Annotated in this window: 339 protein-coding genes, 4 tRNA genes, 2 pseudogenes and 1 riboswitch; of the genes and pseudogenes, 187 read left to right on the top strand and 158 right to left on the bottom strand. The window is 73.5% G+C overall.

Going from position 1 to position 365,443, the window contains the following annotated elements; all coding sequences use genetic code 11:
• Both ACFVQZ_RS05965 and ACFVQZ_RS05960 read right to left on the bottom strand, forming a co-directional pair.
• A partial coding sequence (locus ACFVQZ_RS05965; protein WP_383619963.1) for a GNAT family N-acetyltransferase occupies window positions 1–441 on the bottom strand: 441 nt, incomplete at its 3' end.
• Between the two features lie 14 nt (window positions 442–455).
• The gene (locus tag ACFVQZ_RS05960; RefSeq protein ID WP_383619961.1) at window positions 456–1,328 is read right to left on the bottom strand and encodes a DUF6597 domain-containing transcriptional factor; all 873 of its coding nucleotides are present in this window, start codon (window positions 1,326–1,328) and stop codon (window positions 456–458) included.
• A gap of 164 nt (window positions 1,329–1,492) precedes the next feature.
• Between ACFVQZ_RS05960 and ACFVQZ_RS05955 the strand changes: the two genes are divergently transcribed.
• Window positions 1,493–2,122 (top strand): TIGR03086 family metal-binding protein, encoded by a 630-nt coding sequence (locus tag ACFVQZ_RS05955; protein ID WP_081959105.1) that lies wholly within the window; start codon window positions 1,493–1,495, stop codon window positions 2,120–2,122.
• 76 nt (window positions 2,123–2,198) lie between these two features.
• On the opposite strand, the gene ACFVQZ_RS05950 is transcribed toward ACFVQZ_RS05955, so the two are convergent.
• Window positions 2,199–2,441, bottom strand: coding sequence for a hypothetical protein (locus ACFVQZ_RS05950; RefSeq protein ID WP_030495169.1), 243 nt, complete (start codon window positions 2,439–2,441; stop codon window positions 2,199–2,201).
• A 267-nt stretch (window positions 2,442–2,708) separates the two neighbouring features.
• Between ACFVQZ_RS05950 and ACFVQZ_RS05945 the strand changes: the two genes are divergently transcribed.
• The gene (locus tag ACFVQZ_RS05945; RefSeq protein ID WP_030495170.1) at window positions 2,709–3,563 is read left to right on the top strand and encodes an ABC transporter substrate-binding protein; all 855 of its coding nucleotides are present in this window, start codon (window positions 2,709–2,711) and stop codon (window positions 3,561–3,563) included.
• 152 nt (window positions 3,564–3,715) lie between these two features.
• Here ACFVQZ_RS05945 and ACFVQZ_RS05940 read toward each other — a convergent pair whose 3' ends face one another.
• Window positions 3,716–4,138, bottom strand: coding sequence for a MerR family transcriptional regulator (locus ACFVQZ_RS05940; protein WP_383620006.1), 423 nt, complete (start codon window positions 4,136–4,138; stop codon window positions 3,716–3,718).
• 164 nt (window positions 4,139–4,302) lie between these two features.
• Window positions 4,303–4,902 carry a hypothetical protein gene (locus ACFVQZ_RS05935; RefSeq protein WP_383619959.1) on the bottom strand — a complete coding sequence of 200 codons (600 nt, stop codon included), beginning with the start codon at window positions 4,900–4,902 and terminating at the stop codon, window positions 4,303–4,305.
• A 267-nt stretch (window positions 4,903–5,169) separates the two neighbouring features.
• Between ACFVQZ_RS05935 and hemL the strand changes: the two genes are divergently transcribed.
• The 8 genes from hemL to ACFVQZ_RS05895 all read left to right on the top strand — a co-directional run bounded on the left by hemL (window position 5,170) and on the right by ACFVQZ_RS05895 (window position 13,578).
• Window positions 5,170–6,477, top strand: coding sequence for a glutamate-1-semialdehyde 2,1-aminomutase (gene hemL, locus ACFVQZ_RS05930; protein ID WP_081959108.1), 1,308 nt, complete (start codon window positions 5,170–5,172; stop codon window positions 6,475–6,477).
• Window positions 6,474–7,169: a histidine phosphatase family protein gene (locus tag ACFVQZ_RS05925; protein WP_383619957.1), complete on the top strand. Its 696-nt coding sequence runs from the start codon at window positions 6,474–6,476 to the stop codon at window positions 7,167–7,169. The genes hemL and ACFVQZ_RS05925 overlap by 4 nt, the downstream gene beginning before the upstream one ends.
• A 213-nt stretch (window positions 7,170–7,382) precedes the next feature.
• Complete coding sequence (locus tag ACFVQZ_RS05920; protein WP_383619955.1) at window positions 7,383–8,639, top strand: hypothetical protein; 1,257 nt, start codon at window positions 7,383–7,385, stop codon at window positions 8,637–8,639.
• 157 nt (window positions 8,640–8,796) lie between these two features.
• On the top strand, window positions 8,797–9,411 hold the full coding sequence (locus ACFVQZ_RS05915; protein ID WP_383619953.1) for a TlpA family protein disulfide reductase: 615 nt from the start codon (window positions 8,797–8,799) through the stop codon (window positions 9,409–9,411).
• Between the two features lie 6 nt (window positions 9,412–9,417).
• The gene (locus ACFVQZ_RS05910; protein WP_030495177.1) at window positions 9,418–10,155 is read left to right on the top strand and encodes a cytochrome c biogenesis protein CcdA; all 738 of its coding nucleotides are present in this window, start codon (window positions 9,418–9,420) and stop codon (window positions 10,153–10,155) included.
• Window positions 10,156–10,158: 3 nt separating this feature from the next.
• On the top strand, window positions 10,159–11,937 hold the full coding sequence (locus ACFVQZ_RS05905) for a cytochrome c biogenesis protein ResB (protein ID WP_383619950.1): 1,779 nt from the start codon (window positions 10,159–10,161) through the stop codon (window positions 11,935–11,937).
• Window positions 11,934–13,013: a c-type cytochrome biogenesis protein CcsB gene (gene ccsB / locus ACFVQZ_RS05900; protein ID WP_030495179.1), complete on the top strand. Its 1,080-nt coding sequence runs from the start codon at window positions 11,934–11,936 to the stop codon at window positions 13,011–13,013. The genes ACFVQZ_RS05905 and ccsB overlap by 4 nt, the downstream gene beginning before the upstream one ends.
• 37 nt (window positions 13,014–13,050) lie before the next feature.
• Window positions 13,051–13,578 carry an SRPBCC domain-containing protein gene (locus ACFVQZ_RS05895; protein WP_030495180.1) on the top strand — a complete coding sequence of 176 codons (528 nt, stop codon included), beginning with the start codon at window positions 13,051–13,053 and terminating at the stop codon, window positions 13,576–13,578.
• Window positions 13,579–13,586: 8 nt separating this feature from the next.
• Here ACFVQZ_RS05895 and ACFVQZ_RS05890 read toward each other — a convergent pair whose 3' ends face one another.
• The 5 genes from ACFVQZ_RS05890 to ACFVQZ_RS05870 all read right to left on the bottom strand — a co-directional run bounded on the left by ACFVQZ_RS05890 (window position 13,587) and on the right by ACFVQZ_RS05870 (window position 20,868).
• On the bottom strand, window positions 13,587–15,062 hold the full coding sequence (locus ACFVQZ_RS05890; protein WP_383619948.1) for an MFS transporter: 1,476 nt from the start codon (window positions 15,060–15,062) through the stop codon (window positions 13,587–13,589).
• Window positions 15,063–15,138: 76 nt separating this feature from the next.
• Window positions 15,139–16,329, bottom strand: coding sequence for an aromatic acid exporter family protein (locus tag ACFVQZ_RS05885; RefSeq protein ID WP_036414997.1), 1,191 nt, complete (start codon window positions 16,327–16,329; stop codon window positions 15,139–15,141).
• Between the two features lie 151 nt (window positions 16,330–16,480).
• Window positions 16,481–18,013: a hypothetical protein gene (locus ACFVQZ_RS05880; protein ID WP_030495183.1), complete on the bottom strand. Its 1,533-nt coding sequence runs from the start codon at window positions 18,011–18,013 to the stop codon at window positions 16,481–16,483.
• A gap of 4 nt (window positions 18,014–18,017) precedes the next feature.
• Complete coding sequence (locus ACFVQZ_RS05875; protein ID WP_383619945.1) at window positions 18,018–20,078, bottom strand: hypothetical protein; 2,061 nt, start codon at window positions 20,076–20,078, stop codon at window positions 18,018–18,020.
• A 160-nt stretch (window positions 20,079–20,238) separates the two neighbouring features.
• A complete protein-coding gene (locus tag ACFVQZ_RS05870; protein WP_383620005.1) occupies window positions 20,239–20,868 on the bottom strand; it encodes a flavodoxin family protein in 630 nt (209 codons plus the stop codon).
• Between the two features lie 170 nt (window positions 20,869–21,038).
• On the opposite strand from ACFVQZ_RS05870, the gene ACFVQZ_RS05865 reads away from it, so the two are divergent.
• Window positions 21,039–21,959: a DMT family transporter gene (locus ACFVQZ_RS05865; RefSeq protein ID WP_383619943.1), complete on the top strand. Its 921-nt coding sequence runs from the start codon at window positions 21,039–21,041 to the stop codon at window positions 21,957–21,959.
• Here the strand turns inward: ACFVQZ_RS05865 and ACFVQZ_RS05860 are convergent.
• Window positions 21,871–22,752, bottom strand: coding sequence for a LysR family transcriptional regulator (locus ACFVQZ_RS05860; RefSeq protein WP_383619941.1), 882 nt, complete (start codon window positions 22,750–22,752; stop codon window positions 21,871–21,873). The two genes, ACFVQZ_RS05865 and ACFVQZ_RS05860, sit on opposite strands and share 89 nt — an antisense overlap.
• Window positions 22,752–23,147 (bottom strand): PLD nuclease N-terminal domain-containing protein, encoded by a 396-nt coding sequence (locus ACFVQZ_RS05855; RefSeq protein ID WP_030495188.1) that lies wholly within the window; start codon window positions 23,145–23,147, stop codon window positions 22,752–22,754. The genes ACFVQZ_RS05860 and ACFVQZ_RS05855 overlap by 1 nt, the downstream gene beginning before the upstream one ends.
• A 90-nt stretch (window positions 23,148–23,237) precedes the next feature.
• Here ACFVQZ_RS05855 and ACFVQZ_RS05850 point away from each other — a divergent pair, with 90 nt between their 5' ends.
• The 3 genes from ACFVQZ_RS05850 to ACFVQZ_RS05840 are packed head-to-tail and all read left to right on the top strand — an operon-like array spanning window position 23,238 to window position 26,294.
• A complete protein-coding gene (locus ACFVQZ_RS05850; RefSeq protein WP_030495189.1) occupies window positions 23,238–24,695 on the top strand; it encodes a menaquinone biosynthesis decarboxylase in 1,458 nt (485 codons plus the stop codon).
• Window positions 24,692–25,594 (top strand): menaquinone biosynthesis prenyltransferase MqnP, encoded by a 903-nt coding sequence (gene mqnP / locus ACFVQZ_RS05845; protein WP_383619938.1) that lies wholly within the window; start codon window positions 24,692–24,694, stop codon window positions 25,592–25,594. The genes ACFVQZ_RS05850 and mqnP overlap by 4 nt, the downstream gene beginning before the upstream one ends.
• A gap of 10 nt (window positions 25,595–25,604) precedes the next feature.
• The gene (locus ACFVQZ_RS05840) at window positions 25,605–26,294 is read left to right on the top strand and encodes a UbiX family flavin prenyltransferase (RefSeq protein WP_030495191.1); all 690 of its coding nucleotides are present in this window, start codon (window positions 25,605–25,607) and stop codon (window positions 26,292–26,294) included.
• On the opposite strand, the gene ACFVQZ_RS05835 is transcribed toward ACFVQZ_RS05840, so the two are convergent.
• Complete coding sequence (locus ACFVQZ_RS05835) at window positions 26,291–26,416, bottom strand: hypothetical protein (RefSeq protein ID WP_267883599.1); 126 nt, start codon at window positions 26,414–26,416, stop codon at window positions 26,291–26,293. The genes ACFVQZ_RS05840 and ACFVQZ_RS05835 overlap by 4 nt on opposite strands.
• 135 nt (window positions 26,417–26,551) lie before the next feature.
• On the opposite strand from ACFVQZ_RS05835, the gene ACFVQZ_RS05830 reads away from it, so the two are divergent.
• Both ACFVQZ_RS05830 and mqnE read left to right on the top strand, forming a co-directional pair.
• Window positions 26,552–27,007 carry an Lrp/AsnC family transcriptional regulator gene (locus tag ACFVQZ_RS05830; RefSeq protein WP_030495192.1) on the top strand — a complete coding sequence of 152 codons (456 nt, stop codon included), beginning with the start codon at window positions 26,552–26,554 and terminating at the stop codon, window positions 27,005–27,007.
• A 51-nt stretch (window positions 27,008–27,058) separates the two neighbouring features.
• Entirely contained in the window at window positions 27,059–28,222 is a 1,164-nt protein-coding gene (mqnE, locus tag ACFVQZ_RS05825) for an aminofutalosine synthase MqnE (RefSeq protein WP_030495193.1), read from the top strand.
• Between the two features lie 57 nt (window positions 28,223–28,279).
• Here the strand turns inward: mqnE and ACFVQZ_RS05820 are convergent, their stop codons facing one another.
• Window positions 28,280–29,143 carry a helix-turn-helix domain-containing protein gene (locus ACFVQZ_RS05820; RefSeq protein ID WP_383619935.1) on the bottom strand — a complete coding sequence of 288 codons (864 nt, stop codon included), beginning with the start codon at window positions 29,141–29,143 and terminating at the stop codon, window positions 28,280–28,282.
• A 78-nt stretch (window positions 29,144–29,221) separates the two neighbouring features.
• Window positions 29,222–29,755, bottom strand: a complete 534-nt coding sequence (locus ACFVQZ_RS05815; RefSeq protein ID WP_383619933.1) for a GNAT family N-acetyltransferase — start codon at window positions 29,753–29,755, stop codon at window positions 29,222–29,224.
• Between the two features lie 175 nt (window positions 29,756–29,930).
• Between ACFVQZ_RS05815 and ACFVQZ_RS05810 the strand changes: the two genes are divergently transcribed.
• The 5 genes from ACFVQZ_RS05810 (at window position 29,931) to ACFVQZ_RS05790 (ending at window position 35,259) form a co-directional block, all read left to right on the top strand.
• Entirely contained in the window at window positions 29,931–30,194 is a 264-nt protein-coding gene (locus tag ACFVQZ_RS05810; RefSeq protein ID WP_030495196.1) for a DUF4229 domain-containing protein, read from the top strand.
• A 20-nt stretch (window positions 30,195–30,214) separates the two neighbouring features.
• Window positions 30,215–30,766 carry a UTRA domain-containing protein gene (locus ACFVQZ_RS05805; RefSeq protein ID WP_030495197.1) on the top strand — a complete coding sequence of 184 codons (552 nt, stop codon included), beginning with the start codon at window positions 30,215–30,217 and terminating at the stop codon, window positions 30,764–30,766.
• 395 nt (window positions 30,767–31,161) lie between these two features.
• Window positions 31,162–32,499 (top strand): dicarboxylate/amino acid:cation symporter, encoded by a 1,338-nt coding sequence (locus ACFVQZ_RS05800; protein ID WP_383619931.1) that lies wholly within the window; start codon window positions 31,162–31,164, stop codon window positions 32,497–32,499.
• A 156-nt stretch (window positions 32,500–32,655) separates the two neighbouring features.
• Window positions 32,656–33,246, top strand: a complete 591-nt coding sequence (locus tag ACFVQZ_RS05795) for a TetR/AcrR family transcriptional regulator (protein WP_383620003.1) — start codon at window positions 32,656–32,658, stop codon at window positions 33,244–33,246.
• Between the two features lie 165 nt (window positions 33,247–33,411).
• On the top strand, window positions 33,412–35,259 hold the full coding sequence (locus ACFVQZ_RS05790) for an AMP-dependent synthetase/ligase (RefSeq protein WP_383619929.1): 1,848 nt from the start codon (window positions 33,412–33,414) through the stop codon (window positions 35,257–35,259).
• 37 nt (window positions 35,260–35,296) lie between these two features.
• On the opposite strand, the gene ACFVQZ_RS05785 is transcribed toward ACFVQZ_RS05790, so the two are convergent.
• Window positions 35,297–35,959, bottom strand: a complete 663-nt coding sequence (locus tag ACFVQZ_RS05785) for a pyridoxal 5'-phosphate synthase (RefSeq protein WP_030495201.1) — start codon at window positions 35,957–35,959, stop codon at window positions 35,297–35,299.
• Window positions 35,960–36,009: 50 nt separating this feature from the next.
• A complete protein-coding gene (locus ACFVQZ_RS05780; RefSeq protein WP_383619927.1) occupies window positions 36,010–37,185 on the bottom strand; it encodes an acetyl-CoA acetyltransferase in 1,176 nt (391 codons plus the stop codon).
• Window positions 37,186–37,292: 107 nt separating this feature from the next.
• Between ACFVQZ_RS05780 and ACFVQZ_RS05775 the strand changes: the two genes are divergently transcribed.
• Entirely contained in the window at window positions 37,293–38,450 is a 1,158-nt protein-coding gene (locus ACFVQZ_RS05775; RefSeq protein WP_383619925.1) for an acyl-CoA dehydrogenase family protein, read from the top strand.
• Window positions 38,450–38,923, top strand: a complete 474-nt coding sequence (locus tag ACFVQZ_RS05770) for a nitroreductase family deazaflavin-dependent oxidoreductase (RefSeq protein ID WP_383619923.1) — start codon at window positions 38,450–38,452, stop codon at window positions 38,921–38,923. Before ACFVQZ_RS05775 ends, ACFVQZ_RS05770 begins: the two co-directional genes overlap by 1 nt.
• A gap of 127 nt (window positions 38,924–39,050) precedes the next feature.
• Here the strand turns inward: ACFVQZ_RS05770 and ACFVQZ_RS05765 are convergent, their stop codons facing one another.
• A complete protein-coding gene (locus ACFVQZ_RS05765; protein ID WP_036414991.1) occupies window positions 39,051–39,698 on the bottom strand; it encodes a TetR/AcrR family transcriptional regulator in 648 nt (215 codons plus the stop codon).
• A gap of 304 nt (window positions 39,699–40,002) precedes the next feature.
• Here ACFVQZ_RS05765 and ACFVQZ_RS05760 point away from each other — a divergent pair, with 304 nt between their 5' ends.
• Entirely contained in the window at window positions 40,003–40,893 is an 891-nt protein-coding gene (locus ACFVQZ_RS05760) for a VOC family protein (RefSeq protein WP_383619921.1), read from the top strand.
• 125 nt (window positions 40,894–41,018) lie between these two features.
• Window positions 41,019–43,385 (top strand): PQQ-binding-like beta-propeller repeat protein, encoded by a 2,367-nt coding sequence (locus tag ACFVQZ_RS05755; RefSeq protein ID WP_030495207.1) that lies wholly within the window; start codon window positions 41,019–41,021, stop codon window positions 43,383–43,385.
• Here ACFVQZ_RS05755 and ACFVQZ_RS05750 read toward each other — a convergent pair.
• Window positions 43,382–44,020, bottom strand: a complete 639-nt coding sequence (locus tag ACFVQZ_RS05750) for a hypothetical protein (RefSeq protein ID WP_383619919.1) — start codon at window positions 44,018–44,020, stop codon at window positions 43,382–43,384. The genes ACFVQZ_RS05755 and ACFVQZ_RS05750 overlap by 4 nt on opposite strands.
• A 139-nt stretch (window positions 44,021–44,159) precedes the next feature.
• On the opposite strand from ACFVQZ_RS05750, the gene ACFVQZ_RS05745 reads away from it, so the two are divergent.
• Complete coding sequence (locus ACFVQZ_RS05745; protein ID WP_383619917.1) at window positions 44,160–44,711, top strand: hypothetical protein; 552 nt, start codon at window positions 44,160–44,162, stop codon at window positions 44,709–44,711.
• A 30-nt stretch (window positions 44,712–44,741) separates the two neighbouring features.
• On the opposite strand, the gene ACFVQZ_RS05740 is transcribed toward ACFVQZ_RS05745, so the two are convergent.
• The 3 genes from ACFVQZ_RS05740 to ACFVQZ_RS05730 are packed head-to-tail and all read right to left on the bottom strand — an operon-like array spanning window position 44,742 to window position 47,104.
• Window positions 44,742–45,530, bottom strand: coding sequence for an enoyl-CoA hydratase/isomerase family protein (locus ACFVQZ_RS05740; protein WP_383619915.1), 789 nt, complete (start codon window positions 45,528–45,530; stop codon window positions 44,742–44,744).
• Complete coding sequence (locus ACFVQZ_RS05735) at window positions 45,527–45,958, bottom strand: Zn-ribbon domain-containing OB-fold protein (protein ID WP_383619913.1); 432 nt, start codon at window positions 45,956–45,958, stop codon at window positions 45,527–45,529. The genes ACFVQZ_RS05740 and ACFVQZ_RS05735 overlap by 4 nt, the downstream gene beginning before the upstream one ends.
• Before the next feature lie 3 nt (window positions 45,959–45,961).
• Window positions 45,962–47,104 carry a lipid-transfer protein gene (locus ACFVQZ_RS05730; protein ID WP_030495212.1) on the bottom strand — a complete coding sequence of 381 codons (1,143 nt, stop codon included), beginning with the start codon at window positions 47,102–47,104 and terminating at the stop codon, window positions 45,962–45,964.
• Window positions 47,105–47,204: 100 nt separating this feature from the next.
• On the opposite strand from ACFVQZ_RS05730, the gene ACFVQZ_RS05725 reads away from it, so the two are divergent.
• Together ACFVQZ_RS05725 and ACFVQZ_RS05720 are read left to right on the top strand one after the other, a co-directional pair.
• Window positions 47,205–48,755 (top strand): FadD3 family acyl-CoA ligase, encoded by a 1,551-nt coding sequence (locus tag ACFVQZ_RS05725; protein WP_383620001.1) that lies wholly within the window; start codon window positions 47,205–47,207, stop codon window positions 48,753–48,755.
• Window positions 48,756–48,865: 110 nt separating this feature from the next.
• Window positions 48,866–49,543: a hypothetical protein gene (locus tag ACFVQZ_RS05720; RefSeq protein WP_030495214.1), complete on the top strand. Its 678-nt coding sequence runs from the start codon at window positions 48,866–48,868 to the stop codon at window positions 49,541–49,543.
• A 4-nt stretch (window positions 49,544–49,547) separates the two neighbouring features.
• Here the strand turns inward: ACFVQZ_RS05720 and ACFVQZ_RS05715 are convergent, their stop codons facing one another.
• Window positions 49,548–50,942 (bottom strand): DUF2079 domain-containing protein, encoded by a 1,395-nt coding sequence (locus tag ACFVQZ_RS05715; RefSeq protein ID WP_383619911.1) that lies wholly within the window; start codon window positions 50,940–50,942, stop codon window positions 49,548–49,550.
• 93 nt (window positions 50,943–51,035) lie between these two features.
• On the opposite strand from ACFVQZ_RS05715, the gene ACFVQZ_RS05710 reads away from it, so the two are divergent.
• Both ACFVQZ_RS05710 and ACFVQZ_RS05705 read left to right on the top strand, forming a co-directional pair.
• The gene (locus ACFVQZ_RS05710; RefSeq protein ID WP_383619909.1) at window positions 51,036–51,710 is read left to right on the top strand and encodes a response regulator transcription factor; all 675 of its coding nucleotides are present in this window, start codon (window positions 51,036–51,038) and stop codon (window positions 51,708–51,710) included.
• Window positions 51,703–53,217, top strand: a complete 1,515-nt coding sequence (locus tag ACFVQZ_RS05705; protein ID WP_383619907.1) for a sensor histidine kinase — start codon at window positions 51,703–51,705, stop codon at window positions 53,215–53,217. Before ACFVQZ_RS05710 ends, ACFVQZ_RS05705 begins: the two co-directional genes overlap by 8 nt.
• Here the strand turns inward: ACFVQZ_RS05705 and ACFVQZ_RS05700 are convergent.
• The 3 genes from ACFVQZ_RS05700 to ACFVQZ_RS05690 form a co-directional block, all read right to left on the bottom strand.
• Window positions 53,193–53,321 (bottom strand): hypothetical protein, encoded by a 129-nt coding sequence (locus ACFVQZ_RS05700; RefSeq protein WP_321192810.1) that lies wholly within the window; start codon window positions 53,319–53,321, stop codon window positions 53,193–53,195. The two genes, ACFVQZ_RS05705 and ACFVQZ_RS05700, sit on opposite strands and share 25 nt — an antisense overlap.
• Before the next feature lie 305 nt (window positions 53,322–53,626).
• Window positions 53,627–53,821, bottom strand: a complete 195-nt coding sequence (locus ACFVQZ_RS05695; RefSeq protein WP_383619905.1) for a hypothetical protein — start codon at window positions 53,819–53,821, stop codon at window positions 53,627–53,629.
• A gap of 222 nt (window positions 53,822–54,043) precedes the next feature.
• On the bottom strand, window positions 54,044–57,130 hold the full coding sequence (locus tag ACFVQZ_RS05690; protein WP_383619903.1) for a BTAD domain-containing putative transcriptional regulator: 3,087 nt from the start codon (window positions 57,128–57,130) through the stop codon (window positions 54,044–54,046).
• Between the two features lie 157 nt (window positions 57,131–57,287).
• Between ACFVQZ_RS05690 and ACFVQZ_RS05685 the strand changes: the two genes are divergently transcribed.
• Entirely contained in the window at window positions 57,288–58,514 is a 1,227-nt protein-coding gene (locus tag ACFVQZ_RS05685) for an amidohydrolase family protein (protein WP_030495220.1), read from the top strand.
• Between the two features lie 53 nt (window positions 58,515–58,567).
• Here the strand turns inward: ACFVQZ_RS05685 and ACFVQZ_RS05680 are convergent, their stop codons facing one another.
• Together ACFVQZ_RS05680 and ACFVQZ_RS05675 are read right to left on the bottom strand one after the other, a co-directional pair.
• Complete coding sequence (locus tag ACFVQZ_RS05680; protein WP_383619900.1) at window positions 58,568–58,981, bottom strand: PIN domain-containing protein; 414 nt, start codon at window positions 58,979–58,981, stop codon at window positions 58,568–58,570.
• Window positions 58,978–59,199, bottom strand: coding sequence for a type II toxin-antitoxin system VapB family antitoxin (locus tag ACFVQZ_RS05675; RefSeq protein ID WP_030495222.1), 222 nt, complete (start codon window positions 59,197–59,199; stop codon window positions 58,978–58,980). Before ACFVQZ_RS05675 ends, ACFVQZ_RS05680 begins: the two co-directional genes overlap by 4 nt.
• Before the next feature lie 157 nt (window positions 59,200–59,356).
• Between ACFVQZ_RS05675 and ACFVQZ_RS05670 the strand changes: the two genes are divergently transcribed.
• The 6 genes from ACFVQZ_RS05670 (at window position 59,357) to ACFVQZ_RS05645 (ending at window position 67,440) form a co-directional block, all read left to right on the top strand.
• Window positions 59,357–60,274: a TIGR03619 family F420-dependent LLM class oxidoreductase gene (locus tag ACFVQZ_RS05670; RefSeq protein WP_383619898.1), complete on the top strand. Its 918-nt coding sequence runs from the start codon at window positions 59,357–59,359 to the stop codon at window positions 60,272–60,274.
• 11 nt (window positions 60,275–60,285) lie between these two features.
• The gene (locus tag ACFVQZ_RS05665) at window positions 60,286–61,047 is read left to right on the top strand and encodes a glucose 1-dehydrogenase (protein ID WP_030495224.1); all 762 of its coding nucleotides are present in this window, start codon (window positions 60,286–60,288) and stop codon (window positions 61,045–61,047) included.
• Between the two features lie 90 nt (window positions 61,048–61,137).
• The gene (locus tag ACFVQZ_RS05660; RefSeq protein ID WP_030495225.1) at window positions 61,138–62,262 is read left to right on the top strand and encodes an LLM class flavin-dependent oxidoreductase; all 1,125 of its coding nucleotides are present in this window, start codon (window positions 61,138–61,140) and stop codon (window positions 62,260–62,262) included.
• A 141-nt stretch (window positions 62,263–62,403) separates the two neighbouring features.
• Entirely contained in the window at window positions 62,404–64,131 is a 1,728-nt protein-coding gene (locus ACFVQZ_RS05655; RefSeq protein WP_030495226.1) for a D-aminoacylase, read from the top strand.
• Window positions 64,128–65,582: an aldehyde dehydrogenase family protein gene (locus tag ACFVQZ_RS05650; protein ID WP_383619894.1), complete on the top strand. Its 1,455-nt coding sequence runs from the start codon at window positions 64,128–64,130 to the stop codon at window positions 65,580–65,582. Before ACFVQZ_RS05655 ends, ACFVQZ_RS05650 begins: the two co-directional genes overlap by 4 nt.
• Window positions 65,583–65,874: 292 nt before the next feature.
• Window positions 65,875–67,440, top strand: a complete 1,566-nt coding sequence (locus ACFVQZ_RS05645) for an APC family permease (protein WP_030495228.1) — start codon at window positions 65,875–65,877, stop codon at window positions 67,438–67,440.
• A gap of 99 nt (window positions 67,441–67,539) precedes the next feature.
• On the opposite strand, the gene ACFVQZ_RS05640 is transcribed toward ACFVQZ_RS05645, so the two are convergent.
• Window positions 67,540–67,755 (bottom strand): hypothetical protein, encoded by a 216-nt coding sequence (locus tag ACFVQZ_RS05640; RefSeq protein WP_030495229.1) that lies wholly within the window; start codon window positions 67,753–67,755, stop codon window positions 67,540–67,542.
• Window positions 67,756–67,786: 31 nt separating this feature from the next.
• Window positions 67,787–68,554: a GNAT family N-acetyltransferase gene (locus ACFVQZ_RS05635; RefSeq protein ID WP_383619892.1), complete on the bottom strand. Its 768-nt coding sequence runs from the start codon at window positions 68,552–68,554 to the stop codon at window positions 67,787–67,789.
• A 98-nt stretch (window positions 68,555–68,652) separates the two neighbouring features.
• On the opposite strand from ACFVQZ_RS05635, the gene ACFVQZ_RS05630 reads away from it, so the two are divergent.
• The 3 genes from ACFVQZ_RS05630 (at window position 68,653) to ACFVQZ_RS05620 (ending at window position 73,420) form a co-directional block, all read left to right on the top strand.
• Window positions 68,653–69,486, top strand: a complete 834-nt coding sequence (locus ACFVQZ_RS05630) for a TIGR03619 family F420-dependent LLM class oxidoreductase (protein ID WP_030495231.1) — start codon at window positions 68,653–68,655, stop codon at window positions 69,484–69,486.
• 64 nt (window positions 69,487–69,550) lie between these two features.
• On the top strand, window positions 69,551–72,157 hold the full coding sequence (locus ACFVQZ_RS05625) for a bifunctional FO biosynthesis protein CofGH (protein WP_383619890.1): 2,607 nt from the start codon (window positions 69,551–69,553) through the stop codon (window positions 72,155–72,157).
• A gap of 168 nt (window positions 72,158–72,325) precedes the next feature.
• On the top strand, window positions 72,326–73,420 hold the full coding sequence (locus ACFVQZ_RS05620) for an ADP-ribosylglycohydrolase family protein (RefSeq protein ID WP_030495233.1): 1,095 nt from the start codon (window positions 72,326–72,328) through the stop codon (window positions 73,418–73,420).
• A gap of 27 nt (window positions 73,421–73,447) precedes the next feature.
• On the opposite strand, the gene ACFVQZ_RS05615 is transcribed toward ACFVQZ_RS05620, so the two are convergent.
• Window positions 73,448–74,233: an SDR family oxidoreductase gene (locus tag ACFVQZ_RS05615; RefSeq protein WP_030495234.1), complete on the bottom strand. Its 786-nt coding sequence runs from the start codon at window positions 74,231–74,233 to the stop codon at window positions 73,448–73,450.
• An 85-nt stretch (window positions 74,234–74,318) separates the two neighbouring features.
• Here ACFVQZ_RS05615 and ACFVQZ_RS05610 point away from each other — a divergent pair, with 85 nt between their 5' ends.
• Entirely contained in the window at window positions 74,319–75,143 is an 825-nt protein-coding gene (locus tag ACFVQZ_RS05610) for a hypothetical protein (protein WP_030495235.1), read from the top strand.
• A 91-nt stretch (window positions 75,144–75,234) separates the two neighbouring features.
• Here ACFVQZ_RS05610 and ACFVQZ_RS05605 read toward each other — a convergent pair whose 3' ends face one another.
• The 3 genes from ACFVQZ_RS05605 to ACFVQZ_RS05595 form a co-directional block, all read right to left on the bottom strand.
• A complete protein-coding gene (locus tag ACFVQZ_RS05605; RefSeq protein WP_030495236.1) occupies window positions 75,235–75,435 on the bottom strand; it encodes a DUF397 domain-containing protein in 201 nt (66 codons plus the stop codon).
• A 273-nt stretch (window positions 75,436–75,708) separates the two neighbouring features.
• Window positions 75,709–76,569: a helix-turn-helix transcriptional regulator gene (locus tag ACFVQZ_RS05600; protein ID WP_030495237.1), complete on the bottom strand. Its 861-nt coding sequence runs from the start codon at window positions 76,567–76,569 to the stop codon at window positions 75,709–75,711.
• 312 nt (window positions 76,570–76,881) lie between these two features.
• Window positions 76,882–77,580 carry a GPP34 family phosphoprotein gene (locus tag ACFVQZ_RS05595; RefSeq protein WP_030495238.1) on the bottom strand — a complete coding sequence of 233 codons (699 nt, stop codon included), beginning with the start codon at window positions 77,578–77,580 and terminating at the stop codon, window positions 76,882–76,884.
• A 288-nt stretch (window positions 77,581–77,868) separates the two neighbouring features.
• Here ACFVQZ_RS05595 and ACFVQZ_RS05590 point away from each other — a divergent pair, with 288 nt between their 5' ends.
• From ACFVQZ_RS05590 to ACFVQZ_RS05575, 4 genes are all read left to right on the top strand, one after another.
• The gene (locus ACFVQZ_RS05590; protein ID WP_383619886.1) at window positions 77,869–79,995 is read left to right on the top strand and encodes a D-alanyl-D-alanine carboxypeptidase family protein; all 2,127 of its coding nucleotides are present in this window, start codon (window positions 77,869–77,871) and stop codon (window positions 79,993–79,995) included.
• 559 nt (window positions 79,996–80,554) lie between these two features.
• On the top strand, window positions 80,555–82,243 hold the full coding sequence (locus tag ACFVQZ_RS05585; protein WP_383620000.1) for an MFS transporter: 1,689 nt from the start codon (window positions 80,555–80,557) through the stop codon (window positions 82,241–82,243).
• 154 nt (window positions 82,244–82,397) lie between these two features.
• Entirely contained in the window at window positions 82,398–83,147 is a 750-nt protein-coding gene (lepB, locus tag ACFVQZ_RS05580; protein WP_321192819.1) for a signal peptidase I, read from the top strand.
• A 24-nt stretch (window positions 83,148–83,171) separates the two neighbouring features.
• Window positions 83,172–83,465, top strand: a complete 294-nt coding sequence (locus ACFVQZ_RS05575; RefSeq protein ID WP_383619883.1) for a hypothetical protein — start codon at window positions 83,172–83,174, stop codon at window positions 83,463–83,465.
• 816 nt (window positions 83,466–84,281) lie between these two features.
• Here the strand turns inward: ACFVQZ_RS05575 and ACFVQZ_RS05570 are convergent.
• A tRNA-Arg gene (locus ACFVQZ_RS05570) sits at window positions 84,282–84,354 on the bottom strand.
• Between ACFVQZ_RS05570 and ACFVQZ_RS05565 the strand changes: the two genes are divergently transcribed.
• Window positions 84,328–86,052 (top strand): class I adenylate-forming enzyme family protein, encoded by a 1,725-nt coding sequence (locus tag ACFVQZ_RS05565; RefSeq protein WP_383619881.1) that lies wholly within the window; start codon window positions 84,328–84,330, stop codon window positions 86,050–86,052. The two genes, ACFVQZ_RS05570 and ACFVQZ_RS05565, sit on opposite strands and share 27 nt — an antisense overlap.
• Window positions 86,053–86,096: 44 nt before the next feature.
• On the opposite strand, the gene ACFVQZ_RS05560 is transcribed toward ACFVQZ_RS05565, so the two are convergent.
• Window positions 86,097–87,368: a M6 family metalloprotease domain-containing protein gene (locus ACFVQZ_RS05560; RefSeq protein ID WP_030494784.1), complete on the bottom strand. Its 1,272-nt coding sequence runs from the start codon at window positions 87,366–87,368 to the stop codon at window positions 86,097–86,099.
• A 256-nt stretch (window positions 87,369–87,624) separates the two neighbouring features.
• Here ACFVQZ_RS05560 and ACFVQZ_RS05555 point away from each other — a divergent pair, with 256 nt between their 5' ends.
• On the top strand, window positions 87,625–88,308 hold the full coding sequence (locus tag ACFVQZ_RS05555; RefSeq protein WP_383619879.1) for a TetR/AcrR family transcriptional regulator: 684 nt from the start codon (window positions 87,625–87,627) through the stop codon (window positions 88,306–88,308).
• 150 nt (window positions 88,309–88,458) lie between these two features.
• Window positions 88,459–90,000: an MFS transporter gene (locus ACFVQZ_RS05550; RefSeq protein WP_383619877.1), complete on the top strand. Its 1,542-nt coding sequence runs from the start codon at window positions 88,459–88,461 to the stop codon at window positions 89,998–90,000.
• A 42-nt stretch (window positions 90,001–90,042) separates the two neighbouring features.
• Here ACFVQZ_RS05550 and ACFVQZ_RS05545 read toward each other — a convergent pair whose 3' ends face one another.
• The gene (locus tag ACFVQZ_RS05545) at window positions 90,043–90,549 is read right to left on the bottom strand and encodes a MarR family transcriptional regulator (protein ID WP_107645435.1); all 507 of its coding nucleotides are present in this window, start codon (window positions 90,547–90,549) and stop codon (window positions 90,043–90,045) included.
• 140 nt (window positions 90,550–90,689) lie between these two features.
• Here ACFVQZ_RS05545 and ACFVQZ_RS05540 point away from each other — a divergent pair, with 140 nt between their 5' ends.
• A complete protein-coding gene (locus tag ACFVQZ_RS05540) occupies window positions 90,690–91,481 on the top strand; it encodes a class III extradiol ring-cleavage dioxygenase (RefSeq protein ID WP_030494780.1) in 792 nt (263 codons plus the stop codon).
• Window positions 91,482–91,501: 20 nt separating this feature from the next.
• Here ACFVQZ_RS05540 and ACFVQZ_RS05535 read toward each other — a convergent pair whose 3' ends face one another.
• On the bottom strand, window positions 91,502–92,509 hold the full coding sequence (locus ACFVQZ_RS05535) for a questin oxidase family protein (protein ID WP_383619875.1): 1,008 nt from the start codon (window positions 92,507–92,509) through the stop codon (window positions 91,502–91,504).
• 498 nt (window positions 92,510–93,007) lie between these two features.
• Here ACFVQZ_RS05535 and ACFVQZ_RS05530 point away from each other — a divergent pair, with 498 nt between their 5' ends.
• Window positions 93,008–94,012: a sigma-70 family RNA polymerase sigma factor gene (locus tag ACFVQZ_RS05530; protein ID WP_030494778.1), complete on the top strand. Its 1,005-nt coding sequence runs from the start codon at window positions 93,008–93,010 to the stop codon at window positions 94,010–94,012.
• Between the two features lie 281 nt (window positions 94,013–94,293).
• Here ACFVQZ_RS05530 and ACFVQZ_RS05525 read toward each other — a convergent pair whose 3' ends face one another.
• Complete coding sequence (locus ACFVQZ_RS05525; RefSeq protein ID WP_383619872.1) at window positions 94,294–95,250, bottom strand: helix-turn-helix transcriptional regulator; 957 nt, start codon at window positions 95,248–95,250, stop codon at window positions 94,294–94,296.
• Between the two features lie 62 nt (window positions 95,251–95,312).
• Here ACFVQZ_RS05525 and ACFVQZ_RS05520 point away from each other — a divergent pair, with 62 nt between their 5' ends.
• From ACFVQZ_RS05520 to ACFVQZ_RS05505, 4 genes are all read left to right on the top strand, one after another.
• Entirely contained in the window at window positions 95,313–96,875 is a 1,563-nt protein-coding gene (locus ACFVQZ_RS05520) for an MFS transporter (protein WP_030494776.1), read from the top strand.
• 215 nt (window positions 96,876–97,090) lie between these two features.
• Entirely contained in the window at window positions 97,091–97,852 is a 762-nt protein-coding gene (locus ACFVQZ_RS05515) for a DeoR/GlpR family DNA-binding transcription regulator (RefSeq protein ID WP_383619870.1), read from the top strand.
• The gene (gene pfkB / locus ACFVQZ_RS05510) at window positions 97,849–98,802 is read left to right on the top strand and encodes a 1-phosphofructokinase (RefSeq protein WP_030494774.1); all 954 of its coding nucleotides are present in this window, start codon (window positions 97,849–97,851) and stop codon (window positions 98,800–98,802) included. Before ACFVQZ_RS05515 ends, pfkB begins: the two co-directional genes overlap by 4 nt.
• The gene (locus tag ACFVQZ_RS05505; protein WP_383619868.1) at window positions 98,799–100,778 is read left to right on the top strand and encodes a fructose-specific PTS transporter subunit EIIC; all 1,980 of its coding nucleotides are present in this window, start codon (window positions 98,799–98,801) and stop codon (window positions 100,776–100,778) included. Before pfkB ends, ACFVQZ_RS05505 begins: the two co-directional genes overlap by 4 nt.
• 75 nt (window positions 100,779–100,853) lie before the next feature.
• Here ACFVQZ_RS05505 and ACFVQZ_RS05500 read toward each other — a convergent pair whose 3' ends face one another.
• The gene (locus tag ACFVQZ_RS05500) at window positions 100,854–101,612 is read right to left on the bottom strand and encodes a hypothetical protein (RefSeq protein WP_383619866.1); all 759 of its coding nucleotides are present in this window, start codon (window positions 101,610–101,612) and stop codon (window positions 100,854–100,856) included.
• Between the two features lie 530 nt (window positions 101,613–102,142).
• Between ACFVQZ_RS05500 and ACFVQZ_RS05495 the strand changes: the two genes are divergently transcribed.
• Window positions 102,143–103,222 carry a glycosyltransferase gene (locus tag ACFVQZ_RS05495; RefSeq protein WP_383619864.1) on the top strand — a complete coding sequence of 360 codons (1,080 nt, stop codon included), beginning with the start codon at window positions 102,143–102,145 and terminating at the stop codon, window positions 103,220–103,222.
• A gap of 33 nt (window positions 103,223–103,255) precedes the next feature.
• Here the strand turns inward: ACFVQZ_RS05495 and ACFVQZ_RS05490 are convergent, their stop codons facing one another.
• The 4 genes from ACFVQZ_RS05490 to ACFVQZ_RS05475 all read right to left on the bottom strand — a co-directional run bounded on the left by ACFVQZ_RS05490 (window position 103,256) and on the right by ACFVQZ_RS05475 (window position 107,352).
• Window positions 103,256–104,032 (bottom strand): DUF6227 family protein, encoded by a 777-nt coding sequence (locus tag ACFVQZ_RS05490; protein WP_383619863.1) that lies wholly within the window; start codon window positions 104,030–104,032, stop codon window positions 103,256–103,258.
• 151 nt (window positions 104,033–104,183) lie between these two features.
• Window positions 104,184–105,305 carry a P1 family peptidase gene (locus tag ACFVQZ_RS05485; RefSeq protein WP_383619861.1) on the bottom strand — a complete coding sequence of 374 codons (1,122 nt, stop codon included), beginning with the start codon at window positions 105,303–105,305 and terminating at the stop codon, window positions 104,184–104,186.
• Window positions 105,306–105,431: 126 nt separating this feature from the next.
• Window positions 105,432–106,610 (bottom strand): low temperature requirement protein A, encoded by a 1,179-nt coding sequence (locus tag ACFVQZ_RS05480; RefSeq protein WP_383619859.1) that lies wholly within the window; start codon window positions 106,608–106,610, stop codon window positions 105,432–105,434.
• A 46-nt stretch (window positions 106,611–106,656) separates the two neighbouring features.
• Window positions 106,657–107,352 carry a sirohydrochlorin chelatase gene (locus tag ACFVQZ_RS05475; protein ID WP_383619857.1) on the bottom strand — a complete coding sequence of 232 codons (696 nt, stop codon included), beginning with the start codon at window positions 107,350–107,352 and terminating at the stop codon, window positions 106,657–106,659.
• A 255-nt stretch (window positions 107,353–107,607) separates the two neighbouring features.
• On the opposite strand from ACFVQZ_RS05475, the gene nirB reads away from it, so the two are divergent.
• The 10 genes from nirB to ACFVQZ_RS05425 all read left to right on the top strand — a co-directional run bounded on the left by nirB (window position 107,608) and on the right by ACFVQZ_RS05425 (window position 120,834).
• On the top strand, window positions 107,608–110,370 hold the full coding sequence (gene nirB, locus ACFVQZ_RS05470; protein ID WP_383619855.1) for a nitrite reductase large subunit NirB: 2,763 nt from the start codon (window positions 107,608–107,610) through the stop codon (window positions 110,368–110,370).
• 293 nt (window positions 110,371–110,663) lie between these two features.
• Window positions 110,664–112,085 (top strand): NarK family nitrate/nitrite MFS transporter, encoded by a 1,422-nt coding sequence (locus ACFVQZ_RS05465; protein WP_383619853.1) that lies wholly within the window; start codon window positions 110,664–110,666, stop codon window positions 112,083–112,085.
• 169 nt (window positions 112,086–112,254) lie between these two features.
• On the top strand, window positions 112,255–114,534 hold the full coding sequence (gene pflB, locus ACFVQZ_RS05460) for a formate C-acetyltransferase (RefSeq protein ID WP_030494766.1): 2,280 nt from the start codon (window positions 112,255–112,257) through the stop codon (window positions 114,532–114,534).
• A gap of 79 nt (window positions 114,535–114,613) precedes the next feature.
• Window positions 114,614–115,399 (top strand): pyruvate formate-lyase-activating protein, encoded by a 786-nt coding sequence (pflA, locus tag ACFVQZ_RS05455; RefSeq protein ID WP_030494765.1) that lies wholly within the window; start codon window positions 114,614–114,616, stop codon window positions 115,397–115,399.
• A gap of 88 nt (window positions 115,400–115,487) precedes the next feature.
• The gene (locus ACFVQZ_RS05450) at window positions 115,488–116,606 is read left to right on the top strand and encodes an MFS transporter (RefSeq protein ID WP_383619850.1); all 1,119 of its coding nucleotides are present in this window, start codon (window positions 115,488–115,490) and stop codon (window positions 116,604–116,606) included.
• Window positions 116,607–118,919, top strand: coding sequence for a molybdopterin oxidoreductase family protein (locus ACFVQZ_RS05445; protein ID WP_030494763.1), 2,313 nt, complete (start codon window positions 116,607–116,609; stop codon window positions 118,917–118,919).
• Window positions 118,920–118,925: 6 nt separating this feature from the next.
• On the top strand, window positions 118,926–119,525 hold the full coding sequence (locus ACFVQZ_RS05440) for a 4Fe-4S dicluster domain-containing protein (protein ID WP_030494762.1): 600 nt from the start codon (window positions 118,926–118,928) through the stop codon (window positions 119,523–119,525).
• On the top strand, window positions 119,522–120,157 hold the full coding sequence (locus ACFVQZ_RS05435; protein ID WP_030494761.1) for a Rieske (2Fe-2S) protein: 636 nt from the start codon (window positions 119,522–119,524) through the stop codon (window positions 120,155–120,157). The genes ACFVQZ_RS05440 and ACFVQZ_RS05435 overlap by 4 nt, the downstream gene beginning before the upstream one ends.
• Entirely contained in the window at window positions 120,154–120,549 is a 396-nt protein-coding gene (locus ACFVQZ_RS05430; RefSeq protein ID WP_030494760.1) for a hypothetical protein, read from the top strand. The genes ACFVQZ_RS05435 and ACFVQZ_RS05430 overlap by 4 nt, the downstream gene beginning before the upstream one ends.
• A gap of 66 nt (window positions 120,550–120,615) precedes the next feature.
• The gene (locus ACFVQZ_RS05425) at window positions 120,616–120,834 is read left to right on the top strand and encodes a hypothetical protein (RefSeq protein WP_030494759.1); all 219 of its coding nucleotides are present in this window, start codon (window positions 120,616–120,618) and stop codon (window positions 120,832–120,834) included.
• Between the two features lie 19 nt (window positions 120,835–120,853).
• Here ACFVQZ_RS05425 and mscL read toward each other — a convergent pair whose 3' ends face one another.
• The 5 genes from mscL to ACFVQZ_RS05400 all read right to left on the bottom strand — a co-directional run bounded on the left by mscL (window position 120,854) and on the right by ACFVQZ_RS05400 (window position 125,792).
• Complete coding sequence (gene mscL / locus ACFVQZ_RS05420; protein ID WP_383619848.1) at window positions 120,854–121,411, bottom strand: large conductance mechanosensitive channel protein MscL; 558 nt, start codon at window positions 121,409–121,411, stop codon at window positions 120,854–120,856.
• Between the two features lie 72 nt (window positions 121,412–121,483).
• Complete coding sequence (locus ACFVQZ_RS05415; protein ID WP_383619847.1) at window positions 121,484–122,077, bottom strand: hypothetical protein; 594 nt, start codon at window positions 122,075–122,077, stop codon at window positions 121,484–121,486.
• A gap of 200 nt (window positions 122,078–122,277) precedes the next feature.
• Window positions 122,278–122,583, bottom strand: a complete 306-nt coding sequence (locus ACFVQZ_RS05410) for an FmdB family zinc ribbon protein (RefSeq protein ID WP_383619845.1) — start codon at window positions 122,581–122,583, stop codon at window positions 122,278–122,280.
• A 68-nt stretch (window positions 122,584–122,651) separates the two neighbouring features.
• Window positions 122,652–123,929 carry an MFS transporter gene (locus tag ACFVQZ_RS05405; RefSeq protein ID WP_383619843.1) on the bottom strand — a complete coding sequence of 426 codons (1,278 nt, stop codon included), beginning with the start codon at window positions 123,927–123,929 and terminating at the stop codon, window positions 122,652–122,654.
• A gap of 315 nt (window positions 123,930–124,244) precedes the next feature.
• A complete protein-coding gene (locus tag ACFVQZ_RS05400; RefSeq protein WP_383619841.1) occupies window positions 124,245–125,792 on the bottom strand; it encodes a potassium/proton antiporter in 1,548 nt (515 codons plus the stop codon).
• Window positions 125,793–126,072: 280 nt separating this feature from the next.
• On the opposite strand from ACFVQZ_RS05400, the gene ACFVQZ_RS05395 reads away from it, so the two are divergent.
• Window positions 126,073–128,808 carry a penicillin acylase family protein gene (locus ACFVQZ_RS05395; protein ID WP_383619839.1) on the top strand — a complete coding sequence of 912 codons (2,736 nt, stop codon included), beginning with the start codon at window positions 126,073–126,075 and terminating at the stop codon, window positions 128,806–128,808.
• Here the strand turns inward: ACFVQZ_RS05395 and ACFVQZ_RS05390 are convergent, their stop codons facing one another.
• Entirely contained in the window at window positions 128,809–129,393 is a 585-nt protein-coding gene (locus tag ACFVQZ_RS05390) for a 5-formyltetrahydrofolate cyclo-ligase (protein WP_030494752.1), read from the bottom strand. It lies immediately after the preceding gene.
• 117 nt (window positions 129,394–129,510) lie between these two features.
• Here ACFVQZ_RS05390 and galU point away from each other — a divergent pair, with 117 nt between their 5' ends.
• The 7 genes from galU (at window position 129,511) to ACFVQZ_RS05355 (ending at window position 134,852) form a co-directional block, all read left to right on the top strand.
• A complete protein-coding gene (galU, locus tag ACFVQZ_RS05385) occupies window positions 129,511–130,422 on the top strand; it encodes a UTP--glucose-1-phosphate uridylyltransferase GalU (protein ID WP_030494751.1) in 912 nt (303 codons plus the stop codon).
• A gap of 4 nt (window positions 130,423–130,426) precedes the next feature.
• The gene (gene glp / locus ACFVQZ_RS05380) at window positions 130,427–131,803 is read left to right on the top strand and encodes a gephyrin-like molybdotransferase Glp (RefSeq protein ID WP_383619837.1); all 1,377 of its coding nucleotides are present in this window, start codon (window positions 130,427–130,429) and stop codon (window positions 131,801–131,803) included.
• 59 nt (window positions 131,804–131,862) lie between these two features.
• A complete protein-coding gene (moaC, locus tag ACFVQZ_RS05375) occupies window positions 131,863–132,348 on the top strand; it encodes a cyclic pyranopterin monophosphate synthase MoaC (RefSeq protein ID WP_383619835.1) in 486 nt (161 codons plus the stop codon).
• The gene (locus ACFVQZ_RS05370) at window positions 132,345–132,890 is read left to right on the top strand and encodes a molybdenum cofactor biosynthesis protein B (protein WP_383619833.1); all 546 of its coding nucleotides are present in this window, start codon (window positions 132,345–132,347) and stop codon (window positions 132,888–132,890) included. Before moaC ends, ACFVQZ_RS05370 begins: the two co-directional genes overlap by 4 nt.
• Window positions 132,887–133,507, top strand: a complete 621-nt coding sequence (locus ACFVQZ_RS05365) for a GNAT family N-acetyltransferase (protein WP_030494747.1) — start codon at window positions 132,887–132,889, stop codon at window positions 133,505–133,507. Before ACFVQZ_RS05370 ends, ACFVQZ_RS05365 begins: the two co-directional genes overlap by 4 nt.
• 166 nt (window positions 133,508–133,673) lie before the next feature.
• Entirely contained in the window at window positions 133,674–134,690 is a 1,017-nt protein-coding gene (glpR, locus tag ACFVQZ_RS05360; RefSeq protein ID WP_030494746.1) for a gephyrin-like molybdotransferase receptor GlpR, read from the top strand.
• Window positions 134,691–134,775: 85 nt separating this feature from the next.
• Window positions 134,776–134,852, top strand: a tRNA-Ala gene (locus ACFVQZ_RS05355).
• Window positions 134,853–134,987: 135 nt separating this feature from the next.
• Here ACFVQZ_RS05355 and ACFVQZ_RS05350 read toward each other — a convergent pair.
• Window positions 134,988–135,470, bottom strand: a complete 483-nt coding sequence (locus ACFVQZ_RS05350; protein ID WP_383619830.1) for a GNAT family N-acetyltransferase — start codon at window positions 135,468–135,470, stop codon at window positions 134,988–134,990.
• 50 nt (window positions 135,471–135,520) lie between these two features.
• On the opposite strand from ACFVQZ_RS05350, the gene xth reads away from it, so the two are divergent.
• Window positions 135,521–136,324, top strand: coding sequence for an exodeoxyribonuclease III (gene xth / locus ACFVQZ_RS05345; RefSeq protein ID WP_383619828.1), 804 nt, complete (start codon window positions 135,521–135,523; stop codon window positions 136,322–136,324).
• Window positions 136,325–136,345: 21 nt separating this feature from the next.
• Here xth and ACFVQZ_RS05340 read toward each other — a convergent pair whose 3' ends face one another.
• Window positions 136,346–136,969 (bottom strand): MerR family transcriptional regulator, encoded by a 624-nt coding sequence (locus tag ACFVQZ_RS05340; protein WP_030494743.1) that lies wholly within the window; start codon window positions 136,967–136,969, stop codon window positions 136,346–136,348.
• A 199-nt stretch (window positions 136,970–137,168) separates the two neighbouring features.
• Between ACFVQZ_RS05340 and ACFVQZ_RS05335 the strand changes: the two genes are divergently transcribed.
• From ACFVQZ_RS05335 to ACFVQZ_RS05315, 5 genes are all read left to right on the top strand, one after another.
• On the top strand, window positions 137,169–138,692 hold the full coding sequence (locus ACFVQZ_RS05335; RefSeq protein ID WP_030494742.1) for an NAD(P)/FAD-dependent oxidoreductase: 1,524 nt from the start codon (window positions 137,169–137,171) through the stop codon (window positions 138,690–138,692).
• Window positions 138,689–139,597 (top strand): alpha/beta fold hydrolase, encoded by a 909-nt coding sequence (locus ACFVQZ_RS05330; protein ID WP_051787793.1) that lies wholly within the window; start codon window positions 138,689–138,691, stop codon window positions 139,595–139,597. The genes ACFVQZ_RS05335 and ACFVQZ_RS05330 overlap by 4 nt, the downstream gene beginning before the upstream one ends.
• Window positions 139,594–140,475, top strand: a complete 882-nt coding sequence (locus ACFVQZ_RS05325) for an SDR family oxidoreductase (RefSeq protein WP_030494740.1) — start codon at window positions 139,594–139,596, stop codon at window positions 140,473–140,475. The genes ACFVQZ_RS05330 and ACFVQZ_RS05325 overlap by 4 nt, the downstream gene beginning before the upstream one ends.
• Window positions 140,476–140,596: 121 nt before the next feature.
• Window positions 140,597–140,782, top strand: a complete 186-nt coding sequence (locus ACFVQZ_RS05320; protein WP_030494739.1) for a hypothetical protein — start codon at window positions 140,597–140,599, stop codon at window positions 140,780–140,782.
• Between the two features lie 135 nt (window positions 140,783–140,917).
• Window positions 140,918–141,472 (top strand): GNAT family N-acetyltransferase, encoded by a 555-nt coding sequence (locus tag ACFVQZ_RS05315; RefSeq protein ID WP_383619825.1) that lies wholly within the window; start codon window positions 140,918–140,920, stop codon window positions 141,470–141,472.
• Here the strand turns inward: ACFVQZ_RS05315 and ACFVQZ_RS05310 are convergent.
• Window positions 141,415–144,705 carry a S41 family peptidase gene (locus ACFVQZ_RS05310; RefSeq protein ID WP_383619823.1) on the bottom strand — a complete coding sequence of 1,097 codons (3,291 nt, stop codon included), beginning with the start codon at window positions 144,703–144,705 and terminating at the stop codon, window positions 141,415–141,417. The two genes, ACFVQZ_RS05315 and ACFVQZ_RS05310, sit on opposite strands and share 58 nt — an antisense overlap.
• Window positions 144,706–144,905: 200 nt before the next feature.
• Here ACFVQZ_RS05310 and ACFVQZ_RS05305 point away from each other — a divergent pair, with 200 nt between their 5' ends.
• Both ACFVQZ_RS05305 and ACFVQZ_RS05300 read left to right on the top strand, forming a co-directional pair.
• Entirely contained in the window at window positions 144,906–145,478 is a 573-nt protein-coding gene (locus ACFVQZ_RS05305; RefSeq protein ID WP_030494736.1) for a TetR/AcrR family transcriptional regulator, read from the top strand.
• A 109-nt stretch (window positions 145,479–145,587) separates the two neighbouring features.
• Window positions 145,588–147,750, top strand: a complete 2,163-nt coding sequence (locus ACFVQZ_RS05300; RefSeq protein ID WP_383619820.1) for an MMPL family transporter — start codon at window positions 145,588–145,590, stop codon at window positions 147,748–147,750.
• Window positions 147,751–147,843: 93 nt separating this feature from the next.
• On the opposite strand, the gene ACFVQZ_RS05295 is transcribed toward ACFVQZ_RS05300, so the two are convergent.
• On the bottom strand, window positions 147,844–148,191 hold the full coding sequence (locus ACFVQZ_RS05295) for an SsgA family sporulation/cell division regulator (RefSeq protein WP_030494734.1): 348 nt from the start codon (window positions 148,189–148,191) through the stop codon (window positions 147,844–147,846).
• Between the two features lie 230 nt (window positions 148,192–148,421).
• Here ACFVQZ_RS05295 and ACFVQZ_RS05290 point away from each other — a divergent pair, with 230 nt between their 5' ends.
• From ACFVQZ_RS05290 to ACFVQZ_RS05275, 4 genes are read left to right on the top strand one after another with little or no spacing between them, the layout of a single operon-like run.
• Window positions 148,422–149,495 (top strand): energy-coupling factor ABC transporter permease, encoded by a 1,074-nt coding sequence (locus tag ACFVQZ_RS05290; protein ID WP_383619818.1) that lies wholly within the window; start codon window positions 148,422–148,424, stop codon window positions 149,493–149,495.
• Between the two features lie 3 nt (window positions 149,496–149,498).
• Window positions 149,499–150,260 carry a cobalt ECF transporter T component CbiQ gene (gene cbiQ / locus ACFVQZ_RS05285; RefSeq protein ID WP_383619816.1) on the top strand — a complete coding sequence of 254 codons (762 nt, stop codon included), beginning with the start codon at window positions 149,499–149,501 and terminating at the stop codon, window positions 150,258–150,260.
• Complete coding sequence (locus ACFVQZ_RS05280; protein WP_383619814.1) at window positions 150,257–151,072, top strand: energy-coupling factor ABC transporter ATP-binding protein; 816 nt, start codon at window positions 150,257–150,259, stop codon at window positions 151,070–151,072. Before cbiQ ends, ACFVQZ_RS05280 begins: the two co-directional genes overlap by 4 nt.
• 40 nt (window positions 151,073–151,112) lie before the next feature.
• Complete coding sequence (locus tag ACFVQZ_RS05275; protein ID WP_030494730.1) at window positions 151,113–152,273, top strand: serine hydrolase domain-containing protein; 1,161 nt, start codon at window positions 151,113–151,115, stop codon at window positions 152,271–152,273.
• Here the strand turns inward: ACFVQZ_RS05275 and ACFVQZ_RS05270 are convergent.
• Window positions 152,270–152,740 (bottom strand): hypothetical protein, encoded by a 471-nt coding sequence (locus ACFVQZ_RS05270; RefSeq protein WP_030494729.1) that lies wholly within the window; start codon window positions 152,738–152,740, stop codon window positions 152,270–152,272. The two genes, ACFVQZ_RS05275 and ACFVQZ_RS05270, sit on opposite strands and share 4 nt — an antisense overlap.
• Window positions 152,741–152,836: 96 nt before the next feature.
• Here ACFVQZ_RS05270 and ACFVQZ_RS05265 point away from each other — a divergent pair, with 96 nt between their 5' ends.
• The gene (locus tag ACFVQZ_RS05265; protein ID WP_383619812.1) at window positions 152,837–153,583 is read left to right on the top strand and encodes an SDR family NAD(P)-dependent oxidoreductase; all 747 of its coding nucleotides are present in this window, start codon (window positions 152,837–152,839) and stop codon (window positions 153,581–153,583) included.
• A gap of 7 nt (window positions 153,584–153,590) precedes the next feature.
• Here ACFVQZ_RS05265 and ACFVQZ_RS05260 read toward each other — a convergent pair whose 3' ends face one another.
• The 4 genes from ACFVQZ_RS05260 to ACFVQZ_RS05245 form a co-directional block, all read right to left on the bottom strand.
• Window positions 153,591–154,439, bottom strand: a complete 849-nt coding sequence (locus ACFVQZ_RS05260; RefSeq protein ID WP_383619810.1) for an EamA family transporter — start codon at window positions 154,437–154,439, stop codon at window positions 153,591–153,593.
• On the bottom strand, window positions 154,436–154,924 hold the full coding sequence (locus tag ACFVQZ_RS05255; RefSeq protein ID WP_030494726.1) for a YbaK/EbsC family protein: 489 nt from the start codon (window positions 154,922–154,924) through the stop codon (window positions 154,436–154,438). Before ACFVQZ_RS05255 ends, ACFVQZ_RS05260 begins: the two co-directional genes overlap by 4 nt.
• Window positions 154,925–155,029: 105 nt before the next feature.
• Window positions 155,030–156,661 (bottom strand): penicillin-binding transpeptidase domain-containing protein, encoded by a 1,632-nt coding sequence (locus tag ACFVQZ_RS05250; protein WP_383619808.1) that lies wholly within the window; start codon window positions 156,659–156,661, stop codon window positions 155,030–155,032.
• A 92-nt stretch (window positions 156,662–156,753) separates the two neighbouring features.
• Window positions 156,754–158,511 (bottom strand): dolichyl-phosphate-mannose--protein mannosyltransferase, encoded by a 1,758-nt coding sequence (locus ACFVQZ_RS05245; RefSeq protein WP_383619806.1) that lies wholly within the window; start codon window positions 158,509–158,511, stop codon window positions 156,754–156,756.
• Window positions 158,512–158,601: 90 nt separating this feature from the next.
• Between ACFVQZ_RS05245 and rsmI the strand changes: the two genes are divergently transcribed.
• From rsmI to ACFVQZ_RS05195, 10 genes are all read left to right on the top strand, one after another.
• Window positions 158,602–159,447 carry a 16S rRNA (cytidine(1402)-2'-O)-methyltransferase gene (rsmI, locus tag ACFVQZ_RS05240; RefSeq protein ID WP_030494723.1) on the top strand — a complete coding sequence of 282 codons (846 nt, stop codon included), beginning with the start codon at window positions 158,602–158,604 and terminating at the stop codon, window positions 159,445–159,447.
• Between the two features lie 252 nt (window positions 159,448–159,699).
• Window positions 159,700–160,122: a hypothetical protein gene (locus ACFVQZ_RS05235; RefSeq protein WP_030494722.1), complete on the top strand. Its 423-nt coding sequence runs from the start codon at window positions 159,700–159,702 to the stop codon at window positions 160,120–160,122.
• 79 nt (window positions 160,123–160,201) lie between these two features.
• Window positions 160,202–161,071, top strand: a complete 870-nt coding sequence (locus ACFVQZ_RS05230) for a TatD family hydrolase (protein WP_030494721.1) — start codon at window positions 160,202–160,204, stop codon at window positions 161,069–161,071.
• A gap of 99 nt (window positions 161,072–161,170) precedes the next feature.
• Window positions 161,171–162,466, top strand: coding sequence for a resuscitation-promoting factor (locus tag ACFVQZ_RS05225; protein WP_030494720.1), 1,296 nt, complete (start codon window positions 161,171–161,173; stop codon window positions 162,464–162,466).
• Between the two features lie 28 nt (window positions 162,467–162,494).
• Window positions 162,495–163,430 carry a 16S rRNA (adenine(1518)-N(6)/adenine(1519)-N(6))-dimethyltransferase RsmA gene (gene rsmA / locus ACFVQZ_RS05220; RefSeq protein WP_051787787.1) on the top strand — a complete coding sequence of 312 codons (936 nt, stop codon included), beginning with the start codon at window positions 162,495–162,497 and terminating at the stop codon, window positions 163,428–163,430.
• Window positions 163,427–164,326 (top strand): 4-(cytidine 5'-diphospho)-2-C-methyl-D-erythritol kinase, encoded by a 900-nt coding sequence (locus ACFVQZ_RS05215; protein ID WP_383619802.1) that lies wholly within the window; start codon window positions 163,427–163,429, stop codon window positions 164,324–164,326. The genes rsmA and ACFVQZ_RS05215 overlap by 4 nt, the downstream gene beginning before the upstream one ends.
• A 95-nt stretch (window positions 164,327–164,421) precedes the next feature.
• The gene (locus ACFVQZ_RS05210; RefSeq protein WP_383619800.1) at window positions 164,422–165,708 is read left to right on the top strand and encodes an acyltransferase family protein; all 1,287 of its coding nucleotides are present in this window, start codon (window positions 164,422–164,424) and stop codon (window positions 165,706–165,708) included.
• A 64-nt stretch (window positions 165,709–165,772) separates the two neighbouring features.
• Window positions 165,773–167,578: an ABC-F family ATP-binding cassette domain-containing protein gene (locus ACFVQZ_RS05205; protein WP_030494716.1), complete on the top strand. Its 1,806-nt coding sequence runs from the start codon at window positions 165,773–165,775 to the stop codon at window positions 167,576–167,578.
• Window positions 167,579–167,690: 112 nt separating this feature from the next.
• Window positions 167,691–169,568 carry a PQQ-binding-like beta-propeller repeat protein gene (locus tag ACFVQZ_RS05200; protein WP_383619798.1) on the top strand — a complete coding sequence of 626 codons (1,878 nt, stop codon included), beginning with the start codon at window positions 167,691–167,693 and terminating at the stop codon, window positions 169,566–169,568.
• A 13-nt stretch (window positions 169,569–169,581) separates the two neighbouring features.
• Complete coding sequence (locus tag ACFVQZ_RS05195; RefSeq protein ID WP_383619796.1) at window positions 169,582–171,423, top strand: PQQ-binding-like beta-propeller repeat protein; 1,842 nt, start codon at window positions 169,582–169,584, stop codon at window positions 171,421–171,423.
• 73 nt (window positions 171,424–171,496) lie between these two features.
• Here the strand turns inward: ACFVQZ_RS05195 and ACFVQZ_RS05190 are convergent, their stop codons facing one another.
• On the bottom strand, window positions 171,497–171,946 hold the full coding sequence (locus ACFVQZ_RS05190; RefSeq protein ID WP_030494713.1) for a hypothetical protein: 450 nt from the start codon (window positions 171,944–171,946) through the stop codon (window positions 171,497–171,499).
• A 148-nt stretch (window positions 171,947–172,094) separates the two neighbouring features.
• Here ACFVQZ_RS05190 and ACFVQZ_RS05185 point away from each other — a divergent pair, with 148 nt between their 5' ends.
• From ACFVQZ_RS05185 to ACFVQZ_RS05165, 5 genes are all read left to right on the top strand, one after another.
• Window positions 172,095–172,778, top strand: coding sequence for a response regulator transcription factor (locus ACFVQZ_RS05185; protein ID WP_030494712.1), 684 nt, complete (start codon window positions 172,095–172,097; stop codon window positions 172,776–172,778).
• Between the two features lie 99 nt (window positions 172,779–172,877).
• Window positions 172,878–173,921, top strand: a complete 1,044-nt coding sequence (gene galT / locus ACFVQZ_RS05180) for a galactose-1-phosphate uridylyltransferase (RefSeq protein ID WP_383619793.1) — start codon at window positions 172,878–172,880, stop codon at window positions 173,919–173,921.
• Window positions 173,918–174,898 carry a UDP-glucose 4-epimerase GalE gene (galE, locus tag ACFVQZ_RS05175; RefSeq protein WP_383619791.1) on the top strand — a complete coding sequence of 327 codons (981 nt, stop codon included), beginning with the start codon at window positions 173,918–173,920 and terminating at the stop codon, window positions 174,896–174,898. Before galT ends, galE begins: the two co-directional genes overlap by 4 nt.
• A complete protein-coding gene (galK, locus tag ACFVQZ_RS05170) occupies window positions 174,895–176,034 on the top strand; it encodes a galactokinase (RefSeq protein WP_383619789.1) in 1,140 nt (379 codons plus the stop codon). Before galE ends, galK begins: the two co-directional genes overlap by 4 nt.
• A gap of 277 nt (window positions 176,035–176,311) precedes the next feature.
• Window positions 176,312–177,073 (top strand): LuxR C-terminal-related transcriptional regulator, encoded by a 762-nt coding sequence (locus ACFVQZ_RS05165; protein ID WP_383619787.1) that lies wholly within the window; start codon window positions 176,312–176,314, stop codon window positions 177,071–177,073.
• Here the strand turns inward: ACFVQZ_RS05165 and ACFVQZ_RS05160 are convergent.
• The gene (locus tag ACFVQZ_RS05160; protein ID WP_383619785.1) at window positions 177,032–177,529 is read right to left on the bottom strand and encodes a MarR family winged helix-turn-helix transcriptional regulator; all 498 of its coding nucleotides are present in this window, start codon (window positions 177,527–177,529) and stop codon (window positions 177,032–177,034) included. The two genes, ACFVQZ_RS05165 and ACFVQZ_RS05160, sit on opposite strands and share 42 nt — an antisense overlap.
• A gap of 161 nt (window positions 177,530–177,690) precedes the next feature.
• On the opposite strand from ACFVQZ_RS05160, the gene ACFVQZ_RS05155 reads away from it, so the two are divergent.
• On the top strand, window positions 177,691–178,527 hold the full coding sequence (locus ACFVQZ_RS05155) for a trans-aconitate 2-methyltransferase (protein ID WP_383619783.1): 837 nt from the start codon (window positions 177,691–177,693) through the stop codon (window positions 178,525–178,527).
• A 230-nt stretch (window positions 178,528–178,757) separates the two neighbouring features.
• Here ACFVQZ_RS05155 and ACFVQZ_RS05150 read toward each other — a convergent pair.
• A pseudogene (locus ACFVQZ_RS05150) lies at window positions 178,758–180,212 on the bottom strand (FG-GAP repeat domain-containing protein); the annotation flags it as partial.
• 374 nt (window positions 180,213–180,586) lie between these two features.
• Window positions 180,587–180,904 carry a hypothetical protein gene (locus ACFVQZ_RS05145; RefSeq protein WP_383619781.1) on the bottom strand — a complete coding sequence of 106 codons (318 nt, stop codon included), beginning with the start codon at window positions 180,902–180,904 and terminating at the stop codon, window positions 180,587–180,589.
• A 559-nt stretch (window positions 180,905–181,463) separates the two neighbouring features.
• Between ACFVQZ_RS05145 and ACFVQZ_RS05140 the strand changes: the two genes are divergently transcribed.
• Entirely contained in the window at window positions 181,464–183,125 is a 1,662-nt protein-coding gene (locus tag ACFVQZ_RS05140) for a phospholipase A2 (protein ID WP_383619779.1), read from the top strand.
• Window positions 183,126–183,352: 227 nt separating this feature from the next.
• The gene (locus ACFVQZ_RS05135; RefSeq protein ID WP_383619777.1) at window positions 183,353–185,449 is read left to right on the top strand and encodes a S8 family serine peptidase; all 2,097 of its coding nucleotides are present in this window, start codon (window positions 183,353–183,355) and stop codon (window positions 185,447–185,449) included.
• Between the two features lie 151 nt (window positions 185,450–185,600).
• On the opposite strand, the gene ACFVQZ_RS05130 is transcribed toward ACFVQZ_RS05135, so the two are convergent.
• Window positions 185,601–186,281 carry a TetR/AcrR family transcriptional regulator gene (locus ACFVQZ_RS05130; protein ID WP_081959022.1) on the bottom strand — a complete coding sequence of 227 codons (681 nt, stop codon included), beginning with the start codon at window positions 186,279–186,281 and terminating at the stop codon, window positions 185,601–185,603.
• Window positions 186,278–187,261, bottom strand: coding sequence for a fatty acid desaturase (locus ACFVQZ_RS05125; protein ID WP_030494700.1), 984 nt, complete (start codon window positions 187,259–187,261; stop codon window positions 186,278–186,280). The genes ACFVQZ_RS05130 and ACFVQZ_RS05125 overlap by 4 nt, the downstream gene beginning before the upstream one ends.
• Before the next feature lie 235 nt (window positions 187,262–187,496).
• Between ACFVQZ_RS05125 and ppc the strand changes: the two genes are divergently transcribed.
• Entirely contained in the window at window positions 187,497–190,226 is a 2,730-nt protein-coding gene (gene ppc, locus ACFVQZ_RS05120) for a phosphoenolpyruvate carboxylase (RefSeq protein WP_383619775.1), read from the top strand.
• A gap of 74 nt (window positions 190,227–190,300) precedes the next feature.
• Here ppc and ACFVQZ_RS05115 read toward each other — a convergent pair whose 3' ends face one another.
• The 8 genes from ACFVQZ_RS05115 to ACFVQZ_RS05080 form a co-directional block, all read right to left on the bottom strand.
• On the bottom strand, window positions 190,301–191,260 hold the full coding sequence (locus ACFVQZ_RS05115; RefSeq protein WP_383619773.1) for an LPXTG cell wall anchor domain-containing protein: 960 nt from the start codon (window positions 191,258–191,260) through the stop codon (window positions 190,301–190,303).
• Window positions 191,261–191,402: 142 nt separating this feature from the next.
• Window positions 191,403–191,846: a hypothetical protein gene (locus tag ACFVQZ_RS05110; RefSeq protein WP_383619771.1), complete on the bottom strand. Its 444-nt coding sequence runs from the start codon at window positions 191,844–191,846 to the stop codon at window positions 191,403–191,405.
• Window positions 191,847–191,885: 39 nt separating this feature from the next.
• Window positions 191,886–192,482, bottom strand: coding sequence for an aminoacyl-tRNA hydrolase (gene pth / locus ACFVQZ_RS05105; RefSeq protein ID WP_030494697.1), 597 nt, complete (start codon window positions 192,480–192,482; stop codon window positions 191,886–191,888).
• Between the two features lie 96 nt (window positions 192,483–192,578).
• Window positions 192,579–193,169, bottom strand: a complete 591-nt coding sequence (locus tag ACFVQZ_RS05100; protein WP_030494696.1) for a 50S ribosomal protein L25/general stress protein Ctc — start codon at window positions 193,167–193,169, stop codon at window positions 192,579–192,581.
• Window positions 193,170–193,416: 247 nt separating this feature from the next.
• Window positions 193,417–194,391, bottom strand: coding sequence for a ribose-phosphate diphosphokinase (locus ACFVQZ_RS05095; protein WP_030494695.1), 975 nt, complete (start codon window positions 194,389–194,391; stop codon window positions 193,417–193,419).
• 121 nt (window positions 194,392–194,512) lie between these two features.
• Entirely contained in the window at window positions 194,513–195,961 is a 1,449-nt protein-coding gene (gene glmU / locus ACFVQZ_RS05090) for a bifunctional UDP-N-acetylglucosamine diphosphorylase/glucosamine-1-phosphate N-acetyltransferase GlmU (protein WP_030494694.1), read from the bottom strand.
• 119 nt (window positions 195,962–196,080) lie between these two features.
• Window positions 196,081–196,155, bottom strand: a tRNA-Gln gene (locus tag ACFVQZ_RS05085).
• Window positions 196,156–196,161: 6 nt separating this feature from the next.
• Window positions 196,162–197,043: a hypothetical protein gene (locus ACFVQZ_RS05080; protein ID WP_030494693.1), complete on the bottom strand. Its 882-nt coding sequence runs from the start codon at window positions 197,041–197,043 to the stop codon at window positions 196,162–196,164.
• A 128-nt stretch (window positions 197,044–197,171) separates the two neighbouring features.
• On the opposite strand from ACFVQZ_RS05080, the gene ACFVQZ_RS05075 reads away from it, so the two are divergent.
• Complete coding sequence (locus ACFVQZ_RS05075) at window positions 197,172–198,482, top strand: histidine kinase (protein ID WP_030494692.1); 1,311 nt, start codon at window positions 197,172–197,174, stop codon at window positions 198,480–198,482.
• Between the two features lie 43 nt (window positions 198,483–198,525).
• Here the strand turns inward: ACFVQZ_RS05075 and ACFVQZ_RS05070 are convergent, their stop codons facing one another.
• Together ACFVQZ_RS05070 and ACFVQZ_RS05065 are read right to left on the bottom strand one after the other, a co-directional pair.
• On the bottom strand, window positions 198,526–199,008 hold the full coding sequence (locus ACFVQZ_RS05070) for an SUKH-3 domain-containing protein (protein WP_030494691.1): 483 nt from the start codon (window positions 199,006–199,008) through the stop codon (window positions 198,526–198,528).
• 8 nt (window positions 199,009–199,016) lie between these two features.
• The gene (locus ACFVQZ_RS05065) at window positions 199,017–199,520 is read right to left on the bottom strand and encodes a YwqJ-related putative deaminase (protein WP_030494690.1); all 504 of its coding nucleotides are present in this window, start codon (window positions 199,518–199,520) and stop codon (window positions 199,017–199,019) included.
• A 306-nt stretch (window positions 199,521–199,826) separates the two neighbouring features.
• Between ACFVQZ_RS05065 and ACFVQZ_RS05060 the strand changes: the two genes are divergently transcribed.
• The 5 genes from ACFVQZ_RS05060 (at window position 199,827) to ACFVQZ_RS05040 (ending at window position 207,161) form a co-directional block, all read left to right on the top strand.
• Window positions 199,827–200,822 carry an SMI1/KNR4 family protein gene (locus ACFVQZ_RS05060; protein ID WP_030494689.1) on the top strand — a complete coding sequence of 332 codons (996 nt, stop codon included), beginning with the start codon at window positions 199,827–199,829 and terminating at the stop codon, window positions 200,820–200,822.
• Window positions 200,823–200,828: 6 nt separating this feature from the next.
• Window positions 200,829–203,303 carry an SUKH-4 family immunity protein gene (locus ACFVQZ_RS05055; RefSeq protein ID WP_383619766.1) on the top strand — a complete coding sequence of 825 codons (2,475 nt, stop codon included), beginning with the start codon at window positions 200,829–200,831 and terminating at the stop codon, window positions 203,301–203,303.
• A 124-nt stretch (window positions 203,304–203,427) separates the two neighbouring features.
• Complete coding sequence (locus ACFVQZ_RS05050) at window positions 203,428–204,480, top strand: cellulose-binding protein (RefSeq protein WP_383619764.1); 1,053 nt, start codon at window positions 203,428–203,430, stop codon at window positions 204,478–204,480.
• 9 nt (window positions 204,481–204,489) lie between these two features.
• Window positions 204,490–204,867: a VOC family protein gene (locus tag ACFVQZ_RS05045; RefSeq protein ID WP_030494686.1), complete on the top strand. Its 378-nt coding sequence runs from the start codon at window positions 204,490–204,492 to the stop codon at window positions 204,865–204,867.
• Between the two features lie 53 nt (window positions 204,868–204,920).
• Window positions 204,921–207,161: an FG-GAP repeat domain-containing protein gene (locus tag ACFVQZ_RS05040; protein WP_383619762.1), complete on the top strand. Its 2,241-nt coding sequence runs from the start codon at window positions 204,921–204,923 to the stop codon at window positions 207,159–207,161.
• A gap of 19 nt (window positions 207,162–207,180) precedes the next feature.
• Here ACFVQZ_RS05040 and ACFVQZ_RS05035 read toward each other — a convergent pair whose 3' ends face one another.
• Together ACFVQZ_RS05035 and ACFVQZ_RS05030 are read right to left on the bottom strand one after the other, a co-directional pair.
• Window positions 207,181–207,738, bottom strand: a complete 558-nt coding sequence (locus ACFVQZ_RS05035) for a nitroreductase family protein (protein ID WP_383619760.1) — start codon at window positions 207,736–207,738, stop codon at window positions 207,181–207,183.
• A gap of 45 nt (window positions 207,739–207,783) precedes the next feature.
• On the bottom strand, window positions 207,784–208,257 hold the full coding sequence (locus ACFVQZ_RS05030) for an ATP-binding protein (RefSeq protein ID WP_383619758.1): 474 nt from the start codon (window positions 208,255–208,257) through the stop codon (window positions 207,784–207,786).
• Window positions 208,258–208,360: 103 nt separating this feature from the next.
• Between ACFVQZ_RS05030 and ACFVQZ_RS05025 the strand changes: the two genes are divergently transcribed.
• From ACFVQZ_RS05025 to ACFVQZ_RS05015, 3 genes are all read left to right on the top strand, one after another.
• Complete coding sequence (locus ACFVQZ_RS05025) at window positions 208,361–209,188, top strand: Scr1 family TA system antitoxin-like transcriptional regulator (RefSeq protein WP_383619756.1); 828 nt, start codon at window positions 208,361–208,363, stop codon at window positions 209,186–209,188.
• The gene (locus ACFVQZ_RS05020) at window positions 209,185–209,433 is read left to right on the top strand and encodes a DUF397 domain-containing protein (protein WP_383619754.1); all 249 of its coding nucleotides are present in this window, start codon (window positions 209,185–209,187) and stop codon (window positions 209,431–209,433) included. Before ACFVQZ_RS05025 ends, ACFVQZ_RS05020 begins: the two co-directional genes overlap by 4 nt.
• Before the next feature lie 117 nt (window positions 209,434–209,550).
• Window positions 209,551–210,030, top strand: coding sequence for a nuclear transport factor 2 family protein (locus ACFVQZ_RS05015; protein WP_030494680.1), 480 nt, complete (start codon window positions 209,551–209,553; stop codon window positions 210,028–210,030).
• Here the strand turns inward: ACFVQZ_RS05015 and ACFVQZ_RS05010 are convergent.
• Complete coding sequence (locus ACFVQZ_RS05010; protein WP_036414734.1) at window positions 210,020–211,459, bottom strand: MFS transporter; 1,440 nt, start codon at window positions 211,457–211,459, stop codon at window positions 210,020–210,022. The two genes, ACFVQZ_RS05015 and ACFVQZ_RS05010, sit on opposite strands and share 11 nt — an antisense overlap.
• Before the next feature lie 288 nt (window positions 211,460–211,747).
• Between ACFVQZ_RS05010 and ACFVQZ_RS05005 the strand changes: the two genes are divergently transcribed.
• Together ACFVQZ_RS05005 and ACFVQZ_RS05000 are read left to right on the top strand one after the other, a co-directional pair.
• Entirely contained in the window at window positions 211,748–212,536 is a 789-nt protein-coding gene (locus tag ACFVQZ_RS05005; protein ID WP_030494678.1) for an ABC transporter ATP-binding protein, read from the top strand.
• Window positions 212,533–215,106, top strand: a complete 2,574-nt coding sequence (locus ACFVQZ_RS05000) for an ABC transporter permease (RefSeq protein ID WP_383619751.1) — start codon at window positions 212,533–212,535, stop codon at window positions 215,104–215,106. The genes ACFVQZ_RS05005 and ACFVQZ_RS05000 overlap by 4 nt, the downstream gene beginning before the upstream one ends.
• Before the next feature lie 61 nt (window positions 215,107–215,167).
• Here the strand turns inward: ACFVQZ_RS05000 and ACFVQZ_RS04995 are convergent, their stop codons facing one another.
• The gene (locus ACFVQZ_RS04995; protein WP_030494676.1) at window positions 215,168–215,542 is read right to left on the bottom strand and encodes a type II toxin-antitoxin system VapC family toxin; all 375 of its coding nucleotides are present in this window, start codon (window positions 215,540–215,542) and stop codon (window positions 215,168–215,170) included.
• Entirely contained in the window at window positions 215,539–215,808 is a 270-nt protein-coding gene (locus ACFVQZ_RS04990; RefSeq protein ID WP_030494675.1) for a type II toxin-antitoxin system prevent-host-death family antitoxin, read from the bottom strand. Before ACFVQZ_RS04990 ends, ACFVQZ_RS04995 begins: the two co-directional genes overlap by 4 nt.
• Before the next feature lie 264 nt (window positions 215,809–216,072).
• Between ACFVQZ_RS04990 and mfd the strand changes: the two genes are divergently transcribed.
• A complete protein-coding gene (gene mfd / locus ACFVQZ_RS04985; RefSeq protein WP_030494674.1) occupies window positions 216,073–219,600 on the top strand; it encodes a transcription-repair coupling factor in 3,528 nt (1,175 codons plus the stop codon).
• Here mfd and ACFVQZ_RS04980 read toward each other — a convergent pair.
• Entirely contained in the window at window positions 219,581–220,240 is a 660-nt protein-coding gene (locus tag ACFVQZ_RS04980; RefSeq protein ID WP_383619749.1) for a TetR/AcrR family transcriptional regulator, read from the bottom strand. The two genes, mfd and ACFVQZ_RS04980, sit on opposite strands and share 20 nt — an antisense overlap.
• A 114-nt stretch (window positions 220,241–220,354) precedes the next feature.
• On the opposite strand from ACFVQZ_RS04980, the gene ACFVQZ_RS04975 reads away from it, so the two are divergent.
• The 3 genes from ACFVQZ_RS04975 to ACFVQZ_RS04965 are packed head-to-tail and all read left to right on the top strand — an operon-like array spanning window position 220,355 to window position 222,856.
• Entirely contained in the window at window positions 220,355–221,203 is an 849-nt protein-coding gene (locus ACFVQZ_RS04975) for a hypothetical protein (protein ID WP_383619747.1), read from the top strand.
• Window positions 221,204–221,245: 42 nt separating this feature from the next.
• Window positions 221,246–222,037, top strand: coding sequence for an HNH endonuclease family protein (locus tag ACFVQZ_RS04970; protein ID WP_383619745.1), 792 nt, complete (start codon window positions 221,246–221,248; stop codon window positions 222,035–222,037).
• Between the two features lie 57 nt (window positions 222,038–222,094).
• Entirely contained in the window at window positions 222,095–222,856 is a 762-nt protein-coding gene (locus ACFVQZ_RS04965; protein ID WP_030494670.1) for a hypothetical protein, read from the top strand.
• A 39-nt stretch (window positions 222,857–222,895) separates the two neighbouring features.
• On the opposite strand, the gene ACFVQZ_RS04960 is transcribed toward ACFVQZ_RS04965, so the two are convergent.
• Window positions 222,896–223,606 carry a hypothetical protein gene (locus ACFVQZ_RS04960; RefSeq protein ID WP_030494669.1) on the bottom strand — a complete coding sequence of 237 codons (711 nt, stop codon included), beginning with the start codon at window positions 223,604–223,606 and terminating at the stop codon, window positions 222,896–222,898.
• 205 nt (window positions 223,607–223,811) lie between these two features.
• On the opposite strand from ACFVQZ_RS04960, the gene ACFVQZ_RS04955 reads away from it, so the two are divergent.
• From ACFVQZ_RS04955 to ACFVQZ_RS04945, 3 genes are read left to right on the top strand one after another with little or no spacing between them, the layout of a single operon-like run.
• Window positions 223,812–225,869 carry an N-6 DNA methylase gene (locus ACFVQZ_RS04955; protein ID WP_383619743.1) on the top strand — a complete coding sequence of 686 codons (2,058 nt, stop codon included), beginning with the start codon at window positions 223,812–223,814 and terminating at the stop codon, window positions 225,867–225,869.
• Between the two features lie 50 nt (window positions 225,870–225,919).
• Complete coding sequence (locus ACFVQZ_RS04950) at window positions 225,920–226,537, top strand: hypothetical protein (protein ID WP_030494667.1); 618 nt, start codon at window positions 225,920–225,922, stop codon at window positions 226,535–226,537.
• Window positions 226,534–228,111: a protein kinase gene (locus ACFVQZ_RS04945; protein ID WP_383619740.1), complete on the top strand. Its 1,578-nt coding sequence runs from the start codon at window positions 226,534–226,536 to the stop codon at window positions 228,109–228,111. Before ACFVQZ_RS04950 ends, ACFVQZ_RS04945 begins: the two co-directional genes overlap by 4 nt.
• Here the strand turns inward: ACFVQZ_RS04945 and ACFVQZ_RS04940 are convergent.
• The gene (locus ACFVQZ_RS04940; RefSeq protein WP_383619738.1) at window positions 228,042–230,477 is read right to left on the bottom strand and encodes a YfhO family protein; all 2,436 of its coding nucleotides are present in this window, start codon (window positions 230,475–230,477) and stop codon (window positions 228,042–228,044) included. The genes ACFVQZ_RS04945 and ACFVQZ_RS04940 overlap by 70 nt on opposite strands.
• Before the next feature lie 126 nt (window positions 230,478–230,603).
• On the opposite strand from ACFVQZ_RS04940, the gene ACFVQZ_RS04935 reads away from it, so the two are divergent.
• The 4 genes from ACFVQZ_RS04935 to ACFVQZ_RS04920 all read left to right on the top strand — a co-directional run bounded on the left by ACFVQZ_RS04935 (window position 230,604) and on the right by ACFVQZ_RS04920 (window position 233,934).
• The gene (locus tag ACFVQZ_RS04935) at window positions 230,604–231,599 is read left to right on the top strand and encodes a glycosyltransferase family 2 protein (protein WP_036415975.1); all 996 of its coding nucleotides are present in this window, start codon (window positions 230,604–230,606) and stop codon (window positions 231,597–231,599) included.
• A gap of 122 nt (window positions 231,600–231,721) precedes the next feature.
• Window positions 231,722–232,414, top strand: coding sequence for a SurA N-terminal domain-containing protein (locus ACFVQZ_RS04930; RefSeq protein WP_383619736.1), 693 nt, complete (start codon window positions 231,722–231,724; stop codon window positions 232,412–232,414).
• 26 nt (window positions 232,415–232,440) lie between these two features.
• Entirely contained in the window at window positions 232,441–233,400 is a 960-nt protein-coding gene (locus tag ACFVQZ_RS04925; protein ID WP_383619734.1) for a nucleoside triphosphate pyrophosphohydrolase, read from the top strand.
• Window positions 233,401–233,454: 54 nt separating this feature from the next.
• Window positions 233,455–233,934 carry an RrF2 family transcriptional regulator gene (locus ACFVQZ_RS04920; RefSeq protein WP_383619732.1) on the top strand — a complete coding sequence of 160 codons (480 nt, stop codon included), beginning with the start codon at window positions 233,455–233,457 and terminating at the stop codon, window positions 233,932–233,934.
• 5 nt (window positions 233,935–233,939) lie between these two features.
• On the opposite strand, the gene ACFVQZ_RS04915 is transcribed toward ACFVQZ_RS04920, so the two are convergent.
• Window positions 233,940–235,151 (bottom strand): globin domain-containing protein, encoded by a 1,212-nt coding sequence (locus ACFVQZ_RS04915; protein ID WP_383619730.1) that lies wholly within the window; start codon window positions 235,149–235,151, stop codon window positions 233,940–233,942.
• 101 nt (window positions 235,152–235,252) lie between these two features.
• On the opposite strand from ACFVQZ_RS04915, the gene ACFVQZ_RS04910 reads away from it, so the two are divergent.
• From ACFVQZ_RS04910 to ACFVQZ_RS04870, 9 genes are all read left to right on the top strand, one after another.
• Window positions 235,253–236,665 (top strand): cytochrome P450, encoded by a 1,413-nt coding sequence (locus ACFVQZ_RS04910; protein WP_383619728.1) that lies wholly within the window; start codon window positions 235,253–235,255, stop codon window positions 236,663–236,665.
• Window positions 236,666–236,862: 197 nt separating this feature from the next.
• A complete protein-coding gene (locus ACFVQZ_RS04905; RefSeq protein WP_383619726.1) occupies window positions 236,863–237,963 on the top strand; it encodes a transglycosylase family protein in 1,101 nt (366 codons plus the stop codon).
• A gap of 264 nt (window positions 237,964–238,227) precedes the next feature.
• A riboswitch (cyclic di-AMP (ydaO/yuaA leader) is annotated at window positions 238,228–238,403 on the top strand.
• 4 nt (window positions 238,404–238,407) lie between these two features.
• Window positions 238,408–239,160: a transglycosylase family protein gene (locus ACFVQZ_RS04900; RefSeq protein WP_383619724.1), complete on the top strand. Its 753-nt coding sequence runs from the start codon at window positions 238,408–238,410 to the stop codon at window positions 239,158–239,160.
• Window positions 239,161–239,450: 290 nt separating this feature from the next.
• Window positions 239,451–240,737: a phosphopyruvate hydratase gene (gene eno, locus ACFVQZ_RS04895; protein ID WP_030496705.1), complete on the top strand. Its 1,287-nt coding sequence runs from the start codon at window positions 239,451–239,453 to the stop codon at window positions 240,735–240,737.
• Window positions 240,738–240,839: 102 nt separating this feature from the next.
• Window positions 240,840–241,310 (top strand): septum formation initiator family protein, encoded by a 471-nt coding sequence (locus ACFVQZ_RS04890; protein WP_030496706.1) that lies wholly within the window; start codon window positions 240,840–240,842, stop codon window positions 241,308–241,310.
• A 23-nt stretch (window positions 241,311–241,333) separates the two neighbouring features.
• Window positions 241,334–241,873 carry a DUF501 domain-containing protein gene (locus ACFVQZ_RS04885; protein ID WP_030496707.1) on the top strand — a complete coding sequence of 180 codons (540 nt, stop codon included), beginning with the start codon at window positions 241,334–241,336 and terminating at the stop codon, window positions 241,871–241,873.
• Window positions 241,870–242,784, top strand: coding sequence for a Ppx/GppA phosphatase family protein (locus ACFVQZ_RS04880; RefSeq protein ID WP_030496708.1), 915 nt, complete (start codon window positions 241,870–241,872; stop codon window positions 242,782–242,784). Before ACFVQZ_RS04885 ends, ACFVQZ_RS04880 begins: the two co-directional genes overlap by 4 nt.
• A gap of 370 nt (window positions 242,785–243,154) precedes the next feature.
• Window positions 243,155–244,543, top strand: a complete 1,389-nt coding sequence (locus tag ACFVQZ_RS04875; RefSeq protein ID WP_030496709.1) for an NAD(P)/FAD-dependent oxidoreductase — start codon at window positions 243,155–243,157, stop codon at window positions 244,541–244,543.
• 182 nt (window positions 244,544–244,725) lie between these two features.
• Window positions 244,726–246,024 (top strand): class I SAM-dependent methyltransferase, encoded by a 1,299-nt coding sequence (locus tag ACFVQZ_RS04870; RefSeq protein ID WP_383619721.1) that lies wholly within the window; start codon window positions 244,726–244,728, stop codon window positions 246,022–246,024.
• A 55-nt stretch (window positions 246,025–246,079) separates the two neighbouring features.
• On the opposite strand, the gene ACFVQZ_RS04865 is transcribed toward ACFVQZ_RS04870, so the two are convergent.
• Together ACFVQZ_RS04865 and ACFVQZ_RS04860 are read right to left on the bottom strand one after the other, a co-directional pair.
• Complete coding sequence (locus ACFVQZ_RS04865; RefSeq protein WP_383619719.1) at window positions 246,080–248,611, bottom strand: ABC transporter permease; 2,532 nt, start codon at window positions 248,609–248,611, stop codon at window positions 246,080–246,082.
• A gap of 82 nt (window positions 248,612–248,693) precedes the next feature.
• Window positions 248,694–249,464: an ABC transporter ATP-binding protein gene (locus ACFVQZ_RS04860; protein ID WP_030496712.1), complete on the bottom strand. Its 771-nt coding sequence runs from the start codon at window positions 249,462–249,464 to the stop codon at window positions 248,694–248,696.
• Window positions 249,465–249,854: 390 nt separating this feature from the next.
• On the opposite strand from ACFVQZ_RS04860, the gene ACFVQZ_RS04855 reads away from it, so the two are divergent.
• Window positions 249,855–249,940 (top strand) — tRNA-Leu (locus tag ACFVQZ_RS04855).
• Between the two features lie 99 nt (window positions 249,941–250,039).
• Complete coding sequence (locus tag ACFVQZ_RS04850; protein ID WP_383619716.1) at window positions 250,040–251,329, top strand: tyrosine-type recombinase/integrase; 1,290 nt, start codon at window positions 250,040–250,042, stop codon at window positions 251,327–251,329.
• A gap of 79 nt (window positions 251,330–251,408) precedes the next feature.
• Here the strand turns inward: ACFVQZ_RS04850 and ACFVQZ_RS04845 are convergent, their stop codons facing one another.
• Entirely contained in the window at window positions 251,409–251,681 is a 273-nt protein-coding gene (locus tag ACFVQZ_RS04845) for a hypothetical protein (RefSeq protein WP_383619715.1), read from the bottom strand.
• Window positions 251,682–251,798: 117 nt separating this feature from the next.
• Entirely contained in the window at window positions 251,799–251,930 is a 132-nt protein-coding gene (locus ACFVQZ_RS04840) for a hypothetical protein (RefSeq protein WP_383619713.1), read from the bottom strand.
• Between the two features lie 288 nt (window positions 251,931–252,218).
• On the opposite strand from ACFVQZ_RS04840, the gene ACFVQZ_RS04835 reads away from it, so the two are divergent.
• Window positions 252,219–253,085 (top strand): LuxR C-terminal-related transcriptional regulator, encoded by an 867-nt coding sequence (locus ACFVQZ_RS04835; RefSeq protein WP_383619711.1) that lies wholly within the window; start codon window positions 252,219–252,221, stop codon window positions 253,083–253,085.
• Window positions 253,086–253,195: 110 nt separating this feature from the next.
• Entirely contained in the window at window positions 253,196–253,444 is a 249-nt protein-coding gene (locus ACFVQZ_RS04830; RefSeq protein WP_383619709.1) for a helix-turn-helix domain-containing protein, read from the top strand.
• Between the two features lie 81 nt (window positions 253,445–253,525).
• Here the strand turns inward: ACFVQZ_RS04830 and ACFVQZ_RS04825 are convergent, their stop codons facing one another.
• From ACFVQZ_RS04825 to ACFVQZ_RS04815, 3 genes are all read right to left on the bottom strand, one after another.
• Window positions 253,526–253,672 carry a hypothetical protein gene (locus ACFVQZ_RS04825; protein ID WP_383619707.1) on the bottom strand — a complete coding sequence of 49 codons (147 nt, stop codon included), beginning with the start codon at window positions 253,670–253,672 and terminating at the stop codon, window positions 253,526–253,528.
• 74 nt (window positions 253,673–253,746) lie between these two features.
• Window positions 253,747–254,154 (bottom strand): hypothetical protein, encoded by a 408-nt coding sequence (locus ACFVQZ_RS04820; protein ID WP_383619705.1) that lies wholly within the window; start codon window positions 254,152–254,154, stop codon window positions 253,747–253,749.
• Window positions 254,155–254,300: 146 nt separating this feature from the next.
• A complete protein-coding gene (locus tag ACFVQZ_RS04815; protein ID WP_383619703.1) occupies window positions 254,301–254,489 on the bottom strand; it encodes a hypothetical protein in 189 nt (62 codons plus the stop codon).
• A 451-nt stretch (window positions 254,490–254,940) separates the two neighbouring features.
• Here ACFVQZ_RS04815 and ACFVQZ_RS04810 point away from each other — a divergent pair, with 451 nt between their 5' ends.
• The 3 genes from ACFVQZ_RS04810 to ACFVQZ_RS04800 are packed head-to-tail and all read left to right on the top strand — an operon-like array spanning window position 254,941 to window position 256,587.
• On the top strand, window positions 254,941–255,201 hold the full coding sequence (locus ACFVQZ_RS04810; protein ID WP_383619701.1) for a hypothetical protein: 261 nt from the start codon (window positions 254,941–254,943) through the stop codon (window positions 255,199–255,201).
• Entirely contained in the window at window positions 255,173–255,706 is a 534-nt protein-coding gene (locus ACFVQZ_RS04805) for a DUF6879 family protein (protein WP_383619699.1), read from the top strand. The genes ACFVQZ_RS04810 and ACFVQZ_RS04805 overlap by 29 nt, the downstream gene beginning before the upstream one ends.
• A gap of 11 nt (window positions 255,707–255,717) precedes the next feature.
• Complete coding sequence (locus ACFVQZ_RS04800; RefSeq protein WP_383619697.1) at window positions 255,718–256,587, top strand: helix-turn-helix domain-containing protein; 870 nt, start codon at window positions 255,718–255,720, stop codon at window positions 256,585–256,587.
• A 54-nt stretch (window positions 256,588–256,641) separates the two neighbouring features.
• On the opposite strand, the gene ACFVQZ_RS04795 is transcribed toward ACFVQZ_RS04800, so the two are convergent.
• The 40 genes from ACFVQZ_RS04795 to ACFVQZ_RS04600 all read right to left on the bottom strand — a co-directional run bounded on the left by ACFVQZ_RS04795 (window position 256,642) and on the right by ACFVQZ_RS04600 (window position 284,469).
• Complete coding sequence (locus tag ACFVQZ_RS04795) at window positions 256,642–256,887, bottom strand: hypothetical protein (RefSeq protein ID WP_383619695.1); 246 nt, start codon at window positions 256,885–256,887, stop codon at window positions 256,642–256,644.
• Complete coding sequence (locus tag ACFVQZ_RS04790) at window positions 256,884–257,222, bottom strand: hypothetical protein (protein ID WP_383619693.1); 339 nt, start codon at window positions 257,220–257,222, stop codon at window positions 256,884–256,886. Before ACFVQZ_RS04790 ends, ACFVQZ_RS04795 begins: the two co-directional genes overlap by 4 nt.
• Before the next feature lie 11 nt (window positions 257,223–257,233).
• Window positions 257,234–258,151, bottom strand: a complete 918-nt coding sequence (locus ACFVQZ_RS04785) for a peptidoglycan-binding protein (protein WP_383619691.1) — start codon at window positions 258,149–258,151, stop codon at window positions 257,234–257,236.
• Window positions 258,152–258,215: 64 nt separating this feature from the next.
• On the bottom strand, window positions 258,216–258,653 hold the full coding sequence (locus ACFVQZ_RS04780) for a hypothetical protein (RefSeq protein ID WP_383619689.1): 438 nt from the start codon (window positions 258,651–258,653) through the stop codon (window positions 258,216–258,218).
• 8 nt (window positions 258,654–258,661) lie between these two features.
• A complete protein-coding gene (locus ACFVQZ_RS04775; protein ID WP_383619687.1) occupies window positions 258,662–262,057 on the bottom strand; it encodes a hypothetical protein in 3,396 nt (1,131 codons plus the stop codon).
• Window positions 262,058–262,062: 5 nt separating this feature from the next.
• Window positions 262,063–264,255, bottom strand: coding sequence for a phage tail tape measure protein (locus ACFVQZ_RS04770; protein WP_383619686.1), 2,193 nt, complete (start codon window positions 264,253–264,255; stop codon window positions 262,063–262,065).
• Window positions 264,252–264,548: a hypothetical protein gene (locus ACFVQZ_RS04765; RefSeq protein ID WP_383619684.1), complete on the bottom strand. Its 297-nt coding sequence runs from the start codon at window positions 264,546–264,548 to the stop codon at window positions 264,252–264,254. The genes ACFVQZ_RS04770 and ACFVQZ_RS04765 overlap by 4 nt, the downstream gene beginning before the upstream one ends.
• 14 nt (window positions 264,549–264,562) lie before the next feature.
• Entirely contained in the window at window positions 264,563–264,964 is a 402-nt protein-coding gene (locus ACFVQZ_RS04760; protein ID WP_383619682.1) for a hypothetical protein, read from the bottom strand.
• A gap of 15 nt (window positions 264,965–264,979) precedes the next feature.
• Window positions 264,980–265,396: a phage tail tube protein gene (locus tag ACFVQZ_RS04755; RefSeq protein ID WP_383619680.1), complete on the bottom strand. Its 417-nt coding sequence runs from the start codon at window positions 265,394–265,396 to the stop codon at window positions 264,980–264,982.
• 9 nt (window positions 265,397–265,405) lie between these two features.
• A complete protein-coding gene (locus tag ACFVQZ_RS04750) occupies window positions 265,406–265,822 on the bottom strand; it encodes a DUF3168 domain-containing protein (protein ID WP_383619678.1) in 417 nt (138 codons plus the stop codon).
• Window positions 265,819–266,172: an HK97 gp10 family phage protein gene (locus tag ACFVQZ_RS04745; protein WP_383619676.1), complete on the bottom strand. Its 354-nt coding sequence runs from the start codon at window positions 266,170–266,172 to the stop codon at window positions 265,819–265,821. The genes ACFVQZ_RS04750 and ACFVQZ_RS04745 overlap by 4 nt, the downstream gene beginning before the upstream one ends.
• Window positions 266,173–266,204: 32 nt before the next feature.
• On the bottom strand, window positions 266,205–266,543 hold the full coding sequence (locus ACFVQZ_RS04740; RefSeq protein ID WP_383619674.1) for a hypothetical protein: 339 nt from the start codon (window positions 266,541–266,543) through the stop codon (window positions 266,205–266,207).
• 2 nt (window positions 266,544–266,545) lie between these two features.
• The gene (locus ACFVQZ_RS04735) at window positions 266,546–266,893 is read right to left on the bottom strand and encodes a head-tail adaptor protein (RefSeq protein WP_383619672.1); all 348 of its coding nucleotides are present in this window, start codon (window positions 266,891–266,893) and stop codon (window positions 266,546–266,548) included.
• Window positions 266,890–267,483 carry a hypothetical protein gene (locus ACFVQZ_RS04730; RefSeq protein ID WP_383619670.1) on the bottom strand — a complete coding sequence of 198 codons (594 nt, stop codon included), beginning with the start codon at window positions 267,481–267,483 and terminating at the stop codon, window positions 266,890–266,892. Before ACFVQZ_RS04730 ends, ACFVQZ_RS04735 begins: the two co-directional genes overlap by 4 nt.
• Window positions 267,484–267,497: 14 nt before the next feature.
• Window positions 267,498–267,854, bottom strand: coding sequence for a hypothetical protein (locus ACFVQZ_RS04725; protein ID WP_383619668.1), 357 nt, complete (start codon window positions 267,852–267,854; stop codon window positions 267,498–267,500).
• On the bottom strand, window positions 267,854–268,705 hold the full coding sequence (locus tag ACFVQZ_RS04720) for a N4-gp56 family major capsid protein (RefSeq protein WP_383619666.1): 852 nt from the start codon (window positions 268,703–268,705) through the stop codon (window positions 267,854–267,856). The genes ACFVQZ_RS04725 and ACFVQZ_RS04720 overlap by 1 nt, the downstream gene beginning before the upstream one ends.
• Window positions 268,706–268,727: 22 nt before the next feature.
• Window positions 268,728–269,462 (bottom strand): hypothetical protein, encoded by a 735-nt coding sequence (locus ACFVQZ_RS04715; protein WP_383619665.1) that lies wholly within the window; start codon window positions 269,460–269,462, stop codon window positions 268,728–268,730.
• A 49-nt stretch (window positions 269,463–269,511) separates the two neighbouring features.
• On the bottom strand, window positions 269,512–270,501 hold the full coding sequence (locus ACFVQZ_RS04710; RefSeq protein WP_383619663.1) for a hypothetical protein: 990 nt from the start codon (window positions 270,499–270,501) through the stop codon (window positions 269,512–269,514).
• A complete protein-coding gene (locus ACFVQZ_RS04705) occupies window positions 270,498–271,985 on the bottom strand; it encodes a phage portal protein (RefSeq protein WP_383619661.1) in 1,488 nt (495 codons plus the stop codon). Before ACFVQZ_RS04705 ends, ACFVQZ_RS04710 begins: the two co-directional genes overlap by 4 nt.
• A 10-nt stretch (window positions 271,986–271,995) precedes the next feature.
• On the bottom strand, window positions 271,996–273,624 hold the full coding sequence (locus ACFVQZ_RS04700) for a hypothetical protein (RefSeq protein WP_383619659.1): 1,629 nt from the start codon (window positions 273,622–273,624) through the stop codon (window positions 271,996–271,998).
• Entirely contained in the window at window positions 273,614–274,087 is a 474-nt protein-coding gene (locus ACFVQZ_RS04695) for a hypothetical protein (protein WP_383619657.1), read from the bottom strand. The genes ACFVQZ_RS04700 and ACFVQZ_RS04695 overlap by 11 nt, the downstream gene beginning before the upstream one ends.
• Before the next feature lie 169 nt (window positions 274,088–274,256).
• Window positions 274,257–274,613: a hypothetical protein gene (locus ACFVQZ_RS04690; RefSeq protein WP_383619655.1), complete on the bottom strand. Its 357-nt coding sequence runs from the start codon at window positions 274,611–274,613 to the stop codon at window positions 274,257–274,259.
• Between the two features lie 278 nt (window positions 274,614–274,891).
• The gene (locus ACFVQZ_RS04685; protein WP_383619653.1) at window positions 274,892–275,344 is read right to left on the bottom strand and encodes a hypothetical protein; all 453 of its coding nucleotides are present in this window, start codon (window positions 275,342–275,344) and stop codon (window positions 274,892–274,894) included.
• A 104-nt stretch (window positions 275,345–275,448) separates the two neighbouring features.
• Window positions 275,449–276,171, bottom strand: coding sequence for a DNA-methyltransferase (locus ACFVQZ_RS04680; protein WP_383619651.1), 723 nt, complete (start codon window positions 276,169–276,171; stop codon window positions 275,449–275,451).
• Window positions 276,172–276,248: 77 nt separating this feature from the next.
• A complete protein-coding gene (locus tag ACFVQZ_RS04675; RefSeq protein ID WP_383619649.1) occupies window positions 276,249–276,506 on the bottom strand; it encodes a MerR family transcriptional regulator in 258 nt (85 codons plus the stop codon).
• Window positions 276,507–276,598: 92 nt separating this feature from the next.
• Window positions 276,599–277,186 (bottom strand): hypothetical protein, encoded by a 588-nt coding sequence (locus ACFVQZ_RS04670; RefSeq protein ID WP_383619647.1) that lies wholly within the window; start codon window positions 277,184–277,186, stop codon window positions 276,599–276,601.
• Entirely contained in the window at window positions 277,183–277,878 is a 696-nt protein-coding gene (locus ACFVQZ_RS04665) for a hypothetical protein (RefSeq protein ID WP_383619645.1), read from the bottom strand. Before ACFVQZ_RS04665 ends, ACFVQZ_RS04670 begins: the two co-directional genes overlap by 4 nt.
• A complete protein-coding gene (locus ACFVQZ_RS04660) occupies window positions 277,875–278,342 on the bottom strand; it encodes a hypothetical protein (RefSeq protein WP_383619643.1) in 468 nt (155 codons plus the stop codon). The genes ACFVQZ_RS04665 and ACFVQZ_RS04660 overlap by 4 nt, the downstream gene beginning before the upstream one ends.
• Window positions 278,339–279,034 carry a hypothetical protein gene (locus ACFVQZ_RS04655; RefSeq protein WP_383619641.1) on the bottom strand — a complete coding sequence of 232 codons (696 nt, stop codon included), beginning with the start codon at window positions 279,032–279,034 and terminating at the stop codon, window positions 278,339–278,341. The genes ACFVQZ_RS04660 and ACFVQZ_RS04655 overlap by 4 nt, the downstream gene beginning before the upstream one ends.
• A 74-nt stretch (window positions 279,035–279,108) precedes the next feature.
• Window positions 279,109–279,846, bottom strand: coding sequence for a response regulator transcription factor (locus tag ACFVQZ_RS04650; RefSeq protein WP_383619640.1), 738 nt, complete (start codon window positions 279,844–279,846; stop codon window positions 279,109–279,111).
• Window positions 279,843–280,160, bottom strand: coding sequence for a hypothetical protein (locus ACFVQZ_RS04645; protein WP_383619638.1), 318 nt, complete (start codon window positions 280,158–280,160; stop codon window positions 279,843–279,845). Before ACFVQZ_RS04645 ends, ACFVQZ_RS04650 begins: the two co-directional genes overlap by 4 nt.
• 31 nt (window positions 280,161–280,191) lie before the next feature.
• On the bottom strand, window positions 280,192–281,214 hold the full coding sequence (locus tag ACFVQZ_RS04640; protein ID WP_383619636.1) for a hypothetical protein: 1,023 nt from the start codon (window positions 281,212–281,214) through the stop codon (window positions 280,192–280,194).
• Between the two features lie 73 nt (window positions 281,215–281,287).
• Window positions 281,288–281,725: a hypothetical protein gene (locus tag ACFVQZ_RS04635; RefSeq protein WP_383619634.1), complete on the bottom strand. Its 438-nt coding sequence runs from the start codon at window positions 281,723–281,725 to the stop codon at window positions 281,288–281,290.
• A 211-nt stretch (window positions 281,726–281,936) separates the two neighbouring features.
• Complete coding sequence (locus tag ACFVQZ_RS04630; protein WP_383619633.1) at window positions 281,937–282,251, bottom strand: hypothetical protein; 315 nt, start codon at window positions 282,249–282,251, stop codon at window positions 281,937–281,939.
• Window positions 282,244–282,639, bottom strand: a complete 396-nt coding sequence (locus tag ACFVQZ_RS04625; RefSeq protein WP_383619631.1) for a hypothetical protein — start codon at window positions 282,637–282,639, stop codon at window positions 282,244–282,246. The genes ACFVQZ_RS04630 and ACFVQZ_RS04625 overlap by 8 nt, the downstream gene beginning before the upstream one ends.
• Window positions 282,636–283,139 carry a hypothetical protein gene (locus ACFVQZ_RS04620; RefSeq protein WP_383619629.1) on the bottom strand — a complete coding sequence of 168 codons (504 nt, stop codon included), beginning with the start codon at window positions 283,137–283,139 and terminating at the stop codon, window positions 282,636–282,638. The genes ACFVQZ_RS04625 and ACFVQZ_RS04620 overlap by 4 nt, the downstream gene beginning before the upstream one ends.
• Complete coding sequence (locus ACFVQZ_RS04615) at window positions 283,136–283,606, bottom strand: hypothetical protein (protein WP_383619627.1); 471 nt, start codon at window positions 283,604–283,606, stop codon at window positions 283,136–283,138. Before ACFVQZ_RS04615 ends, ACFVQZ_RS04620 begins: the two co-directional genes overlap by 4 nt.
• 106 nt (window positions 283,607–283,712) lie before the next feature.
• Entirely contained in the window at window positions 283,713–283,943 is a 231-nt protein-coding gene (locus tag ACFVQZ_RS04610; protein WP_383619625.1) for a hypothetical protein, read from the bottom strand.
• Window positions 283,944–284,011: 68 nt separating this feature from the next.
• A complete protein-coding gene (locus ACFVQZ_RS04605) occupies window positions 284,012–284,257 on the bottom strand; it encodes a hypothetical protein (protein ID WP_383619623.1) in 246 nt (81 codons plus the stop codon).
• Window positions 284,254–284,469, bottom strand: a complete 216-nt coding sequence (locus tag ACFVQZ_RS04600; protein WP_383619621.1) for a helix-turn-helix domain-containing protein — start codon at window positions 284,467–284,469, stop codon at window positions 284,254–284,256. The genes ACFVQZ_RS04605 and ACFVQZ_RS04600 overlap by 4 nt, the downstream gene beginning before the upstream one ends.
• A 181-nt stretch (window positions 284,470–284,650) precedes the next feature.
• Between ACFVQZ_RS04600 and ACFVQZ_RS04595 the strand changes: the two genes are divergently transcribed.
• The 3 genes from ACFVQZ_RS04595 to ACFVQZ_RS04585 all read left to right on the top strand — a co-directional run bounded on the left by ACFVQZ_RS04595 (window position 284,651) and on the right by ACFVQZ_RS04585 (window position 286,825).
• The gene (locus tag ACFVQZ_RS04595; protein ID WP_383619619.1) at window positions 284,651–285,052 is read left to right on the top strand and encodes a helix-turn-helix domain-containing protein; all 402 of its coding nucleotides are present in this window, start codon (window positions 284,651–284,653) and stop codon (window positions 285,050–285,052) included.
• 460 nt (window positions 285,053–285,512) lie between these two features.
• Window positions 285,513–286,415: a Bax inhibitor-1/YccA family protein gene (locus ACFVQZ_RS04590; RefSeq protein WP_383619617.1), complete on the top strand. Its 903-nt coding sequence runs from the start codon at window positions 285,513–285,515 to the stop codon at window positions 286,413–286,415.
• Between the two features lie 80 nt (window positions 286,416–286,495).
• Window positions 286,496–286,825, top strand: a complete 330-nt coding sequence (locus tag ACFVQZ_RS04585; RefSeq protein WP_030496714.1) for a hypothetical protein — start codon at window positions 286,496–286,498, stop codon at window positions 286,823–286,825.
• Window positions 286,826–286,906: 81 nt separating this feature from the next.
• Here ACFVQZ_RS04585 and ACFVQZ_RS04580 read toward each other — a convergent pair whose 3' ends face one another.
• From ACFVQZ_RS04580 to ACFVQZ_RS04570, 3 genes are all read right to left on the bottom strand, one after another.
• A complete protein-coding gene (locus ACFVQZ_RS04580; protein ID WP_030496715.1) occupies window positions 286,907–287,743 on the bottom strand; it encodes a hypothetical protein in 837 nt (278 codons plus the stop codon).
• A gap of 259 nt (window positions 287,744–288,002) precedes the next feature.
• Window positions 288,003–289,223: an acetyl-CoA C-acetyltransferase gene (locus tag ACFVQZ_RS04575; RefSeq protein WP_383619614.1), complete on the bottom strand. Its 1,221-nt coding sequence runs from the start codon at window positions 289,221–289,223 to the stop codon at window positions 288,003–288,005.
• A gap of 111 nt (window positions 289,224–289,334) precedes the next feature.
• Complete coding sequence (locus ACFVQZ_RS04570) at window positions 289,335–290,405, bottom strand: SGNH/GDSL hydrolase family protein (RefSeq protein WP_383619612.1); 1,071 nt, start codon at window positions 290,403–290,405, stop codon at window positions 289,335–289,337.
• A gap of 122 nt (window positions 290,406–290,527) precedes the next feature.
• Here ACFVQZ_RS04570 and ACFVQZ_RS04565 point away from each other — a divergent pair, with 122 nt between their 5' ends.
• Entirely contained in the window at window positions 290,528–291,913 is a 1,386-nt protein-coding gene (locus ACFVQZ_RS04565) for a cystathionine beta-synthase (RefSeq protein WP_030496718.1), read from the top strand.
• Between the two features lie 258 nt (window positions 291,914–292,171).
• Here the strand turns inward: ACFVQZ_RS04565 and ACFVQZ_RS04560 are convergent, their stop codons facing one another.
• On the bottom strand, window positions 292,172–292,945 hold the full coding sequence (locus ACFVQZ_RS04560; protein ID WP_383619610.1) for a DUF4232 domain-containing protein: 774 nt from the start codon (window positions 292,943–292,945) through the stop codon (window positions 292,172–292,174).
• Between the two features lie 238 nt (window positions 292,946–293,183).
• Between ACFVQZ_RS04560 and ACFVQZ_RS04555 the strand changes: the two genes are divergently transcribed.
• Window positions 293,184–294,029 (top strand): MurR/RpiR family transcriptional regulator, encoded by an 846-nt coding sequence (locus ACFVQZ_RS04555; RefSeq protein ID WP_030496720.1) that lies wholly within the window; start codon window positions 293,184–293,186, stop codon window positions 294,027–294,029.
• 37 nt (window positions 294,030–294,066) lie between these two features.
• On the opposite strand, the gene ACFVQZ_RS04550 is transcribed toward ACFVQZ_RS04555, so the two are convergent.
• The 6 genes and pseudogenes from ACFVQZ_RS04550 to ACFVQZ_RS04525 form a co-directional block, all read right to left on the bottom strand.
• On the bottom strand, window positions 294,067–294,438 hold the full coding sequence (locus tag ACFVQZ_RS04550; RefSeq protein ID WP_030496721.1) for a hypothetical protein: 372 nt from the start codon (window positions 294,436–294,438) through the stop codon (window positions 294,067–294,069).
• Between the two features lie 46 nt (window positions 294,439–294,484).
• Window positions 294,485–294,865: a roadblock/LC7 domain-containing protein gene (locus ACFVQZ_RS04545; RefSeq protein ID WP_030496722.1), complete on the bottom strand. Its 381-nt coding sequence runs from the start codon at window positions 294,863–294,865 to the stop codon at window positions 294,485–294,487.
• Between the two features lie 41 nt (window positions 294,866–294,906).
• The gene (locus ACFVQZ_RS04540) at window positions 294,907–295,674 is read right to left on the bottom strand and encodes a hypothetical protein (protein WP_030496723.1); all 768 of its coding nucleotides are present in this window, start codon (window positions 295,672–295,674) and stop codon (window positions 294,907–294,909) included.
• A complete protein-coding gene (locus ACFVQZ_RS04535) occupies window positions 295,671–296,084 on the bottom strand; it encodes a hypothetical protein (RefSeq protein WP_030496724.1) in 414 nt (137 codons plus the stop codon). The genes ACFVQZ_RS04540 and ACFVQZ_RS04535 overlap by 4 nt, the downstream gene beginning before the upstream one ends.
• A gap of 140 nt (window positions 296,085–296,224) precedes the next feature.
• The gene (locus ACFVQZ_RS04530) at window positions 296,225–296,737 is read right to left on the bottom strand and encodes an SRPBCC family protein (RefSeq protein WP_030496725.1); all 513 of its coding nucleotides are present in this window, start codon (window positions 296,735–296,737) and stop codon (window positions 296,225–296,227) included.
• A 32-nt stretch (window positions 296,738–296,769) separates the two neighbouring features.
• Window positions 296,770–298,094, bottom strand: a pseudogene (locus ACFVQZ_RS04525) (diaminopimelate decarboxylase).
• A gap of 161 nt (window positions 298,095–298,255) precedes the next feature.
• Here ACFVQZ_RS04525 and hutU point away from each other — a divergent pair.
• The 5 genes from hutU to ACFVQZ_RS04500 all read left to right on the top strand — a co-directional run bounded on the left by hutU (window position 298,256) and on the right by ACFVQZ_RS04500 (window position 304,488).
• Entirely contained in the window at window positions 298,256–299,932 is a 1,677-nt protein-coding gene (hutU, locus tag ACFVQZ_RS04520) for a urocanate hydratase (RefSeq protein ID WP_030496727.1), read from the top strand.
• Window positions 299,933–299,949: 17 nt separating this feature from the next.
• A complete protein-coding gene (locus tag ACFVQZ_RS04515; protein ID WP_383619997.1) occupies window positions 299,950–301,140 on the top strand; it encodes an allantoate amidohydrolase in 1,191 nt (396 codons plus the stop codon).
• Window positions 301,131–302,471, top strand: coding sequence for a formimidoylglutamate deiminase (locus ACFVQZ_RS04510; RefSeq protein WP_383619606.1), 1,341 nt, complete (start codon window positions 301,131–301,133; stop codon window positions 302,469–302,471). Before ACFVQZ_RS04515 ends, ACFVQZ_RS04510 begins: the two co-directional genes overlap by 10 nt.
• A 43-nt stretch (window positions 302,472–302,514) precedes the next feature.
• Window positions 302,515–303,684 carry an imidazolonepropionase gene (hutI, locus tag ACFVQZ_RS04505; protein ID WP_383619604.1) on the top strand — a complete coding sequence of 390 codons (1,170 nt, stop codon included), beginning with the start codon at window positions 302,515–302,517 and terminating at the stop codon, window positions 303,682–303,684.
• Between the two features lie 84 nt (window positions 303,685–303,768).
• A complete protein-coding gene (locus ACFVQZ_RS04500) occupies window positions 303,769–304,488 on the top strand; it encodes a hypothetical protein (RefSeq protein ID WP_383619602.1) in 720 nt (239 codons plus the stop codon).
• 6 nt (window positions 304,489–304,494) lie between these two features.
• Here ACFVQZ_RS04500 and ACFVQZ_RS04495 read toward each other — a convergent pair whose 3' ends face one another.
• Complete coding sequence (locus tag ACFVQZ_RS04495; RefSeq protein ID WP_383619600.1) at window positions 304,495–305,130, bottom strand: phosphotransferase; 636 nt, start codon at window positions 305,128–305,130, stop codon at window positions 304,495–304,497.
• 109 nt (window positions 305,131–305,239) lie between these two features.
• Here ACFVQZ_RS04495 and ACFVQZ_RS04490 point away from each other — a divergent pair, with 109 nt between their 5' ends.
• The 6 genes from ACFVQZ_RS04490 (at window position 305,240) to ACFVQZ_RS04465 (ending at window position 312,024) form a co-directional block, all read left to right on the top strand.
• The gene (locus tag ACFVQZ_RS04490; RefSeq protein ID WP_383619598.1) at window positions 305,240–306,331 is read left to right on the top strand and encodes a GNAT family N-acetyltransferase; all 1,092 of its coding nucleotides are present in this window, start codon (window positions 305,240–305,242) and stop codon (window positions 306,329–306,331) included.
• Between the two features lie 23 nt (window positions 306,332–306,354).
• Entirely contained in the window at window positions 306,355–307,659 is a 1,305-nt protein-coding gene (locus ACFVQZ_RS04485; RefSeq protein WP_383619597.1) for a glycosyltransferase, read from the top strand.
• On the top strand, window positions 307,656–308,465 hold the full coding sequence (locus tag ACFVQZ_RS04480; RefSeq protein WP_030496734.1) for a polysaccharide deacetylase family protein: 810 nt from the start codon (window positions 307,656–307,658) through the stop codon (window positions 308,463–308,465). Before ACFVQZ_RS04485 ends, ACFVQZ_RS04480 begins: the two co-directional genes overlap by 4 nt.
• Before the next feature lie 153 nt (window positions 308,466–308,618).
• Window positions 308,619–310,547, top strand: a complete 1,929-nt coding sequence (locus ACFVQZ_RS04475) for a collagen-like protein (protein WP_383619595.1) — start codon at window positions 308,619–308,621, stop codon at window positions 310,545–310,547.
• Window positions 310,544–310,966, top strand: coding sequence for a hypothetical protein (locus ACFVQZ_RS04470; RefSeq protein WP_030496736.1), 423 nt, complete (start codon window positions 310,544–310,546; stop codon window positions 310,964–310,966). The genes ACFVQZ_RS04475 and ACFVQZ_RS04470 overlap by 4 nt, the downstream gene beginning before the upstream one ends.
• Window positions 310,963–312,024, top strand: coding sequence for a glycoside hydrolase family 26 protein (locus ACFVQZ_RS04465; protein ID WP_383619593.1), 1,062 nt, complete (start codon window positions 310,963–310,965; stop codon window positions 312,022–312,024). Before ACFVQZ_RS04470 ends, ACFVQZ_RS04465 begins: the two co-directional genes overlap by 4 nt.
• Window positions 312,025–312,030: 6 nt before the next feature.
• Here the strand turns inward: ACFVQZ_RS04465 and ACFVQZ_RS04460 are convergent, their stop codons facing one another.
• From ACFVQZ_RS04460 to ACFVQZ_RS04450, 3 genes are all read right to left on the bottom strand, one after another.
• On the bottom strand, window positions 312,031–314,127 hold the full coding sequence (locus tag ACFVQZ_RS04460) for a hypothetical protein (protein ID WP_036415983.1): 2,097 nt from the start codon (window positions 314,125–314,127) through the stop codon (window positions 312,031–312,033).
• Entirely contained in the window at window positions 314,124–315,290 is a 1,167-nt protein-coding gene (locus ACFVQZ_RS04455; RefSeq protein WP_383619995.1) for a DegT/DnrJ/EryC1/StrS family aminotransferase, read from the bottom strand. The genes ACFVQZ_RS04460 and ACFVQZ_RS04455 overlap by 4 nt, the downstream gene beginning before the upstream one ends.
• A gap of 231 nt (window positions 315,291–315,521) precedes the next feature.
• Complete coding sequence (locus ACFVQZ_RS04450) at window positions 315,522–316,415, bottom strand: RNA polymerase sigma factor SigF (protein ID WP_383619591.1); 894 nt, start codon at window positions 316,413–316,415, stop codon at window positions 315,522–315,524.
• 207 nt (window positions 316,416–316,622) lie between these two features.
• Between ACFVQZ_RS04450 and ACFVQZ_RS04445 the strand changes: the two genes are divergently transcribed.
• The 6 genes from ACFVQZ_RS04445 to ACFVQZ_RS04420 all read left to right on the top strand — a co-directional run bounded on the left by ACFVQZ_RS04445 (window position 316,623) and on the right by ACFVQZ_RS04420 (window position 321,504).
• Window positions 316,623–316,991 (top strand): STAS domain-containing protein, encoded by a 369-nt coding sequence (locus ACFVQZ_RS04445; RefSeq protein WP_030496741.1) that lies wholly within the window; start codon window positions 316,623–316,625, stop codon window positions 316,989–316,991.
• 83 nt (window positions 316,992–317,074) lie between these two features.
• Window positions 317,075–317,494, top strand: a complete 420-nt coding sequence (locus ACFVQZ_RS04440) for an ATP-binding protein (protein WP_030496742.1) — start codon at window positions 317,075–317,077, stop codon at window positions 317,492–317,494.
• A 170-nt stretch (window positions 317,495–317,664) separates the two neighbouring features.
• Entirely contained in the window at window positions 317,665–318,327 is a 663-nt protein-coding gene (locus ACFVQZ_RS04435; RefSeq protein WP_383619588.1) for an LPXTG cell wall anchor domain-containing protein, read from the top strand.
• Complete coding sequence (locus ACFVQZ_RS04430; RefSeq protein WP_030496744.1) at window positions 318,324–319,124, top strand: hypothetical protein; 801 nt, start codon at window positions 318,324–318,326, stop codon at window positions 319,122–319,124. Before ACFVQZ_RS04435 ends, ACFVQZ_RS04430 begins: the two co-directional genes overlap by 4 nt.
• Window positions 319,121–320,131, top strand: coding sequence for a hypothetical protein (locus tag ACFVQZ_RS04425; RefSeq protein WP_030496745.1), 1,011 nt, complete (start codon window positions 319,121–319,123; stop codon window positions 320,129–320,131). The genes ACFVQZ_RS04430 and ACFVQZ_RS04425 overlap by 4 nt, the downstream gene beginning before the upstream one ends.
• Complete coding sequence (locus ACFVQZ_RS04420; protein ID WP_383619586.1) at window positions 320,128–321,504, top strand: hypothetical protein; 1,377 nt, start codon at window positions 320,128–320,130, stop codon at window positions 321,502–321,504. Before ACFVQZ_RS04425 ends, ACFVQZ_RS04420 begins: the two co-directional genes overlap by 4 nt.
• Before the next feature lie 81 nt (window positions 321,505–321,585).
• On the opposite strand, the gene ACFVQZ_RS04415 is transcribed toward ACFVQZ_RS04420, so the two are convergent.
• Entirely contained in the window at window positions 321,586–323,106 is a 1,521-nt protein-coding gene (locus tag ACFVQZ_RS04415; RefSeq protein WP_030496747.1) for an oligopeptide:H+ symporter, read from the bottom strand.
• 429 nt (window positions 323,107–323,535) lie between these two features.
• Between ACFVQZ_RS04415 and ACFVQZ_RS04410 the strand changes: the two genes are divergently transcribed.
• Both ACFVQZ_RS04410 and ACFVQZ_RS04405 read left to right on the top strand, forming a co-directional pair.
• Window positions 323,536–324,213, top strand: a complete 678-nt coding sequence (locus ACFVQZ_RS04410; RefSeq protein ID WP_051788141.1) for a response regulator transcription factor — start codon at window positions 323,536–323,538, stop codon at window positions 324,211–324,213.
• A 178-nt stretch (window positions 324,214–324,391) separates the two neighbouring features.
• Entirely contained in the window at window positions 324,392–325,663 is a 1,272-nt protein-coding gene (locus ACFVQZ_RS04405; protein ID WP_030496749.1) for a HAMP domain-containing sensor histidine kinase, read from the top strand.
• A gap of 49 nt (window positions 325,664–325,712) precedes the next feature.
• On the opposite strand, the gene ACFVQZ_RS04400 is transcribed toward ACFVQZ_RS04405, so the two are convergent.
• On the bottom strand, window positions 325,713–326,240 hold the full coding sequence (locus ACFVQZ_RS04400; RefSeq protein WP_383619584.1) for a GtrA family protein: 528 nt from the start codon (window positions 326,238–326,240) through the stop codon (window positions 325,713–325,715).
• A gap of 182 nt (window positions 326,241–326,422) precedes the next feature.
• On the opposite strand from ACFVQZ_RS04400, the gene ACFVQZ_RS04395 reads away from it, so the two are divergent.
• The 4 genes from ACFVQZ_RS04395 to ACFVQZ_RS04380 all read left to right on the top strand — a co-directional run bounded on the left by ACFVQZ_RS04395 (window position 326,423) and on the right by ACFVQZ_RS04380 (window position 330,336).
• Complete coding sequence (locus ACFVQZ_RS04395) at window positions 326,423–327,562, top strand: 5-(carboxyamino)imidazole ribonucleotide synthase (protein ID WP_081959439.1); 1,140 nt, start codon at window positions 326,423–326,425, stop codon at window positions 327,560–327,562.
• 31 nt (window positions 327,563–327,593) lie between these two features.
• The gene (gene purE, locus ACFVQZ_RS04390) at window positions 327,594–328,091 is read left to right on the top strand and encodes a 5-(carboxyamino)imidazole ribonucleotide mutase (protein ID WP_051788143.1); all 498 of its coding nucleotides are present in this window, start codon (window positions 327,594–327,596) and stop codon (window positions 328,089–328,091) included.
• Complete coding sequence (locus ACFVQZ_RS04385; protein ID WP_030496753.1) at window positions 328,088–329,284, top strand: dipeptidase; 1,197 nt, start codon at window positions 328,088–328,090, stop codon at window positions 329,282–329,284. Before purE ends, ACFVQZ_RS04385 begins: the two co-directional genes overlap by 4 nt.
• Window positions 329,285–329,415: 131 nt before the next feature.
• Window positions 329,416–330,336, top strand: a complete 921-nt coding sequence (locus ACFVQZ_RS04380; RefSeq protein WP_030496754.1) for a membrane dipeptidase — start codon at window positions 329,416–329,418, stop codon at window positions 330,334–330,336.
• A 59-nt stretch (window positions 330,337–330,395) separates the two neighbouring features.
• Here the strand turns inward: ACFVQZ_RS04380 and ACFVQZ_RS04375 are convergent, their stop codons facing one another.
• Complete coding sequence (locus ACFVQZ_RS04375; RefSeq protein ID WP_030496755.1) at window positions 330,396–331,727, bottom strand: UDP-glucose/GDP-mannose dehydrogenase family protein; 1,332 nt, start codon at window positions 331,725–331,727, stop codon at window positions 330,396–330,398.
• Between the two features lie 126 nt (window positions 331,728–331,853).
• Between ACFVQZ_RS04375 and ACFVQZ_RS04370 the strand changes: the two genes are divergently transcribed.
• The gene (locus ACFVQZ_RS04370; protein WP_383619581.1) at window positions 331,854–333,005 is read left to right on the top strand and encodes an acyl-CoA dehydrogenase; all 1,152 of its coding nucleotides are present in this window, start codon (window positions 331,854–331,856) and stop codon (window positions 333,003–333,005) included.
• Between the two features lie 36 nt (window positions 333,006–333,041).
• Here ACFVQZ_RS04370 and ACFVQZ_RS04365 read toward each other — a convergent pair whose 3' ends face one another.
• Window positions 333,042–334,289, bottom strand: a complete 1,248-nt coding sequence (locus ACFVQZ_RS04365) for an LCP family protein (protein ID WP_107645554.1) — start codon at window positions 334,287–334,289, stop codon at window positions 333,042–333,044.
• Window positions 334,290–334,408: 119 nt separating this feature from the next.
• On the opposite strand from ACFVQZ_RS04365, the gene ACFVQZ_RS04360 reads away from it, so the two are divergent.
• Complete coding sequence (locus tag ACFVQZ_RS04360) at window positions 334,409–334,942, top strand: acyl-CoA thioesterase (protein ID WP_030497935.1); 534 nt, start codon at window positions 334,409–334,411, stop codon at window positions 334,940–334,942.
• A gap of 46 nt (window positions 334,943–334,988) precedes the next feature.
• On the opposite strand, the gene ACFVQZ_RS04355 is transcribed toward ACFVQZ_RS04360, so the two are convergent.
• From ACFVQZ_RS04355 to ACFVQZ_RS04335, 5 genes are all read right to left on the bottom strand, one after another.
• Window positions 334,989–336,371, bottom strand: coding sequence for an LCP family protein (locus tag ACFVQZ_RS04355; RefSeq protein WP_030497936.1), 1,383 nt, complete (start codon window positions 336,369–336,371; stop codon window positions 334,989–334,991).
• A gap of 317 nt (window positions 336,372–336,688) precedes the next feature.
• Window positions 336,689–338,461 (bottom strand): LCP family protein, encoded by a 1,773-nt coding sequence (locus ACFVQZ_RS04350; protein WP_383619578.1) that lies wholly within the window; start codon window positions 338,459–338,461, stop codon window positions 336,689–336,691.
• 49 nt (window positions 338,462–338,510) lie between these two features.
• Window positions 338,511–340,289 (bottom strand): LCP family protein, encoded by a 1,779-nt coding sequence (locus tag ACFVQZ_RS04345; protein WP_383619576.1) that lies wholly within the window; start codon window positions 340,287–340,289, stop codon window positions 338,511–338,513.
• A gap of 247 nt (window positions 340,290–340,536) precedes the next feature.
• Window positions 340,537–341,814 (bottom strand): LCP family protein, encoded by a 1,278-nt coding sequence (locus ACFVQZ_RS04340; RefSeq protein WP_383619574.1) that lies wholly within the window; start codon window positions 341,812–341,814, stop codon window positions 340,537–340,539.
• Between the two features lie 233 nt (window positions 341,815–342,047).
• Window positions 342,048–342,800, bottom strand: coding sequence for a TIGR03089 family protein (locus ACFVQZ_RS04335; protein WP_383619572.1), 753 nt, complete (start codon window positions 342,798–342,800; stop codon window positions 342,048–342,050).
• A 126-nt stretch (window positions 342,801–342,926) separates the two neighbouring features.
• Between ACFVQZ_RS04335 and ACFVQZ_RS04330 the strand changes: the two genes are divergently transcribed.
• The 3 genes from ACFVQZ_RS04330 (at window position 342,927) to ACFVQZ_RS04320 (ending at window position 346,691) form a co-directional block, all read left to right on the top strand.
• Window positions 342,927–344,504: an N-acetylmuramoyl-L-alanine amidase gene (locus ACFVQZ_RS04330; protein WP_383619570.1), complete on the top strand. Its 1,578-nt coding sequence runs from the start codon at window positions 342,927–342,929 to the stop codon at window positions 344,502–344,504.
• Window positions 344,505–344,607: 103 nt separating this feature from the next.
• Window positions 344,608–345,690 (top strand): NDP-sugar synthase, encoded by a 1,083-nt coding sequence (locus tag ACFVQZ_RS04325; RefSeq protein WP_030497942.1) that lies wholly within the window; start codon window positions 344,608–344,610, stop codon window positions 345,688–345,690.
• Window positions 345,691–345,743: 53 nt separating this feature from the next.
• Window positions 345,744–346,691 (top strand): DNA-3-methyladenine glycosylase, encoded by a 948-nt coding sequence (locus ACFVQZ_RS04320; RefSeq protein ID WP_030497943.1) that lies wholly within the window; start codon window positions 345,744–345,746, stop codon window positions 346,689–346,691.
• A gap of 15 nt (window positions 346,692–346,706) precedes the next feature.
• Here ACFVQZ_RS04320 and ACFVQZ_RS04315 read toward each other — a convergent pair whose 3' ends face one another.
• The 3 genes from ACFVQZ_RS04315 to ACFVQZ_RS04305 are packed head-to-tail and all read right to left on the bottom strand — an operon-like array spanning window position 346,707 to window position 349,481.
• A complete protein-coding gene (locus ACFVQZ_RS04315) occupies window positions 346,707–348,011 on the bottom strand; it encodes a coenzyme F420-0:L-glutamate ligase (RefSeq protein ID WP_383619567.1) in 1,305 nt (434 codons plus the stop codon).
• Complete coding sequence (cofD, locus tag ACFVQZ_RS04310) at window positions 348,008–348,964, bottom strand: 2-phospho-L-lactate transferase (RefSeq protein WP_383619565.1); 957 nt, start codon at window positions 348,962–348,964, stop codon at window positions 348,008–348,010. Before cofD ends, ACFVQZ_RS04315 begins: the two co-directional genes overlap by 4 nt.
• Window positions 348,965–348,977: 13 nt before the next feature.
• Window positions 348,978–349,481, bottom strand: coding sequence for a cupin domain-containing protein (locus ACFVQZ_RS04305; RefSeq protein WP_030497946.1), 504 nt, complete (start codon window positions 349,479–349,481; stop codon window positions 348,978–348,980).
• A gap of 682 nt (window positions 349,482–350,163) precedes the next feature.
• Here ACFVQZ_RS04305 and ACFVQZ_RS04300 point away from each other — a divergent pair.
• The 3 genes from ACFVQZ_RS04300 (at window position 350,164) to ACFVQZ_RS04290 (ending at window position 355,959) form a co-directional block, all read left to right on the top strand.
• Complete coding sequence (locus tag ACFVQZ_RS04300; RefSeq protein ID WP_030497947.1) at window positions 350,164–350,430, top strand: WhiB family transcriptional regulator; 267 nt, start codon at window positions 350,164–350,166, stop codon at window positions 350,428–350,430.
• Between the two features lie 265 nt (window positions 350,431–350,695).
• A complete protein-coding gene (locus ACFVQZ_RS04295; protein ID WP_383619563.1) occupies window positions 350,696–354,436 on the top strand; it encodes a glycosyltransferase in 3,741 nt (1,246 codons plus the stop codon).
• The gene (locus ACFVQZ_RS04290; protein ID WP_383619561.1) at window positions 354,433–355,959 is read left to right on the top strand and encodes a DUF5719 family protein; all 1,527 of its coding nucleotides are present in this window, start codon (window positions 354,433–354,435) and stop codon (window positions 355,957–355,959) included. Before ACFVQZ_RS04295 ends, ACFVQZ_RS04290 begins: the two co-directional genes overlap by 4 nt.
• Window positions 355,960–355,977: 18 nt before the next feature.
• On the opposite strand, the gene ACFVQZ_RS04285 is transcribed toward ACFVQZ_RS04290, so the two are convergent.
• Complete coding sequence (locus tag ACFVQZ_RS04285; RefSeq protein WP_030497950.1) at window positions 355,978–356,445, bottom strand: metallopeptidase family protein; 468 nt, start codon at window positions 356,443–356,445, stop codon at window positions 355,978–355,980.
• 310 nt (window positions 356,446–356,755) lie between these two features.
• Between ACFVQZ_RS04285 and ACFVQZ_RS04280 the strand changes: the two genes are divergently transcribed.
• The 8 genes from ACFVQZ_RS04280 (at window position 356,756) to ACFVQZ_RS04245 (ending at window position 364,997) form a co-directional block, all read left to right on the top strand.
• Complete coding sequence (locus ACFVQZ_RS04280; RefSeq protein WP_081959668.1) at window positions 356,756–357,184, top strand: DUF3499 domain-containing protein; 429 nt, start codon at window positions 356,756–356,758, stop codon at window positions 357,182–357,184.
• Window positions 357,185–357,310: 126 nt separating this feature from the next.
• Window positions 357,311–358,672 carry a phosphomannomutase/phosphoglucomutase gene (locus ACFVQZ_RS04275; RefSeq protein ID WP_383619559.1) on the top strand — a complete coding sequence of 454 codons (1,362 nt, stop codon included), beginning with the start codon at window positions 357,311–357,313 and terminating at the stop codon, window positions 358,670–358,672.
• 102 nt (window positions 358,673–358,774) lie between these two features.
• Window positions 358,775–358,957, top strand: a complete 183-nt coding sequence (locus ACFVQZ_RS04270; RefSeq protein WP_030497953.1) for a Trm112 family protein — start codon at window positions 358,775–358,777, stop codon at window positions 358,955–358,957.
• A 107-nt stretch (window positions 358,958–359,064) separates the two neighbouring features.
• Window positions 359,065–360,210 (top strand): SIS domain-containing protein, encoded by a 1,146-nt coding sequence (locus ACFVQZ_RS04265; protein WP_383619557.1) that lies wholly within the window; start codon window positions 359,065–359,067, stop codon window positions 360,208–360,210.
• A 119-nt stretch (window positions 360,211–360,329) separates the two neighbouring features.
• Complete coding sequence (gene manA, locus ACFVQZ_RS04260) at window positions 360,330–361,481, top strand: mannose-6-phosphate isomerase, class I (RefSeq protein WP_383619555.1); 1,152 nt, start codon at window positions 360,330–360,332, stop codon at window positions 361,479–361,481.
• 66 nt (window positions 361,482–361,547) lie between these two features.
• Window positions 361,548–362,513, top strand: a complete 966-nt coding sequence (locus ACFVQZ_RS04255) for a cation diffusion facilitator family transporter (RefSeq protein ID WP_030497956.1) — start codon at window positions 361,548–361,550, stop codon at window positions 362,511–362,513.
• 299 nt (window positions 362,514–362,812) lie between these two features.
• Window positions 362,813–364,267: an adenosylhomocysteinase gene (gene ahcY, locus ACFVQZ_RS04250; RefSeq protein ID WP_383619553.1), complete on the top strand. Its 1,455-nt coding sequence runs from the start codon at window positions 362,813–362,815 to the stop codon at window positions 364,265–364,267.
• Between the two features lie 112 nt (window positions 364,268–364,379).
• On the top strand, window positions 364,380–364,997 hold the full coding sequence (locus ACFVQZ_RS04245; RefSeq protein ID WP_383619551.1) for a hypothetical protein: 618 nt from the start codon (window positions 364,380–364,382) through the stop codon (window positions 364,995–364,997).
• Window positions 364,998–365,443: the final 446 nt, after the last annotated feature.

The raw sequence follows: 365,443 nt of genomic DNA, 5'->3' as shown, positions 1-365,443 counted from the left end.
CTTCGCCTGCGTCCACCGGCCGTCCGCCCACGGTTTCGCCCGCGCCTTCTGGGTGTTCGGGGGGGGGGTGCTCACCGACCCCCGCCCCGACCCCGCCACCGCGCGCGTGGCCAGCGTCGCGACGCCGCGCCCCTGGAAGCCCGGCAGGACCGCCCAGCCCGTCTCGTACACCGGCTCGCCGTGCGCCGTGCTCGTCCAGTAGCCGATGCTGCCCGCGACGCGCTCCTCCGGCAGCAGCACGATCCGGAACATGCGGCCCCGGCCGGTGGCGTCGGCGCTCAGGTCCACGTACCGCCGGTGCCGGCGGTCCAGCTGCTCCTCGGTCTCCGGGCCGCCGAGGTGCTCCATCAGCTCCGGCGCGTTCAGCGCGCGCAGCAGCCCGGCGTCCTCCTCGGACCAGGGTTCGAGGCGTACGGCGGTGGTCTCGCGCTGCTCGTCCATGCGGGCACCGTACGTCACGGCACCGACAGTCCCCGGGCGTACGCGGTGGGGGACAGGCCCAGGGTGCCGGTGAAGTCCCGGACGAGGTGGGCCTGGTCGCTGTAGCCGAGTTCGGCGGCGAGCCCCGCCCAGTCCGGTGCGGCGCCCTCCTCGGCCCGCTCCAGGGCCTCGTGCAGGCGGTAGCGGAGGATCACCCACTTCGGGCCGACGCCGACGTGGGAGGCGAAGAGGCGCTGGAGGGAGCGGGGAGAGAGGCCGGAGAGCCGGGCGAGCCGGGCCACCCGCAGGACCGTCCGGTCGGCGCGGACCAGCTCCACCAGCGCCATCGCCTGGTCAACTACCGGGTCCGGATCGGGGCCGTGGGCGAGGAGGAACGCGTCGAGCGCCGCCACGCGCGCGTGGTCGTCCTCCGGGGACAGGACGGCGGTCACCGCGGCCTCGCCGGCGGCTCCCGCCGTGTCCGGGAACGCCTCGGGCAGCGGGACCCGGCGGCCCGTCCACACCGAGACCGGCCACGCCGGTGCGAAAGGCCGGAAGCCGCCGGGCCGGAACTGCACCCCGCAGACCCGGCCCTCCCCTTCGAGCCGTTGCGTGAAGAGCCCGAGCCCGATCCCCGCGACCTCCGCCGCCGAGCGGGCGGGCGGGGACCCGGCGCCGGTCGGGCCGTGCACCTGGACGCCATACCGCTGGAAGACGACGTTCACCGACGGGTGCGGGACGACGTGGGTGGTGTACGGCTCCGGCAGCGCCCAGTCGATCAGCCAGTAGTGCTCCAGGTACGGGCGCAGTTCCGGCGCGGGGAGGTGGCGGCGGAAGCGGACCCGGGAGAGGAGTTCGGCCGGGGCGACGATGCCCCGGGTGTCCCGGCGTGGGGCGGGGTCGGGCATGGTCCCGATCCTAGGCACCAAAATCCGCCTGGGCAGTCGGACCCGTCCGGGCAGCCGGACGACCTTTGGCCTGAGCGTCACGTAGGGGTCGGGATCAGGGGCGGGTCGGGGTCGTGGCGCGTTTTTTCAAGACCGGTCCGGGGATTTTTCCTAGCGTCGGGACCATGACGTACCACGACACGAACCTTGCCTTCGAGAACAGTGACGTGCCCGCGAAGGGCGACGCACCGATCGGCGTTCTGCTCCGCGCTGCGGCGGAGCGGGCCGTCCCGCTGGTCGCGGGCACGGACGACGCCGCGCTCGGCGCGTCCACGCCCTGCGCGGAGTACGACGTGCGCGATCTGCTGAACCACCTGTTCGCGGTGGTCGTGCAGTTCCAGGCGCTGGCGGACAAGCGGGACGCCGACTTCTCCACGACCCCGGACCGGCTGGCGGAGCCGGGCTGGCGGGAGCGGTTCGCGGTGGAGACCGGGAAGCTGGTCGAGGCGTGGTCGGCGCCGGGGGCCGAGGAGGGGACCTCGGGGGCGATGGGGTTGCCGGCCCGGACGGTCGGCTCGATGGCGCTGCTCGATCTCACCGTGCACGCGTGGGATCTGGCGCGGGCGACCGGGCGGGAGTTCGAGCCCGACCCGGAGGTGGTGGCGGGGCTGGTGGAGGAGGTGGAGGGGATGGCGCCGATGGCGCGGAAGGCGAACGTGTTCGGGGACGCGGTCGAGCCGCCGGCCGGGGCGAGCGTCTTCGAGCGGCTGCTCGCGACGACGGGCCGCGACCCGCGGGTCCGGCCGGCGGGCTGAGGCCCGCCCCTCGGGCCCACGGGGCCGGCCGGCGGGCTGAGGCTCGGTTTCGCTCCCGCTGACTCCTGTCCGGCCGTCAGCGCAGGCGGCCGGTGGAGGTCAGGGAGAGACGGGAGACGACCTGGCCGAAGGCGAGCTCCTCCGCCGGGGTCAGCGGCACCGACTCCTGCGGGTGCCAGACACGCTCCATGGGCGTCAGGGAGCGGATCCGGCGGGCGCGGGCGCGCAGGCCCGCCGCCAGCCACACGCCCGTCGCGACGGCGAGCACCGCGAAGAGGGTGAGGACACGGGGGTCGGAGAACTGGCCGGGAACGGACATGGCGTCACTCCAGGGCGACAGGGCCGGCGCGCGGCGCACGCACCGGCAGGCGGCGTGCGGGCACGGGGGCACGGACGATTCCTACTGCTTCCTCCCGACCCATTCAGTTAACACCACCCTGGGGGACTTTCGGCAGGGGGGTCCGGGGCCGAAGTCCCGGGCGGCGGGGTGCGGGCGGTGAGGGCGGCAGGCCCTCTTGTGCCGGACGGGGAACCGTCCGAAGGTGGCGGCGGAGGCGGAAACTTGGGCCGGGGAGGGAGCAGCCACATGTCCGGATCGGGTGCGCGCGGATGGGGATTCACGGACGACAGGGGGGTGGAGCTGGGGGCGCCGGAGCGGCCGGCGCGGGTGGTCGCCTACATACGGGCGGGGGCCGCCCTGCTGGACCTGGGGGTGACGCCGGTCGCGGTGTACGGCTCGGCGCACGACGGACCGGAGCCGGATCCGGCGAAGGACGGCGGGCTGACGGCGGCCGGGGTGCCGTATCTGGGGCCGGGGCGGGCGCTGGACGAGGAGCGGCTGCGGGCGCTGGACCCGGAGCTGGTGGTGGACGTCACGTACGACGGGAAGAGCCCGTACGCCGTGGACGAGGAGACGGCCGGGCGGCTGGGGGTGCCGCTGGCGGCGCTGGCGGTCGGTAACGAGCTGAGCCTGCCGGCGATCATCGGCCGCTTCGGGGAGCTGGGGGCGGCGCTCGGCGCCCCGGACCCGGGGCCGGACGGCGGGGGGCTCGCGGCGGCGGAGGCGGCGGTGCGGGCGGCGGCCGTGACGGCGGGGGCGGGGTTCGGGGTGCTCGCGCTCTCCGGGGCCGGCGACGACCAGGTGCACCTGGCGCGGCCGGGGGCCTGGCCGGAGCTGGCGCGGCTGGCCGGTCTGGGGGTCCGGCTCCTCGACCCGGGACCGGGGCCGGGCGCGAGCTGGCTGACGACCGGGTGGGAGCGGGCCCTGGAGCTCGCGCCCGCGCTCGTGCTCTACGACAGCAGGGCCCACGCGACCCGGCCCGCGGGGCCGGAGCGGCTGCCGGCGGGCGCCCGACTGGTGCCGTGGAACCCGGAACTCCCGCCGAGCCCGTCCGCGTACGCCCGCTTCTTCCGCGAGCTCGCCGCCGCCCTCGCCCCCTGAGGAAATGGCCCTGTCTCCGGCCGGCCCCTGTCTCCGGCGCCGGACGGTCACCGCCCTCGCTCCCGCCGGCACCTGCCCGCCGCCCGGCTCCTCGGCGGACGGCCGCCGGCTGCGCCCTCCGGCGCCCTGGGTCCTCGCCCGCCCGGGCGGTGTCAGGTGAGGTGGGAGCGGAGGGAGGCGGCGAACTCCTCGGCCCGGGCGAGTTGGGCGCGGAGGTCGGCCACGCGGGCGGTGGCGGCCTCCTCGTAGCGGCGGACGCGGGCGACGAGCGCGGCGCGGTCGGCCGGGTCGAGTTCGCCGTCGGTGCCGGGGAGGTCGGCGGCGAGGCGGTCCATCGAGGTGAGGAGCTCGCGGGTCTCGTCGAGGCCGAAGCCGAGCGGGCGCATGCGGCGGATCACCATCAGGCGGGCCACGTCGGCGTCCGTGTACAGCGGGAAGCCGCCCGGCGAGGAGGCCGAGGGGACGACGAGCCCGGAGTCCTCGTACTGGCGGATGGTGCGCAGGGGGAGGTCGGTGCGGGCGGCGACCTCGGAGATCTGCATGGGTTCGCCGGCGGCGGCGCGGGCCGCGGGCATCCGGGCTGCTGCCGTCCGCGTTCCAGTGGTGCCAGTCGCTCCGGTCACGTCAGGTCCTCCTCGTTCGGCGTCGGCGCCTCTGTAGAACCAACCTCCGTGCATTACATCCGATTCGTCCGAATTTCATGCGCTATGACGGTCGGAAACGCGGAGAGAGCCAGCCGTCAGGGCCAGACCAGGCAGTACGGCTGGTGGCCGGCCTCGTGGAGGCGGACGGAGAAGTCCTGCCACTCGTGGAGGAGCTGGTAGACGTCGAACGCGTCGCGCGGGCCGCCGCGGTCGGGGACGGTCGACCAGATGAACGCGGCGGCGCCCACCGACTCCTCGCCGATCGCCCGCAGCGGGTCCACCACGGTCGTGGGGAGCTTCACCACGGCGTAGTCGGGGTGCAGGACGACCAGTTCCAGCGGGGGGACCTTGTGCAGCGGCAGGCCCTGGATGCCGGTGAGGACCATCGCCGCTATGGTCTCCGGCTTGATCTTGGAGAACATGCCGCCCATGCCCAGCTCGTCGCCGCCGAGCTCCTCCGGGCGCATCGAGATCGGGACGCGGGCCGCCGTGGCGCCGTCGGGCGCGCCGAAGTACTTGTAGGTCACCGCCAAGCCGCGACCCCCGAGCGGGGGATCCGCCGACGGCTGCTCGGGGGATTGCCGATGGTCCGGCGCGGACGGGTCCTCGGCCCGTCGCCGCCGGTGCCTCCCCCGCCGGACAGGCTCCGGACCCAGGTCGTCCGTCCCCTCGCCCGGTCCGCCACCGCGATGCATATCTCCACCCGACTGCTTTTTCTCGGCAACACGACCCCGCCGCGCAACCCGATCATCGTGTCAGTGACCTCCCCCGCCGTCCTGCGGTGAAACACCTGTCCGCAAGAATCGCCGCGGCCTCTGACACCATGGATCGCGTGAGCCAACCCCATGAGGTCCCTGCCGCCACAGTTTCGCAGACGCGGAGGCAGGCCGCCCCGGCGTGATGCACAGGGTGCCCACACCGTCCCTCCGTACCAGACGTCGTACTCGCAGGTCAGGATCACTGTGTCGTATTCATACGAAGCCCCAGTCTCACAGACGCTTTTCGACCGCGCGTCCCTTGTGACGCCCGGCGGCGTGAACTCACCGGTGCGGGCCTTCCGGGCTGTGGGCGGTACGCCCCGGTTCATGGTGTCCGGTACCGGTCCGTACCTCACCGATGCGGACGGTCGCGAGTACGTCGACCTCGTCTGCTCCTGGGGACCGATGATTCTCGGCCACGCTCACCCCGAGGTGACCGCCGCCGTGCAGGCCGCGGTGGCCCGCGGCACCTCCTTCGGCACGCCCGGCGAGGGCGAGGTGGCGCTCGCCGAGGAGATCGTGGCCCGGGTCGAGCCGGTCGAGCAGGTGCGCCTGGTCTCCTCCGGCACCGAGGCGACGATGTCGGCGATCCGGCTCGCCCGCGGCTTCACCGGGCGCGCAAAGGTCGTCAAGTTCGCCGGCTGCTACCACGGGCACGTGGACGCGCTGCTCGCCGCCGCCGGCTCCGGCGTCGCCACGTTCGGCCTGCCCGACACGCCCGGGGTGACCGGCGCGCAGGCCGGCGACACGATCGTGCTGCCGTACAACGACCTGGAGGCGGTGCGGGCCGCGTTCGCCGCGCACCCGGGCGAGATCGCCTGTGTGATCACCGAGGCGTCGCCGGGCAACATGGGCGTCGTCCCGCCGCTGCCGGGCTTCAACCAGGGGCTCGCGGACGTGTGCCGGGAGAACGGCGCGCTGTACATCTCCGACGAGGTCATGACCGGCTTCCGTACCAGCCGGGCCGGCTGGTACGGCGTGGACGGCGTGAAGCCCGACCTGATGACCTTCGGCAAGGTCATGGGCGGCGGCTTCCCGGCCGCGGCCTTCGGTGGCCGGGCCGACGTCATGGGCCACCTGGCCCCGGCCGGCCCGGTCTACCAGGCGGGCACCCTGTCCGGGAACCCGATCGCCACCGCCGCCGGCCTCGCGCAGCTGCGGCTGCTGGACGACGCCGCGTACGAGAAGGTGAACGCGGTCTCGAAGGAGATCCAGGGCCTGGTCACCGGCGCGCTGGCCAAGGAGGGCGTGGCGCACCGGCTGCAGACCGCCTCCAACATGTTCTCGGTCTTCTTCACCGCCGACGAGGTGCGGAACTACGACGAGGCGAAGCGGCAGGAAGCGTTCCGCTTCAACGCGTTCTTCCACTCGATGCTCGCGGACGGCGTCTACCTCCCGCCGTCGGCCTTCGAGTCGTGGTTCGTCTCCGCCGCCCACGACGAGCGCGCGGTCGAGCGGATCGCCGCCGCGCTGCCGGCCGCCGCCCGCGCCGCCGCGGAGGCGACGGCATGAGCGACGGCACGAAGAAGCCCGGTGACATCACCGTCGTGCACCTGATGCGCCACGGCGAGGTGCACAACCCGGACGGCGTGCTGTACGGGCGGCGGCCCGGCTACCACCTCTCCGAGCTGGGCCGGCGGATGGCGGACCGGGTGGCGGAGTCGCTGGCCGAGCGGGACATCACGTACGTCGTCGCCTCCCCGCTGGAGCGGGCGCAGGAGACGGCCGCGCCGATCGCCAAGTCGCACGGGCTCGACCTGGCCACCGACCCGCGGCTGATCGAGGCGGCGAACGTCTTCGAGGGCAAGACCTTCGGCGTCGGCGACGGGGCGCTGCGCCGCCCGGCGAACTGGCGGCACCTCACCAACCCGTTCCAGCCCTCGTGGGGCGAGCCGTACATCGAGCAGGTCGTGCGGATGATGGCGGCGCTGGACGCGGCGAAGGACGCGGCGCGCGGCCACGAGGCGGTGCTGGTGAGCCACCAGCTGCCGATCTGGATCGTCCGGTCCTTCGTGGAGCGGCGCCGGCTGTGGCACGACCCGCGGCGCCGGCAGTGCACGCTCGCCTCGCTGACCTCGTTCACGTACAAGGGCGACAAGATCGTCTCGGTGGGGTACAGCGAGCCGGCGATCGACCTGGTGCCGCCGCATCTGCGGGCCGGTGCCAAGCCGGTGAAGGGCCGGCAGAAGGCGTTCGGCGCGTAGGTCCCCGGCCCGTCGTCCCGCCCCCCTGGACAGGAGGCGGCTTGACGGGACATCGTCAGGGCGACCGGAGTGGCAGGTTCCTGGAACGGTTCCTTTCCGGTCGCCCTGAGATTTTTGTGCGAATGACCGGAACCTCCGTGTTCCTCCCTGCATCTCACTCATTGTCGGTTTGGATGATGTTTCGGGTCATACAGCAGCGCGAATGGGGATGACATGCGCGGGATCAGTCGAAGGGGTCTTCTCGGGGCGGGCGTCGGAGCGGCGGCCGCTCTCGGGATCGCCGGGTGCAGCGACAAGGGCGAGGGCGGCACGGGCAGTTCCGGGCCGGACAAGGGAGGCGCCCCGTCGGCCGGCGGCGACCCCGCCACGCCCGCCCCGACCAAGGACGACGTCCGGCTGATCGGCGACGGTTCCACGGCGGACACCGGCAAGCAGCCGCACCAGCCCGACACCCCCGTCCCGCTCGAACCGGGCCAGACCCCGCCGCAGTTCGTGGTCTTCTCCTGGGACGGCGCCGGCGAGGTCGGCAACGGCCTCTTCCCCCGCTTCCTCGAACTGGCCCGCAACCACGACGCGGCCATGACCTTCTTCCTCTCCGGCATCTACCTGCTGCCCGAGTCGAAGAAGAACCTCTACCGCCCGCCGAACAACCGCGTCGGCGCCTCCGACATCGGCTACCTCACCGACGCGCACATCAAGGACACCCTGAAGTACGTCCGCCAGGCGTGGCTCGACGGGCACGAGATCGGCACCCACTTCAACGGGCACTTCTGCGGCGGCTCCGGCTCCGTCGGCAACTGGACCCCCGCCCAGTGGCAGAGCGAGATCGACCAGGCGGTGAAGTTCGTCACCGAGTGGAAGACCAACAGCGGCTGGACCGACCTCGACCCGCTGCCGTTCGACTACAGCAAGGAGCTCGTCGGCGGCCGCACCCCCTGCCTCCTCGGCCAGGACAACCTGTTGCCGACCGCCAAGCGGCTCGGCTGGCGCTACGACGCCAGCTCGCCCGGAGGCCGCCAGACCTGGCCCGTCAAGCGCAAGGGGATCTGGGACTTCCCGCTCCAGGCCGTGCCCTTCCCCGGGCACTCCTTCGAGGTCCTGTCCATGGACTACAACATGCTCGCGAACCAGTCGAAGAACTCGACCCAGGGCATGCCCTCCCGCTATCCCGGCTGGCGCAAGCAGGCCACCGACGCGCTGATCGCCGGCTTCACGCGCGCGTACGAGTCGAACCGCGCCCCCTTCTTCGTCGGCAACCACTTCGAGCAGTGGAACGGCGGCATCTACATGGACGCCGTCGAGGACGCGCTCAAGGCGATGGCCGGGAAGAAGGACGTCCGGCTGGTCTCGTTCCGCCAGTTCACCGACTGGATGGACGTCCAGGACCCCCGTATCCTCGACCGCCTCCGCGGCCTCGACGTCGGCCAGAAGCCGGCCGGCGGCTGGAACGCGTACCTCAAGACCGCCTGAACCGGCGAAGGCCGCGGCCGGCCGGCCGGAACCGGCCGAGGCCGCGCCCGGGGGAACCCGAACCGGCGAAAGCCGCTTAGCCGATCTTGACAAGGGGCGTTCCGGGCACGTAGGGGGGTGCCCAAGATCCCCCAAACGCCCATGCGAAACTTTTCACATGAGCCTTAGCCGTGGCCTCCACCGTGCCCCCCGACGCGCCCTCGCCGCCGTCGGCGTGCTGTCCGCCGCCCTCGCGCTCTCCGCCTGCGGCGGCGACGGCAACGGCACCTCCAGCAGCGCCAACGCCAACTACGTCTCCAGCAAGGGCGGCATCTCCACCGTCCCCAAGGGGCAGCGCGCCGACATCAACACGATCGCCGGCGAGACGCTGGAGGGCGAGAAGCTCGACGTCGCCGACCTCAAGGGCAAGGTCGTCGTCCTCAACGCCTGGGGCTCCTGGTGCGGCCCCTGCCGCGCCGAGGCCCCCCACTTCGCGAAGGCCGCCAACGACCTGAAGGGCGAGGACGTCGCCTTCGTCGGCCTCAACACCCGCGACGCCAACAAGCAGCAGGCGCTCGCCTTCGAGGCCGACTACAAGGTCCCGTACCCGAGCCTCTACGACCCCAAGGGCAAGCTCATCCTCTTCGGCTTCCCCAAGGGCACCCTGAGCCTCCAGGGCATCCCCTCCACCGTCGTCCTCGACAAGGAGGGCAAGATCGCCGCCCGCGCGCTCATGGCCGTCGACGAGACCAAGCTGCGGTCCATGATCGACCCGCTCCTCAAGGAGAAGTGACAGCCGGTGAACGAGACCGTCACCAGCGGAGCCCTCCTCCTCGCCGTCCCCGTCGCCCTCCTGGCCGGCCTGGTCTCCTTCTTCTCCCCCTGCGTGCTCCCGCTCGTCCCCGGCTACCTGTCGTACGTCACCGGCGTCTCCGGCACCGACCTCGCCGACAGCCGCCGCGGCCGGATGACCGCCGGCGCCGCCCTCTTCGTCGCCGGCTTCACCGCCGTCTTCGTCTCCGGCGGCGCCCTCTTCGGGTACTTCGGCGCCACGCTCCAGGAGTACAGCTCCACCCTGAGCACGATCCTCGGCGTCTTCATGATCGTCATGGGGCTCTTCTTCGCCGGCCTGATGCCCTGGTTCACCCAGCGCGAGTTCCGCTTCCACAAGAAGCCGGTCGCCGGCCTGCTCGGCGCGCCCGTCCTCGGCGCGCTGTTCGGCATCGGCTGGACCCCGTGCATCGGCCCGACGCTCGCCTCGGTCAACGCGCTCGCGATCGACCAGGCCAGCGCCGGACGCGGGGCCCTCCTGGCCCTCGCGTACTGCCTCGGCCTCGGCGTCCCCTTCGTCCTCGCCGCCATCGCCTTCCGCAAGGCCCTCGGAGCGTTCGGCTGGGTCAAGAAGCACTATGTGTGGGTGATGCGGATCGGCGGCGGCATGATGATCGTCACCGGCGTCCTCCTCCTCACAGGCGTCTGGGACAGCATGGTCTCCACGATGCAGGGCTGGTCCAGCGGCTTCACGGTGGGAATCTGATCCATGAGTAGTACGACCGACACGACCGACGCGCACCGCGCCGCCGACGACGAGGCCGCCGGCGCGGACCTCTCCACCGCGCCCCGGGAGGAGGCCGCCGGCGGCCCCACCCTCGGGATCGTCGGCTGGATCCGCTGGTTCTGGCGCCAGCTCACCTCCATGCGGGTGGCGCTGATCCTGCTCTTCCTGCTCTCCCTCGGCGCCGTCCCCGGCTCCCTCATCCCGCAGACCAGCGCGGACGAGCTGAAGGTCGCCGACTTCAAGAAGGCGCACGAGACCCTCGCCCCGGTCTACGAGAAGCTCCAGCTCTTCGACGTCTACAGCTCGGTGTGGTTCTCCGCGATCTACATCCTGCTGTTCGTCTCGCTGATCGGCTGCATCGTCCCGCGCACCTGGCAGTTCGTCGGCCAGCTCCGCGGCCTGCCGCCCGGTGCGCCCAAGCGGCTCACCCGCCTCCCCGCGTACACGACCTGGCGCACCGAGGCCGGTCCGGAGGAGGTCCGCGCGGCGGCCCTCGGCGTCCTCAAGGGCCGGCGCTTCCGCGCCCGGGCGTCCGGCGACGCCGTCGCCGCCGAGAAGGGCTACCTCCGCGAGGCCGGCAACCTCCTCTTCCACCTCGCGCTCATCGTGATGCTGGTCGCCTTCGCCTGGGGCCAGCTCTTCAAGTCCGAGGGCGGCAAGCTGATCGTCGAGGGCGACGGCTTCTCCAACACGCTCACCCAGTACGACGACTTCAAGTCCGGCTCCCAGTTCGGCGTCGACGAGCTCGAACCGTTCAGCTTCACCCTGGACAGGTTCACGGGCACGTACGAGACGAGCGGCCCGCAGGTGGGCACTCCCCGCACCTTCGAGGCGGGCGTCACCTACACCGAGGCCGACGGCAAGGACAAGAAGGCGGTCATCCGGGTCAACGAGCCGCTGGAGATCGGCGACTCCAAGGTCTACCTGATCGCCCACGGCTACGCGCCCGTCGTCACCGTCAAGGACGGCCGGGGCAAGGTCGTCTTCCAGGGCGCCGTCCCGCTGCTGCCGATCGACAACAACATCACCTCCACCGGCGCGATCAAGGTGATGGACGGCTACCGCGACAAGAACGGCGACAAGCGGCAGCTGGGCTTCAAGGCGTTCTTCGTGCCCACCTTCGCGGGCGCCGGCAAGGGCAGCATGTTCTCCCAGTTCCCGGCCCTCGTCGACCCCGTCATGGCCCTCACCGCCTACCACGGCAGCCTCGGCGTCGACTCCGGCCTGCCGCAGAACGTGTACCAGCTCGACACCTCCAAGATGGAGCAGTTCAAGGTCGACGGAGGCACCGGGGTCGCCAAGCGGCTGGCGCCCGGCGAGACGATGACCCTGCCCGACGGCGCCGGCTCGATCACCTTCGAGAAGGAGATCAAGGAGTGGGCGTCCTTCCAGGTCTCGCAGCAGCCGGGCAACGGCCTCGCCCTCGCCGGCGCGATCGCCGCGATCGCCGGTCTCACCGGCTCGCTCTTCATCCAGCGCCGCCGGGTCTGGGTCCGCGCCGTCCGCGGTGAGGACGGCACGACCGTCGTCGAGATGGCGGGCCTCGGCCGCAGCGAGTCCGCCAAGCTGCCCGAGGAGCTCGCCGAGCTCGCGGTCGCGCTCACCGCCCAGGCGCCCCCGGCGCCCGAACCCGCCGACCCCGAACCCGCCGACCCGGGAACCGACCCGGAACCCGCCGGCGCGGGAACCGCCGCACCGGAACCTGCCGCACCGGAACCTGCCGAAGCCGAGGCAGACGCATCAGAAGGGGCCGAGAAGTGATCCTCGCCGCCGAGACCAACGAGAGCCTGGCGACGCTCAGCAACGAGTTCGTCTACGCCTCGATGGCCGTCTACACCCTGGCCTTCCTGGCCCACATCGCCGAGTGGGTCTTCGGCAGCCGCAGCAAGGTCGGCCGCACCGCCGCCGCGCTGACCCGGCCCGCCGCCGACGCGGCGAAGGTGACCGTCCAGGTCAAGCAGGCCGGCGGCACCGCCGTCCTGGACCGGCCCAAGGTCGTCACCCGCGCCGCCGCCGGCGCCCGCGACGTCCCCGACGGCCCCGGCGCCGCCGGCGGCACCGTCAAGGGCGACCTCTACGGCCGGATCGCCGTCTCGCTGACCGTCGTCGCCTTCGCCCTGGAGGCGGCCGGCGTGGTCATGCGGGCGATCTCCGTGCAGCGCGCCCCCTGGGGCAACATGTACGAGTTCTCCACCACCTTCTCCACGGTGGCGGTCGGCGTGTACCTGGCGTTCCTGCTGGCCAAGAAGAACGTCCGCTGGATCGGCCTCCCCCTGGTCACCACGGTCCTGCTCGACCTCGGCGTCGCCACCACCCTGCTGTACACCGAGAGCGACCAGCTGGTCCCCGCCCTCGACTCGTACTGGCTGTGGATCCACGTCTCCACCGCGATCTTCTGCGGCGCCGTGCTCTACCTCGGCGCCGTCGCCACCCTGCTGTACCTGTTCCGCGACGCGTACGAGAACAAGCTCGCGAACGGCGGCACGCCGGGTGCCTTCGCCCGCTCCGTCCTGGAGCGGCTGCCGGCCGCCGCGACCCTCGACAAGTTCGCGTACCGGGTCAACGCGGCGATCTTCCCGCTGTGGACCTTCACGATCATCGCGGGCGCCATCTGGGCCGGCGACGCGTGGGGCCGCTACTGGGGCTGGGACGCCAAGGAGGTCTGGTCCTTCATCACGTGGGTCGGGTACGCCGCGTACCTGCACGCCCGCGCGACCGCCGGCTGGAAGGGCCGCAAGGCCGCGTACATCGCGCTCATCGCCTTCGGCTGCTTCCTCTTCAACTACTACGGCGTGAACATCTTCGTCACCAGCAAGCACTCCTACGCCGGCGTCTGAGCTGGCACGGCCCCCCTCGGGGGGCCACGCTGGAGGTATGAGCGAGATACCCCGCGGCAGGAGCGAGACCCACGACGGCGACGCGCACCTGCTGCGGTACACGATCGAGCTGCCGCACCGGCAGGAGGCGGTCTGGGAGAAGATCGCCTCGCCGGAGGGACTGCCGTCCTGGCTGTGCGCGGCGGACCCGCTGGAGCCCCGGCTCGGCGGGAAGGTCACGCTCCGCTGGCTGAACGGCGACACGGAGGTCTCCGGGCGGGTCACCGCCTGGGACCCGGACCACGTCGCCGAGTACACGGTCGACGCCCCGCACGGACGGATCCGGTTCCACCTGGAACCGGCCGCCGGCGGGGCGTCGACCGTGCTGCGCTTCACCAACGAGATGCGCGGCGACCGGGAGCTGCTGCTCGACTGCCTGGCCGGCTGGCACGACCACTTCGAGCGGCTGCGGGACGCGCTGGACGGCCGCCCGACCGACTGGCGGCAGTGGACCACCGACCGCTGGAGCCGGCTGCGCGAGCTGTACGCCCAGGACACCGCGCCCTGGCCCAAGTGGGTCCCTTAGGGCACCCCTCAGGGGGCCCCGTCCGGCCGGACCGCCGAGAGCGGTTCGGCGATGTCCTCCAGCGAGCGGCGCTCCGCGTTCACCGCCAGGAAGGCCGCCACCAGGCCCGCCGCGCACATCAGGCCGGCCCCGATCTGGAAGGCGAGCACCGTGTCGCCGACCACCCCGGACTCCGTCAGCCCGGCGAAGATCAGCGGGCCGCTGATGCCGCCGGCCGCCGTGCCGAGGGCGTAGAAGAAGGCGATGGCCATGGCGCGGGTCTCCATGGGGAAGATCTCGGAGACGGTCAGATAGGCGCTGGACGCCCCGGCCGAGGCGAAGAACAGCACCACGCACCAGCAGGCCGTCAGGGTCGTCGCCGACAGCGAGCCCCGGTCGAAGAGCCACGCCGTGCCGAACAGCAGCAGGCCCGAGAGCAGGTACGTGCCCGAGATCATGATCCGGCGGCCGACGGTGTCGAAGAGCCGGCCGAGCAGCAGCGGCCCCAGGAAGTTGCCCGCCGCGATCACCGCGAAGTAGTAGCCGGTGCTGCCGGTCGGCACGTCGAAGAAGGTGATGAGGATCGAGCCGAAGCCGAAGGTGATCGCGTTGTACAGGAACGCCTGGCCGATGAAGAGCGACAGGCCGAGGACGGCGCGCCGGGGGTAGCGGCCGAAGACGGTCTTCGCGATCGTGCCGAAGCCGATGCTCTTGCGCTGGTGGATGGTGATCTCGCCGGCCGGCGGCGGCAGCGCCGCGCCCTTCTCCGCCTCGATCTCCCGCTCGACGGAGGAGACCAGCGTCTCGGCCTCCTCGCCGTGCCCGTGGATGAACTGCCAGCGCGGACTCTCCGGGACGTGCCGGCGCACCAGCAGGATGACGAGGCCGAGGACGACGCCGAGGGCGAAGCTGAGCCGCCAGCCGAGGTCCTGCGGGAAGATGTCGGTGTCGAGCATGACCACCGACAGCAGGGCGCCGCCGACCGCGCCCAGCCAGTAGCTGCCGTTGATGATCAGGTCGACGCGTCCCCGGTAGAGGGACGGGATCAGCTCGTCGATCGCGGAGTTGATGGCCGCGTACTCGCCGCCGATGCCGAAGCCGGTGAGGAAGCGGAAGAGGAAGAACCACCAGGACTCGAAGGACAGCGCCGTCATCGCCGTGGCGCCGAGGTACACCGCCAGGGTGATCATGAAGAGCTTCTTGCGGCCGTAGCGGTCGGTCAGCCAGCCGAAGAACAGCGCGCCCGAGCAGGCGCCCGCCACGTACAGCGCGGCGGCCACCCCGGTGACCTGGGCGGCCGTGATGTCGAGGCCGCTGCCCTCCTCGGCCAGCCGGCCGGCGACGTTGCCGACGATGGTGACCTCGAGGCCGTCGAGGATCCAGACGGTCCCCAGGCCGATGACGATCATCCAGTGCCAGCGGGACCAGGGAAGGCGGTCCAGCCGGGCCGGTACGGCCGTGGTCACCGTTCCCGTCCCGGCGTCCGCGGAAGACGGCGCGCTCATGGTTCTCCTCTCGTCGTTGCCTCGCATGCCCCGCCGCGCGTTCGGGGGGGCGTCTGCACGGTCCTCTCCCGTCCGGTCAGCGTCCGGTGCGGACGCGGGCGCGGAGGGCGGCCCAGCGGTCGCGGCGGGTGAGGCGGGCCCGGCGGGCGCGGCGCTCGGCCGCCTGCCGGTCCAGCTCCTCCATCAGCCTGCGGCCCCGGTGCTCGGGGTCGAGCTCGTCGAGGATCCGGTCGAGCTCGGCGAGCATCGCCCCGTACAGCTGCCAGCCCCGCGGGTCGGCGAGCGCCTGGGCGAGGAGCCGGTCGGCGGCGTCGTCCCGGCAGGCCCGGGCCGCCCGCAGCTCGCCCGCGAGCCGGGTCTCCGCCGCCTCGGCGGCCTCGCTGCCGCGGGCGGTGACGAGGACGGCGAAGCTGACGAGGGCGTCGGCGGTGTACTGGGCGGTCTCCCGGACGGCGAGCGCGGCCCGGTCCGGCAGCAGCGCCCGCCCGTCGCGGTGTTTCGCCAGGTCGGTGAGGGTGCGGGCGAGGACCCGCAGGACGACGGCGCTGATCTCCAGGGTGTCGAGGCCGGTGCGGAGCACCACCCGGTGGAGCATGCCCTCCTTGACGCGCGGGTTGAACCGCAGGCTGTCCTCGGCGGTGCGCAGGGCGCCGTCGACGTCGGCGACGTCGTTGTCGAGGCGGCGGGCCTCGTGGAGCCGGGCGGCGGCCCGTTCGACGGGCGGCGCGCCGGTGAACTCGTCCGCCACGTCGAGGAGCAGCAGCCGCATGCGCCGGGCCAGGTCCTCGATGGACTCGCCGGCGGTGTCGACCCAGACGGGCGGGGCGAGGAACAGGTTGAAGAGCATGCCGACGACGGCGCCGATCAGGGTCTCCAGGACCCGGTCCCAGGCCGTGTCGGAGACCTGGGTGACGCCGAGGACGAGCATGGCGCTGATGGCGACCTCGGGGATGAACTCCTCGACCCGGACGAGCCGGCCGACCAGCAGCGACGCCAGGATCACCAGGGCGAGGCTCCACCAGGAGAGGCCGACGACGACGCTGAACGCGATGGCGATGAGGACGCCGACGACGACCGAGTTCACCCGCCGCAGACTGGTGGTGAGCGTGGAGTACAGCGTGACCTGGACGACCAGCAGGGCGGTGAGGGGCGCGGTGAGCGGGACCGGTTCGCTGCTGAGCCGGAGGGCGACGACGTAGCTGAGGGTGGCGGCGGCCGTGGACCGCAGGGTCTGCACGGCGAACGGGTCGCGGCGGAGTCGTGCCATCAGCCCGTCGTCCAGGACCCGTCCCGCTCCGCCGCGCGCCACGTCCCACCTCGTCCCGTCGCCTCGCCCGCCCCCTAGGGGCCCTCAGGACGACCGCCTGCCCGGCCGGCCGCGGGGTCATGCGCGGATACGGCCGGGCGGACGCGGGATGTCATCCCCGCTTCGGGGGCAGGCAGCTCGTGGCCGGCGGGTCCTTCTCGGGCCAGGCGATCTCGACGAAGCGCTGGGTGCCGTCGGGGGCCAGCTCGACGATGGGGACCGCCTTGTTGTACGGGTTGCCGTGGTTGTCGAGGCAGATCCAGCCGCTCGCGCCCTCGACCCGCAGCGAGCCCTTGACCTGCGGCCACTGGGTGCCGACGTCGGCGAGCTCCGGGTAGGGGGCGTTCGCCGGGGTGGCCTGGCGGATCGCGTGGACGGCCGTCGCCATGGCGTCGTACGCGACGATCGCCTGCCCGTCCCGCAGCGGGATCGGCTTGCGGTCGGCGCGGGCGATGTCGGTGAGGAAGGTCTCGAAGGCGACGACCGAGCCGCCGGTGGCCGGCACCGGCCGGCCGGGCGCCGGCTTCCAGGCGTCGGGGTGGGCGAGGGCCGCGTACCGGACGGTCAGCTTCTTGCCGAGGGCCGCGCGGTTCAGCTTGGGGTCGGCGCCGAGGTAGGAGCCCTCGTCGCCGGTGAGGACGGTGAAGGCGCGGTCGGAGCAGCCGCGGGAGCCGAGCGCGTTGATGAACTGGCGGAGCTGGGTGTGGCGGCCGGCGAAGAAGACGGTGTCGGCGCGGGTGTCGCAGAGCAGCAGGGTGATCTGGCGGAAGGTGTTGGCGGTGGTGCCCTCCTCGGTGTCCTTCTTCGGCGAGGTGTAGAGCTGCGGCTCGTACGGGGCGCCCTTGAGGGAGGCGGCGAAGGCGGTCCGCAGGGTGTCGATGTAGTGGTCGCCGGTGCGGGAGTCCTGGACGAGGATGGCGCGGCCCGCGTCGATCTCGCCGAAGTTCGCCAGCGCCTTCGCCTCGTCGCCGTTGGTGGGGGAGACCCGGGCGAGGCCGGGGAAGGGGTCGCGGCCGGGGCCGTTGGCGAGGTCGTCGGCGGTGATGGTGGTGCCGACGACGGCGATCCCGGCGCCGGTCAGCGCGGCGACCGCCTCCCGTACCTCGGCGGACGAGGTGGCGACGCCGGAGACGGCGCGGAGCCGGTCGGGGGCGCCGGTCATGGCGGTGAGCCGGTCGACGACGGTGCGCCAGTGGGCGTTGCGCTCGCCGGTGTTGGCGAGGACGAGCCGGATCTTGGGGGTCTCGCTGTTCGACTCGTGGTTGGCCCGGTACTGGTAGGCGTACGCGCCCTGCAGTTCGCGGAGGATCTTGTCGGCGGTGCCGGGATCGGTGGCGGTGATCGGCAGGAGGAGGGCGACGGTGGCGTACTCGCCGTCCTTCAGGGTGGCGTTCTCGCGGCCGATGGCGGCGGTGATCGCGGTGAGGGCGGGGACGCGGAAGTCGTGTCCGGTGCCGTCGACGCCGATGCACTCGGTGCTGCCGGCGGGGCGGGCGACCCCGGCGGCGCAGGAACGGTCCTCCGGTTCGAGGTACGTGGCGAGGCCCCAGCCGCCGAGTCCGGCGACGAGGGCGACGGCGACGAGGGTGCTGAGGAGCTTCTGCCGGGGTGTCCAGAAGAAGCGGCGGCGCAGCCGGTCGAGCATGGCGTCAGACTCCGTCCTCGCGCCCCGGCGGCAGCGAGAGCCGTCGCCAGGCGCGGATGTCCCGCGGCCAGTGGCCGGCCGCGTCCCACAGTGGACCGCTGCCGGTGAGGTGGCGGCCGGAGAGCCGGCGCAGTTCGTGCGCCAGCCGGTCGGCGACCTCCTCGTCGGGCAGCGCGAGCGGATCGGTGAGCAGCCATACGGCGTGCAGCAGGCGCCGTACGGCGAGGTGCAGTTCGGCGGCGTCGGGGCCGAGGCCGTCGGGGATCGCCGGGTCGGGGTCCTGGCCGAGGGCGACGGCCCGCCGCGGGTCGGGCCCGGTGCGGCCGCGCTCCCGGGGGTACGGGGCCGAGGCGACGAACCGCAGCAGGCCGAGCCAGCCGAGGACGTCCGGGCCGGGGAAGGTGAGCCGCAGGTGGGCGACGGCCTCGGCGGTGTCGCCGAGGGCGAGGTCGTGATGGAGCCGGTGCGGTCCGGGCTGCGGCCCGTAGTGGCGGCGCAGCGTCTCGTGGACGGCCCGCCAGGCCGAGTACGCCGGGTGGTCGTCGTCCTCGAAGCGGAGCCGGTGCAGCAGCAGGGCGCGCAGCAGCGGGTCGCCGACGAAGTGGCCGGGGTGGTCGGCCCAGTGTTCGGCGCGCAGCCGGTCGCGGACCCGGAGGGCGACGTCGCCGTCGAGGGATTCGGCGGGCAGCCGGGCCTGGGCGAGACGGCGGGCGGAGTCCTCGTCGTGGGCGGCGGCGAGCACCGCGTACGGACCCGGCCGGGGGACCGGGAGGAGCGCGGCGAGCAGGGCGGGGGCGACCGGCACGGGCTCGGTGTCCTCGCGGAGCTCCACGGTGAGGTCGAGCAGGCCGCCGGGGGTGAGGGCGGCGCGGACGGCGGGCGGTGCCTCGCCGGCGGCGCGGGCCAGCAGGTCGACGCCGAGCGGACGGCCGCCGGTGAGCCGGTGGACGGCCCGGGCCAGGTCGGCGGGGGCGCGGTCGGCCGGGTCGTGGCGGTCGAAGGCGGCGCGGGTCTGGGTGGGGGTGAGCGGGGTGAGCTCGACGGCGAGGAGGCCGGAGCCGACCCGGCTGGTGCGCGGGCAGGGCGCCTGGTGGGCGGTCTCGGGCAGCCGGACGCGGGTGGCGTGGCGCAGTGCCTCGTGGTCGGGGAGCCGGGAGGCGGCGAGCACCACGGTGTGGTCGCGGCGGCCGTCGGCGCGAGCCCGCAGAATCGGTTCGACCAGGGCGCGGCCGACGGGCTCGTGGGCGTTGTCGAGGAGGACGAGGGGCCGGCCGACGCGGCTGCCGAGCTTCAGTCCGGTGTAGGCGCGGTGCAGGTCCTCGGTGAGGGTGAGGGTGAGGAAGCCCTCGGCCTCGGCCCGGCGGGCGCCGCCCTGCGCGAAGTCGACGGCGAGCTGCTGGAGTCCGGCCCGGCCGCGCCCGCCGGCGTTGCGGTAGCCGCCGAACCAGTCCTCGGGCGCCTTCCTGAAGACGCCGAAGAACTCCTCGACGACGGTCTCGACGGTCGCCTCCGCGACCAGTCCGGCGAAGGGCGCGCCGGCCTCGGCGGCGGTGCCGGCCAGCTTGGCGAGGACCTTGCCGACCCAGGACGCGGCGGCGGCCCGGCCGGCGTCGACGGTGGCGAGCAGCGGCCCGAGCCGCAGCAGGTCGCGGCGGGCCCGCTCGTCGTCCTCGCGGGTCCAGCCGACCGAGGTGACGGCGACCAGGCCGAGCGACAGCCGCGGGAACGGCACGGCCTTGAACGCCTCGCCGCGCGGCGCCAGTTGGAGGGCCAGCTCGGCGAGCGCGCCGGTGACCGGGGACCAGCCGGCACCGTGGTCGGCGGGCTCCTCGACGGCGGCGCAGTCGAGGAGGGCGAGCGGGGTGAAGCCGCGGTACCGGTTGCGGATCTCCTTGAGCAGCACGGTCTTTCCCATGCCGCGCCCGCCGGTGAAGACGGTCACCGGCGGGTCCTCGCCGTGCTCGTACGCCACCCGGCCGCGGCCGTACGGCCCGAGTCCGACGAGGCGCGCCGCGAGCCCGCGCGCCTCCAGAACCGCCTCGCGGCCGTACAGCTCTCTGTCCACCCGCCACCCCCGTCGCAGTCAACTCAACCTTATCGACGGTGTGTTGGGAACTGGAGAGTCTTTTCGGGACTGTTGCCGAGGCGTTGCCGGGCCACCGGGCCCGCGCCGGGGCGGGCCCGGTGAGGGCGGCCGGGGGCGCCGGGGGCGCCCGGCGCGCGCCTCACGCCGCCGCGTCGGCCTGCGCCGTCTCCTTCTCGTAGGCGAAGAGGGCCGGCGGGGTGGGGCCCTGGAAGAAGGTCTTGGCGCGGATCAGGGCCTGCTCGTCGGCGCGGACGCGGCCGGGGCGGGAGCCGGTGCCGAGGAGGACGCCGCCGAAGAGCATGCGCATGTAGGCCGCCGAGTTGTGCAGGGCGGTCGTCAGGCCGTCCGCGACGACGTGCTCGTCGTGCGCCATGGCCGTCACGCCCCACAGGGTGCGGCCCGCCATGCGCTCCTTGAAGTCGGAGCCCGGCATGTTCAGCCAGCCCGACCAGTAGTCCAGGTAGCGCTTGGTCTGCGCGGAGAGCGTGTACCAGTACAGCGGGGAGACGATGACGACGTCCGTCGCCTCCACCGTGGCCCGCAGCAGCTCCCGCTCCACCTCGCCGGGCTCGTGGCCCGCGCTCTCGTGCCGGCCGTCCTGGAAGTCGGGCAGGTCGAGGGCGTTCAGGTCCACCCACCGCTGCCGGGTGCCGGCGGGCAGGTGGGCGGCGGCCTCGCGGGCCAGGATCTCGGAGTTGCCGTCGGAGCGGGAGCTGCCGAGGACGAAGAGGAACGAGCGGTCAGCGCCGGGCTCGGCGTCGAAGGTCATGTCTGCTGCTCCGGTCTCGTGGGTGCGCCGCGTGCGGTCGGTCACCCGTTCCCAACCCGCCCCCGCGCAGCGGTATTCCGGGCCCCATCGGCAGCGCCGATCGGGCCCATCGGAAGGACGCCGCGGCAGCGCGTGGACCCGGTGCCGCCCCCGTCCGTAGCGTCGTCGGCATGAGAAACGAGACCCGCGGAACGCTGGAACTGACCGTCGCCATGGTGCTGTCCGGCACCCTCGGCGTCTTCGTCGTCGAGTCGGGCGCCTCGCCCTTCGAGGTGGTGTTCTTCCGCTGCCTCTTCGGGGCCGTCGCGCTCGGGCTGTACAGCCTCGCCCGCGGCTACCTCACGGGGCACGGCTTCACCGCCCGCTCGTTCGGACTCGCCCTGCTCGGCGGCGTGTTCATCGTCTTCAACTGGGTGTTCCTCTTCGAGGCGTACGCCGCCGCCTCCATCTCCCTCGCCACCGTCGTCTACCACACCCAGCCGTTCTTCCTCGTGCTGCTCAGCGCGCTCTTCCTGCGCGAGCGGATCCCGGCCGGCAAGCTCGGCTGGCTCGCGGTCGCCTTCGCCGGCCTGGTGCTGGTCTCCGGGGTGCGGCCGGGCGACACCGGCTCCCTCGCCGGCCTCGGGTACGCGCTCGCCGCCGCCGTGCTGTACGCGCTCGCCACCTTCGTGACCAAGCGGATCACCGGCGTACGGCCGCACCTGATCGCCCTCGTGCAGGTGGCCGCCGGAGTGCCGCTGCTGCTGCCCTTCACCGACCTCGGCGCGGTCTCCGGGCTCGGCGCGGGCTGGGTGTGGCTGGCGGGTCTCGGCCTGATCCACACCGGGCTGATGTACGTCCTCATGTACGCGGCCTACGCCAAGCTGCCCACCCCGAAGATCGCGGTGCTCGCCTTCACCTACCCGGCGGTCGCGATGCTCGTCGACTGGGCGGTGTACGGGCACCACATCGGCCTCGTGCAGGCGCTCGGCGTCCCGCTGATCGTCCTCGCCAGCCTGAAGGTCACTCTCGGGCGAGCCGCCGCGCCTGCTCCACGAACAGGCGCACGTGCGACGGAAGCCGCTTCCCCCGTCGCCACGCGAGCTGCGTGAAGAGCGTGAAAGGCGGCTCCCAGCCGAGCTCGGCCAGCGCCCCGGACGCCAGTTCCTCCTGGACGGCGATCCGGGGCAGCAGCGCGATCCCGAGCCCGGACGCCACCGCCCGCTTGCTCGCCTCGATCGTGCCGAACTCCAGGAACTCCGCGCGGGTGCCCGCCGACGCCGCCAGCTCCGCCTCGAAGAGGTCCCGGTAGGCGCAGCCCGGCTCGGTGCCGATCAGGCCGGCGCCCGTGAGATCGGCGGTGACCAGGTCCGTACGGCCCGCGAGCGGGTGGCCGGGGGCGGCGACCAGGGCCAGCGGCTCCGGCCCCAGGACCTCCGTCTCCAGGCCCTCGTGCGCGGTCTCGGCCTCCATCAGGAACCCCAGGTCGTACGTGCCCTGCCGCAGCGCCCGCCGGGTCGCGTCGCCGAGCGTCGGGCGCAGGGACAGCCGGACGGCGGGGTGGCGGTGGTGGACGTACTCCAGGAGCGGCGGGAGCCGGTAGGTGGTGAGGGACTCCATGGTCCCGATGGCGATCGTCCCGGCGGGCTCCCCGGCGGCGACGGCGGCCCGCGCCTCCTCGGCCAGCTCGGCCATGCGGCGCGCGTACGGCAGCAGCCGCTCGCCGGCGCCGGTGAGCCGGATCCGGCCGCCGAGCCGGTCGAACAGCTCGGTGCCGAGGGCCGTCTCCAGCGCCTTGACCTGGGACGTCACGCTGGACTGGGCGTAGCCGAGTTCGGCGGCGGCGCGGGTGAAGGAGAGGACTTCGGCGACCTTCTCGAAGGTGGCGAGGAGGCGCAGTTCCATCAGCTCTCCTTGTCCTCGCCCTCTTCGCGGCGCTTCTCGGGGCGGTTCTCCGGGCGGTCCTCCCCGCGGCGCTCCGGCTCGCCCTCCGGGTCCCGGGGCCGCGACCCGCCGGTCCGCTCGTCGCCCAGCGACTTCAGGAACTCGGGGTTGTCGTCCGGGGCCACCCAGCCGCCGCCCCGGCCGCCCCAGCCGCCCCGCCCGCCCCGGGCCGGGGTGTGCCGGGCCTTGCCCGCGAAGAGCCACACCACCGGTCCGACCACCCAGAACAGCAGGATGATGATCACCCACACCACCTTGGGCAGGTGCTTGACCTCGTCCTCGGGGGTGTTCAGGCAGTCGATGAAGGCATAGATCGTCAGCGCCAGCGGCAGAAGGATCATCAGTGCCCTGAGCATGTGGAACAGCCCCCTGGAAGCGGTGGCGGGGGCGCGTCGAACCGGCCCCGGTGACGACTCCAGCCTAGCCGGTGACCGATACTTGCCCGTATGGCTTACGACGATCTCCGCTCGCTGCTCAGGGCCCTTGAGCGCGAAGGCGACCTCAAGCGCATCAAGGCCGAAGTCGACCCGTACCTGGAGGTCGGGGAGATCGTCGACCGGGTGAACAAGGCGGGAGGGCCCGCGCTGCTCTTCGAGAACGTGAAGGGCTCCTCCATGCCCCTCGCGATGAACGTCTTCGGCACGGACCGCAGGCTCCTCAAGGCGCTCGGCCTGAAGTCGTACGGGGAGATCAGCGAGAAGATCGGCGGGCTGCTCAAGCCCGAGCTGCCGCAGGGCTTCATCGGCGTCCGCGAGGCCTTCGGCAAGCTGGGCTCGATGGTCCACGTGCCGCCGAAGAAGGTGAAGTCCTCCGACGCGCCCGTGCAGGAGGTTGTCCTCACCGGCGACGACGTCGACCTCGACACGCTGCCCGCGCTGTTCACCTGGCCCAAGGACGGCGGCTCCTTCTTCAACCTGGGCCTCACCCACACCAAGCACCCCGAGACCGGCGTGCGGAACCTGGGGCTCTACCGGCTCCAGCGCCACGACAAGCGCACCATCGGCATGCACTGGCAGATCCACAAGGACAGCCGCAACCACTACGCGGTCGCCGCCGAGCGCGGCGAGCGGCTGCCGGTCGCGATCGCCTTCGGCTGCCCGCCGGCCGTCACGTACGCCTCCACCGCCCCGCTCCCCGGCGACATCGACGAGTACCTCTTCGCCGGCTTCGTGCAGGGCAAGCGGATCGAGATGGTCGACTGCAAGACCGTCCCCCTCCAGGTCCCGGCCAACGCCGAGGTCGTCATCGAGGGCTGGCTGGAGCCCGGCGAGATGCTCCCCGAGGGCCCCTTCGGCGACCACACCGGCTTCTACACCCCGCAGGAACCGTTCCCCGCGCTGACGATCGACTGCGTCACCATGCGCAAGCGCCCGCTGCTCCAGTCGATCGTGGTCGGCCGGCCGCCGACCGAGGACGGACCGCTGGGACGGGCGACGGAGCGGTTCTTCCTGCCGCTGCTCAAGATCATCGTGCCGGACATCGTCGACTACCACCTGCCGGAGTCGGGCGGCTTCCACAACTGCGCGATCGTCTCGATCGACAAGAAGTACCCGAAGCACGCGCAGAAGGTCATGCACGCCATCTGGGGCGCCCACATGATGTCGCTGACCAAGCTGATCGTCGTGGTCGACAAGGACTGCGACGTGCACGACCTGCACGAGGTGGCCTGGCGGGCCCTCGGCAACACCGACTACGCCCGCGACCTGACCGTCGTCGAGGGCCCGGTCGACCACCTGGACCACGCCTCCTACCAGCAGTTCTGGGGAGGCAAGGCGGGCATCGACGCCACGAGGAAGCTGCCGGAGGAGGGCTACACCCGGGACGGCGGCTGGCCGGACATGGTGGAGTCGGACCCGGCGACGGCCGCCCTGGTGGACCGCCGCTGGAAGGAGTACGGGCTGTGACCACGGCCGCCGTGCCCGGCGCCCAGCCCGGCCGCACCAGGGCGTTCCTGCGGCTCGTGATGATCGAGCACTCGGTCTTCGCGCTGCCCTTCGCCTACATCGCCTCGCTCACCGCGATGTTCCAGTTGGACAAGAAGATCGACTGGTGGACGCTGCTCCTCGTCACCGTCTGCATGGTGGGCCTGCGGACCTTCGCGATGGCCTGCAACCGGATCATCGACCGCGAGATCGACGCGCGTAATCCGCGCACGGCCAACCGGGAGCTGGTCACGGGCGCGGTGTCGGTGCGCTCCGCGTGGACCGGGGCCGGGATCGCGGTCGTCGTCTTCCTCGGCGCCGCCGCGCTGCTCAACCCGCTGTGCCTGGCGCTCGCGCCGCTCGCCGTCGTCCCGATGGTGGTCTACCCGTACGGCAAGCGGTTCACGAACTTCCCGCACGCGATCCTCGGCCTCGCGCAGGCCATAGGGCCCATCGGCGCCTGGCTCGCGGTGACCGGGGAGTGGTCCTGGGACGCGGTGATCCTGGGGCTCGCGGTCGGCGTGTGGATCGGCGGCTTCGACCTGATCTTCGCCTGCCAGGACGTGCAGGCGGACCGGGCGCACGGCGTGATGTCGGTGCCGGCCCGCTTCGGCATCCCGGCGGCGCTGTGGGGCGCCCGCGCCTCTGCCGTCGTCACCACGGGCCTGCTGGTCTGGTACGCGCTCGCCACCGGCGCCGGCCTGTTCTTCTGGATCGGCCTGGTGATCGTCGTCGCGGCCTTCTGCTACGAGCACTCGATCGTGAAGCCGCACGACCTGTCGCGCCTGAACCGGGCGTTCTTCACGACGAACGGGTTCATCGGCATCAGCCTCTTCGTCTGCGCCCTGCTCGACCTCCTGGTCCGCGGGCTCACCCTCTAGGCTCGGCGCCATGGACGACGGCAAGCGCACCCCGTGGGTCGTGGGGGTTTCCGGGGCGTCGGGGACGCCGTACGCGGCTTCCGTGCTGCGGGGGCTGCTCGCCGCGGGGGAGGGCGTCGACCTGGTGGTGTCGCGGGCCTCGCGGCTCACCCTGCTCGACGAGACGGGGATCGCCTTCCGGGACGCGCACTGGCGCGAGGACCTGGCGGCGTGGCTGGCGCGGGGCGCGGACGGGAAGCCGGACGCGTACGACGTGCCGGTGGACGCCCTGGGCGACGTGCGGTACTGGCCGGCCGGCGACCTGGCGGCGGGGCCGTCCTCGGGGTCGTACCCGGCGAAGGGGATGCTGATCGTGCCGGCCTCGACCGCCGCGGTGGCGGGAGTGGCGCTCGGTCTGTCGAAGGACCTGTTGCAGCGGGTGGCGAGCGTGACGCTCAAGGAGCGGCGTCCGCTGGTCGTCGCGGTGCGGGAGACCCCGCTGAGCGGGCAGACGCTGAAGCAGATGGTGGCGCTGGACGAGGCGGGCGCCGTGGTGCTGCCCGCCTCACCGGCGTTCTACGCGGGGGCGACGCACATCCAGGACCTGGTGGACTTCGTCGCGGGGCGGGTGCTCGACGCGGCGGGAGTGCCGCACGAGCTGTACCGCCGGTGGCGGGGAGAACTCGGAGGAGGAGCTCCGGGGGTTCCCCGTGCCGGTTAGCGCTTCTTCGCGGCCTTCTTCGGGGCGCGCTTCGAGGCGGAGGCGGTCTGGTGGGCACGCGAGCGGTTGGCCAGGTCCTGCAGCTCGCGCATACGGGCGTAGGCCATCTCGATCGTGTACACGGTGTTCTCACTCCTGAAAGATCGTCGTTGATCTGTCGCTGATCTGTTGAAAGATTCGCAGGGTGACGGCCCTGCATGCCTTAGATTCTACACCTAAACTTGCGGTATCGCTGGACAATGGAAGGTCGTATACCTATGGACGCCGTGGACAGGCAGCTCATCCAGGCCCTGCGCGAGAACGGCCGCGCCTCGTACGCCGAGCTGGGACGGCTCGTCGGGCTCTCCGGCCCCTCCGTCACCGACCGCATCAACCGCCTGGAGGCGGCCGGGGTCATCACCGGCTACCGCGCCACCGTCGACGCCGCCTCGCTCGGCCTCGGCGTCACCGCCCTCATCGGCATCTCGCTCTCCGACGCCGCCGACCACGAGGACGTGGCCCGCCGCCTGAAGGACCTCGCCGAGATCGAGGACTGCTGGTTCATCGCCGGCGACGACTCCTTCATGCTCAAGGTCCGCGCCAGCGACGTCGACGGCCTGGAGAAGACGATCCGCCGCCTCTCCGGCACCAAGGGCGTCTCCCGCACCCGCACCACCATCGTCCTCTCCACCAAGTGGGAGAACCGGGTCGGGGACCTGCCCGAAGAGGGCTGAGAGTACGGTGGTGAAGCCTGATTTCGTCGGATACATGGGAGGCGGCCGGAGATGGACGCTGGGCTCAAGCGGGAGCTGGAGCAGAAGGTGCTCGCCGGTGAGCGGCTGAGCCGTGAGGACGGCATCGCCCTCTACGACTCCGACGACCTCGCCTGGCTCGGCGGGCTGGCCCACGAGGTCCGGACCCGCAAGAACGGCGACGTGGTCCACTTCAATGTCAACCGGCATCTGAACATGACCAACGTCTGCACCGCCTCCTGCGCCTACTGCTCGTTCCAGCGCAAGCCGGGCGAGAAGGACGCGTACACCATGCGCATCGAGGAGGCCGTGCGCCTCGCGAAGGCCATGGAGAGCGAGAACCTCACCGAGCTGCACATCGTCAACGGCCTCCACCCCAACCTGCCGTGGCGGTACTACCCGCGCTCCCTCTCCGAGCTGAAGAAGGCGCTCCCGAACGTCTCCCTCAAGGCCTTCACCGCCACCGAGATCCACCACTTCGAGACCATCTCGGGGATGTCGGCCTCCGACATCCTCGACGAGCTCATCGAGGCCGGCCTGGAGTCGCTGACCGGCGGCGGCGCCGAGATCTTCGACTGGGAGGTCCGGCAGCACATCGTGGACCACCGCACCCACTGGGAGGACTGGTCCCGGATCCACCGGCTCGCCCACTCCAAGGGCCTGAAGACCCCCTCGACGATGCTGTACGGGCACATCGAGGAGCCGCGCCACCGCGTCGACCACGTGCTGCGGCTGCGGGAGCTCCAGGACGAGACCGGCGGTTTCCAGGTCTTCATCCCGCTGCGCTACCAGCACGACTTCGTGGACATGCAGGACGGCAAGGTCCGCAACAAGCTCCAGGCCCGCACGACCATGGCGACCGGCGCGGAGGCGCTGAAGACCTTCGCGGTCTCCCGGCTCCTCTTCGACAACGTGCCGCACGTCAAGGTCTTCTGGGTCATGCACGGTGTGCAGACCGCCCAGCTCGCGCTCCAGCACGGCGCCGACGACATGGACGGCTCGGTGGTCGAGTACAAGATCACGCACGACGCCGACAACTACGGCACGCCGAACAAGCTCACCCGCGAGGACCTGCTGGAGCTGATCCGCGACGCCGGCTTCCGGCCGGTCGAGCGGAACACCCGGTACGAGATCATCCGCGAGTACCCGGGCCCGGACCCGGACCGGCGGGAGACGCCGCAGGCGATGCGCGTCTGACGCGGCGCGCACGCGAGGGGCCCGGCGGGTGACGTACCCCGCCGGGCCCCTCGCGTCTCAGGACGCGTGCCGCACCGGGATCCACAGCTCCGCCGCCGCCGTCTTCCAGTCCTCCGACGGGCGGACGGACAGGATCTCCGGGCCGGGGCGGCTCTCGTACGGGTTCGACGGGAACCACTCGGTGAAGACGTCCCGCCACAGGTACTGCAGCGCCTGCGGGTAGGGGCCCTCGTTCTCGAAGACGTCCCAGGTGCCGGCGGGGACGTGCAGCGTCTCGTACTCCTCCGCCCCCTCCGGGCCGGTCACCGCGCCGTACCAGTGGTCGAGCTCGGCGCCCTCCTCGCGGCTGTCGGTGAGGTGCACGACCGCCGAGACCAGCCCGGCCGGCTCCCCGGCCGACAGCGCGGCCAGCGCCGCCAGGCGATCCTGTCCCAGGCCCCGGATCTGTGCGGCGATCGCCGGGTTCTCGCCCTCGTGGACGAGCGGGACCCGGGCCCTGCTGCCGGTGATCCCGAAGGCGTCCCGGGTCGTGACGCGGTACTTCATGCTGCTGTTCCCTTCGACGACGAGGCGGAAGGACATGCGCGGCTGGGCGGTGAGCGCGGCGCCGGTGCGGCGGGCCTCACCGGGCCCGATGCCGTGGACCGCGCGGAACGCCCGGGCGAACGCCTCGCCGGAGCCGTAGCCGTACCGGACGGCGATCTCCAGCAGCGTCCGCTCCCCGGCCAGCACCTCGGCGCCCGCGACGGTGAGCCGCCGGCGGCGCACGTACTCCGACAGCGGCATCCCCGCGAGGGCGGAGAAGAGCCGTCGGAAGTGGTACTCCGACGTGTGGGCGATCCGGGCCAGTTCGGCCGGGTCGAGGTCGCCGTCGAGGCGCGCCTCGACGTGGTCGAGGGCCCGGTTCAGTCCGTCCAGCACGGCTGGTCCTTCCTGTCTGGTGCGACGTCCTCACGGTAGGAACGGCTCGCGGTCCGGCACCCGACAATCCGTGCCCGGTCAGGTCAGGGTCAGCAGCATGGTGATGTCGTCGCGGTAGTCGTCGTCGGCCACGCGGATGGCGCCGGGGACGCGCCCGACCTCCTGGTAGCCGGCCTTCGCGTAGAAGGTGTCGGTGCCGGTGCCGCCCCGGACGCCGAGCCGGATCGCGTCGACGCCCTCGAAGCCGGGGGCGGTGCGGACGGCGCGCTCGACCGCCGCCATCAGGTCGCGGCCGTACCCCTTGCCCTGGTGCTTCGGGTGCACCATCACGGTGTACAGCCACACCCAGTGGGTCATGAGGCGGTGGGTGTTGAACGCGAAGACGGCGGTGGCGGCGACCGTGCCGTCCTCGTCCCGCCCGACCAGGAGCCGGTGGGTGCCCTGGGCCATGCCGACGAGGTGCTGGCGGAGCGCGGGGCGGACGTCGTCGCCGGTGACGGGTGCGACGAAGCCGACGGCGCCGCCCGCGTTGGTGACGTCGACCCAGAGGTCGAGGATGCTGTCGGTCAGGGCCTGGTCGACCGGCGGATCGACCTCGAAGGTAAGGGTCATATTGTGACCGTATCCCTTACTCGGCGATCGGATCAAGGCACTCCCGCCACCCCCTTCCGGCGCCCGCGCCACCGCGTGCTTCACTGGAGGGGCCGTCCCGTATGGGAAGGTTCGGCACGGCTCGCCACGGCTGGGAACGGCGCGCGACGGCTTCGGAAGGGAAGCGTGGACTGACATGCTCCGCTACTCGCTGATGCGGCTCGGCATCTTCGCCGGCTGCTTCTTCGCCCTGTGGGGCCTGGTGTACGTCGGCGCGCTGCCGCGCGGCCTCGGCGACTCCAACCTCCTGTGGGTCCTGCTCCTCGCCATCGTCGTCTCGGCCCCCCTGAGCTTCGTCCTGCTCCGCAAGCAGCGCGACTCCCTGAGCGCCGAGATCGTCGAGAAGGTCGACCGCGCCAAGGACCGCCTCCACGAGAACCGCACCCGCGAGGACGTCTGACCCCGGGCCGGGGCAGCCGCATGGCGGGCGACGCGTGGATCGCCGAGACCGCGCCCTACCTGACCCCGCGCGAGCCCGGGCAGAGCGACGCGTGGACCGACGAGGCCGCCCGGCGCGGCCGCCGCGGCGGCCAGCGGCTCCTCCACGCGGGCGAGGCGGACGCCCCTGAGGCGGTCCGCGCGGCCCTCGGGCTCGCCGTCGGCGCGCGCGTCGTCGTCAGGCGGCGGCTGATCCTGCTGGACGACCGGCCCGTGGAACTGGCCGACAGCTACTACCCCCTCTCCGTCGCCGGCGGCACGCCCCTCGCCGAACCGCGCAAGGTCCCCGGCGGCGCCGTCACCCTGCTCAAGGAGCTGGGGTACGTCGGCGCCGAGGTCGTCGAGGACGTGAGCGCGGACCTGGCCGGCCCGGAGGAACGCGAACACCTCGCCCTCCCGGAGGGCAGCGCCGTCCTCCGGCTGCTCCGGCTCACGCGGACCGCCGACGGGACGCCGATGGAGGCGTCGCTGATGACCATGCCGGCCGGCAGGCACCTCACGTACCGGCTGCCCGCCGAACGGCCCCCGGTGTGACGGCGGTGTGTGACGGCGGCGTGTAAGGGCTGCGTAAGGTTGCTCACAGATCACTTGCCCCTGGCGGGAGCTTTCCGGCTCTCACCAGGGGTGTTCTGTTTCGGTCACGGGCGTCCGGTTCTCGATCTCAAAGAACAGCTTTGAGGATCTCAAAGTTCAAGTGTTAACGTATCGGCCATGACGACAGCAGTGCGCCTCCACCACGCCCCGGGCATCCCGCTCGTGGCGCGCCTGCACGTCGATCTCTGCCGCTGTATGTCCGCGGCCTGTTGTCGCCGCGAGTCCTGAGGCCCCGCGCCTCCCCGGCAGCATGCAGCGGCGCCCCGTGCGAGAGAAGCACGGGCGAGTGCCGCACCCCCGTCCCGTATCCCCATACGCATCAGTGGAGTGTGTCCGTGTCCGCGTCCGCGTCCGCCACCGAGGCCAAGCCCTCGTCCCGGATACCGAAGGTCCCCTTCTGGGCCCAGATCGTCGCCGGTCTGGTGCTCGGCGTCCTGCTCGGGTGGATCGCCCGCAGCCAGGACGTCTCCTGGCTGAAGGAGACCCTCGCGCAGGTCGGCGACATCTTCGTCCAGCTGCTCAAGCTGGCCGTCGCCCCGCTCGTCTTCTTCGCCATCCTGGTGTCCATCACCAACCTGCGGAAGGTGAACAACGCCGCCCGGCTCGCCACCCGCACCCTCCTCTGGTTCATGATCACCTCGCTGATCGCGGTCGCCATCGGCCTCGCGATCGGCCTGATCACCAACCCCGGCGCCGGCACCGGCCTCACCCCGCAGGACGGCAAGCTGCCGAAGCGCGAGGGCTCCTGGATCGACTTCCTCACCGGCATCGTCCCGACCGACGTCATCACGCCCTTCACCGAGCTGAACGTCCTCCAGATCGTCTTCATGGCCGCCGTCGCCGGCATCGCCGCCCTCAAGCTCGGCGACAAGGCCCAGCCGATCCTCACCCTCTCCGAGTCGGTCCTGGAACTCCTCCAGAAGGCCCTGTGGTGGGTCATCCGCCTCGCCCCGCTCGGCACCGTCGGCCTCATCGGCTTCGCCATCGCCGACTACGGCTGGGAGCTCATCGGCAAGTACGCGACCTTCACCGCCGACGTCTACATCGGCTGCGCCCTGGTCCTCTTCGGCGTCTACCCGCTGCTGCTCGCCACCGTCGCCAAGGTCAACCCGCTCCAGTTCTTCAAGGGCGCCTGGCCCGCCATCCAGCTGGCCTTCGTCTCCCGCTCCTCGGTCGGCACCATGCCGGTCACCCAGAAGGTCACCGAGCGCCTCGGCGTCCCGAAGGAGTACGCCTCCTTCGCCGTCCCGTTCGGCGCCACCACCAAGATGGACGGCTGCGCCGCGATCTACCCGGCGCTCGCCGCGATCTTCATCGCGCAGATCTTCGACGTGCAGCTCGGCATCGGCGACTACCTGCTGATCGCCTTCGTCTCGGTGATCGGCTCCGCCGCCACCGCCGGCCTCACCGGCGCCACGGTCATGCTGACCCTGACCCTCTCCACCCTGGGCCTCCCCCTGGAGGGCGTCGGCCTCCTCATGGCGATCGACCCGATCCTGGACATGATGCGCACGGCGACGAACGTGGCCGGCCAGGCACTGGTCCCGGTGATCGTCTCCGCCCGCGAGAAGATCCTCGACGTCACCGCGTACGAGAACGCCTCCTCGTCCCCGATCGACGAGCTGGGCTCCCGGGACGCCGAGCCGAAGACGGCGGTCGCCGCCGCGGCCTGACCCCGCCCCGCGTACCCCACGTGCCCCTCGCCCCCGTCCGGGCGGGGGGCACGTAGGCTTTGGCGGGCGCGCCGGACGATCATGGGCGGGACAGCGAGGGCGGAGAGGGACGTGGCGGGGACCAAGAGGCTGCCGCGGGCCGTGCGGGAGCGGCAGATGATGGACGCCGCCGTGGCGTGTTTCGCGCGGGCGGGGTACCAGGCGGCGTCGATGGACGAGATCGCCGAGCTGGCCGGGGTGTCGAAGCCGCTGGTCTACCTGTACCTGAACTCCAAGGAGGAGCTGTTCACCGCCTGCATCCGGCGGGAGGCGGAGGCGCTGCTCGGGGCCGTCGCCGCGGTCGTGGGGGACACCGCCGCGCCGCCGGACGAGCGGTTGTGGGCGGGGCTGCTGGCGTTCTTCGGGCACGCGGCGGACCATCCGGACGCCTGGGCGGTGCTGAGCCGGCACGCGCGGACGCAGGGCGAGCCGTTCGCGACCGAGGCGGCGCGGATGCGGGAGGAGATCACGGACTTCGTGACCGGGCTGATCGGCGAGGCGGCGCGGGCGGCGCACGGGCCGGTCGACATCGGCGAGCGGGACGTGGCGGCGCTGGCGCAGGCCCTGGTCGGGTCGGCCGAGTCGCTGGCGACGTGGGCCAACGAGACGCCCGGGGTGACGGCGCGGGAGGCCGCCGCGACGCTGATGAACTTCGCCTGGTCCGGGCTCGGGAATCTCATGAAGAACGAGCGCTGGTCTCCCCGCTGAGCCTTACCGGGCAGTAAGGTTACCGGCCAGTCCCCCCGGGCGGGTCCGTGAGGGCTCCGTACGGCCGCACGTCCGCTCCACGACGCACGACGCACGCACACGCACGACGTACGCACGACGCACGACGCACCACCTTCGTCCATCGCGCAGACCGAGGAGCCGCCCGTGCCGTCCGACCTCGCCCTCCTCCGCGTCGACGGCCGGGTCCGGGAGGCCGCCGCGCCCGCCCTCGTCCCCCTCGTGGACCGCGGATCGCTCGCCGACCTGCCGTACGACAACGCCCGCCATCACCCCGACGCCGTCGTCTTCTCCCGCAAGGACGCCGACGGACGCTGGACGGACGTGACCGCCGCCCGGTTCGCCGCCGAGGTGCACGCCGTCGCCAAGGGGCTCGTCGCCCACGGGCTCCGCCCCGGCGACCGGCTCGCGCTGATGGCCCGGACGACCTACGAGTGGACGCTCCTCGACTTCGCCGCCTGGGCCGCCGGACTCGTCACCGTCCCCGTGTACCCCACCGCCTCCGCCTTCCAGACCCGCTGGATCCTCCAGGACTCCGGCGCCGTCGCCTGCGTGGTCGAGGACGCGGACCAGGGCCGGCTCGTCTCCGCCGAACGCCGGCAGCTCCCGGGCCTCGCCCACCTGTGGGTCCTCGGCGCCGGAGCCGTGCGGCAGCTGCGCGAGGCCGGCGCGCGCGTCCCCGACGAGACGGTCACCGCCCGGCGCGGACTCCTCACCCCCGACGCCCTCGCCACCCTCGTGTACACCTCCGGCACCACCGGCCGGCCCAAGGGCTGCGCCCTCACCCACGCCAACTTCTTCGCCGAGGTCGACAACGCGATCCGGCTGCTCCACCCCGTCTTCGCGCCCGAGGGCGGCGAACCGCCCGCCACCCTCCTCTTCCTGCCGCTCTCGCACGTCTTCGGGCGGATGGTCGCGGTCGGCTGCGTCCGCGCCCGGGTGCGCGTCGGGCACGCGCCGGCCGTGGAGGGCGACGCGCTCCTCGACGACCTGGCCGCCTTCCGGCCGACGTTCCTCCTCGCGATCCCGTACGTGATGGAGAAGGTGTACGACCGGGCCCGCGCCACCGCCGAACGCTCCGGCCGGGGCGCCGCCTTCGACCGCGCCGCGCGCACCGCCCGCCGCTACGGGCGGGGCGGGACGCCGCCGCTGTCGGTGCGGGCCGCCCGCGCCCTGTACGACCCGCTGGTCTACCGGCGGATCCGGGCGGCGCTCGGCGGCCGGGTGCGGTACGTGATCTGCGGCGGCGCGCCGCTGGGCGTGCGGCTCGCGGAGTTCTTCCGCGGGGCGGGCGTCGAGGTCTTCGAGGGGTACGGCCTCACGGAGACCACCGCCGCGTCCACCGTCACCCCGCCGCTCGCGCCGCGCACCGGCACGGTCGGCCTTCCGCTGCCCGGCACCGCCGTCCGGATCGCCGACGACGGCGAGGTGTGGCTGCGCGGCCCGCACGTCTTCGCCGGCTACTGGGACGCGCGGCGCGGCACCGCCGTCCCGCACACCGACGGCGGCTGGTTCCCCACCGGCGACGTCGGCGCCCTCGACGACGACGGCTACCTCACCCTCACCGGCCGCAAGAAGGACCTCCTCGTCACGACCGCCGGCAAGAACGTCGCGCCCGCGCCGCTGGAGGACCGGCTGCGCGCCCATCCGCTCGTGGCCCAGTGCATGGTGGTCGGCGACGGCCGGCCGTACGTCGCCGCGCTGATCACCCTCGACCACGAGGGCCTCGCCCACTGGCGGCGCATGCGGGGCAAGGACCACCTGGCGCTGTGGGAGCTGGCCCGCGACGACGAACTGCTCGCGGTGGTCCGGCAGGCGGTGGACGACGCCAACCGGCTGGTCTCCCGGGCCGAGTCCATCCGCGCCTTCCGGATCGTGACCACCGGGTTCTCCGAGTCGTCCGGCCACCTCACCCCGTCGCTGAAGCTCCGGCGGCGGGCGGTGCTGCGGGACTTCGCGCGGGAGGTCGAGGAGATGTACGCGGATCCCCTCTAGCGGATCCCCTCCAGGGGAGAGGTACGCGCGGATCCCTCTAGGGCCAGAGGAGTTCGCGGGTCCAGTCGCCGCCGGGACCGGTCCGGCGGTAGCGGAGGCGGAGGTGGCGGCGGCGGGCGTCGCCCTGGAAGAACTCCACCTCCTCCGGCTCGACCACGTACAGGGTCCAGGTGGGGGCGTCGGCGTCCGGCTCGGCCTCGGCGCGGCGCCAGGCCGCGTCGCTCGCGGCGGCGAGGGTGCCGGGGGAGTCGAGGGGTTCGCTCTGGCGGCCGGTGAGGGCGGCGGCGAGGGCGCCGGTGGTCCGCGCGTGCAGGTCGGCGTACGCCTCCTCCCGGCTCGCCGTCGTCACGGGCCCCCGCACCCGGACCTGGCGGCCCTGGGCCGGCCAGTAGAAGCCGAGCGCGGCCCGCGGGTTGGCGGCGAGCTGGCGGCCCTTGGCGCTGGTGGCGTGCGAGGCGAAGTGCCAGCCGCGGGCGTCCGCGTCGTGCAGCATCACCGTCCGGACGTCGGGGCGGCCGTCCGCGCCGGCCGTGGCGAGCGCGACGGTGTGCGGCTCGGGCTGGCCTGCGGCGACGGCGCCGAGGAACCAGGTGTGGAAGAGGGGCAGGGGCTCGGCCGGGGCGGCTTCCGGGTCGAAGGCGGGCAGCTCGGTGTCCCAGACCCGCAGCCCGTGCAGCGCCTGGCGAAACGCGTCACTCATGGGGCGAGGGTATGCGCACCGGGCCGCCGGCGTGCGGGTCCCGCGCGGCGTCAGGCGCTCGACAGGACGAGGGTGGCGGCGGAGCAGAACCAGCCGCCGGTGGCGGAGGCGACGGCGAGGCGGGGGAGGGAGCCGTCGGGGCGGCGGACCTGGAGGCCGGGCGCCTCGCCGCGGAGCTGGCGCACCGCCTCGACCAGGAGGAAGAGGCCCCGCATGCCGGGGTGGCAGGCGGAGAGGCCGCCGCCGTCGGTGTTGACCGGCACGGCGGCCGGGTCGGTGACGTACGCGCCGCCCTCGCCCTTGGCGCAGAAGCCGAGGTCCTCCAGGGTCACCAGGGTCATGTAGGTGAAGGCGTCGTAGATCTCGGCGACGTCGATGTCGGCGGGCGTGACGCCGGCGCGCGCGAAGGCGAGGCGTCCGCTGACGGCCGCGGGGGAGACGGTGAGGTCGTCCCACTCGGACATGGTCGTGTGGGAGGTGTGTTCGCCGGCGCCGAGGATCCAGACCGGTGCCTTGCGGGTGTCCGCGACGTACTCCTCGGCGACGAGGAGGACCGCGCAGCCGCCGTCGCTGCGGATGCAGCAGTGCAGCTTGGTGAAGGGGTCGGCGATCATCGGGCCGGACAGGACGTCGTCGACGGTGATCGGGTCGCGGAACATCGCCTCGGGGTTGTGCGCCGCGTGCGCCCGGGCCCGGACGGCGACCTCGGCGAGCTGCTCCAGCGTGGTGCCGTACCGGTGCATGTGGCGGCGGGCGGCCATCGCGTACTTGGCGACGAGGGTGTGTCCGTACGGCACCTCGAACTGGAGCGGGCCGCGGGCGCCGAAGGAGAGGTTGGCGGTGCGGCGGCGGGCCTTGATGTCGGCGCGCGCGGTGGAGCCGTACACGAGCAGCACCGCGTGGGCGCGGCCCGTCGCGATGGCGTCGGCGGCGTGGGCGGCCATGACCTCCCAGGTGGCGCCGCCGACGGTGGTGGAGTCGACCCAGGTGGGGCGCAGCCCCAGGTATTCGGCGACTTCGACGGGGGCGAGGGTGCCGAGCCCGGCGGAGGCGAGGCCGTCGACGAGGGAGCGGTCGAGGCCGCTGTCGGCGAGGGCGCGGCGGGCGGCCTGGGCGTGCAGCGCGTAGGGGGTGGCCTCGTCGACCCGGCCGCAGTCGGAGAGCGCGACGCCGGCGACGGCGACCCGGCGGCGGCCGGGGGGAGCGGTGCGCGTGGAAGCGGTCATGAATCTGACGGTACATCAGATCCGGGCGGATCGGGGGGCGCGTCGCTCTGGGCAATCCGCTTCCGCGCGGCCTAACATGACGGCCCGTCAGATACGGAGGAAGCCCCATGGACACCGCCGACGGCGCGGACCCCGATCCGCTCACCGAGGACCAGCGGCAGTTCCGCCGCACCCTGCGCACCCTGCGCGGCCTGCTCGAACGGCACGCCGGACCCCCGGCCGGCGCCCCCGAGGGGTACGACCCCGCCCTGTGGGCCCGGATGTCCGGCGAGCTCGGCCTCACCCGGCTCGCCCTCCCCGCGGAGTACGGCGGCACCGGCCGCGGCCTCCCCGCGCTCGCCCTCGCCTGCGAGGAGACCGGCCGCACCCTCGCCCCCTCCCCGCTGCTCGCCACCGCCGCCCTCACCGCCCCCCTCGTCGCCGCCCTCGGCACCCCCGCCCAGCGCGCCGCCCTGCTGCCCCGCGTCGCCGACGGCACCCTCACCTGCGCGCTCGCCGTCCCCGGCGGCTCCCTCGCCCACGCCCTCGGGCTCACCGGCGACAACACCACCGGCGCCTGGTCCGGCGACGGCCGCGCCGGCGGCGTCCAGGCCCGCCCGGCCCCCGCGCCCTCCACCGGCTGGCTGCTCTATGGCGAGGCCGACCAGGTCCTCGACGGGCACAGCGCCGGACTCCTCCTCGTCGCCGCCCACACCGGCGGCTTCGCCCGCAGCCGTACGCTCCTCTACCTGGTCCGCGCCGACGACGCAGGCCCCGGCCTCGTCCGCACCCCCCGCACCGGCCTCGACCCCACCCGCCGGCCGGCCGGCGTCCAGCTCCGCGACGTCCCGGCCGCCCTCCTCGGCGAGGACCCCGCCGACCCCGCCGACATCACCCGCGCCCTCGCCGCCGCCGGCCGCACCGCCGCCGTCCTCCTCGCCGCCGAGGCCACCGGAGCCGCCCGCGCCGCCCTGGACGGCGCCCTCCGCCACGCCACCGCCCGCGACCGGCACCGCCTCGCCGACCTGCACGCCCGGATCGAGACCGCCCGGACGCTCACCCACGGCGCCGCCCGCGCACCGGGACCCGGCCCCGAGAGCGGCCCCCTCGCGCTCGCCCAGGCCCTCGACGTCCTCCGCGCCGCCGCCGGCGAAGCCGTACCCCCGCACGACGCCGACCGCTTCGGCCGCCGCGCCGCCGCCGACGCGCTCCTCTTCGGACCCGTCGGCCGGCTCAGGGCCCGCGCGGCCGAACGCACCGGACTCCTCCGAGAGGCGGCGGCCTGATGCCCCTCGGCGTGACGCTCGTCCAGAAGGTCTCCTCGACCCGCGCCTTCGCGAAGATCGCCCCCCACGTCATCCCCGCCCTCGACCAGGCCGTGCACCGGCTCAGCGGCGGAAAAGCCCTGCTCAGCACCCGGATGCTGCCCGGAGTCGTGCTCACCGCCACCGGCGCCCGCAGCGGCCTGCCCCGCACCACCCCACTCGCCTGCATGCCCGAACCCGACCGGGGGACCTGGCTGCTGATCGGCTCCAACTTCGGCCGCCCCGGCCACCCCTCCTGGACCGCCAACCTGCTCGCCCACCCGGACGCCGAGATCAGCTGGAAGGGCGAGACCGTCCCCGTGCGCGCCGAACGGCTCACCGGCGACGAACGGGCCGCGGCCTGGGCGGCGGCGCTCGCCTTCTGGCCCCCGTACGCCGCGTACCAGGCCCGGATCGACCGCGAGATCCGGCTCTTCCGCCTCACCCGCCGGTGATCCGGCCCCGGACACGACGACGCCGACGGCGGTCCCGCCCGCGAGGGGCGGCGGCCGGCGTCGGCGTCGACGACAGGACGAGGGGAAGGAGGGGAGGCTCCGGGCGGTCGCCCGGCAGCACTCCGGGCTATCTCACCGGCTTCTTGCCGGTGATGCCCAGATGCACCAACAGGGCCAGGTTCGGCTTGAGTTCGGCCTGCTTCACACCCCAGGTGGTGAAGCCCTTCTGGTGGCCGGCGACCGCGGCCAGCATCGCCACGAGCGAGCCCGCCACCGCCGCGGCGCTGACCTCCTTGTCGATCTTGCCCTTGCCCTGGAGCTCCTTCACCGCGTCCGTCAGGGAGTTGGTGACCGAGTTCAGGATCTTCATGCGGATCTTGTAGAAGCGCTTGTCGCCCTCGGCGGCGCCGAGGTCCACGACCCGCAGGATCGCGTCGTGCTTCCGCCAGAAGTCCAGGAAGCCGTCGACGAGTTCCTCGGAGGTCTGCCAGGCCGCCTTGCCGACCCAGGAGCGCCCGGAGACCAGTTCGGTCAATCCGGCGCCCTCCTTCGCCATTTCCTCCGCGAGCTCCAGGACGGCCCCCTCGACGTCCGGGAAGTACTGATAGAACGTCGCGGGTGAAGTACCCGCCTTCCGGGCCACGTCGATCACCTTGACGTCCCGGTACGGCGAGGAGCTGAGCATCTCACCGAGGCAGTCGAGCAGCTTCTGCCGCGTCGCCTGACCGCGTCGTCCGGCCACGCGGCCGTCGACGGTGCGTACTTGTCCTGTCATGCCGTCAGCTTACCGAGGGGGGGTCGGCGCGCGATTCGGCCGACTGCAAATGGGGTGCACCCCGTTCCCCGAGGTCGGCGGGGGTCTCCCCGGCGCGTCGCACGCCACCCCGCGCCCGGCCCCCGCGCCTCCCGCCCGGCCCCGCGCCCGCCTCCGCCCGCCCGCCTCCGCCCGCTCCCTCCCGTACGACCGCGAACGGCCCCGTCCCGTACGACCGCGCTCGCCTCCGCCCCGCACGACGGCGACCGCCCCGGACGGCGCACGCCGGGGCGCGCCGGCCGGTCCGCCGTCCTAGCGTGGAGCCATGGCCGTATACACAGAGGGCACCCCGTGCTGGGTGGACGCGCAGCTCCCCGACCTGGAGGCGGGCAAGCGCTTCTACGGCGAGCTCTTCGGCTGGACCTTCGACGAGGACCGCGACGAGGCCCTGCTGGACGGCCGCCGGGTCGCCGGGCTGCTCCCCAAGCGCGACGGCCGGATGCCCACGACCTGGACCGTCTACCTCGCCACCGCCGACGCCGGCACCGTCGCCTCCCGGGTCCGGGCGGCCGGCGGGCAGATGGTCATGGAGCCGTACCCGGTCGGCCCCTTCGGCGTCCTCGCCCTCGCCGCCGACCCCGGCGGCGCCGTCGTCGGCCTGCGCCAGTCCGGCGAGGACGACGGCTTCGAGGTCGTGAACGAACCGGGCGCGTTCTGCTGGATGGAGGTGTACACCCGCCGCCCCGGGCCCGTGGACACCTTCTACGCCTCCGTCTTCGGCTGGCTCGGCCGCCAGGCCGACCCCGCCGAGGAGGGCAAGGAGCCCGGTTTCGACTACCGGGTCTGGTCCCCGCCCGGCTCCCGCGCCGGCGACGACACCGCCTTCGGCGGCCGGGCCGTCATCACCGACGCCTTCCCTGCCGAGATGCCCGGCCACGTCCTCGTCTACTTCGCCGTCCGCGACACCGACGAGGCGTGCGCCACCACCGTCCGGCTCGGCGGCCGGGTCGCCGAACCCCCCGCCGACACCCCCCACGGCCGGATCGCCGTCCTCCACGACAACCAGGGCGCCCGCTTCGCCGTCCTCGCCGACCCGGCCCCGCCCGCCCCCCTCGCGGCCGGCGAGGAGCCCGCCGCCCTCTCCACCGACACCGCCCCCCTCGCCGTCCCCGCACCCCCCGCCTCCACCCTCGCGGAGCCGCCGCCCGACCGGTGAGGCTTCCGCTCCGTATGAGGTGTGACACCCCGATCCGCCCCCGGGTTCGCAACAAGGGCTCCGGACAGGAAGAATCAGGGGCCCGGGCCGTACCGTCATGGCCCGTACGGGGAGGTGGCAGGCAAGTGGAACAGCTGACGCAGCACGACCCGAGACGCATCGGGCCCTTCGAGGTGCTGGGCCGGCTCGGCGCGGGCGGCATGGGCCTGGTCTATCTCGCGCGGTCGGCGTCCGGCCGGCGCGTGGCGATCAAGACCGTGCGCACGGAGCTCGCGGAGGACCAGCTGTTCCGGGTCCGCTTCACCCGGGAGGTGGAGGCCGCCCGGGCGGTGTCCGGGTTCTACACGGCCGCCGTCGTCGACGCCGACCCGCGCGCCGCCGTGCCGTGGCTGGCGACCGCGTACGTCCCGGCGCCGTCGCTGGAAGAGATAGTGAACGAGTGCGGGCCGCTCCCGGCCCAGGCCGTCCGCTGGCTCGCCGCCGGTGTCGCCGAGGCCCTGCAGTCCATCCACGGCGCCGGGCTCGTCCACCGCGACCTCAAGCCGTCGAACGTGCTCGTCGTCGAGGACGGGCCCCGGGTGATCGACTTCGGCATCGCGTCCGGCGTCTCCAACACACGGCTGACGATGACCAACGTCGCCGTGGGCACCCCCGCCTACATGTCGCCCGAGCAGGCCCGGGACTCGCGCAGCGTCACCGGCGCCAGCGACGTCTTCTCGCTCGGCTCCATGCTGGTGTTCGCCGCCACCGGCCACGCGCCCTTCCACGGCGCCAACCCGGTGGAGACCGTCTTCATGCTGCTCCGCGAGGGCCCCGACCTGGAGGGCCTGCCGGAGGAGCTGCGGCCGCTCATCGAGGCGTGCATGCAGATGGACGTGGCCCAGCGGCCGACGCCGGCCGACCTCCAGGCCATGCTCGCCCCGCACCTCTTCGGCCCCGGCAGCGACGACAGCGGCACCGCGTCGGCGTGGCTGCCGGAGAGCGCCGTCGCCATGATCGAGACCCGCCGCGGCGGCGGCCGGACGGTCCCGCAGCCGCCGGTGTCCCCGCCGCCGATGCCGCCGCGCCCGCCCGTCCCGTACGACGGCGGCGACCCGCGTGCGCCCGAGCCCGTCCACGCGGGCGGCCGGCACGCGGGGCCCGCGGAGGAGTCCGGCGGGCCGGTGCGGCTCGGCGGCGCCACCGTGCCGATCGGCCCCGGGCCGCGGGTCGCGGACACCCGGGCGGCGCTCGCGGTCGGCCAGGCCGCCGACCCGCACGCCACCGGCTGGCTCCGGCCGCCCGGCGGGGAGGCGGCGCCCGCGCCCGCCCCGGCGCCGGAGGCCCCGGCCGTACCGCCGCAGCCTGCGCCCGGCGGCTGGCGGCCGTGGCGCTTCCGCATGTCGAACGACGTGTGGGGGACGCCGGTCGTCGACGGCGACCTGCTGTACGTGACCTCCTTCGAGGTGCACGCGCTGGACACCGGGTCCGGCCGGCGCCAGTTCAAGACCCGGGACGTGGCCTGGTCGATGGCGGTCGCGCAGGGCCGGATCCACGCCTCGGACGGGCCCACGCTGTACGCGCTGGACGCCGTCGACGGCAGCGAGCGGTGGCGGCTGCGCACCGACGCCTGGGTGTACTCCCTCCAGGTGGACCGGGGCACCGTCGTCACCGGCACCCGGGGCGGCGGCGTGCAGGGCTGGGAGGCGTCCAACGGCGCCAAGCTGTGGGAGATCACCGGCTGCCAGACGGACTTCGAGACCCCGGAGGCGGGCCCGGCCGTGCACGGCGACACCGTGTACGTGTGGCGGGACGCCCGGCTCCAGGCGCTCGACGCCCGCACGGGCACCGAGCGCTGGTCGTACCCGATCGGCGACGCCGCGTCCTGCGGGCACGTCCCGGTGCGGGTCGCCCCTGCCGAGGACGGCTGCGTGTACGTCTCCGCCGGCACCCGCGTCCTGTCCATCGACATCGCCGCCGGGCACGTCCGCTGGCACTTCGAGGCGCCCGCCGTCTTCCTCTCGCCGCCCGCCTTCGCGCCCGGCCCGGCGGTCACCGGCGGCGGCGTGTACCTGGCCGACCACCTCGGCACGGTGTACGCGATCGACGCCACCACCGGGCAGGACCGCTGGCGGATCGCGACCGAGCAGCGCCAGTCGTCCGAGCCGGTGCTCGTCGCCGCGGGCAACGTGCACGTCGGCAGCGGCAGCGCCCTCTACACCCTGGACGCGGTCACGGGCACGCCCCGCTGGCGGTTCGCGGCCGGCTCCGAACTGGTCGGCACCCCGGTCGTCGCGGACGGGCGGGTCCACTTCGGCTCCGCCGACCACGTGCTGTACACGCTGGACGCGACCGGTGGGCAGCTGCGCTGGAAGCTCGCCACGGGCGGCGAGATCACCGGCTCGCCGGTGGTCCGCAACGGGGTCGTGTACGCGTGCAGCAAGGACCGCTGCGTGTACGCGCTCGACGCGGCGAAGGGCACGGCCACGGGCCGCGGCTCGGCGGCCCGCTAGCCCGTCGGCCGGTCGTCCCGGCCGTCCCGGTCGCGGGGCGGGTCGGCCGGCACGTCGAAGCGGCCGGGAGCGGCGTACGGCATGGACCGGGTTTCGGCGTCGTACCCGCCGCGCCCGTCGTACCCGTCGTGTCCGTCGCGCGTCTCGGCCGTGACCGGGCCCGTGTCCTGCGGCCGGGCGGGCGGCTGCTCGTCGCGCCGGGCGCGCGCCTGCCGGTGGTCCTTGCGGCGGCCCGCCATGACGAGCGCGCCGAGCAGCAGCAGGATGCCGCCGCCGACGGCGTTGGCGACGCCGTCGCCGAGGCCGCGCCCGTCGCCGGACACGACGAGGCTGCCCTCGGCCTGCCCGACCCGGACCATCCACAGGACGGTGAAGCCGAGGACGACCACGCCGGCGACGGCGACGAGCACCCGGGAACGCAGCACCACGCCGACGACGGCGAGCAGGGCGGCGACGGCGAACGGCAGCAGGATCGAGCCGATGACCCCGGCCCGGGTCTCGGTGATGCCGGAGAAGAGGTCCCCGATCCGGTAGTCGCGGCCGTGACGGCCGTCGTACCAGGCACGGAAGGGGCTCCAGACGGCGGCCGTCGCTCCGACGAGGGCGAGGACCGAGCCGACGACGTTGCGGATCATCGTGCGCCCTCCTCGGGGTGCTTCGAGGTCCTGCGCTCCCGCTTTCGACGCTACGCGCGGTGGCCGGGGCCCGCCATGCGGGGCGCCGGGGCTCGCTAGGGTGTGGCCCGCACACGACGGACGGACGGGGAGGACGGCGATGGTACGGACCCGGTGGAAGCTGGCGGCGGCGCTGACGGTGGTGGTGCTGGCGCTGACCGGCTTCGAGACCGGCTCGGGCGGCAAGGGCGGCGGCAGCGGCAAGAGCAAGAGCCGCAGCAGTGACGGCGGCGGCTGCTCCAGCGACAAGAAGGACAACGACGACTACCAGGGCTCCGGGTGGAGCGGGGACGGCGGCAGCGGCAGCGGCAGCGAGTACACCGCCGAGCCGGCGCCCTCCGCCTCCGGCACGGCGGGCCCGGACGTGACGGTCGTCGACTGCGTGGAGCCCGCGCGGAAGAAGCGCAAGGGCAAGCCCGCCCGCAAGGCGGACACGACGGCGACGCTGCGGTTCTCCAACCCCGAGTACACCCCGCTCAGCTACCGCGTGGTCCTGGAGTTCCGCAGCGACAAGGGGTCCGTGATCTCCACGGCGGAGACGACGGTGGCGCTGCAGGCGGGGGAGCGGAAGGACGTCGAGGTGCCGATGGGCAGCCCCGGGCTCGTGGACCGGGTCGCCTCGTGCACGGTCGGCACGGTGCAGCAGCTGTAGTCCGGGAGCACGGTCCGGGAGCGGGAGGCCCTACCGCGTCCGGTGTCCGGTCCGCCGCGCGGTGAACAGCTCCGCCTGCCGGTCCGCCGGCAGGTTCCCGAGCGTCACCAGCTGCGGGGCCTGGGCGAGCGCCTGGGACCTCACCGCCTCCTTGGCCGTCCACAGGGCCCGTACGGTGCCCTGCACGGCCTCCGTCGGGTAGCCGGCGATGACGGCCGCCGCCTCCCGCGCGGCGGCGAGCGCACCGCCGGGCGCGGTCACCTCGCTGACCAGGCCGGTCTCGTAGGCGCGCCGGGCGGAGAGGCGTTCGGCGGAGCCCATGAGGGCCATCCGGGCGATCTCCCCGAAGGGCGTCCGCTGCGCCATGTGGATGGTCTCGAAGGCGCTGACCATGCCGTAGGTGGTGTGCGGGTCGAAGAAGGTCGCCGTCTCGCCGGCGATCAGGAACTCGGCCTCGCCGAGCAGGTAGAAGGCGCCCCCGCAGGCCATCCCCTCGACCGCGGCGATCACCGGTTTCCACAGGTCGTTGGCCTTGGGCCCGATGGCGATCAGCGGGTCGTCGACGCTGTACGGGGACGGGGGCTGCGGCACCCGGGCGGCGTCGTCGCGGTCGACGCCGGTGCAGAAGGCGCGGCCGCCGGCGCCGGTGAGGACGATCGCGCGGACGGTGTCGTCGTACCGGAATCCCCGCCAGGCGGCGGCGAGCGCGTCCGCCATGGCGAGGGTGATCGCGTTGTGGCGGGCGGGCCGGTCGAGGGTGACGACGGCGACGCCGGTCTTCTCGTCGCGTTCCACCGCGAGGCCGGGGGCGCCGCTCATCCGCGTTCCAGGAGCCAGCGGGGGACGGCGATGCCGTCGATCTCGGTGAAGGCGACACGGACGGGGGCGCCGATCCGCAGCCGGGCGGGGTCGACGGAGTTCAGGGGGGCGTCGGGGGCGGTGACGACGTTGCCGGCGAGGCGGACGCGGGGGGCGTCGGCGAGTTCGACGAGGACCGCGTTGTAGGGGGCCTGGGCGGCGTAGTCGGGCAGCAGCGGCGGGTGCGGGAGCACGTACGACCAGATCCGGCCGCGGCCGGACATGCGCCGCCAGGTGGTGGCGAAGGACTGGCAGTGGGGGCAGCAGGGGCGGGGCGGGAAGCGGAGTTCGCCGCAGTGGTCCTCGGCGCACGCCTGGATCCGGAGTTCGCCGCGGGCGGTGAACTCCCAGAAGGGGGCGCCGTCTTCGTCGATGACGGGGTTCAGCACGGGTCAGCTCCTGAGGAGGAGGGCGGAGGTGGGGACGCCTTCGCCGGCGGTGACGAGGCAGGTGGCGGCGCCGGGGACTTGGGCGGTGGAGGTGCCGCGGAGCTGCTTGACGCCCTCGTTGACGAGGTTGAAGCCGTGGACGTACGCCTCGGAGAGGCCGCCGCCGCCGGTGTTGAGGGGGAGCCGGCCGCCGAGTTCGAGGGCGCCGCCCTCGGTGAAGGCGGCGCCCTCGCCGCGCCCGCAGAAGCCGTAGCCCTCCAGGGAGAGCGGGATCAGCGGGGTGAAGGCGTCGTAGATCTGGGCGACGTCGACGTCCTGGGGGCCGAAGTCGGCGGTCTTCCACAGGTGGCGGGCGGCGGTCCAGGCGGGTCCGGTGAGCGGGTCGTCGTTCCAGTAGTTGACCATGCCGTGGTGCTGGGCGGGCAGGCCCTGGGCGGCGGAGTGCACGTAGACGGGCCGCTGCCGGCAGTCGCGGGCGCGTTCGGCGGAGACGACGACGCAGGCGAGGGCCCCGTCGGTCTCCAGGCAGTTGTCGAAGAGGCAGAGGGGTTCGCTGATCCAGCGGGAGGTCATGTACATCTCGCGGGTCAGCGGGCGCTCGTACATGATCGCGGCGGGGTTCTGGTTGGCGCGGTTGCGGCAGGCGAGGGCGACGTTGAAGAGGTGGTCGCGGGTGGCGCCGTACTCGTGCATGTAGCGGCGGGCGAGCATGCCGATCTCGTCGGCGGGGCGGAGCAGTCCGTGCGGGCGGGTCCACTGGCCGGGGGTGGGGAGCTGGACGGCGGTGTTCTTCCAGGGGCGGGGGCCGGAGCCGCGCTTGCGGGAGCGCCAGGCTACGCCGACGCTCGCCTGGCCGGTGGCGACGGCGGCGGCGAGGTGGCCGACGGTGGCGCAGGAGCCGCCGCCGCCGTAGCCGACCCGGGAGAAGAAGGTGACGTCGCCGGCGCCGATGGCCTTGGCGACCTCGACCTCGTCGGTCTCCTCCATGGTGTAGGAGGCGAAGGCGTCGACCTCGGACGGGGCGATGCCGGCGTCGTCGAGGGCGGCGAGGATCGCCCGGCACGCGAGGGTCTTCTCGGTCTCGGGGAGCTGTTTCGCGAAGGCGGTCTGTCCTATGCCGACGATGGCGGTGGCGTCCTTGAGCACCGGACCTCCTCAGGGGGCAGCACTGCTGACAGCGCGTCAGGCTACAACTAATCTGACGGATAGTCAGCTATGGTGCGGTGCCGGGAGGTTGGGTATGGAAGTGCGCGGCGACCTGGAGTGGGGCACGATCCCGGGGCTCGTCCGGGCGGCGGGGGAGCGGTACGGAGGGCTGGAGGCGGTCGCCGACGGCCGCACCCGCGTCTCGTACGCCGAGCTCGCCGCGCGCGTCGAACGGTCCGCCGCCGCCTGCCTGGCCGCCGGGGTGCGGGCCGGGGACCGGGTCGCGGTCTGGGCGCCCAACAGCCTCGACTGGATCGTCGCCGCCCTCGGCGCGGTCACCGCCGGCGCCGTCCTCGTCCCGCTCAACACCCGCTTCAAGGGCGCCGAGGCCGCCGACCTCCTCGCCCGCTCCCGCGCCCGCCTGCTCTTCGTCACCGGCACCTTCCTCGGCACCTCGTACGTCGCCTCCCTGCGCCGCGCCGGCGTGCCCCTGCCGCACCTGGAGCGGGTCGTCGTCCTGGGCGACACGGCCCCGGACGAGGCCGGGTGGTCGACCTGGAAGGCGTTCCTCGCGGCGGGCGACGGGGTGTCCGCGGCCCGCGTCCGGGCCCGCGCCGACGCCGTCGACCCGGACGCCCCCTCCGACATCGTCTACACCTCCGGCACCACCGGCCGCCCCAAGGGCGCCGTCATCAGCCACGCCCAGAGCCTGCGCTGCTACGCGCAGTGGGCGGAGCTCGCCGGGCTCGCCGAGGGCGACCGCTACCTGGTGGTGAACCCGTTCTTCCACACCTTCGGCTACAAGGCGGGCGTCCTCGCCTGCCTCATGCGCGGCGCGGTGATCGTGCCGCAGCCGGTCTTCACCGTCGACACCGTCCTCGCCAACATCGCGGCCGAGCGGATCAGCGTGCTGCCCGGCCCGCCCACCCTCCACCAGTCGCTGCTCGACCACCCGGCCCGCGCCGCCCACGACCTGTCCAGCCTCCGGCTGGTGGTGACCGGCGCCGCCGTCGTCCCGCTGCTGCTCGTCGAACGGCTCCGCTCCGAACTGGGCGTCGGCACCGTCCTCACCGCGTACGGCCTGTCGGAGGCGAGCGGCCTCGTCACCATGTGCCGCCGCGACGACCCCGACGAGACCGTCGCCACCACCTCCGGCCGGCCCGTTCCCGGCGTCGAGGTCCGGCTCTCCGGCTCCGGCGAGGTGCTGGTCCGGGGGCACAACGTGATGCGCGGCTACTTCGAGGACGAGGAGGCGACGGCCGCCGCGATCGACCCGGACGGCTGGCTGCGCACCGGGGACGTCGGGGTCCTCGACGCGGCCGGCAACCTGCGGATCACCGACCGGCTCAAGGACATGTTCATCGTCGGCGGCTTCAACGCCTACCCCGCCGAGATCGAGCAACTGCTGGGCCTGCACCCGGACATCGCCGACGTCGCCGTCATCGGCGTGCCCGACGCCCGGCTCGGTGAGGTCGGCAAGGCGTTCGCGGTGCGCCGGCCGGGCGCGCGGATCACCGCCGACGACCTGATCGCCTGGTCGCGGCGGGAGATGGCGAACTACAAGGTGCCCCGGCACGTCGAGTTCGTGACGGAGCTGCCGCGGAACGCGGGCGGGAAGGTGGTCAAGGGGGAGCTGCGGAAGCGGAGTTGAAGCGGAAGATTGGAATCCGTTTCCAGAGAGGTGCAACCGGTCGCTCACGTGTACACGTCATAGAGGCGCGCACTCCCGTCCCCTCCGACCTCCGACCCGAGGAGCAGCAGGTGTCCACGCAGGAGATCCCCCTCACCCTCACCCCGCAGCAGGCCGCCACCGGCGTCGTCATCCCAGTCACCCTGCCCGGCGGCGGCCCCACCCAGCTGCACGTCCCGCCCTGCCGTCACGGCGACGTCATCCCCGTCCCGTTCGCCGGCACGACCGTCCTGCTCCGCATCACCGTCGCCGGCGGACCGGCCCCCGCCCGCCGCGGCTCCGGCGTCGCCGGCTGTCTCGTCCCGCTCGTCGTCCTCGCCGCGGTCATCGGCGGCGGCTACCTCCTCACCGCCAACGACGACCGGGACACGCCCGCCGCCCGCCCCACCGTCCCCACCTTCTCCGTCTCGCCCTTCCCCAGCCTCGACCTCGGCGACCTCGCCCCCAGCGCGACCGCCACCCCCACCGAGGAGGAGCCCGACCCGTACGACAAGGGCACCTGCCTCAACGGCACCCTGCCGGACTCGGAGACCGCCCAGTCCGTCAGCGGCGTCGAAGAGGTCCCCTGCTCGGCCTCGGACGCCCACTACAAGGTCATCCAGACCTTCCCCTTCACCTCCGACATGAACCGGTGCAACGCCAACCCGAAGACCGAGTACGCCTTCTCGCACCGCTACACCATGAACGGCACCACCATCAGCGAGTACGTGTACTGCCTCGTCGGCCTCGGCTCCTACGCCCGCCGCTGACCGCTCACCCCGCCCGGGTGAGGAGGACGATCCCGGCCCCGTCCCGCACCACCCGCCACGCCGGGTCCGAGGCCGCCTCCCGCAGCACCCCGGCCGTCGCCCCCGCCGGGAACCCGTCCGCGCGGTCCAGGACCAGCCACTCCACGGCCGGCTCCCGGTCGAGCAGCCCCGGCGCCGCGAGCCGCACCACCGTCCGGTCCGTGAGGTGCGGGGCGAGCGTGTTGCTCGCCGCCACCCGCACCCCGTCCGGCACCCGCTCCACCGCCGCCCGCGCCGACGCCTCGCGCGGGCTCTCCCGCCAGAAGCCGGGCGCGGCGAGCTGGGCGGTCGGCTGGAGGGGCAGGAGCAGCAGCACGGCCCCGAGCGGTACGGCCAGGGGGAGCCGCGCCCCGCGCCGCAGCGCGTCCACGAGGGCCGCGCACGCGATCGGCACGAGCACGGCCGAGTAGTGCAGCCCGGGCTCCCAGTGGGACGGCACCGAAGAGGTGAACCGCCAGGCCAGCGTGGGCAGCAGCAGCCACGCCAGCGGACTGCGCAGCACCAGGCCGCCGGTGACGGCGAGCAGCGCGAGGACGGTGAGCGCCTTCACGGACCAGCCGTCGAGGAGCCCGTACGCGCCGCCGACCTGCCCGGCGTACAGATAGCGGCCGTCGGGCGCGAAGCCCGGGACGACCACCTTGAGGACGAGCACCGTGGCGAGCACCGACCCGCCGGTCAGGAGCCACCCCGTCCGCCGGTCCCGCCCGGGGTACGCGATCAGCAGCCCGAGGACGGCGGCCGTCGCCCCCAGGTCCTCCTTCACGAGGAGCAGCCCCGCCGCCCACCCGGCCGCGGCCCGCGTCCGGCCGTCCAGATACGCCCGGCAGGCCAGCGCCAGCAGCGGCAGCGCGAACGCCACCTCGTGGAAGTCGAAGCCGACCAGCGTCTGCACGCCCCATGCGAGACCGCAGACCGCGCCGACCACCGGACCGGCGGACGACCGTGCGGGCAGATGCCGCTGCGCGGTCCGCCCCGTCACGTACACCGCCACCGCGACGAGCGCCGTCTGCGCCACCAGCAGCACCTCCACCCGCGGCACCAGCCGGTACACCGGACCGAGCAGCGCCAGCACCGGATGGAAGTGGTCCCCCAGCAGCGGCAGCGCCTCCCCGGCGAACCCCGGCGGCGCCGTCGCCGTCCGGATCTCCGACGCCGGCAGCCGCCCCTCCGCCCACGACCGCACCGCCTGCCCGAAGATCCCCAGGTCGTATCCGGTCGTCCGGAACCGGGCGTGGTTCCGCAGCGCGAACACCGTGTGCAGGACGAACAGGACACCGGCGACGACGGCCGGGCCGGTGCGGGACGGGGCCGCCGCCGGCCTGCGGAGCGGCGGCGCCTCGGGAACGGAGGTGACGAACATGCGGGCAGCTTCCGGGGCACCCCCTGAAGTGCCCCTGAAGCACCCTGAGGAATTCCTCAGGAACCGCCCGCGCCGGCGGCGATACTCGGGGCCATGCGCATCCTGGCGATCGAGGACGAGGAACGGATAGCCGCCTCCCTGCGGCGCGGGCTCACGGCCGTCGGCTACACCGTCGACGTCGCCCACGACGGCGTCACCGGACTCCACCTGGCCCGCGAACACCGCTACGCCGCCGTCCTGCTGGACCTCATGCTGCCCGGCCTCAGCGGCTACCAGGTCTGCGCCCGGCTGCGCGCCGAGGGCAACGACGTGCCGGTGCTGATGCTGACCGCGAAGAACGGCCCGTACGACGAGGCCGAGGGCCTGGACACCGGCGCCGACGACTACCTGGCGAAACCCTTCTCGTACGTGGTCCTGGAGGCCCGGCTGCGGGCCCTCCTGCGGCGCGGCGGCGCCCGCACCCCCACCCTCCTGGAGGCCGGCGACCTGTGGCTCGACCCCGCCCGCCGCACCTGCGGGCGCGGCGCCGAGCGGATCGCCCTCACCCCGAAGGAGTTCGCCGTCCTGCACTGCCTGCTCGGCCGCCTCGACGAGGTGGTGCCCGTCGTCGACGTCCTCGACGAGGTGTGGTCGGCGGACTTCACCGGCGACCCGAACATCGTGCACGTCTACATCAGCGCCGTACGCCGCAAGATCGACGTCCCCTTCGGCCGCGACACCATCGAGACCGTGCGCGGCGCCGGCTACCGGGTCAGCGGCCGTGCGTGACCCCGCCCGCGCCCCGCGCCCCGCGTGGGCGACCCGCCCCGTCTGGGCGTCCGGCCTCGCCGCCGCGCTCGTCGTCGGCTGCGCCGTCGCGCTGCTCCAGTACGCCGACCGGGCCGCCGGCCTCCGCTCCACCTGGCCCGCCGTCCACCTCAACGACGACCGGGTCGGCCCGCAGATCGAGTGGATCACCACCTGGGGCACCTGGCTGGGCGCCCTGTACGTCGCCGTCGTCTGCGCCGTCGCCGGCCGGGGCGGCCCCTGGCGGGTACGGCTCCGGGGCGCGGCCGTCGCCGCCGCCGTCACCGCCTGCCTCTACGCGGCCTACGGCAGCTGGCTCGTCCGGGAGAACGAGTTCGGCAAGGTCGACGTCGCCGAGAAGGCCCTCCGCTGGGCCGTCGCCTGCGTCGGCCCCTCCGCCGGCCTCATCACCGCCGCGGCGGTCGCGGCGGCCGTCGGCCGGGGCGGGCGGCGGATCTCCTTCCGCGGCCGGGTCGCGCTCACCGCGGCGGCGGCCACCGGGGCGTTCTTCCTCGCGGCCGTGCACACCTTCCAGACCCTGAACGACGCGCACGACACCCTCGACAAGGTGTACTGGGTCGCCCTCACCACCGGCGTCCCGCTGACGGCCCTCCTGACCGGCTTCCTCGTGCACGTCATGGTCGCGCGGGCGCTGCGGCCGGTCGAGGCGATCCGCCGCGAACTCGCCGACATCACCGGGCAGTCGCTCGACCGCCGGGTCCCCGTCCCGCCGACCGCCGACGTCATCGCGGACCTCGCCCGCACGACGAACGCGACGCTGGACCGGGTGGAGGCCGCCGCCACCCGGCAGCGCGAGTTCACCGCCGACGCGGCGCACGAACTCCGCAGCCCGCTCGCGGCCCTGCGCGCCCAGCTCGAATCGTCCCTCCGCCACCCGGAGTCCGCCGGCGACTGGCCGGAGGTCGTACGGGAGGCGGTGACGGACGTCGTCCGCCTCCAGCACCTCGCCGACGACCTGCTCCTCCTCGCCGGCCACGGCTCCGCCCCGCCGGTCCGCGAACCGGTCGACCTCGCGGCCCTCGCGGAGGACCTGGTCCGCGAGCACCAGCACCTCCCGGAGGCGGCGGCGCTCACCCTCCACTGCGAGGCCCCTGCCCCCGCGGTCCTCCCCGGCCACCCGGGCCACCTGGACCGCGTCCTGCGCAACCTCCTTGCCAACGCCTGCCGCCACGCCCGCTCCACGGTCACCGTCCGCGTCCACCGCACGGACCGGCACCTGGTCCTCTCCGTCCAGGACGACGGCCCCGGCATCCCGCCCGCCGACCGCGCCCGCGTCTTCGAGCGCTTCACCCGCCTGGACCCCACCCGCACCCGCACCACGGGGGGCGCCGGCCTGGGCCTCCCCATCGCCAGAGACCTCACCACCGCCCACGGCGGCACCCTCACGATCGAGGACACGGAGGAGGGGGGCGCCTTGTTGGTGGCCCGTTTCCCGGCGAACGCTCAGCCGGCGCGGAGGTCGCCGTAGGAGGTGGTGGTGACGTGCATGTTGGCGGAGGCGGGCGACGCCGCGCCGAAGGCCAGTGCCGCGACGACGGCCGCGAGGGCGAAGAGCCGTTTCGGTGTGCTCATGTCTCACGCTTCCTGAAGGTGTGGGTTTCGGGCGGATCGATCCTCGCGGTGAGGGCCACCGGCCGCGAAGCGGAACGTTCTACTTCGTCAGATGGCCGCACACGCGGGAGGGGCCGGGCGTCTGCCCGGCCCCTCCTGTCGGCGGCCCGATCGCGTTGCTCACGGTCCCTTCCGGACGGATCCCCCCTGGTTCCGTCCGGAGTCCCCCGGACCGTGCGCTCCCCCGTCGACCGGACCCCCTGCGGGTGGCACCGGCGGCTCCCCCGTAGGCGTCGCCGGTGCCGTCATCCCCGTGGGGAAGTGGCTTACTTGACCGGCTCCGTGGTCACGTGGAGGTTGTCGGTCGAGGCGGCGCCCTCGCCGAGGACCTTGTCCGCGATGGCGTCCGCCGGCTCCGAGGTGACGTGCAGGTTCTTGGTGCCGATCTGCTCGGTCTCGCCGCCGGTGACGTGCAGGTTCTCCGGCTTGACGGTCGGGTCGGTCGCGTCGATCTCGGCCATGGTGTTCCCCTCCTGGTGGATGGCTTGCGTGCGGTGCGGTGGGGAGCCCGTCCGGCTGTTCCCCCGTGGCCGGCCGGACGGGCTCCCAGGGCCGCTCACCCTAGTGCGTGGGTGTGACAGCCTCTGCGGCGACCCGTCTGCCCCCCGACGCGACGGATCGTTGAGGACAACTGTGGCCCGGGGCGATAAACGAACGATGAACGCCCGCCGGAAGGCCCGGTGTCAGGCCGCCGCCCGCTCGGCGAGCAGGCCCCTGACCTCGGCCGACTCCGGCGAGCCCAGCTCCTCGTAGATGTCGAGCGCCTCCTGCCAGCACACCCGGGCCCGCCCGGACTGGCCGAGGGCGTCGAGTGCCCGGCCGAGTACGGTCAGCACGTTTCCGCGCCGCCAGTCGCCGCCGATGCCCCGCAGCACGGACAGGGCCTTCTCGGCCCCGGCGGCCGCCGCGCCGTACCGGCGGGCGGCGATGTCGACCTCGGCGAGGCGGAAGAGGGTCATGCCCTCCCACAGCCGCTGCCGGCTCTCCATGAAGACGCCCAGCGCGTCCCGGAGTTGCCCGGCGGCAGCGTCGAGCTGCCCGTTCTCGGTGAGCGCGAGACCCAGCGCGTAGCGGCCGTTCGCCCCCTTGAGGGAATGCCCCATGTCGTCGTACATGGCCGCCCCCTGCTGAGCCATGCGGACGGCGTCCTCCCGTTGTCCGGCGGCCAGGCGGAGCCGGGACAGGTTGCAGAGGGCGGACGCCTCGCCCGCCCGGTCGCCGACGTTCCGGAAGTCCGCGATCGCCAGCGAGAAGTGGTGGTCGCCAGCCTGGTGCCGCCCCTGATAGAGCGCGACGGCGCCCCGCACGTTGTGCGCCCAGCACATGGGAAGGCGGTCGTCCACGGACCCGGACAGCTCGGTCACCTCCGCGGCCTCCCGGTCCGCCTGGTCGAAGCGCCCCTGGTAGTGGTGGACGTACGCCAGCGTGTTGGCCGCCCGCCCCTCCGCCCGCGTGTCCCCCGCCCTCGCCGCCGCCTCCCGCAGCACCGTCGCCACCGCCTCGTACTCCTTGGAGTTGGCGCCGGACTCCGCGAGGTCCAGGGACGCCCACAGGAGGTCGACCGCGCGGCGGAGGGTCGTGGGGGCGGCGGCGGACTGGCGGACGCAGGCGAGGAGGCAGTGGGACTCGGCGTACAGCCAGTCCTGGGCGTCGTGGCGGTCGGTGAAGGCCAGGCCCTCGTACTCGGTGGGTTCGAGGTGGTCGACCAGGCGGTCGCCGGGGCGCTCGATGGCGTACACCCGGGCCGCCGTCGACAGGTAGAAGTCGAGCAGCCGCGACAGGGCCGCCGCCTTCTCCGTCGGCGGGTGCTCGTCGCGGTCGGCGCACGCGCGCGCGTACAGCCGGACCAGGTCGTGGTAGCGGTAGCGGCCGGGAGCCGCCGACTCCAGGAGGGACGTGTCGACCAGCGCCTCCAGCAGGTCCTCGGCGTCCCACAGGGGAAGGTCCAGGACCGCCGCCGCGGCGGCGAGCGAGATGTCGGGGCCGTCCGCGAGGCCCAGCAGGCGGAAGGCGCGCGCCTGGGCCGGCTCCAGCTGCCCGTAGCCGAGCTCGAAGGTCGCCTTGACCGCGAGGTCGCCCGCCTGGAGCTCGTCCAGCCGGCGGCGCTCGTCCGCCAGCTTGGCGGCGAGGACCGACACCGTCCAGGTGCGGCGGGCCGCCAGGCGCGACGCGGCGATGCGGATCGCGAGCGGCAGGAAGCCGCAGGCCGCGACCACGTCCAGCGCGGCCTCCCGCTCCGCCCGCACCCGCTCCTCGCCGACGATCCGGGTGAAGAGCTGGAGCGCCTCCTCGGGGGACATCACGTCGAGGTCCACGAGGTGCGCGCCCGCCAGGTCGACCATGCGGATGCGGCTGGTGACGAGCGCGGCGCAGCCGGCCGTGCCGGGGAGGAGCGGGCGGATCTGGGCGGCGTCCCGGGCGTTGTCGAGGAGGATCAGGACCCGGCGGCCGTCGAGGGTCGAGCGGTAGAGGGCCGCCCGGTCCTCCAGGGAGTCGGGGATGGCGGAGTCCGGGGTGCCGAGGGCCCGCAGGAAGGAGCCGAGGACCGTCTCCGGGGCGGCGGCGCGGGAGCCGGCGCCCTGGAGGTCGACGTACAGCTGCCCGTCGGGGAAGTGCGGCCGGGCCTCGTGGGCGACGTGCACGGCGAGCGTCGTCTTGCCGACGCCGCCGATGCCGGCGAGCGCCGAGACCGCCATGACGGAGCCCTCGGCGGTGGCGAGCCGCGCGCCGAGCTCCCGCACGAAGGCGGCCCGGCCGGTGAAGTCGGCGACGGTCGCGGGGAGCTGGGCGGGCCGGGCGACGGGCGCGGCGGCGGGTGCCTGCTCCTCGACGGGGCGGGCGAGTTCGGCGTCGCCCTGGAGGATGCGCTGCTGGAGCCGGGAGAGTTCGGGCGTCGGGTCGACGCCGAGTTCGTCGGCGAGGAGCCGGCGGGTGTCGGCGTACACGGCGAGCGCCTCCGCCTGCCGGCCGCTGCGGTAGAGCGCGAGCATCAGCAGTTCGCGGAGGCGCTCGCGGAGCGGGTGGGCGGCGGTGAGCGCGGTCAGTTCGGAGACGGCCTCGGCGTGCGCGCCGATCTCCAGGTCGATGTCGACGCGGGTCTCCAGGAGGGTGAGCCGCCACTCCTCCAGGCGGGTCCGCTGGGTGTCCGCGTACGGTCCGGGCACGGACGCCAGGACTTCGCCGTCCCACAGGTCCAGGGCCTCGGCGAGCCGGGCGCGGGCGGCGGTCCGGTCGCCGGCGGCGCGCAGCTTGTCGGCGTCGGCGGCCAGTTCGCGGGCCCGGGTGAGGTCGAGCGCGGTGGTGCGGAGCGCGTAGCCGCCGGACTCGCTGACCAGCACCTCGGCGCCGAGGACCTTGCGGAGCCGGGAGGCGTACGTGCGGAGCGCGGCGAGCGCCTGGGAGGGGGGTTCGTCGCCCCACAGCGCGTCGATGAGCTCGGCGGCGGTGGCGGTGCGGCCGCCGCGCAGGAGCAGGGCGGCGAGCAGGGCTCGCTGCTGCGGGGAGCCGGTGGCCAGCGGTTCCCCGTCCCGCCACGCCCGTACGGGCCCGAGCACGCCGAACCGCAGCCCGGTGCCGTCCTCGGGTGTGCCCGCCGCCGGCGTCGCCCCGGCCCGCGTCTCCGCGCCGGCCTCCGTCTCGGCCCGCGTCTCCGTACCGGCCCGCGTCTCCGCGCCGTTCCCGGCCCGTGGCCGGGGTACGCCGGACGCCGGCCCGGCGCCGTGTCCGCCGGGGCCCTGCGCCGGGACGCGCGGCCCGTTCTCCTGCCCCATGGCTCCCCCTGCCCCTACCGGTGGTATCGCCCCGGAACAGTCTGCCTTGTCCGGAGGGAGCGCGTCAGCATCGGGGCGACCGTCGTGAAGGAGCTGTGACGGGCGGCGGCCGTCACAATAGCTGACGGTTCGTCAGATCGACGCTACCGTGAAGGACATGGAGACCCAGGAGACCTTCCCCAGGATCATCTCGGTGGACGACCACACCGTGGAGCCCGCGCACGTCTGGCGGGACCGGCTCCCGTCCCGGTACCGCGACACCGGCCCCCGGATCGTCCGGGCCCCGCTGAAGGAGATGACCTTCCTCGGCGGCAGGTTCGCGCCCGTCATGGGCGCGCAGGGCGACGACGGGCCGGTCGGCGACTGGTGGGTCTACGAGGATCTGCACAGGCCCCTCACCCGGCTCGACACCGCCGTCGGCTACGACCGCGACGAGATACGCCTCGAAGTGATCACGTACGAGCAGATGCGGCCCGGTTCCTTCTCCGTGCCGGACCGGCTCGCCGACATGGACGTCAACCACGTCCAGTCCGCGCTCTGCTTCCCGACCTTCCCGCGCTTCTGCGGCCAGACCTTCACCGAGGCGGCCGACCGCGAGCTCGGACTGCTCTGCGTCCGCGCGTACAACGACTGGATGGTCGAGGAGTGGTGCGGCCCCGAAGCACGGGGCCGGCTGATCCCGCTCACCCTCGTCCCGCTGTGGGACCCGGAGCTGGCCGCCGCCGAGGTGCGGCGGAACGCGGCCCGGGGCGTGCGGGCGGTCGCCTTCTCCGAGATCCCGCCGCACTTGGGGCTGCCGTCGGTCCACACCGACCACTGGGACCCGTTCCTGCGGGCCTGCGACGAGACCGGCACGGTCGTCGCGATGCACATCGGCTCGTCCAGCCGGATGCCGTCGACCTCCGCGGACGCCCCGCCGGCGGTCGGCTCCACGATCACCTTCGCCAACTGCTGCTTCTCGATGGTCGACTGGCTGATGAGCGGCAAGTTCGAGCGCTTCCCGAACCTGCGGATCATGTACGCCGAGGGCCAGATCGGGTGGATCCCGTACATCCTGGAGCGGGCGGACGTGGTCTGGGAGGAGAACCGCGCCTGGGGCGGGGTCGCCGACAAGGTCACCCGGCCGCCGTCGGAGCTGTTCGCCGGGCACGTCTTCGGCTGCTTCTTCGACGACGCCTTCGGGCTGCGCAACCTCGACGCGATCGGCGCGGGGAACGTCCTGTACGAGACGGACTACCCGCACTCCGACTCCACCTGGCCGAAGTCCCGGGAGGTCGGCGAGGCGCAGATGGGCCACCTGCCGCCGGACGTCGTCGAGCGGATCGTCCGCGGCAACGCCATCGACCTGCTGGGGCTGACGCCGGAGGGCCTCTGGAGGCCGTGACGCGCGGGGGCGGGGCCGCACGTCACGCGCGGAGCGGCCGGCGCCGTCCCGGCCTATGCCCGGGCGTCCCGGACGTTGTGCTCGCTCAGGTCGGGCGCATGCCGGGCGACGGTCCGGTAGTCGTCATCGTCGTGGAGGACGGTCAGTCCGTGGTGAGCGGCGGTGGCCGCGATGATCAGGTCGACGGCCGAGGCGCTCCGGTGCTCGCCGGCTTTCGCCATCCGGCGCTGTACGGAGTCGATCCAGCGGCCGGCGTTCTTGGGCACCGCGACATCGGGGTAGAGCTCGGTGAACATCTCGGCGATCTCGTCGTACTCGCGGCCGTTCCGGGCGCTGCGCAGGAATGCGGCGCGCTGGGGGTAGCACGACGCGATCGACTCGGCGTCGATGGCGTCGTACCAGGCCGACTGGAGTGCGGGGTCACCGAGCAGCCGGACGAGTCCGGACGTGTCGAGAAGGTAGATCACCCTGCGTCCTTCTCGGCCCGGTGCCGCCGCTCGGCGTCCTCGACCGCCCCCCAGTGGCGCGCCCGCTCGAAGTGGCGACCGATGCGTGCCGCGCGCTCCTGGCGGTCGGCGTAGAACCGAAGGGCCAGGTTGACGGCCTCCTTCTTGGTCCGCGCCTTGGACAGGGCCATGGCCCGCTCCAGCGCGTCCTCGTCTATGTCGATCTGGGTCACGGCCATGCCGGGCCCTCCGCTCTGTGGGTCATGTACATAGAACTGTACTCCTTCCACATGTCGCCTGCGCGGCGATGCGACGGACCCCTTGTCTGATGACCCGTCAGGCGCCAGCATGGCCCCGGCACCGTAACTGACGATGCGTCAGAAGGAGGGGGTCCCCATGGTGGTCTACGGGATGCAGCTGCCCGTCCAGTCGCAGTCCGCGCTCTACGCCGAGCCGTGGGAGGCCGCCGCCGGCCCCGCCGACCTGCTGGCCGTGGCCCGGGCGGCCGACGCGCACGGCTTCGCGTACGTCGCCTGCTGCGACCACGTGGCCGTCCCGCGCCGGCTCGCCGCCGGGATGGGCACCGTCTGGTACGACCCCGTCGCCACCCTCTCCTTCCTGGCCGCCGCCACCGAGCGGGTCCGGCTGCTGTCGCACGTCGCCGTCGTCGGGCTGCGGCACCCGCTGGTCACCGCCAAGGCGTACGCGACCGTCGACCACCTCTCCGGCGGCCGGCTGGTCCTCGGGGTGGGTGCGGGGCACGTGCGGGAGGAGTTCGACGCGGTCGGGGCGGACTTCGCGCGGCGCGGCGCGGTCCTCGACGAGACGATCGACGCGCTGCGGGCGGCGCTCGGCCCGGAGGAGTACCCGGAGCACCTGGGGGAGCGGTTCGCCTTCAAGGACCTCGGGCAGCGGCCCCGGCCCGCGCAGGAGCGGGTTCCCGTCTGGGTGGGCGGCTCGTCGCCTGCGGCGGTGCGGCGGGCCGCGCTGAAGGGCGACGGCTGGCTGCCGCAGGGCGACCCGCGGGACGTGCTGGCACGCCGGATCGAGCGGATCCGGCGGCTGCGCGAGGAGGCCGGGCTCACCGGGCCCTTCACGTGCGGGGCGATCGCCGAGCCGCTGTACGTGGGCGCCCCCGGCTGGGACGTCGGGCGCCGCACGCTGGCCGGTCCGCCGGAGGAGCTGGCGGCCTCGCTCCGGGAGTACGGGGCGATGGGCGTCGGCCAGGTCCAGGTGCGGTTCCGCAGCCGGAGCCGTACCGAACTCGTCGACCAGATGGCGGCCTTCGCCGAGGGGGTCGCCCCGCACCTGTAGGGAGTGGGCGCATGGGCAAGCTGGACGGGCGGGTCGCGATCGTCACGGGGGCCGCGCGCGGGCAGGGCGCGCAGGAGGCGCGGCTGTTCGCCGCCGAGGGGGCGAGGGTCGTCCTGGCCGACGTGCTCGACGGCCCGGGGGAGGCCCTGGCGAAGGAGCTGGGGGAGGAGCGGGCCGCGTACGTCCACCTGGACGTGACCCGCGAGGAGGAGTGGACGGCGGCCGTGGCGGCGGCGAAGGAACGGTTCGGGCGGATCGACGCCCTGGTCAACAACGCCGGCGTGCTCCGCTTCAACGACCTGCTCGCCACCCCGCTGGAGGAGTTCCAGGCGGTCGTCTCGGTCAACCAGACCGGCTGCTTCCTGGGCATCCGGACGGTGGCCCCGGAGATCGCGGCGGCCGGCGGCGGCACGATCGTCAACACCGCCTCGTACACGGGCCTGACCGGGATGGCCGGGGTCGGCGCCTACGCGGCCTCCAAGCACGCCGTGCTCGGCCTGACCCGGGTGGCGGCGCTGGAGCTGGCCCCGCGGGGCATCCGGGTCAACGCGGTCTGCCCCGGCGCGATCGACACCGCGATGAGCAACCCGGAGGGCGTCGACCCGGCCGCCACCGGCGAGCTGTACCGCAGGCTGGTGCCGCTCGGCCGGATCGGCCGCCCGGAGGAGGTGGCGGCCCTCGCCCTCTTCCTGACCTCGGACGACTCCTCGTACGTGACCGGCCAGCCGTTCGTGATCGACGGCGGCTGGCTGGCCGGCGTCTCCCTGTTCTGAGCGTATCTGACGAGCCGTCAGGTATTGACACCGTGCGGCGCGTCCAAGAATCTGACGGAACGTCAGAAACTCACGAGGACGGTGACTTCCGTGGAATTCGGGATCTTCGTACAGGGATACGTCGGCAAGCGCGCCGAGACCGATCCCGAAGCCGAGCACAAGGCCCTCATGGAGGAGACCGAGTACGTCATCCAGGCCGACAGGTCGAACTTCAAGTACGCCTGGGCCTCCGAACACCACTTCCTGGAGGAGTACTCGCACCTCTCGGCCAACGACGTCTACCTGGGCTACCTCGCCCACGCCACCGAGCGCATCCACCTCGGCTCCGGGATCTTCAACCCGCTCGCCCCGGTCAACCACCCGGTCAAGGTCGCCGAGAAGGTCGCCATGCTCGACCACCTCTCCGCCGGCCGCTTCGAGTTCGGCTCCGGCCGCGGCGCCGGCTCCCACGAGATCCTCGGCTTCTTCCCGGGCATCACCGACATGAACCACACCAAGGAACTCTGGGAGGAGACCATCGCCGAGTTCCCCAAGATGTGGCTCCAGGACGAGTACCAGGGCTTCCAGGGCAAGCACTGGTCCCTCCCGCCCCGCAAGATCCTCCCCAAGCCGTACGGCGCCTCCCACCCCGCCATGTGGTACGCCGCCGGCTCCCCGTCCTCCTACGCCATGGCCGGGAGGTTGGGCCTCGGCGTCCTCGGCTTCAGCGTCCAGAAGGTCTCCGACATGGAATGGGTCGTCGAGTCCTACAAGAACGCGATCAAGGAGGCCAGGGCGGTCGGCGACTTCGTCAACGACAACGTCATGGTGACGTCGACGGCGATCTGCGCCGAGACCCACGACAAGGCCGTCGAGATCGCCGTCGGCGGCGGACTGAACTACCTCCAGTCGCTGCTCTTCCGCTACCACGACACCTTCCCCCGGCCCGAGGGCGTCCCCGAGTGGCCCGAACTCCTCCCCGAGTACTCCGCCGAGATCATCGAACTCCTCATCGCCGAGGAGCTGATGATCTGCGGCGACCCCTCGGAGGTCCTCGCCCAGTGCCGCCGCTGGGAGCAGGCCGGCGCCGACCAGCTCTCCTTCGGGCTCCCGATCGGGATCTCCTACGAGGACACGATGAACACGATCAAGCTGATCGGCGAACACGTGATCCCCCAGATCGACACGGACCCCGTCCACCGCACCACCCGCTTCCGCCACGCCGCCTCCGCCTAGGCGCCTGGCCCCACGACGGCGCCCAGAAGCGCGAGGCGTTCGGCTTCCCGGGCCGGCGTCTCGTCACCCGCCCCGGCCGGCGGCCGTTCCGCGGCGGCTCCGGCCGGGGCCCACGCGTGGCCCAGGACAGAAAGGGACGTCATGCTCGACCACCTCATCAGGGGCGCCACCGTCGTGGACGGCACCGGCGCCCCCGCCCGCGTCGCCGACGTCGGCATCCGCGACGGCCGCATCGTGCTCCCGCCCCCCGGGGCGGAAGCCCGTACCACCGAGGACGCCACCGGACTCGTCCTCGCGCCCGGCTTCGTCGACCCCCACACCCACTACGACGCCCAGCTGTTCTGGGACCCGTACGCCACCCCCTCCATGAACCACGGCGTCACCACCGTCGCCGGCGGCAACTGCGGCTTCACCCTCGCCCCGCTCCACCCCGACCGGCCGGAGGACGCCGACTACACCCGCCGCATGATGGCCAAGGTCGAGGGCATGGCCCTCAAGGCCCTGGAGGAGGGCGTCGACTGGAGCTGGTCGAGCTTCGGCGAGTACCTCGACGCGCTGGAGGGACGGATCGCCGTCAACGCCGGCTTCATGGTCGGCCACTGCGCCCTGCGCCGCTACGTGATGGGCGAGGCCGCCGTCGGCGGGCCCGCCACCCCCGAGCAGCTGGAACGGATGACCGCCCTCCTCAAGGACGCCATGGCGGCCGGCGCCTGGGGCCTGTCCACCACCCAGTCGTCCACCCACTCCGACGGCGACGGCGTCCCCGTCGCCTCCCGGCACGCGAGCCCCGCCGAGCTGATCGCCCTCGCGAAGGCCGTCGGCGAACACGAGGGCACCCAGCTGGAGGCGATCCTCGCGGGCTGCCTCGACCAGTTCACCGACGACGAGATCGACCTCTTCGTCGAGATGACCGCCGCCGCCGGCCGGCCCCTCAACTGGAACGTCCTCACCATCGACGCCGCCGTCCCCGAACGCGTCCCCCGCCAGCTCACCGCCTCCGAACGGGCCCGCAAGTCCGGCGGCCGGATCGTCGCCCTCACCATGCCGATCCTCACCCCCATGAACATGTCCCTCGGCACCTTCTGCGCCCTCAACCTCATCCCCGGCTGGGGCGAGATCCTGGGCCTGCCCGTCCCCGAGCGGATCGCGAAGCTCCGCGACCCGGAGGTGCGCGCCGGGATGCTGCGCCGCGCCGACTCCCGGGAGGCCGGCGTCTTCCGCCGGCTCGCGGACTTCGGCCGGTACGTCATCGGCGACACGTACAGCCCCGAGAACGACGGCCTGACCGGCCGGATCGTGCGGGACGTCGCCGCCGAACGCGGCCAGGACCCCTTCCAGTGCCTCGTCGAGATCTGCGCCGAGGACGACCTGCGGACCGTCCTGTGGCCGATGCCCACCGACAACGACCCGGCCTCCTGGGCGCTGCGCGCCGAGACCTGGCAGCACGAGGACGTGATGCTCGGCGGCTCCGACGCCGGCGCCCACCTGGACCGCATGTGCGGAGCCCCGTACACGACCCGCTTCCTCGGCGACTGCCTGCGCGGCCGGAAGCTGGTGCCGCTGGAGCGGGCCGTGCGGATGCTCAGCGACGACCCGGCCCGGCTCTTCGGGCTCCGCGAGCGCGGCCGGATCGCCGACGGCCACCACGCCGACCTGGTCCTCTTCGACCCCGAGCGGATCGACGCCGGCCCGGCGACCCTCGTCCACGACCTGCCCGGCGGCAGCCCGCGCCTGGACTCCCGGGCCGTCGGAATCGTCTCCGTCCGCGTCAACGGCGTGGAGACCGTCCGCGACGACCGGGTGACCGGCGCCGTTCCCGGCCGGGTGCTGCGCTCCGGCCGCGACACGAGGACGGTGAGCACCCGGTGAGGACCGAGCGCCTCTTCATCGGCGGCACGTGGACCGAGCCCGACGGCGGCCACTACGCGGTGATCGACCCGGCGACGGAGGAGACCGTCGGGCTGGCCCCCGAGGCGTCCCGGGCCCAGGTGTACGAGGCGGCCGCCGCCGCCCGCGACGCCTTCGCGTCCTGGTCGCGGACCCGGCCCGAGGAGCGGGCCGCGCTCCTCGACCGGGCCGCGGCGATCATGGCCAGGGACGCCGAGGCGCACACCGCCCTCGCCCGCGCCGAGACCGGCGCCACCACCGCCACCGCCCGCTCGATGCAGGTCGCCGTCGGCGCCGCCCGCTTCCGGCGGTACGCGCGGGGGGCGCTGGAACCGGTCGAGGAGGCCCTGCCGCCGCAGATCAACGAGGCCGGGCCGATGGGACGGGCCGGTGTCTTCGGCGCGGTCGCGGTGCGCCGCCCGGTCGGCGTCGTCACCTGCATCACCTCGTACAACAACCCCTGGGCCAACCCGGCCGGCAAGATCGCGCCGGCGCTGGCCATGGGCAACACGGTGGTGGTGAAGCCGGCCCCGCAGGATCCGCTGTCCGTCGTCGCGCTGGTCCGCGCCCTGGAGGAGGCGGGCGTGCCGCCCGGGGTGGTCAACCTGGTCACCGGCTCCGCGCCCGCCGTCGGCGAGGCGGCCGTCGACTCCCCGGACGTCGACATGGTCTCCTTCACCGGCTCCACGGCGGTCGGCCGGGCCATCGGCGAGGTGTGCGGCCGGGACGTGAAGCGGCAGCTGATGGAGCTGGGCGGCAAGGGCGCGGCGCTCGTCTTCGACGACGCCGACCTGGACGCGGCGACGGCCGGCATCGGCACCACCTTCGCCTTCTACAGCGGCCAGATCTGCACCGCCCCCACCCGGGTGCTGGCCCAGCGCGGGATCTACCGGCGGCTGGTCGAGAAGCTGACCGCCCACGTCGCCCTCATGAAGGTCGGCCACCCCGCGGAGCGGGGCACGGTCGTCGGCCCGGTGATCTCGGCGGCCCACCGCGACCGGGTGGAGGCGTACGTGGAGCTGGGGCGGAAGGAGGGCGCCACGGTCGTCGCGGGCGGCGAGCGCCCGCCCTTCGACCGCGGCTTCTACGTGGCGCCGACGCTGCTCGCGGACTGCACCCCCGGGATGCGGGTGGTACGGGAGGAGATCTTCGGCCCGGTCGTCGTGGTCGTCCCCTTCGACGACGAGGAGGAGGGCGTCGCGCTCGCCAACGACAGCGACTACGGGCTGCTCGACTACGTGTGGTCCGGCGACGTGGCCCGCGCCTTCCGGGTGGCCGCCCGGCTGCGGGCCGGCGGGGTCGGCATCAACACCGTCGGCCGGAACATGGAGGCGCCCTTCGGCGGCTTCAAGAAGAGCGGGGTCGGACGGGACGTGGGCTCGTACGCCCTCCACGCCTACAGCGAGCTCCAGGCCGTGGTCTGGCCGGGCTGACCGGTCGGTACAAAGGCCGGAACCCAGTCCTCCCAAGGGTTCCGGCCCTCCGGGCGGACGCCGGGAAAATTCCTCGGGAAAATTTGAAAACGGACATTACGGGCTTCGCTGCGGTTCCCGCATATCGGACGGCGCCCGGTCGACCTACCGGTTGGTCGGTCCGGCGGGGTGGTCGATCTTTCAATCATCGGCGGATGTCCGGATCTGACCTCGCAATGCAAGGCATTGATCGATCAGGCGAGCGGAGTCTGATCCTCCGGATAAGGAAACCGCAGCACTTAACGTCCTGTTCATGACTCAGGTGGAAGCGCGGCCCCAGGCCGGAGACACGGTAAGGGGCGTCAACGCCCCGGGCGACACTCAGGACATGCGCAAGAAGGGCCTCGGCGGCAACTCCGTCGGCCTCCTCGGCAACGCCGTCATCGGCATCTCCACCGTCGCCCCGGTGTACTGCCTGACGTCGACCCTCGGCTCCACCGCCGGCGAGGTCGGCCTCCAGATGCCCGCCGTCTTCCTCGCGGGCTTCCTCCCGATGCTCCTCGTCGCCTTCGCGTACCGGGAGCTCAACAAGGCCATGCCGGACTGCGGCACCTCCTTCACCTGGACCGTGAAGGCCTTCGGCCCCAAGATCGGCTGGATGTGCGGCTGGGGCCTGGTGATCGCCACGATCATCGTCCTCTCCAACCTGGCCGGCGTCGCCACCTCGTACTTCTGGCTCCTCGCCGGCGAGATCACCGGCAGCGAGTCGGTCGCCGCCCTGGACGACAACAAGGCCGTCCACATCGTCACCTGCCTCGCCCTGATCGCCGTCGCCACCGCGATCAGCTACCGCGGCATGACGGCCACCAAGGGCGTCCAGTACGCCCTCGTCGGCCTCCAGCTCGTCGTCCTCGCCGTCTTCGTCGCCCTGGCCCTGTCCAAGGCCGGCTCCTTCGAGACCTCGGTCGACTTCTCCTGGTCCTGGATGAACCCCTTCGCGGTCCAGTCCTTCGCCGCCTTCACCGCCGGCCTCTCCCTCTCGATCTTCATGTACTGGGGCTGGGACGCCTGCATGGCGACCAACGAGGAGACCACCGGCAGCGACAAGACCCCCGGCCGCGCCGCGCTCATCGCGATGGTCGTCCTGGTCGGCTCCTACCTGGCCACCGGCATCGCCGCGCAGATGGCCGTCGGCTCCGGCGACCAGGGCCTCGGCCTCGCCAACCCGGAGACCTCCGACAACGTCTTCGCCGCCCTCGCCGGCCCGGTCATGGGCCCGGTCCTCGGCGTCTTCCTCTTCGTCGCCGTCCTGGCCTCCGCCGCCGCGAGCCTCCAGACCACCTTCATCCCGGTCGCCCGCACGGTCCTCGCCATGTCCACCTACGAGGCCCTGCCGAAGTCCTTCACCAAGGTCCACCCGGTCTTCAAGACCCCCGGCAAGGCCACCGTCGTCGCGGGTGTCGCCACCGGCGCCTTCTACACCGTGATGACCCTGGTCAGCGAGCACGTCCTGGTCGACACCATCTACGCGCTCGGCCTCATGATCTGCTTCTACTACGGCATCACGGCCTTCGCCTGCGTCTGGTACTTCCGCGCGGAGCTCTTCCGCTCCTTCCGCGACCTCGCCTTCAAGGGCCTGATGCCCGCCCTCGGCGGCCTGATGCTCACGGCCGTCTTCGGCAAGACGCTCTACGACATGTGGGACCCGGCCTACGGCTCCGGCTCCGCCGTCTTCGGCGTCGGCTCCGTCTTCGTCATCGCCGTCGGCCTGCTCCTCCTCGGCGCGGTGATCATGCTGGTCATGCAGCGCCGCAGCCCGGCCTTCTTCCGCGGCGAGGTCCTCACCAAGGAGACCCCGTCCCTGGTGGTCGCCGACTGACGTCCGGCGCGGCCACCTGAGTCATCCCGAAACGCGAAAGCGGCGGTCCCGTGGGGGGTACCGCCGCTTTCGTCCGTCTTCCCGCCTGCTCCTCCCGGCTCAGCGCCGCCCGGGCAGCAGGCCGTTCACCGCCTGGTTGGCCGGCGGGAGGTCGGCGGCCTCGGGCGGGAGCGGCTTCGGGTCGAGGACGCCGCTCAGGGGGACGACCGACGGCAGGTTCAGGCCACCCGCGTCGGCGGCGGCGGTGCCGGCGGAGGCGAGGGCGCCGGCGGTGGCGGCGGCGGTCAGGGCGGCTGCGGTGAGGATCCTCTTCATGACCGCTCCAACGGACACCCGCCGGGCCGGGTTACGACCCGCCACCCTCCGGTGCCGGCTCCGCGATGAGGGCCGTCGCGACCGTACGGAAGCCGAGGCGGGCGTACAGCCGCTCCACGTCCCCGTCCGAGGCCGTCAGGAAGACCGTCCCGGCCCCCGCCGCCCGGGCCCGCGCGACCAGCGCCGCCGTCACCGCCAGACCCAGGCCCCGGCGGCGGGCCTCCGGCCGGGTGCCGACGCCCACCACCTCCGCCACGTCCCCGACCGGCTGGACCTGCCCGCCCGCCAGCGCCTGGCCGTCCGCCGCGTCGAAGGCGGCGACCAGGACCGTCAGGCCGGCGGCGATCCGCCCCGCCACCCGCTCCGCGTCACCCGGGCCCGGCGCCGCGCCGAACGCCGCGTACGGGGCGGCGACGGCCGCCGCCAGCTCGGGATCGTCCGCGCCGACCTCCCGCACGGCCGCCCCCGCCGGCTCCGGCACGGCGAGCGGCGCGCCGTCCAGCACCATCAGCGGGTGCGCGTGCACGGTGAGGCCGCTCGCCTCCACGGCCGCCCGCAGCCCCGGCGTCGTCTCCGCCACCCACTCGAACGCCTCCGGCACCCCCAGCTCCCGCTGCCGGGCCCGCACCTTCTCCACGTCCCCCACCGACACCGGCCCGGGACGCCCGAGCGCGGGCCGCGCGTAGAAGGGCCACCCGCCGGCCCCCTCGCGCACGAACAGGGTCAGCGGCCCGAAGTCCTCGGCGCGGGCGGAGGAGCGGGGAACGGCGTCGTAGTACGTCTCGATTCGCTTCAGCACCCCGCCACGCTAGGCCCCCCGCGAGAGCGCGGCACCCGGATTGCGCCGCACCCGTCCGCCCCCTCGGAATCCGCCGCCCCAGCCCCTACCGTGCCGTCATGCGGATCTCGACCACGATCTTCCTGACCGACGAGACCATCACGCCCGTGCGGCTCGCCCGCGAGCTGGAGGCGCGCGGCTTCGCCGGGCTCTACCTGCCCGAGCACACCCACCTCCCCGTCTCCCGGGACACCGAGCACCCGGCGGGCGGTCCCGCCGCCCGCGAGTACGGCCGGACCCTCGACCCGTACGTCGCCCTCGCCCAGGCCGCGGCCGTCACCGAACGGCTCGCGCTCGGCACCGGCATCACGCTGCTCGCCCAGCACGACCCCATCGCCCTCGCCAAGCAGGCCGCCACCCTCGACCACCTCTCCGGCGGACGCCTCACCCTCGGCGTCGGCTACGGCTGGAACCGCGAGGAGGCCGCCGACCACAACGTCGCCTGGGCCACCCGCCGCGACCTCGTCCACGACCGCCTCGCCCTCATGAAGGCCCTGTGGGCCCCCGAACCGACCGCGTACGAAGGCGCCTTCGGCTACTCGGTCCGCGCCTCCGAAGCCTGGCCGAAACCGCCCGCCGGCGCCCCCCGCGTCCTCCTCGGCGGCGCCGCCGGCCCCAAGCTGTTCCGCGCGATCGCCGCCCACACGGACGGCTGGCTGCCCATCGGGGGCCGCGGCCTCACCGACTCCCTCCCGCTGCTGCGCCGCGCCTGGGAGGAGGCGGGCCGCGACCCGAAGACCCTCCAGGTCGTCCCGTACGCCGTCCTCCCCACCCCCGGCAAGCTCGCCCACTACGCCGACCTCGGCTGCGAGGAGACCGTCCTCCAGCTGCCGCCGGCGCCCGAGGCGGAGGTCCTGCGCGTCCTGGACGGGTACGCGGAGTACCTGGGCTGACGGGCGGGCGGCGGGCTGCGGGGACCCCGGTCCGGCGCCGCCGCCGCGCTCGTATGCTCGGGGCATGACGGACCAGCAGACCGGGCCTCGGGCCGAGCAGGGGGGCGCGGCCCCCACCAGGAACGCGATGCGGAGGGCCCTGCGGCGGGCGCGGGACGGGGTGGCGCTGGACGTGGCCGAGGCGGCGGTGCTGCTGCGGGCGCGCGGGGGGGACCTGGCGGAGCTGGTGGCGGTCGCGGGGCGGGTGCGGGACGCGGGTCTGGAGGCGGCGGGGCGGCCGGGGGTGATCACGTACTCGAAGAGCGTGTTCATACCGCTGACGCGGCTGTGCCGGGACACGTGTCACTACTGCACGTTCGTCACCGTGCCGGGCAAGCTGCGGCGGGCGGGGCACGGGATGTTCCTGTCGCCGGACGAGGTCCTGGACATCGCGCGCAAGGGCGCCGCACTCGGCTGCAAGGAGGCGCTGATCACCCTCGGTGACAAGCCGGAGGAGCGGTGGCCGGAGGCGCGGGAGTGGCTGGACGCGCACGGCTACGACGACACCCTCGCCTATGTGCGGGCGATGTCGGTGCGGATCCTGGAGGAGACCGGGCTGCTGCCGCACCTGAACCCGGGGGTGCTGTCGTGGACGGACTTCCAGCGGCTGAAGCCGGTGGCGCCGTCGATGGGGATGATGCTGGAGACGACCGCGACCCGTCTGTGGTCGGAGCCCGGTGGCCCGCACCACGGCTCGCCGGACAAGGAGCCGGCGGTGCGGCTGCGGGTCCTGGAGGACGCCGGCCGGTCCTCCGTCCCCTTCACGTCGGGGCTGCTGCTGGGGATCGGGGAGACGTACGAGGAGCGGGCCGAGTCGCTGTTCGCGCTGCGGCGGGTGGCGCGGGCCTATCACGGCGTGCAGGAGCTGATCATCCAGAACTTCCGGGCCAAGCCGGACACGGCGATGCGGTCGATGCCCGACGCAGAACTGGACGACCTGGTCGCGGCGGTGGCCGTCGCCCGGCTGATCATGGGTCCGTCGGCGAACATCCAGGCACCGCCGAACCTGGTCGACGCCGAGTACGAGCGGCTGATCGCGGCCGGCATCGACGACTGGGGCGGCGTGTCCCCGCTCACCATCGACCACGTCAACCCCGAACGGCCCTGGCCGAAGATCGAGGAACTGGCCGCGCGCTCCCGTGCCGCCGGTTTCGAGCTGCGCGAACGGCTCTGCGTCTACCCGGAGTTCGTCCAGCGGGGTGAGCCGTGGCTGGACCCGCGGATCGTCCCGCACGTCCGTGCGCTCGCCGACCCGCAGACGGGCCTGGCGAACCCGGACGCCGTGGTGCGCGGCCTGCCCTGGCAGGAGCCCGACGAGGCGTTCACCGCTTCGGGCCGTACCGATCTGCACACCGCCGTCGACACCGAGGGCCGCACCGGTGACCGGCGCACCGATTTCGACGCCGTCTACGGCGACTGGGAGGCGCTGCGGGAGGCCGCAGCGCCCGGTATGCGGCCGGAGCGGATCGACGCCGACGTCCGCGAAGCCCTCGCCGTCGCCGCCGACGACCCGACGCGGCTGACCGACCCGCAGGCCCTCGCCCTCCTGCACGCCGACGGCCCCGCGCTGGACGCCCTGACCCGCGTCGCCGACGACGTGCGCAAGTCGGTGGCCGGCGACGAGGTGACGTACATCGTCACGCGGAACATCAACTTCACCAACGTCTGCTACACCGGCTGCCGTTTCTGCGCCTTCGCGCAGCGCCGCACCGACGCCGACGCCTACACCCTCTCCCTCGGTCAGGTCGCCGACCGCGCCCAGCAGGCGTGGGACGTCGGCGCGGTCGAGGTGTGCATGCAGGGCGGCATCCACCCCGACCTGCCCGGCACCGCCTACTTCGACATCGCCAGGGCCGTGAAGGAACGGGTGCCGGGCCTGCACGTGCACGCCTTCTCGCCCATGGAGGTCGTCAACGGCGCCTCCCGCACCGGCCTGTCGATCCGCGAATGGCTCCAGGCGGCGAAGGAGGCCGGACTCGACTCGATCCCCGGCACCGCGGCCGAGATCCTGGACGACGAGGTCCGCTGGGTCCTCACCAAGGGCAAACTGCCCACCGCCACCTGGATCGAGGTCGTCACCACCGCGCACGAGCTGGGCATCCGCTCGTCCTCGACCATGATGTACGGGCACGTCGACCAGCCCCGCCACTGGCTCGGCCACCTCCGCACCCTCGCCGGGATCCAGCAGCGCACCGGCGGCTTCACCGAGTTCGTCACCCTCCCCTTCATCCACACCAACGCGCCCGTCTACCTGGCCGGCATCGCCCGCCCCGGCCCGACCGTCCGCGACAACCGCGCCGTGACCGCCATGGCCCGCCTCCTGCTCCACCCCCACATCCCCAACATCCAGACCAGCTGGGTAAAACTGGGCGCGGAAGGCGCCGCCCAGATGCTCCGCTCCGGCGCCAACGACCTCGGCGGCACCCTGATGGAGGAAACCATCTCCCGCATGGCCGGATCGAGTTACGGCTCCTACCGCTCCATCCGCGACCTGGAGGCGATCGCCCAGGCCGCCGGACGCCCCGCCCGCCCGCGCACCACCCTCTACGGCGAGGTCCCCGCCGAACGCCAGACAGCCGCCCGCGCCTCCGACGGCCACCTCCCCGCACTCCTCCCGGTGGTGGAGGGCTGACGGAGGCGGGTCCCTCTCCCCCCGGGACCTCGGGTGAACTGGGGTCAAAAGCGGCCTGAAGGGCGTCCGATCACATAAGGTTCCGCACCCCGAACGGACACACCCGGTCGATTAGAGTGCTGCGGAGACCGGTGAGAGAACGGGACCTCGGACGGGGGAGGGCACGTCGTGACCACCACTGCCGCGGCCGTGTGGGGCCGCACCGAACAGCAGGACTTCCGTTCGCGCGTCCGCGGCTGCCTGCTCGGCGCCGCCGTCGGCGACGCCTTCGGCGCCGGCGCGCACGACCGGACGCTGGACGAGCTCCGTACCGCGCACGGCGACGCCGGCCTCACCGAACCCCCCGACGGCACCCTGCCGGTCACCGCCGCCACCCAGATGAGCCTCTTCACCGTCGACGGCCTCATCCGCGCCCACGTCCGCCGCGACAGCGGCGTCTGGCACCCGCCCACCGAGGTGCACCGCGCCGCCCTGCGCTGGGCGGCCACCCAGCGCGACTGGGGCCCCGACGAGCGCCGCCGCGACAACGGCTGGCTCGGCCGCCAGGAGTGGCTGTACGCCCGCCGCCGGCCGCCCCGCGCCTGCCTCACCGGCCTCGGCGACGACCGGCTCGGCACCCTCGACCAGCCCAAGAACCCCGACGCCGGCGACTCCGGCGCCCTCGCCCGCTCCGCCCCTTTCGGCCTCCTCGTCGGCTGGGAGCCGCAGCTCGTCTGCCAGCTCGCCGTCGAGTGCGCCGCCCAGACCCACGGCGCCCCCGCCGCCACCCTCGCCGCCGGCGCGCTCGCCGTGACCGTGCACGGCACCGCCCGCGGCGCCTCCGTCGAGGCCGCCGCCGGCACGGCCCTGGCGCTGCTGGCCGGCCGCCCCGGCCACGAACCCGTCACCGAGGCCCTGACCCGCGCCCTCGGAGCCGTACGCGAGGGCGTCCCCGACGCGGACCGCGTCACCGCCCTCGGGGCGGCCGAGGACACCGCGGAGGGCCAGCTGGCGGCGGCCGTCTACTGCGCCCTCGTCGGCGAGGACGTCCGCCACGGGCTGCGCCTCGCCGCCAACCACGACGGCCCGTCCGCCGTCACCGCCGCCGTCACCGGCGCCCTCCTCGGCGCCCAGCACGGCGAGACGGCCCTCCCGGCGGCCTGGCTGGCGGCGCTGGAGGGCCGGGGCACGGTCCTCGAACTCGCCGACGACCTGTCCATGGAGCTCACCCAGGCCGCCACCCTCCACACCCCCACCTGGCACGCCCGCTACCCGACGCCGTGACCCCCGCGGGTCCGCGGGACGGGCGGCTCACCGCATCACCTCCCCGGCGTTCACCAGCAGCGACTGCCCCGTGATCGACCGGGCCCGGGGCGACGCCAGGAAGACGACCGCGTCCGCGACGTCCGCGTCGGTGGCCAGGTCCGGGAGGGCGACCCGGGAGGCGAGCCGGGCCAGGACGTCCGCCTCCGCCACCCCCTCCGCCTGCGCCGTGAAGCGCACGAACGCCTCCACCGGCGGCCCCCACATCCACCCCGGCAGCACCGTGTTGACCCGGATCCGGTCGGGCCCCAGCTCCCGCGCCAGCGAGTACATCGCCGACGTCAGCGCCCCCTTCGACGCGGCGTACGCGGCCTGCCGGACCTCGGTCGGCGCGGCGACGGCCGACTGCGTGCCGATGAGGACGACCGCCCCGCCCCCGGCCGCCCGCAGCGCCGGCAGGCACGCGCGCGTCATCCGCAGCGTCCCGAGCAGGTTGACGTCGAGGACGCCCTGCCAGGTGGCGAAGTCGGCGTCGGCGAGGCCGCCGAAGTACCCGTCCCAGGCCGCGACCTGCACGACCGCGTCGATCCCGCCGAAGCGTTCCACCGCGAGCGCGGCCAGCGCCTCGCACTGCCGCTCGTCGGTGATGTCGGTGGCGAGGTGCGCGGTGCGCCCGCCCGGCGGGTCGATCGCGGCGGCCACCCCGGCGAGGTGCGCGCCGGTGCGGGCGCCGAGGACCGCGTTGCCCCCGTCGCGCACCACCGCCTCCGCCACCCGGCGACCGAGCCCGGTCCCGACGCCCGACACGACGACCGTCTTCCCCTGGAGCAGCATCCGGGTCACTCCCGCCTCTGGCCAGCTATCTGACGGTCCGTCAGAGTAGGTGTCCCGAGCCGCGCAGGGAAGGGAGACGACGGCGATGGACGACACCGAGAGGTACGCCGAGCTGGCCGCCACCGGGCCGTACGGGGTCCGCCCCGGTCACGCCCTGATCACCATGGTGGAGCCGCACCCGGGCCACGAGTACGCGTACAACCGCTGGTACGAGGACGACCACTACTACGCCGGCGCGATGGCGATGCCGTGGATGTTCGCGGGCCGCCGCTGGGTCGCCACCCGCGACCTCCAGGAGCTCCGGACGCCGGAGAAGTCCGCCGTCGCGCAGCCGGTCACCGCCGGCTGCTACCTCTCCACGTACTGGATCACCGAGGGCCGCTACGACGCGCACATGAAGTGGACCGTCGCCATCAACAAGCGCCTCCACCGCGACGCCCGCGTCCACCACGGCCGCACCCACGTCTTCACGTCGTTCCAGGACCACGAGGCGACGGTGTACCGGGACGGGGCGGCCGGCCCGCGCGACGTCCACGCCCTCGACCACCCCTACGCGGGCCTGGTCCTCCAGGTCGTGGACTGCGCCGGCCCGGGGGAGCGGGCGGCGCTGCTGGAGCGGCTGTGCTCGCGGGAACTGCCGCGCCGGCTCGCCGGTTCACCGGCGGCGATGGTCACCGTCTTCCGCCCGACGCCGCTGCCCGGCGACCGCATGGCGTACGTGAAGCAGGTGGAGGGCGTCGGCACCCGGCTCACCCTGCTGTGGTTCCTGGAGCGGGATCCGCGCGACTGCTGGGCGGAGCACTTCGCGGACCTGGACGGCCTCGCGGCGGACGCGGGCCGGGTGGAACTGGTGGCGCCGTTCGTCCCGACCGTCCCCGGGACCGACCGGTACGTGGACCGGCTGAGGTGACGGACTCCGCCCGGCGGCAGGAGCTTTCCGGGCATGAGAGAGCCCTCTCGGCCAGGACGGCGGACCGGACGAGAGGGCGGCTCCGCGAGGCTCAGAGGGCCCCGTTGCTCACCTGGCCGACGAAGGCGTTCCACGAGCCCGGTCCGAAAGAGAGGGACGGGCCCTCGGGGGCCTTGGAGTCGCGGACGTCGATGGAGGCGACGGCCGGCGACTTCACCTCGACGCAGGCGCCGTTGCCGCCGGAGTAGGAGGACTTGGTCCAGTTGTCGGTGGCACCCTGGATGATGGCCATGATGTGCTCAGCTCCGGTTCTGCCCGAAGGGCGTGAGAGTCGGTGCCGGCGTGGTCTTCACCGGCCTGATCGACGCTACTCGCCGGTCCCGAGCGGCGGGACCGGCGTTCACACGACCGGGTGACATATGCCAACTGAGCTTCCGGCGCGCTGAGTCGGCGGTGTACCGTATCCGCCCCCGCGCTCTGGGCCGCGCCTCGCGTTCCCCGACCCGCTTCCCGACCCGCCTCCCTGACCCGCTTCCCCGGCCCGCTTCCCCGGCCCGCGGGAACCTCAGCCGTCGGCGTACCGCTTCGCGATGTCGGCGACGAAGTCCCGCGTCTGCTCCACACCCAACGCCTGCGCCCGCAGGTGCTCGTACATGAAGCTGTACTTCGCCACGTCCGGCCCCTTCTCCAGGTACAGGTCGCTCGTCACGCCCTCGATGTAGACGACGCTGGAGTCGGAGGCGTCCGGGAACTCCAGGATGGAGTACTGGCCGCTGATGCCCGGGTGCGCACCCGTGTCGAACGGCAGCACCTGCACGGTCACGTGCGGCAGGTGCGACTGCTCCACCAGGTGCTCCAGCTGCTCGGCCATCACCCGCCGGTTGCCGACGACCCGGCGCAGCGCCGCCTCGTCGATGACCGCCCACAGGCGCAGCGGGTTCTCCTCCTTGTTGATCCGCTCCTGGCGGCGGGTGCGGACGCTGGTCCGCTTCTCGATGTCCGCCGGCGTCGACTCGGGGAGCGCGCCGGAGATAACGGCGGTGGCGTACGCGCGGGTCTGGAGCAGACCGGGGATGATCTGCGGCTCGTACACGCGCAGGCTCTGCGCGTCCGTCTCCAGACCGATGTAGACGCTGTACGGGATGTCGCCGAAGGCGTGCCACCAGCCCTGCTGGCGCGAGTCCTTGGCCATCTGCATCAGCGAGTTGACCATGGCCTCGTCCTCGACCTCGTACACCCCGCACAGGTCGCGCACGTCGCGCTGGCTGATGGAGCGGCGGCCGTTCTCGAGGCGGCTGATCTTGGACTGGGAGACGAGGAGGCGCTCGGCGACCTGTTCGGCCGTCATGCCCTTGCCCTCGCGGAGCTTGCGCAGCTCCTGCCCCAATCGGCGTCGCCTGACGGTGGGGTTGACACTGGACGCCACGGAAACTGCACCTCCGGCTGCTGTCTGCGATGCGTAGCTGTGAGTATCTACTGCTTGGCAGACTGCCACCAAAGGTGTGGCGTGCGCTGGGAAAACGCGACAACGCCCGTGCGGGTGCTCGGATTCGACGCGGATGTGCGGGACGCCCGGAGGCGCCCCGCACATCCGCGTGCGGCTCCCGGAGGGGTTCGTGCGCGTGGTGCGGTGAAGTGCGCGCGTACGGCGGTGCCGGTGCCGGCCGCGCCGTGAACGCGCGTGGTGCGTCATGCGTGGTGCGTCGTGCGTGAGGTGGCGTCGCGGTGCGCGGCCGCCTCAGTGGGCGGCGGCGCGGGCCATGCCGCCCCGCGGCTGGGCGGGTACGCCCTGGCCGCTCCGGCGCGGCTGCGCGGCCGCGCCGTTCTGGACGTCCATCACAGCGTGCGCCACGAGGCCGCCCATGGGGTCGTGCCGGATCAGGTCGCGCAGCCGGGACCGCGACGACCGTCCTTCGTTGCCGGGATACAGGTGCTTGCCGAGACCGACCGCGTGGGCCAGTGCGGCGAGCGCCGCGGTCCGCGGGTCCGGCGGTACGCCGGTGCGGATCGCACTGTCCAGCCGGGCCCTGATCTCCCGGCTGATCGCCGTGTCCGTCGCCTGGTAGCGAGTCGTCGGCAGCACCCCGCACATCTGGCCCTCCACGGCATGCACCATGCCGCATCGCTCCAGATGCGAGAGATACGTCTGGCGGAGCCCCAGCCGGGGCCCGCCGATCCAGTGGACGGCCCGGACCGGACTGCCGCGCCTGCGCAGCAGTTCCAGTGCGGAGTCCAGAGTCGGATCTCCGGTCGGCCGTGGCATCACCACGGCGATACGATCCCCGTCAGGGGCTATCCGTCCTGCCAGAGCCAGCTCCACTAGCTGTGCTCCGGCCAGGCCCAGGTCGAGCGACTGCGGCTGCGCTGTGGTACCCGTGGCCGGGTCCAGAGCGAGCAGCAGAAGCTCCTCCGGAATGGTTCTGCGGCTCCTGCCCATCCATGCCTCCCCGCGTGGATGAATGACAGGGTGACCCCTCTCACATTCATCTGTCGAGAGTGCCTGGGTGGTTCGTCCGGGAACCAGTAGGTATGTCGTTCTCGTCTAGCACGGGAGCCAAGGGGTTCACACAGGACACTGGTAGACGGTTCGGACGTACGTATGACGCATGGAGGAGGCACGGTGGCGGGCGAGTCCCCCGACAGAGCGGAGCAGCAGGGGTCGTCGGAGGGGAAGACGACATCGGCGTCGCCGACGGTTGCGCCCTCGGAGACCCCGGCGTCCGCGGTGTCCGCGCCGGACCGGGTGGACCAGCCGACGGCGGTGTTCAAGACCCTGGCCCCGCGCACCCCGGAGGACGACGAGCCCGCGGCGGAGTCGGCGGACGGCGGCGACCGCCTGAAGCAGGCCGTGGCGGCGTGGGTCGCGACGGCGGCGGACGAGGACGAGCGCGAGAGCCGTCCGTCGGAGGCCGAGACCTCCGAGACCGAGGGCGAGGCCGAAGACGAGGCTCCTGAGGCCTCTGCAGCCCCTGAGGCTCCTGAGGCTCCTGAGGCCGTTGTGGCGGCCGAGGAGCCCGCCTCCGCGGCCGAGGAGCCCTCGGAGGCCCCCGAGGACGCCCGTGACGCCGACGACGACTCCGACGAGGCGCCGAAGGCGGCCGAGCCGTCCTGGTTCGCCGCGAAGAAGGCGGCGGAGGCGGCGGAGCCGGCGAAGGCCGAGGCGCCGAAGGCCGAGGAGAAGCCGAAGGCCGAGGAGCCGGTCGACCAGCCGACCACCATGTTCCGGGCGGTACGCCCTCCGGCCGCGCCCGCCGTCGACCAGCCGACGACCGCCCTCAAGCTCCCGCGCGACGCGTCCGCCTCCGGCCCCGAGTCCGACAGCGAGCGGACGAGCACCTTCGTACCGCTCCGCCCGGACATCCCGGCCGACCAGAAGCCCCAGCAGCAGCCCCAGCCGCAGCAGAAGGCGGCCGGCCCCGCCGTCACCCCGCCGCGCCCGGCCACCGCCGACAAGCCGGCCGCGCCCGCCCCGGCGCAGCCGTCCGCGTCCGCGCCCGCGCAGGCCGCCGCCCCCACCCCGGCGGCCCTCGCCGGACCCGAGCGCACCCGGCAGCAGCCGCTGCCGCCGCTGCCCCCGCTCGACCTGCTGGCCGAGCTGACGAACACGCCGCCCCCGCCGCCGAACGCCTGGCGCACGACCCTGCGCCGGATCCGGATCTGGACCCCGCTGGTCCTGCTGCTCCTGATCGTCTTTGCGATCGTGCAGATGGTCCGGCCGCTGCCGGCGCCCGCGCTGAAGCTGTCCGCGGCCCCGACGTACACCTTCGCGGGCGGCCCGCTCCAGATGCCGTGGCCCGGCGAGGGCCAGGGCGCGGTGGAGGTCGAGGGCGTCGGCTCCATGGGCACGTGGGGGGCGCAGAAGCCGGCCCCGATCGCGTCCGTGACGAAGACGATGACCGCGTACGTGATCCTCCGCGACCACCCGATCAAGGGGAAGCAGCAGGGCCCCGAGATCACCGTCGACAAGAAGGCCGCCGACCAGGCGAAGGCGGTCCACGAGTCGACGGCGGCGGTCAAGGAGGGCCAGACCTACACGGAGAAGGAGCTCCTCCAGCTCCTGATGATCCCGTCGGCCAACAACGTGGCCCGGCTGCTCGCCCGCTGGGACGCCGGCTCGGAGCAGGCGTTCGTCGACAAGATGAACGCCGCCGCCAAGGACCTGGGCATGACCCAGTCCCGGTACACCGACCCGTCCGGCCTGCTCGACTCCACCGTCTCGACCCCGAAGGACCAGCTGAAGCTGGCGAAGGCGGTCATGGAGTTCGACGTGTTCCGCGAGATCGTGGACATGCCGAACGCCACCATCGAGGGCGTCGGCTACATCGAGAACAACAACAGCCGGCTGCTGCTCAAGCCCGGCGTCAACGGCATCAAGACCGGCTCCTCCACCCCCGCGGGCGGCAACCTGCTCTGGTCGGCGAACACGGTCGTCGACGGCAGGGTCCACCGGGTGCTGGGCATCGTGATGGGCGCGCAGAACGCCGAACGGCTCAACGACAAGCTGGAGCTGTCGCTGGACTACAGCTACGAGCTGATCAAGAAGGCCCAGGAGGACGTCACCTCCGCGGTCGTCGTCAAGAAGGGCCAGGTCGTCGGCTACGTGGACGACGGCCTCGGCGGCCGGACCCCGGTCGCGGCGACCAAGGACATCAAGGCGGTCGGCTGGCCCGGCCTCAAGGTCGACCTGGACCTGACCGACGGCGGCAAGGCCGTCCCGCACTCCGGCAGGGCCGGGGACGTCGTCGGCACCGTCTCGATCGGCGAGGGCGCCGGGAAGGTCAGCGCCCCGGTGGCGCTCCAGACCGACCTGGTGGAGCCCGGCTTCGACAAGAAGCTGACCCGGGTGGGCTGACGGGCGGGCCGCACGGCCGGCTGACCTGATCGGGTGGGCGCCCCGGACGACCGGGGCGCCCTGCTGTTAGCGTTTTCGGGCAGCCGAGACGCGACACGCGGAGCCGCGCGGGACGCGAGACGGGCAGAGGGCAAGAGCAGCACGGGAAAGGGCCGCAGTGACCACCGCCGAGCCGACACGCGCGGGCCGCAGCACGGCCGCCGCGCCCCTTTCCGCACGGGAGACCGGTGCCGCGCCGGAGTCCGGCCAGGACACCGCCCGGGAGGCGGGCCCCGCGGCGGACCGGCCGTCCGGACGGCGTCCGGACCCGGCGTCCGGAGAGGCGCCCGAGCCGGCACCGGGGCAGGATTCCGGCAGGGACCCCGACGAGGGCCCCCGCCAGGAACCCCCCGCCACGGCGCCCGCCTCCACCACTGCCACCCTCCCCACCACCCCCACCGGTTCACCCCCGCGAATAGTGCTCCCGAACCAGCGCTCCGCCCCCGAGCGGACCACGCCCCCCGCGCCGACGCCGCAGGCACCGCCCGCGGCGCGCCGGCGCAAGCGCCGCTACCCGGTGATGGTGGCGACGGGCGTCGCCGCGCTCCTCCACATCCTGTGGTTCTTCTACTTCGCGAACAGCGGCGGCGACCTCGCCGCCCAGGACGCCTGGGCCGAGTTCGTCGGACGGCACCCGGACTCCGCGTACAACCTGGCCTGGTACGGGGGCATGCACCCGGTCTCGTACAGCGTCGTCTCGCCGTACGTGATGTCGGTGCTCGGCGTCCGGTCCACGATGATGATCGCGGGGACGCTCTCCGCGGCCCTGACCGCGCTGATCCTCGTGCGGGTCCCGGCCGTGCGGAACCCGATGGCCTGCTCCCTCGCGGGCGTCTTCGCCTTCCTCTGCAACGCGCTGTCGGGCCGGGTGACCTTCGGGCTCGGCATGATGTTCGCGCTCGGCGCGGTCGCCGCCGTCTTCTGCTGGCCGCACCGCTGGCGCCGCAAGCGCTGGGCGAAGGCGGCCGTGGCGGTGCCGCTGTCCGGGCTCGCGACGGCGTGCAGCCCGGTCGCGGGCCTGTTCCTCGGGGTCGTGGCCGCGGCGCTGTTCCTCAACAAGCGGCGCCCCGGCGCGTACGCGATCGGCATCGCCCCCGTGGTGATCGTCGCGCTCTCGTCCTGGCTGTTCCCCTTCTCCGGCACCCAGCCGATGGCGTTCGCCTCGGCGATACTGCCGCTGGCCTTCGGGATCCTCGTCCTCGTCCTCGTACCGGGGGACTGGCGCACGGTCCGCACCGCCGCCGCCTGCTACACCGTCGGCACGTTCCTGACCTGGCTGATCGACTCGCAGATCGGCACGAACATCTCGCGGCTGCCGATGCTCTTCGCGGGCGTGGCGCTGCTGGCGGCGCTGCCGTACGCGCGTCCGCGCTCACGCCGCTGGTACGCCCTGGCCGTCGCCTTCCTCGGCCTGAACTTCTGGATCGGCTTCAAGGGCGTCGACGACGTGATCCGCACCCGCCCCGACGCCTCCTGGGCCTTCGAGGTGGCGCCGCTGATCAACCAGCTCCAGGTGCGGGACGCCCGCAAGGCCCGCGTCGAGGTCGTGCCGGCCTCCAGCCACCGCGAGTCCTCGGCGCTCAGCCCGTACATCAACCTGGCGCGCGGCTGGAACCGCCAGGCGGACATGGAGCGCAACCCGCTCTTCTACGACGACACCCTCAACGCCGTGAACTACCGCGAGTGGCTCCACCGCTGGTCGGTCCGGTACGTCGTCCTCCCGACGGGCGCCCCCGACTCGGGCGCGGAGCGGGAGGCGGAGCTGGTCGCGAAGGGCCTGCCGTACCTGAGCCAGGTGTGGGCGGACGCGAACTGGCGGCTGTACGAGGTCGCCGACGCCACGCCGCTCGCCGACGCCCCCGCCCAGGTCGAGCGCGCCGCCGAGAACGAGGTCGTCCTCCGCCTCGACCGCCCCGCCCGGGTCACCATCCGCGTCCCGTACTCGCCGTGGCTGGCGCTCATGGACGAGAACGGCGGCAAGCTGGAGCCGCCGCAGGAGACGGAGGAGTCGAAGCTGGCCCGCGAGGAGTCCGACAAGGAACTCCCGAAGGTCTTCGCCAACGAGCACGGCTGCCTGCTGAAGGCGGAACCGGACGAGCAGGGCGACGAGTGGACGGAGCTGATCGCCCCCAAGGCCGGCACGTACCGCCTGGCGGCCCCGTACAAGCTCTTCCCGCGCGGCACGGCCTGCCCGGAGGAACTGCGCTGAGGCCCGCTCAAGCGGCGGGTCACTCATGCCGCGGTCACTCATGCCGCGGTCACTCATAAGGAGGGTGAAGGCGGAGGAAGTCTGCCGTCCACCCCGCTCCGGCCCTAGGGTCGTCCCCATGCGGCAGGAACGAACTGAATCGGGGACGGCGCACGTGACGGACACGGGAGACACGGCGACCGCCGCGGCGACGGACGTGCGGACCGAACCCGAGGCGCCGCCCGCCGGCGGCCGGCCGCCGAAGCGCCGCCGCCTCTCCCCGTGGGTGGAGTACCCGCTGCTGGCGGCGGTCGCGCTGGTCCTCGCCTTCCTGATCAAGACCTTCCTGGTGCAGGCGTTCCTGATCCCCTCGGGCTCCATGCAGAACACGCTCCAGGAGGACGACCGGGTCCTGGTCGACAAGCTCACCCCCTGGTTCGGCTCGGAGGCCGAACGCGGCGAGGTCGTCGTCTTCCGCGACCCCGCCGACTGGCTGGCCGGCCACGAACTGAAGCCGCCGAGCACCACCCAGAAGGTCCTCGGCTTCGTCGGCCTGATGCCCGCGGCCGGCGAGCAGCACCTCATCAAGCGCGTCATCGGCGTCGCCGGCGACACGGTCGAATGCCAGGGCACGGGCCCGGTCAAGCTCAACGGCACGCCGCTGGACGAGCCGTACGTCCACGAGGGCAACACGCCGTGCAGCACGGACGCGGGCGGCCAGTTCAAGGTCACGGTCCCCGCCGGGCACGTCTGGGTGATGGGCGACCACCGGCAGCACTCGCAGGACTCCCGCTACCACCAGAACGACGGCCGCGGCGGCATGGTCCCCCTCACGGACGTCGTCGGCCGCGCGATCGTCGTCGCCTGGCCGCTCACGAACTGGTCGACGCTGCCGGTCCCGGACACCTTCGACACCCAGAACTGACGACACCTCCGAAGAGAGACACCCATGGCCATCATCGTCACCTTCGACCTCCCCGGCGCCGACCAGGCCGTCTACGACACGGTCATCGACCGCGTCACGGCCGGCCGGGGCTTCACCACCTTCGCCGACGTCCGGAACCCGGGCCTCATCTCCCACGCGGCGGGCCCGGTGGACGGCGGCTTCCGCGTGACGGAGGTCTGGGAGAGCGCGGAGGCCCTGGACAACCACGCCAAGACCTTCGGCCCCGTCCTGGCCGACCTCGGCTACGCCGACGCCCGGCCCACGATCACCCCGGCCCACAACGTGGTGGTCAGCTGACGCACCCGCGGTCTACCCGCCCACGGACGCATCACCGACCTCCCCCTCGACGTCGTCGACGGAGAACACCATGCCCATGCCGCCCCCGGCACACGGATGATCGACGTCCCGGCGTGAGAACCCGCCCCCCAGGCTCACCCTGTCCCCGACGCGCGCGAAGACCTCTCCGCGCGCGTCACGGACGACGACCCGCCCACCCTCGATCCGGGCCGCCCACCCGCACCCCCACCGCAGCCGCCCCACCGAGCCGCCGCCTCCGAGCGCCGAACTGGTCCGCCATCGCACCCCGCTTGATCCACCGGGCGCCCGCCGCCCGCACGCTCCGTCCGCGATGGGACGCCACGGCCCCCGCAGGGGTTCCGTACGACGAGGAAGGGCTTGGTACGGGCGCAAGCAGAGGGGAACTCCCGGTGACCCCCTACCCGATCGCCCGTCTGTGCAGCACCGGGATCGCAGCCGCGAGGGACCCTAACCGACCTGGCCCTGCTCGGGGGCGGCACGGTGCCGGCACCGACCGCGCGCACCCTGAACGGCCTCTACCGACTGAGCGACTCGGCGAGCCCCAGGAACACCCACACCCCGAACACGCCGACGGCGACGACCCCGCCCACCAACAGCGTCCCGACCAACGCGACCACCATCGTGCCCCGCGCCCGCCGCACAGCCGACCTGTACGCACTGTCGTCGTCCCAGTCCCGCTCCCGCATGGCACCCCCCGTGGCAGGCCACCGTACAAGAGCCGGCAGACGACCCGGCCACAGGCATGCGAAAGGGCCGGCCCCGGGAGTAGTCCCTGTGAGCCGGCCCTGCGTCGCGTGCCCCCGGCAGGATTCGAACCTGCGACACCCGCTTTAGGAGAGCGGTGCTCTATCCCCTGAGCTACGGAGGCGGGGTCGGGGACAGCGTAGCGGATGGGGGGTTGGGGGGTGGGGTTGTGGGTCAGACTGGGGGGTCGGTCGGAGGAGGGAGTGTGGGGTTGAGCGGGAAGTCGGGGCGGCTGGTCGCGGGTGGGGGGCCGTTCGAGGTGCGGGACGGGGTGTATGTGCGGGGGCCCCGGACGTTGCGGGAGTTCGTCGAGGTGGTGTGGGGGTTCGGGGACGCCCCTTTTTTGGTGGGGGACGGGCGGGTCGTCTCGTATCGGGGGTTCTTCGACGAGGCCTGTGGGCTGGCTCGGCGGATGGTGGGGGAGTACGGGCTGCGGCGCGGGGACCGGGTCGTCGTCGCCATGCGGAACCTTCCCGAGTGGCAGGTCGCCTTCTGGGCGGTGCAGCTCGCCGGGCTCGTCGCCGTGCCGTTGAACGCCTGGTGGACGGAGGACGAGTTCGCGTACGCGCTGGACGACTGCGCGCCCGGGCTGCTGCTCGTCGACGGGGAGCGGGTGCCGCGGGTGCGGGCGTGGGCGCGGCGGGCCGGGGTGCCGGGGATCGTGTTCCAGGGGGAGGCGGAGGACGGGTTCGTCGCGTACGAGGCCGACGACGATCCGCTGACCGGGCCGCCCGACGTGGAGGTGACCGGCGAGGACGACGCGACGATCTTCTACACCTCGGGGACCACCGGGCGGCCCAAGGGCGCCGTCGCCACGCACCTCGCGCAGGCCGGCGCCGCCATGCATCCGCGGTACTTCGCCGCCGTCGCCGCGCTCGCCCGCGGGGAGCGGCCGGGCGGGGGCGCGCCGGTCGTGTCGCTGACGACGTTCCCCTTCTTCCACGTCGCCGCCTTCACCTCGCTGTACGCCGTCATGGCCGGCGGCGGCACCCTCGTCATGATGCGGAAGTGGGACCCCGCCCGGGCGCTGGAGCTGATGCGCGAGCACCGGGTCACCCACTACGCGGGCGTGCCCACCACCGCGCTCCAGCTGCTGGCGCTCGCCCGCGAGATGGGTGATCCGCTGGAGTCGCTGGTGCTGCTGAGCACCGGCGGGGCCGCCGCGCCGCCCGGGGTGACCGGCGGGCTCGCCGCCGGGTACGGGGAACGGATCGATCCCCGGAACGGGTACGGGCTCACCGAGACCTGCGGCGGTGTCCTCGCCAACGTCGGGGCCGAGTACCGCGCCCATCCCGGCAGCGTCGGGCGGCCCTCGCCGGCCACCCAGGTGCGGATCGAGGGCGCCGGCGACGACGGCGTCGGCGAGCTGTGGCTGCGCGGGCAGTCCCTCTTCCGCGGGTACTGGCGGAATCCCGGGGCGACCCGCGCCGCCTTCGCGCCCGGCGGATGGTTCCGTACCGGCGATCTCGCGCGGGTCGACGCCGACGGGCGGGTCACCGTCGTCGACCGGCTCACCGACCTGGTGATCCGGGGCGGCGAGAACGTGTACTGCGTCGAGGTGGAGCGGGTGCTCCAGACGCACCCCGACGTGCTCGACGCCGCCGTCGTCGGCGTGCCGCACCCGCTGCTGGGCGAGGAGGTCGGCGCGGTCGTACGGCTCCGGCCGGGGGCGGCGGCGGACGCGGAGGCGCTGCGGGCGCACGTCGCCGCGCGCCTCGCCGCCTTCAAGGTGCCCGTCCACGTCCTCGTACGGGACGCGGAGCTGCCCCGGAATCCGGCCGGGAAGCTGCTGAAGGGGGAGCTTCGGCGGCTGTGGGGGTGAGGGGGGCCGCGGGTCTTCTTGAACCTGCCGCTCCCGCTCCCGTCTCAGTTCCTGCTCACCCTGACGCGGAAGCTGCCGTCCGTGCCCTCGTCCACCACGCCTATCCGGACGCCGTGGGTGCGGTCCGTGAAGGTCTCGCCCGGGCGGTAGGGCGCGTCGGAGAGTTCCGCGTGGACGTTGGGGCGGCGGGTGCAGCCGCCGCTGGCGCGGTCGCTGTCGGCGACGGTCACCGGGCCGTGGCCGGTGTCCACGTCGGACTCGACGCGGTAGACGAGCACGCCGGGTTCGCAGACGGCCTCGTCGTTGCCCTCGCGGGTGCGGACCTCGACGGCGTATCCGGACGTGTCGGAGAGCGGGACGAAGACGAGCTTGGGGCCGCCGGCCACGGCCAGCGGGGTGAGCAGGTGCTCGCTGGTGCCGGTGGTGGACGCGCAGCGGACCTGGTCGTCGTCGAGCCAGCCGAGCTTCCACTTGTGCCAGCCGAGCAGGTCGTTGTTGGCGCCCCAGTCCTCGGACATGATGTCCCAGTGGCCGACCGTGCCGCCGCCGTCGGCGGTGTAGAGGTCGGGGAGGCCGAAGACGTGCCCGTTCTCGTGGGGGAGGACGCGGTAGCCGGTCTCCGGGTAGCTCCCGGAGCCGTCGTCCTGGCGGCTGTAGACGAAGGACGTGTTGGCGAGCGGCACGCCGTCGGCGTACGGCGCGTCGTCGTTGCCGGAGAACGTCACGGACAGGACGGTGTCCAGGGCGGACGGGCCGGCGTTCGGCGTGACCAGGACGTTGACCAGGTCGTAGGCGCTGAAGTCGACCTTCGGGTCGGCCGCCTTCACGATGTCCTCGACGAAGGAGCGGTAGCCCGGTTCGTACGGGGCGCCGCGCTCGATCCCGTACGAGGTGAACGGCCGCGGCATCCGCAGCCAGTCGGGTATCGGGGTCTCGGCGCGGTACTGGAGCCGGCCGTACGAGCTGACGTGGAACCAGTCGGACGTCTGCGGGAAGAACTCGCGGAAGCGCGCCATGGCGGTGCCCTCGCCGCGCGCGTCGGGGAAGTCGACCATGAGGGTCAGGGCCCGGACCTGGCCGGTGGAGCGCGCGAAACCGGGGGCGGTCGGCAGTCCCTCCGACATCTGCACGTCCAGTGCGGTGGCGATGCGGCACGGCCCCAGCCGGGTGGTGTCGGGCACGGTGGCCACCGGGCCCGCCGACGCGGGGGCGGGGCCGGGGAGTGTGGTGCTCGCCGAGACGAGCACGGTGAGCAGGAGGGCCGAGGTCGCCGCGAGGGCGACCGGTCTGCGTATCCGCCGGCGGGTGTGCTGCATGCGGTCGCCTCTCCGGTCGGGGCCAGGTCAGCGGCGTGGTGCCGTGCGATCAGCCTGTGCGGAGCGGTGCGGGGGCGCGCGCCGGGTGGACCGATCGTGGGTATCCGGGGGCGGAGAGTGACGGAGGGGTGGGATGTGAGCCAGGTCACAGAGGGCCGCGAAATATCCGGGGATTCCTTCCCCGTTTAGGAGAGAGTTCGAGGAAGTGGGGACGGAGTCCCCGGATCGTGATCGTCAGCTGTGGTGGAGGTGCCCGGTGCCGGAGGATGTGACGGAAGCAGGCGGTGGTCTCGCCGCGCCCGCGCGGCGCGTGCCGCGTCCCCGCGCCGACGCCCTGCGCAACCGCGAGCGGCTGGTGACGGCCGCCCGCGAGATGTTCGTGGAGTTCGGGCCCCTCGTGCCGTACGACGAGATCGCCCGCCGGGCCGGCGTCGGCAACGCCACCCTCTACCGGAACTTCCCCGAGCGCGCCGACCTCGTCCGCGAGGTCGTCCTCTCGCTGACCGCCCGGGTCGCCGGGCTCGCCGAGCGGGCCGCCGCGTCCGTCACCGGCGGCGAGGCGGACGCCTTCGAGGCGGTACGGGGCTTCGTGCACGGCGCCGCCGACGAGAAGGTCGGCGCGCTCTGCCCGATGCTCGACGCGGGCTTCGACCACGACCACCCCGACCTCGTCGCCGAACGCGACCGGCTGGAGGAGTCCGTCGAGGAACTCCTCGGCCTGGCGCGCGCGGCGGGCCGGCTCCGGCCGGACGTCGGCGCCGGCGACGTGCTGGTCGGCGTCTCGCAGCTCACCCGGCCGCTGCCCGGCACCGGCTGCGCCGCGTTCGAGCCCTTCGTCCACCGGCACCTCCAGGTCTTCCTCGACGGCCTGGAAGCCCCCGCCCGCTCCGCGCTCCCCGGCTCGGCCGCGACCCTGGAGGACCTGCGACGCGACGCGTGACGGCGGGCTGCTTCCGCGCCTGAAGCCGGAGAGCCCCAGAGCCGTAGAGCCGTAGAGCCGTGGCGCCGTAGACCTCGGACCAGCGGCGGCCCTCAGATTTTCTCAGTACGTCCTTTTTCTTCGCTTACGCACCAAGAGGTGGCTACCCCCATGCCCGAAACCGCCGAGACCGCCCGGTCGACGGCCGGCCTCCAGCCCGACCCCGGCCGCTGGAAGGCGCTCGTCTTCATCGCCCTCGCCCAGCTGATGGTCGTGCTCGACGCGACCATCGTGAACATCGCCCTCCCCTCCGCCCAGCAGGACCTCGGCATATCGGACGGCAACCGGCAGTGGGTCATCACCGCCTACGCCCTCGCCTTCGGCGGACTGCTGCTCTTCGGCGGCCGGATCGCCGACCTCTGGGGCCGCAAGCGCGCCTTCGTCGTCGGTCTGATCGGCTTCGCCGCCGCGTCCGCCCTCGGCGGTGCCGCGACCGGCGAGGCCATGATGCTCGGGGCCCGCGCCCTCCAGGGCGCCTTCGGCGCGCTGCTCGCGCCCGCCGCGCTGTCGCTGCTCGCGGTGACGTTCACCGACGCCAAGGAGCGCGCGAAGGCGTTCGGCATCTACGGTGCGATCGCCGGCGGCGGCGGCGCCGTGGGCCTGATCCTCGGCGGTGTCCTCACCGAGTACCTGAACTGGCGCTGGACCTTCTTCGTCAACATCCCGTTCGCCGTCGTCGCCGCCGTCGGCGCGTACCTGGTGGTCCGCGAGCCGGCCGGCGGCCGGAACCGCTCCGCGCTCGACATCCCCGGCGTGATCCTGTCCACCCTGGGCCTGGTCGCGCTCGTGTACGGCTTCACCCGCGCCGAGTCCGAGGGCTGGAGCGACACCGGCACGATCGGCATGTTCGTCGGCTCGGTGGTGCTGCTCGGCGCGTTCGTGCTGGTCGAGGCGAAGGTCCGGAACCCGCTGCTGCCGCTGCGCGTCCTCACCGACCGCAACCGCGGCGGCGTCTACCTCTCGCTCGGCCTCGCCGTCATCGCGATGTTCGGCCTCTTCCTCTTCCTGACCTACTACCTCCAGGTCGTGAAGGGCTACTCGCCGGTCATGACAGGCTTCGCGTTCCTGCCCATGATCGCGGGCATGATCATCGGCTCGACGCAGATCGGTACGCGGCTGATGACCCGGGTCCCGCCGCGGCTGCTCATGGCCCCCGGCTTCCTGACCGCCGCGGTCGGCATGCTGCTGCTGACGCAGCTGGAGGTCGGCAGCTCGTACGCCGGTCTGATCCTGCCCGCGCAGCTGCTGCTGGGCCTCGGCATGGGTACGGCGTTCATGCCGGCCATGTCGCTGGCGACGCACGGCGTGGAAGCGAAGGACGCCGGTGTGGCCTCCGCGATGGTCAACACCTCGCAGCAGGTCGGCGGCGCCATCGGTACGGCCCTGCTGAACACGATCGCCGCCTCCGCGACGACCGCGTACCTCACCGACCACGCGGCCGGCGCGACCACCCCGGCCGCCCAGAAGCTGCTCCAGCTCCAGGGCATGGTCGAGGGCTACACCGCCGCGATCTGGTGGGCGGTCGGCATCCTGGCCGTGTCCGCGGCGATCGCCGCCGTGCTGATCACCACCGGGAAGCCGGACACGGGCGTGGTCGCCGGCTCCGGCGACGGCGCCGACGACGAGCTGAAGGTGCCGGTCATCGCGCACTGACCTCCCGCACCCCCTTCCCCCGGCCGCCTGCCCTGGTTCCGCTCAGCGGAGCCAGGGCAGGTCCGCGTCCGGGCCCGCCGGCTCCAGGCCCTCCGCCATGACGCGCATGATGGCGCCGAGCTGCGCGACCTGCTCGGGGCTGAGCCGGTCGAACATCGCCTGCCGCACCGCCGCCACGTGCCCGGGCGCGGTGCGCCGCAGCACCTCCATGCCCTCGTCCGTGAGCTGGGCGAACTGGCCGCGCTTGTCGGACGGGCAGTCCTCGCGCCGCACCCAGCCGTTCTTCTCCAGGCGGGCGACGGCGTGCGAGAGGCGGGAACGGGTGATCTTGGCGCTCCTGGCGAGCTCGGTCATGCGGAGCCGCCGGCGCGGGGCCTGGGAGAGCTGGACCAGCAGGCCGTAGTAGACGTGCGGCATGCCCGCGTCCCGCTGCAACTGGCGGTCGAGGTGGTCCTCCAGGAGCGTGGTGGCGTGGAGGTACGAGCGCCAGACGCGCTGTTCGTCGTCGCTGAGCCAGCGCGGTCCGGTCCTGTCTTCGGTGGCACCCATGCGGTCCATCGTACGACCCGTTCTTGAAAGTTGAACTATGTAGGTTTACGCTGCATCCATAGAGCTTGAAACTTCAAGCGTTCGCCCCATGACCGTTCGCCCCCTCACCGGGTGACCCGGCTCAGGAACGGAGGCCCGCCATGGACGCCGCCCTCGACGCGCGGATGCCCGCGCTCTACCTCTCCCACGGCGCGCCCCCGCTCGCCGACGACCCCGTCTGGCCCGGCGAACTCGCCGCCTGGTCCGCCGGCCTGCCCCGCCCCACGGCGATCCTCATGGTCTCCGCCCACTGGGAGGAGGCCCCGCTGGCGCTCGGCGCCACCGAGACCGTCCCCCTGGTCTACGACTTCTGGGGCTTCCCGGAGCACTACTACACCGTGCGGTACGCCGCCCCCGGCGCGCCCGCGCTCGCCGAGTCCGTCCGCAAGCTGCTGCGCGGGCCCGGCACGCCCGTCCAGGACATCCCCGACCGGGGCCTCGACCACGGCGCGTACGTGCCGCTCGTCGAGATGTACCCGGACGCGGACGTCCCCGTCCTCCAGATCTCCCTGCCGACCCTGGACCCGCGCCGGCTCATGGACGTCGGCCGCAAGCTGGCCCCGCTGCGCGACGAGGGCGTGCTCATCGTCGGCAGCGGCTTCTTCACCCACAACCTCGCCGCCCTCCGGCACCCTGGCGGCGGCGTGCCGGGCTGGTCGGCCGAGTTCGACGCGTGGGGGAGCGAGGCCCTCGCCGCCCACGACGTGGACGCCCTGCTCGACTTCGCGCACAAGTCCCCGGCCGGACGCCTCGCCCACCCCCGTACGGAGCACTTCGCGCCGCTCTTCGTCGCCCTGGGCGCGGCGGACGCGGCCGGCGACCTCGACGCCGGACGGTCGGTCATCGACGGCTTCTGGATGGGGCTTGCGAAGCGGTCCGTCCAGTTCGGCTGACCGTCCCCCGCCGGCCGTCCTCAGAAGACCGGCGGGTTCAGTTCCACCGAGCGGACGGCGGCGGCCAGGGCGAGCGGGCCGCCGACGTCCAGCGCCGTGTCCGCGAACTTGATCGTGTGGTCGTCGCCGTGCGCCGCCGCCCGCGCGAAGACCTCCTCCGCCGTGAGGCCGGCCGGCGCGTACGGAGCGGCCTCCCGGGGCGTGTACGCGGCCGTCACCGCCGCCGACGCCGCCCAGGCCGCCGCCAGGCTCGGCGCCCACAGGGCGCGGGGGAGCGCCGGCAGGGTCCGCAGCACCGCGTTGGGCGCGGTCGCCGCGTGCACCAGCATGATCGGTTCGCCGTGCCCGTGCGTCGCGTACCGGTGCACGGCCGCCGTCACCAGCTCGGCCAGCCGCTCCCGCGCCGCCTCCGGCTCCGTCTCCGCGCCCCACGCGGGGAAGGCGGTGAGCTGCGCGAGCCGCTGCCGGATCCCGCCCTCCTGCTCCGGGACGGGCGGTACGGCGGCGAGCGCGGCAGCGGCGTCCGGCGCGGCGGCCAGCGCGGTGAGCGGCGGCAGCGGCTGGTGGCGCGCCGCCCAGTAGCCGAGCGCGTGCGCCAGCTCCGCCCGCCGGGGTTCCGTCTCCCCGCCGGGCGCCAGCAGGGTCCGTACGGCGTGCCCGGTGCGGATCACCGGGTGGGTGGCGCCGCCCGCGATGCCGGGCAGCAGCCGGGGCCACCACTCCGCCAGCACCTCCCGCCACGGCCGGTCGGCCAGCTCGCGGGCGAAGTGGCGGGTCCAGTCGGTGATGCGGGCCGGATCGCCCAGCGCCTCGCGCCAGTTCCCGGCGGTGACCGGGGTGTGCGGGGCGGGCGCGTCCTCCAGCTTCGGGGCGTACGCGTCGAGCCAGCGGTGCACGGCGGCGGCGTGCCCGTGCCGGGCCAGCGCCTCCACGGCCATCGGCGCGTGGTTGGTGAGCCAGCCGTTCCGCTCGGGTCCGGTGGTGTGGAGCCGTTCGAGGGCCTCGTCGAGGATGCCGGTGGTGTCCATGGCCGGGACGGTAGGCCGCGGGTCCGGGGGCGCGTAACGGGCTGGGGACCTACAGCGGGGGGCGGAGCCGGGCCTCGGCCGATGGCCGGGGGTTTGCCCGGGAGGCAACTCCGCGGGACGTTCCGGCGTCGTAGAGGGAGAGAAGGCGGGAAGGCGAGAAGGCGCGAAGGCTCGAAGGCCGGAGACTCGAAGGCCGGAGACTCGAAGGCCGGAGACTCGAAGGCCAGAGGCGAGAAGGTGGCCGGGGTCGGTCCGGTCGTGTGACGGCCGTCTCACCGACAGTGTGGTCGGAGAACGGCCGGGGGGCCGTACCGGGGGCTCTGACCTGCGGATCCGTGCCGGCGGCGGACCGGCGGGCGGGGCGGTGGCCGCGCAGGATACTGCATGATCGCGAAAATCCTGAGTCTCCTGGGAATTCTGTCCCGATTCCGGTCGTTGTTTCCGTCGGATGCAGGGCACCCGCAAGGGTGTCGCGACCTACTCAGCAAGGGAGCACGCATGGCAACCCGTGCCGTCGCCCGTCGTCAGTCCGCCGCCAAGAGCGGGGACAGCCGGGCCAGCAGCGTTCGCGCCGTGGGCGGGGAGATCGCCGACCGCGACCTGGTCGGCATGTACCTCGACGAGATCGCGCGCACGCCCCTGCTCGACGCCGCCAAGGAGGTCGAGCTCTCCCAGACCATCGAGGCGGGCGTCTACGCCCAGCAGATCCTCGACGGCGAGGTGGAGGACACCGAGGCGGGCGGGGCGACCCGCGAGGAGCTCGAGGCGCTGGCCGCCGAGGGCGAGCGTGCCAAGGACCTCTTCATCAAGTCCAACCTGCGGCTCGTCGTCGCGGTCGCCCGCCGGTACCCGCGCAGCGGCCTGCCCCTGCTCGACCTGATCCAGGAGGGGAACGCGGGCCTGGTGCGCGCGGTCGAGAAGTTCGACTACGCGAAGGGCTTCAAGTTCTCCACGTACGCCACGTGGTGGATCCGCCAGGCCATCACCCGGTCCATCGCCGACCAGTCCCGCACCATCCGGCTCCCCGTCCACCTCGTGGAGGAACTGGGCCGGATCCGCCGGGTCCAGCGCGAGTTCAACCGCGAGCACGGCCGCGAGCCGGAGCCCGCGGAGGTCGCGGAGGAGCTCGGCTCCACCCCGGAGCGGATCACGGACGTCCTGGACTGGGCGCGCGACCCGGTCTCGCTCAACATGTCGGTCGACGACGAGGGCGAGACGCAGTTCGGCGACCTGCTGGAGGACACGTCGGCGGTCTCGCCGGAGCAGTCCGTCCTCACGCTGCTGCGCAGCGAGGAGCTCGACGACCTGATCGACAAGCTCGACCACCGGACGGCGTCCATCATCCGGATGCGGTACGGCATCGAGGACGGGCGCGAGCGGACGCTGACGGAGGTCGGCAAGGAGCACGGGCTGACGCGCGAGCGGATCCGCCAGATCGAGAAGCACGCGCTGCTGGAACTGAAGAAGATGGCGCGGGACACGGGCTTCGACGCGGTGGCCTAGAGCGGCCGGCGCCCCCCCGTGTGGGCAGGCGTTCCGCAGGGCGGAACGGGTGGGCACACGGGACGGCGCCGCGTGCCGCGCCGAGGCTACTGCGCCTGAACCCGCACCCGGTGTGCGGCGCCCGTTCGGTGCGGGTCCAGGCCCGGGAGCGGAGGCACCCGCAACGGTGCCGTTCCGTTGTGCCCACCCTCCCCCAAGGACTTCGTCCAGGGGGGACCCCCAGCCCTAGCGGAACGTATGCCCACAGCGGAACGGCGGGACGCCCGGAACGGCCGGCGGCGTCAGGTGAGGGCGGCTGTCAGGCGGGTCGTCAGGGTTTCCAGGTACGTGCGGAGGGACGTCGGCGCGTGGACGCGGAAAGGCGCGTCCATGATCGCGAAGCGGATCGCGAGCCACTCCACGGAGTCCGTGACCCGCGCCCGCAGCCGGCACGTGTCCGGCCCCGTCGCGACCGGCGCCAGGTGCGCGGGCAGGCGCGCGACGACGAACTCCGCCGGCGCGTCGAACTCGACGTCCAGGTCCACCTCCCCCTGCGCCCGCGTCATGGACCGCGCCAGGTACGCCGCCTCGTCGCCCTCCGGCAGCTCCCGCGGCGTGAAGCGCGCCCCGGTCGCGAGCGGGTCGGTGACGCGGTCGACGCGGAAGGTCCGCCAGTCCTCGCGCCCGAGGTCGTACGCGACGAGGTACCACCGCCGGCCCGTCGACACCAGCCGGTACGGCTCGACGAGCCGCTTGCTCTCCGTCCCGTCGCCCGCGCGGTAGCTGAAGCGGAGCCGTTCGCGGCCGGTGACCGCGCCCGCGAGGGCGGTGAGGGTGGAGGGCGCGACGGTCGCGCCGTCGCCGCGGGTCAGCGGGAGCGTCGCGTTCTGCAGCGTGGAGACCCGGTGCCGCAGCCGCGCCGGCAGCACCTGCTCCAGCTTGGCCAGGGCCCGTACGGACGCCTCGTCGACGCCCTCGATGGCGTGCCCGGCGCCGGCCCGGAGGCCGACGGCGATGGCGACGGCCTCCTCGTCGTCGAGGAGCAGCGGCGGCATCGCCGTCCCGGCGACGAGCCGGTAGCCGCCGACGGCGCCGCGGGTCGCCTCGACGGGATAGCCGAGGTCCCGCAGCCGGTCGATGTCGCGGCGGATGGTGCGCGAGGAGACCGCGAGGCGTTCGGCGAGCTCGCTGCCGGGCCACTCGCGCGGGGTCTGGAGGAGCGAGAGCAGATTCAGGAGTCGTGCCGGGGTGTCCGTCATGCCGACCATCATGCGGGGGAAATAGGACGCGGGCTGGCCTATACGACTCCTATGGTCCTCCTATGAGCGCACACGAGACCGAAGCCGCCACGGGGGCGGACAGCACCACCGCGGGGGACAGCAGACGCTGGATCGCCCTCGCCATCGTCATGACGGCCGCCTTCATGGACCTGGTCGACGCCACGATCGTCAACATCGCGATCCCCAGCATCGAGCACGACCTCGGCACCACGACCACCGCGATCCAGTGGATCACCGCCGGCTACGCGCTGGCCTTCGCGGCCGGTCTGATCACCGGCGGCCGGCTCGGCGACATCTACGGCCGCAAGCGGCTCTTCCTGCTCGGCACGGCCGGCTTCACCCTCGCGTCCGCGCTGTGCGGCTTCGCCGCCAGCCCGGAGATGCTGGTGGCCTCCCGCCTCCTCCAGGGTGCGGCGGCGGCGATGATGGTGCCGCAGGTGCTGTCGATCGTCCACGTCACCTTCCCGCCGCACGAGCGCGGCAAGGTCTTCGGTCTCTTCGGCGCGATCGTCGGTCTCGGCGCGGTCTCCGGACCGCTGCTCGGCGCGCTGCTCACCGAGTGGAACATCGCGGGCCTGGAGTGGCGGCCGATCTTCCTCATCAACCTGCCGGTGGGCGTGGCGGCGCTGCTCCTCGGCCGGGCGTTCATCACCGAGTCGAAGGCGCCCAAGGCGCTCCGTCTCGACCTGGTCGGCGTCGTGCTGGTGACGGCCGCGCTGCTCCTGCTGATCTACCCGCTGACCCGGGGCCGCGAGCTGGACTGGCCGCTGTGGGGCCACCTGATGATGGCGTCCAGCCCGGTCGTGTTCGGCGTCCTCGTGGCGTACGAGCGGTACAAGACGCGCAAGGACGGGTCGCCGCTGATCGAGCTGGCGCTGTTCCGCGTGCGGTCCTTCGCGGCCGGCATCGCCGTGCAGCTGTCGTTCGGCATCGTGCTCGGCATCTTCTTCCTGGTGTGGACGCTGTACATGCAGCTCGGCCTCGGCTGGAGCGCGCTGCGGGCCGGTCTGACCGGGGTGCCGTTCTCGATCGCCGTCTCCCTGGCGGCGGGCCTGTCGGTGCAGCTGCTGGTGCCGCGCTTCGGCCGCAAGGTGCTGCAGGGCGGCGCGCTGACGATGGTCGCGGGCATCCTGCTGTACTTCTTCGTGGCCGGGCGGTACGGCGCGGAGATCACGTCCTGGCAGATGGTCCCGGCGCTGGTCGTGATGGGGCTCGGCATGGGCCTGATCGTGGCGCCGCTGACCGACGCGGTGCTGTCGGAGGTCCCGAAGGAGCACGCGGGCTCGGCCTCCGGTCTCATCAACATGACCGGGCAGATGGGCAACGCGATCGGACTCGGCCTGGTGTCGGTCGTCTTCTTCGGCACCTTCGACGAGGAGCGGCTGAAGCAGGCCCCGCAGGAGATCACGACGGCGTTCACGGACGCCTTCCGCAACTCGCTCGGCTGGGCGGCGGTCGTCCTCACCGCCATCTTCCTGGTGATGTTCGCGCTCCCGGCGCGGCCGAAGCAGCACCTGGAGGGCGGCGCGGACGACGCCGTCCCGGCGGCCGGGTCGCCGTCCGGGGAGGCGGCGGGGGAGAAGGAGCCGGCGCTCACCTCCTGAAACAGTTCCTGAGACAGTCCCACCGCGCCCAGCGCATGCCCCCGAAGGGCCCCGGTCGCCGACCGGGGCCCTTCGGCGTACATCCGACGGGACCTTGGACCTCGATGCCCGTTCGTGCCCGTTTCAGTGTCCGACTGCGTTTACTTCGCGGAATCCCCGGCGTAACCTGACACTGAAACCACAGGTTCGGGCATCGAAACGGACACAGACTCACCATGTACGCACCCGAGCGACAGCAAGAGATCCTCCGGCTGGCCCGTGAGAGCGGGCGGGTCGACGTGCTCTCCCTCGCCGAGGAGTTCCAGGTCACCGCCGAGACCGTACGGCGCGACCTGAAGGCCCTCGACCGGGCCGGGCTCGTCCGGCGGGTGCACGGCGGCGCCATCCCCGCCGGCCGGCTGGACTTCGAGCCCGACCTCGCCGAGCGCGAGGGGGTGGCCGCCGACGAGAAGGACCGCATCGTCGCCGCCGCCCTGGCCGAACTGCCCGCCGAAGGCAGCGTCGTCCTCGACGCCGGCTCGACCGTCGCCCGGCTGGCCGCTGCCTTCCCGCTCGACAGCGCGCTGACCGTCGTCACCCACGCGCTGCCCGCCGCCGCCCGGCTCGCCGACCACCCCGGCATCGACCTGCACCTGGTCGGCGGGCGCGTCCGGCACCGCACCCGGGCCGCCGTCGACGCCTGGGCGCTGCGCGCGTACGGCGAGATCCGCGCCGACGTCGCCTTCGTCGGCGCGAACGGCTTCTCCGCCGCCCACGGCCTCACCACCCCCGACCTCGCCGAGGCGGCCGTGAAGCGGGCCGTCCTCGCCTCCGCCCGCCGGGTCGTCCTGCTCGCCGACTCCGCCAAGCACGGCGAGGAGCACTTCGCCCGCTTCGGCGCCCTCGCCGACGTCGACCTGCTGATCACCGACAGCGGCCTCGCCCCCGAGACCGCCGCGGCCATCGAGGCCGCCGGAACGGAAGTCGTCCGCGCATGATCCTCACCGTCACCCCGAACCCCTCCCTGGACCGCACGTACGAGGTCCCCGGCCTTGAACGCGGCGAGGTCCTGCGGGCCACCGCCGAGCGCGTCGACCCCGGCGGCAAGGGCGTCAACGTCTCCCGGGCGGTCGCCGCCGCCGGCCACCGCACCGTCGCCGTCGTGCCGCTCGGCGGCGCCCCCGGCGCCCTCGTCGCCCAGCTCCTCGCCGGGCAGGGCATCGAGGTCGCCCCGGTGCCGCTGGCCGGCCAGACCCGCTCCAACATCGCCCTCGCCGAGCCCGACGGCACCCTCACCAAGATCAACGCGCCCGGCCCGGAACTCACCGCCGAGGAGTCCGAGACGCTGCTCGCCACCGTCGGCGCCCACTCCCCGGCCGCCGCCTGGATCGCCTGCTGCGGCAGCCTCCCGCGCGGCCTCGCCCCCGAGTGGTACGCCCGGCTGGTCGCCCGCGCCCACGGCGCCGGCGCCCGGATCGCCCTCGACACCTCGGGGCCCTCGCTGCTCGCCGCCCTCACCGCCCGGCCGGACGTCGTGAAGCCCAACGCCGACGAGCTCGCCGAGGCCGTCGGCCGCCCGCTGCGGACCGTCGGCGACGCCGTGAAGGCCGCCGAGGAGGTGCGCGAGCGGGGCGCGGGCTCGGTCCTCGCCAGCCTCGGCGCCGACGGGCAGCTCCTCGTCACCGCCGCCGGCACCTGGTTCGGCTCCGCGTCCGTCCCCGCCGTCCGCTCCGACGTCGGCGCGGGCGACGCCTCCCTCGCCGGCTTCCTGGCCGCGGGCGGCGACGGACCGGAGGCGCTGGCCGCCGCCGTCGCGCACGGCGCCGCCGCCGTCCAGCTGCCCGGCAGCCAGATGCCCACCCCGGCGGACCTCGACCCGGCCGCCGTGACCGTCACCTCCGACGTACCCCTGGACACCGTCCTCAGCGAGCAAGGGAGCCCGCGATGAGCACCATGATCACCGCGGACCTGGTCGACCTCGACCTGGCCGCCGGCACCAAGGAGGCGGCGGCCCGCTCGCTCGCCGAGCGCATGGCCGCGCGGGGCCGGGTGACCGACCTGGACGGCTTCCTCGCCGACGTCGCCGCCCGCGAGGCCCAGATGCCGACCGGCCTCGACGGCGGCATCGGCATCCCGCACTGCCGCAGCGCCCACGTCACCGAGCCGACCCTCGCGTTCGGCCGCTCGGCCGCCGGCATCGACTTCGGCGCCCCCGACGGCCCGGCGGACCTCATCTTCCTGATCGCCGCCCCGGCCGGCGCCGACGACGCCCATCTGACGATCCTGTCGTCGCTCGCCCGACAGCTGATGGACGAGGGCTTCACCGGCGCGCTGCGGGCCGTGGCCTCCCCGGCGGAGGCGGCGGCGCTGATCGCGGGGGAGGAGCCGCCGCAGGCCCCCGCGGAGCCGGAGGCTCCGGAGCCGGTCGCGACCCCGGCCCCGGAGGCGCGTCCCTTCCGGATCGTCGCCGTCACCTCCTGCCCCACCGGCATCGCGCACACCTACATGGCCGCCGAGGCGCTGGAGAAGGCCGGCCGGGAGGCCGGGGTCGAGCTGGTCGTGGAGACCCAGGGCTCGGCCGGGTTCACCCGGCTCGACCCGGCGGCCGTCGCCGCGGCCGACGGCGTGATCTTCGCCCATGACGTGCCCGTACGGGAGAAGGAACGGTTCGCCGGGAAGGCGGTCGTCGACGTCGGCGTCAAGGCCGGCATCAACCGCCCCGCCGAGCTGATCGCCGAGGTGCGCGGCCGGGCCGAGCGCGGCGAGACCACCGCCCCCGCCGCGCCCACCCCCGTGGAGAAGGCCGGGGAGCCCGCCGAGGGGTACGGCACCAAGCTGCGCAAGTGGCTGATGTCCGGCGTCAGTTACATGGTGCCGTTCGTCGCCGCCGGCGGTCTGCTGATCGCCCTGGGCTTCGCGCTCGGCGGCTACGACATCGACAAGGCGCCGTCCGTCGCCGAGCACTTCGCGTGGGGGCAGCTCGACAGCTGGGCCGCGCTGCTGTTCCAGATCGGCGGGCTCGCGTTCGCCTTCCTGGTCCCGGTCCTCGCCGGCTACATCGCGTACGGCATGGCGGACCGGCCCGGTCTCGTGCCCGGCTTCGTCGGCGGCTCCATCGCGCTGACCATCGACGCGGGCTTCCTCGGCGGCCTCGCCGCCGGCCTCCTCGCGGGCGGCGCCGTCCTGGCGGTCCAGCGGGTGCGGGTGCCCGCCGCGCTGCGCGGCATCATGCCGGTGGTGGTGATCCCGCTGCTGTCGTCGATCGCCGTCGGCTTCCTGATGTTCCTGGTGATCGGCAAGCCGATCGCGGAGCTCCAGTCCGCGCTGACCGACTGGCTCTCCGGCCTCTCCGGCGCCAACGCGGTCGTCCTGGGCGTCGTCCTCGGCCTGATGATGTGCTTCGACCTCGGCGGCCCGCTGAACAAGGTGGCGTACGCCTTCGCCGTCGGCGGACTCGCCACCCCCAACGAGGGCTCCCTCAAGGTGATGGCCGCGGTGATGGCCGCCGGCATGGTCCCGCCGCTCGCGATGGCGCTCGCCACCGCCGTCCGCGGCCGGCTCTTCACGAAGACCGAGCGGGAGAACGGCAAGGCCGCGTGGGTGCTGGGCGCCTCCTTCATCACGGAGGGCGCGATCCCCTTCGCCGCCGCCGACCCGCTGCGGGTCATCCCGGCCGCGATGGCGGGCGGCGCGGTCACCGGAGCCCTGTCGATGGCCTTCGAGTGCACCCTGCGGGCCCCGCACGGCGGCGTGTTCGTCGTCCCGCTGATCGGCAACCCGTTCCTGTACCTGCTGGCGATCGTGGCGGGCGTGCTGGTGAGCGCGGCGCTGGTGATCCTGCTGAAGAGCCTGCGGAGGACCGCCCCGGAGGGCGCCGGGACCACCGCCCCGGCCGCCGACCCGACGGTGACCGTGGCCGCCTGACCGGCCCCTGGACAGGAGGGGCCGGACCGCGAGGGGCGGTGCGCACGTGCGCACCGCCCCTCGGCGTCGCTCAGGTCACTTCGGCGGGGCGCCGAGGAACCGGCCGGCGTTGTTCAGCGGCGGGGCGCCGGGGGTGGTGAGCTGGGTCCACGGCCCGAGCTCGTCCGTGGGGGTGCCGACGCAGTCGAGCTCGTCCGGCGTGCCGGGATCGATGGCGCACAGGGTCTCCCAGACCTCGCCGCCGGTGGTCAGCACCTGGACGGAGACGTTGTTCGCCTGGGAGGCGACGGAGACGGCGCACGCCGTCGCCGGGTAGCCGGGGTGCAGCACCGGGTCCGTGAGGTCGGTCCACACGAACGGGGTGACGTTCGGTTCGAGGTCCCGGATGCCGACGTAGGTGGTACCGGCGCTGAGCACGGCCTTGACCTCGCGGCTCTCGGCGGGGTTGTACGCGTCGACGTCGACGCACGGCCCGGCGGGACCGGTCGCACCCGTCGGTCCCGTGGGGCCCGTCGCACCCGTGGCTCCGGTGGCACCCGTGGCTCCCGTCGCTCCCGTGGCACCGGTCGCGCCCGTGGCTCCGGTCGCGCCCGTCGCGCCCTGGGGGCCCGTCGCGCCCGTGGGGCCCTTCGGGCCGGCCGGGCCGGTGGGGCCCTTGGGCCCGGTGGGGCCGGTGTTGCCCTTCGGGCCCTTCGGGCCGGTCGGGCCCTTGGGGCCCCTGGGTCCGGTGGGCCCGGTCGGGCCCTTGCAGCCGGTCGTCGGCACCGACGCCGTGCGCGGGTCGCCGGTGGCGGCCTCCTGCCCCGGGGACTCCGCGGCCGGGGCGTCCGGCACGCCCGGGACGGCCCGGTGCTTGCAGCCCGTCAGCGGGTTCGACGACGCCGAGTCGGCGGCCGGGGTCCGCGGCGCGCCCCACGCCGAGGCGGTCGGCGCGAAGCCGGCGAGGACGAGCGCGACCGAGGCGAGCGCGCCGCCGCCGAGCCAGACGCGCCGCCGGGGCAGCGGACCGAGCGGGGACCGGGTCTCGGATCAGGACGCATGAGGGTGCTCCTTCCTCCGCGGCGCCGCGCGGCGCCCGCCGGAGTGCCGGTGGAGGGATCCGTACGGGACCAGCGCCCGGAACCGGATCAAGGGATGAACTTCTGATCGGTTCATCGGATCGCGGCGGGTCGGGCTTGACGGCGCCGGCGCACGCTCAGCGCCCTGGCCTAGCGGCACCAGCCGAATGGACGCGTACGGGGCAGGGAACGCACCGCCCCCCGTCGGCGCGCCGCCGCCGGGCCCCCGCCGGGCCGTGCCTACCGTCGCCCTCCGACCGAACCGCGAGAAGTGGTGTTGCCATGCGGCCGTCCCTCTGCTTGTGCATGATCGTCAAGAACGAGTCCTCGGTCATCGAGCGGTGCCTCGCCTCCGTCCGCGACCTCGTGGACACCTGGGTCATCTCCGACACCGGCTCCACCGACGGCACCCAGGACCTCGTCAGGAAGGCGCTCGCGGGCATCCCGGGGGAGCTGGTGGAGGAGCCCTGGGTGGACTTCGGGCACAACCGCAGCCGGAACATCGCCCGCGCCCGCGCCCGGCTCGGCGCCGCGGGCCGGGACGCGTACCTGCTGCTCCTCGACGCCGACCACGTGCTCCGCCAGGACGGGCCGCTGCCGGAGCTGACGGCCGACGCGTACATGCTGCGCCACGAGGGCGAGGTGGAGTACCGGATCAAGCGCCTGGTGCGGGCGGACCTGCCGTGGCGGTACGAGGGCGTCACCCACGAGTACCTGACCGCCGACACCGACGACGAGCAGCGGAACCTGGACGCGCTGGTTGTCGAGGACCACGCCGACGGCGGCTCCCGGCACGACAAGTTCGAGCGGGACGCCCGGCTGCTCGGCGCCGAGCTGGTCCGCGACCCGGGCAATCCGCGGACGGTCTTCTACCTCGCCCAGACCATGCGGGACATGGGCCGCACCGGGGAGGCGATCGGGCTGTACGAGCGGCGCGCGGCCATGGGCGGCTGGGCCGAGGAGGTGTACTACGCGCTGCTCCAGGCTGGCGTGCTGGCCGCCGACGCGGGGGACTGGCCGGCCGGGCAGGACGCCCTCGTCCGCGCCCGCGAGGCGCGCCCGGAACGCCTGGAGGCGGTGTACGAACTGGCCTCGCGGCTGCGGCTGGCCGGCCGCCACCACACCGCGCACGCGCTGCTCGCGGACGCCGTCGACCGGCCGGCGCCCGCCGACGACCTGCTGTTCGTGCAGCCGTGGGTGTACCGCTGGGGGCTGCTCTTCGAGTACTCGATCACCGCCTACTGGGTCGGCGACCCCACGGCCTCGCTCGCCGCCTGCGACCGGCTCCTCGCCCTGCCCGACCTGCCCGCGCCGTACCGCGAGCAGACCCTGGCCAACCGGGAGTTCGCGGTGCGGGCGCTGGGCGGCGTGCCGGCCCAGGTCTGAACCCGGGCCGGGGGGCCGGCCGTGGGGCGGGGCTCAGACGACGCGGGAGCGGGCCTCCATCGCCCCGCGGGCCGCGGCCTCCGACTCGTACACCTCGCACATGTGCCGGCCGTCCGGGGTGGCCGTGTGCTCGACCTCCCAGAGGCTCAGCTCGGTGCCGTCGAGCAGCAGGAACTGGTGCTCGTAGAGGGTGAAGCCGGCGTCCCGGCCGCCCTCCACGGGGCAGTGGCGGCCGAAGACCTGGGTGATGTGGTGGGCGAAGGCGATCCGCAGCCGGCGGGCGGTCCGCTCACCGGGCCGGTCCTCGTTCTCCGCGCGGCGCAGGACGCGGCGGGCGTGGTCCGCCGAGTTGTCCGGCACGTACATCCGGGGCTGGGCGGGTATCGGGCGGGCCAGCAGCGCGCTCAGCGCCGTCAGGTCGTCGTCCTCGCCGAGCGGGCCGCCGTCCGCCCGCTCCACCGTCCACTCCGGCAGCGGGCCGACGGGCAGCCGGGAGGCCGCCAGCCGGGCCTCCGCCTCCTCCGCGTACAGCTCGTACTGCTCGGTGCCGTCCCGGCCCGCGTTGTGCGCGAGCTCCCACAGTACGAGCGCGCTGCCGTCGGCGAGCAGATAGGTGTGGCGGTAGGTGGAGCGGTGCAGCGAGGAGCTGTGGTGCGAGGAGTGCAGGGCGGTGGAGTGGGCGAGCGCCGTCTCCAGGCGCTCCACCGTCGTGTCGGGCAGGTCGAAGGAGTTGAGCGCCCGGCCGAGAAGCCGCTCGACGTGCGTCTCGGTCGTCTCGTACGGATCGAGGTGATCCCGCGGATCGTTCAAGAGGGTCTCCAGGCCGTCGCCGCATGTCACTTGGTGCTTGCTTAACGTAGTCCCTGGGTCCGACAACGGGGTCGGGGTTACGGAAAACGAGGGGCCGGCGGCGGAAGTTCCCGGTGTCGCGGAAGCTTCAACTCCCTTGCGGTTACCGGGATTACGGGCCGCTTGGGGGGTCGTGCGGAGCGCCGTCCGGGGGTCCGTCCGGGAGGCCGTACAGCTCCCCGTACGACGGGAAGTCGCCGCCCGGGCCGCGCAGGCCCCCGGGCGCGGCCAGCACCGCGCGGACGATCGCCCGCGTCACCAGGTCGGCGCCGGCCGCCAGGACCTCGTTCAGGGCGAGCGGCCCGGGCGCGGCCGGCAGCTCCCGGGCCCCCGTGGCGAGCGCGAAGACCGTGTCGCCGTCGTTCATCAGGTGCACCGGCCGGATCGCGCGGGCGATCCCGTCGTGCGCCGTCCCCGCCACCTTCTGCGCCTGTGGCCGCGTCAGCGCCGCGTCCGTCGCGACCACCGCCAGCGTGGTGTTCAGCGGCGGCCGGACCGACGCCGCGCGGGCCTCCGCCAGCCGCCGCGCCGCCGCCTCGTGCACCGCCCGCGACGGCCGCGCCGCCGCGCCGCCCGCGCCGCCGTCCGCGCCGTCAGGCTCGAAGAGGCCGCCGTACAGGACGCCGGTCGCCGGATCGACCGCCGCGCCGACCGCGTTCACCACCACCAGCGCCGCCACCGTGATCCCCGACGCCAGCCGCAGGCTCGCCGTCCCGACGCCGCCGCGCATCCCGCCCACGACCGCGCCCGTCCCCGCGCCCACCGCCCCCGTCGCCACGCGCGCGTGGTCGCCGGACGCGTGCGCCGCCTCCACCGCGGCCCGGCCCGTCGACGCGTCCGGCCGTGCCGTGAAGTCACCGCCCCGGCCCAGGTCGAAGACGCACGCCGCCGGCACCACCGGCACCACGTGCGTCGGATCCGGGCCCACCCGCACCCCGCGCCGGTGCTCCTCCAGCCAGGCCATCACCCCGGCCGCCGACTCCAGGCCGTACGCGCTGCCGCCCGTCAGCACGACGGCGTCGATCCGCTGCACCACGTTCCTCGGGTCCAGCGCGTCCGTCTCCCGGGTGCCCGGACCGCCGCCGCGCACGTCGACGGCCGCCACCGCGCCGCCCTCCGGCGCCAGCACCACCGTCGTCCCCGACAGCGCCCCCGGACCCGCCACGCGCGCGTGCCCCACCCGGATGCCGGGCACGTCCGTCAGACCGTCCGGAGAGAACCGCGCTGCTGTCATGTCCCCTTCCTACCGCAGAAGCCCCGCCCCGGCAGTCCCACCCCGGCAGTCCCACCCCGGCAGTCCCGCCCGGGCAGTCCCGCCCCGGCAGTCCCGCCCGGGCAGTCCCGCCCCGGCAGTCCCGCCTCAGGACCCGGCGGCCGTCCGGGTCGCCGGGTTCCGCGCCGTCAGCGTCACTCCCACCGCGACCGCCACCGCCGCCACCACCCCCGCCGCGAGCACCGCCCAGCGGCCCGCGAACGAACACAGCAGGATCGCCAGCGACGCCCCCGGCAGCACCGCCTGCTGCGCCGCCCCCACCTTGAAGTAGCGGGCGTGCATGAGCCACACCGACATCAGGAACACCGCCGTCGGGATCGTCACCGACGCCGACGCCGCCAGGGTGCCGATGTGCGCCTTGCCGACCGCCTGCTCGACCGCGATCTCCAGGCCCGCCCCGATCGCCGCCGCCGACATGAAGATCAGGAAGTGCCCGTACCCCCACAGGAAGCCCTGCCGGCTGTCCGTCAGCCGGTCGTGCGCCGGCACCACGAAGTAGACCCACCAGGCCGCGAACACGATCAGCAGCCCGCCCGCCGCGATCGGCAGCAGCTCGTTCAGGGCGTCGTTCTCCGCCACGCCCGACTTCACCGCCACCGTCGCCGCCGCCACCGACTCGCCCAGCACGATGATCGTGAACAGGCCGTACCGCTCCGCGATGTGATGCGGATGCCACGTGCTCGGCGCGTCCTTCTCCGCGAACACCGGCACCGCCAGCTCCGCCAGCGCCATCACCAGGAAGACCCACGGCACCGCCCCCTCCGGCACGAGCAGCAGCGCCAGCCAGCCCACCTGCACCGCCAGCACCCCGCCCGCGTACCGGCGGCACATCGTCCGCTCCTGCGCCGACGCCGCGTGCCGCGCCGCCCGCAGCCACTGCGACGCCAGCGCCACCCGCATCACCAGATAGCCCAGGTACACGACCAGGAAGTCGTGCTCCTCGAACGCCCGCGACACCCCCGCCGCCAGGATCAGCACGCCCGCGATCTGCACCAGCGTGACCACCCGGTACAGCACGTCGTCGTTGTCGTACGCCGACGCGAACCAGGAGAAGTTCATCCACGCCCACCAGATCGCGAAGAACACCATCGCGTAGCTCACGACACCCTCGCCCGCGTGCCCCTCCGCGACCGCGTGCACGAGCCCCACGCCCGCCTGGGCGACGGCGACCACGAAACACAGGTCGAAGAACAGCTCCAGCGGCGTGGCGGTCCGGTGCGACTCCTCGCGGGAGCGCGCGGTCAACGGCAGGAAAGGTCGCGTCATGCGCCCAGCACAGCAGAGCCGTGGCGCCGGGGCCAGGCGGGGGTCCTCACGCCACGCGGAGCGATCCGCCCTCCGGCCGCACCGCCGCCTCGTAACGGTCCGCCACCAGCCGCGCCACCGCCGGATGGTCCGCCAGCGGCGCCGCCACCGCGTACGCGCCCAGCTCCTCCAGGGAGCGGCTGAACCGGCCCGGCGCCAGCAGGTGCGCCGCGACCGCCACCCGCCGGAAACCGTCCGCACGCGCGCGTGCCACCGCGTCCGCCGGCCCCGGAGAGGAGGCCGAGCAGTACGCGACGGACACCGGCACCCGCAGCAGGCGCCGCAGCTCCTCCGCCGCCGCCAGGGTCCCGCCGTCGCCGCCCGGCCGCGACGAGCCCGCGCCCGCGACGACGACCGCGTCCGCCGGCGCGCCCGCCGCCCGCTCCGCGTCCCGCAGCCGGTCGTACAGCGCCCGCGCCACCGCCGGTTCGCCGCTCAGCCCCGGCGTCACCGGGCAGCCGTACCGCGCGGCGACCGCGGGCAGGTCCACCGACCGGTGGTACCCGTCGCCCAGCAGCAGCGGCACCACGACGGCGCCCGGACGCGCCCGGAGGACGTCCGCGAGGGACGGGGCCTGGTGGTCCAGGTGCCCGACGGTCACCGGTACGCCGGTCAGCCGCCGCACCTGCGCGGCGAGCCGCCCCGTCACGGCCCGCGCCCCCGCCACCCCGCTCCCGTGCACCCCCACCACGACCTCGCCCACCGGCCACCTCCGCTGCTCCGCGGCCCCGTGCGGGGTCCCGCCGAAGGGTGCCGGCGGCGGTGTCGTGGCGCCGCCGGCTCCTCGGGTCAGCCTACGGAGCGCCGCGCCGCGCGGACCGCGCCGTTCGGCCCCGGCCGGAGGGCCACAAGTCCCGTGCGGTCGGGCCCTTCTCGGGGCCGGCGGCCGGATCCGCGCGCCTACGGTCGAAGGCGAAGGTGCCGGGACCGGACCGGCCCCCCAGCCCCGGAGCGCCCGATGCCCCCCTCCCCGCGCCCGTCCCTCGTCCTCGTCGGCCACGGCATGGTCGGCCAGCGGCTCCTGGAGGCGCTGGCCGAGCGCGGCGCGCTGTCCGACGGCACGGCGCCCGGCTGGCGGGTCACCGTCCTCGCCGAGGAGGACGTGCCCGCGTACGACCGCGTCCACCTCTCCTCCGTCTTCACCGGCACCGCCCCCGGCGACCTCGCCCTGCCCGCCCCCGGCTTCCTCGACGCGCACGGCGTCGACCTGCGCCTCGGCGACCCGGCCGAGCAGGTCGACACCGCCGCCAGGACGGTGACGACCGCGTCCGGCGCCGTCGTCCCGTACGACGCGCTGGTGCTCGCCACCGGCTCGTACCCGTTCGTGCCGCCGATCCCCGCCGCCGACGCGCCGGGCTGCTTCACGTACCGCACCCTGGACGACGTCGCCGCGCTCACCGCGTACGCCGAACGCGCGGCGGCCGGCGTCGTGATCGGCGGCGGCCTGCTCGGCCTGGAGGCCGCGGGTGCGCTGCGTACCCTCGGACTCGCCACGCACGTCGTCGAGTTCGCGCCCCGGCTGATGCCGCTCCAGGTGGACGACGGCGGCGCGGCGGCGCTGCGGGCCACCATCGAGTCGATGGGCGTCGCCGTGCACACCGGCGTCGGCGCCACCGAGGTGGAGACCGGCCCGGACGGCCGCGTCACCGCCCTCGCCCTGTCGGACGGCACCCGGATCCCCGCCGGCCTCGTCGTCTTCTCGGCCGGCGTCCGCCCCCGGGACCAGCTGGCCCGCGAGGCGGGGCTCGCGGTCGGCGACCGCGGCGGCGTGGCCGTCGACCCGCACTGCCGCACCACCGATCCGTACGTGTACGCCGTCGGCGAGTGCGCGCAGACGGCCGACGGGCGCGTCTACGGCCTGGTCGCCCCCGGCTACCAGATGGCGGAGGCCGTCGCCGACCGGCTCGCGGGCGCCGGCACCACCGTGTTCACCGGCGCCGACACCTCCACCAAGCTGAAGCTGATGGGCGCCGACGTCGCCTCCTTCGGCGACCCGTTCGCGGAGGGCGCGGACGCCACCGAGATCGTCTTCTCGGACGGCCGCGACGGCGTCTACAAGAAGCTCCTCCTCGGCCCCGACGGGCGGCTGCTCGGCGGCATCCTCGTCGGCGACGCCGAGGCGTACGGCTCGCTGAAGCCGCACGCGGGGCGCCCGCTGCCCGCCCCGCCCGAGGCGTTCCTCCTGCCGGCCGCCGCCGGCACCACCGGCCTCCCCGGCGCCGCCGCGCTCCCCGACGACGCCGTCGTCTGCTCCTGCCACAACGTCACCAAGGGCGCGGTGAGCGCCGCGATCGCCGAGCACGGCCTCACCGACCTCGGCGGCGTCAAGCGCTGCACCAAGGCCGGCACGGGCTGCGGCGGCTGCGCCGGCACCCTCCAGGCGGTCCTCGACGCGGCCGGCGCCGAGAAGCGGCGCGGGCTGTGCGAGCACTTCCCCGACCTGACCCGCCCCGAGCTGTACGACCGGATCCGCACCGAACGCATCCGTTCCTTCACCGAGCTGATGGAACGGTACGGCGCCGGCCCCGACGCCACCGTGGCCTCCGGCTGCGCCGTCTGCAAGCCCGTCGTCGCCAACGTCCTCGGCACCCTCGCGCCCGAACTCGGCCTCCGGCACGTCCTGGACGGCGAACAGGCCGCGCTCCAGGACTCCAACGACCTCTACCTCGCCAACCTCCAGAAGGACGGCACCTACTCCGTCGTCCCCCGCGTCCCCGGCGGCGAGATCACCGCCGGACAGCTCATCGCCCTCGGCGAGGTGGCCCGCGACCACGGCCTCTACACCAAGATCACCGGCGGTCAGCGGATCGACCTCTTCGGCGCCCGCAAGGAGGACCTCCCGGCGATCTGGCGGCGCCTCCTCGCCGCCGGCCTCGAATCCGGCCAGGCGTACGGCAAGTCCCTGCGCACCGTGAAGTCGTGCGTCGGCGCCCGCTTCTGCCGCTTCGGCCAGGGCGACTCCGTGCGGCTCGCGATCGACCTGGAGCTGCGCTACCGGGGTCTGCGCGCCCCGCACAAGATCAAGGGCGGCGTCTCCGGCTGCCTGCGCGAGTGCGCCGAGGCCCGCGGCAAGGACATCGGCGTCATCGCCACCGCCGGCGGCTGGAACCTGTACGTCTGCGGCAACGGCGGCGCCACCCCCCGCCACGCCGACCTGCTCGCCCCCGACCTGTCCGCCGCCGAACTCTTCGCGCTGCTGGACCGGTTCCTCATGTACTACCTGCGGACCGGCGAGCGCCTGGAGCGCACCTCGGCCTGGCTGGAACGGCTCGGTGGCTCCGGCGCCGGCATCGCCCATCTGCGGGAGGTGCTGATCGAGGACGCGCTGGGCATCGGCGCCGAACTGGAGGCGCAGATGGAGCGGCACGTGGCCGCCTACCGCGACGAGTGGCGGGCCGTCCTCGACGACCCGGCGGCGCTGGCCCGCTTCGCGCCGCACGTGACCGGCGTGGAGTTCCTGGAGCCGGGGCGGGGCCGGGCGGCGGTGCTGCCGGACGGCACGGAGGCGGCGCTGTTCAAGGACGCGGAGGGCGCCGTGTACGCGGTCGGCAACCGGGACCCGTACTCGGGCGCCGGCGTCATCGCCGACGGCATCATGGGCCGCCGCGACGGCGTCCCCGTCGTGGCCTCCCCGATGCACAAGCAGGAGTTCGACCTGCGGACGGGCGCGTGCCTGGACGACCCGGAGGTGTCGCTCCCGCTGCTGCCGCCGTCTGCGTGACCGTAGCCGTTCTCTCTCCCCGAGCTGCCCCCGGCCCGCGCCCCCGCCGGTCCCACACCCCTTCCAGGGGCCGGCGCCGCGGCCCGGGGGCACCCCCTTCCCGCCGGCCGGCGCTCGCCGGAGGCCGACGGCCCCCGGGGCCGGGACCTAGGGCCGCCGCGGGAGCCGCCCTAGGCCCGCCCCGGGTCGCGACCATCGGCACTGACGCCACCCCGGACCCGAGGCGGAGCCTGGAAAGGCAAGGAAGAAGCCTCCAAAGGGCTCGCAAACGTCAGGGAAGTCAGGGAAGCGCCATGAGTTCCGTAGTCCACGGCAGCAGAACCACGGGCGGGTCCCCCGCCTCGTACGACACGGAGCAGTACCGCCCCGGCCGGACCGTCACGGACTGGGAGCCCGAGAACGAGCTCTTCTGGAAGTCGATCGGCCACAAGGTCGCGAACCGGAACCTGTGGATCGCCGTCCCCGCCCTCCTTGTCGCCTTCGTCGTCTGGCAGGTCTGGTCGGTCACGGCGACCAACCTGAAGGACGTCGGCTTCGGCTTTTCGACCTCGCAGCTGTTCTGGCTGACGGCGATCCCCGGCCTCACCGGCGGCACGGCCCGCATCCTCTACACCTTCCTCGGCCCGATGATCGGCCAGCGGCGGTTCACCGCCCTGTCGACGGCCGTCCTCGTCGTCCCGCTGATCTGGCTGGGCGTCGCGATCCAGGACCCGGCGACCCCGTACGGCGTGATGGTCGTCATCGCCGCCCTGTGCGGCATCGGCGGCGCCAACTTCGCGTCCTCCCTCGCCAACATCGGCTTCTTCTTCCCGAAGGCGAAGAAGGGCAGCGCGACCGGCATCAACGGCGGGCTCGGCAACCTCGGCGTCTCCGTCGTGCAGCTGCTCACCCCGATCGTCATCACCTGGTCGACGATCGCGATCGGCTCCGCCCAGCACAAGGCCGACGGCACCCCCGTGTACCTCCAGAACGCCGCCTTCCTCTGGGTCCCCGTCCTCCTCGTCCTCGCCGCCGTCGCCTGGTTCGGGCAGAACGACCTGAAGGTGGCGTCCACCCCCTTCAAGCAGCAGAAGGTCATCTTCAAGCGCAAGCACAACTGGCTGATGACCTGGCTGTACGTCGGCACCTTCGGCTCCTTCATCGGCTTCGCCGCCGCCCTGCCGATGCTGATCAAGACCACCTTCCCGGACTACTCCGTCGCCACCTACGCCTGGATGGGCCCCGCCGTGGGCGCCCTCGCCCGCTGGGGCGGCGGCTGGATCGCCGACAAGTGGGGCGGCGCCCGCGTCACCCTCCTGTCCTTCGCGGGCATGGCGCTCTCGATCGCCGGCGTCATCGCGTTCCTCCCGTCGGGCGGCGACGGCGGCGACTTCTACGGGTTCTTCCTCTGCTTCCTCGCCGCGTTCTTCTTCTCCGGGATCGGCAACGGCTCGACCTTCCGCCAGATCCCGGTGATCTTCCGCAGTACCCATCTGAAGGGCCTCACGGAAGGCACCCCGGAACACGCCGCGGCGCTTCGGCAGGCCGAAATGGAGTCGGGCGCGGTCACCGGTTTCACCTCCGCGATCGCCGCCTACGGATTCTTCTTCATCCCGGCGCTCTTCGGCTCGGTCGCCGTCACCAGCGCGATGTGGGGCTTCATCGCCTTCTACGTCAGCTGCATGATCGTGACCTGGTGGTTCTACGCCCGCAAGGGCGCCGGGGCACCCAGCTGAGACCCCGCCGGGAACCCTCCCGGAAAGGCCCCGCCGAGGCGGGGCCTTTCCGCATGCCCCGACCGGGACCTTGGGCCATGGAGAGGTGACCATTGCCGCCCGAGACGATCGATCGGAAGGAGTGCAATGGAGGTAAGCGAAAAGGCTGATTCGAGCGATCGAGAAGGCGGTGCGGGCAGTGACTGCGACCCCTGCTGAGGCAACGGTGAACGACGGCGCCTGGAAGGGCTTCAAGGGCGGGCTCTGGCGCGACGCCATCGACGTCCGCGACTTCATCCAGCAGAACTACACCCCGTACGAGGGCGACGACTCCTTCCTCGCCGGCCCCACCGAGCGGACCACCGCCGTGTGGAAGGCGATCACGGACAGGTTCCCGGAGGAGCGCGCCAAGGGCGTGTACGACGTCGCGTACGACGTCCCCTCCACCATCACCGCCCACGCCCCCGGCTGGATCGACCGCGACAAGGACCTGATCGTCGGCCTCCAGACCGACGCCCCGCTGAAGCGGGCGATCATGCCGTACGGCGGCTGGCGGATGGTCGCCGGCGCCCTGGAGACGTACGGCTACCCGGTCTCGCCGGAGCTGGAGAAGGTCTTCACCGAGTACCGCAAGACCCACAACGCCGGCGTCTTCGACGCCTACACCCCCGAGATCCGCGCCGCCCGCAAGGCCGGTGTCGTCACCGGCCTCCCCGACGCCTACGGCCGCGGCCGGATCATCGGCGACTACCGCCGCGTCGCCCTCTACGGCGTCGACCGCCTCCTCCAGGTCAAGAAGGAGGAGAAGGCCGAGCTCGACGTCCTCCCCGCCGGCGGCCGCTCCCTGGAGGAGACCATCCGGCTCCGCGAGGAACTGGCCGAGCAGATGCGGGCCCTCGGCGAACTGAAGGCCATGGCCGCCTCGTACGGCTACGACATCTCCGGCCCCGCCACCACCGGCCGCGAGGCCATCCAGTGGCTGTACTTCGCCTACCTGGCCGCCGTGAAGGAGCAGAACGGCGCCGCGATGTCGCTCGGCCGCACCTCCACCTTCGTCGACGTCTATCTCCAGCGGGACCTCGACGCCGGCCTCCTCACCGAGGAGCAGGCCCAGGAGCTCGTCGACGACTTCATCATCAAGCTCCGCATCGTCCGCTTCCTGCGCACCCCCGAGTACGACGAGCTGTTCTCCGGAGACCCGACGTGGGTCACCGAGTCGATCGCCGGCATGGGCGAGGACGGCCGCCCGCTCGTCACCAGGACGTCCTTCCGCTACCTCCAGACCCTCTACAACCTCGGCCCGGCGCCCGAGCCGAACATGACCGTCTTCTGGTCGCCGCGCCTGCCGCGGGGCTTCAAGGAGTTCTGCGCGAAGGTCTCCATCGACACCTCGTCGGTGCAGTACGAGTCCGACGAGCTGATGCGGCCGCGCTTCGGCGACGACACCGCCATCGCCTGCTGCGTCTCGGCGATGCCGGTCGGCAAGCAGATGCAGTTCTTCGGCGCCCGCGTGAACCTCGCCAAGACCCTCCTGTACGCCATCAACGGCGGCCGGGACGAGAAGTCCGGCGCCCAGGTCGGCCCCGACACCGGCGCCCTCACCTCCGAGGTCCTCGACTACGACGAGGTCATGGCGAAGTTCGACGAGCAGATGGAATGGCTCGCGAGCGTGTACGTCCACGCCCTGAACGTCATCCACTACATGCACGACAAGTACGCGTACGAGCGCCTGGAGATGGCGCTCCACGACCGCGACGTGCGCCGCACCATGGCCTGCGGCATCGCCGGCCTGTCCGTCGCCGCCGACTCGCTCGCCGCCGTCAAGTACGCGAAGGTCACCCCCGTCCGCGACGAGACCGGCCTCGCCGTCGACTACCGCGTGGAGGGCGACTACCCGGCCTACGGCAACAACGACGAGCGGGCCGACGAGATCGCCGTCTGGCTGGTCGAGGAGTTCATGCGGAAGGTCCGCAAGCACCCGACGTACCGGAACGCCGAGCACACCCAGTCCGTCCTCACCATCACCTCGAACGTCGTGTACGGCAAGAAGACCGGCAACACCCCCGACGGGCGCCGGGCCGGCGAACCGTTCTCCCCGGGCGCCAACCCGATGAACGGCCGCGACACCCACGGCTACGTCGCCTCCGCCCTGTCGGTCGCCAAGCTCCCGTACGAGGACGCCGAGGACGGCATCTCGCTCACCAACACCGTCACCCCCGACGGCCTGGGCCGCACCCCCGAGGAGCGGATCGCCAACCTGGCCGGCGTCCTCGACGGCTACATGGCCAGCGACGGCTTCCACATGAACGTCAACGTCCTCAACCGCGACGTCCTCCTGGACGCCATGGAACACCCGGAGAACCACCCCCAGCTCACCATCCGGGTCTCCGGCTACGCGGTCAACTTCGTCCGCCTCACCCGCGACCAGCAGCTCGACGTCCTGAACCGCACCTTCCACGGGACGCTCTAGCCCCTTCCCGCCCCCGGGGCCGGTGGCCCTCACCCCCCGGCCCCGGGGCGCGCCCGACTCCTCCGAAAGAGGCCCTGCCGTGTCCCGCCTCACCACCGCCCCCCTCACCCCGGCCGCCGCCGCGACCCACCGCGCCTCCGAGGGCTCGGTGCACTCCTGGGACCTGTCCACCGGGGTCGACGGGCCCGGCACCCGCTTCGTCACCTTCCTCTCCGGCTGCCCGCTGACCTGCCTCTACTGCCACAACCCGGACACGTGGCGGATGCGGAACGGCAAGCGGACCTCCGCCGACGACGTGATCGCCGAGGCGTCCAAGTACGTCCGCTTCATCTCCGCGTCCGGCGGCGGCGCCACCGTCTCCGGCGGCGAGCCGCTGCTCCAGCCCGTCTTCACCGGCGAACTGCTGCACCGCCTCAAGCACGAGCTCGGACTGCACACCGCCCTCGACACCTCCGGCTTCCTCGGCGTACGCGCCACCGACGCCCTGCTCCGCGACACCGACCTCGTCCTCCTCGACATCAAGTCCTGGGACCCGGAGACCTACCGGAAGGTCACCGGCCGGCCGCTGCGGCCCACCCTGGACTTCGCCCGCCGGCTCGCCGACCTCGGCCAGGACGTGCACGTGCGGTTCGTGCTCGTCCCCGGCCTGACCGACGACCCCGCCAACGTCGAGGGCGTCGCCGCCTTCGTCGGCGGCCTCGGCAACGTCTCCCGCGTCGACGTACTCCCCTTCCACAAGCTGGGCGAGGCCAAATGGCAGGCCCTGGACCTGCCGTTCACCCTCCACGACACCCCGTCGCCGACCCCGGAGCAGGTCGCGTCCGTCCGCGAGGTCTTCCGCGCCCACGGCCTGCACGCGGTCTGAGCGGACCCCGGGCCCGGCGGGGGCGACGCGTCCGCCTTTCAGTGGCGCAAAACGGGCCGAATGTGCACATACGTCCTACCGTGGCCCCGTGACCGAGCCACCGCAGACCGCCGAACCCACCCCTCCCGCCCCGGAGGCGCCCACCCCGGTCCCGGACGGCCGCGCGCGCCAGACCCCCGCCGCCGTCCGCCGCCGTGCCGCCCTCGCCGGCACCGCCGTCTCCGTCCTGCTGATCCTCGCCATCGTCCTCGGCAGCCGGCTGCTCCGCGACTTCGACTCGGCGCTGCTGCCGTACGCCGTCGCCACCGTCTTCCTGGCCTTCGGCGTCGCCTACCGCTACACCGTCTGGATCTCCGCCCCCGGCGCCCGGCGCCTCTTCCGCCGCGGCTGGGGCTCCCTCTTCTCCGCCGAGAACTTCCGCAGGGCCCCCACCGCGCTGCCGAGGATGATCGCCACCTACCTCGGCTTCCAGAAGTTCCTCGGCGCCCGCTCGCACGCCCGCTGGGCCGCCCACCAGCTCCTCTTCTGGGGCTGCGTCCTCGCCGCGCTCATCACCTTCCCGCTCACCTGGGGCTGGTTCACCTTCACCTCCGCCACCGGCGACGGACCCGGCTACGAGATGCGGATCTGGGGCTTCAAGGTCCTCGGCTTCGACTCGCTCAACCTCCTCGGCTGGCTCATGTTCCACGGTCTGGACATCGCCGCCGTCCTCGTCATCGCCGGCGCCTCCTACTTCCTGTGGCGGCGCATGAAGGACCGCGGCGCCGTCACCGGCCAGCGCTTCGCCTACGACCTGGTCCCGCTGATCGCCCTGATCGTCATCTCGGTCACCGGCCTGCTGCTCACCTTCTCGTCGATCTTCCTGCACGGCGGCGGCTACGAGTTCCTGGCGATCCTGCACATGGTCTCGGTGGTCTTCACCCTCATCTACATCCCGTTCGGGAAGTTCTTCCACATCGTCCAGCGGCCCGCCGCCGTCGGCATGCAGCTCTTCAAGTACACCTCCCGCCGCAAGGGCGGCGGGGAGCTGAAGACCTGCCGCCGCTGCCACGAGCCCATCGACACCCCCGAGTACGTCGACAACCTGCGCGGCACCATGAGGGACCTCAAGCTCGACTTCGACGAGTGGGCCGAGTACTGCCCCCGCTGCAAGCGCGTCCTCCGCGGCAACGCCTACCTCACCCACGTCAAGAAGGGCTTCCAGTAAGTGACCGCGACCGACCCCTCCCGCGCGCTGCCGCTCGATCCCTCCGTCGCCCCGCCCGGCACCCGGAACTTCCGGGACGCCGGCGGGCTGCCCGCCGACCGGTGGCACGCCGACCAGAACGGGGAGACCCTCGTCCCCACCCACTGCTGCTTCTGCGGGGTGCAGTGCGGGATGTACCTGCGGGTCGACCGCGGCGGCAAGGTCTTCGGCGTCGAACCCCGCAACCACGACATCAACCGGATGCGGCTCTGCCCCAAGGGCATCAACGCCTACCAGCAGGTCAACCACCCCGACCGGCTCACCGCCCCGCTCCTGCGCCGCAACCGCGACGAGCCGTTCCGCGAGGTCGGCTGGGAGGAGGCGCTCGACCACACGGTCGCCGAGATCCGCCGCATCCAGGCCGAGTACGGCCACGACGCCTTCGGGCTGCTCGGCGGAGCCAGCCTCTACTCCGAGAAGACCTACCTCGTCGGCAAGTTCGCCCGGGTCGCCCTGAAGACCCGGCACGTCGACTACAACGGGCGCCTCTGCATGGTGTCCGCGGCCGGCGCCAACAAGCTCGCCTTCGGCATCGACCGGGCCGGCAACCCCTTCTCCGACATCCTCCTCACCGACTGCCTCCTCATCGCCGGCTCCAACGTTGGCGAGTGCTTCCCGGTGATGACCCAGTACCTGTGGGGGGCCCGCGACCGCGGCGCCACCCTCATCGTGGTCGACCCCCGGCAGACGGCCATCGCCCGCACCGCCGACGTCCACGTCGCCCTCAAGCCCGGCACCGACTCCGCCTTCTTCAACGCCGTCCTGCACGTGATCGTCGCCGAAGGGCTCACCGACGAGGCGTACCTCGCCGCCCACACCACCGGCTGGGACGAGGTCAGGGCCACCGTCGCCGCGTACCCGCCGTCCCGCTCCGCGGAGATCTGCGGCGTCCCCGAGGAGCAGATCGTCCAGGTCGCCCGCATGTTCGCCGGCGCGGGCAAGGCCATGGCCTGGCACGCCCGCGGCGTCGAGCACCACTCGCAGGGCGTCGAGAACTGCCTCACCATCATCAACCTGTGCGTCGCCACCGGGAACATCGGCAGGCCCGGCGCCGGCTACGGCACCATCACCGGCCAGGGCAACGGCCAGGGCGGCCGCGAGCACGGCCAGAAGTCCGACCTCCTGCCCGGCGGCCGGTCCATCTCCAACCCCGAGCACCGCCGCCAGATCTGCGAGATCTGGGGCATCGACGAGGCCGAGCTCCCGCCCGCCGGCACCTCCATGATGGAGATGGTCTGGCAGATGCAGCGCGCCGAGATCCGCGGCCTCATCGGCATCTGCAACAACCCCTTCGTCTCCCTCCCGAACTACGCCACGGTCAAGGACGGCTACGACACCCTCCAGTTCCACGCCCAGTTCGACTTCTTCCTCTCCGAGACCGCCGCCAACGCCCACGTCGTCTTCCCCGTCACCGTCTGGGCCGAGGACGAGGGCGTCATGGCCAACGCCGAGGCCCGGGTCGTCAAGCACAACAAGGCCCAGGAACCCCCGGCCGGCGTCCGCACCGACACCTGGGTCATCTGCGAGCTGGCCAAGCGGCTCGGCGCCGGCGACAAGTTCGCCTTCCCCGACTCCCGCTCCGTCTTCGAGGAGCTGCGGACCGCCTCCGCCGGCACCGTCAACGACTACTACGGCATCACCTACGAGCGGCTGGAGGAGACCGGCGGCATCGCCTGGCCCTGCCCGACCACCGACCACCCCGGCACCCCCCGCCTCTTCGAGGACGGCCGCACCTACCACCCCGACGGCAAGATCCACCTCCAGGTCGTCGAATGGCACCCGCCGATGGACCCCTACAGCGAGGAGTACCCGCTCTCGCTCACCACCGGCCGGACCGTCGCCCACTTCCTCTCCGGCAACCAGACCCGCCGGCTCGGCGCCCTCGTCGAGCAGACGCCCCGCCCCTGGGTCGAGGTCCACCCCTCGCACGGCTTCCGCAACGGCGACCCCGTCCGGGTCGTCACCCGCCGCGGCAGCGAGGTCTTCCCCGCCCTGGTCACCGAGGCCATCCGCCCCGACACCGTCTTCGTCCCCTACCACTGGCCCGTCCCCACCGCCGCGAACGCCCTCACCATCGACGCCCTCGACCCCCGCTCCAAGATCCCCGAGTACAAGGTCTGCGCGGCCCGCATCGAGGCCGCCGAACGCGTCGACGACGTCCCCGCGCCGCCGACCGCCCCCGGGCAGCTCGCCTACCCCGAGACCCAGGTCTCCCGCACCGACCCCCTGCCGCCCACGTCCCCGCAGGGGCGGGGCACCGCGGAGAGGAGCTGACCGCACATGATGGGCCGCACGATCTTCATCGACCCGGGCCGCTGCATCGGCTGCCAGGCCTGCGTCTCCGCCTGCCGCGAATGCGACTCGCACCGCGGCAAGTCGATGATCCACCTCGACTACCCCGACGAAGGCCACTCCGTCGCCTCCCTTCCCACCGTCTGCATGCACTGCGAGGACCCCGTCGCCCCGTGCGCCGAGGTCTGCCCCGCCGACGCGATCCTGGTGACCGCCGACGGCGTCGTGCAGCAGGCCGACACCACCCGCTGCATCGGCTGCGCCAACTGCGTCAACGCCTGCCCCTTCGGCGTCCCGAAGATCGACCTCCAGGCGAAGCTGCAGATGAAGTGCAACCTCTGCTACGACCGCACCGCCTACGGCCTCGCCCCCATGTGCGCGACCGTCTGCCCCACCGGCGCCCTCTTCTACGGCACCCTCGACGAACTCCGCGCCGAGCGCCCGGGCGTCCAGGTCGCCGACTCCTTCACCTTCGGCAGCACGACCGTCACCACGGGGGTGGCGATGGTCGTCCCCGCCGACAAGGTCCAGTGGCCCGTGCCCGGCGGTCTCCCGGTCGTCCAGATCAACGGAAAGGACGTCCGATGAGCGTCACCGACCCGCAGCCGCCCGCGCCGGACGCCGGCGCCGACGCGGCGCAGGAGGCGCTCCGCGACCGGATCGCCGCCGACTCCCTGACGACCCGCCGCGACTACCTGCGGATCGTCGCCACCGTCTCGGGCGGCCTCGCCGTCGGCGGCGTCGCCGTCGCCTCGGGCGTCCTGCACCGGCACGGCGACAGCGACGACCCGACCGAGCCGAGGAAGATCGCCGACCGGATCCTGCCCGGCGAGTCGCTCGCCTTCCGCTACCCCGGCGCCGAGGACCGGGCCATCGCGATCCGCATGGAGGACGGCACCCTCACCGGCTACTCGGCCGTCTGCACGCATCTCGCCTGCGCCGTCCTGTGGCGCAAGGACCGGGGCAGCGAGGGCGAGCTGTACTGCCCCTGCCACGAGGGCGTCTTCGACGCCCGCACCGGAGAGGTCACGGCCGGCCCGCCGCCGCGCGGCCTGCCGAAGGTGATCCTGATCGAGCAGGCCGACGGCAGCGTCTGGGCCATCGGCACCGCCCGCTCCGGCGAGAGCCTGCGGGACGGCCTGTGCCGGCAGCACGGCGACGGGCCCGCGATGTGCCGCGACCGGCAGCAGTCCGGCCCGGAGAGGAGTGAGCGCACGTGACGGACGGCCCCTTCCCCCAGGACCCCGAGGCCCCCCGGCCCGCGCAGCCGCCGTCGTACCGCCCGGGCAGCGCGCAGCCGCGGCTGAACCGGCCGGTGCGCGAGCGGTATCCGCAGATCCGGCCCACGAGCGGGTACGGCGACCCGCGGATCCGGCACACGGGCCCGGGGCCCGGGGCGGGCACGGAGCAGGAACCGGAGCGCTCCTCGAAGCTGTCGGCGCGGCTGGCGCTGGCGCTCACGGTGGTGATCGGCCAGCTCTGGGGGCTGACCATCGTGGTGGACGAGTGGATGTCCGGCGAAACCGGCACCGCGTGGTGGGGCGCGGGGTTCCTCGTCCTGTCGTTCCTGGTGGTCCTCGGCCTGTGGGCGCTGGACCCGAAGGACCGGTGACCGGAGCGGCCGGAAGGCCGCTGATGAGGGGGGTCCTGGGCGGGGGAGCGGGCGTACCCTGAAGACATGAGCACCGCCCCCGCCCACGGTCCGCGAGACGCGAAGCCGACCGGCGTTCGGCCGCATTCCGAGAACCCTCCGAAGCCGGTGATCGTCTTCGACGATCCGCTGGACGCGCAGTCCGCGGACGACACGGACCGCGGGTGGGGCGAGCGGCCTCCCGCCGGCGGCTCCGCCGCCGACCTCGCGCGCTTCCTGGACGAGAAGCCGCCGCACCACCTCTGACGCCGGAGCGCCCCTCCGGTCAGGAGGTGGAGTGCGTCCCCGTGCCGCCCGTGCTCCCCGTGCCGCTGCCGGCGGGGCTGCTGCTGGAGCCGCGCTGGGCGACCAGGTGGTCGCGGATCTCCTTGAGCACTTCCAGCTCGCTGACCTCCATGACCTCGTCGACGCCCTCCTTCGCCTTGTCGTGCGCGGCGCGCTTGGCGAGGATCTTGGCCATCGGCAGGACCATCAGGAAGTAGACGACCGCCGCGGTGATGAGGAAGCTGAGGATCGCGCTCAGCACCAGGCCCCACTGGAGCTGGATGCCCTGCATCTCGCCGTCGACGACCCGGCAGGGGTCCTTGAGGCAGCTGGTGTAGCTCTCCAGGTCCTTCGTGCCGAAGGCGCCCACGATCGGGTTGATGATGCCCTTGACCACCGAGTTCACGATGTTGGTGAACGCGGCGCCGATGACGACCGCCACCGCGAGGTCGATCACGTTGCCGCGCATCAGGAAGGCTTTGAAGCCCGCCATCACGCTTTCCTTCTTCTCGGTCACCAAGGTGCCTTTCTGCGGGGAGGGTGCTGTGTGCGCAGCCATTAGGCCGCGCAGGGCGCAGAGCCGTCCAATCCGTACACCCGGGACGGTGACTTGACAGCGAGTCCGTGCGAATCAGCACAGTGTCACCGCCAGTTGGGACGTGACACCGGCACCCGCCAGCTCCGTCGCGGTCGCCCGGGGCACGGCCAGGACGATCAACGCCCCTCCGTCCGAACGAGTCTCACCCGGGCGCGGCACTTCGGCCACTCGGGCGTCCCGCGCCACCACCCGTGCCGCACCGGTGCCTTGGCCGAGCGCGAGGTCGGCCGCGGGCGCGGCGATGACGTCCACGCGGTCGCCGGCGCGGAGCAGGCGTACGGCCTCCGCGTCGGCGATCCGCACCGGGGCGGAGACGAGCCGCGCGGGTGCGGTCGCGGGGGAGCGGGCCGCGGGGGCGGCGGGCGCCGCGGGTGCCGCGGCGGGGCGCGGCCCGGGGTCGTACCGGCCGGGCAGGGCGGCGGTGACGGCGAGCGCGGCGGCGGCCAGGGCGAGGAGCGCGCCGGACGCGCGGCGCGGCCGGGCCCGGAAGCGGGCGCCGCGGACGCGCAGCGGCGCGAAGTCCGGTACGGCGCAGGCGGCGGGGACGGAGACGTGGACGGGGACGGAGACGGGGGCGGGGAGGCCGGCGGGCGTGGTGCCGGCGGCCGGGTTCGGGTAGGCGTTCATGCGCCCACTGTCCCGCCCGCCCCGCGATCCCGCTCCGGCCTGTGGACGATCCACCGCCTGTGGACAACTCGGTCACCCCCGAGGGTGGTTCACCCGGCGCACGGTCGGACCGCCGCACGGCCGGACCGGGGCATGCCGAGACCCCGGCCCCCGCGTGGCGGGAGTCGGGGTCGGGGCGGTGCTGCCGGGGTGGCGGCGGCTCAGGCGGCCGGGGTCGGGGACGTCGAGGTGGACGTCGTCGAGGCCGGCTTCGCGTCGGACGCGGCCGAGGAGGTGGACGTCGTGGAGGACGTCGAGCTCTTCGAGGCCGGCGAGCTGCTGGACGAGGCGCCGCGGCTGTCGTTCCGGTAGAAGCCCGAGCCCTTGAAGACGATGCCGACGGCGGAGAACACCTTCTTGAGTCGGCCGTGGCAGGCGGGGCACTCGGTCAGCGCGTCGTCCGTGAACTTCTGGACCGCCTCGAGGCCCTCGCCGCACTCGGTGCACTGGTACTGGTAGGTCGGCACTAGTCTTCCTCCTGGCACTCACACTCATCGAGTGCTAACGACGCTCCATAGTGACGTATTCCGCCGGTTCAGTCCACCGCCACCGGCACGCGGTGACCGACACCACGCGCCGCGACCCGGCTCGCCTCGCGCGGCTTGAGCCGCGAGCGCAGGGCGACGAGGGTGACGAAGGCGAGCGCGGTGCCCGCGGCGGGGACGAGGAATCCGGCGCCGGAGCCGTGGGCGTCGGCCAGCCGGCCGGCGACGGTGACGGCCAGGGCCTGGCCGAGGGCGACGGCTCCGGTGAGCCAGGTGAACGCCTCGGTGCGGGCGGAGGCCGGGATCAGGGTCTCGACGATGGTGTAGCCGGTGATGAGGGCCGGGGCGATGCACAGGCCGACGACGAGGCCGAGGGCGCCGAGCAGCAGCACCGAGTGCGCGGTCCACAGCAGGGACGCGGCGACGGTGAGGCCGGTGTAGCCGAGGATCAGGCGGCGGCGGGGGCCGGTCTTCCAGGCGATGGCGCCCATGGCGATGCCGGCGAGCATGTTGCCGGCGGCGAAGACGCCGTACAGCAGGCCGTTGGCGCCGGGGTTGCCGATCTCCTCGCTGAAGGCGGTGAGCGAGACCTGCATGCCGCCGAAGACGGCGCCGATGCCGAGGAAGGCGACGATCAGGACGCGGACGCCGGGGACGGACAGCGCGGAGCGGTGCGGTTCGGCGCCGGCGCGGCCGGCGGCGGCGAGCAGGCCGTGCGGCGGCTGGGTGGCGCGCTGGGCGGCGAAGAAGAGGCCGCCGACGAGGGTGAGGGCGGCTTCGGTGACGAGGCCGGCGGCCGGGTGGACGCCGGTGCACAGGGCGGTGGCGAGGACCGGGCCGACGACGAAGGTGAACTCGTCGGTGACGGACTCGAAGGCCGCGGCGGTCGGCATCAGAGGCGTGCCGTCCAGCTTGGCCGCCCAGCGGGCCCGGACCATCGGGCCGACCTGCGGGACGGACGCGCCGGCGGGCACGGCGGCGAGGAACAGCGCCCACAGCGGGGCGCCGGCCAGCGCGAGTGCGACCAGCGCCGTGACGGAGGCGGCGTGCACGATGACGCCGGGGAGGAGGACGGCCCGCTGGCCGAAGCGGTCGGCGAGCTTGCCGCTCTGCGGGGCGAAGAGCGCCATGGAGACGCCGGTGACGGCGGCGACGGCGCCGGCGCTGCCGTACGAGCCGGTGGTGTGCTGGACGAGCAGGACGATGCCGATGGTCAGCATCGCGAACGGCTGCCGGGCGGCGAAGCCGGGGATCAGGAAGGAGAGCGCACCGGGGGTGCGCAGCAGCTGCCCGTAGCCGGGCCGCTTGTCGGTGACCGTGGACGCCACGGTCCTGGCCTTTCTGCCGCCTGGTAGCGCGCGGGCACGGTGGTGCCGGTCTCGCCGAGAGCTGTCCTCTTGCGCGGAACTGCGGTAGATACCGGCGGGCCCCACTGCGGGAGGGGCGCCGCGGCCGCCATACGGTCGCGCCAGCTCTGCGTCAGGCAGAGTTGGTTCGATCAGGTGTGCCTTCATGGTACAGGGAGGAGCGCTCTCCCGCCTGCGATTCCTCTGGGAGAACGCTCCTGACCCCGAAATAATGCCGGGTATTAACCCGCGATTCATGTCCGGGAAGAATCCGGGAAGAATCCGGGAAGAAGAGGCTCAGTGGCCCGGCGCCCGGTCCTTCCCCGGGGGCGGCCGGTGGAGCTTCGCCGCCGCCGGCAGGTGGAAGCGGGGCGCGGTGGCCGTGCCGCCCGTCGCCTTCCCGTCCCCGGTGCCCAGCCAGCCGGCGAGCTTGCCGCCCTGGCCGACCGCGCGCAGCCGCTGCTCGGTGGCGTCGCGCACCGGGTCGGTGGCGACGACGAGCAGTTCGTCGCCCTTGCGCAGCACGGTCGCAGGACCGGGCACGAAGCTGGTGTCCTCCCGTACGACCAGGGTGACGGCGGCCCCGGTGGGCAGCCGCAGTTCGGCGACCTCGACGCCGTGCATCCGGGAGCCCTCGGGGATGGCGACGGAGAGCAGGTGGCCGCGGAGCCGTTCCAGCGGGGCGGACTCGACGCCGAGGTCGGCGGCCTCGCCGGAGTCGCCGAGCTTGAGGGCCTTGGCGAGCCAGGGGAGGGTCGGGCCCTGGACCAGGGTGTAGACGACGACCAGCACGAAGACGATGTTGAAGATCCGCTCGCTGCCCTCGATCTGCCCCACCATCGGGATGGTGGCGAGGATGATGGGGACGGCTCCGCGCAGGCCGGCCCAGGACAGCAGGGCCTGCTCCTGCCAGGGGATGCGGAAGGGCAGCAGGCTGACCAGGACCTCCAGTGGCCGGGCCACCATCGTCAGGACGAGGCCGATGACGACGGCCGGCCAGAAGTCGTTGACCAGCTCGTGCGGGGTGACGAGCAGTCCGAGCAGGACGAACATGCCGATCTGCGCGATCCAGCCGAGCCCCTCGGCGAAGCCGCGGTTGGCGGGGGCGTGCGGCAGCTTGGCGTTGCCGAGGACCATCGAGGCCAGGTAGACGGCGAGGAAGCCGGAGCCGTGGGCGATCGCGCCGGCCGCGTACGCGGTGACGGCGATGGCCATGACGGCGATCGGGTACAGGCCGGAGGCGGGCAGGGCGACGTGCCGGAGCCCGTACGCGCCGACGAAGCCGACGGCGAGGCCGATGCCGGCGCCGATGGCGAGCTCCAGGGCGATCTTCCCGACGAGCACGTACCAGTCGTCGACGGGTCCGGCGGAGGAGAAGGCGACGACGAGGATGACGACCGGGGCGTCGTTGAAGCCGGATTCGGCCTCCAGCACACCGGTGACCCGGGACGGCAGCGGCACCTTGCGCAGGACGGAGAAGACGGCGGCGGCGTCGGTGGAGGAGACGACGGCGCCGATGATCAGCGCCTGCCGCCACTCCAGGCCGACGAGGTAGTGGGCGCCGGCGGCGGTGATGCCGACGGAGACGGCGACGCCGACGGTGGAGAGGACGACCGCGGCCGGCAGGGCCGGCTGGATCTCCTTCCACTTGGTGCCGAGACCGCCCTCGGCGAGGATGACGACGAGCGCCGCGTAGCCGATGACCTGGGTGAGTTCGGCGTTGTCGAAGGCGACGTTGCCGATGCCGTCCTGCCCTATGGCGACGCCGATGCCCAGGTACAGCAGCAGGCTGGGGAGCCCGCTCCGCGACGAGATCCGGACGGCGGCGACCGCGATCAGCAGCACGAGTGAGCTGATCAGCAGGAGTTCGTTGAGCTCGTGGACAGTCAGTGCGCCGTTCCTTCCCCTCGCACGCGCCGGATCGTTCCTCCAGCCGCAGTACTTCGTTACCTTACCTAATCTTTAACGCTTTCTTGACGCCTTCTTTGTGCTCCGGGGTCCTCAATACCGTCCGCTGTGCGCGCGTCCGCGCGGTTCCTGCCTGACACCGAGTCCAGGGCGCCCAGGCGCTGCGCCTAAGGTTGCTCCCGTACTCCAGGACCACCCTGCCCCTCGAAGGACAGCGATGCCCTCCAACACGACCGCGCCCCCCGCCAAGAAGAAAGGCAGGCGCGCCCGCCTGATCGTCCTGCTCCTGGTCCTTGCGCTGGTCGGGGCCGTCGCCTTCGGCGGCTGGTGGGGAGTCGGCACCGTCCGGGCCTCGTTCCCGCAGACCACGGGCGAGATCCGGATCGACGCGCTCTCCGGCGACGTCGAGGTGAAGCGGGACGCCCTCGGCGTCCCCCAGATCTACGCGGACAACGAGACCGACCTCTTCCGCGCCCAGGGCTACGTCCAGGCGCAGGACCGCTTCTACGAGATGGACGTCCGCCGGCACCTCACCGCCGGCCGCCTCTCCGAGATGTTCGGCGAGAGCCAGGTCGAGACCGACGCCTTCCTGCGCACCCTCGGCTGGCGCCAGGTCGCGCAGCAGGAGTACGACAAGGTCCTGACGCCGGAGACGAAGAAGTACCTCCAGGCGTACGCGGAGGGCGTCAACGCCTACCTGAAGGACCGGGAACCGAAGGACGTCTCCGTCGAGTACGCGGCGCTGGCCTTCACCAACGAGTACACCATCGAACCGTGGACCCCGGTCGACTCGGTCGCCTGGCTCAAGGCCATGGCCTGGGACCTGCGCGGCAACATGCAGGACGAGATCGACCGCTCGCTGCTCACCAGCCGGCTGACCCCGGCCCAGATCCAGCAGCTCTACCCGGAGTACCCGTACGAGCTCCACCAGCCGATCCTCGACCGCGGCACCGTCGACCCGGTGACGAAGAAGTTCGACCCGAAGGCCGGCAAGGACGAGGAGACCGGCGGCGGTTCCGGTACGGACGCGGGAGCGGGCTCCGGCGGCGCGAGCGCCCAGCTCGCCGCGCTCTCCGGGCTGTCCGACGTCCTCGACACCGTCCCGGCCCTGCTCGGCCCGAACGGCAACGGCATCGGCTCCAACTCCTGGGTCGTCTCCGGCGACCTCACCACCTCCGGCAAGCCGCTCCTCGCCAACGACCCGCACCTCGCGCCGATGCTGCCGTCCCTCTGGTACCAGATGGGCCTGCACTGCCGCTCGGTCTCCGCGACCTGCCGCTACGACGTCGCCGGCTACACCTTCTCCGGCATGCCCGGCGTGATCATCGGCCACAACGACTCCATCGCCTGGGGCCTCACCAACCTCGGCGCCGACGTCACCGACCTCTACCTGGAGAAGGTCAGCCCCGAGGGCTACCTCGTCGACGGCAAGGTCAAGCCGTTCGACACCCGCGAGGAGGTCATCAAGGTCGCCGGCGGTGCCGACCGGCCCATCACCGTCCGCTCCACCGACCGAGGCCCGCTGGTCTCCGACCGCTCCTCCGAACTGGAGAAGGTCGGCCAGAAGGCCCCCGTCGGCAACTCCGCCCCCGACCGCGCCGAGGGCTACGGTGTCTCCCTCCAGTGGACCGCCCTCCAGCCCGGCAAGTCGATGGACGCGATCTTCGCGCTCAACCGCGCCCAGGACTTCCGGCAGTTCCGGGCCGCCGCGAAGAACTTCGAGGTCCCCTCGCAGAACCTTGTGTACGCCGACACCGAGGGCCACATCGGCTACCAGTCGCCCGGCAAGATCCCGCGCCGCGCCAAGGGCGACGGCACCCTGCCCGCGCCCGGCTGGGACTCCTCGTACCGCTGGAAGGGCTACATCCCCTTCGAGCAGCTGCCGTACGAGTACGACCCCGAGCGCGGCTACATCGTCACCGCCAACCAGGCCGTGATCTCCCCCGGGCAGTACCCCGACCTGCTGACGAAGGACTGGGGCTACGGCTCGCGCAGCCAGCGGATCAACGACCTCATCGAGTCGAAGACCAAGGACGGCGGCAAGATCTCGCCGGACGACATGCGGACCATGCAGACCGACAACCGCAGCGAGATCGCGGCCCTGCTCAACCCGCTGCTGCTGAAGGTCGACATCTCCGACCCGTACGTCCGCGAGGCGCAGAAGCTGCTGGAGGGCTGGGACTACACCCAGGAGCCCGACTCGGCCGCCGCCGCCTACTTCAACGCGGTCTGGCGCAACGTCCTCAAGCTCTCCTTCGGCGACAAGCTGCCCAAGGAGGTGCGCGCCGAGGGCGACTGCATCAACGTGCGCCCGGTCGACGCCACCGGCCCGGTCGACGAGCAGAACAAGCTGGTCCGCGAGTGCGGCGAGCGCGACCCGGACTCGGCGCAGCCGGACGGCGGCGACCGCTGGTACGAGGTGGTGCGCCCGCTCCTCAAGCAGGAGAAGAGCGCGTGGTGGAAGACGCCCGCCACCCGCACCGACCCGGCGACCGAGACCCGCGACCAGCTGCTCGCCCGGGCCATGAAGGACGCCCGCTGGGAGCTGACCGCCAAGCTCGGCAAGGACGTCTCCACCTGGAGCTGGGGCCGGCTGCACCAGCTGACCCTGAAGAACCAGACGCTCGGCACCGCCGGCCCCGGCGTGGTGCAGAAGATGCTCAACCGCGGCCCGTGGAACCTGGGCGGCGGCGAGGCGGCGGTCGACGCGACCGGCTGGAACGCGGCCGGCGGCTACGAGGTCATCTGGGTGCCGTCGATGCGGATGGTCGTCAACGTCGGCGACTGGGACAAGTCCCGCTGGATCAACCTGACCGGCGCCTCCGGGCACGCCTTCCACGACAACTACACGGACCAGACGGACGCCTGGGCCGAGGGCGAGCTGTACGACTGGGCCTTCGGGAAGGCGGCGGTCGACGCGGCGGCGAAGGACACGCTGACGCTGAAGCCCTGATCAGGAACGGCCGAATCGGGCCACCCCGTCCGGGGTGACCACCGCGTGCACGGGGTGGTCGTGCGGTTCCTCCGGGACCCGCGCGACCACCTCGTCCGCGTAGAGGAGCACCACCAGGGCCGGGTCCTTCCCGGCCCGCGCGAGCCGGGCGAGGACCCGGTCGTACGAGCCGCCGCCCCGGCCGAGCCGCATGCCGCGCGCGTCGACGGCGAGCCCGGGCAGCAGCACCGCGTCGGCCGTGCAGACGGCGTCCGGGCCGAGCCGCGGCCCGGTCGGTTCGAGCAGGCCGCGGCCGGCCTTCGCGAGTGCGCCGGGGCCCTCGTACGCCGCCCAGTCCAGGTCGTTGTCGGGCAGCAGGACCGGCAGCAGGACGCGCACCCCGCGCGCGTGGAGGGCGTCGAGCAGCACGCGCGTGCCGGGCTCGCGGCCGACGGAGACGTACGCGGCGACGGTGGCGGCGCCGGCCAGCTCGGGCAGTTCGAGACCGTGGCCGGCGAGCGCCCGCGCGGTCTCCGCGAGGACGTCGGGGGCGAGGGCGGCGCGGGCGTCGAGCAGTCGGCGGCGCAGGAGGTTTTTTTCGGACACGTCCGGATTCTCTTTCTGCACGGGGGATCCCTGGAAAACTCTCGTATCTGTCTTTATGGGGGGAAAGTTAATCGGAGCCACATCTTCCTCTCATTCCGTAACGGTTAAGGTGCCTGCATGAATCAGTCGTTCCCTGGCCCCGGCCGGATCAGCAAGGCCGTCATCCCGGCCGCCGGGCTCGGCACCCGCTTCCTGCCGGCGACGAAGGCGACGCCGAAGGAGATGCTGCCGGTCGTCGACAAGCCGGCGATCCAGTACGTCGTCGAGGAGGCCGTCGCCGCCGGGCTCTGCGACGTGCTCATGATCACCGGCCGGAACAAGCGTCCGCTGGAGGACCACTTCGACCGGAACTACGAGCTGGAGGAGGCGCTGAGCCGCAAGGGCGACGGCGAACGCCTCTCCAAGGTCCAGGAGTCGAACGACCTCGCCACCATGCACTACGTGCGCCAGGGCGCCCCGCGCGGCCTCGGGCACGCGGTGCTGTGCGCGGCCCCGCACGTCGGCGACCAGCCCTTCGCGGTCCTCCTCGGCGACGACCTGATCGACCCGCGCGACCCCCTCCTCGCGCGGATGGTCGAGGTCCAGGAGCGCGAGGGCGGCAGCGTCATCGCGCTGATGGAGGTCGAGCCCTCGCAGATCCACCTGTACGGCTGCGCGGCGGTCGAGCCGACCGCGGACGGCGACGTGGTGCGGGTGACGGACCTGGTGGAGAAGCCGGAACCGGCCGAGGCGCCCAGCAACTACGCGATCATCGGCCGCTATGTGCTCGACCCGGCGGTCTTCGACACGCTGCGCGAGACCGAGCCCGGCCGGGGCGGCGAGATCCAGCTGACCGACGCCCTCCAGAAGCTGGCGAGCGACGAGAAGCTGGGCGGTCCGGTGCACGGCGTGGTGTTCAAGGGGCGCCGTTATGACACCGGGGACCGCGGTGACTATCTGCGTGCCATTGTCAGACTCGCGTGCGAACGTGAAGATCTGGGACCGGACTTCCGGGCCTGGCTCCGGAGATACGTCAGCGAGGAGATGTAGGACCTTGAGCAGCGACACGGCACCGTCCCAGGACCCGCGGGAGCCCCGGGACCACGCCACCGGCCACGGTCACGGACCCGGCGACCCGTGCGCGGGACCGGACCGGGCCGGCCTGTGGTCGGTCGACGAGCACCTGGCCGACATCCTGGCGACCGTCCGCCCCCTGGACCCGATCGAGCTGCCGCTGCTCGACGCGCAGGGCTGCGTGCTGGTCGAGGACGTGACGGTGCCGGCGGCGCTGCCGCCGTTCGACAACAGCTCCATGGACGGGTACGCCGTCCGCGTCGCCGACGTCGCGGGCGCGAGCGCCGGGTTCCCGGCGGTCCTCACCGTCGTCGGCGACGTCGCCGCGGGCGCCGGCGGGCTGCCCGAGGTCGGCCCCGGTCAGGCCGCCCGGATCATGACCGGCGCCCCGCTGCCGCCGGGCGCCGAGGCCGTCGTCCCGGTCGAGTGGACCGACGGCGGCACCGGCGAGGGCGCGGCGACCGGCATGCGGGCCGCGAGTACCGCCCCGGAGGGCGCCGCGGGCGAGGTGCGGGTGCACCGCCCGGCCGAGGCCGGCGCCCACGTCCGCCGCGCGGGCAGCGACGTACGGGCCGGGGAGCTCGCGCTCGCGGCCGGCACGGTCCTCGGGCCGCCGCAGCTCGGACTGCTCGCCGCCATCGGCCGGGGCACGGTCCGGGTCCGGCCCCGCCCGCGCGTGGTCGTCCTCTCCACCGGCAGCGAACTCGTCCAGCCCGGCGAGGAACTGGGCCCGGGTCAGATCCACGACTCCAACAGCTTCGCGCTGGCCGCCGCCGCCCGGGACGCGGGCGCGCTGTCCTACCGGGTCGGCGCGGTCGCCGACGACGCCGAGTCGCTGCGCGCGACCATCGAGGACCAGCTGATCCGGGCCGACCTCCTCGTCACCACCGGCGGCGTCAGCGTCGGCGCGTACGACGTGGTGAAGGAGGCCCTGACCGCCGACGGACAGGTCGACTTCCGCAAGCTCGCCATGCAGCCGGGCAAGCCGCAGGGGTTCGGCGCGATCGGCCCCGAGCAGATCCCGCTGCTCGCCCTGCCGGGCAACCCGGTCTCCTCGTACGTCTCCTTCGAGCTGTTCGTCCGGCCGGCGATCCGCGCCCTGATGGGCCTCGGCGACCTGCACCGCCCGGTCGTCCGCGCCACCCTGAAGGCCGACGCCCCGCTCACCTCGCCGCGGGGCCGCCGCCAGTACCTCCGGGGGACGTACGACGCCGAGTCCGGCACCGTCACCCCCGTGGGCGGCGCCGGCTCCCACCTGATCGCCGCCCTCGCCCACGCGGACTGCCTGCTCGTGGTCCCGGAGGACCGCGACGGCGCCGACCCGGGCGACGAGCTGGACGTGGTCCTGCTCGGCTGAGGGGGACCCGGCGGGGGTACGGTGTGTCGTCCCACACAGCGACCGGGAGTGTCACGGCCATGAGCACGCAGCAAGGTCTCACCCACATCGACGAGGCGGGCGCCGCCCGCATGGTCGACGTATCGGCGAAGGACGTCACGTCCCGCACGGCGCGCGCCAGCGGGCGGGTCCTCGTCTCGCCGCGCGTGATCGAGCTGCTGCGCGGCGAGGGCGTGCCGAAGGGGGACGCGCTGGCGACCGCGCGGATCGCCGGGATCATGGGGGCCAAGAAGACCCCGGACCTCATCCCGCTCTGCCACCCGCTGGCCGTCTCCGGGGTGACCCTGGACCTCACCGTGGCCGACGACGCCGTGGAGATCCTGGCGACCGTGAAGACCACCGACCGCACGGGCGTCGAGATGGAGGCGCTGACCGCCGTCTCGGTGGCCGCGCTGACGGTCGTGGACATGGTGAAGGCGGTCGACAAGGGCGCGGTCATCTCCGACGTACGGGTCGAGGAGAAGACCGGCGGCAAGTCGGGCCACTGGACCCGGAGCGAGGCGTGACGCGCGGCGGCCGGGTCGCGGGCGCGCACGAGGCCCACGGCGGGTACCGGGCGCTCGTCGTCACCGCCTCCAACCGGGCCTCCGCCGGGGTCTACGAGGACAAGGGCGGGCCGCTGATCGCCGAGGGCCTGCGCGCGGCGGGCTTCGCCGTCGACGGGCCGCGGGTGGTGCCGGACGGGGCGCCGGTCGAGGAGGCGCTGCGGGCCGGGATCGCCGCCGGGTACGACGTCATCCTGACGACCGGCGGCACCGGGATCTCCCCGACCGACGAGACGCCCGAGGTCACCGCCCGGGTCCTGGACCGGCAGATCCCCGGCATCCCGGAGGCGATCCGGGCGTACGGCCGGGAGAAGGTGCCGACGGCGGCGCTCTCCCGGGGCCTCGCGGGAGTCGCCGGGAGCACGTTGATCGTGAACCTGCCGGGCTCGACCGGTGGGGTGCGGGACGGGCTCGCCGTCCTGGAGCCGCTGCTGCAGCACGCCGTGGACCAGATCCGCGGCGGCGACCACCCGAGACCGGCGGAAGCGGGCCCGGCGTCATGACCGCGGTCTGGCCGGTCGTCCTGGTCGACGGAGACGTGCTGCTCCGGCCGATAAGGATGCGCGACCAGAAGGAGTGGCGGGAGGTGAACCGCCGCAACCGCGAGTGGCTGCGCCCCTGGGAGGCGACGGTCCCGCCGCCCGCGCCGGGCATGCCGCCCGCCCAGCGCCCCACGTACCGTCAGATGGTGCGCCACCTGCGGTCGGAGGCCGCGCACGGGCGGATGCTGCCGTTCGTCGTCGAGTACCGGGGCCGGATGGCCGGGCAACTGACGGTGGCCGGGATCACCTGGGGGTCGATGTGCTCGGGGCACGTGGGCTACTGGGTGGACAGCGCGGTCGCCGGGCGCGGGGTGATGCCGACGGCGGTCGCGCTCGCCGTCGACCACTGCTTCCGGACGGTGGGGCTGCACCGCATGGAGGTGTGCATCCGGCCGGAGAACGGCCCTTCCCGCCGGGTGGTGGAGAAACTCGGCTTCCGCGAAGAGGGGATCCGGCCGCGCTATCTGCACATCGACGGGGCCTGGCGGGACCATCTGGTGTTCGCGCTGACGGCGGAGGAGATTCCGGAGGGGCTGCTGGCCCGCTGGCACCGCACCCGGCGCAGGGACGCCGCTTAGCGCGGTCGCTTCCACGGAAATTCAGATAACTGTTCGAATTCCAGCGGCATATGAACACCGATCGATCTGAACAATCACAAAAAAGTTCAGTGATATCAGCCAGATCGTGCGACACACCGGGCCAATTGGCCGATGCCCCGTCGCGAACCCCTCTACCGTGTGAGGCGTGAGCAGCAGCGGCCTCATCTACGCAGTCATCGTCGGGGCCTGGGCCGCCTACTTGGTGCCGATGTGGCTCCGCAGGCAGGACGAGCTGAACGAGGCCCGTCCGACGGAACGCTTCAGCACCGCCATCCGGCTCCTGTCCGGACGGGCGGGCATGGAGCGCCGGTACGCCAAGGAGCTTCGCGAGCGGGACCGTACGGCCCTGGAGACGGCGCCCGACGTGGACCCGGACGCGGCGACCGAGCACTTGAGCTCGGTCGACGTCCGGGCCTTCGCCGCGCCCCCGGCCAGGACCGAGGCGCGCCTCGAACTCCCCGAGCCCGAGCCGGAGCGCCGGCCCGAACCGGCGCCCGCGCCGGGCCCCCGCGGCGCCGCCGAGCGCGCCCGCCGCGGCAAGGCGCTCGCCCGCCGCCGGCGCACCACCATCGTGCTCTTCTCCGCCTTCACCCTCGGCGCCGTCGTCGCCGCCGTCGGCGGCGTCGCCTTCCTGTGGGCGCCCGGTGTCCCCGCCGTCCTGCTCAGCGCCTACATCGTCCACCTGCGCGGCCAGGAGCGTCGCCGCTTCGTGTACGTGATGGACCGGCGCCGCGCCGAGGCCGCCGCCGCCCGGCTCCGCGAGAGCAGGGCCGCCGCGCCCGAGCCGGAGCCGACGCCCGCGCCGCCGGTCTCCCCGCAGGAGGCCGACCGGCGCGCGCTCGTCGAGCAGACCGACCACGCGGAGTGGGTGGACCAGCAGCGCGAGCGCGGTCCGGCCCGCGGCGACAGCTGGGACCCGGTGCCGGTGCCGCTGCCCACGTACGTCACCGCGCCGGTCGCCCCGCGCGCCTCGCACGGCGTGGACGTCACCGACCCGGAGACCTGGAGCGCGGCCCGCTCCTCCACCGCCGAGCAGCCGCCCGCCCCCGCGCCCGCCCCGCGCCGCCGCCCCGCGCCGCCCGGCCGTGGCCGCGACCACGGCAGGACCCCGCTCTTCGACCAGTACGCGGACGAGGACCGCCCGCGCGCCGCCAACGAATGACGGCCGCGGCGGGTCCCCGCCTGACCTGCGGCGGAAGCGATTTCTCTTCTCGCCGACCGGGATGCTAATGTTTCACACGTCGCAGGGGCCTGTGGCGCAGTCCGGTAGCGCACCTCGTTCGCATCGAGGGGGTCAGGGGTTCGAATCCCCTCAGGTCCACCAGCGAAAAGACGAGATCCCGTCCGATCGAAAGATCGGGCGGGATCTCGTCGTTGACGGCCTTTCGCCTGCGGGGCGGAGCCGGCGGGAACGGCGACCGCCCGGCGCCGAGGGGCGGCCGGGCGGATCGCGGGTGGTTCAGGTCAGCGGCTTGGCGTAGCAGCGGCTGGTGTCGTAGTGGCGGTAGTGGCCGAACTTGGCGCACGGCTCGTAGCCGCTGGAGACGTAGAGGGCGATCGCCTCCGGCTGGGCGACGCCGGTCTCCAGGACCATCCGGGTCCGGCCGGCGGCGCGGGCGTCCTCCTCCAGGAGGGCCAGGAGCCGGCGGGCCAGGCCCCGGCCGCGCGCCTCGGGTATCACGTACATGCGCTTCAGCTCGGCGTCGCCGTCCGCGTACCCCTCCTCGTTCTCGTCCTGCCGGCGCCACGCCCCGCTGGCGACCGGGCGCCCTTCGGTGTCGTAAGCGAGCAGGTAGAGGCCCCGCGGCGGGACGAACATCGTCGGGTCGAGCGGTGTGGCGTCGCCCTCACCGTCCCCGTACCGGACGACGTACTCGGCCTGCACCTCGTCCTGCAGTTTCACGGCGTCGGGGTGGTCGTAGGCGATGGGCTGGATGTGCATGACGTCGATCGTACGTGTATGCGAGTGGCGGGTGTCGGTATTCTCCCGGGATGTTCACTGTGACGACCGCGAACGTCAACGGCCTCCGCGCCGCCGCCAAGAAGGGCTTCACCGGATGGCTGGCGGAGACCTCCGCCGACGCCGTCTGCCTCCAGGAGGTGCGCGCCGAGGCGGCGCAGCTGCCCGCCGAGGTCCGCGCCCCCGAGGGCTGGTTCGCCTTCCACGCACCCGCCGCCGCCAAGGGTCGCGCCGGCGTCTCCCTCTACCTGCGGCGCGAGCCCGACGCCGTCCGCGTCGGCTTCGGGTCCGCCGAGTTCGACGGCTCCGGCCGCTACATCGAGGCCGACCTCCCCGGCGTCACCGTCGCCAGCCTCTACCTCCCCTCCGGTGAGGCCGGCACCGAGAAGCAGGACGAGAAGTACCGCTTCATGGGCGAGTTCCTGCCCTACCTCAAGGAGCTCCGGGGCCGGGCCGCCGCCGACGGGCGCGAGGCCGTCGTCTGCGGCGACTGGAACATCGCCCACCGCGAGGCCGACCTCAAGAACTGGAAGGCCAACCGCAAGAGCGCCGGCTTCCTCCCCGAGGAGCGCGCCTGGCTCGACCGGGTCCTGGCGGAGAGCGACGGCGGCTACGTCGACGTCGTCCGCGCCCTCCACCCCGACCAGGACGGCCCCTACTCGTGGTGGTCCTACCGGGGCCGCGCCTTCGACAACGACTCCGGCTGGCGCATCGACTACCAGATGGCCACCCCCGGCCTCGCGGCCCGGGCCGTCAAGGCGTACGTCGAGCGGGCCGCCACCCACGCCGAGCGCTGGAGCGACCACGCGCCCGTGACCGCCGTCTACCAGCCGTAGGACCGCCGCCGGGCCCTCGGGTCAGCCGCGCGGGTCGTGCAGGCGGCGGTCGAGGGCCATGGAGAGTTCCGCGTCGACGACGCTCTTGGCGAGCGGGCGGAGCCGCTGCGGGTCGGTGTCCCCGGCGTGCGCGGCGAGCAGGTCGGCGAAGAGGCCGGCCAGGGCCTCGGCGTGTTCGCGGACGCGGGCGCCGGCCTTCAGCACCTCGGCGAGCGGGACGCCTTCGCGGACGAGGGCGGCGGAGACGTCGAGGAGCCGGCGGCTGACGTGGACGATGTCCTCGCCGTCGGTGGCGAGGTAGCCGAGGTCGAGGGCGGCGGCGAGGTTCTCGGGAGTGACCTCGCCGGCGAAGCGGTCGGCGAGCTCCTCGGGGGTGAGGCGGACCGGTTCCTCCTCGGTCGGGGGGCCGAGCTCCAGGACCTCGCCGACGTCGCGGCCGGACTCGAAGGCGCTGGTGAGGTCGGCGATGCCGGTGAGGGTGTGGCCGCGTTCCAGGAGGGCGGCGATGGTGCGGAGGCGGGCCAGGTGCCGCTCGTCGTACCAGGCGATCCGGCCCTCGCGGCGGGGCGGCGGGATGAGGCCCCGCTCGCGGTAGAACCGCAGGGTGCGCACGGTGATGCCGGCCGCCTCGGCCAGTTCGGCCATGCGGTACTCGTGCGCGGGCTCGGGGGCCCGCGCGGGCGCCGCCTGTTCTCCTGATCGTTCCGCCACGCCTGCCAGCCTATGTTGTACCGCCGGTAACTTTCCCTCGCCCGACCCCTACCGCTCGGTATGGAGCTGCTCTACAGTCCCGACTGTGCCAGTGATTGCTGGCGGAATCTTGGCCGGGCGCACGGGAGGCGGCATGGCGAAGCACGAGCACGTTCGGGTGGCGGTGATCGGATCGGGGTTCGGCGGGCTCGGCGCCGCCGTCCGGCTGCGCCGCGAGGGGATCACGGACTTCGTCGTCCTGGAGCGGGCCGACTCCGTCGGTGGCACCTGGCGCGACAACAGCTACCCCGGGTGCGCCTGTGACGTGCCCTCGCACCTCTACTCCTTCTCCTTCGCGCCCAACCCCGACTGGCCCCGCACCTTCTCCGGTCAGCGGCACATCCGCGCGTACCTGGAGCACGTCACCGACACCTTCGGCCTCCGGCCGCACCTGCGGCTGAACCACGAGGTCGAGCGGATGGAGTGGGACGCCGACACGCTGCGCTGGCGGATCACCACCAGCTCCGGGTCCTTCACCGCCGACGTCGTCGTCTCCGCCACCGGACCGCTCTCCGACCCGAAGATCCCCGACGTCCCCGGCCTCGACGGCTTCACCGGCAAGGTCTTCCACTCGGCCCGCTGGGACCACGACTACGACCTCCGCGGCAAGCGCGTCGCCATGATCGGCACCGGCGCCTCCGCCATCCAGATCGTGCCCGCCATCCAGCCCGAGGTCGGGAAGCTGACGCTCTTCCAGCGCACGCCCCCGTGGGTCATGCCCCGCATGGACCGGGCCATCAGCGGCCCCGAGCGCTGGCTGCACCGCAGGCTGCCGGTCACCGCCACCCTCCGCCGCGGCATCCTCTGGGGCATCCGCGAACTCCAGGTCGGCGCCTTCACCAAGCACCCGGGCGAGCTGGGCCTGGTCGAGAAGCTGGCCAAGGCCAACATCGCCAAGTCGATCAAGGACCCGGCGCTGCGGGCCAAGCTCACGCCCTCGTACCGCATCGGCTGCAAGCGGATCCTGCTGTCGAACACGTACTACCCGGCCCTCGCCCAGCCCAACGTGGACGTCGTCGCCGGCGGCCTCAAGGAGGTCCGCGGCAACGTCGTGGTCGGCTCCGACGGCAGCGAGACCGAGGTCGACGCCATCGTCTTCGGCACCGGCTTCCACGTCACCGACATGCCGGTCGCCGACCTCGTCTTCGGCGCCGACGGCCGCTCGCTGGCCGAGCACTGGAAGGACGGCGTCCAGTCGCTGCGCGGCGCCACCGTCGACGGCTTCCCCAACTGGATGACGATCATCGGCCCCAACACCGGCCTCGGGAACTCCTCGATGATCCTCATGATCGAGTCCCAGCTGAACTACATGGCCGACTACCTCCGCCAGCTGAACGTCCTCGGCGGCCGGGCCGCGCTCGCCGCCCGCCCCTCCGCCGTGCACGCCTGGAACCGCAAGGTCCAGAACCGCATGGAGCGGACCGTCTGGAAGTCCGGCGGCTGCGACAGCTGGTACCTCGACGCCAACGGGCGCAACACCACCCTCTGGCCCGGCACCACCGGCGAGTTCCGCCGCGAGACCCGCCAGGTCGACCTCTCCGAGTACGAGGTCGTCCGCGCCCCCGAGCCGGTGCGGGCCACCGCCCGCCCCGCGCGGAAGAAGGAGGCCGCCCAGTGATCCGCCTGCCCGAACCCCGCACCCTCACCGTCCGCTCCGCCGACGGCGCCGAGCTGCACGCCGAGGCGTACGGCCCCGAGGGCGCGCCCGCCGTCGTCCTCGCCCACGGCTGGACCTGCTCCGTGTCCTTCTGGGCCGAGCAGATCCGGGCCCTGGCCGCCGACCACCGGGTGATCGCCTACGACCAGCGCGGCCACGGCCGCTCCCCGGTCCCCGCCTCCGGCGGCTACTCCACCACCGCGCTAGCCGACGACCTGGAGGCGGTGCTCGCCGCCACCCTCGGGCCCGGCGAGCGGGCCGTGATCGCCGGCCACTCCATGGGCGGCATGACGATCATGGCCGCGGCCGGCCGCCCCGGCTTCGTCCAGCACGCCGCCGCCGTCCTGCTCTGCTCGACCGGCCCGTCCCGGCTCACCGCCGAGGCGACCGTGGTCCCGCTCGGCCCCGGCGGGCTCCGCACCCGGCTGACCGCTGCCGTCCTCGGCTCGAAGGCGCCGCTCGGCCCGGTCAACGGGATCTCGAAGAGGATCCTCAAGTACGCGACGATGGGCCCCGGTTCGGCGCCCGACCGGGTCGACGCCTGCGCCCGCATCGTGCACGCCTGCCCGCGCGCGTCCCGGTACGGCTGGTCGCAGGTGCTCGCCGGACTCGACCTGGAGGCGGGCGTCCGGGACCTCCGGGTGCCGGCCGCCGTCCTCGTCGGCACCGCCGACCGGCTCACCCCGCCCGTGCACTCCCGGGCCCTGGCCGAGGCACTGCCGCACTGCACCGGCCTCACCGAACTGGCGGGCATGGGCCACATGACGCCCGTCGAGGCCCCGGAGGCCGTCACCGCGCAGATCCGCGAACTCACGCTCACCTACCTCGGTGCGCGTCCGACCACCAGCAAGGAGGCAGGGGTATGAGCAGGGTCAGCCTGGAGGGACAGGTCGCGGTCGTCACCGGCGGCGCCCGCGGCGTCGGCGAACTGCTCGCCCGCAAGCTCTCCGCGCGCGGCGCGAAGATCGCCCTCGTCGGCCTGGAGCCCGAACTCCTCAAGGAGGTCGCCGGCCGGCTGCACACCGAGGCCGACTGGTGGGAGGCCGACGTCACCGACCACGAGGCCATGGCCCGGGTCGCGGCCGAGGTGAAGGAGCGGTTCGGCAAGGTCGACATCGTCGTCGCCAACGCGGGCGTGGCGGCCGGCGGCCCGTTCGTCGACTCCGACCCGGTCGCCTGGCGGCGGGTCGTCGAGGTGAACCTGATCGGCGGGGCGGTCACCGGCCGCGCCTTCCTGCCGGTCCTCATGGAGTCCCGCGGGTACTTCCTCCAGATCGCGTCGCTCGCCGCGATCACCCCGGCCCCGATGATGACCGCGTACTGCGCCTCCAAGTCCGGCGTCGAGGCGTTCGCGCACAGCCTGCGCGCCGAGGTCGCCTACAAGGGCGTGAAGGTCGGCGTCGGCTACCTCTCCTGGACCGACACCGACATGGTGCGGGGCGCCGACCAGGACGACGTGATGAAGGAGCTGCGGCAGCGGCTGCCGTGGCCGTCCAACCGCACGTACCCGCTCGGTCCGGCCGTCGACCGGATCGTCGAGGGCATCGAACGGCGCTCCGCCCACGTGTACGCACAGTGGTGGCTGCGCGGGATGCAGTCGATCCGCGGCTACCTGCCCGGGCTGATCGCCACCGTCGGAAAGCGCGAGGTCGCCCGCTTCGCGCCCCGGCTCTCGACGGTCTCCAAGGGCCTCGTGGGCGCGGGCGGCGCGGCCGACGAGCGGGCCCGGAAGGAGAGCGCCTGACCCCTGCGGTCACGGACGGTGACTGATCGACATGCGCGGCTTCCGGGCCCGTGCGAGGCTGGTCGAGCCCCCGGGGCGTACCGCCCCGATCCCCCCACACCCCGTCTAGGAGTGACATTTCATGGGCATCAAGGACCAGTTCCAGGACAAGGCGCAGGAGCTCCAGGACCGCGCGAAGAAGACCATGGGCAACGCCAAGGACGAGGCTTCGCAGCGCGCCCAGCAGTCCCGCGAGGGCACGCAGGACGCCAAGGAGCGCGCCGAGCGCGAGGCCCGCGAGCGCACGCAGCGCGAGCGCGGCGCCTGACGCCGTCCTGACCGAGGGGCGCACCCGGGACGCCGGGTGCGCCCCTCGCGCATGCCCGGACGCGCCCGGCGCGTGTCGCGTGGGCGTGGCGCAATTCACGTGCTGGTCGCGCGGGGATCTCCGTACCGTGTCCCCATGTCCGTACTCGAAGCGCCCGCACGCGAACCGCTCGTGCTCGAACTCATGCGCGCCGACCACGCCCCCGCCCTGCTCGCCTTCGAGCGGGAGAACCGGGCCTACTTCGCCGCCCACGTGCCCGACCGGGGGGACGCGTACTTCGCCGACTTCGACGCCCGCCACCGGGCCCTGCTCGACGAGCAGGAGAACGAGGGGACGATCCGCTTCCACGTCCTGGTCGCGGAGGACGGCGCGATCCTCGGCCGGATCAACCTGATCGACCTCGCCGACGGCGCGGCCGAACTCGGCTACCGGATCGCCGAGTCTGCCGCCGGCCGGGGCCTCGCCACCCGGGGCGTCCTGGAGGTGTGCCGGCTCGCCCTGGAGGAGTACGGGCTGCGCCGGCTGTACGCGAAGGCGTCGCCGGACAACGCCGCGTCCCGGGCGGTGCTCGCCCGGGTCGGGTTCGGCGCGGTCGGCCGCGAGACGCTGAAGACCGGGGAGACCGCGATTGCCTACGAGCTGGACCTCGGCGGCAGCTTCGGGCGGGAGCGGTCCGGCACGGACTCGTAGCCGGGCGGGTTCGCCGGCGGCTCCGACTCCAGCAGGGCGAGCGCCTTGTGGACGGCGTCGTCGAGCTGGGCGTGCCGCCCCTCGGCCCAGTCGAGGGGGGTGCGCAGCACGGCGAGGTCGGGTTCGACGCCGTGGTTCTCCACGGACCAGCCCCAGGGGGCGAACCAGGCCGCGTTCATGGGGACGGTGATCTGGGTGCCGTCGCCGAGCCGGTGCCGGCCGGTCATGCCGACGACCCCGCCCCAGGTGCGCTGCCCGACGACCGGGCCGAGGCCGAGCAGTTTGAACGCGGCGGTGATCATGTCGCCGTCGGACGAGGTGGCCTCGTCGGCGAGGGCGACGACGGGGCCGCGCGGGGCGTTGGAGGCGTAGCTGACGGGCTGCGCGTTGCGGGTGAGGTCCCAGCCGATGATCTTGCGGGTGAGGGTCTCCACGACGAGTTCGCTGATGTGGCCGCCGGCGTTGCCGCGCACGTCGACGATGAGGGCGGGCCGGGAGACCTCCATCCGCAGGTCGCGGTTGAACTGGGCCCAGCCGGAGCCGCCCATGTCGGGGATGTGGAGGTAGCCGCAGCGTCCGCCGCTGACCTCGCGGACCACGGCCCGCCGTTTGGCGACCCAGTCCTGGTAGCGCAGCGGGCGTTCGTCGATCAGCGGGACGACGGCGACCCGGCGGGAGCGGCCCTCGCCGCCGGCCGGGGTGAAGGTGAGCTCGACGGTGGTGCCGCCGGTGCCGGCGAGCAGCGGGTAGGGGCCGGTGAGGGGGTCGACGGGCCGGCCGTCGACGTGGGTGAGGGCGGCGCCCTCGCGGATGCCCGTACCGGCGAGCGGGGAGCGGGCCTTGGAGTCGGAGGACTCGCCGGGCAGGATCCGCTTGACGACCCAGCTGCCGTCGCGGCACACGAAGTTGGCGCCGAGGAGGCCCTGGGGCCGCTGGTAGTGGGCGGGGCCCTCGTTGCGCCGGGCTGGGGTGACGTAGGCGTGGGAGGTGCCCAGTTCGCCCATGACCTCGCGGAGCAGGTCGGCGAACTCGTCGGGGGAGGCGACCCGTTCGAGGAGCGGCCGGTACTGGGCGAGGATCGCGTCCCAGTCGACGCCGCCCATGCCGGGTTCCCAGAAGTAGGCGCGGACAATCCGCCCGGCCTCGTCGTAGGACTGGCGCCATTCGGCGCCGGGGTCGACCTCGTGGAGGATGCGGCGCAGGTCGAGGTAGACGGTGGAGTCGTTGTCGCCGGGTTCGGTGGCGGGGACGGCGCGCAGTTCGCCCTCGTCGGAGACGACGAGCCGGGTGCCGTCGCCGCTGACCGCGAACCAGTCGAGGTCGCGGGCGAGTTCGGTGCGGCGGGCCTTGGTGACGGAGAAGTGCTCCAGGGTGGGGCGGCCGGAGGTGTCGGCGGGGTTGGCGAAGGTCTCGCCGAGGGCGCCGGAGATGGGCCAGCGCAGCCAGACGAGGCCGCCGCCGGAGACCGGGGCGAGCGCCGAGTACTTGGAGGCGGCGACCGGGAAGGGGGTGACCCGGTCGGGCAGTCCCTCGGTCTCCACGGTGACGGTGCCGTCGCCGCTGTCGGCGCCGTCGTCGGCGGGATCGAGGCCGCCGGCGGCGGGGCGCCCGTCGGGGAGCAGCGCGAAGGGGGACGGGGTCGCGGAGGAGAGCGGCACCAGGTAGGGGCGGCAGCCGAGCGGGAACGACAGGTCGCCGGTGTGGACGTCGTACACCGGGTCGAAGCCGCGCCAGGAGAGGAAGGCGAGGTAGCGGCCGTCGCTGGTGAAGACGGGGTTCTCGTCCTCGAAGCGCCCGTTGGTGACGTCGATGACCGTGCGCGGGCCGGGGCCCGCGATGCGGACGAGCTTGATGGAGCGCAGGGAGCGGCCGATGCCGGGGTGGGACCAGGTGAGCCAGGCGCCGTCGGGGGAGAAGGCGAGGTCGCGGACCGGGCCGTTGACGGACCGGATCAGCTCGGTGACCTCTCCGTTGGAGTCCTCGGTGGCGTCGATGAGGAGCAGCCGGCCGTCGTGGGTGGCGAGGGCGAGGCGTTCGCCGTCGGGGTCGGCGACCAGTTCCTCGACGCGGCCCAGTTCTCCGGCGGCGAGCCGGCGCGGCGGCCGGTCGCCGCTGGCCCGGGGCAGGTAGGCGATCTCGACGGCGTCCTCGCCCTCGGCGTCGGTGACGTACGCGATCTGGCCGCCGCTGCCGAGCATCTCGGGGAGCCGGACGCGGACGCCGGGGGTGTCGGTGATGGCGCGGGCGGGCCCGTCGCGGTGGGTGAGCCAGTACAGGCTGCCGCGCACCCCGACGGCGCTGGCCCGGCCGGTCTCGTCGACGGAGACGGCGTCGACGTGCCGGGCGGCGGGCACCTGGTAGGGCCGCCGGCCGGCCCGCTGGCCGCCGAGCCGGACCTCCAGCCGGCGCGGTGAGGCGTCGGCGGACAGGTCCTCCACGATCCACAGCTCGCCGGCGCACTGGTAGACGACCCGGCGGCCGTCGGAGGAGGCGTGCCGGGCGTAGAAGTCGGCGTGGTCGGTGTGCCGGCGCAGGCCGGTGCCGTCGGGGCGGCAGGAGTAGAGGTTGCCGATGCCCTCGTGGTCGGAGAGGAAGGCGATCCGGCAGCCGTCCTCGCCGGGCGGGGCGGTGACGAACATCGGGTCGGCGAGGTGGCCGCCGAGGTCGGCGAGGAGCCGTTCGCCGTGCAGCCAGAGCCGGCCGGTGGCGCCGCCCCGGTACCGCTTCCAGGCGGCGGGCTCGTGCGGCGGGGTGCCGGTGAGGAGCAGGGTGCGGCGCTCGCCGTCGACGTCCCGGACGGCGATGTCGGAGACCGGGCCCCACGGCATCCGGCGGCCGGGCGAGCCGTCGGTGCCGACGGTGTAGGCCCAGGAGAAGTACGAGAAGGGCTGGCCCTGCGAGGAGACGGCGAGGATGTCCCCGTCGGGGGACCAGCCGCAGACCCGGGTGTCGGTGGAACCCCAGTAGGAGAGCTGGCGGGCGTGGCCGCCGTCGACCGGCACGAGGTGGATCTCGGGGTCGAGGCTGCGCCAGTTCGTGTACGCGATGTGCCGCCCGTCCGGCGAGAAGCGGGGGTGCCCGGCCCGGGTGCGGTCGACGGTGAGCCGCCAGGCGCGGCCGGGGGTCTGCCCGTCGGGGACGAGCGGGGCGACCCACAGGTCGTCCTCGGCCGTGAAGCACAGCAGGTCGTCGTGGAGGTGCGGGAAGCGGAGGTAGGCCACGTCGTCACTCACCTGTTCATGCTTTCCGCGCGGAGGGGGCGCGGCAACTCGTACGGGCGTACGGAAGGTGGCGGGGTGGGGTGGCGGGGTGTGGCCCAGAACACGTACGAAACGGTTTCGTTTCGCTGGCGGTCGGGGGTACCTTCGTACCGTACGCAGAGTACGAAACCGTTTCGTTCGCTCTGCCTCGTCCCCCGACCGGAGGTCCCGACATGGCCCGCAGCAGACTCACTCCCGAGCGGGAGACCGAGCTCTACGCGGCCGTGCTCGACCTCCTCCGCGAGGTCGGCTACGACGCCCTCACCATGGACGCCGTCGCCGCCCGCACCCACTCCAGCAAGGCCACCCTCTACCGCCAGTGGGGGAGCAAGCCCGAGCTGGTCGCCACGGCCCTGCGCCACAACAAGCCGTCCGGTTTCGACCAGATCGACACCGGCTCCCTGCGCGGCGACTTCCAGGCGCTCCTGGACCTCGCCGACGACTGCCAGATGGAGCGGGACACCGCGCTGATGCGGGGTCTCGCCCATGCCGTCCACACCCACCCGGACCTGCACCAGGCGCTGCGCGAGCTGCTCATCGAACCCGAGCTCAACGGTTTCGCCGAGATCCTCCGGCGCGCGGTCCGCAGGGGCGAGGTCCCGCCGGACAACCCGGCCCTCGACTTCGTCCCGCACATGCTCATCGGAGCGCTCGTCGCCCGCCCGCTGATCGACGACCAGCCGGTCGACCACGCGTTCCTCGTCCGATACGTCGACGCCGTCGTGCTCCCCTCACTCGGCGTCTGACCACCCCGCACCGCCCCGCACCACCCCTGCTCCACCTGACTGCGCACCGCTCACGCCGTCGGGCCGGCTCCCCATGCCCTGTCCCGCCCCACAATGGGAGTACGCACCCGTGGCCACCTTCCTGTACAAACTGGGCCGCACCGCCTTCCGGCGCCGACGGCTCGTCGCCCTCCTCTGGGTGGCGCTCCTGGCGATCGCCGGAATCGGCGCCGCCACCGCGCCCGCCGCGACCTCCAGCTCCTTCTCCATCCCCGGCACCGAGGCCCAGCGCGCCTTCGACCTGCTCGAAGAGCGCTTCCCGGGTGCCGGAGCCGACGGCGCCACCGCCCGGGTCGTCTTCAAGGCCCCCGACGGCGGCAAGATGACCGACGCGGCGCCCAAGGCCGTCGTCGAGGAGACCGTCGCCGCGCTGAAGTCCGGCTCCGACCAGATCGTCTCGGTCACCGACCCGTACACGGCCCAGGCCGTCTCCCGGGACGGCTCCACCGCCTACGTCTCCGTCGCCTACAAGGTCAACGCGATGGAGCTGACCGACGAGACCCGCGAAGCCCTCGAACAGGCCGGCCACGCCGCCCAGGGCAAGGGCCTCACCGTCGAGGTCGGCGGCGACGCCCTCCAGACCATGCCCGAGACCGGCACCGGCGAGATCATCGGCGTCGTCATCGCCGGCTTCGTCCTGGTGATCACCTTCGGCTCGCTCGTCGCGGCCGGACTGCCGCTGCTCACCGCGATCATCGGCGTCGGCATCGGCGTCAGCGCGATCACCGCGCTCGCCAACGTCCTCGACCTCGGCACCACCACCTCCACCCTGGCGATGATGATCGGCCTCGCCGTCGGCATCGACTACGCCCTCTTCATCGTCTCCCGCTACCGCTCCGAACTGGCCGACGGCCGGGACAAGGAGGAGGCCGCGGGCCGTGCCACCGGCACCGCCGGCTCGGCCGTCGTCTTCGCCGGGCTCACCGTCGTCATCGCCCTCGTCGGCCTCGCCGTCGTCAACATCCCGATGCTGACGAAGATGGGCTTCGCCGCCGCCGGCACCGTCGTCATCGCCGTCCTCATCGCCCTCACCCTCATCCCGGCGCTGCTCGGCTTCGCCGGCGACAAGGTGATCGGCCGCAAGCAGCGCAAGGGCCTCGCTGACGCGGAGAAGGATGGCAAGCCGAACGCCGGCACCCGTTGGGCCCGGTTCGTCCTCCGCCGCCCGCTCTTCGTCCTGCTGGCCGGCGTCCTCGGCCTCGGCGCCATCGCCGTCCCGGCCGCCTCGCTGGAGATGGGCCTGCCCGACGACGGCGTGAAGCCGGTCTCCGCGACCGAGCGCCGCGCCTACGACCTGCTGTCCGAGGGCTTCGGCCCCGGCTTCAACGGCCCGCTGCTCGTCGTCGTCGACGGCGACAAGGCCACCGCCGACCGGACCGTGTCCACCATCCAGAAGCTCGACGGCATCGCCGCCGTCACCCCGGCCACGCCCAACAAGGCCGGCGACGCCGCCATGATCACGGTGATCCCGAAGGACCGCCCGTCCTCCGGCGCCACCGAGACCCTGGTCCACGACATCCGCGACGCCACCGGCGACGACGTCCTCGTCACCGGCGCCACCGCGATGAACATCGACTTCTCGGAGAAGATGAACGACGCCCTCGTGCCCTACCTGGCACTCGTCGTCGGCCTCGCCTTCGTCCTGCTGACCGTGGTCTTCCGATCGGTCCTCGTGCCCCTCAAGGCCGCCCTCGGCTTCCTGCTGTCGGTGGTCGCCGCCCTCGGCGCCGTCGTCGCGGTCTTCCAGTGGGGCTGGCTGGGCAGCCTGTTCGGCGTCGAGCAGACCGGCCCGATCATGTCGATGATGCCGATCTTCATGGTCGGCGTGGTCTTCGGCCTCGCGATGGACTACGAGGTCTTCCTCGTGACGCGGATGCGCGAGGCGTACGTCCACGGCGAGCGGCCCGGCGAGGCGATCGTGACCGGCTTCCGGCACAGCGCCCGGGTGGTCACCGCCGCCGCGGTGATCATGATCGCGGTCTTCTCCGGCTTCATCGGCATGAGCGACCAGATGATCAAGATGATCGGCTTCGGCCTCGCCGTCGCGGTCCTCTTCGACGCCTTCGTCGTCCGCATGGCGATCGTCCCGGCCGTCCTCGCGCTCCTCGGCCACAAGGCGTGGTGGCTGCCGAAGTGGCTCGACCGCGCGCTGCCGAACGTGGACGTCGAGGGCGAGTCCCTGGCCGCCCACGACACCGCGGCCCCCGCGAAGCCGGACCTCGCGAAGGTCTGACACCCCCGGTCCCGGGGCGGCCCCTGAGCGGGGGGTGCGCCCCGGCCCGCGCCGGAACCTGTGGGGACGGGGAGCCGACGCGGCCGTGCGCCGTCAGTGCGTCGTCAGCGACGACGCGCCGGCGGCGTACGTGTGCTCCAGGAACCGGGAGAGCACCACGCTGTCGAACTGGACGACCGAGACCTCCGCGGCGCCGTGGAACTCGACCACCGTCTGCGCCCGGCCGCACGGCCAGACCGCGATGTCGCCGCGGTGGGCCGGCTCGTGGATGCCGTCCTCCAGCAGCGCGCGGGGGAAGGACCACTCGACGCCGCCGGGGAGGACGAAGCGGACGGTGGCGGGGGAGAAGCCGGGATCGTACCGGAGGGAGACCGGCACGGCCCGGGAGACCGGCGCGTCGCCGATCAGGCGGGCGCGGGCATGGTCCTCGACGGCGGCCATCACGTTCTCCTCACCTAGAGCTGCGATTTGTCACTCAATGTCGCATTCTTCCCAAGGGATCGCATGGTCACTCCCGACGTGACCGATCCGTGGCCGTACTCACACCGCGTCTTCCCGGTCCCGGGGCGGACTCACCTGTCGCCCTCCCCTCCGGCGGCCGGAGCGCGCATCCCGTTTTGTGATCTGGACGCTCTTGCAAGTCGTTTGCAGGAGCGCTCATCATTCGGGACGTGCATGTACCCGACGGATTCATCAACGCCCCCGTGTCGGCCGCCGCCGGTGTCGTCGCCGCCGGCGCCGTCGCCCTGAGCCTGCGCGGCGCGCGCCGGGAGCTCGGCGGCACCGCCGTCCCGGCCGGCGACCCCGCGGGGGAGCGGGTGGCGCCGCTGGCCGGCCTCGTCGCCGCCTTCGTCTTCGCCGTCCAGATGCTCAACTTCCCGGTCGCCGCCGGGACCAGCGGCCACCTCCTCGGCGGAGCGCTCGCCGCGATCCTCGTCGGCCCCTGGACCGGCGTCCTGTGCATCGCCGTCGTGCTGATCATGCAGGCCGTCCTCTTCGCCGACGGCGGCCTCACCGCGCTCGGCGTCAACATCACCGTCATGGGCGTCGTCACCGTCGTCACCGCCCACCTCCTCTTCCGCGGCCTGCGGCTCGTGCTGCCCCGCAGCCGCGGCGGCGTCACCGCCGCCACCTTCGTCGCCGCGCTCGTCTCCGTACCGGCCTCGGCCGCCGCCTTCACCCTGCTCTACGCGGTCGGCGGCACCACCGACGTGCCGATCGGCAAGGTCCTCACCGCCATGCTGGGCGTCCACGTCCTCATCGGCGTCGGCGAGGCCGTCATCACCGCCCTCACCGTCGGCGCGGTCCTCGCCGTCCGCCCCGACCTCGTGCACGGCGCCCGCGGCCTCACCGCGCCGCTCAAGCTGCGCGTCGACGGCGAACTCGTCGACGCCGCGCCGGTCCCGGCCGCCGCCGAGGCGCCCACCGGGAGCCCCCGGAAGGTGTGGCTCGCCGGCGCCGCCACCGCCCTCGTCCTCGCCGGCGTCGTCTCGTTCTACGCCTCCGCCAGCCCCGACGGCCTGGAGAAGGTCGCCGCCGACCAGGGCATCGACGCCAAGGTCCAGGAACACGCCGCCGCCGGCTCCCCGCTCGCCGACTACGGCGTCCAGGGCGTCGACTCCGCCCGCCTCTCCGGCGGCCTCGCCGGCGTGATCGGCGTCGGCCTCACCCTCGCCGCCGGCACCGGCGTCTTCTGGACCGTCCGCCGCCGCCGGCGCGCCGCCGGGACCGGCGCCCAGGTCTGACGGATGGGAGCGGGGCACGCGCACCGGCTGTACCGGCGGGGGGACTCGCCGGTCCACGCCCTGCCCGCGCACACCAAACTCGTCGCCGTCCTCGGCTTCGTCCTCGTCGTCGTCGGCACCCCGCGCGAGGCCGTCTGGGCCTTCGCCCTCTACGCGGCCCTGCTCGCCGCCGTCGCCGCACGCGCGCGCGTACCCGCCGGCTTCCTGCTGCGGCGGCTCGCCATCGAGGTCCCGTTCGTCGCCTTCGCCGTGCTCATGCCGTTCGTCGTCCCCGGCGAGCGGACGACCGTCCTCGGCGTGGACCTCAGCGTCCCCGGCCTCTGGGGCGCCTGGAACGTCCTCGCCAAGGGCACCCTCGGCGTCACCGCCTCCGTGCTCCTCGCCGCCACCACCGAGCTCCGCGCCCTGATCCTCGGCCTCCAGCGGCTCCGCCTGCCGTCGCCGCTCGTCCAGATCGCCGCGTTCATGATCCGGTACGGCGACCTCATCACCGACGAGATGCGCCGGATGTCCGTCGCCCGCCGCTCCCGCGGCTTCGAGGCGTCCGGCGTACGCCACTGGGGCGTCCTCGCCAAGTCCGCCGGCGCCCTCTTCATCCGCTCGTACGAGCGCGGCGAACGCGTCCACCTCGCCATGGTCAGTCGCGGCTACACCGGCACGCTGCCGCTCCTCGACGACACCCCGACGACCCGCGCCCAGTGGGCGACCGCGCTCGCCCTGCCGCTCGCCGCCCTCCCGATCTGCCTCCTCGGACGGACCCTGTGACCACGCCCCCGCCGGACGACACGACCGCGCCCCCGCCGGGCACCCCGGCCGCGCCCACGCCGGACGCCCCACCCCCGCCCTCGCTGGACGTCTCCGGCCTCGCCTACGCCTACCCCGACGGCCACCAGGCGCTCTTCGGCGTGAACCTGACGATCGGGCGCGGCGAGCGGGTCGCCCTCCTCGGCCCCAACGGCGCCGGGAAGACCACCCTCGTCCTCCACCTCAACGGCATCCTCGCCGCCGGCGCGGGCACCGTCACCGTCGCCGGACTGCCCGTCGGCAAACGGCACATGGCGGAGATCCGGCGGAAGGTCGGCATCGTCTTCCAGGACCCCGACGACCAGCTCTTCATGCCCACCGTCCGCGAGGACGTCGCCTTCGGCCCCGCCACCGCCGGGCTGCGCGGCGCCGAGCTGGACGCGGTCGTGGAGCGCGCCCTCGCCCGGGTCGGCATGGCCGCGTACGCCGACCGGCCCCCGCACCACCTCTCCTTCGGGCAGCGGCGCCGGGTCGCCGTCGCGACCGTCCTCGCCACCGAGCCCGAGATCCTCGTCCTCGACGAGCCGTCCTCCAACCTGGACCCGGCCTCCCGCCGCGAGCTCGCCGACGTGCTGCGCTCCCTGGACGTCACCGTCCTCATGGTCACCCACGACCTGCCGTACGCCCTGGAGCTCTGCCCGCGCTCGCTGATCCTCAGCGAGGGCGTGATCGCCGCCGACGGGCCGACCCGCGACCTCCTCGCCGACGAGGAGCTCATGGCCCGCCACCGCCTCGAACTGCCCTTCGGTTTCGTCCCGGGTTCCGTCGCCTGAGACCATGGGTCCCGTTCGTACGAAAGGATGAGTGGGTCAGGTGGACGTCCAGGGCACGGTGGCACCGGGCTGGGAGCCGGTGCGGGACGCGTTCCTGCGCAACTTCGAGCAGCGCGGCGAGCGGGGCGCGGCGGTCGCCGTCCACCGCGACGGCACCAAGGTCGTCGACCTGTGGGCCGGCACGAAGGACGCCGACGGCACCGAGCCGTGGACCGAGGACACCGCCCAGGTCGTCCGCTCGGCCACCAAGGGCGTCGCCGCCGCCGTCCCGCTCCTCCTCCACCAGCGCGGCCGGATCGACCTGGACGCCCCGGTGGCCACGTACTGGCCCGAGTTCAAGGCGGCCGGCAAGGACCGCGTGACGGTACGGCAGCTCCTCGCCCACCAGGCCGGCGTGCCCGTCCTCGACCGCCCGCTCACCCTCGCCGAGGCCACCGACCTGGAGACGGCCACCGCCGCCGTCGCCGCGCAGGCCCCCGCCTGGGACCCCGGCACCGCCCACGGCTACCACGCCCACACCTTCAGCTGGCTCCTCTCCGGCCTCGTCCACCGCGTCACCGGCCGCTCCATCGGCCGCTGGGTCGCCGAGGAGATCGCCGCCCCGCTCGGCCTCGACCTGTGGATCGGCCTCCCGCCCGCCGAGCAGCACCGGGTGGGCCGCCTCGGGCCCGTCGACGCCCCCGAGGACACCGGCGCGCTCCGCCTCCGGCCCAAGCGCACCGTCACCGAGGCGTGGCAGGATCCGGCCTCCCTCACCCGCCGCGCCTTCGAGGTCATCACCCCCAAGCCCGACGAGAACGACCCCGCCTACCGGGCCGCCGAACTCCCCGGCTCCGCGGGCGTCGCCACCGCCCGCGCCCTCTCCCGCTTCTACGCCGCCACCCTCGGCCCCCTCGCCGACGGCGGCCCCCGCCTCTTCGCCCCCGCGACCCTCGCCCTGGCCCGCACCGAGGAGTCGGCCGGCACCGACCGCGTCCTCCTCGTCGGCACCCGCTTCGGCCTCGGCCACATGCTGCACGGCCCCGCCTCCCCGCTCCTCAGCCCGACCTCCTTCGGCCACCCCGGCCGCGGCGGCTCCCTCGCCTTCGCCGACCCCGAGTCCGGTACGGCCTTCGGCTACGTCACCAACGGCATGCGCAAGACGGTCACCTCCGACCCCCGCGCCCAGGCCCTGCTCCGCGCCGTCAAGTCCGTCCTCTAGCGGTCCGCCCCCCAGCGCCACACCAGCTCCCCACCCACCGGCACGGCGGCCCAGCGGGCGGCGGCCGCGTCCAGCCGCGGGCCCGTCCGCGCCAGCGCCTCCGCGTCCAGCAGCGCCGGGCCGACGCCCCGGCCCTCCACGGGAAGCCCGCGCCACGCCCGGTACGCCCAGTTCACCGACAGCTCGGCCGCCAGCACGGCGTCACCGCCCCGGCGCAGCACCTTCAGCCCCGACCGGCGGTGCCTCCCCGGCACGACCGGCTCGAAACCCTCGAACGTGGCCCCGCGCGCCGTCGCCCCCCAGAACCCGTCCCCGATGCCGAGGGCGGTCTCCACGACGGCGTGCACCAGGTCGTGCGGCAGGCTCGGCCCGACGGGCCGGGCGGGCAGCCGGACGTCCGGCCCCTTCCGGGCACGGACCAGGATCTCGTGCCGGTCGTCCGGCAGCTTCCGAAAGACGATGTCCATACGCCCGACGGTAGGCGCGGAACCCGCCGCCGCCCACCGATTTCCGCACCGCACGGGGTCTGGCCCCGGCTCCGGTCCCGGTGCTGAGATCGGGACATGGATCTCACGGCACGCTTCGCGGGAAAGACGGCCCTGGTCACCGGCGCCGGCAGCGGCATCGGCGCGGCGACGGCCCGCCGCCTGGCGGCGGAGGGCGCGCACGTCCTCGTCACGGACATCGACGAGGAGGCGGCCCGCACGGTGGCCGCCGGCCTCCCGCACGCCACGCCGCACCGCCTCGACATCACCGACCGCACCGCGATCGACGCCCTGTTCGCGGACCTCCCCGCCCTCCACGTCCTCGTCAACAACGCCTTCGTCCCCTTCGTGGACGACCCCGACGAGAACTGGCGCCGCCAGCTCGACGGCACCCTCCTCGGCGCCGTCCACTGCTCCCGCGCCGCCCTCCCGCACCTCACGGCCACGGCGGGCGCGATCGTCACCATCGGCTCGGTCAACGCCGAGACCGACTTCGGCGACCACGCCTACAGCGCCGCGAAGGCCGCCCTCGGCTCCTTCACCCGCACCCTCGCCGGCGAGGCGGCCCCCCACGGCGTCCGCGTCAACCAGATCAACCCCGGCACCGTCGCCACCCCCGCCTGGTCGGGCCGCGACCGCGCCCTCACCGCCCTCGGCGCCCGCGCCTACCCCCTGCGCCGCGTCGGCACCCCCGACGACATCGCCGCCGCCGTCGCCTTCCTCGCCTCCCCGGACGCCGCCTGGATCACCGCCACCACCCTCCGCGTCGACGGCGGCCTCCTCGGCGTGAACCGCCACTTCCGGGAGATCCTGGACGGCGCCTGAGCCCGCGTCACCCGCTCGTCAGCATCAGGGCGATGCCCAGCGTCATCAGGCCCGCCGCGGCGATTCTCGGGGTGCCGAAGCGTTCCTTGAAGAGGACGGCGCCGATGGCGGCGCCCACGAGGAGGGACGATTCGCGGAGGGCGGCTATCGGGGCCAGGGGGGCTCGGGTCTGGGCCCAGAGGACGAGGGCGTAGGCGGCGACCGAGAGGGCCGCGCCGAGGAGGCCGCGGGCGGCGTGCGGGCGGAGCGCGGGGAGGAGGGCGCGGCGGCGGACCGCCAGGGCGTACGCGGGGATGACCAGGCCCTCCAGGGCCATCAGCCTGGCGATGTAGCCGAGGGTGGTGCCGGAGGCGCGGACGCCGAGGCCGTCGACGACCGTGTACAGGGCGATCGACAGGCCGGTGGCGAGCGCCGCGAGCAGCGCCGGCCGCTGCGCGCCGCCCGAGCCGCGTACGCCCCACAGCGCCAGGCCCGTCAGGCCCGCGCAGGCCACCGCCACGCCGAGGAGCTGCCGGCCGTCCGGGACCTCGTGCACGAGGACGGCCGCGAGGAGCGTCACGACCAGTGGGGCCGTACCGCGGGCGATCGGGTACATCTGCCCGAAGTCGCCGAGCGTGAACGACTTCATCAGCAGCGCGTAGTACGCGACGTGCAGGGCGGCCGAGGCGATCAGGTACGGCCACGCCCCCGCCGCCGGGACCGGCGCGAAGGGGATCAGGGCCAGGCCGATCAGCGCCCCGCCGCCGGCGATCAGGGTGAAGGAGAGCAGCTGGTCGCGGATGTGGTGGGCCAGCGCGTTCCACGACGCGTGCGCGACCGCGGCCACCAGCACCACCGCCGCGACCAGCGGCGTCACGCCGTGCGCTCGCGCACGTCCGCGAGGGTCGCGCCCGCGTGGGCGATCAGTTCCTTCGGGGGCAGGGCGAAGACGGAGTGCGGGGTGCCGGCCGCCGCCCACACCAGGTCGTGGTCGAGCAGGCCCTCGTCGGCGAGGACGCGGGTCCGGGTGCGGTGCCCGAACGGCGGGACGCCCCCGATCGCGTACCCGGTCGTCTCCCGGACCACCCGCGCGTCCGCCCGCGTCACCTCCCCGGCGCCCAGCGCCTCCCGCACCCGCTCGACGTCCACCCGCGACGCCCCGTCCATGAGGACGAGCACCGGGACGCCGTCGGCGGCGAAGATCAGGGACTTCACGATCTCCGAGACCGCGCAGCCGATCGCGTCGGCGGCCTGCTGGGCGGTCCGGGTCTCGTCGGGGAAGCGGCGGACCTCGACGTCGAGGCCCGACTCGGCGAGGGCGGCGGCGAACTGGGGGTGGGCGGCGGAGGCGTCGGTCGTCATGCCCGCACACGGTAGCGGTACGTGTACGGGGCACGCGACCCGCTTTCCGCCGCGGCTCCGCCCCCCGCCGGGACCCCGCCGGGACCCCGCAGGGCCCCGGCCGACTCAGCCCGCCTTCAGCACCCGCGCCACGACCGGGCCCGCCGCGTCGCCGCCGTGGCCGCCGGACTGGACGACGGCCGCCGCGGCGAGGTCGCCGGAGTAGCCGGTGAACCAGCTGTTGGAGTCGGCCTGGTCGCCGACCTCCGCCGAGCCGGTCTTCGCGCCCTTCGGCGACGGCACCCCGGCCATCGCCTCCCGCGCCGTGCCCTGCGGCGCGGTGGCCGCCGCGTTCATCATCGTCCGCAGGCCGCGCGCGACCTCGCCCGGCAGCGGCTCGGCCTCGGCGAACTTTCGTCCGTCCACGTCCCGCGGCACCAGGTACGGCTGGCGGAACCCGCCGTTCTTCACGGTCGCGGAGACCGACGCCATGTTGAGCGCGTTCATCGTGATCCGGCCCTGGCCGATGTACGAGGCCGCGGTCTCGGTGCCGCTGGACTCGGGCACGGACCCGTCGCTGGTCGTCACCCCGACCGACCACACCTCGCCGAGCCCGAACCAGTCCCGGGCGGTGTCGCCGAGCGCGGTGTTGTGGATCCCCTTGAGCTTCAGCGGGGTGATCGCCTTGATGAAGGCGGTGTTGCAGGACCGGGCGAACGCGTTGGTCAGGTCGCCGCGGGTCGAGAAGCGGTCCAGGTTCTGGAAGGTGTACCCGTCCCACTCCACGGTCGGCGGGCACTCCACCGCGTCGTCCGGCCCGGCGACCCCGTGCCGCATCATCATCGCCGCCGACACGATCTTCATCGTGGAGCCGGGCGCCTGCTGCCCCTGGAAGGCGGTGTTGAAGCCGGACGCCGGGTTGTTGGCGACCGCCCGTATCGCCCCGGTCGACGGCTCGACCGCCGCCACGGCCGCCTTCGGGAAGTCCTTCACGGCCTTCTCCGCCGCCGCCTGCACGCCCGCGTCGATCGTCGTCCGCAGCTCACCGGGCTTGCCCGCCGACAGCACCAGGAGCGTGCTGCCGGGCGTGCCGTCGGCGGTCTCGATCCATGTCTCGACCCCCGCCTCGCCGCCCGCCTTCGCCCCGTACCGCTGCCGCAGCGCGTCCAGGACCGGCACCAGCGACGGGTACTTCTCCGGCGGCAGCGCGACGCCCCGGTGGTCGACGGCCTTCACCTGCGGCGTCTTCGCCTCGCCGGTCCGCAGCGTCGCGCCGGCCGTCAGCTTCGGGTGCAGCACGGCCGGCGTCCAGCGCACCAGCGGCCGGCCGGTGGACTCGCCGCGCACGACGGTCAGCTTCGACTGGTACGTCCACGGCTTCGACACCCCCTCGTACGTCACGGTCGCCTTCACCGTGAACGGCACGACCGCCCCCGTCGGCGTCCCCGCCGTGATCTCCGCCTCCGAGACGCCGGCCCCCTCCCGGTACGCGGCGAGCGCGGGCCCCGCCGTCACCGGATCGTTCGTCAGCTGCCCGGCCCGCTCGGCCTCACCGCCGGCCCAGGCGGCGAGGAAGTCCCGCGCGGTCGCGGTCACTTCCTCCCCCGTCAGCGGCCCGGTCCGCGGCGCCGCCCGCGTACCGATGTCCTGGGAGCCTCCCGTGATCCCGTTCCAGAGGTTGTACCCCCCGTACGCGACCCCGCCCGCGACGACCGCGAACACGCCCCCGACGACACCGACTTTCACTCCACTGCGCATGACTGCGTTCCCTCCCCGTGTGGACCGTCGAGTCAAGCAGCCGCCACTGACAACTGTCGAGCAGCTTCCCCGCAGCCGTCACGTCCGCGCGGCTAGATCCAGGTGTCCAGCCACATCCGCGACCGCCACTGGTCCATCGGGATCGGCGTCGCCGTGTAGATCGGCCAGAAGTAGATGAAGTTCCAGACGATGAGGAGGACCAGGCAGCCCGCGGCCACCGCGCCGAAGGTGCGGCGGCGTTCCGTGGAGCCCTTCGGGCCGACGATCGCGCCGATCATCATCGCCACCGCGAGGCACAGGTAGGGGACGAAGACGACGGCGTAGAAGAAGAAGATGGTGCGCTCCTGGTAGCGCAGCCAGGGCAGCCAGCCCGCGGCGAAGGCGCAGAGGATCGCGCCCGCCCGCCAGTCGCGGCGGAAGATCCAGCGCCAGAGGGCGTACAGCAGGGCGAAGCAGCCGGCCCACCACAGCAGGGGGGTGCCGAGGGCGAGGATCTCCTGGGCGCACTTCTCCGTCGTGCCGGCCGGGCAGCCGGCGGTGCCGGGGGCGGGGGACTCGTAGAAGTACGACACGGGGCGGCCGTTGATCAGCCACGACCACGGGTTGGACTCGTACGTGTGGGGCGAGGTCAGCTTGACGTGGAAGTCCCAGACCTCGGTCTCGTAGTGCCACAGGCTGCGCCACCACTGCGGCATCCAGGACCAGGTGCCGCCGCCGCCCGGCAGGGCGTCCTGCTTGGCGGCCCAGTCCCGGAAGTAGCCCTTGTCGGAGGCGATCCAGCCGGACCAGGTGGCCAGGTAGGCGGCGAGCGCGACCGGCACCGTGGACACGAACGCGGGCAGCACGTCCTTCTTGAGCACCGCGAGGTACGGGCGGACCGCGCCCGCCGTGCGCCGGGCGCCGACGTCCCACAGCACGGTCATCAGGCCGAACGCGGCGAGGAAGATCAGACCGTTCCACTTGGTCGACGCGGCCAGGCCCAGCATCACGCCGGCCGTGATCCGCCACGGGCGCCAGCCGAGCCGCAGGGTCTCGGCGATCTCCGCGTCGGGCCGGAGCACGCCCTCGTCGTCCTCCGGCAGCGCGGCGGCGAGCCGTTTCCGCGCCCGGTCGCGGTCGACGACCAGGCAGCCGAAGGCGGCCAGCACGAAGAACATCAGCACCTGGTCGAGCAGCGCGGTGCGGCTCATCACGAAGTGCAGGCCGTCGACGGCGAGCAGCAGTCCGGCGAGGCAGCCGAGGAAGGTGGAGCGGAAGAGGCGGCGGCCGATCCGGCACAGCATGAGGACGGAGAGCGTGCCGAGGAGCGCGACCATGAACCGCCAGCCGAACGGTTCGAAGCCGAAGATCTTCTCGCCGACGCCGATGACCCACTTGCCCATCGGCGGGTGGACGACGTACCCGGGATCGGTCGGGATGACGACGGAGCCGGGTTCCCTCAGGATCACCTTGTCGATGTCCTTGGGCCAGGCCCCCTCGTACCCCTGGTTGATCAGGGCCCACGCGTCCTTGGCGTAGTACGTCTCGTCGAATATCACCCGGTGCGGATGGCCCAGGTTCCAGAACCGGAGCACCCCGGCGACCGCCGCGACCAGCAGCGGGCCGCCCCACGCGGCCAGCCGCCACAGCCGGTCGGCGGCGGCCGGGCCGAGCCCGAGGAGCGACGTGACCCGCGGCGAGGGCCGGGTGTACGGCGGGTCGAGCCGGTCCCGGGCGCCGAGGGAGAGCGTGCCGGCGGCGGGCGGGCGGTAGCCGAAGCGCCGCAGCCGCAGCTGCCACGACGAGGGCTCGGCCACGGTCTTCGCCATGGAGTGCTGGCCCTCCAGGGCCTCGGGTGCGGTACGGGTCACCGCGCCATCGTAGGGACTGCGCCTGTGCGCGTCGCCTGTCCGGGCGGTACGGGGCGCCGCCGCGGGCGCGGCGCCTGGGAGGATGGGCGGGTGACAGGAACGCTGGTACTCGCAGGCACCCCCATCGGCGACATCGCGGACGCCCCGCCCCGGCTCGTCGCCGAGCTGGAGGGCGCGGACATCGTGGCGGCCGAGGACACCCGGCGGCTGCGCGGGCTGACCCGGGCGCTGGGCGTGCACACCACGGGACGGGTCGTCTCCTACTTCGAGGGGAACGAGTCCGCCCGGACGCCCGAGCTGGTCGAGGCGCTGGCCGGCGGCGCGCGGGTGCTGCTCGTCACCGACGCGGGCATGCCGTCCGTCTCCGACCCCGGCTACCGGCTGGTCGCCGCCGCCGTCGAGGCGGACATCAAGGTGACGGCCGTCCCCGGCCCGTCCGCCGTGCTCACCGCGCTGGCGCTGTCCGGGCTGCCGGTGGACCGGTTCTGCTTCGAGGGCTTCCTGCCGCGGAAGGCCGGCGAACGGCTCGGCCGGCTGCGGGAGGTCGCGGCCGAGCGCCGCACCCTCGTCTACTTCGAGGCCCCGCACCGGCTCGACGACACCCTCGACGCGATGGCCGAGGTCTTCGGCGCCGACCGGCGCGCCGCCGTCTGCCGCGAGCTGACGAAGACGTACGAGGAGGTCAAGCGGGGCCCGCTGGGCGAGCTGGCCGCCTGGGCGAAGGAAGGGGTACGCGGCGAGATCACGGTCGTCGTCGAGGGCGCCCCGGAGACCGGCCCGGAGGAGCTGGACGCGGCCGAACTGGTCCGCCGGGTCCAGGTGCGCGAGGAGGCCGGCGAGCGCCGCAAGGAGGCCATCGCGGCGGTGGCCGCCGAGGCGGGCCTCCCCAAGCGGCAGGTCTTCGACGCGGTGGTCGCCGCGAAGAACGCGACCTGAGCCCCGGAGGGGAGTGGGCGCGGAAGGGTCCGGGAAAGGCCGGGGGAGGCGGGCCGGAAAGGTCCGGGGAAACTCCGGAAAGGCCCTGGAATCGGTAAAGGGATAACCTTTAAGGCAAAGCCGAATCCGGCGCCGCGAGCCGATGACCGGGCGCTTGGCAAGGGAACGCCCAAAAGCGCTCCATGCTTCCTTCCGTACTGATGCGCTCCGGCCCGAAAAGGCGTCCACTGGATCCAGTGGAGAGGAGCTGGCATGAGCGAGACCACCGGCACCGGAACGCCCGTCGCGCACGAGGCGTACGCCTTCGCCTGCATGCGGTGCGGGTACGGCTGGGAGCAGTCCTACGACATCGAGCACCACACGGACGCGCGCGGTGAGGCGTTCGTCGTGTACAAGGCGGACGGCGAGCGGGTGCCCTCACCGCTCTCCAACCCGACCTGCATGAACTGCGGCGGGCACGTGGTGCGGATCATGCGCGCCGGGCAGGTGTCCACCGTCCTCGACCTGATCGCCTCGATGGAGCACCACGGGAGCGGGCCGAAGGAGAACCGGCCCGTCTCGCCGGCCGGGCCGGTCGGCCAGACCACCGGGGGCTCGTCCCCCGCCGAGACGCCCCCGGTCCCGCACCACTGGCACCTCTCCGATCTGCTGCACCCCTTCCGCTCCCGCCACTGAGACCGGCACCGGCGCTGATACCGATACCGGCACCGAAACCGCCGCGCGGACGCGTTCCCGGCCCTCGTACGATCGGACCATGAGTGCCAAGGACGCCCCGCCGCCGCTGCCCGAACCCCTCCTCGTGGAGGTCGCGGACTCGCACACCCATCTGGACATGCAGTCCGGGACGGTCGAGGAGGCGCTGACCAAGGCCGCCGCCGTCGGCGTGACGACGGTGGTCCAGGTCGGCTGCGACGTGAAGGGCTCCCGGTGGGCCGCCGAGACGGCCGAGCGGTACGAGAACGTGCACGCGGCCGTCGCCCTGCACCCGAACGAGGCGCCCCGGATCGTCCTCGGCGATCCCGACGGCTGGTCCCGGCAGGGCGCCAGGGACGCGGGCGGCGACGCGGCGCTCGACGACGCGCTCGCCGAGATCGACCGGCTCGCCGCCCTCCCGCACGTCCTCGGGGTCGGCGAGACCGGCCTCGACTTCTACCGCACCGGCCCCGAGGGCATGGCCGCGCAGGAGCGTTCCTTCCGCGCCCACATCGAGATCGCGAAGCGGCACGGCAAGACGCTCGTCATCCACGACCGGGAGGCGCACGCCGACGTCCTGCGGGTCCTGGACGAGGAGGGCGCCCCGGAGCGGACCGTCTTCCACTGCTACTCCGGCGACGCCGCCATGGCGGAGATCTGCGCCGCCAAGGGCTACTACATGTCCTTCGCCGGCAACGTGACCTTCAAGAACGCCCAGCCGCTGCGGGACGCGCTCGCCGTCGCCCCGCTGGAGCTGGTCCTGGTGGAGACCGACGCGCCCTTCCTCACCCCGGCCCCCTTCCGGGGCCGCCCCAACGCCCCGTACCTGATCCCCGTCACCGTGCGGGCGATGGCCGAGGTCCGCGGGATCGAGGAGACCGCGATGGCGGAGGCGATCGCCGTGAACACGGCCCGCGCCTTCGACTACTGAGGGCCCTCGCCCGCGGAGGGGACCCGCCGCATAACGGTTACGCATCGTGGCCGGGTCGCTTTGGAGAGTGACGGGCATCGGGGCTAGGGTCCCGGCCTCGTGAGCACTTCCCAGGGCAGTCACCGCGCCGGACGGCGGGGGGCGGCGGCCACGCTGCCCCTCCACGAGCAGCCCACCCTCCTCGCCGTGGAGCACGCAGGTCCCGCCCCGGCCCCGGCTCCCGCGCCCGCCCCCGTCCCCGCGCAGGGCGGCCGGGCCGCCGCGCGCCGCGGGGCCCGGCGCCGCAAGGCCGCCCGGCCCGCCGGGGACGGCCTGCGGCGGCTCGTCCCGCAGGCCCTGGTCGTCGCCTTCCTGGCCGGCGGCACCTCCGCCTTCGTCGCCGACGACAAGGCCGTCCGGCTCTCCGTCGACGGCGTCCCCCGCACCCTGCACACCTTCGCCGACGACGTGGACGAACTCCTCGCCGACGAGGGCCTGACCGTCGGCGCCCACGACCTCGTCGCCCCCGCCCCCGGCGAGCCGCTGGCCAGCGGCGACGAGATCGTCCTCCGGTACGGCCGGCCGGTCGCCCTCACCCTCGACGGCCGGCGCCGCCAGGTGTGGACCACCGCCGACACCGTCGACGGCGCCCTGCGCCAGCTCGGCGTCCGCGCCGAGGGCGCCTACCTCTCCGTCTCCCGCTCCGCCGCCATCTCCCGCACCGGCCTCGCCCTCGACGTCCGCACCGAACGCGCGGTCACCTTCCTCGCCGACGGGCGCGAGCGGACCGTCCGCACCAACGCCGCCACCGTCGGCGAGGCCCTCGACGAGGCCGGCATCACCCTCGGCGGCGAGGACACCACCTCCGTGCCCCGCGAGGCGTTCCCGCGCGACGGGCAGACCATCACCGTGCTGCGGATCACCGGCTCCACCCAGACCCGCGAGGAAGCCGTCCCGTACGCCGTCGAGCGGATCCGCGACCCCGGGCTCTTCGCCGGCACCGAGGTCGTCGACCGGCAGGGCGTCCCGGGCCTGCGCCGCATCACGTACCACCTCAGGACCGTCAACGGCGTGAAGCAGCGGCCCCGCCGCACCGGCGAGGAGCTGGTCCGCGAGCCGGTCTCGCGCAAGGTCCGCGTCGGCACCCGCCCGCTGCCCTCGTCCGTCGCCGGCGCCGACGGCCTGAACTGGGGCGCCCTCGCCGCCTGCGAGTCCGGCGGGCGTCCGGACGCCGTCGACCCCTCGGGGACGTACGGCGGCCTCTACCAGTTCGACCCCGGCACCTGGCGCTCCCTCGGCGGCAAGGGCGTCGCCCAGGACGCGCCCGCCGCCGAGCAGACGTACCGGGCGAAGAAGCTGTACGTGCAGCGCGGCGCCGGACCCTGGCCGCACTGCGGGCGGAGGCTTTTCGGGTGAGGCGCCCGACAGGGCCTAGGCTGTACCGGTGAGCACCACCACCGGCCCCGACGGCCCCGACGCCCTCCTCGGCCCCGCCGACATCCGTGAGCTGGCCGCCGCCCTCGGCGTGCGCCCCACGAAGCAGAAGGGCCAGAACTTCGTCATCGACGCCAACACCGTCCGGCGCATCGTCCGCACGGCCGGCGTGCGCCCGGACGACGTGGTCGTCGAGGTCGGGCCCGGCCTCGGCTCCCTCACCCTGGCGCTCCTGGAGGCCGCCGACCGGGTGACCGCCGTCGAGATCGACGACATCCTGGCCGCCGCGCTGCCCGCGACGATCGCCGCCCGGATGCCGGAGCGGAAGGACCGCTTCGCGCTGGTCCACTCCGACGCCATGCTGGTCCAGGAGCTGCCGGGCCCGGCGCCGACCGCGCTCGTCGCCAACCTCCCGTACAACGTGGCCGTGCCCGTCCTGCTGCACATGCTGGACCGCTTCCCGACCATCGAGCGGACCCTCGTCATGGTCCAGGCCGAGGTCGCCGACCGGCTCGCCGCCGGACCGGGCAACAAGGTGTACGGCGTCCCCTCCGTCAAGGCGAACTGGTACGCCGAGGTCAAGCGGGCCGGCGCCATCGGCCGCAACGTCTTCTGGCCCGCGCCCAACGTCGACTCCGGCCTCGTCTCCCTGGTCCGCCGCACCGAGCCGATCGCCACCACGGCGAGCAAGGCGGAGGTCTTCGCGGTCGTCGACGCGGCCTTCGCGCAGCGCCGCAAGACCCTGCGGGCCGCCCTCGCCGGCTGGGCCGGCTCCCCGGCCGCCGCCGAGGAGGCCCTGGTGAAGGCCGGGATCTCGCCGCAGGCGCGCGGCGAGGCGCTGACCGTCGAGGAGTTCGCCCGCATCGCGGAGCACGCGCCGCACGCGGAGCGGCGGAGCGACGAGGACCGCGCGCGGACGCCGGAGAAGCCGGAGGAGACGGCATGAACGCGGTGACCGTACGCGTGCCCGCCAAGGTCAACGTGCAGCTCGCGGTGGGCGCGGCCCGCCCCGACGGCTTCCACGACCTCGCCAACGTCTTCCTCGCGGTCTCCCTGTACGACGAGGTGACCGCGACCCCCGCCGACCGGCTGAGGATCACCTGCGAGGGCCCCGACGCCGACCAGGTCCCGCTGGACGCCTCCAACCTCGCGGCCCGCGCCGCCACCCTCCTCGCCGCCCGGCGCGGCCGCACCCCCGACGTGCACCTGCACATCGCCAAGGCCATCCCGGTCGCCGGCGGCATGGCCGGCGGCAGCGCCGACGGCGCCGGCGCGCTCCTCGCCTGCGACGCCCTGTGGGGCCTGGACACCCCGCGCGAGGTCCTGCTGGAGATCTGCGCCGAGCTGGGCTCGGACGTGCCCTTCAGCCTCGTCGGCGGCGCGGCGCTCGGCGTCGGCCGCGGCGAGCGGCTGACCGAGCTGCCGGTCGCCGGACCCTTCCACTGGGTGTTCGCCGTCGCCGACGGCGGACTGTCGACCCCGGCCGTCTACGGCGAGTTCGACCGCCTCGCCGAAGGCGTCGACGTGCCCGAGCCGGCGGCCTCCCCGGCGCTCCTGGCCGCCCTCGCCTGCGGCGACACCGTCGCCCTGGCCGGCGCCCTCGCCAACGACCTCCAGCCCGCGGCGCTCTCCCTGCGCCCCTCGCTGGCCGCCACCCTCGCGGCCGGCACCGAGGCGGGCGCCCTCGCGGCCCTGGTCTCCGGCTCGGGACCCACGACCGCGTTCCTGGTGAAGGACGCCGAGGCGGCCGGGCAGGTCGCCGACGCCCTGCGCGCCTCCGGCACCTGCCGCGCCACCCACACCGCGACCTCCCCGGCCCCCGGCGCCACCCTCCTCGCCTGAGCCCCCGCCGCCGGCGCCCCGACGCGGGCTACTCAGCCGGGAGTTGAGTACCCGCGCCCTGTCGGCGCCGGTGCGGTCCGCGGGACCGTACCGGCATGGGAATCAGCGCGCGTGAGCTCGCCGCCGCCACCCCGGCGGCGCGCGACCGGTATGTGGACCTGCTGCGGGTCGTCTCGCTCGGCGTCGTCGTCCTCGGCCACTGGCTGATGGCGGCGGTCACCGCCGACGGGGTCGGGAACCTGCTCGCCGTCGTGCCCGGACTCCAGGTCCTCACCTGGGCGCTCCAGGTCATGCCGGTCTTCTTCTTCGTCGGCGGCTTCGCGCACGCCCTCGCCCACCGCTCCCGCCCCGGCTACGCCGACTTCCTGCGGGCCCGGCTGCGGCGCCTGCTGCGGCCGACGATGGTGTTCGTCGCCGTGTGGGGCGCGGCGGCGCTGCTGCTCCAGTGGGCGGGCGCGGACGGCGGGCTGACCGGGGTGGCGCTGCGGCTGGTCACCCAGCCGCTGTGGTTCATCGGGATCTACCTGGCGATGGTCGCGTTCACGCCGCCGCTGCTGCGGGCGCACGAGCGGTACGGCTGGGGCGCCTTCGCGGGGCTCGCCGGGGCCGCCGTCCTCGTCGACGTGCTGCGGTTCGCCGCCGGGGTCCCGTACGTCGAGTTCCTGAACTTCGCCTTCGTCTGGCTCGCCGTCCACCAGCTGGGCTTCCTCCGCGCCGACGGCATGATCCGCCGCCCGGCGCTCCTGGCCGGCGCGGGGCTCGCGGGCGCGGCCCTGCTCGTGGCGCTCGGCCCGTACCCGCTGTCCATGGTCGGGATGCCCGGCGAGAAGGTGTCGAACATGGCGCCGCCGACGCTGGCGCTGCTCTGCCACGGCCTGTGGCTGATCGGCGCGGTGGAGCTGCTGCGCGGCCCGGGCGCGCGGTTCGCGGCGCGGGCGCGGGTCTGGCGGGCGGTGGTCGCGGCGAACGGCATCGCGATGACCGCGTTCCTGTGGCACCTGACGGCGATGCTCGGCGTGTACGGCGGGATGCTCGCGCTCGGCGTACGCCTGCCGGAGCCGGCGACCGGCGCCTGGTGGGCCCAGCTGCCGCTCCGGCTGGCGGCGGCGGCGCTGCTGACGGCCCTGCTGGTCGCGGTCTTCCGCCGCTTCGAGGCCCCGGCGCCGGTGCCCCGCTCCGGCGGCTCGGGACCGCTCGCCGCGCTCGGCATCACGCTGGCCCTGCTGGGCGTGCTGGGCCTGTCGATGACGGGCCTCGGCGGCCTGCTGGAGGGGCACACGGCGACCCTGGTCGCGGTGCGGGTGACGGCCCCGGCGGCGGTCGCGATGGCCCTGGCGGGCTGGCTGCTGGTCGACCGGCCCGGGTACCGCCGCCGCTCGTGAGACGCCGCCCGGGGCCGTGGACGTACCCTGGGACGTCGATCGATCACCCCGCACTGGAGTCAACGTGGCCGTCAACCTGGTCAATGTCGAGAACGTCAGCAAGGTGTACGGCACCCGTGCCCTGCTCGACGGGGTCTCGCTCGGCGTGTCCGAGGGAGACCGGATCGGCGTCGTCGGGCGCAACGGCGACGGCAAGACCACCCTCATCCGGATGCTGGCGCGCCTGGAGGAGGCCGACACCGGCCGGGTCACGCACAGCGGCGGGCTGCGGCTCGGGGTGCTCACCCAGCACGACTCGCTCGACCCGAAGGCCACGATCCGGCACGAGGTCATCGGCGACATGGCCGACCACGAGTGGGCCGGCAGCGCCAAGATCCGGGACGTGCTGACCGGCCTCTTCGGCGGCCTGGACCTGCCCGGCTTCGAGAACGGCCTCGACACGGTCATCGGCCCGCTCTCCGGCGGCGAGCGCCGCCGCATCGCGCTCGCCAAGCTCCTCATCGACGACCAGGACCTGATCGTCCTCGACGAGCCGACGAACCACCTGGACGTCGAGGGCATCGCCTGGCTCGCCGGCCACCTCCAGAACCGCCGCTCGGCGCTCGTCTGCGTCACCCACGACCGCTGGTTCCTCGACCAGGTCTGCACCCGCATGTGGGACGTGCAGCGCGGGGCCGTGTACGAGTACGAGGGCGGCTACTCCGACTACGTCTTCGCCCGGGCCGAGCGGGAGCGGATCGCCGCCACCGAGGAGGTCAAGCGGCAGAACCTGGTCCGCAAGGAGCTGGCCTGGCTGCGGCGCGGCGCGCCCGCCCGCACCTCCAAGCCCCGCTTCCGCATCGAGGCCGCCAACGCGCTCATCGCGGACGTGCCGGAGCCCCGCGACACCAGCGAGCTGATGAAGTTCGCCAACGCGCGCCTCGGCAAGACCGTCTTCGACCTGGAGGACGTGACCGTCACCGCCGGTCCCAAGACGCTTCTGGAGCACCTCACCTGGCAGCTCGGCCCCGGTGACCGCGTCGGCCTCGTCGGCGTCAACGGCGCGGGCAAGACCTCACTCCTGCGGGCACTGGCGGATGCGGCCGTCTCGCAGGGCGAGAAGCAGCCGCCGGCCGGCCGGATCGTCGTCGGCAAGACCGTGCGGCTCGCCTACCTCTCGCAGGACGTCACCGAGCTGCCCGCGCAGCTGCGCGTCCTGGAGGCCGTGCAGCAGATCCGGGACCGGGTCGACCTCGGCAAGGGCCGGGAGATGTCCGCCGGGCAGCTGTGCGAGCAGTTCGGCTTCGGCAAGGAGAAGCAGTGGACGCCGGTCGGCGACCTCTCCGGCGGTGAGCGCCGCCGCCTCCAGCTGCTGCGCCTCCTCATGGACGAGCCCAACGTGCTCTTCCTCGACGAGCCCACCAACGACCTCGACATCGAGACGCTGACCCAGCTGGAGGACCTGCTCGACGGCTGGCCCGGCTCCATGATCGTCATCTCCCACGACCGGTTCTTCCTGGAGCGGACCACCGACCGCACCTTCGCCCTGCTCGGCGACCGGGCCCTGCGGATGCTGCCGCGCGGCATCGACGAGTACCTGGAGCGGCGCCGGCGGATGATCGAGGCGGCGGCCCCGGCGCCCGCCGCCCCCGCCGCGCAGCCCGCCGCCGGCGTCTCCGCCGCCGACGCGCGCGCCGCGAAGAAGGAGCTCCAGAAGGTCGAGCGGCAGATCGACAAGATCACCGAGAAGGAGGCGAAGCTGCACGCGCAGATCGCCGAGAACGCGACGGATTTCGCGAAGGTCGCGAAGCTCGACGCGGAGTTGCGGGAACTCGCGGGAGAACGTGAAGAGTTGGAGATGCGCTGGCTCGAACTCGCCGAGAACGCATAACGACGGCATCACGGACCGGTCCTCCCTTGGGCACAACGGATGGACCGGTCGCTTTTGCGCCACCTCGTGAGTGGTAGAAAGAAAACCCGCTCACAGCAAGGGGGAAGCGCTGATGACCCAGCCGCCCAGCAACCAGCCGCCGGGGGGCTTCGGAGCTCCCCAGGATCCGAACCAGGGCGGCACGCCGCCGGTCCCGCCGCAGATGCCGGCCCAGCCGCCGCAGATGCCGCCCACGCCGCCGCAGGCCCCGGCCCAGCCGCCGGCGCAGCCTCCGCAGGGCGCGCCGCAGGGCCAGCCCGGTTACGGCTACCCGCAGCAGGCCCCGCAGCCCGGTCCGTACGGCTATCCGCAGCAGCCCGGCCAGCCGGGACCGTACGGCCAGCAGCCGGGCCCGTACGGGCAGCCGGGGCCGTACGGCCAGCAGCAGCCGGGGCCGTACGGGCAGCCGCAGGGCGGCCCCTACGGCGGCTACCCGGGGCAGACCCCGCCCCCGTACCCGGGCCAGATGGCCCCGGTGGGCGGCTCCGCCGGCGGGCAGAAGAAGCGCACGGCGCTCGTCGCGGCCGTCGCGGCGGCCGTCGTCGCCGTCGCCGCCGTCACCACCTGGGCCGTCGTCGGCGGCGGTGACGACGAGGAGCCGACCGTCGCGAGCCCGACGGCCAGTGCCTCCAGCGCCACCGCCGCGCCGAAGCCGACCGAGTCGGTCGACCAGGGCGACGGCTCCGGCGACGGCGACAAGGGCTCCGGCGAGGACGACCTCAACGCCGCCCGCCAGGAGGGCGAGGCGAAGGTCAACTTCCTCACCACCAACGACGTCGACCTGCCCCGCAACGGCTCCGAGGTCTTCGGCCCCTGGATCGTCGGCGACACCGTCGTCAAGGCCATGTACAAGGGCGTCGCCGGCTACAGCCTCGCCGACGGCACCAAGAAGTGGTCGGTCGACGTGCCGTTCAAGCTGTGCGCCGCCCCGGCCCAGCCGGGCGCCAACGGCCTGATGGTCTTCGGGTACGAGGAGAGCGCCAAGGACGGCGCCAAGTGCACGATGCTCCAGCAGATCGACCTGAAGACCGGCAAGGCGGGCTGGAAGAAGGCCGTCCCGAAGCCGACCGGCCTCTTCGCCTTCTCCGACAACACCCTCGCCATCGGCGGCAACACCGTCACCGCCGCCGGCAGCAGCAGCGCCTACGGCTTCTCCCTCACCGACGGCCGCCAGGTCTTCACCGGCCCCACCGGCGACTGCAAGCCGTACGCGTACGCCGGTGACGCCACCCGGCTGATCGCGGCCAACCAGTGCCGCACCTCCGACCCCAGCAAGGAGCAGCACACGGTCAGCGAGGTCGACCCCAACACGGGCAAGGCCAAGTGGACCTACAGGCTGGCCGCCACCTGGGAGGTCGACAAGGTCTACTCGGTGAACCCGCTCGTCGTCTCCGCCTTCCAGCGCGAGCAGAAGAAGTGGTCGATCGTCGCGCTCAACCCGAACGGCACCGTCCGCTCCCAGATCCAGGGCGGCGGCAAGGACAAGTTCGCCCCGCGCTGCGGCGGCGGCCTGGTCATCTTCGGCCGCAACCTCCAGGGCTGCACCGGTGTCGCCGCCGCCGGCGACACCTTCTACATGGCGACCGACACCTCCTACGGCACCTCCAACGAGGTCGTCGCCTTCGACCTCAAGACGGGCAAGCCGAAGTGGCGTTCGAAGGCGCCCGAGGAGCAGCAGATGACGCCGCTGCGGATGGAGGGCGGCGAGGTCCTGGTGTACGTCGCGCCCAAGTACGACAAGGGCGGCGCGGTCGCGACGATCGCCCCGGCCGGCGGCGCGCCGAAGATCCTCCTCAAGCACCCGGTGTCCGTCGCGCAGATCGAGAGCGGCTTCTTCAGCGCCGGCTACGCCTACGGCAACGGCACCTTCGTGATCGCGGCGGGCCGCGTCTCGGCGACCAACGACGCCGAGGAGAAGGAGACCAAGACGATGATGGGCTTCAGCAAGTGAGGTACGCGGACCGATGACCCAGCCACCCCCTCCGCCGCCGAACCAGCCCCCGAACCAGCCCCCCGGCGGCTTCCCGCCGCCGGCGGGCGGCTTCGGCGCCCCGCAGGACCCGCAGCAGGGCGGCTTCGGCGCGCCGACGCCCCCGCCGCCGCAGGGCGGGCCCGGCTACGGCTACCCGCAGCAGCCCCCGCAGCCGGGCTACGGCCACCCGGGCCAGCAGCCGCCGCAGCCGCCGCAGGCCCAGCCGCCGTACCAGCAGCCGGTGCCCCCGCCGTACGGCTACCCCAACCAGCCGCAGCAGCCCCAGCAGCCGTACGGCTACCCGACCGCGCCGCAGCAGCCCGCGGCGGTCCCGCCGGGCGGCGGGAAGAAGCTGTCGGCGCAGGCGCAGATCGTCATCGCGGCGGTCGTGGCCGTCGCGCTGATCGTCGGCGGCGGCATCTGGTACGCCAACTCCCAGAAGGACACGCCCCCGGACGCCAAGCCCACCGGCGGCACGAGCCAGTCCCCGGCCGGCGGCGGCGACGCGGCCGGTTCCGGCGGCGGCTCCGGCGGCAGCGGCCTCGGCGGCAACGGCAAGGAGAAGCCCGGCGCGTCGACCGGCGCGTCCCTGGCCTTCCGCATCGACGTGCCGAAGGTGCCCGACACCACGCCGGTCGACGGCTCCTGGCTCACCGAGAAGCACTTCGTGAAGACGGGCGTCAACTCGGTCGTCGGCTACGACATCGCCACCGGCGCCGTCGCCTGGACCGTCCCGCTGGCCGGCCAGGTCTGCGGCGCGTCCCGGCACGTGTCGGCCGACCACAAGGTGCCGATCCTCTTCGAGGAGAAGAAGCGCGTCGCGCCCCGCTACTACCAGAGCTGCAACCAGGTCGGCATGCTCGACCTGACCACCGGCAAGCTCCTGTGGTCCGCCTCGGTCAGCGGCGGCGGCGACGACAAGGCGCGGTTCAGCGAGGTGACGCTCAGCGGCGGCACCGTCGCCGCCGGCGGCACCGACGGCGGCGCCGCCTTCGACGCGGCCACCGGCAAGGTCCGCTGGAAGCCGCAGACCGGCGACGACAACTGCTACGACATGGGGTACGGCGGCGGCGCCGGGCTCGTCGCGGTCCGCAAGTGCGGCCAGTACGGCGCCGAGTCCGTCCTCGTGCAGAACCTCGACCCGGTGTCGGGCAAGCCGCTCTCCCAGTACAAGATGCCGAACGGCGTGAAGTACGCGTCGGTCGTCTCGACCAAGCCGCTGGTCGTCGCCGCCAACGTCGGCGACGCCGCCGACGACGGCAGCAGCATCTCGGACTTCTTCTCGATCGACGAGAAGACCGGGAAGCTGCGTACCAAGATCTCCGCCAACGCCGACCGCTACGCGGCCCGCTGCGGCTCGACGTCGGTGGAGGAGTGCTCGCAGGTCCTCGTCGGCGACGACCGGCTCTACGTGCCGACCGAGGAGCACGACGGCTCCACCGGCGAGTACGGCGACGAGACGAACGAGATCGTCGCGTTCGACCTCGCCACCGGCCGGATGGCGGCGGAGAAGGCCGACGCGGGCGACGGCTACACGCTGATGCCGCTGCGCATGGACGGCGGCGACATCATCGCGTACAAGGTCCCGCCGTACGACAAGGGCGGTCAGATCGTCTCCGTCAACGCGGGCACGATGAAGGAGACGCTGCTCCTGGAGACCCCGTCCGACAAGGGCAACCGGGACATCGAGACCAGCTTCTCCATCACCGGCGCGGAACTCCTCTACGCGGACGGCCGGTTCTTCCTCTCGGCCACCTACGCGAGCAAGGCCCGCCCGAACGAGACCGCCTACGGCAAGAAGTACCTCGCGGTGTCCTTCGCGACGAAGCGCTGACGCTCCCGCCGCCCACCGCACGGAAAGGGCCTCCCCGGCACACCGGGGAGGCCCTTTCCGCGTACCGGGGGGATCAGCCGCCGGAGACGACCGAGTCGTCGATCGGGTTGTACGTCGTCGCCGTCTTCCGGCAGTCGGAGAAGGCGCCGCTCTTGTACTTGCAGACCTCCACCCAGGCGGCCTTGGGGCTGTAGCCGGTCAGGGCGTACGTGGTGACGTTGACGCCGGTGCCGGCGCCGCTCGTCAGGTAGCGGTAGCCCCAGTAGCGGTAGCCCTGGTCGTCGGAGAGCGTGACCAGGCGGAAGGCGACGGCGTAGCCGTCCGGGTTGGTGTCCTGGACGGACATCATGACCGGGTCGAGGCGGTCGGCCCGCCAGGTCCAGCCGGCGACGACCTTGGCGTAGGTCGTCGTCAGGTACACCTCGCTGTTGGGCGCGGCGGCCTGGGCGCTGCCGGCCGTGGCGGGGATGGCGAGGGCGGCCGCGGCGGCGGCCAGGGCGACGGTGCGACGTCGCATGCGCATGTGGGGTCCTTTCGGCGCTTGTGAAGTGATCATGCCAGACATCGCCCGTTCGGGGCGCGGAGGTTGACGGGGTGTGGGGCGGGGGAGCGTGTAGCTTGCCGGGTCAGAGGTGCCGGGGACGGCACGCCCGGGGGATGGGGGAGGACGGATGGGCGTTCGGCTCGTGGTCGTGGACGACCACCGCCTGCTCGCGGAGGCGCTCGCCTCGGCGCTGAAGCTGCGCGGGCACCGGGTGCTCGCGGCGGCGGCGCCGGCGGCCGGGGCGGCGGAGGTCGTGGTGGGCCGGGCGCCGGAGGTCTGCCTCTTCGGCACGGGCGCGCCGGCCGCGCCCGGTGCCTTCGACGCGGTCGCGCGCATCAAGCGGGAGCGCCCGCAGGTGGCCGTGGTGGTGCTGGGCCCGGTGCCGTCGCCGCGCGGGATCGCGGCGGCCTTCGCGGCCGGGGCCTCCGGATACGTGCGGCACGACGAGCGGATCGAGGGCGTCGAGCGGGCGCTGCTGAAGGCCCGGGCGGGCGAGGTGGCGGTGGCGCCGCAGCTCCTCGCCGGAGCCTTCGCCGAGCTGCTGAACCCGGCGGCGCAGCCGGACGACGAGGCCCAGCGCCTGCTGCGGCTGCTGACCCGGCGGGAGGTGGAGGTGCTGGTGCGCGTCGCGGAGGGCGAGGACACCCGGCTGATCGCCACCGGCATGGGCATCGCCCCGAGCACCGCCCGCACCCACGTGCAGCGCGTCCTGATGAAGCTGGGCGTCGGCTCGCGCCTGGAGGCGGCGGCCCTGGCCGCCCGGACCGGCCTGCTGTCCCGGGCCGTCCCCACCCAGCGCACCCCGCGCTGACCTGCCCTCGCGCGGTCGGCCGGGGCGGACCATTGACGGTGATGTTTGATTGTGGTTCTTTGTGCGTGGTTCTGTTTGTTCCGCGCCCGGAGGGCACCCGTGAAGAAGACCGTGACCACGCTCGCCGACGGGCGCGAGCTCCTCTACTACGACAGCCGCGACGACGTCGTCCGCGCCGCCGCCGACCCGCGCCCCCTCACCCCCGTGACCTCCCGCTCGGAGATCCGGTACGACGAGCTGACCGGCGATCACGTCGCCGTCGCCTCGCACCGGCAGAGCCGCACCTACCTGCCCCCGGCCGACGCCTGCCCGCTCTGCCCGGCCCGCGACGGGCACGAGAGCGAGATCCCCGAGGCGAGCTACGAGGTCGCCGTCTTCGAGAACCGCTTCCCGTCCCTCTCCGGCGGCGTCGGCCGCTGCGAGGTCGTCTGCTTCACCGACGACCACACCGCCTCCTTCGCCGACCTCACCGAGGAGCGCGCCCGCCTCGTCCTCGACGTCTGGACCGACCGCACCGCCGCGCTCTCCGCCCTCCCCGGCGTCGAACAGGTCTACTGCTTCGAGAACCGGGGCCGCGAGATCGGCGTCACCCTGCCCCACGCGCACGGCCAGATCTACGCCTTCCCGTACGTCACCCCCCGCACGGCCCAGACCCGCCGCCGCGCCGACGAACACCGCCGCGCCACCGGCCGGAACCTCTTCGACGACCTCGTCGCCCGCGAACGCGCCGACGCCGAACGGGTGGTGCTGGAGACCGAGGACTGGATCGCCTTCGTCCCCTACGCCGCCAAGTGGCCGTACGAGGTCCACCTCCACCCCACCCGCCGCGTCCCCGACCTGCTCGCCCTCGACGAGGCCGCCCGCACCGGATTCGCACAGGTCTATCTGGAACTCTTGAGGCGCTTCGACCGGATCTTCGGCCCGGCGGAGCCGCCCACGCCCTACATCGCCGCCTGGCACCAGGCGCCGTTCACGGACGAGCGGCGGGAGGACTTCGGACTGCACCTGGAGCTGTTCACCGTCCGGCGCGCCTCCGGCAAGCTGAAGTTCCTCGCCGGCACCGAGTCCGGCATGGGCGCCTTCATGAACGACGTCCGGCCGGAGGACGCGGCCCGGCGCATCCGAGAGGTGGCAAGCGCATGACGACGACTCCGAAGAAGTACCTGGTCACCGGCGGGGCGGGCTACGTGGGCAGCGTGGTCGCCGCCCACCTGCTGGAGCGCGGCCACCGCGTCACCGTCCTCGACGACCTCTCCACCGGCTTCCGGGAGGGCGTCCCGGACGGCGCCGAGTTCCACGAGGGCCGCGTCCAGGACGCCGCCCGCCTGCTCGACCCCTCCTACGACGGCGTCCTCCACTTCGCCGCCTTCTCCCAGGTCGGCGAGTCCGTCGCCCGGCCGGAGAAGTACTGGGAGAACAACGTCGGCGGCACCATGGCGCTGCTCGCCGCCATGCGCACCGCCGGCGTCCGCCGGCTGGTCTTCTCCTCGACCGCCGCCACCTACGGCGAGCCGGACACCGTGCCGATCCCCGAGACCGCGCCGACCGCCCCCACCAGCCCGTACGGGGCGAGCAAGCTGGCCGTCGACCACATGATCGGCGGCGAGTGCGCCGCCCACGGCCTCGCCGCCGTCTCGCTGCGCTACTTCAACGTCGCCGGCGCGTACGGCGGGCTCGGCGAGCGCCACGCCCCCGAGTCGCACCTCATCCCGCTCGTCCTCCAGGTCGCCCTCGGCCACCGCGAGGCGATCTCCGTCTACGGCGACGACTACCCGACCCCCGACGGCACCTGCGTCCGCGACTACATCCACGTCGCCGACCTCGCCGAGGCCCACCTGCTGGCCCTGGACGCGATGACCCCCGGCGAGCACCTGATCTGCAACCTCGGCAACGGCAACGGCTTCTCCGTCCGCGAGGTGATCGAGACCGTCCGCCAGGTCACCGGCCACCCCGTCCCGGAGACCGCCGCCCCCCGCCGCCCCGGCGACCCCGCCGTGCTGGTCGCCTCCGCCGAGACCGCCCGCGTCCGGCTCGGCTGGACGCCGTCCCGCCCCGACCTGGCCGAGGTCGTCGCCGACGCCTGGGCCTTCGCCCGCCGCCGTGAGGAGGAGGGAGCGTGAGCGCCGCAGCCGGCTTCCAGGCGCTGTACGGCGCCGCGCCCGATGGGGTCTGGGCCGCCCCCGGCCGGGTCAACCTGATCGGCGAGTACACCGACTTCAACGACGGCTTCGTGCTCCCGCTCGCCCTCCCGCACACCACCGTCGCCGCCGTCTCCCGCCGTGACGACGGCGTCCTGCGCGTCCACTCGGCCGACACCGGCGGCGGAGTCGTCCAGCTCGACGTGGCCGCCCTCGAACCCCTCTCCGGCGGCGGCTGGGCCGCCTACCCCGCCGGGGTCGTGTGGGCGCTGCGCGCCGCCGGACACCCGGTGACCGGCGCCGACGTGCACCTGACGTCCACCGTGCCGGCCGGGGCCGGCCTCTCCTCCTCGGCCGCCCTGGAGGTCGTCACCGCCCTCGCCCTGAACGACCTCTTCGGCCTCGGCCTCACCCGCCCCGAACTGGCCCGGATCGCCCAGCGCGCCGAGAACGCCTTCGTCGGCGTGCCCTGCGGCGTCATGGACCAGATGGCGTCCGCCTGCGCCGAGAAGGGCCACGCCCTCCACCTGGACACCCGGGACCTGTCGTACCGCCAGGTGCCCTTCGACCTCGCCGCCGAGGGGCTCGCGCTGCTCGTCGTCGACACCCGCGTGAAGCACGCGCTCGGCGACGGCGCGTACGCCGAACGGCGCGCCGGTTGCGAAGCCGGTGCGCGGGCGCTCGGAGTGAGCGCCCTGCGCGACGTGGACGCCGCGCATCTGCCCGCCGCGCTCGACCGCCTGAGCGACGAGACGATTCTGCGGTACGTCCGGCACGTGGTGACCGACAACGACCGGGTGGCCCGGGTGATCGCCCTGCTCGACGCCGGCGCGACCCGCGCGGTCGGCCCGCTCCTCACCGAGGGCCACGCCTCGCTCCGGGACGACCTGCGGGTCTCCTGCCCGGAACTGGACCTGGTCGTCGAGGCCGCGACCGCGGCCGGCGCGCTCGGCGCCCGGATGACCGGCGGCGGCTTCGGCGGCTCGGCGGTCGTCCTGGCCGAGGCGGACCGGGCGGAGGAGATCGGGGCGGCGGTCCGGAAGGCGTTCGCCGCCGCCGGGTACGCGGAGCCGGGCGTCTTCCCGGCGGTCGCCGCGGCGGGAGCCCGCCGCCTCTGAGCCACCACCGCCTCCGAACCACCGTCGCCTCTGAGTCACCGCCCCCGCAGGGACGGCCGACTTCGGACACTTCCGCCAATCGGCCCCCACGGAGCCGCCCCGCCCCTACTCTGTGGGGCAGCACCGGTGGGGGCCGGTGCCGTTCAGGGGAGCGAGACCCGTCGGGTACGGCGCCGGGGAGCGGGGTAGCAGTCCGGGCACGGCGGCGGCCGTGCGCCGGACAGCCCGCCCCCGGCGCCGTACCGCGCCGGTCTCTCCTCGACACTTGGGGGTGTCCGTGGCACGAATCCGGGTCCTGGTGGTGGACGACCACCGCGTCTTCGCCGAGTCGCTGGCCGCCGCGCTCGCGGCCGAGCCGGACGTCGACGTGGCCGCGGCGGGCAGCGGCCCCGCCGCCCTGCGCTGTCTGGACCGGGGGATCGCGGAGGGCCGCCGCTTCGACGTGCTGCTCGTCGACGCCGACCTGGGCGCCGGACCCGCCCCCGTACCCCCCGCCCCGGAGGGCGAGCCCGCCGCGGACGGGATCGCGCTGGTCGCCGGGGTCCGGAAGGCGCAGCCCGCGGTCCGCGCGGTGGTCCTCGCCGAGCGGGACGACGCCCGCAGGGCCGCGCTCGCCCTCCAGGCCGGAGCGTCCGGCTGGGTCGCCAAGGACTGCTCGCTCCAGCGGCTGCTCGCCGTCGTCCGGGGGGTGCTGCGCGACGAGACGCATCTGCCGCCGGCGCTGCTCACCGGCGTGCTGCGGGAGCTGACGGCGGACCGGAAGCACCGCACGGAGAGCGAGCGGCTGGTGGAGTCGCTGACCCCGCGCGAGCGGGAGGTGCTGCGCTGCATGGTGGCGGGGCTGGGCCGGAAGGCGGTGGCGGAGCGCCTGTTCCTGTCCCCGCACACGGTCCGTACGCACATGCAGAACGTGCTGGGGAAGCTGGGCGTCCACTCGACGCTGGCGGCGGTGGCGCTGGCCCGGCGGGCGGGCGTGGGCCCGGCGCCGCTGCCGGAACTAGCCGGGAACGTTGTCGAACGGGGCGGTCAGCCGGCGTAGCAGCGCGGCCAGTTCGGCCCGCTGCGGGCGGGACAGCTGCGCGAGGATGGCCCGCTCCTGGGCGAGCAGCCCGGCCAGCGCCTCGTCGGCGCGGTCGCGCCCCTCGGGGGTGAGCCGGACCAGGACCCCGCGCCGGTCGCTGGGGTCGGGCAGCCGCTCGACCAGGCCCTTCTTGGTGAGCCGGTCGATGCGGTTGGTCATGGTGCCGGAGGTGACCAGGGTCTGGGTGAGGAGCTGGCCGGGGGAGAGCTGGTACGGGGCTCCGGCGCGGCGCAGCGAGGTGAGGACGTCGAACTCCCAGGGCTCCAGATGGTGCTCCGAGAAGGCGAGGCGGCGGGCGCGGTCGAGGTGCCGGGCCAGCCGGGAGACGCGGCTGAGGACCTCCAACGGCTCCACGTCGAGGTCCGGGCGCTCGCGGCGCCATGCAGCGACCAGACGGTCGACCTCGTCCTCCATGTGATCAGTGTAGTCGGTCTGTTGACATAAAGTCTCTTGCATTCGAGTTTCTTGACTTAAAGAATCTCTATATCAAGATATACTTCGCGCAACCATGGGGAAGAGACCCGGCCGGAACTCGTTCCGTTTGGCTGACTCTCGCCTGCAAGGGGGCTTCGAACATGCATTCCGTCGACTCCGTCACCGCTCCGGTGTGGGATCCGGAGCAGTACCTCCGCCACACCCCCCACCGCACCCGCCCCTTCCTCGACCTCCTCCACCGAATACCGCGCCTCCCCGACCACGGCCGTCCCGCCCGCATCGCCGACCTCGGCTGCGGCCCCGGCAACGTCACCGCCCTCCTCGCCGACCGCTGGCCCGACGCGCACATCACCGGCTTCGACCTGTCGCCCGAGATGCTCGAGCAGGCCGAGAAGGACTGGGCCGGCACCACCTCCGGCGGCGGCTGGCTCGACTTCCGCCCCGCCGACGCCGCCCACTGGACCCCCACCGAGCCCTACGACCTGATCGTCTCCAACGCCGCCCTCCAGTGGGTCCCCAACCACCCCGAGTCCTTCCCCGCCTGGATCGACGGCCTCCGCCCCGGCGGCACCCTCGCCTTCCAGGTCCCCGCCAACTTCACCTCCCCCAGCCACGCCCTCCTCGGCGAGCTGTGCGCCCTCCCCGAGTGGCGCGGCCGCCTCCACGGCCAGGGCCGCCGCTTCGTCCACATCCTCGACCCCGCCGACTACCTCGCCCGCCTCACCGCGCTCGGCTGCGAGACCGACGTCTGGGAGACCGTCTACTGCCAGCTCCTCCAGGGCGAGGACGCGGTCCTGGAGTGGGTCAAGGGCACGGCCCTCCGCCCGGTCCTCACCACCCTCGCCGACGACCCCGAGGCGACGGAGGCGTTCCTCGCCCAGTACCGCGCCCTCCTCCGCGAGGCGTACCCCCCGGGCCCGGACGGCACCGTCTTCCCCTTCCGCCGCGTCTTCGCGGTGGCCCGCAAGCCCCGCTGACGAGGACGGGCCCCGCACCGGAATGATCCGGTGCGGGGCCCGTCGGGCGCCGGGAGGCGTCAGGAGAACGTGTTGTAGATCTGGTAGCCCGGGCCGACGCGGTAGCGGTCGGAGAACTTGGACGGGGTGGTTCCCAGGTAGCGGTACAGGTCGCCGTTGCCCGCGACGCCGAGCAGGTCGGCCTTGCCGTCGGCGTTGAGGTCGCCGGGGGCGGCCAGGTGCTTGTAGGTGTTCCAGCCGCCGCCGATCCTCTCGCGGGCCCCGAACGGCGCGGTGTCCTTGCCGGTGCCCCGGTAGAGGTACAGGTCGCCGCCGGTGGTGCGGGCGAGCAGGTCGGTGCGGCCGTCGCCGGTGTAGTCACCCGCGCCGAGGATCTTGTTGTACGCGCCCCAGCCGGCGCCGACGCGGATCCGCGCGGAGAGGGCGGTGCCCTGCCCGTTGCCCTTGTACAGGTACAGGACGCCGGTCTTGTCACGGGCCAGCAGGTCGCCCTTGCCGTCGCCGCTCAGGTCGCCCGGACCGACGAGGGTGTTGTAGACGCCCCAGCCGGAGCCGATCTTCGCGCCCTCGATGTACAGCACTCCGCCCTCGACCAGGGCGATGTCGGAGAACGCGTCCGGGTTCATCGACGACAGGTGCGTGTAGTTGAGGCCCTGGAACAGGCCCGGGCTCTCGAAGAGGTCCTCGCGCGGGTAGAGGCCGCCCTTGGTGTTGTTGGCGTACCACCACAGCGTGCCCCGGGAGTCGCGCCCGAAGACGCCGTCCTTGCCGGTGTACGGGACGCTGCCGGCGTTCGCGAACTGGGCGATGCCCGCGTAGCCGCCCACCGGGCCGACCTGCTCGAGGGCGTTCAGCCGGCCGTTGCCCTTGCCGGTGTACAGGAACAGCGTGCCCGCGTTGTTGCGGGCCCGCAGGCCGCCGTCGCCGGCCGGCATGATCTGGTTGTACGTGCCCCAGCCCGCGCCGATCGACATGCGCGTGCCGAACGGCTTGCTGCTGACGCCGGTTCCGGCGTACCACCACAGCGTGCCGGTGAAGTCGCGCGCGTACAGGTCGGCGCGGCCGTCGCCGTTGCCGTCGCCCACGCCGACGATCTGGTCGTAGTCCTGCCAGCCGCCGCCCACCAGGATGCGCCCGCCGAGGGGCTTCGCCAGGTTGCCCGTGGCCAGGTACAGGTAGAGCTGCCCGTCGAGGGTGCGGGCGATGACGTCGGCGCGGCCGTCGCCGTTGACGTCACCGGGCGAGGTGATCTTGTTGTAGGCCTGCCAGCCACCGCCCACCCGGTACTCGTACGGGGTGCCGGTCGGCCCGGCGTCCCGGTAGAGCGTCAGCGTGCCGTCCTCGGAGACGACGAGGATCTCGGGCTCGGTGGTCTCGCCGCCCTGGTCGCCGATCGCGATGACGTCCTTCGCGACGCCCGCCTCGTAGCGGTGCAGCTCGAAGTCCTCCGCGGAGACATCCGTGTACAGCCCGCCGTCGATCGCGCGGAAGATGAAGTCCTCGATGCCGTCGCCGTCCAGGTCCGACAGCAGCGGGGAGCCGGCCTGGGCGGCCGTGGCACCCGCGCGGGCGCCGTCCTGGCCGGGGCGCGGCAGCTGCTTCGGCGGCGTGAACGACGGCGCGTGCTTCTCGGCCGAGGCGCCCGGGGCAGGGGTGTCCGCCGACGCGGGGGTCGACAGGAGCATGCCGGCGGAGAGGACGAGGGCGGTGCACGCGGCGACGCGGCGGCCACGCCCGGAGAACATGGATCGCAAAGGATCCCCCTGGGGAGCGGAGAAAAAGAGATGGGACCCGCGCGGGTTCGCGACGCCCTCGCGCGCGTTCCGGCGCACGAGGGGCGAACATCCACTCGGATGTGAGCGTGAGTGTAACCCGCCCCACCGACACCCGGGCCGGCGGATTCCGTGCCGCGCCCCGCAGCGGGGTTCCGGTGCGGGGCGCGTGTTCCCGCTGCACGGCCCGTCAGCCTTGAGGCCGCGTCCCCGGAAGGCCGTACCGAGCCGCTCCGCGCCCACGAGCCGTCCCCTCCACCGTGCTCGACCGCGAGCATGCCGAGGCTTCAGGAAGACGGCTCCCCGGTCGTCTCCACCGTGAACGCTCCGGTGGCGGGGGCCACGCATGGGGTCATCTCCGTCGCCTCACCCGCCGCCGTGCCCCTCTCGCAGAGCCGGCCGCCGCTCTCGCGCAGATCGAGGTGGAAGCGCGTGATCGCGCCGTCCTGCACGAGGTCGTGGATGCGCGCGTCGATGTATCCGAGGCCGTTGAGAGTTTTGCGAACGCTTGTGGGAGTGGGCCTCGAGACCTCCTGTAGCGCCTCGATGACGCGCTGTTCGTGCTGGACGCTCGCGCACCAGTCGCGGGCGTTCAGCACCGTCACGGGCCCGGTCGGAGCGACAGGTTCGAACGGCTCGGTAGGGGGAGTCTCGCCCGGGGCGAGGCTCTGCTGCCCCTGCGGACCGGCCGGTTGCGAGCCGACGGGGCCCCCGCCGGGCGGAGGACACGGCCGGGTGACAGCGTCGAGCATCGCCGCGAACGCCGCCTGGCCGGCAGGTGGCGATGTGGCCCCCGCCTTTGAGTCGGAGCCCCGGCCCGGTCCGTCCTGCCCTCCGCAGCCGGCGAGGGCCAGGGAGGCGATGGCGGCGACCGTGAGGGCGCGTCCGCATCGGGCGAGCGGGCCGCTGAGCGTGGGGGCGTGTGTCATACGGACAGCTTCCGGCAGGCGTCCGGCCTTCACATGAGTACGCGTACTCATGTGAAGCGAGCGAGAGTTCGGCAGCGCTTCGGGCGCGATCAAATGCCCAACCGTAGTTAGTCAAACAGCACTTGCGCTGCACCACCTACTGGACCTAGCGTCCCCCTCGATCCATTTGGATCTTCACATTTTCTTCACGAGGGGGGAACTCGTGCGCAGAAGAAGTGCGCTTCCCGTATTGGCGGTGACGTCCCTGTCCCTGCTGCTCCCGCAGGAGCTGGCTTGGGCGGGGCCCGTGGCGGCCCTGCCCGCTGCGGGAACCGCGACCGTCGATCCGCCTCTGGCGGAGGGTGAACTCCGGGAAGTCGGTCCCGGTATCTACTCGACCGCGGACCAGTCCTTCGAAATCTACGAGTCTGATGTGACGGTCGGCCTGATGGGCCGCAGCCACACGGTGTCCGTCCACCCGGACGGCGTCTCGAGGCCGGAGTCCGCGCCCGCGTCACGCAAGGACATGGGCGTCTTCGGCCCGGGTTGGGAAGCCGAGTTCGTGGGGGGCCAGCTCAACCGCAAGCTGGAGCTGAAGGGTGACACGGTCGTCATCACCGACCTCACCATGAACGCCCCGGTCACCTACACGCTGAAGAGCGCCCTCGACTACCCGGACGGCGGGTGGGTCCGGAAGTACGCGACTCCCGAGGGCGATACCTTCACCGAGACCACTCGGTTCAACGCGACTACGGGCACGATGGTATCCACCGGCACCGAGACCACCAACGTGGCCGCATCCGTGCCGGACTCGGACCCGTCCGCTGACACCGACACCGACACCGACACCGACGCCGACACTCCGACCAACTACAACGACCTGACGCCGTCCTACACATGGAAGCAGGTGGGTCCCGGAGCCGATAGCTGGCGCGTCACCGGTCTGGGCAGTGTCTCCAACAACGCCCTCTCCACCATCACGTACGACAGCGCGGGCCGGGTCTCCACCGTCAAGGACAGCGAGATCGGGGAGACCACCTCTCGGCTCCTGACGGTCAAGTACTCGACCACCACGACGGCCACCAGCACGAGCCACGGTGAGTTCGCGGGCCGTGCCAGGGAGATCACCCTGACCGACGGCGCCACGGTGCAGACGCTCGCCCGGTACTCGTACGACGCCTCCGGCCTGCTCCGTTCAGTGGCAAATCCGGTCGCGGGTATCGACACGGTGTCTGCGTACGACTACGACACCACCGGGCGGGTCTCTGACGTCACTTCGCCGTCCAATGGCGAGTGGGACCTTTCGTTCCCGGCCGGCGCCACTTCCCCGAACGTCGAACCGGCCGGTCCCGAGCGTCCGGCCGCGGACGAGCCGATCGAGGGTGCGCCCGGGATCAACGACCCGGCCGCCAGCGGCCCGTCGCCGACGGACTTCGTCGACGGAGAGATCACCGACACGCAGGCCAATCCCCGCTACTGCTCCGCCGCGACGGACTGGCTGTGGTACCTCAAGAGGGGCTGTGCCTCGTGGGTCGCGCACTACGGCTGGAAGTCCCCGACCTACAAGTGGACACCGACCGGCAAGCGCGTCATGGGTGTCAACGGTGACGGTTGCAGCACCCCCGGTCCCAACATCCACCGGCCCAACGGCTACAACTTCCGAGCCGCGTGCGACATGCACGACTACGGCTACGGCCTCATCGGCAACACGTACAAGAGCTACCCGTACTACCTCGACCGCAGCAAGAAGTCGAACGTCGACAACGCCTTCCACACCACGATGAAGACCCACAGCTGCAAGGCCTACTGGTGGGGCACGCGTTGGAAGTGCCACAACAACGCGTGGTTGTACTACAAGGCTGTGAGCAGCAAGCGGTGGGGCGGCGATCCGAAGAACGGGGCCGACGCCACGAGGTAAGGGCTCAGTCCTGCGCAGCAGGGGCATCAGCCGCATGGCGCACCGGCCGAACCGGTGTGCCCAGGCATGACGGGTCCGGGTGCGGAACCTCTCCGCGCCCGGCCCTCTCCCTCCGGCCGGCCCTCATGTCGCGTGGGCCCCGCCCCGGTCGCCGAAGCCGTCTTCTCCGGCCCTTTCTTCCGTCCCGGTGCCCGCCCGCACCTGTTACACATTCCTGGAGCAAGCAAGTGAAGAGACGCATAGGCGGCGTGGTCGCCGCCGCAGCGGCAGTCCTGGTGGTCAGCGTGACCCCGGTGGGCGCCGGCCCGCTGGCCGGAACCGCCTCCGCCGCCGAGGGCAGCGGCCCGGTCGACCCGCCGCTGTTCGACGAGACGCAGAACGGCGGCACCGTCCGCGTCAACGTCGTCACCACCCAGCGGAGCGAACTTGATTCCGTCGCCGAGACCGGCCAGACCCTCGTCTCGTACGACACGCTGCCGATGACCACCCTCCGGGTGGACAGGGCGGGCCTCGAGGCACTGAATGCCAAGCCGGGCGTCGTCAGCGTCACCGAGGACGTCGCGGAGAAGCCCGCGCTGGACCAGTCCACCGTCAAGATCGGCAGCGACCGGACCTTCGCCGCCGGGAAGACGGGCGCCGGCACCTCCGTCGCGGTCCTCGACACGGGCGTCGCCGTCAACCACCCCTTCCTCGCCGGCCGGGTGAAGACCGAACTCTGCTTCTCCGACAACGACCCCGTCGCCGGCTCCAGCAGCTTGTGCCCCACCGGTGCCGCCGCCCAGGAGGGACCCGGCAGCGCCGACGCTGAAAGCGGCCCCTGCGCCACCCCGGGTGTCGACTGCTCCCACGGAACCCACGTCGCCGGCATCGTCGCCGGCAACGGCGCGGGCCTCACCGGCGCGCCCCGACGCGGTGTCGCGCCCGGCGCCGACATCATCGCCGTCCAGGTGTTCTCCAAGTTCGACTCCGAGGAGTTCTGCGCCGGAGTGGCCCCCTGCGTGGGCAGCTTCATGAGCTCCCAGGTCAAGGCCCTCGAGAAGATCCTGGCGTTGAAGAAGGCCGGGACCAACGTCGCCGCGGTCAACCTGAGCCTGGGCGGCGGACGCTACGCCACGGCCTGCGCCGAGGACCGTCGCAAGCCCGTGGTGGACGCCCTGCGCGCCGCCGGCGTCGCCACGGTCGCCGCCGCCGGGAACAACAGCTTCACCGACGCCGTCACCGCACCCGGCTGCATCTCCTCCGCGATCACGGTGGGCGCGACCAGCGACGACGACCAGCTCGCCGCCTTCACGAACCGCGGACCGCTGGTGGACCTCATGGCCCCCGGCACGAGCATCGTCTCCTCAGTTCCCGGCGGCGGCTACGCCCCGAGCAACGGCACCTCCATGGCCACGCCCCACGTGGCCGGAGCCTTCGCCGTGCTGCGGCAGACCTACCCCCACCTGAGCGTCGACCAACTCGAGGCGATGCTCAAGAAGGACGGCCGGCCGATCACGTACACCGGCGCCACCACGCCGCGGATCCAGCTCGACAAGAGCGCGCTTCCCGCCGTTCCCGGCGACATGACCGGTGACGGCAAGCCCGACCTCGTGGCCATCGACGACGCCGGCGGGCTGTGGCTGTACCCCGGTCTCGGCACCGGCGGGCTCGGGGCGCGCATCCAGATCGGCACCGGCGGCTGGAGCGGCGCCTCAGTGGCCCACCGCGGCGACTGGACCGGCGACCGCAAGGAAGACCTCGTCGCCGTCGTTGCCGGTGACCTCTGGGTCTACCCCAACCTCGGCAACGGCACCCTCGGCACCCGCATCAAGCTCACCACCCTGAACACCGCCACGCGCATCATCGCTCCCGGCGATGTCAACCGCGACGGGCACCCGGACCTCCTCGCCTTCTACAACTACGGGCTCTCCCTCTACAACGGCACCAGTGCCGCCAAGCCGGCCGTCTCCCCGGCCACCTTCCTCGGATACGGCTGGTCCGCCCTGGTGACCTTCAGCCCCGCCGGGGACGCCGACAAGGACGGCAATGTCGACCTGCTGGTCCGTGACCCCGAGGACGGCGGGGTGCACCTCCACTACGGAACGCCCGGCGGGAAGAACTACGACGCGCGGACCCAGTTCGGGTACGGCTACACAGCGGCCAACCGCCCCCTGATCGCCGGCGCCGCCGACGCCGACGGCAACGGAACCGCCGACATGTGGGCCACCACCCGGGAGGGCACCCTGAGGTTCTACCAGGGTGGCAACGACATCCACGGCCCGATCGACGGCCCGTCCATCGAGGTGGGCAATGGCGGCTGGCACACCATCAAGTCCATCAGCTGACGCACCCCGTCGCGCGCGCCCCACGCTCCGTGCCACCCGCAGACGGGTCCCACACCACACCGGCCCGCCACCGTCCGGTGGCGGGCCGGTCCGCGGGCCCGGTCACGCGCGTACCGGGCCGCCCCGCGGGCCCGCCGCCGAGGCCCGGCCTTCAGCTCTTCCGATGCCCTATCAGCCGCGGCTTCTGCTCCAGCCCGTCCAGGCCGTGCCACGCCAGGTTCACCAGGTGCGCCGCCACCTCCGCCTTCTTCGGCTTGCGGACGTCCAGCCACCACTGGCCGGTCAGCGCCACGCTGCCGACCAGGGCCTGGGCGTAGAGGGGGGCCAGCTTCGGGTCGAAGCCGCGGGCCTTGAACTCCAGGCCCAGGATGTCCTCCACCTGCGTGGCGATGTCGCTGATCAGCGACGCGAACGTGCCCGTCGACTGCGCCACCGGCGAGTCCCGGACCAGGATCCGGAACCCGTCGGTGTAGTTCTCGATGTAGTCGAGCAGGGCGAAGGCCGCCTGTTCGAGCAGTTCCCGCGGGTGGCCGGCGGTCAGCGCCCCCGTCACCCCGTCCAGCAGCTGCCGCATCTCCCGGTCGACGACGACCGCGTACAGCCCCTCCTTGCCGCCGAAGTGCTCGTACACCACCGGCTTCGACACCCCGGCCTTCGCCGCGATCTCCTCCACCGACGTGCCCTCGAAGCCCTTCTCCGCGAAGAGCGTCCGGCCGATGTCCAGAAGCTGCTCCCGGCGCTCCGCGCCCGTCATCCTGACCCGGCGGCCACGCCGGGGCTTCTGCTCTCCGCTGCTGCTGGAACTGCCGTCGATCGCCACGTCGTCCATCATGCCGCGTCGGCGGGCTCGGCCTGGCGCCGGGCGTCGATACGGGACTGCGCCGGCCACCGCACGTCGTACGCCCAGCCCGCCTGCTCGAACCAGCGGATCAGCCGGGCGCTGGAGTCGACCTGCCCCTTCAGCACGCCGTGCCGGGCCGACGTCGGGTCCGCGTGGTGCAGGTTGTGCCACGACTCGCCGCACGACAGCACCGCCAGCCACCACACGTTCCCCGAGCGGTCCCGCGACTTGAACGGGCGCTTGCCCACCGCGTGGCAGATCGAGTTGATCGACCACGTCACGTGGTGCAGCAGCGCCACCCGCACCAGCGAGCCCCAGAAGAACGCCGTGAACGCGCCCCACCACGACCACGTCACCAGACCGCCCACCACCGGCGGGATCGCCAGCGACACGAGCGTCCACAGCACGAACTGGCGCGAGATCCGGCGGATCGCCGGGTCCTTGATCAGATCCGGCGCGTACTTGTGCTGCGGCGTCTGCTCCTCGTCGAACATCCAGCCGATGTGCGCCCACCACAGGCCCTTCATCAGCGCCGGGACCGTCTCCCCGAACCGCCACGGCGAATGCGGGTCGCCCTCCGCGTCGGAGAACTTGTGGTGCTTGCGGTGATCCGCCACCCACCGCACCAGCGGCCCCTCCACCGCCAGCGACCCCATGATCGCCAGCGCGATCCGCAGCGGACGCTTCGCCTTGAACGATCCGTGCGTGAAGTACCGGTGGAAACCGATCGTGATCCCGTGGCAACCGATGAAGTACATCGCCGTCATCAGCCCCAGGTCCAGCCAGCTCACCCCCCAGCCCCAGGCCAGCGGCACCGCCGCCACCAGCGCCGCGAACGGCACCGTGATGAACAGGAGCAGCGTGATCTGCTCGATGGACCGCTTGCTGTCCCCGCCGAGCGTGGCGGAGGGGAGGGCCTGGACCGGATCGGTCGCCTCGGACGCCGAGGTCACCTCGGGGCTGATGGTCATACGTGTCCCTGGGGGATGAGGGTGGGGTGGGTGAGGAAAGATCGAGCCGAGGCTACGGAGCCGTAACCTACGGCGTCGTAAGTATGGCAGCGCCACGGCACGCGGCAAGAGGGCACAACCGGGACCCTCGGCCCTGTCCAGGGAATGGACACCTATCCTGGGACCGTCGGACAGCGCGGTCCGCAAGCCTCCAGAACCCTCCAGACGTGCTTGAACACTGCAAGGAGCCGCACCTGTGAGCAGTGCCGACCAGACTCCCACCACCAACGCCGAGCTGCGTGCCGACATCCGCCGACTGGGCGACCTGCTCGGCGAGACCCTCGTGCGCCAGGAGGGCCCCGAACTCCTCGACCTCGTCGAGAAGGTCCGCCGCCTCACCCGAGAGGACGGCGACGCCGCCGCCGAGCTGCTGCGCGGCGTCGAACTGGAGACGGCCGCGAAGCTCGTCCGCGCCTTCTCCACCTACTTCCACCTCGCCAACGTCACCGAGCAGGTCCACCGCGGCCGCGAGCTCCGGGAGAAGCGCGCCGCCGAGGGCGGCCTCCTCGCCCGCACCGCCGACATGCTCAAGGACGGCGACCCCGCCCACGTCCGCGAGACGGTCAAGAACCTCAACGTGCGCCCCGTCTTCACCGCGCACCCCACCGAGGCCGCCCGCCGCTCCGTCCTCAACAAGCTCCGCCGCATCGGCGCCCTCCTGGAGACCCCGGTCATCGACTCCGACCGGCGCCGCCACGACCTCCGCCTCGCCGAGAACATCGACCTCATCTGGCAGACCGACGAACTCCGCGTCGTCCGCCCGGAGCCCGCCGACGAGGCCCGCAACGCCATCTACTACCTCGACGAGCTGCACGCCGGCGCCGTCGGCGACGTCCTGGAGGACCTCGCCGCCGAGCTGGAGCGCGTCGGCTACGAGCTGCCCGCCGGCACCCGCCCGCTCACCTTCGGCACCTGGATCGGCGGCGACCGCGACGGCAACCCCAACGTCACCCCCCAGGTCACCTGGGACGTCCTGATCCTCCAGCACGAGCACGGCATCACCGACGCCCTGGAGCTCATCGACTTCCTCCGCGGCCTGCTCTCCAACTCCATCCGCTACACCGGAGCCACCCAGGAACTCCTGGACTCCCTCCAGCGCGACCTGGACCTCCTCCCGGAGATCAGCCCCCGCTACAAGCGCCTCAACGCCGAGGAGCCGTACCGCCTCAAGGCCACCTGCGTCCGCCAGAAGCTCCTCAACACCCGCGAACGCCTCGCCTCCGGCACCCCCCACCAGGAAGGCCGCGACTACCTCGGCACCGCCGAGCTCATCCGCGACCTCACCCTCATCCAGACCTCCCTGCGCGAGCACCGCGGCGGCCTCTTCGCCGACGGCCGCATGGACCGCACCATCCGCACCCTGTCGGCGTTCGGCCTCCAGCTCGCCACCATGGACGTCCGCGAGCACGCCGACGCCCACCACCACGCCCTCGGCCAGCTCTTCGACCGCCTCGGAGAGGAGTCCTGGCGGTACGCCGACATGCCCCGCGACTACCGGCAGAAGCTCCTCGCCAAGGAACTCCGCTCCCGCCGCCCGCTCGCCCCCACCCCGGCGCCGCTCGACGCCGCCGGACAGAAGACCCTCGGCGTCTTCCACACCATCAAGGAAGCCTTCGAGCGCTTCGGCCCCGAGGTCATCGAGTCCTACATCATCTCGATGTGCCAGGGCGCCGACGACGTCTTCGCCGCCACCGTCCTCGCCCGCGAGGCCGGCCTCATCGACCTCCACGCCGGCTGGGCCAAGATCGGCATCGTGCCGCTCCTGGAGACCACCGAGGAGCTCCGCGCCGCCGACGTCATCCTCAACGACATGCTGGCCGACCCCTCCTACCGGCGCCTCGTCTCGCTGCGCGGCGACGTCCAGGAGGTCATGCTCGGCTACTCCGACTCCTCCAAGTTCGGCGGCATCACCACCAGCCAGTGGGAGATCCACCGCGCCCAGCGGCGCCTGCGCGACGTCGCCCACCGCTACGGCGTCCGCCTCCGCCTCTTCCACGGCCGCGGCGGCACCGTCGGCCGCGGCGGCGGCCCCTCGCACGACGCCATCCTCGCCCAGCCCTGGGGCACCCTGGAGGGCGAGATCAAGGTCACCGAGCAGGGCGAGGTCATCTCCGACAAGTACCTCATCCCTTCGCTGGCCCGCGAGAACCTGGAACTGACCGTCGCCGCCACCCTCCAGGCGTCCGCCCTGCACACCGCCCCCCGCCAGTCCGACGAGGCCCTGGCCCGCTGGGACGCGGCGATGGACGTCGTCTCCGAAGCCGCCCACGCCGCCTACCGCGCCTTCGTCGAGGACCCCGACCTCCCGACGTACTTCCTCGCCTCCACGCCGGTCGACCAGCTCGCCGACCTGCACCTGGGGTCGCGGCCCTCCCGCCGCCCCGGCTCCGGCGTCTCGCTCGACGGCCTGCGCGCCATCCCGTGGGTCTTCGGCTGGACCCAGTCCCGCCAGATCGTCCCCGGCTGGTTCGGCGTCGGCTCCGGCCTCAAGGCCCTGCGCGAGGCCGGCCTCGACGCCGTCCTCGGCGAGATGCACGAGCAGTGGCACTTCTTCCGCAACTTCCTCTCCAACGTGGAGATGACGCTCGCGAAGACCGACCTGCGGATCGCCCGCCACTACGTCGACACCCTCGTCCCCGACGAGCTCAAGCACGTCTTCGACACCATCGAGGCCGAGCACGCGCTCACCGTCGAGGAGGTCCTCAAGGTCACCGGCGGCGAGAAGCTGCTCGACTCCAACCCGGTCCTCCAGCAGACCTTCGCCATCCGCGACGCCTACCTGGACCCGATCTCCTACCTCCAGGTCGCCCTCCTGGCCCGCCAGCGGGCCGCCGTCGCGGCCGGAGAGGACCCGGACCCGCTGCTCGCCCGGGCCCTGCTCCTCACCGTCAACGGCGTGGCCGCGGGCCTCCGCAACACCGGCTGACCCCGGCCGGCGCCACATACGCGCAGTGCCCCCACGGGAAACCCGTGGGGGCACTGCGCGTATGCGGGGGTACGTCAGCCCTGCGCGGCCTTGCGGCGGCGCACGACCAGGAACGCACCGGCGGCCGCGAGCGCGGCGGCGACGCCGGCGATCACGCCGACGGGAGCGCTGGAACCGGTCTCCGCGAGGTTGCCCTCCTCGGAGCCGCCCTGGGTGCCGGTCTCGCCGCCCGTGGAACTGCCGGTGGAGGTGGCCTCACCCGTGGTCCCACCCGTGGTCCCGCCGGTGCTCTCGCCGGTGGCCGAGCCGCCCGTGGCGGTGGACTCGCCGGTCGCGGCACCGCCGGTGGCGGTGGTCTCACCGGTGCTCTCGCCGGTGGCCGAGCCGCCGGTCGAGCCGCCGGTCGCGGTGGCCTCACCGGTCGTCGTCTCACCGGTCGTGGTCTCGCCCGTGGTGGTCTCACCGGTGGTCGTCTCACCGGTCGTGGTCTCACCGGTGGTCGTCTCGCCCGTGGTGGTCTCACCGGTCGTCGTCTCACCGGTCGTGGTCTCACCGGTGGACGTCTCGCCCGTGGAGGTCTCGCCGGTGGACGTCTCGCCCGTCGCGCCGCCCGCCGGGCTGTCGACCTGGTCCGCCGCGCACGTGTGCGAGAGGTTGAAGAAGCCCTGCTTCACCTCGCCGTCGACCACGGCGACGGCGGAGGTCAGCTCGGCACCGGCGTCCGACGCCACGTACGCGTGGTCGTCCTTCGGCGGGCCGAAGGAGGTGATCTCGATCGGGGCGCCGTTGTCGAACGTGACCGTCAGCTTGACGAAGTTCACGCCGCCGCCGGGGATCACGAAGTGCCACCCGTCCTTGTCGGCGGGGATCGTGTCCGGGCAGTCGCCCTGCTGGAAGCCGGCCGCCGTGATCGGCGTCGGCTGGTGCAGCTTCAGCTCGTACTCGCCGCCGCTCGCCGAAGCCGTCGGCGCGAGAGCGAGAGAGCCCGCCATGGCCGCGACGAGCGTGGCGGCGGGTATGAGGGAACGTCGCATGTGCAGTCGTCCATCTGTGGGATGAGGGATGCCGTGGGAGGTGGCGGAGGCAGCCTATCCGTCGCTTTAAGCCACGCTTAACCCAGAGGTGCATAACGATCGCGCCCGGAACCGGCCGAATCCGCTCTTACCTCCCGGTAGGTCACAGCGCCACGAACGCCGCCACCCACAACCCCGCCCCCGCACCCGCCAGCGACCACGCCACCCGCCGCCCCCGCAGCCCCCCGGCCACCAGCGGCGCCGCCAGCACCAGCGCCCCGCCCAGCGGCAGCCACGCGTGCAGCCCCCCGCCCCAGCCGGACCGCACCCCCTCGTCCGTCCCCGGCTTCACCACCACCGGGATCACCGACCCCGGACCCGCCGCCACCGACCGCTCCACCGCCAGCGTCCGCCGCGGCGACCGCGGATCCTCCGGCGCGAACGCCCCCGAACACCGCTCGTCCGTACACCCCGTCACCGACAGCGTCCCGTGCTCACGCCCCTTCGCCAGCAGCACGTGCTGCGCCGACCCCCACGACGCCCACACCCCCGCCACGACGAGCAGGACGGCGACGAGCAGCATGGCGGCGTTCCGGACGGGCGTCATGACCCGCGATCGTACAGTCGTACGGCCGAAAGACGACGGTCAGGAGTTGTACGCCGACTGCGCCCGCTCCAGCCCCTCCGTCACCAGGCACTCCACCGCGTCCGCCGACCGGTCCACGAACCAGTCCAGCTCCTTGCGCTCCGTCGACGAGAAGTCCTTCAGCACGAAGTCCGCCACCTGCATCCGGCCCGGCGGACGCCCGATCCCGCACCGCACCCGGTGATAGTCCGGACCCATCGCCTTCGTCATCGACTTCAGACCGTTGTGCCCGTTGTCCCCGCCGCCCAGCTTCAGCCGCAGCGTCGCGTAGTCGATGTCCAGCTCGTCGTGCACCGCCACCACGTGCGCCGTCGGCACCTTGTAGAAGTCCCGCAGCGCCGTCACCGGACCGCCCGACAGGTTCATGTACGACATCGGCTTCGCCAGCACCACCCGCCGGTTCGCCGGACCCACCGGACCCAGCCGGCCCTCCACCACCTGCGCCTGCGCCTTCTGCGCGCGCTTGAACTTCCCGCCGATCCGCTCCGCCAGCAGGTCCACCACCATGAAGCCGATGTTGTGCCGGTTGCCCGCGTACTCCGGCCCCGGGTTGCCGAGGCCGACGATCAGCCAGGGCGCGTTCGCGTCGTCGGTCATCGCAGACTCCTCATCCGTCCCTCACCACACAAAAAAGAAACGGGGTGACGGGCCGTGCGGCCCGTCACCCCGTCACCGTCGGACAGAGCCTACGGCTCAGGCCTCGGCGGCCTCGTCGCCCTCGGCGTCCGCGGCCGGCTCCTCGGCCTGGGCGGCCAGGACCTGGAGGACCACGGCGTCGGCCTCGGTCACCAGGGTGACGCCCTTCGGCAGGGTGATGTCGGCGGCGGTCACGGACGCACCGGCCTCCAGGCCCTCGACGGAGACCGTCACGGCCTCGGGCAGGTGGGTCGCCTCGGCCTCGACGGAGAGGGTGTTGAGGACGTGCTCCAGCAGGTTGCCGCCGGCGGCCAGCTCGCCCTCGGCGACGACCGGAACCTCGACGGTGACCTTCTCGCCGCGCTTCACGAGGAGGAGGTCGACGTGCTCCAGGTCACCCTTCAGCGGGTCGCGCTGGGCGGCCTTCGGGATGGCCAGCTCGGAACCCTTGCCCTCGATGTCCAGGGACAGCAGGACGTTCGGGGTACGCAGCGCCAGCGTGGTCTGGTGCGTCGGCAGCGTGATGTGGATCGGCTCCGAGCCGTGGCCGTAGACGACCGCGGGGACGTTGCCGGAACGGCGGATCTTGCGGGCGGCGCCCTTGCCGAACTCGGTGCGGACGGCGGCGGCGAGCTTCACCTCGGACATGTGCACTCCTCGTAGTGGTGGTGACGAACGGAACTGTCACCCGGCCGCCGACTGGCGATGGCCTGCTACGAAGAGCGCGTCGATAACGGAGCGCCGACCCGAGAACGGGCACCGGCCTCCCTCGCCGAGCAACCAGGGCAGTCTACCCGGCCGCCCCGCACCCCCCAAATGGATCACCACCCCCGCGACGGCGGAGGGCCGCCTCCCCCGAACGGGGAAGACGGCCCTCCGGCACGGACTCCGAGGCTCAGTGCTCCTCGAACAGGCTCGTCACCGAACCGTCCTCGAACACCTCGCGCACCGCACGCGCGATCGTCGGCGCGATCGACAGCACCGTGATCTTGTCCAGCTCCAGCGAACCCGGCACCGGCAGCGTGTCCGTGAACACGAACTCGCTCACCTTCGAGTTCTTCAGCCGGTCCGCCGCCGGACCCGACAGGATGCCGTGCGTCGCCGTCACGATCACGTCCTCGGCACCGTGCGCGAACAGCGCCTCGGCCGCCGCGCAGATCGTGCCGCCCGTGTCGACCATGTCGTCCACCAGGACGCACACACGGCCCTTCACGTCACCGACGACCTCGTGCACCGTCACCTGGTTCGCGACGTCCTTGTCACGCCGCTTGTGCACGATCGCCAGCGGCGCGTCCAGCCGGTCGCACCAGCGGTCCGCGACCCGCACCCGGCCCGCGTCCGGGGAGACGATCGTCAGCTTCGAACGGTCGACCTTGCCGCCCACGTAGTCCGCCAGCACCGGCAGCGCCGACAGGTGGTCCACCGGACCGTCGAAGAAGCCCTGGATCTGGTCCGTGTGCAGGTCCACCGTCAGGATCCGGTCCGCACCCGCCGTCTTCATCAGGTCCGCCACCAGGCGCGCCGAGATCGGCTCACGGCCGCGGTGCTTCTTGTCCTGACGGGCATAGCCGTACGACGGCACGATCACGGTGATGCTCCGGGCCGAGGCCCGCTTCAGAGCATCGATCATGATCAGCTGCTCCATGATCCACTTGTTGATCGGAGCCGTGTGGCTCTGGATCAGGAAGCAGTCCGCGCCACGCGCCGACTCCTGGAAGCGGACGTAGATCTCACCGTTGGCGAAGTCGAACGCCTTGGTGGGAACGAGACCGACACCCAGCTGGTGTGCGACCTCCTCGGCCAGCTCGGGGTGGGCGCGGCCGGAGAAGAGCATCAGCTTCTTCTCGCCGGTCGTCTTGATCCCGGTCACAGCACTGTCTCCTCAGACTGTTCTCTGGCCGCAAGACCCCGCGCTCCCGTGCGCGTGTGCGAACCAGCCGAATTTGTGTGCACGTATCACGGTACGCCGAGTTCGACGCACCTGTTTCCGGTCAGCTTTCGCCGGCCGACCCCTCCGAGGCCGCCTCGGCCGCGTTCGCGGCGGCGCTGCCGGGACGCTTCCGGGCCACCCAGCCCTCGATATTCCGCTGCTGGCCACGGGCCACGGCCAGCGCACCCGCCGGCACGTCCTTCGTGATCACGGACCCGGCGGCGGTGTAGGCACCGTCCCCGATCGTGATGGGAGCCACAAACATGTTGTCCGAACCGGTCCGGCAGTGGGACCCGATCGTGGTGTGGTGCTTCGCCACGCCGTCGTAGTTGACGAACACGCTCGCCGCACCGATGTTCGAGTACTCGCCGATCGTCGCGTCACCCACGTACGACAGGTGCGGGACCTTCGTGCCCTCGCCGATCGTCGCGTTCTTCATCTCGACGTACGTACCGGCCTTCGCCTTCGCACCCAGCCGCGTCCCCGGACGCAGATACGCGTACGGACCCACCGAAGCGCCCTCGCCGATCACCGCCGAGTCCGCCACCGTGTTGTCCACCCGCGCGCCCCGGCCCACCGTGGTGTCCTTCAGCCGCGTGTTCGGCCCCACCTCGGCGTCCTCCGCCACGTGCGTCGCGCCCAGCAGCTGCGTACCCGGGTGGATCACCGCGTCCGCCTCGAACGTCACCGTCACGTCCACGACCACCGACGCCGGGTCGACCACCGTCACGCCGGCCGTCATCGCCGCCTCCAGCAGCCGCCGGTTCATCAGCGCGCGGGCCTCCGCCAGCTGCACCCGGTTGTTGATCCCCAGGATCTCCCGGTGATCGGCCGCCACCGAGGCGCCGACCCGGTGACCCGCCTCGCGCAGGATCGACAGCACGTCGGTGAGGTACTCCTCGCCCTGGCTGTTGTCCGTCCGCAGCTGCTTGATCGCCTCCGCGAGCAGCACGCCGTCGAACGCGAAGACGCCCGAGTTGATCTCCCGGATCTCCAGCTGCCCCGGCGAGGCGTCCTTGTGCTCCACGATCGCCGTCACGGCCCCCGAGGCCGTGTCCCGCACGATCCGGCCGTACCCGGTCGCGTCCGGCACCTCGGCGGTCAGGACGGTGACGGCGTTCCCGTCCGCGGCGTGCGTCCCGGCCAGCGCCCGCAGCGTCGCGCCGGACAGCAGCGGGGTGTCACCGCAGACGACCACGACGGTCCCCTCCGGCGCGGCCCCCAGCTCCTCCAGGGCCATCCGCACCGCGTGCCCGGTGCCGTTCTGCTCCTCCTGCACGGCGGTACGGGTCCCCGGGTACACCTCCTCCAGGTGCCCGCGCACCTGCTCCCGCGCGTGCCCCACGACCACCACGAGGTGCTCGGGCTCCAGCTCGCGCGCGGCGGACACGACGTGCCCGACGAGCGAACGCCCGGCGATCTCGTGCAGCACCTTGGGGGTCTTGGACTTCATGCGGGTGCCCTCACCCGCTGCGAGGACGACGACGGCGGCCGGGCGTGTGGCGCTCACGGATATGCCCTTCGGCTTTGGGTGGTGGACGCACGAAGGATACCGGGGGGTCGGGGGGTGGCCACGAAGAAGGGCCCTGACCTGGGAGGTCAGGGCCCGAACTGAGGACAGGTGCGCTGTGGCTCCGCCGGCTGGATTCGAACCAGCACTACAGGGCTTCAAAGGCCCGCGGGCTACCGTTACCCCACGGCGGATCTGCCTCAGACCTTACCGGAGTGATCGGCAGCCGTGGCTGCCGTCGAGGAGTCCACCATGCCTCGCCACCACCCTTCGACGCGTCGGTACAACTCGGCTCCTTGTGCGACCCGGATGACCAGGCACCCTCGGTAGTTCTCGCCGGTGTTCTTGCGGACCGTCTTGGGGTTGTGCTTCTTCAGCGTGGTCTTCTGGAAGACGGCTGGATCGACTCCTGCGAGCTCCGCCCAGTAGAGCTTGGCGCCCTCCACGTCGGCTGTGACGTGGATCATGACGCGATAGCTGAGGCGTGCGGCGTCGACGCCGAGGAGGCGGAGCCAGGCCAGGTAGAACCGGATGACGCCGGGGTCGCTGTTGACGAACAGCACGCTTTCCCTGCGGCTGTAGCTCTTGTCCTTGGCGCCCTCCGCCCAGTAGAGGGCGACGCCCGCGAGCAGGAGCTCCCGTTCGGACATGGTTCCGATCATCTGCTCGGCCTCGGCCTTGGTCCTCTGGCGTACGCCGTCGCGCAGGACCAGCTCGTGCTCCCAGCGCTTGCGGGCAGCCAGCCGTGCCTGTTCCGAAGGGGCCCGCCGTTCCGGTTTCGGCAGGTCGCGGACCCACAGGGAGATCGAGCTCTTGGAGCAGCCCAGCTCGACCTGGATCTGGTCGTAGGTCATGCCCTGGAGGCGGAGTTCGCGGGCGCGGGCGCGGAGGTCGTCCTTGGCGTTGGGGCGCTTGGTCCACTCCGGTGGGGGTTCGCCTTCCAGGAGGCGGTTGAGGATGTCGTTGTTGTGGACGTGGAGCCGGTCGCGGATCTGCCGTCGGCTGAGCCCCTCGCGGCGGAGGGTCACCGCCTGCGCGCGCAGGTTCTCGAAGTCCGCGTACCTGTTCATTTCTGCGGTCATGGGGCGAGCGTCGTCCGGAATGCGGACGTCCACGTCGAAAACGTCAGCGATTCAGTAGTTCGAGGGACTGGCATGCGAGAGGTTGACGCTCCTCGGAAGGGCGGGGTGGGCGGCCGTAGGGTGGGGGCATGACCGTAACGGGGGCAGATCGGGACGCGTCGGGCGGCCGGGTGTGGTGGTGGGAGCGGCGGCGGAGTGCCGTGCTCGACGGGGCGCTGGCGCTGGTGTCGGCGGTGGAGTGTGCCGTCGAGGGGGTGTCGTTCGCGGGGAAGGCGGGGGTGCCGGAGGCGCTGGGGGCGCTGTTCGGGTTCCTGGTGGGGGCGGTGCTGCTGGTGCGGCGGCGGTTGCCGATCCCGGTGGTGCTGGTGTCGATCGCGGTGGCGCCGGCCGAGATGGGCTACCTGATGGGGATCGTCGGGTTGTACACGCTGGCGGCGTCGGAGGTGCCGCGGCGGTACACGGCGGTGCTGGCGGGGATGGCGACGGTCGCCGTGTTCGTGGTGACGGCGGTGGAGATGCGGCGGGACATCGCCGCGCAGGCCGACGACTTCGATCCGAGCGCCTGGTACGTGCCGGTGATGGCGTTGTTCATGACGCTGGGGCTGAACGCGCCGCCGGTGCTGTTCGGCCTGTACATAGGGGCGCGGCGGCGGTTGATGGAGAGCCTGCGGGAGCGGGCGGATTCGCTGGAGCAGGAGTTGTCGCTGCTGGCGGACCGGGCGGAGCAGCGGGCGCAGTGGGCGCGGCAGGAGGAGCGGCGTCGGATCGCGCGGGAGATGCACGACGTGGTGGCGCACCGGGTGTCGTTGATGGTGGTGCACGCGGCGGCGTTGCAGGCGGTGGCGCTGAAGGATCCGGAGAAGGCGGTGCGGAACGCGGCGCTGGTGGGTGACATGGGGCGCCAGGCGTTGACGGAGTTGCGGGAGATGCTGGGGGTGCTGCGGGAGGAGGAGCCGGCGGTGGGGTCGGGTGCTCCGGTGGCGGTGCCGCTGGCGGCGGTGGGGCGGGCCGCGGCGGCCGCGGCGGAGGCGGCGGCGGGGCCGGGTCTGGACGCGGTGGAGGGGTTGTGCGAGGAGTCGCGGCTGGCGGGGGCCGTGGTGGAGCTGGTGGTGCTGGGGGAGGTGGGGGAGTCGGGGGCGTATCCGTCGGAGGTGGAGCGGACGGCGTACCGGGTGGTGCAGGAGGCGTTGACGAACGTGCACAAGCACGCGCCGGGCGCGGAGGTGGTGGTGCGGTTGGCGCACCGGGGTTCGGAGGTGGCGGTGCAGGTGGAGAACGGTCCGTCGGACGCGGGGGCGGCGGACGCGGGGCTGCCGAGCGGGGGGAACGGTCTGGTGGGGATGAAGGAGCGGGTGGTGCGGCTGGGCGGGGTGTTCGTGTCGGGTCCGACGGATGCCGGGGGGTTCAAGGTGTCGGCGGTGATTCCGGTCGGGGGGTGAGCTCGGGCGGTCGGGGGGTGGGTGCGGGCGGCCCGGCAGCGGGTCAGGCGGCGGTGAGGCGGGTGGGCTGGGTGCCGGTGACGAGGGTGGCGAGGGCGGTGTCGATGTCGCGGCCGAGGTACCAGTCGCCGGCGTGGTCGAGGCTGTAGACGCGTCCTTCGGTGTCCATGGCGAGGACGGCCTGGTGGTCGCCTTCTTCGCCGAGGGGGGCGAGTTCGGTGCCGAGGGCGCGGCCGAGGTCGGCGAGGGTGCGGGCGAGGTGGAGGCCGGCGAGGGGGTCGAAGCGGACGGTGGCGGGCGCTATCTGGCGTCCGTGGCCGGGGGCGGTGAGGTGGAGGCCGCCGAATTCGGCCCAGGCTTCGACGGCGGCGGGGAAGACGCTGTGGCGGTGTCCGGCGGGGGAGACGTGGGCGCGGAGGGTGTCGGCCCATTCCTCGGCGAGTTTGATGTCCCAGCGTCCGGGCTGCCAGCCGGCGTCGCGGAGGGCGGCGTCGACGTTGACGGGGAAGCGGGTGGTGTCGGGCATGGGCCGGGTCAGCCGTTCTCGGTGGGGGTGACGGTGCGGACGCCGAAGTGGTCGAGGAGGGCGGTGCAGGAGCGGCAGGGTGCGGCGTAGCTGCCGTGGAGGGGGTCGCCGTCCTCGCGGATGCGGCGTGCGGTGATCTTGGCGTGTTTGAGGCTGCGGCGGGCTTCGCCGGGGGTGAGGGGTTTGCGCTGGGCGCGTTTGGAGCGGTTGTTCTCGGTGGTGGTGAGGTGCCGGGAGAGCAGGATGGCTTCGGGGCAGCGTCCGGTGAAGCGTTCGCGCTGGCCGCTGGTGAGGGTGTCGAGGAAGTCCTGCACGAGGGGGTGGAGGACGGGTGGGGTGTCTCCGCGGCCGGCGGTGCAGGTGAGGGTTTCGCCGCGGACGGAGAGCGCGGCGCCGACGGCGGGGAGGATGCCGTCGCGGCGGTGGAGCAGCGTGGGGGCGCGACCGTGGTCGGTGTCGCTGCTCCAGTTGAGGCGTGGGTCACCCTGCGTGGGTGTCGTGCTGGTGTGCATGGTGCTGGTCTTCCCCTCCTGCAATCCCCCGAGTTGCGGTGCACAGCCTGCCAAATGGGGTGCCATATGGGGAAGCTGGGTGGGGTTTTCGGGTGGTGGGTGTGGCGGAGCCGTGGTCGGCCTGTCATGGCTTCGTGACGGTTGGTGACGGTGGGTGGGGGGTGCGGGGTGGCGGGGGTGCGGGCCGGTTCGTGGTCTTGTGGCAGCGCATAGGCTGTGCGGGATCGGTCGGGCGTGGCCGCGTGTGGTGGCGTCCGGCAGCAGGTGCAAGCAGCAGCCAGTGATGCCATGCAGGGGGCTACCGCCATGACGACAGGTCGGCTCGGGCAGTCCGTGCCACCGAACGCGGCCTATGCCGGGCAGGTCGTGCGTTTCCCGGATCCGGTGCGTGCCTCGCGGTATCCGCGTGGGGTGCGGGTGGATGAGCGGGGTTTTCCGGATTTCTCGCCGTATGCGCGTGCGGCGGCGGAGATCGCGGAGCCTCCGGAGGGTTTCGGTGTCGACGAGCTGCGGCTGACGGACTACGTGTCGGCGAACGCGGCGATGGCGGCGACGGGTCACGAGTTGTGGGACACGATTCCGGCGGTGGCGACGCCGCACGGGTGGACGTGGCATCACGTGGCGGGGTCGCGGCGGCTGGAGCTGGTGCCGGTCGAGGTGAAGGCGTTGCTGCGGCATCACGGGGGTGTGGCGACGGCGGCGGTGGATCACGCGAAGCGGGGGACGCGGCCGTTGCAGGAGACGCGTCCGGCGCACTTCGGGTTGCCGAAGGGCCGGGTGGCGGTGTCGGAGCCGCAGTTGCAGGGGGTCGAGGAGGACCTGGGCTATCGGCTGCCGGGGGCGTACCGCTCGTTCCTGAAGGCGGCGGGCGGGTGTGCTCCGGTGGGGGCGGCGCTCGACGCGGAGCTGGGGCTGCTGGTGGACCAGCCGTTCTTCACGGTGCGTGAGGAGGCGGGGGTCAATGACCTGGTGTACGTCAACAAGTGTCTGCGGGACCACCTGACGAAGGACTACCTGGGGGTGGCGTTCGTCCAGGGTGGTCTGGTGGCGGTGAAGGTGCGGGGGTCGGCGGTCGGTTCGGTGTGGTTCTGCGCGTACGACGACGTGCGGGATTCCGGCGAGGAGGCGGCGCGCTGGTCGGTGGGGGAGCGGGTGGAGCGGTTGCTGCTGCCCTGTGGTGAGGACTTCGACGCGTTTCTGATGCGGCTGGCGGGCAATCCGCCGGAGCTGGAGACGGTCGCGAATCTGATGGTGGACGGTGGCTTCGCGCGTGCCGTGCCCGTGGTCCCGGTGGGAGGCTGACCGGCTGTGGTGACGTTCGCGCAGGCGCAGGAGCGCGCCGAGGAGTGGATCAACGGCGATCTGCCGCCGTATCAGCACCAGGAGGTGCGGGTGCGGGAGTTCGCGCTGGGTTTCGTGGTGTGGGCGGAGGCCCGTGAGGGGGGTCCGACGGCGGACGCGGGCCGGCAGCGGCTGGTGATCGCGCGGGATTCGGGCGAGGGCACGTTGTGGCCGGGGCTGCCGGTGGGTGAGGTGATCCGGCGGTACGAGGAGGAGTACGGGGCCGCGGGGGAGGCGGAGGCCGCTCCGGTGGCGCCGCCGGCGCGGATCGATCTGAACCAGACGTCGTTCCTGTTGAGTCCGCCGGAGTGGTTGCAGGACGCGGCGGACAAGATCGGTCTGCCGCAGCGGCCGAACGCGTCGCAGGAGGAGCGGGTCGAGGCGGAGTCCGACGTGGACGCGGACACGGGTGGTGTCGCGGGTTCGGTGTCGTCGGCGGAGTCGGGCGCGTCGGAGGGGCGTGCGGTGGTGGCGGAGTCGCCGGCGCCGGTGACGCCGGTGTCCTCTTCGGCTTCGTCTTCTTCTTCCTCGTCTTCTTCTTCCTCGTCGGAGGAGTCGGACGCGGAGTACGAGCCGACGGCCATGGACGGGGTTCCGGCGTCGGCGCCGGCGAGTCCGTGGGTGGACGCCAACGCGTCGTCGGGCGGTGTGGAGGGGGTGCCGCTGCCGGCGACGGTGTTCGCGCCGCCGCTGTCGGGTGCCGACGACGAGGACGCGCCGGAGCCGGTGGTGGGCGCGGACGCGCCGACGGCGCTGATGCACGGCGGGAGCGCGCTGCCGAAGACGGCCGTGGCGCCGCGGCTGGACCCGGCGGCGCCCGCGCCGCCGGGTGCGACGCCGCCGCCGTCGGCGCCGGGGGCGATGCCGCCGCCGGCCGTGCCGGGCGCGGTGCCGCCTCCGCCGGCGGCTCCGCCGGTCGCGCCGGGGGCGGGGGACATCGCGGACGCGGCGACGAGCAAGGCGGCGCTGCCGCCGAAGAAGGCGGCGGCACCCCCGGTGGCCCCGCCGCCTCCGCCGGGGCTGCCGGGTGCGACGTCGGGCGGTTCCGCGCCCGGGCCGGCGCCCGCGTACATCCCGACGCAGCTGGTGGCGCAGACGCCGCCGCCCGTTCCGGGGCAGCCGGGGCCGGGGACGCCTCCGCCGCCGGCGCCGCCCGGTCCGGTGACGCCTCCGCAGCCGGTGCACCACGCGGCGACGATGCTGGCGCATCCGGGTCCGGCAGGTCCGGGCGGCGGGGCGACGCCTCCGCCGCCCCCTCCGCCGCCGGGCGCTCCGGGCGCTCCGGGGACGCCGGCGCACGGGATCGAGCACGCGCCGACGATGCTGGCGCAGCCGGGTCCGTCGGGTGCGGGCGCGCCGCCGCCTCCGCCGGGGCCCGCTCCGGCGGCGCCGCAGCCGCCGGGACCGATTCCCGGCCCGGTTCCCGCGCCGGCTCCGGCGTACGGGTATCCGCAGCAGCCGCCGGCCGGGGTGCCGACGGTGGGTCCGGGCTATCAGGCGGTGCTGCGGTACCGGGCGCCGGACGGTTCGGAGCAGCAGATCATCCGGCGTTCGGCGCCGGGTACGCCGCATCCGGAGTGGCAGATCCTGCACGAGCTGCGGGGTCTGGGCGTGCCGCCGCAGCAGGTGCTGGAGCTGCACACGGAGCTGGAGTCGTGTGAGCTGCCGGGCGGTTACTGCGCGCGGATGATCCGCGAGACGTGGCCGCAGGCGCGGATCACCAGCATCGCCCCGTACGGCCGGGATCACGCGGGCCGGCAGCAGGGCATGCGCCAGTTGCTGACGCACCAGGGCGAGCTGCACCAGGTGGCGGACGGTCCGGCGCGTCCGGCTCCGGTACGGGCTCCGCTGCCGCAGGTGCAGCCGGCGGCGCCGGTGCCGCCGGAGGGCGTGGCGCAGGAGCTGGCGGGCGCGTTCGGGCCGGGGATCCTGCGGTTCGACCAGCGGGCGGTGTCCCGGCAGGGGGTGCCGGAGCTGGTGGCGGTGACGCTCATGTGGGCGGGGCTGCCGGCGGACTTCGGGCCGTTCTTCTGGGCGCAGCCGGCGATGCCGGTGGTGCCGACGCTGGCCGAGCTGGCGGCGCAGCGGCAGGTGGCGGCGGCGCCGGACGCGAGTTCGTACCTGGTGCTCGGTTCGGACTTCGGCCGGGCGATCTGCGTCCAGTACGGGACCGCGCACATCGTGGCGGTGCCGGTGGAGGCGGGTCCGGGCGGGGCGTCGGTGCCGCCGCAGTTCGTGAACACGGGGCTGCCGGAGTTCGCGCGGTGCATGGCGCTGCTGGGCCGGATGTGGCGGCTGCGGTTCGGGCTGACGCCGGAGCAGGCGGGGCGCTGGACGGTCGACTTCCAGGCGCAGCTCGCGATGCTGGATCCGGCGGCGCTGTCGTCGCCGGAGAACTGGTGGTCGGTGCTGCTGGAGCAGATGTGGGACGGTCTGCTGTGACGGCCCGCTGATGCCGCGTCAGAGCGGAATGTGACGAAGGGCGCTCGATGTGTGATCACGTCGGGCGCCTTTTGTCCGTTCTTATGGAGCATCCTGGAGGGGACCGGAGGGAAGGGGCGCCAGGATGAGTTTCGCCGTCGGACGGGGCCGGGGGTACCGCCCGGAGCAGGTCGACCGCTACCTCGCCGTGCTGTCGCGGGAGCGCGACGAGGCGTGGGAGCGGGCCGCGCGGCTCACCGTCCTCGCCAAGGAGATGGACGCGGAGCTGGCGCGGCTGCGGGAGGCCGTCGCCGCGCTGAAGCCGCAGCGGTACGAGGAGCTGGGCGAGGCCGCCCAGCAGATCCTGAAGCTCGCGGAGCAGGAGGACGAGCGACTGGTCCGGGCCGCCGAGGCGGAGGCGCAGGCGCTCGCGGAGGCGGCGGACGCGGCGGCCCGCGAGGCCCGGGAGGCGGCCGACGCCTACGCGGAGGGCGTGCGGTCCGCGGCCGAGGCGCAGGCCCGCGCCACCCTGGAGGCCGCCCGGGAGCGCGCCGGGGAGCTGGAGACCATCGCCCGCCGGGACGCCGAGGGCGCCAGGACGGCGGCGGCGGAGGCGTACGAGGAGACCACGCACCGCGCGGCGGAACTGCTGGCCCGTCAGGCCGAGGAGCACCGCACGGCCCGCGCCGAGGCCGAGCGGGCCGCCGAGACCGCGGCTGCGGAGCTGGACGCCCGCCACGCCGAACTGGTCGCGGCGGCGGAGGCCCGCCTGGAGGAGGCCCGCCGCGCCCTGGCCCGTACCGAGGAGGAGGCGCGGCACGGGCAGGAGGACGCCGAGGCGCGGGCGGCGGAGATCCTGGCGGAGGCCAGGATGAAGGCCGAGCGGACCGAGCGCGCGACGGAACGGGTGCTGCGCGAGCACGACGAGGCGCGCGAGGAGATCCACGCGCACATGGAACACATCCGCACGTCGCTGGCGGCCCTGACGGGCCGGGTGACGTCCCCGGCGGCCCGCGACGAGGAGCGGGACGAGGCGCCGGGCGGGGACGAGCGCGGCGGGACGGCTCCCGAGGGCGCGGCGGACGCGAAGGGCGCGAAGGGCGCGATGGAGGACGCGGAGGGCGTGGAGGGCGCGGAAGACACGGAGAACGCCGGACCGGAGAACCCCGCCCCGGAGGACAAGGCCACCGGCTCCTAGGCTCCCGCCATGGAGATGCGACTGACGGCCGTGAACCTGGACTGCCCCGACCCGCTCGCCCTCGCCGCGTTCTACGCGGAGGCGACCGGCCTGCCGCTGCACGAGCGCTCCGGGGCCGACTTCGCCGGGCTGGTCGGGGAGCACGGTCTGGTCCTCGGCTTCCAGCGGTCCGCCGGCCACCGCCCGCCGACCTGGCCGGACGGCGAGGTCCCGGCCCAGCTGCACCTCGACTTCGAGGTCGACGACGTCGACGCGGCGGTGACCGCCCTGACCGCCCTCGGCGCCACTCTCCCGCCGGCCCAGCCCGCCCCCGGCCGCTGGCGCGTCCTGCTGGACCCGGCGGGCCACCCGTTCTGCGTCTCGCCCCGGAGCCCGCGCCGTTCCTGACAGGCCGGAGGCGGTACTCTCTCGATCTTCATCAGGGAGGGGAACCCGCACACATGATCCACGCACGTCCGCGCGGCGGCAGAATCGCCGCCGCCGCTCTCACCGTCGCCCTGGCCGCCGCCGGCGTCACCGCCCCGGCGTTCGCGGCGCCGTCCGCGCCGCTCGCGGCCCAGGACGGGCAGGGGACGGCGGTGCCGTACCCGACGGGGTACGCGGAACTCCTCGGGGGAGGGGAGAAGGGCTTCTTCACACGGTTCCGGTACACGGTGAGCTGGACCTCCTACGCGACCGGCGTCTCCCAGGTGGTGCACGACGCGCCGACAGGCGACCGGTACGTCGTCGGCGCCTCCGACGTCCTCGTGACGGGGAACCACCCGACCTCGCTGCGGGAGGCGCGGGTGTTCACCGTCCGTGACCTGGCCTCGGGGGCGCAGCCGTACGCCGTGGACCTCGACGCGCTGGCAGAGGACGGCGAGCGGTACGTCTACCAGGGGGCCGTGGGCGGGACCCTCCTCACCCACCTGGCGAAGGCGGACGGGACCGTGGAGGGGCGGCTGATCACCCCGGGCCCGGACGGCCCGCAGCAGCGCCCGGTGGCGGGGCTTCCCGCCGACACCAGGGGGTTCCGGGTCACCGAGACCACCGCGGCCACGGCCGCCCTGGTCGTCGTGGCCGGGCCGGACAGCGCTCCCCGGTACACCCGGAGCGTCCTCGACGTCGCCTCGGCGGCGGTCACCGACGACTTCCCCCGGGCCAATCACCACAACAGCGCGCCCGTCTCCGTCTCGGAGTCGCACGTCGCCTGGCCGGACGAGACGGCACCGTCCCGTGTGGCCGTCGCCGCCCGGGGGACCGGCGGGACAGGGCCGGTCCGGACGACCGAGGTCGCGGCCTACTACCCGTACGCCCTGCTCGGCGGGTGGCTGGTGCACGGCGGGACGACCCGGCCCCAGACGGGCGGCGCCGGCGGGCCGCTGATGGCGGAGCGCGCGGACGGCAGCGGGACGCCCGTGCGGGTCCTCGACACGATGGGCTGGCTCGTGCCGGGGCCGGGCGGGTCCCTGATGGCGCGCGGCGGCTCGGTCGAGCACGGCGAGGGGCTGTACCGGATCACCCTGGACGCGGCCGGGCTGCCCGTCGCGGAGCTCGTCGCGAGCACGGGTGAGCCGTCCGTCCTCGTGTACGGGGGCGCCGAGGTGCCGGCCACGATCGACCTCAGCCGGACGAAGTCGGAACTGCTCCGGTGGAAGCTGGCCGGACGGGTCGGATACGCGCGCGTCACGATCACCCGCATGGACGGCCCCCGCGGAGACGAGCCGGCCGTGATCAGTGATCTGGTGCCGATGGGGCCGGACGGGATCGGCTTCACGTGGAACGGCCAGGACTTCAACACGCCGGGCCGACCCGCCGAAGCCGGCCGGTACAGCTGGAAGTTCGAGGCGAGGCATTTCAACGGGCTCGGCGAGCCGGTCAGCGCCTACGGGACGTTCACCGTCCGCCGCACGGTCGGGCTGCACGACTTCGACGGCAACGGCTCGCCCGAGCTGCTGACCCGGGCCGGCGGGCGGGTAGAGGCCCTGGACCTCGTCCTCGACCCGGACACCAGGGCACCCTTCGCCTTCGACTACGCGGAGTTCGGCCGCGGCTTCGACTGGGCGGCGTACGACCGCCTGGAGTCGGTCGGCGACGTCGCCGGCTCGCGGCTCGCCGACGTCGTCACCCGGGACCGGGGCGGCGTGCTCTGGCTGCACCAGGGCGCGGGCGACCTGCGGTATCCGCTCCTCCCGCGCGTCCGGGTCGGCGGCGGGTGGAACACGTACGACCGGATCACCGGCGGCTCCGACCTGACCGGCGACGGCCGGGCGGACCTCGTCGCCACCGACCGGGCGGGCGTGCTGTGGCTGTACGCCGGCACCGGCAACGCGTCGGCGCCGTTCACGGCCCGCAAGCGGATCGGCGGCGGCTGGGGGATCTACAACGACCTCACCGCCACCGGGAACCTCGGCGGCGCCGGGGCCGGCGACCTGGTCGCCCGGGACCGGGCGGGCGTGCTGTGGCTGTACCTCGGCAAGGGCGACGGCACGTTCGCGCAGCGCGTGCGGATCGGCGGCGGCTGGGGGGCGTTCCGCCAGTTCACCGCCATCGGCGACGCGAACGGCGACGGGCGGCAGGACTTCCTCGCCTCCGGCGACACCGGCGACAGCTTCTACGCCGGTACGGGCGACTGGCGGGCCCCGTTCACGTCGCCCCGCCGGACCTCCCTGACCCTGGGGACCGGGGCCGAACAGTTCTGACCCGCCCGGCTCCCCTCCGCTACTCCGCCGCCCAGGGCGCCGCCAACAGGTCGGCCACCGGGCGGCGTTCGCGAGGCGCCGGCGCGACCCCGGCCGCCCTGCCCAGGGCGATCATGGACACGATCGCCCACCCGGGCGCCGGCGCCAGCTCCGCGGTGAGCCCGTCCAGGTCGAACGCCCGGAACTGGTGCGCGGCGAGGCCCAGCGCCTGGGCCTGCACGGTCATGTGGGCGATCGCCTGCCCGAGGTCGTAGTCCGCGAACTCCGAGTACGCGACGTCCGGGTCGCCGGTGTGCCGGCGGGTGAGCGCGACGACCAGCAGCCCGGCGTCCGCCGCCCAGCGGGCCGAGCTAGGCGCCAGGTGGGGGAGGAGCCGGGCATGGCCGGGCTCGCCGGGCCGGGCCGTGAAAAAGCCCCACGGCTGGGAGTTCCCGGCGGACGGCGCCCAGCGCGCGGCCTCCAGGAGCAGCCCCAGCGCCCGGTCGCCGACGGGGGCCGCCGGGTCGAAGCGGGAGGGGCTGAACCGGCCGGCCAGCAGGGGGTGGAGGGCGTCGGGGCTGTCCGGGGCGGGTCGCATGACCGGGTCCAACCCGGCGCCGCACGAGGCTATTCCGCCCCGCCTTCAGGCGAGCGCGCACTCCGCCCACACCGTCTTCCCCGGCGCGCCCGGCCGGGGATGCCACCCCCACCGCTGGGCGAGCCCGGCGACGAGCAGCAACCCGCGCCCGCCGTCGCCGAGTGCGGCCTCCTCCGGGCGGAGGGGTACGCGCTCGGCACGGGTGTCGCTCACCTCGACCCGCGCGACCGGCCGGGGCGCCTCCGTGACGCGGAGCGAGAGATGGAAGTCCCGCCCCGGCACGTGCCCGTGCCGCACCGCGTTCGTCGCCAGCTCGGCCGCGACCAGGACGACGCCGTCGTGCGCCTCGGTCCCGTACGGCACGCCCCACTCGTCCAGCCGGACGGCCACCAGCCGCCGCGCGAGCCGCGCGCCCCGGGGAGTGGACGTGAACCGCATGGCGAAGGTGCGGGCGCCCAAGTAAGGGGAGGGGGAGGTGATTTGGGCGGTGCCGGTGGGGCTGTCGATGTTGCTCGTCATGCCCTCCACGCTCCCCTTGGTGGCGTAGCGTGACCAGTGGTGACGCACTGACGCGATGCGGTTGTACGTGGGGTGTCGGTGCCGGTACGAGGGGCAGGGCGCGATGACGGAAGAACTGGCAACGGCCGACAAGTCCGCTCAGGGCGTGGTGGCGGCGTTCGGGCAGAGCCTCAAGACGTTGAGGGTGCGGGCGAAGATGGAGCGGGAGGAACTGGGCAAGCGGCTGGGCTACTCGGCGTCGACGATCGCTTCGTTCGAGCAGGGGCGGAGGATTCCGCCGCCGCGCGCGGTCGACAAGTCGGACGAGGTGCTGGACGCGGGCGGGCTGCTGAAGGTCTGGAAGGAGCAGCTGGAGCGAGCGCAGTACCCGGTGTTCTTCCAGGGGATGGCGCAACTGGAGAAGCAGGCCGCCGAGCTCCTGGCGTACGACACCCTGGTGGTCAACGGTCTGCTGCAGACCGAGGAGTACATGCGGGCGCTGGTCGGCAATCGCCGCCCGCCGGTCGACGTGGAGATGATCGAGCAGCGTGTGACCGCCCGCCTCGCCCGGCAGGACATCTTCGATCGGCACCCCGCGCCCTTCCTCAGCTTCGTCATGTGCGAATCGGTGCTTCGACGGAAGGTCGGTGGCGGAGGGGTGCTGCGCGGGCAGCTGGAGCACCTTCTCCTCATCGGGCAGCGGAGGAACGTCGAACTCCAGGTCATGCCACTTGACTGCGTGGACCACGCGGGCCTGGAAGGGCCGTTCACCGTCGTCACCCGCAAGGACGGCAAGAGGTTCGTCTACGCCGAAGTCCAGGGCAACAGCTCCCTGGAGACCGACCCGGAGCAGGCCGTTCTCGCTGCGGCCCTCTATGGGATCATCCGGTCGCAGGCTCTCAGCCCGCGAGAGTCGCTGGAGTTTGTCGAGAAGTTGCTAGGAGAGCTATGAACAGCACGGAGTCTCTCGCCTGGTTCAAGAGCAGCTACAGCGGTGGCGACGGCGGCCAGTGCGTCGAGGTCGCGTTCGCATGGTTCAAGAGCAGCTACAGCGGGACCGAGGGCGGCGACTGCGTCGAGGTCGCCGCAGGCGCGGGCGCCGTGCACGTCCGTGACTCCAAGGACGTGGCCCGGCCGGCCCTGCGCGTCTCGCACGACGCGTGGGCCGGGTTCCTCGGGCTCGCCTCGGCGGAGTAGTACAGCCGCCGCTTGTACGTAGGGGAGCCCTGCCTGTCCGAGCCGGACGGGCAGGGCCCCGCTTCCTCCGCGCGAGGCGCTTGACCTCAAGCAAGCTTGAGGGACGAGGGTTTCCGCATGGACACCGAAGAGATGCGGCGACAGCTGCGGGCCCTGACCGACCGTGCCGAGATCACCGACCTGATGGGCCGCTACCTGCGGTCCCTTGACGCGGGCGTCTTCGACGAGGCGTGGGCCGACGCGTTCCACACCGAGGACGTCACCGCCGAGATGCCCATCGGCACGGTGCACGGACGGGACGCCCTCCTGGCCCATGTCCGGCAGGCCATGGCGCTGTTCGACCGGACCGTGCACATGGGCACCGACCTCGTCGTCGAGGTCGACGGCGACCGGGCGACCGCGCGCGGCGCCCAGTTGAGCACGCACGTCCTCGCGGACGGGTCGGGGGGTCTGTTCGTCTCCGCCGGGCACGTCGACAACGACCTGGTCCGGACGGCGGACGGGTGGCGGATCGCCGCCTCGGCGCTGCGGGTGGTGTGGACGCGGGGCACCCCGCCGCGGCTGCCGGACGGCTTCGTCCCCGCCCTCACGGCGTGACGTCTTCCGTCGCCTCCTTCAGGACCGGGAAGCGGCGCGGGGCCAGGACGAGGAGGGCCAGGAGGGCGAGGGCCGCTGCGCCCGCCGCGCCGAGGTAGACGTGGTCGACGGCGGCGTCGACCGCGCGGCGGACCGTGTCCGTGGTGCCGGAGGCGCCGCCGAAGGAGCTGGTCAGGGAGTCGAGGTCGGTGCCGTCGCCGAGGCGCGCGGCGAGGACGCCGTTCGCGACCGCGCCGAAGGCCGCCGCGCCCAGGCTCTGGCCGACCTGGCGGCAGAAGAGCACGGAGGCCGTCGTGGTGCCGCGTTCCTCGTACGGGACGGTGGACTGCACGCCGACCATCAGCGGGAGCTGGAAGAAGCCGAGGCAGCCGCCGAGCACCAGCATCAGCAGCGCCGGCTGCCACGCCTCGCCGGGGTACGGCAGGAACGGGAAGGCGAGCAGGCAGGCGAGGGCGCCGGAGATGCCGAGGACGGCGGTCAGGCGGAAGCCGATGCGGGTGTAGACGCGGCTGGAGAACGCGGCGGTGATCGGCCAGCTCAGCGTCCACGCGGACAGGACGAAGCCGGCGGCGACGGAGCCGAGGCCGAGGACCGACTGGGCGTACGTCGGCAGGAAGACGGTCGGGGCGACCATCAGCAGGCCGAGGGCGCCCAGCGCCACGTTGACGGCGGCGATCGTGCGGCGCCGCCACACCCAGCCGGGGATGATCGGCTCGGCCGCCCGGCGTTCCACGGCGACGGTGGCGGCGGCGGCCAGCGCCGCGCCGCCGAACAACCCCAGTGAGGGCGCCGACAGCCAGGGCCAGGCGACGCCGCCCTGCACGAGCGCGGTCAGCAGCAGCGCGCCGGTGGTGAAGACGCCGAGGGCGCCGGGCCAGTCGACGCGGACCGGGGTGGTACGGGGGGCCCGGGCGGGTTCCGTGAGGTGGCGGAGGATCAGCCAGAGGGCGAGGCCGCCGACCGGCAGGTTGACGAGGAAGATCCAGCGCCAGTCGGCGTACCCGGCGAGCAGGCCGCCGGCGGCCGGGCCGGCGACGGCGGAGGTGGCCCACACGGTGGAGAGCCGCGCCTGGATGCGGGGGCGCTCCTTCAGCGGGTACAGGTCGGCGGCGATGGTCTGGACGGTGCCCTGGAGGGCGCCGCCGCCGAGGCCCTGGACGACGCGGAAGGCGATGAGGGCGGCCATGTTCCAGGCGGCGGCGCACAGGAGCGAGCCGATGAGGAAGACGATCGTGCCGGCGACGAGGACGGGTTTGCGGCCGAAGGTGTCGCTGAGCTTGCCGTAGACGGGGAGGGTGACGGTGACGGCGAGGAGGTAGCCGGAGAAGAGCCAGGAGAAGACGGAGAGTCCGCCGAGGTCGCCGACGATCTGGGGGACGGCGGTGGCGACGATGGTGCCGTCGAGGGCGGCGAGCGCCATGCAGAGCATGAGGGCGGCGACGACGGCGCCGCGGCGCCGGTCCGGGGGCGGCTGCTTCCGGCCGGTCGGTATCGGGGCCGTTCTCCCGTCCGTCACCACGCGACGCTTCCTTTCTTCGTACACCTAAATGCGCGCGGACAGGGTCTCACTCCGACCCGGGGCCGAGGAACCCCTAGGGGAACCTCCCTCATGCGACCCAGGGGACGGTCGTCCCGGCGGAGGACGAGAACCGGTCCGGCCCGTTCTTAGCTTGGTCTTACAAGCCACTCGCACCTCTATGTGTCGCTAGGAGACATCGTGACCACGGCTGTGACCACTCCCAGGCACGGGGAAACCGGACGGAGTACGGCCGTCGCCGCGCGGGCGCGCCAGGTCGTCAAGGCGTACGGCTCGGGGGAGACCCGGGTCCTGGCGCTGGACCACGTCGACGTCGACATCGCCCGCGGCCGGTTCACCGCGATCATGGGTCCCTCGGGGTCCGGCAAGTCGACCCTGATGCACTGCCTCGCCGGACTCGACACCGTCACCGGCGGGCAGATCTTCCTCGACGAGACCGAGATCACCGGCCTCAAGGACAAGAAGCTCACCCAGCTGCGCCGGGACCGGATCGGCTTCATCTTCCAGGCGTTCAACCTGCTGCCGACGCTGAGCGCCCTGGAGAACATCACGCTGCCGATGGACATCGCCGGCCGCCGCCCCGACCGGGCGTGGCTGGACCGGGTGGTGGAGACGGTGGGGCTCGCCGGGCGGCTGAGGCACCGCCCGTCCGAGCTGTCCGGCGGCCAGCAGCAGCGGGTGGCGGTCGCGCGGGCGCTCGCCGCCCGGCCGGACATCATCTTCGGCGACGAGCCGACCGGCAACCTCGACTCGCGGGCCGGCGCGGAAGTCCTGGGCTTCCTGCGGCAGTCGGTGGACGAGCTGGGCCAGACGATCGTCATGGTCACCCACGACCCGGTCGCCGCCTCCTACGCGGACCGGGTGCTGTACCTGGCGGACGGGCGGATCGTGGACGAGATGGAGCGGCCGACGGCCGACGCCGTCCTCGACCGGATGAAGGACTTCGACGCGCGCGGGCGGACGTCGTGACCGTCTTCCGCGCCTCGCTCAGAAACCTCCTCGCGCACAAGGGCCGGATGGCGCTCTCCGCCGTCGCCGTGCTCCTCTCGGTCGCGTTCGTGTCCGGCACGCTGGTCTTCACCGACACGATGAACACGACCTTCGACAAGCTCTTCGCCGTCACCGCCTCCGACGTGACGGTCTCCCCGAAGGACGCCGACCCGGCGGACGAGACCCCCGGCACCGGCCGCCCCGACTCCCTGCCGGCCTCGGTCGTCGCCGAGGTGCGGAAGGCGGACGGCGTCGCCGACGCGCAGGGCTCCGTCACCTCGCCGGGCGTCACCGTCGTCGACGCCCGCGACAAGAACGTCGGCCCGACCAGCGGCGCCCCGACGATCGCCGTCAACTGGAGCCCGTACGAGCTCCGTTCGGTCCAGCTCGCCGAGGGCCACGAGCCGCGCGGGCCGACCGACGTCGTCGTGGACCGGGGCACCGCCGACAAGCACGGCCTGGCGCTCGGCGCCACCCTGCGGACCATCACCGCCACCGGCGACTTCACGGCGAAGATCTCCGGCATCGTCGAGTTCAAGGTGACCAACCCGGGCGCCACCGTCGTCTACTTCGACACCGCCACCGCGCAGCGGCAGCTCCTCGGCAAGGAGGGCCTGTTCACGCAGGTGGTGGTGGACGGGAAGCCGGGCGTCGCCGACGAGGCGCTGAAGGCGGACGTCGCCGCCGTCCTCGGTGACGGCTACACCCTCCAGACCGCCGCCGAGGCGTCCGACGCGGGCCGGGAGGACGTCGCCGGCTTCCTCGACGTCATGAAGTACGCCATGCTCGGCTTCGCCGGCATCGCCTTCCTCGTCGGCATCTTCCTCATCGTCAACACCTTCTCCATGCTGGTCGCCCAGCGCACCCGCGAGATCGGCCTGCTGCGGGCCATCGGCTCCAGCCGCACGCAGATCAACCGGTCGGTGCTGGTCGAGGCGGTCATGCTCGGCGTGATCGGCTCGGTCGCCGGCGTCGCCGCCGGTGTCGGCCTCGCCGTCGGCCTGATGGAACTCATGTCGACGATGGGCATGGAGCTGTCCACCCGCGACCTCACCGTCGCCTGGACCACCCCGGTCGTCGGCCTCGCCCTCGGCGTCCTCGTCACCGTCCTGTCCGCGTACGTCCCGGCCCGCCGGGCCGGGAAGATCTCCCCGATGGCCGCCCTCCGCGACGCCGGCACCCCCGCCGACGGGCGGGCCGGACGCCTCCGCGGCGCCGTCGGGCTGCTGCTGACGCTCGTCGGCGGCGGCGCGCTGTGGGCGGCGGCCCAGGCCGAGAAGGCCGGTACGGGATCCCTGTGGCTCGGCGCCGGCATCGTGCTGTCGCTGCTCGGCTTCGTGGTCGTCGGCCCGGTCCTGGCGGGCGGCGTCGTCCGGGTCCTCGGCGCGCTCGTCCTGCGGGTCTTCGGGCCCGTCGGCCGGATGGCCGAGCGGAACGCGCTCCGCAACCCGCGCCGGACCGGCGCGACCGGCGCGGCCCTGATGATCGGCCTGGCGCTGGTCGCCTGCCTCTCCGTCGTCGGCTCGTCCATGGTGGCCTCCGCCACCGAGGAGCTGGACCGGTCCGTCGGCGCCGACTACATCGTGCAGAGCCCGGTGGGCGCGCCGATCGTGCCGCAGGCGCAGGCCGCGGTGGAGAAGGTCGCGGGCCTGGACCACGTCACCGAGTACCGGCCCAACGACGTGCGGATCACCGACCCGAAGGGCAAGGTGTCCACCGAGTGGCTGGCCGCGACCGAGCCGGAGTACCCGCGCGACCTCAAGCGCGAGGTGGCCTCCGGTGACCTGGCGGCGGCGTACCGGCCGGGCATGATGTCCGTCGGCAGCGACTACGCGACCGCGCACGGCGTGAAGGTCGGCGACACCCTCGCGGTCGCCTTCGCGCACGGCTCGACGGCGCGGCTGAAGGTCGCGGCGATCACGGTGGACGGCGGCAACGTCGACAACGGCGCCATGTACACGAACGTCACCACCGCCCGGGCGCACCTCCCGGCCGACCGGCTGCCGGCCCCCGTGCTGCTGCTGGCGAGCGCGCAGGACGGGCAGGAGGACGCGGCGTACGAGGCGCTGAAGAAGGAGCTCGCCGCGTACCCCCAGTACAAGGTGTCCAACCAGGCCGACTACAAGGAGGACCTGCAGAAGCAGGTCGGCCAGCTCCTGAACATCGTGTACGGGCTGCTGGCGCTGGCGATCGTCGTCGCGATCCTGGGCGTCGTGAACACCCTGGCGCTGTCGGTGGTCGAGCGCACCCGCGAGATCGGCCTGCTGCGGGCGATCGGCCTCTCCCGCCGGCAGCTGCGGCGGATGATCCGCCTGGAGTCCGTGGTGATCGCCCTGTTCGGCGCGCTGCTCGGTCTCGGCCTGGGCATGGGCTGGGGCACGGCGGCCCAGCAGCTGCTCGCGCTGGAGGGCTTCGGGGTCCTGGAGATCCCGTGGCCGACGATCGTCACGGTCTTCGTCGGCTCGGCCTTCGTCGGCCTGTTCGCGGCGCTGGTCCCGGCGTTCCGCGCGGGCCGCATGAACGTCCTGAACGCGATCGCGGCGGACTGACGGGAGTGGTGGTACGCGTACGGCCCCGGCGCGGGATTGCGCACCGGGGCCGTACGGCTGCTCAGACGGAGAGCACCGGCACGTCGTAGAGCGGGATGTTCTTGTCCCGGGTGACGAGCGTCAGCCCTTCGGCGCGCGCCTGGGCGACGAGTATGCGGTCGAAGGGGTCGCGGTGGTGGTGGGGCAGCCGGGCGGCGGCGATGCCGTGCTGTCCGGTGACGGGCAGGCCCCGGAGCTGGGAGTCGGCCGCCCGCTCCGGGAGGTCGGCCGGGCCTTCGAGCTTGCCCAGGGACTGTTTGATGGCGATCTCCCACGGGGTGACCGCGCTGAGGTAGGCGTGTTCCTCGGTGTCGAGGAGATCTTTGATCTCGTCGGTCAGCTGCGGGGAGTCCAGCAGCCACCAGAGGACGACGTGGGTGTCGACGAGCAGCTTCACTCGGAGTCTTCCTCCGTGCCGCCGAGCCCGAACGCCTCGGCGAAGCCGGGGTCGTCGGTGAGGTCGTCGAAGTCGTCGTGCAGGACGACGGGCTCCGTGAGGGAGCCCCGCGCGGTGCGCCGGACCTTCCCCCGGAGGGGGATCACCTTCGCGACCGGCTCCCCGGCCTTGCTGATGATCACCTCCTCGCCCGTGGCGACCGCCTCCAGGATCTTGGAGAAGTGGGTCTTCGCCTCGTGGACGTTGTACTGCCGGGCTGCTTCCATCGCGGCCTCTCACAGCTAGGTGGACTAAGTGCCGGACTAAGGATATCGGCGTCGCCCGTTCGGCCGCCACCTCCCTCACCCCCCGGAGTGACGCGCTCACCCCGGGGGGTGAGCGCGATCCCCCGCGCCGGTGTCGGTCCGGCGTCGTAGGGTGGAGGCCCCGGCCCGTACGACGTGTCGGGCCGTTCGCGTGGGCCGCGCGGTGCGCGTGGCCGGTGGTGTCAGCTTGTTCGTTCGCTCTCGTACGTACCGGGATGGAAATCCATGAGCCTGCACGGTCTGCTCGATCTCGTCGTCAGGGACGCGGCCCTCGCGGAGGCGGTGGCGGCCGCCGCCGACGGGAACCGGCCGTACGTGGACCTGGTCGGGCCGGCCGCCGCCCGCCCGTTCGCCGTGGCCGCGCTGGCCCGGGACTCGGGGCGGCCGGTGCTCGCGGTGACGGCGACCGGCCGGGAGGCCGAGGACCTGGCGGCGGCGCTGCGGTCCCTGCTCGACCCGGACACCGTCGTGGAGTACCCGTCCTGGGAGACCCTGCCGCACGAACGGCTCTCGCCCCGCTCGGACACCGTCGGCCGCCGGCTCGCCGTGCTGCGGCGGCTCGCGCACCCGAGCCCGGACGACCCGGCCGCCGGCCCCGTCTCCGTCGTCGTCGCGCCGATCCGGTCCGTGCTCCAGCCGCAGGTCAAGGGGCTCGGCGACCTGGAGCCGGTGGCGCTGCGGACCGGGCAGACGGCGGATCTGAACGAGGTCGTCGAGGGCCTGGCCGCCGCCGCGTACGCGCGCGTGGAGCTCGTCGAGAAGCGCGGCGAGTTCGCCGTCCGCGGCGGCATCCTGGACGTCTTCCCGCCGACGGAGGAGCACCCCCTCCGGATCGAGTTCTGGGGCGACGACGTCGAGGAGATCCGTTACTTCAAGGTCGCCGACCAGCGCTCCCTGGAGGTCGCCGCGCACGGCCTGTGGGCGCCGCCCTGCCGCGAGCTGCTGCTCACCGAGGAGGTGCGGGGGAGGGCCGCGGCGCTCGCCGAGGAGCACCCCGAGCTCGGCGAGATGCTGAACAAGATCGCCGAGGGCATCGCGGTCGAGGGCATGGAGTCGCTGGCGCCGGTCCTCGTGGACGACATGGAGCTGCTGCTCGACGTGCTGCCGGCCGGGTCGATGGCCGTGGTCTGCGACCCGGAGCGGGTCCGGACCCGGGCCGCGGACCTCGTCGCCACCAGCCAGGAGTTCCTGCAGGCGTCGTGGGCGGCGACGGCCGGCGGCGGCGAGGCGCCGATCGACGTCGGCGCGGCGTCGCTGTGGGGGATCGCGGACGTACGGGACCGGGCGCGGGAACTCGGGATGCCGTGGTGGTCGGTGTCGCCGTTCGCGGCGGACGCCGAGGCCGACGGCGACACCCTCGTGCTGGGCATGCGCGCCCCGGAGACGTACCGCGGCGACACCGCCCGCGCGCTCGCGGACACCAAGGGCTGGCTGGCCGACGGCTGGCGGACGGTGTACGTGACGGAGGCGCACGGGCCGGCCGCCCGCACCGTCGAGGTGCTGGGCGGCGAGGGCATCGCGGCCCGGCTCGCGGCCGACCTGCGGGACGTCGACCCGTCCGTGGTGCACGTGGCCTGCGGTTCCATCGACTTCGGCTTCGTCGACCCGGCGCTGAGGCTCGCCGTGCTGACCGAGACCGACCTGTCCGGCCAGAAGGCGGCCGGCAAGGACGGGCAGCGGATGCCGGCGAAGCGCCGCAAGACGATCGACCCGCTGACCCTGGAGGCCGGCGACTTCATCGTGCACGAGCAGCACGGCGTGGGCCGCTACCTGGAGATGGTGCAGCGCACGGTGCAGGGCGCGACCCGCGAGTACCTGCTGGTCGAGTACGCCCCCGCCAAGCGCGGCCAGCCGGGCGACCGGCTGTACATCCCGACGGACCAGCTGGAGCAGGTCACCAAGTACGTCGGCGGCGAGGCGCCCACCCTGCACCGGCTCGGCGGCGCCGACTGGACGAAGACCAAGCAGCGGGCGAAGAAGGCGGTCAAGGAGATCGCCGCCGACCTGATCAAGCTGTACTCGGCGCGGATGGCGGCCCCCGGGCACGCCTTCGGCCCCGACACCCCGTGGCAGCGGGAGCTGGAGGACGCCTTCCCGTACGCGGAGACGCCCGACCAGCTCTCCACGATCGCCGAGGTCAAGGAGGACATGGAGAAGACGGTCCCGATGGACCGGCTGATCTGCGGCGACGTCGGCTACGGCAAGACGGAGATCGCGGTCCGGGCCGCGTTCAAGGCGGTGCAGGACGGCAAGCAGGTCGCGGTGCTCGTGCCGACCACGCTGCTCGTCCAGCAGCACTTCGGCACCTTCTCCGAGCGGTACGCGCAGTTCCCGGTCAACGTCCGCGCGCTCTCCCGCTTCCAGACGGACACGGAGGCGAAGGCGACCCTGGAGGGCCTGAAGGACGGCTCGGTCGACGTCGTCATCGGCACCCACCGCCTCTTCTCGTCCGAGACGAAGTTCAAGGACCTGGGCCTGGTCATCGTCGACGAGGAGCAGCGGTTCGGCGTCGAGCACAAGGAGCAGCTGAAGAAGCTCCGGGCCAACGTCGACGTCCTCACCATGTCCGCGACGCCGATCCCCCGCACGCTGGAGATGGCGGTCACCGGCATCCGCGAGATGTCCACGATCACCACCCCGCCGGAGGAGCGGCACCCGGTCCTCACCTTCGTCGGCCCGTACGAGGAGAAGCAGATCGGCGCCGCGATCCGCCGCGAACTCCTCCGCGAGGGCCAGGTGTTCTACATCCACAACCGGGTCGACTCGATCGACCGGGCGGCGGCGCGGCTGCGCGAGATCGTGCCGGAGGCGCGGATCGCGACGGCCCACGGCCAGATGAGCGAGGGCGCCCTGGAGCAGGTCGTGGTCGACTTCTGGGAGAAGAAGTTCGACGTGCTGGTGTCGACGACGATCGTCGAGTCCGGCATCGACATCTCCAACGCGAACACGCTGATCGTGGAGCGCGGCGACAACTTCGGCCTGTCGCAGCTGCACCAGCTGCGCGGCCGGGTCGGCCGCGGACGCGAGCGCGGCTACGCGTACTTCCTCTACCCGCCGGAGAAGCCGCTCACCGAGACCGCGCACGAGCGGCTGGCGACCATCGCCCAGCACACCGAGATGGGCGCGGGCATGTACGTGGCGATGAAGGACCTGGAGATCCGCGGCGCGGGCAACCTGCTCGGCGGCGAGCAGTCCGGTCACATCGCGGGCGTCGGTTTCGACCTGTACGTGCGGATGGTCGGCGAGGCGGTGGCGGACTACCGGGCCTCGCTGGAGGGCGGCGCCGAGGAGGAGCCGCCGCTGGAGGTGAAGATCGAGCTGCCGGTCGACGCGCACGTCCCGCACGACTACGCACCCGGCGAGCGGCTGCGCCTCCAGGCGTACCGGGCGATCGCCTCGGCGAACTCGGAGGAGGACATCAGGGCCGTGCGGGAGGAGCTGACCGACCGCTACGGCAAGCTGCCGGAGCCGGTGGAGAACCTGCTGCTGGTGGCGGGGCTGCGGATGCTGGCGCGGTCCTGCGGGGTCTCCGAGATCGTCCTCCAGGGCCCGAACATCCGGTTCGCGCCGGTGGAGCTGCGGGAGTCGCAGGAGCTGCGGCTCAAGCGCCTCCACCCGAAGTCCGTGATCAAGCCGGCCGTCCACCAGATCCTGGTGCCGCGTCCGGCGACCCGTCCGATCGGCGGGAAGCCGCTGGTCGGGCGGGAACTGCTGGCGTGGACCGGGGAGTTCCTCACGACGATCCTGGACTGAGCCGGTCCGCGCCGCCGCCGGTCCCGGTCCCGGTCCCGGTCCCGGTTCCGGTCCCGGTTCCGGTTCCGGTTCCGGTCCCGCGGTCGTCGGTGAGGAAGCCGGTCAGGGCGGTGAAGTACTCCTCCGGGGGCAGGGCGCCCACGGCGTCGTCCACGTTGTGCGTGAGGTACAGGGTGGCGAAGCCGTGGGCGAGGGACCAGGCGGCGATGCCGGTGGTACGGGCGTCACCGGGCAGGCCGGTGACGCCCGCGCGGAGTTCGGCGCCGGCCCGGTCGCGCGCGGCGGTCAGCCCGGGGTCGTCGGCGCGCAGCAGCGCGGGGGCGAACATGACCTGGAAGTGGGCGGGGTGGTCCGCCGCGAAGCGGACGTAGCGGCGGCCCCGGTCGGCGAGCGAGGTGCCGCCGGCCAGCGCGTCGGCGAGCAGGCCGAAGCCCTGCGCGGCGATGGCGGTGAGCAGGCCGGTCCGGTCGCCGAAGTGGTGGGCGGGGGCCGCGTGGGAGACGCCGGCGCGGCGGGCGAGGTCGCGGAGGCTGAGGGCGCCGGGGCCGTCCGCCGCGATCACGTCCAGGGCCGCCGCCAGGACGGCCTGGCGCAGGTCGCCGTGGTGGTAGGTGGCGCGCCGGGTGCTCGGAGGTGTCATGGGCGCAGCCTAGCCCGTATCTAGTCATTGACAAGTTCGCCTCGGCGGGCGCAGTCTTGTCAGTGGCTAGATCGCTCGTGGCCAGACCCGCGCACCGCCGTCCCGGAGGGCCCCATGGACACCGCCCGCGTACGCCAGATGTGGCACCTGCTCGAACCGCTGCACGCCCTGCACTACTACGCCCCCGAGTCCTTCGAGGAGGCCGCCGCGCTCGGGTACGACACCGCCGAGCGCTGGCCCTCCTACTTCGCCTGGCGGGCCGCGCCGCTGGGCCCCGTCGGCCCCGCCCGGGTCGCCTCCGCCTTCTACAGCTTCAGCCCGGCCATGGTCGCCCGGTACGTGCCCGCCGCCTGGGGGACCGTCGCGCCCGGCGCGGTGCTCGCCGCGCGGCTGCGGGGCGTGGACCGCACCTTCCGGGGCCTGTTCGACGTGACGGGGCTCGACGAGGCCGCCGCGCTGGCGCGCCGCGCCGCCGAGGCCGCCGGCACCGCCGGCCGGCCGCTCGCCGCCGCCCACGCCGAACTGGAGTGGGCCGCCGCGCCGCACCTCGTGCTCTGGCAGGCCGCGACCCTGCTGCGCGAGCACCGGGGCGACGGGCACGTCGCCGCGCTGCTCGCCGCCGGACTCGACCCGGTCGAGGCGCTGGTGTCGTTCGCCGCCGTCGGCGCCGCGCCCGAGGGCGTCTTCGCGAGCCGGGGCTGGAGTCCGGAGGAGTGGGCGGCGGCCCGCGAACGGCTCGCCGCCCGGGGGCTGGTGGACGCCGACGGCGCCGCCACCCCGGCCGGCCGGGAGCTGCGGGCCGAGGTCGAGCGGCGTACCGACGAGCTCGCCGCCGCGCCCTGGGACGCGCTCGGCCCCGACGCCACCGCCCGGCTCGCGGAACTCCTCGGCGGCCCCTGGCTCGCCGCCCTCGGCTCGGGACTGCTGCCCTCCGAGAACACGCTCGGGATCGGCAAGATCTGATGAAATGATCGCTATCGGCGGTTTCACGCCTAGGATTCCCGGGTGCTGATACGCCGAAAGCCGCCCCGCGCCACCGCCCCCGCCGTCACCGCCACCGCCACGGCTCCCGCCGCCGTCCTGGCCGGCCTCGTGCTGCTCTCCGGATGCTCCCTGCCCGGCGACGGCGCCGGGGAGGCGTCCGGCGGCGCCGCGCCCGCGGGCCGGGTCACCAGCCCCTTCCGCAACCCGGACGGTACGCGGCCGGGCCTCGCGCCGGTGACGGCGGAGGACGAACGGGCCCGCGCCCGCACCCTCATCGACGGGCTCGCGACCAAGGGCCGCGGGCCGCGCACCGGCTACGCGCGGGACGCGTTCGGGCACGCCTGGCTCGACAAGGCCGACGGCGTGCCGTTCGCCCGGAACGGCTGCGACACCCGCAACGACCTGCTGCGCCGCGACGGCCGGGACCTCCGCTTCCGGGACGGCTCGGACTGCGTGGTGGTGGCGATGACGCTGGACGACCCGTACACCGGCACCACCATCGACTGGCGCAAGCAGAAGGCGGCCGAGGTCCAGATCGACCACGTCGTCCCGCTCTCCTACGCCTGGCAGATGGGCGCCTCCCGCTGGTCCGGCGCGAAGCGCCAGCGGCTCGCCAACGACCCGCTGAACCTGCTGCCGGTGCAGGGCCGCGCCAACTCCGCCAAGGGCGACTCCGGCCCGGCCGCCTGGCTGCCGCCCGCCAAGGGCGTCCGCTGCGCCTACGCGGTCCGCTTCGCGCAGGTGGCGGAGAAGTACGCACTGCCGGTGACCGCCCCGGACAAGGCGGCGATGGCCCGGCAGTGCGGCGGCTGAACCGGCCGTTCCGATAATCGGTTGGCGTTCCGTCAGGCGACCCCTAGCCTGCGGGACATGGACCAGGAACTGACGATCACCACGCTCGCCGAGCGGCCGGACCTCGAAGGGCCGCTCTGGTCCATGAAGGACCTCTGGCCGGAGTTCATCCTGTACGACCCGGTCGGGTGGGCCTCGGTGGGGCGGATCGTCCGCGACTTCCCCGAGTACGTGCTCGTGGCCACCGACGCGGACGGGGCCGTCGTCGCCCGCGCCCTCAGCGTGCCGTTCCGGCTGGACGAGGACGGGCGGCGGACGCTGCCCGACCGGGGCTGGGACGAGGTGCTGCTGTGGGCCTTCTCCGACCTGCGGCACGGGCGCGTCCCGGACACGGTCAGCGCGATCGACGTCACCGTCGACACCGGCTCCCTGGGGCGCGGGATCTCGCACCGGATGCTCGCCGCCATGCGGGAGAACGTGCGCCGGCTGGGCTACGCCGAGCTGGTCGCCCCGGTCCGGCCCAACGGCAAGCACCTGGACGCCGCCGCCTCCATCCACACGTACGCCTTCCGGACCCGGGAGTCCGACGGGCTGCCGGAGGACCCGTGGCTGCGCGCCCACGTCCGCGCGGGCGGCCGGATCGAGGCGGTCGCGCCCGCGTCCATGACGGTCTCCGGCTCCGTCGAGCAGTGGCGGAAGTGGACCGGGCTGCCGTTCGACACGGACGGGCCCGTGGAGGTGCCGGGCGCACTGGTCCCCGTCCACTGCGAGGCCGCGCGCGGATACGCGGTCTACGTCGAGCCCAACGTGTGGGTGCGGCACGCGGTCGCCGCCGGCTGACCCCGGGCCGCCCGCGGCCCTCCCGGGCGGCGCGCGGCGTCAGGACGCCTTGGTCCAGTCGCCGCAGCCGACCGACTTGAAGTACCCGTCGGTGGCGGTGATCTTGACGATCGCCGTCCCCGTCACGTTGTCGTTCGCGAGGATCGCGTCCGTGCCGTGGCCGGCGTCCTTCGAGCGCTCCCAGTAGCACGCGGCGTCCTTGTTGCCCGTGGACTTGTAGGTGCCGGGCGCCACGTCGACGCCGACCTTGAACATGCCGCCGTCGCCCTTGAGCGTGGCCGCCGGGGTGCCGGTGGCCTTCGGGTCCACGGCCTCCCAGGCCGAGCAGTCCGTCGACTTGAAGAACTTGTCGCTCTTCTTGATCTCGACGTAGGCCGTGCCCGTCACGTTGTCGTTCGCGAGGATCGAGTCGACCTCGCCGCTGGCGTCCTTCGCGCGCTCCCAGTAGCACATCGCGTCCTTGTTGCCCGTCGAGCGGTACAGGCCCGGCTTCACGTCGGCGCCGACCTCGAAGTCGCCGTCGCCGTCGATCGCGGCGGCCTTCTTCTCCGGCGCCTTCGACGCGGGCGCCCCGCCCTCCGTCGCCTTCCCGGCCGAGGACGCCGACGCCGAGGGCTTCGCCTCGGCGCCCCCCTCGTCGCCGCCCCCGCCCATCGCCGCGCCGACGGCGACGACGACCACGACCGCGCCGGCGGCGGTGAGGACCTTGTGGCGGGCGAACCAGCTGCGCTGCGTCTGAGACTTCGACATGGCTGTGAACACCTTTCAGGTGTCGAGTAATTCTTGGGGGCTCCGTGTTTCGATGACGTAATCACAACAGAGTCTGTGAACCGAGTCAACCAGGTTCACAAGGTTCCACTCGGAACACGCTGTGAAGGGGTCGGGTCGGTATGCTCGTCGTTCACGAATGGATCGACCGGTTCGGGTCGTACGAGCGGGAGGACGGAGGGCGCAGGTGCCCGAGGACAGCGCTACAGAGGTCACCGCCGCCGGCATCGCCCGCCTCGCGGGCGTCGGCAGGGCCGCCGTCAGCAACTGGCGCCGCCGCCACGCCGACTTCCCCAAGCCCGTGGGCGGCACCGAGACCAGCCCCTCCTTCTCCCTCGCCGAGGTCGAGCGCTGGCTCCGCGACCAGGGCAAGCTCGCCGAGGTCCCGCTCCGCGAGCGCGTCTGGCAGCAGCTCGCCGGCCACCCCGCCGGCACCCTCACCGGCCTCGTCCACACCGGCTGCGTCCTGCTCCTCCTGCGCGAGCGGCCCCCCGGCGTCGCCGCCCTCGCCGCCCTCCCCGACCCCCGCTTCACCGAGGCCCTGCCCGGCGCCCTCGAAGAGGTCCTGACCGTCCGCTTCGGCATCCCCCGCGCCGTCCGCACCCCCCTCGCGGACGACCTGGCCCCCGCCGCCCCCCTCTTCCGCGCCGCCCTCGAACTCGCCGCCGAACTCGGCGGCCCCCGGCAGGCCTTCGAGTTCCTCCTCGGCCGCCACCTGGACGCCAACCCCCGCCAGTACACGCTCACCCCGCCGCCGCTCGCCGAACTGATGGCCGCCCTCGCCGCCGCCGCGACCGCGAGCGCCGGCGACCCGCCCGCCGGCGTCCTCCTCGACCCGGCCTCCGGCACCGGCGGCCTGCTCCGGGCCGCCGCCCACCCCGCCACCCTCGCCGTCCAGGACGCCGACCCCGAGCTGGCCGCCCTCTCCGCCCTCCGCCTCGCCCTCCACGGCGACGCCGACATCCGCTCCGCCGCCGGCGACACCCTCCGCGCCGACGCCTTCCCCGACCTGCGCGCCGACACCGTCCTCACCCACCCGCCGTTCAACGAACGCGCCTGGGGCCACGACGAACTCGCCTACGACCCCCGCTGGGAGTACGGCTTCCCCGCCCGCACCGAGTCCGAGCTCGCCTGGGTCCAGCACGCCCTGGCCCGGCTCCGCGACGGCGGCACCGCCGTCCTCCTCATGCCCCCCGCCGTTGCCTCCCGCCGCTCCGGCCGCCGCATCCGCGCCGACCTCCTGCGCCGGGGCGCCCTTCGGGCCGTCATCGCCCTCCCGGCCGGCGCCGCGCCCCCGTACGGCATCCCGCTCCACCTCTGGGTCCTCGTCCGCCCCGCCGCCGACCGCCGCCCCCCGGGCGAGACCCTCTTCGTCGACACCGCCGGACTCGTCCCCGACGCCGGCCGCGACAAACTGCCCTGGACCGCCCTGCAGAACGCGGTCCTCGACGCCTGGGCCGGCCGCGCCGCCGACGACACCCTCGCCCGCGCCGTCCCCGTCATCGACCTCCTCGACGACGAGGTCGACCTCGCCCCCGCCCGCTACCTCACCGCCCCCGACGCGGGCGGGTCCGCCACCGAACTCGCCGCCGTCCGCGACCGCCTGGACGAAACCCTCGTCCGCACCCGCACCCTCGCCCCGGCCCCCGCGCCCGCCCGCCCCGCGCCCCGCCCGCTCACCACCGTCGGCGAACTCGCCCGCACCGGCGCCCTCCAGCTCCGCACCGGCGGCCAGGGCACCGCCCCCGCCGGCCGCGAGGTGCCCGTCCTCACCGAACACGACGTGCTCACCGGCGCCGCCCCCTCCGGCACCCTCCCCGAGGCCGCCGACGGCCAGGCCGAGGAACCCGTCCTCGTCCGCGAGGGCGACGTGGTCGTCCCCGTCCTCGGCGCCGGCCCCGCCGCCCGCGTCGTCGACGCCGCCACCGCCGGCGCCGCCCTCGGCCGCGGCCTCCAGCTGCTCCGCCCCGACCCCGACGCCCTCGACCCCTGGTTCCTCGCCGGATTCCTCCGCGGCACCGCCAACAACCGGCAGGCCAGCAGCTTCGCCTCCACCGCCACCCGGCTCGACGTCCGCCGCCTCCAGCTGCCCCGGCTCCCCCTCGCCGACCAGCGCGGACACGGCGAGCGCTACCGCGCCCTCGCCGACTTCGAGGAGGCCCTGCGGCTCACCGCCCGGCTCGGCGAACAACTCCTCCAGGGCCTCTACGACGGCCTCGCGGACGGAAGCGTTCAGCCCGGGTAGCGGCGGGGCTACTCTCGTAGCGAGATCAGCCGTCCCTGGGGGGAACTCGCATGTACGGACAGATGCCCGCCGCTCCCGCGCCGAGACCCGGCGGCCCGTCCGCCGGCACCGTCGCCGTCCGCGTCCTCATGGCGGCCGGCGTCGTGCTCTCCCTCGGACTGCTCGCCTGGGTGGCGATGCTCCGCCTCGCCATCATGCGCCGCCGCGCCCTCGACTGGGTCCTCTTCTGGACCCAGCTGGCCGCCACCGCCGGCTGCTTCGTGCTCCTCCAGGAGAAGTACGCGGACTCCTGGCTGAGCGACCTCGGCGCCGGCCTGATCCTCGCCATGGGCGCCGCCGTCACCGCCCACTACCTGGCCGCCGACATCCGGCACCACCGCGCGCCCGCCGCACCCGGACCCCACCCGCTCCCGCACGCGCCCGCGTACGGCTACCCGCCCGTGGCCCCGGCGCCCGCGCACCCCCTGCCGGTGAACCCGGCGACCGCCGTCACCGCCCCCGGCCCCTACGCGCCGCAGACCCCGCAGACCCCGCCCACCGCGCCCAACCCGTACGCCGCCACGCCCCCCGCGACCCTCCCGACGCCCCCGCCCACCCCCCGCATCGACCAGGTCCGCGCCGAACTGGACGAGCTCAGCGACCTCCTCCGCAAGGAAGGGGAGAAGTGAACGGCCGGGTCGTCGGCGGACGGTACGAGCTCGCCACCGTCATCGGCCAGGGCGGCATGGGCCAGGTGTGGACCGCGTACGACACCCGGCTCGACCGCCGGGTCGCCGTCAAGCTCCTCAGCCCCGCCGCCCTCACCGGCCCCGCCACCGCCGCCGAGGAACTGCGCCGCCGCTTCGTCCGCGAGTGCCGGGTCACCGCCCACGTCGACCACCCCGGCCTCGTCACCGTCCACGACGCCGGCAGCGACGCCGACGACCTGTACCTCGTCATGCAGTACGTCGACGGCGCCGACCTCGCCGACCACCTCGCCGAGCACGACCCCTACCCCTGGGAGTGGGCCGTCTGCGTCGCCGCCCAGCTCTGCGCGGTCCTCGCCGCCGTCCACGCCGTGCCGATCGTCCACCGCGACCTCAAACCGCGGAACGTGATGGTCCGCCCCGACGGCACCGTCACCGTCCTCGACCTCGGCGTCGCCTCCGTCCTCGACTCCGACACCACCCGCCTCACCCACACCGGCGAACCCATCGGCAGCCCCGCCTACATGGCGCCCGAACAGGCCATGGGCGGCGCCGTCGGCCCGCAGACCGACCTCTACGCCCTCGGCGTCCTGCTCCACGAACTCCTCTCCGGGAACGTGCCGTTCGCCGGCTCCACCGCCCTCGGCGTCCTCCACCGCCACCTGTACGAGCCGCCCCTCCCGCTCCGCCAGGTCCGCCCCGAGGTCCCCGCCGCCCTGGAGGCCCTCGTCCTGCGCCTCCTCGCCAAGGACCCCGCCGCCCGCCCCTCCGGCGCCCACGAGGTGTACGAGACGCTGCTGCCGCTGCTCCCCGCGCGCGGCACCCCCTCCGGCCCCCTCGACCCCACCCGCCCCTTCCTCCGCCCGCACGCCCCCTGGCCCGCCGCCCCCCGCCCGGCCGCCGCCCAGGCCCCGGCCCCGCCCCCCGTCCCGGCCGCCCGCCCCGCCGTCACCGACCCCCGCGTCGCCGCCCCCGCCCCGGCCCCGCCGCCGGTGCCCGCCGCCGCGCCCCGCGGCGCGGACGTCGCCGGCACCGTGGAGGAGGTGAAGCGGCTCCTCGGCGAGGGCGCCCTCACCCAGGCCGTCGACCTGCTCGGCGGGATCCTCCCGGCCGCCGCCGCCGCGCACGGCGAGGCGTCCCCGGTCGTCCGGATCCTGCGCAAGCAGTACGCCTCCACCCTCCTCGACGACGGGCAGTACCGCCGCGCCCTGCCCGAACTGCGCCGGCTCGCCGCCGACGACCCCGGCAACGCCCAGTTCCGCTACGACATCGCGCTCTGCCTGGAACAGCTCGGCGAGACCGCCGACGCGCTGGCCGCCTTCCGCGCCGTCCTCCCCGCCTTCGAGCAGGGCCCCGCCCAGGACCCCGGCCGGGCCTTCGACGTCCGGCGCCGCACCGGGCTGCTGCTCCTCGCGACCGGACGGCACGAGGAGGGCCGGGCGGAACTGCACCGGCTGCTCCTCGACACCGAGCGGCTGTACGGCCCCTACCACCCGCCTGCGGCGGAACTGCGCCGCGTCCTGGACCACCAGCGCCAACTCGGCCGGCAGGGCTGACGGTTCCGCAGCACGGCCGCCGCCGCGAGCGCCAGGAGCGACGCCCCCGCCACCGCCAGGCCGGGCAGCAGTCCCGGAGGGCGGAAGGCGCAGCTCACGCCGGACGCTCCGGTGACCCGCACGGCCAGCAGGCCCGCGTACGGCTCCGGCGCGCCGCCCTCGCAGGTCCAGCCGGGGATCGCGGGGGCGGCCACCACCACGGTGCCGGTCGTGCCCGCCGGGAGGCGGGCGGTGAGCCCCGCCGCCGTGGTGTCCACGGCGTCGGCGGCCCGGTCCCGGAGGGCGGTCACCGCCGCCCCGAGCCGGTCGTGGTCCAGGCAGCCGAGCGCGGCCGGGCCCTTGCCCGCCGGGACCTCCGGCCGGTCGCCGGGGGCGCGCTGGACGCCCAGCGACGTCATCGCGGCCCGCCGCCGGGGGCCGCCGCCGAGCAGCCGGACCGGGGCGCCGGCGCCGAGCCGGGCCTCGCCGGTGCGCTCCGGGGCCCACAGGAACACCTCCGTGCCCACCGGGCAGGGGCCGGTGCCCGCGGGGCGGGTGTAGACCGGGGCGCCGAGGAGGAGTTCCTGGTTGCGGAACGGGTCGGGGCCGAGGACCGGCGCGGCCCCGGGGGGCCGTACCGTCACCAGCGGCAGCCGGGCCGCCGGCCGGACGACCGCGCCGTCGCGCCACCGGGCGCCGACCGCGAACAGCGCGTCCGTCACCGGGTTGTCGAGGCTCTGCAGGTTCCGGCCGCGCGAGGTCCAGCCGCCGCCGAGGGCGGTGAGCAGGTCGGTGAGGACGGCGGGGGTGTGGCTGCTGTAGTAGGCGGCACCCTGGCCGCCGAGGAGCAGCGGGTCGTTGCCGGCGACCTGGGGCCGGCCGGAGTCGGTGCGGTACGCGGGCCAGCCGCCGGCCGCCGCGAGGGCCGCCGCCCGGCGCTGCTGCTCCGGGCCGACGGGCGGGTAGTCGTCGAGGTGCCCGAGGCGCGCGCGGTCGGCGTACGCGGTGGTCGCGGCGGCCTGGCCGAGGACGGTGCCGGTGACGAGCAGCGCGGCGACGACGGCGTACCGGCGGCTGCGGGGGAGCGCGAGGGCGCCCGCCGCGGCGGCGAGCCCGGCGGCGCCGAGGAGCAGCGCGGGCCGGGTGGCGAGCGCGCTGGGGAGGGCGCCGGCGGTCAGCGCGAGGACCGCGGCGGCGCCGCCGGCGAGGGCCCGGCGGCCGGGCGGGCCGTGCGCGAGTCCGGTGTGGGCGGCGATGACGAGCAGGCCGCACAGGACGAAGGTCTGGCGGTACGGGCTGCCGTTGGGCGTGGCGAAGAGGTGCCACACCAGGTGGGTGGGCCCCCACTGGAGGGAGAGCAGGACGCCGAGGACGAGGCCGGTCCACACCCACCGCTCCCGGCCCGGCACGTCCCGCCGGAAGGCGAGCGTCGCCGCGAGCAGCAGCACCGGGGCGGCGACGAACGCGGCGGGGCTGGAGAAGGCGTACGTCCCCGGCAGCAGCCGGGCCAGCACGTCGGCCGGATCCGCCGCCGCGAAGTCTCGGACGACGCCGGGGTGCGCCTGCCGGGTCGACAGCAGGACGGGGAGGAGCACGGGCGCGGCGAGGCCGACGCCGAGGAGCGCGGACAGCGCGGCGCGCAGCGGCGGGCGCGGGCGGAGCGGGCCGGCCGTCGCCAGGCGGGCGAGGAGGAAGAGGGCGGCGCCGAGGGTCGCCATGTAGGCGGTGTAGAAGTTCGCCGTCCAGCAGACCGCGACGGTGAGCACGGACAGCAGCGGGCGGACGCCCTCGCGGGCCCATTCGGCGACCAGGCACAGCAGCGGGAAGGCGATCAGGCCGTCCAGCCACATCGGGTTGTAGGTGGCCTCGGTGAGCGACCAGCCGCACAGGGCGTAGCCGGCGCCGAGGGCGGCCGGCCACCACCAGGCGGGGGCGGTGGAGAGGCGGCGCAGGAGGAACGCGGTGGCGGCGGCGGCCAGGGCGGTCTTGAGGACGGTGAGCGCGTAGAGGGCGTGTTCGACGTCCGCGCGGGGCGCCAGGGCGACGAGGGGCGCCAGCGGGCTGGACAGGTAGGTGCCGTAGTCGGGGAGGAAGCTGGTGCCCCAGCCCGCCTGCCAGTTCAGCAGCGGGCCGCCGTCGGCGCGGCCGTGCAGCAGGTCCCACAGGTGGGTGTGGAAGGGGAGGAACTGGTTCGCCAGGTCGTTCACGGACCGGTGGCGCGGGCCGAAGGGGAAGACCCGGGCGGCGGCGTCGCCCGCGCAGACGGCGGCGGCGGCGAGCAGCCCGGCGAGGGCGCAGGCGGCGGCCGTGGCGCGGCGCGGGGCGGCCGGGTCCGCGGGGGTGCCGGCGGTGGCGGCGGTGGGACGGATTCGCAGAGCAGTTCGCATGGCGGGTCGAATATCGCAGCGCCGGAGGGGCTCCGGACCGCCGCCGCGGGGCAGTTCACGCAATGGTCGCTCCGCCGTCACCCGTGGGGGGCGGGCGGGTCACCGGTCTGCCTTTGGGTGTCGGGTGTGCTGCTCTCTCTCGTCGTCCCCTGCTTCAACGAGGAGGACGTCCTCGCCCGCTTCCACTCCCATGTGACGAAGGAACTCGACGCCCTGGAGGGCGAGTTCGAGATCGTCTACGTGGACGACGGAAGCCGCGACCGGACCCTCCCGATCCTGCGGGACCTCGCCGCCGCCGACCCCGCCCGGGTCCGCTTCGTCTCCTTCAGCCGCAACTTCGGCAAGGAGGCCGCCATGCTGGCCGGCCTCCGGCACGCGGCCGGCGACGCCGTCGTCATCATGGACGCCGACCTCCAGCACCCGCCGGAGCTGGTGCACCGGATGGTCGCGCTGCACGCCGAGGGGTACGACCAGGTCGTCGCCCGCCGCACCCGCGAGGGCGACCGGGTCACCCGCACCCTCACCGCCCGCCTCTACTACTGGGCGATCAACCGGCTCGTCGACGTGGAACTCGTCGACGGCGTCGGCGACTTCCGGCTGTTGTCGCGGCGCACGGTGGACGCGATCCTCGGGCTCGGCGAATACAACCGCTTCTCGAAGGGCCTGTTCTCCTGGGTCGGGTTCCGCACCACGACCTTCGCCTACGAGAACGCGGTGCGCGAGGAGGGCCGGTCCAAGTGGACCTTCGGCAAGCTCCTCAACTACGGCCTCGACGGCCTGCTCTCCTTCAACAACAAGCCGCTGCGCGCCGCCGTCTACCTCGGCCTGCTGCTGGTCTCGCTCGCCCTCGCCTACGCCGGCTGGATCGTCGCCGACGCGCTCGCGCACGGCGTCGACACGCCCGGCTACGTCACCCTGCTGGTCGCCGTGACCGCGCTGGCCGGCGTGCAGATGGTCATGGTGGGCCTGATCGGCGAGTACGTCGGCCGCATCTACTACGAGGTGAAGCGCCGGCCGCACTACCTGGTGGCCGAGACGCACGCGGGCCGCGAGAAGGAGGACGCCCGGGCCGACACCCGGGCGGCGGGTGCCTCGTTGTGGGAGACGGTCGTCCGGAAGTGACCCCGGTGACGCGGTGACGCGGAAGTTGTCCCCGCGAAGTGGTGGCTACGGTCCCGGCGACTCCCTACCATCGATCACCGCAAGGTCGTCCAACTGACGCACGACCAGCCCGGGAGGCTCCTTTGCACCGCCGCGACCGCCGCCACGCCCGCTCCGCGCCCCGCCGCACCGCGCTCGTCCTCTCCGCCGCGCTCCTCGCCGCGGCCCCGCTGCTCACCGCGTGCGGCGGCGAGGCCCATCCAGGGGCGGCGGCGGTCGTCGGGGGCGAGCGGATCGACGTCGCGAGCCTCCAGGCCGAGGTGAAGGCCGCCCGGGACGCCCAGTCGGCGTCCCCGCAGGCCGCCCAGCTGATCGCCGCGACCGGCGACCTCGGCCGGCAGAAGCTCAACGGCATGATCTTCGACCGCATCCTCGGCCGGGTCGCCGCCGACCAGGGCGTCTCCGCCAGCCGCGCCGAACTCCAGGAGACCCGCGAGGCGTTCGTCCGGGAGAACGGCGGCGAGGAGGGCCTGGAGGCCGTCCTCCTCCAGCAGCAGGGCGTCGCCCCCGGCCAGATCGACGACGTCGTCCGGCGCAACGTCCTCATGACGAAGATCATCGAGAAGCAGGGGATCACCGAGACCCCCGAGGGCCAGCAGAAGCTCCAGGAGCTGTTCGCCGCCGCGTCGAAGTCCCTCGACATCGACGTGAACCCGCGCTACGGCGCCTGGGACGACACCAAGGTCCAGCTCGACACCGGCGCCGCCACCGCCCCCTGGCTGACCAGGGTCACCCAGGGGCAGGGCGCCGCGGGGGCGGAGCAGCTGCCGGGCTGACCCCGCGCCCGGGGTAGGTTCGAAGGGTGACTTCCGAGAACCCCGGCCGCGTCGTCCTGCTCACCGCCAGCCACCGGGTGGCGCCCGGACTGCTGTCCTGGCCCGCCTGGGAGGCGCTGCGGAGCGCCGACCGGGTCCTCTGCCCCGACGAGCACCACCCCCAGCTGCCCTACCTGCGGGAGGCGGGCGTCGCCGTCGAGCACGCCCGCCCCACCGCGGAGGAGCTGGTCGCCGCCTGCGCCGGAGGCCGTACCGTCCTGGTGCTGCCCTCCGGCGAGGGCGACGGCGCGCTCACCGACGGGCTGGCGCGGCTGGCCGGGTCCGGCCGGGTCGCCATGCCCGACCTGGAGCTGCTGCCCGGCTCGTACGACCTGCCGGGCGCCCGCCTCCTCGACCTCGTCCAGGTCATGGACGTCATCCGCCGCCGCTGCCCCTGGTCCTCGCTCCAGACGCACCGGGGCCTCGCCAAGTACGCCATCGAGGAGGCGTACGAGCTGGTCGAGGCGATCGAGGCCGGCGACCGGCACGAGCTGCGCGAGGAGCTGGGGGACGTCCTGCTCCAGGTCGTCTTCCACGCGCGGATCGCCGAGGAGGACGCCGAGGAGCCGTTCTCCGTCGACGACGTGGCCGGGACCCTGGTGGAGAAGCTGATCCAGCGCCACCCGCACATCTTCGGCGACGAGACCGCCGAGACCCCGGAGGACGTGCGCGCCCACTGGCTGGCCGCGAAGGCCGTCGAGAAGGGCCGGGAGTCGGTGACCGACGGGGTGCCGGTCGGGCAGCCGGGGCTGGCGCTGGCCGCGAAGCTCGCGAGCCGGGTCCGCACGGCCGGTCTCGGCGTGCCGCTCCCGGAGGGCACCGGCATCGGCTACGAACTGCTGGCCCTGGCGGTCCGCGCGGAGGCCGAGGGCGTCGACCCGGAGGCGGCGCTGCGGGCGGCGGCCCGGGCGTACCGGGACGCGATCCGGGCGGCCGAAGAGCTGTGAGGCCCGCGGCGGACGGCCCGCCGCCCCGGATCCCGGATGGGTAGTATCCAGAACATGCAGATGAGCGAGGGCGTCGAGTGGGCGCTGCACAGCTGCCTCAACCTGGCCTGGGCCGAGGACGGGGCGGCGGTCACGGCGACCCGGCTCGCCGCCTTCCACGCCCTGCCCGCGGCCTACCTCAACAAGCAGCTCCAGGCCCTCGTCCGGGCCGGGATCCTCACCTCCACCACCGGCCCGCGCGGCGGCTTCCGGCTCGCCCGCGCCCCCGGTGACATCACGGTCCTCGACGTGGTGACCGCGATCGAGGGGCCGCAGGACGCGTTCCGCTGCCAGGAGATCCTGCGGCAGGGCCCGGACGGCCGGGCCGGCGTCGACTACCGCGCGACCTGCGCCATCTCCCGGGCCATGCGCCGCGGCGAGCTGGCCTGGCGCCGGGAGCTCGCCGCACAGACCCTCGCCGACCTCAAGGCGGAGGTGGAGGCGCGGCAGCCGGAGACCCCGGAGCTCACCCGGCGCGGGCTCGCGCGCCGCTGACGGCGTCAGAACCCGCCGGGGGCCCGGGCCGCCGGGTCGTGCCAGCGGACCGCCGGCGGCTGGAGCAGCCACTCGGCACGGGAGGCCGGGCGGGTACCGAACCGGCCGGCCGGCGGCAGGACGTCGTGGCGGGTGCGGGCCGGATCCGCGCCCAGCTCCTCCAGGACCTCCGTGACCTCGGCGAGGAAACCGGGCGGACCGGCCAGGTGCACGTCGTGGTCCGGCCAGCGCCCGCAGGACCGCAGCGCCGTCAGCAGCCGCTCGGTCGCCTGGTCCCGGTGGTGGCGGGGGGCCGCGGTGATCAGGGTGACGCGCAGCCCCGGCAGCCGCGCGGCCAGCCGCTCCAGGTCCGCCCGCCCGTACAGGTACTCGCGGGAGCGCGCCACCATGAAGATCCGGCCCTCGGCCGCCGGGTCCGCGCCGGCCGCCTCCTCCAGCAGCGCCTTGACCGGCGCCCAGCCCGTACCCGCGCATATATAGGTACGGAGCCCGCCCGGCGCCGTCGCCGCCACCGCCGCGCCGCCGGCCGCGCTCAGCCGCAGCGTCTCGCCCGGCCGGACCTCGTCCACCAGCGCCGTGCTCATCGCCCCGCCCCGGACCCGGCTCACGTGCAGGTCGAGCGTGCCGTCCGCGCGGGGCGCGTTGCCGAGCGAGTACGTGCGCCACACGCGCGGCACCCGGAGCGAGCTGACGCCGGCGTACTGGCCCGGGAGATAGGGGAACGGGCGGCGCGGGCGGAGGGTCAGCACCGCCAGGTCGCCGCCGTGCCGCCGGTGCCCGACGACGTCCGCGTCCCACCACGCGGGATCCCCGGCCGCCGCGGACTCCTCCGCGCCCCGCAGCATCAGCTCCGCGACCCGCCCGTACGCCTCCGTCCAGGCCTTCTCCGCCTCCACCGTCCACGCCGACCCCGCCGCGTGCGCGAAGGCGGCCAGCAGGCTCTCGCCGACCGCCGCGTAGAGCGCGGGCGTGGCGAGGAACTTGCGGTGGTCGCGGCCCAGCCGCCCCAGGTAGGCGGCCAGCCCGGGCTCGTCCAGCGCGGTCACCACATAGGTGAGTGCGGCGAACAGCCGGTCCCGCTGCGGGCCCATGTCCTCCGGGAAGAGCTCCCGCACGCCCGGGTTGCGCCAGAACAGGTGCGAGTAGAAGTACGTGACGGCGTGCTCGGCCCGTCTCTCGACGACCGCGAACGTGCTTCTCAGCAAGGGGAGGTCCACGCGGGCAATGTAGGGCACGCGCCGTCACGGCGTGATCACCGGGCGGTGATGACGTCAGGTCGGCCGCGGGGCCGCCGGGGACCGGACGGTACGGTCGGGGCGTGAGTGAAGGACCCGCCCCGACGCCCGGCACGCCCCATGAGCCCCGTACACCCCGTACGCCGGAGGCGTCCGGTACGCCGGGAACGCACCGCACGGACCCCGCCCCGGCCGGCTGCCCGGTCTCCGGAACCGGTGAAGGGCCCGTCCCCGCCCTCTTCAGCTGGGAGTTCGCGAGCGACCCCTACCCGGCGTACGCCTGGCTGCGCGAGCACGCGCCCGTGCACCGCACCACCCTCCCCAGCGGCGTCGAGGCGTGGCTCGTCACCCGGTACGCGGACGCCCGGCAGGCCCTCGCCGACCAGCGGCTCTCCAAGAACCCCGTGCACCACGCCGAACCCGGCAAGACGGGCATCCCGGGCGAGCGCAGCGCCGGCCTGATGACCCACCTGCTCAACATCGACCCGCCGGACCACACCCGGCTGCGGCGGCTCGTGTCCAAGGCGTTCACCCCGCGCCGGGTCGCCGCCTTCGCGCCGCGCGTGCAGGAGCTGGCGGACCGGCTCATCGACTCCTTCGCGGAGCGGGGGAGCGCCGACCTCATCCACGAGTACGCCTTCCCGCTGCCCATCTACGCCATCTGCGACATGCTCGGCGTCCCCGCCGAGGACCAGGACGACTTCCGCGACTGGGCCGGGATGATGATCCGGCACGGCGGAGGACCCCGGGGCGGGGTCGCGCGGTCGGTGAAGAAGATCCGCGGATACCTGGCGGAGCTGATCCACCGCAAGCGGCAGACCCTCGGCGAGGAGGGCGCGGACGACCTCATCTCCGGGCTGATCCGCGCCTCCGACCACGGCGACCACCTCACCGAGGCCGAGGCCGTCGCCATGTGCTTCGTGCTGCTCTTCGCCGGCTTCGAGACGACCATCAACCTCATCGGCAACGGCACCTACGCCCTGCTCCGCAACCCGGAGCAGCGCGCCCTCCTCCAGTCCTCGCTCGCCGCCGGCGAGACCGGGCTCCTGGAGACCGGCGTCGAGGAACTGCTCCGCTACGACGGGCCGGTGGAGCTGGCGACCTGGCGGTACGCCACCACCGACCTCACCCTCGGCGGCCAGGCCGTCCCGGCCGGCGACCCCGTCCTCGTCGTCCTCGCGGCGGCCGACCGCGACCCGGACCGCTTCGGCGCCCCGGACACCCTCGACCTCGCCCGCACCGACAACCAGCACCTCGGGTACGGGCACGGCATCCACTACTGCCTGGGCGCGCCGCTCGCCCGGCTGGAGGGCCAGACCGCGCTCGCCACCCTCCTGACCCGCCTGCCCGACCTGCGGCTCGGCGCCGATCCGGACGAACTGCGGTGGCGCGGCGGGCTCATCATGCGCGGATTGCGCACGCTTCCGGTCGAGTTCACCCCATCCGCACCCCGTCCGCACCCCCGCACGGCGGGTGACGGAGGATCAGAAATGTGATCTTCACGTGATCGCGCGGCCATCGACTTGTGACGGACGTTCGAATGCGGCTACGTTCGCGCCAACGTTCGGCCCGACCCCGGCCGTCCCAGGCGTCACCGCCGACCCGCCGTCACGCGAAAGGCCCCGACATGCTTTCCGGAAACGGACGACACCGTCGACCCCGCCAGGCTCCCGCGATCGTCGTCACCGCCGGAGTGACCGGATCCGCCCTGGCGCTCCCGCTGCTCGCCACCGGATCCGCCTCCGCCGCCGACGCGGCCACCTGGGACCGCGTCGCCGCCTGCGAGTCCGGGGGCCAGTGGAGCGCCAACCTCGGCAACGGGGCCTTCGGCGGGCTCCAGATGACGCAGGAGCTGTGGGAGCGGCACGGCGGACTCGCGTACGCCACCAGCCCCGACCTCGCCAGCCGCGCCCAGCAGATCACCGTCGCCGAGCGGGCCCTGGCCTCCGGCAGCACCGCCTGGGCCACCTGCGCCCCCATCGCCGGCCTGGAGAACGACGGCGAGGCGACCGGCGTGCACCCCGGCCCCGTGGTCCCGCGGGAGGAAGAGGGCGGCGTGGCGCCCGAGTCGAACCGCACCGGCGGCACGCCCGCCGGCACCGACACCGCCACCGCCCCCGCCGAGCGCCCGGCGGCCGGGGAGACCGCGGAGACGTCCGCCCCGGCCACCACGCCGGCCGACTCCACGGGGCGGGCGGAGACCGCGGAGACGGCCGCGGAGACGGAGGAGGCGCGGAAGGCGCCGTCGGGGTCCGCCACGGCCCCGGCGAAGCCCACCTCTCCCACCTCCCCCGACACGTCCACCGCGCCCACGGCCCCCGGGGTCGGCGTCACGCCGCTGCCGGCGACCACCGCGCCCGGCGCCCCGGACGCCTCCACGGGCACGCCCGAGGCCCCGGTCGGCACCCCGGACGGCTCGGGCGCCCCCGTGGCGCCCACCACCCCGGCGGCCCCCGGCACGGAGGGGTCTGACGTGGCGTCGGCCGCGCCCGGGACGGGCAAGCACCGGGGCGAGGCCGCCCCGGAGGAAACCGGCAAGTCGGACACCAGTCAGGAATCCGGGCGACATGCCGCAGCTGCGGACAAGGTCGTATCAACCCCCGTCAACGCGGACGAGGCTGACGCCTACACCGTGCGGCCGGGTGACTCCCTGTCGGAGATCGCGCAGGCGAACGACCTTCCGGGTGGCTGGGATGCCCTCTACGACGCCAACCGCCAGACGGTCGGCACCGACCCGGATCTCATCCTCCCTGGTCAGAGCCTGGAACTGACGGTCCCTTCGTCGGAGAAGTGAGGCCGTTTCAGGGGCGTATGTCCGATTTTGGGAAAGTGAGACATGGGTCTCTTCGCCCCAACTGGCGTGTCACGTCCGCAAACTTTGCTTCCGTCAGCTCTCACCTGCGCAAACGAGGTCTGACGGAGGGCAAGGAAGGGCGTTTTGTCCGTCGTGAGCCTCTTTGAACTTCGAGCACCTGTGTGTCTACGGTCGACACCGCTCGCCACCGCGGGCCCCGTCGACCGAAACGCCGAGTCCTGCCGTCGGCCGCCGGGAACTGTCGTCGCGAAAGCGCCGCAGGCAGGAGTGGGGGACCCAAGGTTCGTGCCGGGCCCGGCCGTCGACAGCGACGGCCGCAGGACCGGCTAGGGGTGAAGCCGCGTGCTAGGACACGCGGCCGGGCGACTCTTCCAGCCCGAACCCGACAGCTCACCTCACAGGCGTCGGTGAAGAGGAAACTCCATGCTGTTCTCCGGCACGGGCAAGCGTCGTCGTCCCTCCAAGGCCACCCGCGTCGTCGCCCTCGTCGGCGTCACCGGCGCGGCCGTCGCCGCCCCGCTGATGGCCGCCGGCACCGCCTCGGCCGCCACCGCCTCCGAGTGGGACCGCGTCGCCCAGTGCGAGTCCGGCGGCAACTGGTCCATCAACACCGGCAACGGCTACTACGGCGGCCTCCAGTTCTCCGCCTCCACGTGGGCCGCGTACGGCGGCACCGCCTACGCCGCCACCGCCGACCAGGCCAGCAAGTCGCAGCAGATCGCCATCGCCGAGAAGGTCCTCGCGGGCCAGGGCAAGGGCGCCTGGCCGAGCTGCGGCGTCGGCCTCTCCTCCGCCTCCTACGACGGCGGCTCCGCCGAGGCCGCTCCGCAGCAGCGGAGCACCCAGCAGCAGAGCACCCAGCAGGCCGCCCCGCGCCAGAGCGCCCCCGAGCGCTCCTCGGAGCAGTCCGCCACCCGCAGCGAGCAGCGCCAGGCCCCGAAGCGCACCGCGCAGGCCGCCCCGCAGGCCGCCGCCAAGAAGACCGTCACCACCCCGACCGGCAAGAAGGTCAAGAAGGGCGACGGCGAGTACAAGGTCGTCGCCGGCGACACCCTCAGCAAGATCGCCGCGGCGCAGGGCGTCGAGGGCGGCTGGGCCGAGCTCTTCGAGCTCAACAAGGACGTCGTCGAGAACGCCGACCTGATCTACCCGGGCCAGCAGCTCCACCTCAAGTAAGGAGCCGCGGTGGCGGTGAGTCCGGCGGCTCACCGGCACCCGACGACCCTCCCGCGGTGACCACCCCGGTCCCGAGCCCCCTTCCCCCGTGGCTCCGGACCGGGGTTCCGGCGTTACCGCCCGGTAGTTCCCGGGTCTTTCGTCCTCCGATGCGTGCTCTTGGGCCCTTTTTCGTCCCAGGGGACGGGCGGTCGGCTGGCCGGAGCGCCGGAGCCGGTTAGGCTCTTGTCGCAAGGCGAACGAGACCTTGCGACCCCTGCGTCACACCTAGCGTCACATCCCAGAAGGAGATGCTCGTGCCGTCCATCGACGTCGTCGTAGCCCGGGAAATCCTGGACTCCCGAGGCAACCCCACGGTCGAGGTCGAGGTCGGCCTCGACGACGGCAGCACCGGCCGTGCTGCCGTGCCGTCCGGTGCCTCCACCGGTGCGTTCGAGGCTCTGGAGCTCCGTGACGGCGACCAGAACCGCTACCTCGGCAAGGGTGTCGAGAAGGCCGTCCTCGCCGTCATCGAGCAGATCGGCCCGGAGCTCGTCGGCTACGACGCCACCGAGCAGCGCCTGATCGACCAGGCCATGTTCGACCTGGACGCCACCCCGGACAAGTCGTCGCTCGGCGCCAACGCCATCCTCGGCGTCTCGCTCGCCGTCGCGCACGCCGCCTCCGAGGCCAGCGACCTCCCGCTCTTCCGCTACCTGGGCGGCCCGAACGCGCACCTGCTGCCCGTTCCGATGATGAACATCCTCAACGGTGGGTCGCACGCCGACTCCAACGTCGACATCCAGGAGTTCATGATCGCCCCGATCGGCGCGGAGTCCTTCTCCGAGGCGCTGCGCTGGGGCACCGAGGTCTACCACACCCTCAAGTCCGTCCTGAAGACCAAGGGCCTGTCCACCGGTCTCGGCGACGAGGGCGGCTTCGCCCCCAACCTCGGCTCCAACCGCGAGGCGCTCGACCTCATCCTGGAGGCCATCAAGCAGGCCGGCTACGTCCCCGGCAAGGACGTCGCCCTCGCCCTGGACGTCGCCGCCTCCGAGTTCTACAAGGACGGCAAGTACCTCTTCGAGGGCAAGGAGCGCTCCGCCGCCGAGATGACGGAGTACTACGAGGAGCTCGTCTCCGCGTACCCGCTCGTCTCCATCGAGGACCCGCTGTTCGAGGACGACTGGGCCGGCTGGAAGGTCATCACCGAGAAGCTCGGCGACAAGGTCCAGCTCGTCGGCGACGACCTCTTCGTCACCAACCCCGAGCGCCTCGCCCGCGGCATCGAGGAGAAGTCCGCCAACGCCCTCCTGGTCAAGGTCAACCAGATCGGCTCGCTGACCGAGACCCTCGACGCCGTCGAGCTCGCCCAGCGCAACGGCTTCAAGTGCATGATGTCCCACCGCTCCGGCGAGACCGAGGACGTCACCATCGCCGACCTCGCCGTCGCCACCAACTGCGGCCAGATCAAGACCGGCGCCCCGGCCCGCTCCGAGCGCGTCGCCAAGTACAACCAGCTGCTGCGCATCGAGGAGATCCTCGACGACGCCGCCGTCTACGCCGGCCGCAGCGCCTTCCCGCGCTTCAAGGGCTGACCTGCCCCGGCACCGCAGTTCCGTCCGTCCCCGCACCCGGTCCCGTACCGTGTGCGGGGACGGACGTGTGAGGGAGACCGGAGACAGGGGAGGCGGCAGGACATGGCCGTGAAGAACGGGGACCGGTTCTCGACCGCGACCCGGCTCAGGCTGATCGGCGAACAGACCGCCGCCCGCGTCTACCGCTCCCAGACCCGGCGCCAGGCCCGCCGCTCCCGGCTCACCGGCCGCGCCGCCTTCCTCGCCCTGGTCGTCTGCTCCCTCGTCGTCGCCCTCGCCTACCCGATACGGAGCTACGTCTCCCAGCAGGGCGAGATCGCCGACCAGGAGCGCAAGGCCGCCGAGGCCGCCCGCCGGGTCGAGGAGCTGCGGGACGAGAAGGCCCGCCTCCAGGACCCCGCGTACGTCCGCCGCCTCGCCCGCGAACACCTCCACTACGTGCTCCCCGGCGAGACCGGCTTCACCGTGAACGACCCCGGGGCGGCCGACCGCCCCCGCGCCGACCAGGGCACGTCCGACCGCCCCTGGTACGACAACCTCTGGGACGGCGTGGACAACGCCGACCGCCGCTGACCGACCCGACTGTAGGACCCACCTTGGAAACGCCCCCTCCGCAGACCGCACGCACCGAGCCCACCGAGGCGGACGTCGCCGCCTTCGAGGCCCAGCTCGGCCGGCCGCCCCGCGGCCTGCGCGCCATCGCGCACCGCTGCCCCTGCGGCAACCCGGACGTCGTCGAGACCGCGCCCCGGCTGCCCGACGGCACCCCCTTCCCGACCACGTACTACCTCACCTGCCCCCGGGCGGCCTCGGCCATCGGCACCCTGGAGGCCAACGGGGTCATGAAGGAGATGCAGGCCCGGCTCGCCACCGACCCGGAGCTCGCCGCCGCCTACCGCGCCGCGCACGAGGACTACCTCGCCCGCCGCGACGCCATCGAGGTCCTGGAGGGCTTCCCCAGCGCCGGCGGCATGCCCGACCGCGTGAAGTGCCTGCACGTCCTCGTCGGCCACGCGCTCGTCGCCGGCCCGGGCGTCAACCCGTTCGGCGACGAGGCCCTGGCCATGCTCCCCGAGTGGTGGGCCAAGGGCCCGTGCGTGAACCCGTGCGCCGAGAAGAAGGAGACCGCGGAATGACCCGGGTCGCCGGAATCGACTGCGGCACCAACTCCATCCGCCTCCTCGTCGCCGACGTGCACCCGGAGACCGGCGAGCTGATCGAGCTGGACCGGCGGATGACGATCGTCCGGCTCGGCCAGGGCGTCGACAAGACCGGCCGGCTCGCCCCCGAGGCGCTGGAGCGGACCTTCGCCGCCTGCCGCGCGTACGCCGCCGTCATCGAGGAGCTGGGCGCCGAGCGGGTCCGCTTCGTCGCCACCTCCGCCTCCCGCGACGCCGAGAACCGGCAGGAGTTCGTCGACGGGGTCGTGTCGATCCTCGGCGTCGAGCCCGAGGTCATCACCGGCGACCAGGAGGCCGCGTTCTCCTTCACCGGCGCCACCGGCGAACTGCGCGGCGACGACCGCCGCCTCGTCGTGGACATCGGCGGCGGCTCCACCGAGTTCGTCGTCGGCAACCGGCACGTCGAGGCCGCCCGCTCCGTCGACATCGGCTGCGTCCGCCTCACCGAGCGGCACGTCCGGCACGACCCGCCGACCGCCGAGGAGGCCGAGGCCATCCGCGCCGACGTGCGCGCCGCCCTCGACCTCGCCGCCGAGACCGTCCCGCTCGACACCGCCGACACCCTCGTCGGCCTGGCCGGCTCCGTCACCACCGTCGCCGCCATCGCCCTCGGGCTGCCGGAGTACGACTCCGAGAAGGTCCACCACTCCCGGATCTCCGCCGCGCAGGTCGCCGAGGTCACCCGCCGGCTCCTCGCCTCCACCCACGACGAGCGGGCCGCGATCCCCGTCGTCCACCCCGGCCGGGTCGACGTCATCGTGGCCGGCGCCCTGGTCCTCCAGGAGATCGTGGAGCGCGTCGGAGCCGCCGAGGTCGTCGTCAGCGAGCACGACATCCTCGATGGGATCGCCCTATCCGTGGCATAGCGGGCAGCTATCGAGGCCCCCGGCGACACCCCGTCGGGAAAGCTTCGTGAAGTTCTTCACAAGGAAAAGGGCCCTGATGGCGCCGAAGGGAGGTCTTCCGGCCTCCCCGGGGGGTCATCAGGGCCCTTTCGCAGGCGCGGAGGCCACTTCGCTCGATGTTTCCATCGTGTGAACGCACCCGCCGGTTCAGCGTTAACGGCGGCTCTCCGGACCAGTTCAGTAGGGGTGAACAACGTTCGCCCCCGCACCCTGGTTCCTTTGCACGACCATGACATGGATCACGTGGGCGGCGGAGTGTAGCAGAGCACCCGCGGAAGCTTGTGAAGGGGCGCACGAGGTGACCCCCGGGGGTGGGTGGATACTCGATGGCATGAGCACCACGGAGCGTCCCAGGATCCTCATCGTAGGCGGCGGGTACGTTGGCCTGTACGCCGCGCGGCGCATCCTCAAGAAGATGCGTTACGCCGAGGCGACCGTCACGGTCGTCGACCCGCGGTCGTACATGACGTACCAGCCCTTCCTCCCCGAAGCCGCCGCCGGCAGCATCTCGCCGCGCCACGTCGTCGTCCCGCTGCGGCGCGTCGTGCGCGGAGCCGAGGTGCTCACCGGCCGGGTCACCACCATCGACCAGGACCGCAAGGTCGCCACGATCGCGCCGCTCGTCGGCGAGGCGTACGAGCTGCCCTTCGACTACCTGGTCATCTCGATGGGTGCCGTCTCCCGCACCTTCCCGATCCCCGGCCTCGCCGAGCAGGGCATCGGCATGAAGGGCATCGAGGAGGCCATCGGGCTGCGCAACCACGTCCTCGAGCAGCTGGACAAGGCCGACTCGACCACCGACGAGGAGGTCCGCCGCAAGGCCCTGACCTTCGTCTTCGTCGGTGGTGGCTTCGCCGGCGCCGAGACCATCGGCGAGGTCGAGGACATGGCCCGCGACGCGGCCAAGTACTACACCAACGTGTCCCGCGAGGACATGCGCTTCATCCTCGTCGACGCCGCCGACAAGATCCTCCCCGAGGTCGGCCCCAAGCTCGGCCAGTACGGCAAGGAGCACCTGGAGAGCCGCGGCATCGAGATCTACCTGGAGACCTCCATGGACTCCTGCGTGGACGGCCACGTCGTGCTCAAGAACGGCCTCGAGGTCGACTCCAGCACCATCGTGTGGACCGCCGGCGTCAAGCCGAACCCGGCGCTCGCCCGCTTCGGCCTGCCGCTCGGCCCCCGCGGCCACGTGGACTGCAACGAGAAGCTCCAGGTCAACGGCCTCGACTACGTCTGGGCCGCCGGCGACAACGCCCAGGTCCCGGACCTCGCCGCCATCAAGGCCGGCGTCCCGGCCGAGCGCGCCTGGTGCCCGCCGAACGCCCAGCACGCCCTGCGCCAGGCCAAGGTCCTCGGCGACAACGTCGTGTCCGGCATGCGCGGTTTCGAGCAGCGCACGTACAGCCACGCCAACAAGGGCGCCGTGGCCGGCCTCGGCCTCCACAAGGGCGTCGCCATGATCGTCATGGGCAAGTTCAAGATCAAGCTCAAGGGCCGTCTCGCCTGGTACATGCACCGTGGCTACCACGGCATGGCGATGCCGACCTTCAACCGCAAGATCCGCGTCTTCGCCGACTGGACCCTCGGCATGTTCCTCAAGCGCGAGGTCGTGTCGCTCGGCGCCATGGAGACGCCGCGCGAGGAGTTCTACGAGGCCGCCAAGCCCGCCCCGGCCCCCGCCGCGGCCCCGGCCCCGGAGAAGGCCAAGGCGTCGTAACACCCCGCAGTACCGAAGGGCCGTCCGTCATCCGTGGTGCGGGCGGCCCTTCGGCGTGCTTTCGGCGCGTTCTGCCGAGTCCTCGCGTCGCGGCGGGATGGGAAATCCCCACCGACGGTGTTCCCTTGATGACGGAAGGACGGCGGACGACAGTCCGGGGCAAGCCACGGAGGTGTGTCACCATGGCCGACGCCGCGACGCGGCTCGCGACTCTCGCCGGGGAACTGCTGGGAAGTCCCCTCCCGGTGCGCCTGCGCGCCTGGGACGGCAGCGAGGCGGGACCCGCGGGAGCCGGTCCGGTTCTCGTGATCAAGGACCGCAGGGCCCTGCGCAGGATGATCTGGAAGCCCGGCGAACTGGGCCTGGCCCGCGCCTGGGTGGCCGGCGAGATCGACGTCGAGGGCGACCTCTACGACGCCCTGGACCGGCTCTCCGGACTGATCTGGGAGCGCGACGGGGAAGCGGCGGGCGGACTGCTCTCCGCCGTCCGCGACCCGCGGATCCGGGCCGCCGGCGCGGCGCTGCTCCGGCTGGCCGGCCCGCTGCCGCCGCCGAAGCCGCCGGCCGAGGAGGTCCGCGCCCGCAGCGGCGGCCGGCACAGCAAGCGCCGCGACCGGCAGGCGATCAGTCACCACTACGACGTCGGCAACGACTTCTACGCCCTGGTCCTCGGCCCGTCGATGGTCTACTCGTGCGCCTACTGGACCGACGGCGGCACCCTGGAGGACGCCCAGCGCGACAAGCTGGACCTGATCGCCCGCAAACTGGCCCTGAAGGAGGGCGACCGGCTGCTCGACGTGGGCTGCGGCTGGGGCTCGATGGCCCTCCACGCCGCCCGCGAGTACGGCGCCCGCGTCGTCGGCATCACCCTCTCCCGCGAGCAGGCCGCCTTCGCCCGCAAGCGGATCGCCGAGGAGGGGCTGACCGACCGGATCGAGATCCGGGTCCAGGACTACCGGGACGTGTCCGACGGGCCGTTCGACGCGATCTCCTCCATCGGCATGGCCGAGCACGTCGGCGCCGTCCGGTACCGCGAGTACGCCGACATCCTGTACGGCCTTCTGAAGCCCGGCGGGCGGCTCCTCAACCACCAGATCGGGCGCCGCCCCGAGCCCGACGAGGAGGCGTACCGGGTCGACCCCTTCATCGACGCGTACGTCTTCCCCGACGGCGAACTCGCCCCCATGGGCCGCACCCTGACGACCCTGGAGGACGCCGGCTTCGAGGTCCGGGACGTCGAGGCGATCCGCGAGCACTACGCGCTGACGCTGCGCCGCTGGGTGGCGAACCTGGAGCGGGACTGGGACCGCGCGGTGCGGCTCACCTCGCCCGGCCGGGCCCGGATCTGGCGGCTCTACATGGCGGCCTCGGCGGTCTCCTTCGAGCGCAACCGGATCGGCGTGAACCAGTTCCTGGCGGTGAAGACGCCCGCCGCCGGGACGAGCGGGCTGCCGCTGCGCTCCCGGGAGTGGACGGAGTAGCGCGAGGGCCGGTGCCCCCTCGGGGACACCGGCCCTCCTTCTCGTACCGCCGGCGCTACTCGGCCTTGATGGCGGTGAGCATGTTCAGCCGGGCGGCGCTGCGGGCCGGCCAGAGCGAGGCCAGCACGCCGACCAGGGCGGCCAGGACCAGGAAGAGTCCGATGCGGTCCCACGGCATGACCAGGCTGTAGCCCGGCAGGCCCGACTCGAAGGTCTTGCCGAGGGCCCAGGCGAGGAAGGTGCCGAGACCGATGCCGACGATCGCGCCGAAGACGGAGATGACCACGGCCTCCAGGCGGACCATGCGCTTCACCCGGCGGCGGTCGAGACCGATCGCGCGGATCATGCCGATCTCCTGCTGCCGCTCGAAGACGGACATCGCGAGGGTGTTGACGACGCCGAGGACGGCGATGATCAGGGCCATCGCGAGCAGGCCGTACATGATGTTGAGCATCAGGTTGATCTGGCCGCCGAGGACGTCGCGGATGTCCTTCTTGTCGAGGACGCTGATGGCCGGGTTGTCGCCCATGGCCTTCATCAGCGCCTGCTCGCCGGCGTCGCCGGCGCCGCCCTCGACGGCGACGTAGATCTCGCGGATGTACTTCTGCGGGTCGTGCGCGTCGAGGAGCTTCGCGTCCATGACGACGGGCGAGAGGGTCTCGGTGCCCTTGTAGAGGGCGGTGACGGTCAGCGTGCCCTTCTTCTTGTCCAGGTACTCGACCGGGACGGTGGAGCCGACCTTCAGACCGCGCTTGGCGGCGGTGTCCTCGGCCACGGCGATCTGGCCCTTGCCGAGGCCGGCCAGCGAGCCCTCCACGTCCTCGAACCGGATGAGCTTCTCGATCTGGCCGGGAGTCACGCCGGAGGCGGCGGTGAACTTCCCGTCGAGTTCGAGGGCGCCGGCCTGCTGCGGGGAGACCGCGGTGACGCCGGGGGCCTTCTCCAGGGCCGCGAGGGCTTCCTTCGACAGGCCGTCGCCGCTGGCCATCGTCACCATGTAGTCGGCCTTGATGCCGTCGACGGTCATCTTGTCGATGGCCTGGCCGCCGCTGACGCCGATCACCGTGAGGCCGGTGACCAGGGTGAGGCCGATGGCGAGCGCGGAGGCGGTGGCGCCGGTGCGGCGCGGGTTGCGGACCGCGTTGAGGCCGGCGAGCTTGCCGGAGATCCCGAAGGCCTTCACGAAGAAGGGGCGGATCAGGGCGATCACGGGCCGGGCCAGGAACGGGATGAGGACGATGACGCCGATGAGGGTGGCGAAGGCGCCGCCCGCGATGATCATGCGGCCTTCGTCGCCGCCCTGGCCGGCGCCGAGCACGATGAGGACGGCGCCGAGGGCGGTGACGGCGGCGCCGATCGCGTTCCGCACGACGAGCGACTTGGTGTTCGGGGTCGCGTGGACGCTGTTCATCGCGGCGACCGGCGGGATCTTCGCGGCGCGGCGGCCGGGCAGCCAGGCGGCGAGCAGGGTGATGAGGACGCCGACGCCGAAGGCGGCGAGGGCCGGGGTGGCGCCCAGGACGAGCTCGCCGTCCGGGACCTTCATCTCGAACGCGGCCATGGCGGAGCGCAGGCCCGCGGCGAGCCCGATGCCGAGGACGTAGCCGACGGCGGAGGCGACCAGGCCGACGATGCCGGCCTCGGCCAGGACGGACCGGGTGATCTGCCGGCGGGAGGCGCCGACGGCGCGCATCAGGGCCAGTTCCTTGGTGCGCTGGGCGACCAGCATGGTGAAGGTGTTGGAGATCAGGAAGACGCCGACGAAGAGCGCGATGCCGGCGAAGCCGAGCAGCATCTGGTTGAGGGTGCCGAGGCTCGACTCGATCTCGCGGGCCTGCTCGTCGGCGAGCTGGGCGCCGGTCTGCGCCGTCGCGGCCTTCGGGACGACCTTCAGGACCTCGTCGCGGAGCTTGTCGTCGTCGGCGCCGGGGGCGGCCGAGACGTTCAGGTCGGAGTAGTAGCCCGGCTTCAGGTACAGCTTCTGGGCGACCGGGCCGTCGAAGACGACCAGGCTGCCGCCGGCGTTGACGGCGCCGTCCTCGGTGGTGAAGACGCCGGCGAGGGTGTACTCCTTCACCGGCCCGTTGGTGGCGACCCGGACCCGCTCGCCGACCTGGTAGCCGCCCTTGTCGGCGGTCTCCTTGTCGAGGGCGATCTGGTCCGCGGCGGCGGGGCCGTGTCCGGCGGTGAAGGCGAGGGCCGGGTCCTCGCCGTCGGGGCCGGGGGCGAAGTTGGTGCCCTTGTTGGACCAGCCGGAGCCGATCAGCTTGCCCTTCGCGTCCGGCACGCCGGCGAAGCCGTCGACGCGCGGCTGGACGCGGGTGACGCCGTCGAGCCGGGCGACCTTGTCGACGGTGGCCTGGGAGAGCCCGGGGTTCTTCGCGGCCTCCTCCGGGTCGGGCCGCAGGCTGACGGCGACGGCCACGTCGTCGTAGCTCTTCGCGGACTGGCCGCGGAACGCCTGGGAGAGGGTGTCGGTGAAGACGAGGGTGCCGGACACGAAGGCGACGCCGAGCATGACGGCGAGCACGGTCATCAGCAGCCGCGCCTTGTGCGCGAGGACGTTGCGCAGGGCGGTACGGAACATGGATGGGGTCCTGGAGGAAGGCGGGGCGGAAGTCGGGTGCGGGGCCCGCGGCGCGCGGCGGCGCCGGGCGGGGACCGCGGCGTCAGCTCGTACGGCCCTTGGCGTCGAACGCCTTCATGCGGTCGAGGACGCCGTCGGCGGTGGGCCGCAGCATCTCGTCGACGATCCGGCCGTCGGCCAGGAAGATCACGCGGTCGGCGTAGGAGGCGGCGACGGGGTCGTGGGTGACCATGACGACGGTCTGGCCGAGCTCGCGGACCGAGTTGCGGAGGAAGCCGAGGACCTCGGCGCCGGAGCGCGAGTCGAGGTTTCCGGTGGGCTCGTCGCCGAAGACGATCTCGGGCCGGGAGGCGAGGGCGCGGGCGACGGCGACGCGCTGCTGCTGGCCGCCGGAGAGCTCGGTCGGGCGGTGCTTGAGCCGGCCGGAGAGGCCGAGCATGTCGATGACCTGCTGGACCCACGCCTGGTCGGGCTTGCGGCCGGCGATGTCCATGGGGAGCGTGATGTTCTCCATGGCGGTCAGGGTCGGCAGCAGGTTGAACGCCTGGAAGATGAAGCCGATCTTGTCCCGGCGGAGCTGGGTGAGGTGCTTGTCCTTGAGGGTGGACAGCTCGGTGTCGCCGATACGGACGGAGCCGGAGGAGAAGGAGTCGAGGCCGGCGACGCAGTGCATGAGCGTCGACTTGCCGGAGCCGGAGGGGCCCATGATCGCGGTGAACTCGCCCTGCCGGAAGTCGACGCTGACCCGGTCGAGCGCGACCACCTGGGTCTCGCCCTCTCCGTAGACCTTCGTGAGCTCCGTGGCGCGGGCGGCCACCGCGGTGGTGCGGGGCACGGTGGGGGTGGTGGTCACGAGGGGGACTCCTGTCACGACGATGGATCACGGCGGCCCCGGAATCGCGGTCCCGGGAACCACTCCATCGTTTCGGACGTTCCCGCCCGGGTCGTCCGCCCACGTGCCCGTTCCGGGGGCCGCCTTGGGTCGGACCGGACCCCCCGGGGGTCCTCCTCTGGTATGACGGCGACCCCGGCGGCGGACGTGACACACATGCGGCGAGATCTGGTCAATCCGGGGGTGGCGGCTTTGCGCCTGCGACCCCGGTCACAGTTCGCGAAAAGGCCGCCGACCTGCGCTGACGCACCCTCAGACGTCAATAAAATAAGACAACATCGGTCGCTCGTTCCGCTGAACGAGGGAAGGGCCCCGATAGGCTCCTGTGCCAACGCGGAGCATCGCGGCAACGCCCGGATGGTGGAATAGCAGACACGGCGAGCTTAAACCTCGCTGGCCTTCGGGCCGTACCGGTTCAAGTCCGGTTCCGGGCACCAACCAGGTAAGGGCCTCTCACCTGGGAAAACAACCTAGCTCCGCCTGAAAGTCGCCCCCGCGTGGGAACCGCTTGGGAACCGCGCGGCTACAGTCATGCCATGGCGAGCGTGCATCCGCGGAAGAACCGCGACGGAGAGATCACCAGCTACCAGGTGAAATGGCGAGACGCGAACCGCCGGCCCGGGGACCCCCAGTGGGCCACGGAGAAGTTCGACGGGGACGACGAGGGCGCGGCGGCGGCGCACATCTTCAAGCAGGCCGTCGACGAGGCCGGGCAGCGGTGGCCGGCCGGATGGGTCAAGGGCCGCGGATACATCGCGGCCGAGGAGCCCGGGGCGGACGCCGACGAGCAGTACCGGTTCAGGGTCTACGCCACCAACATCATCAACCTGAAGACGGGCATCGAGGAGCACTACCGTCGGGCGTGCCTGCGCGAGCTGGAGATGTACCTCGTCCCCACCTTCGGCGAGTGCGACGTCCGCAGCACCGAACACTTCTCCAGCGACACCGTGCGCGCCTGGGTCCGGACCCTCGAACAGACGAGGGTCCGCAAGGGCCGCGGCCCCAAGAACCGGAAGATGTCCCCGAAGACCATCCGGAACCTCCACGGGCTGCTGTCCTCCATCCTCGCCGAGGCGGTCAAGGCCGAGCCTCCGCTCCGTGCCCGCAACCCCTGCGAGCACACCAAGCTCCCCAGGCGGGACGACGGCGGCACGTCGGCGGCCGACGAGGACATCGAGTACCTGACCCCTCAGGAGGTGACGGCCATCCGGGACCGGCTCACCCTGCGCCAGGACCGGCTCATGGTGGAGGTGGCGTACGGAACCGGCGTCCGCTACTCCGAACTCACGGCGCTGGCGCCGTACCTGCTCGTCGACGACGACCCCGCGCGCGTGCGGCTGCGGATACATCGGGCCTGGAAGCGCGACGGCGAGGGCGGCTACTACATCGGCATGCCCAAGTCGGCACGAGGCCGGCGGACCATCCGGCTCAGCACCTCCGTCATCGAGGCCCTGGCCGAACTGAGGCGGGTCGACCAGCTGGACGACGAGGACCTCTACTTCCGCGGCGACCAGGGGCAGCGCCTTCACTACAGCACCTTCGCCGACCGGTGGCATCGCGCGGTACGCAAGGCGAAGGAGGACCAGCTGCTGCCCGCGTACAAGCGTCCGACGCCACACGACCTCCGTCACAGTCACGCGTCCGCGCTCATCAGCGCCGGTCACTCGCTCACCTACGTACAGCGCCGCCTCGGCCACGAGTCGATCAAGACGACCTCGGACCTCTACGGACACCTCCTGCCCGAGGCTGACGACGACGCCATGGAGACCATCGAGACGTCGCTCCGCGGCGGCCGTACGACGCTCCGGGCCGTCGCCTCGGCGTAGCCGCCGCAGACGCAGCGACGCCCCGGCGGCGGGCCGTAGAACACGGCCTCGACCGCCAGGGCGTCGGCGACGCGGGGCTCTACCCCCAAAGAACCCAGGCGGCACCGGACGTAGCGGCGGCACCCACCAGGGCGCCGGCTGCGATCAGCTTCGTACCGAGCCGGGGCGCCGACGGAAGGTCGACCGCGGGGGCGCCCTTGGCGGTGCCGAGGACGCGCTCAATCCGCAGGCACGCTACCTCGGCGCGCAGGCTGTCGATCTGGCCCCGCAGGGACCGGTACATGCACCACAAGACAACGGCCGTACCCAGGGCGATCACCCCGAGCAGCAGCACACGGACGACGTCCGACACGTTCCTACCCACCTACCTCGGCCGCGGCCGACTTGCAGATCCCCCCCGTGCGCGATGCGCTCGGGCCTGTGACGCTCACCCGCCAGGTGGGGCTGGCCGGTGAGCAGCGAAGCGGTGTCAGCCCCACCCGGGGTCGGCGAGCTGCTCGGCCGTCGGGGACGGCTCGGCGGTGGGGAGGACGGTCGGCTCGGGAGCCGGGCGGCCCCATCCGGGGTCGGCCGCCGCCGTGCCCGCGAGCGTGACCCCCATGGCCGAAAGCAGGACGCTGAGAATGGTTACGGTCACCTTCTGTCGCACGGCAACTCCTCTGTGCTAGGGGTGTTAAATCGAACGCACGTACGCATTCGCGATTTCCCCCTAGGCTGACATGCTCGAAGGTGGTATGCCAGGGGCATAGTCGGCGCAATATCGGCAGGTCCGATTCCGGACAGAAACCAGATGTGAGGTACGGAAATGCTCCCAGAGAGCGAAGTCACCCTGACGGACGGTGACGTGGCGGCCTATCAGGCGGCTGCGGAAGGGCGCCCGGTCGACCCCATGCAGGCTGAGCGCCTCGTCCGGCTCGGCCTCGTGTCTCGCGTCGGCGGCCAGCTGCGCGCCCTCGACCCGCAGCTCGCGGTCCACGGGCTCCTCAGCGCCCACCGGGCCACCCTGGAGCGGGCCCTCCGGGAGATGGATCAGATGCCGGCCCTGGCCGCCCTCTCGGAGCACTACGCGCCGACCCGCTGCTACGGCGGCCCCGCCAGCGAACTGATCCAGAGCCGGGCGGGCATGAACGCGGAGATCGGCGCCGCACTCAGCGACACCACGAGCGAGCTGCTCACGGTGCAGCCGGGCCGCCCCGAGAGCCGGGACCCGGCGGTATACCGCGAGGGAATCGCCCGGGCGCGCCGGCTCCTGGAGCGAGGCGTAGCGGTGCGCTCGCTCTACTCCTCTGCGGCCCTGGAGCACGGCCCCACGCGCGAATACTGCGACCTGCTCATCGAGGGCGGCGCCGAGGTGCGGGTTGCCTACGACCTTCCGCCGCGGATGGTCCTCACCGGGAACCACCTGTTCGTGGACAACATCGCGGCGCAGCCGGCCGACCCCGACTCGGGGTGGCACGTCACCGACATTGCCGGTGTCTCCTTCGCCCGGGCCGTTTACGAGCTGTACTGGGCCCGGGCCACGCCCTGGCAGACCGCAGCCGCCGCCCTGTCTCAGGCCGTCACGACGCGCCAGCAGCGCGCCGTCCTCCGGGGCCTGGCCGAGGGACGCACCCAGGGCGCCGTCGGCGTACAGCTGGAGATCAGCGAGCGTGAGGTGCGAAGGGAGCTGACGAGCGTCCGGAAGAAGCTCGGCCTGAAGTCCACCTACGCGCTGCTGTACTGGTGGGCGACGTCTCCGGATCACGGCATCCCGTGACCCGAGGGGGTCCCAGGTAACCAGTCAGGGCATACGCATGCCGTTGAAGATCAAAAAATGCGACACTGCTGACGCTGACAAATGATCTTCAACGGCTCGACGGTTTCCGGGTGCGTCAAGAACACCCGAACTGGGTCAAACAGAAGAGACGGGAGGTCGGCGCCCGGATCCGCGGGCGCCGCCTCCGCGCGAACCTCACCCAGGAGAGGCTCGCTGAACGGTCCGCCATCGACCGTCGAACCCTGCAACGCATCGAGGCCGGCGACAGCGACCCGCGCTACGGCGATCTGCTTCTGATCGCGGAGGCGCTGGGCGTCGAGTTCGCCGACCTCGTGGGGTGTGCTCCGGCCGGGGGCTGACCGGCCGGAGCACGTCTCACACCCCGCGATGTGGGACCCGGGTCGGACGCGGGGAATCACTCCGGCCCGGGTGGTCTGCTGCTACAGGGCGGGCTGCCCGCTGCCCGGGCACGTCTCGGTGCCGGTGCCCGCCCGCTGGTGCATCGCGGTCGGCTGGCCGGGCTCGGCGCCGACGCCGGCCCCGCAGACGGGGCAGGAGCCTTCCAGCATCCCGGGGTCGAATCGCATGATCAGTTCCTCCTGTGCGTAGGTGGTGCTGACGGTGGTGCGATGTGCGCTCCCCGGTCGGTGCCGGGGAGGGTCTAGAGCTGGCGCGCGAAGATGCGCGAGCCGTCGTAGAAGCTGAGCGTGGCGCCGCGCTGGGACCCCGCACCCTCGCGAGCGGACCACCGCTCGATCCGCGAGATCTCCGGGCACTCGGCCTGTGCGAGCACAGCCGCCAGCCACTCCTCAGGCGAGCTGGCCGCCGCCGGGTCCCCCAGGTGCGGGACGGGTGCCCCAGTCACCGGCTCGTCTGCGAATCCCTCGTGCTTGGCACCGTCGGGCAGCTGCCCGGTGAACTGCCAGCGGGTCTCACCTGACGAGGTCGTGATGGCCAGCCCGAAGGGGTGCTTACTGTCGCCGGCCTCGGCAAGCGTCTGCACGCGGCTGACCGTCGGGTGGTTCTTCACGACGTCGAGGACGTAGTCGATGAATCGCTGGGGGCGCATTTGTGATCATTTCCTCTCGCGGGCGGCCCGCCCATCCTATGGAGTGAGGGGCGGCGGTCCGGGGAGTCAGCGGGTGATGCCGTAGGTGATAGCGGCGAGAATCCCGAGGACGGCCAGCAAGTACAGGGCTTCGAGCCCCCGCTGGCTCACCGGGGACCGGTGGGTATGGGCGGAAGGTCGGGCCGCCCGACGAAGCCGACGCGGGGCGCCTCCTCGTGGCACGGGCAGTCGCAGCGGCGCGCCTTGACGATGACGATGCCGTGGACGCGGACCTCGGCTGTCCGGCACGAGATGTGCACGCCGAGCTGGCAGTCAGGTTGCAGTATCGCCGTCACGACGGCACCGGCTCGGTGGCGCGGAGGCCGCGCTGCTCCCGGCACGGGGCGCACGCAAACCGGTGCTCACCCACTGGGGCGGCAGTGGACGACGGCCCGGCATGAAAGTCGCACCACCGGCCGGCCCGGCACCGGGGGCAGGAGCACGGCGGGAAGCCGCGGCCCACCGGGGCGTCGAGCGGCTTGACCACCTGCGTATGGGATACGGGCTCGCGGGTGCCGTCGGCGAGCACGCGGTACACCTTGATCGTCATCATGCCGTGGCTCCGATCGCCGCTCAGCAGGGACGGCATGACGGTAGGAGCCTGCTGTGCACGCACACCAGCGATGTGCACCGCTGTGCACAGATTCCCCCGGCCTGTGGGCATGACGCGTTCGCACCCTTGACCGTGGGCCCGTACGACGCCACGTTGGTGCACATCAGTGCACACCCCTACGAGGGAGGCCGACGATGCCCCTACAGTTCATCGGCGTGGACCCGGAGTCCGGACAGACCGGTAGCCCCACGATCTGGGTCGACGACAGGACGGGCGACCTCATCGCCCAGAGCTACATCGCCGACGAGCAGACCCGCGCCGAGTGCATCGAGAAGAACGCGCCCGGCCACGAGAAGGTAGTCCCCGTCGGCGAGGCCATCATCCGGATCCCCGCCAACATGATCCAGATCCTGAAGGAGGCGATCGATGCCGCAGAACGAGCCGCGGTTCGGTGAACTCCTGGCCGGCACTCGCCGGTCGGCCATCCACCTGGAGCTCCGGGACATCTACGCAGTCCCCGACGAGGCCGACGACTACCGGCGCTGGCGCGAGACCGGCGAGCGCGACATCGACCCGGCCTCACCGTACTGGGCGCCCTGGGTCGCGATGGTCCGGGCCGCCACCGCCCGCGGGGTCGCCATGCGGCGGGTGCGCGTCGTCTCCGAGCCGGTGAGCGACTACATCCGGTACGAGCACGCCGGCACCGCCGTGAACGTGTCCGCAGGCGAGGACGTGCGATGGCTCCCCCGGGACCAGGCGGTCGGGCTTCTCCTGCCCGTCGTGGACGGCTGGCTCTTCGACGGCGAGCAGCTGCTCCTCAACCACTTCGATGGTGACGGCCGGTGGGCGGTGCGGCCGATGGAACTGCGCACCGACCCCGACCTGGTTCGCGCGTACGCCGACGCGGTCGAGACACTGTGGGCCCGTGCGATCCCGCACGACCAGTACAAGATCCGGTAGCAGGAGCCTCCATGTCCGTCTCCCCGTCGTCCTCGGCGCAGACCGCCCGCGAGGGTGTCGCGCGCCAGCTGCGCGAGCTGCGCCAGGACGCGGGGCTGACGCTCGTCCAGCTCGCTACGGCCTGCGGGTGGAGCCACTCCAAGGCCAGTCGGATCGAGAACGCGAAGACCCCGCCGGCCGCCGTCGACATCGTCGCCTGGTGCCGGGCCTGCGCCGCCGACGGCCGGGCGCCCGACCTCGTCGCCCTCTCCCGGGACGCCGAGACCATGTACCAGGAGTGGAGGAAACGCGCCCGCGGCGGCCTCCGCCAGATCCAGACCAGCTACCAACGTCTCTTCGACTCCACCCGCCTCTTCCGGGTTTACTCCCCGACCCTCGTCCCCGGCTTCCTCCAGACCGAGGGGTACACCCGCGCCCTGCTCTCCAGCAACGCCCGGCTGCTCGGCGTCCCCGACGACTCCGCCGAGGCCGCCGCCGCCCGCGCGGACCGCAGCCAGATCATCCACCGGGCCGGCCGCCGCTTCGTCTTCGTCATCGAGGAGAGCGTCCTCCGCCACCAGCTGGGGACGGCCGACGACATGGCCGCCCAGCTCGGCCACCTGCTCACGGCGGGCGCACTGCCGGCGGTCTCCCTCGGCATCATCCCCATGGGAGCGCCCCGGACCCTGTGGCCGCAGGAGGTGTTCCACCTGTACGACGACACGCTCGCCTCCGTCGAACTGCTCACCGCGGAGGTGAACGTCACGCAGCCGTCGGAGGTCGCCCTCTACGAGACGGCGTTCGAGGAGCTTCGCAGCATGGCGGTGTACGGCGCCGAGGCCCGCGCCTTGGTCGTCGCCGCGATCGACGCGCTCCCCACACAGGAGCCTGGCGCGGCCTAGAAACGACGAAGCCGCCCCCCCGCCCACGCGCAAGACGCAGGAGGGGGGCGGCGGTTACTGCTGGATGAGCGGGTAGATGAGCCCGGCAAGGGCGACGAGGACGGCGAGGGAGGGAAGCGGCCAGCGGGAGCGCTCCAGGCTGTCGAGGCGGTTGTCGTGGTCGTCGAGCCGCTTGTCGGTCTGGTCGCCACGCTGGACCAGGAGCGCAAGGGAGCCGTCCGTCCGGGCGAACCCGGCCTCCATAGTTCCGCGGAGCTTCTCCAGCTCCAGGGCGACGTTCGCGGACTCGGAGGGCGTCATCGTGAGCCCCCCGCGTCCCGCGCGGCGGCGCGGCGCAGTGCCTCGCCGAGGTCTCGCTCCAGCGCGGGCGCGGCGGCGGTCGGCTTCTCGTACGCGGGCGGGCGGGCCCAGCCGAGGAGGATGCCGGAGACGAGCCGGAGCGGCTCCCAGCCGATGCGCTCGGCACCGGCCTCGGCCGCGCGGAGGGCCACGTAGTAGACGAGCGTGACGGCGGCGGTGATGCCGCCGGCGAGCGCGGTGGAGTCGACCTCGGCGCCGACGGCGCCGGTGACGGTCAGGATCCATCCGGCGAGGAGCGGGACGACCGTGCGGAGGATGCTGGCGAGCAGGTTCACGGAGGCGCCTTTCACTTCGAGGTGCGGGGGACGCGGAGCGCGGCCCAGGACGAGGGACCGGGCCAGCCGTCGGCGTCGTCGCCGCGGTAGCCGAGCTTGCGCTGCCACGCGGCGTAGGACTGGCGGTCGGCCTCCGTCCAGCGGGGGCCCGGGCCGGAGCGGTACCGGCCGCATCCCTCGGCGACGAGGCGGCGGCCCATCGCGGTGACGATCGGCGAGTTGGGGCTCTTCCGGAAGAACGCGGTGCCGGGGAACGGCTCGTAGCGCGGAGCCGGCGGCGGGGTGGGTTTGGGGACGGCCGGCCGCGCCGGGTCGACGCCGAGGCGCCGCTGGACGCGCTCGCGCATGGCGGGCATGCCGAAGCCCTTCGGGTCGGACTTCCAGTCGGACCACTCCAGGTGGCCGATGACGGACCGGGCGCCCCAGCCGTGCGCGCGGCACAGGGCGGCGGAGACCCGCTCGATGGCGAGCAGCTGCTCGGCGGGCCACGGGTCGGTGCCGTTGCCGAGGTTGATGCACTCGAACCCGTAGAAGCGGGAGTTACCGTCGACGGCGCCCGGGCTGCCCTGGTGGACGCGCGGGGCCGGCGGGCGGTCGCCGTAGGTCTCGGTGATGACGGCCTGGAGGACGGACGGGTCGCCGCCGCCCGCGTGGTTCGCGCGGCCGTTCCCGACGAGGTGCACGGTGCCGTCCTTGGCGATCACGCCGTGGCACAGCGGGCCCGGCAGGCCCTCGTACCCGTCGAAGCACAGGGCGACGGACGACGCGGTGCCCGAGCTCACGGTGTGGTGGATCATCACGCCGGAGACGGGGCCCCAGGAGCCGGCGCCGTTGCGGTTGTGGGTGCGCCATCCGGGGTGTTCCACCACGGTGACGCCTTCGGCGCGGAGCGCGGCAACGAGCCGGTCCGCGGACAGGGGTGTGGCCATGAGAGGGGCCTCCAGGTACGCGAAAGCCCCGGCCAGTCGGCGCGGGGCAGCGGGTGCAGACGGGTCAGATGGGGTTGGTGAAGCAGAGGTCATCGAGCCAGATCGTGGTGGGGTTGGCGGCGTTGATGGGCACGCTGCCGGTGAGGGCGCCCGTGGTGAGCAGGCCGAGCCGGATGGGGTAGTGGGCGGAGTTCGCGCCGTACACCTCGTCGCCGTGCTCGGTGCCGGGCCGGTAGGGCGAGTTGAAGGTGAAGAGCGTCGCGGTCGTGTTGACCATGTTCACGGCGCCCGTGTTGTTGATGCGGCCCTCGTAGCGCCACTGGAGGCTGCCCATGACGCGCTCGATGCGCATCCGCGGGGTCTTGGCCGGATTGGCCGTGAACCCGCTCTGGAACGCGCCCAGCGACGCCAGGGGGGTCCAGTCCATGACCACTTCGATGAGGCGGGTGGCGAGCTTGTCGGCGGTGACGACCTCGCCCGCGTAGAAGGGGACGTAGGGCATGGGTCCTCCTAGAGGGCGACGATCATGGGCTGGAAGAGCTGTACGGCGCTGCCCGCCGTGTGGCTCTTGGCCACGCCGTTGACGGCGCGGACGACGGTCGCGCGCTGCGGGGTGTCCATGAGGAGGTCGTCGTAGCGGACGGTCGGGGCGGTGTTGGTGTTGCCGGTGGCGAGGATGCTGCGGCAGCCGACCGACCCGGCCACCGTGAGGGTGGTGTCGGTGGCGGTGACGTGCCAGACGCCGGGCTCGATGTCGGCCGCTGGCCAGACGCGGGCCCGGAGCGTGGATCCCCGAACCTCGAACCGCAGCCGCAACGCGGCGCCGGCGGTGTAGGTGTAGGGGGTGGTCACGGTGGCGAGGGTGGACTCGACACCGGCCGCGCGCTCGCGCAGCGCGAGGATGACGGTCCCGGCCGGGGTGAACTCCACCCGCGCGTAATACAGGCTGTCGACGTCGACGACGCGGGCGACCAGGCCGCCGAAGATGCTGCCGCCGGTCGCGACCGCGCTCGGGGAGAGCGAGACCGACATGGCGACGTCGCGGTAGGCCGCGGCCACGGTGGTGCGGCGGCTGACGTTCACGGTGGTGAGGGTGTGGACGCCGGCGCCGGAGCTGACGGAGTAGTCGGATGCGGTCCCGCCTGCCTGTGCCCAGGCGCCGCCGGCGTCGGCCGTGCCCCAGCCGCTGGCGACCGTGCGCGCGAAGGAGTCGGCGAGGCCCGCGGCGAGGGCGGTGACCCGGATGCGTTCACCTCCCATCGTCAGGTCGAACGGGAACTCGCCGGGGTGGGTGGCGGTGCGGATCCAGGGCGGTCCCTGCGTGGTGACGAGAACGAGGGACGTGTCCGCCGGGGCCACGGTGGCGCCGAGCTGGCAGCCGGCGGTGTCCGCGCGGCCGTATACGGGGTCGTCTGCGACGCCGATGGCCCACGGGCGGCCGGGGTCGCACACGAACGTGATTGCCCAGCGCTCGGGGCCGATGTCCTCGGTGTAGCCGCGGATCAGGAGGTCGACGTCGTCGGGCCCGTACTCGCGGGGCAGGCCGGTCAGCCGCAGGAGGTCGCCGACGTCGGCCGTGAGGATGTCGGCGAGGAGCGGGGCGACGCGCGGGTTGGCGAGGTCGATGGTGACCCGCGGGTAGCGCAGGCCGTCGACCGTGCCGAGGTGGAGCCGCCACCACGCCTGTCCCAGGGTCTGGTCGTCGGCCGCGAGCGACAAGGTCACGCCCTCGTCGTAGCGGCCCACACCGGCCGGCGGGTCCTGTACGGACAGCGGGCCCTCGGGGAGGACGGCCGTATGCTCGCTGCCGCCGTCCCGTTTCGCGGTGACCTCGTTGCGGATGAGGCGGTCGGCGTCCGCCGGACGCAGGCCGCTGATCACGCCGGCGTCGTAGGCGAGCGTGATGGCGGGCGCCTGGGTGTAGAGGCTGGTCCGGGTCCGGTAGAGCAGCGCGCGAGCGTCCCGGCGGTCCAGGAGGAGGCCGAGGTCCGCATTGCTCGCGGTCTCCAGGATGTCGAGGTAGGCGTCCATCTCCTGTGCGCCGAGCGGCTCGGAGACGTCCGGGGTGCCGTCGCAGCTGGCGGTGATGCCCTGCTCGGCGGAGACGCGCAGGATCCGTTCTGCGGCCGGCTCCCCGGTGTGCCCGAGCATGGCCTGGTACATGTCTGCCGCCGGGGGCCGGTCGGCGCCCCAGTAGGTCAGGTAGCCGACGCTGACCGGCGCCGCCCCGTCGAGCAGGTTCATCACGAAGATCGTGGCGACGTAGGCGAGTTGTGTGGTCGGGACGGTCCAGCTGTCGGCTCCCCGCTGGACCCCGTCGATGAACAGGCCCCAGTAGGCGAGTCCCGCGATGTTCTCGACGGCGAGCCTGAGGTGATGCGGGCGCCCGTCGAAGAGGTCGGCGGCGGGGATGTAGACGTAGTCCGGGCCCTCGGCGGTGCCTGCGTTGCTCGGGGCGACGCGGACCCGCGCGTTCGCCGGGTCGACCTCGACCGTCCACACCCACTGGTTGCCCTCCGTGCCGCTGTCGACGAAGTGGTACAGCTCGGGTCCCGGGTCGGTGCCGGCGCCCGTACGTACCCAGTCGACGGCCCAGGAGTTGGCGGCGGTCGACGAGGCGGGACACTTCGCGTCCAGCCGCGACGCTCCGCCCGTGTCGGCCTGGAGCACCGGCTCGATCCACTCGGCGATCTGCCCTTTGCCCCATGAGAGCTTGGTGTTCGCGCTGGCCTGGACGAGGAGCGCATTGGTGCCGATGAGCGGGGCGCCGGCGGCGGCCTCGGGCCCGTCGGTGAGCGGCCAGCACTCGATCGGCCCGGCCGCGAGGATCGCCCGCCGCAAGGCGGACTGCAGCGGTTTTCGGCCGGTGCCGAGGCGCCGCAGGATCCCGGCCGGTGTCACCTTCACCACCGAGTCGCCGCCGGAGATGTGCCGCTCGGGCGGCCACGCGGGCACCTCGCCCTCAATGCGGGTGTGGACGTTGGACAGAGCTGCAGCCCCGCTCAGCGTCCACACCCGGTTGCCGTTGTCCTGGAACGAGGGGGCGCCGGCGGTGCCCTGGACGCTCGGGCGGACGTCGACCTTCAGCGCGGCCCCGTCGTAGACCTGGACGCCGTGGACACGGCCGTTGAGGCGGCCGAGGCTGTAGAAGTCGCCGCTGGGCACGTAGGGGATCTCGGAGTCGCCGATCTCCAGACCTGCGGTGCCGTCGAAGAGGCTGGTGGTGCCGGCCAGGACCACCGGGTCGCCGAGCTGAGACCAGCGGTCGCCCATCCGGCGGGCGATGTAGAACCGGACGACGCAGTTGCCGGCGCCATTGTTGACGTCGAGGACGGCGCGGACGGCGAGCCGCTGGCCCGCCTGGGCGGGCACGGGAACGGTGGAGACTGCGTACCGGAGCGATGCCTCCGCGCCCGTCGGCCACCAGCCGAGCTCCAGCCGCTGGACCTCGGAGTCGCTCCGGTACGGGCCGATGCAGAACACCCACGCCTGCTGGCTGCCGACGACGGCGGCGCGGGAGACGAGCGCCGCCGACTGCGTCCAGTCGTTGGGCTGGATGTCCGCGCGGACGTCGAGGTCGCCTGTCACCGTGAGCCCCGGGTGATCCGGGGTGGTCACCCGGGCGAACTGCTCGGCCGGCAGGAGCAGGGACGGCCCGCCGCCGGCCACCGTGAAGCGGAGCGGCGTGTTGCGCCCGACCTTCCCGTACACGGGGGAGGTCGGGTCGTACACGGACAGCTCGCCGCCCCGGTTGCCGAGGGTCATGGTGGCCGCGGTCGGCTCGGCGCGGGTGCCGGCCCCGGACAGACCGCGCGTGATGGACACGGCGTCGGCCTCGCGGACGCTGATGGGGTGCCACGCGCCGTCGTAGTAGATCTCTGCGGTGCGCGGCGGCGGGAGCGCCATGGGGGTTACTCCTCTCCGAGGCGGATCACGGACCCTGCGGCCCGGGTCTGGACGGTGTCCTTGAAGAAGCGGACGAAGCTGTCTTGTCCGCCGGTGACGTCGAGGACGACGCGGACCTCCTGGGGGCCGCTGCTGCCGACCTGGACGACCGGCCGGGCGACGCTGCGGAGCATCCCGTCGAGGACCGACAGCGGGAGGACGGCCTCCTGCTCGCGGCCCTCGCCGATCATCGCCAGCGTCGGGCCGGTGGTGACGCCGCCCTCGGCGAGGTACGGGATGTAGGGGATGTAGCCGATGCTCACCCCGGGGATCTTGTTGGCGCCGCCGATCAGCAACGTGTTGATGAACTCGATGCCCTTGTTGACCAGGAAGATGGCGCCGTTGAGCGCGGCCTTGAGGCCGGCGGAGATGAAGTTCCACAGGCCCGAGCCGATGCTGGCCAGCTGCCCGGGGACGCCGCGGAACCAGTTGATCAGGTCGTTCCACATCTGCTCGACGTGGGTGAGACCGGAGTCGACCCAGCCGGGGACGGTGACGACGAAGAAGTGGCCGATGGGCTCGAACACGTTGCGGCGCAGCCAGTTCCAGCCGTCGGAGAACACGCGGCTGACGTCGCCCCAGAACTCGGCCGCCTTCTCCTTCGTCCAGTCCCAGGACTCGGACGCGCCCTTGGAGATGGCGTCCCAGGTCTCGGCCGACGTCTCCTTGGTCCAGTCCCAGGCGTCCCCCAGGCCGCCGGTGATCGCGTCCCACGTCTCCAGCGTGACCTTTTTGATCTCGTCCCAGTAGACGATCACGAGGACGATGGCGGCGATCACGGCGAGGATGCCCGCGATGATCCACGTGCCGGGCCAGGCGAAGAGGGCGGTGTTCCACGCCCACTGGGCGACGGTGAGTACGCCGACGACGACGGCGAGGCCGAGCAGGCCGCCGATGAGCGCGCGGAGCAGCTCGGGGTTGTCCCCGGCCCAGTCGGAGAACGCACTCAGGACGGGGAGGAGGACCTCGCCGAGGGTGGTGGACAGGTCCCGCCAGACCGCCTCCATGGTTTGGGACTCCTCCATGGCGCCGGTGGCGCGCTCGGCGGCGCCGGCGGCCTCGTCCATTCCGGTGGCGGCGGCTGCGGTCGCGGGGTCCATCGCCCATACGGCGTCGGCGCCCTCGCCCGCCATGTCGCCGAAGAGCTGGACGCCGAGCGCGGCTTGCTTGGCGGGGTCCTTGATGCCCCGGAGGGCGGTGAGGGTGGTGCTCAGGGCCTGCTCGGCGGCGGGGCCGCCTTCGCCGATGGCCTTGAGCATGGCCTTGCTGTCGAGGCCGAGGGCCTTGAACCCCTCGGCCGCGCGGTCGGTTTCCTCCGAGGTGATCCGGGCGAACTCATGGATCACGTCGGCGGCCTGGTCGATGTCGCGGCCACCGGCGGCGGCGTACTGGCCGAGCATCCCGAACGCGGTCTCGGCGCTGAGGCCGAGCCGCTGGAAGTGCTTGCCGTACTCGTTGATGGTCGCGGGGATGTCGGCAATCATCGACGTCGGCAGGGTCTGTGCCGCGCGGGTCAGGACGTCGAAGGCGTGCTTGCCGTCCTTGGCGAGGCCGAGGTCAATGAGCCGCCCGGCGGCGGTTGCCGACTCGCCGACGTCCATCTCGAACGTCTCGCCCAGCATGATGGCCGACTTGGTGAGGCCGGCGAGTTCCTCGTCGCCGACCTTCCCGAGGCCGCCCATGGCCTGGATCACGCCGGACATGGCGTCGGAGACGCCGCCCATCGAGTCGGAGAACCCGGCGGAGTACACCTCGCCGGCGACCTTGCCCGCGCGGTCGGCCTCCTCTTTCGTGAGCCCGAGCTGGTTCGTGAGCTTGGTCGTGGCGGCCTTGGCGTCCATCGCCTGGCTGAGGCCGGCGGCGAACGCGCCGCCCACGGCCACGCCGGCGGCGCCGGCGGCGATGCCCTGGAAGCTGCCGCCGATGTCCTGCGCGGCCTGGTCGGCGCCCTGCGCGGCCTGGTCGGCGGAGGTGCCAATGTCGGCGACCGCGTCGGCCGCGCGGTCGGCGGCCTGCGCGACCTCGCGGCCCATCTGGTCCGCGGAGTCCCCGATGTCGGCCATCGACCGGTCGACCTCGGCGGACGCCTCCTGTGCCCCGTTCGCCAGCTCGGCCGGGTCGATGCCGACCTGGACGAGCAGCTCGTCGAGAACCGTCACGGCTTCTCCTTCCGCAGGTCGGCGCCTCGCAGGTGGGCGTTCATGGCCGTGACGGTGGCGAGCATCTGCTCCCACGGCTGTTCACGGGCCGCGCCCTGGTCCCACTTCGGCATGAAGTCGGCCGGCCGGGCCGCCCGGCCGCGGGTGCGGGCGGTGTTGGCGACCGTGGCCGTGGTGATGGAGTGGAGGAGGTCCAACCGCTCGGGGCCGAGGATCCCAGCGACCTGCTCGTAGGCCATCCACTCCGTGAGCTCGGCCGAGGAGATGCGGGCGAGGAGCTCGCCCACGGTCATGCCGAGGTGCGCCGCTAGGCGGAAGTGGAACCGGCGCTCGGGCCGGTTCCGGAGTTTCCCGCCGCGTCCTCCACGGCGCCGTCCTGGAGGCCGGACAGGCGCCGGGCGACGCGGGCGAGCCGCTCCAGGACGGCGCCGTTCTTCGCGCCGAGAACGGCGATCTCCTTGGGGCTGTAGAGCTTCTGGCCGTCCTCGTCGACGAGGCAGCGGGCGAGGAGCTTGGCGGTCTGGTCGTCGAGGACGACGCCGCGGGGCTTGCCGTCCGGGCCGAGACGGACCAGCGAGCTCTGGTAGGCGTTGCGGTCGGTGCCGGACATGCCGACGACGCGGACCTCGCCGCCCCACTCGGGTACGGGGACGTCCTCGTGCGCGGTGTCGTCGGCCTGGTCGATCTGGGCGCGGTTGAGCAGTGCCATGGGGTGTGGTCCGTTCTAGGCGAGGGTGGGCTTGCCGGCGACCTTGTAGGTGAGGCTGGCGGTGAGCTTGTCGTCGATGGGGGCGGTGGCCTGGAAGGCGGTGAGGATCCCGGGGAAGGTCCAGGCGGTGTTGCCGGGGTCGGGGAAGACGATCCGGTAGTTGCGGGGGTTCTCGTCGCTCAGGTCGGCGACCAGGGAGTCGTGAGCCGCCGGGTCGTAGTTCAGGTCGATGGTCACCTCGCCGCCGTCCTTCAGGCCGCCGACGGACTCCATCCAGGCGTCCGGGGAGTCGTGGGCGGTCACGTCGATGACGCTGCGGGTCAGGCTCGGGGCGGCGATGTTGTTGACGTTCGCGAGCGCGGAGAACACCTCGGTCGGGGTGGCTCCGTCGCCGCGCAGGAACTGGGTACCGAAGGCGTCGATACCGGCCATGTGGGCCTCCTAGGTGGGCTGTTCGGTGACGACGCGGTAGCGCAGGACGACATGGCGGATGTCGCCCGGCGGTTCCGGGTCGGTGAGGGTCTGGCCGAACTCGTACCGGGTCGCCACGTGGTGGGCCCCGGCGAGGGTGAGCGGCTGGTGGTCGAGGAGCGCGGTGATCCGGGCGGCGATGGCCAGTCCCTTGGCGTGCCCGCGCGCCCGCGTCCATACGTGCAGGGTGACGACGGTCTCGCGGCCGAGGCCGGCCACCGTGTTGTCGGGGGTCTCGATGGCCTCGCCGACCGTGACGTAGGGGAAGGCGACGTCCTCGGGGACGTAGTCGTAGACGCCGGTGATCAGGGCGGACAGCTGCTCGTCGCCGGTGAGCCGGGCGTAGACGGCGGCCTGGACGGGGAACATCGGGGATGGTGCCGTCATCGGATCGCCTTGTTGATCTCGGCCGCGACCCGGTCCGGGAAGCGGCGGCGCTCGGCCTCGGCGGCAGGCAGGAGCGACGGCTGCGCCGCCCGCCGGCGGGTGCCGAGCTCGGGGTACTTGGCGTAGGAGTGCTCGGGCAGCCACCACCCGACATCGGCGCGCAGACGGTTCGTCGCGAGGCGGCTGCCAGCGCCCTCGGCGAGCGCCCGGGTGTCCTTGCGGACGTTGGCCCGGACGTCACCGACGATGGCGTCAGCCGACTCCGCGAGCGCTCGGGCGCACGCCTGCTCGATCGCGTCGGGCAGGCGCCCGAGCTGCTGCTGCACGGAGGGCAGACCGCGGACCCGCACGCGGACGGGATTCCTCGTCCGGCGGCGGGCCATCAGGTGCCGAGCTCCAGGACGGCGACCTTGACCGAGGTCACCGCGTCGTAGGTGATGGCGGCCCGGCCGGCCGAGTTGGCGAAGAGCCGCGGCAGAGGCAGGAGCCCGACCTTTCCGGCGGCGACGGTGAGGGTGGCGTCGGCGATGCCGAGGCCGGACACGGTCCCCGGGGTGGCGATGGTCACCGTGTGGGGCGAGGCGTCGTTGTTCTGGACCCACAGGAAGCGGCCGGGGCCGCACGGGGCGGTGTCGCCGCCGCTGGCCGCCGCGACACCGGCGGCGGCGAGGTCGTTGACGCCGCCGAGGACGGGAACGGCGGTCAGGGTGAGAGCGGCCACGGTCAGCCTCCTTCGGACTGGGTGAGCTCGACGAGAGCCTTCGAGTAGATGGGGCGGGACGGCTGGACGACGGACTGCACCCGGAACCGCTGCTCCTGGCCGAGCGCGTCGGCGCCGCGCAGTTCGTCGCCGCGGCGCACGTCCGCGCGCGGCGCCACGTACACGTTGTGGGAATGGCGCGAGCCGGACTGCTGCGCGATGAGCCGTTCGGTCGGGCTCGGCTGGTCGACCTTGGCCCGCACGGTGCCGACGAGGGCGAGGGTGGTCTCCTCGCCGCCGGCGCCGTCCGGGACGGTGGCCGTCCGCCACACCTGGAGGGTCCGGTCGTAGTACCGGCCGGGCCCGCTCACCGGGACCTCAGCAGCTGCGCGCCGCCCCCGAAACGCGCCTCCAGTCGCTCGCGCCAGTACTGCGGGAGGTCCATGTCGGAGATCCGTCCGTCGGACCCATAGGAGACGGAGTAGTCGCCGATCCGCTCCTGGGTGATGCTCTGGGCGGCCAGGCCCGTGCCGTCGGCGCTGGAGCGGTACGCGGCGACCGCGCCGGCCACCATGCGGCAGACGAGGTCGACGATGTCGGCGGGGACCTCGGGCAGGCCGTGGGTGTAGGTGACCTCGACCTCGGCGGTGTCGCCGGGGCCGGTCCAGCCGGCCGCCCGGTACAGGCGGCCGGACCGGATGAGCCAGTCGGTCACCGCCTGGCCGTCGATGGCGACCGCGGCGACGGCCAGCAGCGGCGGGCCGGGCAGCCGCAGCCGCTGCCCGGGCTCGCCCTCGACGAGGACGGTGGAGGTGGTCTGGGAGATCGGGGCCCCGGCCGCCTCCCGGACGGCGGCCGAGGCGGCGTCCAGGGCCGAGGCGACGAACGGCTCCTCGGCCGGCTCGATGGCGAGGCCGCGGACGGTGAGGTCGTCGGTGGTCGCCAGGGGTGCGAGCGCCACGGGTCACCTCCTCGTCAGCTGCACATCTCGATGAGGTCGGCCTTGGTGTAGTTCTCGGCGTCCTCGCGGGACATGAGCCGGGCGCGGACGACGTGGTCGATCCACTCCGCCTTCGGGGCGGCCTGCGCGGGCTTGCCGATGCCGTCGCCAGCTGTCCCCGGCGGCTGTGCGCCGGCAGCGGCCGAGTCCTCGCCGGTGGTGGTCCCGCCGGTCGCGCGCGGCTCCGTGTCGGGTTCCTGCTCGGTGACCAGGCGCCACTCGCCGGACGCGAGCTTGGCCTGGATCTCCGGCGGCTCGAACGGCCGGCCCACGGTGAGGAGGGCCGGGGCGCCGCCGGAGCCGATGATCCTGATCTGGTCTCCGGTACGCATCAGATGATCACATCCGCAGCGGCGAGGCCGGTGGGGCGGGTGACCTTGGCGCCGTAGAGGTGCAGGCCCTTGACGAGGTCGGCGAACCGCTTCTCCATCCGGGCGCTCTCGGTCTTGTTGATCTGCTCGGCGTAGCTCGTCGCGCCGGCATACCCGGCGATGATGAGCTTGCCCGCGCCCGCGCCGGGGCCGTTCGGCGCGTTGTTGGACATGCGGATGGAGAATCCGGCGGCGGCGCCGACGAGGCCGTTCTCGCGGGTCTCCGCGGCGAGCGCGTCACCGGCCGAGACGAACCGCGGGTCCTTCAGCAGCAGGCCGTGGAACTTCGGGGTGACGACCACCCACCGGCCCTCGTGCGGGACGTCGGACTCGTTCAGCTTCACGCCGAGGTCGACCAGGAGGTCGTAGGCGGCGGACGCGGTGGCGAGGGTCTGCTCGGCGATCAGGTTCCCTGCGGCCACGCCGGTGGCCATGAGGCCGGCCACGTACTGGTCGGCGACGTCGCGGAGCTTGTACCCGGCCTTGCGGGTCTGCTCGGAGATGACCCGGCCGCCGGAGCGAGCCTGCCGCTTCTCGACGTCGTCCATCTCGAACGCGAAGTACTTCGACTGGTTGATGACGAGGGTCTGCGCGGAGTCGTCGACGTCCTCCACGGTGATGTCCGTGTGGGCGGTGTAGGTGCCGATCGTCGGGTCGGCGAGACCGACGATCTGGACGGTGTCGCCGTACTGGGCGATGTCGCCCTCATAGTCCCTGTTCACGACGCCGGGGGCGGCGTAGACGAGGGACTTCTCCAGGGTCACGAGCAGCTCGGCTGCTACGACCTCGGGAACGAACGCGGTCACTGCCATGGTGGTGGGTTCCTCTCAGGGGTCAGTCGGACCCGAGCAGATCGGCGAGTCGGCCCTCGTCGCGGGCCTTGAGGATCTGCTGCGGGGTCATGGTCTTGAGGTCCTGCTTGGTGAGCTGCTTCAGCTGGGGCGCCGTGCGCGCCGCTCCGCCGTCGCCGGTGCCCTGGAATCTGCGGGCCGGTGCGGCGCCGAGGTAGGGCTTGGCCTTGAGGAGGCCGGTGATGGCCTCCTCGATCTCGTCGGGATCGATCTCGCCGTCGTCGCCGACCTCGAACTGGTCGAGGTCGAGGAACCGGAAGGCGTCCGCCGGGTCGGAGAGGCGGCCCTTGGCCGCCGCGCGGATCTCGGCCTTGAGGATGCGGCCGTTGGCCTTCGCGAGCGCGCTGGCTTCGGCCTGGCGGCGGGCCTGCTCGGTCTCGTCGGCGCCGTCCTTGGCGGCAAGCTGCTGCTCCAGCTCGCGGCGCTTGGCCCGTTCGGTCTGCCACTTCGACTTCATCGAGTCGAGGGCGCGCTTGCCCGGCTCGCCGAGCTGCTCGGCGCCGGCCGGGTCGCCATCGTCGCTGTCGTCGCCCTGGCCGCTGTCGGTGGAGGCGTCCGGCTGCTCGTCGCCCTGGCCGTCGTCGTCCGGCTGCTCGTCGGTCTCCTCCTCGGTGCCGCCGCTGGCGTACAGGAGCGGGGAGTAGGGGCCAGTCTCGTAGGGGTGTGCCCAGCCGGGCGCGTGCGCGCGGGGGCGGCGGGGCAGGGTGGAGCGGTTCATGCGGATCTCCCGTTGCGGGTGCGGGCCCGCGCATTGCGCGCGGGCGGGGTCAGACGATGTAGCCGTGCAGGCGCAGGAGGCGGAGCGCGTGGTCGCGGTCGCCGTCGGCCTGGCGGTAGATCTCCTCGGGCATGAGGCGTGGCTGGCGGGCCCGCGCGCGGGCCGTGGATTGTGCGCCGTACCGCTGCCCGCTGGTCTTCGCGGTGGCGCCGAGCCGCTGTCCGGCGATGCCGCGGCGGGTGGTGCCCTCGGTGGTCGTGAGGATGCGCTGTCCGTAGACCACTGCCGAGGCCATGCCGCGGCGGGCGTTGACGACTTGAGCGATGTCGGCGCCGTCGTCGATGGCCTTGACCGCGGCCTCGCCGAAGGTGCGCTTCTTCTCGGCGGCCGACATGCCGTCGTAGACGTCCTTGGCGTCGACCGGCTGGGGGCGGTGCTGGCGGGTCACCGGCTCCATGCCGCAGTGACAGCGCGGGTGCCGAGCGAAAGCTTTGGACACGCCGTACTCGCGGCCGGCCAGGACGATGCACCGCGAGCACGCGCCGCCCTCGACGACGCGAATGTACGAGGTGACCGCGGGGCGGGCGGTCATGCCGACCGAGTCGGCCGCCCGCCCCGCGTCCGCGATGGCCGTGCGGGTGACGACGTCGAGGACGGCGGCGCCCCGGGCCATCGCGTGGGCCACGGGCACATCGCGGTTGAGCTCGGCGAGGGTGGACAGCATCGGCGCGAGCAGCGCGTCGGCGAGCGGGAGCCCGGCGCCGGTGACCCCGGCGAACATCTCAGGGACGAGCTGGCCGTCGCTGTCCTCCTCGCCGGTCGCCTCCAGCAGCGCGTACAGCCACGGATCGGTTGCGCGCGCGGTCGCCAGCTGGCCGGCGGAGACCACGGCGAGGACCCGCGAGAGGAGCGCGAGCCACGAGGCCCGGACGGACAGCGGGTCGACCTGCCGCCACATCTCCGCGACCGCGCGGGCGGCGGCCTCGGAGACCCGTTCGCGGGCCCGCTGGTGGGCGACGGCCTCGGGGGTGGGGCTCATGCCGCAGCCTCGACGGCGTCGGCCTCCTCGGCGTCGGCGGCGGGCCCGTCGGCGGCCGGCGGGGTGGCGCCGACGAGCTGGCGGGACAGCTCGGTGACCGGGTCCATGGCGACCTCGGCCTCCTTCATCGCGAGGACGTCGGAGACCTCGGTCGGTGTGAGCCCGTACCGCAGCGCCAGCCACTCGAAGGGGAACCCGAGCTGCTTCAGCTTGAGCAGCGCGTCGGCCATCTGCGCGTGGCTGCGGGACTCGGCGTCCGCCCACAGCACGCTGCCTGCCGCCATCGCCTTCGCCTTCTCGGTCTCCCCGCGGGCGAGGAGGATGAGCTGGGCCATCTCGCGCAGGGCCTGCCCGAACCAGAGCTGTTTCTCCTGGACCCGCTTGACGAGACCGGTCTCCGCGGCGATGAGCGCGCCCTCGGCCAGGTTGGCCATCTTCCCCACGAGGTAGTGCTGCGGGGTGCGGGTCTGCGCGGCGAGGTGGCCGACGGCGATCTCGATGACCTCGGTGTAGGCGGCGAGGTTGGCGGCCTGCCACTCGGCGATCCGGGCGTCTTTGCCGGTGATCCACGCGACCCGGTCGATCTGGAACTTGTCGAGGTCGACGGGTTCCTTGCCGATGATCTCGCCCTGGCTGTTCAGCTTCGGGAGCATCGGGCGTTCGGCACCGAGGACGACGCGCTGCGGGAAGCTGGCGTAGTCGGACGCGGTGAAGAGCTGTGCCCACAGCAGGTTGATGGCGTCCTGCATGGCGATCACGCCGCGCACGTCCGAGATGGGGTCCTCGGTCAGCATCGGCCGGTTGGGGAGCTCGATCATCGGCACACGCCGCATGGGGTTCGGCTGCGGGTTGGGCTCGGCCTCACCCATGTCGCGGGGCGTCCAGGTCTTGAGCTCCTCGTCGACCGCTTCCATCTGCGGGCTCTTGTCGGAGCGGGAAATGTAGGGGCGCTCGAACTTCCACACCTCGTTGGGCAGGTAGAGGGTGGCGTAGTCGACCGCGCCGTCCTGCCAGCGCTTGAGCGCGGCCCGTCGGCGGCGCCGCGAGCCGGGCTCGTAGGCCACGATGCACTGCGCCGCGTCCTCGAACGTGACGACGGGGGTGTCCTCATCGTCCGGGTCGCCCCACACCAGGACGAAGCTGCGCGCGGAGTTGATCGCGCCGAGGAACCCCAACTGCGAGTCGGCGTCCAGGCCGTTGACCTGCCACACCCGCCACAGTTCCTTGTCGGCCTCCGCCTCGCCGGCGAGCTTGAACCCGTTGACGGTGAGCCGCTCGACGGGCGAGTCCGCGACGACCTGGACCCAGTTGTCGGAGAAGTCTCGGTAGCGGTCTCCGTGGAACTTCGCGAACTCGGCCGACGCGAACTTGAGCGGCTGGTCGCCACGGTAGTACGCGGTCGTCACGTCGATGCCTGCGCGCCGCCGCTGGAGCTCCTGCTCCAGGAGCGAGACGAGCTGGAGGGCCTGTGCCTCCGTGGCCATGAGGACCTCCTCAGCTGCCGTAGTAGTAGGACTCGACCCGCTCGGCCAGGCCGGCGGCGATGACGTCGCCGAGCGCCTCATGGGCGAGGATGCTGGCGACGGTGACGTCGATCTTCTGGGTGGGGCTGGCCTTCCTCAGGACGTACCGGTTGCTGGGCCGGGCCGCCGAGCGGGTGTTGGCGATGTGCGTCTCGGTGATCTCGCAGCCGTCGTGCGTGAACGCGGCGCCGTCGCTGTTGCGCTTGACGACGTCGGTCTTCAGCCGCTCGGCCGCCGAGTGCATCTGGATCACGCGCCGGGTGTACCAGCGGATCACCCGCTCCTCGCCGTACTTGTCCACCCACTCGTCAACCTCGGTCTCCCAGTAAGGGGGGTCCGCGTACAGCCGGACGACGTCGTACCGGGTCATCAGCTGGTCCATCGCGGCCCGCACCTCCGCGCGCGGGACCTGCCCGCCGTGGTCCTCGGGGTTCCAGATCGTCGGCAGGTCATCCGGCCCGTACAGCGGGGTGAACTGGTAGCCGTCCATCGTCTCGGCGCGGATCGCGGTCCAGTCGTCCATATCCGAGCCGTCGAAACCGAGCACCACCCGCGTGAACGGGCGGACCCGCCGCGGCGCCGCCTTCGCCGCCCACTTCGCGCCGTCGAGCCACGACGCCGAGCCGGCCACCGGCCGGTTGCCGAAGAACCGTTCGGCCTGCGCCGGGTCCTCCTCCATGAGCTCGGCAGTCTCGGCCTCAATGGCGTCCAGGTCGACGTGCGCGGACCCGGCGTAGACGATGGTGTGGATCTTCCGGCGGTCCCGCTTGCTGCCGTAGCTCAGGGTCTTCGGCGCCTGCGGGTGGTACTTGAAGACGTCCTTTACCTTCGCCTCCGAGGTCGTCTGCGCGACGCTCTTCTCGCTCGGGTCCCACGCGTTGGTGGTCTCCATGCTCCTGCCGCCCATGCCGGCGGCACCGCGGCGCTGCGTCTCAGCCACCCGGCGGAGCTTGTTCGCCGCGGTGTAGAGGCCGGTCTCGTCTTGGAGGGCGAAGATGATCGGGTTGCCGAGCCGGGACAGCGCCGACGAGGTGACGGTGTCGATCCGGCCGTCGTCGCCGACCCGGGTGAACTCCTCGCCCACCCGCATAATCTCAGCGAGCGGACCTCGCTTGATCATCGACTGAAGCGGCCGGTAGACGTTCGCGACCTGGTCCTCGGACGTGGCCGTGAGCTGGATGAGCGGTGTGGGCCACGGGGTGCCCATCGGCTCTCCAGCCTCGTACCGGTACCACCACCCGCACCCGCACCCGTGATCCGAGCAGCGGTAGAGCTCGCCGCCGCGGGCCCACCCGTCGAAGACGACGGGTCCGGCCGCCTCGGCCAGGACGATCGCAGCGGACCAGGGGCCTTTGCCAGTCTTCTGCGGGGCGACGATCTGCGAGCGGCGGTAGTGGAAGGCGGGCGCCAGCTGGCCCACGCGCGCGCCCGGGCGGACGCGGTAGTGGTTGACCGTGCACCATCCCTGCCACGGGTACAGCTCCATGCGCTCACCCGCGCGGAAGCCGTCCGGGATCGGGCAGTGCTCCTCGATCCAGTCCAGGACAACCCAGAGGGTCGGGAAGTCGACGATGTACTCGGCGGCGGCCTCAGCCGCCATCGCCGAGCACGACCTTGAACCGGTCCCGCGCCGACGGCCGGCGCCGCACCGGGGCCTCCGGTGCAGTGGCGCCCTCGCTGGCCTCCGCCCCGGGCGCCACCCGCCACCGGTGCCGCAGCATCCCGGCGACCGACAGGCCGAGACTGTCGAGGTAGCCGCGGATCATCTTCTTGATGTCGACCCGAGCATCCGGGCGTTCGGCCTCGGCCAGCGTCCGGACGAAGAGCGCGACCTCCAGGGCCTGGCCGAGTTCCTCCCACGCGACGGCCTGCGGCGTCTCCCACAGGTCCGCCCACAGGTCGTACTCGCGGTCGGTCGGCTCGGTCAGCGGCCAGGACGGCGCGGAGCCCTGGCGGCCCTCGGCCGGCAGTGTCCGCCACCCGGCGGCGTCGCTCTTCCGGTTGCGCCGCAGCGCGTTGGGATCCGGCGCCGGGCCGGACGCGGCGTGTCCGCCACGGGGCATGTGGATCACTCCTCACGCTGCGTTGCGCAGCACTCGCCGTCACGTTGCGTGATGACTGGCGGACCCTTTGACCTGACGGACCAGGTCGCGCCCTCCCCCGCGTCGTTTCACCCCCGGCCTGGCGGGGTCACCCCCCTGGGTCGGGTCGACAGAGAGTGACGGTCGTCGGTCACGTGCCCCATGTCTCGCGGGCGGTCTTGCGGGCGTGGTGGCGCTTGCTCATGGCCTGCCAGTTCGTCGGGTCGAACCCGCGGGGGCCGAGGGGGCCGAGGCCGTCGATGTGGTCGACCTCGGTCGCTCGGTCACGCTGGAGAGGAGGCAGCGCCGCGCACTCCTCGCACTCGCAGTACGGATGGTCACGGAGGTACGCGGCGCTCGCGTCGCGCCAGTCCTTCCCTCGGCCGGCGTCCTTGTGTCGTGGTCGCGCTCGAGTCGCCTCGGTCTGGCAGGCGGGGCAGCGGCCGAGGGGGGTGAGGTTCGGGCACCCGGGGGTGGGGCAGACCTGGAGGGCCTTACGCCTGGGCATGAGGCCACGGGTAGGTGGGCGCCCCGGGCAGCGAGGGCAGCACGCGCGTGCCGTCGTAGTAGTCGCTATGCGGCATGCTGCGGGCGACGCGAGGCCGGAAGTGGTGATACCTGAGCTCGGCCCTGTACTGCTCGGCTGCCTGGGCGTCTCGGCGTTCGATCTGCCTTACGGCCTTGCGCGCGTCGGGATAGGTCAGCCGGGCCATGGTCGCCTCCGGGTATGGGTCGGCCCGCCCGCGCCTGGGAGGGCAGGCGGGGACGGGCCGGTCTGTGGGTGGGTCAGAAGCTGGGGCAGAGGTGCTCGTGTGCGGCGGCCAGGATCTTCTTTGCGGTGGCGAGGCCGTGGCCGTCCGGGTGGGTCGGACTGGACCAGCGCTTGTTGGTCTGGTCAATCTGCTTGGCCTCGTCGCCCGGGTACCGCTTGTAGGTGGCGCAGGTGTCGGCTCCGCGGCTGAGGGCCTTCTCTTCCTTGCCGTGGACGATGTCCTTGTCGATGGCGTCGAGCGCGGCGATGAACGCGGCGGCGGTGGCGGCGTCGGGCTTGGGCGGGAGGCCGGCGGCGGCGCGGGCGGACGCGAGGGCGTCGGGGCTGAGCGTGGCCGGGGTGGTGGCCGGCGTGGTGGCGGGCTTGCCCTGGAGGGGGGCGGCAGGGTCGGGCGTGGCCTCAGTGCCGCAGGCGGTGAGGGCGAGGGCGAGGGCGGCGGTGGCTATGAGCGTGGTCTTGGTGCGCATCGGGCCAGCGTGCCGGATCTGTGCACAGCCTGTGGAGTGTGTGACCCGGTTGTGATCACGCCGCCGTGCCCGCGCCGAGAAAGGCCGAATTGGGGGCTAGGGGCTCATGCGGCTGCGGTGAGGCGCGCGCGGGCGATGTTGGCGTAGTCCGGGGAGAGTTCGATGCCGACGAACGAGCGGCCCTCGGCGAGCGCTGCGGCCCCGGTTGACCCTGATCCGGTGAACGGGTCGAGGACGGTGCCGCCTGGGGCGCAGACGCGTACGAGTGCCTGCATGACGTCGAGGGGCTTCTGCGTGATGTGCAGTCGGTTGCGGCCTCGCGGCTGTGAGCCTGATACGAGACCGTCGAGATAGACCGGGTTGCGGGCGGCGTCGATGGGGCCGTTGGTGGCCCAGAGGACGTACTCGCAGGAACGGCGGAACCCGCCCTTCTGGGGGCGAGCGGTGGGCTTGTGCCACGGGACGATGCCGCGCCATGTCCAGCCGGCGGCCTGGAGGGCGTCGGAGTTGATGGGGACCTGCCGGAAGTCGCTGAACAGGAGCAGTGGGGTACCGGGTCGGGCGATCCGAAGGCATTCGGTGAGGACGAGGGTCATCCAGGCAAGGTAGCCCCGCTGGTCGCGGCTTTCGCCGGGGAAGTCGGGGAGGTCGTGCTGGGCGTTGCCGTTGACGTACTTCCCGCGTGCCGTGTCGTTGATGCGCATGGTGATCGTCGCGGCGCCGCTGTTGTAGGGCGGGTCGGTGATCACGGCGTCGATGGAGTTGGTGGGGAGGGTGCGGAGTGTGGTGAGGGCGTCTCCGTGGTGAATGGTCCAGGTGGGAATCACAGGGGTCTCCGGTGGTGGGTCGCGTCCCTCGTAATGAGGAGCGAGTCGTGTACGGAGCAGGCCGGTTCGGCTGGGGCCTACCGGGCGGCGGGGGAGCTTTCGGGGATGCCGACGAGGCGTAGGGCGCGGCTGCGGGTGGCGACCTCGGCCTGAGCAATGGCGCTTCGGTCGTAGAGGGGGCGACCGCGCTCGTCGAGGCCGGCGGGGGCGAGGTGGCCGCGGGCTGCCCAGGAGCGGACGGTCGCGGGTGTGACGGCGGCGGCGCCTGCGGAGAGGAAGCGCCGCCATGCGGTTGCGGCCTCGGCGGCCTCGGCTGCGGTGTAGAGCGTGGCCATGGTCACCCCCTGGAACGGCGACGGCCCCCGCGGTGGCGGCGGGGGCCGTGGTGAGGTCTGGGCGCACGTGTGGTGCTGGCACCAGTGTTGCGCTAAGTAGCGATCATGTCCAGCCGGTTCCGCTGCTGGGTCGGGCGCGGAGGGAGCGGCGTGTAGGGCGCGTACGTGCTGCCGGTGAGGTGCGGGTCGGCGGTGCGCGGGTAGACGCCGGTGTCCCAGGCATGGCGGTAGGCGCGGGCCTGCGTCCAGACAGCGGCGGCGAGTGCGGTCTCGGCGGAGACCCCGTTGCCCGTGAGGGTGGCGAGGTCCCGGAGCAGGCCGGGGGTGACGGGCACGGTGAGACACGGCGCACCTGAGGGCGTGCTCGCTGCCGGGCGCGCCTCGGTGTCGCGCGACGCGTCGCGTGCGAGCGTGGCCGTGGCGGTGGCGTGGGCGAGACGGTGTCGCAGGGGCTGTGGCCTGCGGAGACGGGCAGGGCGGGCGCGCCGGTGGAGACGTCGGCGGGCGTGGCGGGCGGCGGCCCGGGCGGCTGCTGCCTTGGCGGCGGCCTCGATGGCCTCGACGTCCCGGGCGACGGTGTCTTTGCTCGCGCCGATCTGCTCGGCGATGGTGCGCAGGGAGTGCCCGGTGGCGTGGAGTCGCGCGACTGTCGCGCGACGGGCGGCGATGTCGGTGTTCATGATGCCTCTCGGGTGGCGGTGTGGTTGGCGAGGACGATGCCGAGGGCGGTGCGGGCGAGGGCGGGCATGACCGCGGCGTGGTGCGCGCGGTACTCGTCCGGGGTGAGCAGCAGCCCGCACGCCTCGCAGTCGGTGTACGTCTGCCAGTCCGTGTGACCGAGGGTGAATGCCTGGCAGGACGGACAGGGCGCGTCCAGGGAGCGGCGGCGGGGTTCGGTGCTCGTCACCGCTCGGATGCGCCGGATGAGGTCCGAGAGCTCGGTGTGCAGCTCGGCGGCCCAGGGGGCGCGGACGACGTGGTCGAGGTGCCGGCGGAGGTAGTCGGCGTACGGGGCGCTGTGGTTGATGGGCCGTAGGCGGTGGCCGAGGTCGTCGGCCAGCTGCTCGGCCCAGGCGTGCAGTACGGCGTGGATCGGCGTGGGGCCGCCCTGGTCTCCGTGGTCGTCGTGCACGGTGCCCGGAGCGGCGGGTCCGAGGAGGTTGAGCACGTCGGCGCGTACGGGGAGCGGTGAGTGCGCGCGGCCGGTGCCACCGAACCCCTGGGCGGGTCTGGCGCCGAGCTCCAGGGACGCGGTCAGGAGCACGACTTGGCGGGGGAGTTCGGCGAGCCAGCCACGCAGCTGGTGTTCGCACTGGGCGCAGGCCGTACGGGCCGGCCCGGCGGCGTGGGCACAGATCAGGCACGTCGTCACGGCTGCCCCTCGAGGTGCGAGAGCCGGGCCGTACGGGCGTCGGCGGCGGCCTGGAGCACGCCAGCCAGGACGCGGCCACACTCGCGCTTGTCGCCGGGCGCGCTGGAGACGAACCAGTCTTCCGCGAGGGCCGCCAGCTCGCGGGCGGTCTCCTCGGCGGCGGCCACTTCGCGGGCAAGGGCGCGTACGGCCGCGGGGACGTCGGCGTAGGTGGCTGCGCCGGCTGCGCGGCACGCGGCGATGAGGAAGTGGCCGAGGCGGTCACGCTGCCGGGCGGCGTTGTCGGCGGCGGCCCGCTCGGCCTGGACGGCGGCGGTGATGGCGGCGGCCTCGTCGGGGGTCAGGGGACTCGCGTGGCCGAGGGCGACCCGGGGGAGGCGGGCGAGGAGCACGTCGAGGCTCGCACGGTGGTCGCCGGAAGCCAGGCCCGTGGCGGAAGGGATCTTGGCTGTGCGCTGGGTCATCGCTTGTCCTCCTTGGCCATGCTCTGGAGCTCGGTCATCACGGCGTAGGCGCCGGAGCTACGGTCGTTGTCGCCCTGCTCGCTGAAGCGGAGGCCCAGCTGCTCGGCGCGATGGGCGGCTTCACGCAGAGCACCGGAGCGGTGCGCAGCGAGGAGGGCCCGCGTCCGCGGTTCCCCCACCAGCTGGCGCAGGAAGCTGACGACGCCGTCCCGCAGAAGGTCGCGGCCCAGTTCGATGGCCACTTGCTGGCGCTCGGTGCGGTAGCGGCCAGGCAGGACTCCGTGATGGGCGGAGAGGGTCCATGCGTCCTCCGGCTCGGTGCTCCCGACCGTGGTGGTGGTCTGGGGCGCGGTGGCCGGCTGCTCCAGTTCGGCGAGCCTGGCGCGGAGCCGGGTGGTCTCGGCCCGGGCGTCCTCCAGCTCGATCGCGGTGCGGGCGTAGAGGCGGACGGCGTGGTCGGCGCGGGCCTCCCACGTGAGGCCGGCGGGCTGCTCGGCGGTGGTGTGGTGCTGCGCGAAGCGCCGGAGCCGCTGCGCCAGGCCCTCCAAAGCGCCGATGGCGGCGGCGTACTCGTCGGTGTCGGGGAACAGCTTGCTGGCGGTGTCGGCCTCGGCGGCGGCCTCGAGGTAGGTGCCGCGGCGGATGGCGGCCTCGGTGAACTGGTCGCCGGGCGAGTTGGGGCGGTCGCTCATCGGTTGCTCCTGGCGGTGGGTGGGATGCTGGGCGTCCGGCCGCCCCCGATTCCCGCGGGGGCGGCCGGGTGCCTTCAGGTGCCGAAGTGGGGGCAGTGCACGTGGTGGTGGGGGAGGGGCATGTAGCACGTGCGGCAGTGCTGCGGTCCGGGTTCAGCGGCTCCTTCGGGACCGAGCGGGACCGGGAGGAGGCCGTGCTGGTACCCGAGGGCGACGGCGTGCGGTCGCGTGGCGGGGTAGACGCAGCCGGCGCGGGAGGCGTCCAGGACGGCGTAGAGGCGTCGGACGTACGTCACGACGGAGTTCGGGGTCAGCCGCAGGTGGCGGCCGATGGCCTCGTTGGTGTGGCCGGCGGCCATGAGCGCGAGGGTCTGGAGCTGACGGCGCGAGAGCCGGATGGGGCCGCGCGGCTCGGGGGCCAAGTGGGCCATCCACCCACGTTCGTACGCGATGGCCACGGCGTGGGCGGCGTTCGCTGCGCCGATCCGCGTCCGCAGCCGCTGCACACGGTGGCGGACGGTCGCGGACGGGACGCCCGTCATCGTGCCGATCTCGGCCACCGTGTGCCCGCGGGCGAGGCCGGCCAGGATGCTGAGATCCCAGGGGCGCAGTTCGGGGTGGTCCGGGTGGCGCCGCCGGTTCATGTCGGCGTGGATGGCCCAGCCGCCGGAGGTCAGTGCGGCCACGACGGCGGTCCCGAGCCGGGCGGCCTCGTCGGCGTTGATCTGCCGGCCGAGCACGTCCAGGGCGGTGGCGGCGGCCAGGGCGGCGGCCTCGGCGGCGATGTCGCGGGGGGCCAGCGCGGTGGTCATCGGGTCCACCCCCGCCATGGGGCCGGACGGGTGCCGGTGCGCTCGCGGGTCCTGGGCGGCATACGGCGGGGCTGCGGAAGGGTGCAGGTGGCGGCGTGCGGCATGGCGCGCCACTCGGCGTGCTCCAGGGTGGGGCGTTCGGTGGTGAGGACGCGGACGCGCAGGCGGCCGGTGCCGTCGGTGTAGGCGCCGAGGTTGCCGGCCGGGTCGGGGTCGGCGTTCACGGCCTGGCGGCGGCTGGCGGCGGTGACGGCCCAGCGGACCAGCGTGCCGCAGGACAGGCACGGGACCGTAGTCGTCGGCGAGTTGGACATGGGTTCTCCCTCCGTGGGTCGGGGTGGTGGGTCAGCCGGTGGCGCGCTCGGCAGCAGCGGCGTCGAGGCAGATGGGGCAGCGGTCAGGTGTAGCGGCGCGGTACTCGCGGCCGCAGTCGCAGAAGTGCAGCGGCACGAACGGGTCCATCTGCGGGGTCTGGGCGGGCCGTGGGGCGCTCCGGGGGCCGGGGAGGCGGCCGGGCGACACGGCGATCATGAACGCGCCCTGGATGGGCCCAGGCTGCCCGTGGGTGGCCTTCTGGGCTTTGCGCTCGCAGCCGGAGCACAGGATGCGGTCGGGCCGGATGACCGGCTGGCCGCAGCCGCCGCCACAGCGGCGGTGCTTCTCCGGCTGGGGGCTCGTCTTCTCGTTCGCGCGCCCGCGTCCGTCCTGTGGTTGAGGTACAACCTCAGCCACATCATGGGGTTTTACCTGGGTACTTCCTGGGTGGTCGGGGCACTGTCCCCCGACCTCCTCGGGGCACTGTCCCCCGACCTGGGTAGGGGCACTGTCCCCCGAGGTGTCGTCAGCAGGGGTGGGGGCACTGTCCCCCGAGGTGTCGTCGACAGGGGCAGGGGCACTGTCCCCCGAGGTCTGGGCGGCTGCGGCGGCCTTGCGGGCGAGGGCCCGGGCCTCGCGCTGCTCCTTCTTCTTCTGCTGTGCGATCCATACGAGGCCGGCGGCGCGTTCCCAGTCCGGAGTGGGACAGAGGACCAGGGAGTACATGACCGCACGGCCCCGCCGTCCCCCCGTCCCGTGGCCGTCGTCGACGATGGCCACGACGCCGGCGGCGACGGCGGCCTCGAGGTAGTCCCGCACGTCCTTCTGGTCGCTGCGGCACGCCTTCGCGATCTGGGGCAGGGTGATCGCCCTGCCGTCGCGCTCGTAGCGCAGGCGGCCGTCAGCGCTCGCGAGGACACGAAGGGCGTAGAGGAGGGTCAGAAACCCGCCGGTGAGCGGGCGGGGCAGGGCGGGGGCCCACTGGCGGGCGAGCGCGTTGCCGTAGGCGTGCGCCACGCTGCCGCCGGTCCGCTGCCGCTGCTCGTCGTCCACGGGGTGCCTCTCTCAGGGGGTGTTGCGGGTACGGGTCCAGGCGGGCCGGGGCGCGGGGCCTCGGCCGGGCCGGTCAGGTACGGACGGGGGTCTGCGCCCCGGACTTCTTCAGGCGGCGCATGATCGGCCCGGGCACGGAGAGGCGGATGGTCGCGACGGTCCAGCGGCGGCTCTTCGCGTCCCGCCGGATCCAGCCGCGCGACTCCAGGATGTTGAGCGAGACGACCACGAGCCCGGCGTCCAGGCCGGTGAGGTCGACGAGGCGGCCGAGGCGCGGCTGAGCGTCCTCGGGGATGCGGCCGGTGGCCCACTCGGCGTGCGTCGCGAGGGCCAGGGCGACGAAGCGGGTGTGCGGGATGAGGCGGGTGGCGACGATGCCCCGCTCCCACAGCGCGCGGTACGGCTCGTCGGTCGCCGGGTCGTGAGGCTCGGGGGCGAGCGGCGAACGTGCAGGAGCGGGCGGGCGGGGGTGGCGCCGGAAGACGTCAGCGGGGGTCGGGACGGGGCTCACTGGGGCTCCTCGTGCGAAGCAGGGTCGGGGGAGTCGGGGGTCTGGAAGAGGTAGGCGCCGGGGGGCCAGCCGGGCCCCGGCGGCGGCTCGGGCCGGCCTGCGACGGCAGCGGGCGTGTGGCGGTCGCAGCACCAGCCGGTGACGTACAGGCGGGCGCGGAGAAGGCCGTGAGCGCCGACGTGGCCGCACGGCGGCGGCCGGTGCCTGCCGGTCACGGCGACGGCGCCGGAGAGGGGCGACGGGCGCCGCAGCCGCTGCACGACACGTAGCCGGGGCCAGCCGGGTAGTGCGGCGTCTGGAGGTGGGCGCAGCGCACCGCGTCGCACTGGAGCCACACGAACGGCCGTACCCCCGGCAGAAGCGCTGCGGCCGGGCGCGGCCCGGTTCGCAGCGGGCGCCGCCGGAGCCCGGCGAGGGCGCGCACGGCCCGGGCGGCCGTGACCGTCGCGCAGACGACGGCCACGGCCACGGTTCCGGCCCCGACGAGGAGGAGGCCGAGGACGCCCAGGGCGAGGACGTCACGCATGACGACTCCCGAGCGCGCGCACCTCGGCCAGGGCCAGGCCGTACGCCTCGCAGCCGCCCGGGCAGTACCAGCGTGCGGGCTCCCGCGAGCCGGGCCAGGTGACGCAGACCATGTGCGCGGCCGGCTGCGGCGTGGTGCCGGGGGTGCCGCAGCCGGAGACGGTGCAGTCGCGGCCGGTCGGCACCGGCCGCGGCGCCGACGGCACCCCGACCGCGCCGCGGTTCCACTTCTTCTGGGCAGCCGTGGCACCCGCAGCGGCGCGGATGCGTGCCTTGCGCTCGCGCTCGCGTTCGCTGTGGGCGGCCCGGCACTCCGTACACGGCCGAATGCCCCGCCGGAGGTGCTGGCCGTAGCCGCGGTGCGTGCCGTGGTCGATGTCGGTGGTCACTCGTCCGCCTCCGGGTCGTACGCGGCGGCGGCGGACAGCGGGGTCACCGTGTACCCGGTGACCGGGGCATCCGAGCTCCCGACGGGGAAGACGACGAGGTCCTCGGTCGCCTCCGGCGTGTCGTCGTCGGGGATCCACACGAGCGTCCCGGCGTCGCCCTCACGGCGCATGAGGTCCTCGCAGTGGGCCCGAGCGGCTTCTCGGGAGGTGTACAGGCCGAGGGGGATGGAGTCGTGCGCGGCTCGGTACAGGGTGAGCGGGACCGCCGAGCGGCGCGGCCGTCCGGCGCGGTCCGCCAGGTCGTCCCGCCAGCGGGCCACGGCGTCGAGGATGGTGTCCGCGATGTCGACGGCCTGGGCGGCCGTGGCGGTGGGCGGCATCTGGAGGGAGAGACTTCCCCCGGCCGGAGTGCCGCCCGGGTAGACGACGAGGACGGGCACGATCTCGGCGTAGCCCTGGAGGGCCGGCGCGTTGAGGAAGTAGGTCGCGGTGTACGTCATCGGGGCCGCTCCCGCCGCCACTCGATGGTCATGTACCGCGAGGCGTCCCGGGTGGTGGCGATGGCGACCTGCACGTTGATGCCGGTCGGCATGACGAGGCCCGGCAGGTGGGCCCACTCCAGGTACTCGGTGCCCCGGGGCAGCTCGCCGGACAGGGCGTCCCGGAGCCAGCCGCCCAACTGCCGGTAGAAGTGGCCGTAGTAGTCGGGCTCCAGGTCACGGACCGTGGGGCCGATCAGTCGGAGGGACCCCCAGGCGCCGAACCGGACCTCGGCGGTGCGGGCGGTGTGCGGGGCGGGGGTGGACTCGCCGCCGTCGACGGTGTCCTTCCCCTGCTCGACACCGAGCCGGGCGAGCAGCTCGGCGCGTTCGGCGAGGAGGTCCTGGACGTCGCGGTCCAGCTGCTCGGTGCTGCGGTAGGTGGTGCGGCCAGCGAGGATGTCGGCGACCCGGTCGGCGGTCAGCATCAGCGCTCACCGCCCGACCGGCGCGTGCCGCGGGTGAGGAGGGCGCGGAGGCCGAGGCCGCCGAGGACCCAGGCCAGGGCGGCGACGGCGGTGATGGCGGGGTACGTCACGCGGCGGCCCCCCTCGTCTCCGTCACGGGGGTGAGCGGGCCGCCGGTGAGCTCGACGAGCAGCGTCTCCCGCTCGCGGACCCACATCGGGCACGTGCCGATGTCGACTCCGTCGAGGACGTACAGCTGCTCACCGCTGCTGGTTTGGCCGGCGGTGCGCCACAGCGAGCCGTCCGCAGCGCGGACAAGTCGGGAGGAGTCGGGCGGGTTGTGGGTAGGGTGCTTCACGGTGCCTCGATTCGTGGTTGAGGTGCCGGGGGATGCCGGGGCCGGTGGGCGGCCTCGGCGTTCGGACGTCAGGAGACGCGGGCGCCCTTGGGGCGGATCTGCGAGAGGCTGCGGACCGTGGTGGACGGGGCGGCTGTGGAGGCCGGCCGGACGCGGAACATGTCCTTGATCTCCATCAGGTCGTGCTCGTCGAACGCGACGGCCCGCCCCAGCTTCTGGTGCGGCAGGCTCCGGAGGTTGTCCTCCAGGAAGCGCGGGGAGCACTTGAGGAAGTCGGCGGCCTGCTGGAGGTCGTAGTTCGGGGAGAGCGTCATGCCTTGCTCCCCGCCGGCTGGAGGTCGCGGTCTCGCGCCTTCAGCGCCCGGCGCATCCCGACGTAGACCTCGGGCCCGGGCTGGTGCCTGCCGGATTCGATCTTGTAGATCATCCACTTCGAGCAGCCCGCAGCCTCCGCGACGGCGGCGACCGTCAGGCCGCGCCGACGCCTCAGGCGGCGGACCTTCTGGCCGTCGACCGTTTGCGTCATGACTCCAAAGTACTCCAACTTTGGAGTGGGTCAACCCGTATTTGGAGGTCTGGGGTCCAAAGTTGGAGTCCGTTCCTCCGGGCGAGGTTCCGGCCATCCGGCGGAACGGCCAAGCGGTAATCGGCCACTTTGGCTGGCATGACGTTGGAGTGGATTGGAGTGGGGCGGTACGCTCCGCGGCATGACTGCTGGGGCTGACGAGGGGCTCGCCAGACTCGGCGACACGGTGGACCGCTACATCTCCGAACAGGGGTGGCAGTACATCGACGTCGCCGGGCGCGCCGGCATCTCTGACGAGACCCTGGCCAAGATTCGAAAAGGTGTGCGTGTTCGGGCGTCGACCTACCGTCGCCTCGAGCGCGCCCTCGGCTGGGCGCCGGGCGCGGCGGATGATGTCCAGGAGGGTGGCGAGCCCACTCTCCTGCGTGCGGCCGAAGAGCAGCCGGCCGACGCCGACGAGCCGCTCGACCCCCAGGCGGCTGCCGTCCTCGCCATCCTGGAGGGCCTGCCCGAGCGCGTACGGGAGCAGGTGCGCCGCCGCCTGGGCGACCAGCTGCCGCCCGATGCGCGCCGCTCGGCGTAGGCGTCGACATTCCGCCAACCCCCCTCTGTGTCATCCGCAGGGCTCTCACCTGCGAGTTCCCAGACGTGTTCCCACGGGAACGCACTGGTGCTCCCAGGCGGGTCCGCGCGGGCTGAGACGGGGCGAGACGGATCGAAACCCAGAGGTCAGCGCATCGCCGCAGGTCAGAAGGGGTGTCGGAACAGGTTCAAGTCCGGTTCCGGGCACCACCCGGGCCCCAGGCGGACGCCTGCGGCCCGGTGCACGGCCCCTTCTCCCCTCCCCTTCTCCCCTCCCCTTCTCCCCTCCCCTTCTCCTCCCCCCTTCTCCTTCGCCGGTGCGTCCCGCCGCCGGGGCCCCCGTGGCCGGTCAAGATCGAAAGTTGTCGCAAAAGATCCTCCCCGAGCACTAGAGAGTTTCTTTTGCCTACGCATTACCCTTGACGCAAGGCCGCGCGTGCGGCCGTCCATGGAGGAGTGAGATGAGGAGCAGCAACCCGGTCTTCTCGCGACGGGGGTTCAGCCGCGACAACGGCTACGCGGGCTTCAACGCGCAGCAGCCGCAGGCCGGGGGCCCCGCCGTCGGAGCGAACCCGTACGCGACCGGCAACCCGTACGCGGACGGTGCGACCAACCCGTACGCCACCAACCCCTACGCGCCCGAGGGCGTGCAGGCCGGGGCCCCGCAGCAGACGCGCGGCAACGTGATGACGATCGACGACGTCGTGAGCCGTACGGCCATGACGCTCGGCACGGTCGTGCTCACCGCCGTGCTGTCCTGGCTGCTGCTGCCGGTCGACCCCGCGAACCTCGGCAAGTCCTACGGCATCGCCATCGGCGCCGCCCTGGTCGCCCTGGTCCTGTCGCTGGTGCAGTCCTTCAAGCGCAAGCCGTCGCCGGCGCTCATCCTGGGCTACGCGGCCTTCGAGGGCGTCTTCCTCGGCGTGATCTCCGCCGCCGTCTCGACCTACATCGCCGACGGCGTGGTCATCCAGGCGGTCCTCGGCACGATGGCCGTCTTCGCCGGTGTGCTCATCGCCTACAAGATGGGCTGGATCCGGGTCAACCGCCGCTTCACCGGCTTCGTGATCGCCGCGGCCATGGGCTTCATGCTGCTCATGGTGGCCAACCTGCTCTTCGCGGTCTTCGCCGGCGGCGACGGCCTCGGCTTCCGCAGCGGCGGCCTCGGCATCCTGTTCGGCGTCATCGGCATCATCCTGGGCGCCTGCTTCCTGGCCCTCGACTTCAAGCAGGTCGAGGACGGCGTGACCTACGGCGCGCCGCGCGAGGAGGCCTGGCTGGCCGCCTTCGGTCTCACCATGACCCTGGTGTGGATCTACCTGGAGATGCTGCGTCTGCTGTCGATCCTGCAGGGCGACGACTGACGCACCCCGTGAAACCCGGGGGAAGGGCCCGTCCGGCATCGCCGGGCGGGCCCTTCCGCGTTCCCGGTAGGGTCGGGGGCGTGCTGGACGTGAGTGGACTGACCTCGGCCGTGGAGAACTTCGCCGACCGGCTGCGGGCCGCCCCGCAGAGCCGCCTCCAGCGGGGCGCGGCGGCCGAGGGCCTGGCGCTCGCGCGGGAGCTGGCGGTACGGGCGCAGCGCGTCGAGACGCCCGGAACCGAGCCGCGGATCATCCCCGACGCGGGGGTCTTCGCCGTGGCCGACCAGCTCGCCGTCGCCGGCACCGACCTCGCCGAGGCACTGCGGACGGCCCCGGCCGGCTCCCGGGAGCGGGAGCTGGACGAGGCCGTCGGACTGGTGCGCGCGGCGCGGGAGCGCTCCGGGCTGTGACGTGACGGGCCCGGGGGAGACACAGCGAGGCCCCCGGGGGCTCGTGGGAGCCTCGGGGGCCTTCCGCGGGGCCTGGAGCGGCTACAGGGACGCGATGACGCGGTCCGCGAGGATGTAGACGTTCTCCTCGTCGGAGTCGCCGTACGAGAAGGTCAGCGCGAACGCGCCCGAGACGCCCGAGCCGCCCAGCAGGACCGGCGTACGGCCCGCGCGCAGCGCCTCCGCGAGGCGCTCCGCGGTCTCGCGGTGCCCCGGGGTCATGCAGAGCGTGGTGCCGTCGGCGAACACGTACACGTCGAGGGTGCCCAGCGGGCCCGGGCGGACGTCCGTGAGGGCGGTCGCCGTGTCGGCCAGCTCCTCCAGGCGCGCCACCGTGCGCTCGTGGTCCGTGACGACTGGCGTCTGCACCGGCACGAAGTCCGGGTGCGACGGGTGCCGGCGGCGGGCGGCGGCCAGCTCGGCGGAGTCCTCGGGGTACTCCGGGTACTCCGGGAGCTCGTCCACCGGTTCGAGGACGCCGTCCAGCGCGGCGGCCTCGGCCTCCATGGCCTCCAGCGCCATCGCCTCCAGGCCCACGAAGTCCGTCTGGCGCGGCACGAAGAGACCGCCGGTCTCCTCACCGGCCGCGCCGCCCAGCAGGGCGGAGGGCGCGTCGGCCGCGTCCCGGGCCTCCTGCGCGGCCCAGAAGGCGCGCGCCTCGGCGAGCTCGCGCTCGCGCTCCTCGGCCAGCGCCTCCGCGACCGCGGCCCGTATCTCGGCGGCGGGGGTGGCGCGGGCCGCGGGGACCGTCACGCCGTGGCCCGCGGCCAGCTCGGTGCGCAGGGCGGAGACCTCCTTGCGGAGACCCCGCACGTGGTGCAGGGCAGCGGCGCCCACGGCCGTGGCAGCGGCCGTGGTCAGCAGCAGGGCAAGAGACATGGCGCTCACTGACGTACTCCCGGTTCGAGTCGATCCCCCGACTTCCTACATCAGCTTGTCGTGGGGTGGGGCGGCCTGTCAGTGCATTACGTCACGAAATGGACAGGTATTTCGGCTGGGTGTTTAGTCCCGAATCCGCGCTGACCTGGGAAAACGAACTCCCCCGGGATGTAGGTCACATCCTGGGGGAGATTCGGTCACGGCTGGGACGCGGTGAGGTTGACGCGCTCGGCGAGTGGAGAGCGCGCCCCGGATCCTGTCAGCTCAGCCGCTCGATGACCATCGCCATGCCCTGGCCGCCGCCGACGCACATCGTCTCCAGGCCGAACTGCTTGTCGTGGAACTGGAGGCTGTTGATCAGGGTGCCGGTGATGCGGGCGCCGGTCATGCCGAAGGGGTGGCCGACGGCGATGGCGCCGCCGTTGACGTTGACCTTGTCCAGGTCGAAGCCCAGGTCCCGGTAGGAGGGGATGACCTGCGCGGCGAACGCCTCGTTGATCTCGACCAGGTCGATGTCGGACGTGGTCAGGCCGGCCCGCCGCAGGGCCTGCTGCGACGCCTCGACCGGGCCGAGGCCCATGATCTCGGGGGAGAGGCCGGAGACGCCGGTGGAGACGATCCGGGCCAGCGGCGTCAGGCCCAGCTCGCGCGCCTTGGTGTCGGACATGATGACGAGCGCGGCGGCGCCGTCGTTCAGCGGGCAGCAGTTGCCGGCCGTGACCAGGCCGTCGGGGCGGAAGACCGGCTTCAGGCCGGAGACGCCCTCCAGGGTGACGCCCGCGCGCGGGCCGTCGTCCTTGGAGACGACCGTGCCGTCCGGCAGCGTGACCGGGGTGATCTCGCGCTCCCAGAAGCCGTTCTTGATGGCCTGCTCGGCGAGGTTCTGCGAGCGGACGCCGAACTCGTCCATGTCCTGGCGGGTGACGCCCTTCCAGCGGGCCAGGTTCTCCGCCGTCTGCCCCATGGCGATGTACGCGTCGGGGACCAGGCCGTCCTCGCGCGGGTCGTGCCAGGTCGAGCCCTCGGACTCGGCGACCGCGGCGGTACGGGCCTCCGCCTCCGCGAAGAACGGGTTGTGCGTGTCCGGCAGCGAGTCCGAGTTGCCCTTCACGAAGCGGGACACCATCTCGACGCCGGCCGAGATGAAGACGTCGCCCTCGCCCGCCTTGATCGCGTGCAGCGCCATCCGGGAGGTCTGCAGCGAGGAGGAGCAGTAACGGGTGATCGTGCAGCCGGGCAGGTGGTCCATGCCCATCTGCACGGCGACGATCCGGCCCAGGTTGTTGCCCTGCTCGCCGCCCGGGAGGCCGCAGCCCAGCATCAGGTCGTCGATGTCGCGCGGGTCCAGCTCGGGGACCTTGGCGAGCGCGGCCTGGATGATCGTGGCCGTGAGGTCGTCGGGGCGCAGGTCCTTCAGGGAGCCCTTGAAGGCCCGGCCGATGGGGGAACGGGCGGTCGAGACGATCACGGCTTCGGGCATCACGGCTCCAGGGGCTGGTGGGCGGTCGGACTCACTGGGAAGTTACCCGTACGTACCGCACGGGGTCACCGGGAACACCATGTGATGCGGACCTCTTTTCTAAGCGCTTGCTCAGGAGCGGGGGGTGTCCTGCGGCAGCGGCTCCCCGGAGCCGCCGGCCTGTCCCGCCCCGGAGGCCTCCGCGGCCTCCGCCGCCTCCGCCGTCCCGTCCGCCTCCGCCGCCTCCGTCAGCCGCCGCCGGCGCCGGTACTTCAGCAGCGCCCACGGCGCCCGCGCCCCGGTCACCTCCGTACCCGCCTGCCGCGCCGCCTCCGCCGCCGCCTTCGCCACCGGCAGCACGTCCTCCCGGCGCCCCGGCTCCGGACGGTCCGGTTCCGGCCACACGCCGAGCGCCGCGCACAGCGTCGGCAGCACCGCCATCGCCGCCGTCGCGTACCCCTCCGCCGACGGGTGGAAGAGGTCCACCCCGAACATCTCCCGCGGATTCGCCGCGAACTCCGGGCCCAGCAGGTCCCCCAGCGACACCGTCCGCCCGCCCTGCTCCACCACCACGATCGTCTGCGCCGCCGCCAGCTGCCGCGACGCCCGCCGGGCCAGCCAGCGCAGCGGCTGGTACACCGGCTCGATCGTGCCGAGATCCGGGCAGGTGCCGACGACCACCTCCGCCCCGGCCGTCCGCAGCCGCCGCACCGCCGCCGCCAGGAGCCGTACCGACTCCGTCGCCGGCATCCGGTGCGTCACGTCGTTCGCCCCGATCATGATCACGCACACGTCCGGCGGCCCCAGCGGCTGCGCCAGCAGCAGCGACACCTGCCGCTCCAGGTCGTCCGAGCGCGCCCCGGACAGCGCCACGTTCCGCAGCGCCACCGGCCGCTCCGCCACCGCCGCGAGGCCCGACGCCAGCAGCGCGCCCGGCGTCTGGCCGGCGCGGCGCACGCCCATCCCCGCCGCCGTGGAATCACCCAGAAGGGCCAGCCGCAGCGGGTCCTCGGTGCCGTACGCCCGGCCGTAGAGCCCGTCCACCGCCGGCGGCAGGGGGGCCGTCCCCGTCCCCACCGTCCGCTTCGCGAGCTGCGCCTCCGCCAGGACGAGCCCGGCCGCGGCCACGCCCAGCAGACCGATGCTCCCGCCGCCGTACGCCGCTCCCGCCGCGATCCGGCGCGCCACCCTCGCCCTGGACATCGGGGACGCCACCTCCTTCGAGCCGTACAGGTCGTTCGAGCCGTTCAGGGTCTAACTGCCCCGAAAGGCGTCCCGACTACGCATACGCTGGCCACACCATTACGGAGACCCCGGAGAACACGGTGCAATTCCACGACTCGATGATCAGCCTCGTCGGCAACACCCCGCTGGTGAAGCTCAACAACGTGACGGCCGGCCTTCAGGCCACCGTCCTCGCCAAGGTGGAGTACTTCAACCCCGGCGGGTCGGTCAAGGACCGCATCGCCCTGCGCATGATCGAGGCCGCCGAGCAGAGCGGCGAGCTGAAGCCCGGCGGCACCATCGTCGAGCCCACGTCCGGCAACACCGGCGTCGGCCTGGCGATCGTGGCCCAGCAGAAGGGCTACAAGTGCATCTTCGTCTGCCCGGACAAGGTGTCGCTCGACAAGATCAACGTGCTGCGGGCCTACGGTGCCGAGGTCGTCGTCTGCCCCACCGCCGTCGACCCCGAGCACCCGGACTCGTACTACAACGTCTCCGACCGCCTGGTCCGCGAGACGCCCGGCGCCTGGAAGCCCGACCAGTACTCCAACCCGAACAACCCGCGCTCGCACTACGAGACCACCGGTCCCGAGCTGTGGGAGCAGACCGAGGGGAAGATCACCCACTTCGTGGCGGGCGTCGGCACCGGCGGCACCATCTCCGGCACCGGCAACTACCTGAAGGAGGTCAGCGGCGGCAAGGTCAAGGTCATCGGCGCCGACCCGGAGGGCTCCGTCTACTCCGGCGGCTCCGGCCGCCCGTACCTCGTCGAGGGCGTCGGCGAGGACTTCTGGCCCACCGCCTACGACCAGAACGTCACCGACCGGATCGTCGCGGTCTCCGACAAGGACTCCTTCCAGATGACCCGCCGCCTCGCCAAGGAGGAGGGCCTCCTGGTCGGCGGCTCCTGCGGCATGGCGGTCGTCGCGGCCCTGGAGGTCGCCAAGGACCTCGGCCCGGACGACGTCGTCGTCGTCCTCCTCCCGGACTCGGGCCGCGGCTACATGTCGAAGATCTTCAGCGACGAGTGGATGGCCGGCCACGGCTTCCTGGAGGACACCACCACCGCCACCGTCGCCGACGTGCTGCGCCACAAGGAGGGCGGCATGCCGTCCCTCGTCCACATGCACCCGGACGAGACCGTCGGCCAGGCCATCGAGGTGCTGCGCGAGTACGGCGTCTCCCAGATGCCGATCGTGAAGCCGGGCGCAGGCCACCCCGACGTGATGGCCGCCGAGGTCATCGGCTCGGTCGTCGAGCGGGAGCTGCTGGACCACCTCTTCACCCGGAAGGCGAAGCTGGAGGACCCGCTGGAGGACCACATGTCGGCGCCGCTGCCGCAGGTCGGCTCCGGCGAGCCGGTCGCCGACCTGATGTCGGTCCTCGGCGACGCCGACGCCGCCATCGTCCTCGTCGAGGGCAAGCCCACCGGCGTGGTCAGCCGTCAGGACCTGCTCGCCTTCCTGGCCGGCGGCGGCGCCAAGTAGGACCCCGGACGCCGCGCCGGGGACCTCCGGCGCGGCGTTCGCGTGGACGGTACGTGGGTGTCATGTGCGCGCAGCACCCGCTTAACAACGGTCCGGCAGAGTGTTCCTCGTCGGCGTCACAGGAACCTCCGGAGCGGCTCCCGGACCTCTGACGGCGCCGAGGACGCGGAGACCGGCCCTGACCCGGGCCCGTGTCCCCCGCGGGGACCGCCGTCGTCCCGCCCCCCAGCGATGGGGGTGCGGCGGTCCCCGCGTCCGTCATGCCCTCGGCTGGAGCTGGGTGATCGGGCGCATGGCCAGGCCCTCCGTGCCGGCCCAGCCGTTGACGCGGGCCGCGTCGTCGACGGAGACGGTGCCGAGGCCGTCGGGCAGGTCGAAGATCAGCGTGCCGGCCAGTTCGGTGCCCTCGCCGGCCACCAGGGTGGCGGTGAAGCGGTCGGACTGGTCGTACTCGGCCTCGCCGCCCTCGTGGTTGCCGAAGACGTACAGGCCCGCGTACGCCTTGCCGCCGCCCTCGACGACGACCGGCTCGGTGGCGGGTTCGCCGAGCGTCTCGACGATCGGGGCGGAGTTGCCGGCCGTGAGGCGCAGGATCGGGGCCTCGTTGAGGACGCACGGTTCGCGGGTGCCGTTGGTGACGGTCAGGAGGAAGCGGCGGGGGGTCTCCCCGGCCTCGTCCTGGAGCTCGACGGCGGTGGTGAGCTGGGTGGCCACGCAGTCGGGGTGCTCGGTGCCGTTGCCGCCGCCGGTCTCGCCGCTGTCGCCGGTGGCGGACGCGGAGGGGGACGGGCCGCTCGTGCCCGTGCCGGAGTCGGTGCCCGGGCCGGTGGTGGGGTCGGCCGGGGTCTGCCCGGTCGGCGCGGTGGTCGGTGCGGCCGTCGGTGCGGCGGTCGTGGGTGGTGCGGCGGCGTTGCCGTCGTCCCCGGACCGGCACGCGGTGGCGGTCAGCAGGGTCGCGGCCAGGGCCGCGCCCAGGACGGCCGTGCGCAGCCCGCGGCGCGCTGAACGGGCTCTGGACGTCGTCGAGTTCATGTCGTTTCCTCTTCCCCCGTGACCGGCTCGCGGCCGGTCGTCGTGTCGGCGACACGGCTATTGTTGCCACGGGGGCGTGCCCGCTCACCGGCGTCCGGCGTTTGTGACGACACCCGGACGAAGCGGAGTTCATGGCGTGACCATGACCGTTCCGTTCCGTTTCTCCCGCCCCGTCCGCACCACCCTCTGCATATCCTTATGCAGACGAGGTCAGGGATGAATGGATGAAGGGGACGGTATGAGCGACAGCCCGGCCGGGCGGCTCCAGGCGCTCTTCGAGGGGCACCGGCTCACGCCCACCCAGCGGCGGATCGCCCACTGCATGGTCCGGCGGGCCGCCGACGCGCCCTTCCTCTCCAGCGTCGAGCTCGCCGAACTCGCCGGCGTCAGCCAGCCCTCCGTGACCCGCTTCGCGGTCGCCCTCGGCTTCGACGGCTACCCGGCGCTCCGCCGCCACCTGCGGGAGGTGGCGCCGCCCGAGCGGCCGGCCGCCGCCGCGGAGGGCGAGGAGCACAACGCGTACCAGCAGGCCGTCCTGGCCGAGATCGAGAACCTGCGGCACCTCGCCGGGCTGCTCGCCGACCCGGCGCCCGTGGAGCGCGCCGGCCGGCTGCTCGCCGCCTCCCGCCCGCTGCTGGTGCTCGGGCTGCGGGCCGCCTCCTCGCAGGCCCGCGGCTTCGCGTACTTCGCCGCCAAGGTGCACCCGGACGTGCGGCTGCTCGACGAGGGCGGCTCGATGCTCACGGACCGGATCGACGCGGCCGTACGGGCCGGGGCCACCGCGCTGCTGTGCTTCGCGCTGCCCAGGCACCCGCGCGAGGTCGTCGAGGCCCTGGAGTACGCGCGGACGGCCGGGCTCGCGGTGGTGACCGTGGCCGAGTCGGCGTTCGCGCCGGTCGCCGCCCACTCCGACCTGCTGATCCCGGCCGCCGTCGGCACCGGCCTGGCCTTCGACACCGCGTGCGCGCCGATGCTCCTCGGCCGGGTGCTGCTGGAGGCCATGGCGGACGAACTGCCGGACGCGCAGGCGCGGCTGGAGCAGTTCGACGTGAAGGCGGCGGAGCGGGGACTCTTCGTGGAGTAAGGCGGAGGAGTGAGGCCGCCCGGAGCCGGCCGGCGGGTCACACCTCCAGCTCGGACTCGATCCGCTTCAGGTGGTGGCGGGCCATCGCCAGGTTGGCGCGGTCCTTCACCAGGGCCAGGTAGAGGAAGAGGCCCTCGGTGCCGCGCGCCTTCAGCAGGCGGATGAGGTGGTACTGGCTGCCGAGGGTGATCAGGATGTCCTCGATCTCCTCGTCGAGGCCGAGCATCTCCATCGTGCGGAGCTTGGCCCGGACGACGTCCGTGTTGCCGGCCGCGGCGACGGTCAGGTCGAGTTCCTTGCCGCCGCCGGTGGTGCCGAGCGCCATGCCGCTGGTGTAGTCGACGAGGGCGGCGCCGATCGCGCCGTCGATCGCCATGGCTTCCTTGAGGGCGGTTTCGGTGTTGGCCATGGTGGGTTCTCTCTCTTTCCGGAGGGATGAGGGGGCGGGAAGGGGGTCAGGTCTGGAGGGCGCTGTCGACGAGTTCGCCGATGCGGACGCAGGAGCGGCGGGCCTCCAGGTGGAGCCGGCCCACGTTGACGCGGGGCTCGGCGAGCAGGGTGAGGACGGCGGAGCCGCCGGCCGCGTACGTGGCGACGTAGCCGTCCTCGCCGCGGACGAGCATCTCCCGGAAGCCGCCCTGGCCGGTGGACTCGGTGAGGCGCCGGCCGACGCCGAGCGCGGCGGCGGTGAGCGCGGCGACGCTCTCGGCGGCGCCGTCCACGGTGTCGTGGGCGAGGACGAGGCCGTCGGCGCTGGCGGCGAGCGCGCCGGTGAGCTGGGGGAGCCGGGCGCGCAGGCGTCTGAGCTCGCCGAGCACCTCGGCTTCGGCTGTCATCAACTGTCTCCTCTCGGCGCGCAGGCGCAGAGCACGCCTCATCACAGGTGTGCCTCCAGGGCGTCACGGAGCCGGCGCAGCAGGGCGATGTCGGGGTCGTCCACCGGGGGGATCGGCGGGCGTTCCCGGGCGGGCGGTGCGGGGGTGGCGTCGGGGGCCGCGGCGAGCGGGGTCTCGACGAGTCCGGCGGCGGCGAGCCGGCGGACGTCGAGGAGGGTGTGGAAGGCGGGGCGGCCGAGGTGGCGGGCCAGGTCGGCGGGGGTGCGGACGCCGTCGGCGGCGGCGAGCAGGGCGCGGCGGCGGGCGCCGACGCCCTGGCCGGGGGCGGCGGGGCGGGGGACGACGGGGGCGGTGTCGACGGAGGCGTACGGCCAGACGGCGTCGAGGAGTTCGCGGCGGCGCAGGGTCTCGCGTTCGACGGCCTCGGCGGAGACGGGGCGGACGGTGCCGAACCAGTGGCCGACGCCGTACCGGAAGCGGGTGGGGCCGCTGGTGGGGGAGAGGGCGAAGAAGGCGGCGTCGAAGACGGCGCCGAGGTGGCAGATCTCCAGTTCGCCGTCGTGGAGCCGGCCGCTGTCGACGAGGAAGCGGCCGACGGCGTGGTGGGCGCCGGCCCGGTCGACGGCCTCGTCCCAGCCCTCGCGGGGGAGGCGTCCGGCGGTGGTGAGGAGGACGTCCATGCCGGGGGCGGCGGGACTCTCGGCGTGCACGACGCGGCCGTCGACGAGGTAGAGGGTGCCGTGGTCGCGGAGCAGGGCGCCGGTGGCCTTCTCGGCCGCGAGCCGGACGAGCATCGGGGAGACGCTCATCCGAGGACCAGCCGTTCGGCGAGGTCGCCGAGGCGGATGCGGGCGAGGGCGAGGTTGCCGGTGTCGCGGTCGAGCCAGAGGTGGAGGAAGACGCTGGAGTCGAAGGAGGTGCGGACGAAGCGGAGGACGTGGTAGCCGGTGCGGGTGGTGACGATGAGGTCCTCGACGGGCGGTGCGCCGGCGGGGTCCCCGGGGGCTTCCCCGAAGGGCTCGTCCGCCAGCGTGAAGGTGTCGAACTCGGCGGCGGCGCGCGCGAGTTCGGCGGTCTCGGCGGCGGTCGTCTCGTGGTCGCCGGCCGGTGACTCGCCGGCGGTCCCGAGTGCGAGGCCGCTGTTCCAGTCGACCAGGGAGGCACCGCGAGCGCCCGGCAGGGCCATGGCCTCCTGGAGGCACTCGTCGATTCCGGGCACGCGGGTTCCCCTCCCGATACGGCGTGCGGGCAACGGCAGTGACGGTGACGTTACTGAACGGCGCGGCTCGGGGGAGCGGTTCTGGCATTTTCCATCGGAACATGCCCTTCGGCGCCCGGGAGGGGGAATGCTGGGAAGGCTCAGTACCGGGACTCGACGGCCCGGGCGATGTCGTCCAGGTCCTTCGCGAGCGCCTTGGCGACGGCCTTCGCGCCGAAGCGGGCGAGGAGCCGGCCGACGGGGCCGGGGGCGCGGCCGTGCGCGGGGCGGGCGGAGAAGGACATCCGCAGCACGCAGGCGCCGGGGCCGCCGGTCGCGCCCGCCCCGCCGGTTCCGCCGCTCCGGTGGGGGTTCTCGGGGCGGAGGGTGAGCTCGGAGACGTAGTGCATGCCGTGCGAGTCGGCGATGGTGACGTACCGGTCGGGCGGCTCGCACGCGGTGACGGTCATCTCCTCGGTGGCCTCCCGGCCCAGCATCCGCCGGGTCTCGCGCCAGCGGGTGCCCACGCCGAAGCCGCCCTCGGTGAGGACCTCGACCCGCTGGACGCCGGACAGCACCCGGGGCAGGTCCGGCAGGTCGGTGACGGCCTCCCAGACGCGGCCGGGCGAGGCGGCGACCCGGCGCTCCACGACGACGGTTGTGGTGGTGGTCATGGCTCCATCGAAGCCGTCGGGTACGGGCCGCGCTACCGGACGAGCGCGTCGGCGCGGGCGCCGCCGGCCTCGGCGACGATCTCGTCGGGGGTCTGCGCGGGGCGGACGAGGGCGAAGGCGACGGTGCCGTCGGCGGCGACGGTGAAGCCGTGGACGGCGGGGCGGGGGAGGCTGTTGTAGGCGTAGTGGTGGGCGAAGGCGTACGCGCCGGTGTCGGGGACGGCGACGACGTCGCCGGGGTGGAGCAGCGGCAGGGCGCGGCCGGCGGCGAGCAGGTCGCCGGAGAAGCAGGCGGGGCCGGCGACGTCCTGGACGACGGCGGGTCCGGTGCGGGGGCGGCCCTCGGCGTCGTACGCGAGGATCCGCAGCGGCCACGCCTCGGGGGCGTAGACGGTGCGGGTGGCGAGCTGGACGCCGGCGTGGGTGACGGCGATGGGCCGGCCGCCGGAGGTCTTGGTGTACTCGACGCGGGTGAGGACCGTGCCGTGCTTGGCGAGCAGGGAGCGCCCGAACTCGGTGACGAGCCGGTAGCGGCCGTCGAGGAGGCCGGGGACGGTGGCGGCGAGGAGCCGGGCGTAGTCGGCGTGGGTGGGGGTCTCGTCCTCGCCGGCGAAGTTCACCGGGAGGCCGCCGCCGATGTCGAGGGTGTCGATCTGCGGGCGGCCGGCCTTGGCGTTGATCTCCTCGGCGAGGTCGTACGCGGCGCGGACGCCTTCGGCCATCAGGGTGAGCGGGACGCCCTGGGAGCCGGTGTGGGTGTGCAGCCGGGTGAGCCAGGGGCGGTCGAGGTACGCCTGGACGACGGCCTCGCGGGCGCCCTCGTCGCGCAGCGCGATGCCGAACTTGGAGGTGGCGGTGGCGGTGGAGGTGGAGCCGATGGTGCCGGCGCCGAGCTGCGGGTTGACGCGCAGGCCGAGCGGCGAGGAGGTGGGGGCGGCGGCGACGAGGGCGTCGATCCGGGCGAGTTCCTGGAAGTGTCGGCGTTGACGGCGATGCCGAGGGCGAGGGCCTCGCGGAGTTCGGCGGGGGTCTTGGCGGGCGAGTCGAGGACGGTACGGGACGGGGGCAGGCCGGCGGCGCGGGCGAGGGCGAGTTCGCCGGGGCTGGCGACCTCGGCGCCGAGTCCGGCGTCGGCGAGCAGACGCAGGACGGGGACGAGCGGGGCGGCCTTCACGGCGAAGGCGTGCAGCACCTCGGCGTCGGTGACGGCGGCGAAGGCGCTGGTCAGGGCGGTGGCGGCGGCGCGGATGCCGGCGGTGTCGAGGAGGGCGACGACGGGGGCGGCGGGGGTGAGGAGTCCTTGGGCGACGGCGGCGCGGACGGCGAGGTCGCGGCGGTGGGAGGCCATGGCGTCCATCCTGGCGCGCGGGGCGCGGCGCGTCACGGGTGCGTGCGGGGGCGGTCGCGGGGCGGCCGGATCCCGTCGGTGCGGCGGAGGTGCCGGCCGCGCCCTGTTGACTACAACTATTCAGCACGCCAGGATGTGAATATCTGAACGACATTCGAGGAGGCATCGCCATGTCAGGACCCCGCCCCGTACGGGCCCCGCGCGGTACGGAACTGAGCGCCCTGGGATGGCAGCAGGAGGCCGCCCTCCGGATGCTCCAGAACAACCTCGACCCCGAGGTCGCCGAGCACCCCGACAAGCTCGTCGTCTACGGCGGCACCGGCAAGGCCGCCCGCGACTGGCGCTCCTTCGACGCCATGGTCCGCACCCTGAGGACCCTCAAGCAGGACGAGACCATGCTGGTCCAGTCCGGCCGCCCGGTCGGCGTCATGCAGACCCACGAGTGGGCCCCGCGCGTCCTCATCGCCAACTCCAACCTGGTCGGCGACTGGGCCAACTGGGAGGAGTTCCGGCGCCTGGAGCAGCTCGGCCTCACCATGTACGGCCAGATGACGGCCGGCTCCTGGATCTACATCGGCACCCAGGGCATCCTCCAGGGCACCTACGAGACCTTCGCCGCCGTCGCCGCGAAGAAGTTCGGCGGCACCCTCGCCGGCACCATCACCCTCACCGCCGGCCTCGGCGGCATGGGCGGCGCCCAGCCGCTCGCCGTCACCATGAACGACGGCGTCGCGATCTGCGTCGACGTCGACCCGCGCGCCATCGAGCGCCGCATCGAGCACCGCTACCTGGACGTGAAGGCCGACGACCTGGCTCACGCCCTCCGGCTCGCCACCGAGGCCCGCGACCAGCGCAGGCCGCTCTCCATCGGCGTCCTCGGCAACGCCGCCGAGCTGGTCCCGCAGCTCCTCGCCATGGGCGCGCCGATCGACATCGTCACCGACCAGACGAGCGCCCACGACCCGCTGTCGTACCTGCCCGTCGGCATCGCCTTCGAGGACATGGCGGACGCGGCGGCGAAGGACCCGGCCGGCTTCACCACCCGGGCCCGGGAGTCGATGGCGAAGCACGTCGAGGCCATGGTCGGCTTCATGGACGCGGGCGCCGAGGTCTTCGACTACGGCAACTCGATCCGCGGCGAGGCCCAGCTGGCCGGCTACGACCGCGCGTTCGCCTTCCCCGGCTTCGTCCCCGCCTACATCCGGCCGCTGTTCTGCGAGGGCAAGGGCCCGTTCCGCTGGGCCGCCCTGTCCGGCGAGGCGTCCGACATCCACAAGACGGACAAGGCGATCCTCGACCTCTTCCCGGAGAACGAGTCCCTCGCCCGCTGGATCAAGATGGCCGGCGAGCGCGTCCACTTCCAGGGCCTCCCGGCCCGCATCTGCTGGCTCGGCCAGGGCGAGCGCGACAAGGCCGGCGCCCTGTTCAACGACATGGTCGCCGACGGCACCCTCGCCGCCCCGCTCGCGATCGGCCGCGACCACCTCGACTGCGGCTCGGTGGCCTCCCCGTACCGCGAGACCGAGGCCATGCTCGACGGCTCCGACGCCATCGCCGACTGGCCGCTGCTCAACGCCATGGTCAACGTCGCCTCCGGCGCCTCCTGGGTCTCCATCCACCACGGCGGCGGCGTCGGCATGGGCCGCTCGATCCACGCCGGCCAGGTCTCCGTCGCCGACGGCACGAAGCTCGCCGGCGAGAAGATCCGCCGCGTGCTCACCAACGACCCCGGCATGGGCGTCATCCGCCACGTCGACGCCGGCTACGACATCGCCGAGCGGGTCGCCGACGAGAAGGGCGTCCGCGTCCCCATGCGCGAGGGCGCGGCCGGCGAGGCGTCCGCGTGAGCGACAGCTTCCACGCCATGTGGCGGTCGCTGCGGCCCCTCGGCCGCAGCGCCGCCACCGGCGGCTACCGCCGCTACGCCTGGACCGAGGCCGACGCCGACTGCCGGCTCTGGTTCCGGATGCAGGCCGAGGCCCGCCGCCTGGACGTCGAGACCGACCGCAACGGCAACCAGTGGGCGTGGCTCGGCGACCCCACCGCGGGCGACGCCGTCGTCACCGGCTCCCACCTGGACTCCGTCCCCGACGGCGGCGCCTTCGACGGCCCCCTCGGCGTCGTCTCCGCCTTCGCCGCCCTCGACGAGCTCCGCGCCCGCGGCGTCTCGTTCCGGCGGCCCCTCGCCATCGTCAACTTCGGCGACGAGGAGGGCGCCCGCTTCGGCCTCGCCTGCGTCGGCTCCCGCCTCACCGCCGGCCGGCTCACCAAGGAGCAGGCGTACGCGCTCCGCGACGCCGACGGCGTCACCCTCCCGCAGGCCATGGAGGCCGCCGGGTACGACCCCTCCGCGATCGGCCCGGACCCCGAGCGGCTGGCCCGGATCGGCGCCTTCGTCGAACTGCACGTCGAACAGGGCCGCGCCCTCGACCTGTCCGGCGACGCCGTCGGCATCGCCTCCGCGATCTGGCCGCACGGCCGCTGGCGGTACGACTTCGCCGGCGAGGCCAACCACGCCGGCACCACCCGGCTCGTGGACCGCCGCGACCCCATGCTGACGTACGCCGAGACCGTCCTCGCCGCCCGCCGCGAGGCCGAACTCGCCGGTGCCGTCGCCACCTTCGGCAAGATCGCGGTCGAGCCGAACGGCGTCAACGCGATCCCGTCACTGGTCCGCGGCTGGCTCGACGCCCGCGCCGCCGACCAGGAGTCCCTGGACGCCGTCACCGCCGGCGTCGAGGCCGCCGCCCGCGCCTACGCCGACCGGCACGGCATCGACCTCGCCGTCGTCCAGGAGTCGTACACCCCGGTCGTGGACTTCTCGCACGCCCTGCGCGACGAGCTGGCCCGCGTGCTCGGCGAGAAGACCCCCGTCCTCGGCACCGGCGCCGGACACGACGCGGGCATCCTGTCCGAGTCGGTCCCGACCGCCATGCTGTTCGTACGGAACCCCACCGGCGTCTCGCACTCCCCGGCCGAGTCCGCCACCGAGGACGACTGCGTCGCCGGGGTCCGCGCACTCGCCGACGTACTGGAGGAGCTGGCGTGCCGCTGACGACCACGTACTGGCTGGAGCACGCCTGGCTCGGCACCCACGCCGAGCCGGGCGTCGCCCTCGACGTGACCGACGGCCGGATCACGGCCGTCCGCACCGGGGCCGACACCCCGCCGCCCGGCGCGGCCGTCCTGCGCGGCTTCACGGTCCCCGGCCTCGCCAACGCCCACAGCCACGCCTTCCACCGCGCCCTGCGCGGCACCGTCCAGGTCGGCTCCGGCACCTTCTGGACCTGGCGCGAGGTCATGTACGGCGTCGCCCAGCGACTCACCCCGGACACGTACTTCGCGCTCGCCCGCGCCGTGTACGCCGAGATGGCGCTCGCCGGCATCACCGCCGTCGGCGAGTTCCACTACCTCCACCACGCCCCCGGCGGCACCCCCTACGCCGACCCCAACGCCATGGGCGAGGCCCTGATCGCGGCGGCCCGCGAGGCCGGCCTCCGCATCACCCTCCTCGACACCGCCTACCTCTCCTCCGGCTTCGGCGCCGCCCCCGAACCCCACCAGCTCCGCTTCTCCGACGGCACCGCCGAGCGGTGGGCCGAGCGGGCCGCCGCCCTCAAGGACGGCGACGGCGTACGGATCGGGGCGGCGATCCACTCCGTCCGGGCCGTCCCCGCCGACCAGCTCTCCACCGTCGTCCGCTGGGCCGAGGAGCGGCGCGCCCCGCTCCACGTCCACCTCTCCGAGCAGACCGCCGAGAACGAGGCCTGCCACGCCGCCCACGGCACCACCCCCACCCGGCTCCTCGCCGACCACGGCGTCCTCGGCCCGCGCACCACCGGCGTCCACAACACCCACCTCACGGACGCCGACATCGCGCTGATCGGCTCGTCGTCCACCGGCACCTGCATGTGCCCCACCACCGAACGCGACCTCGCCGACGGCATCGGCCCCGCCGTCGCCCTCCAGAAGGCCGGCTCCCCGCTCTCCCTCGGCAGCGACAGCCACGCCGTCATCGACCTCCTGGAGGAGGCGCGCGCCATGGAGCTGAACGAACGGCTCCGCAGCCACGTCCGCGGCCACTGGACGGCCGCCGCGCTGCTCCGCGCCGCCTCCGCCGACGGCCACGCGGCCCTCGGCTGGGCGGACGCCGGCGCCCTGGAGACCGGCGCGCTCGCCGACTTCACGACGATCGCCCTCGACACCGTCCGCACGGCCGGCCCGGTGCCGCGCCTCGCCCCGGAGACGGCCGTCTTCGCGGCCACCGCCGCCGACGTCCGGCACGTCGTGGTCGGCGGCCGGACGGTCGTCCGCGACGGCGTCCACGTCTCCGTACCGGACACGGCGACCGCGCTGGCGGACGCCGTCGCCGCCCTCAGGGACTGAGCACCCGGACCACCCGCACCCCAGCCCCCCACCGGAGCGCACCATGACGACGACGCTGATCACGAACATCCGCAGCCTGGTCACCAACGACCCGGCCCTCGGCGAAGGCCCCCTCGGCCTCGTCGAGGACGCCGCCCTCGTCCTCGACGGCGAGACCGTCGCCTGGGCGGGCCCCGCGGCGCAGGCACCGGCCGCCGACCACCGCGTCGACGCCGGGGGCCGCGCCGTCCTCCCCGGCTTCGTCGACTCCCACTCCCACCTCGTCTTCGCCGGCGACCGCACCGCCGAGTTCAACGCCCGCATGTCCGGGCGCCCGTACGAGGCGGGCGGCATCCGCACCACCGTCGCCGCCACCCGCGCCGCGACGGACGCCGAACTGTCCGCGAACGTCGCCCGCTACCTGCGGGAGGCGCTCCGCCAGGGCACCACCACCTTCGAGACCAAGTCCGGCTACGGCCTCACCGTCGAGGACGAGGCCCGCGCGCTGCGCATCGCCGCCGAGCACACCGACGAGGTCACCTACCTCGGCGCGCACATCGTCTCCCCGGACCACGCCGACGACCCGGCCGGCTACGTCGACCTGGTCACCGGCCCGATGCTGGACGCCTGCGCCCCCTACGCCCGCTGGATCGACGTCTTCTGCGAGAAGGGCGCCTTCGACGGCGACCAGGCCCGCGCGATCCTCACCGCCGGCCAGGCGAAGGGCCTCCAGGCCCGGATCCACGCCAACCAGCTCTCGTACGGCCCCGGCGTGCAGCTCGCCGTGGAGCTGGACGCGGCGAGCGCCGACCACTGCACCCACCTCACGGACGCCGACGTCGACGCGCTCGCCTCCGGGAACACGGTCGCGACGCTGCTCCCGGGCGCCGAGTTCTCCACCCGCGCCGCCTGGCCGGACGCCCGCCGCCTCCTCGACGCGGGCGTCACGGTCGCGCTCTCCACCGACTGCAACCCGGGCTCGTCCTTCACCTCCTCCGTCCCGTTCTGCATCGCCCTCGCCGTCCGGGACATGGGCATGACGCCCGACGAGGCCGTCTGGGCCGCCACCGCCGGCGGCGCGGCGGCCCTCCGCCGCACCGACGTCGGGCACCTGTCGCCCGGCGCCCGCGCCGACCTCGCCGTCCTGGACGCGCCCTCCCCCGTCCACCTCGCCTACCGACCCGGCGTGCCGCTGGTCGCGGAGGTCTGGCGCCGGGGCGTCCGCGTCGTCTGACACGGCCGCAACCCGGCCGCGCCCAGGGCGTGTTGAGTAGGCGTACTCATGTGGGCGGTCCCCGGCCGCCCGCATGATTCCGGCATGACTTCGAAGCGCCTCCTCGCGTCCCTCGCCGTGACGGCCACCGCCCTCGGCACGCTGACCCTGACCGCCTGCGGCGCCCAGGACTCCGGCGGCGGGCAGCGGGCCGCCAAGCCCGCCGCCACGCCCGCCGGCGCGAGCGCGAGCCCCCGGATGCTGTCCGGCAAGGACCTGGAGAAGCACCCCGACCCGACCGTGCGGGCCCAGGCGATCGCCCTCCGCATTATGAACACCTGCGCCCCCGGCACGGCGATCGAGCTGCCCCCGCTGCCCGCCGTCAGCAACGTCGCCGAGCTCGACCCCGGCGCCGGGCCGGAACCGTCCGGCCCCCCGGTCCCCGTCGACCCGCCCTCGGACATGCCGCCGCCGCCCGGCCCCGAGGCCACCGCCTCCTACGACGAGCTGCCGCTGAACGACGTCGACCGGTGCGCCGCGAAGGCCCACGCCGACCGCGTCCGCTCGGCGTTCGACGGCCCCGCCCCCACCGACGAGACCGCCCTCCGGAAGGCCCTCGCCGGCGCCGACTACCTCCCGGAGAACGTCCACCGCATGCCCGGCGACGGCCCCGTCCGCCTCCGGATCGACCTCCGCGACCTCTCCCCGAACGACAACCTCGTCCTGGAGGTCACCCCCACGCCCACCGGCATCCGCGTCACCCCCTTCGGCGCCCCGATCGCCGGCGCCCCGGACGTCACCGAGATCGTCCGCAAGGGCGCCTGAGCCCCCTCACCCCGCCGCCGCCCGCACCAGCTCCACCGCCGCGCCGAGCGCCCCGCGCTCCGCCGCCGTCAGGTGCGGGTCGGCGGCCCGGCGCGCCCCCGCCTCCGTGAGGAGCAGCGGGCCGCGCGAGGCCGCGAGCAGCGCGGCGAGGCCCGCCCGGACGCCGGCGGCGTACGGCGCCGCGGACACGGCGACCTCGGCGAGCAGCAGCGCCGACATCGCCCGGTCGAGCCCCGGGTCCGCGCCCTCCTCCGCGGTGCGCCAGTCGATGACCACCGGCCCCCGCTCCCCGGCCAGCACCACGTTCCCCGGGTGCAGGTCCAGGTGGACCACCCGGCCCGGCAGCGCGTGCAGCCGGTCCAGCAGGCCGGCCAGCAGCGCCCCGGCCGCCTCCGGCGTGTACGTCCCGGCCAGCAGCGCGTCCAGCAGCGACGGGCCGTGCAGCCGCTCCAGCACCAGGTCGGGCCCGGCCGTCTCCCGCACCTGGGGCACCGGGTAGCCGGCGGCGGCCAGGCGGGTCATCAGCCGCGCCTCGCGGGCGGTGCCGCCGCCGTCCCGGTAGCGGCGCAGCACCCAGCGTCCGTCGTCGCCGAGCGCGTACACGTCCGCCGAACGCCCCCGTCCCACACGTTCCTCGCGCACCGAAGCCCCCTCCGTGATCGAAAGGGCGAGTATGCCTGCCGGGGAGGGGTTCGGGCCGGTACCGTCCTGTCTGGTGGTACTCAGGGGGGATGACCGGGGGGTCGGCTAGGTGAGTGCGTGGCGGGTGCGGAGCGTGCGGCCGGGGGAGCTGGGCGAGCGCGAGATCGAGGCGTGGCGGGAGCTGAGGGCCAAGTCCGGCGCCCCGGCGAACCCGTTCATGGAACCGGAGTTCACGCTCGCCGTCGGCGCCGTGCGGCCCCGTGCGCGGGTCGCCGTGTGGTGGGAGGACGGCGAACCCGTCGGCTTCTTCCCGTACGAGAAGGGGCCGCTGGGGCGCGGCACGGCCATCGGCTTCGGCGTCTCGGACAGCCAGGGCGGCGTCTTCCGGCCCGGACTGCGGCCGGACGCCCGGGCGGTGCTCCGCGCCTGCGGCCTCGCCGTCTGGGAGTACGACAACCTGGAGACCGGGCAGCCGGTCTTCGAGGGCGCCGCCGACGAGTCGTTCGCCTCGCCCGTCATCGACGTCGGCGAGGGGTACGCGGCGTACGAGGCGCTGCTGCGCGTCCAGTCGCCGAAGTTCCTGAAGACCACCCTCGCCAAGGAGCGGAAGCTGGGCCGGGAGGCCGAGGGCGGGCTCCGGTTCGTCTTCGACGAGCGCGACCCGGCCGCCCTGCGCACCCTGATGGCCTGGAAGTCCGCGCAGTACCGCCGCACCGGCCGCGGCGACCGCTTCGCGCGGGAGTGGATCAGCGCCCTGGTCCGCCGCCTGCACGCGCAGCGCGCGCCCGGCTGCTCCGGCGTCCTGTCGGTGCTGTACGCCGGCGACCGGCCGGTCGCCGCCCACTTCGGCCTCCGGTCGGCGACCGTCCTGTCCTGCTGGTTCCCGGCCTACGACCCCGCGTACGCCAAGTACTCCCCGGGGCTCGTCCTCCACCTCCGGATGGCGGAGGGCGCGGCGGCGGCCGGCATCGGCCTGCTCGACCTCGGGCGCGGCGCCGCCGCGTACAAGGACTCCCTGAAGACCGGGGACCTCACCGTGTACGAGGGGGCGGTCACCCGGCCCGATCCGCGCACCGTCCTGCACTGGCTGCGCCGCGAGCCGGTCCGCGCGGCCCATGCCTACGTCCGCGAGCGCCCGGAGCTGGCCGCCCGCGCCCGCGGGGCGCTGAACACCGTCGCCCGCCTGCGCGGCGACCGCTAGCCGCGCGCACCCGGGGGACTCCGATGAACCAGACCAACCAGACGAGCCAGCGGCCGGCGATCTCCGTCACCGAGCTGGACCTCGACGCGTCCGGCGCCGTCACGGGCTTCCGCGCGGCGCCGGGCGCCCCGGCGCCGGTGCCCGGCGACGTCTACGCCCTCGTCCGCGTGGACGGCCGCCCCGCCGCCACCGTCCTCGGCCCCTACGAGCCGGGCGAGGACCCGGCGGAGGTGTTGGCCGCGCTCGCGGCGCGGCGCCTGAAGGAGACCGCCGGCCCGCGGACCGACGCCGAGCGGCGCGCCGCGGCGGCGGACCCGGACCCGGCGCCCCCGCCCGAGCGCGCGCCCGCGTCCGTCGTCGTCGCCACCCGCGAGCGCCCCGCCTCGCTCGCCCGCGCGCTCGACTCGCTGCTCGCCCAGGACCACCCGGACCACGAGCTGATCGTCGTCGACAACGCGCCCCGCACCTCCGCCACCCGCGACCTGGTCGCCGAGCGGTACGCGGACCGGGTGCGGTACGTGCGCGAGGACCGGCCCGGGCTCGCCGCCGCGCACAACGCCGGGGTCGCCGCCGCCCGAGGCGAGGTCCTGGCCTTCACCGACGACGACGTGATCGCCGACCCGCGCTGGCTGAGCGCCCTCGCCGCGCCGTTCGCCGCCGACCCCGGCCTCGGCTGCGTCACCGGCCTGATCCTGCCCGCCCGGCTGACCACCCCCGCCCAGATCCTCCTGGAGTCCCACGGCGGCTTCGCGAAGGGCTTCGCGCCCCGCCTGTACGATCCGGCCCGGCCGCCCGCCGACGAGCCGCTGTTCCCGTTCACGGCCGGCAGCTTCGGCTCCGGCGCCAACATGGCCTTCCGGGCCTCCGCGCTCCGCCGCGCCGGCGGCTTCGACCCCGCCACCGGCACCGGGACCCCCGCGAAGGGCGGCGACGACCTGTACGCCTTCGTCGCCGTCCTCGCCGCCGGGCACCGGCTCCGCTACACGCCCGACGCCCTCGTCTGGCACCACCACCGCGAGACCTGGCAGGACCTGCGGAACCAGGCGTACGGCTACGGCGCCGGCCTCACCGCGTACCTCACCGCCACCCTGGTCCGCCGCCCCGCCCTGCTGCCCGCGCTCCTCGCCCGGCTGCCGCGCGGCCTCGCGCACGCCCGGACCATGACCGCCGAGCGCGGCGCGGGCGACGAGCCAGGCCACGCCCCCGGCGAGCACGGCACCGCGCGGCACCCGTGGCCCGCGTCCCTGTCCCGGCTGGAGCGGCGCGGCATGCTGTACGGCCCGGTGGGCTACCTCCGGGCCCGGCTCTCCCGGGGAGGCGCCCGATGAGCGGCGCGCCCGTGCACACCCGCATCCCCGTCCTCCTCTACCACCCGGTGATGGACGACCCGCCCGCCTGGATCGCCGAATTCACCGTCACCCCGCGGCAGTTCGCCTCCCACCTCGACGCGGTCACCGGCAGCGGCCGCACCCCGCTGACGGTCGGCGCGCTCGTCGGGCACCTCGCCGCCGGCACGCCGCTGCCGCCGCGGCCCGTCGTCCTCACCTTCGACGACGGCTTCGCCGACCTCGCCGGCCCCACCGCCGAGGCGCTGGCCCGCCGGTCGCTGCCCGCCACCGCGTACCTGACCACCGGCGCCCTCGCCCCCGGCCGGCCGTGTCTGCTGCCGCCCGCGCCGATGATGACGCTGGCGCAGGCGCCGCGCCTGGAGGAGTACGGGATGGAGGTCGGCGGCCACACCGTCAGCCACCCCCAGCTCGACACCCTCCGCCCGGCCGCGCTCCGCAGCGAACTGCGCGACTCCAAGGCCGAACTGGAGGACGTCCTCGGCCACGAGGTCCGCCACCTCGCCTACCCGCACGGCTACAACAGCCCCGCCGTCCGCCGGGCCGCGAAGGCCGCCGGGTACGCCTCCGCCGTCGCCGTCCGGCACGCGCTCAGCTCCGAGACCGACGAGCTGTTCCGGATCGCCCGGCTCATCGTCCGCCGCGACCACACCGCCGCCGACGTCGAGGCGTGGATGGAGGGCACCGGCGCCCGCTCGGCCCCCTACCCGGACTCCCTGCCGACCGTCGGCTGGCGGCTCTACCGCCGGGCGAGAGCCCTGGTGAGGGGACCGGAGTTCGCCGGCTGACCGGACCGGACCCGAACCCGGCAAGATCGACAAAGCCCGTACCCGAGACGGGAGTTGTGTACCCGGACAGAACCGCAGTACGTTCCCTTGCTTCGTCGGAGGGGACAGTGGGGAGAACGCGTCGTGCGACAGCACCACCAGGAGCCGGCACCGGTGAGCGAAGGGGGCGTGCCGGCCCAGCCCGGCGCCCCCGGCCGGGAGGGCTTCCCCGGGCCGGACGGGCCGGAAGGGCCGGACGGGACGGACGGGGCGCACGAGCCGCGCCCCCGCGCCGCCGCCTCCGCCGTCGCCTGGCTCACCCCGGCCCTCCTGGTCGCCGGCCTCGGCCTGTGGGCCGCGTCGCTGCCGCTGGTCGACTTCCGCACCATGGACGACTACGGGCTCCTCGACCGGCTGCCCGTCGCCTTCTACGCCTCCCTCGTCGTCCTCACCGCCGGCTTCCTGGTGGCGCTGCGCCGCGCCGGCACCGCCCCGGTCTGGCCGCTCGTCTACTGCGCCGGTCTGCTCGTCGCCCTCAAGGCCGCGCCCGCCGTCCTCTACGACTCGGTGCGCTACCCGTGGGCGTCCAAGCACGACGCGGTCGTCAACACCCTCCTCGGCGCGGGCGAACTCCGCCCGGACGCCGCCCTGTCCGGGAACATGTCGGCCTACGACCAGTGGCCCGGCTTCTTCACCCTCAACGCCGCCCTCGTCCGCGCCTTCGGCGTCGAGTCCACCGCCGTCTACCTCAACTGGGCGCCGATCGTCCTCGGCCTGATCCTGCTGCCGGTCCTCGTGCTGCTCTACCGCACCTTCACCGAGGACTGGCGGCTCGTCTGGACCGCCGTCTGGATCTTCCAGCTCGCCAACTGGGTCGGCCAGGACTACCTCGCCCCGCAGGGCCTCGCCTACGTCCTCCACCTGACCGTGCTCGCCGTCGTCCTGCGCCACTTCGTCCGGCCCGGCAGCGCCGGACCGCTGCGCGACCGGACGGCGCTCGACCCGGCGGCGGCCACCGTGCCGCCGTCCACCACCACCCGGCAGCGGGCCGTCGGCGTGCTGATCCTGTCCCCGCTGATCCTGGCGGTCAACGCGGTCCACCAGCTCACCCCGGTGATGCTCTGCGTGGTCCTGGCCGCGCTCTGCCTCACCCGCCGCTACCGCAACCTCGGGCTGCTCGCCGTCGCCGGCCTCATCATGCTCGCCTGGGACCTCACCATGGGCCGCCCGCTCTTCCTGGAGACCCTCGGCACCCTCAAGGACTCCCTCGGCCGGCTCACCCAGAACTCCCGCGCCGGATACGCCGGACAGCTCACCGGACCCGGCCCCGAGCTGGCCGGCAAGGCCGGCATCGCCATGGCCCTCGCCGTCGTCGTCTGCGCCGGCGTCGCCGTCCTCCTGCGCCGCCGGCTCACCCGTGGCGCGCTGCCGCTGCTGCTCGCCTCGGCCGCCCCCGTACCGCTCTTCGCCGTCAACGACTACGGCGGCGAGATGCTGTTCCGGGTCTACCTCTTCGGGCTGCCCGGCGCCGCGTTCTTCGCCGCCGCCGCGCTGGTGCCCGCCGCCGCCGGCGCCCGCCGCAGCCGCGGCGCCCTCGTCCGCCGCAGGGCCGCCGCCGTCGCCCTCCCGGCCGTCCTGCTCGCCCTCACCGCCGGCTTCCTGCCCGCCTACTACGGCAAGGACGCCATGTACTACACCCCGCCCGCCGAGTCCGCGCTCGTCACCCGCGCCATCGACCGGCTGCCCGAGGGCGGGCTGCTGCTCGCCACCTCCGGCTCCTTCCCGCAGGCCCTGCACCGCTACGACGAGGTCGAGCACTGGTTCTTCGCCGAGCAGGAACTCCCGGAGAACGAGCGGATGCTGGCCGACCCGGCCCGCTACCTCGCCGACCGCATCCCGCCCGGCACCCCCGCCGCCCACGTCGTTCTCACCCGCACCCAGGACGTCTACACCGCCGGCGAGGGCCTGCTGCCGCCCGGCGGCTTCACCGAGCTCCGCGACCGGCTCAAGGAGTCCCCGCTGTTCAGGATCGTCGAGGAGCACCCGTACGGGATCGTCCTCGCCTACACCCCGTCCGCCACCACCTCAGGCGGTGCCTCGTGAACACGCCCGCGAACCGCGCCCGGGCCGCCGTCGCCGCCTCCGGCTGGCTCGCCCTCGCCGCGACCCTGCTGCCCGGCGGCTCCCCGCTCCGCTGGGTGCCCGTGCTGCTCTTCGTCTGCCTCGGCCCCGGCCTCGCCCTGCTCCACCCGCAGCCGCGCGGACTGCGGCCGGGCGCCCGGCTGGAGTCCTTCGCGCTCGCCGCGCCGCTCAGCCTCTCCCTCGCCGCGCTCACCGCCACCGTGCTCTTCCTGATCGGAGGTTTCTCCGTGCCCGCCTTCCTCGTCCCGCTCGCCGTGCTCACCACGGTCGCCGCCCTCCTCCCCGGCCTGCCGCTGCCCGCCGCCACCAGAGGCGCCGTCGAACCCGACGGCGCGGCCTCCTTCCTGTCCCGTGAGCGAGGGCCCGGTGGGGGCCGGTGACCGGCCGGCACGCCCGCGGTTCCGTCGCCGGACGGCTCGCCGTCGCCCTCGCCGCCGTCGGCGCCCTGACCGCCGGGATAGGGGTGTGGGCCACCGTCGCCGAGGGCGACGACCGCTGCGCCGCCGACTCCCGGCTCGTCTCGCCCTGCGGCGCCTGGTGGGGGGCGTACCTCCCCTACGACCGGGACGGCTCGCTCACCGCGCCGGTGTACGCCTTCGAGCGCAAGATCGGCCGCCGCCTCGACCTCGTGTACACGTACCACGACATGTCGGGCAACGCCCTCGACGGGACGCTCCTCACCGACGACGAACGCGAACTCGGCCGCGACCGGCTGCTGATGCTCGCCTGGGAGTCCACCGTCTGGAAGGAACCCCACCACGCCGGCTGGACCGAGACCCAGCTCGGCTGGAAGAACATCGCCTCCGGCCGGTACGACGCCGACGTCATCGACCCGCAGATCCGCCGGATCAAGGACTACGGCAAGCGGGTCTTCCTCTCCTTCGACCAGGAGGTCGACGCCCGGATCAAGGAGGGCGCCGGCACCCCCGAGGAGTACGTCGCCGCCTACCGGCACCTCCACGACCGCTTCCGGAAGCTCGGCGCCGACAACGTCGTCTGGGTGTGGACCGTCTCCGGCTACCTCGGGATGGCCGACGAGATGAAGGCCCTCTACCCCGGCGACCGGTACGTCGACTGGATCGGCATGGACCAGTACAACTACTACCGCTGCCACGGCACCGACACCTGGCGCGACTTCGAGGCCAGCCAGCGCCCCACCTACGACTGGCTCCGCGAGAACGTCTCCGACGAGAAGCCGGTCATGCTCGCCGAGTTCGCCACCGCCCCCGACCCGGACCGCCCCGAGCGGCAGCGCGACTGGTACGCGCGCATCCCCGAGGTCGCGCCGACGCTCCCGGAGGCGAAGGCGTACGTCCACTGGAACCGGCCCGTGCCCGGACCCGGCTGCGACCTCACCGTCAACTCCGGGCCCGGCCTCCAGGGTTACCGGGAGGCCGGCCAGGACCCGTACTTCCGGCAGCCGCTGCCGAGACGGTGACACCGGTCAGGAACGCAGGCCCCGGATCGCGTACGCCGCCATCGTGACCCCGGCCAGGCCCAGCACGAGCGGCAGCGGGGCGGCGGCCACGGACTGCTGCCCCGCCCAGCCCGCCCACACCAGCACCCACACCACCCCGGCGGTGACCCGCCCGCCGGCGCCGAGCGTCCGCAGCAGCGCCCCGGCCAGCAGCAGGCACAGCGCCTGCGCCACCACCGGCGCCACCCGCCCGGCCGGGCCCGCGCCCAGCAGCTCGGCGCCCGGCCCCGCCGCCGCGGGCGGCAGCAGGCCCAGCAGCGGCGGCGCGGTGTGCAGCGCGAGGAACGTCGCCGCGACGACGGCGCCCGCGAACCCGGCGCGGAAGACGCGCGCCCCGACCGCCGCGCCCTGGAGCGCGACCAGCACCAGCGCGGCGGCGAGCGCCGGACCCGGCAGCGCGGCCAGCAGCCCGGTGCCGGACAGCCGGGCCACGTCCAGCGGCTCGGCGAGGGCCAGCGGCAGCCAGAACGCCACCGCCGCCGCCCCGAGCAGCACCCACCGGACCGGCCCGCGCCGGTCCCGGGCCGGAGCCGGCGGCGGTTCCCGGCGCACGGTCGCGGCCCCGGGCTCGGGCGCGCGCGGCCGGGGCACGTACACCGGGATGCCGAAGGCGGGCGTCACCGCGTCCTGCGCGGCCGTGGTCCGCAGATAGGCGCTCTGCCGGGCCCAGCTGGTGCCGTAGCCGTCCCCGGGCGCGGGCGAGCCCTGCGGCGCGGGCGCCTCCGGCGCGCGCTCCGGCGCCCGGCCGCGCAGCACGGCCCGCAGCCCCGGCACGCACACCAGGGCCATCACGGTCATCCCGCCGAGCACCGCCATCCCGGCGCCGCTGATGCCGTACGGCCCCAGCAGCAGCGCCGCGCCGCCCAGCACCAGCACGCACATGCCGCCCTGCACGACGGCGAGCATCCCGGTGCGGCCCTGCACCCGCAGCACCCCGATGTACAGCTCGACCGCGACCCGGGGGAGCGCCCCGGCGGCCAGCAGCCGCAGCACGGTCGAGCCGTTGTCGGTGTAGCCCTGGCCGAAGGGCGTGAGGATGAGCGGCGCGAAGACGACCAGGACGAGGACGACGGGCACGAGCAGCAGCACCATTCGGCGCAGCGCGCCCCGCACGCCGTCGGCGAGGGACTCGGGGCTGTGGGAGGCGTGCGCGGTGAGCGAGGCGGCCATGTTGATGGCCATGAACTCCATGGTGCCGCCGACGGTGTACGCCGTGTAGAAGAAGGCGTTGTGGGCTGCGTCGAAGCGGACGGCGACCATCACCGGCAGCAGGCTGATCATCAGCAGGCTGAACAGGGCGCCGACCGCGTCCCCGGCGACGAAGCGGCCGATCTCGCGGTACGTGGGCGGTTCGCGGTCCCGGTCGGCGCGGGCCTGCTGCGGGATGAGCCTGCGGAAGACCAGCCAGGCCAGCGGGACGGTGGAGAACGCGATGGCCGCCGCCCAGGAGACGAAGACGCCGAGGACGGGCAGCGCGGCGGCGAGGACGACCAGCAGGACCAGCTTGCCGACGGAGAAGACGGCGTTGCCGACCGGCACCCAGAACGCCTTCCGCAGCCCGGTGAGGACCCCGTCCTGGAGGGTGAGCAGTGCCCAGCCGACCGAGGTCACCGTGAAGAAGAGCCCGGCGGAGAGGGTGCCGAGCGGGGCGTACGAGGGTCCCCACCAGTCCAGGGTGAGCAGGAAGATCCCGCAGGCGGCGGCCACCACGACCGTGCTGAGCAGGTAGAGGCGGGCGACGAGCGGGCCGGTGGCGCGGCCGGCCCGGGGGACGTAGCGGACGACGGCGCCGGAGAGGGTGGTGGCGGTGATCGAGGCGAGCATCCGCTGGGCGGCGATGGCGGCGGAGCCCTCGCCGACGGCGTCCTCGGTGTAGTAGCGGGCGGCGACCAGCCAGAAGCCGAGACCGAGGGCGGCGGAGACGCCGGTGGAGAGCATGAGGGCGTAGGCGTTGCGGAAGAGGGAGTCGCCGCCGTCGGCGGGCGGGCCCTCGCCGGCGCCCTTCGCCTCGCGGGCCCCCGGGGCGTCCGGGGCGGCTCCCGGGGCCCGTACGGTCTCGGTCACCGGGCGCCGCCGAGGGCGGGCGAGGGCACGGCGGGGCGGGCGCCGCAGGCGCGGAGCGCGGCGAGGACGGCGTCGGCGCGGCGCGGATCGACGGGCAGCGCGTGCCGGGCGAACCAGGCGGCGGCGGCCGGAGCGGGGGAGGGGTCGGTGAAGGCCTCCCCGGCGTAGCTGTCGAGCGGCGGGTCGTAGAGGTAGCCGACGGTGATCCGGTGGCGGGCGAGCGCGGCGACGGCGGCGTCCCGGTCCTCGACCAGCAGCGGCACCCGGAAGAGCGGCGGGACGGCGCCGTCGGCGGGCAGGCCCTGCGCGGAGTACTCGCTGGCGAGGAGACGGGCGGTGCCGGCGCGGTGGGCGTCGAGGACGGTGTCGAGGGCGGCGAGCCGGCGGCGGGTGCGGCGGAGCCGGCCGGCGCCGGGCGCGAGCCGGTAGTCGTGCATGTCGACCCGGACCCAGGAGTGGAAGGGGTCGAGGGCGGGGGCAGCGGCGAGCGCGTCCGCCAGCGCGGCGGGGCGCAGCGGCATCCGGATGCCGGGCCGTTCGTGCAGGCCGAGGGCGCGGAGGGCGGCGTGCGCGGGGCGGGCGAGGCGCATGCCGCGGGCGGCGGACTCGGCGTACGGGCGGGCCAGGTAGGCGAGTTCGCGGTGGAGCCGGGCGGGGTGGAGGAGGGCGTCGCGGGCGGCGGCGAGGCCGTCGCGGAGGGCGGGGTCGGCGACGGTGAGGAAGCCGCCGGTCTTGGCGCCGGTGTGCTTGGAGAGGCTGAAGACGGAGGCGTCGCCCCAGGCGCCGGCGGGCCGGCCGCCGACGGCGGAGCCGATGGCGTGGGCGGCGTCCTCCAGGAGCGGGATGCCGAGCCGGTCGCAGCGGGCGCGCAGCTCGGGTGCCGGGTCGGGGTTGCCGTACAGGTTGGTGGTGAGGACGGCGGAGAGCCCGGACCAGACGCGCTCGGGGACGGCCGCCGGGTCGAGGGAGCCGTCGCGCGGGTCGAGCGGGGCCTGGACGGGCCGGAGTCCGGCGGCGAGCACGACGAAGAAGATGACGTCGTCGTTGACGGGTGACATGAGCACCCGGCCGCCGGGTGCGCACCAGTGGCGCAGGGCGAGGTAGAGGCCGAGGCGGCACGACGGCACGTACAGGCACGCGCGGCCGCCGAGCCGTGTGCGCATCTGTGCTTCCAGGTCCGCGTAGGCAGAGACCATGACAGATTCCCCCCTGAATCCCCGGGCCCAATGTCGCCCGGTCCGGGCGGGCCGTCAACAACGCCCCGGCCGGCTTCCGCTGTGGTCGCGCGGAAGGGCCCGTCCGGGTCGGCCGACCGTGAACGGGCCCTTTCCGTCGCCATCTTGGCGGTTCGCGGGGGTTTTCGGAGGGGGTTTCCGCCGGAGAGGCGGCGGGTTTCATTCCTCCAGGGTGAGTCCGCGGCGGAGCCGGGCGAGGGTGCGGGAGAGCAGCCGGGAGACGTGCATCTGGGAGATGCCGAGCTCGGCGCCGATCTCCGACTGGGTGAGTCCGGTGACGAACCGGAGGGAGAGGATGCGCCGTTCGCGTTCGGGCAGCGAGGCGATCATCGGCTTGAGGGAGGCGATGTACTCGATGCCGGTCAGGCCGTGGTCCTCGTAGCCGAGGCGGTCGGCGAGGGCGGACTCGTTCGGTCCGTGGTCGTCGTCCTCGGTCTGGGCGTCGAGGGAGGCGGCCGTGTAGGCGTTGCTGGCGGCCATGCCCTCGACGACCTCGTCCTCGCCGATGCCGAGTTCGGCGGCGAGTTCGGCGACGGTGGGCGCCCGGTCGAGGCGCTGGGCGAGGGCGTCGCCGGCCCGGGCCAGGTCGAGGCGGAGTTCCTGGAGCCGCCGGGGGACGTGCACGGACCAGGACGTGTCGCGGAAGAACCGCTTGATCTCGCCGATGATGGTCGGCATCGCGAAGGTGGGGAACTCGACGCCGCGGGCGAGTTCGAAGCGGTCGATGGCCTTGATGAGGCCGATCGTGCCGACCTGGACGATGTCCTCCATGGGTTCGCTGCGGGTGCCGAAGCGGGCGGCGGCGAAGCGGACCAGGGCCAGGTTGAGTTCGACGAGGGTGTTGCGGACGTACGCGTGCTCGTGGGTGCCCTCCTCCAGCTCGGCGAGCCGGGCGAAGAGGTCCTTCGAGAGGGCGCGGGCGTCCGCGGGGGCGACCCGGTCGAGCGGGCCGTCGAGCGCCGGGTGCGGCGCGGGTGTGACGTCGGCGGTACGGGGAAGGGGGGATGTCGACGGCGCGGTGGGGGTGCGCGGGACGTCGAGCCGGGGTGACATGCGTCTCCTCCTGGATGGAAGTTCGGGGTGCGGTGTGGCGCCTCCAAGGCCTGCCGGATCGGGTGTTCCCTCCTAGCCCTACCTGCTCGGCGGTGATCGTTGCAAGTGGCAATAGTCGGTTTTGGTGGGGTTTGTGGGGGGCTCATGTGCGCTGGTGGGGGCCCCACTAGTAGGGTTTCCGGCAGTCGATCGAGGAGGGCTGCGACCATGGACCGCCAGCACACCGGCAGCACGCGGCTGCGGGTCGAGGCCAGGGCCGTGGACGGCGGCACCGAGGTCGTCGTACCGGTGGGTGAGCTCGATCACCACACCGCCGAGCTGCTGCGGGTCCCGCTCGACGCGGCGCTCGACGCCGGCCGCACCCGGCTGGTCGTCGACTGCTCGGGACTCGGCTTCTGCGACTCGACGGGGCTCAACGTGCTCCTGGGGGCGCGGCTGCGGGCCGAGGAGGCCGGCGGCGGGGTCCACCTGGTGGCCATGCGGCCCGCCGTGGCCCGGGTCTTCCAGATCACCGGCGCGGAGGCGGTCTTCACCGTCCACGACACCCTCGGCACCGCCCTGCCCGGCTCCGGCTGACCGCCGTACCGGCCACCCCCCCCGCACCACCCTTTCCCCGTACCTGCCCCTGCTGTCTCGTCGCCCGGTGAGGTGAAGCGCTGATGGACCCGACTTCCGATGTCCGTACGCTCACGCTCGCCGAGACCACCGGCACCGTGCCGCTCGCCCGCGACTTCACCCGGACGGCGCTCATGGAGTGGGGCTGGCTGCCCGCCGCCACCGCCGACCGCCGGGCCGCCGCCGACGACGTCCTGCTCGTCGTCTCCGAGCTGGTCACCAACGCCTGCCTGCACGCCGAGGGCCCCGAACGGCTCCGGGTGCTCCGCCTCGCCCGCGCCGTCCGCCTGGAGGTCACCGACCGGGGCGCCGGACAGCCCGCGCCCCGCACCCCGCACCGGTCGGGGCGCCCCGGCGGGCACGGCATGTTCATCGTGCAGCGGCTCTGCCTGGACTGGGGCATCCAGCGCGTCCCGGGCGCCCCCGGCAAAACGGTCTGGGCCGAACTGGCCGCCCCCGCCTGACGCCCGCGGCCCCTGCGCCCTTCCCCGCGACCGCCGCAGGACTTTCACCGTCGCTCTTCTTCCCTCCGTACGGCCCCGGGCGTACCTTGAGCGCCCGATCTGATGGGACGTCAGGAAACGCGTGAGGGGTCGCGGTGGACTGGAAGCCGAACCGGAGGAGGACGGCCGCCGTGCTCACGGCCGCCGTCGCGGTCGGGGCGCCGGCCGGACTGGCCGCCGCGCCCGCCGCCCACGCCGAGGTCGTCGACGTGCGGTACGCCTGCGAGACCAAGATCGGCGACCGTGCCGCCGTCTCGCCCGTGGACATCACGGCCGAGCGGAAGGGCGACGCGTACGCGATCACCATGACCTTCGACAAGGGCGTCTCCGACAGCCCCGTCGAACTCCCCAAGGGCGTCATGACCCCCCGCGCCGAGCTCGTCCTCGGCGGCGCCGACCGGGGCACGCTCACCGTCCGGGGCACCCCCAACGCCGCCGCGATCCCCGCCTTCACCCCCATCCGGATCGGCACCCTCACCGGCACCTACACGCCGAAGGCCGACGGCACCGTCACCTTCACCGCCGGCGTGCTCACCGTCCACGCCCTCGGCATGGACGCCGCCGTCTGCACCCCCCGCGACAAGCCCGCCCCCTCCCTCAGCCTCGCCGTCACCGGCCTCGCCGGGGACGCGCCCGCGCCGCCGCCCGTAGCGGCCCTCCCCGGCGGCGAACTCCCGAAGACCGGCGGCCCCGCCACCACCACCGCCCTCGGCACCCTCGGCGGCACCGTCCTCCTCGGCGGTGTCGCCGGCCTCCTCTGGCTCACCCGCCGCCCCCGCCCGGACCGCCCGTGACCAGGGCCCGGTACGCCCTCCTCGCCGCCGGCGCCTTCCTCGGCACGCTCGCCGCCGCGCCCCCGGCCACCCCCGGCTGGACCGCCGCCCCCGCCGCCGGACGGCCCTACGCCTACCTCGAAGGTCCCGCCGGCAGCGTCCTGGAGGACACCCTCTCCGTCACCAACCCCGGACCCCGCCCGCTCACCGTCACCCTCACCGGCGAAGGCCCCGCCGCCGTCGCCTTCGCCGCCCGCACCGTCACCGTGCCCGCCCGCACCCGCGCCGACGTGCCCTTCGCCGTCACCGTCACCGCCGCCACCCCGCCCGGCGAGCACCGCGGCACCGTCCGGGCCTCGGCCGGCGGCCGGCGGACCGCCGTCGACCTGCGGCTGAAGGTCAGCGGCCCCCGGCTCGCCGCCCTCACCGTCGAGGACGCCCGCGTCGATCGCGCCACCGGCACCCTCCACTACACCCTCGTCAACCGCGGCAGCACCGTCCTGGACCGCCCCCGCCTCGCCGTCCGCGCCGACGGCCTCCTCGGCACCGTTCTCGACCGCCCCGCACGCGCCCTCCCGCTCACCCTCCGCCCCGGCGAACGGGCCGCCCGCACCGAACCCTGGCCCGACCCGCCCGCCCTCGACTCCGTCACCGTCCGGCTCACCGCCACCGCCCCCGGAGCCGGCCCCGCCACCGCGTCCGCCGCCACCGTCTTCGCCTCCGGACCCGCGCTCGCCGCCGCCGCGGCCCTCCCGCTCGCGGCGGCGGGCGGAGCCGCGTACCGGATCCGGCGCCGTACGAAGGGAGCCACCGCATGAGACGACCGGCCGCCCGCGCCCGTACGGCCCTGGCCGCGCTGCTCACCGCCCTCGCCCTGGCCCTCCTCCCGGCCCTCCCCGCGCCCCCCGCAGCTGCCGCCGCCGGGCCCGCCGTCGCCGTCTCGCAGGACCAGGCGCCCAAGGGCGGCGAGATCACCGTCAGCGGCACCGGCTGGACGGCCGGCGCGCTGCTCATGGTGCTGCTCTGCGGCCAGGGCACCCCGGAGAAGGGCGTCGTCGGCGGCACCAACTCCTGCGCCAACACCGACGGCCGGGCCGCCACCGTCGACGGACGCGGCGCCTTCAGCGTCAGACTGCCGGTCGCCGCCCCGCCCCGGCCCTGCCCCTGCGTCGTCCACGTCTCCGGCGTCACCGGCACCCAGGACGTCGTCGACGCCGCCTTCACCGTCGCCGGCCACCCCACCGCCCCGCTCCCCGACGCCACCGGCGACGGCCGCCTCGCCGTCCTCGCCGCCGCCCGCCTCGACGGCTCCGACGGGGTGCTGACCTGGTTCGGCGCGCCGCCCTCCCGCACCCTCGTGCTCACCGTCGGCAACCTCGGCACCGCGCCCGTCCGCGACCCCGTCTTCCTCGTCGGCACCGCCCGCGGCGTCCTCGCCCCGAGCGACCAGGAGCACCAGTGGCGCGGCACGATCAAGCCCGGGCAGAAGGCCCGGATCGAGCTGGACGTCGAGCTCGCCGCCGGCGCCCACGGCGCCTACCGGGTCTCCGTCTCGCACGGCGGCCGGCTCCTCGCCGCGCAGCCCTGGACCGTGGGCCGGCCCTGGGGCGTGGTCCTCTTCTGGGCGCTGCTCGCCGTGGTCGTGCCCGCCGCCCTCTTCCGGACCGGCATGGTCCTCGTCGACCGGGCCGGCGGCCGGAACCGCCACTCCGTCCCCGTCCCCGTACCGGCGGACGCGGACGGCCCCGGGACGACCGCGGTCCTGCCGTGGTTCCTCCCCGACTCCGCACCGTCCGAGAACACTCCGACGAAGGGACATTCGTGAGCACGCAACGGAGGACGATCGCGGCCGGGATCGCGCTGATCCTCGGCGGCGCGGGGATCCTGCTGACCGCCGGGCCCGCCCAGGCCGCCGAGATCTCGTTCAGGACGGAGTGCATCCCGCCGTCGATCTCCGGCCTGCCACCGGTCCAGGGCACCACCACGGTGCTCGTCACCGCACCCGCCACCGCCAAGGTCGGCGACACCGTCGAGGTCGTCTGGAAGACCGTGAAACCGGCCTCCAAGAACCCCGACATGCTCGACCTGGACGCGAACACCGTCAAACCGACCGGCACCGTGAAGGTCGGCGGCGCCCAGGGCGGCACGCTCGCCCTGGAGGGCCCCCGGCAGAACCCGCCCATCCCGAAGAACTCGCCGATGGTCCTGCCCGACATGAAGGGCACCCTGAAGCTGACCAAAGCCGGCGACGTCACCCTGACGCCCGACGCGTACACGATCAACGTGTCGAAGCCGATGTCCACGGACACCAAGTGCACCCCGAAGGAGCAGGTCCCCGTCGGCGCCACGATCAAGGTGACCGACGGCGGCGGCGGCTCGGGCGGAGGCTCCGGGTCCGGCAGCGGCGGCGGATCGGGGAGCGGCGGCGGCTCCGGCAGCGGCGGCGGGCAGACTGATTTCCCCGGCAAGGACGTCGACGTGCACTTCACCTGCACCGGCCCCGGCGCACCGCCCTCGATCACCACCAAGGTGTCGATCGGCGCCAGGAAGAACGGCGGCGCGTACGACCTCACGGTCAAGACCGCCAAGAACGTCATGCCGACCCCGGCGCCGCTGCCCGCCAAGGCGCTCACGCCGAGCATGGAGATCAGGATCGGCGGTGACGACCGGGGCACCGTCAAGGTCACCGGCGCGCCGAACCCGACGGCGCTCAAGGCGAACGACCCGGTGAGCCTCACCGACATGAAGGGCACCTACAAGCCCGGCGCCACCGGCAAGGCGACGCTCACCCCGGGCGCGCTCACCATCAGCGTCGTGCTCGCCCCCGGCGCCGACCCGATCACGATCCCCTGCCAGGTGAAGGGCGCGGTCCAGGCGTCCCTCACCCTCGACACCACGCAGCAGTCCGGCGGCGCGTCCGGCTCCACGGACGGCGGCGGCACGGACGGCTCGGGCTCCGGCTCGGGCGGCGGCTCCGGCTCCGGATCGGGCTCGGGCGGCGGCTCCGGATCGGGCTCCGGCTCCGGTTCCGGCTCCGGTTCCGGGTCCGGCGGCTCCGGCGGGAACCTCGCCGAGACCGGCGCCGAGCAGGACGGCGCCCTGCGCGCCCTCGGCCTCGTCGCCGGCACCGTGATCCTCCTCGGCGGCGCGGTCTTCACCTTCACCCCGTGGCGGCGCCTGGCCCGCCGCACCCGCTAGCGGCGCGGACAGCGGAAAGGCCCGGCACCTGGAGCAGGTGCCGGGCCTTCACCCGTGGAGGGGGCCGCTGGAGGAGGGCCGCTACTGGGCGGCGTCCATCAGCGCGTTGACCTTCTTGCGGTACATGAAGATCGCGAAGCCCGCGAGCACGGCGGCGACGGCCTCGAAGAGGACCACGCCGACGCCGTCCATCTGCACGCCGGCCAGGCCGAGCAGACCCGTGACGCAGTCACCGGCGGTGACGGCGAGGAACCAGACGCCCATCATCTGGGAGGCGTACTTCTGCGGCGCCATCTTGGTCGTGACCGACAGGCCGACCGGGGACAGGCACAGCTCGGCGACGGTGTGCATCAGGAAGATGAGCACCAGCCACCACATGGTGACCTTGGTGTCCGTGCCGGCCGTCTGGCTCAGCGGGACGGCGAAGACGAAGAACGAGGCACCGACGATTACCAGGCCGATCGAGAACTTCACGATCGTGCTGGGCTCACGGCGGCGGCGCGCCAGCGCCAGCCACAGCCAGGCGAAGAACGGCGCCAGGATCACCACGAAGAGCGGGTTCAGCGACTGGAAGAGCACGTTCGGCATCTCCCAGCCCAGCAGGCTGCGCTCGGAGTTCTCGCTGCCGAACAGCGACAGCGTGGAACCGCCCTGGTCGTAGATCATCCAGAAGACGGCGGCGGCCACGAAGAACCAGATGTAGGCGTTCATCTTGGTCTGCTCGCCGGCGGTGAGCTCCTTGTCGCGCTTGATGCGCGCCAGGACGGCGACCGGGATGACCAGACCGGCGATCGTGATCGGGTACAGCGCCCACTTGATGGTGAACATGTCCATCGCGACCACGACGCCGTAGAAGACGGCGGTGACGACGACGGCGACGGCGGCCTTGGTGAGGATGCCGTTGCGCTCGGCGGGGGTCAGCGGGTTCGGGACCTCGCTGCTCTTCGGGTTCAGCGTGCGGCCGAAGAGCAGGAAGAAGACCAGGCCGAGACCCATGCCGACGGCGGCGAGGAAGAAGCCCAGGTGCCAGTTGACCGTCTCGCCGACGATGCCGATGGCGATCGGGGCGAGGAAGGCGCCGAGGTTGATGCCGATGTAGAAGATCGTGAAGCCGCTGTCCCGGCGCGAGTCGTCCAGGCCCTGGTACAGGTGGCCGACCATCGTCGAGATGTTGGCCTTCAGCAGACCGGAGCCGACCGCGACCAGCAGCAGACCGATGAAGAACGCGATCTGACCGGGCAGGGCGAGCGACACGTGACCCAGCATGATCACGGTGCCGGCGATGGCGACCGTCTTGCGGGCGCCCCAGACGCGGTCGCCGAACCAGCCGCCGGGCAGGGCCATGAGGTAGACCATGGCCACGTAGACGGAGTAGATCGCCGTGGCCGTCGCGGCCTTGTAGCCGAGTCCGCCGCCCTGGCTGCCGACCGCGGCGTCCGTGCCGCCGGAGACCAGGTACAGGACGAGAAGCGCACGCATGCCGTAGTAGGAGAACCGCTCCCACATCTCGGTCATGAACAGCGTGGCCAGGCCAACGGGGTGGCCGAGGAAGGTCTTCTCGTGAGCAGCGCTCGGCGAGTCCTTCGTCAGGCTGGAAGCCATGGTCGATCCTTGCTAGCTCGGGACGCGCCGCTTCGTGAGCGGGACGCGCCCGGTGGGGGGTGGCCGGCACCGGCCGGGACGATCGTGCCCCGCCCGGGATCCACGCCCCGCCGCGCGTCGTCGCGCCGCGGGACCCGGCCCACAGGTCGTTCACCGTCTCAAGGCTGGCAAGACCAACCCTGCGCAGAAAAGAGGACCTTGGCTGACGAAGCAGGCCGAAGGTCCCCGATTACCGCTATGACGTCTCGCCACCATACGACACGACACTGCCGGATATGGAAGGACTTGAGAGATGGATCACAGGTGACCATGGAACCAACGGGGGTCATTCCAAGGTGTAGACAAGGTTACGTGCCCTGCTTCGGAGGTGCCGGAGGGTGCCTCGCGGTCCCGCCCCGGCCGTGCACCCGTCCGGACTACCATCACTGCATGACCCGTGTACTGCTCGCCGAGGACGACGCATCCATCTCGGAGCCGCTGGCCCGCGCCCTGCGGAGAGAGGGGTACGAGGTCGAGGTCCGCGAGGACGGGCCCAGCGCGCTCGACACCGGCCTCCAGGGCGGCGTCGACCTCGTCGTGCTCGACCTGGGCCTGCCCGGCATGGACGGCCTGGAGGTCGCCCGCCGGCTGCGCGCCGACGGCCACACGGTCCCGATCCTGGTCCTCACCGCCCGCGCGGACGAGGTCGACACGGTCGTCGGGCTCGACGCGGGCGCCGACGACTACGTGACCAAGCCGTTCCGCCTCGCCGAGCTGCTCGCCCGGGTCCGGGCCCTGCTCCGGCGCGGCGCCACCGAGCCGGCCCCCGCGCCCGCCACCCACGGCGTCCGCATCGACGTCGAGTCGCACCGGGCGTGGATGGGCGACGAGGAGCTGCAGCTCACGGCGAAGGAGTTCGACCTGCTGCGCGTCCTGGTCCGCGACGCGGGGCGGGTCGTCACCCGGGACCAGCTGATGCGGGAGGTCTGGGACACCACGTGGTGGTCCTCCACCAAGACGCTCGACATGCACATCTCGTGGCTGCGCAAGAAGCTCGGTGACGACGCGGCGAATCCGCGGTACATCGCGACGGTCCGCGGCGTCGGCTTCCGCTTCGAGAAGAGCTGACCTCCCCGCCGTACGGTCCGCGCAGTTCCCCGCCAGGCGCCTCCCGGCGGGGGCGGTGTGTCGCGTCGCGTCTGCGGGCCGTGGTGGGTCGCCCGCGCAGTTCCCCGCGCCCCTTCGGGGCGGTTGGCGGTGGGGGCCTAGGCTCGGGGTGTTCCGTATTCCCGGCCCGGGAGGGCGCGTGCGTCGTCGTCTCATCACCAGCACCCTCGCCGTCGTGCTGGTCGTCATCTCCGTGTTCGGCGTCTCGCTCGTGCTCGTCGAGACGCGGACCATCACCAGCAGCGCCCAGGAGAGCGTCGACGCCGAGGCGCTGCGGATCGTGTCGATCGTCGACAGCCGGCTGATCGGCGGCGAGCCGGTCAACCCCGACATCCTCGCGGAGCAGAGCGGCGCCAAGCGGTACGCGCTGATCACCATCCCCGGCCGGCCGCCCATCGAGATCGGCGCCCGCCCCACCGGCAGCGTCATCCGCGGCTACGCGGAGGGCGAGCGCGGCGAGACGGTGATCGTCGAGGAGTCCCGCTCCGCCGTCACCTCCGAGGTCGGCAGCACCGCGCTGATCATCGTCGCCGTCGCCGGCCTCGCCGTCATCGCCGCCGTCCTCCTCGCCGTACGCCAGGCGAACCGGCTCGCCTCCCCGCTCACCGACCTCGCCGAGACCGCCGAACGGCTCGGCTCCGGCGACCCGCGCCCCCGGCACAAGCGTTACGGGGTCCCCGAGCTGGACCGCGTCGCGGACGTGCTGGACGCCTCCGCCGAGCGGATCGCCCGGATGCTCACCGCCGAGCGCCGGCTCGCCGCCGACGCGTCCCACCAGCTCCGCACCCCTCTCACCGCGCTCTCCATGCGCCTGGAGGAGGTCGCCCTCGCCGACGACCTGGACACGGTCAAGGAGGAGGCGACGATCGCGCTCACCCAGGTCGAGCGCCTCACCGACGTCGTCGAACGGCTGCTCACCAACTCCCGGGACCCCCGCTCCGGCTCCGCCGTCGCCTTCGACATCGACGAGGTCGTCAAGCAGCAGATCGAGGAGTGGCGCCCCGCCTACCGCAGCGCCGGCCGCGCGATCGTCCGCTCCGGCAAGCAGGGCATGCGGGCCATCGGCACCCCCGGCGCCGTCGCCCAGGTCCTCGCCGCGCTCATCGAGAACTCGCTCATGCACGGCGGCGGCACCGTCGCCCTCCGCACCCGCGTCATCGGCAACCAGTCGGTGATCGAGGTCACCGACGAGGGACCGGGCGTCCCCGCCGACCTCGGCGCGCGGATCTTCGAGCGGGCCGTCAGCGGACGCAGCTCCACCGGCATCGGGCTCGCGGTCGCCCGGGACCTCGCCGAGGCCGACGGCGGACGCCTGGAGCTGCTCCAGCTGCAGCCGCCGGTCTTCGCGCTCTTCCTCAGCCGGGAGGCCCGCAGCGTCGCCCGGGAGGACGCGGAGCGCCCCGTACGGTGACGGGGCGCGGCGGGACGGGAGCGGGCGCCGTCACAGGCGCCGTCAGGCGTCAGACGTGGTCGGGCTGGCGGCGGCGGGCCTGCCGCGGCGCCACCGGCTCGGCCTGCTCCAGGAAGGACTCGGCCGTCTGCACGGCCTCCTTCGCGGGCAGCGCCCGGAACACCCAGGTGCGGTACGACCAGAAGCGGAACAGGGTCGCCACGCCGATGCCGGAGAACTTGAAGAAGTTGCTGGCCAGCGGCGAGTTCCAGCCGAGGCCGTAGGTCGCCGCGTAGAGGATCCCGTTCTCGATGACCAGCCCGACGAGGCTGAACAGCAGGAAGAGGGTCATCTCCTTGGTGCGGCCCGACTTGTCGCGGTCGCGGTACGTGAAGTAGCGGAACCCCACGTAGTTGAAGGCGATGGCCACCACGGTGGCGATCAGGCTGGCCCGCACCACCGGGAGCTCCGTGAGGTGCCGGACGAGGTTGAAGACGGCCAGGTTCACCAGGACGCCGAGGCCGCCGACGACTCCGAACTTGGCGACCTCGCGGCCGAGCAGGGCGAGTCGCATGCGCAGCGCGCCGGGTTCGCTCATGGGGGTCGGTCCGTCCGTCGGGTGACGTCCGGGTGACGTCAACCCACTCATGCTAACCAGCCTCTCCCGTCACCCGCCCGGGTAGCCGGGAAACCTGTGGAAAACCTGGACCTACCCCGTCACGCCTTGTGTCAATCCACAGCCGGAAACGTGTTCACGGATGGTGCGGATACCCTAAGAGGGTGACGTTCCCGGTAGTAGGCATGGTCGGCGGCGGGCAGCTCGCCCGCATGACCCACGAGGCGGGCATCCCCCTCGGCATCAAGTTCAAGCTCCTCAGTGACACCCCGCAGGACTCTGCGGCGCAGGTGGCCGGCGAGGTCGTCATCGGCGACTACCGCGACCTGGACACGCTCCGCGCGTTCGCGCGCGGCTGCGACGTGATCACCTTCGATCACGAGCACGTCCCCACCGAGCACCTGCGCGCCCTGGAGGCCGACGGCATCCCCGTCCGCCCCGGGCCCGACGCGCTCGTGCACGCGCAGGACAAGGGCGTGATGCGGGCGCGGCTCGACGCGATCGGCGCGCCCAGCCCCCGGCACCGCATCGTGGCCGACCCGGCCGACGCGGTCGCGTTCGCGGAGGAGGTCGGCGGCTTCCCGATCATCCTCAAGACCGTGCGCGGCGGCTACGACGGCAAGGGCGTCTGGTTCGTCCGCACCGCCGAGGACGCCCGCGACCCGTTCCTCGCCGGCGTGCCCGTGCTCGCCGAGGAGAAGGTCGACTTCGTCCGCGAGCTGGCGGCGAACATCGTCCGCTCCCCGCACGGCCAGGCCGTCGCCTACCCGGTGGTCGAGTCCCGCCAGGTCGACGGCGTCTGCGACACCGTGATCGCGCCCGCCCCCGACCTGGACGACGAGCTGGCCGGACAGGCCCAGGAACTCGCCCTGCGGATCGCCCAGGAGCTCGGCGTCGTCGGCCACCTGGCCGTCGAGCTGTTCCAGACCACCGACGGGCGGATCCTCGTCAACGAGCTGGCGATGCGCCCGCACAACTCCGGCCACTGGACCATGGACGGCGCGATCACCAGCCAGTTCGCCAACCACGTCCGGGCCGTCCTCGACCTGCCGCTCGGCGACCCGCGCCCGCGCGCCCGCTGGACCGTGATGTGCAACGTCCTCGGCGGCGACTTCCCGGACATGTACCAGGGCTATCTGCACTGCATGGCCCGGGACCCGCAGCTCAAGATCCACATGTACGGCAAGGACGTGAAGCCCGGCCGCAAGGTCGGCCACGTCAACACCTACGGCGACGACCTGGACGAGACGCTGGAGCGCGCCCGCCACGCCGCCGACTACCTGCGAGGGACGATCGTTGAGTAACCAGGCGAGCAACCCGCTCATCGGCATCGTGATGGGCTCCGACTCCGACTGGCCCGTCATGGAGGCCGCCGCCCAGGCGCTCGACGAGTTCGAGATCCCGTACGAGGTCGACGTGGTCTCCGCCCACCGGATGCCGCGCGAGATGATCGCGTACGGCGAGGAGGCGGCCGGCCGCGGCCTGAAGGCGATCATCGCGGGCGCCGGCGGCGCCGCCCACCTGCCGGGCATGCTCGCCTCCGTCACTCCGCTCCCGGTGATCGGCGTCCCGGTGCCGCTGAAGTACCTGGACGGCATGGACTCGCTGATGTCGATCGTGCAGATGCCGGCCGGCATCCCGGTCGCCACCGTCTCCGTCGCCGGCGCGCGGAACGCGGGCCTGCTCGCCGTCCGCATGCTCGCCGCCGCCGACCCGGCCCTCCAGGAGCGGATGACCGCGTTCCTCCAGGACCTCAACGACCAGGCCACCGAGAAGGGCAAGCGGCTGCGCGCCAAGGTCGCCGGCACCGAGTCCTTCGGGTTCGCCCGGTGAGCGCGGCCGACCGGCTCGCCGAGGCCCGGGACCTCCTCGCGGAGGCCCCCGTGGTCGACGGGCACAACGACCTCCCGTGGGCGCTGCGCGCCCAGTGCGGATACGACCTCGACGCGCTCGACCTCGCCGGCGACCGGTCGGCCACCCTCCACACCGACCTCGCCCGGCTCCGCGCCGGCGGGGTCGGTGCCCAGTTCTGGTCCGTGTACGTCCCCGGCTCCTTCGCCGGCGACCACGCGGTCAGCGCCACCCTGGAGCAGATCGACGCCGTCGACCGGCTGGTCGAGCGGTACGCGGCCGACCTGGCGCCCGCCCGGACCGCCGCCGACGTCGCCAAGGCCCGCGCCGAGGGCCGGATCGCGTCCCTCAAGGGCGCCGAGGGCGGTCACTCGATCGACAACTCCCTCGCGACCCTGCGCGCCTTCCACACCCTCGGCGTGCGGTACATGACCCTCACGCACAACGAGAACAACGACTGGGCGGACTCGGCCACCGACGAGCCCCGGCACGGCGGCCTCACCGCCTTCGGCCGCGCCGTCGTCCGCGAGATGAACCGCTGCGGCATGCTCGTCGACCTCTCGCACGTGGCCGCCACCACCATGCGGGACGCCCTGGACGAGACCGCCGCGCCGGTCGTCTTCTCGCACTCCTCCGCCCGCGCGGTCTGCGACCACCCGAGGAACGTCCCGGACGACGTCCTGGAACGGCTGCCCGCCAACGGCGGCGTGGCGATGGCGACCTTCGTGCCGAAGTTCATCCTCCCCGGCGCCGCCGAGTGGACCGCCCGCGCCGGCGCGAACCTCCGCGCGCACGGCCTGCACCCCCTCGACACCACCCCGCGGGCGAAGGAGCTGCACGCCGCCTTCGAGGCGGAGCACCCGCGCCCGGTCGCCACCGCCGCCACGGTCGCCGACCACCTCGACCACATGCGCGAGGCCGCCGGCATCGACCACATCGGCATCGGCGGCGACTACGACGGCACCGCCTTCACCCCGGCCGGCCTGGACGACGTCGCCGGCTACCCCCACCTGATCGCGGAGCTGCTGGACCGCGGCTGGTCCCGCGCCGACCTCACCAAGCTGACCTGGTCGAACGCGCTCCGCGTGCTGTCCGACGCGGAGGCCGTCGCCCGCGACCTGTCGGCCCGCGTCCCGGCCTCGCACGCCACGATCGAGCAGCTCGACGGCGCCTGACCGGCCTCACCCGAACGGCGCAGCCCGGCGGGCCCCGGCGGGGTCCCGGTGGCACGGTGGCCGTACTGCCCCGCCCCCTTCGGCGGGGTAGTACTGCATCACCGAGTTTCGGAGTAGTGAGAGATCGCGCCATGGCAGATCTAGACGACCATCCCCCCTTCTCTGCCGCCTCCGGCGCCGTCGGCGCGCTGGAACCCACGGAGTCGCCGACCCCGCCGGACGAGACGGACCGGGCCCGGGCGCTCCTCGCCGCCCAGCCCGTCCTCGAAGGCCACACCACCCTGCCCGCGCTCCTCGACCCCGAGGACCTGCCGCCCGCCCGGGCCCCGGAGGCCGGCGCCCAGTTCTGGTCGCTGCACGGGGACCCCGACGACGGCGCCCTCGGCACGCTGCGGCGCCTCGACACCATCCGCGCGCTGGTCGCCGCCTGCCCCGAGGACCTGCGGCTGGCCCACACCACCTCCGAGATGATCCACGCCCGCAACTGCGGCCGGGTCGCGGCCCTCCTCGGACCGGTGGACTGGACGGCCCTCGGCGGCTCCGCCGCCACCCTGCGGGCGTACCACGCCCTCGGCGTGCGGGCGGTGAACCTCACCCGGTTCGACCGCTTCGCCCGCGAGGCGATCCGCGAGATGAACCGCATCGGGCTCGCCGTCGACCTGAGCGGCGCCGACGCGGACACCGTCCGCAAGGTCCTCGCGGTGACCCGGGCCCCGGCCCTGCTCACCCGGGCCGCGCCGGACGTCCTCCCGGACGACGTGCTGCGGCTGCTCGGCGAGAACGGCGCGGTGTGCATGGTGGCCGTCGGCGAGGACCCGGCCGCCGCCGCCGACCTGCTCGACCGGGTCCGCGAGGGCGCCGGGCCGGAGTCGACGGGCCTGTCCCGGCTGACCTCCCCGGAGGGCGGCTACGTGCCGCTCTTCGCGGAGCTGCTGCGGCGCGGATGGCCGGCCGGCGAGCTGGTGGGCCTGGCCCACGGCAACGCCACCCGGGCCCTGCGGGCGATCGAGTTCCTGTCCCGTACGAACCGGATCAGGCCCGTCGCCGCCTGACCCGCCCGGACACGGCGGAGGGGCGCACCGGATCCGTCCGGTGCGCCCCTCCGCGTCGGTCACGCGCGCGGGCGGCCCATCGCCCGGTACGTCCAGCCGGCCGCGCGCCACCGCTCGCCGTCCAGCGCGTTGCGCCCGTCGAGGACGACCGGCGAGGCGACGGCGGCGGCCAGCTCGGCCGGGTCGAGCTCGCGGAACTCGCGCCATTCGGTCAGGTGCAGGACCACGTCGGCGCCCCGGACGGCCTCCAGGGCCGAGCCGGCGTAGCCGAGGGTCGGGAAGACCTTGCGGGCGTTGTCCATGCCCTTGGGGTCGTAGACGGTCACCTGGCCGCCCTGGAGGTGTATCTGGCCGGCCACGTTGAGCGCGGGGGAGTCGCGGACGTCGTCCGAGTCCGGCTTGAAGGTGGCGCCGAGGACGGCGACCCGGCGGCCCAGGAAGGAGGTGCCGCCCAGCGCCTCGCGGGCCATCTCCACCATCTGGCCGCGCCGCCGCATGTTGATGGAGTCGATCTCGCGGAGGAAGGTGAGCGCCTGGTCGGCGCCGAGCTCGCCGGCGCGGGCCATGAAGGCCCGGATGTCCTTGGGCAGGCAGCCGCCGCCGAAGCCGATGCCGGCCCGCAGGAACTTGCTGCCGATCCGGTCGTCGTGGCCGATGGCCTCGGCGAGCTTGGCGACGTCGCCGCCGGCGGCCTCGCAGACCTCGGCCATCGCGTTGATGAAGGAGATCTTGGTGGCGAGGAAGGAGTTCGCGGCGGTCTTCACCAGTTCGGCGGTCGGGAAGTCGGTGACGACGAACGGCGAGCCCTCGGCGACCGGGGCGGCGTACACCTCGCGGAGCAGCTTCTCGGCCCGCCCGCCGTCGCCGGGGACGCCGACGACGATCCGGTCCGGGTGCAGGGTGTCCTGGACGGCGAAGCCCTCGCGCAGGAACTCGGGGTTCCAGGCCAGCTCCACGCCGTCCGGCAGCACCCCGGCCAGCCGTTCGGCCGAGCCGACCGGCACGGTCGACTTGCCGACGACCAGCGAGCCCTCGCGGACGACGCCGGCGAGGGAGGCGAAGGCGGCGTCGACGTAGCTCATGTCGCAGCCGTACTCGCCGTGCCGCTGGGGGGTGTTCACGCAGACGAAGTGGACGTCGCCGAAGGCGCCCAGCTCCTCCCAGGAGGTGGTGAAGCGCAGCCGTCCGGTGGAGCCCTCGATCCCAGCGACGTGCCGGGCGAGCAGGTCCTCCAGGCCGGGCTCGTACATGGGGACGCGGCCGGAGGCCAGCAGCTCGATCTTCTCCGGGACGACGTCGAGGCCGAGGACCTCGAAGCCCATCTCCGCCATGGCCGCGGCGTGGGTGGCGCCGAGGTAGCCGGTGCCGATCACGGTGATCTTCAGGGCCATGCGGGACTCCAGGAGCGTCGGGCGGACGTGCCTGCCCGAGCATAGTCGGGCACTGACAAGGAGCCCGCTCACGGCCTACCCTTTGGGTTACTTAACGGTAGTTAGCAAGCCAGGGAGCTCGAGAGCATGGGCAAGGACTTCGACCTGTACCGGACCTCCGAGGAGCACGAGATGCTCCGGGAGTCGGTGCGTGCGCTGGCGGACGCGAAGATCGCTCCGTTCGCGGCGGCGGTGGACGAGGAGGGGCGGTTCCCGCAGGAGGCCCTGGACGCGCTGGTCGCCAACGACCTGCACGCGGTGCATGTCCCGGAGACCTACGGCGGCGCGGGCGCGGACGCGCTGGCGACGGTGATCGTGATCGAGGAGGTGGCCCGCGCCTGCGGTTCGTCCTCGCTGATCCCGGCGGTGAACAAGCTGGGCTCGCTGCCGGTGATCCTGTCCGGCTCGGAGGAGCTGAAGCACAAGTACCTCGCGCCGCTCGCCAAGGGTGACGCGATGTTCTCGTACTGCCTGTCGGAGCCGGACGCGGGCTCGGACGCGGCGGGCATGAAGACCCGCGCGGTCCGTGACGGCGACTTCTGGGTGCTCAACGGTGTGAAGCGGTGGATCACCAACGCCGGCGTGTCGGAGTACTACACGGTGATGGCGGTCACCGATCCGGAGAAGCGCTCGAAGGGCATCTCCGCGTTCGTGGTGGAGAAGGGCGACGAGGGCGTGTCGTTCGGCGCGCCGGAGAAGAAGCTCGGCATCAAGGGCTCCCCGACCCGCGAGGTCTACTTCGACAACGTCCGCATCCCCGCCGACCGCATGATCGGCGCCGAGGGCACCGGCTTCGCCACCGCGATGAAGACCCTCGACCACACCCGCATCACCATCGCCGCCCAGGCCCTCGGCATCGCCCAGGGCGCCCTCGACTACGCCAAGGGCTACGTCAAGGAGCGCAAGCAGTTCGGCAAGCCGATCGCCGACTTCCAGGGCGTGCAGTTCATGCTCGCCGACATGGCGATGAAGCTGGAGGCCGCCCGCCAGCTCACCTACGCCGCCGCCGCCAAGTCCGAGCGGGTCGACGGCGACCTGACCTTCTTCGGCGCCGCCGCCAAGTGCTTCGCCTCCGATGTCGCCATGGAGGTCACCACCGACGCCGTCCAGCTCCTCGGCGGCTACGGCTACACCCGCGACTACCCCGTCGAGCGCATGATGCGCGACGCCAAGATCACCCAGATCTACGAGGGCACCAACCAGGTCCAGCGCATCGTCATGGCCCGCAACCTCCCGTAGGGGCGGTCACGGGCCGTCACGGCCGGCGCGGGAAGGTCACCGGTTCGACTCGACGGTGACCTTCTCGTCGTTCTGGATCTGCTGCACGAGCTGCTTCACCTTCGGCATGTCCCACTTCAGCGAGCCCTGCGGCGCGCTGCCCGCGATCGGCATGTTCATCGACTTGCCGTCGCCGCCGCTGATGCCCTTCATCGCGAAGAACATCTGGCCGAGGTCCCACAGGGACATGTCCTTGTCGACGATCAGCGTGTCCAGGCCGGCACCCAGCGTCGGGTACAGCTCGAACGGGTTGAGGATCGTGCCCGGCGTCGCCGCCTGGTTGGCCAGCGCGGACAGGAACTTCTGCTGGTTCTTGGTCCGCGCCAGGTCCGACTCGGCGAAGGCGTACCGGGTGCGGACGAAGGCCAGCGCCTGCTCGCCGTTGAGGGTCTGCTCGCCGGCCTGGAAGTCGGCGCCCGACTTCTTGTCCTTGAAGCCCTTCTCGATGTTCATCTCGACGCCGCCGAGGGCGTCCACGATGTTCGCGAAGCCGGCGAAGCCGATCTCCGCGTAGTGGTCGATCCGCAGCCCGGTGTTGAACTCGACCGTGCGGACCAGCAGCTCCGGGCCGTCCATCGCGTAGGCCGCGTTCAGCTTGGAGCCGCCGCGCGCCGGGAACTGCTTGCCGGACTCGGAGCCGACGAAGCTCGGGATCGTCACCCACGAGTCACGGGGCAGCGAGATCATCGTGTTCCCGCTGGAGCAGGCCGCGAGGATCATCATCGAGTCGGTCCGCTTGCCCTCCGCGGAGCCCGTGTGCAGCTTCTTCTTGTCCTCGGCCGTCATGCCCTCGCGGCTGTCCGAGCCGACGATCAGGTACGTCGTGCAGTCGCCCTCGGCCGGCCGCTCGATGACCTTGGCGAGGTCCACCTCGTTGCGCATCTGCGAACTGGCCCAGGCGTAGGTGCCCACGCCCCACGCGAGGACGCCGACCACCAGCACGATCGAACCGATCTTGATCCGCTTGCGCCAGTCCGGCGCCGGACCGGCCGGACGCGCGCCCGGACCGCCGGGGCCGGCGGGTCCCCCCGGACCGCCGTGCCCGGAGCCCTGCGGCGAGCCGTAGACCTGACCGGTGCTGTACCCGGAGTCGTACCCCGTGGCCTGCGCCTGAGTGAAGTTCGGGTTGTACGCCTGCCCCTGGTCGTATCCCTGCTGGTACTGCGGGGACTGCTGTCCCTGCGGTCGTCTCTGCACGTGCCGCATGGGGCGGGCGCCCTCGGGCTGCTCGGGCCACTCATTCATGCGGACCAGTGTGCCGGGCCCCGCGATCCGGGCGACAGGCCGGGTGGAAAATAGCACCGGTGCTGTTGCGAAGCTGATGCAAAGCGGACCACGCCGATACCCGGCATAAGGTGGAGGTCATGACAGAACAGGGTCAGATCCCGGGCAAGCCCACCTCGGCCTCCCGCACCACCCTCAGCCACATCATGACCAGCCACGACACCAACCTCCTCGGCACGGTGCACGGCGGCGTCATCATGAAGCTGGTGGACGACGCGGCGGGCGCCGTCGCGGGCCGCCACTCCGGCGGCCCGGCCGTCACCGCCTCCATGGACGAGATGGCCTTCCTGGAGCCGGTCCGCGTCGGCGACCTCCTCCATGTGAAGGCCCAGGTCAACTGGACCGGCCGGTCCTCCATGGAGGTCGGCGTCCGCGTCATGGCCGAGCGCTGGAACGACACCACCCCGGCGACCCAGGTCGGCTCCGCCTACCTCGTCTTCGCCGCCGTCGACGGCGACGGCCGGCCGCGCACCGTCCCCCCGGTCATCCCCGAGACCGAGCAGGACAAGCGCCGCTACCAAGAGGCGCAGATCCGCCGCACCCACCGCCTGGCCCGCCGCCAGGCCATCATGGAGCTCCGCGAGCGCCGCGCCGCCGAGGGCTACGAGGACTGACCCGGGCCGCGGCGGGCCGTCACCCGCCGCACCCGGTCCCCGGCGCCTACGGGCACACCACCTGGTCCCCGGTGACCGCCTCGAACGGTCCCCGCGCCGGCGCCTTCTCCGCCCGCACCGCCGTCACGCCCCTGTAGTCCCGCCCGAGCGTCACCCGCAGCGTCCCGCCCCGCTCCGGCACGGCCTTCAGCTCCGCCCCCGGCAGCGCCGCCGCCAGCGACTTCGCCGACCGGTCCCACCGCGGGTCGTACTCCACCACCGTCCGCGCCCGCTCGCCCCCGGGCGCCGTCGCCGGCGTCCGCGTCGTGTCGAAACCGGCCTTCCGCAGCGCCTCGTCCGCCTTCCGCCCGAGCCCGTCGGTCCGCGTCCCGTTGTAGACCTGCACCCGGATCTTCTCCGGCGCGACCTCCACCGCCACGGCCTTCGGCTTCCGCGCCGCCGCGCCCGTCTCCGCCGGCGCCGCCAGCGGCCGGTCCTCCCGCACCGCCGCGAACAGCTTCTGCGCCTTCTCCGCGTCCCACTTCACCGTCGACCCGATGCCCTTCACCGGGAAGTCCATGTCGTCGACCGGCACCGACACGAACTCCGACGACGCCGGCGTGAACCCCCGCATCGCCTTCGCGAGCGCCAGCAGCTGGTCCGTACCGAAGTCCTCGTCGGCCCGCACCGACCCCAGCAGCGTCGTCGACACCTCCCGGAACCGCACCGGATTGAACAGCACCCCGCCGCTCGTCAGCCGGTCCACCAGCGCCGCCAGGAACTTCTGCTGCCGCTGCATCCGCCCGATGTCCGCGGCCCCGTCGATGTGCCGGGAGCGCACGTACTGGAGCGCCTGCCCGCCGTCCAGCTCGTGCGTGCCGGCCGCCAGCTCAAGCCCCGTGTACGCGTCCTTCACCGGCTTCGTCGTGCAGATCTGCACCCCGCCGACCGCGTCCACCGTCCGCATGAAGCTGGTGAAGTCGACCTCCAGATAGTGGTCGATCTTGACCCGGGTCATCGCCTCCACCGTCCGCACGGTCAGCGCGGGCCCGCCCTCGGCGTAGGCGGCGTTCAGCTTCACCGGGTGCGCCCGGTGCTTCTCGCCGCTGTTCTGGTCGGTGTGCTCGGGCAGCTCGGCGTACGAGTCCCGGGGCAGCGACACGACGCTCGCGCGGTCCCGGTCCTCCGAGATGTGCACCAGCAGCACGGTGTCCGTGCAGTGGCAGGGCGCCCCGCCCAGCCGGTACTTCCGCTTCTCCTCGGGCGTGATCCGGTCGCGCCCGTCGGTGCCGACGACGAGCACGTTCATGCCGGTGCCCGCCTGCGGCCGGTTCTTCATGTCCTTGAACGGGTCCACCCGGGTGATGCCGGTGTCCAGGCCGGTCACCAGCGCGTGCCCGATCCCGCCGGCCGCCAGCACCACCACGGACAGCGCGGTCGCCATCCGCATCCCCCAGCGCGGGCGCCGCCGGGGCCGCCGCACCGGGGTGGGACCGCCGCGCCGGGGGACCGGCGGACGGCCCGCCGCGCCGGGCGTGCGGGGCGGACGGGGCGTGCGGGGCGGTGGGGGCACGGACGGACACCTCCGCGGCGGGGACAGGGGCCGTGAGCACCGTAGGCCCATACGATGAGCCGGTAGGGTCACCGCCCCCGGCGGCACGCACTTCTGTCCCCCGTTCGCGGTAACGCGGCCCGTCGGCGAGCACCGGGCCCCCCGCATCCGCGATCATGCCGGGCCCGTGCGCGGAAAACGGGGGAGCGGTCGGCTCAGCTCTTCCCGTCCCACCGGTAGACCGAGTAGACGTCCATGCAGGCGGCCTTGGAGTTGGCCTCCTCGGGCAGGTCGCCGGCCGTGTTCGTCGGCCGCTTGTACGTGTCGCCCTCCCGCCAGTCGGCGCCCACGACGACGGTGATGCCCTCGGTCGAGGCGTCCGCGTGGACGGTGGAGAGCGGCAGCCCGAGGGCCTTCGCGACGGACTCGGCGTCCGCCCGGCCCTGGTCGCCGCCGGCCTTCGGGTAGGCGACGACCGTGCCCTTGCTGGGCCTGCCCTCCTGCGCGGAGGCGGCCTGGGTGAAGCCCTTGCCCTGGAGGGCGGTGGTGATCTTCTTGGCGCGGCCCTCGACGGCCGGCTCGTCGTTGCCGTCGGTGCCGTTGACGACCGTGACGGCGAGCGAGGCCGGGTCGGCCGCGGTCTTCTTCGGCTTCGCGGAGGCGGACGCCGACGCCTTCGGCTTGGCCGGCGCCTTGGCGCCGTTCTTGTCGAGGGCGACGTCGTCCCGGAGCATGCTCCAGATCTTCTCCGCCGCCGTGGCCCGCGGCTGGAGCCACGCCTTCGGGTTCGCCGGGTAGGGGTCGGTCGGGATGGTGACCGTGGTCAGCCGGTCGACCTTCACGTTCTTCAGCTGCATGCCGAGGTCGAAGAGCTTGGCGACGGTGTCGAGGCCGTCGGAGACCTGGAGCGCCTTGGTGCCGGTCTCCGCGAGCCCCATCAGCCGGCCGGTGTCGGTCCACGCGTTCTGCTGCTGGAGCTTCTTCAGCATGCCGTTGAGGTACATGTGCTGGGCCTTGGCGCGGTTCTGGTCGCTGCCGAAGGCGTGCCGGGTGCGCAGCCACTGGAGGGCCTGCTCGCCCTTGACCTCGGTGGTGCCCTCGGGGAGCTTGAGCCCGGACCCGCCCTTGACCTGGGCGGTCGACCGGTCGTGGACACCGGTCTTCACGCAGACGGGGACGCCGCCGACCTCGTCGGCCATCGCGACGACGCCCGCGAAGTCGACCATCATCCAGTGGTCGATGTAGACGCCGGTCAGGGTCTCCCAGGTGGTGAGGGTGCAGCCGGGGCCGCCGCGGGTGAGCGTCTCGTTGATGGGCCGGTCGGTGGTGGCCGGGTAGTCGGTGCCGTCCTCGCCCTTGCAGGCGGGGATCTTCACGACGGTGTCGCGGGGTATGGAGATCAGCGAGGCGTTCTGCCGGTCGGCGGAGACGTGCAGCAGCATCTGCACGTCGGCCCGGGGCTTGTCCTCCCGCAGGTCCTTGCCGCCGCCCAGGGCGACGTTCGCGTCGGAGGCGCGGCTGTCGGAGCCGATCAGCAGGATGTTGAGCGGGGTGTCGCCGAGCGCGTTCGGCGCGGCCTTCCGCACGCCGCTGCTGCCGCCGGCCCGGTCGCCGCTGCGGATGTTGCCGTTGAGGTGCTCGTAGTACGCGTATCCGGCGCCGGCGGTCCCGAGGACCACGGCGGCCACGCCGATCGCCGTCCAGCGCAGCGCCTTCTTCTTGCCGGCCTTCTTGGCCTGCTTGCGGGCCGCCGCCCGGCCGCCCGCCGAGCTCCGGGACGGGCCGGCGTCGCCGGTGCCCGAGCCGCCGCGGCGGCGCGCGGCCCGGCCGCCGGGCGCGGGGACCGGGTCCGGCCCCCCGGCCGGCTCCGCCGTCCCGCCCGCCCCGGTCGCCTCTCCGGCGCCGTGCAGGTCGTCGTCCCAGCCACGGTCTCGGGCGTGCGGAACGCCGGATCGCGTCCCCTCCCGTCGCACGCTGTTCTGTCCCACCCCAGGTCCCCTCATCGTCAAGGGCGCGCCGGAACCCGCTGTTCCCGGGTCACTGGGCGCACACCTTCTTGTCTGCTTCCACCTGACCGACGTCCGGCGCCTTCGTCGGACCGGTCATGGGCACCCCCGCGCCCTTGAAGTCGGCGCCGAGGACGAGCGTCATGGGCTCGCGCTCCGCGGCGTCCGCGGTGCCCTGCTTGAGGGCGGTGGCCGGCAGACCCATCATCGCGGCGAGCGCGCGGGCCTGGTCGGCCTGGTTCGGTGCGTAGCTGAGGTTCGTCTTCGCCGCCTTCTCGGGGGCGTTGCTCCTGTTGGTCGAGCGAAGGACGCCCTGCTCGTTCTGGAGCCAGTTGATGGTCGCCTGGGCGGCGCCCTGGATGCCGCTGCCGTTGTAGACGTCGACGCGGACCTCGGCGGCGGGGGCCTTGGGGCCCTCCAGGAGCTTCGCCTGGGCCTTGGCCTTGGCCTTCTTGGCGTCGGCCTCCTTCTTCTTGACCTCGGTGAAGGAGACGTCGTTCTCGATCATGCTGAAGATCTGCGGGGCCTTCACCGGGTCGAGGACGACGGTGGCCCGCTTCGTCGGCGGCTCGTCGGGGTTGTCGATGACCGGCACGGTCAGGAAGGTGATGTTCTTCAGGTCCACCTTGGCGAGCTCCTTCGCCAGGGTGACGAGCTTCGCCGCGCTGCCGATGCCCTTGTCGACGGTGAGCGAATCGGTCGCCGCGTCGGCGACGTCGTACAGCTTCGTCGGGCTGCTGAGGGTGTCCTCCTTCAGCTGGCGCATCATCGAGGCGAGGAACTGCTGCTGCTGCTTGATGCGGTCGAGGTCGCTCTCGTTGCCGAGGCCGTGCCGGTTCCGCAGGAAGGCCAGCGCCTGCTCGCCCTGGACGCGGTGCTCGCCCGCGGGCAGGTTGAGCTTCGAGTACTTCTTGTCGTGGATCGGCTTGGCGAGGCAGACCTTCACGCCGCCGACCGCCGTGGACAGCGTCTTGACGGCGTTGAAGTCGACCATCATGAAGTGGTTGATCGGCAGCCCGGACATCTGGGTGATGGTCCGCATGGTGCAGCCGGGGTCGCGGCCGTCGACGCCGTAGGACTCGTTGAACTTGGTCTTGCCGACCGAGCCGGGGATGACCTTGGTGACCCCGTCCACCTTCGTCGGGCACTCCGGAATCTCGATCTTGAGGTCGCGCGGGATGCTCATCGCCGTCGCGTTGGTGCGGTCCTCGGCGATGTGGATGAGGAACGTCGTGTCGGCGTGGCCGGTGACGTTGCTCTTGTTGCCGTACGACTCGTTGCCCTCGCCGGTGCGGACGTCGTTGCCGATGATCAGGATGTTCAGCGGCCCGTCCATCGACTCGGTCTGCTGGGCCGCGTCGCCGACGTCGACGACGTCGAGGTTGCCGTCGAGCTTGTTGTAGATCGCGTACGCGCCGACCGCGCCGCCCACCAGGACGAAGGCCATCGTGCCGCCGGTCCACAGCAGGACCTTCTTCTTGCCGCTCGCCCCCTGCTTGCGCTTGCGGCGCCGCTGGGGCGGCACCCGTCCGCCGCCGGCCGTGCCCCGCTCGGTCTCCGGGGCGTCCGGCTCGGCCGGGCGGCGCCGCCGCTGGCCGGGAACGGGCGCCTCCGCCGGGGCGGTTGAACGCCCCCCGGAGCGGGTACCGGAACCGGTGACACCGGCACCGGGAGCGGACGGGGAACCACTGAGCGGCGGCTGCCCAGCGGAGTGGTCCAGTCGCAGTTCGTAGTTGCCGGTCTGCGGGTTGAGCACCCACTGGTCGGCGGGGTCGATCTCGTCCGCCCGTCCACGGCTGTGCGCGTCCACGGTTCCTGTCCTCCGTCGGTGCCACGCGGGGCGCCTCCCCCTGTGGGCGCCACTCGGTCGTTCGATCCTTGGCTGAGTGCGACCACGCGGTCCTGGTGCACCGGATCGCGTCACACTATCCGCCCAGTTCAGCGCGGGGCGACGTCAGTGACAAATTCCACCCCGCTTACAACCGGGCATTCCGCTCAAACCACAACTCCCCCTGACTCTCCCTTGGCTCCCGCTTTACCAACGCCCCCACCGGACGCTAGGAGCACACCCCCTCCGCCGCGTTCCGGCCCGGGAAGGTCGGCGTCGCGGTCGGCGCGGGCGACTCCGCGTCGTCCGGCTTCCCGTCGGAGGATGCGCCGGAGCCGTCGTCCGGTTCCGGTTTCGTCACCAGGACCGGCTTGTCCTCGCGGAGTTGCCGGAAGAGCTCGCTCGCGGCGGGCTGCACCAGTTCGTCCCGGTTCGCGTTGTACGTGTACGGGCGCCGCGGCACCGTCAGGAACTGCACCTTCTCCGTCGGCACCGACCGCATCGTCCGCGCCAGGTCGTACAGGTCCCGCAGCGAGTCCAGACCCGGGTCCGTGGTGACCGACTTCGTCGCCGCGTCGAGCACCGGGTACAGCTTCGTCGGGTTCAGCAGCACCCCGTCGCTCTGCACCTTGTTCACCAGCGCGCCCAGGAACATCTGCTGCCGGTCCATCCGTTCGGTGTCGCTGCCGTTGCCCAGCGACTTGCGGGCGCGGACGAAGCCCAGCGCCTGCTCGCCGTCCAGCGTCTGCCGGCCCGCCGGCAGCTTCAGCTTGGCGTCGCTGTCGTCCACCGGCTCCTTCAGGCAGACCTCGACGCCGTCCACCGCGTCCACCATCTTCTTGAAGCCCCGGAAGTCGATCACCATGTGGTGGTCGACCCGGATCCCGGTCAGCTTCTCGACGGTACGGATCGTGCACGCCGTCCCGCCCCACTCGAAGGCCCAGTTGAACTGCGCCAGCCGCTCCCGGGTCCGGCCGCCGCCGGTCCGGGCGCAGCTCGGGATCGTCACCATCAGGTCGCGGGGGATCGACACCGCCGTGGCGCTCGACTCGTCGGCCGCCAGGTGGAGCAGGATCACGGTGTCCGAGCGCTGGGTGCCCTTGTCCCGGCCGTACTCGCGGTTCCCCTCGCCGGAGCGGGTGTCCGAGCCGATGAGGAGGATGTTCCGGGCCTCCGTCGCGACGGAGGCGGGGCGCTCCTTCTCGTACCGGCGCAGCTCGTCGGCGGCGGTGGTGTCCGTGGTGATGTTGTCGTCGAGCTTCCGGTAGAACCACCAGCCGGCCCCGGCCCCGCCGAGCAGCACGAGCGACACGGCGAGGCAGCCCCACCGCAGCCAGTGCCGGCGCCGCCGGGCGGCCTCCCCGGGGTCCGCGGATTCCTCCGTCGTCCCGTCCGGCGTCCCGTCGGGCGCCGGTGCCGGCGTCTCCTCCGGCGGCACGGGCGACTCCGCCGGGTCCGGCGTCGGTTCCGGGTCCGGTTCGGCGGGCGTGCCAGCGCGGTCCGTCACGTCGTCAGTCCGTCCTTCGGGGCGTCTCGGGCGCGTCGGGCGCCCGGCGTTCGCACAAGGAAGACGACCGAACCCGACAGGGGGTTGTGCGGAGGAGACGACTCCCCCCGGGCCGATCATGTACCGGACTCGCCGCCCGGTCGCGGGTACGCGGCGCGTCGATCGGCCATACGGGTGCACAGGGGGGCACAGGGGGCGGGAACCGCCGCCCCCGCGCCCCGCCCGGCCGTCCGTCAGAGCGCCGTGGCGGTGACCCGCTCGCTCCCGATGCGCTGCTCCAGCGCCTCCGGCGCCAGCTCGCCCACGTTCCGGCACAGCACCACGGAGCCGCCCGCGGCCAGCGGCGCGTACAGCCCGGCCGAGAGCCCGTCCCAGCCGTCGTACGGCAGCCCCGACAGCAGCCGCGAGCCGGGGCCGAGCCCGAGCCGCACGGCGTCCAGCCGGGCCTGTTCGACGAGCTGCGCGCCGCTGCGTTCCGTACCGTCGACGACGAGGGCGGGCGCGTCCGCGTCGACCGGCGCGAACGGCACGAAACGGTCGCCCTGGCCCGGCACCTCGACCGCGTAGTCCGTGTACCCGGCGGGGGCGACCGGGAAGCGGCGGCCCAGCGGTGCCAGCGAGAGCGCGATCCGCTCCCCGGAACAGGCCAGGCCCGCCTCCAGCCCGTCCGGCCCGGCCACCACCAGGTCGGCGTCCGCGGGATCGCCGCCCAGCTCGGCCGTCACCCCGACGGAGGAGCAGGCGAGCAGCCAGACGGCCGTCTGCCAGTGGGCGGGCAGCAGCAGCGCGAGCCGGTCGCCGGGTTCGGCGGACAGCTCGCCCTGGAGCAGATTGGCGGTCTTCGCCACCCAATTGGCGAAGGTGGCGACGGACAATTCGACCCGTTCACCGGTGGCGTCGTCGTAGTAGGTGACCAGAGGGCGGCCGGGGTCCGCGGCGAGCGCGGATCGCAGCAGGTCGGCGGGGGTGCGGTCGCTGGCGTTCACGCCGCACAGGGTACGCGGGCGGGCGCGCCGCGCTGGGCCGTACCGGTGACGGCGTCCTCCGGTCGGCCGGATGTGCGGTCCCTCTCCCGGCGCGCGCCGGGCCCGCGGAATGCCCACGATCGGCCCATGCGTGCCTCACTCGCCTCCTCGATCGCCGTCGCCTGCGCGGCCGCGCTCGCCCTGCCGGTCACCCTCGCCGCCCCCGCGACGGCCACCGCGCGCCCGGCGGCGACCGCCCTGCCACCGGCGCAGGACGAGCTGCCCGGCTCCACCCAGTCGCTCCCGCTCCGCCCGCTGGGCCCGTCGTCCCGCTCCGTCGGCCCCGACGGCGGCGCCGCGGCCGAGCAGGGCCTGACCCGGCGCGACGTCAGCCCCTTCTCGCTCGTCGGCGTGGTCTGGGACGACCCGGCGGCCGTCCTGCGCGGCACGGTCCAGGTCCGCACCCGGTCGGCCGCCGACGGCGTGTGGTCGGAGTGGCAGGACGTCGAGACGCACAACGAGGAGCACGGCGCCGACCCCGCGACCGCCGAGGGCGCCGCCGACCGGCTCCGCGGCGCGACGGCCCCGCTGTGGGTGGGCGACTCGGACGGCGTCGAGGTCCGCGTACGGGCGGAACGGGACGGCCACGCCGACCACCCCGGCCACGGGCACGGCACCGGCCGGGCCGCCTCCGAGGAGGCCCCGCTCCCGGCCGGCCTCCGCCTCGAACTCGTCGACCCGGGCGAGGACCCCGCCGCCGCCCCGGCCCCCGGCACCCGGGCGATGGCCCCGCCCGCCGCGCTCACCGCCGCCGAGGCCGCCGCGAGCGACGCCAACCGCGGGCTCGCCCCGCACGGCGCCACGGTGATCCCGGCGGAGGCGACGGAACCCGCGGAGCCGGCGGAACCTCTGGAGGCGGCGGCCCCGGAAGAACCCGCGCACCCCGCCGCCCCGGCCGAGCGCGCCGTCCCGGCCGAGGACGCCCAGGCCACCCCCGTACGCCCCGGTGTCCCCGTCCACCTGGGCACCCCCGCCCGGCGGGCCGACCCCGGCCGGCAGGCGGCACCCGCTCCGCAGGCCGCGCCCGCCCAGGCGGCGGCGGGGAAGAAGAAGCCGTACATCGGCCCCCGCCCGAAGATCATCACCCGCAAGGGCTGGGGCGCCGACGAGAAGATCCGCGAGAAGGGCTTCGTCTACACCAAGACGATCAAGGCGGCCTTCGTCCACCACAGCGCGACCGGCAACAACTACACCTGCCGCCAGGCCCCCTCCGTCCTGCGCAGTATTTACCGCTACCACGTGAAGAGCAGCGGATGGCGTGACTTCGGCTACAACTTCGCCGTCGACAAGTGCGGAAACATCTACGAAGGCCGGGCCGGCGGAGTGGCGAAACCGGTCCTCGGCGCGCACACCCTCGGCTTCAACACCCACAGCATGGGCATCGCCGTCCTCGGCACCTACACCCGCACCACCCCGCCGGCCGCCGCCGTGACCGCCGTGGCCCGCCTGACGGCCTGGAAACTCGGGCTCCACGGCATCAACCCCAAGGGCACCCAGACCCTCGTCTCCGGCGGCGGCAACCTCTACAAGAAGGGCCGGAAAGTCACCTTCCGCACCATCGCCGGGCACCGTGACGGTTTCGCCACGGAGTGTCCCGGCGCCCGTCTCTACGGCAAGCTCGGAACCGCCCGGACCTCCTCGGCGAAGTACCAGGGGCGAAGCTGATGGGGGCGCCGAGGCAACCATCTGCATAAACTGACCGGTCATATCGCACGGACGACCGAGACGGGCGCGCTGACCGGCCCCGAACAGGAAGCAGAGACGACAGGTGACAGAAGCGATCCTCCTGGTCGGTGGCAAGGGCACACGGCTGCGACCGCTCACGGTCAACACGCCCAAGCCCATGGTCCCGGCGGCGGGCGTCCCCTTCCTGACGCACCAGCTGGCCCGGGCCAAGGCCGCCGGCGTCGAGCACATCGTGCTCGCCACCTCCTACCTCGCGGAGGTCTTCGAGCCGTACTTCGGCGACGGCTCGGACCTCGGGCTGAGCCTGGAGTACGTGACGGAGGAGGAACCGCTCGGCACCGGCGGCGCGATCCGCAACGTCGCCTCCCGCCTGCACTCGGGCCCCGACGAGCCCGTGCTGATCTTCAACGGCGACATCCTCACCGGCCTCGACATCCGCGCCCTGGTCGCCACCCACGCCGACTCCGGCGCGGACGTCTCCCTCCACCTCACCCGCGTCGAGGACCCGCGCGCCTTCGGCCTCGTCCCCACCGACGAGACGGGCCGGGTGACGGCCTTCCTGGAGAAGCCGCAGACGCCGGAGGAGATCGTCACCGACCAGATCAACGCCGGCGCGTACGTCTTCCGCCGCTCGGTGATCGACACTATCCCCGCCGGCCGCCCGGTCTCCGTCGAGCGCGAGACCTTCCCGGAGCTGCTGGCCTCCGGCGCCCACCTCCAGGGCATGGTCGACTCCACGTACTGGCTGGACCTCGGCACCCCGCAGGCGTTCGTCCGCGGCTCCGCCGACCTGGTCCTCGGCCGCGCCCCGTCCCCGGCCGTCCCCGGCCGCTGCGGCGACCGCCTGGTCCTGCCCTCCGCCCGGGTCGCCCCCGACGCCAAGCTCACCGGCGGCACGGTGGTCGGCGCGGACGCCACGGTCGGCGAGGGCGCCCGGGTGTCCGGCTCGACCCTGCTGGCCGGCGCGGTCGTCGAGCCCGGCGCGGTCATCACCGACTCCCTCATAGGCGCGGGCGCCCGCATCGGCGCCCGCTCGGTCCTGAGCGGCGCGGTCATCGGCGACGGCGCCCACGTGGGCCCCGACAACGAACTCCGCGACGGCATCCGCATCTGGTGCGGCGCCACCCTCCCGGCGGGCACGGTCCGCTTCAGCTCGGACCAGTAGGTCTGCGGCCGGGCGGGTCAGGGGGGGGAACCCGCCCGGCTACGCTCATACGCATGTCCGGCCGCTTCGTCCCCAAACCCACCCGCACCACCGTGCGCGGCGGAGACGCCGGCGAGCCCGCGGTCCCGCCGGACCTCGGCCTCGTCCTCGGCCCGCTCCGCAGGGGCCCGTACGACCCCACCTTCCGCGTCACGCCCGACGGCTCGGTGTGGCGCGCCAGCCGCACCCCGCAGGGCCCGGGCACGGTCCGGGTGCGGGTGTCCGGCGGCGAGGTGACGGCCGACACGTGGGGGCCGGGCGCGGCCTGGCTGGACGAGCGGCTGCCCGCCCTGCTGGGCGCCGAGGACGACCCCGCGGCGTTCGTCCCGCGCCACAAGCTCGTCCTGGCGGTCCACCGCCGCCGCCCCGGGCTGCGCCTCACCCGCACCGGCCTGGTCCTGGAGTCGCTGATCCCGTCCGTCCTGGAGCAGAAGGTCACCACGACCGAGGCGTACGGCTCCTGGCGCACCCTGGTCCGCCGGTACGGCGAACCGGCCCCCGGGCCGGTGCCCGACGGCCTGTACGTGATGCCGGACGCCCGCACCTGGGCCCGCATCCCGTCCTGGGAGTGGCACCGGGCGAACGTCGACGGCAAACGCGCGGCCACCGTCGTCCGCGCCGCCCAGGTGGCCCCCCGCCTGGAGGAGGCGGCCCTCATGGAGCCGGCGGAGGCCCGCCGGCGCCTGGAGCTGATCCCCGGCATCGGCCCCTGGACCTCGGCGGAGACGGTCCAGCGCAGCAACGGCGCGCCCGACGAGGTCACCACCGGCGACCTCCACCTGCCCGGCATCGTCGGCTGGGCGCTGGCGGGCGACCGCACGGCCGACGACGCGGCGATGCTGGAGCTGCTGGCCCCCTACGCGGGGCAGCGTCACCGGGCCGCCCGGCTGATCCTCCTCAGCGGCCGGACCCCGCCCCGCCGGGCCCCCCGCTTCGCGCCGAACGACATCACCCGGATCTGAGTCCGGGCGGTCCGCTCAGCGCACCTCGACGAAGTCCCCCGCGTGCCGGGCCGGACGGTCCTTCGGCGGGGCCGCGGGGCGGCCGATGGCGACGGCGCCCATCGGGTCCCAGGTGGCGGGCAGGCCGAGCACGTCCCGGACGACGTCCCGGCAGAACATGGTCGAGGAGACCCAAGCCGAGCCGAGCCGTTCACCGGCCAGCGCGACCAGGAAGTTCTGCACTCCGGCGCCGGCGGCGACGACGAACATCTCGCGTTCGGCGGCGTCGCGGCGCGGGTCGCCGTAGTGGTGGGAACCGTCCATGACGAGGCAGGGGACGGCCAGGTAGGGCGCGTCGCGCAGTACGTCGCCGCGCCGGATCCGCCGGGCGACGGACTCCTCGGACTTCCCGTCCCGCCGCAGGTCGGCGATCCACGCGTCCCGCATGGCGTCGAGCAGCCGCAGCCGCGACTCCGGGGACTCCAGGAGGACGAACCGCCACGGGGTGGTGTGGTGCGGGGCGGGCGCCGTGACGGCCGCCGCGACCGCGCGCCGCACCGCCCCGGGGTCGACGGGGTCGTCGGTGAACTCCCGTACCGTCCGCCGCAGCGTCACCGCCTCCCGCACGGCCTCCGAGGTGCCCAGCCGGAACATGTCGTCGGCGGCGGACCGCACCAGCGCCCGGGCCCCCGGCTCGTCGTCGCCGCCGACCAGGTGCGGCAGGCCGCGCACGACGGCGACGGGCACGCCGGTGGCCTTGCCCTTCACCAGGTCGCCGGCGGCGGCGAGTTCGTCGGCGGTGGCGACGACGGTGACGTTCAGTTCGTTGCCGTGGGAGTCGGTGACGCCCCGCAGGTCGTCCAGGACCCGCACGCCGGCCGCGCCGATCGCCACGTCGGTGAGCCCGGAGCGCCAGGGCCGGCCGAAGGTGTCGGTGACGACGACGCCGACGTCCACGCCGAGCGCCTCGCGCAGCCCGGCCCGGATCCGCCGGGCCGACCCGTCGGGGTCCTCCGGCAGCAACAGCACGGTCCCGGCAGGGGTGTTGGAGGCGTCGACGCCGGCGGCGGCCATCACGAGGCCCTGCCGGTTCTCGACGATCCGCAGGGTGCCGCGCCGCGCCACCACCCGGACGGTCTCGGCGTCGATGGCGTCCTCGCGGTCGCCGGCGGCGACGATCCGCCCCTCCGCCTTGCTCACGATCTTGGAGGTGACCAGCAGGACGTCTCCGTCCTCCAGGCCGGGCGAGGCGGAGGCGATCAGCTTGGCGAGGTCGTCGCCGGGCGCCACCTCGGGCAGCCCGGCGATCCCCCACACCCGGTACGAGGCCGCGGCGGTCACCGGCGTACCTCCTCGGCCAGCGCGAGGGCGGCCCGCGCCATCGCGGCGGTCGCGTCCACGTCGGTCATCATCAGCGGCACGGCCCGGCAGGCGATGCCGGCGGCCTCGACGTCCGCGACGGAGCCGGCGTCGACGGTGTCGACGAGCCAGCCGTCGAGCAGGTCCGGGCCGTAGTGGCGGGCGACGGCGGCGGCCGTCGCCTCGACGCCGACGGCCGCGAGGACCCTGTCGGCCATGCCGCGCACGGGCGCGTCGCCGACGATGGGGGAGAGGCCGACGACCGGGGCGGGCGCGGCGGCGACCGCCTCGCGGATGCCGGGCACGGCGAGGATGGTGCCGACGCTGACGACGGGGTTGGACGGCGGGAAGAGGACCACGTCGGCCTCGGCGATCGCCTCCAGCACGCCCGGCGCGGGCTTGGCGGCCTCGGCGCCGACGGGCACGACGGCCTTCGCGTCGACGGAGGCGCGCAGCTTCACCCAGTACTCCTGGAAGTGCACGGCCCGCCGCTCGCCGTCGACCTCGATGGCGACGTGCGTCTCGACGCGGTCGTCGGACATCGGCAGAAGCCGTACGCCGGGCTGCCAGCGGGCGCAGAGCGCCTCGGTGACGGCGCTCAGCGGGTAGCCGGCGCCGAGCATCTGGGTGCGGACGATGTGGGTGGCGAAGTCCCGGTCGCCGAGGCCGAACCACTCGGGTCCGACGCCGTACGCGGCGAGCTCCTCCTTGACGGCGAACGTCTCGTCCGCGCGGCCCCAGCCCTGTTCCTCGTGGATGCCACCGCCGAGGGTGTACATCACGGTGTCGAGGTCGGGGCAGACCTTGAGTCCGAAGAGGTGGATGTCGTCACCGGTGTTGCCGACGACCGTGATCTCCGCCTCGGGGACGGCCTGCTGGAGGCCGCGAAGGAAACGGGCACCACCGATGCCGCCGGCCAGAACCACAATGCGCATGCCCCGCAGTCTGTCAGGCGCGCGCGGGCTCCGGGGAGGCGCACCGGCCCTGGAGGGACTCGTGCATGGGCATCTCGGTCAGTCCGGGGAAGTACACGTGCAGGCTGACGGCGGGTTCCAGCGAGTCGTTGACGACGTCGTGGACGTATCCGGGCGCGAAGACCCGCTGGGTGCCGGGCCGCAGCGTGCGCGTGCCGTGCTCCGTACGCTCCGTCAACTCGCCCCGCAGGACGGTGAGGACGCCGGAGGAGCGGCCGTGGTCGTGCGGGCCGCTGCCCTGGCCGGGCACCCAGGAGAGCAGCCACACCTCGTAGCCGGGGCCTGTGCGCAGGCGGTGGTACCAGCGGGTGGTGGCGTCGTACTCGACGTGCGGGGCCCACCGGGCCGGGTCGGCGGCGATCTCGCGGGCGAGGCCGGCGAACTCGGCGACGGTGACGGGGTGCTCGCGCTCGGGCTGGAGCAGGTGCGGGACCTCCATGAGGTCGCCGGCGATCTGGAGGTCGCTGTCCATGTTCATGGGTGGGGTGGTTCCTCAGCAGAAACGTAGGGGTGACGCTGGGGGGGCGAAAGGCAAAGAGGCGGAAAGGCCAGGCGGGAAGCAGGGCCGGCCGGGACGGGCCGGCGGAGAGCTGGAGCGCTACGGCATCAACAGCTGGGACAGCAACAGCAACAGCGCGCCTGGACAGCGCGGCGGAACCCACGGGCGTGGGTCGCGGAGGGCGCTGCGGTCGCTGGCATGCCACCAAAGTGGCCGGAGTGGTACCCGACTGTCAACTCAATGCCCGATTTGGGGGTAATGTTTCACCTCATCCGGTTACTCCGTCCGGAGAAAGGTTTGCTCAGCCCCGGACCAGGCAATACGGCGCAGCAGTCGGACCTGGGCGGGGCGGCGGCGGAGCACGGTCCGTGACCGGACTGTGATCCGGATCGCTTCCCCGGCCGGATCGCAACAAGATCCAAGCCCCGTACGTCCTTCTGGACGGAGGTCCGACACGGCGGGAACGGCCGGTGGCATGTGTCACGTTTTTTGGTGATTTGAACACTTACCGCATAGGCTTGGTTCCGCAGAGTGAATACGGGGCCCAATAGCAGATCTCGGCTTGACTCGCACAGAGCACGAACTTGTAATTTCACTCGTGTCGTTCGGCCGTTTCGAGCACGGCCACACCACGGGACGCACAGACGGACGAGGGGCGCAGATGACCGAGTTGTTCCAGGAACTGCTGCTGGTCGAGGACGCGGACGAGGAGATCGGCTGGCAGGAGCGCGCACTGTGCGCCCAGACCGACCCCGAGTCCTTCTTCCCCGAGAAGGGCGGCTCGACCCGCGAGGCCAAGAAGGTCTGCCTCGCCTGCGAAGTCCGCTCCGAATGCCTGGAGTACGCCCTCCAGAACGACGAGCGCTTCGGCATCTGGGGCGGCCTCTCCGAGCGCGAGCGCCGCCGCCTCAAGAAGGCCGCCGTCTGACCCCGCCCCACCGCAATCCCCCACGGTCCGCACCTGTGCCCGGCACAGCGGCGGACCGTCTCTTTTGCGCCACACCCCGCCCCCGCCGCCACCGGCGCCCCCGCCGCGAGCCCCCGGCCGGAGGGCGGGCGGCACACCCCCGCGAGCCCCCCCCGGCACCCCGCGCCGACCGGCCACCCCGACCGCAGCCACTAGTGTGGGCCTCCGTCCAAGCCGCTCCCACGCCCCACCCCGGGGCGACCCCGGCCGGAGGGCCCGCAGCTCGATGTCCTCAACTCCTGAGTTCCCCAGGCACGTCGTCACCGCCGTGCTCGTCACCCACGACGGAGCCCGCTGGCTGCCCGACGCGCTCTCCGGGCTGCTCGCCCAGGAACGCCCGGTGCAGAGCGTGATCGCCGCCGACACCGGCAGCGCCGACGACTCCGCCCAGCTCGTCGCCGACGCCGTCGGCGCCGACCGCGTCCTGCACCTCGCCCGCCGCACCGGCTTCGGCGCCGCCGTCGACGAAGCCGTCCGCACCGCGCCCGTGCTCGGACCCGAGGACCTGCCCTACCTCAAGCGCCCCAGCGGCTGGGACCCCGTCAGCCGCACCTGGAACGACGACGCGTACGACCTCCCCGACCTCCCGCACGGCGAACCCGTCCAGTGGCTCTGGCTCCTCCACGACGACTGCGCCCCCGAACCCGGCGCCCTCGCCGCACTCCTCCGCGTCGCCGACGCCGACCCCGAGGCCGCCGTCCTCGGCCCCAAACTCCGCGGCTGGTACGACAGGAAGCAGCTCCTCGAAGCCGGCGTCACCATCGCCCGCAGCGGACGCCGCTGGACCGGCCTCGACCGCCGCGAACAGGACCAGGGCCAGCACGACCAGATCCGGGCCGTCCTCTCCGTCTCCACCGCCGGCATGCTCGTCCGCCGCGACGTCTTCGAGGAACTCGGCGGCTTCGACCGCCGCCTGCCCCTCATGCGCGACGACGTCGACCTCTGCTGGCGCGCCCACGCCGCCGGCCACCGCGTCCTCGTCGCCCCCGACGCCGTCCTCCGGCACGCCGAGGCGTCCGCCCGCGAACGCCGCACCGTCGACTGCGCCGGCCGCACCGCCGCCAGCCCGCACCGCGTCGACAAGGCCGCCGCCGTCTACACGCTGCTCGCCAACACCCCCGGCCGCGCCCTCCCGTACGTCTTCCTCCGCCTCGTCGTCGGCACCCTCCTGCGCACCCTCGGCCTCCTCATCGGCAAGGCCCCCGGCCAGGCCATGGACGAGATCACCGGCCTCCTCACCACCGTCCTGCGCCCCGAGCGGATCCTCGCCGCGCGCAAGCGGCGCAAGAACCCGGCCGTCCCGCCCGCCGACTACCGCCCGCTCTTCCCGCCGCCCGGCGCCACCGTCCGCGCCGCCGCCGAACAACTCGTCGCCCACTTCGGCGCCGACGACACCGACACCGGCTCCCGGCACGGCGCCGTCGAATCCGGACCCGGCGGCGACGACGCCGACTTCCTGGAGATCGAGCAGTTCGCCCGCCTGAAGAAGATCGCCCGCAAACCCGGCCCGGTCCTCTTCGCCCTCCTCCTCGTCGTCTCCCTCGTCGCCTGCCGCAACCTCTTCGCCGGCGGCTCCCTCGCCGGCGGCGTCCTGCTGCCCGCCCCCGACACCGTCTCCGCGCTGTGGGGCAGCTACGCCGACGCCTGGCACACCCTCGGCACCGGCGGCACCCAGACCGCCCCGCCCTACCTCGGCATCCTCGCCGCCCTCTCCGCCCTCTTCCTCGGCTCCACCTCGACCGCCCTCACCGTGCTGCTCGTCTGCTCGGTGCCGCTCGCCGGCCTCACCGCCTACTTCGCCGCCCGCGGCCTCGTCGGCTCCCGCCTGCTGCTCGCCTGGGGCGCCGTCGCCTACGCCTTCCTGCCCGCCGCCACCGGCGCCCTCGCCACCGGCCGCCTCGGCACCGCGATCCTCGCGATCCTGCTGCCGCTCATGGCCCGCGCCGCCGTCGCCGCCCACGGCTTCCACCGCCCCGACCGCGGCAGCTGGCGCGCCACCTGGACGTACGCCCTGCTGCTCACCGTCACCACCGCGTTCACCCCGGTCGTCTGGCCGCTCGCGGTCCTCCTCGGCCTCGGCGTCCTCGCCGTCCGCCGCGACGACCTCACCGCGTACGCGCTCCGCTTCCTCGCCGCCGTCGGCGTCCCCGTCCTCGCCCTCGCGCCCTGGTCGCTCTCCCTGCTGACCAGCCCCGCCGGCTTCCTCCACGAGGCCGGCCTGGACCTGCGCACCGGCACCGCCACCGCCCTCGACCTGCTCGCGAGCAGCCCCGGCGGCCCCGGCACCACCGGCGGGATCCTCCTCCTCGGCCTGGTCCTCGCCGCGCTCGCCGCCCTGCTGCGCGAGGAGCGCCGCTTCGCCGTCCTCGCCGCCTGGACCGCCGCCCTCGCCGGCCTGCTCCTCGCCGCCCTGACCAACGGCGCCGGCGGCACCGGCTGGGCCGGCCCCGCCACCCTCGTGTACGGCGCCGCCCTCATCGCCGCCGGCGTGCTCGGCGCCGAGGGCGGACGCACCCGCGTCGCCGCCCACGGCTTCGGCTGGCGCCAGCCCGTCGCCGCGCTCGTCGCCCTCGCCTGCGCCCTCGGCCCCGCCGTCGCCGCCGCCGGCTGGATGATCGGCGGCGCCGACGGCCCGCTGAGCCGCCGCGACCCCGTCCAGGTCCCCGCCTTCGTCGCCGAGGAGAGCGGCCAGGCCGACCAGCCCCGCACCCTCGTGCTCTCCGGCAGCTCGCCCGGCGCCGTCGACTACACCCTCGTCCGCGGCTCCGGCGCCCGCCTCGGCGACGCCGAACTCACCGCGAACGCCGCACCCGACCCGCGCCTCGACTCCGTCGTCGCCAAGCTCGTCGCCGGCTCCGGCGCCGACCAGACGCAGGAACTCAGCGCCTTCGCCATCCGGTACGTGCTCGTCAAGGACGGCTCGCCGCGCCAGATGAGCCGCGTCCTCGACACCACCCCCGGCCTCTCCCGGCTCAGCCAGCTCGACGGCGCCGCGCTCTGGCGCGTCGACCGCGAGATCGCCCGCGTGATGATCGTCCCGCCCGCCGCCAAGGCCGGCGCCGAACCCGGCAAGGCCGTCCTCGTCCCCGCCGGACCCGTCGAGGCGCACGCCGACATCCCCGCCGGACCCGCCGGACGCGTCCTGCGCGTCGCCGACCGCGCCGACGAGGGCTGGACCGCCACCCTCGACGGCACCGCCCTCACCCCCACCACCGTCGACGGCTGGGCCCAGGGCTTCCAGCTCCCCGCCAACGGCGGACGCCTCGCCCTCACCTACGACGAGCCGCTCGCCCACACCGCCTGGATCTGGACCCAGATCGGCCTCGCCGTCCTCCTCGTCGTGCTCGCCCTGCCCGGCCGCCGCCGCGAGATCGACGACGACCTGCCCGAGGAGGAGACGGCCGTCCCCGCCCAGGCCGTCGAGGGCGACGGCCGCCGCGCCCGCCGCCTGCGCGCCGCCGCCGAGGCCGAGACCGCCGCCGCGGCCGCCGCCGAGGCCCCCGACGCCTGGCCGGACACCGACACCGACCGGCCCGCCGAAGCCCCCGCCGTCCCCGGTCAGCAGACCGCCGACCCGGACCCGTGGGACGGCACCGCCCGGGAGGCCCACCCGCCGCAGGAGTACGCCGCCGCCTACGACCCGCAGGGCTACGCCCAGGAGTACGCCGCCGACCCGTACCAGCAGCAGGCGTACGCGTACCCCCAGCAGGGCTACGACCAGGCCCAGGGCTACGACCCGCAGACCGGCTACCCCCCGGCCTACGACCAGGCGCAGGGGTACGAGACCCACCAGGGCCCCTACCCGGCGCAGGACTACGGGCAGGGCCAGGCGTACGACCCCCAGCAGACGCCCCAGGGCTACGACCCGCAGGCCTACCCCCACGAGGGCTACGCCGACGGCTACGGCCACGGGTACCCGCAGGGCCACGACACCGAGCAGCGTCCCGACGGGAGCAGCACCAAGTGAAGCGCACCACCCTCTCCCTGATCGCGGTCGCCACCGCGCTCGCCGCCGTCACCGGCTTCGCCGCGATGACCGCCCCCGGCGAGCCCGCCGCCGCGCCCGCCGCCGCACCGCAGGCCGCCCGCCTCCCCGTCGAGCGCACCAGCCTGCTCTGCCCCGCCGCCAGCACCTCGGAGATCGCCGAGACGCGGGTCACCTCGTACACCCCGCCCGGCACCGCCGCGGCCCCCGCCGCCGGCGCCGGCAAGACCGCCGAGCCCAGCGCCGTCCTCGCCGTCGCCAAGAACCCCAACGCCGGCAAGAAGGGCAAGGCCAAGGCCCCCAAGGCCCCCGCCTCCGTCACCGCCCCCGGCAAGCCGGTCTCCGCCGACACCGAGGGCGCCGTCACCCACGGCCTCGCCGGCACCGCCACCGGCACCCTCGCCCCCGGCTGGACCGTCCAGCAGACCACCCTGGTCACCGCCGGCGCCGCCCGCGGCCTCCTCGGCGTCACCTGCTCCCCGCCCGACACCGACTTCTGGTTCCCGGCCGCCTCCACCGCCAAGGGCCGCGCCGACTACCTCCACCTCACCAACCCCGACGACACCCTCGCCGTCGCCGACATCGAGCTGTACGGCCCCGAGGGCGAGCTCAAGACCACCATCCCCGAGGGCGTCCAGGTCCCGCCGCGCTCCACCGTCCCCGTCCTCCTCGGCCCCCTCGTCACCGAGGGCGCCCTGGAGAACCTGACGGCCCACGTCACCACCCGCGGCGGCCGGGTCGGCGCCGCCCTCGGCGCCGCCGCCGACGGCGTCGGCAGCGACTGGCTCGCCGCCTCCGCCGACCCGGCGGCACGCGTCGTCCTCCCCGGCGTCCCCGCCGACGCCACCGGCGTCCGGCTCGTCGCCTTCGCCCCCGGCGAGTCCGACGCCGACCTCAAGATCCAGCTGGTCACCGCCAACGGCACGATCGTCCCCGCCGCCGCCGACTCCCTGCACATCAAGGCCGGCATGACCGCCGCCGTCGAACTGCCCGACCTCGCCCGCGGCTCCGCCTCCGCGCTGCTGCTCACCCCCACCGACCCCAAGCGGCAGACCCCGGTCGTCGCCGCGCTCCGCGTGGTCCGCGGCAAGGGCTCCGAACAGGAACTGGCCTTCATCCCGGCCGCCGCCCCCGTCACCGCCCGCGCCACCGTCGCCGACAACCGCGCCGAGGGCACCGCCCTCGCGCTCACCGCCCCCGAGGCCGCCGCCCAGGTGAAGGTCACCGCCTCGGCCGGCACCGGCGGCGGAGCCCCCGCCACCCGGACCGTCTCCCTCAAGGCCGGCACCACCACGGTCCTCACCGACCTCGCCCCCAAGGGCGTCAAGGGCTCCTACGCGCTCACCGTCGAACCCGTCGCCGGCGGCGGACCGGTGTACGCGTCCCGCGCGCTCACCACCACCGAGGACGACGTCCCGATGTTCACCGTCCAGACCCTCGCGGACGACCGCGGCACCGTCCAGGTCCCCACCGCCCGCCGGGACCTCACCGTCCTCGACGACTGACCGGCCCCCGGTACGGGCTCAGTCCTGCCCGTACCGGGGATCGACCGACTCGGGGGAGAGGCCCAGCAGCTCGGCGACCTGCTCGACCACCACCTCGTGGACCAGCAGCGCACGCTCGTCGCGCGTCTTCGACCGGATCTCCACCGGCCGGCGGTACACCACGACCCGCGCCGGCTCCCGCTTCGCCGCCGGCACCGAACCGCCCAGCGGCACCGTCGTCTCGCCCGCGACCGGCGGCGGCACCTCCATGATCATGAACTCGACGTCCTGGAGCTGCGGCCACCGCCGCTCCAGCCGCTCCACCGAGTCCAGCACCAGATCCCGGAAGGTGTCCGCGCGGCTCAGGGAGAGCGGGACCTGCGGCGGCGCGACCGGCCCCCGCATCCCGCGGCCGTGCCGGTCGCGGCGGCGGGCCCGCGGCTCGGCCGGCGGCTCCCCGGAGCTCTGCGGGGGGTGCGGCGGCCCGGGCGGCACAGGAGTGTCCATCACTGACGCAGCGTAACTCTCCTGGGTCACTCCGCACCGTGGCGAGGACCCGCCGATCCGCGCGCCCCACCCCCCTCGCGGCTCCGTCCCGCCCCCGCCGCCTGTCGCAACCCGACCGTTCCGGCCGCTCCGGGGAACGATTCGGCTTCCGGACGCGATCGGCCATCTGGCCGCCTCTGACCGGAAACCTCCCCCTCCGTGTCCGGATCGCCCCCCGTGCCACCCCCCGTCCACCCCCTCCACCGCAGGTCAGAACGGGCACCACCCGAAAGGGGGTGGCAGACGTCACACCGCGACACGGTGGAGTGACCTGGGGGAGAGTCGTCGCGGCCCGCTCAAGAGTGCGGTACCGTCCAACGTCGTGAGCCCTGTACGTCGCTGTTCGCGCACCGCGTGCGGCCGCCCTGCCGTCGCGACACTGACGTACGTCTATGCCGACTCGACCGCGGTCCTCGGCCCGCTCGCCACCTACGCCGAGCCCCACTGCTACGACCTGTGCGCCGAGCACAGCGAGCGCCTCACCGCCCCGCGTGGCTGGGAGGTCGTGCGGCTCCACGACGCCACCACCCCCACCCGCCCCAGCGGCGACGACCTCGAAGCCCTGGCCAACGCGGTCCGGGAAGCGGCCCGCCCCCAGGAACGCGCCGCCGAGGCCGGCAAGCCCGGCGGACGCGGCGGCGACCCCATGGAAGTCGGCCGCCGCGGCCACCTCCGCGTCCTCCGCTCCCCCGAGGACTGACCCCCGCACCGCCATCCGGGCGCCCCCGACGGGCCACCGCCCGACCGCACCACCCCCGACCCGGGTAGTTTGGGCGTTCCGCACACGCGCCGCACACGCGTGCCGAGAACTCAGGAGGGTGGATCCGTGACTGCCGATCTGTCGCAGATCGTGAAGGCGTACGACGTCCGCGGGGTCGTCCCCGACCAGTGGGACGAGAAGCTCGCCGAACTCTTCGGCGCCGCCTTCGTCCGCGTCACCGAGGCCGACGCCATCGTCATCGGCCACGACATGCGCCCCTCCTCGCCCGGCCTCGCCGACGCCTTCGCGCGCGGCGCCGCCCGCCTCGGCGCCGACGTCACCCTCATCGGCCTCTGCTCCACCGACCAGCTGTACTTCGCCTCCGGCAGCCTCGGCCTGCCCGGCGCGATGTTCACCGCCTCCCACAACCCGGCCCAGTACAACGGCATCAAGATGTGCCGCGCCGGCGCCGCCCCCGTCGGCCAGGACACCGGCCTCGCCGACATCCGCGCCCTCGCCGAGCGCTGGCTGGAGGAAGGCGCCCCCGAGGCCGCCGCCACCCCCGGCACCATCACCGAACGGGACACCCTCGCCGACTACGCCGCCCACCTCAAGGCGCTCGTCGACCTCACCGCCATCCGCCCCCTCAAGGTCGTCGTCGACGCCGGCAACGGCATGGGCGGCCACACCGTCCCCACCGTCTTCGACGGCCTCCCGCTCGACACCGTCCCGATGTACTTCGAGCTCGACGGCACCTTCCCGAACCACGAGGCCAACCCCCTCGACCCCAAGAACATCGTCGACCTCCAGGCCCGCGTCCGCGCCGAGGGCGCCGACCTCGGCCTCGCCTTCGACGGCGACGCCGACCGCTGCTTCGTCGTCGACGAGCGCGGCGAACCCGTCTCCCCCTCCGCCATCACCGCCCTCGTCGCCGCCCGCGAACTCGACAAGCACCCCGGCGGAACGATCATCCACAACCTGATCACCTCCTGGTCCGTCCCCGAGGTCGTCCGCGAACACGGCGGCACCCCCGTCCGCACCCGCGTCGGCCACTCCTTCATCAAGGAGGAGATGGCGAAGTCCGGCGCCGTCTTCGGCGGCGAGCACTCCGCGCACTACTACTTCAAGGACTTCTGGAACGCCGACACCGGCATGCTCGCCGCCCTCCACGTCCTCGCCGCCCTCGGCGGCCAGAACGGCACCCTCTCCGAACTCGTCGCCGCCTACGACCGCTACACCGGCTCCGGCGAGATCAACTCCACCGTCGCCGACCAGACCGCCAAGACCGCCGAGATCAAGGCCGCCTACGCCGGCCGGGACGGCGTCACCCTCGACGAGCTCGACGGCCTCACCGTCACCGCCGCCGACTGGTGGTTCAACCTCCGCCCCTCCAACACCGAGCCGCTGCTCCGCCTCAACGTCGAGGCCCGCGACCAGGCCACCATGGCCGAGGTCCGCGACGAGGTCCTCGCCCTCGTCCGCGCCTGACACCCCCGCCGGGAGCGGGGCCGCGCCGCTCGCCGAGCCGCGCCGCCCCGCCCCCGGCAGTAAGCTGACCAGCAACGATCACTCGGTACGAAGGGACACCCCATGCCGCTCGAAGCCGGCCTCCTGGAGATCCTGGCCTGCCCGGCCTGCCACGCCCCGCTGACCGACCGCACGGCCGACGAGACCCCCGAGCTGGTCTGCACCTCCGCCGACTGCGGCCTCGCCTACCCCGTCCGCGACGCCATCCCGGTCCTCCTCGTCGACGAAGCCCGCCGCCCGGCCTGACCCCACGCCGCGGGCACCCGCCCACCGGGCCCGGCAGGCGCCCGGCCCGGACCGCCACCCCGAGCGCCCGCGCCCGCACCGCACCCGCGCCCGCACCCGGAGGCCCCATGCTGGACGAGACCCTGCTCGACGCACCGGACGCGCTCGCCCTGGCCGACCGCCGCGGCCTCCTCCGCGGCGCCGCCGAGGCAGGCGCCCGCGTCCGGACCGCCGCCCGCCACGCCGCCGAGGCCGGCATCACCGACCTCCGCCCCGAAGGCCGCCCCCGCGCCGTCCTCGTCGCCGGACCCGGCACCGCCGCCGCCGGCGTCGCCGACCTGCTCGGCGCCCTCGCCGGCGCCTCCGCCCCCGTCGTACGGCTCGCCCCCACCGGCGTCGCCCCCGCCGCCGGAGCACTCCGCTGGACCCTGCCCGGCTGGGCCGGCTCCGTCGACCTCCTGCTGCTGCCCACCACCGACGGCTCCGAGCCCGGCCTCGCGCTCCTCGCCGAACAGGCGTACCGCCGCGGCGTCACCGTCGCCGCCGTCGCCCCCCAGGGCTCCCCGCTCTCCGAGACCGTCAGCGGCTCCCGCGGCCTCTTCGTCCCCCTCGCCACCGCCCCCCACGAGCAGCCCGACGAGTACGGCGAAACCCTCGCCGCCGGCCCCGGCGCCCTCTGGGCCCTCATCACCCCGCTGCTCGCCCTCCTCGACCGCGTCGGCCTCCTCGAAGCCCCGCCCGAGGCCCTGGAACGCGTCGCCGACCGCCTCGACCGCACCGCCGAACGCTGCGGCCCCGCCGTCGCCACGTACGCCAACCCGGCCAAGACCCTCGCCGCCGAACTCACCGAGTCGCTGCCCCTCGTCTGGACCGAGGGCGAAGCCGCCGGACCGGCCGGACGCCGCTTCGCCGCCGTCCTCGCCGAACTCGCCGGCCTCCCCGCCCTCGCCGCCGAACTCCCCGAAGCCCTCCCCGCCCACGGCGTCCTCCTCACCGGCGCCTACGCCGCCGCCGCCGACCCCGACGACTTCTTCCGCGACCGCGTCGACGACCCCCAGGCCCTCCGCGCCCGCGTCGTCCTCCTCCGCGACCGCCCCGCCGGCGGCCTCAGCGCCGCCCCCGCCGCCCGCGAACTCGCCCTCGGCCACGACACCGCCGTCAGCGAACTCGAACCCGAGGAGGGCGACACCCTGGAGACCCTCGCGGAACTCCTCGCCGTCACCGACTTCGCCGCCGTCTACCTCGCCCTCGCGACCTCGGGCCCCACGACCTGACAGCCCCGCACCCGACACCGGCGTACGGCCCGCGGCCACCCACCCGTCACCCGGGTGTCACCCGCCCCCTGTCATCTGTCGTCTGACACGCCACCGCCCCGAGGAACTGGAAAGCCACCATGGAACGCCTCGTCAACACCGTCCGCCCCTACGCCTGGGGATCCACGACGGCCATCCCGGACCTGCTCGGCACCGCCCCCACCGGCGAGCCGCAGGCCGAGATGTGGATGGGCGCCCACCCCGGGGCCCCCTCGCTCACCGCCCGCGGCCCGCTCAACGACCTCATCGACGCCGACCCCGCCGGCACCCTCGGCCCCGCCACCACCGCGAAGTTCGGCCCCCGCCTCCCCTTCCTCCTCAAGCTGCTCGCCGCCGGCGCCCCGCTCTCCCTCCAGGTCCACCCCGACCTGGAGCAGGCCCGCGCCGGACACGCCGCCGAGGACGCCACCGGCATCCCCCTGGACGCGCCCCACCGCACGTACAAGGACGCCAACCACAAGCCCGAGATGATCGTCGCGCTCACCCCCTTCGAGGGATTCTGCGGCTTCCGGCCTCCCGCCGAGGCCGCCGACACCCTCGCGGCCCTCGGCGTCGACTCCCTCAAGCCGTACGCCGACCTCCTCCTCGCCCACCCCGAGGAAGCCGCCCTCCGCGAAGTCCTCACGGCCCTGCTCACCGCCGAACCCCACGCCATGGCCCAGACCGTCACCGAGGCCGCCGCCGCCGCGGACCGCCTCGGCGGCGCCCACGCCCCGTACGCCCTCCTCGCCCACCACTTCCCCGGCGACCCCGGCGTCGTCGCCGCCATGCTCCTCCACCACGTCCGCCTCCAGCCCGGCGAAGCCCTCTACCTCGGCGCCGGAGTCCCGCACGCGTACGTCTCCGGCCTCGGCGTCGAGATCATGGCCAACAGCGACAACGTGCTCCGCTGCGGCCTCACCCCCAAGCACGTCGACGTCCCCGAACTCCTCCGCGTCGTCCGCTTCGAACCCGGCGACCCCGGCGTCCTGCGCCCCGAGGCGTCCCCCTCCGGCGAAGAGGTCTACGAGGCCCCCATCGACGAGTTCCGGCTCTCCCGCTTCGTCCGCGCCGAAGGCGCCGCCCCCACCGACCTCACCGCCGGCACCCCCCAGATCCTGCTCGCCACCGCCGGACACCCGAAAGCGGGCGAAACCACCCTCGCCCCGGGCGAATCGGTCTTCGTCCCCGCCGGGGAACGTGTCGAACTCACCGGGACGGGCACGCTGTTCCGCGCCACCGTCGTGGCCTGATGCAACAATGACCGGCCGTACGACGGCCACCGGGCCGGAGCACCGACGAAGGGAACAGACAGACCCATGAGCGCGTCAGGCGGAACCAAGGCGATCGTGGCGGCCCTCGCCGCCAACCTCGCGATCGCCGCAGCCAAGTTCGTGGCGTTCCTCTTCAGCGGTTCGTCCTCGATGCTCGCCGAGAGCGTCCACTCGCTCGCCGACTCCGGCAACCAGGGCCTCCTCCTGGTCGGCGGCAAGAAGGCCCAGCGCGAGGCCACCCCCCAGCACCCCTTCGGCTACGGCCGCGAGCGGTACATCTACGCCTTCCTCGTCTCCATCGTCCTCTTCTCCGTCGGCGGCATGTTCGCCATCTACGAGGGCTACGAGAAGATCAAGCACCCCCACGAGATCGAGGCCTGGTACTGGCCCGTCGGCGTCCTCGTCTTCGCGATCATCGCCGAGACCTTCTCCTTCCGCACCGCCATCAAGGAGTCCAACCAGGTCCGCGGCGGCCTCTCCTGGAAGGAGTTCGTCCGCCGGGCCAAGGCCCCCGAGCTGCCCGTCGTCCTCCTGGAGGACCTCGGCGCCCTCGTCGGCCTCATCCTCGCCCTCGGCGGCGTCGGCCTCGCCCTCCTCACCGGCGACGGCATCTGGGACGGCATCGGCACCCTCTGCATCGGCGTCCTGCTCATCCTCATCGCCATCGTCCTCGCCGCCGAGACCAAGTCGCTGCTCCTCGGCGAAGCCGCCGGCCTCGACGACGTGAAGAAGATCGAGGACGCCATCGTCGACGGCACCACCGTCACCCGCCTCATCCACATGCGCACCCTCCACCTCGGCCCCGAGGAACTCCTCGTCGCCGCCAAGATCGCCGTCGCCCACGACGACACCGCCGCCGACGTCGCCCGCGCCATCGACGCCGCCGAGGAGCGCATCCGCGCCGCCGTCCCGATCGCCCGCGTCATCTACCTGGAACCGGACGTCTACAGCGAGTCCGCCGCCGCGGCCGGCCCCGACCCCTCCGCCACCCCCGGCGGCAACGGCCACTGACCCCCGCACCACCCGCCGAACACCCGGCCGAGGCCCCCGGAGCGCACCCCGCGCCCCGGGGGCCTCGCCCGTACGGCCTGCGGGCCGTGGGCCGATCGGTGTAGATTCGTGACCAGCCAGACGTCGCTGCTGATGGCGGTCGGGCGGGCCCCCCGGGGGACCGGCCGAGGGAGAGAGGGCCTCCGACGACTGCACCGCGAACCACCCGGGCATCCGTGTGCCCGCAGGTGCCTCGACCGCGGTGTCAGGCGCCACCCCGTCCGTCCCTCGCACCCGATCCACGAGGAGCAGCACCCGTCATGACGACCGCCGCACACCAGGACTTCAAGGTCGCCGACCTCTCCCTGGCCACCTTCGGCCGCAAGGAGATCACCCTCGCCGAGCACGAGATGCCCGGCCTGATGGCGATCCGCCGCGAGTACGCCGAGCAGCAGCCGCTCGCCGGCGCCCGCATCACCGGCTCCCTCCACATGACCGTGCAGACCGCCGTCCTCATCGAGACCCTCGTCGCCCTCGGCGCCGAGGTCCGCTGGGCCTCCTGCAACATCTTCTCCACCCAGGACCACGCCGCCGCGGCCATCGCCGTCGGCCCGAACGGCACCCCGGAGAACCCGCAGGGCGTCCCGGTCTTCGCCTGGAAGGGCGAGACCCTGGAGGAGTACTGGTGGTGCACCGAGCAGGCCCTCACCTGGCCGAACACCCCCACCGGCGGCCCGAACATGATCCTGGACGACGGTGGTGACGCCACCCTCCTCGTCCACAAGGGCGTCGAGTTCGAGAAGGCCGGCTCCGCCCCGGACCCGGCCACCGCGGACAGCGAGGAGTACGGCCACATCCTCCGCCTCCTCAACCGCACCCTCGCAGAGTCCCCGCAGAAGTGGACCCAGCTGGCGTCCGAGATCCGCGGCGTCACCGAGGAGACCACCACCGGCGTCCACCGCCTGTACGAGATGATGCAGGCTGGCACCCTGCTCTTCCCGGCGATCAACGTGAACGACGCCGTGACCAAGTCGAAGTTCGACAACAAGTACGGCTGCCGCCACTCCCTGATCGACGGCATCAACCGCGCCACCGACGTCCTCATCGGCGGCAAGACGGCCGTGGTCTGCGGCTACGGCGACGTCGGCAAGGGCTGCGCGGAGTCGCTGCGCGGCCAGGGTGCCCGCGTCATCGTGACGGAGATCGACCCGATCTGCGCGCTTCAGGCCGCGATGGACGGCTACCAGGTGACCACCCTGGACGAGGTCGTGGAGACCGCCGACATCTTCATCACGACGACCGGCAACAAGGACATCATCATGGCCTCGGACATGGCCAAGATGAAGCACCAGGCGATCGTCGGGAACATCGGCCACTTCGACAACGAGATCGACATGGCCGGCCTCGCGAAGGTCCCCGGCATCGTCAAGGACGAGGTCAAGCCGCAGGTCCACACCTGGACCTTCCCCGACGGCAAGGTCCTCATCGTCCTGTCCGAGGGCCGCCTGCTGAACCTCGGCAACGCGACCGGCCACCCGTCCTTCGTGATGTCGAACTCCTTCGCGGACCAGACGCTGGCCCAGATCGAGCTCTTCACGAAGCCGGAGCAGTACCCGACCGACGTCTACACGCTGCCGAAGCACCTGGACGAGAAGGTCGCCCGCCTCCACCTCGACGCCCTCGGCGTCAAGCTGACGACCCTCCGCCCGGAGCAGGCCGCCTACATCGGCGTCAAGGTCGAGGGCCCGTACAAGCCGGACCACTACCGCTACTGATCCGCCCGCCCGGTCGTCGCGCACGACCGGCGGACGAGACGCCCCAGCAGGCCCCCGGCACCCGTGCCGGGGGCCTGCCCCGTTCCCCCCTCCACCACCCGAGGACCACGCGATGCCCCGCGGCCGCTACTCGCTCCACGACCCGCACGACCACACCCCCCTCGGCGAGGAGCACTTCCAGTGCGCCCCCGGCCCCTCCGGCTGGCGCTACGTCTCCCGGACCACCACCCCCGCCGGCGACCACCGCGGCTCCGTGGACCTGGCCGTCGACGACCTCGGCCGCCCCCTCCGCCTCGAACTCCACGCCTCGCACTGGCAGGTCCGAGGCGCCGCCCTCGACGGCGTCACCTGGGTCCGCACCGACCCCACCGGCACCCACGCCACCGAGGGCAACGTCCGCGCCCACGGCTTCACCGGTACGTCCCCGGCGTTCCTGGTCGCCCTCACCCGCCTGCTGCGCCTGACCCCCGGCGCCCCGGAGACCCGCGTCCGCCTGGTCGCCTTCACCGACCCGGTCCTCGCCCCCCTCACCGTCGACCAGTCCTGGTCGCTGCTGGACAGCGAGACGCACCCCACCGACGAGGGCGGCCTGATCGTGGACGCGTACCAGGTCAGCACCCTGGACACCGGCGAGCGCCACACCGTCCACATCGCCGGCGACGTCGTCCTCTCCGCCCCCGGCATCGAGCTGGAGGACCTCGACACCCCGCCCTCCGTCTTCCCCGCGTGAGCACCCACCGCGCCGATGTGCGCCGGCCCTCGCGGAGCTGGTACTGTCCTCCGGTGCCCGAGAAAGCCGTTGACACGGTGGCCTCGGGGAGGTAGATTCAGATGGTTGCCTGGAGTTGGACAACTCGGCAGCAATCAACTAGAGTCTGACTCTCACTCTCGATTTCATCGCGAATCACGAAAAGCCACCGATTCGGTAGCCGGAAATGATTCTGATAAAGTCGGGGAGCGCCGGAAGGCCCCGAGAAAAGCAATTCGGGACCGGAAAGCACCGAGGAAATCGGATCGGAAAGATCTGATAGAGTCGGAAACGAAGGAAGCGCCCGGAGGGCCTGGAAACAGGAACGAAGGAAGCGTCCGCACCTTGAGAACTCAACAGCGTGCCAAAAATCAACGCCAGATTAGTTGATACCCCGTCCAGCCGGATACCGGTTGGTCGAGGTTCCT

Source organism: Streptomyces sp. NPDC057854 (genome assembly GCF_042797055.1).
Lineage (GTDB): Bacteria > Actinomycetota > Actinomycetes > Streptomycetales > Streptomycetaceae > Streptomyces.
Note: the sequence above shows the minus strand (reverse complement) of the source record. Positions and strands in the feature narration are given on the sequence as shown.

Coding starts and splice junctions, on each gene's coding strand:
- ACFVQZ_RS05960 (WP_383619961.1), bottom strand. CDS start 1,328: ATGCCCGACCCCGCCCCACGCCGGGACACCCGGGGCATCGTCGCCCCG.
- ACFVQZ_RS05955 (WP_081959105.1), top strand. CDS start 1,493: ATGACGTACCACGACACGAACCTTGCCTTCGAGAACAGTGACGTGCCC.
- ACFVQZ_RS05950 (WP_030495169.1), bottom strand. CDS start 2,441: ATGTCCGTTCCCGGCCAGTTCTCCGACCCCCGTGTCCTCACCCTCTTC.
- ACFVQZ_RS05945 (WP_030495170.1), top strand. CDS start 2,709: ATGTCCGGATCGGGTGCGCGCGGATGGGGATTCACGGACGACAGGGGG.
- ACFVQZ_RS05940 (WP_383620006.1), bottom strand. CDS start 4,138: ATGCCCGCGGCCCGCGCCGCCGCCGGCGAACCCATGCAGATCTCCGAG.
- ACFVQZ_RS05935 (WP_383619959.1), bottom strand. CDS start 4,902: ATGCATCGCGGTGGCGGACCGGGCGAGGGGACGGACGACCTGGGTCCG.
- ACFVQZ_RS05925 (WP_383619957.1), top strand. CDS start 6,474: ATGAGCGACGGCACGAAGAAGCCCGGTGACATCACCGTCGTGCACCTG.
- ACFVQZ_RS05920 (WP_383619955.1), top strand. CDS start 7,383: ATGCGCGGGATCAGTCGAAGGGGTCTTCTCGGGGCGGGCGTCGGAGCG.
- ACFVQZ_RS05915 (WP_383619953.1), top strand. CDS start 8,797: ATGAGCCTTAGCCGTGGCCTCCACCGTGCCCCCCGACGCGCCCTCGCC.
- ACFVQZ_RS05905 (WP_383619950.1), top strand. CDS start 10,159: ATGAGTAGTACGACCGACACGACCGACGCGCACCGCGCCGCCGACGAC.
- ACFVQZ_RS05895 (WP_030495180.1), top strand. CDS start 13,051: ATGAGCGAGATACCCCGCGGCAGGAGCGAGACCCACGACGGCGACGCG.
- ACFVQZ_RS05890 (WP_383619948.1), bottom strand. CDS start 15,062: ATGAGCGCGCCGTCTTCCGCGGACGCCGGGACGGGAACGGTGACCACG.
- ACFVQZ_RS05885 (WP_036414997.1), bottom strand. CDS start 16,329: ATGGCACGACTCCGCCGCGACCCGTTCGCCGTGCAGACCCTGCGGTCC.
- ACFVQZ_RS05880 (WP_030495183.1), bottom strand. CDS start 18,013: ATGCTCGACCGGCTGCGCCGCCGCTTCTTCTGGACACCCCGGCAGAAG.
- ACFVQZ_RS05870 (WP_383620005.1), bottom strand. CDS start 20,868: ATGACCTTCGACGCCGAGCCCGGCGCTGACCGCTCGTTCCTCTTCGTC.
- ACFVQZ_RS05865 (WP_383619943.1), top strand. CDS start 21,039: ATGAGAAACGAGACCCGCGGAACGCTGGAACTGACCGTCGCCATGGTG.
- ACFVQZ_RS05860 (WP_383619941.1), bottom strand. CDS start 22,752: ATGGAACTGCGCCTCCTCGCCACCTTCGAGAAGGTCGCCGAAGTCCTC.
- ACFVQZ_RS05855 (WP_030495188.1), bottom strand. CDS start 23,147: ATGCTCAGGGCACTGATGATCCTTCTGCCGCTGGCGCTGACGATCTAT.
- ACFVQZ_RS05850 (WP_030495189.1), top strand. CDS start 23,238: ATGGCTTACGACGATCTCCGCTCGCTGCTCAGGGCCCTTGAGCGCGAA.
- ACFVQZ_RS05840 (WP_030495191.1), top strand. CDS start 25,605: ATGGACGACGGCAAGCGCACCCCGTGGGTCGTGGGGGTTTCCGGGGCG.
- ACFVQZ_RS05830 (WP_030495192.1), top strand. CDS start 26,552: ATGGACGCCGTGGACAGGCAGCTCATCCAGGCCCTGCGCGAGAACGGC.
- mqnE (WP_030495193.1), top strand. CDS start 27,059: ATGGACGCTGGGCTCAAGCGGGAGCTGGAGCAGAAGGTGCTCGCCGGT.
- ACFVQZ_RS05815 (WP_383619933.1), bottom strand. CDS start 29,755: ATGACCCTTACCTTCGAGGTCGATCCGCCGGTCGACCAGGCCCTGACC.
- ACFVQZ_RS05810 (WP_030495196.1), top strand. CDS start 29,931: ATGCTCCGCTACTCGCTGATGCGGCTCGGCATCTTCGCCGGCTGCTTC.
- ACFVQZ_RS05805 (WP_030495197.1), top strand. CDS start 30,215: ATGGCGGGCGACGCGTGGATCGCCGAGACCGCGCCCTACCTGACCCCG.
- ACFVQZ_RS05795 (WP_383620003.1), top strand. CDS start 32,656: ATGATGGACGCCGCCGTGGCGTGTTTCGCGCGGGCGGGGTACCAGGCG.
- ACFVQZ_RS05785 (WP_030495201.1), bottom strand. CDS start 35,959: ATGAGTGACGCGTTTCGCCAGGCGCTGCACGGGCTGCGGGTCTGGGAC.
- ACFVQZ_RS05780 (WP_383619927.1), bottom strand. CDS start 37,185: ATGACCGCTTCCACGCGCACCGCTCCCCCCGGCCGCCGCCGGGTCGCC.
- ACFVQZ_RS05775 (WP_383619925.1), top strand. CDS start 37,293: ATGGACACCGCCGACGGCGCGGACCCCGATCCGCTCACCGAGGACCAG.
- ACFVQZ_RS05770 (WP_383619923.1), top strand. CDS start 38,450: ATGCCCCTCGGCGTGACGCTCGTCCAGAAGGTCTCCTCGACCCGCGCC.
- ACFVQZ_RS05765 (WP_036414991.1), bottom strand. CDS start 39,698: ATGACAGGACAAGTACGCACCGTCGACGGCCGCGTGGCCGGACGACGC.
- ACFVQZ_RS05760 (WP_383619921.1), top strand. CDS start 40,003: ATGGCCGTATACACAGAGGGCACCCCGTGCTGGGTGGACGCGCAGCTC.
- ACFVQZ_RS05750 (WP_383619919.1), bottom strand. CDS start 44,020: ATGATCCGCAACGTCGTCGGCTCGGTCCTCGCCCTCGTCGGAGCGACG.
- ACFVQZ_RS05745 (WP_383619917.1), top strand. CDS start 44,160: ATGGTACGGACCCGGTGGAAGCTGGCGGCGGCGCTGACGGTGGTGGTG.
- ACFVQZ_RS05740 (WP_383619915.1), bottom strand. CDS start 45,530: ATGAGCGGCGCCCCCGGCCTCGCGGTGGAACGCGACGAGAAGACCGGC.
- ACFVQZ_RS05715 (WP_383619911.1), bottom strand. CDS start 50,942: ATGTTCGTCACCTCCGTTCCCGAGGCGCCGCCGCTCCGCAGGCCGGCG.
- ACFVQZ_RS05710 (WP_383619909.1), top strand. CDS start 51,036: ATGCGCATCCTGGCGATCGAGGACGAGGAACGGATAGCCGCCTCCCTG.
- ACFVQZ_RS05700 (WP_321192810.1), bottom strand. CDS start 53,321: ATGAGCACACCGAAACGGCTCTTCGCCCTCGCGGCCGTCGTCGCGGCA.
- ACFVQZ_RS05695 (WP_383619905.1), bottom strand. CDS start 53,821: ATGGCCGAGATCGACGCGACCGACCCGACCGTCAAGCCGGAGAACCTG.
- ACFVQZ_RS05690 (WP_383619903.1), bottom strand. CDS start 57,130: ATGGGGCAGGAGAACGGGCCGCGCGTCCCGGCGCAGGGCCCCGGCGGA.
- ACFVQZ_RS05685 (WP_030495220.1), top strand. CDS start 57,288: ATGGAGACCCAGGAGACCTTCCCCAGGATCATCTCGGTGGACGACCAC.
- ACFVQZ_RS05675 (WP_030495222.1), bottom strand. CDS start 59,199: ATGGCCGTGACCCAGATCGACATAGACGAGGACGCGCTGGAGCGGGCC.
- ACFVQZ_RS05670 (WP_383619898.1), top strand. CDS start 59,357: ATGGTGGTCTACGGGATGCAGCTGCCCGTCCAGTCGCAGTCCGCGCTC.
- ACFVQZ_RS05665 (WP_030495224.1), top strand. CDS start 60,286: ATGGGCAAGCTGGACGGGCGGGTCGCGATCGTCACGGGGGCCGCGCGC.
- ACFVQZ_RS05655 (WP_030495226.1), top strand. CDS start 62,404: ATGCTCGACCACCTCATCAGGGGCGCCACCGTCGTGGACGGCACCGGC.
- ACFVQZ_RS05645 (WP_030495228.1), top strand. CDS start 65,875: ATGACTCAGGTGGAAGCGCGGCCCCAGGCCGGAGACACGGTAAGGGGC.
- ACFVQZ_RS05640 (WP_030495229.1), bottom strand. CDS start 67,755: ATGAAGAGGATCCTCACCGCAGCCGCCCTGACCGCCGCCGCCACCGCC.
- ACFVQZ_RS05630 (WP_030495231.1), top strand. CDS start 68,653: ATGCGGATCTCGACCACGATCTTCCTGACCGACGAGACCATCACGCCC.
- ACFVQZ_RS05625 (WP_383619890.1), top strand. CDS start 69,551: ATGACGGACCAGCAGACCGGGCCTCGGGCCGAGCAGGGGGGCGCGGCC.
- ACFVQZ_RS05615 (WP_030495234.1), bottom strand. CDS start 74,233: ATGCTGCTCCAGGGGAAGACGGTCGTCGTGTCGGGCGTCGGGACCGGG.
- ACFVQZ_RS05610 (WP_030495235.1), top strand. CDS start 74,319: ATGGACGACACCGAGAGGTACGCCGAGCTGGCCGCCACCGGGCCGTAC.
- ACFVQZ_RS05605 (WP_030495236.1), bottom strand. CDS start 75,435: ATGGCCATCATCCAGGGTGCCACCGACAACTGGACCAAGTCCTCCTAC.
- ACFVQZ_RS05595 (WP_030495238.1), bottom strand. CDS start 77,580: ATGGGCAGGAGCCGCAGAACCATTCCGGAGGAGCTTCTGCTGCTCGCT.
- ACFVQZ_RS05585 (WP_383620000.1), top strand. CDS start 80,555: ATGGTGGCGACGGGCGTCGCCGCGCTCCTCCACATCCTGTGGTTCTTC.
- ACFVQZ_RS05575 (WP_383619883.1), top strand. CDS start 83,172: ATGGCCATCATCGTCACCTTCGACCTCCCCGGCGCCGACCAGGCCGTC.
- ACFVQZ_RS05560 (WP_030494784.1), bottom strand. CDS start 87,368: ATGCAGCACACCCGCCGGCGGATACGCAGACCGGTCGCCCTCGCGGCG.
- ACFVQZ_RS05550 (WP_383619877.1), top strand. CDS start 88,459: ATGCCCGAAACCGCCGAGACCGCCCGGTCGACGGCCGGCCTCCAGCCC.
- ACFVQZ_RS05545 (WP_107645435.1), bottom strand. CDS start 90,549: ATGGGTGCCACCGAAGACAGGACCGGACCGCGCTGGCTCAGCGACGAC.
- ACFVQZ_RS05540 (WP_030494780.1), top strand. CDS start 90,690: ATGGACGCCGCCCTCGACGCGCGGATGCCCGCGCTCTACCTCTCCCAC.
- ACFVQZ_RS05535 (WP_383619875.1), bottom strand. CDS start 92,509: ATGGACACCACCGGCATCCTCGACGAGGCCCTCGAACGGCTCCACACC.
- ACFVQZ_RS05530 (WP_030494778.1), top strand. CDS start 93,008: ATGGCAACCCGTGCCGTCGCCCGTCGTCAGTCCGCCGCCAAGAGCGGG.
- ACFVQZ_RS05525 (WP_383619872.1), bottom strand. CDS start 95,250: ATGACGGACACCCCGGCACGACTCCTGAATCTGCTCTCGCTCCTCCAG.
- ACFVQZ_RS05520 (WP_030494776.1), top strand. CDS start 95,313: ATGAGCGCACACGAGACCGAAGCCGCCACGGGGGCGGACAGCACCACC.
- ACFVQZ_RS05515 (WP_383619870.1), top strand. CDS start 97,091: ATGTACGCACCCGAGCGACAGCAAGAGATCCTCCGGCTGGCCCGTGAG.
- pfkB (WP_030494774.1), top strand. CDS start 97,849: ATGATCCTCACCGTCACCCCGAACCCCTCCCTGGACCGCACGTACGAG.
- ACFVQZ_RS05505 (WP_383619868.1), top strand. CDS start 98,799: ATGAGCACCATGATCACCGCGGACCTGGTCGACCTCGACCTGGCCGCC.
- ACFVQZ_RS05495 (WP_383619864.1), top strand. CDS start 102,143: ATGATCGTCAAGAACGAGTCCTCGGTCATCGAGCGGTGCCTCGCCTCC.
- ACFVQZ_RS05485 (WP_383619861.1), bottom strand. CDS start 105,305: ATGACAGCAGCGCGGTTCTCTCCGGACGGTCTGACGGACGTGCCCGGC.
- ACFVQZ_RS05480 (WP_383619859.1), bottom strand. CDS start 106,610: ATGACGCGACCTTTCCTGCCGTTGACCGCGCGCTCCCGCGAGGAGTCG.
- nirB (WP_383619855.1), top strand. CDS start 107,608: ATGCCCCCCTCCCCGCGCCCGTCCCTCGTCCTCGTCGGCCACGGCATG.
- ACFVQZ_RS05465 (WP_383619853.1), top strand. CDS start 110,664: ATGAGTTCCGTAGTCCACGGCAGCAGAACCACGGGCGGGTCCCCCGCC.
- ACFVQZ_RS05440 (WP_030494762.1), top strand. CDS start 118,926: ATGATGGGCCGCACGATCTTCATCGACCCGGGCCGCTGCATCGGCTGC.
- ACFVQZ_RS05435 (WP_030494761.1), top strand. CDS start 119,522: ATGAGCGTCACCGACCCGCAGCCGCCCGCGCCGGACGCCGGCGCCGAC.
- ACFVQZ_RS05425 (WP_030494759.1), top strand. CDS start 120,616: ATGAGCACCGCCCCCGCCCACGGTCCGCGAGACGCGAAGCCGACCGGC.
- mscL (WP_383619848.1), bottom strand. CDS start 121,411: ATGGCTGCGCACACAGCACCCTCCCCGCAGAAAGGCACCTTGGTGACC.
- ACFVQZ_RS05415 (WP_383619847.1), bottom strand. CDS start 122,077: ATGAACGCCTACCCGAACCCGGCCGCCGGCACCACGCCCGCCGGCCTC.
- ACFVQZ_RS05395 (WP_383619839.1), top strand. CDS start 126,073: ATGCCCTCCAACACGACCGCGCCCCCCGCCAAGAAGAAAGGCAGGCGC.
- galU (WP_030494751.1), top strand. CDS start 129,511: ATGAATCAGTCGTTCCCTGGCCCCGGCCGGATCAGCAAGGCCGTCATC.
- moaC (WP_383619835.1), top strand. CDS start 131,863: ATGAGCACGCAGCAAGGTCTCACCCACATCGACGAGGCGGGCGCCGCC.
- ACFVQZ_RS05365 (WP_030494747.1), top strand. CDS start 132,887: ATGACCGCGGTCTGGCCGGTCGTCCTGGTCGACGGAGACGTGCTGCTC.
- ACFVQZ_RS05350 (WP_383619830.1), bottom strand. CDS start 135,470: ATGCACATCCAGCCCATCGCCTACGACCACCCCGACGCCGTGAAACTG.
- xth (WP_383619828.1), top strand. CDS start 135,521: ATGTTCACTGTGACGACCGCGAACGTCAACGGCCTCCGCGCCGCCGCC.
- ACFVQZ_RS05340 (WP_030494743.1), bottom strand. CDS start 136,969: ATGGCCGAACTGGCCGAGGCGGCCGGCATCACCGTGCGCACCCTGCGG.
- ACFVQZ_RS05335 (WP_030494742.1), top strand. CDS start 137,169: ATGGCGAAGCACGAGCACGTTCGGGTGGCGGTGATCGGATCGGGGTTC.
- ACFVQZ_RS05325 (WP_030494740.1), top strand. CDS start 139,594: ATGAGCAGGGTCAGCCTGGAGGGACAGGTCGCGGTCGTCACCGGCGGC.
- ACFVQZ_RS05320 (WP_030494739.1), top strand. CDS start 140,597: ATGGGCATCAAGGACCAGTTCCAGGACAAGGCGCAGGAGCTCCAGGAC.
- ACFVQZ_RS05315 (WP_383619825.1), top strand. CDS start 140,918: ATGTCCGTACTCGAAGCGCCCGCACGCGAACCGCTCGTGCTCGAACTC.
- ACFVQZ_RS05305 (WP_030494736.1), top strand. CDS start 144,906: ATGGCCCGCAGCAGACTCACTCCCGAGCGGGAGACCGAGCTCTACGCG.
- ACFVQZ_RS05295 (WP_030494734.1), bottom strand. CDS start 148,191: ATGGCCGCCGTCGAGGACCATGCCCGCGCCCGCCTGATCGGCGACGCG.
- cbiQ (WP_383619816.1), top strand. CDS start 149,499: ATGGGAGCGGGGCACGCGCACCGGCTGTACCGGCGGGGGGACTCGCCG.
- ACFVQZ_RS05270 (WP_030494729.1), bottom strand. CDS start 152,740: ATGGACATCGTCTTTCGGAAGCTGCCGGACGACCGGCACGAGATCCTG.
- ACFVQZ_RS05265 (WP_383619812.1), top strand. CDS start 152,837: ATGGATCTCACGGCACGCTTCGCGGGAAAGACGGCCCTGGTCACCGGC.
- ACFVQZ_RS05255 (WP_030494726.1), bottom strand. CDS start 154,924: ATGACGACCGACGCCTCCGCCGCCCACCCCCAGTTCGCCGCCGCCCTC.
- ACFVQZ_RS05250 (WP_383619808.1), bottom strand. CDS start 156,661: ATGCGCAGTGGAGTGAAAGTCGGTGTCGTCGGGGGCGTGTTCGCGGTC.
- ACFVQZ_RS05235 (WP_030494722.1), top strand. CDS start 159,700: ATGAGCGAGACCACCGGCACCGGAACGCCCGTCGCGCACGAGGCGTAC.
- ACFVQZ_RS05230 (WP_030494721.1), top strand. CDS start 160,202: ATGAGTGCCAAGGACGCCCCGCCGCCGCTGCCCGAACCCCTCCTCGTG.
- ACFVQZ_RS05215 (WP_383619802.1), top strand. CDS start 163,427: ATGAACGCGGTGACCGTACGCGTGCCCGCCAAGGTCAACGTGCAGCTC.
- ACFVQZ_RS05210 (WP_383619800.1), top strand. CDS start 164,422: ATGGGAATCAGCGCGCGTGAGCTCGCCGCCGCCACCCCGGCGGCGCGC.
- ACFVQZ_RS05200 (WP_383619798.1), top strand. CDS start 167,691: ATGACCCAGCCGCCCAGCAACCAGCCGCCGGGGGGCTTCGGAGCTCCC.
- ACFVQZ_RS05195 (WP_383619796.1), top strand. CDS start 169,582: ATGACCCAGCCACCCCCTCCGCCGCCGAACCAGCCCCCGAACCAGCCC.
- ACFVQZ_RS05190 (WP_030494713.1), bottom strand. CDS start 171,946: ATGCGCATGCGACGTCGCACCGTCGCCCTGGCCGCCGCCGCGGCCGCC.
- ACFVQZ_RS05185 (WP_030494712.1), top strand. CDS start 172,095: ATGGGCGTTCGGCTCGTGGTCGTGGACGACCACCGCCTGCTCGCGGAG.
- galE (WP_383619791.1), top strand. CDS start 173,918: ATGACGACGACTCCGAAGAAGTACCTGGTCACCGGCGGGGCGGGCTAC.
- ACFVQZ_RS05160 (WP_383619785.1), bottom strand. CDS start 177,529: ATGGAGGACGAGGTCGACCGTCTGGTCGCTGCATGGCGCCGCGAGCGC.
- ACFVQZ_RS05155 (WP_383619783.1), top strand. CDS start 177,691: ATGCATTCCGTCGACTCCGTCACCGCTCCGGTGTGGGATCCGGAGCAG.
- ACFVQZ_RS05130 (WP_081959022.1), bottom strand. CDS start 186,281: ATGATGGACGACGTGGCGATCGACGGCAGTTCCAGCAGCAGCGGAGAG.
- ACFVQZ_RS05125 (WP_030494700.1), bottom strand. CDS start 187,261: ATGACCATCAGCCCCGAGGTGACCTCGGCGTCCGAGGCGACCGATCCG.
- ACFVQZ_RS05115 (WP_383619773.1), bottom strand. CDS start 191,260: ATGCGACGTTCCCTCATACCCGCCGCCACGCTCGTCGCGGCCATGGCG.
- ACFVQZ_RS05110 (WP_383619771.1), bottom strand. CDS start 191,846: ATGACGCCCGTCCGGAACGCCGCCATGCTGCTCGTCGCCGTCCTGCTC.
- pth (WP_030494697.1), bottom strand. CDS start 192,482: ATGACCGACGACGCGAACGCGCCCTGGCTGATCGTCGGCCTCGGCAAC.
- ACFVQZ_RS05100 (WP_030494696.1), bottom strand. CDS start 193,169: ATGTCCGAGGTGAAGCTCGCCGCCGCCGTCCGCACCGAGTTCGGCAAG.
- ACFVQZ_RS05080 (WP_030494693.1), bottom strand. CDS start 197,043: ATGACCGCAGAAATGAACAGGTACGCGGACTTCGAGAACCTGCGCGCG.
- ACFVQZ_RS05075 (WP_030494692.1), top strand. CDS start 197,172: ATGACCGTAACGGGGGCAGATCGGGACGCGTCGGGCGGCCGGGTGTGG.
- ACFVQZ_RS05070 (WP_030494691.1), bottom strand. CDS start 199,008: ATGCCCGACACCACCCGCTTCCCCGTCAACGTCGACGCCGCCCTCCGC.
- ACFVQZ_RS05065 (WP_030494690.1), bottom strand. CDS start 199,520: ATGCACACCAGCACGACACCCACGCAGGGTGACCCACGCCTCAACTGG.
- ACFVQZ_RS05060 (WP_030494689.1), top strand. CDS start 199,827: ATGACGACAGGTCGGCTCGGGCAGTCCGTGCCACCGAACGCGGCCTAT.
- ACFVQZ_RS05050 (WP_383619764.1), top strand. CDS start 203,428: ATGAGTTTCGCCGTCGGACGGGGCCGGGGGTACCGCCCGGAGCAGGTC.
- ACFVQZ_RS05045 (WP_030494686.1), top strand. CDS start 204,490: ATGGAGATGCGACTGACGGCCGTGAACCTGGACTGCCCCGACCCGCTC.
- ACFVQZ_RS05040 (WP_383619762.1), top strand. CDS start 204,921: ATGATCCACGCACGTCCGCGCGGCGGCAGAATCGCCGCCGCCGCTCTC.
- ACFVQZ_RS05035 (WP_383619760.1), bottom strand. CDS start 207,738: ATGCGACCCGCCCCGGACAGCCCCGACGCCCTCCACCCCCTGCTGGCC.
- ACFVQZ_RS05030 (WP_383619758.1), bottom strand. CDS start 208,257: ATGACGAGCAACATCGACAGCCCCACCGGCACCGCCCAAATCACCTCC.
- ACFVQZ_RS05025 (WP_383619756.1), top strand. CDS start 208,361: ATGACGGAAGAACTGGCAACGGCCGACAAGTCCGCTCAGGGCGTGGTG.
- ACFVQZ_RS05020 (WP_383619754.1), top strand. CDS start 209,185: ATGAACAGCACGGAGTCTCTCGCCTGGTTCAAGAGCAGCTACAGCGGT.
- ACFVQZ_RS05015 (WP_030494680.1), top strand. CDS start 209,551: ATGGACACCGAAGAGATGCGGCGACAGCTGCGGGCCCTGACCGACCGT.
- ACFVQZ_RS05010 (WP_036414734.1), bottom strand. CDS start 211,459: ATGCTCTGCATGGCGCTCGCCGCCCTCGACGGCACCATCGTCGCCACC.
- ACFVQZ_RS04990 (WP_030494675.1), bottom strand. CDS start 215,808: ATGGAAGCAGCCCGGCAGTACAACGTCCACGAGGCGAAGACCCACTTC.
- mfd (WP_030494674.1), top strand. CDS start 216,073: ATGAGCCTGCACGGTCTGCTCGATCTCGTCGTCAGGGACGCGGCCCTC.
- ACFVQZ_RS04980 (WP_383619749.1), bottom strand. CDS start 220,240: ATGACACCTCCGAGCACCCGGCGCGCCACCTACCACCACGGCGACCTG.
- ACFVQZ_RS04975 (WP_383619747.1), top strand. CDS start 220,355: ATGGACACCGCCCGCGTACGCCAGATGTGGCACCTGCTCGAACCGCTG.
- ACFVQZ_RS04965 (WP_030494670.1), top strand. CDS start 222,095: ATGGACCAGGAACTGACGATCACCACGCTCGCCGAGCGGCCGGACCTC.
- ACFVQZ_RS04960 (WP_030494669.1), bottom strand. CDS start 223,606: ATGTCGAAGTCTCAGACGCAGCGCAGCTGGTTCGCCCGCCACAAGGTC.
- ACFVQZ_RS04950 (WP_030494667.1), top strand. CDS start 225,920: ATGTACGGACAGATGCCCGCCGCTCCCGCGCCGAGACCCGGCGGCCCG.
- ACFVQZ_RS04940 (WP_383619738.1), bottom strand. CDS start 230,477: ATGCGAACTGCTCTGCGAATCCGTCCCACCGCCGCCACCGCCGGCACC.
- ACFVQZ_RS04920 (WP_383619732.1), top strand. CDS start 233,455: ATGCAGATGAGCGAGGGCGTCGAGTGGGCGCTGCACAGCTGCCTCAAC.
- ACFVQZ_RS04900 (WP_383619724.1), top strand. CDS start 238,408: ATGCTGTTCTCCGGCACGGGCAAGCGTCGTCGTCCCTCCAAGGCCACC.
- eno (WP_030496705.1), top strand. CDS start 239,451: ATGCTCGTGCCGTCCATCGACGTCGTCGTAGCCCGGGAAATCCTGGAC.
- ACFVQZ_RS04890 (WP_030496706.1), top strand. CDS start 240,840: ATGGCCGTGAAGAACGGGGACCGGTTCTCGACCGCGACCCGGCTCAGG.
- ACFVQZ_RS04880 (WP_030496708.1), top strand. CDS start 241,870: ATGACCCGGGTCGCCGGAATCGACTGCGGCACCAACTCCATCCGCCTC.
- ACFVQZ_RS04875 (WP_030496709.1), top strand. CDS start 243,155: ATGAGCACCACGGAGCGTCCCAGGATCCTCATCGTAGGCGGCGGGTAC.
- ACFVQZ_RS04870 (WP_383619721.1), top strand. CDS start 244,726: ATGGCCGACGCCGCGACGCGGCTCGCGACTCTCGCCGGGGAACTGCTG.
- ACFVQZ_RS04865 (WP_383619719.1), bottom strand. CDS start 248,611: ATGTTCCGTACCGCCCTGCGCAACGTCCTCGCGCACAAGGCGCGGCTG.
- ACFVQZ_RS04850 (WP_383619716.1), top strand. CDS start 250,040: ATGGCGAGCGTGCATCCGCGGAAGAACCGCGACGGAGAGATCACCAGC.
- ACFVQZ_RS04840 (WP_383619713.1), bottom strand. CDS start 251,930: ATGGGGGTCACGCTCGCGGGCACGGCGGCGGCCGACCCCGGATGGGGC.
- ACFVQZ_RS04835 (WP_383619711.1), top strand. CDS start 252,219: ATGCAGGCTGAGCGCCTCGTCCGGCTCGGCCTCGTGTCTCGCGTCGGC.
- ACFVQZ_RS04825 (WP_383619707.1), bottom strand. CDS start 253,672: ATGCGATTCGACCCCGGGATGCTGGAAGGCTCCTGCCCCGTCTGCGGG.
- ACFVQZ_RS04820 (WP_383619705.1), bottom strand. CDS start 254,154: ATGCGCCCCCAGCGATTCATCGACTACGTCCTCGACGTCGTGAAGAAC.
- ACFVQZ_RS04810 (WP_383619701.1), top strand. CDS start 254,941: ATGCCCCTACAGTTCATCGGCGTGGACCCGGAGTCCGGACAGACCGGT.
- ACFVQZ_RS04805 (WP_383619699.1), top strand. CDS start 255,173: ATGCCGCAGAACGAGCCGCGGTTCGGTGAACTCCTGGCCGGCACTCGC.
- ACFVQZ_RS04800 (WP_383619697.1), top strand. CDS start 255,718: ATGTCCGTCTCCCCGTCGTCCTCGGCGCAGACCGCCCGCGAGGGTGTC.
- ACFVQZ_RS04795 (WP_383619695.1), bottom strand. CDS start 256,887: ATGACGCCCTCCGAGTCCGCGAACGTCGCCCTGGAGCTGGAGAAGCTC.
- ACFVQZ_RS04785 (WP_383619691.1), bottom strand. CDS start 258,151: ATGGCCACACCCCTGTCCGCGGACCGGCTCGTTGCCGCGCTCCGCGCC.
- ACFVQZ_RS04780 (WP_383619689.1), bottom strand. CDS start 258,653: ATGCCCTACGTCCCCTTCTACGCGGGCGAGGTCGTCACCGCCGACAAG.
- ACFVQZ_RS04775 (WP_383619687.1), bottom strand. CDS start 262,057: ATGGCGCTCCCGCCGCCGCGCACCGCAGAGATCTACTACGACGGCGCG.
- ACFVQZ_RS04765 (WP_383619684.1), bottom strand. CDS start 264,548: ATGACCGTGGGCGAGCTCCTCGCCCGCATCTCCTCGGCCGAGCTCACG.
- ACFVQZ_RS04760 (WP_383619682.1), bottom strand. CDS start 264,964: ATGGCACTGCTCAACCGCGCCCAGATCGACCAGGCCGACGACACCGCG.
- ACFVQZ_RS04755 (WP_383619680.1), bottom strand. CDS start 265,396: ATGGCCGGTATCGACGCCTTCGGTACCCAGTTCCTGCGCGGCGACGGA.
- ACFVQZ_RS04750 (WP_383619678.1), bottom strand. CDS start 265,822: ATGACGGCACCATCCCCGATGTTCCCCGTCCAGGCCGCCGTCTACGCC.
- ACFVQZ_RS04725 (WP_383619668.1), bottom strand. CDS start 267,854: ATGCGTACCGGAGACCAGATCAGGATCATCGGCTCCGGCGGCGCCCCG.
- ACFVQZ_RS04720 (WP_383619666.1), bottom strand. CDS start 268,705: ATGGCAGTGACCGCGTTCGTTCCCGAGGTCGTAGCAGCCGAGCTGCTC.
- ACFVQZ_RS04715 (WP_383619665.1), bottom strand. CDS start 269,462: ATGAACCGCTCCACCCTGCCCCGCCGCCCCCGCGCGCACGCGCCCGGC.
- ACFVQZ_RS04710 (WP_383619663.1), bottom strand. CDS start 270,501: ATGAGCCCCACCCCCGAGGCCGTCGCCCACCAGCGGGCCCGCGAACGG.
- ACFVQZ_RS04705 (WP_383619661.1), bottom strand. CDS start 271,985: ATGGCCACGGAGGCACAGGCCCTCCAGCTCGTCTCGCTCCTGGAGCAG.
- ACFVQZ_RS04700 (WP_383619659.1), bottom strand. CDS start 273,624: ATGGCGGCTGAGGCCGCCGCCGAGTACATCGTCGACTTCCCGACCCTC.
- ACFVQZ_RS04695 (WP_383619657.1), bottom strand. CDS start 274,087: ATGCCCCGTGGCGGACACGCCGCGTCCGGCCCGGCGCCGGATCCCAAC.
- ACFVQZ_RS04690 (WP_383619655.1), bottom strand. CDS start 274,613: ATGCCCAGGCGTAAGGCCCTCCAGGTCTGCCCCACCCCCGGGTGCCCG.
- ACFVQZ_RS04685 (WP_383619653.1), bottom strand. CDS start 275,344: ATGCGCACCAAGACCACGCTCATAGCCACCGCCGCCCTCGCCCTCGCC.
- ACFVQZ_RS04675 (WP_383619649.1), bottom strand. CDS start 276,506: ATGGCCACGCTCTACACCGCAGCCGAGGCCGCCGAGGCCGCAACCGCA.
- ACFVQZ_RS04670 (WP_383619647.1), bottom strand. CDS start 277,186: ATGAACACCGACATCGCCGCCCGTCGCGCGACAGTCGCGCGACTCCAC.
- ACFVQZ_RS04660 (WP_383619643.1), bottom strand. CDS start 278,342: ATGACCCAGCGCACAGCCAAGATCCCTTCCGCCACGGGCCTGGCTTCC.
- ACFVQZ_RS04655 (WP_383619641.1), bottom strand. CDS start 279,034: ATGAGCGACCGCCCCAACTCGCCCGGCGACCAGTTCACCGAGGCCGCC.
- ACFVQZ_RS04650 (WP_383619640.1), bottom strand. CDS start 279,846: ATGACCACCGCGCTGGCCCCCCGCGACATCGCCGCCGAGGCCGCCGCC.
- ACFVQZ_RS04645 (WP_383619638.1), bottom strand. CDS start 280,160: ATGTCCAACTCGCCGACGACTACGGTCCCGTGCCTGTCCTGCGGCACG.
- ACFVQZ_RS04630 (WP_383619633.1), bottom strand. CDS start 282,251: ATGCGTGACGTCCTCGCCCTGGGCGTCCTCGGCCTCCTCCTCGTCGGG.
- ACFVQZ_RS04620 (WP_383619629.1), bottom strand. CDS start 283,139: ATGACGTACACCGCGACCTACTTCCTCAACGCGCCGGCCCTCCAGGGC.
- ACFVQZ_RS04615 (WP_383619627.1), bottom strand. CDS start 283,606: ATGCTGACCGCCGACCGGGTCGCCGACATCCTCGCTGGCCGCACCACC.
- ACFVQZ_RS04605 (WP_383619623.1), bottom strand. CDS start 284,257: ATGACGCTCTCCCCGAACTACGACCTCCAGCAGGCCGCCGACTTCCTC.
- ACFVQZ_RS04600 (WP_383619621.1), bottom strand. CDS start 284,469: ATGACGCAAACGGTCGACGGCCAGAAGGTCCGCCGCCTGAGGCGTCGG.
- ACFVQZ_RS04595 (WP_383619619.1), top strand. CDS start 284,651: ATGACTGCTGGGGCTGACGAGGGGCTCGCCAGACTCGGCGACACGGTG.
- ACFVQZ_RS04590 (WP_383619617.1), top strand. CDS start 285,513: ATGAGGAGCAGCAACCCGGTCTTCTCGCGACGGGGGTTCAGCCGCGAC.
- ACFVQZ_RS04580 (WP_030496715.1), bottom strand. CDS start 287,743: ATGTCTCTTGCCCTGCTGCTGACCACGGCCGCTGCCACGGCCGTGGGC.
- ACFVQZ_RS04575 (WP_383619614.1), bottom strand. CDS start 289,223: ATGCCCGAAGCCGTGATCGTCTCGACCGCCCGTTCCCCCATCGGCCGG.
- ACFVQZ_RS04570 (WP_383619612.1), bottom strand. CDS start 290,405: ATGTCCAGGGCGAGGGTGGCGCGCCGGATCGCGGCGGGAGCGGCGTAC.
- ACFVQZ_RS04560 (WP_383619610.1), bottom strand. CDS start 292,945: ATGAACTCGACGACGTCCAGAGCCCGTTCAGCGCGCCGCGGGCTGCGC.
- ACFVQZ_RS04555 (WP_030496720.1), top strand. CDS start 293,184: ATGAGCGACAGCCCGGCCGGGCGGCTCCAGGCGCTCTTCGAGGGGCAC.
- ACFVQZ_RS04550 (WP_030496721.1), bottom strand. CDS start 294,438: ATGGCCAACACCGAAACCGCCCTCAAGGAAGCCATGGCGATCGACGGC.
- ACFVQZ_RS04545 (WP_030496722.1), bottom strand. CDS start 294,865: ATGACAGCCGAAGCCGAGGTGCTCGGCGAGCTCAGACGCCTGCGCGCC.
- ACFVQZ_RS04540 (WP_030496723.1), bottom strand. CDS start 295,674: ATGAGCGTCTCCCCGATGCTCGTCCGGCTCGCGGCCGAGAAGGCCACC.
- ACFVQZ_RS04530 (WP_030496725.1), bottom strand. CDS start 296,737: ATGACCACCACCACAACCGTCGTCGTGGAGCGCCGGGTCGCCGCCTCG.
- hutU (WP_030496727.1), top strand. CDS start 298,256: ATGTCAGGACCCCGCCCCGTACGGGCCCCGCGCGGTACGGAACTGAGC.
- ACFVQZ_RS04515 (WP_383619997.1), top strand. CDS start 299,950: ATGTGGCGGTCGCTGCGGCCCCTCGGCCGCAGCGCCGCCACCGGCGGC.
- hutI (WP_383619604.1), top strand. CDS start 302,515: ATGACGACGACGCTGATCACGAACATCCGCAGCCTGGTCACCAACGAC.
- ACFVQZ_RS04500 (WP_383619602.1), top strand. CDS start 303,769: ATGACTTCGAAGCGCCTCCTCGCGTCCCTCGCCGTGACGGCCACCGCC.
- ACFVQZ_RS04485 (WP_383619597.1), top strand. CDS start 306,355: ATGAACCAGACCAACCAGACGAGCCAGCGGCCGGCGATCTCCGTCACC.
- ACFVQZ_RS04480 (WP_030496734.1), top strand. CDS start 307,656: ATGAGCGGCGCGCCCGTGCACACCCGCATCCCCGTCCTCCTCTACCAC.
- ACFVQZ_RS04455 (WP_383619995.1), bottom strand. CDS start 315,290: ATGCGCACACGGCTCGGCGGCCGCGCGTGCCTGTACGTGCCGTCGTGC.
- ACFVQZ_RS04450 (WP_383619591.1), bottom strand. CDS start 316,415: ATGTCACCCCGGCTCGACGTCCCGCGCACCCCCACCGCGCCGTCGACA.
- ACFVQZ_RS04445 (WP_030496741.1), top strand. CDS start 316,623: ATGGACCGCCAGCACACCGGCAGCACGCGGCTGCGGGTCGAGGCCAGG.
- ACFVQZ_RS04440 (WP_030496742.1), top strand. CDS start 317,075: ATGGACCCGACTTCCGATGTCCGTACGCTCACGCTCGCCGAGACCACC.
- ACFVQZ_RS04425 (WP_030496745.1), top strand. CDS start 319,121: ATGAGACGACCGGCCGCCCGCGCCCGTACGGCCCTGGCCGCGCTGCTC.
- ACFVQZ_RS04415 (WP_030496747.1), bottom strand. CDS start 323,106: ATGGCTTCCAGCCTGACGAAGGACTCGCCGAGCGCTGCTCACGAGAAG.
- ACFVQZ_RS04410 (WP_051788141.1), top strand. CDS start 323,536: ATGACCCGTGTACTGCTCGCCGAGGACGACGCATCCATCTCGGAGCCG.
- ACFVQZ_RS04400 (WP_383619584.1), bottom strand. CDS start 326,240: ATGAGCGAACCCGGCGCGCTGCGCATGCGACTCGCCCTGCTCGGCCGC.
- purE (WP_051788143.1), top strand. CDS start 327,594: ATGGGCTCCGACTCCGACTGGCCCGTCATGGAGGCCGCCGCCCAGGCG.
- ACFVQZ_RS04380 (WP_030496754.1), top strand. CDS start 329,416: ATGGCAGATCTAGACGACCATCCCCCCTTCTCTGCCGCCTCCGGCGCC.
- ACFVQZ_RS04375 (WP_030496755.1), bottom strand. CDS start 331,727: ATGGCCCTGAAGATCACCGTGATCGGCACCGGCTACCTCGGCGCCACC.
- ACFVQZ_RS04370 (WP_383619581.1), top strand. CDS start 331,854: ATGGGCAAGGACTTCGACCTGTACCGGACCTCCGAGGAGCACGAGATG.
- ACFVQZ_RS04365 (WP_107645554.1), bottom strand. CDS start 334,289: ATGAATGAGTGGCCCGAGCAGCCCGAGGGCGCCCGCCCCATGCGGCAC.
- ACFVQZ_RS04360 (WP_030497935.1), top strand. CDS start 334,409: ATGACAGAACAGGGTCAGATCCCGGGCAAGCCCACCTCGGCCTCCCGC.
- ACFVQZ_RS04355 (WP_030497936.1), bottom strand. CDS start 336,371: ATGCGGATGGCGACCGCGCTGTCCGTGGTGGTGCTGGCGGCCGGCGGG.
- ACFVQZ_RS04330 (WP_383619570.1), top strand. CDS start 342,927: ATGCGTGCCTCACTCGCCTCCTCGATCGCCGTCGCCTGCGCGGCCGCG.
- ACFVQZ_RS04320 (WP_030497943.1), top strand. CDS start 345,744: ATGTCCGGCCGCTTCGTCCCCAAACCCACCCGCACCACCGTGCGCGGC.
- cofD (WP_383619565.1), bottom strand. CDS start 348,964: ATGCGCATTGTGGTTCTGGCCGGCGGCATCGGTGGTGCCCGTTTCCTT.
- ACFVQZ_RS04305 (WP_030497946.1), bottom strand. CDS start 349,481: ATGAACATGGACAGCGACCTCCAGATCGCCGGCGACCTCATGGAGGTC.
- ACFVQZ_RS04300 (WP_030497947.1), top strand. CDS start 350,164: ATGACCGAGTTGTTCCAGGAACTGCTGCTGGTCGAGGACGCGGACGAG.
- ACFVQZ_RS04295 (WP_383619563.1), top strand. CDS start 350,696: ATGTCCTCAACTCCTGAGTTCCCCAGGCACGTCGTCACCGCCGTGCTC.
- ACFVQZ_RS04285 (WP_030497950.1), bottom strand. CDS start 356,445: ATGGACACTCCTGTGCCGCCCGGGCCGCCGCACCCCCCGCAGAGCTCC.
- ACFVQZ_RS04270 (WP_030497953.1), top strand. CDS start 358,775: ATGCCGCTCGAAGCCGGCCTCCTGGAGATCCTGGCCTGCCCGGCCTGC.
- ACFVQZ_RS04265 (WP_383619557.1), top strand. CDS start 359,065: ATGCTGGACGAGACCCTGCTCGACGCACCGGACGCGCTCGCCCTGGCC.
- manA (WP_383619555.1), top strand. CDS start 360,330: ATGGAACGCCTCGTCAACACCGTCCGCCCCTACGCCTGGGGATCCACG.
- ACFVQZ_RS04255 (WP_030497956.1), top strand. CDS start 361,548: ATGAGCGCGTCAGGCGGAACCAAGGCGATCGTGGCGGCCCTCGCCGCC.
- ahcY (WP_383619553.1), top strand. CDS start 362,813: ATGACGACCGCCGCACACCAGGACTTCAAGGTCGCCGACCTCTCCCTG.
- ACFVQZ_RS04245 (WP_383619551.1), top strand. CDS start 364,380: ATGCCCCGCGGCCGCTACTCGCTCCACGACCCGCACGACCACACCCCC.